Source organism: Streptomyces sp. NBC_00989, assembly GCF_045162655.1.
GTDB lineage: Bacteria > Actinomycetota > Actinomycetes > Streptomycetales > Streptomycetaceae > Streptomyces.
Map to the genome: position 1 here is coordinate 5,250,001 of NZ_CP108728.1, position 458,279 is coordinate 5,708,279.

Consider the following 458,279-nt stretch of genomic DNA (forward strand, 5'->3'; position numbering starts at 1 on the left):
GGTGCTCGCCGCTGTCGCGGAGCATGACGGCGGCGCCGATCGCGGACTGGACGATGAGGTCGTGGGCCTTGTCGCGCGGCAGGCCGAGCAGGATGCCCGCGTCCGTCATGGCTTCGACCAGGTAGAAGAAGTACGCCGGGCCGGAGCCGGAGAGGGCGGTGCAGGCGTCCTGCTGGGACTCGGGGACGCGGAGCGTCTTGCCCACGGCGCCGAAGATCTCGTCCGCGTGCGCGAGATGGGCCTCGGTGGCGTGGCTGCCGGCGGAGATGACGGACATGGCCTCGTCGACGAGGGCGGGGGTGTTCGTCATGACACGGACGACAGGGGTGCCTGCGGCCAGGCGCTCCTCAAAGAAGGAGGTGGGGATGCCCGCCGCGCCGCTGATGACCAGGCGGTCGGCGGGGACGTGCGGGGCGAGCTCGTCGAGGAGGGTGCCCATGTCCTGCGGCTTGACCGTGAGGATCAGGGTGTCGGCACTCTTCGCGGCCTCCGGGTTGGTGACCGGGGTGACTCCGTGGCGGGTGCGGAGTTCTTCGGCACGCTCGGGGCGGCGGGCGGTGACCAGCAGGTCGGCCGGGGCCCAGCCCGCTCGGATCATTCCGCTGAGCAGGGCTTCGCCGATCTTGCCGGTGCCGAGGACTGCGACTTTCTGGCTCATGGGGTCATCCTCGCACCGGCGGTGTGCCCTTGAGACGGCTGTCCGGCTGGCGGAACAACACCTCTGGGGATCGCCTCTGAGTGGACCGCCTCTGTGCCGTACGTCTCCTCAGTGCAGTACGTCTCCTCTATGCCGTACGCCTCCTCAGGGTCGCCGCGCCCAGGCACAGCACCAGCAGCGCGCAGCCGGCCACGATCAGGGCGTCGCGTACGAAGGTGGCGGTCATGTCGGTGTGCTTGAGGACCTCGTTCATGCCGTCGACGGCGTACGACATGGGCAGGACGTCGGAGATGGCCTCCAGGACGGGGTGCATGTCGGAGCGGGGAGTGAAGAGGCCGCAGAGGAGGAGCTGGGGAAAGATCACCGCCGGCATGAACTGGACGGCCTGGAACTCGGAGGCCGCGAAGGCCGAGACGAAGAGGCCGAGGGCGGTGCCGAGCAGGGCGTCGAGGAGGGCGACCAGGAGGAGGAGCCAGGGGCTGCCGGTCACGTCGAGGCCCAGGAACCAGACGGCGAGGCCCGTCGCCAGGGCGGACTGGATGATCGCGAGGATGCCGAAGGCGAGGGCGTAGCCGGCGATCAGGTCGCCCTTGCCCAGCGGCATGGCGAGGAGGCGTTCGAGGGTGCCGGAGGTGCGTTCGCGCAGGGTGGCGATGGAGGTCACCAGGAACATCGTGATGAGGGGGAAGATGCCGAGGAGTGAGGCACCGATGCTGTCGAAGGTGCGCGGGCTGCCGTCGAAGACATAGCGCAGCAGGACGAGCATCACGCACGGGATGAGGATCAGCAGCGCGATCGTGCGGGGGTCGTGGCGGAGCTGGCGCAGGACCCGGGCCGCGGTGGCTGTGGTGCGGGAGGTGCTGAGGCCGCTGGCCGGGGTGGGTGCGGTGGTCGTCGTAGCGGCCGGGGTCGTTGTCGTGCTCATCGGGTCGTCTCCTTCTGGCGGGCGGTGGCTACGGCCTCGTCGACCAGGTGCAGGAAGACCTCTTCCACCGTGTCGGAGCCGGTGTCGGCGCGGAGGGCGTCCGGGGTGTCGTCGGCGAGGATCTCGCCCTCGCGCATCAGGAGGAGGCGGTGGCAGCGCTCGGCCTCGTCCATGACGTGGGAGGAGATGAGGAGGGTGGCGCCGCGGGAGGCGGCGATGTCGTGGAAGAGGGCCCAGAGGTCGCGGCGGAGGACGGGGTCGAGGCCGACGGTGGGTTCGTCGAGGACGAGGAGTTCCGGGGTGCCGAGGAGCGCCACGGCCAGGGAGACGCGGCTGCGTTGGCCGCCGGAGAGGTTGCCGGCGAGGGTGCCGGCGTGGGTGGTGAGGTCGACGTCGGTGATGGCGCGGGTGACGTCGTCGTGGCGGCGGGTGGCGGCGGCTCGGCCGGGGTCGAGGATCGCGGCGAAGTAGTCCAGATTCTGACGGACCGTCAAGTCGTCATAGACGGAGGGGGCTTGGGTGACGTAGCCGATGCGGGTGCGGAGGGTGGGGTGGCCTGCGGGGCGGCCGAGGACGTTCAGGGTGCCGGTGACCTTGGCCTGGGTGCCGACGATCGAGCGCATGAGGGTCGACTTGCCGCAGCCGGAGGGGCCGAGCAGTCCGGTGATCTGGCCGCGCGGGACGGTGAAGTCGAGGCCGCGGAGGACGGTGTGGGGGCCGCGGGCGACGGTGAGGGCTTCGGCCTGGACGGCGGGTTCGTGGTCCGTGCCGGGTGGGGTGTCCGGTGATTCGGACGGGCCGGGGAGGTAATTCATCATGTGATGAATAATGCTCTCGCGAAACGGGACCCGTCAAGCGGGTTGGCGTCGTCCGGGTGGGTTGGTGTCGTCCGGCGGGTTGGTGTCGTCCGGGTGGGCTGCGCTGTCCGGATGGGCTGTGTTGTCCAGGCGGGTTGATGTCGCCCGGTGGGTGTGCGGGACGGCGCAGGCGCGTGGTGGCGTGATCGGAGTGGGGCGCTCCGGTTTGGATGCCTCCGCGTTCACCGGGTGGCAACACGAATCGAGTGCGGGGCCAACTCCCTTTCCCGACAATGGATTTCAGTTCGCCGTACCCTCCCCCGGTGCGGCGCCCACGCATCTCCCGTCCGGCTTTGTCCCGTCTTCGGAGGTGCCGTTGTCATGCGTGTCGTGCGCTGTGGTGTGAGCAAGGCCGATCTGTTCGCTTCTCTCGTCGTCTTTCTCGTCGCGCTCCCGTTGTGTGTGGGCGTGGCGATCGCCTCCGGGGTACCGGCCGAGTTGGGGCTGGTCACCGGGATCGTCGGCGGGCTGCTCGTCGGGGCGTTGCCCGGGAGCAGCCTGCAGGTGAGCGGTCCGGCCGCGGGGCTGACCGTGCTCGTGTACGAGGCCGTGCGGGCGTACGGCGTCGAGGCGCTCGGGGTGCTGGTGCTCGCGGCCGGGGTGGTGCAGTTGGCACTCGGCGTGCTGCGGCTCGGGCGGTGGTTCCGGGCGGTGTCCTCGGCCGTGGTGCAGGGGATGCTCGCCGGGATCGGGCTCGTGCTGGTCGCGGGGCAGGTGTACGCGCTCGGTGATGTCGCCGCGCCGGCGGGCGGGTTGGGGAAGCTCGCCGGGCTGGTGTCGTTGCCGGGGATGGTGGATCCGGTGGCGTTGTCAGTGGGGGGTGCCACCATTGCCGTATTGCTGCTGTGGCCTCGGTGGGGGCGGGGGGCTCGGCTGGTTCCCGCGCCGTTGGTGGCCGTGGGGTTGGCTGCGGCGGTGACCGGGGGGTTCGACCTGTCGGTGCGGCGGGTGGAGGTGCGGGGGCTGGTCGGTGCCGTGCGGGTGCCGGAGTGGGGGGACTTCGGGCGGCTTACGGAAGTGGGGGTGATCGGGACGGTCGTGGCGTTCGCGCTGATCGCGTCGGCGGAGTCGTTGTTCAGCGCGGCGGCGGTGGACCGGCTGCATCGGGGGCCGCGGACGGACTACGACCGGGAGTTGGTCGCGCAGGGCGCCGGGAACGTGGTGTGCGGGGTGCTCGGAGCATTGCCGATGACCGCGGTGATCGTGCGGAGTGCGGCTGGGGGTGCCCCCTCTGGGGGAGTGCAGGCGGGGGCGCGGACCAAGGCTTCGCGGGTGCTGCACGGTGGGTGGCTGTTGCTGTTCACGGTCCTGCTGCCGGGGGTGTTGGGGCTGGTTCCGGTGGCGGCGCTGGCGGGGTTGCTCGTGCATGCCGGGTGCAAGCTCGTGCCGGTGCGGCAGGTGCGGGGGCTGTGGCGCGGGCATCGGGGTGAGGTGGTCGTGCTCGGGGTGACCGCGGTGGCGATCGTGGTGGGGAATCTGTTCGAGGGCGTGCTGGTCGGGCTGGCGTTGGCCGTGGCGAAGACCGCGTGGGACATCAGTCATGTGCAGGTGGAGACGGAGGATCTCGGGGACGCGGGGATCGTCGTACGGGTGCTGGGGCATGCGACGTTCCTGCGGTTGCCGAAGCTGTTGGACGCGTTGGAGGCGTTGCCGGGTGATCGGGTGGTGCGGCTGGAGTTGGGCGGGTTGCGGCATGTGGATCATGCGTGTGCGGCGGCGCTGGAGGGGTGGGTCGTCGGGCGGGAGCGGGAGTGTGGGCAGGGGCGGGGTGAGGGGGTAACGGCTGTGACGGGGGCGTGAGTTGGTGGGTCGGCGACGGCCGGGGGGCCGGCGGGGCCCGGGGGTGAGATGTGGTGGCCGTCAGGGGGCTGCCCGGGCGTGACGTGGTGGGTCGGCGGCCGCTGGGGGCGGGACGTGGTGCCATCAGAGGGTTGCCCAGGCGTGACGTGGTGGGTCGGTGACTGACTGCTGGAGGCGGCGTGGGGTGAGGCGGGGTGGCCGTCAGGGGGTCATGGCGTGAGGGCTACGACGAGTTCCACGACGTAGGTCTCCTCGACGGTCTCGTCCGGGAACGCGGTTCGCAGGTGGTTCCGCTCCTCGGTGAGGAAGGCGTTCGTGCTCTCTTCGTCGTGGACCAGGAAGGCCGAGTGGCTGCCGATGTTGGCCAGGTGCGTGTCGATCGGGACGCGGCGGCTCCAGCGAACCCTCCGGTGGGCGAAGTCGAGTCGGCCGGTGGGGTCGGCGAGCGCGGTACGTACGCCGCTGCCGTTCTGTTCCACGACGGGGTCGATGCCGAAGTGGATCCGGATGCGTTCCGCCTGCTCGGCGATCCAGGGCACGTCGACGGCGCCGGTGTTCCACCACAACGCGAGGGCGCCGCCCGGGCGTAGTACGCGGAGCGCTTCCGGGACCGAGCGGGTGGTGTCGGTCCAGTGCCAGGCCTGGGCGTAGGTGAGGAAGTCGACGGAGTGGTCGGTGAGGGGGAGGGCGTTGCCGTTGCCTCGGACGATCGGGACGTCGGGGAGGGTCCGGCGGAACTGGGCCGCCATGCCGTCGCCGGGTTCGATCGCGATGACTTCGGCGCCGCGAGCGTGCAGGAGGGCGGTCGCGATGCCGGTGCCCGCGCCGACGTCTGCGACGCGGGCGCCGGTGAGGGGGTGAGCTGCGAGTTCCTCGATGGTGTCGAAGAGGGCGGGTGGGTAGGAGGGGCGGTTCTCGGCGTACTGGGCTGCGGCGGCGTTGAAGGAGTGGGCTCGGGTGACGGGCGAGGACGGCCTCGGGGAGGTGGTCATATGGCCATGGTTACTGGGGTGGGTGCGGGGTGCAGGTGGTTTTTGGTGAGAATTGGGGTTGGGGGTTGGGGGCTGCCCGGGCGTGACGTGGTGGGTCGGCGGCCGCTGGGGGCGGGACGTGGCGGCCGTCAGGGGGTTGCCGAGACGTGACGTGGTGGGTCGGTGACTGACCTGCTGAAGTCGGGGTGGGGTGGGGGTGGTTCGGCGGAGCCTCCGGTGCGGTGGAGCGGCTCGGTGCCGTGGAGCGGCTCGGTTCGGCGGTGCGGTGGAGCGGCTCGGTTCGGTTCGGTGGAGCAGCGTGGGTCGGGCGGGGTGGGGACGGGAGCGGGCCTTGGGTGGCTCGCGGGGTTCGGGGCGGTGGGGGCTGGTGGGGTGCGGTGCCTTGGGTGGAGGTGGGGGCCTTGGGGGTGTGAGGTGTCTCGGGAGTCGGGACTGCCCGGGTGCCGTGGGTGTGTGATTGCCGGGTTCCGGGGTTCTGGGGTCGTAGGTCCCCCCAGGGCGCCAAAGACCGTACGTGCCCGGCATGCCGCGAGCCGTGTGCGCCCAGGGGATCGCGCGGTCCGGGGAATCGCAGCTCCCCCCACAAGCGCGAGCTGCCGTACGACCGACGTTCACGTGACCGGGGAGTTGGCCATGCCCCGGGAATCACGGCTTCCCGCCCAACCCTCAGCCGCCGTACAACCGCCCCTCACACACCCGGGGAGTTGCCCGTGTCCGAGGAATCTCCGTTTCCCGCACAACCCCGAGCCGCCGTACTACCGCCCCTCACGCACCCGAAGGCTTGCCCGTGCCCAAGGATTCGACGCCTCCCGCACAGCCGCGAACCGCCGTACGCCCCACCCCCACCCACCCAAGAGTTCAGCTGCCCGACGGCTTACCCGTGCCCAGAGCCTCGCTTCGTGGCTGGCCCAGAACCCATGGCCCCGTATCAGGCGCCCCGCCGCTTCTTAGACGGATTGCGGGTGCGGCGGGATGTTCGCTTTTCGTGTTGGGTCAGGGCCGTCTCGTACTCCTGGCGGTGGAGGGTCTCGCCGGGGGCCTCTACCAGGGAGCGGGCGAAGTAGGCGAGGAGGGAGCCGACGAAGCCGATGGCCAGGAGGCCGCGGAGGGAGGCCTGGCGGGCGGGGTCGGGGCGTTTTTTGAAGGCTTCCCAGGTGTGGCCGAAGGCGAGGGCGCTGCAGATCGCGAACATCACGATGACGAGGAGGGTGACGAAGCTGCCCACGTTCGCGATCTGGATGCCCTGGTAGGCGAAGCGGAGGATCAGGCAGGCGGCGACTGCGGCGGCCAGCGAACCGGCTGCCGTGGCGATGCGGCGGGCGGCGTAGCCGTTGTAACCGCTGTCGTGGTTGACCCAGGTGGTGCCGAAGAAGCGGAGGGGTTCGGGGCGGGGGCCTGTGCCTGTGCCTTCGCCTGGGGAGCCCTCGGGGGTGTCCTGGGTGCCAGTGCCGGTGCCGGTCTCGTCGTTCACGGGACGATTATGGCTCCGAGAAGGGGGCGGGGGTCCCGTTGGGGCTGCTCAGGTGTCCTTGTCGGACCCCGACGCCGACTCCGACCCCAACGCTGTTGCTGTTGCTGTTGCTGTTGCTGTTGCTGTTCGCGTCGGCCTCGGCGTCGGTCTCGGCGGATCTACGGGACCGTGCCCGCCGGCCGTGACCGGTGAGCCCCGCTCCAAGAGAAGGAGAAGGGCTCCGGTCACGGTCGGCGGGCGGGACGGGCGCGCGTGCTGGGGGCGTTATGCGTGTCCCCCGCGCGGCTGTGCGATCAGGAGCAGTGCGGGCGGACGTAGCCGTCGCTGCCCGTGTTCACGTAGGCGTCGGAGATGTACTCGCCGTCGTCGATGTTGTCCCAGATGTTCGTCGTGCCGTAGTAGCCCGTCACCGTGGTGCCCGGCGTCTGGCAGTAGATCGGGACCTGGGAGCCCTCGGCCAGGACGCGGACGATGGTGTAGCCGGTGCCGGGGCCGCTGCGGACGTTGACGCGGGTGTTGGGCGCGATCGAGTAGTAGTGCAGTGCGGCCGCCGCGGTCGCCGTCGTGGTGACGGCCTCCGTCGTGCCGTCGCCCTCGACCTCTTCAATACGGTCAACAGACATGAAAAACCTCCCCCGTTGGACCCCATGACTGCCATGGGGTCCCGTTGATTCCCCTAAAACACGCCATGAAACATATGTGCCCACCTCGCGCCCGGAGGCGGGCAAGCCGCCTCTGTCCCGTACGGGTCATCGACTAGGCTCCGTGCGTCGCGCGCGCGGACGATCAGCACGGGGGTGGTTCCATGGCGCCACAGCGCAACACCGGAGCGGGCGCGGAAGCGGAACTTCCCGAGTACGCCGGTCACTACCGCCTGGAGTCCTGCCTGGGCTCCGGCGGCATGGGCGTGGTGCATCTGGCGCAGAGCACCTCCGGGATGAAGGTCGCCGTGAAGGTCGTCCACGCGGAGTTCGCCCAGGACCCCGAGTTCAGGGGGCGGTTCCGGCAGGAGGTGGCGGCCGCGCGGCGGGTGAGCGGGGCGTTCACCGCGCCGGTGGTGGATGCGGACCCGGAGGCCGAACGGCCGTGGATGGCAACGTCGTTCATCCCCGGGCCGACCCTGTCCGAGCACGTGAAGCGGAACGGGCCCATGGCACCCGGAGAATTGCGCCGGCTGATGGCCGGACTGGCCGAGGCGTTGCGCGACATCCATCGGGTGGGGGTCGTACACCGTGATCTGAAGCCCAGCAACGTCCTGCTCGCCGAGGACGGGCCGAAGGTCATCGACTTCGGCATCTCTCGGCCAAAGGACAGCGAACTGCGCACCGAGACGGGCAAGTTGATCGGGACGCCGCCCTTCATGGCACCCGAGCAGTTCCGTCGGCCGCGTGAGGTCGGGCCGGCCGCCGACATCTTCGCGCTCGGGTCCGTACTGGTGCACGCGGCGACGGGGCGCGGGCCGTTCGACTCCGACAGCCCGTACGTCGTCGCCTATCAAGTCGTCCATGACGAGCCGGACTTGGCCGGACTGCCGGAGAACATCGCGCCACTGGTGCTGCGTTGCCTCGCCAAGGAGCCGGAGGACCGGCCCACGCCCGACGAGTTGATGCGTGAACTGCGGTCCGTGTCGGCCTCGTACGATACGCAGGCGTACATACCGGCGCAGCGGGCCACTGTCGCGCCGCTGCCGGAGCACGGTACCGAAGAGCCCGCACAGTCCGAACGGCCGCGTGGGCGGCGGCTGTTGGGCAAGCGGTTCGCCCTCGGGGCGGGAGCGCTCGGCCTGGCCGCGATCGGCACGCTCACCGCGCTCCAGTTGTCCGACGACGGCGACGCGCCCGCGAAGACCAGCACCCCGCACACCACGCCCAGCACCGCGTTCGGCGAGTGGACGACGACACCGGTCTCCAAGAAGAGCACGCCCCAATGCTCGTACGGGGCGGGGAAGTTGCTCTGCGCGCAGCCCGGGGTGGTGTTCGCCCTGGACCCGTCCGACGGGCGGGTGCTGTGGCGGCACTCCGTCGCCACGACCCACAGAAGTGGGCCGCCGGTACTGTCGGGCGGCCTGGTGCAGCCCTCGTTGGACACCGGGCGGCATCTGGAGGCGCTCGATCCCGCCTCGGGCAAGGTCCGTTGGCGGAAGACCGTCCCCGTGTACACCGGGCTCGCGGACGCCGGCGGCATGCTCCTGCTCACCCACGCGGACGGGACGGTCACCGGTGTGGACGGCGCTTCGGGCGCCACGAAGTGGAGTAACCGGATTCCGGGTCAACAGGCGCCGTACTTCACCTCGTTCACCGGGGACTCGTCGGCCTACGTGACGAGCACGTCGGACGACGGAGCGCACACGCGGGTGACGGCGGTCGATCCGGACACGGGTGCGGTGCGCTGGGACGCGCGGCTGAAGGGGTCGTTGAAGCCCGTCGGCGCGGCGGGCGGGTCCGTGTATCTCCTCTCGGTCGACACCGTCTACGGGGCCACGGAGGCCGTGGTCCGCTACACCCCGGGCACCGGGGCCTCGCGGCGCGTGACGCTGCCCGTGAGAGTCGACCAGGCCCACGGGACCGTCCGCGGGAACGTCGTCTACCTCATGGGGGCCGGCGGATCGCTGCGGGCCGTGGACATGGCCGCGCGCAAGCAGCTGTGGAGTCTGGAGACGGCCGTACTGCGGAGTTCCGCACCGGTCGCGGACGGACGGCAGGTGTACGTCACGTCCGGGGACGGGCGGCTGCTCGCCGTGGACGCCCGTGCGGGACGGCTCGTCGGGCAGACACCCGCGCGCCTCGACTCCAACTCCGACCGGATCAGCGCGGCGCTGCCCGAACCCGTCGTAGCGAACGACCACGTCTACGCCGCCGCACCCGACGGCACGGTCTTCGCCGTCAACTCCCTTGCTCCCGGGGCCTGGTAGCCGTAGCGAGGCGAACTTCCGCACCCCTGGCGTCTGATAGCCGTAGCAGGGCGAACTCCCGTACGCCTGGAGCTTGGTAGCCGTAGCAAGGTGAACTCCCGTACACCCGGGGCCTGGTGGCGCGAGCACCCACAAGGGCCGCCCCCACGAGGAGGACGGCCCAAGGACGAACGAACCACAGGAGCACCGGAGTTGCGGCCCCTCGGGGCCTCTCAGGGGCCCTCAGCCGAGCTTGCTGACGTCCCGCACGGCGCCCCTGTCCGCGCTGGTCGCCATCGCCGCGTACGCACGCAGCGCGGCCGACACCTTCCGCTCACGCTGCTTCGGGGCGTACCGACCGTCCAGCGCGGCCTCGCGGCGCGCCAACTCGGCGTCGTCGACGAGGAGTTCGATGGTGCGGTTCGGGATGTCGATGCGGATGCGGTCGCCGTTCTCGACGAGGGCGATCGTGCCGCCGGACGCCGCCTCGGGGGACGCGTGGCCGATCGACAGGCCCGAAGTGCCGCCGGAGAAGCGGCCGTCGGTGATCAGGGCGCAGGTCTTGCCGAGGCCGCGGCCCTTGAGGAAGGACGTCGGGTAGAGCATCTCCTGCATGCCGGGGCCGCCCTTGGGGCCCTCGTAGCGGATGACGACGACATCGCCGTGCGTCACCTGTTTGTTGAGGATCTTCTCGACCGCTTCTTCCTGCGACTCGCAGACGACCGCCGGGCCCTCGAAGGTCCAGATCGACTCGTCGACGCCGGCCGTCTTCACGACGCAGCCGTCGACGGCGAGGTTGCCCTTGAGGACCGCGAGGCCGCCGTCCTTGGAGTAGGCGTGTTCGGCGGAGCGGATGCAGCCCTCGGCCGCGTCCTCGTCCAGCGCCTCCCAGCGCTCGGACTGGGAGAAGGCCTCGGAGGAGCGGACGCAGCCGGGCGCCGCGTGCCACAGTTCCACGGCCTCCGGAGAGGGCGAACCGCCGCGCACGTCCCACGTCTTGAGCCAGTCCGCGAGGGACGGGCTGTGGACGGAGTGGACGTCCTCGTTCAGCAGGCCCGCGCGGTGCAACTCGCCCAGCAGGGCCGGGATTCCGCCCGCGCGGTGCACGTCCTCCATGTAGTACGTGCGGTTCTTCGCGACGTTCGGGGCGACCTTCGCGAGGCACGGCACGCGGCGCGAGACGGCATTGATCTCTTCCAGGCCGAACTGGACGCCACCCTCCTGCGCCGCGGCGAGGAGGTGCAGGATCGTGTTGGTGGAGCCGCCCATCGCGATGTCGAGGGCCATGGCGTTCTCGAAGGCCGCGAAGGTGGCGACGTTGCGCGGCAGGACCGTCTCGTCGTCCTGCTCGTAGTAGCGGCGGGTGATGTCCATCACCGTGCGGGCCGCGTCCTGGTACAGGCCCTTGCGGGCCGTGTGCGTGGCGAGGACCGAGCCGTTGCCCGGCAGCGACAGGCCGATGGCCTCGGTCAGGCAGTTCATCGAGTTGGCGGTGAACATGCCGGAACAGGAGCCGCAGGTCGGACAGGCGTTCTCCTCGATGTTGAGGACGTCCGCGTCGGAGATGCTGTCGTTGGCCGCGTCGACCATCGCGTCGATCAGGTCCAGCGTGCGGACGGTGCCGTCCTGGAGGGTGGCGCGCCCGGCCTCCATGGGACCGCCGGAGACGAAGACCGTCGGGATGTTCAGACGGAGCGCCGCCATGAGCATGCCGGGGGTGATCTTGTCGCAGTTGGAGATGCAGATCAGGGCGTCGGCGCAGTGCGCCTCGACCATGTACTCGACCGAGTCGGCGATCAGGTCGCGGGAGGGCAGGCTGTAGAGCATGCCGCCGTGGCCCATCGCGATGCCGTCGTCCACCGCGATCGTGTTGAACTCGCGCGGGATGCCGCCGGCCGCGGTGATCGCCTCGCTGACGATCCGGCCGACGGGCTGGAGGTGGGTGTGGCCGGGCACGAACTCCGTGAAGCTGTTCGCCACCGCGATGATCGGCTTCCGGCCGATGTCCGCACCGGGTACACCGGAGGCGCGCATAAGGGCGCGTGCGCCCGCCATGTTGCGGCCGTGGGTGACTGTACGGGACCTCAGCTCGGGCATCGTCGATCGCTCCTTCAGACAGATAGGGCTGCTAACGAGCGTACGCCGGTCATCCAGGGGTCGGACACGGTGTCCGTATCGCGGGACGAAGGTCTCACCACGAAGACAAGACCGAAGACAGGACCGAAGACAGCCCTACGGCCCGGTCAGATGCCCCTGCACCACCGGCGCCACCCGCGCGATGAGCTGCTCCACGTCCGCCGAGGCCAGCGGTTCCACCTTGATCACGTAGCGCAGCATCGCCGTACCGACCAGCTGCGCCGCCGCCAGCTCGGCGCGCAGTTCCGCGTCCGGGAGGTCGAGCTGGGCGGCGACCCGGCCCAGCACCTGGGCGACCACGAGCCGCCGGAAGACGGCCGCGGCGGCTTCGTTGTTGACGGCGGAACGGACGACCGCCAGCAAGGGCTTGCGGGTGGCGGGGTTCTCCCAGACGCCGAAGATGAAGCGGGTCAGCCGCTCGCCGACACCGTCCAGCGGCCCGTCGGCCACCGCCGCCGGCGCGTTCGTCGCCGGGGCGAACGCGACCTCGATCGCCGCCTCGAAAACCTGCTCCTTGGTACCGAAGTAGTGGTGCACGAGCGCCGAGTCGACCCCGGCCGCCTTCGCGATACCGCGCACGGACGTCTTCTCGTACCCCCGCTCGGAGAACTCCTCCCGGGCCGCGGCCAGGATGCGGTCGCGGGTGTCGGCGGACTCCGTACGAGGGGGTCGGCCCCGGCGCTTGGCGGTGGCGTCGGTCACCGCCGGGGCACCTTCACGGCCGAGGCCAGATGCAGCCGCGTGAAGGCGAGCGCCTCCGCCAGGTCGGCCTCGCGTTCGGCGCTGGACATCGCGCGCCGGGTGTTGACCTCGATGACGACATGGCCGTCGAAACCGGTCGTCGCCAGCCGTTCCAGCAGCTCGGCGCAGGGCTGGGTGCCGCGGCCGGGGACGAGGTGCTCGTCCTTGTTGGAGCCGTTGCCGTCCGCGAGGTGGACATGGCCGAGACGGTCGCCCATGCGCTCGATCATCTCGGTCGCGTCGGTGCGGGCGGTCGCGGTGTGGCTGAGGTCGATCGTGAAGTGCCGGTAGTCCTCGCGCGTGACGTCCCAGTCGGGGGCGTAGGCGAGCATCTCGCGGTCGCGGTAGCGCCAGGGATACATGTTCTCTACGGCGAACCGCACATCCGTCTCGTTCGCCATCCGCCAGATCCCGCTGACGAAGTCCCGCGCGTACTGGCGCTGCCAGCGGAACGGCGGGTGCACCACGACCGTGCTCGCGCCGAGCTTCTCGGCGGCCGCCTGGGCGCGCTGGAGCTTGATCCACGGGTCGGTGGACCACACCCGCTGCGTGATGAGCAGGCAGGGCGCGTGGACGGCGAGGATCGGGACCTGGTGGTGGTCGCTGAGCCGGCGCAGCGCGTTGATGTCCTGGCTGACCGGGTCGGTCCACACCATGACCTCGACGCCGTCGTAGCCGAGGCGTGCGGCGATCTCGAAGGCCGTCGCCGTCGACTCCGGATACACGGACGCCGTGGACAGCGCGACCTTCGCATCCGGGATGCGCACGACTGGTTCTGCCACGGAGGACAGACTACGGGGCGGCGCTTTGCGTACGGGAGCCGGTTGCTGTGCCCGCCCTGTGCGAGGTGCGGCAACCGGCCATCTCCGGCGCGGGGCCGCGTTGTGGCGATACTTCATGCGGGTTCGATACGTCCCGTACCGGTCGGGCGTTCAGTACGGCCACGCGCGTGTGGACCATGAACGGCCACGCGTGCGTACATGACGCGGCCAGCCTCCCTGCGATCGCCCACACCCCCGACGACCGCCACGCGTGCGTGCCTGACGAACGGCCACGCGCGTGTACGGCACGAATGGCCACGCACGCGTGCCCCGCAGCCGAGCCCGCCCCCGCACCCCCGCCTACGTCGTCGGCATCTGGTCCAGTTGTCGCAGGATCACGCCCTCGCGCAGCGCCCAGGGGCAGACCTCCAGCGTCTCGACGCCGAAGAGGTCCATCGCGCCCTCGGCGACCATTGCGCCGGCCAGGAGCTGTTCGGCGCGGCCCTCGGAGACGCCGGGCAGGACGGCGCGCTGGGCGGTGGTCATGCCGGCCAGGCGCGGGACCCACGCCTCCAGGGACTCGCGCTTGAGCTCGCGCTGGACGTAGAGGCCGTCGGCGGAGCGGGCGGCGCCGGCCAGGCGGGCGAGCTGCTTGAAGGTCTTCGACGTGGCGACGACGTGGTCGGGGGCGCCGAAACGGCTGAACTCGCCCACCGTGCGGGCGATCTGGGCGCGCACATGGCGGCGCAGGGCCCTTATCGCGTCCGCTTCCGGCGGGTCCCCGGGGAGCCAGCCGGCGGTGAGGCGGCCCGCGCCGAGGGGCAGCGACACGGCCGCGTCGGGTTCCTCGTCGATGCCGTACGCGATCTCCAGGGAGCCGCCGCCGATGTCGAGGACGAGGAGCTTCCCCGCCGACCAGCCGAACCAGCGGCGGACGGCGAGGAAGGTGAGCCGGGCCTCCTCGGCGCCGGTGAGGACCTGGAGTTCGACGCCGGTCTCGGTCTGCACGCGCGCGAGGACGTCGTCGGCGTTGCTGGCCTCGCGGACGGCGGAGGTGGCGAACGGGAGGATCTCTTCGACGCCCTTGTCCTCGGCGGCCTGCAGTGCCTCATGGACGACGCCGACGAGTTTGTCGACACCTTCGGGGCCGATCGCCCCGTCATCGTCGAGGAGTTGGGCAAGGCGGAGTTCCACCTTGTGCGAGTGCGCGGGCAACGGGCGCGCGCCCGGGTGTGCGTCCACCACCAGCAGATGCACCGTGTTCGATCCCACGTCGAGGACACCGAGTCTCATATACGGAACGCTACTGCCACCTGCACCGATCTCCGTCCCCGGAGCGGTTTCTGGGGCCGCCTCGGGCGACTTACCCTGGACCCGTGCCAAAGACGAAAAAGGCGAAGAACGACAAGGCGGCCAAATCACCCGGCGATTCTTCGCCGGTGACGTCGGCCAAGCCCCCGAAGCCGTCGAAAAAGGCCCTGAAAGCGGACGAGAAGGGGCTCGACTTCGCGCGCGCGTGGGTGGAGTTCCCGGATCCTGCGGACGACGAGCAGCTCTTCCGCTGCGATCTGACATGGCTGACCTCTCGCTGGAACTGCATCTTCGGAAGCGGCTGCCAGGGCATCCAGGCGGGCCGCGCGGACGACGGCTGCTGCACCCTGGGCGCGCACTTCTCGGACAAGGACGACGAGAAACGGGTCGCCGGGCATGTGGCGAGGCTCACGCCCGACATCTGGCAGCACCATGACGAGGGCGTGGCGAACGGCTGGACCTCGGAGGACGAGGACGGCGACCGCCAGACCCGCCCCTACAAGGGCTCGTGCATCTTCCAGAACCGCCCCGGCTTCGCCGGCGGCGCGGGCTGCTCGCTGCACATCCTGGCCGTCAAGGAGGGCCGTGAGCCCCTGGAGACCAAGCCGGACGTCTGCTGGCAGCTCCCGGTGCGGCGGACGTACGAGTGGATCGACCGCCCGGACGACACCCGCGTGCTCCAGGTGTCGATCGGCGAGTACGACCGTCGCGGCTGGGGTTCCGGCGGCCACGAGCTGCACTGGTGGTGCACGTCGGCGACCTCGGCGCACGGCGCGGGCGACCCGGTCTACGTGTCCTACGGCCCGGAGCTGACCGAGCTGATGGGCAAGGCCGGCTACGACCGCCTGGTCGAGCTCTGCGAGCAGCGCCTGGCCTCGCAACTCCCGCTGCTGGCACCCCATCCGGCGGACCCGGTCGCCTGACGGGTCAGGACGAGCTCGGGTCGCCGCCGTCGTCGGACGGCGGCGTCGAGCCCCCCGGGTCTGCGGAGGACGAGTCCGTCGAGGTCGGTGTCGGGGTCGGGTCGGCGGACGAGGGCGGCGGGTCGCTCGGCGTGGGATCGGTGGGCGCCGTGCTGGTGGGCGTCGGGTCCGGGCCGGACGAGGGCGGGCCGCCGGGGCCGGGATCCGTGGGGTGCGAGGGGTTGCCCGGGTCGGTCGGGGCGGGCGCGGTGCCGTAGCCCTCGATCGAGACGACGGCTCCGGCCGGCGAGACGGCCACGCGCGCGGTCCAGTGGCCGGAGGGCTCGCGCAGATGGTCGACGTACACCTTGATCGTCAACGATTCGCCCGGGGCGAGGGTTCCCGAGGACTGGCTGAGGTAGAGCCAGGGCGCCGCCGTGGTCGCGGACCAGCGGACCGGGGCCGAGCCGGACGCGGTGAGGGTGATGAGCGTGGTGTCACTGCTGTTGGCGGCCGAGACGGCGAGGTGACCGGCACCCTTCTGGCCGGCGCCGGTGACGCTGATGACCTCTACGGAGACGTCGTTCTTGCCGTTCTTGCCGGGCCGCGGGCTCGTGCCGGCATTGCCGGTGTTCTCGTAACCGCCGCTCGCCACCTCGCCCTCCATGCTGCCCGGGCCGTGCTGCTCGCTCGCGGTGGCGGCCCGGCCGTCGACGCCCTCGCCGGTCGGGGTGCCGCGGTAGGCGGCCCACAGGGCGAGGACGGGGGCCGCGATGACGGTGGCGACGACGGTCGTCGTGACGGCACGCGCGCGTAGGCGGTCCCTTCGGGCGGCACGGTCCTTCGGGTCCATCGGGAAACCGCGCCGGTCGAAGCGCGGTGCGGCGGCTCCACGCGCGCGTGGGAGATGCGCCATGGCGACGTGCAGGGCCGCGCGGGGCGCCTCCAGGACGGGCAGTTCGGCGGGCGTGACACTCGCCCCGGGCCAACTGCCGGGCGCCGCGCGCTCGGCGGTACGGCGGCAGTGCGGGCAGTCGTCGACGTGCCGGACGAGTTCGCGGCGCAGGGCGCTGCTGAGCACCAGCTGATGGTCACCGGTGAGACGGGCGACGCTCGGGCAGCTCCCGGTCTCCACGACGGCGAGGGCGGCACGCGTGCGTTCCACCTCGCAGGCGGCGGACGCCAGCAACTCCCGGGCACGGGCGAGGTCCATGCCGAGGACGGCGGCGACCTCGTGGGCGGCGAGCCGGTGGCGCACGGCGAGTTCGAGCGCCTCACGCTGCTCCGGGGTGGTCCCGGCGGCCTCCGGCCAGGCGAGCAGGGCGAGTTCACGCCGCCGCTGCTCCCGCAACTCCTCGGGGACAGCCGGTTCCTCCGCCTCGGTACGCCCCACCGCGTGCGTGCCCTGACGTTTCTGCTTGGCCTCGGCCAGCTTCCGCAGACAGGCCCAGCGGGCCAGCGCGTACAGCCAGGCCCGGCGGTCACCGGCCGTCTCCGGCACGCGCGCGCCCCGGCGTTCGGCCAGCGCGAGCACGTCTCCCAGGGCGGCGGTCGCCGCGTCGTGGTCGCAGAGGACGGACAGGCAGTACGTGAACAGGCCGTCCAGATACGGCTCGTAGCGCGCGGGCGGGCGCTGCGCCAGCGTGTGCGCCGCAGCGCGGTCGCGCGCCTCCCGATGCGCCCGGTGTGCGCCGGTGGTGCGGGTCGAGGTCTCCGGACTGCTGCTCATCACCCGTGCGACCGTAGGCGGCGGGCGATGCCCCCTTCCGCCCCCTTGAGCACATTTAATCCGTACGGGTGAAACGATCCCTCAAAAGGGGACAGCCATCCATACCTCCGTGGCTCGTTCCCGACGGGCGGTGGCCGGATACCGAAGAGGCACGACCCGACCGCCGACCGCGTTGTCAGTGGCGGCGGTTACGGTTCACGCATGGCTGCCCGTACGAAGACCACCAAGGACCGTCCGTCCTACCGCTGCACCGAATGCGGCTGGCAGACGGCCAAGTGGCTCGGCCGCTGCTCCGAGTGCCAGGCCTGGGGGACGGTCGAGGAGTACGGCGCGCCCGCAGTCCGGACGACCTCCCCCGGTCGCGTCACCACCTCCGCGGTACCGATCGGCCAGGTCGACGCCCGTCAGGCCACCGCCCGCTCGACCGGCGTGCCCGAGCTGGACCGGGTGCTGGGCGGCGGTCTGGTCCCCGGAGCGGTCGTCCTCGTCGCGGGCGAGCCGGGCGTGGGAAAGTCGACCCTCCTCCTCGACGTGGCGGCCAAGGCCGCGAGCGAGGAGCACCGCACGCTCTATGTCACCGGCGAGGAGTCCGCGAGCCAGGTCCGGATGCGCGCCGACCGCATCAAGGCGATCGACGACCACCTGTATCTCGCCGCCGAGACCGATCTGGCCACGATCCTGGGCCACTTGGACGCGGTGAAGCCCTCCCTCCTCATCCTGGACTCCGTCCAGACGGTGGCCTCCCCGGAGATCGACGGAGCGCCCGGCGGCATGGCCCAGGTCCGCGAGGTGGCCGGCGCCCTGATCCGCGCCTCCAAGGAGCGCGGCATGTCCACCCTCCTCGTGGGCCACGTCACCAAGGACGGCGCGATCGCGGGCCCCCGCCTCCTGGAACACCTGGTGGACGTGGTCCTGTCCTTCGAGGGCGACCGCCACGCGCGCCTACGTCTCGTACGGGGCGTCAAGAACCGCTACGGCACAACCGACGAGGTCGGCTGCTTCGAACTCCACGACGAGGGCATCACGGGCCTGGCCGACCCGAGCGGCCTGTTCCTGACCCGCCGCGCGGAGCCGGTCCCGGGCACCTGTCTGACCGTCACCCTGGAGGGCCGCCGCCCCCTGGTCGCCGAGGTCCAGGCCCTCACGGTCGACTCCCAGATCCCCTCCCCCCGCCGCACCACCTCGGGCCTGGAGACGTCCCGGGTCTCGATGATGCTCGCGGTCCTGGAACAGCGCGGCAGGATCACCGCCCTGGGCAAACGGGACATCTACTCCGCGACGGTGGGCGGAGTGAAACTCTCCGAACCGGCGGCAGATCTGGCCATCGCCCTGGCCCTGGCCTCCGCGGCGAGCGACGTCCCCCTCCCCAAGAACCTGGTGGCGATCGGCGAAGTAGGCCTCGCGGGCGAGGTCAGAAGGGTTACGGGCGTCCAGCGCAGGCTCTCCGAAGCACACCGTCTGGGCTTCACCCACGCCCTCGTCCCGGGCGACCCGGGCAAGATCCCAGCAGGCATGAAGGTCATCGAAGTAGCCGACATGGGAGACGCTCTCCGGGTCCTTCCGCGCTCCCGTAAGCGAGAGGCCCCACGGGACGCCGAGGACCGCCGGTAGACTTTGCCCTGGTCTCGCCCGTCCGTACGAACCAGGTACGCGAAACGGGAGCACCAGAAAAACCTGCGACCGGAGGAGTGCAGTGGCAGCCAACGACCGGGCGTCAGCTCCCGGAAAGTCCGGCGGGAGCTCCGGTGCCGATGGCCTGATGCGCGCCTCACTGAGCGCCGTGGCACCCGGCACGGCCCTGCGCGACGGCCTGGAGCGAATTCTCCGCGGCAACACGGGCGGACTCATCGTGCTCGGCTCCGACAGGACCGTGGAAGCGATGTGCACAGGCGGTTTCATCCTGGACGTGGAGTTCACGGCCACCCGCCTGCGCGAACTCTGCAAGCTGGACGGCGGCATCGTCGTCTCGTCCGACCTCTCCAAAATCCTCCGGGCGGGCGTCCAGCTGGTCCCCGACCCGAACATCCCCACCGAAGAGACAGGCACCCGCCACCGCACGGCGGACCGCGTCAGCAAACAGGTCGCCTTCCCCGTGGTCTCCGTCTCTCAGTCCATGCGCCTGATCGCCCTCTACGTAGACGGCCAACGCCGCGTACTGGAGGACTCGGCGGCGATCCTGTCCCGCGCCAACCAGGCCCTGGCAACGCTGGAGCGCTACAAGCTCCGCCTGGACGAGGTGGCGGGCACGCTGTCGGCCCTGGAGATCGAGGACTTGGTGACGGTCCGAGATGTCTCGGCAGTGGTCCAACGCCTGGAAATGGTCCGCCTGATCGCCACCGAGATCGCCGAGTACGTACTGGAACTCGGCACGGACGGCCGCCTGCTCGCCCTCCAGCTGGAGGAGTTGATCGCGGGCGTGGAACCGGAACGCGAACTGGTAGTACGCGACTACGTCCCCGAGCCCACGGCCAAACGCTCCCGCACGGTCAACGAAGCCCTGGCCGAGCTCGACGCCCTCTCCCACGCGGAACTCCTCGAACTCCCCACCGTGGCCCGCGCGTTGGGCTACACCGGCTCCCCCGAGGCCCTCGACTCGGCGGTCTCCCCGCGAGGCTTCCGCCTCCTGGCCAAGGTCCCGCGCCTCCCCGGCGCGATCATCGACCGCCTGGTGGAGCACTTCGGAGGCCTCCAGAAACTCCTGGCGGCAAGCGTCGACGACCTACAGACGGTCGACGGCGTGGGCGAGGCAAGGGCGAGAAGCGTACGAGAAGGCCTCTCCCGCCTCGCGGAATCGTCAATCCTGGAACGCTACGTCTGACGAAACCGACGGCCCGTCAGTCACTCGCCAGAACGAACGAGGTCTGCGCCTTGGCGAACCCGGAGGCCTCCGCCTCCACCAGATAGGTCCCGGCCCCGGCCGAACCGGCAGCCGGAGTCGCGCACTCGGGCGCGCTCGGCTTGCGGTCCCACTTCAGGGTGTACGTGACGCTGCTCCCGGCGGACACCCGGTAGTAGACGCTCGCGGCATTCTTCGGGCAGTCGGCCGAGGACCAGAAGTCGGACGCGCCCCCCGCCTCCGTGATGGTCAACACGGCACTCTTGGGCCCGAGATCGACCTTGCAGTCACTGCCGGAGGAGTTCTTGGCGGTGAGCACAAAAGTAGGAGTCTGATCCGGCGAGTACGAGTTGTGAAGACTCCGCAGACTCAACTGCACAGCGCCGGCAGTGCAGTTGGGCAACGCCGAGTCGGCAGGAACCGTAGTCCCCGTACTACTGCCACCGTTGGACCCACCGGCGGACCCGGCCCCGGAGCCCCCACCACTCGCCCCACTAGCCCCAGTCGACCCACTCGCGCCGCCCGACCCGCCCGACCCACTCGCGCCGCTGGAAGAGCTGGCGCCCCCCGACTCATCGCGGCCGCCCGGGTGTTGACTGATGGCGGGACCCGTCCCCGACGGCCCGGCAGTGATCGTAGGAGCAGGCGTCTTACCGTTCTTCGCCCCACCCGCACCGTTCTTGCCGCCCCCGCCACCGGAGTTGACGATCCAGGTGATCAGCAGCGCCAGCAAGGCGACCACGGACACCATGAGGACCCTCCGTCGCCAATAGATGGAGGAGGGAAGCGGCCCGACCGGATTGCGCAGTGATCCCACGGCGCAAACTGTACGAGAGATCGGCGAGTTACCTCGCCCCACCCGCCGCCCCAGCCCCAACTTTTCCGGATCATCATTCCGGCAACCCACCCTGGAATCGGCCGGGATGGCCCACGCACCCGCAGCCGCCGACGAAACGGGAGCGGGTCGTGGCGGTACGGCGCAGCCCGCCGCGCACCCGGCACCAACCCGTCCAACCGTGACAACACCAGAGGGGCCCGACCAGCGGCGGGCTCGCCGTACCGCCACGACCTCGACCCACCCACACACCTGCGCGCGAACGCACCCGCACACCGCGGGCGACCCACGCACCAACCGCAGGCACCCCACCCACCGACCATGGCAGGATCGGACCCGCCATGACTGCGCCCACGAATCCCCCACACACCCTGTCCGCGACCGCCCCGGACGGAGCCCGCCTCCACACCCCGGTCATCGACTGGTTCGAGGACAACGCCCGCGACCTCCCCTGGCGCCACCCCGACGCCGACCCCTGGGGCGTGATGGTCAGCGAGTTCATGCTCCAGCAGACCCCGGTCAGCCGCGTCCTCCCGGTCTACGAACAGTGGCTCGCCCGCTGGCCCCGCCCCGCCGACCTCGCCCAGGACGCCCCCGGCGAAGCCGTCCGCGCCTGGGGCCGCCTCGGCTACCCCCGCCGCGCCCTCCGCCTGCACGGCGCCGCCACCGCCATAACGGAACGCCACGGCGGCGACGTCCCCACGGACCACTCCCAACTCCTCGCGCTCCCCGGCATCGGCGAGTACACGGCAGCCGCGGTCGCGTCCTTCGCCTACGGCCAGCGCCACGCGGTCCTGGACACCAACGTCCGCCGGGTCTTCGCACGCGTGGTCACCGGCACCCAGTACCCCCCGAACGCCACCACCGCCGCCGAACGCAAACTGGCCCGCGCCCTGCTCCCCCAGGACGACGACACCGCGGCCCGCTGGGCCGCGGCCTCCATGGAACTGGGCGCACTCGTCTGCACCGCGAAGAACGAGACGTGCCACCGCTGCCCCATCTCCGCCCAGTGCGCGTGGAACCTCGCCGGCAAACCGGAACACGAGGGCCCGGCCCGCAAGGGCCAGACGTACGCGGGCACGGACCGCCAGGTCCGCGGCAAGCTCCTCGCCGTACTCCGCGAAGCGCACACCCCCGTCCCGCAGTCCGCACTCGACCGCGTCTGGCACGAGCCGGTACAGCGAGCCAGGGCGCTGGACGGCCTGGTGGCGGACGGCTTGGTGGAACCCCTCCCGGACGGCCTGTACCAGCTCCCCGCGACCCGAGCCTGAAACAACCGGACACGACCCGTCACGACCTGACGCACGGTCATTTCACAGACAGGGCCCTCACCCCAACCCGCCCCACAGCCCACACCAAGCTCCCGCAACACTCCTGCACGCCCACCGCGCCAGGCAAAACACCCCATATCAACCCCAACAACCCATCCCCCTTACCCCGGACCTACTTCCGTTACACAACCGACGGACAGCCGAGCGCTCTCCGCAGGCTGCTCCGCACAGTGCCGTGACAACCCCTCCGTAACTTCGTTCGTGTACCGCAGACCGGCGGGACGGCAGCAGAGGACAACCGGCAGCAGGCGGGTCGGAAACGGGGATGGAGGCGGTTGATCATGGCGCAGGGCGAGGTGCTCGAATTCGAGGAGTACGTCCGCACCCGACAGGACGCGCTGCTGCGCAGCGCCCGCCGGCTGGTGCCGGACCCGGTCGACGCCCAGGACCTGCTCCAGACGGCGCTGGTACGGACGTACGGCCGCTGGGAGACCATCGAGGACAAGCGCCTCGCGGACGCGTACCTGCGCCGCGTCATGATCAACACGCGGACCGAGTGGTGGCGGGCCCGCAAGCTCGAAGAGGTCCCCACCGAGCAGCTGCCGGACGCGAGCGTCGACGACGCGACCGAGCAGCACGCGGACCGGGCGCTTCTTATGGACATCATGAAAGTTCTCGCTCCGAAACAGCGCAGTGTTGTCGTCCTGCGACACTGGGAGCAGATGTCCACCGAAGAGACGGCCGCGGCCCTGGGCATGTCGGCCGGTACGGTCAAGAGCACGCTGCACCGGGCGCTCGCCCGGCTCCGGGAGGAGCTGGAGGCCCGCGACCTGGACGCACGCGCGCTGGAGCGTGAGGAGCGGGAGCGTTGCGCGGCCTGAGCGACGACACCTCTGGGCCCGGGTCGAGCAGCGTCCCCGGGCCCAGCAGGGTGCGCGGAAGCTTCGAGGCGGCGTTCGCGGCGATGGCCGTGCTCGCCGCCCTCGCCCTTTTGGTGTCCGGCTGCGCCACCGGCGGCACGGGCGCCCGTGACGAGGGCCCGGCGCACTCCGACTCGGTGGCGGGCGTCGCGGAGGCCAAGTCCCCCTCGCCCTCCGCGACCGCCGACGACCACGTGGACGCGGTCAAACTCGTCATGGACGACCCGAAGGTCTCGGCGGCGGTCAAGCACGAGCTGAAGCCGTGCGTCGCCGACGAGTACGCGGTCGACGTGTCGTACGGCGAGCTGACCGGAAGCACCGCGAACGACGTCGTCGTCAACGTGATGACCTGCGGCGATGCGGTGGGGATCGGCTCGTACGTGTATCGCGACACGGGCGGGACGTACGAGAATGTGTTCAAGGCCGAGGAACCCCCGGTCTACGCGGAGATAGACCGCGGCGATCTGGTCGTCACCAAGCAGGTGTACGAGAAGGGCGACCCGGTGTCGAGTCCCTCCGGGGAGAACGTGATCACGTACCGCTGGACCTCGGGCCGTTTCGTCCAGGAGTACAGCACCCACAACGAGTACAGCAACGCGGTCGGGGGCGACGCCTCGCCCGCCCCGAGCACGAACTGAACCGACCGGAGACGATCGGGACCGACCGGAACAGGCCCCACCGGAACCTCATCGGAACGGACATCGTCGAAACCGAACCGGTGGGAACTGAACCGATCGACACTGAACCGATCGGCCGCCCCGATCCGATGCTTCAGTGAACGCGGATGCCGCCCCAGGCGTCCCATGCATGAGAACGACCCACACGAGGACTGAGAGCACCGGGATGGCAGACCAGACCCACGTCCTGTTCGTCGAGGACGACGACGTCATCCGCGAGGCCACCCAACTCGCCCTGGAGCGGGACGGCTTCGTGGTCACCGCCATGCCCGACGGGCTGTCGGGCCTGGAGGCGTTCCGGGCGGACCGCCCCGACATCGCACTGCTGGACGTGATGGTCCCGGGCCTGGACGGGGTGAGCCTGTGCCGCCGTATCCGGGACGATTCGACGGTCCCGGTGATCATGCTGTCGGCACGCGCCGACTCGATCGACGTCGTACTCGGCCTGGAGGCGGGCGCGGACGACTACGTCACCAAACCCTTCGACGGCGCCGTCCTGGTGGCCCGCATCCGCGCGGTGCTGCGCCGCTTCGGACACGCGAGCGGCAGCGACCGTACGACGGACGCGGACGCGGCCCCGGTCGGCGGCGGGGTGCTCACCTTCGGCGATCTGGAGATCGACACCGAGGGCATGGAGGTACGCAAGGCCGGCCAGCCGGTGGCGCTGACGCCGACCGAGATGCGGCTACTGCTGGAGTTCTCCTCGGCGCCGGGCACGGTGCTGTCCCGCGACAAGCTTCTGGAGCGGGTGTGGGACTACGGCTGGGGCGGTGACACCCGGGTCGTGGACGTCCATGTGCAGCGGCTGCGGACGAAGATCGGCCAGGACCGGATCGAGACGGTCCGCGGCTTCGGCTACAAGTTGAAGGCCTGAGCAGGGGTATGCGGGGGAATTCACGGCGCAGGGTCCCGTCGTTCATGGACAGAGCGGGCATCCGTACCGGCCTGAGATGGAAGCTCAGCGCGGCCATCGCGCTGGTCGGCACGCTGGTCGCGATCGCGCTCAGCCTGGTCGTGCACAACGCGGCCCGGGTCTCGATGCTGGACAACGCACGCGACCTCGCGGACGAGCGCGTCCAGATCGCGCAGCGCAACTACGAGCTGTCCGGGCGGCCGAACTTCCCCAGCATCAAGATCGACGACCCGCGGCTGCCGCCGGCGCTGCGCGAGAAGGTCGAGGAGGGCCGCCGGGCGACCTACGTCACCGACCGGCCGCACGGAGTGCCGGACATCTGGGCGGCCGTACCGCTCAAGGACGGTCACGTCATGTCCCTGCACACCGGGTTCACCGACCGCAGCACGGACATCCTCAAGGACCTCGACCAGGCCCTGGTGATCGGCTCGATCGCGGCCGTGCTCGGCGGCAGCGCACTCGGTGTCCTGATCGGCGGCCAGCTCTCGCGCCGGCTGCGCAAGGCGGCCGCCGCGGCGAACCAGGTGGCCAAGGGCGAGACGGACGTACGGGTGCGGGACGCGATCGGCGGGGTCGTACGGGACGAGACCGACGACCTCGCGCGCGCGGTGGACGCGATGACGGACGCGCTGCAGCAGCGACTTGAGGCCGAACGCAGGGTTACGGCGGACATCGCGCACGAGCTGCGCACACCGGTGACGGGTCTGCTGACCGCGGCCGAACTGCTCCCCCCCGGCCGCCCGACCGAGCTGGTCCTGGACCGCGCGAAGGCGATGCGCACGCTGGTCGAGGACGTGCTGGAGGTCGCCCGGCTCGACGGGGCGTCCGAGCGGGCCGAGTTGCAGGACCTCATGCTGGGCGACTTCGTGAGCCGCCGGGTGATCGCGAAGGACCCGGACGCGGTGGTGCACGTCGTGCACGAGTCCGAGGTGACGACGGACCCGCGCCGCCTGGAGCGCGTGCTGTTCAACCTGCTCGCCAACGCGGCCCGGCACGGCAAGCCGCCGATCGAGGTCTCCGTCGAGGGCCGCGTCATCCGGGTCCGCGACCACGGCCCCGGCTTCCCCGAGGAACTCCTCGCGGAGGGCCCGAGCCGCTTCCGCACCGGCAGCAAGGACCGCGCGGGCCACGGCCACGGCCTGGGCCTGACCATCGCGGCCGGCCAGGCCCGCGTCCTCGGCGCCCGCCTGACCTTCCGCAACGTACGCCCGGCGGGAGCACCGGACCACATCCCGGCGGAGGGCGCGGTCGCGGTCCTGTGGCTGCCGGAACATGCGCCGACGAGTACGGGCAGCTATCCGATGTTGCCGTAGCTTTCGGCGGGGGTTCGAGGTGGCGGGCTTCGGCGGCTGGTGGGTTGGGTCTTGGGCTTCGGTGGCGAGCGGGGTGGGCCTTGGCTTATGGGGGCGAGCCGGGTGGGCCTTGGCTTTCGGCGGGGGCCGGCGCGGCCGGAACCTCCGGCGGCCGTCCGGTACGGCCGTGAGCCTCCGGCGTTTATCCGGTACCGCCGTGAATCTTCAGCGGCTGTCCAGTACGGCCGTAAGTTTTCGGCGGCTGTCCGATACGACCGTGAGTCTCCAGCAGCTGTCCGGCACGACCGTGAGGCCGCCAGGGCGGGAGCGGATCAGGGCAACTCACGCGCTCCGCCGGCGGCGGGACCCCGCACCTTCCCCCACTGGCGGGACTCTCACACCAGCCCGCGGCCAAGCGGCGCCCTCACACAATCCCCGACCGGCAAGCCCATCCCCCACTCCCCACCAGCAAACCCCTCACGTGTCTCACGTGTCTCACGTACTCCCCACCATCACCTCCTCCCCCCGAGACGGCGCAGCCCCCTCCACCCTGCCCCCGAAATACCGCTCCGCGAGCTCGGCGGCCGGAACATGTCGCACCTCCCGGAACCCGCACTCACGCCCCACCGCCAGCACCTGCTCCGGCGTGAAGAAGCTCAGGAACGGTGTGCCCGCGGCACGAGCCCCTCGCACCGCGACCTCCAACTGCGCGCGCTGCTCCGGCTCCACGTCGTCGACCGGCCGCAGGAACGTCGTCACCAGGGTGGAGCCCGGGGCAAGACCGGCGACCCGGCGGAACATGGTGGTGATCGCGTCCAGGGTGAGGTACATGGTCACGCCGGTCGCGGCCACCACGGCGGGGCGCCCGGTGTCGAGCCCGGCGGCGGCCAGCTGCCCCCACCAGTCGCCCTCGAAGTCGACCGGCACGAACCGCAGCCAGTCCGGGACGTCGTACCCGAGCTCCTTGAGCCGCCGCCGCTTCCAGGCCTGCGTGCCGGGCTGGTCGACCTCGAACACCCGGAGTTTCGCGCCCAGTTCGGGCCGCCGCTGGGCGAAGGTGTCGAGACCGGCGCCGAGGATGACGTACTGCTCCACACCCCGCCCGGCCTGCTCCTCCACCACGTCCTCGACGAAACGGGCCCGCGCCACGATCGACGCGCGGATACGGCGCGTGGCGTCGACGTCCATGTCGGGACGCTCCCGCCAGTCGTCCCCGGGGTCCGCGAGCCGCAGCCCGACCTCGTCCTCGATCACGTGCGGCGGCGGATCGGCCTGGACGTGCAGGGCCCGCCACAGGGCGACCCGCACGGCCGTGTGATCCGGCTCGACCTCCGCCACCGGCTGCTCCCGGGTCATCCGAAGTCCTTCGAGAAGTCCAGTTCCGCGCTGCGCTCGGTCAGCGAGTACCAGTTGCCGCTGTCGTCGCGGAAGATCGCCTCGATGCCGTACGGCCGCTCGGTCGGCTCCTGGAGGAACTCGACGCCGCGTGCCTTGAAGGTGGCGTGGTCACCACGGCAATCATCGGTAGTGAACGCCCCCGCACCCAACACCCCTTTGCTGACCAGCTTCTTCAGCGCCTCGGCGGACTCGGGGTCGAGGCCCGGCCCGTCCAGGCTCATCAGCGTGAGCGCGAGGCCGGGCTGGTTCTTGGCGCCCACGGTGACCCACTGCATGTCGCCCATCGAGATCTCGTCGCGGATCTCCAGGTCGAGCTTCTCGGTGAAGAAGGCCTTGGTGCGCTGCTGGTCGAAGGTCCATACGGTGGCGATACCCAAGCCTTGGATCATGACTCCGCACTCCTGTCGGACGAGGTTGATGCCGAGGTGGCTTCCCGCTCATCACCGTAGGCAGGGCGGGCAGCGCGACGCTTCTTCAAAGTTGCGGTGGGGAAACCGCCGGCCCAGAGCATCGCGTAGCACCCGGGAATCAGCGCGGCCCCACGCCCCACATGCTTGACCCGGTACTCGCTCGGCGTCAGCCCGGTCCGCGCCTTGAACCGCGCCGAGAACGTACCCAGGCTGCTGAAGCCGACCAGATGACAGATCTCCGTCACCGAGAGATCGGCGCTACGGAGCATCTCCTCGGCCCGCTCGATACGCCGGTGCGTCAGATACTGGCCGGGCGTCTCGCCGTACGCCTCCTTGAAGGCCCGCAGGAAGTGGTACCGCGAATATCCGGCATGCGCAGCCACCGCTCCCAGGTCGAGCTCCGGCTCGGCCCAGTCCCGATCCATGGCGTCCTTGGCAAGACGCAACTGCCGCATTTTGTCCATACGCCGATGGTGGCACGCCCCACTGACATCACCGCCGGCCCGATGAATCCGACGGCTCCGGGGCTTCCCAATACCGGGCAGCCAGTCCGACCAATCCGGCCGCTCCGCCGCTTCCCGACACAGGCCCCACAAATCCAGCCCGTCCCGCACTTCCCAACACAGGCCCACCCATTCAGCCCGTCCGGCGTTTGAGGACGAGGCCGTTCAGGCCGATCGGGGGTCCGGGGGCGGAGCCCCCGGCAACGGACCCGCAGCCGCAGCCGCAGCCGCAGCCGCCCACACAAAAGAAGGCCCCCCGGGGCGGACACCAACCGGGGGACCTTCAGCTCACTGTCGGCAGATCAGACGGCCTCGACGATCGACGCCGGCGCCACCGATCCCGCATCCTCGCCAGGCTTAGGCGCAGCCGGCCCCGCCCCCTTCAGCGGAACCTCCTTCACGAACACCGCGGCCACCAGCGCGACCACAGCCACCACCGCCCCCAGCAGGAACGCGGAGTGGACACCCGCAGACACCGCGTGCTGATACGCCTCCCGCGCCACCGCCGGCAGCTTCGCCAGACTCGCCGCGTTGAGCGTCGCGGACTGCTCGGTCACCTTGGACCCCAGCGCACCCGCCCGCTCGGTCATGACGTCCTGGACCCGGTTGTTGAACAGCGCCCCCATGATGGCGACACCGAACGACGACCCAAGCGTCCGGGACAGGGTGCTGGTAGAGGACGCGACACCCATGTCCTTCATCTGCACGCTGTTCTGCGCGACCAGCATGGTGATCTGCATCAGGCAGCCCATGCCGAGACCGACGACGGCCATGAACACACCGGACATGAAGCGAGTCGTATCGGTGTCCATGGTCGACAGCAGATACAGCCCGACCATCATCAGCGCACTGCCGACGACCGGGAACACCTTGTACTTACCGGTGTTGGTGGTCACCCGCCCCGCGACCATCGAGGTCACGAGCATCGCGCCGAGCATCGGCAGAAGCAGCAGCCCGGAGTTCGTAGCGGACGCGCCCTGCACGGACTGCTGGTACAGCGGCAGGAAGAGCGTCGCACCGAACATCACGAACCCGGTGATGAACCCGATGATCGCCATCAGCGTGAAGTTCCGGCTGCGGAAGATGTGCAGCGGTACGACCGGCTCGGCGGCCTTGGTCTGCCAGAACACGAACCCGACGAGCGCGGCCACACCGAGCCCGATCAGTTCCATGATCCGCGCGGACGTCCAGTCGTACTGCGAACCGCCCCACGTGGTGACGAGCACGATCGAGGTGATGCCGACGGTCAGCAGCCCGGCGCCCAGGTAGTCGATCCGCGCCTGCGACCGCTTCTTCGGCAGGTGCAGCACCGCGCTGATCGCGGCGAGCGCGACGACACCGAGCGGCAGGTTGATGTAGAAGGACCAGCGCCAGCCCCAGTTGTCGGTGATGGTGCCGCCGACCAGCGGTCCGCCGATCATCGCGAGCGCCATGACGCCGGCCATCATGCCCTGGTACTTGCCCCGCTCACGCGGCGGGATGAGGTCGCCGATGATCGCCATGACGCCGACCATCAGACCACCGGCACCGAGACCCTGGATGGCCCGGAAACCGATCAACTGCCCCATGTCCTGCGCCATTCCGCTCAGTGCGGAACCGGCCAGGAAGATCACGATCGAGGTCATGAAGGCGCCCTTGCGCCCGTACATGTCACCGAGCTTGCCCCACAGAGGCGTGGAGCTGGCCGTGGCGAGCGTGTACGCGGTCACGACCCACGACAGGTGCTCCAGCCCGCCCAGCTCACCGACGATCGTCGGCATCGCCGTACCCACGATCATGTTGTCGAGCATCGCGAGCATCATCGTGATCATCAGCGCGAGCAGGACGACCCGCACGCTCTTCGGCTGTTTGCCGTCCACCTCTGGCCCGGGCGCCTCTGGCCCGGCCTCGACCCTCTGTGTGTCCGCCATCTTTCCCACTCCCCTTGATACCGCTACCGTCCGGCCACTTACTTGCCGCCCGGCTAGTTGACTACACTCAGGGAAAGTAGACCCGTAACTAGCCGGGCGTCAAGTAAGTTTGCTGGAGCATGAGACGAATGGGCGGCACCATGGACGGCACCAAGCGGCAGCGTCGCGGAGACACCCGCCAGCGCATCCAGGACGTGGCCCTCGAGCTCTTCGCCGAGCAGGGCTACGAGAAGACCTCGCTGCGCGAGATCGCCGAGCACCTGGACGTCACGAAGGCGGCGCTCTACTACCACTTCAAGACCAAGGAAGAGATCCTCGTCAGCATCTTCGAAGACCTGACCCGGCCGATCGAAGACCTGATCGAGTGGGGCCGCGACCAGCCGCACACCCTGGAGACCAAGCAGGAGATCGTACGGCGCTACGCCGTCGCGCTCGACGGCGCGACCCCGCTGTTCCGCTTCATGCAGGAGAACCAGGCGACGGTACGGGACCTGCGCATCGGCGAACGCTTCAAGGAGCGCATGCGCGGTCTGCGGGAGATCATGATCGACCCCGGGGCGAGCCTGGTCGACCAGGTCCGTTCCCTGAGCGCGATCTTCACGCTGCACGCCGGCATGTTCGCCGTGCAGGACCTCGAAGGCGACCCCGAGGACAAGCGCAAGGCCGTCCTGGAGGTCGCCACCGACATGATCACGCAGGCCCACGCGGGCTCGAAGGAGCCGTAAGGGCCGGCCCGCAGAGGCCGCACGGGCCACAGGGGCCCAAGGTGTCCCTAGACAGACACACCCTTGCCGCGCAGGAACGCGACCGGGTCTATCGCCGAGCCGTAGTTGGCGGTCGTGCGGATCTCGAAGTGCAGGTGGGGACCGCTGGAGTTGCCGGTGCTGCCGGACAGCGCGATGTGCTGACCGGTGCTGACGACCTGGCCGACCTTCACGTCGATGCGCGAGAGGTGGGCGTACTGGGAGTACGTGCCGTTGCCGTGCTTGATGACGATGGCGTTGCCGTACGCGGCACCGTCGCCCGCGCCGTTGCCGCCGGCCTTGACGACGGTCCCGCCGTGCGCGGCGACGACGTTGGTACCGCTGGCCACGGCGAAGTCCTGCCCGCTGTGGGTGGACTGCCACATGCTGCCGGCCTGGGCGAAGCTCGCGGACAGCGTGTACTTCTTCACCGGGTCGACCCAGGAGGCGGCGGTCTTCGCACTGACCGTCTTCGGCGCGACGCTCGCGGTGGCGGCGCTCGCGACCCCGGTGCCCAGCACGGCGGCGGCCCCCAGTCCGACGGCCAGGACGGCCACACGGGTGCGGAGCGGAGACGTACGGGAAGAGCGGGACGTGGCGCGCTGGAACATCGAAACCTCACGGGGGACGGGGACAGAAAAGCCACCCGGCACGCATACGGCCGCCGGATGGCACGTTCATTGGTAACCCCGGACCCCGCGGACGCCCAAACCCCTCTTCTACGACGGAACCTAGTACTTCACCATAAAACTTCCACCTTCTTGACAGACCACCCAAGCATCCTGATTCCGTCCCCCGGACGGCGAAATCGGTCATTCGGTTCCACGAATCCCGAGAAGAAAGTCCCTTTTGCCCAGATCGGGGCGGACGACTACCTCCCCTAGTAGGGACCGAATCGCCTGTGCGGCTTGTCACCGGCCGGGGTGATCGCCGGGCACCGAAATGTGGCGCAGACCTCTATACACCTACCGTTCAGTAACCTTACGGTTCCCCTCACGCCACCCTCGCCCGCGACCATGCCTTCTGCACCGACCGGCAGCGCACAGACGTGAGAGGAACCCCCACCCCCATGACGAGACGACGCCCCTGGGCCCGCCGTACCGCCATAGTCGCCGTGACCGCGGCCGCACTCGCGACGCTGACCGTCCCCGCGGAGGCCGCGACGAGCACCACCGCCACGACCGTCGACTACACCACCTGGCAGACCGACTGCCAGACGGTCATGAACCAGGCCCTGCCCTACCTGAAGCAGCGCATCGCGGCCACCGAGCCCGGCGAGAAGCAGGCGATCGTCTTCGACATCGACAACACCACCCTGGAGACCGACTTCGGCTTCAGCTGGCCGCAGCCGGCCAACAAGCCGGTCCTCGCGGTCGCCAAGTACGCCCAGGAGCACGGCGTTTCACTGTTCTTCGTCACGGCCCGCCCCGGCATCATCTACCTGCCGACCGAGTACAACCTCGAACACGACGGCTACGACGTCGACGGCCTCTACGTACGCGGCCTCTTCGACCTCTTCAAGGACGTCGCCGACTACAAGACGGCCCAGCGCACCGCGATCGAGAACAAGGGCTACACGATCATCGCGAACATCGGCAACAGCGCCACCGACCTGTCGGGCGGCCACGCCGAGAAGACGTTCAAACTCCCGGACTACGACGGCCAGTTGTCGTAACCCGTTAGGCTCCGTCCGTTCGCGCGACGACGGGGGTGGAGCGGCGGATGGAGCCCGCGGTACTCGGTGGCAAATTGGCGTCAGGCCTGATCACACCGCTCCTGAAGAAGCTGTTCGTGCCCGAGGCCCCCGGCGCGGGCCTGGTCGACAGACCGATCCGCCTCTCCTCCCTCGTCTCCTTCAAGGGCGAGAAACGCACACTCACGGAACAGGACGTCCACAGGCTCGCCGACCACCTGGTCGCGCGGGCGGTGGACTCCCCCGGCGAGGCACCCTTCCCACCCGACGAACAGCCCTCCGTGGCCGACGCGTTGGCCCGCAGGTTGCTGGCCCTCGGCGACCTGGACATGGACGACGTCCAGGCCGTCCGGCTCGGACACCGGGAACTGGCACGGCAGTTGGAGTACGGCGCCCCGGCCCCCGCCGGACTCTCCACCGACGCCCGCTACTTCCTCGGCAACGCCACCGAGTGGGCCTGCCTCCAGATCCTGGAGTTCTTCACCCGCCGCTCCACGTTCGTAGCCCGCACCCTGGTGGAACAGACCCGCACGCAAGCCGAACTGATCGCCCGCGTCGACGAGTTGATCGCCCGCACCCCACGCCCCGGCACCCAGGACCGCACCTTCGAACGCCGCTACCTCCCGTACGTCGCCGAACGCCACAACCACATCACCATCTACGGCATCGACCTCCGCGACTCCCCGGACCGCTGGCCCCTCGAAGTGGCGTACCTGAGCCTGGAGGCGACGGCGACAGAGGAACGCCATCTCCCCGACGAACACCCCGGCGCCGCCTTCACCGTCCAACTCCCCGCCGAGGAAGCCCTGTCGACCCACGACCGCGTACTGCTGCGCGGCGACGCGGGTTCCGGCAAGACGACGCTGGTGCAGTGGCTGGCGGTGACGGCGGCAAGGGACGGCGACCGCATCCCGTACGTCCTCCCCCTCCGCACCCTGATCCGAGCCGGCGAACTCCCGTCCCCCGCAGCCTTCCTGTCCTCCACCGGCTGCCCCCACACCCCACCCGAGGGCTGGACGGAACGCGTCCTGACCGCCGGCCGCGCCCTGGTCCTGGTGGACGGCCTGGACGAGATCCCGTCGGCCGACCGCCACCGCACCCGGGACTGGCTCCTGTCCCTGATCCGAGCCTTCCCGGGCAACCGCTGGCTCCTGACCTCCCGCCCCACGGCGGTCCGCCCCGACTGGCTCGCCTCCGAAGGCTTCCGCGAACTGACCCTGGCCCCGATGCGCCGCCCCGAGGTGAGGACCTTCGTCGAGCGCTGGCACACGGCGGCCCAGGCCCCGGAGTACGAGGGCCCACTCCTGGACTCCCTCCGCACGAAACGTGACTTGGCACGGCTCGCCACGAACCCCCTGATGTGCGGCCTGATTTGTGCCCTGCACAGAGAGCGGAGGGGCTATCTCCCCACGGGCCGCAAGGAGTTGTACGACGCGGCTCTGACGATGCTGCTGGCACGGCGGGACCGGGAGCGGGGCATGCCCGCACTGGACGGCCCGGAACTGGGCGAGGAAGCCCAACTCGAACTCCTCCAACGCCTCGCCTACCCCCTGGTGTTGAGCGGCCGCACGGAGATGGACCTCGGCGCGGCGGAGGGCATCGTGGAACGGTTCCTGCCGACGCTGGCCTCGGCCACTGGGCAGGGCGATGCGGGGACCGTGCTACGAAGCCTGGTGCTGCGGAGCGGCCTGCTGCGCCAACCCGCCGAGGGCGCCCTGGACTTCGTACACCGGACTTTTCAGGACTACCTGGGGGCGCGGTACGCGGTGGCGGAGGGACATCTCGACGTTCTCGCCAGCCGTGCGGACGACACGCAGTGGGAGGACGTGATCCGGTTGGCCGTGGCGCATGCCCGGCCGCGGGAACGAGCCCGTCTGCTGAAGGAGTTGCTGTCCCGGAACATCCCCAGGCTGACCCTGTTGGCGCTCGCCTGCCTGGAACACACCACGGCCCTGGACCCGGGAACACGGGCGCAGGTCGAGTCACAGGCCGCCGCGTTGATCCCGCCCCGTACGGCGGAGGAGGCGAAGACCCTGGCGGAGGCGGGACCACTGGTACTGGAGCTGTTGCCCGGTCCGGAGGGACTCACGGACGAGGAGGCCAAGAACGTCGCGGTCACCGCCTCGCGCCTCGGCGGGGAGGAACCCGAGGGGGCACTCGCGGTGCTGCGGCGCTTCCGGGAACACCCGCAGATCGACGTACGACGTCAACTGGCAGGCACCTGGGACCGGTTCGACACCGCGGAGTACGCCACCGAGGTCCTGGACCACCTGGAGCGGGCAGGGCTGTTCCTCACCTGCAAGTCGGCCGAGCAGCGCTCGGCCGTCGCCCGGATGCGGCCTTGGCACTGTCTGTCCTTCCTCGGCCCGCACCCGGCCGAGGAAATCCTGGCCGTGGTACCGGCACCGGGGACCGTGACGAGGCTGGAGCTCCGGGACAACCCGCTCCTCACCGACGCGGGCGCCCTGCTGGGGTTCGAATCGCTCCGTGAGCTGTGGCTGTCGTACTGCCCGACCGAGGGGCTGGACCGGCTCTCGGCGCTGCCACTCACCGGCCTCAGCTTCAACCTCCTCGCCGACGTGACCGGGCTACGCGTCCTTCCGTCGATCCGCCGTCTCACGCTCAGCCAGGAGTTACCCGGCGCCGCACTCACCGACGTGCTGCCGGTCCTCTCACCGCTGGAAACCCTCTTCCTAGGCAAGCACAGCACCGACCACACAGGCCTGCGCGGGCTGCGCCACTGGGCCGGGCTGCGCTCGCTCAGCCTCGGTGCCCTGACCGCCGAGCTGACGGTCGCCGACTGGCAGGAGGTCGCCGCACTGCCGGAACTGGCCCACCTCCGCCTGAACGCGGCGCTCATCCGGGACTTCCCCCACTCCATCCACGCGATGCCGGAACTGCCCGGCATCGAAACGTTGCAGGTGACCTCGATGCGCACCGCCGAGGACCTTTCGGCTCTGGTGCCACGGCTGCCCGGGCTGCGTTCGCTGAACCTTGTGGACGACATCGGCGACGAGATTTCCGCCGCTCGTTATGCCGGCCTCTTCCCCGGCGTCGTGATCAACGTGAACCAGGTATGAGTCAGCCCGTAGTCGATCCTGAGCCTGCGCTGTGTCAATCCCGAGAACGGCAAAGGGGCCGGTGCCAAAAGCACCGGCCCCTTTCCCAGCCGTAAAACCCAAACCGCTGAGCCTTACGCCTCCTTGCTCAAATTCGGACCCGCGCCACCGGCAGCGGCATCCTCGATCGGCGGAACATCCGGAAGCGCCGACTTCTCCTCGCCCCGGAAGGTGAAGGTCTTCGCGTCGCCCTCGCCCTCCACGTCCACGACCACGATGTGACCGGGACGCAGCTCGCCGAAGAGGATCTTCTCCGAGAGCGTGTCCTCGATCTCGCGCTGGATCGTGCGCCGCAGCGGACGCGCGCCCAGCACCGGGTCGTAACCCTTCTTGGAGAGGAGCTCCTTCGCGGCCGAGGAGAGCTCGATGCCCATGTCCCGGTCCTTGAGGCGCTCGTCGACCTTGCCGACCATCAGGTCGACGATCTTGAGGATGTCCTCCTGCGTGAGCTGCGGGAAGACGACGACGTCGTCGACACGGTTGAGGAACTCGGGGCGGAAGTGCTGCTTGAGCTCGTCCGAGACCTTGTTCTTCATGCGCTCGTAGTTGGACTTCGTGTCACCCGTGGCCGCGAAGCCAAGGTTGAAGCCCTTGGAGATGTCCCGCGTGCCGAGGTTGGTCGTCATGATGATGACCGTGTTCTTGAAGTCCACGACCCGGCCCTGGGAGTCGGTCAGGCGACCGTCCTCCAGGATCTGGAGAAGGCTGTTGAAGATGTCCGGGTGCGCCTTCTCGACCTCGTCGAAGAGGACGACCGAGAACGGCTTGCGACGGACCTTCTCCGTGAGCTGGCCGCCCTCTTCGTAGCCCACGTATCCGGGGGGCGAACCGAAGAGCCGCGACACCGTGTGCTTCTCGCTGAACTCCGACATGTCGAGGGAGATCAGCGCGTCCTCGTCACCGAAGAGGAACTCGGCGAGGGCCTTGGACAGCTCGGTCTTACCGACACCGGACGGGCCGGCGAAGATGAACGAACCACCGGGACGCTTCGGGTCCTTGAGGCCCGCACGCGTACGACGGATCGCCTTCGAGAGCGCCTTGACGGCGTCCTTCTGGCCGATGACCCGCTTGTGGAGCTCGTCCTCCATGCGGAGGAGCCGGGAGGACTCCTCCTCGGTCAGCTTGAAGACCGGGATGCCGGTGGCGGTCGCGAGGACCTCGGCGATCAGCTCGCCGTCGACCTCGGCGACGACGTCCATGTCGCCGGCCTTCCACTCCTTCTCCCGCTTGGCCTTGGCGGCCAGGAGCTGCTTCTCCTTGTCGCGGAGGGAGGCGGCCTTCTCGAAGTCCTGCGAGTCGATCGCGGACTCCTTGTCGCGGCGGACGCCGGCGATCTTCTCGTCGAACTCGCGCAGGTCCGGCGGCGCGGTCATCCGGCGGATGCGCATCCTGGATCCGGCCTCGTCGATCAGGTCGATCGCCTTGTCCGGCAGGAAGCGGTCCGAGATGTACCGGTCGGCCAGCGTGGCGGCCTGCACGAGGGCCTCGTCCGTGATGGAGACACGGTGGTGCGCCTCGTAGCGGTCGCGCAGACCCTTGAGGATCTCGATGGTGTGCGGCAGGGACGGCTCCGCGACCTGGATGGGCTGGAAGCGGCGCTCGAGAGCGGCGTCCTTCTCCAGGTGCTTGCGGTACTCGTCCAGCGTCGTCGCACCGATGGTCTGCAGCTCACCGCGGGCCAGCATCGGCTTCAGGATCGAAGCGGCGTCGATGGCGCCCTCGGCGGCACCCGCACCGACCAGCGTGTGCAGCTCGTCGATGAACAGGATGATGTCGCCGCGGGTGCGGATCTCCTTGAGGACCTTCTTCAGGCGCTCCTCGAAGTCACCGCGGTAGCGGGAGCCGGCGACCAGCGCGCCGAGGTCCAGGGTGTAGAGGTGCTTGTCCTTGAGGGTCTCGGGCACCTCGCCCTTGACGATGGCCTGGGCGAGGCCCTCGACGACGGCGGTCTTGCCGACGCCGGGCTCACCGATCAGGACCGGGTTGTTCTTCGTACGGCGGGACAGCACCTGCATGACCCGCTCGATCTCCTTCTCGCGCCCGATGACCGGGTCGAGCTTGGACTCACGAGCGGCCTGGGTGAGGTTCCGGCCGAACTGGTCGAGGACCAGGGACGTCGAGGGGGTGCCCTCCGCAGGGCCGCCGGCGGTGGCGGTCTCCTTGCCCTGGTAACCGGAGAGCAGCTGGATCACCTGCTGCCGCACACGGTTGAGATCAGCGCCCAGCTTGACCAGGACCTGGGCGGCGACGCCCTCGCCCTCACGGATCAGGCCGAGCAGGATGTGCTCCGTGCCGATGTAGTTGTGGCCCAGCTGAAGGGCCTCGCGGAGCGAGAGCTCCAGGACCTTCTTGGCTCGGGGAGTGAAGGGGATGTGACCGGACGGCGCCTGCTGGCCCTGTCCGATGATCTCCTCCACCTGCTGGCGGACCGCCTCAAGCGAAATGCCGAGGCTCTCCAGGGCCTTTGCGGCGACACCCTCACCCTCGTGGATCAGGCCCAGGAGGATGTGCTCGGTGCCGATGTAGTTGTGGTTGAGCATCCGGGCTTCTTCCTGAGCCAGGACGACAACCCGCCGCGCGCGGTCGGTGAACCTCTCGAACATCGTTAATCGCTCCTCAGAGCGGTCAGGCAGTAAGGGGACGCTCCCCTCCCTGTCCTTCCGCAGCTTAGTCCCGCAAGCGGGGACCGCTCATTCCAACTGCCGACACCGGACCGAGAACCAACACTGCCTCCTGAACCGTAACGCCGACATCTGCTCCAACCTGATGGTGCGAGACGATGTTCCCGCAGGCCAGGCAGTTACCCTCACCATGAGTACGCCGATGGCGAACGTGAGACGCCCTTTTCTGCGTGTCGCCCCCTCCCACTAGGGATTGTCTTACCCGCACGGACTGACACTCCATGCCGTTCGCACCGGTTCCCTCCGCTACGGGCGAACAACCTTGCGCCGCTCCGCACCCCCGAACGCCCCCTTTTCCCGTACCCAGCGCATTCGTTGGACCACCCAGCGTAACTCTCGGCCCGCTTCGACGGTTGCTCTTGGCATGGTTGGCACAGTCCCCCCTCTCACCACGGTCCCGCTCCCCCGCCGCCCGCTCGATCCGGACGACCGGCAGCGGCACCGGTACGAGAACGAACTGGGGTGGCGCACGGTGCCCGGAGAGCCGCTACGGCTCGTCACGGGCCTGCGATTCGACGTCCTGGACGTGCCGGTCGAGGCCGGGATCGCGGCGCTGTGGCGGCTGGGCCCGGACTCTCCGGTGGCCGTACAGGGCGACCGGATGCGGCTCCTGGTGGCCGCGGGCAGCGCGGAGGAACTCCCGGGGCTGCTGGACTGGCTGGAGTGGGGCGCTCTGGCGCCGACGCTGGATCTGGTGGCGCTCGGCGCGGACGGGCACATGGAGGCACCGTCGTTCCCCGGGGCGAGGCCCGCGGAGGCGCCGCTGCCCGGCGCGGGGTCCACGAAGGGGCGGCCGCTTCCCGCGGGCCGCTCGGGTCCCTTGCAGGGGGCCGCCGTATGGCTGCGACCCCCCGAGCCGGGGTGCGAGGTCGAGGCCTCGCTGCCGACAATGCCGGCCGTGGGGGGCGTGGGGGACGCCCCTGATCTCGTACGACTTGTGGACACGGTGGCCACTCAGTGCCACCGGGTACGGCTGCGGCGCTCGTGCGCTCAGCCGTTGGCCTTCTCGTAGGCCTCGCGAATGGTCGCGGGAACACGGCCGCGGTCGTTGACCTCGTAGCCGTTCTCCTTGGCCCACGCGCGGATCTGCGCGGTGTCCTGGCTGCCACCACCGGTAGCGACGCGGGCCTTTCCGCGGCCGCCCGAAGCGCGGCCACCGGTACGGCGCCCACCCTTCACGTAAGCCTCGAGAAGTCCCCGGAGCTTGTCCGCATTCGCGGTGGTGAGATCGATCTCGTACGTCTTGCCGTCCAGCGCGAACGTCACCGTCTCGTCCGCCTCGCCGCCGTCGAGGTCATCGACAAGAAGGACCTGAACCTTCTGTGCCACCGGATTTCCTTTCATCGATTACTTGCGGGCCTGGGGTCTGCGGCGTCCGCCGTTTCGCCGTCCCCTGTTATATGCAGTACTGCAGTACGTCGGAAAGCAAACCGCTTTTGCTGGAAAAACACAAACCCCTGGGAGAGACGGAGTGAGCTCCCTCCTCCAGAAAGATGTGCGTTTCGGACATAGGGAACCTGGGCAGGGCGACCCGGCCGAATTGAGCGCCGCGATCACAGATGCAGAAGCATCCGGCTGTTGCCCAAGGTGTTCGGTTTCACTCGTTCGAGACCGAGGAACTCCGCCACGCCCTCGTCATAGGAACGCAACAGCTCCGCGTAGACATCGGTGTCGACGGGTGTCTCACCGATCTCCACGAAGCCGTGCTTCGAGAAGAAGTCCACTTCGAAGGTGAGACAGAAAACGCGACGAACGCCTAGCCAACGAGCCGTGTGCAGCAACTTCTCCAGCAACTGATGACCCACACCGGCGCCCTTCAAGCCGGGCTTCACCGCGAGAGTGCGGACTTCCGCGAGGTCTTCCCACATGACATGCAGTGCCCCGCAGCCGACGACCTCGGCGTTGTCGTCCCGTTCGGCGACCCAGAACTCCTGGATGTCCTCGTAAAGAGTCACCGTCGCTTTGTCGAGCAGGATGCGACCGCGGACGTAGGCGTCAAGGAGTCGGCGCACCGCCTCGACATCGCCGGTCCGGGCCCGCCGGACGGTGATGGCTTTCGCGGTGACTTCGGGGTGCTCTGCTGACATGAGCGGACGCTATCGCCCGCCGCCCGAGGGCGCGGAGCCGGGGTTCTGGACGCCATCCGCGGGTTCGGGTGTTTCCGGTCCCTGGACGATGCGTACGGCGCTGCGGAGGGCCTCACGCTGTTCGTCGCTCATCATCCCGAAGAAGGCGACGAGAGCGGCCGCGGGGTTGTCGCTCTGGGACCAGGCGTCGTTCATCAGGGCGGCGGAGTAGGCGGCCCGTGTGGAGACCGCCTCATATCGATAGGCCCGGCCTTCCGCCTCACGGCGCACCCAGCCCTTCTGATGGAGATTGTCCAAAACGGTCATCACCGTGGTGTACGCGATGGACCGTTCCTGCTGAAGGTCTTCCAGGACTTCTCGAACGGTCACCGGGCGGTTCCACTTCCACACCCGCGTCATGACCGAGTCTTCGAGTTCTCCCAATGGGCGAGGCACAGCTCAGAACCATAGTGGAAAAGGAACAAAAAGGGCGTACGACTCGGAAAGCACGCGTGCGCGTGCGGGAGTCGTACGCCCTTGAAGGCGCTGCCTGAAGACGCCGCAGAAAGGCGGAGGTTCAGACTTCGGTGGTCGATGAGGCCTGGCGGGCACTCTCCGCGCGCGCGATGGCGGCGTCGACGGCCGCGTCCTCTTTGGCCTTCATGGCCCCGCCCTGGGTCTTCACGATGACCCGGATCAGTCCGATGAAGAACACGGCCATGACGACCGGGGGCACGAGCGCGGAGACATAGTCCATGTCCTCCAGAGTAGCCACGGGCTCCACGGAGGACGGGGCGGGGTCGGTTCAGCCTGCGGCGAGTTGCTGCGACGGATTCGTGGGGGGCGGTGCCGGTTTGCGCCGGGGGAAGACCTCGCCCGGGGTGGGGACGGGCCGGGACGGCTTCGGGCCCGCGGGCGCCGGCGTCGGCGAGGGCCGCTCGCCGGGCCGCTCCAAGGGCTTGCGTACGGGCTCTTTGGCGTCCTCCCCGACCAATTCCCCGGCCGTCACGGAAAGGCCGCCGGAGAGGCCTCCAGGGAGCGCCAGGAGGCGGGTGCGTGAGGCGGGGACGGTCGGGGCGGGCCGGACGGTCGTACGGCGGGCGAGGCGCGCGCGTACGTCCTGTTCGGCGAGGGCGAGACAGCGGTCCAGAAGGGCGGCGGCGGAGGGGTTCCCGCGCAGCGCCCGCAGCGCGGAGAGGTCGTCGACGTCCGGGCGGTACCCGGCGCCGAGCGCCTCCTCCAGGAGGGTGAGGTAACCGGCGGTGGTGCCGGGCAGGGCGGCGCGGTACCGGGAGAGGTCGGCGACCAGGAAGGCGCGCAGCCGGACTCCCTCGTGTACCGCCTCGTCGAGGGATTCGGCGAGCCGGAGGCAGTCCTGGACGTCCTCGGCCGAGGCGGTTCGGGGCTGGAGGGCGAGGGCGAGAGCGCGACGGAGCACACGCAGCTCCTCCGCACCGAACGCCATGCCGCCGCGGGATCCGTATGGCGTGGGCATGCGGCGACGGTACGCGCTAATCAGACAAATTCGACATAGGGGGCGGGTGTGGCGCGTGGTTTTCGCCCAGGGACGGTCGTCGCCCGCTCCGCCGCGCGCGGAACCATCGTCGGGCGCGGCGGCACCCTGTGCGGGCGGGAGCGGCGGCGACACCGGCGGGCGGGCGCGAGCGAATGGCGCGGGTTGTTGTCGTGTTCGCCGTGCTGAGCGACACCGGCGTGAGCGAGGTCGGCGGAAGGGGTGTCGCCCGCCTGGGCCGCGAGTAGACCCGCACCTCGTAGGCGCGGGCCTGAACGACGCCGACAGAGCGCCACCCGCCAGTACTACTGCTCCGCCGCACTCGGCAGCCGTCGTCAGGCGCGACGGCACCCGGTGGGCCCGAGTGGCGTCGGCACCTCGTGGGGGCACCCGTGACCGACACCGGCGGGGCGCCGCCCGGCAGCAGGCGGCCTCGTCCCGCACCCCGGCGCCGGGTCACATCCGCGAGACGTTCCGCTCGTAGACCAGCCGCAGGCCGATCAGCGTCAGCCAGGGCTCGTGCTCGTCGATCACCGAGGCCTCGCCCAGGACCATCGGGGCCAGGCCGCCGGTCGCGATCACCGTCACGTCCTCCGGGTCGTCCGCCAGCTCCTTGGCCATCCGGGTGACGACCCCGTCGACCTGGCCGGCGAACCCGTAGACGATGCCCGACTGCATCGCCTCGACGGTGTTCTTGCCGATCACGCTCCGCGGCCGGGCCACCTCGATCTTGCGCAGCTGGGCGCCCTTCACACCGAGGGCCTCGACCGAGATCTCGATACCGGGGGCGATGACACCGCCGATGTACTCCCCGCGCGCGGAGACCGCGTCGAACGTGGTCGCCGTACCGAAGTCGACGACGATCGCCGGACCGCCGTAGAGCTCGACCGCGGCGACCGCGTTGATGATGCGGTCCGCGCCGACCTCCTTGGGGTTGTCGGTGAGGATCGGGACGCCCGTCTTGACGCCCGGTTCGACGAGGACGGCGGGCACGTCGCCGTAGTAGCGGCGGGTCACCTCGCGCAGTTCGTGCAGGACGGACGGGACGGTGGCGCAGATCGCGATGCCGTCGATGCCGTCGCCCAGCTCCTCTCCGAGGAGCGGGTGCATGCCCATCAGGCCCTGCAGGAGTACGGCGAGTTCGTCGGCGGTGCGGCGCGCGTCCGTGGAGATGCGCCAGTGCTCGATGATCTCCTCGCCGTCGAACAGGCCGAGGACGGTGTGCGTGTTGCCCACGTCGATCGTGAGGAGCATGACTACTGCGCCTCACGGAGGTCGAGGCCGATGTCCAGGATCGGCGCGGAGTGGGTCAGGGCTCCTACGGCGAGGTAGTCCACCCCGGTGTCGGCGTACGCCTTGGCGTTCTCCAGGGTGAGCCGGCCCGAGGCCTCCAGGGCGGCGCGGCCGTGGACGATGCCGACGGCCTCCGCGCACTCTCCGGGCGTGAAGTTGTCCAGCAGGATCAGGTCGGCGCCGGCGTCCAGGACGTCGCGGAGCTGGTGCAGGGTGTCGACCTCGACCTCGATCGCCACGTCCGGGAAGGCCTCCCGTACGGCCTTGAAGGCCTGCGCGACGCCGCCCGCGGCGACCACGTGGTTGTCCTTGACGAGGGCCGCGTCCGAGAGCGACATGCGGTGGTTGACCCCACCGCCGCAGCGGACCGCGTACTTCTCCAGGGAGCGCAGTCCGGGCGTCGTCTTGCGGGTGTCGCGGACCTTCGCCTTCGTGCCCTCCAGCGCGTCGGCCCACGCGCGCGTGGCGGTCGCGATGCCGGAGAGGCGGCACAGGATGTTGAGCGCGCTGCGCTCGGCGGTCAGCAGGTCACGCGTGCGCGTGGTGACCGACAGGAGCTTCTGTCCGGCCTCCACGCGGTCGCCGTCCTCCACGTGCCGCTCGACCTCGAACTCGTCGGTGCAGACCACGGAGACCACCGCTTCGGCGACCCTCAGGCCCGCCACGACACCGGCCTCGCGCGCGGTGAAGTCGGCGGTGGCGACGGCCTCTTCGGGGATGGTCGCGACGGTCGTCACGTCGACGCCGCCGGCCAGGTCCTCCTGGAGGGCGACGTTGGCGATGTCCTCGACCTCCAGGGGGTCGAGTCCGGCGTCGGCCAGGAGCTCGGCGAGCGCGGGGTCGAGGCCGCACTGCATGTACTCGGCGTCGGCGCCCTCGCCACAGGCACAGCCGTCACCGCAGCCACCGCTGTCGGCGAGGGGAAGGTCGTGGGTGCTCACTTCTGTCACTGCTCCTGGGGACGGTGCTGCCGGGTCGGGGGGAAGTCTGCGGTGTCCGTGGTGTGTACGGCCAGCGTGCGGTCCGGATTCAGCCGTACGACGATGTGGCGGCGCCAGGCGGTGTCGTCGCGGTCGGCGTGGTCCTCGCGCCAGTGGCAGCCCCGGGTCTCCTCGCGCTGCGCGGCGGCGGTGACCAGGACGCGGGCCACGCACAGGAGGTTGGTGGCCTCCCAGGTGTCGACGCCGGGCTCGGCCGTCTTGCCGTTCTCGTCGAGGGCGTCGCGGGCGTCGGTGTGCAGTTGCTGGAGCTGTCCTGCGGCCTTGGCGAGGGAGTCGGCGGAGCGCAGGACGCCCGCGCCCTCGGTCATGATCCGCTGGATCGCGAAGCGTGCTTCGGGGGCGAGCAGCGGGTGCGCGGGCTTCTGGGGGTGCGGGACCGGCTCGGGCACGCGCGCGTGGAGGGCGTTCTCCGCCTGGTTGCCGGTGATGTCGGCGACGATGCGCTCGGCGTAGACCAGGCCTTCGAGGAGGGAGTTGGAGGCGAGCCGGTTCGCGCCGTGCACGCCGGTGCAGGCGACCTCTCCGCACGCGTACAGGCCGGGGACGGTCGTACGGCCCCGGGAGTCGGTGCGCACGCCCCCGGAGGCGTAGTGGGCGGCCGGGGCGACCGGGACGGGCTCGGTGACCGGGTCGATGCCGTGGCTGCGGCAGGCGGCGAGGATCGTCGGGAAGCGGTGCTCCCACATGTCGGCGCCGAAGTGCCGGGCGTCCAGGAACATGTGCTCGGCGTCCTGCTCCAGCATGCGCCGCGTGATGCCCTTGGCGACGATGTCCCGGGGCGCGAGTTCGGCGAGTTCGTGCTGGCCCACCATGAAGCGCACGCCGTGGGCGTCGACCAGGTGGGCGCCCTCGCCGCGCACCGCCTCGGAGACGAGAGGCTGCTGGCCCTCCGCGTCGGCGCCGAGGAAGAGCACGGTGGGGTGGAACTGCACGAACTCCAGGTCGGAGACCTCGGCGCCCGCGCGGAGGGCGAGTGCGACCCCGTCGCCGGTCGACACGGACGGGTTGGTGGTGGCCGAGAAGACCTGCCCCATGCCGCCGGTCGCGAGGACCACGGCGGGCGCGTGCACGGCGCCCACACCGTCGTGCTGGCCCTCGCCCATGACGTGCAGGCTCACGCCCGCCGTACGGCCCTCGGCGTCCGTCAGGAGGTCCAGCACGAGCGCGTTCTCGATGGTGCGCAGGCCACGCGCGTGTACGGCCTCGACGAGCGCCCGGGAGACCTCGGCGCCGGTCGCGTCGCCGCCCGCGTGCGCGATGCGGCGCCGGTGGTGGCCGCCCTCGCGGGCCAGCTCCAGTCCTCCTTCGGAGGACTCGTCGAAGTGGGCGCCGGTCTCGATGAGCCGCCGTACGGCGTCGGGGCCCTCGGTGACGAGGATCCGTACGGCCTCCTCGTCGCACAGGCCCGCGCCGGCCACCAGGGTGTCGTCCAGGTGCTGTTCGGGGGTGTCGCCCTCCCCGAGGGCCGCGGCGATGCCGCCCTGGGCCCAGCGGGTGGAGCCGTCGTCGAGGCGGGCCTTGGTGACGACGACCGTCCGCAGCCCGGCCGCCTCGCAGCGCAGGGCCGCGGTCAGGCCGGCCACTCCGGAGCCGACGACCACCACGTCGGCGGCGATGGACCACCCGGGGGCGGGCGCGTGCAGACGTATGCCTGTGCTGGTCACGAGGCGGCTCCGAAGGTTCCGAAAGCGAGTGGGATGTTGTCGATCAGCCGGGTCGTCCCGACCCGGGCGGCGACGGCGAGGACGGCCTCCCCGGTGAAGTCCTCGTCGACGTCCGTGAAGTCGGACGGGTCGACCAGGGCGAGGTAGTCCAGGGCGAGCGGCGGGTCCAGGCGGGCGGCGTCGTCGAGGACCAGGCGGGCGGCCGCGCGGACGGACGCCGGGTTGCCGGGGCCGGGGGCGGCCTTGGCGACGGCGTGCGCGTCGGCCGCCGCGCGGGACTCCCCTATGGCGCTGAGTGCCTCGGCACGCGCGTGCGTGGCGGGGACTTCGCGGGCCCGCGCGCGCAGCGCCTCCTGGGCGGCGTGCCGGTCGCGGCCCGCGAACAGGGCCTGGGAGAGGGCGAGCGCGGTGCGCCGCTCCCGGGGGGACAGATAGCGGTTGCGGCTGGACAGGGCCAGGCCGTCGGCCTCGCGCACGGTGGGCACGCCGACGATCTCCATGCCGAAGTTCAGGTCGCGCACCATGCGGCGGATCAGGGCGAGCTGCTGGGCGTCCTTCTGGCCGAACAGGGCGACGTCGGGGCGCGTGAGGTGCAGCAGTTTGGCGACGACGGTGAGCATGCCGTCGAAGTGACCGGGGCGGACCGCGCCCTCCAGTCGTTCGCCCATGGGGCCCGCCGAGATGCGCACCTGGGGTTCGCCGCCCGGGTAGACCTCGTCCACGGAGGGCGCGAACACGACGTCCGCGCCCGCCTGTTCGGCGATCTTGAGGTCGGCGTCCAGGGTGCGCGGATAGCGGTCGAGGTCCTCGCCCTTGCCGAACTGCAGCGGGTTCACGAAGACGGTGACCACGACCTCGCCGTCCGGTCCGGCGACCTCGCGGGCCGTGCGGACCAGCGTGGCGTGGCCCTCGTGCAGGGCGCCCATCGTCATCACGACGGCGCGACGGCCCGCACGCGTGCGTGCGTGCAGTTCGTCGGCGGTGCGCAGCAGGATGGTGGTCATCCGGCATCTCCCTCGGTGCCGTTGGCGAGCACTCCGAGGAGGTCCTCGGCGAGTTCCGGCTTGAGCAGCCCGTGGGCCAGGGCCCGGTCGGCGGTCGCGCGGGCCATCGCCAGATAGCCGGCGACGGTCTGGGGGGCGTGCTTGCGCAACTCGGTGACGTGCGCGGCGACGGTGCCCGCGTCCCCGCGCGCGACGGGGCCGGTGAGCGCGGCGTCGCCGGAGCGCAGGGCGTTGTCCAGGGCGGCGCCCAGCAGCGGGCCGAGCATCCGGTCGGGGGCCTCGACGCCGGCCGTGCGCAGCAGCTCCATGGACTCGGCGACCAGGGTCACCAGGTGGTTGGCGCCCAGCGCGAGGGCCGCGTGGTAGAGCGGGCGGCTCTCCTCGGCGATCCACTCGGGCTCGCCGCCCATCTCGATCACCAGGGCCTCGGCGGCCAGCCGCAGCTCCTCGGGCGCGGTGACCCCGAAGGAGCATCCGGCGAGCCGCTGAACGTCCACCGGAGTGCCCGTGAACGTCATCGCGGGGTGCAGGGCCAGCGGCAGCGCGCCGACCCGCAGCGCGGGGTCCAGGACCTTCGCGCCGTACCGCCCGGAGGTGTGCACCAGGAGCTGCCCGGGGCGCACGGCCCCGGTGTCGGCGAGGCCCTCCACGAGCCCGGGCAGGGCGTCGTCCGGGACGGTCAGCAGCACCAGGTCGGAGCGCTCCAGGACCTGCGCGGGCGTGACGACCGGGACGTCGGGGAGCATCAGCGCGGCCCGTCGCCTGGACGCGTCGGACACTCCGGAGACGGCCACCGGGCGGTGCCCGGCCAGTTGGAGCGAGGCGGCCAGCGCGGGGCCCACCCGGCCGGCGCCGACGACACCGACGGCGAGCCGCGCGGGGCGGTCCTTGGGCTCTGGCTGTTGGAATGTACTCACGCGACGGCGGCCTTCCCGTTCCAGTCCGCTCCGGGTACCGGACGATTTCTCGTCATGTTAACGCGATCGGTTCGAGGGGCGTCCGGTTGCCCACAGGCTGTGGGTTGTCGCACAGCACCGGCGCACGGGAAAGCCCGGGGAAATCCGGGTGCTCGCGGGGGCCCGTGACAGGCATCATCCCGAGCATGAGCGATACGGCGGAACACGGCGAGGATCAAGCGGCGCAGGGCGAGCAGGGAGCGGAGCCGACAACCGACGAGGAACGGCTCCTGGAGCGCCGCAAGCGGCGTACCAGCGCGAACCGGAGCGCTGAGCGGGCCCTCGCGCGCCTCGGCTTCCTGGACCCGCTCCGCGAGCGGCTCGCGTTCCTCCAGGAGGCCGCCGAGCTGTACGACCTGGACGAGACGTCGGACATGTACGGCGGCGGCATAGTCGAGACCCTGGAGAGGCGGGTCGCCGAACTGCTCGGCAAGGAGGCCGCCGCCTTCTTCCCCACCGGCACGATGGCCCAGCAGGTGGCCCTGCGCTGCTGGGCCGGCCGTACCGGCAACCCGACCGTCGCCCTGCACCCGCTCGCCCACCCCGAAGTGCACGAGCGGGATGCGTTCAGCCAGGTCAGCGGCTTGCGCCCGGTCCATGTGACGAGCGAGCCCCGGATGCCGACCGCCGACGAGGTGCGCGACTTCCCGGAGCCCTTCGGCGCGCTGATGCTCGAACTGCCCCTCCGGGACGCCGGTCTCGTCCTGCCCTCCTGGGAGGAACTATCCGCCGTCGTCGAGGCCGCCCGCGAACGCGACGCGGTGGTCCACTTCGACGGCGCCCGCCTGTGGGAGTCCACCCCCCACTTCGGCCGCCCGCTCGACGAGATCGCCGACCTGGCCGACAGCGTCTACGTGTCGTTCTACAAGTCCCTCGAAGGTCTCGGCGGCGCCGCGCTCGCCGGCCCGAAGACCCTGATCGACGAGGCGAAGACCTGGCGGCACCGGTACGGCGGCGCGGTCTTCCAGCAGTTCCCCACCGCGCTGACGGCCCTCGCGGGCCTGGACCGGGAACTCCCCCGGCTGCCCTCGTACGTGGCCCACGCGCGCGTGGTCGCCGAGGCGCTGCGCGAGGGGTTCGCGGCGGCCGGGGTGCCCTGGATACGCGTCCACCCCGAGCAGCCGCACACGAACGACTTCCAGGTCTGGCTGCCGTACGACCTCGACGCCGTCACGGAGGCCTCGATCCGGCAGGCCGAGGAGACGAAGACCGCCCTCTTCGCCAACCCCTGGGACGCGAAGGGACCCGGCCTGGCGGTCACCGAGGTCTACGTGCGGGCCGCAGCCCTGGAGTGGACGGCCGACGACGTGAAGGCGGCGGTCGCGGACTTCGTGGTCCGGCTGAAGGAGGAGACGGCCCGCCAGGAAGAGGTGGGGTAGGCGGATCGGCGGAATGCGGGGCGGCCGCCGCCCGTGAAGGCGTGCACGGCAGTCGAGGGCTGTAAGCAAGCGGCCCGTGCATGCGCGCCGCCAACAGGGCGGAACGCCGGCCTCGGTGCCGGCAGGCGACAGACGCACAGGCCGTCAGCACCCAGAACGCCGACGCCGATGTCAGCCGGCCGGAACGCGAGCGCGGGTGCCGGCCCACCGCGCGCGGGTTGTCGCCCGACGGCACGCGCGCGTGCCGTCAGCAGGCTGAGCGGAGCGAAGATCCACCCCCAGGACCGTCGACACGCGCGTGCGTGCCGTCAGCAGTCGGACCGTCGAGGGCGATGTCGGTGGCCGGAACGCGCGCGGGCTCCCGGCAACGGCATCTGTGGGCCGTCAGCAAGCAGAACACGCCCGCGGGTGCAGCCACCGCCCCAGAACCCGCCGTAGCCGACCGTGAGCCGGGTGTTCCGCGACGACCGCGCGGAACTGCCGGTAGTCGCGCAGTTCGCTGGCGGTCTGCCAGTCGTGGGTGCCGGGCGGGGGTGGTGGGGCCTCGCCGAGCCACTGGGCGCGGTAGGTGTCGAGGAGGTACTGCTGGGTGCTGCTCATGTCTCCAGGCTGCGCCGCCGCCCGGTGGCTGTCGCGTCGATTGACGGGCGCCGTCAAACGACGGGGCGTTGTCAGTGGCTGGGTGCACGATTGACGACATGAGCGTGCACATCGACATCACCGGGCTGCGGCGGGAGCGGATCACCTTCGCGCCCTCACCCCTGGGCGAGCTGTGCATGGCGCTGCACGCGATGTCCGAGCCGGGGCACCACCCCGGCCTCCAAGGCTGGGTCACCGGCGTCACCGCCCGGCTCGACCCGCATCTGGCCGACCGGATGTGCGAGGCGGACTTCCTGTGGCGGTCGACGTTCTCCGACCTGTTCCTGCCGTACGCGGGCATCCCGGGCCGCGGCGCGCTCCCCGGGGCCACGCTCGCCGAGGAGCTGGACCTGCTGGACAAGCTGACGGACGAGCAGTTCGTGGACGCGGCCATGGAGTTCACCACCTGCGCGACCTCCTACAGCACGGGCGGACCCGGCCCGCTCACCGACGCCGGGATCCGGCGGCGCGCCCTGGAGCAGGCGGCCGCGCGCGGGCCGCATCAACTGGCTTTCACCGAGCGGCTGTTGGCCGACCCGCCGCGGACCAGGGCGTGGCTGCGGCAGTTCCTGGAGGACTGCGACGAGGCGTTCTTCGCGGAGACCTGGTCCCGGATGCACCACCAACTCGCCACCGACGCCCGCCACAAGACGGACCTCCTGCACCACAAGGGCCTGGCTGAGGCGCTGACGTCGATGTCCACCGCGGTGACCCTCGACGAGGACGCCACGCTGATCACGATCGACAAACTCGGCACCGGCCGTACGGCGACCCAGGACGGCGGCCTCCTCCTGGTGCCCACGGCCCTGGGCTGGCCGCACCTGACGGTCCTGTACCGGTACGGCTGGCAGCCCGTCGTGCACTACCCCGTGCACAACACCCCCAAGCTCGCCGCGCCGACCTCCCTGGAGCAGCTGACCCTGCGGATGACCGGCCTGTCCCACCCGGTCCGCATGCGCCTGTGCCGCAGCCTGGCCCGCAGCGCGTTCACCACGAGCGAGCTGACCCAGGTGCACGGCATGACAGCCCCCGAGATATCCCGCCACCTCGGCGTCCTGAAGAAGGCCGGCCTGATCACCACCCGCCGCCGCGGCCGCTACGCCCTGCACCAGCTGGACGTCACGATGGTGGCCCGCCTGGGCAGCGACTTCCTGGAGGGCATCCTCAGATAGGCGGCGCCGGGCGGACGGCAGCCCCCGTAGAGCCGTATCGCCGTAGCCCGCCGGCGGTCTCCTCAGCCGTGGCCGCCCGCCCGCACCAGTCCCGTCTCGTACGCCAGGACGACGACCTGCACCCGGTCCCGCAGGCCGAGCTTCGTCAGGATGCGGCCGACGTGGGTCTTCACGGTCGCCTCGGACAGCACCAGGCGGGCCGCGATCTCGCCGTTGGACAGGCCCTGGGCGACGAGGATCATGACCTCGCGCTCGCGCTCGGTGAGCCGCTCCAGCTCCTTGTGCCGGGGCTCCTTGCCGGTGGCGGGCAGCATCGGGGCGAAGCGGTCCAGGAGGCGCCGGGTCGTCGAGGGCGCCACCACGGCGTCCCCGCTGTGCACGGAGCGGATCGCGGTGAGGAGTTCGCCGGGCGGCACGTCCTTGAGCATGAAGCCGGAGGCGCCGGCCTTCAGCCCGGAGAAGGCGTACTCGTCGAGGTCGAAGGTGGTCAGGATCAGCACCTTCGGCGGGTTCTCGCCCTGGCAGATGCGGCGGGTGGTCTCCACCCCGTCCAGCTTGGGCATACGGACGTCCATCAGCACCACGTCGACCGCGGTCGCGGCCAGCACCTGAAGGGCCTCGACGCCGTCGCCCGCCTCGGCGACGACCTCCATGTCCGGCTGGGCGGCGAGCACCATCCGGAACCCGGTGCGCAGCAGCACCTGGTCGTCGACGAGCATCACGCGGATCGCCATCGGGTCCTCTTCCGTTCCATCAACAGGATCGTTCAACAATTGGCTCAACAAGTCGTTCGACGACCGGTCGTTCAACAATTCCTTACAGGTGTCACTACTCGGCGTACGAAAGATCAGTGCGCGGGTTTCAGCGGCAGCAGCGCGCTGATGCGGAAACCGCCGCCCGGCCGCGGGCCCGCGTCCAGGGTGCCCCCGACCATGCCCACCCGCTCACGCATACCGATCAGACCATGCCCCTGGCCGTCGGCGCCGCCCTCCTCGTACAGCTCGTGCGGGGCGCCCTTGCCGTCGTCCTCGACGAGCAGCCCGAGACCGTCGTCGAAGTAGACCAGCCGCACACTGGCGCCCGTGTTCGGACCACCGTGCTTGCGGGTGTTGGTGAGCGCCTCCTGCACGATCCGGTACGCCGTCAGCTCGACGCCGCTCGGCAGCGGGCGCGGGGTGCCCTCGACCTTGAAGTCGACGGGCAGTCCGGACGTACGGCACTGCTCGACCAGGTCGTCGATCTGCTCGACGTCCGGCTGCGGCACGTACTCGCCTGCCTCCTTGTGCTCGCCGGTGCGCAGCACGCCCAGCAGGCGGCGCATCTCGGCGAGGGCCTGGCGGCCGGTGGAGGAGATCGTCTCCAGGGCCTTCTTCGCCTGGTCCGGCGCCGAGTCGAGGACGTAGGCGGCGCCGTCGGCCTGGACCACCATCACCGACACGTTGTGCGCGACCACGTCGTGCAGTTCGCGTGCGATGCGGGCGCGCTCGGCGGCCACCGCGACCTTCGCCTGCGCCTCGCGTTCCTTCTCCAGCCGGGCGGCGCGCTCCTCCAGCTGCGCGAAGTACGCGCGCCGGGTGCGCATCGAGTCGCCGAGCACCCAGGCCAGCGCGAACGGCACCGTCTGGAAGATCGCCAGCGCGACCAGCCCGGCGGAGCTGGTGTGCTCCTGGGGCCAGCGGATCTGCGCCAGGGTCGCCGCGGACAGACCGGAGGCCAGGGCGAAGCGGGAGGCCCAGCGGGCGCCGATCGCGGCGACGGTGTAGACGATCACCAGCATGGCGAAGTCGGCCACCACGGGCTCGATGCCGAGGACCAGCTGCGCGAGGCCCGTCGCCCCGGCCAGGACGAGCATCTTCTCCGGCCAGCGGCGGCGCAGCGCGATCGCCACACACATCACGGCGGATGCCCCGATCGCCCCGGCCGCCGTCCCGTGACGGCCCGACGCGTAGCTGGTACTCGCGATGCTCACGCCGCTCAGCCCCAGCAGGAAGACAGCCCAGAAGGTGTCGACCCATGTCGGGTGTCTGCGGAGGAAGTCGTAGAGGCGCTGCACGTAACCCAGCGTAGGGATGCGTGCAGTGTGCCGGGGTCAACCGGAGGATCGATCCGTATACGTCTCGCGTACTCCCCAAGGTGGAGGCCCCGTTGTCCTGTGCACTTAGTCTGACGGCGTGACGGAAGACACCACGGGCCGGTGGCGCGGCTGGCGGAAGGCGGCTGAGGACGCCCTGTACGGGCCCGAGGGCTTCTACCGCAGCCCCGAGGGACCCGCCGGGCATTTCCGTACGTCGGTGCACGCGTCGGCGCTGTTCTCGGGCGCCGTGGCACGGCTGCTGTGCCGGGTGGACGAGGCGTTGGACCGGCCGGCCACGCTGGACTTCGTGGACCTGGCCGCGGGCCGCGGTGAGCTGGTGACCGGCGTCCTCGCCGCGCTGCCCGCCGAAGTGGCCGCACGCGTGCGTGCGTACGCCGTCGAGATCGCCGACCGTCCCGAAGGGCTCGACCCCCGCGTCGAGTGGCTGGCCGAGCCCCCGAAGGGCGTCACCGGGCTGCTGTTCGCCAACGAGTGGCTGGACAACGTGCCCGTGGAGGTGGCCGAGGTGGACGACGCCGACGTACCGCGGCTCGTGCTCGTACGGCAGGACGGGACCGAACGGCTCGGGGAGCCCCTCTCCTGTGCGGAGGCCGAGTGGCTCGCCCGGTGGTGGCCGCAGGCGCCCGAGGCGGGGCTGCGCGCCGAGATCGGCCTCCCCAGGGACACGGCCTGGGCGTCCGCCGTCGCCACCGTCGACCGCGGTCTCGCGATCGCCGTCGACTACGCGCACACCAGGGACACCCGCCCCCCGTTCGGCACGCTCACCGGCTTCCGCGAGGGCCGCGAGACGGCACCCGTACCGGACGGCTCGTGCGACATCACGGCGCATGTGGCGCTGGACGCCTGCGCGGAAGCGGGCGGGGTGGCGGCCACTACAGCACACGCACTCCCCGGCGCACGCCTGCTCACCCAACGCGCCGCCCTGCGCGCCCTCGGCATCACAGGCGCGCGCCCCCCGCTCACGCTGGCCTCCACCGACCCGACGGCGTACGTCCGCGCCCTCGCGAGCGCCGGAGAAGCCGCCGAACTCACCGCACCGGGCGGACTCGGCGACTTCGGCTGGCTCGTGCAGCCGGTCGGAATTCCGGACCCGCTCGACGAGCCCTGAACAACCGCTACTTGCCGATCACTTGTCGACGACTGCTTGGTCCCCGACTACTTGTCGATGTCCCCGACCACGAAGAACAACGACCCCAGGATCGCCACCATGTCCGCGACCAGCGTCCCCGGCAGCAGCACGGCGAGCGCCTGGATGTTGTTGTACGACGCCGAGCGCAGCTTCAGCCGGTACGGGGTCTTCTCGCCCTTGCTGACGAGGTAGTAGCCGTTGATGCCGAGCGGGTTCTCGGTCCACGCGTACGTGTGCCCCTCGGGCGCCTTCAGGACCTTCGGGAGCCGCTGGTTGATCGGACCGGGCTCCAGCTCGGCGAGCCGGTCGAGGCACGCGTCCGCGAGGTCGAGGGCGTTGTGGGTCTGCTCCAGGAGCACCTCGAAACGGGCGAGACAGTCGCCCTCCTGGCGCGTGACGACCTTCAGGGTGTCCTGGAGTTCGCCGTACGCGAGGTACGGCTCGTCGCGCCGCAGGTCGAAGTCGACGCCCGAGGCGCGCGCGATGGGCCCGCTCACGCCGTACGCGTGCACGGCCTCCGGCGACAGTTCGCCCACCCCGCGCGTGCGCCCCCGGAAGATCTCGTTGCCGAGCACCAGGTCGTCGAAGCGGTCCATCCGGGAGCGCACGGCGGTGACGGCTTCACGCGCGCGTGAGGCCCATCCGGCGGGGAGGTCCTCCTTGAGGCCGCCGACGCGGTTGAACATGTAGTGCATGCGCCCGCCGGAGACCTCCTCCATGACGTTCTGGAGCACCTCGCGCTCCCGGAACGCGTAGAACACCGGGGTGATCCCGCCGAGTTCGAGGGGGTACGACCCCAGGAACATCAGGTGGTTGAGCACCCGGTTCAGCTCGGCGAGCAGGGTGCGCGTCCACACCGCGCGCGGGGGGACCTCCATGCCGAGCATGCGCTCCACGGCGAGGACGACGCCCAGCTCGTTCGAGAAGGCCGACAGCCAGTCGTGGCGGTTGGCGAGCATGATGATCTGGCGGTAGTCGCGCGCCTCGAAGAGCTTCTCGGCGCCGCGGTGCATATAGCCGATCACCGGCTCCGCGTGCTGGATGCGCTCGCCGTCGAGGACGAGCCGCAGGCGCAGCACACCGTGTGTGGAGGGGTGCTGGGGTCCGATGTTGAGCACCATGTCGGTGCTCTCCGCGGCGCCGCCGATCCCGACCATGGTCTCCGTCGTGGGAGTCATGGACACAGTCTCTCGTACGTACGCTTGCGGCATGGATACGGGGACTGCCGCCCAGGACGGCGCGGCGCGCGAGCCGGTGTGGACCGGGCTGCCGCCGGGGCTGCTGAAGATGCGACGGCTGTTGCTGGTGGTGTGGCTGGGGCTGCTGGCGGTGGTCCTGGGCGTACTCCTGAACCTGTTCGCCGGGTCCGCCTGGGCGGCGTTCGCGCTGTTGCCGCTCGCCCTGATGGCGTGGGGCTGGGTGCTGCTGGGCCGCAACTGGCGCTCCTGGAGATATGCCGAGCGCGCCGACGACCTGCTGATCAGCAGGGGTGTGCTGTGGCACCACGAGACGATCGTGCCGTACGGGCGGATGCAGCTCGTGGAGGTGACCTCGGGGCCCGTGGAGCGGCATTTCGGGCTGGCCAGCGTGCAGTTGCACACGGCGGCCGCGGCGACCGACGCGACGATTCCGGGGCTCGTCCCGGCCGAGGCCGAACGGCTGCGCGACCGGCTCACCGAGCTGGGCGAGGCCCGATCGGCGGGGCTGTGACGACGCCGGGCGCCGACAAGGACGTATCCGAGGCGACCGAGGCCGTACGGGAGGAAGTGCCGCTCGTGGAGCGGCGGTTGCATCCGGTGACGCCGTTGCGCCGGGCGTGGGCGCCGGTCGCCGTCATCATCGGGTGGGCGGTGCACGACCCCAACCAGGCGCAGGAGCAGCTGACCCGGCTGACCACGGTCACGCTGCTCATCGGGCTCGCCGTGTTCGTCCCGGCGGCCGCCCTGTACGGCTTTCTGACCTGGTGGTTCACGCACTTCGCGGTGACGGACACCGAACTGCGCATCCGTACCGGCCTGTTGTTCCGGCGCACCGCGCACATCCGGCTGGAACGCATCCAGGCGATCGATGTGACGCAGCCCCTCCTCGCGCGCGTGGCGGGCGTCGCCAAGCTGAAGCTGGACGTCGTAGGGGCTGACAAGAAGGACGAGCTCGCCTTCCTCGGAGAGGGCGAGGCGCGGGCGCTGCGGGCCGAACTGCTCGCGCGGGCGGCCGGTTTCGCGCCCGAGACCGCGCACGAGGTCGGCGAGGCGCCCGCGCGGCAGCTGCTGCACGTGCCGGCCGGGGTCCTCGCGGTGTCCCTGGTGCTGACCGGCGCCACCTGGGGATCGCTGGCCGCCGCACTCGTCGTACCGCCGCTCCTGTGGTTCGCCACCCACAGCGTGTGGACGGTCCTCGCGACCGCGCTGCCGCTGCTGGGCGCGGCGGGCGCGAGCAGTGTGGGGCGGTTCGTCGGCGAGTACGACTGGACGGTGGGCGAGTCCCCGGACGGGCTGCGCATCGACCACGGACTGCTGGACCGCACGCACGAGACGGTGCCGCCGGGGCGGGTGCAGACCGTGCGGATCGTGGAGCCGCTGCTGTGGCGGCGGCGCGGATGGGTGCGGGTCGAGCTGGACGTGGCCGGTTCGTCCAACTCCGTGCTGGTGCCGGTCGCCCCGCGCGAGATCGCCGAGTCGGTCGTCGCGCGCGTGCTGCCCGGCGTGACGGTCCCGCCGCTCGCGGCGCTGTCCCGCCCGCCGCGACGGGCCGGCCGGTGCGTGCCGCTGTGGTGGCGCGGCTACGGCCTCGCGGTCACCGACACGGTGTTCGCGGCCCGGCACGGACTGCTGCGCCGCAGCCTGGCGCTGGTGCCGCACGCGAAGGTGCAGAGCGTACGGCTGAGCCAGGGGCCCTGGGAGCGTCTCTGGCGGCTTGCCGAGGTGCACGTGGACACCGGGGCCAACAAGACCGTCACAGCGCGTCTGCGGGACGCGGAGGAGGCCGCGGAGCTGCTCAGCGGGCAGGCCGAGCGGTCACGGACCGGCCGTAGGGACGCGCGGCCGGACCGCTGGATGGCCTGACGTCACGTCAGGACCCGTTCAGGAAGCCGCGCTGCGCAGCCCGTGGAGGTTGATCTGCTCGGTCTCGTCGTGTGCCGTGAGGTCGATGACCTGGCCGACGCCGACATCGCGCGACCGCTCGTCGGCCGGCTTGAACTGCGCCTCGGCCTCCGCCTTGTGCACGTCGAGGGCCTCCTGGCCCACCACGTCGGCGAGATCCTCGTTCTGCACGGCGTCCATCGCGGCGGACGTCGCCCCCTTCTGCATACCGAAGAAGTCGAACCCGCCCTCGATCATCGGCCGCCGTACGGGAGACGCCGGTACGACCGCCACCGCGGTCGGCACGGTGAAGTGGCCGGACGGCTGTGCGGGCGGGGCGAGTTGGGCGGGCTGTGCGGACTTCGCGGCCGGGGGAACGGCGGCCGCGTGCTCATGCCCGTCGACCGCCTCGGGCTTCCCCTCCGCCTCGTCCTCCTGCGCGGCCTCCGACTCGGTACCGCCGCTGTCGGCCCGCACCGGGGCGGGCTCGGCCCGCGCGGTGTCCTCGTCCTTGGGGGCGAGGTTCTTCGGCGCGGGTTCGTTCGGCGGGAGGTCCTTCGGGTCGGAGTTCTTCGGCCCGGAGTCCTTCGGCGCGCGCGCCGGGGTCTCGCTGTCGTCGTCGAGCTTGACCAGCGCCGCCTTGGCGCGCAGGAACAGCTTCGACCCCTCCGGGGAGAACACCATGGACTCCGCGGGCTTCTCCGCGACGGGCGCGGCGGCCGCGACGACCTCGGCCGCCTCCGACTCCTCGTCCTCGGTCCCGCCCTCGGCGTCGATCTCGCCCTCGGCGTCCGTCTCGTCCTCGGAGTCGACCGAAGCAGCCACAGCCTCGGTGTCGTCCGTCGCGAGATCGTCGTCCTGGAACTCCAGGTCCGTGTCCACGTCCGCCGCCGAGGCGTCCTCGTCGCCGTCCGCCGGAACCGGCGGCAACGCGCGCGCGGGTTCCGCGGCCTCTATCTCCAGCAGGCGGCGGCCCTCCAGGGCGCTCGCGCGCTCGGTCTCCGCCGTGGCGTACCGGCGCAGCAGCGCCGCGTGTTCGTTGCGCAGGCCCGCCAGTTCCGTGCGCTTGGCGCGCAGCTTGTGCTCCAGCTTGACGCGGAGTTCGCGCGACTCGTCGAGGTCGGACTCGAGTTCGGCGAGCCGCTCCTCGTAGCGCCACTCGTCGCTCGTACGCGCGCGTATCAGGTCGGCCACCTGCTTGCCCGCCTGTGTGTCCCAGCGGCGCATGAACGCCGCGCCGACGAGCGCGGTCGCGGCGGCGATCGCCGCGACTATGCGGAGCGCCGCCGGTTGCGAGAAGACCCAGGGCCCGAAGGCGCAGACGAGCGACACGCCTGCGATCGCCGAGGGGGGCAACAGCCGGTGCAACGGCGGGGAATGGCGGTGACGTCCACGTGGCATGGCCAGAAACTTACCGCGCGTAGGCGAATCGTGGTGCCCCGCCCGGTAAAAACACAGCCACCCCTATTCCCTCACACGGGTTCAGCGGTCACTTTCACCGGTCGGTGAGCCGCCCGCTGATCCACTGGAGGGTCGGCGGGATCTCCCGTCGCCAGGTGTTGAAGTTGTGCCCGCCGCTGTCCAGGATGATCGACGAGATACGGGTGGAGTTCTTGGCCTTCACCTGGTCGATGAATTTCAGGGTGTCTTTGTAGTTGTGTTCGCCGATCCTGCTGCTGGTGACGAGCAGTGAGGTGTCGGGCCCGGGCCGGTGCTTGAGGTACCACCACAGGTTCGACTCGTTGCGCAGCGTCCTGTTCCCCTGGAAGAGGTCGCCCGTGGTGGGGTCGCTCGGCGCCTTGTAGTACGGCGACAGGCCGGCGCCCGCGGCGTACACCTCGGGGTGGTGCATCGCGAGCTTCAGGGCGCAGTAACCGCCCGTGGAATCGCCGATGATGCCCCAGCTCCCGGGCTTTTTGCCCACCCTGTAGTGGGCCAGTACGGCGTCGGGGAGGTCCTTGGCGAAGAACGACTCGGTCTGCGGTCCGCCCGGGACATTCACGCATTCCGTGTCGCGCGGCGGCGCCACCGTGGGCCGCATCATCACCAGGATCATCGGCTGCATACGGCCGTTCTTGGCCAGCCCCAGGGCCGTGCGCGGGTAGTTCAGCTTGTCGACGAGCGCCTGGGCGGTGCCCGGGTACCCCGTGAGGACGACCGTCGCCGGGAACGTGCGCGTGCGGTACCGGGGCTGGAAGTACTCCGGCGGTAGGTACACGTACGCGGGGGTGGCGATGTGGGTCGTACGGCCCACTATGTCGACCCGCTGCACCTGGCCCACGCTCTGCGGCCGTGTGGCACCGCCCGGTGCGTCCACCTGCCGGGTCTCGACCACTTGGAGCGGTCCGCCCGCGCCCTGGAGCGAGGAGTGGTCGACGACGACGCCCTGGTCGGTCTCCTTGCCGAACAGGTCGGCCCAGCTGGCGTAGAACCCGAAGGCCTGGTTGGCGCCGAGGCCCACGGAGAGGAAGAGCACCAACTGGGTGGCCAGGAGCAGGCCGACCCGTCCGCTGACGGCCCGCCAGTTCCGTCTGGCCAGGCGGGGCCAGAGCCATACCGTGCCGATGAACAGCAGCACCGCGCACGCGAACGCCAGTACCAGCACCTTGTTGCTCGTGAGTCCCATGAGCTGTCCCCGCCTGCGCTTTCCGCCATGGCGCCACTCAACCTTCGCGAGTGTTTGCCCCTGGCTTTCCTCTGCCTTTGAACCGGCTTTCCGGTGAGGAAGGAACCTTCTTCCCCTAGACACCGTCCTAGAGGGCGCAATGTCGCCGGATGCCCGAATCGGGCCCGGATCCAAGGTCTCTCGCAGAACTACGGGATGCGATGTCTGTCAGGATAGATGGGGAATTGTCGGGTGGGGTTCCGAGCCGTTCAGGTCGGGTCCGGCGCATAGTCCGAGGTCCGCGCCCCGAGGTCGTTCCCACGCTCGTCGCCAGGGCCTGTGCCCTCGTCGGCCTGCTGGACATCGCCGCAGGGGTGTTCCCGCGCTTCCGGCACAGCCGTATGCACACCATGGCGGAGGTGCTGCCGGGTGCGCTCGGCCCCTTCGCGGCGGCGCTCTCGCTCAGCGCCGGCGTGCTGTTGCTGCTCCTCGCGCACGGGCTCAGGCGGCGCAAGCGCCGGGCCTGGCGCGCCGCCGTCGCGCTGCTGCCGGCGGGCGCGGTCGCGCAGTTCGCGTACCGGCACTCGCTCATAGGAGTCGTCATCTCGGCGGCGCTGCTCGCGCCGCTGCTGCTGCACCGGGACGAGTTCCGGGCACTGCCCGACCCGCGCAGCAGGTGGCGCGCGCTCGCCAACTTCGTGCTCATGGGCGCCGGTTCCCTCGTCCTCGGACTGGTCATCGTCAGCGTCCACTCCAAGCGCATGGTCGGCGACCCGAGCCTGGCCGATCGGATTACGCACGTCCTGTACGGCCTGTTCGGCTTCGAGGGCCCGGTCGACTACGAAGGCAGCACCTCCTGGACGGTCGCCTTCTCCCTCGGCGCCCTGGGGCTGCTCACCGCCGTGACGACGATCTACCTCGCGTTCCGGCCCGAGCACCCGGCCGCGCAGCTCACCCCGGAGGACGAGACGCATCTGCGCGCCCTCCTGGAGAAGCACGGCCGGCGCGACTCGCTCGGCCACTTCGCGCTGCGCCGCGACAAAGCCGTCGTCTTCTCGCCCAGCGGCAAGGCGGCGGTGACATACCGCGTGGTCTCCGGAGTGATGCTCGCCAGTGGTGACCCGATCGGCGACGTCGAGGCCTGGCCGGGCGCCATCGAGCGGTTCATGGACGAGGCGAAGGCCCACTCCTGGACGCCGGCCGTCATGGGCTGCTCGGAGACGGGCGGCGAGGTGTGGACCCGCGAGACCGGCCTCGACGCCCTAGAACTGGGCGACGAGGCGGTGGTCGACGTGGCGGATTTCTCGCTCGCCGGGCGCGCGATGCGCAACGTACGCCAAATGGTGAAGCGCATCGAGCGGGCCGGCTACGAAACCCGGGTACGGCGTGTACGTGACCTCGGCGAGGGCGAGTTGGAGCGGATCCGGCTCGCCGCGGAGGCCTGGCGGGGCACCGACACCGAGCGCGGTTTCTCCATGGCGCTCGGCCGCATCGGCGACCCGGAGGACGGTGACTGCTTCATCGCCACCGCCCACAAGACGGACGAACAGCCGGGCGAGTACGGCGACTTGAAGGCGATCCTGCACTTCGTGCCCTGGGGCACCGACGGCATGTCGCTGGACCTGATGCGCCGCGACCGCGCGGCGGACCCGGGGATGAACGAGCTGCTGATCGTGGCCTCCCTCCAGGCGGCACCGAAGCTCGGCATCACGCGCGTGTCGCTCAACTTCGCGATGTTCCGCGCGGCCCTCGCGCGGGGCGAGAAGATCGGCGCGGGCCCGGTGCTGCGCGCCTGGCGCGGACTGCTCGTCTTCCTGTCCCGCTGGTTCCAGATCGAGTCCCTGTACAAGTTCAACGCGAAGTTCCAGCCCCGCTGGGAACCCCGCTTCGTCGTCTACCGCGCCTCCGGCGACCTCCCCCGCATCGGCTTCGCCGCGATGCAGGCGGAAGGCTTCGTCAACCTGGCCCTCCCCCTCCCGCGCTTCCTCCGCCGCCGCACGGCCGCGGCCCCGGCGTGCACCCACGGGCTGGCGGAACGGGATGTACGGGCAGCCTGACCATCGGGCCCGGCCCGAGCGAGAACCCCAGCTCCGGCTGGGGGATCGCCCGGGCCGGGCCGAGGTTCCTTCCCTGCCCGGCCCGGAGGCTCTTCGCGCGGGGCCCTTCGGCGCCGGACGCGGTCCGATCCGCCGAGGACCGCGGGCGACCACGGCGAGAACCGACGCCCGCCGACAGACACCCCTCCCGCACCGGACCAGCGCGCTTCCACTCGGCCCGCAGGGCCGTACCCCCTCGCTCTGGGCCTAGGCTGAACGTATGAGCAAGCAGAGCGGACGCGGGCGCGTCACGGGCCTTCCGGAGTGGGACCGGTGCGCGGTCATGGGAGTCGTGAACGTCACCCCTGACTCCTTCTCCGACGGCGGCCGCTTCTTCGACACCACGGCGGCCGTCAAGCGCGGCCTCGACCTGGTCACCGAGGGCGCCGACCTGGTGGACGTCGGCGGTGAGTCCACCCGCCCCGGCGCCTCCCGTGTCGACGAGGCCGAGGAACTCAAGCGCGTCATCCCCGTCGTGCGCGGCCTCGCCTCCGAGGGCGTCACCGTCTCCGTCGACACCATGCGCGCCTCCGTCGCCGAGCAGACCCTCGCCGCCGGCGCCGCCCTCGTCAACGACGTCAGCGGCGGCCTCGCGGACCCCGCGATGATCCCGGTCGTCGCCGCCTCGGGCGCCCCCTTCGTCGTCATGCACTGGCGCGGCTTCCTGGAGGGCGGCAACGTCAGGGGCGTCTACGACGACGTCGTCCCCGAGGTCGTCGACGAACTGCACGCACGCGTGGAGGCCGTTCTGGCCGGCGGTGTCGCCCCCGACCGTGTCATCGTCGACCCGGGCCTGGGCTTCTCCAAGGACGCCGAGCACGACCTCGTGCTCCTCGCCCACCTCGACCGTCTGCTCGCCCTCGGCCACCCCGTCCTGGTCGCCGCCTCCCGCAAACGGTTCCTCGGCCGCGTCCTGGCAGGACCCGAGGGAGCGCCCCCGCCCGCGCGCGAGCGCGACGCCGCCACGGCCGCCGTCTCCGCGCTCGCGGCGCACGCCGGCGCCTGGGCGGTGCGCGTCCACGAGGTCCGCGCCACCGCCGACGCCGTACGCGTCGCACGCGCCGTCGAGGGGGCGCGCGCCCCGGGCGCCCGAGCGGCTTCGCACACCAGCTCCGAGGGAGCCCTGTGACCGCCCCGCACACCGACGTCGAGCAGGTGGAACTCGCCAACACCGCGTTCTACGAGACCTTGGAGCGCGGCGACTTCGACGAGCTGTCCGCGCTCTGGCTGACCCCGGCCGACCTCGGCGTCGACGAGGAATACCACGACCCGGCGGACAGCGGCGTGATCTCCTGCGTGCACCCGGGCTGGCCGGTGCTGACCGGCCGCGGCGAGGTCCTCCGGTCGTACGCGCTGATCATGGCGAACACCGAGTACATCCAGTTCTTCCTCACCGACGTGCACGTCTCGGTGACCGGCGACACCGCGCTGGTCACCTGTACGGAGAACATCCTCAGCGGCGGCCCCTCCCCCGACGACAGCGACGAACTGGGCCCCCTGGTGGGCCAGCTCGTGGTCGCCACGAACGTGTTCCGGCGCACCCCCGAGGGCTGGAAGCTCTGGTCGCACCACGCGTCCCCGGTTCTGGCCGAAAACGACGAGGACGACAGCGAGGACACCCCCACCTGAGTGGGTAGGCGCCCATCAGGACCAAGAAGTGGTTGGAATCACGAACCCCCGGGTAGGGGCGGCTACCGACCCATGAGCCACCGGGTTCCCCAGGGGAAACGCTCGATGAACCCTCTGGCCCCGGACAGTGCCCACGCCCTCGTGGCCCGGCATTGTCAGTGCCCGCAGGTAGATTCGTTCGAGGCCGGGGTACCGCCCGCACACGGTACGAACCGGCCACCACCGACGATTGCAGGAGTGATTCGCGTGGATCGTGTCGCGCTGAGCGGCCTGAAGGCCCGCGGGCACCACGGCGTGTTCCCCAAGGAGCGCGAGGAGGGCCAGACCTTCATCGTGGACCTCGTCCTGGGCCTGGACACCCGGCCGGCCGCCGCCGACGACGACCTGGCGAAGACCGTGCACTACGGCATCGTGGCCGAGGAGGTCGTGGCCGTCGTCCAGGGCGAGCCCGTCAACCTCATCGAGACCCTCGCCGAGCGCATCGCGCAGACCTGCCTGAAGCACGAAGGGGTCGAGGAGGTCGAGGTCCGCGTCCACAAGCCGGACGCCCCGATCACCGTCCCCTTCGACGACGTGACCGTCACCATCACCCGGAGCCGAGTATGACCTTCTCGTTCACCGAGGGTCACAGCGACCCGACCGTCCAGCCGGTGCCCGCCTCCGTGGTGCAGCAGGTGGACGCCGCCGACACCACGCTCAGCAACCCGAGGCGCGCCGTGATCTCCATCGGCGCGAACCTGGGCAACCGCCTGGAGACCCTCCAGGGCGCCATCGACGCCCTGGAGGACACCCCCGGCGTCCGCATCAAGGCCGTATCGCCTGTCTACGAGACGGAGCCGTGGGGCGTCGAGCCCGGCAGCCAGCCGTCGTACTTCAACGCGGTCGTCGTCCTCAAGACCACCCTGCCCCCGTCCTCCCTGCTGGAGCGGGCGCACGCGGTCGAGGAGGCCTTCCACCGGGTCCGCGAGGAGCGCTGGGGCGCGCGCACGATCGACGTCGACATCGTCGCGTACGCCGACGTCGTCTCGGACGACCCGGTCCTGACGCTCCCCCACCCGCGCGCCCACGAGCGGGCCTTCGTGCTCGCCCCGTGGCACGACGTGGAGCCCGAGGCGCAGTTGCCGGGCCGCGGCCCGGTGGCCGTTCTCCTCGACACCGTCACACGTGACGGTGTGGCGCCCCGCAAGGATCTGGAACTCCGGCTGCCCGAGTAGTCGTTAAGGTCGAGACGACCACTACGCCCGGACAGGGCACGGGGAGCTGAAGGGACACCGTGAGAGAGCTGCGGATCAGGGTGCTGGCCGGCGTGTTCGTGATCGCCGGAGTGCTGTCCTGGGCGGGGGCCCGGCTGTGGAGCGCGGTGGGGACCCTGCCGAGCGTCCCGCTGGCCGCGCCCATCGTCCTCGCTGTGATCGCCGTGGTCCTGCTGGCCACGGCGCTCTCTCTGCGCGCCCGCCTCAAGGCCCAGCGCGAGCGCCGCGCCGGCGCCAAGGGCGTCGACCCCCTGATGGCCGCCCGCGCGGTCGTCTTCGGCCAGGCCAGCGCCCTGGTGGCCGCCCTGGTCGCCGGCATGTACGGCGGCACGGGCGCCTACCTCCTGGAGTCCCTGGACATCCCCGCCCGCCGCGACCAGGCCATCTACGCCGGCTTCTCAGTCCTGGCAGGCATCGCGGTCATAGTCGCCGCGATCTTCCTGGAGCGAGTCTGCAAACTCCCGGAGGACGACGACAACAACGCGGCGGGGGCAAGCCCGGTCACCTGAGGCGCCCCAAAGGGGCGCGGGGCAGTGTCGATCTGCGGCTCCGCCGCGCGGGCGCGACCAGCCACCGTGCCGCGGCACCGCCGGTCACCTGAGTGCCCCAAAGGGGCGCGGGGAACTGCGCGCCCAGCCACAACGCACCCGCACCCGACCGACGCCCCACCCGCTCCATCCAGCGAAGCGAACCGTCAGCGAGCCATGATCAAACTCATCGCCTCGTTACGGGTAGCCGGATCCCGCAGCTGCCCCCGCACAGCCGACGTGATGGTCTTGGCGCCCGGCTTCCGCACCCCCCGCATCGACATGCACATGTGCTCGCACTCGACGACGACGATGACACCACGCGGGTCCAGGATCTCCATCAGCGAGTCGGCGATCTGCGTGGTCAGCCGTTCCTGCACCTGCGGCCGCCGCGCGTAGACGTCCACCAGCCGGGCCAGCTTCGACAGCCCGGTGATCTTCCCGTCGGAGGACGGGATGTACCCGACGTGGGCGACCCCGACGAACGGCACCAGATGGTGTTCACAGTTGCTGAGGACCTCGATGTCCTTCACCAGGACCATCTCGTCGTGCCCCAGGTCGAACGTCGTCGTCAGCACATCCTCGGGCTTCTGCCACAGCCCCGCGAATATCTCCTTGTACGCCCGCGCCACCCGCGCCGGCGTCTCCCTGAGCCCCTCCCGGTCCGGGTCCTCGCCGACCGCGATCAGCAGTTCGCGTACGGCGTTCTCGGCGCGCTTCTCGTCGAAGACGCCGATCGTTCCCTCGCCGTCCAGCGTCACGGGGTCGGTCATGTCGTGCCTCGTTCCTGTGCGGGTCGCGCGTGTGCGGACACACGCCTCAGTTGCGGGCATATGGAAAAGCCGCGCCCCCCAGGCTAAATCCAGGGGGGCGCGGCTTCCATTTCGGACCGTGTGAGACTCGCGTCAGTTGTCGGGGCGCTCCTCCGGGGCCTTCTCCAGCGTGGGAGAGGACTCGGCGGTCGCACCGGCGGTGATCGCGGGACCCACGCCGTTCGTCCCGTTCGTCAGTGACAGCTCCTTGGGGGAGAGCACCGGCGGGCGGGTGGACGGCGTACGGCGGGAGGAGCCGGTCCAGGAGGGACGGGCCGGACGCCGGATGATCGGAGTGAAGATCTCGGCGATCTGCTCCTTGTTCAGCGTCTCCTTCTCCAGCAGCTGGAGCACGAGCGCGTCGAGCACGTCACGGTTCTCGACCAGGATCTCCCAGGCCTCGTTGTGCGCGTTCTCGATGAGCTTCTTGACCTCTTCGTCGACGAGCGCGGCGACCTCTTCCGAGTAGTCGCGCGGGTGCGACATCTCCCGGCCCAGGAAGGGCTCGGTGTTGTCGCCGCCGAACTTGATCGCGCCGAGGCGCTCGGTCATGCCGTACTGCGTGACCATCGCGCGGGCCGTCGCGGTGGCCTTCTCGATGTCGTTCGCGGCGCCCGTGGTCGGGTCGTGGAAGACCAGTTCCTCGGCCGCGCGGCCGCCCAGCATGTAGGCCAGCTGGTCGAGCATCTCGTTGCGCGTGGTCGAGTACTTGTCCTCTTCCGGCAGGACCATCGTGTAGCCCAGAGCACGGCCTCGGGAGAGGATCGTGATCTTGTGCACCGGGTCGGAGTTCGGGGAAGCCGCCGCGACCAGGGCGTGTCCGCCCTCGTGGTACGCGGTGATCTTCTTCTCCTTCTCCGACATGATCCGGGTCCGCTTCTGCGGGCCCGCGACCACACGGTCGATCGCCTCGTCCAGCATGGAGTTGTCGATCAGCTTGCGGTTGCCTCGGGCGGTGAGCAGGGCGGCCTCGTTGAGGACGTTGCTCAGGTCCGCGCCGGTGAAGCCCGGCGTACGGCGTGCGACGGCCGACAGATCGACGTCCGGTGCGACCGGCTTGCCCTTCTGGTGGACCTTGAGGATCTCCAGACGGCCCTGCATGTCCGGGCGGTCGACCGCGATCTGGCGGTCGAAGCGGCCGGGGCGCAGGAGGGCCGGGTCGAGGATGTCGGGCCGGTTCGTCGCGGCGATGAGGATCACGCCGCCCTTGACGTCGAAGCCGTCCATCTCGACGAGCAGCTGGTTCAGCGTCTGCTCGCGCTCATCGTGACCACCGCCGAGGCCGGCGCCGCGATGGCGGCCGACCGCGTCGATCTCGTCGACGAAGACGATCGCCGGAGCGTTCGCCTTGGCCTGCTCGAACAGGTCACGGACTCGGGAGGCACCGACACCGACGAACATCTCGACGAAGTCGGAACCGGAGATCGAGTAGAAGGGCACCCCGGCCTCGCCCGCGACGGCGCGCGCCAGCAGGGTCTTGCCGGTGCCGGGAGGGCCGTACAGGAGTACGCCCTTGGGGATCTTGGCGCCGACGGCCTGGAACTTCGCCGGCTCCTGGAGGAACTCCTTGATCTCGTGCAGTTCCTCGACGGCCTCGTCGGAGCCCGCGACGTCCGCGAACGTCGTCTTCGGAGTGTCCTTGGTGATGAGCTTGGCCTTGGACTTCCCGAAGTTCATGACTCGGGAGCCGCCGCCCTGCATCTGGTTCATCAGGAACAGGAAGACGACCACGATGAGGACGAAGGGGAGCAGGGACAGCAGGATCCCGACGAAAGCGTTCTGCTTCGTCGGCGACACCGTGTAGCCGTCCGGAATCTGCTTGTCCTGGTACTTGGTCTGCAGCGTGGCCGCGAGGTCCACGCCCTGGTCGCCGATGTAGCTCGCTTGGATCTTGGAGCTGCCGTCGACCTTCGAACCGCTCTTGAGCGTGACCTTGATGGTCTGCTCGTCGCCGGTGGTGATCTTGGCCGACTCGACCTTGTTGTCATTGATCGCCTGGACGACCTGGCCTGTGTCCACCGTCTTGTAGCCGCCGGACGAGCCGACGACCTGCATCAACACGACCACGGCAAGGACGGCCAGCACGATCCACATGACCGGCCCACGGAAGTATCGCTTCACGTCCATCCATACGGAGCGAAGTCGCTCCGTCCCTCCTGCCATAGTGAGTTTGATAAAGACAGTTCTTCTGACCGTACCCCAGCATTGTGGGCCGAGGCCGCACAGGACTGCTGGGAGACGCGTCTGCATGCTCCAACGGCGCGAAACCCGCTGGGGTTCCCGATCGTCTTACAGGGCTTGGGCCGAGTGGCTCAGCCGCCGTAGACGTGCGGCGCGAGCGTACCGACGAACGGGAGGTTGCGGTACTTCTCCGCGTAGTCGAGGCCGTAGCCGACGACGAACTCGTTCGGGATGTCGAAGCCGACCCACTCCACGTCGATGGCGACCTTGGCCGCCTCCGGCTTGCGGAGCAGGGTGCAGATCTTCAACGAGTCGGGCTCGCGCGAGCCGAGGTTGGAGATCAGCCAGGACAGGGTCAGACCCGAGTCGATGATGTCCTCGACGATGAGGACGTGCTTGCCCTTGATGTCGGTGTCGAGGTCCTTGAGGATCCGCACGACACCGGAGGACTGGGTGCCCGCGCCGTACGACGACACGGCCATCCAGTCCATGGTGACGGGGGTGGACAGCGCCCGGGCGAGGTCCGCCATGACCATCACCGCGCCCTTGAGGACGCCGACGATCAAAAGGTCCTTGCCCGCGTACTCCGCGTCGATCTTCGCGGCGAGCTCCACGAGCTTCGCGTCGATCTCTTCCTTGGTGATGAGCACCGACTGGAGGTCGTCACCCATGTCTTTCGCGTCCACCCGCATCACTTTCGGTCGTCCAACCGGCTACTACCTGGCCCCGCCCCCGGAGGCCCGGAGGGGGTGTCGATTCAGCCTTGCCGAATCACCAGTCTGCCACCCTGGCGCCGGGCGACGACCTTGCCCGGGAGATTGATGGCTCCCTGGCCGCGCCAGCCGGTGATCAGGCGGTCGACTTCCTCGATGTGCCGGGCGAACAGCGAACCGGCCGGGGCGCCCGCCTGGATGGCCGCGCGGCGCAGGATGCGGCGGCGCACGGCGGGCGGCAGGGCGTAGAGCTTTGCGCATTCCAGGAGGCCGGTGGCGTCCCGTACGGAGGCCTCTGCCTGGCTGGCCCAGGTGTCGAGGGCGTCGGCGTCGTCCCGGGACAGCTGCGCCGTACGGGCGAGCGCTTCCACGACCCCTTTGCCGAGCGCCTTCTCCAGGGCCGGCAGGCCTTCGTGGCGCAGACGGGAACGCGTGTACGCGGGGTCGGCGTTGTGCGGGTCGTCCCAGACGGGCAGCGACTGGACCATGCAGGCCTTGCGGGCGGTCTGCCGGTCGAGTTGCAGGAAGGGGCGGCGGTAACGGCCGTCGGCCCCCGAGACCGCGGCCATTCCGGACAGGGAGCGGATACCGGAGCCGCGGGCGAGGCCCAGCAGGACGGTTTCGGCCTGGTCGTCGCGGGTGTGGCCGAGCAGGACGGCGGCGGCGCCGTGTCGTGCGGCGCAGTCGTCGAGGGCTGCGTAGCGGGCGTCCCGGGCGGCTGCCTCGGGGCCGCCCTCGCGGCCCACGGTCACGGAAGTGGCTTCCACGGGGTCCAGGCCCAGTTCGCGCAGACGCAGGACGACCTCGTCGGCGCGGAGGTCGGAGCCGGCCTGGAGGCCGTGGTCGACGGTGATGCCGCCGGCCCGGATGCCCAGCTTGGGGGCTTCGAAGGCGAGGGCGGAGGCGAGGGCCATGGAATCGGCGCCGCCGGAGCATGCGACGAGCACGAGCGGCGAGGGCGGGCGCTCGTGCGAGCTGTGCCGGGAGGCGCCGGCGGTCTGCAGGGCCTCGTGGTCGGTGAGGATGTCGTGGAGGACGCGGCGGACCGCCAGGCGTATCGCCGCGACCGCAGGATGGGGACCCATGTCCGGTTCCCTTCATGAAGTTTTCGGGGGGTTGGCCCGAGGTTCAGTCACTCAGAGTGTGTAGATGGTGACAGAACCGGGGCGTTCCCCGAGCATCGCACGCCTACCCATCGCTCACGGTCCCTCGGACGGGTGATTGCAGGGGCGTTCGCCTGCCGTCGGCCGGATTCGTTTCACCACGCCCGCGACCGGTTCACGACTCGGCCTTGCGATGCACCCGCGCGACCCAGTCCGCCGGTTTGGCGATCTCCGTCTTGGTCGGCAACGTGTTCGGGGAAGTCCACACGCGGTTGAAGCCGTCCATGCCCACCTGGTCGACGACCGCCCGCACGAACCGCTCGCCGTCCCGGTACTGCCTCAGCTTGGCGTCGAGGCCGAGCAGCTTGCGCAGCGCCGAGTCCAGCCGGGAGGCGCCCTTCGCACGACGCTGCTGGAACTTCTCGCGGATCTCGGCGACGCTCGGCACCACGTCAGGACCGACGCCGTCCATCACGAAGTCGGCGTGCCCCTCCAGGAGAGACATCACCGCGGTGAGCCGGCCGAGGATCTCCCGCTGGGCGGGCGTCTGCACGATCTCCACGAGGGACCGGCCCTCGTCGTCCTCCTCGCCCTCGGGCCGACCGCCCGCCAACGACTGGGCGGCCTCCCGGATGCGCTCCAGGACGGTCATGGGGTCGACTTCGGTCTCCCCCAAGAACGACTGGATCTCGCCCTCCAGGTGGTCGCGCAGCCAGGGCACGGCCGTGAACTGCGTGCGGTGCGTCTCCTCGTGCAGGCACACCCACAGGCGGAAGTCGTGGGGCTCTACGTCGAGTTCGCGCTCCACGTGCACGATGTTCGGCGCGACGAGCAGCAGCCGTCCGCCCTTCGCCCCCGCCGGCAGTTCGCGGGACGCCGGGGCGAACGTCTCGTACTGACCGAGCACGCGCGAGGACAGGAACGACAGCAGCATGCCCAGCTCCACGCCGGTGACTTTGCCGCCGACCGCGCCGAAGACCGCGCCCCCGGGGGTGTTGCCGCGCCGCTCCTGCATCTTGTCGAGCAGCGGCTTGAGGACCTCCCGGAACCCGGCGACGTTCGCCCGGACCCAGCCGGGGCGGTCGACGACCAGGATCGGGGTGTCGTGGATGTCGTCCGTACCCATCCGGGTGAAACCCCGGACGTGTTGCTCCGAGGCCTTCGCATGCCGGCGCAGCTCCGCGACGACGGCCCGGGCCTCGTCACGGCTCACCTCGGGGCCCGGCCGCACAAGTCGGGTCGCGGTCGCCACCGCGAGATTCCAGTCGACCATCTCGGCACCACCGATGCTCGTCATGCGTCAACCGTACGTGAGCGCTGCCGCTTGGGGCAGGCCGCGAGGTCGGTCAGGTGAGCGTCTGCCTGAACGGCACCCGGTTACGAGCTACAGCCGCAGGCCGCCAGCGCCGTTGCCGTGTGGTCCAGGGCCGACTGGGCCTCCAGGGCGTTCGTCGTGTTGGAGGTCAGGAAGGCGAAGGCGAGGAGTTGGCCGTCCTTGTCCACGACCGTGCCCGCGAGCGTGTTGACGCCCGTCAGGGTGCCCGTCTTGGCGCGGACGACGCCCGCCGCTCCCGTCGCGTCCGTGTAGCGGGTCGTCAGGGTGCCGGTGAAGCCGGCGATGGGAAGGCCGGTGAGCACCGGGCGGAGTTCGGGGTGGGTCGGGTCGCCGGCCTTGACCAGGAGGGCGGTCAGGAGGTCGGCGGTGAGGCGGTCGTCGCGGTCGAGACCGCTGCCGTCGTTGAACACGGCGCCCCTGACCGGGAGTTGAAGCTTCGTCAGCTGGGCGCGGATCGCGGCGGCGCCACCGCCGAAGTCGGCCCGCTTCCCCGTCGCGACGGCGGTCTGGCGGGCCAGCGCCTCCGCGATGTCGTTGTCGCTGTTGGTCAGCATCCGCTCGACGATGTCGGACAGCGGGGGCGAGGAGACCGTGGCGAGGGTGGCGGCGCGGCCGGTCGCCTTCGAAGGGCCCGGAGACGTCGTCTTGATGCCGTGGTCCTGGAGGAAGCCCGCGAACTTCTCGGCCGCGTCCGCCGCCGGGTCCGTCACACGCTTGACCTGGCCGCTGGACGAGTCGTCCGTACGACCCTCGTCGGCCATCAGGGCGCTGACCGGGGCGAGGTTGTCGTTGACCCCGATCGGGTGGAGTTCGGAACCGGCGTACAGGGTCGTGTCGTACGACAGCGTCACCGCGCGCGTGCCGTGCTTCTTCAGGGCGGCCGCCGTGCTGTCGGCAAGCGTGCGCAGGCTGGCCCAGCCGTCGGCGTCCTTGTGGGCCGTCAGGGTGGGGTCGCCGCCGCCGACCAGGACGAGTTCCCCGGTGTCGGGCTCCAGGGCGGCACGGGTGGTGAAGCGGTGGTCGGCGCCCATCGCGGAGAGGGCGGCCACGGCGGTGGCGATCTTCGTCGTGGAAGCCGGGGTCAACGCGTCGTCCGCGCCGACTCCGTAGAGGCGCTTTCCGGTCGAGACGTCCACCACGGCGGCCGTGTGGCGGGTGCCGAGCGCCGAGTTGTCCAGAAGGGGACTGAGGACGTCCGCGAGGGCCGTGCCGGTCGGGGCCGACTTCACGGTGCTGGCGGCGCCGCCGAGACCGACGAGGACGGATGCGGCGCTGGGGGCGGGTCGGGGTGCCTTGGCGGACGTATCGTAATTACGGCCGTGATCTACGCCACCTGACTGTTCCTGTGCGGCTGCGTAGTCCCGCTCGGCCGTACGCTGACCCGAGGAGTCCCAGGGACCGGCGACGGTCACCACACCGGCGGCCAGCGCCATTCCGGCGGTGGCGGCGACGGCGGTGAACTGCCAGGTCTTGTTCGGCCGCGGCAACTTCGCGACCTGAGGTGACACGGATCCGACGAGCCGGGCGACCTTCGGTGACACGGCTCGGGTGAGCCGCGTGGCCTGTGGTCCCACGGCTCGGGTGAGCCGCGCGACCTGGGGTGACACCGCTTGTGTGACCCGTGTGACCTGCGGTTTCACGGATTGCGCGGCCCGCTCGAGACGGGGCCGGACGGCTCGCGCGACCCGCTTCACTTGCGGTCTCGCGGCCCGCCAAGGCCTCAGCTCCGGCACGACCACCAGCCCCTTTCGCGATCACACACCTGCGTGAGGGACACTTAACCACCAGAACTATGTGCTGATCATGGAGGAGCCACCGGTGGAGTTCGACGTCACGATCGAGATCCCGAAGGGTTCGCGGAACAAGTACGAGGTGGACCACGAGACCGGTCGGATCCGCCTGGACCGTCGTCTCTTCACCTCGACCAGTTACCCGGCCGACTACGGCTTCGTCGAGAACACTCTCGGCGAGGACGGCGACCCGCTCGACGCGCTGGTCATCCTGGAGGAGCCGACTTTCCCCGGCTGCCTCATCAAGTGCCGCGCGATCGGCATGTTCCGGATGACCGACGAGGCCGGCGGCGACGACAAGCTGCTGTGCGTCCCGGCGTCCGACCCGCGTGTGGAGCACCTGCGTGACATCCACCACGTGTCGGAGTTCGACCGCCTGGAGATCCAGCACTTCTTCGAGGTCTACAAGGACCTGGAGCCCGGCAAGTCGGTCGAGGGCGCCAACTGGGTGGGCCGTACGGACGCCGAGGCGGAGATCGAGCGCTCGTACAAGCGACTCAAGGAGCAGGGCGGCCACTGAGCCCCCCGCGCACTGACGGGCCGCACGCACACGCGTGCGGCCCGCCCGCCCGTCGCCCGACCACCACCCCTCAACGAGGCGCTACGCGCCGCCCCTCCTGATCGTCTGTGCGCATACTGAGGATCACTGGAGGTGTCGTACAGGGAGTGCTACGGAGTGACGGAAGCGGAGGACCGCAAGCCGCAGTCGGACGAGGCCAGGAGTGCGTTCACGGCGCCCTCGGGTGTCGCGGCCGTTGACGGCGAGTCGTCCACGACATCGGAGTTCGCCGTTCCGCAGGGGCTCGGCGTAGCCGCGCCGGCCGTCGACGAGTCCGAGGGTTCGGCGTTCAGTCCGCCCAGCCTCTACAGCGCGCGCAAGGCGCCGCCCGCCTTCACGCCGCCGACCGGGATCCCCGTCGTCAGCCTCACCAAGGACGTGCCCTGGCAGGACCGCATGCGCACGATGCTGCGGATGCCGGTGACCGAGCGGCCCGCTCCGGAGCCGGTGCAGAAGCCGGACGACAGCGGTCCCGCCGTACCGCGCGTGCTCGATCTGACGCTCCGCATCGGCGAGTTGCTGCTCGCGGGCGGCGAGGGCGCCGAGGACGTCGAGGCGGCGATGTTCGCGGTCTGCCGCTCCTACGGCCTCGACCGCTGCGAGCCGACCGTCACCTTCACCCTGCTCTCGATCTCTTATCAGCCCTCCCTGGTGGACGATCCGGTCACCGCGTCACGGACCGTACGGCGCCGGGGCACCGACTACACGAGGCTCGCGGCCGTGTTCCGGCTGGTCCAGGACCTCAGCGACCCGGAGACCGCGCTCTCCTTGGAGGACGCCTACCGGCGGCTCGCGGAGATGCGGCGCAACCGGCACCCGTACCCCGGCTGGGTGCTGACCTCCGCCAGTGGACTGCTCGCCGGTGCCGCCTCCGTGCTCGTCGGCGGTGACATCATCGTGTTCTTCGCCGCCGCGCTCGGCGCGATGCTCGGCGACCGGCTGGCGTGGCTGTGCGCGGGGCGCGGGCTGCCGGAGTTCTACCAGTTCACCGTCGCCGCGATGCCGCCCGCCGCGATAGGGGTCGCGCTCACGGTCGCCAACGTCGACGTGAAGGCCTCCGCGGTCATCACCGGTGGGCTGTTCGCCCTGCTGCCCGGGCGGGCGCTCGTGGCGGGCGTACAGGACGGTCTGACCGGCTTCTACATCACCGCGGCGGCCCGGCTCCTGGAAGTCATGTACTTCTTCGTCGGCATCGTGGCCGGCGTCCTGATCGTCCTGTACTTCGGCGTGAAGCTCGGCGCCCAGCTCAACCCGGACGTGGCCCTCGGCAACTCCGACCGGCCGCTGTGGCAGATCGGCGCGTCCGTCCTGCTGTCGCTGACCTTCGCTGTACTGCTCCAGCAGGAACGATCCACCGTGCTGCTCGTGTCGCTCAACGGGGGTGTCGCCTGGTCGGTCTACGGGGCGATGTACTTCGTCGCGGGGATCTCGCCGGTCGCCTCTACGGCCGTCGCGGCGGGGCTGGTCGGGCTGTTCGGGCAGTTGCTGTCGCGATACCGGTTCGCGTCGGCGTTGCCCTACACGACCGCGGCGATCGGGCCCCTGTTGCCGGGTTCCGCCACCTACTTCGGGCTGTTGGCGATCGCCCAGAACGAGGTCGACAAGGGGCTGGTGTCGTTGGCCTCGGCGGCGTCTCTCGCCATGGCCATCGCCATCGGGGTCAATCTGGGGTCGGAGATCTCGCGGCTGTTCCTGCGGATTCCGGGGGCTTCGGCGGGGGCGCGGCGGGCTGCCAAGCGGACCAGGGGGTTCTGAGCGCCCAATACGCGGAGCCGCACATCGATACAGCCCCGCGCCCCTATGGGGCGCGCTGTCGCTAGGCCTGCGGATAGCCGCCGTTCTGTGAATACCCCTGCCCCTGACCCTGGCCCGGGTTGTCGTACGGGGGGTACTGCTGGTTGCCGTACGGCTGTTGCTGCGGCTGGTACGTCTGCTGGGGGTACGGCTGCTGCTGCGGCTGGGGCTGGGCGTAGTACTGGTCGTAGCCGTTGTTCTGGTCGTAGCCGTTGTTCTGGTCGTAGCCGCTGTTGCTCTGGGGCTCGTCGATGCGGCGGAGCTGGGTCGTCGAGTCGTCCATGATCACCGGGAAGGGCTGGGTCGCGGCCGGGTCGCCAGGCTGCTCTCCGGGGCCCTGGGGGTTCTTCTTCGCCTTGGAGCGGGCGCGGAGGAACTCGATGATGATCGGGACCACGGAGATCAGGACGATCAGGATCAGGATCGCTTCGATGTTCTTGTGGACGAAGTCGATGTTGCCGAGCCAGGAGCCGAGCAGGGTCACGCCCGCGCCCCACAGGACGCCGCCGATGATGTTGAACGTGATGAAGGAGCGGTACTTCATGCCGCTGACGCCGGCGATGATCGGCGTGAACGTGCGCACGATGGGCACGAAGCGGGCCAGGACCAGGGACTTGGGGCCGTACTTCTCGAAGAACTCGTGCGCCTTGACCACGTTCTCCTGCTTGAAGAGGCGTGAGTCCGGGCGGTTGAAGAGCGAGGGGCCGACCTTCTTGCCGAAGACGTAGCCCGCCTGGTCGCCGAGGATCGCGGCGACGCAGATCAGCGCGACGGCCGCCCACAGCGGGAAGTCGAGCGTGCCCGCGGTGATCAGCAGGCCGCAGGTGAACAGCAGCGAGTCACCCGGCAGGAAGAACCCGATGAGCAGGCCGGACTCCGCGAAGACCACGAGCAGGAGGCCCCAGATTCCGAACCGGTCGAGCATGGTGTTCGGATCGAGCCAGCTCGGGCCGAGGGCGAGCGTCATCACGGTTCCGGGCTCCTGAGGGGTGGAGGGAGGTGCCAGCGTCCAGGTACAGCCGCACAAAGCTATCAACGCGATGTGTCCGTCCCAGGTTCCACCGGTGACTCCAGGATGCACTGTGCGCCCCATAGGACAAAGCTGTGAGCCATGGGTATCGACGAATACGGCGGCGGCCAGGGGCCGCAGGCCGATGTGCTGGTCGTGACGACGAACGACATCCCCGGCTACCGGGTCGAGCAGGTGATCGGCGAGGTCTTCGGGCTGACCGTGCGCTCACGGCATCTCGGCAGCCAGATCGGCGCGGGTCTGAAGTCGATGGTCGGCGGTGAACTGAAGGGGCTCACCAAGACCCTCGTGCAGACCCGCAACCAGGCCATGGAGCGGCTCATCGAGCAGGCACGCGCGCGTGGGGCCAACGGCGTCCTGGCGTTCCGCTTCGACGTGACCGAGGCGGCGGACGTGGGCACCGAGGTGTGCGCCTACGGGACGGCGGTGATCCTGGCCCGGGAGTAGCGGTACCCCCGGGCCGGGCTCCTAGGAGGAGGTGTGCCGGGACGCGTTCGCCAGGATCGCGTCCCTCAGGTGTTCGGCCAGGCCCGAGGCCATCGCGTCGTAGAACGCCTTGAAGCGCTCGTCGGAGACGTACATCTCGGCGAGACAGACGTGCATCTCGTAGGAGCACGCGTAGAACCAGCGGTCGATGTGCAGGCGATGTTCCTCGGCGAGGTCCAGCGCCGCGTCGGCGGTGGGGAGTTGGCCGGTGGTCACCAGGGTGGCGTAACGCTCGCTCCAGGCGTCGACCTCGGCCTGGAGCCGCTTCCAGTCGGCCTTCGTGTAGCGGGCGGCCCTGCGCTGCGACTCGGCGTAGGACTCGGTGCCGCCCCAGCGCTGTTCGGCCTCTTCGGCGTACTGCTCGGGGTCCTTGTCGCCGAAGACCTCGAAGCGTTCCTCGGGGGTGAGGTTGATGCCCATCGTGCGTGCCTCCATGGCGTGCTCCACGGCCTCGGCCATCTTCCGCAGCTTCTCGATCCGGGCGGTCAGCAGCTCATGCCGGCGGCGCAGATGCGCGCGCGGGTCCGCCTCCGGGTCGTCGAGCAGGGCCGCGACCTCGTCGAGCGGGAAGCCGAGTTCCCGGTAGAACAGGATCTGTTGCAGCCGGTCGAGGTCGGCGTCGCCGTAGCGCCGATGACCCGCGTGGCTGCGCTCGCTGGGTACGAGCAGGCCGATGTCGTCGTAGTGGTGCAACGTGCGCACGGTGACCCCGGCGAATCCGGCGACCTGCCCCACGGAGTAGGAGTCGTCCCGTCCTACGGAGTAGCTCACTTCCGCTCCCTTCTTGTGTACGCGCTCCACGCTGAGGCCTCACGTCACGTGAGGTGCAAGCCCCCACGGCCAAGCCGCACAGCTCCGTAGGCCCTGCCTCCTCAAGATGTTCGGTCCGTTTTGCCCGCTTATGGTGAGCCCGTGGCCCAGGACAGCGCGCAACAGGCACCCGTTGCCCCTACGACCCCGGCGCGCGCCCTGCTGCCGTTGATCGTCCCCGCTCTGGTCGTGGGCGTGCTCGCGAGTCTGCTGTTCATCGGGGTCAGCGAGGCGGCCGAGCAGCTTCAACACGTGCTCTGGAAGAACCTGCCCGACGCCTTGGGTATCGGCCGGTACTCGGTGCTGTGGATGCTCGTCATGCTGACGGCCACCGGAGTCGTCGTCGGGCTGGTGGTGTGGAAGGTGCCCGGACACGCCGGTCCCGATCCGGCGACCACCGGCCTGGAGGCCGTACCGCTGCCGCCCGCGGTGCTGCCCGGTCTGGTGCTGGCGACCGCGCTGATGCTCGCCGGCGGGCCGAGTCTGGGGCCCGAGAACCCGATCATCGCCGTGAACGTGGGGCTCGCGCTGTGGGCGGGGCGCAGGCTGGCGCCGCGGGTGCCGGGCGGGGTGTGGGGGGCACTGGCCGAGTCGGCGACGATCGGGGCGCTGTTCGGGACGCCGGTCGCGGCGGCGCTGCTCATCTCGGAGGCGCTGGCCGCGCGGCAGACCAAGGGCGCGCTGTGGGACAACGTGTTCGCGCCGCTCGCCGCGGCCGGGGCGGGTGCCATGACGACCACCCTGGTGGCCCATCCGACCTTCGACCTGCATCTGCCCGCGTTCGGCAGGCCCGGCTGGGGCGATCTGCTGGCCGTGCTGGTGCTGGCTCCGCTGGCCGCGGCGCTCGGCATGGTGGCCGTCTACCTCTTCCCGTACGCCCATGGCGCCTTCTCCCGGCTCAAACACCCCATGCTGACGCTCCCGGCCGGTGGACTGGTCCTGGGCCTTCTGGCGGCCGTGGGCGGCCATCTGACGCTCTTCAAGGGGCTGGACGAGGTCGGGGAACTGGCGGCCGATCCCGAGGGCTGGTCGGCGGGCCAGTTCGCGACGATGACCGTCGTGAAACTGGCGGCACTGCTGGTCGCCGCGTCCTGCGGCTTCCGGGGCGGCCGAATCTTCCCTTCCGTCTTCATCGGCGTCGCGTTCGGCCTCTTCGCCCACGCGGTCGTGCCCGCCGTGGACCCGGCACTAGCGGTCGCCGCCGGCGTCCTGGGCATGCTCCTCGCGATCACCAGGCAAGGCTGGGTGAGCCTGTTCACGGCCGCGATCCTGGTGGCCTCCCCGGCGATCCTCGCCCTTCTCTGCATCGCCTCACTGCCGGCCTGGCTGCTGGTGACCGGGCGGCCGCAGATGCAGTTGCGCGCGGACGGAACTCCGGTTCGCTAGTACCCGTTGGTTCTTTTGATCCTTATCGGAGGCAAGCCCATGCCGTTGCACGAAGGTCCCGAGACGCCCGCCGAGCGCCCCATGTCCGTGAACCCCTTCTACGGAGAGGCCAATCCGGTCGGCGGCATGACCGAGGCCCCGCCCAAGCACCGGCTTCCGGACGCACCGTTGCCTCCGATGACGGCGGTCCAGCTCGTGCACGACGAGCTGATGCTGGACGGCAACTCCCGCCTGAACCTGGCGACTTTCGTGACCACCTGGATGGAGCCGGAAGCCGGCGTCCTGATGGCGGAGTGCCGCGACAAGAACATGATCGACAAGGACGAGTACCCACGCACGGCGGAGCTGGAGAAACGCTGCGTGGCAATGCTCGCGGACCTGTGGAACGCGCCGGACCCCTCATCCGCGGTGGGCTGCTCGACGACCGGCTCCAGCGAGGCCTGCATGCTCGCCGGGATGGCCCTCAAGCGCCGCTGGACACAGCGCAACAAGGACCGCTACCCGGCCGCCCGCCCGAACCTGGTGATGGGCGTCAACGTCCAGGTCTGCTGGGAGAAGTTCTGCAACTTCTGGGAGGTCGAAGCGCGCCAAGTCCCCATGGAGGGCGACCGCTTCCACCTCGACCCTCAGGCCGCCGCCGAGCTGTGCGACGAGAACACGATCGGCGTCGTCGGCATCCTCGGCTCCACCTTCGACGGTTCCTACGAGCCGATCGCCGACCTGTGCGCCGCCCTCGACGCCCTCCAGGAGCGCACCGGCCTCGACATCCCGGTCCACGTGGACGGCGCGTCCGGCGCCATGGTCGCGCCCTTCCTGGACCCGGACCTGATCTGGGACTTCCGCCTCCCGCGCGTGGCCTCGATCAACACCTCGGGGCACAAGTACGGCCTGGTCTACCCGGGCGTCGGCTGGGCCCTGTGGCGCGACAAGGAGGCCCTCCCGGAGGAACTCGTCTTCCGCGTCAACTACTTGGGCGGCGACATGCCCACCTTCGCCCTCAACTTCTCCCGCCCCGGCGCCCAAGTAGTCGCCCAGTACTACACGTTCCTACGCCTGGGCCGAGAGGGCTACCGCGCGGTGCAGCAGTCCACCCGGGACGTGGCCCGCGGCCTGGCCGACCGCGTCGAAGCCCTCGGCGACTTCAAACTCCTCACCCGGGGCGACGAGTTGCCGGTCTTCGCCTTCACCACCGCACCCCACGTCGAGACCTACGACGTGTTCGACGTCTCCCGCCGCCTACGCGAACACGGCTGGCTGGTCCCGGCGTACACCTTCCCAGCAAACAGACAGGACCTCTCGGTCCTCCGGATCGTATGCCGCAACGGCTTCTCGGCAGACCTGGCGGAACTCTTCCTGGACGACCTGACCCGCCTACTCCCCGAACTACGCCGCCAGCCCCACCCCTTCACCCCCGACAAGGGAGCGGCAACGGGCTTCCACCACTGAGCCACGAGGGCGGCAGGCCGCGTACGGCGAGAAGGTGACGTGTCGGGGGGTGTCCGCCCGCAGCGGTTGGCGCGTCAAGCACGCCCGAGCCGATGACCAACAGCCCCCGCGCCAATCCGAGGACGGAGACCCCCCGGCGCGGCGCCGCCCCCCAACAAACCGCAGGCGAACCACGACGCACCCGCACCCAGAACGAAGCCGCACCCCACACCACCCAGGGGCGCGGGGCTGTATCAATGTGCGGCTCCGCCGCGTGGGCGCGACCAGCCCCTACGCACCCGCACCCGAAGACTCAGCCCCCAAGCCCCCGAAACCGCCGCACCGCCAGCGGAAAGAACACAACCAGCAAGCCCAACGGCCAGACCACGGCGGCCCAGACGTGCCCCGGTTCACCCCCGGGCCCACCAAATAGCTCACGCACGGCAGTCGCGGTCTGAGACATCGGATTCCACTGAACGACCGAGCCCAACCACCCGGGCATGGCAGCAGGCGTAGCCAACGCATTGGACAGAAACCCGACCGGCCACACCAGAATCTGCACGGCCTGCACCATCTCAGGCCGCCCCGCCACCAACGCCAACTCGATCCCGACCCACAGCATGGCGAACCGAAAGAGCAGCAACAGCCCCACGGCGCCCAGGAATTGCCCCGGCCCGGCATGCGGACGCCAGCCGAGCCCCAGCCCGACCCCGATCAGCACGACCAGCCCGATCGCCGACTGAAGCATGTCGGCGGCCGAACGCCCCACCAGGACCGCCCCGTCGGCCATCGGCATCGACCGAAAACGGTCGATCACCCCCTTGTTGAGGTCCTGAGTGACGGCAAGCATCGTGCCCTCCAGGCCGAAGGCCATGGTCAGCGCGAGCATCCCGGGCACCAGGTAGTCGACGTAGTCACCCTCGACCGCCCGCCCACCACCGACCAGATAGCCGAACATCAACAACAGCATCACCGGAAAGACCAGACTCACCACGACCTGCACGGGCTGCCGCGCCCAGTGGGCGAGTTCACGCCGGGTCATGGTCCAGGAATCGGTCAGAGCGTAGGCACTCACACGGCCTCCTTCAGATTCGTACGACGGCCCACGCCCGCCCCATCCCCGTCCCCATCCCTATCCCCGTCCCCCGTGAGATGCAGGAACACCTCGTCCAGGGTCGGCCGCCGCAACGCCACATCCTCGGCATCGATCCCGCCCTCCTCCAGCGCCCGCACGACTCCGGAGAGCGCCGTCATCCGGTCGGAGACCGGCGCGCTGAGCAGCCGCTGATCCGCATCGACCCGGATGTCGCCAGCAGGCAGCGGCAACAGGGCGACAGCGGCCCCCAGTTGACCCGCGTCACGCAGAACGACGTCGATACGGTCGCCACCCATTCGGGACTTCAGCTCGTCGGGGCTGCCGTCGGCGATGACCCGCCCCCGATCAACCACCGAGACCCGATGGGCGAGTTGATCGGCCTCCTCCAGGTACTGCGTGGTGAGCAGAACCGTCGTACCACCCCCGACGAGGGAGCGGACCGCCGTCCACACCTCGGCCCGGCCGCGCGGGTCGAGGCCGGTGGTCGGCTCGTCCAGGAAGAGGATCTCGGGCGCGGTGACGAGCGAGGCGGCGAGATCCAGCCGACGCCGCATGCCTCCGCTGTAGGCGCGAACCGGCTTACGGCCGGTGTCGGCGAGGTCGAAGCGTTCCAGGAGTTCATCGGCACGCACACGCGCGTGGCGGGCGCCGAGGTGATGGAGCCGGCCGAACATCTCCAGGTTCTGCCGACCACCCAACTCCTCGTCCAAAGCCGCGTGTTGACCGAGCAGACCGATACGGAAGCGAACCGCGCGGGCCTCGCTCAGCACGTCGTACCCCGCGACCTCGACACGACCGGAGTCGGGCCGCAACAGGGTGGACAAAATGCGCACCAGGGTGGTCTTGCCCGCGCCATTGGGCCCGAGCACCCCGTGCACGGTGCCGCGCGCGACGCTCAGGTCGAGCCCGTCCAGCGCCTTCTTGACCCCCTTGGAGCCGTCACCCCCATCAGCCCCCTTGGCCTTCCGGCTCTTCCGGCTCTTCTTCTCGCCGTACGTCTTGTGCGCGTCCTCGACGATGATCGCCGCGTCGGCCACTGGACACCCCTTCGCTAGTCAAACTTGACTACACGCTCGAAAGTAACCCCGGAAGGCTCGTTAGTCAAACTTGATTAGCGGGCGTCCCCGGGATGCGGCTCCCCCGTCGCGTACGGGTTCTCATCGCCGTCCTTCAAGACACCGACGAACGGCTGGCCACCCTCCCCCACGAAGGTGTACGCCCCGCCCTCGATGCGCTCGATCAGCCCCCGGGTCCACGCGGCCTCGGCGTCGGCCGTGTGGACCCAGAGGTTCATGATCTCGCCGATGTGGCCCAGCTGTTCGGGGCCGCCCTCGGGGATGTAGTAGTCGGTGACCGAGGCCCGCCACTGGGCGATACCCCGGGTGCGCTTCTCAAGCAGCGCCACCACCTCGGCTCTGGGCAGGTCGACGATGCCCCCGATGGCGGCCGACTTCACGTCCATCTGCTGGTCGTACGACGACAGCGCCTCGCGCAGCAGCCGGAAGTACTCCTCGTTGCCCCCGTCGGTGATCTCGTACTCCGTGCGCGGCGGACCCCCGACGGTGGACGGCGCGATCTCGTGGGCGTGCAGGAAGCCCTGCTTGGCCAGTTGCTTGAGCGCGTGGTAGATCGAGCCGGGCTTGGCGTTGGACCACTCGTGCGCGCCCCAGTACTCCAGGTCGTTGCGCACCTGATAGCCGTGGGCCCGCCCGTGCTGGCGCACGGCGTTGAGCACGAGGAGACGGATCGCTGACATGGGGCCAGCGTATGACCCGGCAGGTCAGCCCCAGGTCGTGCCCCGCTCCTTGGCGACCAGCTCGAACGCGGTGGCGCCGTCGAGGGACTCGCGGATGATGTCGGCATGACCGGCGTGCCGGGCGGTCTCGCGGATCAGGTGCAGGCACACCCACCGCACGGAGACACTCCCCTCGGGGAACCAGGGCTGGTCCGGCAGCGGGAAGGTGTCGTCGAGGCTGGGCACCGAGCGGACGTACGCCTCGGTCTCGGCGGCGACCTTCTCCCAGTACGCGAGTTGCGACTCGACACTCTCGCCGTCGACCAGCTGGAACGTCTCGTGCCAGTTGGTCTGGTCGCGCTGGACGGCCGGCGGCTCCTGCTTCGCCCGCGCGATCCAGCTTTGCTCGACCTCGGCGCAGTGCTTGAGCAGCCCGGAGAGGGAGAGTTCGCTCGCGCTCGGCTTGCTCGCGGCCTGCTCTTCGGTCAGCCCGAGCAGCGCCCTGCGGATACCGCCCCGCTGCTCCTCGATGAACGAGAGCAGCGCCCCGCGCTCGTCGCCCTGTGCCTCTGCGGGTACGTGCGTGACCATGACGTTCGCCTTTCGCCGGTGCCGGCAGGGAGCCTGTCCCCTGCCTGACACCGACGAAGCTACGGGCCATTGAGGTCAGTTTCTGTCCTCAATGGCCCGGGCTACGGCGTCGTACTCAAAAACCAGCTACGCAAGGGATCAGACAAGGGATCAGAACGGGAACCCGCTCCGCCCGTGCTGCACCGAGATCCACTTCAGGCTGGTGAACGCGTCCAGCATCGACTCGCCGTTGAGGCGGCCCACGCCGGAGGCCTTCTCGCCGCCGAAGGGGACGATCGGCTCGTCGTGGACGGTGCCGTCGTTGACGTGGAACATGCCCGTGTCGATCTGCTTGGCGAAGTTCACGCCGCGCTCGATGTCGCCCGTGTGGACGGCGCCGCTGAGGCCGTACGGCGTGTCGTTGACGATGCTCACGGCCTCCTCCTCGCCGTCGAACGGGATGAGGAAGGCGACCGGGCCGAAGACCTCCTGGCGGAGCAGGTCCGAGCCGGCGGGGACGTCGGTGAGGACCGAGGGCGCGACCAGGTTGTCGGTGGTCGTGCCGTGGACCAGCGCCGTCGCGCCTTCCGCGATCGCCTGCTCGACGACACCCGAAAGGGCGTCCGCCTGCGAGGAGTTGATGACCGGGCCGATGACCGTCTGCGGGTCGCGCGGGTCGCCGACCTTGAGGGACTTGACCTTGGCGACGAACTTCTCGGTGAACTCGTCCCGGATCGACCGGTCGACCAGGACCCGGTTCGCGGCCATGCAGACCTGGCCCTGGTGGACGTAGCGGCTGAAGACCGCGGCGTCGACCGCGTAGTCGATGTCGGCGTCGTCGAGGACCACGATCGCGCTGTTGCCGCCGAGTTCGAGCACCGTGCGCTTGAACAGCCCGGCGCAGACGGTCGCGACGTGGCGGCCGACCTTGTCGGAGCCGGTGAAGGAGATGACCTTCGGGATCGGGTGCTCGATGAACGCGTCGCCGATCTCCGCGATGTCCGTGATGACGACGTTGAGGAGACCGCCCGGCAGGCCCGCGTCCTCGAAGATCTTCGCGACCAGGGAGCCGCCGACGATCGGGGTGTTCTGGTGCGGCTTGAGGACCACGCCGTTGCCCAACGCCAGTGCGGGGGCTACCGACTTGAGGGAGAGGAGGAAGGGGAAGTTGAAGGGGCTGATCACGCCTACGACGCCCACCGGGACGCTGTAGACGCGGTTCTCCTTGCCGTCGACCGGCGAGGGGATGATCCGGCCCTGGGGGCGCAGCGCGAGGTGGATCGCCTCGCGCAGGAACTCCTTGGCGAGGTGCAGTTCGAAGCCGGCCTTCAGGTGCGTGCCGCCGAGTTCGGCGATGATCACCTCGGCGATCTCCTGCTCGCGGTCCTCGATGAGCCGCAGGGCCTTCTCGAACACGGCACGGCGGGTGTAGGGGTTGGTCGCGGCCCATGCCTTCTGGGCGCGGGCGGCCGCCTGGTACGCCTCGTCGACCTCGTCGACCGTGGCTATCGTGATCGACGCGAGCTTCTCGCCGTCGTACGGGTTGAAGTCGATGATGTCCCAGGAGCCGGTGCCCGGGCGCCACTCACCGTCGATGTACTGCTGAGCCAGGTCGGTGAAGTAGGACGACATGTGTGATCCCTCAATCGCTAGCAGACACGATCAACAGCAGACCCGATCATCGATCATCACGGTCTGATCACACGTCATCGTACTTGTGTTTCAAGAGAGTTGGAGCAGTCCCCGAAGAAGATCCCGGCTCTCGTCCGGGCCCGGGCTGTCCTGCTGGAGCTCCTTCAGCGCCTTCTCGTACTGGGCGACGTCCTCGGCCTTGTCGAGGTACAGCGCGCTGGTGAGCTGCTCCAGATAGACGACGTCGGAGAGGTCGGACTCCGGGAAGGACAGGAGCGTGAAGGCGCCGGACTCGCCGGCGTGCCCGCCGAAGCCGAACGGCATGACCTGGAGGCGGACGTTGGGGTGCTCGGAGACCTCGATCAGATGCTGCAACTGACCGCGCATCACCTCGCGGTCGCCGTACGGGCGGCGCAGGGCGGCCTCGTCCAGGACGATGTGGAAGTCCGGCGCGTTCTCGTTCACCAGGTACTTCTGCCGCTCCAGGCGCAGCGCCACGCGCCGCTCCACGTCGGCCTCGCTCGCGCCCTTCATGCCGCGCCGGACGACCGCGCGGGCGTAGGCCTCGGTCTGGAGCAGTCCGTGCACGAACTGCACCTCGTAGACGCGGATGAGGGAGGCGGCGCCCTCCAGGCCCACATAGGTGGGGAACCAACTGGGCAGGACGTCCGAGTAACTGTGCCACCAGCCCGCTACGTTGGCTTCCTTCGCGAGGGAGAGGAGTGAGATGCGCTCCGCCTCGTCCGTGATGCCGTACAGCGTCAACAAGTCCTCGACGTCCCGGGTCTTGAAGCTCACTCGCCCCAGCTCCATGCGACTGATCTTGGATTCGGAAGCGCGGATCGAGTACCCCGCGGCCTCCCGGGTGATCCCGCGTGCTTCCCGCAGTCGCCTGAGTTGCGAGCCGAGCAGCATCCGCCGCACCACCGATCCGGGCTCTCCCGCGCTCACGTTCGCCAGCCTCCCCAACCGTCTTCAGGGGCCGCAGTCTGCCACTAAAACACTTCGAGCAGTACTCGTTCGATTACAGAAATGGAAAGAAGAGGCGCCTGTTCACAGGAAGTCGTCAGGAAGTCGTCAGGAAGATGCAAGGCCGGAGCGCGAGAACGGCGTGAAGTTGGCGGAAAAAATGGCCAACAAGCGGTACGGGAGGGTCCAATTCGGTCAGCTGCACGTGCATCTGCCCTTGCATCTGCTGTACGCATCCGAAACCATGGTCTCGCGCCACCGCTGCATCGCAACGACCGCGAATTCCCGGGAGTGCCTCGCATGGGGACGAATGGATCGACCATGCTCGAGCCGTTACGGCAGGGCCTTCCGCCACTGGACCCCTCGGCCGTGTCCAGCGCGGCTTCGTGCGCTCTGGCCGCCCGCTACGAAGCGGTGCGCGAGGCACGGCAGTTCACCCGCCGCACCCTCGACCAGTGGGACATAGGCGACCGCTTCGACGACGTCTGCCTGGTCGTCTCCGAACTGGTGACCAACGCGCTGCGGCACGCCCTGCCGGCCAACACCCCGCGCGTCCCGGAACAGAACCCGCCCGTGCGGCTGCACCTGATGCGCTGGACCGAGCGGCTCGTGTGCGCCGTGCGCGACCCCAGTCACGACAGTCCCATCGCCTGCGAGTCGGAGGACTTCTCGGCCGAGTCGGGGCGCGGCCTGTTCCTCGTCGACTCGTTCGCCGACGGCTGGGGCTGGCACCCGCTGGCGGGCACGCTCAGCGGCAAGGTGGTCTGGGCGCTGTTCCGGCTTCAGGGCGAACCGGCACAGAACAACGCGTGAGGAACCGCGGCTCTTTTTCGGGCCGCGGTTCTACGCGCGTTGTCGCCACGTGGGCACGCCGGTCCGCTAACCCGCTATCAGGTGGTCGAACTCGCCGTCCTTGATGCCCAGGAGCATCGCCTCGATCTCGGCGCGGGTGTAGACGAGCGCCGGACCGTCGGGGAAGCGCGAGTTGCGCACCGCGACGTCTCCGCCGGGCAGCCGCGCGAACTCCACGCAGGATCCTTGCGAGTTGCTGTGCCGGCTCTTCTGCCAGGCCACTCCGTCCAGCTGCGTGGCAGCCATGCCGTTGTACACGTCGAACCCCAAGTACACGCTGTCAACGCGGTGGTCCACAGGTCGCTCCCGGTTGTGCACTGGCTGGTGTGGCCATTGATGCAGTGGTCAACTGTTCCGGATCATAGCCCTGTTCATGTGCAGATGCATGGGCAGATGCACGTGCACGGGGGGTGGTCCTCCGGTTACAGCTTTGACGACCGCTTTACCGATGCCGTTCCAGCGTCTGCCCACGACCGGGCAGGACATGTACTGAGGAAGACGTGTACGGGGGCCCGCATGTTCCATCCGGGCGGCTATCGGGTCGAGTACGGCAACAATGCCATCTCCCGAGCGTTCTTGATCGCAGCCGCCAACTGCCGCTGCTGCTGGGCAGATACGCCGGTGACGCGGCGGCTGCGGATCTTGCCGCGGTCGGAGACGAACGCCCGCAGCAGGGCGGTGTCCTTGTAGTCGATGTACGTCACTCGGGCCGAATCCAGCGGATTACGACGGGACTTGGCAGGCCTGCGGTCAGGCTTGCCGTCGGGCTTGCGGGGCACGGTCAGATCTCCAGGAAGGCGTCGAAGGCGGACGGAAGGCGTTTCCAGGCGGTACGCCCGGCGGCGTACTCGGTGTCGGTCAACAGGCAGGACTCCAGGAGCAGTTCGAGCCCGTCCCGGTCGAGACCGGGGGAAGTGAAGACAAGGTGCTGGCAGCAGTCCCCGTGCTCCGGGTGCCAGTCGAGCGCGGCGGCGGCACGACGCACCGGCGGCACCAACTCCCAGGCGGCGTCCGGCAACGAGGCGAGCCACGGCCCCGCGCTCTCCACACACAGGGCACCGCCGGCCGCGTCCCAGTGGATGAGCGAGTCGGGCCTGTCGGCAAGCCAGAACCGCCCCCGGCTACGGGCCGCGGCGCAGGTCAGATCCTCCAACGCCGCGAACAGCCGCTCCGGATGGAAGGGCCGGCACCGATGCCAGACCAGCGTGGTCACACCGTGCGCGTCGGCATCGACGGGGAGGAGCGCGCAGGCGGGATGTTGGGCGGCGGCTGCGGCTTCTACGTCGAACCCGGCGAGGGCTGCGCGGGCGAGAACGCTGCGTGGGGGCGGGGCGGTGTTGGCCGGGGTGCGTTGGGGGGACCGAGGTGGGGGTGGGTGGTTTGGGTTGTGTGCGGGGTACGGGTCGGTGGGGGCTGGTCGCGCGGTTCCCCGCACCCCTGGGGGGTTGGGGGTGGGCGGGGTGGGAGCCTGCGCCGGGGCGTCGCGACCGCCCTGGGTGTTTCTGCTCCTCATCAAGTCGCCTCCCCCGACCGGCACTTGGCGGGCCGTCGGGTGCAACTGCCCCAGTAGCTCGCGGTCTTCGTCGTCGGCCTCCTCCGAGTCGAGGACGGCGAGGACCGGGGCGTACTCCAACTGCCGGGCGAAGGTGTCCGCGACGGTCCGCTGGTCCGTGGCCGCCGCCGCGAGGCCGGTCTCGGCGAGGTCGTCGCCGTTGCCGAGGTACGGCAGGAGCAGGGCCGGGTCCACGGCGGTGATGACGCCGGTGACCGTGAGGCCGCCGGCCGTGATCACCTCGGCCATCGCCTTGGGCTCGACGGAGTCCCACAACTCGACGACGGCGAGCCGGACTTGACCGGACGCGGCGAGCCGGCGCAGCTCCGGGACCAGGTCCTCGCGCAGTGCGCAGCACGCACAGTCGTTGACGAGGGGGGTCTCGCCGGCGGAGAGGATGCCGGTCGCGTCCCCGATCGTGCGGACGACCGTGCCGGCAGCCGCCGTAGCGAGGTCGTGGTGGAGTACGACGCTGCCGGGGACGTCGTGGAGGAGTTGGGCGACGGTCGCTCTGCGGGCGTCGGTGTGGAGGCCGGCGACGATCGCGACGGAGAGGTCGTGCACCGTCAGTCCCGCTTCCCGTACCGGCGCTCGAAGCGCTCCACGCGGCCGGCCGTGTCCAGGACGCGGGCCGTGCCGGTGTAGAAGGGGTGGCTGACGTCCGAGATCTCGACGTCCACGACCGGGTAGGTGTGGCCGTCCTCCCACTCGATCGTCTTCGCACTCGTCATCGTCGAGCGGGTGAGGAAGGCGTGGTTCGCGGCCCGGTCCCGGAAGACGACGGGGCCGTAGGGCGGGTGGGTGTTCGCGCGCATCTCGGTCAGCGCTCCTCTCGGAAGTCGACGTGGCGGCCGGCCGCCGGGTCGTACTTGCGCAGGGTCAGGCGGTCGGGGTCGTTGCGGCGGTTCTTGCGGGTCACGTAGGTGTAGCCGGTGCCGGCGGTGGACCGGAGTTTGATGACCGGGCGGAGTTCGTTGCGAGCCATGCCTGATACCTTACTGAAAATGAATTCCATTAGCACCACCGGCTACGGCCCCGATCGAGGAGAGGTACGTCACTCGTGTCCGCCCACTGCATGCTGACCGGCGCACAGCCCGGCTTCGGCAACCGCATCTCCCACTCCCACCGGCGCACGTCGCGCCGCTTCGACCCGAACATCCAGTCCAAGCGCTACTGGCTGCCCGGCGAGGGCCGGTACGTACGGCTGCGGCTGAGCACGAAGGGGATCAAGACCGTCGACGCGATCGGCGTCGAGGCGGCCGTGGCCAGGATCCGCGAGCGCGGGGTGAGGGTCTGATGGCGAAGAAGAGCAAGATCGCGGCGAACGAACGGCGGCGGGAGGTCGTCGCACGGTACGCGGCGCGGCGGGCCGAGCTGAAGGAGATCATCCGGCGGCCCGGTTCGACGGAGGCCGAACGGGCCGCCGCGCAGCGGGAGTTGCGGAGCCAGCCGCGTGACGCGAGTGCCACGCGCGTTCGCAACCGCGACCAGGTCGACGGGCGGCCCCGGGGCTACTTCCGTGCGTTCGGACTGTCCCGGGTGAACCTGCGCGGGCAGGCTCACAGCGGATACCTACCCGGCGTCCGCAAGTCCTCCTGGTAACCACTGGTAGCTTGCTGCGGTCGTTCCGGCCAAGGCCGAGGCCAACGCCGATCGGGCGGCCGTCCGCGTCCGGCTACTAGCTTGGGAGCTACCAGTGACTACGGCGAATTCGACGGTGTCGGCAGCGTCGAGAGTGTCTGCGGTACGGATCGTGGCCGTTGGCGCCGCTCTGGCGGGTGCGCTCGTATTGACCGCGTGCAGCGGCGGCGACTCCAAGGACGACTCCTCGTCCACACCGAGCGCGTCCGCCACCTCTACGGCGTCCGCGGACTCCGGAGGTTCCAGCAGCAGCCCGTCGGCCGCGTCCGACGGGCTGCAGGGCAGTTGGCTCGCCACGACGGACGGCAAGGCGGTGGCCCTGGTGGTCACCGGCAAGCAGGCCGCGATGTTCAGCACGAGCGGGAGCGTGTGCAGCGGGACCGCCGGTGAGGAGGCGGGCATGCAGATGATCCACCTCAAGTGCACGGACGGCAGCAAGACCCGGGCGACCGGGATGGTCGACTCCGTCAGCAAGTCGGGGCTCACCGTCACCTGGTCGGGAAGTCTCGGCAAGGAGACGTACACGCGCTCGGAGAGCGGGCAGTGGCCGACGGGGTTGCCCACGGCGAGCTTGGGGTCGTCGTAGGCGGGGGCTTGGGCTCGTAGCGGGGGACGTGGGCCTGGTGTGGCTCCTGAGGCGCAGGGCTGTCAGCGGAGTGGGGTTCGGTGCGGGATGATCGGCTCATGCGCACCATTCCCCTCGCCGCCGCCGTATTCGCGTCGGCTCTGCTTCTGACCGCCTGCGACAGTGGCGGCGGCGGTGGTTCCTCCGACAGCAAGAACGGGTCGGCCTGCTCGTTCGACGGGGTCGCCGTCCAGGTCGGGCCGGCCAGTACCGCTCCGGCCGCCGGTGACACCGGTGAAGTGCCCGTCTCGCTCACCAACCAGAGCAAGCCGTGTGACCTGAACGGTTTCCCGGGTGCCACGCTGGAGGGCGGCGGCACCAAGGTCGTCCTCTCCACGCAGAAGGGCGCCAAGGCGCAGAAGCTGAGGCTCGCCAAGGGCGACGCGGCGTCCTTCACCATCACCTACGTGCGCGGCAAGGCGGGCGACAAACTGAGCCTGGCCGCGACGAAGGTGGTCATCACCCTGCCCGGCAGCAGCGACACCGCGAGCTACAAGTGGTCGTACGGACCCGTCCAGGGCAAGACCTCGGTGAGCGACTCGGACGCCTCGGTCAGCGCGTTCACGCAGGCCGGCGACTGACGTCCGTCAGTCCAGTGGCGGTCGGGCCCTGACCTGGGCCCGGTCCGCCGCCTCGGCGCCCTGCGTCCAGCCCGCCTCGTCGGTGACCCCGCGCAGGCGGGTCGTGGTCGTCTCCGGGAACATCGCGTCGACGCGGTCGGTGACGGCGACCTCGCGGGTGGCGAGCACCGGGAGCAGGTCGTCGGTCACCTGTGTCTCGGCGGCCCGCGCCAGCCGGTCCCCGATGCGGTGGGCGTAGGCCGCGAGGAACGACTGCCGGAAGGTCTTGGTCCGCCGGCGGCCGCCCGCCCGCTGGGCCGCCTCCGCCCGTGTCATCGCGGTCGTGGCCTGCACGAGGAGCGAGGTGTAGAGGAGCTCGACCACCTCCAGGTCGCCCTCGAACCCGACGACGGTCGAGAAACCGAAGGCCTCGTTCCACACGGCCCGGCAGTGGTTCGCCCCGGCGACCGCGTCCAGCAGCACCGCCTTCGCCTGTTCGTACGGCGCCTCGACCCCGATCCGGCACGCGCCGGGCGCGTCCTTCGCCGGCGCCTGCGCGTCGAGCAGCGCCTCGTCGATACTGTGCCGCGCCATCAGCTCCTGCGCCTTGGCACTCAGCGCCTCCGCCTCCTCCGGGAACCCGGTCGCCTCCGCCTTCGCGAGCAGCGCGCGGATGCGGGTGAGCATGCGGGAGGCGGGGCGGCGGTTCTCGTGCCGTTTCGGTTCGTGCTCGTCGAGGGGTTCGAGGCTCGGCAGCCGCAGCAGCAGGCGGTACAGCTCCAGCACGGTGGTGGCGTGCGTGAAACGGTCCGTGCGGGGTGGCGGCGCGTCGGCGGTCAGTTCGTCGAGCTGGGCCTTCCAACGGGGGCCGCGCGCCCGGTCGTCCGGCGCCTGCTCGCGGATCAGCGCCGAGACGAGTCGTACGTGTACGTCCTCCAACTCCCGCCGCACCAGCCGTACGACATCTGCGGGCTGCCAGCCGCGTCGCCATGCCCCCGCCACGAACTCCCGGCCCCGGCGGGCGAGTTCGGGGTCCGCCGCGGGGTCGGCGGCGAGGATCGAGGCGCCCGCGTCGAGGGCGTCGTGGGTGTCGTTGTAGAGGGCGGCCTCGAAGGCGCGCTCGACGGTGGTGGTCTTGCTGCTCACGGCTTGATCGTGTCATGGGGTGGGAGGGGGTGAGGTTGGAGTGTGCCTGACGGGGCTGGAGGGTGTGTTGTGCCGATCTGCGGTACTGATCCCGTTTCGACCGGTGTCGAAGCGGCCCACTCGTCCACACCCTGTGGATAACCAACTCCCGTCAGAACTACGGGCGTTAGGAGGAGTGCGGAGTGCGGCGACTGGCAGGATCGCATCGTATGGAGACCTTGCCGTTCGACGCCGTGCTGTGCGACTTCGACGGGGTCGTGCACGTGTGGGATCCGGACGGGATGAGTGCGCTGGACCGGGCGTGGGGGCTGGCCGAGGGGACGTTGGCCGGGGCCGCGTTCGAGGGCGGGCTGCTACAGGCGGCCGTGACAGGGCAGTTGGGCGACGAGGAGTGGCGGTGCCGGATCGCCGACGGCCTGACGCCCGCCTGCGGATCGGCCGAGCGGGCCCGTGAACTGGTGGACGCGTGGAGCGCGCTCACCGGCCGGGTCGACCCCGACGTGATGGAACTGCTCGCCGAAGTGCGGCGCACGGTGCCCGTGGTCCTCGTCTCCAACGCGACCACCCGGCTGGAGACTTACCTCGCCTCGGTCGGGCTGTCCGACGCGTTCGACGCGGTGGTCAACACCTCCCGCGTCGGGGTGGCCAAGCCGGACCCGCGCGTCTTCGAGTTGGCCGCACGGCGCGTCGAAGTCGAGGCGCCGCGCTGCCTGTTCGTCGACGACACCCTCGGGCATGTGGTCGCGGCCAGGGAGGCCGGGCTGACGGGGCTGCACTACGAGCACGTCGGTCAACTCCGGGACGCGGTCGCGCCGTTGCTGCGCCGAGGATGACGCCGTACGGGATCGAGAGTGACACCGGACTTGATCGCGCCCCACCTTCGAGCCGACTGTCAACCAAGAGTTGACACCCACACCCTGTCAACCTAGGGTTGACACATGACGACCAACCCGAACGTCACCTCATCCGTACGTCTCGACGACCTCATCGACGCCATCAAGAAGGTCCACCCCGCACCGCTCGACCAGCTCCAGGACGCGGTCATCGCCGCCGATCACCTGGGCGACGTGGCCGACCATCTGATCGGGCACTTCGTCGACCAGGCCCGGCGCTCCGGGGCGTCCTGGACGGACATCGGCAAGAGCATGGGCGTCACCCGGCAGGCGGCGCAGAAGCGCTTCGTGGCCAAGGAGTCGGTCGACCTCGATCCCAGTCAGGGGTTCAGCCGGTACACCCCGCGCGCCCGCAACGTGGTCATGGCCTCGCACAACGAAGCCATCGCCGCCCGCAACCCCGAGGGCCGGCCCGAACACCTGGTCCTCGGTCTGCTCGCCGAACCGGACGCCCTGGCGGCCAAGGCGATCGTCGCGCAGGGGGTCGTCCTGGACTCCGTACGCCAGGCCGCCACCGCCGCGCTCCCGCCCGCCGCCGACGAGGTCCCGGACCTCGTCCCCTACGGCCCCGACGCCAAGAAGATCCTCGAACTCACCTTCCGCGAGGCCCTGCGCCTGGGCCACAACTACATCGGTACCGAACACATCCTGCTCGCCGTGCTGGAGCACGAGAACGGCGAGGGCGTGCTGAACGGCCTGGGCATCGACAAGCCCACGACCGAAGGGCACATCGCCGAGATGCTCAACCGGCTGCAGGGCTGAGCCGCAGGTCACGGGGATTGTCAGTGCCGCCTGCCACACTCGCGGACATGACCGATCGCTGGGCGCTCGCTCCGGCCGAGGGTGGTGGTGTGGAGGTCGCCGCCCTCGGTCCTGACGGGCTGCCCGCGGCTGCGGTGCGGCGGGAGGCGGATCTCGTCGAGGCCGTGCGCGGGCGTCCTGAAGTGGGCCGGTGGGTGTGGCGGTCCACGGCCGAGGTGTATCCGGTGCTGCTCGCCGCGGGGGTGCGGGTGGAGCGGTGCTACGACGTCGAGGACGCCGAGACGCTGCTGCTCGGGCACGAGGGGCGGCACGGTGAGCCGCGGTCGGCGGTGGCAGCGCTGGCCCGGTTGCGTGGTGGGGCCGTACCGCCGGATCCGCCGCAGCGGGCCGCCGAGCCTGGTGCGCAGCCCTCGCTCTTCGAGCCGCAGAGTGTCCATCTCCCCCTGACCGACCTGCTCGCCGTGTACGCCGAGCAGCAGCGGCGGCACGACGCCGCCACGCACCCCGACCGGATGCGGCTGCTCACCGCCTCCGAGTCGGCCGGGATGCTGGTCGCCGCCGAGATGAACCGGGCGGGGCTGCCGTGGAGCGCCGATGTGCACCGGGAGATGCTGCACGAGTTGCTGGGCGAGCGGTATGCGGGCGGCGGGGAGCCGCGGCGGCTCGCCGAGCTGGCGGACGAGGTGTCCGTCGCCTTCGGGAGACGGGTGCGGCCGGATCTGCCCGCCGATGTGGTCAAGGCCTTCGCCGAGGCCGGGATCAAGGTCAAGTCGACCCGGCGCTGGGAGATCCAGTCCCTAGACCATCCCGCCGTGAAGCCGCTGCTGGAGTACAAGAAGCTGTACCGGATCTGGGTGGCCCACGGCTGGTCCTGGTTGCAGGACTGGGTGCGGGACGGGCGGTTCCGGCCGGAGTTCATCGCGGGCGGGACCGTCACCGGGCGCTGGGTCACCAACGGCGGGGGCGGGCTCCAGATCCCCAAGGTCATCCGGCGTGCCGTGGTCGCCGACCCGGGCTGGCGGCTCGTCGTCGCCGACGCCGACCAGATGGAACCGCGCGTCCTCGCCGCGATCTCCCGCGACCCCGGGCTGATGGAGGTGGCCGGCCGGGCCACCGACCTCTACCAGTCCGTCTCCGACCGCGCCTTCTCCGGCGACCGCGACCAGGCCAAGATCGCCGTGCTCGGCGCGGTCTACGGCCAGACCTCCGGCGACGGCCTCAAGAACCTCGCCGCGCTCAGACGGAGGTTCCCCAAGGCGGTGGCGTACGTCGACGACGCCGCGAAGGCGGGCGAGGAGGGGCGGCTCGTACGGACCTGGCTGGGCCGGACCTGCCCGCCGGTGGCCGGGGGCGAGGACGCGGGAGAGGAGGCGGGCATCCCCCAGGACGATCCCGTCGCGGCCCCCACCGACCAGGGCTGGGTGCCCGGTTACGCGTCCACCAACTCCCGCGCCCGGGGCCGTTTCGCCCGCAACTTCGTCGTCCAGGGCAGCGCGGCGGACTGGGCCCTCCTCATGCTGGCCGCGCTTCGGCGCTCCTGTGCGGAACTGGCGGCCGAGCTGGTCTTCTTCCAGCACGACGAGGTGATCGTGCACTGCCCCGAGGCGGAGGCCGAGACCGTGGCCGCCGCGATACAGGCGGCGGCCGACCTCGCCGGACGGCTGACGTTCGGGGAGACACCGGTGCGGTTTCCCTTCACGGTGGCGGTGGTCGAGTGTTACGCCGATGCCAAGTAGGGCGGGGCAGGGATTCGGGTTGTCAACGCGCGTCACGCTGCGACAACAGCTCGCCGAGTTCCTGGACGACGGCCTTCTCGTCCGTCCCGTCGAGTGCGTCGAGGGCTGCCCGCCATTGGTCGTACGCCTCCTGCTCGCGGCCCTGTTCCCGTAGCAGCAGGCCAAGTTGGTGCCGGGCGAGGCCGCCCATGTAGCGGTCGGCGCGGGCGTCCGCGCGGCGGAGGAGTTCGGCGCACTCGGTGTGGGCGCGTTCGGTGTGGGCCTGGGCGGTGTGGGCCTGGGCGGTGTCGGTCTGTGCGGTGTCGGCGCGTTCGGTGCGGCCGAGGAGACGGAGGGCGCGGACCAGGCCGAGGCGGGTCTGCGACTCGCCGTGCCAGTCGCCGTGGCCGCCGAGGATGCGCAGGCTCTCCTCGAAGTGCGGTACGGCGGCGGCCGGTTCACCGAGGGTGAGGCGGGCGTAGCCGATGTTGCAGTGCGCGGAGTGCTGCACGATGACGGCGCCGATCTCGTCGCCGATGGCCAGGGAGCGGCGGTGCTGCTCGATGGCGGCGCGGGGGTCGGTGTGCTCGTACAGGTTGCCGAGGTGGCTGTGGGTCACTGCCTCGCCGTACGGGTCGTTCAACTGCCGTGAGTGGGCGAGGCTTTGGCGCAGGGCGACGCCCGACTCGGCGTAGCGGCCCAGGCCTTCGAGGAGCAGGCCGCGGTTGTTGAGGCAGCGGCGGATCCAGGAGACCTCGTCGAGCCGCCACCAGATCTCCAGGGCCTGGTCGTTGAGACCGAGGGCCTCGTTCTGCCGGCCGGTCAGGAAGTGCAGTCCGGCGAGATCCCCCAGCGCGTACGCCTCCGCCGCCGCGTCCCCGAGCCGCCGGGCCGCACCGAGAGCGGCCCGGCCGAGCACCTCCATCTCGGCGACACGGCCACTGCGCAGGACGTAGGGGAAGAGGAGCCGGACGAGGGTCGAGACGTGGGCGGTCCGGTGGAGACCGGGATCGGAGGTGTCGTGGTACCGGGTCACCAGCACCACCACGTTCTCCAGCTCCAAGTCCCCCCAGGCGAAGGCGTCTTCGGAACGGGGGAAGGGGGTGGTGGCCGCCACCTCCGTGGAGTGGTCGAGGGGCTGCGCGGCGGTCGGCCGACGGCGGTCGTCCTGGTCCAGGCCCGGTTCGACGATCGCGGTGAGGGCGCGTTCGGCGTGGGCGGCGTACCAGGCGAGGGCGGTTGATACGGGGTCGGGTTCGGCGGGGGTGGGTCCCGTGAACTCGGGTTCCGTCAGGGCGGGTTCGGCGAGGTCCGTTTCGATGAGGGCGCCGGGTGGTTCGGTGGCTGCGGTGGCGCTGGGTGGCTCGGTGTTCGTGACGGCGCTGCGGGGCTCACCCTGCGCCAGTTCGCGGGCGAAGTCGCGGATCAGGTCGTGGGGGGTGTAGCGGCCATAGGCCGTCTCCTCCAGGAGGGCTACGTCGACGAGGCGGTCGAGGGCGGCGGCGGCGCGGCGTTCGTTGGTGTCGGCGATGCGGGCAAGCAGGGAGGCGCCATACGACGGGAGGTCGAGGGCGCCGATGTGGCGCAGGGTGCGGGCCGCGTCGCGGTCGGTCTCGCGGTCGGAGGCGGCGAGGGCGTCGTGGGCCACGGCCAGGGAACGGCGAACGCTGAGGTCGTCGTACTCCAGGTGATGCAACCGGCCTTCCGTGGCTGCCAGTTGACCGGCCAGGACGTCCGGGGTGAGGGCCCGGCGCGCGGCCAGTCGGGCGGCGACGACGCGCAGGGCGAGCGGGAGGCGGCCAGTGAGTTCGACGAGCGGGTGGGTCGCGTCGAGGCCGTCGCGACCAGAGACCGCGCGGAGCAGTGCGGCGCTGTCCTCGCAGGGCAGGGGCGCCAGCGGAAAGCGGCGGGCACCGTCGAGCGCGGTCAGCGGCGAACGGCTGGTGACGATCACTGCGCAGCCGGGGCCGGCCGGCAGCAACGGCCGTACCTGAGCGGCGTTCTCGGCGTCGTCCAGCACCATCAGCGTGCGGGTCGGGGCGAGCAGGGAGCGGAGCAACGCCGTTGCCGCGTCCGGGTGTTCGGGGATGTGACGCGGTTCGGCACCGAGGTCGCGTAGCAGGGCGTGGAGTGCCTGGCCGACGGCCAAGGGGGTCATGCCGGGGGTGGCACCGTGCAGGTTCACGTACAACTGCCCGTCGGGGAAACGGTTCCGCAACGCGTGGGCCGCGTGCAGGGCGAGGGCGCTCTTGCCTACGCCGGCCATGCCGCTGATGACGACGAGGGGTTGGGTTCCGGGGGCGGCGGAGAGGGGGGCGAGGGTGGCGTGCAGGGCACGGAGGGTGTCGGTGCGGCCGGTGAAGTGGGCTGGTGGGGGTGGGAGTTGGGCGGGGCGGGGGGAGGGGGGTGAGGAGGGTGGGTGGAGCGAGGGGGGTGAGTGGGGGGTGGGCTGGTCTCGGGGGGTGGGAGTGGTGAGGGCGGGCGTGGTGAGGGTGGAGGGCGTGGAGGTGCTGGGCTTGGTGGGGTTGGAGGTGCTGGGCTTGGGGGCGATCGTCTCTGGGGTGATGGGCTCGGGGGCGCCAGACACAGGGGCAAGGGGCTCGCGGGTGTTGGGCTGGCGGGCGTCGGGCGCGGGGGCCTGGGCGTAGGGGGCGTTGGACGCGGAGGTCTGGGAGTCGCGGGCGTCGGGTGCAGGGGCCTCGGAGTCGAGGACGTGGGACGCAGGGGTCTCGGCGTCGTGGGCGCCGGACGCGGGGGCCTGGGCGTCGGGGACGTGGTGCGCAGGGGCCTCGGCGTCGTGGGTGCCGGACGCGAAGGCCTGAGAGTCGGGGACGTGGTGCGCGGAGGCCTGGTACTCGGACGCGGGCGCGCGAGGCGCAGACGCGTGAGGCGCGTTGACCGACTCGTCCACGCCGGTGACCTCGCCCACGCCGGTGGCGTCAGCGGTTCCGGTGGCCTCGGCGGCTCCGTCCTGCCCCGGAACCTCGACGATCCCCGGAGCCAAGGCGCGACCGACGCCCCCGGTCGGCCCGGTGCGATCCGTCTGCTCGGTGCGACCGGCGCGATCGGCGCCCCCGGTGCTCCTAACGTCGCCAGCGCGCCCAGTACCCCCGATGGGCCCAGTACCCCCGATGCGCCCGGCGCCCTCGACGCAATCGACGCCCGCCGCCCGTTCCGCACCCGCTGCCCACCCCGTTGCCGCCCCTCGCGGCAAGTCCCACGGCTCCCGCACCTCCCCGCCCTCATCTCCGTCCCGAACCCCCACCCCCCGCAACACCTCCGCATGCGCCCCCCGAACCCCCGCCCCCGGCTCGATGCCGAGCTCCTCGATCAGGCGGTTACGGAGGTCGCGGTGGACGGCGAGTGCCTCCGCCTGGCGGCCGGTGTGGTGGAGGGCGAGCATCAACTGGCGGTGGTACGACTCGCGGAGCGGATGGTCGGCGACCAGCGCGGCCAACTCGGGTACGAGAGCGCCGAGTCGTACGCCACCCAGGGCCAACTCCGCGTCGTAGCGCCATTCGAGGACGAGGAGGCGGGCCTCGGCCAGGCGCTGCGCGAAGGCGTAGCCGCCGAGTTCGGCGGGGAGGCCGCTGAGCGGGGTGCCGCGCCAGAGGGCGAGGGCCGCCGTGCAGGCGCGGACGGTGACCGGCCAGTCCTTCGCCGCGTGCGCGGTGCGGGCCGCGGCGACGTGGGACTCGAAGACGTGGACGTCCAACTCGCCCTCGTCGACGCGGAGCACATAGCCGGGCGGTACCGCGCGCAACCGTTCGGGGTCGTCGAGGAGGCGGCGCAGGCGGGTCACGTGGTTGTGCAGCGACGCGTGCGCCGACGCCGGCGGCGAGTCACCCCACAGGGCGTCCTTGAGTGCCTCGACGGAGACCACCCGGCCGGCCTCCAGGAGCAGCGCGGCGAGCAGGACCCGCACCTTGGGGCTGCCGATCGGGTGCACGGAATCGCCGTAGCCAATGGCACTGACGTTGGCGTCGGCGTCGGTTTCGACACCGGCGTCGGCGTTGAAGAGAACGGGCGTGCCCAGCAGTCCGAACCGGAGCTCGCACCACATCACACCGAACCCGTCACCCTTCCGCGCGGCCGCTCACGGCCGTGCTCCGCGGCGGAGGTTCCGCCGTCCTTGGCGGATATCCGCCCTGTTCACGACGGTTTCCCGCCACCTTGTCCCGGGCGCCGAACGCCGGAATCCGTTACCGTACCGGCCGTCTCCCGTCGCCGCCCGGCGACTTCAGGCCACGCGGCCCAGGAGCATCGTGCGCACCCTTGGCCACATGTTAGCGATCCGTTGGTGCGACCTGATGTGATCACATCATCGGATCTGGCCCGACGGTGCGCGCGTACGACGCGCAACTCGGGGGAGTGTCGCCGTCGCGGCCGGGTCCGGGGACGCGAGAGGGCCCCGGTCGGCGGAGGTGAACGACCGGGGCCCTCGTCCCTTACATCCGAGGTACTACGGGCACAGCTGAGGTACTACGGGGCACTACGGGTTGGTCAGATGACGGGCGGGCGTCCCAGCCGCGTCAGCCGCCACACCGTCCGCCAGCGCATCGGCCGCCGCTCCCCCGCCGATTCACGCACGCCCTCCACGAACCCGCCGAACCACGCCCGCAGCCCGGCGACCGACCGCGTCCGTACGAGGGTGAGCAGCGTCCAGACGCCCAGGTGCACCGGGATCAGCGCGAGCGGGAGCCGGCGGCGGACCAGCCAGACGCGGTTGCGGGCGGTGACCCGGTAGTAGATGGCGTGCCGGGCGGGCGAGGTCTTGGGGTGCTGGAGGAGCAGTTCGGGGGCGTACAGGATGCTCCAGCCGGCGTCGGCGGCCCGCCAGGCGAGGTCGGTCTCCTCGTGCGCGAAGAAGAACTCGGCCGGCCAGTCCCCCGTCTCGGCGAGCATCGCCATGCTCAGCGCGTGCCCGCCGCCGAGGAACCCGGTGACGTACCCGCCCTCCATCGGATCCCCCGCGCCGACCCGCGGCACATGGCGCCGCTGGGTCTCGCCGTGCTCGTCGGCGATCCGGAACCCGACGATGCCCAGGCGGGGTTCGGCCGCGTACAGATCGCGCACGCGGCGCAGCACGTCCGCGTCGACGAGCAGTCCGTCGTCGTCGAGTTCCACCACGACGTCCACGTCACCGAACGCGCGGAGCCGGGCCAGACCCACGTTGCGGCCGCCGGGGCAGCCGAGGTTCTCGTCGAGGTCGATGGTCGTGACCTCACCGGGCAGGGAGAGCCGGTCGGTGAACTCCGGGAGCCGGCAGCCGTTTCCGACGATCACGATGCGGGTGGGCGGCAGGTCCTGCTTGGCCACGGACTCGAGCAGCGCGTCGACCTCGGCGGGCCGGTTTCCCATGGTCACCACGGCGACGGCGATCCTCGGTCCGACCACGTCGCTCACTCCATCCGGCACGTCTCTCGCTCCATCCAGCGATCCGGCGATGCCCGCGCCCTGACCGCGCAGCACTCACCGTTCACCAAGATGTTGCCTCAGGTCGGCCGGTTGCTCCGACTCAAGTTCATTTTGCGGGACCTTTGTTGTGGCTTTGCCGGTTCTCCCTCCGCCGCACGAACTTCAGCCCCGACCAGTCGTCCCCCAGCGCGGCGACCTTCACGTCGACGACACCGAGCGGGAGGAAGACGTCGCGCAGGTCGTTCTCGCCGATGTCGCTGACATGCCCGGCGGCCTTGCGGGGCCAGGCGATCCAGAGCATGGCGGTGTCGGCGAGGCCGAGCACCAACTCCTGCGCCTCCGCGTCCAGTTGCTTCCGCTCTCGGTAGAAGGCGACCGTGACGTCCGCGCCGCGCGGCCCACCGGCGGCGACCTCGCAGTCGGCGGGGAGCCCGGGGACGGTCCAGGGGGCGGGGGCATGGTGCAGGTGGACCTGGTGGCCTGGCTTGACGCCGATCTTCTTGGCGAGCGGGGTGCCGGAGTAACCTCCGGCCGCAGCAGGGGAGTTGACCATGTTCTTCTACCGCCTTCCACGACAACGACCGGCGCCCCGTCTCGACCGAGACGGGGCACCGTATCCCAAATGACCGCGTACTGGTGAGCGCGTACCAGTGACCGCGTGCTGGTGTCGACGTGCCGGTATCAGCCGGCGACGTCAGCCCGCGACGTCGAAGGTCGCCGCCTTGGACACGAACGTCGTGTCGCCGTCCTTGGCGGTGGCGAGCGCCGAGACGTACCAGGTGCCCTTGGCCGCGTCGGCCGCCTCCTTCTTGGTGACCTTGAACGTGTAGGTGCAGCGGGAGGTGTCGTCCGAGGTGCTCTTGCACGTCGCGGACTCGACGGACCGCAGGTCGGCCTCGGTCGGGTCCAGCTTCGAACTCGCGGGCCACGCAACGACCTTGAGGCCGCGGATGCCCGAGTCGTCACTGACGTCCACGGTGTAGGTGAAGGAGCCGGCGCCACTCGCGGACGGGGCGGTGTAGTGGGCCGAGCCGTTCTCCAGGGCCGGCTTCTCGGGGGCTGCCGAGGCGGCGGACGCGGCGAGACCGCCGGCGACGACTCCGCCGACCGCGGCGACGCCGGCGAGGGAGAAGAGGAGAGCGCGCTTGGACATGGACATGAGAGGTCCCCCTGTGTGGTGTGGATGGTGTGGGAGGCGGTGGTCGACCGCTTCCCTCGATGTGATCGAGCCTAGGAGCGGGACGGGGCCCGGTCCTCGGGCCCAAGGACGGTTGCCGCGTTGAACCAGAGATAGAGAGGGCGGGACCGGAATCCCCCCTCAGCCTGAGCCGGGCCGTTCACCTGGGCCCATAGCCTTTGAGTGTCATGAAACGAACCGACGACCGGCTGCTCCCGGTCCTGCTGATCTGTGCCCAGGCCCTGGTGTGGCCGGTGGCTCCGCTGCTGCGCGGCACCGTGCCGACCGCGGCCGACCTGCTCGTGGCCGCCCTGGTCGCGGGACCCGTGACGGCCGCGCTCGCGCTGCGCCGGACCCGTCCGGTGATCACGCTCATCGTGGTCGCCGCCGCCTGCGCGGTGGGCGCCGGCCCGCTGCCCACCGGGGCGATGGCGGTCTTCGGCACCGCGGGCGTCGCGCTCGCCCTGTTCACGGTGGCGGCCGAGCGCGACACCTTCACCACGGTCCTGTGCGTGGTCACGCTCGCGCTCTGGCAGTTCCTGCAGGACATCACCCTGCACGGGCTCAGCGACAACAACGGTCTCGACCTGGTCCTGATCACCCTGCTCTACGCCACCGCGTGCGGCGCGGGCTTCTCCGTACGCCGCACCCGTCGCGCCCGACAAGCGGCCGAACTCCTCCTGAACCGCGCCGAGACCGAGCGCCACCGGCTCCCGGCGGCCGAACGGCGCCGTATGGAGCGGGAGTTGCACGACGTCAGCGCCCACCATCTGACCGCCGTGGTCGTCACCGCCGGCGCCGCGCTCGGCCTGCGCGAACGCCGTCCCGAACTCGCCGCCGAGGCACTGGAGTTCGCGACCGAGACGGGCCGCGAGGTCACCCGGGCACTGAGCGCGGTCCGCGCCCCGGCCCCGTCCCGCGAGGAACTCCCCTCCCCCGAGGAGCGGTTGCTCTCCCTGATCGCGGGCTTCCGCCGCCTCAACCAACCGGTCGACCACGAGATCGAGCCCCTCCCCGACGGCGCCGTCGCGGACGCGGCCTACGGCATCGTCCGCGAGGCCCTCACCAACGTGGCCCGCCACGCTCCCGGCGCCCACACCACGGTGACCGTCCGCTACGGCGACACCCGCACCGACATCGTGATCACCAGCGCGGCCCCGCCGTCCGGCACCCCGGCCCACGGCGCGGGCCTGGGCGGCGGCCGAGGCCAGGGCTTCCTCCGCTCCCGGGCCCGGGAGACAGGCGGCACCCTGACCACCGGCCCGACACCGGAGGGCGGTTGGGAGGTACGCGCGATCCTCCCCGGCCGTACGGCGGCCCCGGTGGAACACGTCGTCCCGCGCAGCTACCGCGCAGCCCAGGTCGTCGCCGCGTTCGGCCTGTGCTTCCAGCCCCTGCTACCGGTCCTGATCATCCGCGCGGACTCGACATCGACCAGCACGCATGTGTCGGCGGGAGTCCTGTTCACCTTGCTGGCAGCAGCCCAGGCGGTGGCACTGCTATGGCTGCGCAGAGCACCGAGGACTGTTCAACTGGCCTTGATCGGCTTGGCGTTGCTATGGCCCCTGGCGATGAGCACGGGCAACTACACAGGCCCGGTACTGCTCCCACCAACACTGAGCATGCTGGCAACATGCGCTGCCCTCACGGCCTTTAAGGGGCGCGGGGCTGTATCGATTTGCGGCTCCGCCGCGGGGCGCAACCAGCCCCCACGAGCGCGCACCTGCCGACTACCTCAGGCCCCTCTCTCTGTCTTCCTCATCGCAGCCACAGCCGCACACGCCACCGCCCTGACGATCGCCATCCTGCACCGAGGCACAACCACCCCCACCTGGGCGGTGGCCACGGCGGCAACTACCGCTACCGCACTGGCAATTGGCGCGGCCTACTACGCCGGATCCCTGATCGCCCAACGCAACAAGGCAACCCAGGGCGCCCAATCAGAACAACTGGCCACCTGGACCGAGGAAGCCGTAAGAGACGCCTGGGCCGAACGCCGCCGTATCGCAGCAGGGCTGGAAACCACCGTCCTGGCCCGCACCGCAGACATGATCACGGAAGCCGAGGCAGGCCACCTCGACGCGACAGCCGACCGCGCCCGAGAGGCCCTCGCAGCGATGCGCGCCCTCCTGGACGCGGTCCGGGACGCCGACGAGACGACAACCCCCGCCCTGCGCCCCCAACCCACCGTCCAGGCCCTCGACTTGCTGGCACACCAGTGCCGGGCCACCGGCCGAGACGTACAGATACGCGTGACCGACCGCGTACCGGAACGGCTCCCCACCGAAGTGGACCTCGCCGCCTACCACGTCGCCGAAACCCTCCTGGCGACCGGCGACAACGACCCCGCCGTACTCGAACTCGACGCGGACGACGCTACGTTGACGATCACGGCCACCGGCGTACCCCGCGCCGCCGGCACCGCCGTACGGGACCGCTTGGCGGCAAGGATCGCGCCGCTCGGCGGCACCCTGACGGCCGGCCGCCCACCGGGCACGGTCCATCTCCGGCTGCCGCTCGCGGCGCCGGACGGCGAGGAGAGACAACGATGAGCCTCAGGGTGCTGGTCGTCGACGACCAGGGCATCGTCCGGGCGGGCTTCGCCGCCGTGATCGACGCCGAGGACGACATGACGGTCGTGGGCGAGGCCGCCGACGGCGCCACCGCGGTGGTCCTGGCCGCCGAACTCGCCCCCGACGTCGTCGTGATGGACGTACGGATGCCCGAACTGGACGGTATCGCCGCGACCCGGATCATCACCGCCCGGGAGGACGCGCCGCGCGTCCTCGTGCTGACCACCTTCGACCTCGACGCCTACGTCTTCGACGCCCTGCGCGCGGGAGCCTCCGGCTTCCTCCTCAAGGACGTGCACGCCTCCGAACTCCTCGACGGCATCCGGGTGGTGGCGAGCGGCGAGAGCGTGCTCGCCCCGTCCGCGACCCGGCGGCTGATCGGCCACTACGCGTCAGGGGCGGGCACGGGATTCCGCTCCTCCGACCCCAACTCCGGCTCCGGGAACGGCCCGCGTGAACTGGAGAGCCTCACCGGCAGCCAGCGCAACGTCCTCGCCCTGCTCGCCTCCGGCCTCAACAACGCGGAGATCGCGGCGGAGTTGGACATCACCGTCGGCACGGTCAAGTCCCACGTCAACGCGCTGCTCCGCAAACTCGGCCTGCGCGACCGCGTCCAGGCCACGATCCTCGCCTACGACCTGGGCATCACCCGCCCGAACCCGCCAGGCGCGGACCACCTCTGACCGCCAACACCCCTTCAGCCACCGGCACTCAGGAGTACAGCCATGCCCCATACCGACGCCCACAGCGCCCGTTCCCCGCTGCACCGACTCGGCCAGAACCTCCGCGACCCCTTCGCCCTCGCCTACCTCGGCATCTGCGTGGCCATAGTCGTCTGGACGGTCGTCGTGACCGTCATGGACGACTCGGGCGAGTCCATGGCGGGCGTCATCCCCGTCCTCGCCACCGCCCCGGCCAGCCTCGTGCTCCTCGTACTGCCGGAAGGCAAGGCCATGTTCATCGTCGCCGTCGTCTTCGGCGCACTGGTGAACGCCTCGATCATCGGCTGGTGCGCCCGCGCCCTGCGCCGCGGCAACCAGCCGGACGCGACCCGCTGAGCCCCGGGCGGGGCTAGGCTGAGGCCGCGGTGTTCGCCCTGCTTCGCATCGGGCACAACCACCGCGTCGAAGGACTGCGGCATGAGGCACGCGCCCTGCACCACGCACCAACCGACCACAACCCACGAAGAACGGTCCCTACGCCCCCTGTTGACGGCCGTTCCCCCGCCCCCCGACCCGGCCCTGCTGACCGAACTGCTCCAACTACGCGTCCAGAACGCGCAGTTGACGGTGGCCCTGGAGACCCGGGCGGTGATCGACCAGGCACGCGGCATGGTGATGGCCCTCGCCCCGTGCTCCAGCGACAAGGCCTGGGACCTGCTGGTGGGCGTCTCCCAGCACTGCAACATCAAGCTCCGGGCCGTGGCGGCGGCACTGGTCGCCACGACGGAGGACCAGACGCTGCCGGCCCAGATCCAACGGGAGTTGCGCCGCGCACTGCGCCGCCTCCACGCGGCGGAACGGCCGTAGCAGATCAGGTGTGGATGGGGTCGGCACCGGGAGCTGTGGTTCCAACTCTCCGGTGCCTTCGTCCAGAACGGCCGACGGACGCCCCTGCTGGGTAGCCCGGCCCGCGGAACCTAAACAGCCCGCAATCTACGTGAACTGGCGGACCTACTCGGGACGTTGTGTCCGGTCGTTGTGCGCCAGCCCGTCCGGATGGTCCTCCGTACGCTCACCGAGCGGAAGTACCAGCACGCGTACGGGTGTTGAGTCGTCCTCGCGCTGGATCCGCCCGACCTCCCGCCACCCCCAGCCCTTCAGGGCGGCCAGGATCCACCGGGCGGGCTCGTCGACCAACGTGACGCCCAGCGAGGCCTGGTGGTCGGTGAGCAGCCGCTCCTGCATCAGACGGGCGAGCCCGCGCGCGTGCTGGTGCGGATGGACGAGGGTCTCCAGGATCGCGAACACATGCCCGGACGCGGTGAGTTGCTCCAGGTTCTGCGGCAGCGGCCCCTCGAACCCCTGCCACCACGACCCGTCGCGCGGCACGGAGAAACCGCAGACGCACCCGGCCAGGGCCGCCGCCTCGGCGACGAGCATGTCGAAGCCGGGCAGTTTCACGTCGTCGGCGAGCCGGAGCAGGAACTTCTGCCGGTCGTTGAACTCCTCGCCCGCCTCCGCGTCGGAGGACTCCACGTACAGATCCGCGAGATCCTCCCGCAGGCCCTCGGCCTGCCAGCGGTTCAGCCGGCGCAGCCGCACCGTGTCCATGGCGTCCGCCACGCCCATGACGGTCGGCTCCGGCTTCTGGCCTTCGGGTTCGTGCGCTTGCAGCGGGCTGCTCATGAGACGCCTCGGTTCAGAAGACTCGGTGGGGTGGTGCGGCGCCGGGGTCTGGGACGTCTGTACAGCAGCATAGCCACGGGTATCACGAAAACCCGTTCGAATGAGCCTGTTTGAAAGCCGTCCCCCCGGGCACTCCTCCGGTGTGCTTCGGACCGGAGGCACCCCCGTGGGAGCGGTGTTCGCTGCTCCCCAGTGTGCTGCGGTCTGCCGACCCCACGGTGAGTGACACCACCGATGAGGGAGCACGTCCCCATGCAGGCCGAACGCACCCGTAAGACCCGTACCACCAAGCGTTCCTACGACGACTCCCCCGACACCACCGAATCGTTCCGCCGTATCGCCGCCCTGTCGGACGGCCCGGAGCGGGCGGCGCTCTGCCAGGAAGTGGTGTGCGCGTGGATGCCGATGGCCGTACGGCTGGCCCGGCGCTTCCGGCATCGCGGCGAGTCCGCCGAGGATCTCACGCAGGTCGCCCAACTCGGCCTGGTCAAGGCGGTGTCACGCTTCGACCCGAGTCTCGGTACGGCCTTCCCCAGCTTCGCCATCCCGACGATCCTCGGCGAGGTGAAGCGGCACTTCCGTGACGAACTCTGGGTCGTCCACGTCCCGCGCCGGGTGCAGGAGTTGCGCGGTCAAGTCCGTTCCGCCGACCACGAGTTGAGCGCCACGCGGGGCGGGACGATCTCCGGCGTCCAGGAGATCGCCGCGCACACCGGACTGACGGAGGCCGAAGTACGGCTGGGCCAGGGGGCGTTGGAGGCCTACACCGCCTGGTCCCTGGACGCCGTACCCGGCCACCCCACGGACGGCCACCCGCTGACCGACACCCTCGGCGACATCGAGCCCGACTTCGACCTGATCGTCAACCGCGAGGCCCTGCGCCCCCTGTTGCGGGCGCTGCCCGAGCGTGAGCGCGAGATCCTCTACATGCGGTTCTACTGCGAGATGACCCAGGCCCGCATCGGTCTCCAGCTCGGCGTCTCCCAGATGCACGTCTCCCGCCTGATCACCCGCACCTGCGCCCGCCTGCACGACCAGGTGATGGCCGAACCGCGCGCGTTCAGGAGGGCGTCGTAACGGCACTCGGCGTGGTCATAGCGGGACTCGGCATGTTCGCCGCCTCCGCGACCAGCTCACTCCCGGTCGACGTACGCGACGGATCACTCGCGGCGGTCATCAGCCAGGCCGCCGTGGTGGGGTCCGTCTCAGGGGGTACGACGAGCAGGTCCCAGCGACTCGTCCGGTACGACAGGAGCAGCAGCTGGTGCGGGTCCTGCTCGGCCAGGAACCAGCCCACCTTCACGACATGCCCCTCGACCGGCACCTTGCGCGGGAAGGCGGCCGGCCAGTGCGTGGGATTCACCGTGACCCGCGTGATCCGCCCCCACAACGAGTCGAGCACGGCGACCAGCGGGGGAAGCTCCGCCGCCAGATCCCGGGACCGGGGCCACCAGGCGCCGTCCAGCAGAGCGGGCGCCGACCCGAGCGGAGCCAGCGACATACGAAGCGGAAGGTCGGGGGTAAGGGCGGAGGCGGGAGCGGCGGGGACAGTCATCCCGTCCTCGGGCGTCGGCGTGATGGAAACGGGCGCAGTCATGACGCGAACCCTGCTCTGGGCCGATCGCGACCGGCCCGGCGTATTCGATCGCCGAAAACGACACGGGCATGGAGGCCGGTGCGCGGAATACCCTCGGTGACTTCGAGCGTACTCCCCAGGTACCAACCGCCCGCTCTCCGTCCCCGGCGCTCCACCCGCTCAGGCACCACCCCACCCGGTCGAGTGATCGTCCGGGTCCTCGGTCTCGTACAGACTGGGCCCAAGACGCGCGGCCAGGACATCACCCGCGATGCGCGCCACGGCCACCGTCCCGTCGTCACCCGACGTCAGCTGGGCGTAGTACGCCGGAGCCGCCCAGTCCATCGGACGATGGAAGAAGAAATCGACCGTGTCGTCCGGATACTCCCCACGAAGCAGCGGAACAACGGTCCCCAGCTCACCCTCCACACCAAGCCCACTGACCACCACGACCACCCGCCCCAACTCCGCCCGCCAGACCCGCACATGCGCACGGCCGGACCACCCCGGCGTGGACTGCCACGGGTCCTCGTCACGGATCAGACGGGCCGGATTCACCGGATGAACACCCTCAACTGCCATACAGCGCCCCCGTTTTCGCCCAGGTCGTCATCATCGCGCACGACCACGACCACGGTACGGACGGCCCGGCGAGCGCAGCCGACCGCACACGACCACCTCGTTCCCGCCGACCAACTGTTCACCATGGCCATCACCAAGGGGTACCCGTTCCTACATCCAGGACATCCCCCTGCGTGTCCAGAGCGTCCGGCAGGTGAACCCGTCTGTGACAGGGATACGGCTCGGGCGCGGGCCGCGCCCAAGCCGGTGCTGCCTATTTCGTGCCGCGCAGGTTCCGTGCGGCGCCTCGGTCGAGTCGGGTCGTGGGCTGACGGGTTTGCGTCGTGAGCCGTTTGATGTCACGGCCGAGCTCTTGGTCACGGGTCCTGCTGTACTCGGCGTACTGCTGTCGCAGGTAGACGGGCAGGTCCGCCGGCGGCGGGGCCTGGCCGGAGCCGGCGATGGCCGCGATGACGCCGCCGATGCTCCGGGCCCGCTTGGCCTTGCTCCAGAGGCTCATGCGACCACCGCCAGGCCCGTGTCGTCGTCGCCGTATGTGGTGCCGGTGGTGCCGGGCTCAAGGCCGCCGTCGGACCACTGGGTTGCCTGGGCGAGTGCCAGGTCGAGACCGGCCAGGGCGAGCCGCGGTGCGGGAAGCGAGCCGCCGTAGCCACTGTGCTGGTGGATCGAGCGGGCGTAGCGGATGGCCTTGTCCTGGGTGCTCTCCACGACCTTGCGCGTTGCTTCGGTGCGTATGCGCGCGCTTTCTCGGGTCAGTTGGCCGACGAGCCGGGCGGCCTGGCGCACCACGATCTCGCGCCTGGCGCGCAGCGCGGTCTCGGTCGACCGGGTGCCGTGCAGTTGTGGGGCGAGCACGTCGAGCGCCTCGGTCACCGTCGAACCGTCCGCGAACTCCGACTGGTAGGACAGGTAGGCCACCCCGCTGATCACGAGGGTGAACAGCCCGGCCATGACGGCGGTCAGGAAGCGCTGGTCGGAGGGGCCGTCGAGAACGATCCGCCAGGCCATGGCCGCGCCGAGGAACACGGCGATGAGACAGCACAGGAGGAGTTCGGCCACGAGGGTCTTCGCCCCGCCCTTGGAGAAGTCCCACCCGCCGTGCGCGGCACGGTGCGCGCGATGACGTCTGCCGAACAGTTTCATGGCCAGCGCGACCCCGAGCGTGCCCAGCAGTCCGAACAGCAACGCGGTGACGGCTCGGAGGACGCCGTCGGAGGTCAGCCAGAACCGGCGCAGGTCCACGTTGATGAACTTGGCCATCAGGAAGGTCAGGATGACGACGTCCAGCCCGAGCAGCGCCAGCAGGACCTTCTTCACGCGGGCGGAGACCCGCCGGTGCGCCCGGGAACCGGCCTGTTCCTGCTCCTCGACGAGCGCCGACCACTCGGCGTGGCGTCCATGGGCCTCGTCCGAGGTGTAGGACTCGCCGTGCGGCCCCACGTAGCGGCGCTCGCCCAGGGAGGCGATCTGGTGGTCGATGAACTGGGCCTCGGCGTGCAGGCCCTTGATCGTCGCGACCGTCGGTTCGACGGTCCGGGCGGCCTCCGTCCTGGCCCAGGCATCGGCGCGGCGCTCAGCGGCCCTGCGCAGGCTGTCCTCGGAGTTGGTCCACTCTCCGGCCGGGCGATCGCGCCCGATCCGCCGCGCCTCGCCGACCAGTTCATGGCAGCGGACGATCTTCGTGAACGGCATGGGGCCCATCCCCACGGCGGAGGTGAGGGTCTGTGTGCCAGGGATACGGACGCGTCCGCGCGGGACGCGGTCCGCTCCTCGTACGGTCCTGTCGTGAGTCATTGCGGTGCTGTCGTGAGTCGTTGCGGTGCTGTCGTAGGTCATTGCGGTGCTGTCGTGGGTCATGACGGGTCGGGTCCTTCTTTCGTGGTGACGGTGATCTCGACCCGCCGGTTCTGGCGGGCCAACGGCTCGGCGAAGACGCCGCCGGGCATGTTGTCCACGACGGGCCGGGTGGAGCCGACCCCCTCGACGGGGCCGAGGAGGTCCGGGTCCACACCCAGGCGCACCAGCCGGTCGCGGACGGCACGCGCCCGCGCCGCGGACAGGGCGAAGCCGCTCGCCCCGCTGCCCACCTGGGCGGTGTGGCCGGTGATCCGTACGACGCGGTCGGCGGGGCAGCCCTTGAGGCTGTCCGCGACCGGCTTCAGGTAGCGGTCCGCGCCCTCGCGGAGGGTCGGGTCGTCCGCGCCGAAGGTGACCGAGGCCGGGACGACGAAGGTGCCCGTGCAGGAGGTGGGGGTCGCGGCCACCGGCACCACCGGGACGGGCCGGTCCGACGCCGACGGGAGCCGTGGGACGTCGTCGCCGCGCACCGTGCAGGACGCGGCCCCGGAGGCCGTGCACACCGCTCGCCACAGGTCGGTTATCCGCTTGGCCGCCGGCAGCGGCAGCCCCGGCTGCGTGCCGTACGCGATGCCCAGGCCGACGAACTCGACGTGCCGGCCGCTCCCGTCGGGAACGAGTCCACGCCGGTGCAGGTCGCGTGCCACGGCGGCGGCGTCGAAGTTCCAGCCGAGCGTGCGGACGTCCAGCGGATCGACGGTCTGGACGCCGGACGACACGAGGACGATCGTGCCTCCGGCCGGGGTCGACTGGAGGGCCCGGCGGTAGGTGCCGAGCAGGTCCAGTCCGTCCGCGTTCGGCGTGTTCACGGTCAGCGCCGAGCGCAGCCGCGCCGTCTTCTCCAGGACCTTCCGCCTCGCGGTGGCCGAGTCCTGTTCGACCTCCGACTCACCGCGCATGGGCGTCAGATCGACCTCGGTCACCTCCGGGTCGGTGGACACGACCACGGAGACCGTCCCGTCCCCGGGATCGGCAGCGCGCAGGGCGTGGCGCACCGCGAGGTCCTCCAGGACCGGGGCCCACGGCGCCGGTTCCGCCATGCTGCCGGTGACGGCGATGGTCAGCGGTTCCGGGGCCGGCACGGACCCGCACGCGGTGAGGGTGCCCACCGCCAGGCCGGCCAGGCCCAGGGTCAGTGACAGGGCACGCAGTGCGCGGGCCGCGTACGGCCTTGTAGGGGAGTCCGTCACGTGGCGGCTCGTCGACCGGAAGGCGGTCACGCGGCACCTCCTCGACGCGCGACGGAGGTCAGGTGCCAGCCGCCCCCGCAGTACCGACAGCGGTACGCCCGCACCACCGTCCACTCGGCGCGCACGCCGTCGCGCTCGGCTCGCGCCCTGGACTCCCGCGCCGCCACCAGGAGAAGCCTGGCGTCCTTGCGTTCGCCGAGCCGCCGCTTGCCGGTCTCGGCACAGACCGGCCAGTTCCGCCGGGGCCTGCGTCGTCCTCGTGTGATGGCCATGGATTCCTCCGTCGCCGCTCGGGACCTGGGACCGGCCGAAGACCGTGCCCCACCGTGGAGGAAAGGAATAGCGGGCGGCTTTCCGCCCGCCTCGTGGAAATCACGAGATGTCCAGTTCAGGGCCCGGTCGTGAGGCCTGGTCGTGCGGCCCGGTCGTAGGGCACGGTCTTCGGCCGTCCTGGGGCACGGTCATCGGCCGGTCCCGAGGCACGGTCATCGGCCGGTCCTGGGCCCCGTCGTCAGGGGGTCACGAAAACCACGACCCCCCGCGCGACCGCTGTTCCACACTGAGGGCGCCAAGGCCCGACAGACGTCACGGGGGTACATGAGATGTCGCTGTCCCAGCAGGAAGACCGGTTGTCGCTCGTCGACTTCCTGCCCGCGCCGAGCCGGCCCACGAATCCCTGGGCCCAGATCCTGCGGGATCTGCACGCTCCGGCCCCGATGAGCCACTGGTCGACCCGGGTGACAGCGGCACGCATCCACCGCCACGACCGTCTCCGGCCGTTCGCGACCCGGGGGTTCCTGCTGGTGGTGCTCGCCGTGCTGTTCGTCCTCGCCGACGGCGTCCGGCCGGCCGCGTGGGCCCTGTTGTCCGTGGGCGTGACGCAGACACTCCTGGAGATCCACCTCGACGGCCAGGCCCACGGCGGCAAGAGGGCGCGGTTCGCCCTCACGCGCCTGCTGCTCGCCTGGCAGGACAACTGGCAGTGGGAGCGCACGCTGCTCAACGCCACCGGGTTACTGGGCGGGATCGCCGTGCCGGCGAACGTCGTCGCCGTCCTGTTCTTCACCGGCCCGGGCCACCCCGGCTGGGTCAAGGTCGCCGCCCTGGGGGTGGCTCTCGCGTACGCCAACTCGGGGATCTACCAGGTGCTCACGGACGGCACCTACTACTCGGCCAACCAGAGCCTGCCCCGGATTCTGGTGACGCTGCGGGCGTACGGCTGGCTGCTGGTCACCGGAGTACTGGCCCTCGTCGTGGGCCTGTCCGTACACCTGGGACGGTGGCATCCGGAGATGGTTCCGCTGGCATGGGCGGTGTGCGCGCTGCCGTACGCGGTCGGCCTGAAGATGCGCGACTACGACCGCTGTCTGCGCGCCAGCGGCGAGGAGGCCGCCGTCGCGATGACCGAGGCCCGTAGTCGGCTGGCGCAGGACTTCCATGACACGCTCAACGCGGTCCGCTCGCTGAGCAGGGCGCTGGCCCGCGACGACTCGGTCAGCCCCGAGTACAAGATCGATGCCGCCGACCTCGCGCCGAAGCTCACCCTGGTCAAGGAGATGGTCGACGAGTACGCCTGGGAGGCCCAGGGCAGGGAGATCACCCTGGAAGGGGTAGTCGAACAACTCGGGCGCGACCACTCCCTGCGCGTCACCGCCGAGTTCGGCCTCGGCGAACTGCGCCCGGAGAACCGGGAACTCGTGCGCCAGCTGATCACCACGGTCGTCGCCAACGCCGCCCAGGCGATGGCGCGCCTGGAGATCCACGATCGGCCGGTCTCGGTGTCCGGACAGGTCTCGGACGGAATGATCCACCTGAGCATCCGGGACCCGCTCCCGCTGATTCCGGCGGCCGCGTGGTGTCCCGACGGCAGCACACTGGCGGTCATGCGGGGCCGGCTGCGCCGGCTCGGCGGTGACATGACGCAGACCGCGGTGGCCGGGGGCAAGGAAATCCGCGGCGTATGGAGTGTCCGTCCGCCCAGGCTCAAGAGGGGGTCCACACGATGACGCTGGAATATCTCCTGGTCGACGACCAGGGCAAGCGCAGCCGGGTGTTCAAAGAGCAGGTGTCCGTACCCGGCGAGCTGGAGTTCAATATGGTGGACGACCCGGAGCGGCTGCTGGGCCTGAGCCCGGACGACCTGGAGGAGTTCGACGGCGCGATCGTCGACTTCCATCTGAACACCTCGTCCAGCTCCGGCTACCGCCCGCTGACGATCACCGATCCCGCCCTGTACGACGAGCCGGTCGAGGTGCGCACCGGCATGGGCGTGATGCTGTACCTGAAGCAGCACGCGCCGCTGATGAACGTGTACGGCATGACCGAACTGCCGCACGGCCACGCGCAGTTGTTCCTGGCCGCGGCCTCCGTCTGGCTGGGCGCCGAGCCGCTGAACGTGGACGAGCCGCCGGAGATCCTGCGCCGGGTCCTGCTCGACCGCGACGGGGAACAGGCCCACCTCCAGGCGTCCCACCGGAAGATGCGCGACTCGGCCGAGCCCTTCCGCCGGCTGATGGACAGCTGTCTGAGCCGTCGACACCTGACCGAGGCGTACGACTGGCTGCGCTGCTACCGCGAGTGCAACGGCCCCCGGGCGCACACCCAGGTCGCGGGTGCCGTCCGCCGCCTGCTGGGCCTGCGGATCCGGGTCGACAACGAGAAGACGTTCTTCCCGATGATGACGCAGTGGCAGAACGACCTCGAAGCGTTCGTGCGGGCCTGGGGCAACGACACCTCGGACTGGCCGGACCTCTCGGCGGGCGTCTCCGCGAAGACCTGGGCGGAGCGCAACCCCGTGCTGGAGTACGTGAAACCGGGCGCGTACGACACCTTCTTCAACTCCAGAGATGTGCGGGCCGCGTTGACGTACTACCGCAACATCGCGCCGGAAGGCGAGCTTCCGTGAGGATCACCCCCATGACAGCGCCCGCATGGCGGCCCGCACGAGTGGACACCACCGGCCGGCCGGGCGGTGAGATCCTGCTCGGCGTCGTGGACGGCCGACACGACAGCGACGACCCCACGTTCGTGGTCGCGCAGGGTTTCCTGGCGTTCGTGGAACCGTTCGAGATGCAGCGATTCCAGGTGATCGCCGCGATGCTGCGCGCGCGGCTCGTGATCGTGGAGACGCCGGGCGCCGGATTCGCCTCCTCACGGCTGCTTCCCGAAGAGCGACGCGCGTTGTTGCGGGGCGACTTCAGGGCGCCCGCGCGGCGGATGCTGCGTGCGGCCACCGAGGTCATCGGCTCCGACGGGCCCGCGGGTACGACGGGCGTGCTGGGCTACTCCCTCGGGGCGTCCTTCGCCGCTGCCATGGCCGCCGTCTCCGGTACCTCCGGGACGGGGCCGCCGATGGAGACCGTCGTGCTGGTCGAACCGGTCGCCGTCCGGCGGTGGAGCGCGGCGGCCCTCGTGTCGGCCGTACGCCGTGAGAACCGTCTGGTCGGGACCTACCTGGCCGAGACGGCCACGGTGGCCGGCGCCGTCCCGCCCTTGGAGGCCCGCCCGGACGAGTCGCCGAGCACCCGCCGCCGCGCGGACCTGCTGCTCCTCGCGAACGCGCTGCGCGCCGGCCGCCTCTCCACCGACCTCGGGGCCGCCGCACGACGCCCGGTCCGAGGGACGCGCCGCCTGGTCGTGGTCCGCGGAGAGCAGAGCTCCCTGTCGCCTCGGCATGCGGTGCGCGACCTCGTGACGGCCGCCGAGGGGCAAGGCATCGGAGCCCGCCTCCTGAGCGTCCCCGGCCCGCACGCCTTCTGGCACTCGCTCCCGGCGGTCGGCTCCGCCGTGACGGACCTGGCACACGCGTTGGGGACGTTCCCCTCGTGAGCTCTTCACCGACCGGACCGGGCCGGACCGCCGCGCGGCTCAGAGGAATCGCCGCGGTGGCGCTCACGCTCGGCGTGGTCTGCCAGTTCGTACAGCGAACGGACCCGACCCCCTCGCTGCTGTACTTCACGGTCGACTCGGCGATCCTGGCCGCGACCGTCATGATCTGGCGCCTGGTGCGCGGTCCCGCCGGCACCGTCTGGGGCGACCGGGTCCGGGGCGCCGCCGTGGTCGGGGTGGTGTTCTCCTCGCTGGTCTACGTGACGGTGATCGCACCAAGCAGTCCGTCGGGCACCTGGTTCGGCGCCCACGACGACGCCTGGGCACGTACGGCGACGCTCTTCCTCCATGGGGCAGCACCGGTCCTGGTGATCGCGGAGTTCCTGCTCTCCCCCTACTCCCTCCCCGCCACCTGGCGCGAGGCCACCCTGCTCGCCTGGTGGCCCACCACCTACCTGGCCGTCGTAGGCACCCTCTCGTGGTCGGGCGCGGCAACGATGCCCTACCTCTTCCTACGTCCCTCCCGGTTCGGCGCTGTCGCCGTCGCGGCGGCCGTAGCCGTCCTCTACGCCATCGTCGTCGCACTCGGTGTGGCACTGGCAGCGACTCATCACGCGGTCCGACGGCACCACCACACCGTGGGGACCCGGTAAAACGCCCTCATCGTCGCTGCGCGTCAAGGCCGGGCAACACGGGTCTGCCGATGCTCCTCCGATTGATGGAGCGCAGCCAAGGAGTTAATGGAGTGCAGCCAAGCAGAACGACAAGCAGGCCGAAGCCGCTCCGCGCAGGCCGTGAACGCGCCGTCGCCTGGGGCGTGCACGCTGCCACCCGATCCTGCTGCTGCCTACCCGCACGCTCTGGCTCTCGATACCGGACCCAGCCGACCGTGATGGCCGACTCCGCAGGGCGCGCCCCCAGAGGCAACCTGGGAAGAGGACCGGGGGTCAGGGAGGCGGGCGGACGCGTCCGGCGCGGCTCGACCGGTCAGAACAGCCGGCCACAACCTTGCGCAGATCACATGCCCGATTGGCCCGAGTCTCGGGTCGAACAAAAGCAAAAGCCCCAGGTCACGGCGAGTGAGTCCTGAGGCTTCCACAGAGCCGCCTTCGGGATTCGAACCCGAGACCTACGCATTACGAGTGCGTTGCTCTGGCCATCTGAGCTAAGGCGGCGCGCTGTCCACACCATGGTGCGATCAGCAACGTCGGAAAGTCTACACAGTTTCCGGGGGTGCTCCGTACACCCCCCGGACGCACCCCCGGACGCAGCCGCGCCGAGGCTACGAGCAGCGCTTCCCCTCCCCAGGAGGGGTCCCCCGGAGCAGATACCTGTCGATCGCGGAGTCGATGCACGAACTGCCCCGCCCATACGCGGTGTGCCCGTCCCCCACGTACGTCAGCAGACGAGCCGACGAAAGCTGGCGGGCGAGGGACTGGGCCCAGCGGTACGGCGTAGCCGGGTCGCGGGTGGTGCCGACGACCACGATCGGGGCGGCGCCCTTCGCCTCGATGCGGTGGGGTTCGCCCGTCGCCCTGACCGGCCAGTACGCGCAGTTCAGGGAGGCCCAGGCGAGGCCGTCGCCGAAGACCGGGGACGCCTTCTCGAAGGCGGGGAGGGCCTGTTCGACCTGGTCGGGGGACGAGAACGCGGCCGGGAGGTCGAGGCAGTTCACGGCGGCGTTGGCGAACATCAGGTTCGAGTAGCGGCCGTCGGCGTCACGCTCGTAGTAACTGTCGGAGAGGACGAGCAGCCCCGCGCCGTCGTTCTCCTTCATCGCCGACGTGAGCGCCTCGCGCAACTGCGGCCAGGCCGCCTCGTCGTACATCGCCGCGATCACACCGGTGGTGGCGAGCGCCTCGCCGAGCTTGCGGCCGTCCGCGTCGCCGGTGGGGACGGGGTGCGCGTCGAGCTTCTTGAAGAAGGCCTTCAGGTTGTCGCCGACCTGGGCCGGCTTCGTGCCCTTGCCGCCGAGCGGGCAGTCCGTCTGCCGTACGCAGTCCTTCGCGAACGACTGGAACGCCGTTTCGAAGCCCGCCGTCTGGTCGAGGTTCATGCGGCGCGCGGGGAGCGACGGGTCCATCGCGCCGTCCAAGACCACCCGGCCGACCTTGTCCGGGAACAGCCCCGCGTACGTCGCGCCGAGAAACGTCCCGTACGACGCCCCGACGTACGTCAGTTTCCGGTCCCCCAGCACCGCCCGCAGGATGTCCATGTCCCGCGCCGCCTCGATCGTCGAGACATGGCGCAGGACGTCGGGCGAGTGCGCGCCACAGCCTTCCGCGAACTTCTTGTACTCGCCCACGAGTTGGGTGGTCTCGCGCTTGTCGTCGGGGGTGGTGTCGGTCTGCGTGAACGCGTCCATGGCCCGCCCGCCGAGGCACTCGACGGGCTCGCTGCGGGCGACGCCGCGGGGGTCCATCGCGACCATGTCGTAGCGGGCGCGGACCTCGGCCGGGTAGCCGATCCCGGCGTACTGCTGGAGATAGCCGACCGCCGAACCGCCCGGCCCGCCCGGGTTCACCATCAGCGAACCGAGCGGCTTGCCCTTGCCGGTGGCCTTCTTGCGGGCGACCGCGAGCCGGATGTCCCCCGCCGTGGGCTTGGCGTAGTCCAGCGGCGCCTTCATCGTGGCGCACTCGAAACCGGGCACACCGCAGGTGTGCCAACCGAGCTTCTGCCCGTAGTACGACGCCAGGGTGGACGGCGTCGACTTCGGCAGCGCGGCCAGCGCCACGTCCGCGGCCGCACTCGTCGCCGTCGTCGAACTCCCCGAGGAACACGCGGACACGAGCAGCGCGGCGACGGCGAGCAGAGTGCCACCGGTCCGACGGGTGCGATGGCTACGGCGGCTTCCGCGGCTTCCATCGCGTCCGTCGCGTCCGTCGCTTCGACGGTCCTGGCTGGGCTGACTCGGCTGGCTGCGCTCGCTGGGCCGGCGGAGGGGGCGCCTGATCTGCATCGACCGAGCGTAACCCTGCGCGATCACTTGAATGCCCTGCGTACGCGATCCACCCCGGAAGAGTTACGCCGTCAACCTCACGCCCGAAGATCCGCCCCTGCGCAACCCGCTGGTCAGCCCGCTCTGAGCGCCAACGTCATCGCCTCCACCGCGAGCAGCGGCGACACATTCCGGTCGAGCGCCACCCGGCACGCCCCGATCGCCTCGATACGGCGCAACGTGGACTCCGGGGAACCCGCGCGCGCGAGCCGCTCCAGCGCGTCCTCGGCATCCGCGTTGGCGATCGCCACCCGGGAACCGAACTGGAGGGCGAGCACATCCCGGTAGAACGCCGTGAGGTCGGTCAGCGCGAGGTCGAGACTGTCGCGCTGCGTACGCGTTCTCCGGCGCTTCTGCTTGTCCTCCAGGTCCTTCATGACCCCGGCGGTGCCCCGCGGCATCCGGCTGCCCTGGCCGCCGCCCATCGCGGCCTTCATCTCCTCGGTCTCCTTGTCGTCCACCTCCTCGGCCAACTGCTTCGCGTCCTCGGCCGCCGCATCCACCAGCTCCTGGGCGGCCTTGAGGCACCCGCCGACGTCCTCGACACGCAACGGCAGTTTCAGCACGGCAGCCCGGCGCGCGCGTGCCTCCGGGTCGGTGGCCAGACGGCGGGCCCGGTCGACATGGCCCTGCGTGGCACGCGCGGCGGCCGCCGCTACGCCGGGTTCGACGCCTTCACGCCGTACGAGCAGGTCGGCGATGGCGTCGACCGAGGGCGTGCTCAGGTTCAGGTGGCGGCAGCGGGAGCGGATCGTGGGGAGGACGTCCTCGATCGAGGGGGCGCAGAGGAGCCACACCGTGCGGGGGGCGGGCTCCTCTACGGCCTTGAGGACGGCGTTGGCCGACTTCTCGTTCAGCCGCTCGGCGTCCTCGACGAGGATGATCTGCCAGCGGCCGGTCGCCGGCGAGGTGAAGGACTTGCGGACCGTGTCCCGCATGTCGTCGGCGAGGATCTGCGTGCCCACCGCGGCGACGGTGGTGACGTCGGCGTGGGTGCCGATCAGCGCCGTATGACAGCCGTCGCAGAAGCCGCAGCCGGGGCTGCCGCCGAGTGCGCGGTCGGGGCTCACGCACTGAAGTGCGGCGGCGAAGGCCCGCGCCGCCTGATTGCGTCCCGCGCCGGGCGGCCCCGTGAACAGCCAGGCGTGCGTCATCTTCGACGCCTCCGGCGGGGCCGTGCCGGTGGTCGCCGCGGTGACGAAGGCGTCGGCGTCCCGAGCAGCGGCGTCGAGCTGCTCGCTCACCTTCTCCTGCCCCACCAGGTCATCCCACACGGTCATGGGGCACCGGCCCTTTCGTCACGTTTCGAGTTACGCGATCCATTGTGCGGGCCACCACTGACAACGAGGGTCGGGGAGCGGCTCGGGGGGGGGGGGCGAGACGCGAGTCGTCGCCCCCGCTGCTATCAGCCCCGGCGCCCCCGACCACGACCCCGCCCACGCCCGGTGCCGTCGTCGTCACGGCCGAAGTCGCCGTCCTCGCGCGGACCGAGCAGTTCGTCGGCCAGCGAGGGCAGGTCGTCCAGCGGAGTCTCCTCGGCCCAGTCGGGGCGCGGCCTGCGTCGGGGCGTGCCCTGCTCGTCGACCTGGGGAAGCTCCCGTGTGCGGTCCTCGCCATCGGCCCGGCCGGCCGGCCGCTCGTCCCGGAAGAAGCCCGCGGGCACCCGGTCCGACGGCCCCTGCCCACGCACCGGCGGCAGCACCGCGGTCTCGTCCGCGGCACCGACCGGCGGCAACACAGCCGTCTCCTCGGCAGCGGACACCGGCGGCAGTACGGCGGTCTCGTCCGCGGCCCCCGCAGGAGCGGGCGGTTGCGGCAGCTCGGCCGTCGTCTCGGAGTCATGTACGTCGGAGTCGCTCACCTCGGAATCGGGCGCCCCGGAGTTCCCGGACACCGACCGCAGCACAGCCGTCTCGTCCCCGGAACCGGAGCTCACCGGCCGCAGCACGGCCGTGTCCTCCGCCGACCGCCCACGCGCGCCCGTGCCGGTACCCGCACCCGACGGCTTCACCAACGGCGTCGGCACAGTCGACGCCTCAGGCCTGGCCTCCGGAGCAGCCGGAACCGGAGGAGTCACAGGAGCCGTCGGCTGGCGGGCGGCGAGTTCCGCCGCGGCCGCCGCCTCCGCCGCCAAGCGGCGGGCCTCCTCGGCCGCGAGCAGGGCCGCCTCGGCCTTGCGCTGCTTCTCCAGCCGCCGTGCCTCCGCCTCGGCGCGCAGCCGGGCCTCGTCCTCGGCCTGCTTGCGCAAGCGGTCGGCCTCGGCCCTGCGGCGGGTCTCCTCGGCGGCGCGGGCCTCTTCCTCGGCGAGGAGGCGGGCCTTCTCCTCCTCGGCACGCCTGCGTGCGTCCTCGGCGCGCTGCCGGGCCTCTTCGGCCTGGCGTTCCGCCTCGCGGCGCTGGGCCTCCTCCAGCTCGCGCCGCTTGCGCTCCTCCTCCTCGGCGCGCAGCTGGGCGAGCTGCTCCTGGCGCTCGCGCTCCAGGCGCTCCTCCTCGGCCTTGCGGGCGGCCTCTTCCTCGGCCTTGCGGCGGGCCTCCTCCTCGGCGGCCTTGCGCGCCTCCTCCTGGGCCTTGATCTCGGCCTCGGAGAGCGGCAGGACCGTGTCGAGCCGGTGCCGGATCACCGTGGTGACGGCCTCGGGCTCCTGGCCCGCGTCGACCACCAGGTAGCGGCTCGGGTCGGCGGCGGCCAGGGTCAGGAAACCGGACCGTACGCGCGCGTGGAACTCGGCGGGCTCCGACTCCAGTCGGTCCGGCGCCTCCGTGAACCGCTCGCGGGCGGTCTCCGGGTCCACGTCCAGCAGGACGGTCATGTGCGGGACGAGTCCGTCGGTCGCCCACCGGTTGATCCGGGCGATCTCGGTCGGGGACAGATCGCGGCCCGCGCCCTGGTAGGCCACGGACGAGTCGATGTAACGGTCGGAGACGACGACCGCGCCGCGCTCCAGAGCGGGTCGTACGACGGTGTCGACGTGCTCCGCGCGGTCGGCGGCGTACAGCAGCGCCTCCGCGCGGTGGGACAGTCCCGCCGACGACACGTCGAGCAGGATCGACCGCAGCCGCTTGCCGACCGGTGTCGCGCCGGGCTCGCGGGTCAGCACGACCTCGTGTCCCTTGCCCCTTATCCACTCGGCGAGGGCCTCGGCCTGGGTGGACTTCCCGGCGCCGTCGCCGCCCTCCAGGGCGATGAAGAAGCCGGTGCTCGCGGGCACGGTCTCGGGGTCGTCGCCGCCGAGCAGCGCGTCCCGCAGATCGTGCCGCAGCGGCACTCCCGCGCGGTCGTCGACCTTGGCCAGCACCAGCGCGGCGACCGGCAGCAGCAGGGCGCCGACCAGCATCAGCGTGAACGCGGCGCCGCCGTGCGCGAACACGAACTTGCCGTTCTCCAGGCGGTGCGGGCCGATCAGCGCGGCCACCAGGGGGGCGATCAGCGCGCCGAGCGCCACGGCGACCCGGACGACCGCGTGCAGGTGCTCGGTCGTGCGGGCCCGGCGGTAGTCCTCGGCCTCCTGGTCGAGCAGGGTGTGCCCGGTGTTGGCGGCCACGCCCGCGCCGATGCCGGCGAGCGCGACGATCAGCAGCACGGTGGTGACGTCCGGGACCAGGCCCGCGGCCAGCAGCGCGATGCCGGTGAAGGCGATCGCCAGCGTCAGCAGGCGGCGCCGCGACAGCGTCGGCAGCAGGGCGGGCGCCGTACGGATGCCGACCACGACCCCGCCGGTCAGTCCGAGGACCAGCAGTCCGAAGGTGACCGGGCCGCCGTGCAGGTCCTGGGCCTGGAGCACGGACACGGCGACGGCGGCGGAGACCGCCGCGGCGACGGCCGCGCAGGCGACCACGAGCAGCGCGATCGCGCCCGTACGGCCCTTGTCGACGCCCGTGCCGGTCCTGGGGCGGCGCAGCCCCTCAAGCGGCGACCGCGCGCGCGGGGTGCGGATTCCGGGCAGTTCCAGTGCGGTCAGCACGGAGAGGGACGCGGCGAACAGTCCGGCCGCGACGTATGAACCGAGCGCGGCCTGGTGCTGGTCGAACCAGGCGATGCCCGTGCCCAGCAGGTTGTTGAGCAGGGCCGCCACGACGAGGGCGGCGGCCGCGAGGGGGATCGCCACGAAGCTCGTGCGCAGCGAGAGCCGGCGCAGCGCGTCCATGTGGTCGGGCAGCGGCCGGACCGTGGCGCCCTCCAGCGGCGGGGCCGGCAGCAGGGCGGGCCCTGCGCTCTCGCGGCACACCGTCCAGAAGCGCTCGGCGACCCCGGTCACGAAGGCGGTCACCAGGAGCACGGCCAGTGCGTTGTCCGGAGTCCAGTCGATCCACAGCGGGGCGACGATCAGCAGCGCGGCCCGCAGACCGTCCGCGCCGACCATGGTCCAGCGCCGGTCGAGGGGCCCCTCCTGGGAGGTGAGCGAAGTGAGCGGGCCGAGCAGCACCGCCCCGAAGAGCAGCGTCGCCAGGATGCGCGCCCCGAAGACGGTCGCCACCGCGAACGCCACACCCCGATAACCACCACCGAACGAGCCCTGGGCAATGGCCGCCTGGAAGGCGAGCACGACCAGGACCAGCAGGGCGAGGGTGTCACCGACACCCGTCACGAGCTGTGCGCTCCACAGCCGCTTGAGCTGCGGTTGGCGCAGCAGGGCGCGGACGGCACGCTCGCGGGAGTCCGCGACAAGGGCGTCGTCGGGGGCCGGCTGGTGGGCCGTTGGCTGCTCGGCTGGCGTCATGCTTTCAGCCTATCGGCAGCCACCGACAACAAGCCGCGCCCGCCCGGACCTGCGCACGCCCCGACACCAAAGTGATGCCGGGGCGTTCGTTTCGCGAAGCCGATGTGGCCGATGTGGAGGACCCGAAACCGAAGCGGACGGTCCGAAGCGGACGGTTCGAAGCCGAGACCAACGACCGGCGCTCGGCTCAGCCCTCTCAGTCCTCGGACGTCACCTTGGAGGTGGCCGTCTTCTTGGCCGTCGCGGTCTTGGCGGCGGTGGTCGTCTTCTTGGCGGCCGTCGTCGTCTTCGCCACGGCCTTCTTGGCCGTCGTCGTCTTCTTGGCGGGCGCCTTCTTGGCCGCCGTCTTCTTCGCCGGGGCCTTCTTCGCCGTCTTCTTGGCGGGCGACTTGGCCCGCTTCTCGGCGAGCAGCTCGTAGCCGCGCTCCGGGGTGATCTCCTCGACGCTGTCGCCGGAGCGCAGGGTCGCGTTGGTCTCGCCGTCGGTGACGTACGGCCCGAAGCGGCCGTCCTTGACGACGACGGGCTTCTCGCTGACCGGGTCGGTGCCCAGTTCCTTCAGCGGCGGCTTGCCGGCGGCCCGGCCGCGCTGCTTGGGCTGGGAGTAGATCTCCAGCGCCTCTTCGAGGGTGATCGTGAAGAGCTGGTCCTCGGCCGTCAGCGAACGGGAGTCCGTGCCCTTCTTCAGGTACGGCCCGTAGCGCCCGTTCTGCGCGGTGATCTCCACGCCCTCGGCGTCCTTGCCGACGACGCGCGGCAGCGACATCAGCTTGAGGGCGTCGGCGAGCGACACCGTGTCGAGGGTCATCGACTTGAACAGCGAGGCCGTACGCGGCTTGACGGCGTTCTTGCCGGTCTTCGGGGTGCCCTCGGGGAGCACCTCGGTGACGTACGGGCCGTAGCGGCCGTCGCGGGCGATGATCTGGTTGCCCGACTCCGGGTCGGCACCGAGCTCGAAGTCACCGCTCGGCTTGGCGAGCAGCTCCTCCGCGAGGTCGACCGTCAGCTCGTCGGGGGCCAGGTCCTCCTGCACGTCGGCGCGCTGGTGGTTCTCGGAGTCCTTCTCGCCGCGCTCCACGTAGGGGCCGTAGCGGCCCACCCGCAGCATGATGTCGTTGCCGACCGGGAAGGACGACACCTCGCGGGCGTCGATCGCGCCCAGGTCGGTGACGAGTTCCTTGAGGCCGCCCAGGTGGTCGCCGTCGCCGTTGCCGGCCTCGGCGGCGCCCGTCGCCTCGCCCTCGCCGAAGTAGAAGCGCCGCAGCCACGGCACGGCCTGCGCCTCGCCGCTGGCGATGCGGTCGAGGTCGTCCTCCATCTTGGCGGTGAAGCTGTAGTCGACGAGCCGGCCGAAGTGCTTCTCCAGGAGGTTGACCACGGCGAAGGACAAGAAGGACGGCACCAGGGCCGTGCCCTTCTTGAAGACGTAGCCGCGGTCGAGGATCGTGCCGATGATCGACGCGTACGTCGACGGGCGGCCGATCTCGCGCTCTTCGAGCTCCTTGACGAGGCTGGCCTCGGTGTAGCGGGCCGGGGGCTTGGTGGCGTGCCCGTCGACCGTGATCTCCTCGGCGCTGAGCGCGTCGCCCTCGGTGACCTGCGGCAGCCTGCGCTCGCGGTCGTCCAGCTCGGCGTTCGGGTCGTCGGCGCCCTCTACGTAGGCCTTCAAGAAGCCGTGGAAGGTGATCGTCTTGCCGGAGGCGCTGAACTCGACGTCCCGGCCGTCGGACGAGGTGCCCGCGATCTTCACGGTGACGGAGTTGCCGACCGCGTCCTTCATCTGGGAGGCGACGGTCCGCTTCCAGATCAGCTCGTAGAGCTTGAACTGGTCGCCGGTCAGGCCGGTTTCGGCGGGCGTGCGGAAACGATCACCCGACGGGCGGATCGCCTCGTGCGCCTCCTGGGCGTTCTTGACCTTCCCGGCGTACACGCGCGGCTGGGCCGGCAGGTAGTCGGCGCCGTACAGCTGCGTCACCTGGGCGCGGGCGGCGGTGATCGCCGTCTCGCTCAGGGTCGTGGAGTCCGTACGCATGTAGGTGATGTAGCCGTTCTCGTACAGCTTCTGCGCGACCTGCATGGTGGCCTTGGCACCGAAGCCGAGCTTGCGGCTGGCCTCCTGCTGGAGCGTCGTCGTACGGAACGGGGCGTACGGCGAACGTCGGTACGGCTTCGACTCGACGGACCGGACGGCGAACCGCGTGTCCTCCAGGGCGGCGGCCAGCGCACGGGCGTTGGCCTCGTCGAGGTGGAGGGTGTTCGCGCCCTTGATCTGGCCCAGGGAGTCGAAGTCGCGGCCCTGGGCGACCCGCTTGCCGTCGACGGCCTGGAGGCGGGCGACAAGGGTGGACGGGTCGCTCGCGTCGCCGGCCCGGCCGGTCCCGAAGGTGCCGGTCAGGTCCCAGTACTCGGCGGAACGGAACGCGATGCGCTCGCGCTCCCGCTCGACGACGAGCCGGGTGGCGACGGACTGGACACGGCCGGCCGACAGGCGCGGCATGACCTTCTTCCAGAGGACCGGCGAGACCTCGTAGCCGTAGAGGCGGTCGAGGATACGGCGGGTCTCCTGGGCGTCGACCAGGGGCTGGTTGAGGTCGCGCGGGTTGGCGACGGCGGCGCGGATCGCGTCCTTGGTGATCTCGTGGAACACCATGCGCTTGACCGGGACCTTGGGCTTGAGAACCTCAAGCAGGTGCCACGCGATGGCCTCGCCCTCGCGGTCCTCATCGGTGGCCAGGAAGAGTTCGTCGGAGTCCTTGAGCAGGTCCTTGAGCTTCTTGACCTGGGCCCGCTTGTCGGCGTTGACCACATAGATCGGCGCGAAGTCGTGGTCGACGTCCACACCGAGGCGGCGGACCTCACCGGTGTACTTCTCGGGCACCTCGGCGGCGCCGTTGGGAAGGTCGCGGATGTGCCCGACGCTCGCCTCGACGACATATCCGGGGCCCAGGTAGCCCTTGATCGTCTTCGCCTTGGCAGGGGACTCGACGATGACGAGTCGGCGGCCGCCGTGTGCGGTCTCGCTGGTCGGGGACAACTTCGCTCTTCTCTCCGGTCGACGCTGGGGCCTCCCCCGGGGTCGCTTGCCCCGGGGTCGGGTCATGGTGACGCTGCGGAGTGTGACGGTACATCCCGCCCCCGTGTCAAACGGGAAAAGCCCGCAACGGCCACTCGAACGGTAACCCGACTACCGCCATTCCTGCCGCCCGGAGTCCCCACCGGCCTTTTCGGAGCCATCCGGAGGGTGATCTCCTGGTTGTCCGCCCATTGCCCGCGCCGCGGCTCCGGCGCGCTGCTCAGACGTGCAGGAAGCACCAGGTTCCGAGGAGCAGGGCGGCGATCGCGGCGAGGCCCGCGAGGGTCGCCGATGCGACCGGGTTCACACCCTGGGCGACGGGTTCGCGGTGCCGGACCCTGACCACGGTCCACAACAACAGCCCGCCTCCGAACAGGGCGAACACCAACCCCGCGAAGACCGCAGGCCCGCTCTCCATGTGTGTCCCCTCCCCGACCGGATACCCCGGTCCGGGAGGCTGGCACCCGTGGGCGACGGGCAGGCCAACCCCCGGTGAATTCGCGGCGGACGGCGCTCAGGCGGTCGTGCCGGAGGACGATATCGCCCCGGTCGTCCGGGAGCGGTCGGTCTCCCCCACGGTGCACACGACCGAGTCGAAACCGGCCTTCCAGTTGTTCTCGTCGGACAGATACCCGAAGACGGAACGGTCGGATCCGGGCGCCCAAGTCGACTCGAACTTGTTGCCGCACAGCTTGTTCCCCTGTTGCAGCGCCTCCTGGAACGCCATCGTCTTCGGGGCCGTCACGAAACCGATCACCTGGTCGGTGTGCTGATCGGCACAGTCGGTCAGGGTCGCGGTGAAGTAGGTCTCGTGGTCGACGTACAGCCAGCAGTCGCCGACGCTCATCTCGGTGGTCCACACGTTCGACCCGGTGCTGCGGAAGCGCCCTATCTCGCCGCCGATCGGCACATGACGGCCGAGGACGAGACACGCCGTACCGCCCCCGGCCGCCCCGAAGCCCGCCTCGGTCGGCGTGAGGGCGTAGACGTCCGCGTCGGGCAGCGAATCGGCCGCCGCCTTCGCCTTGCCCGCACACCGCTCGGCCCCGTGGTCCCGCGCGTCGGCGAAGTCGCTCGCCTCGTCGACCGCCATCACCTGCCCGTCCGGAACGTCGTGCGCACAGCTCACGACCCCCAGGTTGGGCCGCGACGCGAACGCCGTCCCGGTCCACACCGCGTGCACGCAATCCCCGGTCTGCAGCGCCTTCTTGAGCCCGACGTCCTCGCCGTACGGATACGCGGATCCGGTCGCCGACACCGACGCGGACGGGGACGCCTTCTTCGTCGCCGCCGTGTCCTTGCCGTCGTTCAGCGAGGTCACGGCCCACACCCCACCGGCGACGACCATCACGACGGCCACCACGAGGGCGACGACCGCCCCGACCGGCCTCCGCCGCCCGCCAGGCGGCCTGCCGCCGGCAGACCCCGGGCCGCCCGGATACGTCGGCCCCTGACCGCCCGCGTAGGGGGGCGTCGGCGCGCTGCTCTGGTAGGACATCGTGGGGCTGTTGGAATACGGATTCCACTGGCCGTACGACCCACCGCCGGGCGAACCGGCCTGTGCCTGCGGGGTGTACGGCGAGGCGGAGCCGGCCGGGGTGTCGGGGGTCGGCGGGGCACCAGGAACCTGCGGGGTGCCGGGGGTGTGCGGGGTCTCCGGAGTCCGCGGGGCTCCCGGGGCGGGCCGACCTTCCGGCGTGGAGCCCCCGAGGGCGGCCGCGGACCGGTCACCGTACGGCGCCGGGTCCTGGTGGGTGGCCCCGGGCCCTCCCGGGGTCTGCGGGGCGTAGGGGCCGCCTACGTAGGGACCGCCCACGGCGTATCCGGGCGGCCCGCCCGGGAGTTGACCCCATGGCTCGCCGGGGACCTGCCCCCGAGGCCCGCTCGCGACATGGCCGGGCTGGTCACTCCCGACGCAGCCGGGCGGACCGCTCGCGTCATCGCCGAACGGACCACTGTCCGCGTAGCCGGCCTGACCACTGCCACCCTGGCCGGCCGGACCACTCCCGACGTAACCCGGCGGCCAGCTCCCGGCCTGGCCGGGCGCACCATCGGCGACAGGCCCCGGCCCCGGCGGCTGATCAGCCGAGGACCGACCACCCTGTGCCGAGCCGAAACCGTCCGGCACCGAGCCGAAGCCATCCGGTGCTGGGCCGAAACCGCCCGGTGCCGATGCGGAGCCGCCCGGTGCCGGGCCCGGACCGCCCGGTGTCGGCGCGAAGCCCTGCGGCGGCGGACCGAACGCGTCCGGCACCCGACCGAAGCCATCAGGCCCCCGGCCGAATCCGCCCCCGTCCGCCCCTCCACCGAACCCGCCCCTGTCCATCCCTCGTCCGAACCCGTCCGGCGTCGACAGACCTCCCGGCGCCGCCCCCGCCGCCCCAACCGCCCGCCCCACCCGCTCCAACCCCCGCGCCGCGGTCTCCGGCGCCGACCTCAGCACCGGGTCCTTGACCAGCAACCCCTGGAGTACCGGCGCCAGTTCGCCCGCGCGGACGGCCGGTGTCGGTTCCTCGCCCAGCAGGGCCGTGAACGTCGCGAAGTCGCCGTGGCGGTCGAAGGGGCCGCGGCCTTCGACGGCGGCGTACAGCGTGGCGCCCAGGGAGAACAGGTCCGCGGCCGGGGTGGGCGGCTCGCCGCGGGCTCGCTCCGGGGCGAGGTAGCCGGGTGTGCCGAGGATGCCTGCGGTGGCGGTGAGACGCGGTTCGTGGGACTCGGGCTGGAGGGCGATGCCGTAGTCGGTGAGCAGCACGCGCGCGTACGGATCGCCCGAAGCGTTCGGCGCCAGAAGGATGTTGGCCGGTTTCACGTCCCGGTGCAGGATGCCGATGCGGTGTCCGGCGGTGAGCGCGTCGAGGACGGCGAGCCCGATGCGGGCCACCCGGGCGGGCGGCAGCGGGCCCGAACGCCGTAGGACCGCCTGGAGGTCGACGCCGTCCGGGACGTACTCCATGACGATCCAGGGCAGGCCCTCGTGGATCACCACGTCGTGCACGGTCGCCACATGCGGATGGCCGCGCAGCCGGGCAGCGTGCCGGGCCTCGCTACGGGCCCGCGCGATGCGCTGTGCGGGCTCGCCCACGCCCGTCGGGACGTCCGGCAGCGAGATCTCCTTGACGGCGACCTCGCAGGCCAACTCCTCGTCGTACGCGAGCCATACGCGCCCCATGCCGCCCGCGCCGAGCATGCGCAGCAGTCGGTAGCGCCCGTTGACGACCCTGCCCTCGCCCTGTTCCGGCGTATCCCCTGCCATCACGCCTCCCCCGAGACGGCGCGCCTCCCCCGAGGACGCGTGGAACCTGTCTCCGAAGGTAGCCTCGCAGCCGCCACTGACAAGAGGGCTTTTCCGCACCGATCCGAACAATCACGCCGGACATGGGCACATGCGGCTCAGTGGTACGGGCAGGCCTCAGGCGTGCCAGGGGCGGGGAGGGGCTGAGAGAACCCGGGGCGCCGTACGGCGGGGCGGGCGGCGGATACGGCGGTCGGCGCGCGGCGGACGGGCCGGCCGGCCGTAGGGACGGTCGACGACGCGAGAGACCGGCAGCTGGGCCATAGTCGGCCGCCGCGGGCAGCCGGTGGGCGGAAGCAGGCGCCGACCGCGGGCAACCGCCCGAACGGGACCAACGCCCGTCCGGGAACGGCCAGTCGGCCGAGGGCGCCGGGCCCCCTCCCGTCTCGGGGACGGTCAACGGACCCTCGCCCCGCGCCGATCAGCCGCCGGACACCGGTTACCCCACCGGCTCCAGGAACCCCTGTTCCACCAGCAGCCGGATCTGCGCCGGCGTCCGGTCGCGCAGCAGGACCGGGTCCTCGCCGACGAGTTGGGCGATGGCATCGAGGATGCGGCCCGCGCTCAGCGTGCCGTCGCAGACGCCGGCGAAGCCCGCGCCGACCGTGTCGACCTTGGTCGCCCTGCGCATGCCGCGGTGCTGGCGCAGCACGACGTGCTCGGGGTCCTCGGCGCCGGGCAGCCCGACCTGTTCCTGGATGATCTCGGGGGCGAGCCTGAAGTGGGCGGCGAGCAGGGCCGCGTCGTCGTGGGCACGCAGATAGTCGACGCGGTCGAAGTGCTCCCGCACGGTGTCGCCGAGCGGCTGCTCGACCGGGTGCGGCCACTCCTCGACGGTGATCGAGGGCGTGTCGGATCCCGTCCTGCGCAGGGTGATCCAGCCGAAGCCCACGGCCTTGACCTTGCGCGCCTCGAACTCGTCGAGCCACGCGTCGTAGAGCGCCTCGTACGCGGTCGTGTCGCCCTGGTGGTCGCCCGCGTCCCGGAGCCACAACTCGGCGTACTGCGTGACGTCCTGGACCTCGCGCTGCACGATCCAGGCGTCGCACCCGCGCGGCACCCACGAGCGCAGCCTGTCCTGCCAGTCCTCCCCCTCCACGTGCTGCCAGTTGGCGAGGAACTGCGCGAATCCGCCCTCACGCAGCCGCTCCCCCGCCTGCTGAACGAGCGACCGGCACAGATCGTCCCCGCCCATCCCGCCGTCGCGGTAGGTCAGCCGGGCACCGGGCGAGATCACGAACGGCGGGTTCGACACGATGAGTTCGTACGTCTCGTCGTCCCGGACCGGCTCGAAGAGCGAGCCCTCGCGGAGGTCCGCGGCCTGCGCTCCGGACAGCGCGAGGGTGAGCGCGGTGATGTGCAGGGCACGGGGGTTGAGGTCGGTGGCCGTCACGCGCGTGGCGTGCCGGGCCGCGTGCAGCGCCTGGATGCCGGACCCGGTGCCGAGGTCGAGCGCCGCGGAGACCGGCGTCCGTACGGTGATGCCCGCGAGCGTGGTGGACGCGCCGCCCACCCCGAGGACGACGCCTTCCTCCCGGCTGCCGATCCCGCCGGCCCCGCCGACCGCGCAGCCCAGGTCGGACACGATGAACCAGTCCTCGCCGTCGGGCCCGCCGTAGGGCCGTACGTCGACGGTCGCGGCGACCTCGTCGGCGCCGACGGACGCCAGCCACCCGCTCTCCACGCACTCGGCGACGGGCAGCACGTCCGTCACGCGTGCGTGCGGCACGGGCTGTTGGAGCAGGAACAGCCGGACCAGCGTCTCCAGCGGGGTGTCGCCTCTGGTCGCCCGGAGGGCCGGCACGGTCTCGCTGCGGGCCAGCGCCGCGTACGCGGGGGCACCGAGCAGTTCGAGCAGTCCGTCGGCGGTGAAGGCGGCGCCGAGCAGGGCGTCCCGGAGCCGGGCGGCGACCTCCGGGCGGTCGGATGCGGGCAGGGTGGGCAGGCTGGAGTTACTCACACCCCCATTGTGGCCGCTCGCACCGACAACCCGCGTGACACCGGCCGACAAGCCCCCGCGCATGCGAAGGCCCCGGCACGCACGCGTACCGGGGCATCTTTCAGCAACTGAAAGATCGCTGCCTACAGGAGAGGCCGATTCCAGGAGGGGTCAGGCCGACGACGACGAGGCCGCCGGGGTCGCCGTCTTGCAGGCCTCCTGCTTGGTCATCGCCTTGCCGACATCGCCCTCTTCGAGGGTCTTCAGGGCGTCGTTCCCGCTCGTGCTGAGCTTGTCCAGCGAGGTCGCGATGCCCTTGAGGCCGTCCGCGAACTTCGCCTGGTCCTTGGTGTTCAGCACGTCCACCTGCTTCTTCAGGGTGGCGTACGACGTGGAGATGTCGTTGAGCTCCTTGACCGCGTCCTGCTGCTTCTTCGCGCCGTTGTCGACGTCCGGTGCCCCGGCGGTGTTCACGGCGGCGCCGATCGCCTTGTAGGCGTCGGACATGTCCTGGAAGGCCTGCGAGTCGGTCTTCTGGACCTCTTCCGGGGTGCTGTTGTCCGAGGTCTCCTTCTGGATCGCCGTGTTGGCGGCCTCGATCTTCTTCGCCTGCGGCTGCACGGCGACGCAGACCTGCTTGGCCCAGGCGTCCAGCTTGGCGTCGCTGTCGTCGCCGCTGCCGCCGCATCCCGACAGCCCCAGTACCAGTACCGCACCGCCGGACAGTGCGGCCGCGAGCTTCTTGTTCACCGGATTGGTCCCTTCCATGGCTCTCGGCCCCGGAACATACACGGCGGACGGACCACACCCCCGGGCCTAAGGTCCGATAGGAGACTTTTTGAAGCCATTTGCACCAAGCGAGAGAAGGCTCACGGCGAGGCTCTGAACACCGACAGAACGGGCGGGCGGCGCCCACAACTCGCGCCACCCGCCCGCCCGTTGAACCGAGCCTCGTAGGACCGCCTACGAAACGACCGCCCGATCCGCCGACTTGGCCGACTGCTCGGCGTCGTCCGCGTCCCCCACAGCGATCCCGCGCCGCTTGGAGATGTACACGGAGACGGCGATCACGAGGAACGCGAGCACCGAGATCGTGATCCGCGCCCCGATGTTCTTGTCGTCGCCGTAGCTGAACTTGATGACCGCGGGCGCGATGAGCAGCGCGACGAGGTTCATCACCTTCAGCAGCGGGTTGATGGCCGGACCGGCGGTGTCCTTGAAGGGGTCGCCGACCGTGTCGCCGATGACCGTGGCGGCATGGGCCTCGCTGCCCTTGCCGCCGTGGTTGCCGTCCTCGACGAGTTTCTTCGCGTTGTCCCAGGCGCCGCCCGAGTTCGCTAGGAAGACCGCCATCAGCGTGCCGGTGCCGATGGCGCCCGCGAGGAACGAGCCGAGCGCGCCGACGCCGAGCGTGAACCCGACCGCGATCGGGGTGAGCACGGCGAGCAGACCGGGCGTGGCCAGCTCGCGCAGCGCGTCCTTGGTGCAGATGTCGACGACGCGGCCGTACTCCGGTGTCTCGGAGTAGTCCATGATCCCGGGGTGCTCGCGGAACTGCCGCCGCACCTCGTAGACCACGGCCCCGGCGGACCGGGAGACCGCGTTGATCGCCAGCCCGGAGAAGAGGAAGACGACCGCGGCGCCGACGATGAGCCCCACCAGGTTGTTGGGCTGGGAGATGTCCATCATCAGGTTCAACGGCGCGCCCGGCCCGGACAGTTTCTCGCCGACGTCCTGCGCGCCGGTCGTGATCGCGTCCCGGTACGACCCGAAGAGCGCCGCCGCCGCCAGGACGGCGGTGGCGATGGCGATGCCCTTCGTGATGGCCTTGGTGGTGTTGCCCACCGCGTCCAGGTTGGTGAGCACCTGCGCGCCCGCGCCCTCGACGTCGCCGGACATCTCGGCGATGCCCTGCGCGTTGTCGGAGACCGGCCCGAAGGTGTCCATGGCGACGATCACACCGACCGTGGTGAGCAGACCGGTACCGGCCAGCGCCACCGCGAAGAGCGCCAGCATGATCGACGCGCCGCCGAGCAGGAACGCCCCGTAGACCGCGAGACCGATCAACAGGGCGGTGTAGACGGCCGATTCGAGGCCGAGGGAGATGCCCGCGAGGATGACGGTGGCCGGGCCGGTGAGCGAGGTCTTGCCGATGTCCATCACGGGACGGCGGTTCGTCTCCGTGAAGTAGCCGGTCAGCTGCTGGATCAGCGCGGCGAGCACGATGCCGATGGCCACGGCGACGAGCGCGAGGATCCGCGGATCGCCGTCCTTGACCTTGATCGCCGCGTCGGTGACGCCGTCGAGGTCGGCGTACGACGACGGCAGATAGACGAAGACCGCGACCGCCACCAGCACGAGCGAGATCACCGCGGAGATGAAGAACCCCCGGTTGATCGCGGACATGCCGCTGCGGTCGGTCCGGCGCGGCGCCACCGCGAAGATCCCGATCATGGCGGTGATCACACCGATCGCCGGCACGAGCAGCGGGAAGGCGAGCCCGGAGTCGCCGAACGCCGCCTTGCCGAGGATCAGTGCGGCGACCAGCGTCACGGCGTACGACTCGAAGAGGTCGGCCGCCATGCCCGCGCAGTCGCCGACGTTGTCGCCCACGTTGTCGGCGATGGTCGCGGCATTGCGCGGATCGTCCTCCGGAATGCCCTGCTCGACCTTGCCGACCAGGTCGGCGCCGACGTCGGCGGCCTTGGTGAAGATGCCGCCGCCGACCCTCATGAACATGGCGATGAGGGCGGCGCCGAGGCCGAATCCCTCCAGCACCTTCGGCGCGTCGGCCGCGTACACCAGCACCACGCACGAGGCGCCCAGCAGACCGAGCCCCACCGTGAACATGCCGACGACGCCGCCCGTGCGGAAAGCGATCTTCATTGCTTTGTGCGAGACGGCGGTGAGATCCTTTTCGGGCTCACCCTCCGCCGGGGTCGCTTCCCGGGCCGCCGCGGCGACACGGACATTACTGCGTACGGCGAGCCACATGCCGATATAGCCGGTGGTCGCCGAGAACACCGCACCGATCAGGAAGAAGATCGATCGTCCGGCGCGCTGATTCCAGTCGTCCGCGGGCAGCAGCAGAAGCAGGAAGAAAACGATCACGGCGAATACGCCGACCGTGCGCAACTGCCGTCCCAGATAGGCGTTGGCGCCCTCCTGGATCGCCGTCGCGATCTTCTTCATGCTGTCGGTGCCCTCGCCGGCCGCGAGTACCTCGCGGACCAGGATGCCCGCGACCACGAGCGCTGCCAGCGCCACGAGGCCGATCACCATCACGAGGATGCGGTTGTCGTCGGTCAGTACTGCGGCTGCGAAGGTTGTGGGGTGGTCAAACTGCTGAGGGGTAGAAAGCCCCGCCATTCGTCCTCCTTGACGCCTGTGCTGAGCTCAAGATGTGGACGGATTGTAGGTACCGGAACCTGATCAAAACAGTGCGCGGCAAACGGAATTGGCTTTCGCATAGTAATGCCTTAAAAGCATTGATGCTTGATCAAATTATCGGGGCGCCGATCGCGGCAATGATCGGGACGTCGATCCGCATTGATCGTGAATTGATTCACGAATTCTTTCGCACCGCCGGCACGAACCGGTACGCGGCCTGGAAACTCTTCCGGAAATGCCGAAGGGCCCTGCTCAGCAGGGCCCTTCGGCTGTGGTGTGCGACGGTTCTCAGGAAAGCGTCGCGGCCGGTGGGGTGGTCGGCCAGGTCATACGGATCGTTCCGCCGTGCTCCCCAGCGGTGACCTCGACGTCGTCGACGAGCCCGCTGATGACAGCGAGGCCCATCTCGTCCTCCTCGGTCTCCGCGTCCGGATCGTCGCCCAGGGACCCGGGCGCCTTGTCGCCGGGAGCCGAACGTGGTGCCTCGTCGCCGACCTCGATGGAGAACTGCTTCTCCTCCTCGATCAGCAGCACCTTCACCGGGGCGGTGATCCCACTGCTCTGATGCAGCCCGACGGCACGGGTGCAGGCCTCGCCGACGGCGAGTCTGACCTCGTCGAGTACGGCCTCGTCCACTCCGGCCCTGCGCGCCACCGCTGCCGCCACCAGTCGGGCGGTCCTGACGTGCTCGGGCAGCGCGCTGAAGCGGAGTTCAACGGTGGCCATGCATCCCCCTCGGGACTACGGGCGTGCTGTCGGAGGGCCGGGCTGCCGAAAGCCCGGACCACCGGTCGTCTATACGGCCGATCGGGGAGCGGTCACACGCCGCTCCCGAAGCGGTCGGTCAGTCGGTGGCCGCCACCGCTTCCTCGACCGAGGTGTGAATCGGGAACACCTTGGTGAGGCCGGTGATACGGAAGATCTTCAGAATGCGCTCCTGGTTGCAGACCAGGCGCAGCGAGCCCTCGTGGGCACGCACCCGCTTCAGTCCGCCGACCAGCACGCCGAGCCCGGTGGAGTCGAGGAAGTCGACTCCCTCCATGTCCACGACGAGGTGGAAACTCCCGTCGTTCACCAGCTCGACCAGCTGTTCGCGCAACTTGGGCGCGGTATATACGTCGATTTCGCCACCGACCTCGACGACCGTACGATCGCCGACGGTACGGGTCGACAGGGACAGGTCCACGGATCCTCCAGCACCTTGCTATCGAGCGGTCATCCCATGGGACACCTCGGCAGAGCCCCCAGGACGGTTCGCCAGCCGCGATGGCATTCAATCACTTACCGCAGGGCGTGCACGACGCCTTGGCTCCATTGTCCGTCACGCCAGTGACACACTCGGTGCCGATGGCCAAGAATCAGCGAACCGATCGACCCTCGGCGGACCCCGTGTCCGGCCTCTCGCCGAGCACGGTTCTGGACCGGCTGGCGTCGGGACCGAGCCGGGCTTCGCGCATCACTCATACGGAGCACTTGCCCCCGCGCGAGGGCCGCCATGCCGTCTGGCCTGACCGGATTCGTGCGGAGGTGATCGCCACCGTCCAGGAAGCCGGTATCGAACACCCCTGGGCCCACCAGGCACAGGCCGCCGAGCACGCCCTCGACGGAGAGTCGGTGATCGTTGCCACAGGCACCGCCTCGGGCAAGTCGCTGGCTTATCTGGTACCGGTGCTCTCGGCGCTCCTGGACGGCTCCGAGGCGCCGAACGGCCGCGGCACCACCGCGCTGTACCTGGCCCCCACAAAAGCCCTGGCAGCGGACCAGCTCCGCTCCGTGAAGGAACTTTCACAACCGCTGGGCAATGCCGTTCGCCCGGCCGTGTACGACGGCGACACTCCGTTCGAAGAGCGCGAGTGGGTCCGCCAGTACGCCAACTACGTCCTGACCAACCCCGACATGCTCCACCGCGGCATATTGCCCTCGCACCCGCGCTGGTCCTCCTTCCTGAAGTCCCTGAAGTACGTCGTCATCGACGAGTGCCACACCTACCGGGGCGTCTTCGGCTCCCACGTCGCCCAGGTGCTGCGCCGCCTGCGCCGCCTCTGCGCCCGCTACGGCTCGTCCCCCGTCTTCCTCCTCGCCTCCGCGACCGCCGCCGAACCCTCGGTCGCCGCCCGCCGCCTCACCGGCCTCCCGGTGGTCGAGGTCGCCGACGACGCATCGCCCCGCGGTGAACTGGTCTTCGCCCTCTGGGAGCCCCCGCTCACCGAACTCCACGGCGAGAAGGGCGCCCCGGTCCGCCGTACGGCCACCGCCGAGACCGCCGACCTGCTGACCGACCTCGCCGTCCAGGGCGTGCGCTCGGTGGCCTTCGTACGGTCCCGGCGCGGCGCCGAGCTGATCGCGCTGATCGCCCAGGAACGCCTCGCCGAGGTCGACCGCTCGCTGGCCCGCCGGGTCGCCGCCTACCGTGGCGGCTACCTCCCCGAGGAACGCCGCGCCCTCGAACGCGCCCTCCACTCCGGCGAGTTGCTCGGCCTCGCCGCCACCACCGCCCTCGAACTCGGCATCGACGTCTCGGGGTTGGACGCCGTACTGATCGCCGGCTACCCCGGCACACGCGCCTCCCTCTGGCAGCAGGCGGGCCGCGCCGGACGCTCCGGACAGGGGGCGTTGGCCGTCCTGGTGGCCCGCGACGACCCGCTGGACACCTTCCTCGTCCACCACCCGGAGGCCCTCTTCGACCAGCCCGTGGAGTCCACGGTCCTGGACCCCGACAACCCGTACGTCCTGGCCCCGCACCTGTGCGCGGCGGCAGCCGAACTCCCGCTCACCGAAGAGGACTTGGACCTCTTCGGCCCGGCGACGGCGGACCTGCTGCCGCAACTGGAGGCCGCGAAGCTGCTCCGCCGCCGGGCGAAGGCCTGGCACTGGACGCGCCGGGAACGGGCCGCCGACCTCGCCGACATCCGCGGCGGGGGCGGAAAGCCGGTCCAGATCGTCGAGAACGGCACGGGCCGCCTGCTGGGCACGGTCGACGAGGCCGCCTCCCACGCGACCGTCCACGAGGGCGCGGTCCACCTCCACCAGGGCCGCACATACCTGGTGCGTTCCCTGGACCTGGAGGACTCGGTGGCCCTGGTCGAGGAGGCCAACCCGCCCTACTCGACGGTCGCCCGCGACACCACGGCGATCTCCGTCCTGGAGACGGACGTCGAAATCCCTTGGGGCCAGGGCCGGTTGTGCTACGGCTCCGTCGAAGTCACCAACCAGGTCGTCTCCTTCCTCCGCAGACGTGTCATCACCGGCGAAGTCCTCGGCGAATCAAAACTCGACCTCCCCCCTCGCACCCTCCGCACCCGCGCCGTCTGGTGGACGGTCACGGAAGACCAACTGGACGCCGCCCGCATCAACCCCGAGATCCTCGGCGGCGCCCTGCACGCCGCCGAACACGCCTCGATCGGCATGCTCCCCCTCTTCGCCACCTGCGACCGCTGGGACATCGGCGGAGTCTCGGTCCCGCTCCACCCGGACACGCTGCTCCCCACGGTCTTCGTCTACGACGGCCACCCGGGCGGCGCGGGCTTCGCCGAGCGCGCCTTCCACACCGCCCGCGCCTGGCTCACCGCCACCCTCCAGGCCATCGCCTCCTGCGAATGCGACGCCGGCTGCCCGTCCTGCATCCAGTCCCCCAAGTGCGGCAACGGCAACGAGCCGTTGCACAAGCGGGGGGCCGTGCGGTTGCTCACGGAGCTTTTGCGGGAGGCACCGGAGGCGCGGGAAGTGGCGGAGACACCAGAGGCGCGGGGACCGGCAAAGACGCCAGCGGTGCGGGGATCAGCGGAGACGCAGGTGGAGGTACCGGTCCCGCAGGCCCCGCCCGTGCCCTGACCTCCGCCGCGAACGGTCCCCCGCCCGCCGACGCCGTCACGTCCGATGTCTCGCCCACGACCGCGCACCGCACAAGCCGCGTCCCCTGCGCCCGCGCCACCCGCTCCGCCCGGGCACAGGCCCCCGTACCGCCCTCCGCCCAGTGGTCGGCCGCCGCGAGCGCCGCGAGATCCGCCCCGCCGGCCGCCCGGTGCCGGGCCACGACGGCCTGCCCCAGCGCCAGCACGACCCCGAACACGACACACATCACGGCCATCGCCCCGAGGCTCCACACGGTGGCGGACCCACGGTCCGAGTGACGGGACCTCAGATGCCGCCCCAGGGCGGGAATCACGCGCCCCAGGCCCGGAATCACGTCCCCTAGGGCGCCGATACGACACCTCACGGCCCCGCCCTCCCCTCGCCCACCGTCTCCTCCGCCAACGCCACGGCCTCCTCCCGCACTTCGAAGGGCAGCCCGCTCAGCACCGGCGGTTTCGCGACGACGACCACATGGACCTGATCGCCCTCCCGCGCGACCGTGACCTTGGCGCCGCGCGGTGCCGTGTCCCGGACCACCTGGACGACCGCGTCGGCCGGGTCCTGCCGAGCCGCGGCCCGGGCGCCCGAACGGGCCGCGTCCACGCACTGGATCTGCGCGGCCACCACCAGCAGCCCCCACACCAGCGCCATCGCGAACATCACCAGCACGGGCAGCACCACGGCCGCCTCCGCCGTCACGAACCCCTCGTCCCCGCCCCGGCGTTCACACCTTCGCATCGAGGGCCCGCTTCACGATGCTCTGCAGCTCCGCGCTGACCGCCCCGCTGGTCACCACCTTGTAGAGCACCACCGCGAACGCCACCGCCGCGATCAGCCCCATCGCGTACTCGGCGGTGGCCATTCCCGCGTCCCCGCGCGCCCCGCCGCCCAGTCGTACCCGTACCGCTCGCACCGCCCGTACCGCTACCGCCTGCATCGCCTGCACTGCCTTGTACATCTCAACCCCCGTGAGGTTCGGTCCTGTTGGTTCGGTCCTGTTGGTTCAGATCAGCCGTTGTTCGTCATACGTCCGTCACCGCTCGCTCCTCCCGTCAGCCGCCGCCCCCTCCCGTCGCCCCGCCCGCGAGCCCGATCACCACGGGCAGCACGCCGACCGCGATGAACGCGGGCAGGAAGCACAGCCCCACCGGTGCGGTGATCAGGACGGCCGCCCGCCGGGCCCGTGCCGTCGTGGTGCGGGTCCAGTCGGCGCGGGCCTCCGCCGCGAGCCGTGCGACCGGTCCGGCGGCGGGGAGCCCCGACTCGTCGGCCCGTTCGAGCAGCCGGGCCAGCGGGCCGGCGCCCGGAAGCGCGGCCAACCTCTGCCAGGCGTCGGCCGGTTCGCCACCGAGCCGCACCTCCGCCGCCGCACGCGCCAGCCGCTCCCCCACGGGCCCCGTGAGGGCCTCTCCTACGGCCTGGGAGGCGATCACCGGCGAGGCCCCGGCGGCGATGCAGGCGGCCAGCAGATCGGCGGCGAGCGGGAGTTGGCGGGCGGCGGTCGCGGCATCGCGCTCGGCGACGGTGTCGGCGGCCACCTGCCGACGCCGCCACTGCCACAGCCCGACGGCGACGACCACGCCCACCACGACCCCGGCGGCCCCACCGACCACCACCCACCCGGCACCCATCACGCCCACCACGGGCAACCACCGCCGCGCAACGTCCCGAGCCTCGAACCGCCGCCCGGCGAACGCCACTTCCCGAGCCTTCCCAGCCCCTCGAACTTCCCGGACTTCCCGGACTTCCCGAAGCAACAGCCCTGCCAGTCGCCGCCGCGCCCTCCGCTCACACCGCACCCCGTCCAGCCACCGCACCAACCACCCCACGACCAACACCGCCCCCAAGACGACCCCCAGCCTGTGGACAACTTCCGCACTCACGCCGTCTCCTCTCGCCGACCCCGGCCAACTTCCGCCTCCACACCCACACCGCTCCGGGCTCTCGCCCAGCGCCGGATCCCCTCCAGCCCCGCGACGACCAAGCGATCCCCGGCACCCCGCGAGCCCTGATGCCCTTGGGGCGCGGGGCTGTATCGATATGCGGCTCCGCCGCGCGGGCGCGACCAGCCCCACACACCCGCACCCCGCCCTCCGCCCACCCCAGCCCCCTTAGGGGCGCGGGGCTGTATCGATATGCGGCTCGGCCGCGCGGTCACGCCCAGCCCTCACCCACCCGCACCCCGCACACAACCGAAACCCCCCACCCCCAACCCGACGACCACCGCTCCCGCGCTCACCCCACCCCCGCTCACGCCGCCTCCACCCCCCGCACGATCCGCAGCGCCCACCACAACCCCAAGCCCTCCAGCAACCCCCCGACCACCAGGCACCCGAACCCCGCCCCGCTGTGCAGCAGCACCCGCAGCGGATCGGCGCCCATCGCCGCGCCCAGCAGCAACCCGAGGACCGGCAACCCGGCGAGCATCACCGCGGTGGCCCGCGCCCCCGCCAACTGGGCACGGAGGTCGGCCCGTTGGTCCCGGTCGGCACGCAACGCCCCTTCGAGCCGGTCGAGTCCCGCCGCAAGCCCGGCGCCCTGATCCACGGCGACCCGCCAGCACGCGGCCAGCCCCAACAGCCCCTCCGCACCCGGTTGCCGTGCCGCCGAGGTGAGCGCACCCGGCACATCCCCGCCGAACCGCGCCGCCGCCAACACCCCGGCCTGCGCCTCACCGAGCCCGCCGGAGTCACCCGCCGCCCGCAACAACGCCTCCCCCGGCTGCCGCCCGGCGCGCACCTCGCCGGCGAGCGCCGAGCACAGCGCGATCACCGCGTCGCCGCGCACCTCCCGCGCCCGTCGCGCCTCCCCGGCCAGCCGCACCCGCCGTAGCAACGGCACCCCGACCGCCCCCGCGACGACCGGAACCACCGAGGCCCCCAGCACCGCCAGCACCAGCCCGGCGCCCAGCGACCACCATTCGGCCCGCAACCGCCCTCGGAGCAGCCGCAGTTCACCGACGGCTCGCTCCCATGAGGGCGGCCCGGCGCCCACCGTCCCCCCGCCCGCGAACAACAACTCCGCCCGCCGAGACCCGGATTGCCACCCGCCCGTCAGCCAGACCAGGCCCCCGACACACACCGCGGCCACCCCGACCGACATCTCATCCATCCCCACAGCCCTCTCCGCTCCCGTTCGCTGTCACTGCCACCCGTCCCGCACACCGGAGTTCGTCACCCACGCTCCTGACCCCCGTCACCCCCGCCCCGAATCAGCTCCCGCAACCGCTCCCACCCCCGCTCGTACGCGAACGCCTCCACCCCCCACCGCAGCGCCGGCACCGTCCGGACCAGCCCCGACGGGTCCCGCTCCAGGACATGGACCTCGGCGATCCGTCGCCGCCCGGCGCGGTCCCGTACGAGATGCAGGACCACCGACAGGGCTGCCGCCAACTGGCTGTGCAGCGCGGCCCGGTCGAGGCCGGCGGCCGTACCCAGGGCCTCCAGGCGGGCCGGTACATCGCCCGCGGCGTTCGCGTGGACTGCCTGTTGACTGAACTAAGTACGTAGTTTTCGCAGGTCAGATGCTGTTCTGCTAGCTTCCCGGCATGCTTGATCGAACCGGTCCCAAGAGGGACTTGGTGAACCTCGTTGTGCCACAGATAGGCAGGCTTGAGGAGACGGGGAGGGCGGAGGAGCCGTACAGGCTGCTCGATCCTTCGGACGTCCTCGTTGAGCCGGTGGCGGAGTGGTTCGCCGAATTACAGGCGGCCTCGAAGCCGCCGACCACGATCCGGTCGTACGGCATGGACCTGCTGCGTTGGTACAGGTTCCTGTGGACGCTGGAGATCTCGTGGGACAAGGCGGCCCGAGTCGATGCACGGGACTTCACCCGATGGCTCCAACTCGCCGACAAACCAGTGCGGTTGCACTGGCGCTACCAGAAGTACGGGATACCTCCGGAAGGGATCCCACGGCAGAGCCGGCCGGACCGCGGGACCTCGAACGCGCTCACGGGCAAGTCCGGTCCGGGCACCAAGTACGCGCCGACGACCAGGGCCCACAGCGAGACGGTGATCCGGAACTTCTACGACTTCCACTGCGATGAGGGCGGCGCCGGACCGCTGCTCAACCCTTTCCCCCTGGACCGGTCCCGTCGCTCCCGCAAGGTCCAGGCGGCGGCTCGGCCGAACGCTCATCGCAGCCCGATGGAGGTGTTCCAGGAGGAACGCAAGGGCCGCTACCGTCCGACCGTTCCCAAGCGGATCCCGAAGCGGATTCCCGACGAGCTGTTCAACGCCCTGTTCGCCGCGCTGAACCACAACCGGGATCGGGCCCTGCTGGCCTTCTGGGTCTCCACCGGGGTCCGGGCCGAGGAACTCCTCACCAGCAAGTCAAAGGACGCTCACCCGGGCCAGCAGCTGATCGGTGTGATCAGGAAGGGCACCCGCGAGTACCAGGAAGTCCCCGCCTCCACGGACGCGTTCGTCTGGCTTCGCCTGGCCCAGGAGGAGGCCTGGCGTCAGGGGGTGCCCCGGGGCCGCAACCACACCTTGTGGTGGACATTGAGGAAACCCTGGCGCCCGCTGAATTACCACGCTGCCAGGGCGATGTTCACCCGGGCCAATGAACTCCTCGGATCGAACTGGACCCTTCACGACCTGCGGCACACCGCCGCCTACCGCATGGCCCGCGATCCCGAGTTGTCGCTGGCCGACGTCCAGTGGGTCCTCAATCATGCGCATCTGTCCACGACGGAGATTTACCTGGCGGCCAGCCAGGACGAGATCATCGAGCAGCTGCTCGCCCATCACGCCCGCCGGGCTGCCGGGAAGCTCCCTGCACCGCGGCCGCCGGCACCCGGCTACAACGCGGCGAGCCTTGACGTCCTGTTCGGACGGTCATGACGAGTACGCGAGTTCTGGTGGAAGTGCCAGCTCAAGCACCCGTTCTGGCCTTTCACGGATCGCTCCACCGGGCCCTGCAGAAGACCTACCCTCCACGGTCCGTCCCGGTGACCTGGGCCAAGACCGCGGTCAGCTCCTACCTGGCCCTCGACGGGCTGAACGAACTGTTCAAGGACATCCCGAAGCAGACGCGCTACATGCGATGGCACGGAGCTCGCAACGTCCTGCGATGGCTTGAGCAGTTCGAGGGCGAGACCTGGCAGGAACGCTGGCTCAACTGTCCTTTGGACAAGAACTTCACTGTCGGCCTGCCCGAGCTTGAAGCCTGGGTCCGGCAGCACGTGGGCCCAGTTGCCGATGGTGTTCTTCGATCCGGAATCCTCGGGCTGGCCTGCGCCGATGTGATCCGCCCCGCTCCTGCCTGGCTGCTGACCCGTCGTTCGCGCCACATGCGCCAGATCGTGGCCCAGCACCGTGATCCGGACGGTTTCGCCGCTCTGGAGGCTGGGGCCGCTCCCGGCGTCTGGGACGCCAAGCTCGGGCTCCAGGCCCGAAATCAGATCGCCACGATCGTCCTGGCCAAGGGCGGCAAGGTCCGCGACATCACCGTCGGAGACTGCCTGGAACTCCGGGAGATCGAGATCGAGGTCCTGACGCACAACAGCGGCCGGACGCTGTTCTACCTCTGGCTCAAGGATCTGGAAGTTCTTCCGCCGGACTCGCCGGCCACCCTCCGCTCCTTCCGCCAGCGGTCCGGACAGGTCAGCGTCGAAGAGTTGGTGGACCGCTACCAGTTGCAGTGCCGTCCGGTCCGCGACCTGATCGTGGACTACATCACCGAGCGCCAACCCGCCCTGGACTACACGTCGTTGGAAGGGCTGTCGCGCAACCTCGCCCAGCTGTTTTGGGCAGACCTTGAGCGCCACCACCCCGGGATCGACTCCCTTCGCCTCCCGAAGAGTGTCGCGACCGCCTGGAAGGACCGCATCCGCACCAAGAAACGCCGCAAGCGGCAGCCGGACGGCAGCTACATCGAGATCACCGCTGAACGGCAGAGCGCGATCTCGGTTCTGAACATTGTCCGGGCCTTCTACCTCGACATAGCCCAGTGGGCAGCCGAGGAGCCGGGTCGCTGGGGTCCCTGGGTGACCCCCAGTCCCATCAAGGACTCCGAGCTTTCCCACAAGAAGCACGCCAAGCGGCAGAAGGCGAAGGCCGACCAGCGCACCCGGGAGCGGCTTCCTGTCCTGCCCGCCCTCGTCGAAGCCGCCGACCGGCAGCTCAAGGAGGCGCGGATGCGACACGAGGCGGCTCTTGAGGCGGCTCCCGGGGCGGAGTTCACCGTTCTCGGGGAGACCTACACCCGCGTCCTGCATCCTCGTTGGGCCGACGGCGTCCCCGCCACCAGCGCCTACGACGTGGAGGGCCGACGATGCACGCTCGGTTATTCCGAGAACCGGGCCTTCTGGGCCTGGGCGACCGTGGAGTTCCTCCGTCACACCGGCGTTCGTATCGAAGAGATGCTCGAGGTCAGCCACCACAGCATCACTCAGTACACACTGCCCGACACCGGTGAGGTCGTCCCGCTCCTGCAGATCGCCCCGTCCAAGACCGATCAGGAACGACTTCTGCTGGTCAGCCCCGAACTCGCCGATGTCCTCAGTGCCATTGTCTGCCGCGTCCGCAACGCCTCCGGGACGGTCCCGCTGGTCCGCACCTACGACCGCGGCGAGAGGATCTGGAGTCCGCCCATACCCCTGCTGTTCCAGTGGCGCACAGGGGGCCAGGACCGGCCGATCTCCGAGAGCCTGATCCGCCGGGCCCTCGACGAGACGCTTGAGTTCGCCGGCTTGACCGACAACACCGGCCAGCCGCTCGGCTACCAGCCCCACGACTTCCGAAGGATCTTCATCACCGACGCCATCATGAACGGCCTGCCGCCGCACATCGCGCAGATCATCGCCGGCCACGACGATATTTCAACCACCATGCGTTACAAGGCGATCTACCCGACGGAGGCCATCGAGGCCCACCGCGCGTTCATTGCCCGGCGCCGGGCAACCCGTCCGAGCGAGGAGTACCGCACCCCGACCGACGAGGAATGGAACGAGTTCCTGGGCCACTTCGAGCTCCGGAAGCTCTCCCTCGGCACCTGCGGAAGGGCCTTCGGGACCGCATGCATCCACGAACACGCATGCATCCGCTGCCCCATGCTCCGTGTCGACCCGGCGCAGAAACCTCGACTGATCGAGATCAGGAACAACCTCCGTGATCGGATCGCAGAAGCCGAACACGAGGGCTGGCTCGGCGAGATCGAGGGGCTCAAGGTCAGTCTCGCCAAGGCCGACGACAAACTCGTCCAGCTCGACGTCGAGAGGGCCCGTCGGTCGACCGTCGTCGAACTCGGGATGCCGACTTTCAGTCAGATAGCAGCCCGAACAGTCCAGGGAGTTTCCCGGAGTTGACGCCCAAGACTCTCGGAAAACCCCACCTCACAGGCGGTTTGGGCATCCGTGCTAGCGGAACGGGATCTTGTCTGGTATCTTACGGGGTTAGGCAGCAAGCGCCTGCCTCTCGCTTGATCGGACTCCCCCACGCGGGGTCCGTGATGACGGCCAAGGGTCCAAGACTCGCGCAAGGTCTTCTCGTCGTTCAACGCGCGCATGTGCGTTCTCCGGGCGGGGAGCGTGGGTCCACGCCGAGGGAAGAGTTGAACATGACGGAAAATAAGGCCCTCAAGAAGGCCATCCGCGAGCGCATGTCGGAAACCGGCGAGTCCTACACCGAGGCCCGCCGGGCCGTGCTCGCCGAGCACCGGGCCGCCCCCACCACCGAGGTCGGCGCCGATCGTATTCAGCGTGATGACCTTTCTGCGCAGAACGATGCGCAGGCGGTCTCACCGCAGTCGACCCCTGATCAGGTGGTCCGGTTCCAGCCGCTGGCCGATTCAATCAACACGCAGATGCGTTCGGCGCAACCCCTCGCAGAGGCATACGCGAGGCTGGCCGCCTCCATCACCGAGCCGATCCGTCGCGCGGTGATGCAGAACGCGAGGGTCCCGGTCGTGCCGGCGTTCCAGTTCCCGGACCTCGCCGCCTCGGTCTCCGAGCCGATCCGTCGCGCGATGGCGGAGAACGTGAGGGTCTCGGTCCTGCCGGCGCTTCAACTCCAGGAACTGGCCGCCTCGGTCACCGAGCCGATTCGTCGCGCGATGGAGAACACGAGGGTCGCGACCGAGTCGGCGCGCCAGCTGCAGGAACTGGTGAACCGCTCCTACCTCGGCACCATTGCCGGGCGCAGCAACTAAGTCACGACCCGCATAACGGCTCCGGCGATCACGCCGGAGCCGTTTCTCTATGAGGTGCTGGCAGAGCGTCTGCCAGCACCTCTTCTTAGTTCAGAGAAGGTCCCGCACCCGCCTTCATGGCCCGTGTTGAGGGCGGCGAGGAGGTGGACACACTCCGGGCCCCGCACCTCGCCGACGACCAGCCGGTCCGGCCGCATCCGGAGTGCCTGGCGGACCAGGTCCTGGAGTGTGACGAGCCCGGCGCCCTCCTGGTTGGCGGGTCTGCTCTCCAGCCGTACGACGTGCGGATGGTCCGGCTTCAACTCCGCCGAGTCCTCTGCCAGCACGATCCGCTCACCCGGTCCGACAAGCCCGAGCAGCGCGCTCAGCAGCGTCGTCTTGCCGCTGCCGGTACCGCCGCTGATCAGGAACGAGAGCCGTGCCTCGATCAGCGCCCGCAGGATGCGGTCCCCGCCCGGCGGCACCGTGCCCGCCTTGACCAACTCGTCCAGCGTGAACGCGCGCGGTCGTACGACACGCAGCGACAGGCAGGTGCAGCCGACGGCGACCGGGGGCAGCACGGCGTGCAGGCGGGTGCCGTCGGGCAGCCGGGCGTCGGCCCAGGGGCGGGCGTCGTCCAGTCGGCGTCCGGCCACCGCGGCCAGGCGCTGCGCGAGGCGTCGTACGGCTGCCGCGTCCGGGAAGGAGACGGTGGTCAGCTCAAGGCCGCCGCCCCGGTCGACCCAGACCCGGTCCGGGGCCGACACGAGAACGTCGGTCACCGAGGGGTCGGCGAGCAGCGACTCCAGCGGGCCGCTGCCCACCAGTTCGGACCGCAACTGCTCCGCCGCGCCCAAGACTTCGGCATCCCCCAGCACCCGCCCCTGCTCCCGCAACGCCTGCGCCACGCGCGCGGGCGTCGGCTCACCCCCGCTCTCGGCCAGCCACCGCCGCACCCCGTCGAGCAACCCCGGCTCGCCGCTCACCCCGGCCCCACCCGAGGCCCATCGGTCCGAAGCGCCCGCCCTCTTCACCGGGGCACCTGCCGAACCGGCGTCCCCGAAGGAAGCCGCCCTCGGCGCACCCGCCGAACCGCCCGTCCCGGCAAGCCCAGGCACCCCGCTCCCCACACTCCCGGTACGCCCCGCCAACCCCCTCATACGCCACCCACCTCGACCAACGCCCGCTCCAGGAACTCCCGGCAGAACCGCGCCAACGGCCCCCTCCCCGCCGTCCCTGGCGGCGACTTGCCCTCGTGCGGCCGCAACAGCCCCGATTCGACCGGCACTTCACCGGCCAGCGGCAGTCCGAGGAGGCGGGACACCTCCCGGTCGTCAAGGCCGGGGGCGTACGGCCCGCGTACGGCCACGCGCAGGTCGCGCAGGACCATGCCGACGGCGGACGCCACCCGTCCGGCCGCCGCCACGGCGCGGAGTTCGGCGGGGACCACCAGGAGGCCCACGTCGAGCTGGGCGAGGGCCTCGGCGACCCCGTCGTCGAGGCGGCGGGGCAGGTCGACCACGACCGTGCCGCCGCGCCTCCTGGCCGCGGCGAGCACCGCCCGTACCGCCTGGGGCGGGATGGCGACGCAGTCGCCGCGGTCCCAGCTGAGCACCCGGAGCGAGTGGAGCTCAGGGAGGGACTCCTCCAGGGCGCCGCCGCCGACCCGGCCACGCGAGGCGGCGAACGCGGGCCAGCGCAGGCCCTCCGCCGTCTCGCCGCCGAGGAGTACATCGAGTCCGCCGCCCAGCGGATCCGCGTCCACCAGGAGCGTGCGCAGCCCCTCACGCGCGGAGGTGACGGCGAGGGCGCACGCGAGCGTGGACGCTCCGGCCCCGCCGCGGCCGCCGATCACGCCCACGGTGAGCGCGGGGCGGCCGACGCCCTCCGCCACGTCGGCGATGCGGTCGACCAGCCACTGCTCGCCGTCGGGCAGCATCAGGACGTGGTCGGCGCCGATCTCGACGGCCCGCCGCCAGACCCCCGAGTCGTCCTGGTCCCGGCCGACGAGCACCACCCCGCGTCGGCGGGCGGCCCCGCGCACCCGCCGGGCCGCGTCATCGCCGACCAGGACGAGCGGCGCCGTCTCCCAGCCGCCCCGGCGCTCCGGCACCCCGTGGTGGACCTCAGGCGTCGCGCCGGCCGCCGCGCACAGGCGCAGTAGGTCGTCGAGGAGCTCGGCGTCCTCAGTGACGATCAGCGGTCCGCCCTGTCGCCCTCCGGCGGCGTGCGGCGGATCGTGTGTGACGGTTCCGGCCATGTTTTCCATCCCCCATCGCTGTGTCTCTCGCGTCACGTCTGCGGCTCCGCGATTTCCAAAGGTGTGGAGAACCGGCACCCGGCCCTCCATATGCACGGCCGACAGAAACCGGCCAAACGCGTCCGACAAACGGAACGGGCCTTGAACTCGCCGCGAGCGAGGACGCGTTGGAATCACGGTGCGGGCATCGCGGAAATCGTGTGGATCTTGGTCCAAAACTGTGGACAACTCAGGGCCTGTGAATATCGCCTTCACCCATACCGGTGACCCCTGTACTGGCCTCTGTACGAGTTCCCCAGCGCAGCACGCCGACTACACACGGTGACGAGCCCTGGGCATGAAAAAGAGGCGGCATCAGCCGCCTCGGGTTGGCCTCACGACCACGTACAGGGAGGGAAAACGCGTCCGGACATGCGACGACCCCCACCGGGGGGGAGAGTGGGGGTCGCCTTCACGGCCGACTCGGGGGGGGGAGGAGCCGGACCGCGTTAGCACGGTCGCGAACGATCCGTGACTTCCATGGTGTACCCGAGAGGCCTCTCAGGCAAACCCACGCGCCTCACCTTACGCCGAATGGGCTGCGCCTATGCTCTGGGTTGTGGAAAACCACTCCTTGCCCCGCACAGCAGCCTTCTTTGACCTGGACAAGACGGTCATTGCGAAGTCGAGCACGCTCACCTTCGGCAAGTCCTTCTACCAAGGCGGACTGATCAACCGCAGGGCCGCCCTGCGGACCGCCTATGCGCAGTTCGTCTTCCTCACCGGTGGCGCCGACCACGACCAGATGGAGCGGATGCGCAAGTACCTGTCCGCACTCTGCCGCGGCTGGAACGTCCAGCAGGTCAAGGAGATCGTCGCCGAGACGCTGCACGACCTGATCGACCCGATCATCTACGACGAGGCGGCCTCCCTCATCGAGGAGCACCACACCGCCGGCCGCGACGTCGTGATCGTCTCCACGTCGGGCGCCGAGGTGGTCGAGCCGATCGGTGAACTCCTGGGCGCGGACCGGGTGGTGGCGACCCGCATGGTCGTGGGCGACGACGGCTGCTTCACCGGCGAGGTGGAGTACTACGCATACGGCCCGACCAAGGCCGAGGCGATCAAGGAGCTGGCGCAGTCCGAGGGGTACGACCTCGAGCGCTGCTACGCCTACAGCGACTCGGCGACCGATGTTCCGATGCTCGAGTCCGTGGGCCACCCCTATGCCGTGAACCCGGACCGCACGCTGCGCCGCGAGGCACTCGCGCGCGGGTGGCCGATTCTGGACTTCAACCGCCCGGTCCGGCTCAAGCAGCGGCTGCCCGCACTCTCCGTACCGCCCCGCCCGGCGCTGGTCGTGGCCGCGGCCGTGGGTGCGGCGGCGGCCACGGCGGGGCTCGTCTGGTACGCGAGCCGACGCAGGGCGGCGACCGTTTACGCCGGTTAGTGAGCCTTTGAACGTAAAAGTAAAGAAGCGCGGCCAGGGGTTCCGCTTCCCCCAGGGCTGGAGTACAAAGGATTCAACGGCCCGCGAGACCAAGGACATCCGAAAGGATCACCTTAATAACGCATTTGGCCCACGGACCGCGCATGAACACCGAGCACCCACGCGACGTCGACCCGTCGATTACGGGCCAGCCGCACCAGGTGACGGGCACTGTTCCCGACCTGATGGGCAATATTTCGAGGACGCTTGGTAACCCGGTGGACCATGCCAGCGGCGGTACGAATCCTCGTACCGCCGCAACCCTTTGTCAGGCCCTCCGTAGAGGGCCATTTTCATGTCAGGCGACCCCGCGCTGAAGCGCCTCGCACACCGCCGTCGACTCGCGCGCCCCCAACTCGACCGCCCTGCCGCAGTGCGAGATCCAGGCGGCCATGCCCTCCGGGGTGCCGGACACGTAACCGTCCAGCGCCGCCAGGTAGGCCGCGCGCCCCAGTTCGGCGTGGCCGACCTCCGCCGGGCACACGGACTTCGGGTCGAGGCCGCTGCCGATGAGGACGATCCGCTCGGCGGTGCGCGCGACCAGGCCGTTGTGGGAGGTGAAGGGGCGCAGCGCGAGCAGCTCGCCGTGCACGACGGCGGCGGTCACCAGCGCCGGTGCCGAGCCGCCCGCGATGATCAGGTCCGCGAGTCCGTCCAGGCGCCCGGACACCTCGGCCGCGCCCGGCAGGGGCAGTTCGACGAGCGGCTCCTCGACCAACTCCCCCTGTTGTCGCGGCCGGCCGATCGTGTCGTCGTTGCTCGCGGCCGCCACCAGGTGCAGCCTGGCGAGGACCCGGAGGGGCGACTGCCGCCAGATGGACAGCAGTTGGCCCGCCTCGGCGGACAGCCGGAGGGCCGCGCCCATGGTGCGCGCCTCCGCGTCGCCGCTGAAGTCGGTGCGCCGACGCACCTCTTCGAGTGCCCAGTCGGCCCCGGACAGCGCGGCCGAGCCCCGCGCGCCGCGCAGTGCGGCCTCGGCGGTGAGCTCGTTGCTGCGGCGCCGCATGACGCGGTGCCCGTAGACCCGGTCCACGGCCTTGCGCATGGACTCGACGGACTCGGCCACTCCGGGCAGTGTGCCCAGGGCCGCGAGCGGATCGGCGGTCGCACCTGTCGTACTCATGAGTACGACAGTAGCCATCCCAGGGGCGCGCCCCACGATTGAGTGGTCTTCTTCACGCACACCTGCCACGTACAGCTATGACGCGACTACGCTTCGTGAACATGAAAATTGCTTTCGTCGGGAAGGGCGGCAGCGGGAAGACCACCCTGTCCTCCCTGTTCGTCCGCCACCTCGCGGCCACCGCCCAACCGGTCGTCGCCGTCGACGCGGACATCAACCAGCACCTGGGCCCCGCACTCGGCCTGGACGAGTCCGAGGCCGCCGCACTGCCCGCACTCGGCGAGCACCTCCCCCTGATCAAGGACTACCTGCGCGGCACCAACCCGCGCATCACCTCCGCCGACACGATGATCAAGACCACCCCGCCCGGCGAGGGCTCCCGGCTGCTGCGGGTGCGCGAGAACAATCCGGTCTACGACGCCTGCGCGCGACCGGTGGAACTCGACGGCGGCGCCGTCCGTTTGATGGTCACGGGCCCCTTCACGGACGCCGACCTGGGGGTCTCCTGCTACCACTCCAAGACGGGAGCGGTGGAGCTGTGCCTGAACCACCTGGTGGACGGGCGCGACGAGTTCGTCGTGGTGGACATGACGGCGGGCTCGGACTCCTTCGCCTCCGGCATGTTCACCCGCTTCGACATCACGTTCCTGGTGGCCGAGCCGACCCGGAAGGGGGTCTCCGTCTATCGCCAGTACAAGGAGTACGCCCGCGACTACGGGGTCGTCCTGAAGGTCGTCGGCAACAAGGTGCGGGACCAGGGCGACCACGACTTCCTCCGCGCCGAAGTCGGGGACGACCTGCTCGTGACGGTGGGGCACTCGGACTGGGTGCGCGCCATGGAGAAGGGCCGGCCGCCCCGGTTCGAGCTCCTGGAGGACGCCAACCGCCGCGCCCTGCGCCTGCTGGAGATCGCCGCCGACGCCACGTACGAACTGCGTGACTGGGAGCGCTACACGCGTCAGACGGTGCACTTCCACCTGAAGAACGCGCAGAGTTGGGGCAACGAGCGCACGGGGGCCGACCTGGCCGCGCAGGTCGACCCCGGGTTCGTGCTCGACGAGAGCGTCACCGCCACGGTGTGAGGCGCGCCCCTTGTCGATCGTCTACTGCTTGACCGCCGGCGCCCCGGGGACGCCCTTCGGGGCCGGGGCGGGGTGGCCGGTCAGGAAGGACGTCCAGCCCGGCTTCGGCGCCTCGCCGACATTCAGGGTGCGCAGCTTGGCCAGGGTCTGCGGGTCCTGGGCGTCCAGCCAGTCGGACAGCTGACGGAACGACACGCAGCGCACCTCGGACTTGTTGCAGACCTTCTCGATGACCTCGTCGAGGGCACGCATGTACGTGCCGCCGTTCCAGGACTCGAAGTGGTTGCCGATGACCAGGGGCGCACGGTTGCCGTCGTAGGCGCGGTCGAAGCCCTTGAGCAGGCCGTCACGCATCTCGTCGCCCCACTGGTCGAACTTGTCGGGGTCGCCCTGGGTCTGCGTGCCGGACTGGTTGACCATGAAGTTGTAGTCCATGGTCAGCTGCTCGTAGGTGTGGCCGGGGAAGGGGACGAGCTGCATGGACAGGTCCCACAGCCCCTCCTTCTTCTTGGGCCAGATCTGGTCGTTGACCCCGCTGGTGTCGTAGCGGAAGCCCAACTGGCTCGCCGCCTTCATGAAGTTGGCCTGGCCCTCCAGGCAGGGCGTGCGGGCGCCGACGAGTTCCTTGTCGTAGTCGAAGGGCAGTGAAGACGCCTTCTTCATCCCGGAGTTGGTCTTCCAGGTCTTCACGAACTGCTTCGCCTGGGCGATCTCGCTCTTCCACTCGGCGACCGACCACTCGCCGACCCCGCCGTTCTTGCCGCAGAAGTGACCGTTGAAGTGGGTGCCGATCTCGTTGCCCTCCAGCCACGCCAGGCGCAGCTGCTTCACGGTGTCGGCGATGCCCTGCTCGTCGTTGAAGCCGATGTCCGAGCTGCCGGGCGAGTGCTCCGGGGGCTTGTAGAGGTCGCGCTTGTCCTCCGGCAGCATGTACACGCCGCTGAGGAAGTACGTCATGTTCGCGTGGTTGGCCTTGGAGACCTTGCGGAAGTGGGAGAACAGCTTCTGGCTGTCCTCGCCGGCGCCGTCGAAGGAGAAGACCACGAACTGCGGGGGCTTCTGGCCGGGCTTGAGCCGCTCGGGTCTGGGCAGGTGCGGCTGGGCCCCGGTGTACGACGTGGAGCCGTCCCCGATCAGGCGGACTCCGCTCTTGGGTGCCGGGGCGGGCGCCGCCTTGCGCGGACCGTGCGCTCCCTGCGGGGAACCGTTGTCACCGATCGCGCAACCGGCGAGCGACGCGGCACAGGCCGCGGCGATCACGGCGCCCGCGGTGATCCTCTGGGTGGCGGCCATGTCCGCCCACCTTCTTCCTTCGTTCGGACCGACGCCGATCAGGGCGTTTTCTGGTGATGCGCCGGGAATCCCGGCAGCGCCGCCAAGGTCGCATGGGGCCGAAGGTGGGATTAGTACGACAAGCCGATGAAATTTCCAGTTCACTCTCCGAGGTGACTTATTCGCCCATTTGCCCGCAAAGTCTATGCTTGACCTTTACTCTGCATTACGATCCATTTACCGAGCGTTGAGATATCCCGCCGCTGCACGCCGTGACCCACGGCCGCGACCGACCCCCGCCATCGACGGGGACCACCAGTTACGCGACCGCGCTGCCCCGGAGGAGACGGGAAGACATGTCAGCCTGCGTACCCACCCGCGCCACCGACTCGACTGCCAACGCGCATCGGACGAAGCGCGTCCACCCACCCCACAGCCCGCCGCCACCCCCGCGCCACCGCTTCCGTATCGCGGGCGCCGATGTGTCGGCCTCCATCGCGGTCTTCCTGATCGCCCTCCCCCTGTCCCTCGGCATCGCCCTCGCCACCGGCGCGCCCCTCCAGGCCGGCCTGGTCGCCGCCGCCGCGGGCGGACTGGTCGCCGGCCTGCTCGGCGGCTGCCCTCTCCAGGTCAGCGGCCCGGCCGCCGGACTCACCGTGGTCACCGCCGACCTGATCCACCGCTACGGATGGCGTACGACCTGCGCGGTCACCGTCCTCGCCGGACTCGCCCAACTCGCCCTGGGCTGCGTGCGCGTGGCCCGCACCGCGCTCGCCGTCAGCCCCGCGATCGTGCACGGCATGCTCGCCGGCATCGGTGTCACCATCGCCGTCGCCCAGCTGCACATCGTGCTGGGCGGCACCCCACAGAGCTCGGTCCTCGCCAACCTCCGCGCGCTGCCCGCCCAGTTGGCCGACCTGCACCCCGCCGACGTGGCGATGAGCGTGCTGACGCTGGCCCTTCTCCTGCTGTGGCCGCGCGTCCCCGGCCGGCTCGGGCATCTGATGCGCAAGATCCCGGCCGCGCTCGTCGCCGTCGCCGGAGCCACCCTCACCGCCTCCCTCGCCGGGCTGAGCCTGGCCAAGGTCGACCTTCCGTCCTGGAGCAGCCACGCGCTGGCCGGACTCCCCGAGGGCCCGGTGCTCGGCATCGCCGCCGCCGTCCTCACCACCACCCTGGTGTGCAGCGTGCAGTCACTGCTCGGCGCGGTCGCCGTGGACAAGCTGGTCGCCGGGCAGCCCGGGCTCTCCGCCCACGTCAGCCGCTCCGACCTGAACCGCGAACTGCTGGGCCAGGGCGCCGCCAACATCGTCTCCGGCGCACTCGGCGGACTGCCGGTCGCGGGCGTGGCCGTACGGAGTTCGGCGAATGTGCAAGCCGGTGCCGTGAGCCGGAACTCCACGATGCTGCACGGCGTTCTCGTAGTGATCGCCGCGCTGCTGATGGTCCCGGTGCTGGAGCTGATTCCCCTCGCTTCGCTCGCCGCACTCGTGATGGCCGTCGGCATCCAGATGGTGTCCCTGCACCACATCCGCACGGTGACCCGCCACCGCGAAGTGCTGGTCTACGCCGTCACCACCCTCGGCGTGGTCTTCCTCGGTGTCCTGGAGGGCGTGCTCCTCGGGGTCACCGTGGCCGTCGCCGTCGCCCTCAACCGCCTGGCCCACACCCGCATCACGCACGACGAGAAGGAAGGAGTCCATCACGTACACGTCCGGGGGCAGTTGACGTTCCTCGCGGTGCCGCGGCTCAGCCGCACCCTGCATCTCGTACCTCAAGGCACCCACGTCGTCGTGGAGTTGGACGGTTCGTTCATGGACCACGCGGCGTACGAGTCACTGCAGGACTGGCAGAACGCGCACACCGCGCGCGGAGGCTCCGCCGAACTGACCGGGCGGCGTACGGGAGTTCGTGACGCCGAGCCGGGCCGCACCGGGAGTGGCGCGACACCGGCCGACACCGCGACCGGCGCGACGAGCGGCACGACGACCGAGGCTTCGGCCCGCACCACGGCCAAGGCTCCGGCCGGCGAGCCGACGACGTCGACCGCCTGCCGCTGCCACCCCTGGACGCCCTGGCGCAACCACCAGTGCGACCACCCGCAGTCCGCCCCGCCGAGCGGGCACCCGGGCGAGCCCACGGACCGTCCCGCACCCGACACCGCCGCCACACCGGACGGCACCGGCAAGGACACCGGGGCCGGCACCGGCACCAACCCCGGCCCCGGCGGTCACCAACTGGCCCGTGGCATCAGCGCGTTCCAGCGCAACACCGCGCCGCTCGTGCGGGGTGAACTGGCGCGGCTGGCCAAGGAAGGGCAGCGGCCTTCACAGCTCTTCCTGACCTGTGCCGACTCGCGGCTCGTGACCTCGATGATCACCTCCAGTGGTCCAGGCGACCTGTTCGTCGTGCGGAACGTGGGCAACCTCGTGCCGCCGCCCGGCGAGGAGAGCGGGGACGACTCGGTGGCCGCAGCGATCGAGTACGCGGTGGACGTGCTGCGCGTTAGATCGATCACGGTGTGCGGGCACTCGGGGTGCGGGGCCATGCAGGCGCTGCTCAACTCCGAGCCGGGGGGCGCCCAGACGCCGCTCAAGCGGTGGCTGCGGCACGGGCTGCCGAGCCTGGAGCGGATGGCCGACGACAGCCGGCCCTGGGCGCGGCTCACCGGAAGGGCGCCCGCCGACGCCGTAGAGCAGCTGTGTCTGACCAATGTGGTGCAGCAGTTGGAGCATCTGCGGGGGCATGAGTCGGTGGCTCGGGCCTTGCGGGAGGGGGCGTTGGAACTGCACGGGATGTACTTCCATGTCGGTGAGGCGCAGGCGTACTTGCTGACCGAGGAGGAGGGGGACCAGTTCTTCGACGGAGTGGGGGTGGCGGATCTGTCGGCCTGAACCTTGTTCACCCGGCGTCCGTGGGTACGAACGACCCCCGTCACGCGCATCGCCCAGCGGGTCCGATGACAGGTCTAAACCAATATTTCGGCGACCCTTGTCATCGGACCCCCGGGTCTGATGAGCTGGCCCGGGACACAACGGACACCCTGGGAAAGGCAGATGCCGTGAGCAACGAAAGCCTGGCCAACCTGTTGCGCGAGGAGCGCAGGTTCGCACCCCCCGCCGAGCTGGCGGCGAACGCCAATGTCACGGCGGAGGCGTATGAGCAGGCCAAGGCTGACCGGCTCGGCTTCTGGGCCGCGCAGGCCCGCCGCCTGAGCTGGGCGAAGGAGCCGAGCGAGACGCTGGACTGGTCGAACCCGCCGTTCGCCAAGTGGTTCAAGGACGGCTCGCTCAACGTGGCGTACAACTGCGTGGACCGGCATGTCGAGGCGGGCAACGGCGATCGCGTCGCCATCCACTTCGAGGGCGAGCCCGGCGACAGCCGCGCGATCACCTACGCCGAGCTGAAGGACGAGGTCTCCAAGGCCGCGAACGCCCTGCTGGAGCTGGGAGTTCGGAAGGGCGACCGGGTCGCCGTCTACATGCCGATGATCCCGGAGACCGCGGTCGCGATGCTGGCCTGCGCGCGCATCGGCGCCGCGCACTCGGTCGTGTTCGGCGGTTTCTCGGCGGACGCGCTCGCGACCCGCATCCAGGACGCGGACGCCAAGGTCGTCATCACCACGGACGGCGGCTGGCGGCGCGGCAAGCCGTCCGCGCTCAAGCCGGCCGTGGACGACGCGGTCGACCGCGCGGACAGCGGCGTCGAGCACGTGCTCGTGGTCCGCCGTACGGGCCAGGACGTCGCGTGGAACGACGGGCGGGACGTGTGGTGGCACGAGATCGTCGACCGGCAGTCGGCGGAGCACATGCCCGAGGCGTTCGAGGCGGAGCAGCCGCTGTTCATCCTCTACACCTCGGGTACTACGGGTAAGCCCAAGGGCATCCTGCACACCTCCGGCGGCTACCTCACCCAGGCCGCGTACACCCACCACGCGGTCTTCGACCTCAAGCCGGAGACCGACGTCTACTGGTGCACGGCCGACGTCGGCTGGGTCACCGGTCACTCGTACATCGTCTACGGCCCGCTCGCGAACGGCGCGACGCAGGTCATGTACGAGGGCACCCCCGACACCCCGCACCAGGGCCGCTTCTGGGAGATCGTCCAGAAGTACGGGGTGACGATCCTGTACACGGCGCCGACCGCGATCCGTACGTTCATGAAGTGGGGCGACGACATCCCCGCGAAGTTCGACCTCAGCAGCCTGCGCATCCTGGGGTCCGTCGGTGAGCCGATCAACCCCGAGGCGTGGATCTGGTACCGCAAGCACATCGGCGCCGACCGGACCCCGATCGTGGACACCTGGTGGCAGACCGAGACCGGCGCGATGATGATCTCGCCGCTGCCGGGCGTGACGCAGACCAAGCCCGGTTCCGCGCAGACCCCGCTGCCCGGCATCTCCGCGACGGTCGTCGATGACGAGGCCAACGAGGTCCCGAACGGCGGCGGCGGTTACCTGGTCCTGACCGAGCCGTGGCCGTCGATGCTCCGCACGATCTGGGGCGACGACCAGCGGTTCCTCGACACGTACTGGTCGCGGTTCCCGGGCAAGTACTTCGCCGGTGACGGCGCGAAGAAGGACGACGACGGCGACATCTGGCTGCTCGGCCGCGTGGACGACGTGATGCTCGTGTCCGGGCACAACATCTCCACCACCGAGGTCGAGTCGGCGCTCGTCTCCCACCCCGCCGTCGCCGAGGCCGCCGTGGTCGGCGCGGCCGACGAGACGACCGGTCAGGCGATCGTCGCCTTCGTCATCCTGCGCGGCACGGCGAACGCCGAGGACGAGAACCTCGTCGCCGACCTGCGCAACCACGTCGGCACCGTCCTCGGCCCGATCGCCAAGCCCAAGCGGATCCTCCCGGTGGCCGAGCTGCCGAAGACCCGCTCCGGCAAGATCATGCGCCGCCTGCTGCGGGACGTGGCGGAGAACAGGCAGCTCGGGGACGTCACGACCCTGACCGACTCGACCGTCATGACCCTCATCCAGGACAAGCTCCCGGCCGCGCCCAGCGAGGACTGACCAGGACAGCGGACTGACCTGCGCATACGACGACGAAGGGCGCCCGGCGGCGAACATGCCGGGCGCCCTTTTTGCGCCTAACGTGAAACGCGTCGGACGCATCCCGCCGCACCCTGGGTAAGGTATGCAGAGCGTCAAGAACGCGCCAAGATCGTCTAGGTGTGCCGGGAAGTCTGGTCGGCAAGTGCTCCGCGCTGCCCACCGACCGGAGGTCTCCCCGTGACCGCGCCCCGCCCCACCGCCACCCGCAAAGTGCTCGGACGGCTGTCCCTGCCCGAGCGGAACTTCGTCGCGGACGCGCTGCGCACCGAGACCGTCGGCGGTGTCCTTCTCCTGATCGCCGCCGTCACCGCGCTGATCTGGGCCAACGTCCCCGCCCTGCACGACAGCTACGAGAGCGTCAGCCACTACCACCTCGGCCCCGGCGCCCTCGGCCTGCACCTCTCGGTCGCCCACTGGGCCGCCGACGGCCTCCTCGCCGTCTTCTTCTTCGTCGCCGGCATCGAGCTCAAGCGCGAACTCGTCGCCGGTGACCTGCGCGACCCCAAGGCCGCCGCCCTGCCCGTCGTGGCGGCCCTGTGCGGGATGGCCGTACCGGCACTCGTCTACACGCTGACGAACCTCACCGGCGGCGGCTCCCTCCAGGGCTGGGCGGTGCCGACCGCCACCGACATCGCCTTCGCGCTCGCCGTCCTCGCGGTCATCGGCACCTCCCTGCCGAGCGCGCTGCGCGCCTTCCTGCTCACCCTCGCCGTCGTCGACGACCTCTTCGCGATCCTGATCATCGCGGTCTTCTTCACCGCCGGCATCGACTTCGTGGCGCTCGCCGGGGCGGCCGTGGGCCTGGCCGTCTTCTGGCTGCTGCTGCGCAAGGGCGTGCGCGGCTGGTACGTCTACGTCCCGCTCGCGCTCGTGATCTGGGCGCTGATGTACAACAGCGGCGTCCACGCCACCATCGCCGGTGTCGCGATGGGCCTGATGCTGCGCTGCACCACCCGCGAGGACGAAAAGCACTCCCCCGGCGAGCACGTCGAACATCTCGTACGGCCCCTGTCGGCGGGCCTCGCGGTGCCGCTGTTCGCGCTGTTCAGCGCGGGGGTCGCCATCTCCGGCGGCGCGCTGGGCGACGTGTTCACGAAGCCCGAGACCCTCGGCGTGGTCCTCGGACTCGTCGTCGGCAAGGCGGTCGGCATCTTCGGCGGGACCTGGCTGACGGCCCGTTTCACCCGGGCCTCGCTCAGCGACGACCTCGCCTGGCCGGACGTGTTCGCGGTCGCCTCGCTGGCCGGCATCGGCTTCACCGTGTCACTGCTCATCGGGGAACTCGCGTTCGACGGCGACCAGTTGCTCACCGACGAGGTCAAGGCGGCCGTCCTCGTCGGCTCCGTCATAGCGGCCCTCGGCGCGACCGTGTTGCTCAAGCTGCGCAACGCCAGGTACCGCAGGATGTACGAGGACGAGGAGCGCGACGAAGATCTCGACGGCATCCCCGACGTCTACGAGCAGGACGACCCGGCGTACCACCTGCGCATGGCCGAACTCCACGACCGCAAGGCCGCCGAGCACCGCAGGCTCGCCGAGGTGAAGGCCGCCGAGCGACGCGGGCTTGCCGAAGTGGCGGGCGGGGCAGGCGAGGACAACGACGGTCCGGCATGATCTGACCAGACGGTACAAACACATGCAGATGAGGGAGTACGCGATGAGCGCACCCGACGGCAGCCCGGTCGGCGCCGAACGCAGCATCGGCCAGCTGTTCGCCTCGGCGACGACCGAGATGTCCGCGCTGGTGCACGACGAGATCGCGCTGGCGAAGGCGCAGCTCAAGCAGGACGTCAAGCGCGGTGTCGCGGGCGGCGGCGCGTTCACGGTCGCGGCAGTGGTTCTGCTGTTCTCCCTGCCGATGCTCAACTTCGCGCTGGCGTACGGCATTCGGACGTGGAGCGGCTGGAACATGGCGCTCTGCTTCCTGCTCTCCTTCGCCGCGAACGTGCTCGTCGCGGTCGTCCTCGCGCTGGTGGGCGTGCTCTTCTTTAAGAAGGCCGCGAAGAGCAAGGGCCCGCAGAAGGTGGCCGCTTCGGTCAAGGAGACCGCGGGCGTCCTGGGCAACGCCAAGCCGCATCCCCGCGCGGCGATCGAGGACCGTGTCCCCGAAGCCATCGAGGCTGTGGCACGCTCGTCCTCATGACGGACCCCGCCAATCCTTGGGCGCAACCTGCTTCGGTCGTACGGCTCGACATTCCCGGCGGGCGCGAGGTGACCCACCGGGATGTCGCGGCCAACGGCGCCCGCTTCCACATCGCGGAGGTGGGCGACGGGCCGCTGGTGCTGCTGCTGCACGGCTTCCCCCAGTTCTGGTGGACCTGGCGGCACCAGCTCGGCGCGCTGGCCGACGCCGGGTTCCGGGCCGTCGCCATGGACCTGCGGGGCGTCGGCGGCAGCGACCGCACCCCGCGCGGCTACGACCCGGCCAACCTCGCCCTCGACATCACCGGCGTGATCCGCTCCCTCGGCGAGCCGGACGCCGCGCTCGTCGGGCACGACCTCGGCGGCTATCTCGCGTGGACGGCCGCCGCGATGCGCCCCAAGCTGGTGCGCCGGCTCGCCGTCTCCTCGATGCCGCACCCCCGGCGCTGGCGCTCGGCGATGCTCTCCGACGTCAGGCAGTCGACCGCGAGTTCCTACATCTGGGGGTTCCAGCGGCCCTGGATCCCCGAGCGGCAACTCCTCGCCGAGGACGCCGAGTTGGTGGGCAAGCTGATCCGGGACTGGTCCGGCGCGAGCCTGCCCGACGACGAGGCGGTCGAGGCGTACCGGCGGGCGATGCTGATCCCGTCGACCGCGCACTGCTCGATCGAGCCGTACCGCTGGATGGTGCGGTCGATGGCACGCCCGGACGGCATCCAGTTCAACCGGCGCATGAAGCGCCCGGTGCGGGTTCCGACGCTGCATCTGCACGGCTCGCTCGACCCGGTGCTGCGCACCCGCAGCGCGGCCGGTTCCGGGGAGTACGTCGAAGCGCCGTACCGCTGGCGGCTGTTCGACGGTCTCGGGCACTTCCCGCACGAGGAGGACCCGGTGGCCTTCTCGACCGAACTGGTCAACTGGCTCAAGGACCCCGAACCCGATCGTTGACCGACGGGTGACCCATGCATGACCGATGCGTGACCGGTCCGCTGCGCCCGGTATCCGGATATGAACACCTGTCCTACGAACGGCTACTTGCCTCGCGCATAGGCCAATTGGGGCCCCAAGGGGTGGTTATCGACCTTGGGGCAGGGGCAGACGGAGGGGTATGGGCTGGACGCACGACTACAGTGACGCAGCACGCAACCGCCGCTCGGACCACGGTCTGAGCTCCCACCAACGAGGCGCCCCGCAACTCCAGGGCACAGACCTCAGGGTGGGGATCCCGCGCATTCTGCGCCGCCGGGCCCGCTGGGTCTCGGTACGGCTGCGTCATCCTCGAGGCTGACGCAGCCCCCCCCTTTTAAGAAGCCGGGCTCACAGCGCGCAACTGTCGCTGTCCACCTGCTCGTTGGCACTGCGCCCCTTGACGATGTCCGCCTGGATCTCGTCCGCGGTGAGCGCGTACCCGGTGTCGGGGTCGTCGAGGGACTTCGCGAAGACCACGCCGTACACCTTGCCCTCGGGCGTGAGCAGCGGGCCGCCGGAGTTGCCCTGGCGGACGGTCGCGTAGAGGGAATACACATCGCGGCGGACCGTGCCGCGGTGGTAGATGTCCGGGCCGTTGGCCGTGATGCGGCCACGCACGCGTGCGGCACGGACGTCGTACGACCCGTTCTCCGGGAAGCCGGCGACGATCGCGCTGTTGCCGCTCACCGCGTCCTTGGTCGCGAACTGCAGGGAGCGCGCCTTCAGGTCGGGTACGTCGAGTACGGCGATGTCGCGGTGCCAGTCGTAGAGGACGACCTTGGCGTCGTACTTCCGGCCCTGGCCGCCTATCTGGACGGTGGGTTCGTCCACGCCGCCGACGACGTGCGCGTTGGTCATGACGCGGCGGTCGCCGAAGACGAAGCCGCTGCCCTCCAGGACCTTGCCGCAACTCTGGGCCGTGCCCATGACCTTGACGATGGACTGCTGGGCGCGGGTGGCGACCGCGCTGGAGGCGAGGGCCGGGTCGGGTGGCTGGACGTCGTTGATCGGCTCGTTCGCGAACGGGCTGAAGACCTGCGGGAAGCCGTTCTGCGCGAGGACCGAGGAGAAGTCCGCGAACCAGGTGTCGGCCTGCGCGGGCAGCGCCCGGGAGACCCCGAGCAGCACCTTGGAGCTGCGGACCTCCTTGCCGAGCGTCGGCAGGGTGGTGCCGGCCAGCGCGGAGCCGATCAGCCAGGCGACCAGGAGCATCGCGAGGACGTTGACGAGGGCGCCGCCGGTCGCGTCCAGGGCGCGGGCCGGGGACCAGGTGATGTACCGGCGCAGCTTGTTGCCCAGGTGGGTGGTCAGGGCCTGGCCGACGGAGGCGCAGACAATGACGATGATGACCGCGACGACGGCCGCGGTGGTGCTGACCTCCGACTTCTCGGTCAGCGCGTCCCAGATCACGGGCAGCGTGTAGACGGCGACGAGACCGCCGCCCAGGAACCCGATCACCGACAGGATGCCGACGACGAACCCCTGGCGATAGCCCACGATCGCGAACCACACGGCGGCGACCAGCAACAGGATGTCCAGCACATTCACGACGGACACCTTGTCATGACCGCCAGTCGAGAGGGACCTGCTTCTCGCGGTCCCAGGGGCGCTCCCAACCGGAGTAGTGCAGCAGGCGGTCGATGACTCCGGCCGTGAAGCCCCAGACGAGGGTCGATTCGACCAGAAATGCCGGACCCAGGAAGCCGCTGGGGTGCGTGACGGTGACCCTGTTGGCCGGATCCGTGAGATCCGCCACGGGGACCGTGAACACGCGTGCCGTCTCGTTCGGATCGACCACCCCGACCGGTGTCGGCTCGCGCCACCAGCCCAGCACCGGTGTCACCACGAAGCCGCTCACCGGGATGTACAGCTTGGGCAGCACCCCGAAGAGCTGCACTCCGGCCGGGTCGAGCCCGGTCTCCTCCTCGGCCTCGCGGAGAGCGGCCCGCAAGGGCCCGTCGCCCGTCGGATCACCGTCCTCGGGGTCGAGGGCACCACCGGGGAAGGACGGCTGACCGGCATGCGACCGGAGCGAACTCGACCGCTCCATGAGCAGCAACTCGGGCCCCTGATCGCCCTCCCCGAAGAGGATCAGCACCGCCGACTGCCGCCCCGCCCCGTCCTCCGGCGGCAGGAACCGGCTCAACTGGAGCGGCTCGACCGTCTCCACGGCGTGCACCACCGGATCGAGCCAGCCGGGCAGCCCCTCCTTGCTGAGCACCACACCCTGGGTATTGCTCGCGTGTGTCATCCCCCACCCCCGTTCCCACTGATCAACGCCCGATACCTCCGAGATCGTTCCGTCATCCGGCCCTCGATGTCCTGCCGGTTCCCGTCACGCCGATCCCAGCGGCGGCGCCGGTTTGCCGCCCGCGTCCAGATAGGCCTGCGGCGGGTTCAGACGCTGGCCCGGATAGCCGCCCTTCTCGTACTTGAGCAGCTTCTTCGCCTTCTCCGGGTCGGTCTCGCCCTCGCCGTACGCCGGGCAGAGCGGGGCGATGGGGCAGGCGCCGCAGGCGGGCTTGCGGGCATGGCAGATCCGGCGGCCGTGGAAGATCACGTGGTGGGACAGCATCGTCCAGTCGCTCTTCGGGAAGAGCGCTCCCACGGCGGCCTCGATCTTGTCGGGCTCGGTCGCCTCGGTCCACTTCCAGCGCCGTACGAGCCGCTGGAAGTGCGTGTCCACGGTGATGCCGGGCCGCCCGAAGGCGTTGCCGAGCACCACGAAGGCGGTCTTGCGGCCCACACCGGGCAGCTTGACGAGATCTTCGAGCCGGCCGGGAACCTCGCCGCCGAAGTCGGCCACCAGGGCCTTGGAGAGCCCTATCACCGACTTGGTCTTGGCCCGGAAGAACCCGGTCGGGCGGAGGATCTCCTCGACCGCCTCCGGGTCGGCGACGGCCAGGTCCTCGGGGGTCGGGTACTTGGCGAACAGGGCCGGCGTCGTCTGATTGACCCTCAGGTCGGTCGTCTGGGCGGACAGGACCGTGGCGACGACGAGCTGGAAGGGGTTCTCGAAGTCGAGTTCCGGGTGGGCGTACGGATAGATCTCGGCCAGTTCGCGATTGATGCGGCGGGCACGGCGGACGAGGGCGGTGTGCGATTCGCTCTTCACGCCGGCCACCACTTTTGCCCCCTTTGTCGCTTTCCTGCCGCCACCCTTGCCGCCGTCAGGGCCCTGTTCGCCCACAGCGGAATCACGAGGTACAACCATCCGCCCAGCCCCCTTGGCCTGTGCTCTCACCGGCGATTTGGACACCCGGCCAGCCTAGAGCCCGCCACTGACATCCGCCCCGGACCCCGAAGATCAGCCCCCAATTGGACCCCTGCCGCTTACCTCGGGACACCAGTGCGGCATCCTTGTGACAGATCACACTGTTTGGACGGTCCAGCAAAATGGGGAGCACGGTCCCCTGGTACCAAGGGGGAGCACCATCCCCTGAGCAGGTCGACAAGGAGAGAACTCGTGGACGACGTTCTGCGGCGCGCCCCGCTCTTCGCGGCGCTCGATGACGATCAGGCCGCGGAGCTGCGCGCCTCCATGAGTGAGGTGACCCTCGCGCGCGGGGACTCGCTCTTTCACGAGGGTGACCCGGGCGACCGGCTCTACGTGGTCACCGAGGGCAAGGTGAAGCTCCACCGCACCTCCCCGGACGGCCGCGAGAACATGCTGGCCGTCCTCGGCCCCGGCGAGCTGATCGGCGAGCTGTCGCTGTTCGACCCGGGCCCGCGTACGGCGACCGCCAGCGCGCTGACCGAGGTCAAGCTGCTCGGCCTCGGCCACGGCGACCTCCAGCCCTGGCTGAGCGCCCGCCCCGAGGTGGCCTCCGCGCTGCTGCGCGCGGTCGCCCGCCGGCTGCGCAAGACCAACGACGCGATGTCCGACCTGGTCTTCTCGGACGTCCCCGGCCGCGTGGCCCGCGCCCTGCTGGACCTCTCCCGCCGCTTCGGCGTGCAGTCCGAGGAGGGCATCCACGTGGTGCACGACCTCACCCAGGAGGAGCTGGCCCAGCTGGTCGGCGCGTCCCGCGAGACGGTCAACAAGGCGCTCGCGGACTTCGCGGGCCGCGGCTGGCTGCGCCTGGAGGCCCGCGCGGTGATCCTGCTGGACGTGGAGCGGCTGGCGAAGCGCTCGCGCTAGCCACAGCATTTCGTACGACTTCGAAGGGCCCTGCTCGTACGGCGGGGCCCTTCGCGTATCGCCAGGGGTGGGGATGTACGAGGACAAGGCGTCGGATCCGGGCTGGAAACACTCCTGGTGGCGAAGATCGGCGCGCCGGCTGTGGAGAACGCCCGACGAGAAGGGCGACCTCGGCGGAAAACCGCTGGGCCTGTGGCTGACGGACGACACCGTCGTCATCGCCCGCGCCGACGGGGTGCGGGCCTTCCGGGCCACCACGGGCGAACCGCGGTGGACCTGGCGGCCGCCGGGCGAGCAGGTCGTCGGCATGGTGTCCGCCGACGCCGAGAGCGGCGTGGGGGTGGTGATGCACTACGACGACGACCGGCGCCGGGACATGAGACGGGTCGGCCTCACCTCGCTGGCGGTGGCCACGGGCGAGGTCGTACGGCGCCGCAAGCAGGACACGGCCCCGCTGGGTCACATACCGTCCAAGGTCGCCCTCGGCGGCGGTCTCCTCGCGACGGCCGGCGAGTCCTGGAAGGACGGGGAGGCGCGGCCGGTGATGCGCGCCCTCGACGTGGACACGGGCGAGGTCCGTTGGAAACACGAACTCACCGACCCGCGCGTGGAGAGCGCGTCCGTGATCAGCGCCCGTCCCTTCGTGGCCGCCCTGAGGACGCGCGGCGTGCGCGGCCGGCACAGTCTCCTGGTCCTGGGCGACGGCGGGACGGGGGCCGTGACGCTTGCCCTCCCGGAGGGGTACGAGCGGTTCGGCGAGCAGGTCGCCGTGGCCGGTGACGTCCTGGTGGTGGGCCTGGTCCCCAAGGACAGGGCCGAGCTGGACCGAGGCAACCGGCTCGGGGCGTACTCCGTCTCCTCCGGGGAGCTCCTGTGGGAGTGGCACGGCAAGGAGACGTACCAGGACGGCGTCCTCGCCCACCGGGGCCGGCTGCTGGTCGTGCACGAGTACGGCGGCCGCCTCAGCGTGCTCGACCCCGCCGACGGCAGCGTGGTGGCCCGGCGCAGGCTGCCCGGCACCGCGTTCGACTCGCTCGTCGCCGCGTCCGGCGACCTGGTGGCGGTGGGCTGCGAGGCCGGCGACTACAGCCACGGGTTACGGGTGTTCCGCTGGAGGTGACCCCCGTCCGCCGCCCGTAAATGCACTCTCCGGGGACCCGTCTCCCGGCACAGTGCTCCCATGGCCGGAACCGTTCACCGCAGAGGGCTCGACGCCCAGGGACACATCGAGCGCGAGGGCTCCCTGGGCCGTATCCCGCGCGCCTTTCGGCCGGTCGTCGCCACCGCGCGGGACCGGCTGATCGACGTCTACGGGGGACGCCTCAACAGCGCGTACCTCTACGGGTCGATCCCGCGCGGCACCGCGCGCGTGGGGCGCAGCGATCTGGACCTGCTCGTGGTGACGCGCCGGGAGCCGACCGAGGAGGACCGGGACGCGGCCCGGAGCCTCGGCGAGGCGCTCGACAAGGAGTTCCCGGAGATCGACGGGGTCGGCACGCTCCTGTACGGCCGGGCACGGCTGCTGAGCGAGCCGGAGACGTACGACCTGGGATGGTTCGTGGCGTGCCTGTGCACACCGCTGCTCGGGGAGGACCTCGCCGAGGACCTGCCCCGCTACCGTCCCGACGCGCTCCTCGCCCGGGAGACGAACGGCGACCTGGCCCGGCTGCTCCCCCGCTGGCGCGAACGCGTCGCCGCCGCCGGGGACACGGACGAGGCCCGTAGACCCCTGGTCCGCTTCATGTCCCGGCATCTCGTCCGCACCGGCTTCACGCTCGTGATGCCCCGCTGGAACGGCTGGACCAGCGACCTGCGGGAGATGGCCGAGGCGTTCGCGGAGTACTACCCGGAGCGTTCGCAGGACCTGCGCAAGGCGGCGGAGTTGGGCTACGAGCCGACGGGCGACGCGGGCGTCCTGCGGTCGTACCTCGACGATCTGGGCCCGTGGCTGGCCGCCGAGTACGCGCGCGTGCACGGCATCAAGGCGCCCCGCCCGGACATCGCCTAGATCAGGCCGTGTTCCTTGAGGTAGTCCAACTGGGCCCGTACGGACAGCTCCGCCGCCGGCCACAGGGAGCGGTCGACGTCCGCGTACACGTGGGCGACGACCTCGGCCGGGCTCCGGAGACCGTTCTCGACGGCCGTCTCGATCTGGGCGAGCCGGTGGGCGCGGTGGGCGAGATAGAACTCGACGGCACCCTGGGCGTCCTCCAGGACGGGCCCGTGGCCCGGCAGGACGGTGTGGACGCCGTCGTCGACCGTGAGGGACCGCAGCCGCCGCAGCGAGTCCAGGTAGTCCCCCAGGCGGCCGTCAGGATGGGCCACGACGGTCGTACCGCGCCCCAGGACGGTGTCCCCGGTCAGGACGGCCTGATCGGCCGGGAGATGGAAGCACAGGGAGTCCCCGGTGTGCCCGGGCGTCGACACGACGACCAGCTCCAGCCCGCCGACCCGGATCACGTTCCCGGCGGCGAGCCCCTCGTCCCCGAGCCGCAGCGCCGGATCCAGCGCGCGCACCTTCGTGTCCGTCAACTCGGCGAACCGAACGGCACCTTCGGCGTGGTCGGGGTGCCCGTGCGTCAACAGGGTCAGCGCGACGCGTTTCCCCGCCTTCTCGGCGGTGTCGACGACATTCCGAAGATGTCCCTCGTCCAACGGCCCCGGATCGATCACCACCGCCAACTCGGAGTCCGGCTCCGCGACGATCCACGTGTTCGTCCCGTCCAGCGTCATCGCGGACGCGTTGGGCGCGAGCACGTTGACGGCACGGGCGGTGGCGGGGCCGGTGAGAACTCCGCCGCGTGGCTGGCCGGGGAGGGCGGCTGCGTCGGTCATGCGGGGGCGCCTTCCTTGGGGGTGGCGGAGGTGCCGCTCGGTGGGGTGGTCATGCGGGCGCCCCACCCGTGGGGATGCGCTTCGTGAACTCCTCGTGGCCCGGCCAGGACAGGACGACCTCGTCGGCCTCCAGGCGGGCCCGGGCGAGGACGGGCGTCAGATCGCGCTCCGGGGCCGCCGCCAGCGCCTCGGCCGCACTGCCGTACGGGATCAGTCCGCGCAGGGTCGCGATGGTGGGCGGCATCATCGTCAGATCGCCCTTGTCGTACGACGACGCCGCCTCGCCCGGGGCGATCCACACCGTGCGGTCGGCCTCCGTGGAGGCGTTGCGGGTGCGCTGGCCCTCCGGGAGGACGGCGACGAAGAACCAGGTGTCGTAGCGGCGGGTCTCGAACTCCGGGGTGATCCAGCGGGCCCACGCGCCCAGCAGGTCGGAGCGCAGGACCAGGCCGCGGCGGTCGAGGAACTCCGCGAAGGACAGGTCACGGGCGACCAGGGCGGCGCGGTCGGTCTCCCAGCCGGCGCCCGTGGTGTCGCCGACCACGGAGTCGGGGGTCGGTCCGGCGAGCAGGACGCCCGCCTCCTCGTACGTCTCCCGTACGGCCGCGCACACGATCGCTTGGGCCGCCGTCTCGTCGACGCCCAGCCGGTTCGCCCACCACGCGCGCGTGGGGCCCGCCCAGCGGACGTGGTGGTCGTCGTCGCGCGGATCGACACCGCCGCCCGGGTACGCGTACGCGCCCCCGGCGAAGGCCATGGAGGCGCGTCTGCGCAGCATGTGGACGGCGGGTCCGGTGTCGGGTCCGGTGTCCCTGAGGAGCATCACCGTGGCCGCCCTCCGGGGCACCACCGGCGTGAGCCGGCCCTCCGCGAGCGCCCGGATGCGCTCGGGCCACTCCGCCGGGTACCACTGACCGTTCGCCATGGGCGGAGGCTATCCCGTAGTGCGCGGATGTTCGAGAGGCAACCACACGTGCCCCTGGACAGCGATTACGCCCGATCGCGCACTCCGGGACAGCGACTACGCCTGCGTCAGCTCCACCTGGATCTCGACCTCGACCGGCGAGTCCAGCGGCAGTACGGCCACGCCGACCGCGCTCCGCGCGTGCACGCCCTTGTCCCCGAGGACCTCGGCGAGCAGCTCGCTGGCGCCGTTGATCACGCCGGGCTGGCCGGTGAAGTCGGAGGCCGAGGCGACGAAGCCGACGACCTTCACCACGCGCGCGACGCGGTCCAGGTCGCCGGTCACGGACTTGACGGCGGCGAGGGCGTTCAGCGCGCAGGTTCGGGCCAGTTCCTTGGCCTCCTCGGCGGTGACCTCAGCGCCCACCTTGCCGGTGACGGGGAGCTTGCCGTCCACCATGGGCAGTTGGCCCGAGGTGTAGACGTAGACACCGCTCTGCACGGCGGGCTGGTACGCGGCGAGCGGCGGGACGACCGCCGGCAGGGTCAGACCGAGCTCGGCCAGCCGGGCGTCGACGGCGCTCATGCCTTCTCCCGCTTGAGGTAGGCCACCAGTTGCTCGGGGTTGTTCGGCCCGGGCACGACCTGGACGAGCTCCCAGCCGTCCTCGCCCCAGGTGTCCAGAATCTGCTTCGTGGCGTGGACGAGCAGCGGCACAGTCGAGTATTCCCACTTGGTCATGCGGCCGACTTTAGCCGCTGCGAACCGGCCGTCAGTGGTCGCGTTATCCACAGCCTCCCGCTTGGTTCGGGCGCGGACTGGTTAGGCTCGAAGGCGTGAGCAGGCTCCAGGTCGTCAGTGGCAAGGGCGGTACCGGCAAGACCACGGTGGCCGCAGCCCTCGCGCTGGCCCTGGCCACCGAGGGGAAGCGGACGCTTCTCGTCGAGGTCGAGGGTCGCCAGGGCATCGCGCAGCTCTTCGAGACGGAGACGCTGCCCTATGAGGAGCGGAAAATCGCCGTCGCTCCCGGGGGCGGGGAGGTGTACGCCCTGGCCATCGACCCCGAACTGGCCCTTCTGGACTACCTCCAGATGTTCTACAAACTCGGCGGCGCGGGCCGCGCCCTGAAGAAACTCGGCGCGATCGACTTCGCCACCACGGTCGCACCCGGCCTCCGGGACGTCCTCCTGACCGGCAAGGCCTGCGAGGCCGTACGCCGCAAGGAGAAGAGCGGACGGTTCGCCTACGACTACGTCGTCATGGACGCGCCGCCGACGGGCCGCATCACCCGCTTCCTCAACGTCAACGACGAGGTCGCCGGGCTCGCGAAGATCGGCCCGATACACAATCAGGCGCAGGCGGTGATGCGGGTGCTGAAGTCCCCGGAGACGGCCGTGCACCTGGTGACGCTCCTTGAGGAGATGCCCGTCCAGGAGACCGCGGACGGCATCGCCGAACTGCGGGCGGCGCGGCTGCCGGTGGGCCGGATCATCGTGAACATGGTGCGCCCCGAGGTGCTGGACGCGACCGACCTCGATCTCGTACGGGCCGTGCCGCGCACCGCGGTGGCCCAGGCGCTGTCCGCCGCGGGCCTCGGCGGGGCCCGGCGCGGCGGCAACGCCGAGAAGCTGGTGGACCCGCTGCTCGCGCAGGCCGAGGAGTACGCCGAGCGGTACGCGCTGGAACACGACCAGCGGGCCGTACTCGGCGAGCAGGGCCTGCCGTTGCACGAACTGCCGTTGCTCGCCGAGGGCATGGACCTCGCGGGCCTGTACGAACTCGCCACCGAGCTGCGGAAGCAGGGGATGTCATGAGTCCGGACCCGGCCCGCGCACAGGACACCGCCGACGGCTCCCGCTCCCATCACATCTCCCACGCGCGCGTGCTCGACGTCGATCCACTGATCGACGACCCGGAGACCCGGATCGTGGTGTGCTGCGGCTCGGGCGGGGTCGGCAAGACGACCACCGCGGCGGCGCTCGGGCTGCGGGCCGCGGAGCGGGGGCGCCGGGTCGTCGTCCTCACCATCGACCCGGCCCGGCGGCTCGCCCAGTCCATGGGCATCGACTCGCTGGACAACACCCCGAGGCGCGTGAAGGGCGTCGACGGGAACGGCGAACTGCACGCCATGATGCTCGACATGAAGCGCACCTTCGACGAGATCGTCGAGGCGCACGCGGACCGTGAGCGGGCGGCCGCGATTCTCAACAACCCGTTCTACCAGTCGCTTTCGGCGGGCTTCGCGGGCACGCAGGAGTACATGGCGATGGAGAAGCTGGGCCAGTTGCGCGCCCAGCACGACTGGGACCTGATCGTGGTGGACACCCCGCCGTCCCGCTCGGCGCTCGACTTCCTGGACGCGCCGAAACGTCTCGGCTCGTTCCTGGACGGCAAGCTGATCCGGCTGCTGACCGCGCCGGCGAAGCTCGGCGGCCGGGCCGGGATGAAGTTCCTCAACGTCGGCATGTCGCTGATGACCGGCACGCTCGGCAAGCTGCTCGGCGGTCAACTGCTCAAGGACATCCAGACGTTCATCGCCGCGATGGACACCACCTTCGGCGGGTTCCGCACGCGCGCGGACGCGACGTACAAGCTGCTCCAGGCGCCCGGCACCGCGTTCCTGGTGGTCGCGGCCCCAGAGCGGGACGCGTTGCGCGAGGCCGCGTACTTCGTGGAGCGGCTGGCGGCCGAGGAGATGCCGCTGGCCGGTCTGGTCCTCAACCGGGTCCACGGCAGCGGAGCCGCCCGGCTGTCGGCCGAGCGGGCACTCGCCGCCGCGGAAAATCTTGAGGAGCCCCGCATTGTCGATCAGATGGGCGGGAAAGCTGGACTTCGTAACTCTCCCGACACGTACGGCAGTTCAGAATCTCCCGCTTCCGAGACAGCGGCTCGTGCCGCAGCTCCTGACGAAGGCTCCCCCGCCGACACGGACCAGGAGCGGTCCGCCGCCACGGACGATCAGCCGACCGACGACGAGCGATCCGTGGACCAACTCACCGCAGGCCTGCTCAAGTTGCATGCCGATCGGATGCGGCTGCTCTCACGTGAGCAGCGCACACGTGACCGCTTCACCGCACGCCACCCCGAGGTGGCCGTGGCCGAAGTGGCCGCGCTGCCCGGCGATGTACACGACCTCGCGGGGCTGCGGGACATCGGGAACCGGCTCGCGGCCGGTCGGCCGGAGCTGCCCGAGACGAAGGTCTGACGCGCGCCCCGGGGATCGCCCGGGGTCGATCGGCCCCTACGGGACCGGCGTCAGCCCACCGCCGCGTAGTTCTCGTAGATCTCGTCGTCGTCGAGGGGGATGATGCCGACCCCTCGTTCGTACTCGATACGCGCGGTCTCCAGTAGCCGGCGCCATGAAGTGACAGTGGGCCGCCTGCGCAGCAGTGCGCGGCGCTCCCGCTCCGTCATTCCTCCCCACACGCCGAATTCGACGCGGTTGTCGAGCGCATCGGCGAGGCACTCCGTGCGTACCGGACATCCGGTGCACACTGCCTTCGCCCTGTTCTGCGCTGCTCCTTGAACGAACAGTTCATCCGGATCGGTAGTGCGGCAGGCCGCCTGCGCACTCCAGTCGGTAACCCAGCCCATACCGGCGCCGTCCTCTCCCGAATCGAGGCTCCCCCACGGCGGCAGCGGCATATTCACCGCCGCCAGTTGAGGACGTTACGGAAGGCGGGCACAGCGCAACACCCCCTTCGGGCCCAATCTTGAATGGCCCGAACGGACTATGGGTAAGCGGCAGATCACCCGGGGGAGTGAGCTGGCGACATGCGTGACTTTCCCGGCAAAGCGGGACGGTTGACATGCGCCACAAGGGGCACCAGGTGACACAGGAGGCGGATTCGGACACGCCCCCGACAAAAACTGGGGAACGACCGGAACGATTCGGGGTCGCCGGACGTATTGATACGTGACCGCTCTGCTGTGACAGTTGAGTGCAGCTTAGGCCAAGGCCTATACACGTGTCCGGCGAATGAGAACGTAGGCTGCCCCCATGCCAAAAAAGCGCTCGGGTGGTGGTCTGTCCCCCATGCAGCAGGCCGCCAAGTTCCTCGGTGTCAGTGTGCTCGCCGGTGCCGTCATGGCCGGGATCGCGATGCCCGCCGCCGGCGCGCTGGGACTCGCCGCCAAGGGGTCGGTCCAGGGATTCGACGACATCCCGGACAGTCTGAAGAGCCCTCAGCTGAGCCAGCGCACCACGATCCTGGACAGCAAGGGCAACCAGTTGGCCTCGGTCTACTCCCGTGACCGCACGGTGGTGGAGCTCAAGGACATCGCGCCGTACATGCAGAAGGCGATCGTCGCGATCGAGGACTCGCGCTTCTACCAGCACGGCGCGATCGACCTCAAGGGCGTCCTGCGCGCCCTCAACAAGAACGCGCAGAGCGGCGGGGTGTCCGAGGGCGCCTCGACCCTCACGCAGCAGCTGGTGAAGAACTACTTCGTCGAGGAGGCCGGTGACGACCCGACGAAGGTCGCGCAGGCCACCCAGCAGACGCTCGGCCGCAAGGTCAAGGAACTGAAGTACGCGATCCAGATCGAAGAGAAGCTCGGCAAGAAGAAGATCCTTGAGAACTACCTCAACATCACCTTCTTCGGCGAGCAGGCCTACGGCGTCGAGGCCGCGTCCGAGCGCTACTTCTCCAAGCACGCCAAGGACCTGAACCTCCAGCAGTCGGCACTCCTCGCGGGCATCGTCCAGTCGCCCACGCGCTACGACCCGATCAACGACGAGGCCGAGGCCAAGAAGCGGCGCAACACCGTCCTGGCCCGCATGGCCGAGGTCGGCGACATCTCCAAGGCGGAGGCCCTGGCGGCCGAGAAGACCGACCTCGGCCTGAAGGTCAGCCAGCCGAAGAACGGCTGCATCACCGCGGTCAAGGGCGCCAGCTTCTTCTGCAAGTACGTCGAGAACGTCTTCCTGAGCGACCCGGTCTTCGGCAAGACCAAGGAGGCCCGGGCGAAGATCTGGAACCAGGGCGGCCTGACGATCCGTACGACGCTGGACCCGCAGGCGCAGGCCTCGGTGCAGGCCTCGCTCAAGGACCACATCTACAAGTCGGACTCGGTCGCCGCGGCGGCCACGCTCGTCCAGCCCGGCACCGGCAAGATCCTCGGCATGGGCCAGTCGAGGCCGTACGGCTACGGCAAGAACGAGACGGAGTACAACTACTCGGTCAACGCCGACATGGGCGGCTCGAACTTCGGCTTCCCGACCGGTTCGACGTTCAAGCCGTTCGTCGCCGCGGCCGCGCTGGAGCAGGGCCTGCCGGCCACCCAGCAGTACCCGGCGCCGTACTCGATGGACTACCCGAGCCCCGTCTCGACCTGTAGCGGCAAGAACTGGGTCAACACCGGCGGCGCGACGGTGGAGAACGAGAGCGAGTCGGAGAAGGGTCCGTACGCGCTGAAGGAGGCGATGGCCAAGTCGGTCAACACCTACTTCGTGCAGATGATCTCCGACATCGGTCTGTGCCCCGTGGTGAACATGACCAGCAAGCTCGGGGTCGTGCAGGGCAACGGCGACAAGATCCCCGAGGTCCCGGCCATCGCGCTCGGCTCCAAGGGCCTCTCGCCGCTGACGATGGCCTCCGCGTACGCGGCCTTCGCCAACGAGGGCACGTACTGCACCCCGATCGCCATCGAGTCCATCACCCAGAAGGTGGGCAACGAGCAGAAGTCGCTCGCCGTCCCCAAGTCCACCTGCTCGCGGGCGATGAGCAAGAAGACCGCCGACACGATCAACACCGTGCTGCGTGGCGTGGTCGACTCCGGCACCGGCCAGGAGGCCGGCCTCACCGACCGCGAGAGCGCCGGTAAGACGGGTACGACGGACGCGCGCAAGAACGCCTGGTTCGTCGGCTACACCCCGAACCTGGCCGGCGCGGTCTGGGTCGGCAGCCCCAAGCAGAACGTCGAGATGACCAACATCCGCATCGGCGGCGTCTGGCACACCGAGGTCTACGGCGCCGACACCCCCGGCCCGATCTGGAAGGACGCCATGTCCGGCGCCCTGGAGGGCAAGCAGGCCGAGAACTTCCAGCTCGTCAACATCCCCGACCCCGTCAAGAAGGACAAGGGCAACGACGGCGGCAAGAACAACGACAACGGGGGCAACGACAACGGCGGCCTGACCACCGACGGCGGCACCACCGGCACGACCGACGGCGGCACCACCCCGACCCCGACGTTCTCCCTCCCCGACGGCTTCATCCAGGGCAACGACAACGGCGGCAACAACGGCAACGGGAACGGCGGCAACAGGGGCTAGCACCCCGGCTGTCGGCAGTCCTTCCGCTTCTTCGTCTACGACGACGGGGGCGCCCCTTGTGGAAAGGGGCGCCCCCGTCGTCGTAGACGCACGTCTGCCGTTGTCGCGCGGCAGGCGGCAGGCGGCAGGCGGCTCAGCCGTCAGCCGGCGAGGAGCTTCTTCACCACGGCGGCGACGCGGCCGCCCTCGGCGAGGCCGGCGACCTTCGGGTTCACGATCTTCATGACGGCGCCCATGGCGCGCGGGCCCTCGGCACCGGCCGCCTTGGCCTCCTTGACGGCCTGGGAGACGATCGCGGTCAGCTCCTCGTCGCCGAGCTGCTTGGGCAGGTACTCGGCGAGGATCTCGCCCTCCGCCTTCTCCTGCGCGGCCGACTCGGGGCGACCGCCCTGCGCGAAGGCGTCCGCGGCCTCGCGGCGCTTCTTCGCCTCCTTGTTGATCACCTTGAGGACCTCGTCGTCGGAGAGTTCGCGCTTCTCCTTGCCGGCGACCTCCTCCTTGGTGATCGCGGCGAGCGTCAGCCGGAGCGTGGAGGAGCGCAGCTTGTCCTGCGCCTTGATCGCGGTGTTGAGGTCTTCCTGCAGCTTCGACTTGAGCGTGGTGGTCATGGGTTTGATTCTCGCAGGTGCGCAACCGGCTCCGCCCGCCGATTTACCGGGCACTGGCGGACGGGGTGTCAGTGGGGTCTGACACGATGGCGGTATGCGCGCGCGATATGGAGTACCCCTGGGAATTGCGGCGGCCGGCGCCGCCGGTGTCGTCTACGCGGCGGCCTTCGAGGTCCGCTCCTTCCGCCTGCGCCGGGTCACGGTCCCGGTGCTGCCGGCCGGCATGCGCCCGCTCAGAGTCCTCCAGGTCTCCGACATCCACATGGTCGGCAGCCAGCGCAAGAAGCAGCGCTGGCTGCGCTCGCTGGCGGGCCTGCGCCCCGACTTCGTGATCAACACCGGCGACAACCTCTCCGACCCGGAGGCCATCCCGGAGGTCCTGGACGCGCTCGGCCCGCTGATGGACTTCCCGGGCGCGTACGTCTTCGGCTCGAACGACTACTACGGCCCCCGACCCCGCAATCCCGCCCGGTACTTGTTCGAGAAGACCGCGGGCCGCCACGGGCTGAACGGCAACCCGCCCGTCGTAGGAGCCATCCACAACCCGTGGGAGGACCTGCGGGACGGTTTCGACGCGGCGGGCTGGCTGAACCTGACGAACACCCGGGGGACGCTGAAACTCGAAGGCGCGTCGGTGGAGTTGACCGGCGTGGACGACCCCCACATCAAGCGTGACCGCTACGCGCGCGTGGCCGGCGGCCCGTCCGACGACGCCGACTTCTCGATGGCCGTGGTGCACGCGCCGTACCTGCGGGTACTGGACGCGTTCGCGGCGGACGGCTATCCCCTGATCCTCGGCGGCCACACCCACGGCGGCCAGCTCTGCATCCCCTTCTACGGCGCGTTGGTCACCAACTGCGACCTGGACACGGACCGGGTGAAGGGGCTGTCCCGGCACTCGGCGGAGGGGCGGACGTCGTATCTGCATGTGTCGGCGGGGTGCGGGACGAATCGCTACACGCCGGTGCGGTTCGCCTGTCCGCCGGAGGCGACGTTGTTGACGTTGGTGGGGCGGGAGTAGGTAGCCGGTAGTAGGTGGGGGTGCCCTCGGGGGCCGTAGTTGGAGGTTTCCGGGGGCGGGGGACGGTAGTTGGAGGTTAAGGGGGGGGCGGGACCGGGGCAGGGTGGGGAATGCCCGGGGCGCGGGGGTAACGGCAGTGCTGGGGAGCGCGGCTGGGGAGTACCGGCGGAGGGTCGGTGCAGGGGGCGGCCTAAGGCGTGGGGGCGGTGCAGGGGGCTTGAGGCGTGGGGGGGGCCAAGGCGCAGGAGGCCGAGGCGTGGGGGACCCGAGGCGTGGGGGACCCGAGGCGTGGGGGTTAGTAAGGAGTTCCGGGGAACGGGTGCAGGGAAGTATCGGGGACTGGCGCGGGGTGCCTCGTGGGGTCGCGGTCAGTGAAGTTACCTCGTCCAGCCCACCCGTATCGCCCGATTCGTCCCCGCTGCCTAGCGTGAGGGCATGACCGCCCCGATACCCAGGGACATCCCGGACCTCCCCGCGGTACCCGGCATGCCCGCACTGTTCGCCTCACCCGTTCCCGCCACCGCGGTGGTGGCCCCCTACCGCCGTCCGCTGACGGCGGCGTACCGACTGCTGGTCGCGTTGGTGGCGGCAGCGGCGGTGACCGTCGACCTGTTCCTCGGCAGCCCGATCCGGGTGCTGACCTACTTCACGATCCAGAGCAACATCCTGCTGGCCCTGGTCATGATCGTCACGGCCCGCCGAGCCTGGACGGCCCGCCGCCCCCTCTCCCCCCTGGTCACCGGCGCGGCACTGCTCTACATCACGATCACCGGCCTGGTGTACCACCTGGTCCTGGCGCACGCGTCGAGCCCGTTCGCGATGACGGGCGGAACCCTCAGCGGCTGGCAGGCGGTGACGAACCAAGTCCTGCACACGGTGATTCCGATCGCGGCGGTGATCGACTGGCTGCTGCTGACCGCCCCCGGCCGGCTGCACCTGCGGATGGCGGCGACGTGGCTGCTCTACCCGATGACGTACCTCGCGGTGTCATTGGGCCGGGGCGAGCTGATCCTCCCCGGCACACCGGGCCGCTATCTCTACGCCTTCCTGGACGTCGAACGGCACGGTTACAAGAGCGTCCTGGGCAACGCCCTCCTCCTCGGCCTCGCCTTCTACGCCCTCTCCGTCCTCCTCGTGGCCCTCGACCACGCCCGCCCCAACCCGATCCGCCACCGCGCCAAAACCGGATTTCGTCTCCGGCCACCGGTGGGCTAAAGTAAACGACGTCGCCACGGTGAGCAGCAGCTCGGGCAAGACAAGTGGCGACATCGGGGTGTAGCGCAGCTTGGCAGCGCGCTTCGTTCGGGACGAAGAGGTCGTGGGTTCAAATCCCGCCACCCCGACAGACAGGTAGTAATCCAGAGGGCCGGTACTGATCCCAGTACCGGCCCTCTGGCGTTCTCGGCGTCCCCCCGTCCCCGGCGCTCAGTACGTCAGCGCGTCCTGCGCGTCCGACAGCCAGTAGGTCACCTTCAGCGAGTCGTCCACGTACACACCCTTCGCAGGGAGAGCCGGCGTCGCTGCCGGGCTGATGCTGTTGTTGTTGCGGTCGAAGAAGTAGACGGAGAGGGACTTGGCGGTGCGGCCGTTGGTGCCGGTGCCGTTGTCGCCGTTGGAGAGGGCTACGCCGGCGTAGCCCGACTGGCCCGGGGTCAGGGTGGTCACCGCCTGGGGCTGGGAGTCCTTCATCACCGGCGGTACGGACTGGGCGTCGTCGAAGTTGACGGCCGGGTAGTAGTAGAGGTCGCAGGTCTTGGAACCCGTGTTGGTGACGGTGAGCAGCATGTGGTTGATGGGGCGTGTGACCGTCTGGGCGGTCACCTTGGTGTTGGCGCCGTTGCACGGGACGCTGCTCGCGGAGGTGCCCGAGCCAGTACCAGAACCCGAACCCGAGCCAGTACCAGAACCCGAACCCGAACCCGCGGCGGAACCTGAGCCGGAGCTCGATCCCGAACCCGAACCCGATCCCCCGCTCGTCTTGTTGCCGCCCGTCGAAGAACCGCCCGACGTGGAACCCGTCGAACCCCCCGTCTTCGTCGCCGCCGGTGCCGGCGTAGCCACCGTGGAGGAAGTCGGCGTGGCCGCGCCCTCGTCCTGTATTCCCAACCTGTCGTTGCAGGCCGTGAGGGAGAGCGCGGCGAGTGCGACGGTGGCCGCGGCGAAGAGGCGGGTGCGGGGACGGGGACGGGCGGTGAACGCGGACATGGTGGTGGTCCCTTTCGGAAAGGCGGGAAGTGGCCCGACGCCCAACCGGTCGGCGGGCGGCGTGCTTTGATGACCGCAGCCTGTGCCGCCTTCCGTCCCACCCGCTACGACAGCCGGGATCTACGGGAACCTGGAACGTTCGCACCGGCTCTTACCTGGGGGAACAGTGACTCCCTGGAACGCTCGACTGGAATGGGGGCAGGGTGGCAGGGCCTGAGGAGACCGCCGATTTCGCGGCGCTGATACGGGAGTTCAAGGACCGGTCGGGGCTGAGCTACGGCGTTCTCGCCAAGCGGCTGCACATGAGTACGTCGACGTTGCACCGGTACTGCAACGGCGATGCCGTCCCCACGGAGTACGCCCCCGTGGAGCGGTTCGCCCGGCTCTGCAAGGCGACCCCGGACGAGCTCGTCGAGGCCCACCGCCGGTGGATCCTGGCCGACGGGGCACGCCAGCGCGAGCGGAAGGCTGCCGCCGGGACAGGTACAGGGGCAGGGGCCGGGGCCGGGACTGGCGCCGGGGTAGGCGCGGGGACAGGGACAGCGGCGGCTCCGGGGCCGAGCGCGAGCACCGGCGCCCCCGCTTCCACCGCCCCCTCCATTCCCACTCCCCCTAGTCCCACCACTCCCACCGGTACCGGTACCGAACCGATCACCACACCCACCCCCGCCTCCACTCCCACGCCCGAAGCAACCCACCCCGACATAACCCACCCCAAGACAGCCGAGCCCCCCAACCCCAACCCCGCCCCCCACAACACCAATCGCACCCCCCGCCGCACCACCCTCCTCGCAGCCGCCGCCGTAGCCGTAGTCCTCGCCGCCACCGCACTCGTCCCCCGTCTCGTATCCGGCGACGGCGACGGCAGCGGTGACCGGAAGCAGGAAGCCGGCTCCGTGACCTCCGCCGAACACGGCGCCCCCTCCGCCTCCTCGAAGTCGGGGGCGAAGGCGAAGTCGGCCTCCTCGCCCTCCTCCTCCGCCTCGCCCTCCACCAGCGCGAGCTCCTCCGAGGCCGCCACGGCGAAGGCCGGTGTGTCCGCCGCCCCGGGCGGCAAGGCCGATGTGGCCGCGGGCGTTCCGCTGACGGTGACCTCGCGGCCGTATGCCTGGGAGAGTCCGTGCAGTCAGACCTATCTGGTCGACGAGGACGCGGCGAAGGTGCCGCCGCCTCCCACCGAGCAGGACGCTCCCAGCTGGGTGAGTGCGCTGGGGGCGGTCTCCGCGGACAGTCAGTATCTGGAGCTCACTGTTCAGGGCACCGGGCAGGAGACCGTCGTACTCCAGTCCCTGAACGTGCGGGTGGTGCAGAGCGGAGCGCCGCTCGCCTGGAACGCGTACGCCATGGGGTATGTGGGGGTCGGTTGCGGTGGCGGGGTGCCCACGCACTCCTTCGACGTCGGGCTGGACGCGATCCGGCCGGTGGCCTCGCCGAAGGCCGGGCAGACGGGGCTGCCGTACAAGGTGAGCGAGAGTGATCCCGAGGTCCTGTACATCACGGCCGCCGCGGCGTCGCACGATGTGCGCTGGTATCTGGAGCTGGCGTGGACCAGCGGGACCCGCAAGGGCGTGCTGCGCATCGACGACCAGGGGAAGCCGTTCCACACCAGCGGGATGAGCGGGCGGCCGCGCTACGGCTATTCGCTGGACGACAGCGAGTGGATACCGCATCAGGGCGACTGAGGTGAGCACAAGGCCGAAACCGGTACCCATTAGCCGGAAACGGCTCCCGGCACATCCCTTCCCGGCAGTACGCTCGTCGTACGGCAGCCCAGGACCCCGGCCCTCTCCGTGCAGTCACGTTCCGCGCAACAGAGGCCCTGCGCAAGAAGGCGAAAGCCACTCTCTTACAGGGGAGATGGGGCACATGGGCCCGCATCCTGATCTGTTCGACGAACCAGGCGGACAACCGAACGGCCAACGGGATGGACAGCCAGACGGCCAACCGGACGGACTACGAGTGGTCCGGGCCTGCGATGAGCTCGATCTGACGACCGTGCCGGCCTTCGCACAGCAGCTCAAGGAGGCCCGGCACGGCACGGGACGGCTCTTCCTCGTCGTCGATCTGCTCGACGTGACCTTCATGGACGGCAGTGTTCTGGACCCGTTGTGCGCGGCCTGGGAGGAGTGTCGTGAGCGGCTCGGGTGGCTGCGCGTCGTGCACTCCCGGCCAGGGCCGTTACTCGTGTTCAGGGCCGCCGGTCTGGTGGAGCGGTTCCCGCGGTACGCGAGCGTTCAGGACGCCTGGAAGGGCGTGCTCGCCGACCGCGCTCTGGAGCGCCGGGCCACGTAGGGTACGGCAGACGTCGGCCGGTGCCTCATCTCGAAGCGCCCCGGCGGCCGCGGAACGGAGCTTGGTGATCAGCGACGGCATGGCCGAAGTCCTGCGGTCGCTACGCCTCGGTGAGGGCGGCGATCCCGCGCAGGCCTGCGCCCGGGCGCTGGGTGCCGAGGGCGTCGCCCTGTCGCTGCTGGTCGGCGCCGACCGCACGGCCGAGCCGCTGTGGTGCCACCCCGAACTGAGCGCCCGCTTCGAGGAGCTCCAGTTCACCCTGGGCGAGGGCCCAGGCCCGGAGGCCGTCCACACTGGCTCGCCCGTGCTGGAGCCGGACCTGGACCGGGTGCGCCCGGAGCGGTGGCCGGTGCTGCTGCCGGCCGCGCGTGACATGGGCGTCCAGGGCGTGTGCGGGTTCCCGCTGGGCATCGGCGCGATCCGGGTCGGTGTCCTGACCGTGCTGTGCGACGGGGACAGACGGATCGACGAGCAGCAGTACGCCGACGCCACCGCCCTGACGGCCGCCCTGACCGGCGCGTTCCTGAACGGAAACGGGCACGTAAACGGAACCGCGTCCGGGCAGGGCAGGATTCCGGCGTGGCCGACCGGGCTGAACCGCCCCGTGGTGCACCAGGCCACCGGCATGATCAGTGTCCAGCTGGGCGTGCCCATCCAGGAGGCCCTGCTGCGCCTGCGGGCCCACGCCTACGGCAGTGAACGCCCCCTGGGAGAGGTCGCCGCGGATGTGGTCGCCCGACGGCTGCGCTTCGGCGACGAATTGGACGACGATATGAGCGGGCCGTATTCGCCCGACAGTGGAAAGGGATGATCGCCATGGCCCGCGAACGACGTCTGGCCGAGATCTTCGTGGAGGTCGCGGACTCCCTGGTCGAGGACTTCGACGTCATCGACCTGCTGCACCGGCTGTCCGCGCGCTGCGTCGAGCTGCTCGACGTGTCGGCGGCCGGCATCCTGCTCGTCGACGCGCACGGCGAGCTGCAGATCATCGCCGCCTCGGACGAGCACACCCGGCTGCTGGAACTGCTCGCGCTCCAGCACGACCAGGGCCCGTGCGTCGAGTGCTACCGCACCGGCGCCGCCCGCACCAACATCGACCTGACCCGGGCGGAGGTGACCGCGGCCTGGCCGCGCTTCGCGGCGCAGGCCCGCGAGACGGGGTACGTGGCCACGCACGCCATTCCGCTCCGGCTGCGCAACCGGGTCGTCGGCGCGCTCAACCTGTTCCAGACCACCGCGCACCGCCTCGGCGACGACGACATCGCGCTCGCCCAGGCCCTCGCCGACGTGGCGACCATCGCGGTGCTCCAGCAGCGCACGCTGGAGCAGTCGCACGTCGAGAACAGCCAGTTGCAGACCGCGCTGACCAGCCGCATCCTCGTCGAGCAGGTCAAGGGTGTGCTGGCGGAGCGCTGGAACACGTCCGTCGACGACGCCTTCACGGCCTTCCGGTCCTACGCCCGTGCCCGCCATCTGCGCCTGTCGGATCTCGCGGTGCAGATCATCGCGGGCGACTTCGACACCCGGACCATCCCGGCACCGCAGCAGTCGTAACCGGTCGTAGCCGCTCGTGGCCGGGGTCAGGTGCGGCGGGCGGCGACCCGGTCCGGGGACGGCCAGCGGACGTCGTAGACCCAACCGGCGCGCTCCATCAGGCGGATGACGGCGGCCGACGGGTCGATCTGGCCGCGGTCGACGCCGTGCCGGGCGCTGGTGGGGTCGGCGTGGTGGAGGTTGTGCCAGCTCTCGCCGAAGGAGAGCAGGGCGAGCGGCCACAGGTTGGTGGCGCGGTCGTGGCGCCGGGTGCGGAAGGGGCGCTCACCGATCATGTGGCAGAGCGAGTTGACGCTCCAGGTGACGTGGTGGAGCAGTGCGATACGCACAAGTCCCGCCCACAGCAGGCCTGTTGCGCCGTACAGCCAGCTGCCGCCGATCGCCCAGCCGAGGCCGAACGGCAGCGCGAGGGTGAGCAGGCACAGCAGCGGGAAGGCGCGGGAGACGGCCCGGATGTCGGGGTCGGCGACGAGGTCGGGGGCGTAACGCTCGGGCGGTGTCTGCTCGTTGCGGAAGAGCCAGCCGACATGGGCGTCGAACAGTCCGTGCAACTGGCCGCGCAGATGGGTGCCGTAGCGGTATGGCGAGTGCGGGTCGCCGGGCCGGTCGGTGAAGGCGTGGTGGCGGCGGTGGGTGGCGACCCAGCCGATGACGTCGCCCTGGAAGCTCATCGACCCGGCCACCGCGAGCGCGACGCGCACGGGACGGACCGCGCGGTACGAGCCGTGGGTGAGCCCGCGGTGGAAGCCGACCGTGACGCCGAGGCCGGTGACCGTGTAGAGGACGGCCGCGAGCACGACGTCGACGGGGTGGATCAGCCGTCCCCACAGCAGCCAGCCGGCCAGGCCGAGCCCCACGAACGGCAGGACGACGATCGCCGCCGTGACCCCGACGTAGATCCGGTCCCCGCTGTCCCGGACGGGCGCCGGGCCCTCGTCCGGCGGGAAGGGGGAGGTGCCGTCGTAGGGCGGGGGCGGCGGGTCGGTGCCCGCCGGGATCCCCGTCGACGACGGGGTGGAGATGATGGACATGCCGGGACTCCTCGGCCTCGCTGCGGATGGCGCGGCCGGGGTCACGGGCTGCCCCTGTGAAGGGAAACACGAGGACACGGCGCCGGAGCGGGACATCGGCGCGCGAAGGCCTCGGTCCTTCCACGGTACTCCGGCACACGCCGGAACGGGTCGGCCGGGAGCGCGTGACCGCCGCGTTGACACGAACCGTCGCCGCACGTTGACTGGCAGCACGGCGCAGGGCAGTGGCCGGTGCACGGACGATCCCAATAACGCCTTCGGGCGGGACGGAAGCGACTCCCGATGATGTACGACCAGACACGCGCCCAACAACCCGCGGGCCAGAACCGCACCCCCTCCGAACGCCGCACCCCGGGCCCGGAGCCGCTGCTCCCGTCGAGCGAGCGGGACAAGGTCCTCCAGCGGCTGCGACACGCCCTCAACACCTTCGCCGACACCCCGCGCGACGCCCTGGCGGAGGCGGAGAGCGCCTACGACGAGGCCACCGCCAAGCTCGTCGCCGCCCTCGCGGCGCGCCGCGAACTCCTCCGCGCCGGCTGGGCGGACCAGGACCCCGAGTCCCCCTCCGAGTCCGAGTCCGAGGAGTTCCGCAACGCTCTGCGGCAGTACCGCGAACTCACCCAGCGGCTCCTTCAGTTGTAGCCGACGCCCGTGTGATCGCCGACTCCACCGCTCGGACCCGCTCGGCCAGCACCCCGAGAGCCGCCACCGCGTGGCTCAACGGGTCGCCCTCCTCGATGCCCCGCGACCGCACGTACGCCGCCTTCAACTCACCCCAGCGCAAAGCCTGTTCGGCGGTCAGGGTGCCGCGCAGCTCCCCCAGTCGCAGCAGGTTCGCCTCGGCTCCGGTCCCCAGGGTCTGCGCCTCGGCGGTGTAGTGGTCGTCCAACAGGGCGGACAGTTCGGGTGAGTTCATCACCGGCTCGACGCGCTGGGCGATGCGGTTCATGCTGCGATACGACCCCTGGAGCCGGAACGGCGGTTCCGTGCGGGCCGCGTCCGCCGTCGCCGCCGACGCCATGTACGCGGAGTTGACCGCGAGCACGGTGTCGCGGGCGGTGATGAGGTGCCTCAACACCCCAACGATCCGGGCCAGTTCGGCGGGGTCGCAGGCGTAGGACAGCCGGTCCGCGCGGGCGGTCGCGTCGCCCTCCGCGAGGCGGATCAGCAGGTCCAGGTCGGCCCGGTCGCGGCCGGCCAGCGGGGCGAGGACCGGGTTGGCGGTCAGCGCGTTCTCCAGGAAACTCAGCGCGAACACCGCCTCCTTGCCGGTCAGTACGTCGCCGAGGTTCCAGACGTCGGCGCGGTTCGCCAGCATGTCGGGCACCCGGAAACGCCCGCCCGACTCCGTGTAGGGGTTACCGGTCATGCAGACGGCGAACCGTTTCCCCCGTAGGTCGTATGTACGCGGTACGCCCTCCCACACGCCCTCCACCCGCCGCGTCGCATCGCACAACGGGATGAATTTCTGGAGGAGTTCGGGCGAGGTGTGCTGGATGTCGTCGAGGTGGAGCAGCACGTTGTTGCCGGCCGCGAGCGCGAAGTTGACCTTCTCCACCTCCTGCCGGGCGGTCGCGTTCGGTGCCTCGGCCGGGTCGAGGGAGGTGACCCCGTGCCCGAGGGCGGGCCCGCTGACCTTGACCAGCACCAGCCCGAGCCGGTCGGCGACGTACTCCATGAGGGTCGTCTTGCCGTACCCCGGCGGCGAGATGAGCAGCAGCAGGCCACTCGTGTCGGTCCGCCGTCCCTCCCCCGTCGTACCGATCTGCCGCGCCAGGCTGTCGCCGACCAGCGGGAGATACACCTCGTCGACCAGTCGGCCCCGCACGAAGGACGACAGCACGCGCGGCCGGTACTCGTCGAGGCGCAGCCTGTCGCGTTCCGCCGCCACGAGTGCCGTACGGCGCCGCTGGTAGGCGCGATGGCCGGGGACGTCCGACGCCCTGAACTCCCGTGTCCGGGCGAGGAGTTCATCGACCCGGAGCGACAACGACCCCGCCTCGATCCGCGGATGCGTGCCCAGCAGCCCCCCGACCGTCTCCGTCAGCCGCGCGTCCGACTCGTAGCGCCGTACGTCCGGGCAGAGTTCGGCGGCCACCGCCTCCGCGAGGTCCCCCGGGTCGGCCTCCGTGCCGGACGCCGTCGTGTACGCCGTCAGCCAGGCCTCCACCAACTGGCGACGGGCGGCCAGGTCGTCGACGGCGAGCACATCGTCGTCGTAGGCCGGACTCCCCACCGTGCGGCGGAACTTGTCGAGGAGGGTGCGGGCCGCCGCGCTGATCACGAAGCCCTCGGGGCCGGTGGTCAGTTCGTCGAAGAGATACGCGGCGGCGGGCTCGCCGGTCCGCCCGGCCAGTTCCGTCAGGAAGTCGGCGACGGCCGGGGTCGGCCCGAAGGTGTCGCGGGCCCGCGCGAGCGAGCACGCCCGGCGCGTCCAGCTCGCGCGCTCCTCCTCGCTCGTGCCGTGCGTCCAGAACAGCAACGCCCGTGCCCGGGCGCCCGGTTCGTGCCGCAGCAGACCCGCGCCCTCGTACCGGCGGAGCAGGGCGGCCAGGATCGCGGTCGCGTCGTGGTCGTGCACGCCGCGTTCGTAGCCTTCGTCGTACGACTCCTGCGCGGCCCGGCGGACCAGGGCGGCGAGGTCGGGTTCCTGGGCGAGGGCCTGGGCGCCGTGTTCGTCGAGGAGGCGGGCGACGAGGTGTTCGGCGCGGTAGACCCGCGGTGACTCGGAGGGCAGCGGGCGGTCCCAGAACCTGCGGGTGGCCGCGAACTCCGGGTCGGTGACCGGGTTTCGGTAGTCCGTGCCGGTGAGGGCGAAGGCGAGACCGTCACCGGCTGGGACCAGGGTGAGGTCGAGGGGCTCGGTGTTCACGGCGAAACGGTGGCGGCCCAGGCGGAGGGTCCGGCCGCCGTCCGTGTAGAGGTCGGTGCGGTCGCGCAGGGCGCGGGCCGCCTCCTCGCGGGCCGCCGCGAGCCGGCCGGTCAGCTCCTCCGCCCTCACCTGGTCACCCAGGTCCCGCAGTTGGGCTGCCGTACGGCGGATCTTCGTCACCATCGGGTCGGAGGCGAAGTACGTGCTGACCGCGTCGGCGTCGGCGAGCGTGGCCGCCCGGCGCCCCACCGTCTCCAGGACCCGGGTCGCCGAGGCCGCCAACTGCTCGGCCCTGCGGGCGCGTTCGTCGGCCAGGGTCTGTTTGCGGGCGGAGAAGGTCTCGTAGATCTCGGTGCGTCTGCCGGTCAGTTCGGCGAGGAAGTCGTCGAAGTCCGTGAAGCGGGCTTCCAGGTTCTCCAACTGCACCAGCAGCCGGGCGAGTTGGGTGTCGCAGGCCTCCGGTGTCGCCGCGTCCGCGAGCGCTCCCGTCACCGACTGGCCCAGCAGCGCGAACTCGGCCGCGAACTCCGCCCGGCCCTCCCGGTCCTGAAGCTCCCTGCGCCGGGCGTCCAGCGTGGCACGGGCCCGGTTGACCCCGCCCAGCACCTCGGCGATCCGCTCCAGGATCGACGTACGGACCGTGGCGTCACCGATGTCGAGCCCGGCGATCACCTCGGTCACCGTCCGCAGCCCGTCGGTGAGTTCGTCGAGCCGGGCGGCCACGGGCGCCGACTCGGCGACCTTGGCCAGCTCCCCCGCCTCCGTGATCAGCTCACCGATCAGCTGATGGTGCCCGGTGAACGCGTCCTCGCGCGCCAGGTACGCGACCGCCCGCTGCCCGAACGCCCCGAGCTCCGCCTCCACCCCGGCCGCCGACTCGTCGATCCGCGCGGTGTCCGCGTACCGCATCTCCTTCAACGTCAGCAAGTGCCCCTGCGCACGCCGGAGTTCGGACAGCCCGGCGACCCACCCCGCCGCGTCCCGGGGCGCCTCGCCCCGCAGCCGTCGTACGAGCCCGGTGAGCCGGTCCGTGGCCTCGGCAAGGGCGTCGGCCGCGCGGGCGGTGAGGGTCCGGACGGTCTCGAACTCGGCCAGGACCTGTTCCGCCGTGACCCGGACGTCCTCCAACGGGCCCAGCAGATCACCGAGTTCGGCGTCCCCGAGCCAGTGGTACGAGTCCGCCGCCCGGACACACGCGCCGACCAGCGCCTCGTACACCTCCGCCGTGGGTTCCATCCCGGCCACCGCACCCGCGAGGGACAGACAGTCGGAGATCCCGCGCACGAGATCGGCGTTCCCGATGCGGAACAGCGGCCCGGAACCGACGAGTTGATCGGCGGCATAAGTGTCGGAGACGAACGGGGTGCGCCAGGTCCGCACCGGATGAACGCGAGCCGCCTCCCCCTCACCGCCCCCGCGCAGCACCATCAGCACACCGTCGTCGAAGAGCGCCCACCCCTGACAGGACAGCGGGTTGGCGACCTCCTTGCGGATCATGTTGTACGGCAGCAGGAGGCTCCGCCCCGGCACCCGCGCCCGGTACGCGAACAGCACGTCCTCACCGTTGGGCGAGCGCACCACCCGCTCCAACTCCAGCCCGGCGGTGTCCACTTCGAAGGTCTTCCACACCCCCGTGGCCAGGCAGTACCCGCCCGGGAACACGATCCCCTGCTCCTCGGGAAGCCGCTGACACGACAGCCCGATCCCGTCGAGCCGTACGACTCCCTTGGTCAGTGTGTTGAAGACCAGATGGCGGTGGACGTCCTCCTTGTAAGGGCGGACGTCGATGAGCACCAGCGCACCCACCCGCGCATACGCGATCTCCGCGTCGGCCGCCGACTGCAGGGGCTCGTCCACCGGTTCGGAGTAAATCCCCTCCCCCGTCTCGGTGTTGTCCTCCACCTTGACGGTGAGAGTCCCGCCCACCGTGTCGACGTACAGCCCGTCCTGGATCCGGACGTGCGGATGCCGGCCGGGGACGAGGTCCTCGCGGGTCGTCGCCGTCCAGTCGACGTCGTACGGCGGCGGGAAGACGTGGTCGCGTTCGCCGTGCGCGTCCAGGAAGGTCGCCGACCGGCCGTCGTCCGCGAGTGCCCAGCGCAGCACCCGGATGTCGTCGGCCTTCTCACCGGTGCGGAAGACGGCCAGCAACTTGCCGTCCACACGCCGGAGTTGAAGCAGCCGGGCCTGACGGTAGTACCGGTGCAGGGCGCCGAACTCCCGCACGAAGTCCGGGTCGTCGAGGAGTCCGGGTACGGCGTCCTCGGGCAGCCGGCGCAGGTCGTGGCGGTCGTGCAGGGCGAGGACGTCGGCCACCGTCGTCTCCCGGGTGACACCGAGGGAGACCTGCCGGCCGAAGAGCAGCGTGTCTCCTACGGCGACGAGGTCGCGCGGCGCCGCTGGGTGGTCGGTGTCGAGGCGTTCGGTGCCGGTGAGTTCGAGGCGGGTGGAACCGAACTCCTCGGTGCGGCGGGCGTTGAGCGTCTCGGCGCGGCGGGCGAGTTCGGCTGCCTGTGCGGCGAGACGGTCGCGCAGGACCTCGTAGGTGCCGGTGTCCAGGCCGGTGGTCATGGGTCCCTCTCGGATTCTCAGGGGGTGAGTCCGGAACTGCCGTCCCCTGTGCGGCAGTTCCGGACCGTCTGTGGGGTCAGGCCTTCACCGGGTGGCCGTTGAGCGCGGCCAGCGGGGTGTCCGCCAGGCCCAACTCACCGGCCTTCTCCAGCAGTTGCCGTACCTGACCGGCGTTGGCCGTGTCCGAGGTCATCAGCTTCATCAGCAGCGCGGACACGGTGAGGTTCTGCACGTCGGCCGTGGAGACCGGGCCGAGGACGCGGGCGAGGTCGTCGGCGACGTTCGACGTGCCGTTCAGCCAGGGACCCGCCAGCGCCTGTGCCGTCTGGGAGTTCTGGACGAAGCCGTCGACGCTCTTGCCGAAGGAGATCGACGACATCAGCCGGTCGAGGAAGAGGGAGTCGCCGCCGACGATGTCGATGTCGGCGTGCTCCAGCCCCGTCGCGAGCACCGTGGCCTGCGCCTCCGCGACCTGTCGCTGCACATCGAGGCCGGCCAGCCGGATCTCCTTCTCGGCCTGCAACCGCAGCCGGTACTCTTCGTGGCCGCGCGAGGCGTCGTCGAGGGCGGCCATCGCGGCGGCCTTCTCGGTGAGGCCCTCCGCCTCGGCCTTGAGCTTCTCGCCGATGCCGGTGGCTTCCGCGAGCGCGTTCGCCCGTACGCCTTCGGCCTGCGCGAGCACCTTCGCCTGCGTGCCCTCGGCTTCGGCGAGCGCCTTGGCCCGGGTGCCCTCGGCCTCCGCACGCAGCCGGGCCTCGGTGCCTTCCGCCTCCGCGCGCAGCCGCGCCCCCGTGGCCTCGGCCTCCGCGCGGCCGGCCTTCACGGTGACCTCGGCCTCCTTGTCGCGGACCTGGACCTCGGCAAGTCCGGCCGCGGCGGCCTCCGCCTGGATGCCCTCGGCGAGCCGGAGCTTGGCGCGGGCGTCGAGGTCGGCGGACTTCAACCGGGCGTCGGCGAGGGTGAGTTGCTCACCGGCGCGGTGCTTGGCGGCGGCCTCCGCGGCCTCGGCCGCCTTGATGTCCTTGACCAGCTTCTCCTGCGCCTCCGCCTCGGCGGCGATGATCACGGCCTGGCGGGTGCGCTCGGCCTCCTCGACCACCCGCAGCTTCTTGATGGCCTCTTCCTGTTCGGCGACCGTGCGGTCCACGGCGATCCGCTCCCGGACCACGTCGGCGACCTCGCGGCGTTCGGCCTCGACCTCCTTGTCCTTGGCGATCCCGGACAGCGAGGTCTCCCGCTCCCTCGCGATGACTTCGAGGAGCCGGTCCTTCTCGATGCGCTCGTTCTCGACGGCGATGACCCGCTCGCGGTTCTTCTGCGCGACGGCGATCTCACGGGCCTGGTTCTCGCGCTGGACGCCGAGTTGCTCCTCGGTACGGAGGAACGCGGCCTGTGCGCCCAGCCGTTCCTCCTCCTGCACCTTCGCGGTGGCGGCCTCCTCGCGTGCCCGCAGGACCTCCACCTCACGGCGCTGCTTGATCTCCGCCTCGGCCTGCCTGCGCTCCAGCTCCAGGATGGTCTCCCGGGCGTCGACGTTCTGCCGGGTGATCTCCTTCTGCTCGGTGCGCTGGAACTCGTTGGTGCGGACGTGCTCGATCGTCGTCAGCTCGGTGATCTTGCGGATGCCCTGCGCGTCCAGGATGTTCTGGTTGTCGAGCTGGGTCATCGGCGTCTGCTCTAGGAAGTCGATGGCCGCGTCGTCGAGGTGGTAGCCGTTGAGGTCGGTGCCGATGACCTGGATGATGCGGTCCCGGAACTCCTCGCGCTTGGTGTAGAGATCGACGAAGTCCAGCTGCTTGCCCACGGTCTTCAGCGCCTCGGAGAACTTCGCGGCGAAGAAGTCCTGGATCGCCACCGGGTCGCTCGCCGTCTGGGTGCCGATGGCCTGCGCGACCTTGATGACGTCCTCGACGGTCTTGTTGACCCGCACGAAGAAGCTGATGTGGATGTCGGCGCGGATGTTGTCCTGGCAGATCAGGCCCTCGCGCCCGGTGCGGCGGATCTCGATGGTCTTCACCGAGATGTCCATGAACTCGGCCTTGTGCAGCACCGGCAGCACGACCGCCCCGGTGAAGGTGACGTCGACCTTCTTCGTCTTGGAGACGATCAGCGCCCGCCCCTGCTCCACCTTGCGGAACAGCCGGCCGACCACCAGGAGCAGGGTGAGCGCGATGAGCAGGACAACGGCGACGAACACACCGATGCCGACGGTGATGGCGTTCATGACATGGGTCCCCAAGGGATGAGAAGGCTGATGAAACGGGCGTGGGCCAACAGAGGTTGACCAACAGGGGTTGACCAACAGGCGTAGGCAACGGCCGTGGGCCAACAGGTGTTGGCGGTCTATCCCTTCGTGCCCGGGCCGGTCCTCGGGTCCAGCGCGCTGTCATAGGGCGCGACCCAGAAGAACTCTCCGGTCTCGTCGTAGGCATAGAGCAGCCCGGTGCTGCCACTGGCGAGGGCGCCCGCCGCCGAGTCGCCGTCCGGCTGCCGGACCTGGACCACCGCCGCCGAGCCGTCCGCCGCCCTGACCTCCGCCTGTCCGAACCCGGCGTCGACCCGTCCGGTGCGGATGGTGCAGGTCAGGCCGACGAAGTCGAGCCGCGAGGGCCCGCGTTCGTCGGGGAACAGGCGGTGCAGGGGTCGTACGAACAGCTTGGTCGTCTGCCAGGAGACGTACACCGTGCCGATCAGCACGGCCACCCCGACCAGGACGCCGACGGGGCCCGAAGGGACGAGCAGCACGCTCGCGCAGTAGCTGATCAGCCAGCCGACGGCGACGAACAGCGAGAAGGCGATGGTCACCGGGACCCCGCCGAGCCACCGGCCGTCGACGTGGGCCCGCGAGTGGACGTGGGCGTGCAGGTGGGCGTGTCCGTGCGCGTCGGCCGCGCCGAGCGCGACCAGCAGCCAGTAGAGGACGACCACGACGAGTGCCGCGCTGAAGATGATGGCGGGAAACCCGATCGCGGCAGCGAAGAACGCCCCCATGATCCCGGCCCCCCGTTCCCTCACTCGCCCCGACAGTCCACGGGGATCCGCGGATCGCGGAACCGGTGCGGGACACCTGCCGGTGTCCGGCACCGGAACCTTCCGCGGTGCTCCCCTGGCGCCATGGTGCACGCGGGGTGCACGCCCGCGCATTGCCGGAACCCGGCAGTGTTCATTAGGGTCTTGATGCCGGTGACGCGCTAAGAAAGCGTCACCAGGGCGTCAAGAAAACGGGGGGCGGAGTTGCCGGAGCGCGAGATACCTGAGCACTATCTGGCGGGGTACGCACGGCTCCTGGCGGACGTCGCCGGCACCGGACGCCGCCTGACCCGGGCCGAGTTGGAGGCCCGCCGCACCCTGGGCGAACAAGCCGCCGAGGCCGGTCACGGACTGCGCTCCCTGGTCGACGCCCATCTCGCCGCCACCCGCGCCGCCTGGCCGCAGACCCCCGGTTCCGCGGACTGCACACTTGCCGCGGTGCAGCAGGCGGTCGACGCCTTCGCCGAGGGCTACGAACGCGCGCAGCGTCTCGCCGTACGACAGGAGGAGGCCGCGCGGCGGGAGTTCATCGACGACCTGCTCTACGGCCGCAGCGATCTGGGCCGGCTCGCGGAACGCGCCGAGCGCTTCGGCCTGCGCCTCTCCCACTCGCACGCCGTCGCCGTGGTCGAGGGCCCGACGCCGTACGACGAGAGCGCGCCGGTGCCGCGTCAGGTGGAGCGCGCGATGATCAGCCGTTTCGGTGACCGCAACATCCTGCTCACCACGAAGGCCGGCCGGATGCTGTGCGTCGCGCCCGGCGACCAGGACGACATCCTCGCCCACTTCGCGAAGCAGTCGTACGCCGCCGCGGAGGGCGCCCGCGCGGCGATCGGCCGGCCGCAGCCGGGCGCGGGCGGGATCGTCCAGTCGTACGAAGAGGCCCTGAACACCCTCGAACTGGCCGAGCGGCTCAACCTGGAGGGTCCGCTCCTGCGCGCCGCCGATCTGCTGGTCTATCCGGTGCTCACGCGTGACCGGCAGGCGATGGCGGATCTGGTGCTCGACGCGCTGGGCCCGCTGACCAGGGCGCGCGGCGGTCCGCGCCCGTTGCTGGACACCCTGTCGACGTACTTCGACTGCGGCTGTGTGGCCGCGGAGACCGCCCGCCGGCTCTCACTGAGCGTGCGCGCGCTGACGTACCGCCTGGAACGCATCCATCAGCTGACCGGCGCGGATCCGGCGGACCCCGGCCAGCGGTACACGCTCCAGACGGCGGTCATCGGGGCGCGTCTGCTGGACTGGCCCGACAAGGAGTTGTGAGGAGCCGCGACGCAAAGAGCGACCTCGCGCCCGGATGGATCGGCGGCGTGGTCGCTCGGGGTGTGCGGGGACGTGCGGGCGGAGGCGTCAGCCCAGGGTGGTGCCGATGTACGAGGTCGAGTCGGGGCCGGAGTCCGCGGGGGTTTCCGCGGCGGGGGCCGGTTCGGGCGCGGGGGTGGCGGGCGCCGGCGGCTGCTCGTGGCAGGTGAAGCCGAGCCGGGTCAGGGCCCTGGTCACCTCGAAGGCGGTGAAGTCACGGCGATCCTGCTTGGTGATCACCTCGCCGACCTGCTTCACCGGGTACACCTTGCGACTGATGACGGCGCAGGGACCGGTGACGGGCTGCTCCGGGCGGATGCCCTTGAGCATCGCCTCCACCTCGCTCTTCGTCAGATCGAAGGGGTAACGGGCGATCACGCAGCGCATGGTGCCTCACCTAGGGGTGCGAGCGGGCGGAGAGGGGAGGATTTCTCCGCGGGGAAAGCGGAAGAACGGCCGTGGAACGGCGGGTGACCGAAGAACGGCAAGTAAATGAGCAGATACGAAAAGGGACCCGCACCCAAGGTGCGGGCCCCTGTTTCGCAGCTTCGCGTGCTTAGGCGGGAACGATGTTCTCCGCCTGCGGGCCCTTCTGGCCCTGCGTGATGTCGAAGGTCACCTTCTGACCCTCCTGCAGCTCGCGGAAGCCCTGGGTGGCGATGTTCGAGTAGTGGGCGAAGACGTCAGCGCCGCCGCCGTCCTGCTCGATGAAGCCGAAGCCCTTTTCCGCGTTGAACCACTTCACGGTACCGGTGGCCATGTCTTAACTCCTAGGCAGTGCACGAGATCCGCACTTTACGAATCTCCTCCATCGCCGTGATGATCACCTGCCCGGAGAACCGGTTCAAAATTGGCAACCACAACTGCAACTGAAGTCAGCCTAGCACGGAACCCATTTCCGGGGCGGCGGAATTGGGCGGGAAAAGCACCACCCGAAACGGTGAATTTCTGTTTCGAGGACATCAGATTTTCTCACCATGGGACGAGCCGCGCCGGCCCTCGTGGGAGCGCAGCTCCTCGTTGTCCCGCAGGGCCTCGTCCAGCCGGTCCTCCAGGCTGATGATGCGGCAGGCGGCCTCGATGGGCGTCCCCTGGTCGACCAGCTCGCGCGCCCGGGAGGCCGTACGGAGCTGACGGCGCGAGTAACGGCGGTGACCGCCGTCCGACCGCTTCGGGGTGATCAGCCCTGCCTCACCCAGTGACCGGAGGAAACCGGGGGTGGAGGCGATCAGCTCGGCGGCCCGGCCCATGGTGTAGGCGGGGTAGTCGTCGTCGTCGAGCCGGTCGGCCGCGGGCTGCTGGCTTTCTGCGGGCATGAACACCTTTCCTGCGGCCACCGGGAGGGGACGGCCTGCCGCCGGGGGAGCTGGTTCCCCCGTACGGGAACTCTAGTCGCACCCGGGGAAACTCTGTCGCGGCGAGCACAGATGTCCTGACGGCGGTTGACGCGCTCAGGGGCCCAGAACCAGCACCTGGCAGGCACCCGGAAGCCGTGGATCAAGGCTGTCGCGGCCCATGACGACGTCCTGCCAGCCCCAGGCCCGGTAGGCCGACAGGGTCTCGGTGTCGGTGCGGGGCACCAGGGTGACGCCGAGGGCCGGCGCGTGATCGGCGAGCAGCCGGCGTTGCAGGCGCCGGGCGAGGTTCCAGTCCCGGTCCTGGTAGTGGGTGCGCACGCGGGGCGGGACGACGATCCCGGAGACGGCGAAGAGTCCGCCGGTGACCGCGAGGCCGTGCAGCAGCCGGGGCAGCCGGGTGTCGTGGCCCTGCCACCAGGGATCGGCGGCACGCACGGGGAAGCCGTAGGCGCAGGCCGTCAGGGTCGTGTTCTCGGCGATCAGCAGGGTGAAACCGGGGCGCCGGACGTCACCGGCCAGCCGCCGCAGGAAGGCGGTGCGGGAACGGTTGCCTGTGCGGGTCCCGCCGCGGCTCTCCTCGTACAGCGTGCCCAGGTCCTGGAAACGGTCCTCGATCTGGCGGCGGCTGAGGGGACGGACGCGGTCCCCCTCCCACGGGGACGGGCCGCGCTCACGGTTGGACGGGCGGACGGACGTGCCGCGTTCCCCGCCGGACGTACCCCGCCCGTGGCCCGGCGTCCCGCGTTCATGGCCCGATGTGGACCACGTCCTCTGCCAGCCCGCCGTACCGGCACCGCCACGCCTGTCGAGGGCCACGGGCGCGTCCGCGGTCACCGGCCGACCGGGCACATTCACGGTCATGGGCTGAGCCCTGCCCCGGGCGCGGACACATCCGCCCCGGCGTCGTGGTTCGCCGAGAACGACACCGGTGCGATCCGGCGCACGAGAAATCCTCGGTCCTTTCACGGTACGCCCGCGGACCGCGGAGGGGGTCGGCGTGCCTTTGGCTCGGACCTGCCCGCGCGGGGCGGGAGTACGGTGAGCGGTACCGGGAGTTCTCCGTACCTCGGCTCTGGCGCCGGCGTCGTTCCCAGTGCACCACGGCACCGGACCGCCGCACGACGGACGGCCGGGGACAGGGACCGCGACATGAACGCGCCCACGGACACCCACAGTTCGCCCGCCTCGGACACCATCGCCTCCTCCCCCGACGTGGAGCAGAGCCCCCCGCCCCTCCTCCGGCTGCGCCTCGCCGCCCACACCGCGGTGCCGCGCCGCCTCGACGGAGCCTGGTGGCCGCACTCCTACGACGTGCTCACCGAGGTACCCCGACTACTCGCCGGGCTGCCCCGGACCTGGGGTCACATCGTCAGCGTGATGGTGAACGGGCGGGTCTGGTCGACCGCCCCGGGCCGGATGCTCGTGGCCAACCAGGTCGTACGGCTGCACCGGACCACCGCCGTGCACGCCCCGAACACCGTCGTCCTGCTCGCGCCGGGCCGCGGCCGCTGGGACCTGCTGGTCGTACCGCCGGAGCTGACCGAGGAGGCGGCCGAGCCGATCATGGCCGCCGCGGTCGCCAACCCCCTCTAAAACCAGGGGAGTTACTGGTTCCAGCTCTCGTCGTACGGGTCCTTCGGCGTCGGGATCGGCTTGGCCTGGGTGACCTGGAAGTAGGGGATCGGGCGGTTGTTGATGGGGTCCTTGGTCTGCTTGGGGGTGTAGGTGCCGGTGATCTCCAGCCAGGTGTCCGGCTGAAGTACCGGCGGGATCTTGCCAGTTAGCGCGATCTTCACCGGCTGGGCGTCCGCCGCACAGCAGTTGAGGGCCATGCGGACCAGGAACGGCGCACCGGACTTGTCCAGCGCGACGAAACCGGTGACCTTCAACTGCCGGGTGCCCAGGGACCGTCCGTGGTCGTACACCGCGCGGCTCGCGTAGTCGACCAGGCCGAGGGTGAGCGGGTTGCTGTCGGGGAGCTTGAGGAGACCGTACGGCTGCTGGAGTGCGGTGCCCGTGCGGACCGCGCTGTAGGAGCCGAGGGCCGGCGGGGCGACCAGGATCAGGGCGAAGAGGGGGAGGATCAGGAGCCAGGAGATACGGGGTTCGCGGTGGACGTGTCCCTCGTGGGCCTCGTGGGCGTCGCCCTCGGGGTGGGCCTCCGCGTGCGCTTCCGTATGGGCTTCCCCGTGGGCTTCCGCCTGGGCCTTCTCCATCCGCGTCCGGCGCCACTCGTACCAGGCCGTCGCCAGCGCGGTCACGATGAGGACCGCGCCGGAGAGCAGCAGGAGCGGTTGGAGGCCTGCCTTGACGTAGCGCAGGTAGAGGTTGGTGAAGCCCGCGTGCAGGAGGGCCGCGCCGACGAGGAACAGGACCGCCGCCTGTGCCTGGCGGTTCACAGGAGCACCGCCCCGGTGACGACCGCGCCCGCGATGGCGAGGACGAAGGTGGCGGGTGCGAAGCGCAGGGCGAAGCCCCGGCCGAAGGTGCCCGCCTGCATGGCGAACAGTTTCAGGTCGATCATCGGGCCCACCACCAGGAACGCGAGTTTGGCCGTGAGCGAGAACTGGGTGAGCGACGCGGCCACGAACGCGTCCGCCTCCGAGCAGATCGACAGCAGCACGGCGAGGATCGAGAGGGCGAGGATCGCGACCACCGGGTTGTCGGCGGCCGTGCGCAGCCAGCTCGCCGGCGCCACCGCCTTGAGCGTGGCCGCGGACATCGCGCCCAGCACCAGGAATCCGCCCGCCTGCATCACGTCGTGCCGGACCGAGCCCCAGAACGCGGCCCCCTTGGTCTCCCCCTCGTGCGGCTCGTGGGCGGGCAGGCGCAGCCAGTCGGTACGGCCGATCCGCGTCCACAGCCAGCCCATCACACAGGCCACGAGCAGACTGCCGGCGAACCGGGCGAGCACCATCTCGGGGTTGCGCGGGAACGCCACGGCCGTCGCCGTCAGCACGATCGGGTTGATCGCCGGGGCGGAGAGCAGGAACGCGATCGCCGCCGCCGGGGTGACACCCCGGCGCACCAGCGCCCCGGCCACCGGCACGGACGCGCACTCGCAGCCGGGCAGGATCGCGCCCGCCATCCCGGCGATCGGCACGGCCAGCACGGGGTTCTTCGGCAGCGCGCGGGTGAAGAACGTCGCCGGTACGAACACCGCGATCCCGGCCGACAGCAGCACGCCCAGCACCAGGAAGGGCAGGGCCTGCACGACCACGGCCACGAAGACCGTCATCCAGCTCTGCATCACGGGCGCGGACAGGGCCTGCCGGATCGGGCCCTGCGCCAGCACGACCACGAGCAGCACCATCGTCAGCACGAGCGGCGAGTTGAGCTGCCAGCCGTCCTTCGACTCTTTGGCGGGCGCGGCCGGTGACTTCTCGGCGGGCGCGGCCGGTGACTCTTTGGCCAGCGTGACCGGCGGCGCGGGCACGGGTGGCGGCTGAGGCGGGTCCGTGGTCGGCGCGGCTGGTTCGGTGGTGATGGCCACGGGTGTAGTACCTCCGGCAGGCGCGGGGTTTCGCGAGTTTTGCTCCCTGTCTCTGCATACGGCAGTCGGGGCACGGGTGTTCAGCGGAATACTGGAACCACCCGCCTCCTTGGTGCAGTCTTTCCCCTCGTGGCGAGCAGCGTTCCGAATCAGAGCCCCCCGGGCGGTGCCCGTGCGCACATGGTGGTGTGCGGCGACGACGCGCTCGCGCACCGACTCGCCGTCGAACTGCGCAGTGTCTACGGCGAGCACATCACCCTCGTCGTCCCGCTCTCCGAGGCCACCGCCCGACCACCCGTCGTCGGCCGCGCGCGTGCCGCGTCGGCGGCGCTGCTCGACCGGGTCAACGCGGCGGTGGGCCGGGCCAACGGCAACGGCGGCGGCACTGGCGGTGGTGGCGGCAACAGCAACGCCGGACCCGTCACCTCCGAACCCCCGCGCGGGGAACGGGTGTTGGAGGTCGCCGAGCTGACCGAGGCCGTGTTCGCCGAGGCGGGCGTGGAACGGGCGACCGCGCTGGCCCTCGTCTACGACGACGACGAGACGAACATCCGCGCCGCGCTCACCGCCCGCCGCCTCAACCCCCGTATCCGGCTGGTGCTGCGTCTCTACAACCGGCGGCTCGGCCAGCACATCGAGGAACTCCTCGACCAGGCCGCCGCGTTGGCGACCGGCGACGGCACGGGTACCGGGCCCGGTACCGGGTTCGACGCGTCCACGACCGTGCTCTCCGACGCCGACACGGCCGCACCCGCGCTGGCCGCGACCGCGCTCGCCGGTACCAGCAAGGTCGTCCAGACCGACGGGCTGCTGCTGCGCGCGGTGGAACGGCCGCCGCCGGGACCCGGGGAGGTGGCCGACCCGGGGCTTGCCACGCTCGCCCTGCTGTCGGCGACCAGCAGCGACCCGGCCGGCGCGGACGGCTCCGAGGGCATGGGCGAACAGGGCCCGCGCCTGCTGCCCGACGCGGCGGCCGTCGCCTCGGCCACCGGGCGCGGAACCGTCGTCCTGGAGCAGGTGTCGTACGCCGGGCCGCAGTTGCCGGGCGGGCGCGGGGGCGGTGTCGTGCCCGCGTTCTCCTCGCTCTTCTCGCGGCGGCTGCGGTGGTCGCTGGCGGGCATGCTGGCGTGTGTCATCGCGCTCGCCGTCTCGCTGTGGCTGGTGACCGGTATCCATCCCCTGCGGGCCTTCTATCTGACGTTGCTCGATCTCTTCGCGATCGACGACCCCGCGATCGGGGAACCCCTGGGCCGGCAGATCCTTCAACTCCTCTCCGGGCTCGTCGGGTTGCTGATGCTGCCGGTGCTGCTGGCCGCCGTGCTGGAAGCGCTCGGCACCTTCCGTACGGCGTCCGCGTTGCGCAAGCCGCCCCGCGGGCTCGGCGGGCATGTCGTGCTGCTCGGGCTCGGCAAGATCGGCACCCGGGTGCTGACCCGGCTGCGCGAACTCAACATCCCCGTGGTGTGCGTCGAGGCCGACCCCGAGGCGCGTGGGCTCGCGGTCGCGCGCCGGCTGCGGGTGCCGGTGATCCTGGGTGACGTCACCCAGGAGGGCGTCCTGGAATCCGCCAAGGTCCACCGCGCCCACGCCCTCCTCGCGGTCACCAGCTCCGACACGACCAACCTCGAAGCGGTGCTGTACGCCCGGTCCGTGCGGCCCGATCTACGGGTCGTGCTCCGGCTGTACGACGACGACTTCGCGACCGCCGTGTACCGCACCCTGCGGGCCGCGCACCCCGGTGCCCTGACCCGGAGCCGGAGCGTGTCCCATCTGGCCGCGCCCGCGTTCGCCGGGGCGATGATGGGGCGGCAGATCCTGGGCGCGATCCCTGTCGAGCGGCGGGTGCTGCTGTTCGCGGCGATGACCGTGGGCGGGCATCCCCAGCTGGACGGGAAGACCATCGCCGAGGCGTTCCGGGCCGGGTCCTGGCGGGTCCTGGCGCTGGATACGGCGACCCGGGACGCCTCCGAGGACGTACGGCGCTCGGGGTTGGTGTGGGACCTCCCCGACACGTATGTCCTGCGGAGCTCGGACCGGGTTGTGCTGGCCGCTACCCGTCGGGGGTTGGCGGAGTTGCTGGGGCGGCGGCCCCGGGACCGGGCGGGGACGTAGGGAGCGGGGAGTTCGGATCCCCGCTCCGCACGCGACTCGCGAGAGGACCAGCCCTTCGGGAAACCCTGCCTACTTCCCCAAGTGCCGCTCCGCGAAGTCCAGTTCGAGCTTCACCTGCTTGATCCGCTCGTCCACCACCAGCGACCCGTGCCCCGCGTCGTACCGGTACACCTCGTGCACCGCGCCCCGCGACTCAAGCCGCTTCACGTAGTTGTCGATCTGGCGGATCGGGCAGCGGGGGTCGTTGACGCCGGCCGAGATGTAGACCGGGGCCGTGACCTTGTCGACGTAGGTCAGCGGGGAGGACGCCTCGAAGCGGGCCGGGACCTCCTCGGGGGTGCCGCCCAGCAGGGTGCGGTCCATGGCCTTCAGGGCTTCCATCTCGTCGTGGTACGCCGTGACGTAGTCGGCGACCGGGACGGCCGCGATGCCCAGGGTCCACGCGTCGGGCTGGGTGCCGATGCCGAGGAGAGTGAGGTAGCCGCCCCAGGAGCCGCCGGTGAGGATCAGGCGGGCGGGGTCGGCGAGACCGGAGGTGATCGCCCACTCCCGCACCGCCGCGATGTCCTCCAGCTCGATGAGACCGACCCGGTGCTTGAGGGCGTCGGTCCACGCGCGGCCGTAGCCGGTGGAACCTCGGTAGTTGACCCGTACGACCGCGTACCCGTGGTCGACCCAGGCCGCCGGGCCCGCCGCGAAGGAGTCGCTGTCGTGCCAGGTCGGGCCGCCGTGGATGTCGAAGACCGTGGGGAGGGGGCCCGTGGCGCCCGCCGGCTTCTGGACCAGGGCGTGGATGCGGCCGCCGGGGCCCTCCACCCACACGTCCTCCACCGGGACCGAGCCGGGCGACTTCAGGCCGGGCGGGTCCAGGACGACCTCGCCCGTCGTGGAGCGCACGGCGGACGGCTCGGCGGACGACGACCAGAGGTACTCCACGCTGCCGTCGGGGCGGGCCGTCGCGCCCGAGACGGAACCGGGCGGGGTCGGCACCTTGTCCAGCTCGCCCGTCGCGAGGTCGTAGCGGAACACCTCGCTGCGGGCCTCGAAGCTGTGCGCGATGAGGAGGGCCGAGCCGTCCGGGTACCACTCGGCGCTCACGTCCCCGGGCAGGTCCAGGGACAGGTCGCTCTCGCCGCCCTTCACGACGTCCCACACCAGGGGCTCCCAACGGCCGCGCCGCTGATGGCCGATGAGGAGACGCGTGTCGCCCTCCACGGGTGCGAAGCCGAGCACTTCGAGGCCCAGCTCCTCGGTGCCGCCCTTGGTGTCGTCCAGGTCGGCGACCGCCGTGCCGTCCGGGCGCAGGACGCGCAGCGCCGAGTGCATCGCGTCGCCGTGCTCCGTGTGCTCGATGGCGATCAGCGAGCCGTCGTGCGAGAGGTCGCCGACGCCCGCCGACTCGCGGTGCCGGTAGATCAGCGTGGTCTCGTCACCGGTGCGGGCGAGGTGAATCGTCGTACCGTCCTCGTCCGTGGAGCGGCCGACCACGGCGGTCCTGCCGTCCCGGGCGAGGGCGAGCCCGGCCGGGTAGGACGGTTCCAGGCCGGGGACCGCCGGTTCGTCCGGCCCTCCCTTGAAGGGCTGGCGGCGCCAGACGCCGAACTCGTCGCCGTCCTTGTCGTCGAACCACCAGATCCACTCCCCGTCCGGGGAGAGCACACCGTCCGTCGTGCCGTTCGGCCGGTCCGTGACCTGGCGTTGCTCGCCCGTCGCCCGGTCCCAGGCGTACAGCTCATACGTCCCTGTCGCGTTCGACACGAACAGGGAACGGTCGGGTGCGTCCTCCGCCCAGTCGGGCAGGGACACGCGGGGCGCCCGGAAGCGCTTCTCCCAGTCCGGTGTGTACTCGGACCCGTTGCTCTCAGTCATGGCCCCATACTGCCCGCCCACACAGACATTGCACTGACCGGATCCTCAGCCTGTGGATAACTTCGACCAAGTCCCGGCCGGAGCATTGCCGACGCCGGGTGAACCTTCGGGCCGACCCCCGGGCCAAGCGCCCCACGGCAGCCCCGTACCGTGGAACGCGTGTACCGGTTTCTGCTGACATCGCGCTGGTGGGGCATCAACGTCTTCGTACTGCTCGCCATCCCCTTCTGCATCTTCATGGGGTCGTGGCAGCTGAGCCGGTTCCAGGCGCGCGTGGACAGCAGCCACCAGGCCACCAAGCAGGTCGAGACGGACCGCACGGAAGCCGCGAGCCCCCTCGCCTCACTGCTGCCCGTCGACCAGAGCACCTCGGGCCGGCAGACCACCGCGACCGGCCGCTACGGCAAGCAACTCCTCGTCCCCGACCGCCAGTTGGACGGGAAGAACGGTTTCTACGTCCTGACCCTGCTGCGCACCGACGACGGCAAGGCCCTCCCCGTCGTCCGCGGCTGGATCCCCGGTGAGCCCGACGCCGCGAAGGCACCGGCCGCGCCGACCGGCGAGGTCACCGTCACCGGCTCGCTCCAGGCGTCCGAGACCCCCGGTGACAACGGAGTGAGCGCCCAGGGCGGACTGCCGTCCGGTCAGACCGCCGCGATCAGCGCGGCCTCGCTGGTGAACCTGGTCCCGTACCCCGTGTACGACGCGTGGATCACGCTCGACGAGGGCGACTCGGGGATGAAGGCCGTACCGGCGACCGCGCCCGCGAACACCGGCCTTGACCTGAAGGCGTTCCAGAACCTCGGCTACACCGGCGAGTGGTTCGTCTTCGCGGGCTTCGTCGTCTTCATGTGGTTCCGGCTGCTGCGCCGCGAGGTGGAGTTCGCACGCGACGCGGAACTGGGCCTGGTACCCGAGGACGAGAACGAGGAAGCGGCCCACGCGACGGTCTGACGTGGCCCGGCACGGACACAGCCGGGTCCCCCGACCCGGCTGACCACCTGTAGACCCGCAGTCCGGTCTACGACCCCGCCAGCAGGCCCGTCCGGAAGACCGTGCCCGCGCACGCGTTGGACACCGTGGCCGTGACCGTCGGGGAGCCCGTCGGCGCCGTGTAGGAGACCTGGACGCTGCCGTCGAGCGTGCCGTCCTCCAGGAGTTGGGTGGACGAACCCGTGTCGCCGCTCGTGGACCCGGTGGTGGTGCTGGCGTCCTCGGTGGGCGACGGGGTGGCCGTCGGACCGCCGGTGCCGGTGCCGCCGGTGCTGCCGCTGGTGGGGCAGGTCTCGGAGGGCACCCAGCCGAACTTGACCAGGTAGGAGGAGCCCGGCAGCAGTACCAGCTGCGAGGCCTCCGTCGACGGGTCGGGCAGGCCGCTCGCCGCGTCCGCGGAGCTGTGCTGCGCCACGCCGATCTTGGTGGAGTCGGCGGCACCCACCGCGGCGGTGCCCATGGTGCCGGGGCCGCCGACGGTACAGCTCGTGGTGGACGTGTTGGTGACGGTGAACGTGCCGTAGACGACACCGGCCGAATCGGCGGCGTCCACCGTCGAGTTGGACGCGCCGAACTGGTCGGCCGTGCAGACGGGCGCGGCCGTGCCGGCGCTCGAGGTGGGGTTCGCGCTCACGGTGCCGGGGCCGGTGGTCTTGCCCGTGCCGTCGTTCTTGTGGCCGCCCGGGTTCTGCGAGGCGTGCCCCGAGGTGCCGCCCGAGGTGCTGGAGCCGCCGTCCGGGCCCTTGCCCTGGCTGGTACCGCCCTGTGCCTGTGAGCTGTTGCCCATGATGGACGGGTCGGCGTCCGAGCCGGTGGCGTTCGAGACGTGGACGAGGGCCGGGATGGCGGTGCCGAAGAAGAGCACGGTGGCGGCCATGCCGACGAGGGCCTGGCGCTTGCGGGCCCGGCGGGCCGGTACCGCCTTGCGCAGGTGGTCCAGCGTGCCGTCGCGCGGCTCGACCTCCTGGACCGCCTGGTGGAGCAGTCGGCGCAGGGCCAGCTCGTCGGGGTCGAACCCTTCGGCGGCGTGCACGTCGGGCCCGTGGTCGTCGGGGCCCTGTCCTCCGGGTCCTGGTCCTACGGGGCTTGGTCCTACGGGTCCTACGGGGTGCCGGCCCTCGATGTCCTCGGAGTCCCCGGAGGTCTCAGGGTTCTCGGGGTTCCCGTCGAGGCTCGGCCCGTTCGGGCTCTCTTCGTCGGGGAGGTGGTTCACAGTTCCGTTCCCAGCATGTGATTCGTTCGGCTGTTCCGTGCGCGCCCAGGTCGGGCCGCGCCGGACGTCCGGCTCGCGCCGTTCACGCGAGCCGCTTCCCTCGGCCGTGCCGTTTCCGTCGGCCTTGTCGCTCATGCCGTGGCCTCCATGGCGATCCGGAGGGCGGCGATCCCGCGCGAGCCGTACGCCTTCACCGAGCCCAGCGATATGCCGAGCGACTCGGCGACCTGCGCCTCGGTCATGTCCGCGAAGTAGCGCAGCACCAGGACCTCGCGCTGGCGGCGCTGGAGTCCCTTCATGGCCTTGATGAGGGAGTCGCGCTCCAGCAGGTCGTAGGCGCCCTCTTCCGCGCTGGCCATGTCCGGCATCGGCTTCGAGAGGAGCTTGAGGCCGAGGATGCGGCGGCGCAGGGCCGAGCGGGAGAGGTTGACGACGGTCTGGCGCAGATAGGCCAGGGTCTTCTCGGGGTCACGAACGCGTTTGCGCGCCGAGTGGACCCGGATGAACGCCTCCTGGACGACGTCCTCGCAGGAGGCGGTGTCGTCGAGGAGGAGCGCGGCCAGGCCGAGCAGCGAGCGGTAGTGCGCCCGATAGGTCTCGGTGAGATGGTCGACCGTCGTTCCGGCCGCGACGGCGTCGTCGACACCGTCGCGCTGGTTCGGGATGCGGGCGGGCCGCGCTGCGGGCATCGGCGCGATCACCGGCATGCCGCCGGGCGCACGGGATCCACGCGGAGGCCGTAGGGCCGTGCCGCGTGCCGCAGTGAAGTCGAGTACCTGAGCCACGCCAGTTGGACACGCTTCCCCCCTTGGGGGTTGTACGCGTCGGCCGTCACATTTACGTCAGACGAAACAGACAGTCCACGCACCTGTCTTGCGTCCTCACCCACCCGTCTGGTGTCAGGCAGCACAACCGGCAGTGCGTCGAACACCCTCATGCCTACCCGCTCTTCCCCTGTGTCACGAATGTGCAGGGCGTCCCCACGCCCTCACCGCATCCCCACGCCCACCTGAAGGGCGTTCGCAAAGACGCTCCCCGCTCACCGCGCGGTTGCGGAAAGCGGGGAGTGAAATCTTCGGATGCGGAGGTGGCTGGATTCAAGGGCTCCCAACCATTAATCCGGCCACATCGCGCACACTGATCCTACAAACCCGTGCGCCACTGGCCAGCGGATTTACGGCGGGGCAGGAGGGGTCGGGCCCGCACTCAGGCCAGTTCGCGCGCCACCAGCTCGGCGATCTGCGCGGTATTGAGGGCCGCTCCCTTGCGCAAATTGTCCCCGCAGACGAACAGTTCGAGCGCGGTCGGATCGTCCAGCGCCCGCCGCAGCCGCCCCACCCACGTCGGGTCGGTGCCCACCACGTCGGCGGGCGTCGGGAACTCACCGGCGGCCGGATTGTCGAAGAGGACGACCCCCGGGGCCGTAGCGAGGATCTCGCGGGCCCCGTCGACGGTGACCTCGCCCTGGAAGCGGGCGTGGACCGTGAGGGAGTGCGTGGTGACCACCGGGACGCGCACGCAGGTCACCGCGACCGGCAGCGCGGGCAGCCCGAGGATCTTGCGGGACTCGTCCCGCACCTTCATCTCCTCCGAGGACCAGCCGTCCTCGCGCAGGGACCCGGCCCACGGTACGACGTTCAGCGCGACCGGCTCCGGGAACGGCCCGGTGTTGTCCCCGACGGCCCGCCGTACGTCACCGGGCTTGGTGCCCAGGTCCGTACCGGCCACCAGGGACAGCTGCTGGCGCAGGGTCTCCACCCCGGCCCGGCCCGCCCCGCTCACGGCCTGGTACGACGACACCACCAGCTCGCGCAGCCCGAACTCGGCGTGCAGCGCGCCCACGGCGACGATCATCGACAGGGTCGTGCAGTTCGGGTTGGCGATGATCCCGCGCGGACGGTGCCGCACCTTGTGCGGGTTGACCTCGGGGACCACCAGGGGCACCTCCGGGTCCATCCGGAAGGCGCCCGAGTTGTCGACGACGACCACGCCCTTGGCAGCGGCGATCGGCGCCCACTGGGCGGAGACCTCGTCGGGGACGTCGAACATGGCGACGTCGACCCCGTCGAAGGCCTCCTCGGTCAGGGCCACCACCTCGACCTGCTCCCCGCGCACGGTCAGCTTGCGGCCGGCCGAGCGCGGAGAGGCGATCAGGCGGATCTCGCCCCAGATGTCCGCGTGCTGGGACAGGATCTGGAGCATGACCGTGCCGACGGCCCCGGTCGCGCCGACCACGGCGAGCGTCGGACGCACGGTCGCTCCGGTGGTGGCCATCAGCGGCCGGTGCCTCCGTAGACGACGGCTTCGTCGCTGTCGGAGTCGAGGCCGAACGCCGTGTGCACGGCGCGGACGGCCTCGTTGACGTCGTCGGCGCGGGTGACCACCGAGATACGGATCTCGGAGGTCGAGATCAGCTCGATGTTGACGCCCGCGTCGGACAGGGCGGTGAAGAAGTCGGCGGTGACGCCGGGGTTCGTCTTCATGCCCGCGCCGACCAGGGAGATCTTGCCGATCTGGTCGTCGTAGCGCAGCGACTCGAAGCCGATGCCGCCCTTGTTCTTCTCCAGGGCGTCGATGGCCTTGCGGCCCTCCGCCTTGGGGAGGGTGAAGGAGATGTCCGTGAGACCGGTCGAGGCGGCCGACACGTTCTGCACGATCATGTCGATGTTGACCTGGGCGTCGGAGATCGTCCGGAAGATCACCGCGGCCTCGCCCGGCTTGTCGGGCACGCCGACGACCGTGATCTTGGCCTCGGAGGTGTCGTGCGCGACACCGGAGATGATGGCCTGCTCCACCTGCTGGTCCCCAATCGGCTCACTGCTGACCCAGGTGCCCTGAAGTCCACTGAAGCTGGACCGCACATGGATCGGGATGTTGTATCGGCGGGCGTACTCCACACAGCGGTGGAGCAGCACCTTGGAGCCGGATGCGGCGAGCTCCAGCATGTCCTCGAAGACGATCCAGTCGATCTTCTTCGCCTTCGGCACCACGCGCGGGTCGGCGGTGAACACACCGTCGACGTCGGTGTAGATCTCGCACACCTCGGCGTCGAGCGCGGCGGCGAGGGCGACGGCGGTGGTGTCGCTGCCGCCCCGCCCCAGCGTGGTGATGTCCTTCTTGTCCTGGCTCACACCCTGGAACCCGGCGACGATGGCGATGTTGCCCTCGTCCAACGCCGTGCGGATCCGACCGGGCGTGACGTCGATGATCCGCGCTTTGTTGTGGACCGAGTCGGTGATGACGCCTGCCTGGCTGCCCGTGAACGACTGGGCCTCGTGGCCCAGGTTTTTGATCGCCATGGCCAGCAGCGCCATGGAGATCCGCTCTCCGGCGGTCAGCAGCATGTCGAACTCACGCCCGGCGGGCATCGGAGATACCTGCTCGGCGAGATCGATCAGCTCGTCCGTCGTGTCGCCCATCGCGGAAACGACGACGACCACTTGGTGGCCGTTCTTCTTCGCTTCGACGATTCGCTTGGCGACGCGCTTGATGCCCTCGGCATCGGCTACGGAGGAGCCTCCGTACTTCTGCACGACAAGGCCCACGTGCGCTCCTCGCTCAGTCCTGGTGTGTCGGCTCAGTTTAACGAGCACCCGAAATTCGCTTCCGTGGTATCGCATCGTGAGATTCGGAAGCTTCGGACGCCCAGGTCAGCGCATGCCCACTTAAGGGGTGCGGGAAAAGTGCCGAGCGTCACAGGTCACGCCTGTGAATTAAGTTTCAAGCATTAAGGTGCGCCGTGTGCGCGTACTTCTGGTGGAAGACGATGAGCCGGTCGCCGAGTCCCTGCGACGCGGACTGATCCGCTACGGCTTCGAGGTCGACTGGGTCACGACGGGCGGGGCGGCCCTGGCCCACTCCGCTCCCTACGACGTCGTCCTCCTCGACCTCGGCCTGCCCGACACCGACGGCCTCGACGTCTGCAGGGCGCTGCGCGCCCGCGGCGACGTGCCGATCATCGTGATCAGCGCGCGCAGCGACGAGACGGACCGGGTGGTCGGCCTGGAGCTGGGCGCCGACGACTACGTGTCGAAGCCGTTCGGGGTCCGCGAGGTCATCGCGCGCATAAGGGCGGTGATGCGCCGCGCCCAGCCCCGGGCCGCCGCCGAGGCCGCGGGCCCCGACGAGTACGGCACCCGCCTCACCATCGACCGCAAGGCCGCCCGGGTCCGCCTCGACGGCGAGGAGATCCCGCTGGCCCCCAAGGAGTACGACCTGCTGTCGTTCCTCACCGAGGAGCCCGGCGCGCTGATGTCGCGCGAACAGATCATGGAAGCGGTCTGGGACGCGAACTGGTTCGGCCCGACGAAGACGCTCGACGTCCATGTGGCGGCGCTGCGGCGGAAGCTGGCGGGCGCGATCACCATCGAGGCGGTACGGGGCGTCGGCTTCCGCCTGGAGATCACGCCCGGCACGGCCGAGGGAACGTCCCCCTCATGATCCGGCAGCTCATCGTCAGCTACGTCCTGCTCGTGGCCGTGGCGCTGACCGCGTTCACCGTGCCCGTCGCCTTCACGCTGACCGCCCAACTGCGCGGTGACACCGAGCAGTCGGTGGAGCGCGAGGCGAAGACCATGGCCCTCCTGCTGAGCGGCGACGCCGCCTCGCGCGCCGCCCTGGACCGCATGGTGGTGGCGTACGCGCAGGAGACCCCTGGCACGGCCGAGGTGCTGCCCGCCTCCCGGGCGAAGACCGCGACGCACTGGGGCGACGGGGAACTGGAGGTGACGGCACCGGCGAAGCGCGACGGCCGGACCGTCGGCGCCGTGCGCATCACGTACCCGACCTCCGACCTGACCCGGCGCCTGGTGCAGATCTGGGGGTTCCGGGCGATCCTCGCGCTGGCGGTGCTGGCGGTGGCGGCCGGTCTGGGCGCGATCGTGGCCCGCCGTCTCACTCGCCCCCTGCGCCAGCTCAACGACATGGCGAGCAAGTTCAGCGACGGCGACCTGACGGCCCGCTCCCCCGTGACGGGCCCGCACGAGACGCAGACACTGGCCAGGACGCTGAACCAGGGTGCCGAACGCCTCGACACCCTCATCGCCTCGCAGCGCATCTTCGTCGCCGACGCCTCCCACCAACTCCGCACCCCGCTCACGGCGTTGAGGCTGTCCTTGGACAACATCGCGGACGGCGTGGACGACGAGTTCGTACGGGAGGACGTGGAACAGGCGACGGCGGAGGTGGTCCGGATGAGCCGCCTGGTCAACGGCCTGCTGGTACTGGCGCGGGCGGAGGCGAAGGTGACGGCGGCGGAACCTCTACCGCTTCGGGAGATCGTGGCCGAACGACTCTCGGTGTGGAGACCGGCCGCCGACGAGCGCGGAGTACACATCGCGCTCAGGGGGAGTGTCGTCGACGGCCGGCCGCTCGTGCTGGCCAGTCCCGGTCATCTCGAACAGGTCCTGGACAACGTGCTGTCGAACGCCCTGGAGGTGTCACCGGACGGCGCCACGATCACCGTAGGCTCCGAACTCCGGGGCGAAGAGGTCGAGTTGACGGTGGCGGACGAGGGTCCCGGTATGTCCGACGCGGAGAAGTCCCGTGCCTTCGACCGCTTCTGGCGCGGTCAGGGCCTCACCGGGCGCTCCGGTTCGGGCCTGGGCCTCGCCGTCGTACGTCAGTTGGTGATGGACGACGGCGGGACGGTGACCCTGCGGGACGCTCCCGGGAACGGGCTGTCGGTGGTCATCACCCTTCGGGCATCACCGAGGAGTGGTGGTTGACGATCAGCCACTTGCCGCCGCGCTTCTCGTACTCGTAGGTGTAACGGGCCTCCACCACACGCTTCTTGCCGGTCTTCGGGTCGGTGAGCGTGATGTCGTAGGCGCCCGCGTCGATGGCCGAGTTGCTGTCGAGGACGTTGATGTACGTCTCGACCTTCTTCGCGACCGGCTTGTTCGGCAGGAAGTGGTCGAAGTAGTCGATGATCTCGGCGCGGTCGGTGCGGATCTCGTTGGAGACGGTGGGCAGGAGCACGGCGTCCGGCGCGTACCGGTTCGCGACCTTCTTCGGGTCACCGGTCTGCAGCGCGGCGTTCCAGCCGTCGAAGAGGGCGGCTATCTGCTTCTTGCTGGGCTTGGCGTCCTGCTGGGGACCGGCCGTCGCGACGACGGTTCCGGCGGTGCCGAGGGCCAGCACGGTGGTGACGGTGACGACGGCTGCACGCTTGCTGATGGATCTGCGGGTCATCTCAACTCCAGTTGTACTGGTGCCTCTTTGGGATGACTCCAGACTCTCTTTCCGCTGGTTAGGGCCCGTGCAACGGACGTACAGGGGTGAGGAAGGACTGGCCCAATTAACGTGCTGCGACCGCCTGACCACGGTCCCGGACGAGGCTGACACCGGCTCCCAGCGATACGACGCCCATCCCCACGGCGGTCATCACGCCCTGCGTTCCGTCGACCACGAAGGGTGCGACCGCGGCGACGGCCAGGTTGAACAGGAAGAGGAACCAGAGGACGGGCTTGGAGGAGAGGAGGTTCTTCATGACGGGCATCCTTGGGATCTCGGAGCCGGTGGCTCGTTCACCGGCTGACGAGTTCAACGATCCCGTTTCCGCAGGTCCGCGACGAGGGAGTGCGGTCCCGAACCGAGGGTGTAGCGGGCTACACCCCGGCCCCTGAATGATGTTGGTCCATGACCACCGACATACTCCTGGGCGGAATCGTCCTGCTCGGCGCTTCCGTCCAGTGGCTCACGGGCATGGGCTTCGCCCTGGTCGCCGTACCGGCCCTGGTCCTGCTGCTCGGCCCGTCCCAGGGGGTCGTCCTCGCCAACTGCGCCGCCGGCGCGATCAGCGTCGTAGGACTGGCGGGCGGCTGGCGGCAGGTGCGGGCGCGCGCGATGGTCCCGCTGTGCGCGGCGGCGGTCTGCACGGTACCGGCGGGCGCGTGGATGACCCGCCGACTCCCCCCGCCGGTCCTCCTGTTGGTCATGGGCGGCCTGGTGACGGTAGCCGTGCTCCTGGTGATGCGCGGCGCCCGGGTCCCGGCCCTGCGCGGCACGAAGGGCGCGGTCGCGGCGGGCGCGGTGGGCGGTTTCATGAACGCGGCGGCGGGCGTGGGCGGCCCGCCGATCTCCCTCTACGCGGTCAACGCGGGCTGGACGGTACGGGAGTTCGTCCCCAATGCCCAGTTCTACGGCGTCGTCGTCAACGCGTTCTCGGTCGCCGCGAACGGCCTGCCCAGCCTGCGCACACCGCAGTGGGTCGCGGTCGTCGCCGCGATGGTGATGGGCGGGGTGATCGGGCGGGGGCTGGCTGGGCGAATACCTGAACCCCGGGCGCGGCTACTGGTGTTGTCGCTGGCGCTCGCGGGCGGGCTCACGGCCGTGGGAAAGGGGGCGTGGGGGTTGTGACCCCCAACGCCCCCCTACCAAGGACTACTTGACCGGCCTGATCCCCAACGGCCCCGCGATCTCCTCCGCCATCACCGCGCCCGCCTCGAACTCCAGCGTCTCGTCGCCCATGCTCACGTCCGTGTCCAGGCCGTCCAGTTCCGGGAGGGGCTGGTTGAGGCGGACGTGGGCGACCAGGGACTGGAGGGCGCGCAGGGATGCCGAGGCGGTGGAGCCCCAGTTGGAGAAGTAGGAGAACTGCCACCACCACATGGCCTCCGTGGTGCGGCCGGCGCGGTAGTGGGCCATGCCGTGGCGGAGGTCGGTGATGACGTCCGCGAGGTCGTCGGAGATACGGGCCGGTACCGGGGCCTTGCGCGGCTCGTAGGGGTCGAAGACCTCCGAGTACACGTCGATCGGCTCCAGCATCACCGCGAGGCGCTCGCGGATCTCGTCCACGTCCGGCTCCGGGCCCAGGTCGGGCTCGTAGCGCTCGTCCGGGAGGATGTCCTCGTGCGCGCCCAGGCGGCCGCCCGCCAGGAGGAGTTGGGACACCTCCAGGAGGAGGAAGGGGACCGCCGAGTCGGGGTCCTCGCCCTTCGCTACCTCCGACACGGCCACCAGGAAGCTCTCGACCTGGTCCGCGATCTGGACCGCGAAGTCGTCCGGGTCCTGAGCGGTGGCATGCAGCGTGGCGTCAGACATCTAGGAGTCGTCTCCCCTCGAAGGCGCGGCCGAGGGTCACCTCGTCCGCGTATTCCAGGTCGCCGCCCACCGGGAGGCCGCTGGCCAGGCGGGTGACCTTGAGGCCCATGGGCTTGATCATGCGGGCGAGGTACGTGGCCGTGGCCTCGCCCTCCAGATTCGGATCCGTGGCAATGATCAGTTCCGTGACCGTACCGTCGGCCAACCGCGCGAGAAGTTCTCGTATACGCAGGTCGTCGGGTCCGACACCCTCGATCGGGCTGATCGCGCCGCCCAGGACGTGGTACTTGCCCCGGAACTCGCGGGTGCGTTCAACCGCCACGACGTCCTTCGGCTCCTCGACCACGCAGATCACCGTGAGGTCGCGGCGCGGGTCGCGGCAGATCCCGCACAGTTCCTCCTGTGCGACGTTGCCGCAGGTCGCGCAGAAGCGGACCTTCGCCTTGACCTCCATCAGGCACTGCGCGAGCCGGCGGACGTCCGTCGGCTCCGCCTGCAGGATGTGGAAGGCGATCCGCTGCGCGCTCTTGGGACCGACGCCGGGGAGTCGCCCCAGTTCGTCGATGAGGTCCTGGACCACGCCTTCGTACAACGGACTGCCTGCCCTTCCTGAAGTCGTGCGGTACGTGCCGTACGTACCGTAGTTGGCCGCGGCCCGTCTTAGAAAGGCAGACCGGGGATACCGCTGCCGCCGCCGAGGCCCTGCGCGAGCGGGCCGAGCTTCTGCTGCTGGAGAGTCTGCGCGTTCTCGTTGGCCGCCTGGACCGCCGCGACGATCAGATCCGCGAGGGTCTCGGTGTCGTCCGGGTCGACCGCCTTCGGGTCGATCTTCAGCGCGCGGAGCTCGCCGGAGCCGGTGACGGTGGCCTTCACCAGCCCGCCGCCCGCCTGTCCGTCGACCTCGGTCCGCGCCAGCTCCTCCTGCGCGTTCGCCAGGTCCTGCTGCATCTTCTGGGCCTGCTGGAGCAGCTGCTGCATATTGGGCTGGCCACCACCGGGAATCACGATCAGCTCCTGGTTTCGTACGGCTGTCGGTCGGTTGTCAGTCATGGATACGGCCGTGGAACGGCCATGGATACGGCTGTATGGGCGAGGTTTCCCCCGCTCGGCACGAGCCTACGTGGTCCGGGCAGTCATCGCTTCAGCACTCTTTCGAGTGAGTCTTCACCGTGTCCTATACCTGATCAAGACCCACTTCCGGGCGGAAAAGAGGTGAAACCAGATCCTTCGCCACCCATTGGGCGGTAGGAAGGGTCCGGCACATCAGCATCAGGTGTCACACGACGTAAGGGAGTGCCGGGTGGGTCAGCCGGAGATTCAGCCCGAAGGCGGCGATCTGGCCGGGCGGACGTTTCCGCTCGGGGACTGGGGCGAGCCGACGGCCCGGCTGGACGAGCTGTACCGGTGGGTCGAGCGCGGGGCGCTGGAGACGGCGACCCGCTACCTCACGGACCGGGTGTGGAAGCGGCGCGGGGCGCGGGTGCTGCGCGCGGGCGCCGCGCTGGGCGCGCTGACGGGCGCCGCGCTGCCCCTGCTGGACCTCACCGGGGTGGCGGGCGGGGTGGCCGCCTGGGGCTATCTGGCGCTGCTGCTGGGGGTCGCGTGCGTGGCCGGGGACCGGTTCTTCGGCATGACGTCCGGCTGGATGCGGGACGTCGCTACGGCACAGGCCGTGCAGCGCCGTCTCCAGGTGCTCCAGTTCGACTGGGCGTCGGAGGGTGTGCGGGAGTTCCTGGGGCCCGCGGAGGGCACGGCGAGCGAGGCCGCGGACCGGTGTCTTGGGGTGCTGCGGCGCTTCTCGGAGGACGTGACGGAACTGGTCCGGGTGGAGACGGCCGACTGGATGGTGGAGTTCCGGACCGGGTCGGGGCCGCTGGGCATCCAGTCGGCGGTGGTGCCCGCGAGCCGTCCGGAGGGGACCGTCGTCCAGGGCAGGTTCCCGATGCCGCCGGGACCGGGCGGCGGCACCCGCCCGAACATGCCGAGGCAGCGGCCGCCCGAGCCCCGGTGAGGTGGACGCCGGCCCGACGCCCAGCCTGACGTTCAGCCCGCCTTCGTGTACGTCAGCTTCTCCCCGTTGCTGGTGCTCACGCGCTCCAGCGTGGTGGCCGACAGCAGGGTGATCTCGGTGGCGGAGCCCGGGTTGCAGGACGACAGCGGCTTCCCTGAGGTGACGGTGGAGGCGCCGATCGCCAACGGGCTCTCGCCGCCCGGCTCTTGGGCGAGGTCGGCGGTGAACTCGCAGTGGTAGCCGGGTCCGTCCGCGACCAGGGTGAGGACCGGGGACCCCACCTTCCCCTGCCGGATGGTGAGTTGGCGGGTGTTGTGGCCCGTGGCGTTGTCGATGGCCGCGTTCCAGGTGCCGAGGTATCCGCTGGGTACGTCACCGTCGCCGGACGTTGTCGGTGAGGGCGATCGGCTCGGCGACGGCTCCCCGGTGCTCGGCCCCGGGGTCGTGGGCGCGGCGCTGGTGGCCTGGCCGCCCGAACCGGCCTTCGTACGACCGCCGTTGCCCCCGTCCTTCATCAGCGCGTACACCGAGCCACCGGCCCCCAGCGCGACGACCAGCGCGACCACGACGAGGAGCACGGTCGACCGCCCGTTCCTGCGCGGCGGCTGGGGCTCCCCGTACGGCGGGACCGCCCCGGCCGGCCCCGGGCCGTAGGGCGGAGTGGCACCGAGGCCGCCGTTGTGCGGGTAGGGGTTGTACGGCACCTGGCCGCCCCAGCCGAGGAGTTGGCGGGCCGGGGGCGGGGGGTAGCCGGCGGCCGGGGAGGGTTGGGGGGAGCCGTAGGCGGTGGGCTGGTCGGGCCGCTGCGGGTCGCCGTAGGCGGTGGAGGGCTGGGGGTGCTGTTGCGGGTAGCCGTAGGCCGGGTGCGGGGGCTGTGGGGGCGGCGGCGTCCGGGTGGCCCCGGCCGGGTCCGCGACCACCGTCGGGAGGTGCTCGTCGGGTGCCGGTGCCGGGGCGGAGTCGTCGGAGGCGGGAGCGTGCTCGGGCGAGGCTTCGGGAGCGTTGGCGGGTTTTTCAGGGAGGGGAACCGGCTTCGCCACGGCAATGGGGGCGGGGGCGGGAGCAGCAGCGGGGGCAGGGGCGGCCGCCGGAACGGGCGCGGTCCCCTGAACCGCCTCCGGGGCCCCTCTCTCCGGGGCCGGAGCCGGGCCCGGGTCCCCCGTCTCCGGCGCGGCCTTCTCCAGGTCCACGCGTTCCGCGTCCTCGCGGTCCACGTCCACCCGTTCGAGCTCCGTCGTCTCCGGGTCCTCCGCGTCCAGCAACTGCACGGCGTGGCGGCCGAGTTGGGCGACCAGCGCGCCCGGCAGCCACGGGTCGCGGGAGCGGCCGCCGGAGACCGTGTCCTCGGCGCCCGTGCGGTCGAGGATGCGGTTGAGGGTGGGGCGGGTGGCCGGGTCCTTGCGGAGGCAGTCGCGGACCAGGTCGGCGATGCCCTCGGGGACGCCCGACAGGTCGGGTTCCTCCTGGGCGATGCGGAACATCAGGGCGTGGACGCCGCTGTTGGCGGCGCCGAAGGGGAGCGTGCCGGTGGCCGCGTAGGCGAGGACGGAGCCGAGGCAGAAGACGTCGCACGCCGGGGTGATGCGGTCGCCCCGCACCTGTTCCGGCGCCATGAAACCGGGCGAGCCGACCAGCGAACCGGTGCGGGTGAGCCCGTCCCCGGCCTGGGTCTCCAGGGCGCGCGCTATGCCGAAGTCGATGACGCGGGGACCGTCGATGGTCACCAGCACGTTGGACGGCTTGAGGTCGCGGTGGACGATGCCGGCGGCGTGGATGTCCTTCAGCGCGTGCGCGAGACCGGCCGCGAGGATCCGTACCGACCGCTCGGGCAGCGCCCCGTGATCGCGCCCGACGACCTGTTGCAGGCTCGGCCCGGCGACATACCCGGTGGCCACCCACGGCACCTCGGCCTCGGTGTCCGCGTCCAGCACGGGCGCCGTCCAGTGGCCGCCGACCCGGCGCGCGGCCCGCACCTCCTGCCGGAACCGCGCCCGGAACTCCTCCTGCGCGGCGAGGTCCTCCCGCACCAGCTTCACGGCGACCGTGCGCCCCCGGTCCGACCGGGCCAGATACACATGGCCCATGCCACCGGCCCCCAGCCGGGCCAGCAGCCGATACGCCCCGATCCGCTGCGGATCGGCCGCCCCCAGTTTCTCCACGACCGCGCCGCCTCCCCTGAATTCCCCGGTCACGCCCCGGTCGCGCCCCTGTGCTCCGCGACAGACCGAGAATAGTGCGGGCAAACGACGGGACGGACGGAGCGGTGTCTACGGTTCCGTAACGGCGGGGCCGTGCCCGTGGGGCCGTCCAGCCCCGACAACCTGTCGCGGAAACCGCCCGACCACAGACAGGACGCCGATTCCTTTTCCGCATCGCGGACATTTACGCTCGCCCGCATGACCCCTCAGCCCAACCCCCAGGCCGGCGCCGCCGTGAAGGCCGCGGACCGCGCGCACGTGTTCCACTCCTGGTCCGCGCAGGAGCTCATCGACCCGCTCGCCGTGGCCGGCGCGGAGGGGTCGTACTTCTGGGACTACGACGGCAGGCGCTACCTGGACTTCACCAGCGGGCTCGTCTACACGAACATCGGCTACCAGCACCCGAAGGTCGTCGCCGCGATCCAGGAGCAGGCCGCGACGATGACCACCTTCGCGCCCGCCTTCGCGATCGAGGCCCGGTCCGAAGCAGCCAGGCTCATCGCCGAGCGGACCCCCGGCGACCTGGACAAGATCTTCTTCACCAACGGTGGCGCGGACGCGATCGAGCACGCGACGCGCATGGCCCGGCTGCACACCGGCCGCCCCAAGGTGCTCTCCGCCTACCGCTCGTACCACGGCGGTACGCAGCAGGCGATCAACCTCACCGGGGATCCCCGCCGTTGGGCCAGCGACAGCGCCGCGGCCGGGGTCGTGCACTTCTGGGCGCCCTTCCTGTACCGGTCCCGTTTCTACGCCGAGACCGAGGCGCAGGAGTGCGAGCGCGCGCTGGAGCACCTGGAGACGACGATCTCCTTCGAGGGGCCGGCGACCATCGCCGCGATCGTCCTGGAGACCGTTCCGGGGACCGCCGGGATCATGGTGCCGCCGCCCGGTTATCTCGCCGGGGTCCGGGAGATCTGCGACAAGTACGGGATCGTCTTCATTCTCGACGAGGTGATGGCCGGGTTCGGGCGGACCGGTGAGTGGTTCGCGGCCGATCTGTTCGACGTCGTACCGGACCTGATGACCTTCGCGAAGGGCGTGAACTCCGGCTATGTGCCGCTCGGCGGTGTCGCCATCTCCGGCGCGATCGCGGACACCTTCGGCAAGCGGCCCTACCCGGGCGGGCTGACGTACTCCGGGCACCCGCTGGCCTGTGCCGCGGCCGTCGCGACGATCAACGTGATGGCCGAGGAGGGAGTCGTGGAGAACGCGAGGACCCTCGGTACGACGGTCGTCGAGCCCGCGCTGCGGGCGCTGGCCGAGCGGCACCCGAGCGTGGGCGAGGTGCGGGGCGTCGGGATGTTCTGGGCGCTGGAGCTGGTGAAGGACCGGGAGACGCGTGAGCCGCTGGTGCCGTACAACGCGGCCGGTGAGGCGAACGCGGCGATGGCCGCCTTCGGGGCCGCCGCCAAGCAGCAGGGGCTGTGGCCGTTCGTCAACATGAACCGCACCCACGTCGTCCCGCCGCTCAACGTGAGCGAGGCCGAGCTGAAGGAGGGCCTCGCGGCTCTGGACGCGGCGCTCTCCGTCGCGGACGAATTCACCGCGTAAAACGGCGTGTAATTCGGCGCCGAATACACCTCTTAACACCCGGAATGGGCGGGTCCGTTCAACGGGTGCCCGCATCCGGGCAGGAGGGGAACCCGAACGCGTAAGGTGGCGTGCTCGTAGACATATACGAGTACGCCATCGAACGCGACGAGGGAGACGCCCCGACGATGCCCGGAGGAAGCAGCGGCAGCGGCGCCGTGACCCGCAGCACCCTGCGGCAGCAGATCGCCGACGCGCTGCGCGACGAGGTCCTCGCCGGCCGGCTCCAGCCCGGTCAGGAGTTCACGGTGAAGGAGATCGCCGAGCAGTACGGCGTCTCCGCGACTCCGGTCCGGGAAGCTCTCGTCGATCTCTCCGCGCAGGGACTCCTGGAAGCCGACCAGCACCGCGGCTTCCGCGTCCACGAGTACTCGGTGGCCGACCACCGCGGGATGATCGAGGCCCGCGCCCTGGTCACCGAGGGCATGTTCCTGGCCCTCATCAAGGGCCACCCCGTCTTCGACCGCACCGACGACCCCCGTACGGTCGCCGCGCTCGCCGGTGTCCGCCGCCGCGGCGAGGAGGCGCAGCGCGCCGCCGACGCCGGTGACCTGAGCGTCCTGATCGGCTACGACCTGCGCTACTGGCGCGAGTTGAGCGCCATGTTCGGCAACCCCTACCTCGGCGACTTCCTGCACCGGCTGCGCGTCCAGTCCTGGGTGTGCACGGTGCAGCATCTGCGCCGGCTGAGCGATCTGCGCGGCCGGCTGTGGTCCGAGCACACCGAGCTGGTCGACGCCCTGGCGCGCCGCGACACCCCGGCCGCACGCTCGATCGTCCTGGCGTACAACACGCACTCCCTCGACCTCATCGAGCGGCTGGCCGCCCGGTGACCGGACCGGAAAGGGCCACTCCGGCCGTGGACAGTGCCTCAGTGGACCCCGGTCTCGCCGTGGACCTCAGCGTCGTCGTGCCCGCCTACAACGAGGAACAGCGGCTCGGGCCGACGCTCGACGCGATCACCGCGTACCTGGGCGACAACGAGGGCCGTTTCGGCGACTGGGAGATCATCGTCGCCGACGACGGCTCCGACGACGGGACCCCGGACGTCGTCACCTCCCGCGCCGACCCGCGCGTGCAGTTGGTCACCAGCCCCCGCAACCGCGGCAAGGGCCACGCCCTGCGCCTCGGGGTCGCCGCCACGCGCGGGCACCGGGTGCTGGTCACCGACGCCGATCTGGCCGCGCCCATCGAGGAGTTGGAGAAACTCGACAAGGAGCTGAGCGAGGGCCGCGCGGCCGCGATCGGCTCCCGCGCCGCGCCGGGCGCGACGATCGAGAGCCACCAGCATCCGATACGCGAACTCCTGGGCCGCGCGGGCAACTTCCTGATACGCCAGGCCGCGGTGCCCGGCATACGCGACACCCAGTGCGGCTTCAAGCTCTTCGAGGGCGACCGCGCCCGCGAGGCCTTCGCCGCCTCCCGGATCAACGGCTGGGGCATCGACGTGGAGGTCCTCCAGCACTTCCGCCGCGCGGACTGGGAGGTCGCCGAGGTGCCGGTGCGCTGGGCCCACCAGTCCGGCTCGAAGGTACGGCCCCTCGACTACGCCAAGGTCCTCACCGAACTCGGCCGCCTCCGCGCCCGCTCCCTGCGCCCGGTCGACGTCCTGGTCACCGTCCTCTTCCTCCTCATGTCGGTCGGCCTCTACTCGGGCCGCCTCTTCGACCCGGACCACCGCTACCTGGTCGACTCGCTCCAGGACCAGAACCAGTGGGAGTGGTTCTTCGCGGTCACGGCCGACAACGTGGCCCACCTCCACAACCCGTTCTTCTCGAACCTCCAGGGCTTCCCCGACGGCGTGAACCTCATGGCCAACACGGTCATGCTGGGCCTGTCGGTCCCCTTCGCGCCCCTCACCCTGCTGGCCGGCCCCGCGGTCTCGCTCAGCGTCTGCATGGCGCTCGGCCTCGCGGCCACGGCCGCCGCCTGGTACTGGCTGATCGTGAAGCGCGTCGTACGGCAACGGGCGGCGGCCTTCGTCGGCGCCTCGCTGGCGGCCTTCGCCCCGCCGATGGTCAGCCACGCCAACGCGCACCCGAACTTCGTCATCCTCTTCATGATCCCGCTGATCATCGACCGCGCCCTGCGCCTGTGCACGGGCACGCGGGTCGTCCGCGACGGCGTCGTGCTCGGCCTGATGGCGGCCTACCAGATCTTCCTCGGCGAGGAGCCCCTGCTCCTGGCGTCGATCGGCATGGTCCTGTTCGCGGCGTCGTACGGCGTCATCCGCAGGGACGTGGTGAAGACGTCCTGGCGCCCCCTGCTGAAGGGCCTGGGCATCGCGGCCGGGATCTGCGCGCCGATCATCCTGATCCCGCTCTACTACCAGTTCATGGGCCCGCAGAGCTACAAGAGCGTCCTGCACGGCGACAACGCCGGCAACAGCCCCCTCGCCCTGCTCTCCTTCGCCGAACGCTCCCTGATCGCGGGCAACGAGGTCCGGGCCGACGCCCTCTCCCTCAACCCCACCGAGCAGAACGCCTTCTACGGCTGGCCGCTCGTCCTCCTCGCCCTCGCGATCGTCGTACGACTGTGGGAGCACGCGCTCGTCAAGGCGCTGGCGTTCACGGCGGTCGCGGCGGCGGTCCTCTCCATGGGCCCCAAGATCCGCATCCCGCTCACGGACACGGTCTACCCGGGCCCGTGGGCCCTGCTCGCCCACAAGCCGCTCTTCGAGTCGGTGATCGAGGGCCGGGTCGCGATGATCTGCGCACCGGCGCTGGGCATGCTGCTCGCGATAGCGGTGGACAAGCTGGCGGCGACACGGCAGATAGGCACGCAGTACATCGGTCTGCTCGCCGTGTGCATGGCCGTGATCCCGATCATCCCGGCACCGCTGAAGGCGGTCGACCGGGCCACGGTGCCGGCCTTCTTCACGGACGGCACCTACAAGTCGTACGTCCGCGCCGGCGAATCCATCGTCCCGGTCCCGCTCGCCGACCCGGGCTCGGCGGAACCCCTGCACTGGCAGACGGCGTCCGGCCTCGGCTTCAAGATGCCGGGCGGCTACTTCAACGGCCCCTACGGCGACGACCGCATCGGCATCTACGGCGCCTCGCCCCGCTACACCTCCAACATGCTGCGGGACGTGCGCTACACCGGCGTCATCCCGACGATCGGCAAGAACTGGCAGGCGCAGGCCAAGGTCGACTTCGCGTTCTGGCACGCGGGCGCGCTGGTGATCGCGCCGCAGCCCAACGACGACAAGCTCCGCACGGCGGTGGAGAAGCTGGTCGGCAAACCCGGTAAGTGGGTGGACGGCGTGTGGGTATGGGACCTGCACGAGGGGAGCTGACCCGGGCCGCACCGACTACTCTTCCCCCTACTCTTGCCTGACCACCATGCGAGATCCACGCTGCGCAGCGAGTAACCGAGGAGCCCCCTTTTGGCCTGTGACCTGTGGCTGGTCCCGCTCGTCGACGTGTTGTGCCACACCCCCGACAATCCGTTCGCCGAGGAACTCGCGCTCTACAACTCCCTGTTGGCCGAGGCCGGGCTCCCTCCGGTGCCGGTGTACCAGTACATGCCGGGGCTGTCCGGCGAGGTCGCCCCCGTGGCGGGCTTCGACTACGACGCGCTGCACTTCCTGCGCCGGGCCTACCTCCTCCAGGTGTGCGGTCTCCCGGTGACGCCGGTCGACGAACTGGGCGGCGACTACGAACAACTCCTGGAGATGTTCGAGACGACGGCACAGCAGTCCCACCTGGTCTGGCACTACGACCACGCGGGCGCGTACGTCCCCGTCGACTTCCCGCACCCGCTCGCGAACGACGAACTCCTCGCGGGCGGCGGGCCCTTGGGCTCCTCCCAAGCCCTGCTGCGCGAGCTGGAGTTCGTGGCCCCGACGATCGGCATCGACCCGGCGAACCCGCCGTCGCCCCCGGAACCCCCCTCCGCTCCCACGGAGTTGGAGGAACCGGCCGTAGCCGCACCGTATGATCCGAGCCCCTTCGCCCGGGAGCGTCACGTGTGGCTGGGCCTGCACGCGGCGGCGACGCGGAGTCTGGCGCAGGGCTCGATGATCGTGTTCAGCTAGCGGACCTTCAGCGGATCTTGGAGAGACCGCTCGAGACGTCCTCCGCGTTCATCACCGGGGTGTAGGTCAGCTCGGCACCCAGGTTGAGGAAGAGCGGCTCACTGATCGACGGGATGTCCGAGGGGTCCGCCAGGTCGAAGAACAGGAACGCGGTGCGCTTGCCGCCCTCGGCGGTGAAGTAGGCGGCCTCGGGCTTGATCTGCTCCAGGGTCTCCTCCATCAGCTTCCCGAGAGTCCCGTTGCGGATGGCCTCGTTCCCCTTCTCCGTGTCCATGGACGCTTTCAGCATCATGCGCATCGCAGTCACCTTCTTCTGGTCGGCGTGCGCGGGGTGGACACATTCAGGATATGCCCGGACAAAGGGGGCGTCGCGGGGGCGGGGTCGGCGTACAGGGCGTCGCGGTGGGCCCACAGCAGGGACGACGACCACATGACGGCCGCCGCGCTGAGCACGGACTCCAGGACCAGGGCGGTGCGGGCCTCACCCCGCCCAGGACTTCCATGGTCGTCCGTGCTCCTCGCGCTCGGCGCCGAAGGCAGGTCCGGGGTCTAGAAGACCGCCGTGCCGGCCTGCGTCAGCTTCCAGTTGACCGCCGCGAAGTCCGCCGGGTCCAGGGCGCCCTTCGCCGTGACGTAGGCGATCATCAGGTCGCGGACCTGGTCGGTGGCGCTGTAGACGGTCTCCGCGGCGGCGATGTGCGGGTAGCCGGAGCCACCGTTCGCGCGGTAGTTGTTCACCGCGACCACGAAGACCTGGTCGTCCGTGACCGAAGTGCCGTTGTACGTGAGGTTCTTGATGCGCGAACCCTCGGCCTGGGCGATGTCGATGTCGTAGGAGACGCCCGCGGCCACGTCGTACATGTAGTCCCAGAAGCTGTTGGCGTTGGTGAGGGTGGCCGTGTCCACCTTCGTGCCCGCCGGCACCTGGTAGTAGTACTTCGCCGCGTACTCCAGGTAGTCCTTGAGCTGGGCGCCCGTGAGCTTCTTGCCGTAGAGGGTGTTGTCGTAGATGTAGAGGCCGGCGATGTCCTTGATGGTGACGGAGCCCTTGGGGATGTCGGCCGTGCGGCTGAAGGGGGCCGCGACCGAGATCAGCGGGAGCGCCGCGTCGGCCGTCGAGAGGCCCGCCTTGACCGAGTCCATCTGCACCTGCTGGATGAAGTCCATGATCGGGACGTCCTTCCAGCAGGACTCCGCCGCCGAGAGGTCCTCGGTGCAGGTGCCGACGGACGTGTTGACGTACTTCACGACCAACTCGTGGTCGGCTTCCAGGAGTTTCCTGATCTCCGGGTCCTCGTCCACCGTGTTGGGGTTGAGGGTCTGCGCCGTCTTGCTGGTGATCTTCCACTGGCCGCGGACGAGTTCGAGCTCGAAGTCGAAGACGCTCAGGCGGTAGCCCCAGCAGTACGGCTCGGAGAGGAGGACGTCCTCGCCGGTCTCCTCGTTCTTCACCGTGTACGACGGGACCTCGACGTGGGTGTGGCCCACGAGGATCGCGTCGATGCCGGGCACCTGCTCGGCGACGAGGTTGGAGGCGTTCTCGACGTACGGGAGCTCGTCGCCGTAGGAAGAACTGCCGTCCAGGCCCGAGTGGTCGGTGAGGAAGACGACGTCGCAGCCCAGCGCGCGCAGCCGCGGGACGTACTTCTTGGCCTGTTCGACGAGGCCCGGGAAGACCATCTTGCCGCTGACGTTGTCCTTGTCCCACAGGGCGATGCCCGGGTTGGTGAGGCCGAGGATGCCGACCTTGATGTCGGGGGCGCCGGGGACGCGGATCTTCTTCACGGTGTACGGGGCGAACGCGGGGCGCAGGGTCTTCGCGTCCAGCGCGTTCGCGCCGAGCAGCGGGAAGTGACACTGCTGCTCGAACTTGCGCAGGGTGTCGATGCCGTAGTTGAACTCGTGGTTGCCGAGGGCGGCGGCGTCGTAGCGCATGTGGTTCATGGCGGTGGCCATCGGGTGCTTGGAGCCGCTGGTGATGGGGTCCACGCGCGCGAAGTAGTAGCCCAGCGAGGTGCCTTGGATGATGTCACCGGCGTCGACGAGGAGGACGTGCCCCTCGCCCTTCGCCTTGCGCTGCTGCTTGATGAGGGTGGCGACGCGGGCGACGCCGACGGAGTTGCCCTTGGAGTCGGAGTAGGCCTTGTCGAGGTAGTAGTCCCAGTCGAAGACGTGGCTGTGCAGGTCGGTCGTGCCCAGGATGGAGAACGACCAGGTCTTGTTCGGCTTCGGGTGGGGGTGCGGCTTGGGGTGGCGGTCGGCGGCCTCGGCCGGGGTCGCCGCTGCCGTGCCCGCGACGGCGACGGCAGCGCCGGTGACGGCTGACTTCTGCACGAACTCACGGCGGTTCATGGGATTGACGGGCATTCAGGACTCCTGGAAGGGCAAAGAGAGCGGGTGTGGCGTGCGGGGCGCGGCGGGGCTACCCGCGTAGATGCTGGCCTTCACCTGTTACCGGCGTAACCACGGACAGCCCAAGGGCCGGTCAAGGATTCCCAAGACCGGCCCAAGGGGACCACTCAGCCGCGGCTCCGACAGCCGCTCCAACCGTCGCCCTAGATGAACGAGTTGATCTCGATCGTCTCCGTGCGGCCGGGGCCGACACCGATCGCGGAGATCGGTGCGCCCGACATCTCCTCCAGCGCCTTCACGTACGCCTGCGCGTTCTTCGGGAGGTCCGCGAAGGTCTTGGCCTTCGTGATGTCCTCGCTCCAGCCGGGCAGGGTCTCGTAGATCGGCTTCGCGTGGTGGAAGTCGCTCTGCGAGTACGGGAGTTCCTCGACGCGCTTGCCGTCGATCTCGTACGCCACGCAGACCGGGATCTCCTCCCAGCCGGTGAGGACGTCGAGCTTGGTGAGGAAGAAGTCGGTCAGGCCGTTCACGCGGGTCGCGTAGCGGGCGATGACCGCGTCGAACCAGCCGCAGCGCCGGTCACGGCCGGTGGTGACGCCCCGCTCGCCGCCGATACGGCGCAGCGCGTCGCCGTCCGCGTCGAAGAGCTCCGTGGGGAACGGGCCCGAGCCGACACGGGTCGTGTACGCCTTCAGGATGCCGATGACCCGGCTGATCTTCGTCGGGCCCACGCCCGCGCCGGTGCAGGCGCCGCCCGCGGTCGGGTTCGACGACGTCACGAAGGGATACGTGCCGTGGTCGATGTCCAGGAGGGTGCCCTGGCCGCCCTCGAAGAGGACCACCTTGTCGTCGTCCAGCGCCTTGTTGAGGATCAGGACGGTGTCGGCGACGTACGGCTTGAGGCGGTCCGCGTAGGACAGCAGCTCCTCGACGACCTGCTCGATGGCGATCGCGCGGCGGTTGTAGAGCTTGGTGAGCATCTGGTTCTTGTTGTCGAGGGACGCCTCGACCTTCTGGGTCAGGATCGACTCGTCGTAGAGGTCCTGGACCCGGATGCCGACGCGGTTGATCTTGTCCGCGTAGGTCGGGCCGATGCCTCGGCCGGTGGTGCCGATCTTCCGCTTCCCGAGGAAGCGCTCGGTCACCTTGTCCACCGTCACGTTGTAGGGCGTGATGATGTGAGCATTACCGCTGATCAGGAGCTTGGACGTGTCGACGCCGCGCTCGTTCAGTCCGTTCAGCTCGGAGAACAGGACCGACGGGTCGACGACGACACCGTTTCCGATGACCGGAGTGCACTCCGGTGTGAGGATCCCGGAAGGGAGCAGGTGAAGGGCGTACTTCTGATCGCCCACGACTACCGTGTGGCCGGCGTTGTTGCCGCCCTGGTAGCGCACCACATAGTCGACGGACCCACCTAGCAGGTCCGTCGCCTTTCCCTTGCCTTCGTCACCCCACTGAGCACCGAGCAGCACAAGTGCGGGCACGCGCGTACACCCCTTCCGGGCGGGGCATGTCCAAGGTCAGGGGCGTACGCGGCACGTGTGTGCCCCGCACGCCGGCGACCCTCGTCGGTCGCGACCCGTCGGACCGGATGCCCCGGAATAGACGAAGCCCCTGGCGCAATAGCGCAAGGGGCTCTTGCACAAAGATGCTACCCGAGGAAGCGAGGCATGGCCGAGGTGGCGACTTTCGCGACTTCCGATCAGCTGCTGATCGTCATCGATCCGGTCGCCCGGCGCACCGACGCGGAGTCCGTCCGTATCGCGAAAGACGTGCTCAGCGCGGGTGCGGCGACGAAGGTGTGCCTGCCGGAGGGGCCCGAGGAATTCGCCCGGGTCCTGGCGCGGCGGGGTTCGCGCCGGCCGGTGGTGGTCGGCGACGACCGGGCGCTGATGCGTGCGGTGTCCCTCTTGCACCGGCAGCGGGAGCTGGCCGGATGTGCGCTGTCGATGGTGCCGGTGGGGGGTGGGCTGTCCCTGGCGGGGGCGCTGGGCATCCCCACGGGGGCGGTCGCCGCGGCGCGCGCCGTGCTCGACGGGGTCGTACGGCGGATGGATCTTCTGGTGGACGACAGTGACGGGGTGGTGCTGGGGGCGCTGCGGATTCCTTCGCTTCCTCCCATGCGGGAGGCTCCGCCGGCGGATCAGGAGGAGACGCTGACGGCGTCGTCCTCGTCCGGCTCCGGTTCCGGCTCCGCGCACGCGTCGTGGTTGCGGACGTGTCAGTCGCTGGTACGGACGCTGGTGCCGGTGCGGCCGTCTCGGGAGCCGCTCGCGGGTGTGACCCGGCTCGGGCCGCCGGCCCGGCTGCGGGTCGAGGTCGACGGGGTGACTCTGGTGGACCTGGACCAGCCGGTGGAGGGGCTGTCCGTGACGCCGGGGGCGTCGGGGTTCGCCGAGGTGGTGGTACGGCCGGTCTCGGTGGGGGCGGAGGCTTCGCCGTTGTACGCGCGGGGGCGGTCGGTCACCGTGTCCGGGGCGGATTTCCGGTACCGGGCGGATGCGGTGGTGGCGGGGCCGGTGCGGACGCGGACGTGGGTTGCGCGGGAGGGGGCTTGGGGGCTCACGCTGCCGGTGGTGGGGTGAGGGTTTCTTTCGCCCCCGCCGCCCCTACCCATCCCATCCTCCAGGGGCTCTGCCCCTTCGACCCCGACTCGGGGGCCGGCCCCCGGACCCCCGCTCCTCAAACGCCGGAGGGGCTGGGTTTTCCGGGCCCTGCTGATCAAGGAACGGAGAGGCTGAGTTAACACCGGGCCGGGTGGATTTGGGCTAGTTGTTCAGCATCGGTGCGTCCGAGTCGTCCTTCAGCGCCACCCCCGTCGCCCCCAACTCCCTCGCCCTCCCCATCAACCCCGCCAGCTTCCCCGCCGCCGTCTCGTACGTCAGGCCCAGCGGCGGGCGGATGTTGCTGAGGCAGTTGCGGTCGGCGTCCGTCGTGACGCCTGGCTTCGGGCGGTACGTCAGGTACGCGCCCAGGGAATCCGCCGCCGACATACCGGGGCGTTCGCCGACGAAGACCACGACCATCGTCGCGCCCATCGCCGAGGCGACGTCGTCGCCGAGGGCCACGCGGGCCTGTTCCGCCAGCACCACCGGGGCGACCTGCCAGGTGGTCGGGAGCAGTGCCGTCGTCGCTCGGACCATCGCCGCGCCGTGTTCGTGGACCGCACGGCTGGAGAGGCCGTCGGCGACCACGAACACCACGTCCCACTCCCCCACCGGGAGGTGTGCGCGGTCGGCGGGGTCCAACCGGCGGCCCAGGTCCGGGCGTTGGAGGTAGGTGAGGCGGTCGGGGGCCGCGCTGCGGACCCGTACGGTCGGTTCGCCCCTCAGGGCCGCCGCCACCACGTCCGGTTCGAACGGGGAGTGGACCGCGTCCCTCGCTGCCGCGTGCGCCGCCTGCAACTCCAGGCGGTGGTGGGTGGGGAGGCCCGTGCCCGCCCTGCCCAGGCCGATCCTCGCCTGGGTGTGACGGCGCAACGACGGCCACAACTCCAGTTCCACAGGAGTCACTTGACTGAGTGTCATGCCACCAGTTCCCTTCCGATCGCCGTCAACGGGTGGGTCGTACCGGACACGTCCCTGATCTCGCCGCCCTCGCCCAGCAGGCCGATCGAGGCGAGCCAGGACTCGAACTCCGGTGCCGGGCGCAGCCCGAGGACCTCGCGGAGGTACAACGCGTCGTGGTACGAGGCGGATTGGTAGTTGAGCATGATGTCGTCGCCGCCCGGAGTGCAGATCACGAAGGACGCGCCGGCCACGCCGAGCATGGTGAGCATCGTGGCGATGTCGTCGTCATCGGCGTCCGCGTGGTTCGTGTAGCAGATGTCCAGGCCCATCGGGAGGCCGAGGACTTTCCCGCAGAAGTGGTCCTCCAGGGCGGCGCGGAGGATCTGGCGGCCGTCGTACAGGTACTCCGGGCCTATGAAGCCCACCACCGTGTTCACGAGGAGCGGGTCGTAGCGGCGGGCGACCGCGTACGCCCTCGCCTCCACCGTCTGCTGGTCCACCCCGTGGTGCGCGTCCGCCGAAAGGGCGCTGCCCTGGCCCGTCTCGAAGTACATGACGTTGTCGCCGACCGTGCCCCGGCCGAGCGCCTTCGCCGCCTCGTACGCCTCGTCCAGCAAACCCAGCGTCACGCCGAAGGACGCGTTCGCCGCCTGGGTGCCCGCGATGGACTGGAAGACCAGGTCCACGGGGGCACCGGCCGCCATCAGGTCCATGCTCGTCGTGACGTGGGACAACACGCAGGACTGGGTGGGGATGGCGTAGCGCTGGATCACCCCGTCCAACAGCTCCAGCAGGTCCCGTACCGCCTTCGGGCTGTCCGTCGCCGGGTTGATGCCGATCACCGCGTCGCCGGAGCCGAGGAGCAGTCCGTCCAGGAGGGCCGCGGCGACACCCGCCGGATCGTCGGTGGGGTGGTTGGGCTGGAGGCGGGTGGCCAACCGCCCCGGCAGACCGATCGTGGAGCGGAAGGCGGTCACCACCCGCACCTTCCGCGCGACCGCGACGAGGTCCGCGTTGCCCATGAGCTTCGACACCGCCGCGACCATCTCCGGCGTCAACCCGGGTGACACGGCGGCCAGTTCACCGCCATCCGCCGCCAGCAGCCACTCCCGGAACCCGCCCACCGTCATACCGGCCACCGCCGCGAACGCCCCCGCGTCGTGCGTGTCGAGGATCAGCCGGGTCACGTCATCCGTCTCGTACGGGATCACCGGCTCGGCGAGGAACGCGGTCAGCGGTACGTCCGCCAGCGCCCAGCGCGCCGCGACCCGCTCCTGGGCGGACGCGGCGGCCAGCCCCGCCAGCCGGTCACCGGAACGCTCCGGGTTCGCGGCGGCGAGCAGGCGCGCGAGGGAGCCGAAGCGGTAGCTGTGGCCGCCCAGCGTGGAGGTGTACGTACTCATGCCGGTGACCGTACGAGGCGCGTGTTGCCCCCAGATTTCCTCAGATTTCTAAAGGTCTGGTTGACAAACATTTAACGTCCCGCAACCCTTTCTCGACTCATTGGACATACAGAGTTCCGGTCCAGTGCACCACCCGAGCAGCACGAGAGGAACCATCCCGATGGCAGTGGACGAGTCAGTCGCCCCGGCGGCGAAAGCAAGCGAGGACGGCGCCGTTCACCGGCTCAAGCCCAACGCCATCGGCCTGCTGGGCGTGGTCTTCATGGCCGTCGCGACCGCCGCCCCGATCACCGCGATGACCGGCAACGTGCCCTTCATGGTCTCGTCCGGCAACGGCATAGGCGCCCCGGCGAGCTACCTCGTCGCAATGGTCGTCCTGGCAATCTTTTCCGTCGGCTTCACCTCGATGGCGAAGCACATCACCTCGACGGGCGCCTTCTACGGCTTCATCTCCTACGGCCTCGGCCGCACCGTCGGACTCGCGTCCGGGATGCTCGCCACGTTCGCGTACATGGTGTTCGAGCCGGCCCTCATCGGCATCTTCTCGACCTTCGCCACCGGAACCTTCAAGGACCAGACGGGACTTGACGTTCCGTGGTGGGTCTTCGCGATCGTCATGCTCGCGGTCAACGCGACGGGCACGTGGTTCGGCGTCTCGGTCGCCGAGAAGCTGCTCGTCGTACTCCTCGGAACCGAGGTGACCGTCCTCGCCGCGATGGCGATCTCGGTGGCCCTGCACGGCGGCGGCCCGCACGGCTTCACCTTCGGCCCGGTCAACCCGGTCAACGCGTTCAAGGGGACGTCCGCCGGTCTCGGTCTCTTCTTCGCCTTCTGGTCGTGGGTCGGCTTCGAGTCGACCGCGATGTACGGCGAGGAGTCCCGCGACCCGAAGAGGATCATCCCCAAGGCGACGATGATCTCGGTCCTGGGCGTCGGCGTCTTCTACGTCTTCGTCTCCTGGATGGCCATCATCGGCAACGGCGAGAGCGAGGCCGTCAAGGTCGCCTCGTCGGCGAACCCGCTCGCCCTCTTCTTCAACCCCACCGAGCACTACGTCGGCCACTGGGCGGTCGACCTCATGCAGTGGCTGATGATCACCGGCTCGCTCGCCTGCGGCATGGCCTTCCACAACTGCGCCAGCCGCTACATGTACGCCCTGGGCCGCGAAGGCGTCCTCCCCTCCCTCAAGAACACCGTCGGCCGCACCCACGCCAAGCACGGCTCCCCGCACATCGCGGGCTTCGTACAGACCGTGGTGAGCGCCCTCCTGATCCTCGCGTTCTGGGCCACGAGCAAGGACCCCGCCAACGCGCTCTACGTCCTGCTCGCCATCCTCGGCACGATGGCGATCCTCGTGGTGCAGGCGGTCTGCTCCTTCGCGGTACTGGCATACTTCCGCAGCCACCACCCCGAGAGCCGGCACTGGTTCAAGACGTTCACCGCGCCCCTCGTCGGCGGCATCGCGATGCTGGCGGTCGTTGTACTTCTGGTCTCCAACATGAGCGTGGCAGCGGGCTCGGAGTCCAACTCCCTGGTCCTGAAGGCAACCCCGTGGCTGGTACTGCTGGTCGCGGCGACAGGCATCGGCTACGCCCAGTACCTGAAGCGCCGGGCCCCTGAGCGCTATGCCTTGATCGGCCGAACGGTCCTCGAAGAAACCAAGGAGCGCTGAGGTTCCCTGCCTTTAGGGGCGCGGGGAACTGCGCGACCAGCCCGCCACGGCCCTCAGACGAGTGCGAATCTGCGGGAGCGTCGTGGCTGGTCGCGCCCACGCGGCGGAGCCGCAGATCGATACAGCCCCGCGCCCCTTCAGGGCGACCCCCGAACCGGCGTTCTTCACTGCCCGAAGTTCTCCGCGCGGTACACCCGCCAACGCTCCATCATCGCCGCGATCTCCCCGTCGACGAACTCGAAAAAGGCCAGGGTCTCGGCCATGCGGCGCCCCGCCGGGGTCTCCGCGCCGAGGCTGGCGACCCCCTCGCTCAGCGCCGCCTCCCACCGCTTGAGAACGGCCTCGCGGTTGGTGAGCGCCTCGTACCACTGGTTGCCCTGAACCCGATACCGCTCGCGCCGCGAACCGGGCTCGCGCTCACGCGACACCATGTGCTGCTGCGCCAGATACCGCACCCCGCCGGAGACGGCCGCCGCGCTGATCCGCAGCTGCTCGCCCAGTTCGACGGAGGTCATCGCCCCCTCGTCCGAGGACAGCAGCGCGGCGAAGATCCGCGCGGGCATCCGCTGCATCCCCGCCTCGACGAGCTGCGCCGCGAAGGACTCGACGAACTTCGACACGGACTCCGCGTCCCGCCCACCAGACGTATCCGTCGCACCAGATGTATCCGTCATGGACCCACCCTACCCGGGCTTCACACGTTTCCTTAACTTCACAAATTTCTGAAAGAAGCGTACGTTCGGCTCCATGACGAAGGCAATCACCGTCTCCGGACTGCACAAGTCGTTCGGCAGGACACAAGCCCTCGCAGGCCTCGACCTGGGCGTCGAGACCGGCGAGGTGCACGGCTTCCTCGGCCCCAACGGCTCCGGCAAGTCCACGACCATCCGCGTCCTGCTCGGCCTCCTCCACGCCGACTCGGGCGCGGCCCAGCTCCTGGGCCGCGACCCGTGGACCGACGCCGTCGAACTGCACCGCCGGGTCGCCTACGTCCCCGGCGACGTGACGCTGTGGCGCAACCTCTCCGGGGGTGAAGTCATCGATCTCTACGGCAAGTTGCGCGGCGGTCTCGACAAGTCCCGCCGCGCCGACCTGATCGACCGCTTCGAACTCGACCCCACCAAGAAGGGCCGCACGTACTCCAAGGGCAACCGCCAGAAGGTCGCCCTGGTCGCCGCGTTCGCCTCCGACGTCGACCTGCTGATCCTCGACGAACCGACCTCCGGCCTCGACCCCCTGATGGAGGAGGTCTTCCAGCGCTGCGTGGAGGAGGAACGCGACCGGGGCCGTACGATCCTGCTCTCCTCCCACATCCTCAGCGAGGTGGAGGAGTTGTGCGACCGGGTGAGCATCATCCGCAAGGGCCGCACGGTGGAGAGCGGTTCGCTGTCCGACCTGCGGCACCTCACCCGGACCAGCGTGACGGCCGAACTCACCGGCGCCCCCAACGGGTTGGCGTCCATCCCCGGCGTGCACGACCTCGCCATCCAGCAAATTCAGAACAGTCAGGGCCACCGCGTCCGCCTCCAGGTCGAGGCCGGCCAACTGAACGCCGTACTGCGGTCGTTGAGCGAGTCCGGCGTGCGCTCGCTGACCTCGAATCCGCCGACGCTGGAGGAGCTGTTCCTCCGTCACTACCAGGAGACGGAATGACGGCCGCCGCGTTCCCCGCACGCACCGGCACCCGCACCGGCACCGGCGCCTCGCGTCAACTCGCGGGCACCGGCGCCCTGTTGCGCTTCAACCTGCGCCGCGACCGCGTGGTGATCCCGGCCTGGGTCGCGGTGACGGGCCTGATGGTCCTCTCCCTCCCCGGCTCACTGCGAAGCGTCTACTCCACCCCCGCCGAACGCGCGGACATCGCCCGCCAGATGCTCACCAACAGTTCGCTGCGCGCCACGTACGGCCCGGTGTTCAGCGATTCGCTCGGCGGTCTCACCGCCTGGCGCATCGGCGGCTACGCCGCGATCCTCGCCGGGGTCATGAGCCTGATCGTCGTCGTACGGCACACCCGTGACGAGGAGGAGAGCGGCCGTCAGGAACTCGTCTCCTCGGCGATGGTGGGCCGGCGGGCACCGCTGACGGCGGCCCTGTTGGCGGCGCTGGTCGCCAACTCCGCGCTGGCGCTGCTGATCACGGGAGGTATGGCCGGTCAGGGGGCGGCGGGAGCCCTCGCGCTCGGGCTCGGGATCGGCGGAGTGGGCATGGTGTTCGCGACGCTCGCGGCGATCGTCGCGCAGTTCACGGACAGCGGCCGGTTGGCGAAGGGCCTGACCGGCGGGCTGGTGGGCGCGGCGTTCGTGCTCCGCGCGGTAGGGGACTCGACCACCGACGACGGCTCCTCCCCCGCGACGTGGGTCTCCCCGATCGGCTGGCTGGAGAACCTGCGCCCGTTCGCGTCCGAACGGTGGTGGGTGCTGGCCCTGTTCGCCGCCGCGACCCTCGTACAGGGCTCGCTGGCCTACGAGTTGGCCGGTCGCCGGGATGTGGGCATGAGCTTCCTGCCCGCCCGGCCGGGTCCGGCCCACGGCCGTCTCGGTACGGCGGGCGCGCTGGCCTGGCGTCTCCAGCGGGGCGGCATCCTGGGCTGGAGCCTCGGGTTCTTCGCGGCCGGGGTCGCCTTCGGCGGCATCACGAAGGGCGCGGCGGACCTGGTCGGGGACAACGCCAAGACCCGCGAGATCATCGAGCGGATGGGCGGCCAGTCCGGCATCGAGAACGCGTTCCTGGCCACGATGGTCGGCATGTTCGGCATGCTGGCCGCGCTGTACGCGGTCTCGTCGGTCCTACGGCTGCACGGCGAGGAGACCGGCCAGCGCGCCGAACCGATCCTCGCGAACGCGGTCGGCCGTCTGCGCTGGGCCGCCGGCCACCTGGTCATCGCCTTCGGCGGCGCGGTCCTGATCATGCTCCTGAGCGGCCTCGGCCTGACCCTCGGCTATGGCGCCGACCCGGGCCCCATCCTCGCGGCCAGCCTGGTCCAACTCCCGGCGATCTGGACCCTGGGCGCGCTCGCGGTCCTGCTCCACGGACTCTCGCCGCGCCTGTCCCCGGCGTCCTGGGCGGCGGCCGGACTCGCCCTCCTGCTCGGCTGGATCGGCCCCGCGCTGAACCTGCCCCGGGCGGTCCTGGACATCTCCCCCTTCGGCCACCTGCCGAAGCTCCCGGGCGGAGACATGGCGTGGGGCCCGGTGATCGTCCTCACCGCGATCGCCGCCGCCCTGGTCGCCGTAGGACTGACGGCTCTACGGCGCCGCGACCTCACGACCTGACCGGGACCGCGACCCGGAACACGGCCGGGAACCTCCGGCGGCCCGCACGCGTCCGTCCCGGGCATGGGACAACGCGCGCAGGCCGCCGGAGGATGTCTGACCGCCTTGCTCGGCGCGGGAGTCGGGCTGGCGGTGTGGTCGTACGACGTCCGGGACCGCTTCCGGCGCTTCGAGGCGAGCCCCGACTGGAGTGTCCTGTACGCCGAGTTGCCGCTGGCGGTGTTGGGTGGGGTCCTGGTGTCGCTCGGCGTCTGGGCCCTGGTGCAGCGGGGCAGGTAGCACTCTCGGGCAGCACTCGACCGGGCTGAGGGGAAACGGCGTTGAGCACGAGCACGGAGGACCCCGTCGACCTCACGATGACCGCCGAGGTCCACGGGGTGCTGCGCGAGCACGCCTGGATCGGGCAGGTCAGCGCCGACCACGACCTGGACGAGGACCTGTTCGCGCTGGCGGTCAAACGGGCCGCCGCCTACGGCTGGAGTTCCACCCGTCTCGGCGCCGGCGCCGAACTCGGCGGGCAGCGCTGGGGCCACGCGGACGCCGGCGGGGACTGGTCGCGGGACGGCCGGGTGCGGCAACTCGCCTGGCTGACCGTGTATCCCGCGACCGGACTGCGCCAACAGCACCTGCCCGTCCTGCCGTTGACCCGGGTCATGGTCGACTCCCTGGGCCGGGTGGGCGAGTTGGACTTCAGGGGGCTGACGGTGCGGGTGCCGGTACAGCTCGCGCCGGACACCCGGTTCGATCTGGTGGGGGACGCGGCCTGGTTCGCCCTGGCCGCACCGGACGCACGGACGGAGGCGTTCGTCTCCGTCCTCGGCGCGGGGGACACCGAGGCGGAGCGGGTGCGCGAACTGGTCGTACAGCGCGGCCACGGACAGCTCGGCGCCGAACACCGAGCCGGAGCGCGTGACCGTACGGCCTTCGTGTGCGCGCTGCCCGAGTGGACCCCGGACGCCGCGGCCTGGCTCGCGGAGGTCTTCATCGACGCGCTGCGCGAGGTCGGCGTCCGCGACACGACGGAGATCGCGATCACCCGAACTCCCCCTCACACAACGGGAGTCACCACCCCATGAGAGTCGGGGTCACGGGACACCGCGGCCTGTCCGGCGAGGTGGAGCGGAAGGTGCGCGCGCTCATCGAGGAGACGGTCGCGTCGTACAGAACCAGTACCGGACCCGGCAACGCGGGCCTGGTGGGCGTCAGTTGTCTCGCCGACGGCCCGGACACCTGGTTCGCCCGGGCGGTCCTCGACCAGGGCGGGCAACTCGAAGCCGTCCTGCCGGCCGCCCGGTACCGCGCCGACCTGCCCGACTGGCACCACCCCGCCTACGACGACCTCCTCCACCGGGCCACGGAGGTCCACCGCACAGGGCTCGACGCCTCAGGCCCCGACGCCTACATGGCGGGCAGCGAGCTTCTCGTGGACCAGATCGATGTGCTCCTCGCCGTCTGGGACGGCCGGCCCGCGCGCGGCTACGGCGGCACAGCCGACGTCGTCACCTACGCGCGGGAGCACGACGTACCCGTGCGGGTCCTCTGGCCCGAGGGCGCCACCCGCGACTGACTTGCAGGGCAGCTGGTCAGGCGTCGGCGAGAGCCGCGGTGATCTTCTGGATCATGGCCGCTTCGGCGGGCCCGGCGGCGCCCTTGTGGGCGCGGGACGCGGCCTCCGTGATCGTGGCGACGGTGGCGCGGAAGTTCTCGACCTCGCCGGGCGCCTTGGCCTTGAGGAGGGTCACCGAGTCGGCCAGCGCGGTGAAGGTGCGGTCGGCCAGGCCGGCGGTGGAACCTCCCTCCAGATCAAGGCCCTTGGGCTTCTCGGCGAGGACGTGACCGACCAGGCCGGTCGCGGCGGAGAGCGCCTTGCCGCCGGCCATGCCGGAGCGGGTGGAGGAGATCAGGCCGGGGTCGGCGGCCGCCATCAGGGAGACGACACCGTGGGCGGCGGTCTGGAGGGTGAGCTTCTCGGCGGGGGTCAGGATCTCGGTGGGGGTGGTCTTCTCGGACATGGGGGTCTCTTTCGCCGGTGCGGGGTGGGGCGCAACTGCCGTAGGGCAGCGCGCTGTTGGAGTGGAGGGTCAGGCGGTGGCTTCGGCCTGGTTGCCGACCGCCTTGCGGGGCAGGGCGAGACACAGGGCCGCGCACAGGACGTAGGCGGCGATCGCCCAGGGGCCCGCGTGGGTGAGGGCGTCGGTGAGGCCCTTGTCGGCGTGGGAGAAGAAGGCGTTGCCGATGACGGCGACGCCGAGCGCTCCGCCGAACTGCTGGGCGGTGGAGAGGATTCCGGAGGCGCCGCCGGCGAGCCGGCCGGGGACCGTGCTCAGGATGGTGTTGACCAGCGGGATGATCAGGAAGATCAGGCCGACACCGGCCAGGAACAGGCCGGGCACCAACGGCCAGGCGCCGGTGTGCAGTTGGGCCGAGCCCTGCGCCGCGTGCCGGACCCAGAACAGGCCGCCCGCCATCACCAGGGCGCCGAGGATCAGCACGCCGCGGCCGAACGTGGCGACGAGCGGGTCGACGGCGGGGGCGGCGAGGATCGAGCCCGCGCTGAAGGCGACCATCAGCAGACCGGCCTGGGTGGGGGTGTAGCCCTGGCCGGACTGGAGCCAGATGGTGAAGACCAGGAAGAAGCCGGACATGCCGCCGTAGAAGAGGAGTTGGACGAGCAGACCGGCGGTGAAGGCGGGCTTCCTGAACAAGTCGGTGGGGAGGAGGGGGTGTTCGAGGCCTCGCCGCTTCTCCGAGACCGTCAGCACGGCGATCGCGGCCACGCCCGCGGCCAGGCAGAGCCAGCCCCACAACGGCCAGCCGTTGGAACGGCCCTGGACCAGCGGCAGCACGATCGCGACCAGGCCAGCGGCGAGTACGAGGTTGCCGAGCAGGTCGATGCGGCCGCTGAAGGCATGGTCCTTGGAGGCCGGGATCCACTTGGCGCCGAGGACGAGGACGAGGGCGGCCAGCGGGAGGTTGATGACGAAGATGGTGCGCCAGCCCCAGCCGAACAGGTCCCAGTCGGTCAGCACGCCGCCGAGCAGCACGCCCACGGCGGTGGAGATCCCGGCGATCGCGCCGTACAGGGCGAAGGCCTTGCCGCGTTCCTCGCCGTCGAACATCGTGCGGAACGAGGCGAGGATCTGCGGCATGATCACGGCCGCGGCCACGCCCTGGAGGCCACGCGCGGTGACGAGCACCCCGGCCGAGGTCGCCAGCGCGCTGGCCAGACTCGTCAGCGCGAACGCGGTGACACCGAGCAGGAACAGCTGCTTACGGCCGTACCGGTCGCCCAGGTGCCCGGCGATGATCAGCGTGGCGGCGAAGCCGAGCATGTACGCGGACACGGTCCACTGGAGGTCGGCCGGGGTGGCCTTGAGGCCCTTGCCGATGGAGGGCAGCGCGGTGTTCACGATCGACCCGTCGATCATGTCCAGCAGCGCCGCGAGGATCATCACGAACGCCGCCGCCCAGCGCTTGGGATAGGGCACCGCCCCGCTGCCGCCGCCAGCGGCTACGTTCATGGTGTTGGTCGTGCTGGACGACATGGCGTCGGCTCCTCAGCTCATCGAGTTCAGCTTGACTTTCATATATCTTGGCTTTCAAGTTAATAGCCGACAGTTACGATGCAGGGAGATATCTCGAATGTCAAGCGGAACGGAGTCGGGCGCGGGCTCGGGGACGGCCTCGGGGTCAGGCCCGGGGTCGGTAGAAGCGCGGCTGGGCGCGGCCGTGCAGGCCTACCAGAGCGCCGTCGACGACTTCGACCGCGAGCTGGCCCGGCTCATGGGGGTCAACGAGACCGACCTGCGGTGCCTGGAGATCCTTTTCGCGGTCGAGGAGATCACCCCTCGTGAACTGAGCCGGCAGCTGGGCCTGACCACCGGGAGCGTCACCACGATGCTCGACCGGCTGGAGAAACTCGCCTACCTCACCCGCACGCCGCACCCCGACGACCGGCGCAAGACCCTGATCCGGGTCACTCCGGAGGCGGCCCAGCGCGCCTTCGGCCTGATCGGGCCGTTCCTCGACGACGCCGGCCGGAAGGTGTTCGGCCGCTACACCCCCGAGCAGCTGGAACTGGTCATCGACTACCTGACCTTCTCCCGCGACGTCCAGCAGCAGCACGTCGAGCGGTTGCGGAAGACGCCCGCCGCCGGCCCCGCCCGGACGGGCGGCCGGCAGGTCCGGGGACCCCGGGGCGGGGCGGCGACGTAGGCCCAACTCGAGTCCTATGACGGGCCGTTACCCCACCTCGACGCTCAGCCCCTCCAGTCCCCGGATCACGAAGTTCGGCTTGCGTTCCGGCTCCGCCGCGAGCCGCAGCGTCGGGGCCTTCGCCAGCAACGCCCCCATGGAAGCCGCCAGTTCGATACGGGCCAGGGGGGCGCCGATGCAGTAGTGGATCCCCGCACTGAAGCTGATGTGCGGGTTGTCGGCGCGGGTGAGGTCCAGCCGCTCGGGGTCGGTGAAGACCGCCGGGTCGTGGTTGGCCGCGCCGAACAGCATCGCGATCTCCGCGCCGCGCGGGATCGTCGTACCGTCGATCTCGATCTCGTCCAGCACCCACCGCTCGAAGAGCTGGAGCGGGGTGTCGTAGCGCATCAGCTCCTCAACGGCGGAGGGGATGAGGGAGTGGTCCGCGCGCAGGGCCGCCAGCTGATCCGGGTTGCGGAACAGGGCCCACCAGCCGTTCACCGTGGAGTTCACCGTCGCCTCGTGGCCCGCGTTCAGCAGGAGGACAGCGGTGGAGATCAGCTCCTGTTCGGTGAGGCGGTCGTCGTCCTCGTCGTGGGCCGCGATCATGCCGGAGATGAGGTCGTCACCCGGGTTCTTGCGGCGGACCGCGATCAACTCGCGTAGATACGAGGAGAATTCGTTCGACGCGCGGACCGCCTTCGCCGCCGTGTCCTCGGACGGGCTGAGTTCGTACATGCCGCAGATGTCCGCCGACCAGGGGCGCAGCGGGGCGCGGTCCGACTCCGGGATGCCGAGCATCTCGGCGATCACCGCGACGGGGAGGGGCTCGGCCACGTCGGTGAGCAGGTCGCCGCCGCCCTTGGCCACCAGGGCGTCCACCAGTTCACCCGCCAACTGGCTCACGTACGGCTTGAGTTGCTCGACCGTGCGCGGGGTGAACGCCTTCGAGACCAGGCGCCGGATGCGGGTGTGGTCCGGGGGCTCCAGGTCGAGCATGCCGTGGTCGTTGAGGGTGTGGAAGGGCTCGTGCTCGGGCGGGGGTGCCGTACGGCCGAAGTCCTCGTGGGTGAAGCGGTGTTGGTAGGTGCGGCCGAGGCGGCGGTCGCGGAGGAGTGCCGAGACGTCCGCGTGCCGGGGGACGAGCCACTGGTCGGTGGGCTCGTAGTAGGTGACCCGGCCCCGGTCGCGCAGTTCGGCGTAGGCGGGGTACGGGTCGGACACGAACGCCGGGTCCCAGGGGTCGAAGGCGAGGTCGTCAGCAGCTGCCATGGACGGACGCTAACCGTTGGGCGGGCTTCTGACCAGGGGTGTCTTGAGTGTTGTCCACAGCCTTGTGGACCGTCGTACCGCGTGACGGCCCGGCGCGCGCACTACTCGGCGGCCACCCTCGCACAGGCGGCCGGCGGTGAACGGCTGCCCTCGCTCGCCGCGGACGGCTGCGCGGTGCTGCGCGTGCTCACCCCGGCGGCCACGCCCGTCGCGACCCACGGGCATCTGCTGGTGCCGGGGGACGGGGAGCCGGACAGCTGGGTGATGGTCGACCAGTTCGAGGAGATCGTCCGGCCCGGCGCGCTGGCGGTGCCGGATCACCCCGGTCTCACCAGCCTCGCCTCGTACGCGAACACCGCCGCCTGCGTACGGTCCCGCAGCCCCAGCTTCACCAGGACGCGGCTGACATGGGTCTTGATCGTCGACTCGGCGACCACCAGCCGCTCGGCGATCTCCCCGTTCGACAGGCCCTGCGCGATGAGGACCAGCACCTCCGTCTCCCGCTCGGTCAGATCCCCGTACGTCCCCTGCTGCGCGCTGGGCATCAGGCGGGGCGTCTCGGACAGCTTCGAGAACTCCGTGATCAGCCGCTTGGTGACGGAGGGCGCGAGCAGCGCCTCTCCTGCCGCCACCACCCTTACCCCGTCGGCGAGTTGACGTGCCGAGGCGTCCTTGAGGAGAAAGCCGGAGGCTCCCGCGCGCAGCGCCTGGTACACGTACTCGTCGAGGTCGAACGTGGTGAGCACCAGCACCTTCGCCGCGCCGTCCGCCGCGACGATCTCCCGGGTCGCCTCGATGCCGTTCATCTCCGGCATGCGGATGTCCATCAGGACGACGTCCGGGGCCAGTTCACGCACCCGCTCGACCGCGTCGCGCCCGTTCACCGCCTCGCCGACGACCTCGATGTCCGGCATCGCGCCCAGCAGGACCGAGAAGCCCTCGCGCACCATCATCTGGTCGTCCGCGATCAGTACGCGGATCGTCATACGTCACCTCCGCTCGCACTCGGCACCGGTTCCACCGCACTCGGGACCGGCAGGAACACCGTCACCTCATAGCCGCCGTCGTCCGCCGGGGCCGACGTCATCTCGCCGTTCAGCATGGAGACCCGCTCCCGCATCCCGGTGATGCCGTGCCCCGCGCCCGGCGAGGGCTTCACCAGGCTCGGCTCGGGCATCGGGCCGTTGACTATCCGCAGGCCCAGCCCGCCCAGCACGTAACCGATCTCCACGCGGGCACTCGCGCCGGGCGCGTGCCGCAGGGTGTTGCTCAACGCCTCCTGCACGATCCGGTACGCCGACAGCTCGACGCCCTGCGGGAGTTCACGCACCGCCCCCGTCACCGCCTTGTCGACGCTCAGGCCGGCGTCGCGCACATTGGCGAGCAGCGCGTCCATGTCGGCGAGGGTGGGCTGCGGGGCGTCGGGCGCCTCGTAGTCCTCCGCGCGGACCACGCCCAGGACCCGGCGCAGCTCGGTCAGGGCCGCCACCGCGTTCTCCCTGATCGTGACGAACGCGCGCTCCAGCTCCGGCGGCGGGTTCTCCACGCGGTAGGGCGCGGCCTCCGCCTGGATGGCGACCACCGACATGTGGTGGGCGACCACGTCGTGCAGCTCACGGGCGATCGTCGTGCGCTCCTCCAGGAGGGTGCGCCGGGAGCGCTCGTGGGCCGTCACCGTCAGTTGGGCGGTGACCTCCTGCCGGGCCTCGCGGCGTATCTGCCAGACCGCGACGCCGAGCAGGACCAGCGCGGAGCTGAACAGCACCTCCGCCGTGTCGGAGCGGAAGGAGCGGCCGCCGGCGACGCTGCCGGCGATGAAGCCGTAGACCGCCGTCAGCGCCCACATCCAGGCGGCGGTGCGCGGCCGGGTGCGGATGGCCACAATCGTCAGCACGAACAGATGGCAGGCGAAGCTGCCGGCCAGCCACGGCCACGAGTCGTCCCACTCGTTCGCCAGCATCGTGCCGACCGGGGTGGCGACCATGGACACCCAGAACGCGCCGACCGGCCGCACCAGGGTCAGCAGCACCGGCAGCAGGGCGAGCAGACCGAGGATCGTGTTGGTGCCCGCGCCGCGGATCGCGTTGTCCGAGGCGATGAACATCGCGAGCAGGCCGGCCGCGACGATCAGGGCGTGCGGGGTCCAGGCCGCGTACTCCCGCGCCCGCCCCTTCAGGCGCCGGGTCAGCGGGCCTTGGGCGGTGGATCGGGGCAACGGGCGGTAGGCGAAGGCGTCGTGGAGGAACAGTTCCTGCCGCAGCCCGCGCAGGGCGTCCACGGCCAGCCTGTACTCCGGGCTGCGCGGCTTGGTGGCGGCGCCTGGCGGCATCTGCTGGGTCGTATCGGTCACGTTCAAAACGGTAGGCGGCGGGGCGGGTAGCCGTCGTCACCTGTGAGAAGGGTCCTGGTCCGTCCGTCTCAAGTACTACGGGTATGCCTGACGGCCTGGTTTCACGGGCACGGGTGGCTGCCGTGGCTGCCGTGGTCACCGCCGCGGACACCGTGGCTTCAGCGGCCGCCGCCCGGCCTGACCAGCCCCGACTCGTACGCGAACACCGCCGCCTGCGTACGGTCCCGCAGGCCCAATTTCACCAGGATGCGGCCCACATGGGTCTTCACGGTCTGTTCGGCGACCAGCAGGTGCTCGGCGATCTCCGCGTTCGACAGGCCCTGCGCGATCAGCGCGAGGACCTCCGTCTCGCGCTCGGTGAGGTCGCCGACGCGTGACTTCAGCGGGGTGCGCGGTGTCCCGTTCAGCCGGGAGAACTCGGCGATCAGGCGACGCGTGACACCGGGCGCGAGCAGCGCGTCGCCGGCCGCCACCACCCGTACCGCCTCGGCCAGTTGGTCGGCGGACGCGTCCTTCAGGAGGAAGCCGGAGGCGCCGGCGCGCAACGCCTCGTACACGTACTCGTCGAGGTCGAAGGTGGTGAGCACCAGCACCTTGATCTGCGGGGTCGCGACGGTGATGCGGCGGGTCGCCTCGATGCCGCCGAGTTCGGGCATGCGGATGTCCATGAGGACGACGTCCGGGGCGAGTTCGGCGACCTTGGCCACCGCGTCCAGGCCGTCGACCGCCTGGCCGACCACCTCCATGCCGGGCTGGGCGTTGAGCAGCACGGTGAAGCCCTGCCGGACCATCTGCTGGTCGTCGGCGATGAGTACACGGATGCTGCCGTTGGTACCACTGGTGCCGCTCGTCATGGGTTCTCGTCTCCTTTCGGGAAGATGATCTCGGGGAAGGGAGGCCCGCCGGGGATGACGGGTTCGTCGGGGAGGGCGACGCCGTCCCGGGGCAGGAACGCGACGATCGCGAAGCCGCCCTGGAATGTTCTCGTCGCGGTCAGGTGTCCGCCGAGCATCGACGCGCGCTCCCGCATCCCGAGCAGGCCGTGACCGGCACCCGGGGAGGGCGGGGCGGCTTGCTGCGGCCGGGAGTTGGTGACCGTCAGCTGGAGCCCCTCGGCGAGATGGGTGACCTCGACGGCGACCGTGGAACCGGGCGCGTGCCGCAGCGCGTTGCTGAGCGCCTCCTGGATGATCCGGTACGCCGACAGCTCCACGCCGGGTGCCAGCGGGCGCGCCTCGCCCCTGACGTCGCTGCGCACGTCGAGACCGGCGGTCCTGGTGTTCTCGATCAGGGCGTCCAGCCGGTCCAGCGTGGGCTGCGGGGCGTCGGGGGCGGCACCGGTGCCGGGGGCGGCCAGGGTGTACGGGTCGTCCGGGGACTCCGGGTCCTCCGAACGGAGCACGCCGAGGACCCGACGCAGTTCGATGAGGGCTTCGAGGGCGTTCTGTCTGATGCCCTCCAGGTTCTCCCTGAGTTCCGCCGACGGGTTCTCGACCAGGTGGGGCGCCACCTGTGCCTGGATGGAGATCACCGACATGTGGTGGGCGACCACGTCGTGCAGCTCGCGGGCGATACGGCTGCGCTCCTCCAGGAGGGTGCGGTGGTGCCGCTCCTCCGCCGTGATCGTCACCTGTTCGACGAGCTGGGTACGGGCCTCGCTGCGACCGCGCAGGGCGGTGCCGACGAGGACGGCCACCGCGCAGACGGCGACCGCGACCGTGCCCGTCGAGGAGTAGCGCTGGGCGCCGATCAGTCCCTGGACGACGTAGGTCACCAGACCGGTCACGGCCAGCGCCGCGAGGGCTCTGCGGGTGGGTTCCCGCAGCGCCAGGAACAGGAGGACGACGGCCTGGACGAGGACTTCGGTGGTGCTCCAGGGCCAGTTGGGGCCGGGGAGCGGCGGACTGTGTGACAGCGCGGGGCGGCCCGCCAGCGCGGTGACGGCCGTGGCACCGAGGGACAGGGCCCAGGCGGGGACGGGGCGCCGCAGGGCGAGGACCAGGGCGGCAGCTTGCGCGAGGCCGGCCAACAGGCCCTGGAGTTCGCCCAGTTCGTAGTCGCGCATCAGCTCGTCCGTGCCGGACAGGAAGACGCCGAGGGCGGCGAGGACGATGAGGACGTACGTCAGGCGACGGAGCCAGCGGCGTTCGGAGATCTGTGGCGCGGAGGCCGGTGCGGATGGTCCGGGTGCGGGCTCGGCACCGTCGGCGGCTGGGTTCACCTGGTCAACCCTAGGCACGGTGAAGGCTCTTCGCTCGGGTGCGGGTGCGGGTGTGGATGAGGGCGCGGATCGGGCGGGGGCGCGGGTCCTGCTCGTACGTCCGGAACGCCGTCCAGCAGATCGTCAGGGCCAGCGCGAACACCGGGAGCCAGGCCACCCGAGCCGCGACCCACGTCAGCCCGTCGGGGTGGGTGTGCAGTCCGGGCAGATGGCCGGCGGGGAGAGTCGTGGCCGTGGTCGCCATCAGGGCCGTCTGGTGCCAGAGGAAGATCGTCATCGCGGAGAGGTTGACCAGGGCCACCGCCGACCAGGCGAGCGGACGGCGCATCGTCCGGCGCAGCCGGTCGCGGAGGAGTAGGGCGAGGCCGCACTGGGCCAGGCCGAAGGTGACGGCGGCCAGGGTCGGCGGGTCGAGGTTGGAGATCGTGGCGCCGGGGACGCCGACCATCGACGCCGGATAGCCGGCCCACAGGACGAGTACCGCCGTCGCCGCCGTACCGCCCGCCAGCAGGACCCAGCCCGCCCGGGCGCGGTCCAACTCGCCCCGGGTCCAGGCCGCGCCGAGGGTGTACGGCACGAGCCAGCCCGCCGCCACGTTCACCCAGCCGAGCCAGGATGGGCCGCCGAGTCCGAAACGGATCAGGTCCACGTGCAGTACGACGGCCAGCGGCCACAGCGGGTTCAGCCGGGCCACGAGGGGCGTGGCCGCCGTCAGGCCCGCGAACACGACCAGGAACCACAGCGGTGACAGCGCCAACTTGACCAGCGTGCGCACCGTTTCGAAGTCCGCGCCGGACAGGAGCAGCGCGATCGCCGTCACCGTCCACAGGGTGAGGACCGCGGCCGCCGGCCGGAACAGCCGGGTCAGCCGGCCGGTCAGCCATTGGCCGTACGTCGTGCCCCGGGCCCGCGCGGAGGCGTAACCGCGGGTCGCCACATGGCCGCCCACCAGGAAGAACACCGCCAGTGTCTGGAAGGCCCAGGAGATGGGCGCCAGCCACGGCATGTGCTGCAACGGGCTCGCCGTGTGCAGCGCGCCGCCGTCCGCGACCAGGGCCGTCACCAGCCAGTGGCCCAGGACGACACCGAGGATCGCGAGGGCGCGCAGGGCGTCCACGGCGCGGTCCCGGTCGGGCGGGGTCGTGGCGTCGAGGCGGGCGGCACCGCGCCGTATGCCGTGCGTGCCGCGCCGTATGCCGCGCAGGCCGCCGTGCGGTATCCCGATGCCGTCCGTCGTGCCGCTCAGGGTCCGGTCACGCATGGGTCACCTCCGAGGTCTCGCCCAGGACGATCCGGGCGAGGTTGGCCAGGGAGGCCGTGCCCGGGGTGAAGTAGTCGCTGTGGCCGACGTCGCCGGCCGCGAAGACGTGGGCGCCGAACGCCGGGGACACCGGATCGGTACCGAAGCCGACGGTCGTGCCGAACAGGTCCGCGCTGACGTGCGGGACGCCGCCGACCCAGTCGTCGGCGCCGCGTGCCGCCCAGACGCGGGCCGGGGTGCGCAGACCGGCGGCGGAGTCGACCCCCGTCCCGGGGCTGCCGATCAGGGCGATGTCGGACACGGCCAGACCGGCGGCGGCCCGGCCGCAGACGACCGTGCCGTACGAGTGGCACACCAGCGTGACGTGCGCCCCGCGGCCGGTGACGGCGTGCAGCCGGCGTATGAACTCCCGCAGGTGCGGGGCCGCTTGGTCCGCCCTGTCGGCCGTCAGCACCGTGGTGCTCACCGTGCGCGGGGTTTGGTAGCCGAGCCAGGACACCACCGCCGTACGGGAGTTGGGGGCGTCCCGGGTCAGCCGGCGGTGCAGGTTGAGCGCGGTCGCGCGGAAGCGGTCGTAGGTGTCGAGCGTGGTGTCCGAGCCGGGGACCAGGACGGCCACGCGGTCGGCGTGCGCCAAGTCGCCGAAGACTTCCGTCGCTTGGCCCTCTCCCCGGCCGTCGAAGGCGAGGAGGTTCCGGTCCGGGTCGGCCATCGCGCGGTCCGCCGCGGCGCGACCGTCGTCCCCGTCGGCGGCGGCCATACGGGACGCCTCGGCGGCGTTGGCCCGGTTCGCCGCGTACGCCTCGTCCAGCGTGGCCGGTGTGAGCGGGGCGAGGGTGGCGGGCACCGGCGCGGGGATCTCCGGCCGCGCGGCGGCCGAGAGGGGGATCACCACGGCGCCGGTGACGAGCGCGGCGAGCAGTGCGCGGCGCCATCTGCCGGTACGGGCGCGGGTGCCCGCCCGCGGCACGGACCCCACGGAGACTTCCGCGCCCAGCCCGCCGGTCGCTGCCTCGGCCACGCCCACGTCGAGCCGCGCCCCTGTCCCCGCCCCTGTCCCCGCCCCGATCCCCATTCCCGTATCCCTCCCAGTCCGCCCGCCGGTCGGCCGCCGGGCTCATCTGGAAGGAAAATTACGGATCCGTGCTCGTCGTCCGCGTCACACCAGGGAGCTCATCTGCGCCGTAGCTCTCAGGTATTACGGGTATGACCGGGGCGGGCAGGCACCCACGCGGCGGCTGCTCACCAAGCCAGCTGTGCGATCTCCTCCGCCACCACCGCGCACGCGTCCGCCGCCGGGTCGATCAGCGGGAAGTGGCCGACGTCCTCCAGCAGGGTGAGGCCGACGACCTCACCCGACTTCGCCGCCGCGTCCGCGTAGGACTCGGCGACCGCCTGAGGGACGACGTCGTCGGCGCGGCCCTGGACCAGGGTGGTCGCGATGCCGGTGGGGAGCAGGAGCGACGGGTCCGCGTACGGCAGGCGCTCGGCGAACCTGGCCTGCCCGCCCAGGAGTTGACCGGCCGCTCCGTCGCACACGGCGAGCTTCTCGGCGACCGTGAAGTCGGCGATCGGGGCGAGGGCGACCACACCGCGCAGCGCGGCGGGGGCGCCGGTGCGCCAGGGGGCGTCCTTCGGGAGGACGTGCCGGGCCGCCGCCCACAGGGCGAGATGGCCGCCCGCCGAGTGCCCGGTGATCACCGTGCGGCGCGGATCGGCCTGCGGCAGCGCCTCCCGTACGAGCGCGGGGAGCGCGTCCAGCGCGGCGGCGACATCGTCGAAGGTGTCCGGCCAGCGCCCCGCGACCGGGCCTCCGGCGGCGCCGATCGCACTGCCCTGCGCCGGAATCGAGGCACCCTCAGCAGAACTCGCGGGCCCCCGCCGGTACTCGACGTTGGCCACCGCGAACCCCCGTCGCGCCAGGAAGTCCGCGAACGGGGTGATGTGCCGGCGGTCGTACGGGGCGCGCCACGCGCCCCCGTGGAGTACTACGACCAGGGGTGCGGCCTCGCCCGGCACGCGCTCGCCGCGCGGGGCGTAGAAGTCGATCACCTGGTCGGGGTGGTCGCCGTACACGGCGGTGCTGTCGGGGTCGACGGCGGGGTGCGAGAAGGCCGACTCCTCTTCTGCTGCGGCACGTGCGGCTGCGTCGTCCGGCATGCTCCAACCTCTCAGCGAAGAAACGGATTTGGACGGTTCGGATGTGGCGGACCTGGAGAAGATTGCGGCCGTTGGCGGGACGCTACCAGGCCGGTGACGTGCGCGGACACGCGGATGTCACGCTGGGTGAGGGTTAAACGGTTCTGCTGTTTCGTTACGCTGACGCCGTGCCCGTCACGGCACCTCATCAGCACTCCAAGGAGTCCGCAATGTCCGCCGAGGACGAGCACGAGCACAGACGCCGGCCCGACCCTGACCCCGACCCCGAACCCGGCACCCTGCGCCCCGGTGGCCGCACGGCACGCGTGCGTACGGCGGTGCTGCGGGCCGCGGGTGACGTGCTGGCCGAGCAGGGCGTCGACCGGCTCGACCTCTCGGACGTCGCCCGGCGCGCGGAGGTCGGCAAGACCACGGTGTACCGGCGCTGGGGTTCGGTGACCGCACTGGTCGCGGACCTCCTCGTCGACATGGCCGAACAGTCGCTGCCGCGCGAGGAGACGGGCTCGCTGCTCGGCGACCTGCGCGCCAACGCCCTGCTCGTGCAGCGCACGCTCGCCGATCCCCGGCAGGGCGCCCTGTTCCGCGCCGTCATCGCCGCCGCGACCTGCGACGCCCGTACGGCCGACGCGCTGCGCCACTTCTACGAGGTGCGGGTCGCCGAGTGGGTGCCCTGTGTCGAACAGGCCGTAGCGCGTGGGGAGTTGCCCGCCGGCACCGACGCCTCCCAGGTCGTACGGGCCGTGTCGGCGCCCCTCTACTACGAGTTGCTGACCACCGGGACCGCCCCGGACACCCCCGCCGCGGAGCGCGCCGCGCAGGCCGCGCGGGCCGCCGCCGTGGCAGGGGTGTACGTCACCGGCCTCTCCGGCAACCTAACCGCCCATATCTCCTACGACAGTTAGATCGAGGTACAGCTTCTAGCGGATCACGTCTCCGAGAACCCGGGCCGCCCGCTCCACGTCCCCGAACCCGACGTACAACGGCGTGAATCCGAACCGCAGCACGTCCGGATGCCGGAAGTCGCCGACCACACCCCGCTCGATCAGCCGCTTCATCACGTCCCCGGCGTCCGCGCACCGCAGCGCGACCTGGCTGCCGCGCTCCGCGTGGGCCACCGGAGTCACCGACTCCACCTGCCCGGCGGGGACGTACGACGCCACGCACTCCAGGAAGAAGTCCGTCAGGGCGAGGGACTTGGCGCGCACCGCCCCGATCGAGACGCCGTCGCCGTCCCACACGTCGAGGGCGGCTTCGAGGGCGAGCATGGACAGGATGTCCGGCGTGCCCACGCGGCCGCGCAGCGCGCCCGCCGCCGGTTCGTAGGCGGGCCGCATGCCGAAGGGTTCGGCGTGCGAGTTCCAGCCGGGGAGCGGCGAGTCGAAGCGGTCCTGCAACTCCCGCCGCACATAGATGTACGCGGGTGAACCAGGGCCGCCGTTCAAGTACTTGTAGGTGCAGCCGACCGCGAGGTCCACTCCGTGCTCGTCGAGTCCGACCGGCAGGGCGCCCGCGCTGTGGCACAGGTCCCAGACGACCACGGCGCCCGCCGCGTGCACGGCGGCCGTGAGCGCGGGCAGGTCGTGCAGCCGGCCGGTGCGGTAGTCGACGTGGTTGAGGAGCACCGCCGCCGTACGGTCGTCCAGCGCGTCCGGCACCTGGGCCGGGAGCACCGGCCGCAGCGTGCACCCGGTCATCCGGGCCGCCGACTCGGCGATGTACCCGTCCGTGGGGAAGGTCGTCGCGTCGACGACGATCTCGTCCCGGCCCGAGCCGGCCGTCATCCGCACCGCCGCCACAAGTGCCTTGAAGACATTGACACTTGTGGAGTCGCCGACGACGATCTGCCCGGCCGCCGCCCCGACCAGCGGAGCGATCCGGTCGCCGATCCGCTCGGGCGCGGTCCACCAGCCGCTCTCGTCCCAGGAGCGGATACGCAGCTCGCCCCACTGACGCCGGACGACGTCCTCGACCCGCCCGGGGACACCGGCCGGCAGCGCGCCGAGAGAGTTCCCGTCCAGATAGACACCCGCGGCATCAGCCGCATGATCGGACACCGTGTCGAGGACGAACTGCGCACGCACACCGGCCAGTTCGTCACCGGCGTCCAACTTCTCTGCTTCCGCGGCAAGTTCAGACATGGGAGCGCGCCGTCCACAGCTCGGGGAACACGTTCTTCTGGGCGCGCTTCTCCAGCCAGGCCACGCCCGCGGAGCCGCCGGTCCCGGTCTTCGCGCCCATCGCGCGCCGGGTGGCGACGAGATGGTCGTTGCGCCATCGCCACACCAGTTCGGCGACGTCGGTCAACGCCTCGCCCAGCCGGGCGAGTTCGTCGTCCGCGGCACCGGAGTAGAGGGCGGTCCACACCTCCTCCACCGCGTCCGACGGCTCGTACCGCAGCGTCACGTCACGCGTCAGTACGGCCTCGGGGACCGCGTGCCCGCGCCGGTCGAGGAGCCTCAACACCTCGTCGTAGAGGCTCGGTTCGTGCAGGGCCTTCTCCAGCTCGGCGTGCACGCGCGGCGCTCCGCGGTGCGGGACGAGCATGGACGCGGACTTCTCGCCGAGGAGGAACTCCATGCGGCGGTACATCGCGGACTGGAAGCCGGAGCCCTCGCCGAGGGCGGCACGGTAGGAGTTGAACTGGGCCGGCGTGAGCTGGCCGAGGGGCCGCCAGGAGGCGTTGAGCGCGTCGAGTTCCCGTACGGAACGCTTCAGCGCGTCGATCGCGACCGGCACCCGGTCCTCGCGCAGGGCCCGCGCGGCGGTCTCCCACTCGTGGACGATGACGGTGAACCACAGCTCCATGACCTGGGTGGTGACCAGGAAGACCATCTCGCCGGGGTCGTCGGAGCGGGTGTGCTGGAGGTGGGTGAGGACGTCGGCCTGGACGTAGTCCTCGTAGGGGGTCGTCCCCTGGAAGTCGAGATGCGGGGCCTCGGGCTCCTGAGGTTCCTGAGCCGGTTGGGACATCGCTGTCTCCTGATGCGTACTCCGGGTAGCGGTCCGCCCCTGCCGTTTTCGACACGGTGGCCCCGGTCCCCACCGGGCATCCTCCCCAATCGTCCCCCGGAACCGCAAGGTCCGCCTGGTCACACCAGGCGGACCTGCATCAACGTCCCCGGACTAGCCGAGCGTCTGGGCCGCCGTGGGCGAGGAGTCCTTCAGGAACTGGCTGCACCGCGTGTACTCCTCCTGCTCGCCGATCGCCTGCGCGGCGCGGGCGAGGGCGTGCAGGGCGCGCAGGAAGCCGCGGTTCGGCTCGTGCTCCCAGGGGACGGGGCCGTGGCCCTTCCAGCCGCTGCGGCGCAGCGAGTCCAGGCCGCGGTGGTAGCCCGTACGGGCATAGGCGTACGACTCCACGACGCTGCCGCGCTCGAACGCGTCGTCGGCCAACAGCGCCCAGGCCAGCGAGGAGGTCGGGTACTTGGCGGCGACGTCGGCGGGCGTCGCACCGCTCGCGAGGAGGTCGCGCGGCCCGGGGTCTTCGGGGAGGTGGGTCGGGGGCGGTCCCCCGAGGAGGTTCTCGTGAATCGTCATGGGTTCCAGTCTCCCCCAGGGGCGGCCAATGCCCGGCATCCCGGTACCGCACGGCATCGAACCGCCACACGAATCGCCACACGAGCCGCCACACAAGCCGCCACACGAGCCGCTACTCGAGACGTCCCTTCCCCACCCGCGGCTCCAGCGGCGGAGCCGTCACCCACCCGTGAGTGAGGCACTCCGGGCGGCGGCAGTCCGGTGCCGGGCGCCGTACGGTCGCGCAGGCCAGGGCGGAACCCGCCACCAGGACGCCCGCGCACCACAGCATCGCCCGGTCGAAGGCGTGGTCGAAGGCGGGCGCCGAGCGGTACGCCTCCGGGCCCATGCCCGCCAGCAGCGGCAGCGCGGCGACCGCGATGAGGCCGGCCGCGCGGGCCGCCGCGTTGTTGACGCCGCTGGCCAGGCCCGCCCGCGCGGTGTCCACGGAGGCGAGGACGGTGGCCGTGAGCGGGGCGACCAGGGCGACCATGCCGGTGCCCATCACGAGGAGGGCGGGCACGACGTCGGTGAGGTAGGAGGAGTCCGGGCCGACCCGCAGCATCAGCAGCATCGCCGCCGCGCACAGGAGGGGGCCGACGGTGAGGGGGATGCGGGGGCCGATGCGCTGGGCCAGTTCGCCGGAGCGGGCCGAGAAGAGCAGCATCAGGGCGGTCGTCGGGAGCAGGGCCGTGCCGGCCTGGAGCGCCGAGTAGCCCGCCACGACCTGGAGTTGGAGCGCGGTGAGGAAGAAGAAGCCGCCGAAGGCCGCGTACACGCAGAGGGTGACGAGGTTGACCGCAGTGAACTGACGCGACGCGAAGATGTCCGGCGGCATCATCGGATCGGCGCTGCGCTTCTCGACGTGGACGAAGGCGACGCCCGCGGCCACGCCCGCGACGGCGGTCAGCACGACCACCAGCGAGCCGTTACGCGCCTCGATCAGCGCGTACGTCACGAGCGCGAGCGACACAGCGCCCAGCGCCGCGCCGAGGATGTCGAAGCGGCCGTGCTTGCGGCCGTCCGCGGACTCGGGGACGTGGCGTACGGCGATGGGGGCGCAGATCAGCGCCATGGGGACGTTGATCAGGAACACCCAGCGCCAGCCGGGGCCGTCCACCAGCCAGCCGCCCAGGAACGGGCCGATCGCCGCGCCGATACCGCCGAAGCCGGACCACAGGCCGACCGCCCTGGCCCGGTCGTCGGGGTGGAAGGAGGCCTGGATCAGGGCGAGGGAGCCGGGCGTGAGGAGCGCGCCGCCGATGCCCTGCAACGCACGCGCGGCGACCAGGACACCCACGTTGGGCGCGAGTCCGCACAGCAGGGAGGCCCCCGCGAACCACACCACACCGAGGACGAAGATCTTGCGGCGGCCGTAGCGGTCGCCGAGCGAACCGCCCAGCAGGATCAGTCCGGCCAGCGTGAGCATGTACGCGTTGACCGTCCACTGGAGGGCGGCCAGGTCGGCGTCGAGATCGCGGCCGATGCGGGGCAGCGCGACGTTGACGACGGTGGAGTCCACCATGGCCATGCTGGAACCGAGGACCGTGGTCAGCAGGATCCACTTGCCCTGGGGCGAGGCGAGCCGGACATCGGACATGACCCAGGTATACAACGAGCCCGGTGCCGTAGCACCGGGCTCGCGAAAGAGGCGTCCCGACGGGCGCCCCGGAAGACCCTTACTTGATCTTCGTGCCCGTGGAGCGCAGGTTCGAGCAGGCCTCGGTGACGCGCGCGGCCATCGACGCCTCGGCGAGCTTGCCCCAGGTGCGCGGGTCGTAGGTCTTCTTGGAGCCGACCTCGCCGTCGACCTTCAGGACACCGTCGTAGTTGCGGAACATGTGGTCCGCGATCGGGCGCGTGAACGCGTACTGGGTGTCGGTGTCGAGGTTCATCTTCACCACGCCGTTCTCCAGCGCGGTGGCGATCTCCTCCGGCGTGGAGCCGGAGCCGCCGTGGAAGACGAAGTTGAACGGCTTGCTGCCGGCCGGCTGACCGTACTTCGCGGCCACGCCCTCGTTCAGCTCCTTGAGCAGCTCGGGGCGGAGCACGACGTTGCCCGGCTTGTACACGCCGTGCACGTTGCCGAACGACGCGGCCAGCAGGTAGCGGCCCTTCTCGCCCAGGCCGAGCGCCTCGACGGTGCGGATCGCGTCCTCGACCGTGGTGTAGAGGGAGTCGTTGATCTCGTGCGAGACACCGTCCTCCTCGCCACCGGTCGGGGTGATCTCCACCTCAAGGATGATCTTCGCGGCGGCCGCGCGGGCCAGCAGCTCCTGCGCGATGGCCAGGTTGTCGGCGAGGGTCTCCGCCGAGCCGTCCCACATGTGCGACTGGAACAGCGGGTTGCCGCCGGCCTTCACGCGCTCCTCGGAGACGGCGATCAGCGGACGGACGTAGCCGTCGAGCTTGTCCTTGGGGCAGTGGTCGGTGTGCAGCGCGACCGTGACCGGGTACTTCTCGGCGACGATGTGCGCGAACTCGGCCAGGGCCACGGAGCCCGTGACCATCTCCTTGGCGTACTGGCCGCCCAGGAACTCGGCGCCACCCGTGGAGATCTGGACGATGCCGTCGCTCTCGGCCTCCGCGAAGCCGCGCAGCGCAGCGTGCAGGGTCTGGGTCGAGGTCACATTGATGGCCGGGTAGGCGAACTTGCCTGCCTTCGCCCGGTCGAGCATCTCGTTGTAGACCTCGGGGGTTGCGATGGGCATCTGTCCGCTCCTTGGTATGTGCGGGTTGGCGATCTTCGCGATCTGCGTGCTACGGCCCTGACCTAGACCTTGGGTGCGACGTCATCGTCGGCCCCATCTTTCCAGACGTGACCGGATGGTCGCCCCTGTCCGTCTCGACCTGTGGATAAGTGAATAACTCGGGCGGAGGCGGTCAGTCCAGGCCCAGCTCGTCCTTGGAGTAGGCGAAGAGATACGGCACTCCCGCGCCCGCCTCGATCTTCTCGGCGGCACCGGTCGCCCGATCCACGATGGTCGCGACGCCGACGACCTCGGCACCGGCCGCGCGCACGGCCTCGACGGCGGTGAGCGGGGAGTCGCCGGTGGTGGAGGTGTCCTCGACGACCAGCACCCGGCGGCCCGCGATCTCCGGACCCTCCACCTGACGCTGCATGCCGTGCGCCTTCGCGGCCTTGCGCACGACGAAGGCGTCCAGCTTCCGGCCGCGCGCGGCGGCGGCGTGCAGCATCGACGTGGCGACCGGGTCGGCGCCCATGGTCAGCCCGCCGACCGCGTCGAAGTCGAGGCCGGCGGTCAGGTCCAGCAGCACCTGCCCGACGAGCGGAGCGGCCTCCCCGTCGAGGGTGACGCGGCGGAGGTCGATGTAGTAGTCGGCCTCCAGCCCCGACGACAGGGTCACCTTGCCGTGCACCACGGCCTTGTCCTTGATCTGCTGCAGCACCACGCCGCGTACGTCCGTCATGCCGCCCAGCTTAGAGGCGGGTCCACGCCCAGGTCATCGTGGCTTCGAGCGGCTCGATCGGCGTGACCAGGCGGGGCAGGGTGTTCAGGCCGTTGGGCGGGCCGGTCTGCGGTTCCACGCACACGGCGGCCTCCTGCTCGTCGTAGACGACGACCCACTCCTCCGGGCTCGTCACCTTCAGCTCCAGCTGCCCCGGCCAGGTCAGCGTCACATCCACACCACCGGGCATACCGAAGCAGTCGTCCCAGGGACCCGGCTTACGGTCGACGCGGTTGCCGGTGGGGAGATGGTCGTCGCCGCGCTCCTCCTGCCAGGCGGGGCTGAAGTCGACGGTCACGTCCTCACCGCCGAGGTTCCGGTGGAACCACGGGTGCCAGCCGATCTGCGCCGGGAACGAGTCGTCGTACGCCTCCACCGCCATGGTGAGCGTCAGGGCGTCCCCGGTCAGCGCGACGACCTGGGTGACGCGGCCCGGGTGGGGCCACGGCTCGACCAGGTCGTACGTGATGACCGCCTCGTCGGCCGACCTGCGGGCGGTGCGCCAGGCGCCGTCGCGGACGGTGCCGTGGATGGCGTGCGGCGGGGAGTTGAGGGGCATCTGGCGGACGGTCCCGCCGTCCAGGAAGCGGCCGTCGCGGGTCCGGCCGCACCAGGGGACCATCGGGAAGCACCCGAACCGCTCGCCCTGGCGCAGGAGTTCGGTGCCGCCGACGCGGAGCCCTCCGATACGGCCGCCGTTGCCCGGCTGCACCGTCACTTCCGCGTCGCCCGCGGTCAGCGTGATCTCTTCGTTACTCACGGCACGACCCTACTGGGCTGATCGGAAAGGCGGACGGCGACCCGTCAACGGCGTTTGCGCAGCACCCTGTTGACCACGATCGCCGACGCCACGACCAGCGCCGCGGCCGGGGCCGCCCAACGGAGCGTGGCGTTCGCCGAGACGGTCTGCGGGGCGGGAACGGGAGCGTAACGCCCGCGCGGCGGCGCGTGATCGACCTCCTCCGCACTGCGCCCGATCATCGTCCGCCGGGCGTGGGCGGCCTCGGCGGGAGGTTCGGGGGTGTCGGCAAAGGTCTCGGAGACATGGGGTCCGGGTTCGTCCAGCCCCCCGATGCCGGCCACGGTGGCACCGATTTCACCGACGTCGCCGACTTCGTCGATGTCATCGGGCTCATCGATGTCGTCGGGCTCGTCCGTCCCGTCGGCTTCCGCCGGCTCGAACACGGAGGTGGGGTCCGCGGGTTGGGACTTCTCCGGTTCGTCCACGCCCAATTCGTCTACGCCCGTTTCATCCATGTCCGCGCCCAGGTTCTCCGCGAACCGGTCCAGCAGCCTGCTCGCCGCCGACCGCACCGCGTCCGGCGCCAGTTCGGTGATCCGGCCGTCCGCGGTCGCCGTACCGTCGAAGACGAGGGTGCAGCCGCCGTCGGATTCACGGACGCGCAGCGTGAGCGCGAGCTTGACGGAGCCGCTGCCGCGAGCCTCCGTGGCGTCGCCCTCCACGGCGTACGTACCGTCGTCCTGCGCGGAGACGCGCACCGCTCCCCGGTAGGTGATGGAGTGACTGCCGACACGGACCTTCAGGCGTCCGGCGACGGGTTCGCTGCCGGCGTCCTGCTGGAAGCCGGGGACGGCGCGGGCGACCCGGGCGGGGTCCGCGAGCGCGGCCCGCAGTCGCTCGGCGGGAACCGGAACGTACACCTCATGCTCCATGCTTGCCGAGCCTACCTAGGTTGCCCGGGGGTACACCTGCCGTTGCCCAGAAGTGCGGCCGTGTTGGTGTGAGCGGCTCAGTGCGGGCATCCCCTGGGGCAGCACCCCTCCCGGCACCATGAGCCCGCAGCCGCCCCGACCCCGACCCATCCACCATCAGTACCGCGGATGCACCAACGTAGAGGCCGCCACTCCCCCGACCCACGTCCGCTCCGCCGCCCTCACATCCCCCTCCAACCCCGCCTCCGTCAGCGTCCCCAACCGCGGCCCCCGAGGATCCAGCCCCAGCGCCGGCCGCCCCACCCCCCGCGCCGCCAGCACGAACCCCCAGTCCCGCGGAGCCCGGGACGTCCCGGTCGTCCGATCGGGCCCCGCCGCGAACCCCGAGGCACGACCCCCCACCCGGTACGGGACCGTGTGGAGCCCGGCCGCGCGGACCGTGGCGACCACCGTCCAGAAGACATGGCGCCGCGAGGAGACCGGCCCGGCGTGCACGACCAGCCGCCCCCGCTCCGTGAGCGCGCGGCGGGCGAGGCCGTAGAACTCCTGGGAGTACAGCTTCGTGCTGGCGGTGATACCGGGGTCGGGAAGATCCGCGATGACGACGTCGTACGACCCCGGGCGCACCCCGCGCAGCAGGTCGAAGGCGTCGCCCGTGGTCACGTGGACGCGCGGGTCGTCGTAGACATGGCCATTCAGACCGGACAGAGCGGGATCGTGGCGGGCCAACCGGACGACGCCCGCGTCGAGTTCGACGATGTCGACGCGGCGCACGCCCCGGTGGCGCAGCACCTCGCGGGCCGCGAGGCCGTCGCCGCCGCCGAGGACGAGCACGCGCGCGTGGGGGCCGTTCATCGCGGGGGCGACGAGCGCCTCGTGGTAGCGGTTCTCGTCGCGTCCGCTGACCCTCAGGCGGCCGTCGAGGAAGAGGTCCAGGGGGCGCCCGTGGGTGCCGCCGGTGAGGACGATCTCCTGGACGTCGGTCTGGAGCGCGACGCGGACGTCCTTGCCGTAGACCGCGTGCCGTGCGGCCCGTTCGAAGTCGTCGACCAGTACGGCGGCGGAGGCGAGCAGGCCGAGGACGGTGAGGTTGGCGATGATCAGGAGCCAGCGGCCCCGGCGGGTCAGGTCGCGGCGGAACAGGCCCAGGACCAGCGAGCCGCCGGCGACCACGTTGACCGTGCCCGTGAGCAGGGTGCCGGTCAACTGGCCCAGGAACGGCAGCAGCAGGAAGGGGAACGCCAGCCCGCCGACGAGCGCACCGACGTAGTCCGCCGCGAACAGATCGGCGACCGCGCCCCCCGCGTCCTGACGGCGGATCCGCTGGATCAGCTCCATCAGCAACGGAACCTCCGCACCGATCAGCAGACCGATGGCCAGGGAGAACGCGACCAGGAGACAGCGCGGGCCCTGCGCCCACAGCCCGCCCCAGTTCCCGGTCCAGGCGAAGACCGCGTACAACGCCATCGCGCTGCAGCCGCCGATCAGCGCGAGGGCCGCCTCGACCGCGCCGAACCCGGCCGCCGCGTGCCAGCGCAGCCGTTTCGCGGCGAGCGAGCCGATGCCCATCGCGAAGACCATGACGGACAGGACGACGGACGCCTGGGTGACCGAGTCGCCGATCAAGTACGAGGCGAGGGCGACGAGTTCGAGTTCGTACACGAGTCCGCAGGCCGCGCAGACGAAGACACCCGCGAGCACCAGGAACCGGCCCGTGCCCGGCCGTACGGGCAGCCGCGCGGGGCCGGCCCACGGTGGCTGGGTACCCGGCCGGGCCGGCGCGTGCGGTTCGATCACGCTGCGACGTTACGTCACATGATGGGCACGCTTCGTCACCCACACGTGTGGAATGTGTTTACGGCGACCGGGGTCGGTGTCGGCCGCACAGCTCGGGCATGTGGCCCCTACGGGTCATACGGGCGACGGCAGGGCGTGCCCCACCGGCACCCGCACCCCCACCCGCGTCCGCGTCGCCACCAGCTGCCCGTCCTGCGGATACGCGTGCCAGGTGCGCCAGTGCACCTGGCCCTCGTGCCGCTGGGCGAGCATCGCGGTGAAGGCGTGCGGGCTGCCGGGGAAGACCCCGGCCAGGCCGTTGGGATGGTCGGCAACGAGGGCGAGCAGTTCCTGGGCGCGGCCCGCGAACTGCCCCGGGGACAGCACCTCGACCCGGGCCGCGAACTCGTACTCCCAGTCGCCGACCCGCTTGGCCACCCCGAGCGGCAACGGCGTGCTGGAACCCGGGATGCACGCGACCGTCTCCGAACAGCAGCCCCGCTCCTCGTCCAGGAGTACCTGGTGGGACGCGCCGAGCAGTCTCAACTGGAGCTTCGCACCGGCCAGTTCGAGATCGAGCGTGGCCAGGGCGGGAAGCGGCTCGCGCCCCAGGGTCCAGGCGAGGTCGGCCGCGCGCGTATCGGTGTAGGAGGTCTTCAGGGTCGTGAGCATGGATCGGCTCCGCTAGCACGCAAAGAAAGGGGAGGTAAGGGGAGGTGTGGGGGTCCGGCACACCCCGGCCGACACCGGGACATCGGCCCGGTCAGCCCAGTGAGGAGAAGGTGTCTGCAGGCGCCCGAGGGGTTGCGTTGGGGCTGCGTTGGTGATTTAGAGGGAATCATGAGCGGTGGCGCCACCACAGCGTTTTTACCCAACTTCGTGGGGTTTCCATCCCTCAGGGGGCTGCACAGCTCAACTGTTCAACCAAGGCGTACGCCCAGGCGTGTCAGGCGCGCGCCGGAGCGCCCGCCGGGAGCGGGCTCCCGACGGGCGCCACGACCCCCCGTCCGATACTTTTCGATGCCTTTCGATCCCGTTCGCAGCGCCCGTTCGATTCCTTCGCGGCGCTCAGCTGCCCCGTGTCAGCTGTCCCCGCATCCGGCCCGTCCGGTCACCGCGTCCGGCTCAGCTGCCCCCGCCGCAGCCGCCCCCACCCCCGCAGGACGACCCCCCGCCGCACGACGAGCCGCCCCCGCAGGACGAGTGCCCGCCGCCTCCGCAGGAGTGGTGACCCCCGTGGTGTCCCCCGGAGTGCCCGCCGCCCGAGGACGACGAACCCCCGTCCCCGGCCCACCAGCTGCTGCTCGTACCGGCGGCGCTCCCGCCGTAGAACCCGGTCCGACGGCCCGAGCCCTTGCTGATCCTGCTCTTGCGCCCCGCGCGGACGATCGCCGCGATGAAAGCGACTGCGACGACCGCCAGGATGACGAAGAAGAACATGACGTCACCCTCCTTCCAGTTCCCCCGAAGCGGCCCCCCGTGGGCGCCCCGGTTGGTGCGTGAAGCAGGGATGCCCGGCCGTCTCACCTGCCAAAGCAGAGTTGAGGAACTCCAGAGCTTGAGCGCAGGATGGCGGGCATGACCTCCACCGCACGCCCCCTCCTCAACCGCCGGCTCGCCGAGTTCGGAACGACGATCTTCGCCGAGATGTCCGCCCTGGCCCTGAAGACCGGGTCGATCAACCTCGGCCAGGGTTTCCCCGACACGGACGGCCCCGAGGAGATCCGCGAGGCGGCGGTCCGCGCACTGCGCGACGGACGCGGCAACCAGTACCCGCCGGGCCCCGGCGTCCCCGAACTCCGCACCGCGATCGCCGCCCACCAGCAGCGCCGCTACGGCCTCTCCTACGACCCCGACGCCGAGGTCCTGGTCACGGCGGGCGCCACGGAGGCCATCGCCGCCGCACTCCTCGCCCTGGTCGAACCCGGCGACGAGGTCATCGCCCTGGAGCCGTACTACGACTCCTACGCCGCCTGCATCGCGATGGCGGGCGGCACCCGCGTACCGGTCACGCTCCGCCCCGCCGACGGCAGCTTCCGCCTGGACCTGGACGAGCTGCGCGCCGCCGTCACCGACCGCACCCGCCTCCTCCTCGTCAACACCCCGCACAACCCGACCGGCACCGTCCTCACCCGCGAGGAACTCGCCGCCATCGCCGAACTCGCCGTGGAACGCGATCTGTTGGTGATCACGGACGAGGTGTACGAGCACCTGGTGTTCGACGAGGCCGAGCACATCCCGCTCGCCACCTTCCCGGGGATGCGGGAGCGGACGGTGTCGATCGGTTCGGCGGGCAAGACGTTCTCGTTCACGGGGTGGAAGGTCGGCTGGGTGACGGGCACCCCCGCCCTCGTCACGGCCGTGCGGTCGGCGAAGCAGTTCCTGACGTATGTGGCGTCGGGCCCGTTCCAGTACGCGGTGGCGGAGGCGCTGGCCCTCCCCGACTCCTACTTCGACGCCTTCCGCGCGGACATGCTGGCCAAGCGGGACTTCCTGGCGACGGGCCTGGCGGAGGCGGGCTTCGAGGTCTTCCGCCCGGCCGGCACCTACTTCGTCACCACCGACATCCGCCCCCTCGGCGCGGCCCTGTCCCAGAACGGCGACGGCTTCGCCTTCTGCCGCGCCCTGCCCGAACTCGCCGGGGTCGTCGCCATCCCGAACGCGGTCTTCTACGACCACCGGGACGCGGGCGCGCCCTTCGTGCGGTTCGCGTTCTGCAAGAAGGTGGGTGTGCTGGAGGAAGCGGTGGGGCGGCTGAAGAAGCTGGCCGGCTGAGCGGACATGACGACGGCGCCCGTCCACAGGCTGTGGACGGGCGCCGTCGGTACGTTCGCGCAGGTCGTGCGGGACCGAGGAGGACTACTCCTCGTCGTCCTCAGGCTTCTCGACGGCCTCGTCGACTTCCTCCGTGAGGCCGAGCTGCTCGACCAGCCAGCGGTCGAACTCGATGGCGGCGCGCACCCAGCTGACCGTCGAGGAGACGAAGTGGTTCAGGTCGACGCCGGTGCCGACCAGCATCTGCGCCTCACCGATGAGACGGACGGTGCCGTCGTCGTGGGTGTGGCTGTAGACCTTGGGCCACAGGGTGCGCCGGTTCCAGTCGTCGATGGACTCCAGCAGCTGCGGCTTGGAGTCGATCTCGTGGGGACGGTCGTAGAACGTCCGTACCGAGAAGACGAGCTGGTCGTCCTCACCACGGAACATGAAGTACGTACGGAACTGCTCCCACGGCGCCGCGAGGTCACCCTCGTCGTCGACGACATACTTCAGCTCCATCTGTTCGAGGAGCTGCTTCACGAGGTCCTGATCCGGGACGACGGGGCCCGCCGGTCCTTGGGGGTTCGGCTCGGGCTGGCCCCCGAAGTTCGGAATCGAGGACGGGTCGATGCTCACCGTGTATTTCCCTTCGTACGGATTCCGCCATCCTCCCCCATCCGGGGAGGGGGGTGGCAACCCCTGAAGGGGCTGTCCGCCACGGGCTGACCGGATACGGTCATGCACATGCGGAGGGGGATGCGGTGGCTGCCGTGGGGGTTGTGGTGGATGTGCCTGGTCTTCGTGGTGTGGGCGGGCTGGTCGTTCGTACAGGGGATGCTCCGCGCCTCCTCCGGTGACGACCCTCCCGACACCGTCGCCAGGGTCGGCTGCGCCGAGGCCATGGACTTCTCCGGCGCCGCGCTGCCCGAGGACACCCGGGACGCGCACTGCACCTCGTACACCTGGGGAGGCCAGGCGTACGACGGCAGTTTCCGCATGCCGCGCGCGACGCTACGGGGATGGCTGACCGAGTCGTTCCCGGACGGTGTGGGCATCTCCTGCGAGGACGACGGCGAGCTGTGCGTCCGCACCGTCCACGACCCGCACACGACCGGCGCCTACGACGTGACGGTGAGCGTGCGCTACGAGGGCGGGTCCGCAGGGGACACCGCCCTCGTCACCTTCGACGCGAGTTCCTACTGAGCGCCTGACGTCATGACCTGAATGCCGGGCGTCACAACGTCTTGCCCGTCGCCGGCCCCACGATCAGCCCCTCCCCGAACGCGTCCACCCGTACCGTGTCCCCGTCCTTGACCTCGCCCGCCAGGATCTCCTTGGCGAGCCGGTCGCCGATCGCCGTCTGGACGAGCCGCCGCAGCGGTCGCGCGCCGTACGCCGGATCGTTGCCGTTGTCCGCGAGCCAGGTCAGGGCCTCGTCGCTGATCTCCAGGGTGAGGCGGCGCTCCGCGAGGCGCTTGGCCAGGCGGCCGATCTGGAGGGCGGCGATACGGCCCAGCTCCTCCCTGTCCAGGGCGGAGAAGACGACCAGGTCGTCCAGCCGGTTCAGGAACTCCGGCTTGAAGGACGCCCGGACCACCTGGAGGACCTGCGCCTTCTTCTCCTCCTCGCCGGTGAGCGGGTCGATCAGGAAGTTGCTGCCCAGGTTCGAGGTGAGAATCAGGATGGTGTTGCGGAAGTCGACCGTCCGGCCCTGACCGTCCGTCAACCGCCCGTCGTCCAGCACCTGGAGCAGTACGTCGAAGACCTCCGGGTGCGCCTTCTCGACCTCGTCGAGCAGGATCACCGAGTACGGCCGCCTGCGCACCGCCTCCGTGAGCTGACCGCCCTCTTCGTAGCCGACGTATCCGGGCGGGGCGCCCACGAGTCGGGCCACGCTGTGCTTCTCGCCGTACTCCGACATGTCGATGCGGACCATCGCCCGCTCGTCGTCGAAGAGGAAGTCGGCCAGGGCTTTGGCCAGTTCGGTCTTTCCCACGCCCGTCGGGCCGAGGAAGAGGAAGGAACCGGTGGGGCGGTCGGGGTCGGCGATGCCGGCGCGGGTGCGCCGTACGGCGTCCGAGACCGCTCCTACGGCTTCCCGCTGGCCGATGAGCCTGCGGCCCAACTCCTCCTCCATGCGCAGGAGTTTCTGCGTCTCGCCCTCCAGGAGGCGGCCCGCGGGAATGCCCGTCCAGGAGCCGACGACGTCCGCGATGTCGTCGGGGCCGACCTCCTCCTTCACCATCGTGTCCTTGGAGGCTTCTTCCTCAGCCTGGGAGGCCTCCTCCAAGTCCCGCTCCAGGGAAGGGATCTCGCCGTAGAGCAGCTTGGACGCGGTGTCGAAGTCGCCGTCGCGCTGGGCGCGTTCGGCCTGGCCGCGCAGTTCGTCGAGCTTCTCCTTCAGCTCGCCGACCCGGTTGAGGGACTGCTTCTCCTTCTCCCAGCGGGCGTTGAGGCCGCGCAGCTCCTCCTCGCGGTCGGCGAGGTCGCGGCGCAGCTTCTCCAGCCGCTCGATGGAGGCGGCGTCCGTCTCCTTGTCGAGGGCCAGCTCCTCCATCTTCAACCGGTCGACGGAGCGCTGGAGTTCGTCGATCTCGACCGGGGAGGAGTCGATCTCCATGCGCAGGCGGGAGGCCGCCTCGTCGACGAGGTCGATCGCCTTGTCGGGGAGGAAACGGGAGGTGATGTAGCGGTCGGAGAGGGTTGCGGCGGCGACCAGCGCGCTGTCCGCGATGACGACCTTGTGGTGTGCCTCGTAGCGGCCCTTCAGGCCACGCAGGATCGCGATCGTGTCCTCGACGCTCGGCTCGGCGACCAGCACCTGCTGGAAGCGGCGCTCCAACGCCGGGTCCTTCTCGATGCGTTCGCGGTATTCGTCGAGGGTCGTCGCGCCGACCATGCGCAGTTCGCCGCGGGCGAGCATCGGCTTCAGCATGTTGCCGGCGTCCATCGCGGAGTCGCCTCCGGCACCGGCGCCCACGACGGTGTGCAGCTCGTCGATGAACGTGATGATCTGGCCGTCGGAGTCCTTGATCTCGGCGAGGACGGTCTTGAGCCGCTCCTCGAACTCGCCGCGGTACTTCGCGCCCGCGACCATCGCGCCGAGGTCCAGCGCGACCAGCCGCTTGTTCTTGAGGGACTCCGGCACGTCCCCCTTGATGATCCGCTGCGCCAGCCCCTCGACGACGGCGGTCTTGCCGACGCCGGGCTCGCCGATCAGCACGGGGTTGTTCTTCGTGCGGCGGGAGAGCACCTGGACGACCCGCCGGATCTCCTGGTCCCGCCCGATGACCGGGTCGAGCTTGCCCTCGCGCGCGGCGGCCGTGAAGTCCGTACCGAACTTCTCCAGCGCCTTGTACTGCCCCTCGGGGTCGGGTGTGGTCACCCGGCGCCCTCCCCTGCTCTTCTGGAACGCGTCCAGCAGCTTCTTCGCGCCGGCCCCCTGCCGGGAGAGTACGTCCCCGGCCGCGCCGCCCTTCGCGGCGATACCGATCAGCAGGTGCTCGGTCGAGAGGTAGTCGTCGCCGAGCTCCTTGGCCCGCTGGCCGGCGTCCGCGATCACGGCCAGCAGCTCGCGGTTGGGCTGCGGCGGCGCGACGGTCGACCCGGTCACGCTCGGCAGCGAAGCGAGCACCCGCTCGGCCCCGGACCGTACGGCGGCCTGATCCGCGTCGACGGCGGCCAGCAGGTCGGTGATGTTCTCGTTGTCCTGCCCCTCGAGCAGGGAGAGCAGCAGATGCGCCGGGGTCAGGTCGGCATGCCCCCCGGTCACGGCACGGTTGCTGGCCGCGTTGATCGCGTCCCGGCTCCTGTTGGTCAGCTCGGCGTCCACGTTCCGGTACTCCTCCTCCTACGACCTTCGTGCACGGAATGACACGGTCAACGTGCACAAAGTTGAGTCTATTCCACTCAAGGCAGTGGCGGGGAGGATCGAGGGACTAAGTTCCGGGACCATGGCCGCATATCCGCTGGACCCGGGCGATCCCGACCCGTCGTACCTCACCTTCTGGCAGGAACGGCACCTGTGCACCCTCACCACCCTCCGTCCCGACGGCACCCCGCACGTCGTTCCTGTCGGAGTGACATACGACCCGGAGGCGCGCCTCGCTCGGGTCATCGCGAACAAGTCGAGCACGAAGGTGACGAACATCCTGGCCGCCGGACCCGAGGGGGCACGGGTCGCCGTGTGCCAGGTGGACGGGCGGCGCTGGGCGACGCTGGAGGGCCGGGCCTTCGTACGCCTCGAACGCGACCGGGTCGCGGAGGCGGAGCGCCGATACGCGGAGCGTTACGGGCGGACGCCGTCGCCGAACCCGTCCCGGGCGGTGATCGAGATCGAGCTCACGCGGGCGATGGGGAAGGCGATCAGGAAGGGCTGAAGCGATCAGTTCCAGCCACTGACGTGGGGCCCATACCCAGACATTTCGCACAAACTGCAGCGGCGTCACCGTGTTCAGGTCACGGTGACGCCGCTGCGGGGGGAAGCACCTGAGCGATCTTTTTACGACGGGGGAATCGCGTCAGGCACTGCGGGGGGTGGCTGAGATGGTCTGGACGTCGGGGGCATCCGTTTCCACCAGCCGGTGGTCTCGCTGGTCAAGATTCACAAAGATCATTCCGTACCGAATGGCACATCGCACTGGCTGCGGCGCCCCCCGAGGCCGCCGCAGACACCGGTACGCCCGTACGTCCTCGTCCTCGTCCCGCGTCACGACGACCGGCTCACCGAACACGGTCACCATGAGCGAGTCACCGCTGTGGGGGATGGCGGTGGCCAGGTCGATGAAGTGCCAGCCGGAGCGGTAGGCCGTGGCCATTTCTCGGCGGAAGCTGCGGTCGTCGGGAGGCGTCGTCATGTCAAGACCATTGGGTGTCGCCCGGCGTGGCCACGACGTCGTCGAGAGCCGCGTCGGCTTGCACCGATGACCACTGGGTGTCCCCCGCCCGTATGTCGCTCTTCGCACCAGAAAGGCCACTCAGCGTTCCGAAGGCCACAACGGCGGAGAAGGCGGCGACAAGCACCGAGCGAAGCATTCTCTTACGCATAGTCGGCTTCGTCCTCACTTGAAGGTCCCCTCTTCCCCCGTCTGATAAGACGATGGCTCATTCAGGCACGTCATGACCACACAATGAGTGCATCATGTTCCTGCATGTTCAGGACCCTGGGGGGTGGAGATTTGACGACAAATCCGACAGAAGCGACACATCCCCACACGATCGCTGAACTGTGTGAGGAAGGAAGGCGCGTATACGCCAACGCACTACGCACGGGGCGCGTAGCCCGCGTGGACGTGGAGGACGCTCCCTGCCTCATGGAGTTCGCCCTCCTGCACGCCGATCCGGACGACGAGAACTGGCTCCGGCCGGTGCCTCCCTCGGTGGCGCTGTCCCTGCGGCTGAACCCGCTCGAACGCGAGATCTCCGAGCGCAGACGCACGTCCATGGAGCTGGCCGAGGTCTTCGAGCCCTTCATGACGCTCACCGCCCAGGGCTCGGCCCCGGAGCACTCGATCACCGTGCTGGAGGGCCTCGACCGCATCAACGGCGCCCTCGACCTGGCCACGGACCAGTGCCGCAACGAGGTACTGACGGTCCAGCCCAGTGTCCGCCATCCCGAACGCCGGATCATGGAGGGCCTGGAGCGCGACAAGACCCTGACCGACCGCGGCGTGCGGATCCGGACGCTCTACCAGCACACCGCCCGGTTCATCCCGGAGCGGCTGGCCTACGTGGACCAGTTCGCCAACGGCAAGGTGGAGTACCGCACCATCGACGAGCTGGTCGAGCGCCTCGTCATCTGTGACGAGACCGTCGCCTTCATCCCCATCCGGGACGACCGGCAGGTCGCGCTGGAGCTGCGCCACCCGGGGCTCGTGAGCTACCTGATCAAGGTCTTCGAGTTCATGTGGAGCCGCGCGGTCCCGCTGAGCGCCGGCAGCCCCTACGAGACCGCCCCCGACGGCATCACGGACATCCAGCACTCCATCGCCAAGCTCCTCGTCGAGGGCCACGTCGACGAGGCGATCGCCCGCCGGCTGGGCATGAACGTACGGACCTGCCGGGCCCACATCGCCAAGCTCGCCACGGCCCTGGGCAGCGGCAGCCGCGCCCAGCTCGGCTTCCTCATAGCCCAGTCGGGCATCCTGCAGCAGGACCAGCCGACGCAGGAGGGAGACAGCGGGCCGTGACCGGGGCGCACACACACGGGGTGGCGGAGCTGTGTGCGGAGGGGCAGGGCCTGTACGTCCACGCGCTGCGCGAGGGGCACGTCCCGGCCGGGGACTCGGAGGGCACACGCTGCCTGGTCGGTCTCGGGCTGCTCCACCCCGACGTGGAGGATCCCCGCTGGCTGCGCCCGGTCGCACCCGGTTCGGTGCTCCACCGGCTGCTGCGGAAGTCGGCGGAGCGCATCGCGGACGAGCGGCGGCTCGAAGACCGTCTGGAGGCCGTCTTCGAACCGCTGATGCGCATCGCCGGCCACGGCCCGGGAACGGAACGCGTCCCGACGGTCGAGGTCCTCAGCGGGCTCGACCGCATCGGCTCCGCCATCACCCAGGCCATGGCCGCCTCCTCGGGCGAGGTCCTCACCATCCAGCCGCACATCACGCACACCTCTTATACGGCCCCCGAGTTCCACGCCGAGGCGCTGGCCCGCGACCAGGCCCTGCTGGACCGGGGCGGCCGGCTGCGCACGCTCTACCAGCACACCCTGCGCCACGCGCCGTCCGTCCTCGCGCGCCACGAGCGGCTCCGCGGCGATGTCGCGGCGCGCACCCTGGACGAGATCCCGGACCGCCTCATCGTCGTCGACCGCACGGTCGCCTTCCTGCCCGCCAACGAGGACCGCACCCTCGCGCTGGAGGTCCGCCACCCCTCCCTGGTCGCCTTCTGCGCCACGGTCTTCGACCGGCTCTGGCACCTCGCCACCCCGATGTTCCCCGACACGGTCGAACGCCCCTCGCTGAACGGGGTCAGTCCACGCCAGCGCGCCATCGCGAGCCTGCTCGTCGAGGGCCACACCGACGCGGTGATCGCCGACCGCCTGGGCTTGAACATCCGTACCGCCCGCGTCCACATAGCCAAGCTCGCCGCCACCCTCGGCAGCGAGAGCAGGGCCCAACTCGGCTACCTCATCGGGCAGTCGGCGATTCTCGATCCGCCGGGGTGAGCTGCACGGGGACGTCCGGCAGCCGCGCCGAGGCGCCGTCCAGACCCACTTGCGCTATGCGGACGCCCAGTTGGGTACGGCTGGCCGCGCCCAGCGTCTCCGACAGCCGGGCGATGTGGGCGCGGCACGTCCGCACGCTTATGCCGAGCCGTTCCGCGATCACCGCGTCCTGGTGGCCGTCCGCGAGGAGGGCGGCGATGGACTGTTCGCGGTGGGAGATGCCCTCGATGCCGGTGTCCGGCAAGGGGGCGCCGACGGGGATCGCCAGGCGCCACAGGCGGTCGAAGACCGTGACGAAGTACTCGATCAGCGCGGGGTGGCGCAGCTCCAGGGCCATCGTGTGGTCGGCGTTGGCGGGGATGAAGGCGACCGTGCGGTCGAAGAGGATCAGGCGGTCGACGACCTCGTCGAGCGTCCTCGCCTCCACCGCCTCGCCCATCAACTCCAGGTAGGTCAGCAGGCCTTGGCCGTGCCGGGCCACGTGGGTGTACAGATCGCGCATCCGTACCCCGCGCGAGCGCAGCGCCAGCGCCCGGTGCAGGCCCTCCGTGAGTTCCGGCTCGCGGCGGATGCCGCCGGGCTGGATGGTGAGGACCTCGCCGGTGCAGGCCTCGGTCGCGTCGTCCATCGCCGCCTGGATGCGGGAGAGGCCGTCGAGGACGCGGATCGCGGCGCCGCCCTCCAGCGACGCCGAGGCCGACGCCATCGCGGACGCCTGGATACGGCGGCCGAGACCGGCGTACCACTCGAAGGCGGCCACCGCCGAACCCACCCGCCGGTGGCTCTCGCTGACCTCGTCGTAGACCCCGCGCAGCAGCCGGGTCATGACCTCCTGCGGGGCGGTCGGCACCAGCCAGGCCATGTCGTCGGGGTCGGGGTGGAGGAGGGCCAGCTCCAGCAGGCACGGCACCGGTTCGGCGTCCGTGCGCGGTACGCGGCCCCGCCGTACGGCCCGGGAGTACACGCGGTCCCCGGCGTCGCAGAGTCGGTCAGCACCGTGTGGATGCTCGTCCGTCCCGTGCCCGGCCATCGCCCATCCCACCCCCGGTTCCCGGCTCTTTGCAGCGCAACTATGCGCGGACCGGTCCTGCTCCGCAACACGGCTGCCCCTCGAACGGGCCCCGAAAACCGCCGATATCACCCACTATCTCCCGGCCTCCGCGCCTCACCTTGCAACAAGCTGGGGGGTGTCCGGCCAGTAGCACCGAGTCCCTCGTCGTATCACTTTCCGCGTGAGCTGCCGGAAATCACTCAGAGATCGTCGTGTTACGTATCGCACTTAACGTCCCCTCATGGCGGACATATTTGACGCATACGCATTGGCCGATGCGTGGGACGAGATGTTTGTGCGGCCGGGTGAGGTCAGAACCGCCTACGAGCCGGTACTGGCGGCACTCCAGCCCATCGAGCCGAGTGAACTGCGCTTCCGCGCGGACCAGATGGCCCGCGCGTTCACCGACCGCGGCGTGACCTACGCCTTCGCGGGCGAGGAACGGCCCTGGCCACTGGACCTGGTGCCCCGGATCATCGACGCGCTGGAGTGGGATCTCATCCAGCGCGGGGTGGCGCAGCGGGTGCGGGCCCTGGAGGCCTATCTCTCCGACGCCTACGCGCACTGCCGCGCCTTCGAGGACGGTGTCGTGCCCTGGCGGCTGCTCCTCAACTCGGCTCATTTCCATCGGGCCGCACAAGGGGTCGAGCCACCGGGCGGGGTGCGCATCCATGTCGCCGGCATCGACCTCGTGCGCGACGAGGCCGGCGACTTCCGGGTGCTGGAGGACAACGTGCGGGTCCCCAGCGGGGTTTCGTACGTCATCGAGAACCGCAGAGCCATGACGCGGATCTTCCCCTCGCTCTTCGCCGAGCAGCACGTGGTCCCCGTCGACGGGTACGCGCAGAAGCTGCTCGCCGCGCTGCGGGCCGCCGCGCCCGCGGGCACCCAGGACCCCCGGGTCGTGGTCCTCACTCCGGGGCCGGGGAACGCCGCCTACTTCGAACACGCCCTGCTCGCGCGGCTGATGGGCGTGCAGTTGGTGGTGGGGCACGACCTCACGTGCCGCAACAACCGGGTGTGGATGCGGACCACACGCGGCGAGGTGCCCGTCCATGTCGTATACCGGCGGCTCGACGACGACTTCCTCGACCCGCTGCACTTCCGCCCCGACTCGGTGATCGGCTGCCCGGGCATCATGAACGCCGCCCAGGCCGGGAACGTCACACTCGCGAACGCGGTCGGCAACGGGATCGCAGACGACAAGCTCCTCTACACCTACGTCCCCGACCTCATCCGCTACTACCTCTCCGAGGAACCGATTCTCCCCAACGTGGAGTCCTACCGGCCCGACGAGCCTGGCCAGTTGGAGGCGGTCCTCGACCAGATCGACCAACTGGTCGTGAAGCCCGTCGACGGCGCCGGGGGCATAGGCATCGTCATCGGGCCCAAGGCCGACGCGAAGACCCTCGAACGCACTCGCAAAGCCGTCGCCGCCGACCCGCGCGGCTGGATCGCCCAGCGCCCCGTCGCCCTGTCCACCTCCCCCACCCTCGCGGGTGAACGCATGGCACCGCGCCACATCGACCTGCGCCCGTTCGCCGTGAACGACGGCACCGACGTCTGGGTGCTGCCCGGCGGCCTCACCCGCGTCGCCCTCCAGGAGGGCAACCTGATCGTCAACTCCAGCCAGGGCGGCGGCTCCAAGGACACCTGGGTGCTCGCGGAGGGCCCCGCCGAACAGCCCGGGCCGATCACCCCGGACGGCGGACTGCCCGAGGTGGCACCCCGTCAACTCGGCCCCGACGGCAACCCCATGGTCGTACAGGAAGGGGCGCAGCAGTGAACGACGTGATCCTCTCCCGGATAGCCGAGGCCCTGACGTGGACGGGCCGTTACGTCGAGCGCGCCGACAACACCGGACGCATCCTCGACGCCTACCTCCACCGCATGCTGGAGGATCCCTGGCGCGACGAGGACGTGGCCTGCCGGTCGCTGTACGCGATCCTCGGGGTCGACGCGGGCGGTCAACGCGTCGACATGCAGCAGGTGTTGGACCAGCTCGCCTTCGACGCGCGCTCGACGTGCTCCATCGAGGGCGCGCTCGGCGCCGCCCGGCTGAACGCCCGCAGCGCCCGGGAAGCCGTCTCCTCGGAGATGTGGGAGTGCCTCAACTCCACCTGGCACGCCCTCGCCGACCAACGCCTCGCGGCCCGCCGTACGGGCCCCTACGCCTATCTCGAACTAGTGCGCAGACGCGCCGCGTTGTTCTTCGGCCTCGCGGACTCCACGATGAGCCGCGACGACAGCTGGCGTTTCGTCGTCCTCGGCAGGAGCCTTGAGCGGGTGGACATGACCGTACGGCTGCTGTCGGTACGCGTGTTGGACGCGGCGCACGCGCCCGACTGGCCGACGCTGCTCAGCGCGAGCGGCGCCGACGAGGCGTACGCGCGCGTGTACGGCGGTTTCGGCGACACCCCGCGCGTGGCCGAATTCCTGCTGCTGGACCGGGACTTCCCGCGTTCGGCGCTGCACGCGCTGACGACGGCCGAGGAGTGCCTGACCGCGCTCGGCCGGCAGCGCCAGGACCCGGCCCGGCGTCCCATCGGCCGGCTGCGCACCCGTCTCGAATACCTGGACTCGCACGCCTTGGAAGAGCAACTGCCCGCCCTCCTCAAGGACTTGCAGCACGCCTGCATGGACTCGGCGGAGGCGGTAGCGGAGTTGTTCTTCCCGTACCAGGGGCCCGTCGAGTGGGCCCAGGAAGGAGCCTGAGATGACCCGTAGGCTTCGCATCCGCCACACCACCCGCGTGTCGTACGCCCAGGCGGCCGTGTCCTCCCACAACGAGGTCCGGATGACACCACTGACACTCCCCGGCCAGACCACGCTGGACGCGCGCGTGACCGTCAACCCGACGACGCCGACCTGGTCGTACTGGGACTACTGGGGCACCCAGGTCACCGGCTTCGACCTGATGGACCCGCACGCGGACCTCACGATCACGGCGTCGAGCCTGGTCGAGACGTCCCCGCCGGAGCTGCTCGGCCCCTCCCCCGGCTGGCAGGAGGTGACCGAACGGACCACGAACTCACGCCTGTTGGAGTTCATCGGCCCGACGGTCCGTACGACGGTCCCGCCGAAGCTGCTGAAGAAGGCGCGCAAGGCGGCCGCAGGACTCGATCCGCACGGGACGGCGGTGGCGGTCTCGGCGCTGGTCGCCGACCGGGTGGCGTACCTCCCCGGCGTCACCGGTGTGAACACCTCCGCCGCCGAGGCCTGGGAACAGGGCGCCGGCGTCTGCCAGGACATCGCCCACGTGACCATCGCCCTGCTGCGCGGCCTGGGCCTGCCCACGCGCTACGTCTCCGGCTACCTGCACCCCGAGCGCGAGGCGGAGCTGCACCGCCCGGTGGCCGGCCAGAGCCATGCCTGGGTCGAGTACTGGGCGGGCGACTGGTGCGGCTACGACCCCACCAACCGGACCCGGCCCGACGAGTCCCATGTGGTGGTGGGACGGGGGCGCGACTACGACGACGTGACCCCGCACAAGGGGATCTACCGGGGAGTGGCGGGCGGACCGCCCGAGGTGACGGTGGAGTTCACACGCGTGGCGTGAACTCCCGTACGGGGCGGGCGGGTTACTTCAGGCCGATGACCGAGCACGCGGACTTGTAGTCGGACGTGCAGATGTCGGAGACCTTGTAGATGCCGTCCGCCACCACCGTCGACTTGATGTTGTCCTTCGTCAGCGCGACCACGGACACCAGCTGCGAGGGGATCTTCTTGTTCGTGGGGCTGTCGACCGTGTCACGGGTGAGGGCGTCGAACTCGATGTCCCTGCCCTGGACCTTGGCGACCGCGATCTTCGCGGCGGCCTCGGCGAGGTCGGGGTACGGCTTGTAGACACTCATGTACTGCTCGCCGGTGACGATCCGCTGCACGGCGGTGAGTTCGGCGTCCTGGCCGGTGACGGGCGGGATCTTCGTCAGGCCCGACGCCTTCAGGGCCTTGATGATGCCGCCGGCCATCGCGTCGTTGGCGGAGTACACCGCGGCGATGTTGTTCTTGCCGAGCTTGCCGATCGCCTCGGTCATCTCCTGCTGGGCGACGACCGGGTCCCAGGCCTTGGTGTTGTAGCTCTCGGCGATCGTCACCTTGCCCTGCAACTCGGACAGCGCCCCGCCCTTGAACACCGCGGCGTTCGGGTCGGTCGGCGAGCCGTTGATCATGACGATCTTGTCGGAGGTGTCCACGTTGCTGCCCAGCGCCTCGACCAGGGAGCGGCCCTGCACCTCGCCGACCAGCTCGCCGTCGAAGGAGACGTACGCGTCGATCGGGCCCTCGGCCAGCCGGTCGTAGGCGATGACCGGGATGCCGGCGGTCTTGGCCTTCTTCACCATGGTCCGGATGGCGTGCGAGTCGACGGCGTCGAGCACGATGATGTCGACCTTCTCGTCGATCATCTTCTGCATCTGCTTGTCCTGCGTGGCCGCGACGCCGCCGGCGTTCTCGTAGTCGGCCTTGCCCTTGTTCGAGGTGAGTTCCTGGATCTTCGCCTTCATGATCGGGAAGTCGAACTCCGCGTACCGCGTGTTCGTCTTCTCGGGCATGAGGACGCCCACCGTGATGTCGTTGCCCTTCGCCGGAGTCGCGTCCGTGCTGCTCCCCGACGAGTTGAGCACGCCACAGGCGGCCAGGGGGAGGGCCAGCGAGGACGCGGCCACGGATATGGCGATACGACGCATTGGGAGCTCACTTCTGGTGCCGTGCGGACGTGGGTGCAGCATTGCAACCCAGGTGACTGAAAAGCCAACGCGGCCGCGACCACCGGCGTCAAGCGGAACTACTTAACGAGATGGCAACGCCACGTTCCGTTTGGTATGTGGAGACGTTGCGGAACCCCATCCAAACGCTCTTTACGGACCCTCCACTCAAGGGGAGTTCATCAACGGGCAAAGATAAGCACAACCAACTCCCTTCTTCACAAGTCGTGATCATCAGCGGCCGTGTGCCGACGCGATCGATCCGACAGGGGTACGCATGAACCCAGCCAGACACACGACGGCCGTCGCCGTCGTGCTCTCCGTCGCGGGAAGCCTGCTCGCCGGCGCGACGAGTTCCGCGTCCGCCGCTGTCAGTTGCGCCTCGCCGGTCCACAAACGGCAGTTCTTCGCGAACACCACCTTCACGGGCACCCCGAAGAAGACGGACTGCGACAACGCGATCGACCAGAGCTGGACCGGCGCCCCCGCCTCGGGCCTCCCGAAGGACAACTTCGGCGTCCGCTGGAGCGTGACCCGGGACTTCGGCTCCGGCGGCCCCTTCGCCCTGGCCGCCTCCGGGCTCGACGGCATCCGCGTCTACCTCGACGGCGCCCGCAAGATCGACCTGTGGAAGAACACCTCCAGGACCGTGGCCAAGACGGCCAACGTGACGATCCCCAAGGGCAAACACACCCTGCGGATCGACTACGTCAACTGGACGGGCGCCGCCAAGGTCAAGTTCACGTACACGCCCCGGACCTCGGCGACCGTCGACAAGGTCCGGCCGCTCACCCCGACGGGCACCGCCGTCTCCTACTCCTCCGCGACCGGCAAGGCCAAGCTCACCTGGTCGAAGAACAAGGAGATGGACCTCACCGGGTACCGGGTCTACCGGCGCCTGAAGGGCACCTCGTTCGGCACCGAGCCGCTCGCGACGACCACCTCCACCACCTACACGGACACCCCGCCCGCGACCGGCGACACCTACTACTACGAGGTCCGCGCCCACGACAAGGCGGGCAACGAGTCCACGGGCACCGCGGACAAGCCCGTCACGACGGTCGACGCGGCCCCCGCCCGGGTGACCGGTGTCGTGGGCGGACACTCCGGGTTCACCGGGGTCACCACCCTCACCTGGCACCCGAGCCCCGAGACCGACGTCAAGGGCTACCAGGTGTATCGCGACGTCGACGGCACCTGGACCCTGGTGAGCGGCGCCGCACCGCTCACCACCGCCTCGTACACCTCGGCGTACCTGGCGGCCGGTGACACCAGGGACTACTACGTCGTCGCCGTCGACAGGGCGGGACACACCTCCGCCCGGTCGGCCACCGTCGCCCCCCTCCCCGTGCCGGCACCGATCGGCCTCACCGGCAGCGGCAGTTACAGCGGAGTGGCGCTGTCCTGGGCCTCGACCGGGGTCTCGGGGACGACCTACAACGTGTACCGGGTGTCCATCGAGTACTTCGGATCGGTGTCCTGGCCCTGGGAGAAGATCGGCAGCACCACCGAGACCTCGTTCGCCGACCTCACCGGTATCGCCGGCCTCACCTACATCTACGCCGTGACCGCCTCCGACGCCCACGGCAACGAGTCCGAGAACGACGGCCACACCTTCGCCACCAGGACGAGACCCACGCCGCCTGTAGAGGGGTGACGGTGGAGTAGCGGAGCAGGTCTCCGACCTCGACCGCACATCCCGTACAACCAAGCCCGTCCTTCGCGGGTCCTGATCGTCAACAGCGTCCTTTACCTTCCATTGACGCTTGGACGATCAGGACTCGAAGGACCGAATGAACCCAGCGAGACGCACGACCGCCGCCGCAGCCGGCGCCGTCGTGCTCACCACCGCGGGCGGGCTCCTCGCCGCCACCGCGGCCCCGGCCTCCGCCGCCACGACCTGCGCCTCCCCGGTCTTCAAGCGGCAGTTCTTCGCGAACACCGCCTTCTCCGGTACGGCGAAGAAGACCGACTGCGACAACGCGATCGACCAGACCTGGAGCGGCGCCCCCGCCTCCGGCCTCCCCAAGGACAACTTCGGCGTCCGCTGGAGCGTGACCCGGGACTTCGGCTCCGGCGGCCCCTTCGCCCTCACTGGCTCCGCGCAGGACGGCATCCGCGTCTACCTCGACGGCGTCCGCAAGATCAGCCTCTGGAAGAACGTCTCCTCGACGGTCAGGCAAACCGTCAACGTCACCATCCCCAAGGGCAAGCACACCCTCCGCGTCGACTACGCCAACTGGACCGGCAAGGCGACCGTCAAGTTCGCCTACACACCCCGCACCTCGGCCACCGTCGACAAGGTGAAACCGCTGGCCCCGACGGGGGCTTCGGTGGCGTACGACTCGGCCGCCGGCAAGGCCAAGCTGACCTGGTCCAAGAACAAGGAGATGGACCTCGCCGGGTATCGCGTCTACCGGCGGGCGAAGGGATACACCGACTGGCATCGGGTCAGCGGCACCAGCCTGCTGACGGGTACGTCGTTCGCGGAGTCCCTCGTGGCCTCCGGTCACGCGCACTACTACGAGGTGCGGGCCGTGGACAAGGCCGGCCTGGAGTCCGCGGGCAGTGCCGACCAACTCGTCACCACAGCGGACCGGCTGGCGCCGACCGTCACGGATCTGACCGTCTACGGCGACAGCGCCCTGGACGGGGTGGGCCTCTCGTGGATGTCCGGTGAGGGGTCGCTGACGTACCAGTTGCTGAGATCCGACGCACCCGGCGGGCCGTTCACGGTGGCCGCGCGCAATCTGAGCAACTCGGCGACCGATGCCACCGCCCCGTACGGGGAGACCTCCTACTACAAGGTCGCGGCGACCGACCCGGCGGGAAACACCGGGTACTCGGCGGTGGTCTCCCACGCCCGGCCACTCGCCGTGCCCTACTTCTGGAAGACGGAGAACCGGCCGGAGGACGGCGGCGGCATCGATCTGGCCTGGGACGTGTCGCCGTACGCGCCGGCCGAGTTCCGGGTCCACCGCGACGAGCACCGCTTCGACAACGCGACCGGCACGTTCGACGTCGTCGACTCCCAGGTGGTGCCCTGCGCCCCGACGCTCACCGACACCGCCTACGGCACCCGCCACACCTACAGCTGCACCGACACCACGGTCGTCCCGAGCCCGAGCGACGGGTTCTACGTGTACTGGGTGACGACCGTCGACGCGCTCGGGCGGGAGTCGGCCCCCTCGCAGACCGTCTCCCACGGCTACGGCGACGCCACCGCGCCGCCGCTCGTCACCGGGTTCACGGCCACCGCCACCGAGTACGGCACGGTCCTGGACTGGGACGACAGCCCGGCCGCCGACCTCGCCGAGTACAACGTGTTCCGGCTCAGCACGGTGGACGACGGCACCCAGTACACGCACGTGGGCACGGTCAAAGCGGGAACCAGCCGGATCGTCGACTCGGCGAATCTCCAGGACGGCGAGAGCCACACGTACTTCGTGGACGCCGTGGACACCTCTGGCAACTCCAACTACACGTCGGCCGACACCATGGTGTCCACCACCGTCACCGAGTACGACCTGCGGCCCACCGTGGAGACCCCCTCGGACTGGCTGGTCAGCGTCGACGCCCGGGCCGCCGACGGCTCGACGGCAGTCGATCTCACCTGGGACCTGTCCAGCTCGTACTACGGGGACGACATCACCGGGTACCGGGTGTACCGCTGGAACCCGGCCACCGCCGCGTACGAACCCCTGACCGCCGACCCGGTCACCGGCACGTCGTACACCGACACCACGGCCGCCGCCGGCACCACCCACTTCTACTGGGTGACCGCCCTCCACACCGACGGCACCGAATCCGCCCCCGGCGACGCCTGGGTGGCCCTGGCGCCCTGAACATCCCCAGCACACGGAAGGGGCCCGGAGGTTGAACCTCCGGGCCCCTTCCGCGAGTGAGTGGACGTCAGTCCGAGGACTGCTGCCGCTTCGGCCGCCACACCACCAGCGCGCTGGTCTGCTGGACCTCCTGGTACGGCACCAGGTCGCGCCGGTACGACGCGTGCACCGCGGCCTCGCGCTGCTGCATCGTCGCCGCCGCGCCCTCGACCGCCGACTGGAGTTCCGCGACGCGCTGCTGGAGCGCGACCACCTGGTTCTCCAGCTCGATGATGCGCTTGATGCCGGCCAGGTTGATGCCCTCGGTCTGCGACAACTGCTGGACGGTGCGCAGCAGTTCGATGTCGCGGGCCGAGTAGCGCCGGCCGCGCCCGGCCGTGCGGTCCGGGGAGACCAGGCCGAGACGGTCGTACTGGCGCAGCGTCTGCGGGTGCAGGCCGGAGAGCTGGGCCGCCACCGAGATCACGTAGACCGGGGTCTCCTCGGTCAGTTCATACGGATTGCGTCGACGGCCGTCCATCACTCTCATGCTCCCTTCGCGGCCTGGAACAGCTCCGCCCGCGGGTCCTCGCCCGCGGTCGCCTCTCGATACGCCTCCAGTGCGTCACGAGCATTCCCCGTGACGTCCTTCGGGACACTCACCTCGACGGTCACGAGGAGATCACCCCGGGTGCCGTCCTTGCGGAAGGCGCCCTTGCCGCGGGCCCGCATCGTCCGCCCGTTGGGCGTGCCCGGGGGCAGCTTCAGCGTCACCGGCGGCCCGCCCAGGGTGGGCACCCTGACCTCGCCGCCCAGTGCCGCCTCGGTGAAGGTCACCGGGACCGTCACCGTGAGGTTGTCCTCCTTGCGGCCGAACACGGGGTGCGCGTCGACGTGCACCATGACGTACAAGTCCCCTGCGGGACCGCCCCGTTCACCCGGTGCGCCCTTGCCGCGCAGCCGGATGCGCTGGCCGTCCGTGACCCCCGCGGGGATCCGGACCTGCATGGTCCGCGAGGACTTGGCGCGCCCGCTGCCCTTGCACTCGATGCACGGGTGCTCGGCGATCAGGCCCCGGCCCTTGCAGTCCGGGCACGGGTCCGTGAGCGAGAAACCGCCGCCGGAGCCGCGCGCCACCTGGCCGGTGCCGACGCAGGTCGGGCACACGCGCGGTGTGCCGTTCTTGTCGCCGGTGCCCGAACAGGCCTTGCAGGGCTGCTGCGAGGACATCCGCAGCGGCACCGTGGCCCCTTCGATGGCCTCCGTGAAGCTGAGCGTGACCTCGGACTCGATGTCCTGGCCGCGCCTGGGCTGCGTACGGGTCGTGCCCGTGCCGCCACGGTTGAACAGGCCGCCGAAGACGTCACCGATCCCGCCGCCGAAACCGCCGGCACCCCCGGCTCCACCGCCCTGCGCGCCGCCTCCGAAGAGGTCGCCCAGGTCGAAGTTGAAGTTGCCGCCGCCCGCGCCGCCCGGCCCCGGGCGGTAGCCGCCGTTGCCGAAGAGGGAGCGGGCCTCGTCGTACTCCTTGCGCTTCTTGGGGTCACCGAGGATGTCGTTGGCCTCGGAGATCTCCTTGAAGCGCTCCTCGGCCTTGGCGTTGCCCTTGTTGGCGTCCGGGTGGAACTCGCGGGCGAGCTTCCGGTACGCCTTCTTGATCTCGGCCTCGGTGGCGTCCTTGGGGACGCCGAGGACCTTGTAGTAGTCCTTCTCGATGAAGTCCTTGGTGCTCATCCTCGACGTCCCTCCTTCTGTCCGCTCGATACGTCGGCTACGTCAGCTACGTCAGCCCTCTTCAGGGCCGTTGTCCTTCTCGTCGCCGGCCTCGGACTCGTCCTCCGCCTTGCCGGTCCCCGTAGCCCCGGGCTGCGGCTCGGCCACGGCCACCCGCGCGGGGCGGATGGTGCGCTCGCCGATGCGATACCCGGGTTGCAGGATCGCCACGCAGGTCGTCTCGGTGACGTCCGGCGCGTACGAGTGCATGAGGGCCTCGTGGATCGTCGGGTCGAAGGGCTCGCCCTCCTTGCCGAACTGCTGCAGTCCCATCTTCGCCGCGGCGGTCTCCAGTGATTCCGCCACCGACTTGAAACCGCCGACGAGTTCACCGTGTTCCCGCGCGCGGCCGATGTCGTCGAGCGTGGGCATCAGCTCGGTCAGGAGGTTCGCCACGGCGATCTCCTTGACCGCGATCCGGTCGCGCTCGACCCGGCGGCGGTAGTTCTGGAACTCGGCCTGGAGCCGCTGGAGGTCCGCGGTGCGCTCTTCGAGCGCCTTGCGCACCTGGTCCAGCTGGGCCGTCAGACCGGCGATCTGTGCACTTGCGTCCCCTGCCGGGGCCGCCCCCTCCCCACTGCTGGAGGGGGAGGCGGCCTGCGGCTCGGCGTCGTCGGGGGTGGCGCCGGAGGGGACGTCGGGCTTCTCGTCGAAGCCCGGAGTCTCCTCCGTCACGCGGCACCGTCCTTGCGCTCGTCGTCCACGATCTCGGCGTCCACCACGTCGTCGTCCGCCTTGGGCGCCTCGGCACCCGGGGCGTCGCCGGCCGCGGCCTGCCCGGCCTGGGCGTCGGCGTACATGGCCTGGCCGACCTTCTGGGAGACGGCGGAGACCTTCTCCGTGGCGGTGCGGATCTCGGCGGTGTCCTCGCCCTTGAGTGCGGCCTTCAGCTCCTCGACGGCGGCCTCGACCTCGGTCTTGACCTCGCCGGGGACCTTGTCCTCGTTGTCCTTGAGGAACTTCTCCGTCTGGTAGACGAGCTGCTCGCCCTGGTTGCGGGACTCGGCGGCCTCGCGGCGACGGTGGTCCTCGTCCGCGTACTGCTCGGCCTCCTGGCGCATGCGGTCGACCTCGTCCTTCGGCAGCGAGGAGCCGCCGGTGACGGTCATCTTCTGCTCCTTGCCGGTGCCGAGGTCCTTGGCCGTGACATGCATGATGCCGTTGGCGTCGATGTCGAAGGAGACCTCGATCTGCGGGACACCACGCGGGGCCGGCGGCAGACCGGTCAGCTCGAACATCCCGAGCTTCTTGTTGTACGCCGCGATCTCGCGCTCGCCCTGGTAGACCTGGATCTGCACGGAGGGCTGGTTGTCCTCGGCGGTGGTGAAGATCTCGGACCGCTTGGTCGGGATCGTCGTGTTCCGCTCGATCAGCTTGGTCATGATGCCGCCCTTGGTCTCGATACCGAGGGACAGCGGGGTCACGTCGAGGAGCAGGACGTCCTTGACCTCACCCTTGAGGACACCGGCCTGGAGGGACGCGCCGATGGCGACGACCTCGTCTGGGTTGACGCCCTTGTTGGCGTCCTGGCCGGCCGTCAGCTCCTTGACGATCTCGGCGACGGCGGGCATCCGGGTGGAGCCACCGACGAGGACGACGTGGTCGATCTCGTTGATGGAGATGCCGGCGTCCTTGATGACGTTGTGGAACGGCGTCTTGCAGCGCTCCAGCAGGTCGGCCGTCAGCTGCTGGAACTGAGCGCGGGTGAGCTTCTCGTCCAGGTGCAGCGGGCCCTCGGCGGACGCCGTGATGTAGGGCAGGTTGATCGAGGTCTCGGTGGAGCTGGACAGCTCGATCTTGGCCTTCTCGGCAGCCTCGCGCAGACGCTGCAGGGCCATCTTGTCCTTGCCGAGGTCCACGCCGTGACCGCTGGCGAACTGCTTCACCAGGTAGTCGACGACGCGCTGGTCCCAGTCGTCACCACCGAGGTGGTTGTCGCCGTTCGTGGCCTTCACCTCGACGACGCCGTCGCCGATCTCCAGGAGGGACACGTCGAAGGTGCCGCCACCGAGGTCGAAGACGAGGATCGTCTGGTCGTCCTTGTCGAGGCCGTACGCCAGCGCCGCCGCGGTGGGCTCGTTGACGATGCGCAGGACGTTGAGACCGGCGATCTCGCCGGCTTCCTTCGTCGCCTGGCGCTCGGAGTCGTTGAAGTAGGCCGGGACGGTGATGACCGCGTCCGTGACCTTCTCGCCCAGGTAGGCCTCGGCGTCGCGCTTCAGCTTCTGCAGGATGAAGGCGCTCATCTGCTGCGGGTTGAAGTTCTTCCCGTCGAGCTCGATCTTCCAGTCCGTGCCCATGTGGCGCTTCACGGAACGGATGGTCCGGTCAACGTTCGTGACCGCCTGACGCTTGGCCACCTCTCCGACGAGCACCTCGCCGTTCTTGGCGAAGGCGACGACGGACGGCGTGGTCCTGGCGCCCTCTGCGTTGGTGATGACGGTGGGCTCGCCGCCTTCAAGAACGCTGACGACGGAGTTAGTCGTGCCCAGGTCGATGCCGACCGCACGTGCCATGGTTGATTCCTCCAGCAATGACTTGAGTGGAACGGACTCAAGTGTGCACGACACTCACCGCTGGGTCAACAGAGCTGAGTCGACCAGGCTCAACTCTTATCCGTTCCTTACACGCAACTGAGCCCTGACCTGCGTGGACGCGGCACGACGTGCCCCGTAGACAGCGACTTTAAGCAGTCCGAACACGACCACCAGGGCCCCGCCCGCCACCCACGCGACGGCGGATTCGCCCACCCACCCGTTGTGCACGAGCACCCCGACAAGCACTCCGGAGAACCCCCCGATCGCGAGCAGCACCACCGCCCCCTGCGGAGTGAGCCCCAACCGCCGCAGCCGGTGGGCGAGATGGTCCGGCCCGCCCCGCAGCAGAGCCCGCCCCGCCAGCCGCCGCGACAGCAGCACCAGTACGGCATCCGCACTCGCGACGGCGGTGAGCGCGAACAACACCCCCGCACTGGACGCGAACCCACGCCCGGCCTGCGTGACCACGGCGGCCGAGGCGAGCACGAACCCCGTGAACAGCGACCCGCACGCACCGAGCGCGATTCGCGCGGGATGCCAGTTGTGCATCAGGAACCCGGTGAGCGCGGCGGCCAGCACACTCAGCAACACCGCGAGCCCGTCCATCACTTCCATCGCGGCGCAGGCCCCCACCCCGAAGGCGGTGATCACCCCCACGGTCCCCGCGAGCCCGTCGGCGTGGTCGAGCCCCTTGAAGGCACCGGCGACGAACACGATCCAGACCGCGGCCAGCAGCCCGCCGGGCACCCCCAGTTCGCCGTACGGCACGACACAGGCGGCCGCCACCGCCGTACCGAGGACCAGGAACCGGGTCTTCAGCCGCCAGACGTCGGCGACGAGCCCGAGCGCGGCCACCGCGGACCCGGCGGCGAGCAGCCCGCCGACGCCGTCACCGAGGGGCGCGGCACCGGTCCAGTCACCGGCGCCGGTGACCAGTGCGGCGGCGACGACCACGGCGAGTCCCCCGAGCAGCGGTACCGGTCGCGTCCGGCGCCGCCGGTCGACGAGACCGGCCTTCAGGGCGGGCACCCGGAGCAGTGCGGCCAGGAGGGCGGAGAGGAGGAGGGCGGTCGTGGCGGCGAGAATCCCGTAGAGCACGGATCTAAATTAGACGCAAATGTACCAATTCAGTACGAATAACACGATCGGACCGTAACAAGCTTGGGAACAAGCCCGGAGCAGGCCTTTTTAGGCAACCCTCAGCGACACAGATCACCGCACGGCTGGCTACAGTGCGACGCAAGATAGGGGTAGTCTCGGTCGAACCGATTAAGTTACCGCTTAGTAATGTGCTGAGTGGTAATGCCATGACCCCTCGCAGGCCCGAGGAGCCCTGAAATGCAACTCGCCGCGATCATCGTGTCGCTGGTACTGATCGTGGTCGGTGTGGCGCTGTTCGCCCGCGCCGTCCTACAGATCTACACCTTCATGCGACTCGGCCAGAACGTGCCAGCGGGCACCCGCACCGACGAGCCCGTCCAGCGCACCGTCACCGTGGCCAAGGAGTTCCTCGGCCACACCCGGATGAACCGCTGGGGTGTCGTCGGAGTCGCGCACTGGTTCGTGGCGGTGGGCTTCTTCTCGCTGCTGCTGACGATCGTCAACGCCACCGGCCAGCTCTTCAAGGCCGACTGGCTGCTGCCGATCATCGGCGAATGGGCGCCGTACAACGTCTTCGTCGAGTTCATCGGCACGATGACGGTCCTCGGCATTCTCGCCCTGATCGTGATCCGCCAGCTGAGCAAGCCGAACCGGCCGGGCCGCAAGTCCCGCTTCGCCGGCTCCAACTTCGGCCAGGCGTACTTCGTCGAGGCCGTCATCCTCATCGTCGGCGTCTGCATCTTCATGCTGCACGCGCTCGAGGGAGCCCAGCACCACGTCGACGCCTACGAGGCGTCCTTCTTCATCTCCTACCCCGTGGTGTCGGCGCTGGAGCACCTGGACGTCTCCACGCTCCAGAACCTCACGTACCTCTTCGCGGGCGTGAAGATCGCGACCTCCTTCATCTGGATGATCACGGTCGCCCTGAAGACGGACATGGGCGTGGCCTGGCACCGTTTCCTGGCGTTCCCCAACATCTGGTTCAAGCGCAACGCGACCGGTGAGACGTCGCTGGGTGCCCTGCTGCCGATGACGTCGGGCGGGAAGCCGATCGACTTCACCGACCCGGGTGACGACGACGTGTTCGGTGTCTCCCAGGTCGAGCAGTTCTCGTGGAAGGGTCTGCTGGACTTCTCCACGTGTACGGAGTGCGGGCGCTGCCAGTCGCAGTGCCCGGCGTGGAACACGGGCAAGCCGCTGTCCCCGAAGCTGCTGATCATGTCGCTGCGGGACCACGCCCATGCCAAGGCCCCCTACCTGCTCGCGGGTGGCGGCAAGTCCATGGAGGGCGAGGAGAAGGCCACCGAGGAGCAGCTCGCCGGCGTTCCCGCGGCCGCGCTCGCGGAGGCCGAGCGCCCGCTGATCGGGACGGCGGAGGAGAACGGGGTCATCGACCCGGACGTCCTGTGGTCCTGCACCACCTGCGGCGCCTGCGTCGAGCAGTGCCCGGTGGACATCGAGCACGTCGACCACATCGTCGACATGCGGCGTTACCAGGTGATGATCGAGTCGGCGTTCCCGTCGGAGGCCGGGACGATGCTGAAGAACCTGGAGAAGAAGGGCAATCCCTGGGGGCTGGCGAAGAAGCAGCGCCTGGAGTGGCTCAAGGAGGTCGACTTCGAGATCCCGGTCGTCGGCCAGGACATCGAGGACCTCACCGAGGTCGAGTACCTGTACTGGGTCGGCTGCGCCGGCGCGCTGGAGGACCGGGCGAAGAAGACGACGAAGGCCTTCGCCGAACTGCTGCACATCGCGGGCGTGAAGTTCGCGATCATGGGCGGCGACGAGAAGTGCACCGGCGACTCCGCCCGCCGCCTGGGCAACGAGCCGCTGTTCCAGGAACTCGGCATGGAGAACGTCATGGCGCTGAACACGGCGTTCGGCGAGGAACTCGACGACGACGGCAAGGTCGTGGCCGGGTCCGCGAAGCCGAAGTCGGCGAAGAAGATCGTCGCGACCTGCCCGCACTGCTTGAACACCATCGGCAACGAGTACCCGCAGCTCGGCGGCGACTACGAGGTCATCCACCACACCCAGCTGCTCCAACACCTCGTCGACGACGGCAAGCTGGTCCCGGTGACGCCGGTCGAGGGCATCATCACCTACCACGACCCCTGCTACCTGGGCCGCCACAACAAGATCTACACACCCCCGCGCGAGATCATCGCCAGCGTCCCCGGCCTGCGCAACGAGGAGATGCACCGCCACAAGGAACGCGGCTTCTGCTGCGGCGCCGGCGGCGCGCGGATGTGGATGGAAGAGCGCATCGGCAAGCGCATCAACAACGAACGCGTCGACGAAGCCCTGTCGTTGAACCCCGACATCGTCTCCACGGCCTGCCCCTTCTGCCTCGTCATGCTCACCGACTCCGTCAACGGCAAGAAGAACGACGGCAAGGCCAAGGAATCCATCCAGGTCGTCGACGTCGCCCAACTCCTCCTCGACTCGGTCAGGAAGCCCGCCGATGACGAGCCCCCGGCGGGCACCGCGGAACCGGAGAACGCCCCGGAGCCCCAGCCGGTGAAGTAACAACCAGCCCGTCCGCTACGACGACGCCCCGCACCCTCATCGGAGGGCGCGGGGCGTCGTCGTAGCGTCCGCCGTCCGTCCCCGTGGTGTAGCGCGCTACACCACGGATCCGGGAGGGCGGTCCCTCGTGACGGCGGGCGCGCGACGGAATCGTAGAGGGCAGAGATCACGTCCCCTACTTCCCCTAGGAATTCCCGTGAAGTCGCTGCTCGCCACCGTGAAGTCGTTCGTCGCCAACCTGCTGCTGTGGTCGTTCTTCGTCGGCGGCCTCACCGCGAGCACGGCCTCCGGGGCGGTGCTGGACGGTACGGCGAAGACCGTCGCCACCTACGCCGGAATCGCCGTCTCCCTGCTGACCGGTTCACGCATCGCGAAGAAGCCGAAGATCAAGGCGTTCCTGTCGAAGTCGTCGACGCTGTGGTTCCTGTTCCTCTTCAACGGCGGTGTGGCGGCGTTCTGTTACCTCTCCATGGACGGCGTCAAGGGCATCGCGACCGCCGCGGGCATGGGCCTGGTCTCCCTGGGCGCGGCGGGCGGCCTGATAGCGAACCGCCGCGAGCCGGCCACCAAGGCGCGGGTGGATGAGCCCTGGGCCTGACCCCGACCCGATGCCCCCGCAGTCCCCCAGGCAGAAATCACCCCCGAAGGACTTCCATGACCACGAACCGCCGCCGCATCCGCCGTACGGCCACCCTCGCCACCACAGCCGCAGCCATAGCCCTCGCTGCCGGACTACTGACGGCCTGCGACCCAACCAACCCCTCTGACACCTCCGATGCCTCCAGCTCCCTGAGCTGTCTGAAGAGCTGGAACACGATCTCCGACAGCCTCAGGGCGATCCACGACAACGAATCCATCGCCAAGATCGACGCCGACTCGGACAACACCAAGGTCGACAAGGCGGTCGACAACCTCAACAAGGCGATCTCCGACTACAACAAGGCCATCCTGAACGGCGACACGAACCCCGACTCCAGCAAAATCGACGCGGCGACGACCCAGCTCAAGAACGTCTGCACGTCGTAAGCCACGACGTAGGGAAGGCGGACGCGGCACCCGGCGTGCAGGCGAGACGCGACCGCGCCCCCTCACCCCGGCCCAGAAGCGGGCGGCCCGACAGTCACTTCGCGACGTGCGCAAGTGGCAGCCCAGGGAGGCAAGTTGAGCCCTGGCAGTCGTCATCGCCGCACCCGGCCCGACAGCCCCACCCACCTCTGAAGTCACGTACAACCTTTACGCACCACCGCAGGTCTCCTGATCGCCAACCACCCGTGAAGCCACGGACAACTCCTGGCAAACACGGACGGTCCGCACCCCATCGACGCGGATGCCCGCCACGCATCCCCCGCATGCCGCAGGAGAACCCCGCATGCACCAGAAGCATCACCCGCACCTGCGCCTCGCCCTCGCGACGGCCGTCGCGGCCGCGCTCACGGGCGGTCTGCTCACGCTCTCGGCGACGACGGCCACCGCCGCGGACTCGTTCAAGGTCGCGAAGGCCGACTTCAACGGCGACGGCTTCGGCGACGTCGTGGCCTCGGCCCCCGGCGCCTCCGTCAGCGGCCACGCCAACGCCGGCCAGATAGTCGCGCTGTACGGCAGCGCCTCCGGCGTGACCTCGGCCAAGCGCTCGGTCATCAGCCAGAACTCCGGCACCGTGCCCGGCACCGCCGAGGCCGGCGACTGGTTCGGCGGCGCGACGGCGTACGCCGACTTCAACGGCGACGGGTACGACGACCTCGCCGTGGCCTCGCCGAGCGAGAAGGTCGGCACCGACACCGACGGCGGCGCCCTCGCGATCCTGTGGGGCTCGGCGAGCGGCCTCACCGGCAAGAGCAGCGACGTACCCGACCCGGCCGTCTCCTCGCACGACTACTGGGGCCTGTCCCTCGCGGCGGGCGACTTCGACGGCGACGGCAAGGCGGACCTGGCGGTGGGCAGTTCGGCCGCCACCCTCTATGTCTACAAGGGCGGCTTCAGCAGCTCCACCGGCCAGCCCGGCGGCCGTTACACCGTCAAGCCCCCGATCCAGCCCGGCAGTTCGGGCTTCCCGTACGGCCCGGAGCAGCTCACCGCCGGTGACGTGAACGGCGACGGCCGTACCGACCTGGTGGTCGACGGCTACGAGACGCAGACCGACAACGGCTGGAACACCAACTACTACCTGCCCGGCACCGCGACCGGCCTGAGCGTCGCGGGCGTCAAGACCCTCAAGCCCGGCATCGTCACCGGCATCGGCGACATCAACGGCGACGGCTACGGCGACATCGTCACCGGCGCCGACTGGGACGCGACCACCAGCGCCGGCCAGACCATCCCCGACGCCGCGAACGGCGGCAAGGCCAGCATCACCTACGGTTCCGCGTCCGGCCCGGCCTCGACCACCGGCATCACCCAGAACACCGGGAACGTACCCGGCAGTTCGGAGAAGGGCGACGGCTTCGGCTGGGACCTGGACCTGGGTGACGTCAACGGCGACGGCTACCAGGACCTCGTGGTCTCCACCCCGGCGGAGGACCTCGGCAGCGTCTCCAACGCCGGCATGGTCACCGTCATGTACGGCTCCGCGAGCGGCATCAACACCTCCACCGGCCTCCAGTCCTTCGCGCAGAGCACCGCGGGTGTCCCCGGCACCGACGAGAAGAACGACCTGTTCGGCGAGGACGTCAAGCTCGACGACGTCAACGGCGACGGCAAGGCGGACCTGATCATCGGCCAGGCCGAGGACGGCGGCGACGGAGCGGTGACCTACCTGCCCTCCACCGGCACGAAGATCGGTACGACCGGCTCCCGCGCCCTCTCCGTGACCTCGGTGGGCGTCTCCACCTCGGGCACGGCCCAGTTCGGCTCCCTCTTCGCCGACTAGGACCCGCCCCGGCCTGCACTTCTTCTCCGCCGGGCCCGTGTCGACCGAGCACCACGGCCGACACGGGCCCGGCCCCTGTCACCCCCTCAGGGCTCCCACCGGATTCCCCTTAGGGGATGTCACAGGTCGGCAGCAAAGCCCCGCCCGAAACCCCCGCCCCGGCACGTGTCCGCGCGGAACCAGGTACGTTCGATGACGTGGCTGGATTCAGGATCGGACGCGGCGGCCGGGACGGCAGGGCCCCGCAAGCGCGCCCTCAACAACCTCCGTACGGGCAGCAGGCACCCCCGGTGCCGCAGGGACAGCCGTACGGCTACCCCGCGGCCCCGCAGCCGTACCCGCAGCAGCAACCGCAGTACGGAAGCCCTGCGGGCGGCGGCCGGCAGTGGTCCCAGGGGAACGGCGGCAACGGCGCCTACGGCGACGAGCCGGAGTATTTCGGCGACGGCGGTGGGTACGGCCAGGGTGGTCACCCGGGCACCCCGGACCCGTACGCGGCGAACAACCCGGGCAGCACCCAGGCCTTCGCCGTAGGTGAGGACCCGTACACCCAGGGCGGTACGTACCGCGCGGGTTCGGCCCAGGCGCCCACGGGCCCGGTCGGCCCCCGCCTGCACTGGAAGGACCTGCTGAGAGGCATCGTCCTCGCCCCCCAGCAGACCTTCCTCCAGATGCGGGACTACACGATGTGGGGCCCCGCCCTGATCGTGACGTTCCTCTACGGCCTGCTCGCGGTCTTCGGCTTCGACGGCGCCCGCGCGGACGCGATAAGCGCCACCCTGGCGAACGCGGTCCCGATCGTCCTGATCACGGCCGTGGCGATGGTGCTGTCGTCCTTCGTCCTGGGCGTGGTCACCCACACCCTGGCCCGCCAGCTGGGCGGCGACGGAGCCTGGCAGCCCACGGTCGGCCTCTCCATGCTGATCATGTCCCTCACGGACGCCCCCCGCCTGGTCTTCGCCATGTTCTTCGGCGGTGACGCGACCTTCGTCCAGGCCCTCGGCTGGGCCACCTGGGTAGCGGCCGGCGCCCTCCTCACGATGATGGTCACCCGCTCCCACGACCTCCCCTGGCCAAAGGCCCTGGGCGCATCGGCGATCCAACTCATCGCCCTGCTGTCGATCGTGAAACTGGGCACCTTCTAGAGGCTCCTCGGCTACGACAGCTTTTCCGCTACGACGACGAAGGGCTCCCGGTTCACGCCGGGAGCCCTTCGTCGTCGTACGAGATGCTGTCGCCACTGCTCAGGCGTCGAGGACCTGACCGGTTCGGCGTACGACCGGCGGTTCGACGGACCACCAGTTCCCTCTACCCGTCTAGACGATCGCGCTCGGACTTGTGACGCTCGCGGTCGTCTTCGATGCCTCGATCGTCCCTAGCATTGCCTTACCGATCAGCACGGGAGTCTCGGTGCTAGGAGCAGCCTCGCTTTTGGTACGGAGCACACAGCAGAGGAGGAGTCAGGTCGCGGAAGCACGAGTCGACGAGTAGGCCACCGGACTCCGACCCCTCTCAGAACAGCGACGAACGGGTCTGGAGCGGCTGGCCCGCCGCCACTTCGGTCACCATCCGGCCAACTACCCCTGAGCAGGAGGACCAACCGTCATTGCGCTGCATCTACCCTCCGTACATGGTCGACATTGAGCTTCCACCGGCGTTGATCGCTCTCCAACTCAACGTGTACTCAGCTCGGTTGAGGGTTGTCGAGCATGTTCGTGCGCATGGGCCGATAGGTGGCTGGAGCCCTGACGTCGATGCTGAGGGAGCCAGACTGCAACAAGCTATTGAAGCGGGTGAGGCTGCACTTCGGAGGGCGATCGAGGAGAGCGGCCTGGAACGAGAGCATGGCCAGCGCGCGGTTCGCCGGGCGCTCATGGCGGCAGCCGCACCTCAGATGTCAGATCGGCCCGGAATCACGACTACGCCAGATTCCACATGAGTGTCTAACTGCGTGACAACGCCGACGAACACCGGCGGACGCCCACGCACACCCACGGAACATCCCAGCAGCTCAGAGCCACACCGCCCCAAGGCAGAGCCCCCACCCCAGTTGCTTCGGGACGAAGAAGTCCTTGCCCAATGCTTCGTCATCACGATTCCGCCGTCGCCGCATGCTCTGACGGACGTCACCAGGCAGCGTGGCTGAGGCCGGTGGGGGTACAGCGAGGCACGCGCGCGCCTGATCCATTGACGCACCCGCCATCGTGGCTGACTGTCGTCGGCTGAGGTACGAGCACCAACAATGCCCCGCATCCGGTCAGTTCGAAGGCGTGAAGCCGGCGGACTGATCGAGGTGAAACGCGGAGCCAGGAGCCGTCGGAGTCCAACCCTCACGCAGGGCAAGCCGAACAGCCGCGGCAACACCGGACGGCAGCACAGGCTCAGCCTCACGACCGAACCAGTTGCTCGAATGCGGCTGGTCGGTGGTGACCACGAGCGTCACGCCCGGGATGTCCGCATGCTCGACCACGAACGTGCACGGCGACCAAGCCAGCCCCTGGAAGTACGTCGGCCTCCCTCGCAGCCGCCAGCGGTAGACCGTGCCGTCGACAACGATCCGTCGTGAACCCTTGCGGACCAGCGCCATGACTCCCCCTTCAACAGCGTCGATGCTAGCGAGTCCGGCCCTGCTCTCCGTCTCAGTTTCCGTCCCATTCAGCACCGTTCACGACCGTTCAGACGGGACCGGGGGACGTAACGGACCAGCCGATCGGCCGCCCATGAACGCAGGTGAACAGCCCCGGGACGCACCACCAGAGTTGGAAAGCGTGTTGAAAGCAACTCGTCATGGGCGGATCGGAGGCAGCTTCCGGCGCTTCCGCCCGCCGCGACCGTTAGGGACCGTATCCCGGCCACGCGCCACCAGGATGCAGCCGACCACGCTGACCACTGCAAAGCAGGTGGCAAGGATGACGCCAAGCGGCTGGCGGTCTCCGGTCAAAGATCCCGCGGCGCGTATCAACTGCCCTGCTCCGAGGGTCAGTGCGCCCCAGCCCACGAGGGTGCTGGCGTGCCTGCGGCGTTGCCGCCAGACGAACCACATGCCAAGAGCCAGGCAGATGGCACCACTGGCCCCGAAAGCCACTGCATTGAACATTCCCGCCTCCGGACGGAAGCGTACCGATCCAGGAGGTGTGAGGAGCTGGTGAGTTGACGGCAACGACGGCACACAAGCTGAAGCTCCGAGCGTCAGCGATCAGCTCACAGGCTGCCGGAGCCAGTGCCCAACGGTTGCCCAAACCCATGGCCAGACACTCAGACTGCGGTACGAAGTCCTCGCACCACAACCGCACCAGATCCAGCGGGGAACAGCGGGGAACAGCGGGGAACCACGGTGAAAGCAACCGAGCCCTGCGAGACCCCTGTTCGACCTTTCGCCCAGGTCACCGCGCGTACCGCCCCCAATCCCGCAGCTTCCCAAGCTGAGAGCTTCGCCCGCGCCCCTCGTCTGATGGCTGGGTAGGGTTTGCAGGGTGCGCTACCTGACAGAAGCCTTCATCATCGGGGCCCTGAAGCGAGGTCGGCCGGTGGAGCAGTTCCTCGGTCCGGTCAGTGCTCCGAGGCCACTTGGCGTCAGCTACGTCGAGGTCCGCCCAGTGAATGCGTCATACGAGGTCTACATCCATGCCGTTGAGGATGTCGGGTGTGAGGCGTTCCTCGACCTGGGCGAGTTTCCACCGCTCGACGCCGACGCTGGCGAAGAAGAGTTCGGCCGGCTCGTTGCCGTGGCCGAGGACCCGTCGAACGCGGTGGCCGCTGCCGAGGAGGCCACGGGCGCAGTGCGGGAACGGTGGGTCAACGAGAACATCGTCCAGGACGAATACGGCGACTTCGTCCGAGCGGGCCGGCCCTCGGACCAGTCCCCCGACGGACACCCCTGGCCAACTCGTGGAGCACGCAGCTAGTGCTGTGACCGCCTAGGTTCACCGGGTTGGAGCGGTGCTTCCCTTGCGCGGAGCGGGCGCTCAGACGCTCAGGAACGCTGGTGCGAGGAACCGTCGCGGGAACGTGCGGGAGTCACGGGTGGTCGGAGGAGCTTTGTCGTCGAGAGAGAACCAGCCTGCGTCGCTCCCGGTCGATTTCAGTGACGACGACCGTGACCTCCTCGCCGGCCTGGACGACATCTGACGGACTTTCCACGGGCGTCGATGCGAGCTCTCGCAGGTGGACCAGCCCCTCGATCCCGTCGGCGACCTGGACGAAGACGCCGAACGGGACCAATTTGGTGACCCGTCCGTGCAGTTTCTGCCCCACCGCGGTGCGGTCGGCGAATATCTGGAAGGGGTCCGGCTGTGTCGCCCGCAAGGACAGCCTGGCCTCCAGGTTCCATGTGTCGAACTGGAGGAACTCGGCCGAGACGCGCTGTCCGACCTGTACAACGTCGAAGGCGGTTTCGATGCGCCGCCAGGACAGTTCGGGGATCGTGATGAACCCGACGCCGGGGAAGACCGGGTGGTCGGGGCCGTCGTCCAGTGCCGCGAACACGCCGAACCGTTCGATCGCTGTGACGGTGCCGGAAAGGATGTCGCCGTAGTGCAGTGATTCCAGGAACGCCCAGAGTTCTGGGTTCTCGGACCGTCCGCCCATCATGCTCCCAGCCTTTCACAAGGAGCTGCGCACTCGGCGGGAAGGGGCGATCACGCTGCAGTTTTGAGGGGGCGTCCGCCCCAGCGGATGCCCTTCTCGCTGCGGATGCGGGCGCGCTCCTTGCGTTCGGCGGCCAGGACATCGCGGTGGCGTGCATTGGCGTTGCGCCAGCGCAGATAGGCGTGCAGGGCCCGGGTCTGCACGGTGTGGTTGGGGTAGTTGGAGTTGGCGATGGTGAACTGCCGCAGCGGTCCGAAGTCGGCCTCGATGGGGTTCGCCCACGAGGCGTAGGTCGGGGTGAAGCACAGCTCGACCTTGTGTTTCTTCGCCCAACGACGGATGTCCGTGCCCTTGTGGGCGGACAGGTTGTCCATGATCACGTAGATCGGTGCACCGTCGGGCCGGGCGGCGCGGATCGACTTCAGCGCAGTAAGCGTGTTCGCGGCACCTTTCCTGCGGCAGTTGACGCCCCACAGACGGTCGTCGCCGACGGAGTAGCAGCCGTGGAAGTAGCGCACCCCGTGCGTGCGGTGGTAGGTGGCCGGCACCCGGTCGGGATGTTTCCGTTTCGCCCAGCCCGAGCCCGCGGTGGGCCGGATGCCGAGCGGTCCGAACTCGTCGAAGGCGAACACCCGGTCGGGGAAGCGGTCAAGGACCTCCTCGATCCGTTCCAGCTTCGCCTCCCGTTCGGGGTCGGGTGATTCCTTCCAGGTCTTGGTGCGCTGGAAGGTGACGCCGCGGCGGGTGAGCGTAGACCGTAACGCCTCACGGCCGATACGGATCACCCGGCCGTGCACTTTGCGCAGGTAGGCGACGAGTTTGCGCAGTGACCAGCGGGTGAACGGCTGGCCGAGCTTGGCCGGTCGGGTGGTAGCCGTCGCCACGACGAAGTCCTCGTCGTCAGGCTTGAGCAGGCGGGGACGGCCTCCCGCCCACCGAGAGTCCAGGCAGGCCAGGCCGATCTCGTTGAACCGGTGGATCACATCCCGCACCGTGTCCTCGTCGGCCTGCACCAACTGGGCGATCACCGGCACCCGGTTCCCGCCGGCCGAGGCCAGCAGCATCATCGCCCGCCGGTAACGCACCGAACTCGTGCTGCCACGGCGCACGATCTGCTGCAGCTTCTGCCCCTCCTGGTCGGTCAGTCTGCGCACACGGACAGGCTCGGCCACCGCGCCTCCAGTAGTCGGATCGGACGTCACCCCACATCCAACCGCCACGACCACCAACCCGGCGAACCAACGCGGTCAGAGCACTAGAGCCCCGGTCACCGAATCACGGGCATCGGAACGCGAGCCTCAGGCAGGGCCGCTATGAGTGTCTAACTGCGTGACAACGCCGACGCACACCGGCAGACAAGCGCGGACGCCTACGGACCATCAGCACAGGTGAGTGGCGCGCGAGCCCAAGGCAGCACCCCCACCCAAGTTGCTTCGGGACGAAGAGGTCGTGGGCTAAAAGCCGTCGCGCTCGATGAGCGAACCATCCGGTCCCGGCGAGAAGAAGCGAGGCGGGCCCATGGCCTCCATCGCCCTCCGCAGCTGCGCCTCCTGTTCTGCGGTATCGGGCGCGTGCGGGTCCCTCACATGGAATCCGTGCAGGGCGATGCTGCCCGCATCGGTGTCCTCGGGCTCGGGGCGGCCCTCCAGGACGAACCCGTAGAGCGCGCGCAGCGCGTCCTCGCCGAGCTCCAGAGGATGGAAGGGCAACGCGTACGGTTCTTCGTCCTCGTCAGGCCATGGGATGACGTCGGCGGGACGGGCCCCGGCCCAGTAAGGCAGCTCAAAGGGGAGCGGCTCGCCGATGTTCTCGATGATCCCGCTGTCCGGAGACAGACTCAGTGAGCGCAGCAGTCGGCCGTCCTCCCAGAGGGCGACGCGAGCCAGTCGACGACGCTGTGCATGGCGTGCAGGACGAGCCGTCGGCCGGCGCTCGCTGCGACCAGGTGCTCCGGGAGCTGGGATGGGAAGTCGATCATTACTCTCCGGTCGCCCACGACATCCACGCCCGGCCAACTGGCTGCGTAAGCCGTGCCTTTCGGCGGGTAGACGCCGTCCCAGAGCTCAGTACCCGCGTGCGGTTCGATGTCGCAGGCCGGGTAGAGGCGCTGCATCATGGCCGACGTCCGCGCCAGGTCCGCCGTCCCTGCCTGTCGCAGGAGGTCCGGCACCTCGCCGTCGGCGTATACGAGCAGGCCCGTCTTGGCTCCCATGGTCCCTCCCCATAGCCTCACCCTCGCTGGCGGCACCATAGCCGTCCGCACTGACAGTGGAGCGAGCCGAGATCACACCCCACGAGTGGGGCCGCCTCCGGGCCAAGCGAGGGCGCCCGAGGTCACTCGACGACGCCCGACAGCGACAGCCGAGCCATTGCAACCAACAGTGAAGCCCCTGGTCAGAGGCGCTCGGTCATACGGGTTTCCCCCAGGGGCAGCAGTCGGGCAAAATGCGATGTCTCTTGCCGTCGAGGGTGAAAACGCCCCTTCTTAGATCTTGACCGGATCGTACGTGCCGTCATGGAACTTGAAGGTCTTCACCTCGATGTCGTACTCGTCGCGTATGTAGCCGCCGTAACCCCGGCGCGCGACGTAAGGAGCGATCAGCTCTAGCAGTGTGTCGAGGTAGAGCGTGAGGTCATCGACCCAGTAGATGCGCACGAACAGCTCCCACTCGTACAGCTTCCCCGATGACGTGGACTCCTGCACCGTGCGGTCCAGGAACACGATGTCGCCACCGGGAAGCCGGCTCCGGCCCGGGAGGAGCAACGGGTACGGGTGATCGTCTGGATCCAGGTCGTCCGGACCTTCGTCGTCAATGCCCATATGCCAGCGCAGGGCCGCCAGAACCGGGGCCGGCGTGTCGTCGCGCAGGAAGGAGGAGAAGACAACTTCGTAGTGGTCGCTCATGGCGCGCATTGTGTCCGACAGCACCGACATCACCATGTGATCGGTGACAGGCCACGTGCCAGACGTGTGCCAGATCGTGCGGGGAGTCAGGGGGAACACTGGGGAACCAACCGACCGGCCACCGAGCCCCGATGCTGCTTCACCGCAGGTCAGCCTCAGAACGGGCCGCAGATAACCTCAGCTTCCCAAGCTCAGGGCCAATCGATGCCACTAGCCTGAGCCCGTGTCGATGGATCAAGGGTCAGCCGGTGCCCTTCAGTTGAAGTGGGAACTCTCAGGGCATGGTTGGGCAAGGTGCCACCTGTCCGATGACTCCCAGACGGCATCGGTGACCGCCAGCTACTGCACTGACGCGTTGGCGGACCTTGTAGCGGGAGCAGGCGAGTTGTACGGGCAGCAGCGCTCAGCCCGGTTCTTCTTCGACGCCGAGCCGCAGGAGTTTCGCTGGGTGCTCCGCACAACGGATGACGCGGTCAACGTGACGATCTGCAAGTTTCCCGACGTCGCCGTCAGCCCCGACCTTCCGGACTTCCATGGCACGGTGATGTGGCAGGCGACCTATCCGCGTTCGGCATTCGCTCACGCTGTTTTGGAAGCGGCCCACACTGTGCTCACGGAGCATGGCGAGGCCGGCTATCTCGCCGAGTGGGCAATGCATCCCTACCCCGTCGCACTCGTCCAGGACCTCCGCAGGCTGCACATGCGCGACGACGTCTGCGACCTGCCCCACGGCCTGCCGTGCCCGTAGGGGCACGGCAGGCCGTCCCAGATTCCGTCTCGTTCAACCCCGTTCACCGCCCCACCACCACAGCTGCAAAGCGTGCACCCTCGATGCCTGGCGGTCCCTGAGTACGCGATGCTTGGGCATGACCCGTGAACCCAGCGCTGCTCCGTCGATGACCACTCGCATAGATACGGTGACCGACGGAGTCACCAGAGTCTTCACGTGGGAGGAAGGCGCGCGCGTCGAAGTCCGCAACTTGGGCGGAGAGGTCGTCATCGAGGCTAACGCTGCCGGGTTGAGGACGCTGGCAGGCCACCTCCTCACCCTCGCCCAGGACGCCACACCAGATGGCACTCACCTTCACCTGGACGAGAACAACGGACTCAAAGAGAGGTCCATAGGCCTCGTACTGGAGAGGTGTGACGACGAATGACTCTTGCTCCAGGCCACTCCGTAGGCCTCACGTCAGAGTGCGTGGCCTCAGCGGACTGGAGGTCCTCATGACCAACGATCGGCACATCGACGACCACGCAGCCATATCCATGCTGACCTACTCCGCCGTGATCGACATTCGTGCCATGGCCCGGCAGCACAAGGCACTGGCCAGTTGGCCCGATGATGACTACGTCGCATGCATCGCCTGGCTTGCCGACCTTGTTCACAACGTTGCCATGGGTGCGAGACGAGAACCCCTGTGGAAGTTCTGGCGTAAGCAGAACCGCCCCATGGCCTATACCTGGAGTGTGGCAGGCCCGGCCGGCCAAGCATGGATCCTGGCGACTCTCTCCAAGAATGGACTGGAGTGGACCCCACCGCCGCCCATGTCCGTCCTGGTCAGTGACATCCACGGCTGAGATGTGCGTAACTCCCCACGGAGCCAGCCGGGTTCCGTTGCCCCTGAGCAGCGGCCGTTCAGGTCAGCGGCCCGCTTCGGCTGGGTCGGCTGGATCAGGAGTAGAAGCCTCGGCCGTATTCGTTCCGGCTCACATCGAAGTCGTCCGGACGATCGCGGCGAAGTTCCTCGTACCGCTGCGCGAAGACATCGAGCGCCTGGTGGAGAGTGCACCCCAGCGTTTCGCGGATCGTCCTGAGAGCCGCGATGATCCGCTGCTCCAGGATGTCGCGGTCCACACTCTCGGGCATCTGTTCCATGGCGCCGTGAGCCTACCCGGCGCGGATTACGGACCTTCAGCCGAACAGAACCCGCCGCCTGAGAACTCTGCGAACCCGAACCCACCTGGACAAGAGGCCCCCGGTTATCAACCGGGGGCCTCTTCGCTCACCAGGACCGCAACCCCAACGACATCCGCAGGTCAGACAGCTTCCCTGTTCGGCTTCGCCGCTTCTCCCGACCTACGTACCGGAGGCAACACACTCCACGGGAAGTTGATCCACTCGTCGGTTCGCTTCCACACGTACTCGCACTTCACCAGCGACTGCGACTTCTCGTAGACGACCGCGCTGCGGACCTCGGCGACGGTGTCGAGGCAGAAGTCGCGGACCAGTTTGAGGGTCTTGCCGGTGTCGGCGACGTCGTCGGTGATCAGGACCTTCTTGGAGGAGAAGTCGATCGCGTTGGGGATGGGGGCGAGCATCACCGGCATGTCGAGGGTGGTGCCTACGCCCGTGTAGAACTCGACGTTCACGAGGCTGATGTTCTTGCAGTCGAGGGCGTAGGCGAGGCCGCCTGCGACGAAGACTCCGCCGCGGGCGATGCTGAGGATGACGTCGGGCTCGTAGCCGTCGTCGGCGATGGTCTGGGCGAGTTCGCGCACGGCGACGCCGAACGCCTCGTAGGTCAGGTTCTCCCGTACGCCCTTGTCCGTGTCGCCCATGCTCACACCTGCGTCCGGTGGAAGTTGAGGAAGGAACGGGAGGCGGTCGGACCGCGCTGGCCCTGGTAGCGGGAGCCGTAGCGCTCGCTGCCGTAGGGGAACTCGGCCGCCGAGCTGAGCTGGAACATGCACAGCTGGCCGATCTTCATGCCCGGCCAGAGCTTGATCGGGAGGGTCGCGAGATTGGAGAGCTCCAGCGTCACGTGCCCGGAGAAACCGGGGTCGATGAACCCGGCGGTGGAGTGCGTGACGAGCCCGAGCCGGCCGAGGGAGGACTTCCCTTCGAGGCGCGAGGCGAGATCGTCGGGGAGCGTGACGACCTCGTAGGTCGAGGCGAGCACGAACTCACCGGGGTGGAGGATGAACGGCTCGTCGCCCTCCGGTTCCACCAGCCTTGTCAGATCCGCCTGTTCGACGGACGGGTCGATGTGGGGGTAGCGGTGGTTCTCGAACACCCGGAAGTAGCGGTCGAGGCGCACGTCGACACTCGACGGCTGCACCATGGATTCGTCGTAGGGATCGATCCGGACCCGCCCGGCGTCGATCTCGGCCCGGATGTCCTTGTCTGAGAGAAGCACGCCCCGAGGATACGCAAGACGCGCGGACCGACCACAATCGGACGGACCCGCGCGCCAGCGACTACGGCGATACCGCTGCTTCTACGAGGGCGATACCGCTACTTCTAGTGCTATCTCTAGTGCTACTTCTACTGCTACTGCTACTGCTACTGCTTCTACTGCTTCTCCAAGGTCACCAGCACCACACTGCGGAGCCGGGCACACCGTGGACACCGCACGAGCCGGCCAGGGCCGAGCCGCTCCGCCTGCTGCATCGGGAACGAAGCGGTACTGAACACGTGCCCATCGGCACATCGGACGACGGTGCGCTCCATCAAGTCCATGAGTCCCTTCCCCAAGAGCCGCGCCCGGCTGCTGCTCGCCGGACGCCAAATGCCACATTACGGGATGAAAGGCACGACTCTCCAGGCGGCACTCCGGTCCCACCCAGACCCTCTTCCACGCCTCCACCGTACGCCCCAACTCCAGCCCGCCGCAGCCTCGTCACCCGTCCCGTAACGCACTCGAGCCCCACGGCTTCAGCGCCCGGGGCTCGACATGCGGTAGAGTGACGGAGCGTTCCGACACCGGTTCAACCGGCGTTTTTCGCGGGTGTAGTTTAGTGGTAGAACATCAGCTTCCCAAGCTGAGAGTGCGAGTTCGATTCTCGTCACCCGCTCCATGACAAAGGCCCAGGTCATTGACCCGGGCCTTTTTGCTGTCCTCGGCGATCAGTTGCCGCGTGCCAGATTCGCGCCAGAACGTTGATCGTCGGGGTCGGCGGTCTCCGGTTCTGGCACGGCAGCAGCTTCCTGGCGTGCCTTGCGTACGGTCGCGTCGAGACCGGCTGCAACTTCCTGCTGTCGGTCCTCGTCGGAGTGCTGGTAGATCAGCGCGGCTTTCTCGGAGGACTGGCCGGCGCGGACGATCGTGTCCTTGAGGGTGGCGCCGGAGCGGGTCGCGAGCGTGTGTCCGGTATGGCGGAGGTCGTAGAAACGGAAGCCGTCCGGGAGGCCGACGGCGGTGCGGGCCCGACGCCGCTTTCGGCCGAAGGAAGTGCGGTGGAAGGGGCTCCTTTCTCACCGACGAAGAGCAACCCGTCCGGCATCTCCTCCGCGGACCACGCGAGGTGTTGCTTCACGTGCAGTTGATGCTCGGACCTACGCACTCTGTCCAAGTTGGTCAGGGTGACTCACACTGTGCCTCATGGACGATGGCGCTCTGTGGGTGGCGTTGTTGACTGCGGCCACAGCAGTGGTGGCCAGTTGGGTGACCAGCAAAGGTAACGCCCAAGCCGCTCGCGTACAGGCGCGGGCGGCTGCTGAAGCCGCTGAAGTTGCCCGGAAGCGCGAGGCACGCAGAGCCACACATCTGGGTTTCATCCAGCAAGCCAACGACATGGGGATCTTGTACCGCAGAATCCCCAGGTATTTGAAGGTGGAAGACCAAGCGGCACGCCGGGCATCCCTCGCAGAGCTCCGGGATCAACTGCGTGACGCCTACGGACCGTTCATGCGTTCACTGGCTGTCGTCTCCCTGGAATGCCGCCCCGGGCCGACAGCCGCGGCGAACGCGGTCCATACAGCGTCTGGCGAGGCGTACGTCCGCCTCATAGCCGTCGAGGAGGAGATCCAGGAGGCCGACGGTTTCCGCCAGGCCGTTGACGTCTATCTGGCCTCGGTCGATTCGTTCATCGAAGCCGCACGGCAAGCCGAGCATCACGTGTAGAGATCTACTCTTGCCAACCGGCCGGGACGATCAAACCAAAACCGGCTGCGAGCCGATTCACCACTACTCACGGGATTCGACCACTATTTCGACACTATTCAGAACCCCCTCCCGTGTTAGGTTGACTAACCTTCTCGGCCATGTTGGAGACAGCCCTGATGCCGAAGTAGGCTGTTGTGATCGCCACTATTGAGGTAAAGGCGCTGGTGAGTATCGCGACAGCCCACTGAGCGTCACCACTAGCTTTGTGCACGCCCCAGATCGCTGCTCCTGCGATCGCGGCATCACCGGCAATCACGATTAGCGCACCTGTTACCGTACGGATTTGCGCAGTGAGGGGTCTACGGCTGCCCGAGGTGCCGGCGTCCGTCTGCGGCTCGCTCGGCCAACGTAGAGCGACGATGGATAGGATTAGCGCGGCAACGAATACGGCCACGCCGAGTATTACGTAGAAACCCATGGTTCCTCGCCTCCCGCGTCACGGGAATGAATGACTCGGCATTGTGTGGAAATTCCGTACTTACAATTATCTCGCTCGATGCCCCTGAGTGCACGCCGAGAATGGGTAGTCGCGGCGTGCGTGATGTCAGCGACCTCCGCCCCAACATCTACGACGTGCACGCAACAGCCGGATAGCGGGCCCGAACAGGCCGTCGTATTCCCGCTACAGGGTCAACTTGCAACCATCACGCACCAGATGACGTTCTCTCAATTCTGACGTCCCCGGGGCGCATACGCATCCGAAACACCGCCATGGTCAAGCGGTGATCGCTCTCGTGTTGGTGCGCATGAGACACCGGACCACGGAGGTAAGCCCCGGCTCCGACAACCAGCCGCCCATGAACCCAGGTGAGCGACCCCGCACCCAACCCACCTCCCCAACACCACAGTTGGAAAGCGAAGCGTGCTGGGGATCATGCCTGTCATCGGCTAAAGCGCGCGCCGTCGATCCATCACCTGCACCTCGGTTGCGTTACAGCTGCCGGGGATCCTGTCCAAGGATGACCGGATCTTCGGCGCGCAACCGGAACGATGCCTGCACACCCAGGCTTTCTCGCGCAGCGATGTAGTACGCGTCGCGCTTCTCCTGGAACTGCCTGAACGCTCGCGTCCAGTCCTCCGCCGTACCCGAGCGCATATCGCGAACGAACTGCTCCAGCACCCACGCGTGGCGTTGCAGTGTCCGCGCCGCCGAGATGGTCTCGGCGTCTCCCATGAGAAGAACGGCCTCGAACGCGTACCCACGCTCCAACTCGGCGTCGGCCAGACGCTCCAGACCGACGTCTCCTGTCAAGGGTTGGGGGAGGTCAAAGAGCCCTTTGCCCGCTGCCAGGCGGCCGGCCACCGACGTGAATCTCTTGATGGAGTCGGCATATCGAAGGTAGGCCTCCAAACGACGCTCGTCCCAGCGCGTCGAGAGCTGGCGCCGCCATCGTGCTCTCTCTGTCAACGCCCCGCCCACGTACGACGCGGCCGCGCCCACGAGCACACCCGCCAAGGCGAACAGCTCTCCCGACATGTCCCCCCGATCAGATAGACACAGCGTGGACACTACTTGCGGAGCCTCACAGCCGAAAGGGCGATCTTCACACCGACCGTTCGCCGGGCGATGGCAGCACGAGGCCCGGCATCACAGTGAAAGCAACCGTCCCCGACGATGCCCTACCTCAACCGTTCGCCCAGGTCAGTGCCCGCCCCGCCCCCATGCCCGCCATCCCCACCAGGTACGACCGTTCGCGAAGACGCCGAACGCCGTCGCGTTACGGGCCGTCCCGAGGAAGGGGACGGCGTGCGAACTCCCCCAAGAGATCGGCCGCGCCCGCCGGCACCACCCTGCCCTGCGAATACAGCTCTACGGCGATGACGTCGACGCCGACATCGACGTCGACCTGCCGCAAAATCAAGGGAGTTGGCAGGGCTGGCCTGGGCGACCGGCCCCCGCTCATCACCCGGCGCGGCCGCCGTCCCGGACCGGGACCCCGTCGAAGCCGACCTGACGACGATGACGCTCCGGTCACTGCTGCCGCTGCCCCTGCCCCCGGCCCGGCCCGCCCCGCCCCCGGAAGCTACGCAATGTGCCGCGCAGGCCAAGTGGCCGCATACAGCAGATACTCCAGTGGCCCGCGCCTGAAGCGACGGGCCCACACCGTGGACACCAGCACGGCGGCGGTGATGAACGCGAGCAGTGCCGGCAGGCCGGCCATCGTCTCGTCCTCGACCGCGGCCACAGGCCAGACGTCGGTCAGGAGCCAGAGGGCGACGATGTGCAGGACGTAGGCGGTCAGCGCCATCGCGCCGACCGTGGCGACGGGCCTCGTCAGCCGGGTCAGGCGTGGCATCCGGTCGGCGACCGTCAGGCATCCGGCGATCACCACGAACGCGACGCCCGTGTTGCCGAGGACGGAGAGGGTCGTCTGGCTGTGCGGTGCGGCGACCAGGAGCCAGGCGAGCGGTGTGCCGTTCTCGGGTTCGCCGACCGTGTCGGACCACCAGGCCGATGACGCCGAACCGCCGCCCGTGGCCGACGCGATGGTGGTGAGCGCGTGCGGGACGAGGTGCAGGGCCAGCCAGGAGCCGCCGTAGCCGATGACCGCGAGCGCACCGCCGGTCAGGGTGAGCCGGGAGCGGGTCCCGGGTCGGGTGAGGTCGAGGCGGGCCAGTGCCATGCCGGCGATCAGGAACGGTGCCCAGGTCAGGGCCGGGTACGAGCCGGTGAACAGCAGCTCTACGACGCCGTCCGTGCCGCTGATCCGGGCCAGCGGGTCCGCCTGGACGACGGTGTCCGACCACCCGCTCTCCTCTATGGACTTCCTTACCGCGTAGAGGACTTGGGGCAGGATCAGTGCGCCGGCGGCGGCGATCTGCGCGAGGGTCGCGGCGCGTAGCCGGTGCAGGGGGAGGACGGTGAGGAAGAGCAGGCCGTAGCAGCTGAGGATCACCTCGACCTCGGTGTCCAGGGCGGTCAGGGCGTAGCCGAGTGCCAGCAGGGCTACGGCGCGGATCGCGACCCTCGTCAGCGCCTGGCGTCCGGCGCGGCCGGGCCGGGGGTGGGGGCGGCCGGTGATGATGATCAGCGAGAAACCGGCGAGTACCGCGAACAGGGCGGAGGAGCGGCCTCGTGCGGTCTCCAGCAGGAAGCCGACGGGGCCGCCGACCGTGACGTCGGGGCCGACGTGGGCGGAGTACATGCCGAGGACGGCGAGCCCGCGCGCCAGGTCGACACTGATCAGCCGTCCGGTCGTTGGAGCGTCGGAGGGGACCGGGCGCCGCTCGGGTAACGCGGCCGGCGGCGCGGTGGGCGGTGCGTCGTGTGTCATGCCTTCAGGGTTCGCGGGCGGCGGGGGACAGCACACCCGGCGACCGTCCGGTTCCGGCCCGCCGACCGGCCGGAACCGCACCGGCCGACCGGATGGTCCCTGCCGACGAGAGGCCGGAGCCGATCCGGTTCCCGCGGACGGGCACCGTCGGCCGTGCTATCCCTCGAACGGCAGGCAGTTGAGGAGCGGAGCGCGCATGATCCGGGTACTTGTGGTCGACGACGAGGCTCTCGTCCGCACCGGCTTCACCCATATCCTCAACGCCGCGGACGGCATCGGAGCCGTGGCGGCGGTTCCCGGTGGTCAAGCTGTCCTGGCCGTACGGGAGTTGGGGCCCGATGTCGTCCTGCTCGACATCCGGATGCCCGACGTGGACGGGCTGACCGTCCTGGCCGAGCTGCGCCGGCTGCCGGACCCTCCCGTGGTGGCGATGCTGACGACGTTCGACACCGACGAATACGTCGAGGCGGCGCTGCGCTCCGGCGCCGCCGGTTTCCTCCTCAAGGACACCGACCCCGAGCAACTGCCCGGTCTGATACGCGCATTGGCCGAGGGGAGGACCGTGCTGTCGTCGCAGGTCGTACGCACGGTGGTGGACGGCTTTCTCGACCAGGGCGGGCGTGAGCCGTACGCCGTTCAGCTCGTCGACCGGCTGAGCGGTCGCGAGCGTGCCGTGCTCGCGCTGATGGCCGAGGGCCTGTCCAACACCGACATCGGCGACCGGCTGCACCTGAGCACCGGCACCGTCAAAGGCCATGTCAGCGCCGTGTTCGAGAAGTTGCGGGTCGACAACCGGGTGCAGGCCGCGCTGGTCGCCGAGCGGGCGGGTCTGCTCAGGCCGCCCGGGGACGGAGCCGCCCGGTGAACCCGCGGCCGAATCCCCGGCTGACAGACCCGCATCCCCGGCTGACACATCCGAGTCCCCGGCCGAACTCCCGTCGCCCGCCTGCCCTGTTGCTGGACGCGCTGCTGGTCTGCGTCGCGCTGCTGGACCTGTGGGTGAACTTCGACGGCGAGAACCACCCGGCCACCGCCTACGGCCTGCTCGCCGCCCTGGCTCTCACCCTGCGCCGCCACCGGCCGCTGCTCGCCTTCGCCCTCACGCTGCCCTCCGCCCTGATCGGCGACGCGGCGTTCGCCACGATGGCCGCGCTGTACACCCTCTCCTCGCTCTGCCGCCATCGCGCGCTGCTCATCGGCTGTGCTCTGGCCTTCGCCACCGTCGACTTCATGCCCTGGCCGTGGACGTCCCTCGATGTCGACGAACTCGACGAGACGTACAGCCTGGTCCACCTCACCTACACGCTCGCCACGGCCGCCGCCCCGGTCTTCCTCGGTCAACTCGTGCAGGCCCGAAGGGAGTTGACGCTCCGCCTCGCGGAGATCTCGGCGGCCCGTGAGCAGGAGCAACTGCTCAGCGCCCAGGCCGTGTTGGCGAAGGAACGCGCGCAACTCGCCCGTGAGATGCACGATGTGGTGTCCCATCAGGTCAGCCTCATCGCCGTGACCGCCGGCGCGCTCCAGGTCGGCAGTCCGGACGCCGAGGCGAGAGCGGCCGGGGCCACGATCCGCCGGCTCAGCGTGCAGACCCTGGAGGAGCTGCGCCACATGGTCGGCGTCCTGCGCGCCTCCGGCATCCGCCCCACCGAGCTCACGCCCCAGCCCTCCCTCGCGGACCTGCACCAGCTGATCGGCACCAGCGGCATCGAGACCGAACTGGACACGGACCTGCCCGACGGACTCCCGCCCACCCTCCAGCGCGCCGTCTACCGCACGGTCCAGGAGGCACTCACCAACGTCCGTAAACACGCCCCCGGCGCCACCGCGACGGTCCGTATCCACCACCGCGACGGCGCCCTCCGAACCACCGTCACCAACACCACCGCCACCCGCCCCGCGCTCCCCCTGCCCGGCGCCCACCACGGCCTCGTCGGCCTGCGCCAGCGTGCCGAACTCCTCGGCGGCACCATCACCTCCGGCCCGACGACCGACGGCGGCTACGAACTCCGCCTGGAACTGCCGTCCGACGACCCGCCGTGACCTCCGTCCGCTCAGGACACCGGCCACAATCTCCCTCCGCACCTCTTGACGGAGCCCGCGCCAGGTTGTGCAATCGATTCCGTCATCGATTGCTCAAGGAGTGTGGCTGATGAATCCCATGGACCTGCGCGGCCTCGTCCCGGCCCCCGTCACCGCGTTCACCTCCGACGGCGAGGTCGACCACGCGGCCAACGCCGACCTGGCGCGCTGGCTGGTCTCCGTCGACGGGGTGAAGGGACTGGTGTGTCTCGGGCACGCCGGTGAGGGCACGTACCTGACGGCCGAGGAGCAGGTCGCGCTCATCCGTACGCTGGTGGAGGCCGTGGGCGACCGGGTGCCGGTCATCGCGGGCATCACCGGCGAGGGCACGATGACGGCGGCGCTGGAGGCACGGCGCGCGGCGGACGCCGGTGCGACCGGTGCCCTGGTCTACCCCTCGCACGGCTGGCTGCGCTTCGGCTTCCAGGCCGGTGCCCCGCAGGAGCGCTACCGGGCCGTCCACGAGGAGTCCGGCCTCCAGTGCGTCCTCTTCCAGTACCCGGACGTCACCAAGGCCACCTACGACCTCGCCACCCAGCTGGACATCGCCGCCCAGCCCGGTGTCGTAGCCACCAAGAACGGCGTGCGCAACATGCGCCGTTGGGACACCGAGATCCCCGTCCTGCGGGAGAACTTCCCCGACCTGCAGATCCTCACCTGCCACGACGAGTACCTGCTGCACACGATGTTCGACGTCGACGGCGCCCTGGTCGGCTACGGCGGCCTGGCCCCCGAGCCGCTGGTCGAGCTGATCGAGGCCGGCAGGGCGCGGGACTACGCCAGGGCCCGGGAGATCCACGACCGGCTGCTGCCGGTGACCAAGGCGGTCTACCACCGCGGTTCCCACATGGAGGGCACCGTCGCGCTCAAGATCGGCCTGCGGGCCCGCGGGGTCCTCAAGGACGCCACCGTCCGTCAGCCGCTCCAGCCGCTGGGCGAGGCCGCGGTCGCCGAGATCGAGACCGCCCTCCAGCAGGCCAAGCTCATCTGACGGGCCCCACCGCCTCCTGTCTCCCATCGGTCCCGCGGGCATTCCCCCACCCCGCCGGGCCATGACAGCATCGGCGGCCCCTGCCGCTGATCCCGTCCCCGTCCCCGTCCCCACCCGCCGGCGTGCCCCGTTCAGCAGCGCGCCGGCCCACCACCTCAACGGCGAGGAACACCATGACGACCCACGTCGCCGACGAAGGAGCAGCGAGGACCGCCAACGCAGAACTGGTCGCCCGCCTCGAACGCCTCCCCGTCACACGCCGCCTCACCCTGATCCGCGTCATCGTCGGCAGTGCCACCTTCTTCGACGCCTACACCGTCCTGGCCATCGCGTTCGCCATGCCGGAGCTGGTGGACGCCTGGAACCTCAGCGACTCCCAGGTCGGCCTGATCCTGTCGGCCGGCTATCTGGGTCAGCTGGTCGGCGCGCTCTTCTTCGGCTGGCTCGCGGAGCGGATCGGCCGGCTGCACACGCTGTTCATCACCATCGTGCTGTTCGTGGCGATGGACATCGCCTGCCTGTTCGCCTTCAGCGGCACGTCCATGATGCTCTTCCGGTTCGTCCAGGGCATCGGCACCGGCGGCGAGGTACCGGTCGCCAGCGCCTACGTCAACGAGTTCATCGGCGCCCGCAAGCGCGGTCGCTTCTTCCTCCTGTACGAGGTCATCTTCCCGGCCGGACTGATGGTCGCCGGTATCGCGGGCTACTTCCTGGTGCCGGTGTTCGGCTGGCAGGCCCTCTTCGTCGTCGGCCTCGTCCCCGCGGTGCTGGCCATCCCACTGCGCATGCTCATGCCGGAGTCGCCGCGCTGGCTCTCCGCCCAGGGCCGCCACGAGGAGGCCGACGCCGTCGTACGGAAACTGGAGGACGACGCGGTCCGGCAGGGCCTGCCGCTGCCCGAGCCGACGCCCCGCCCGGTGGACCCCAGGGCCACGGCCCGCTCCGACTGGCGCGAGCTGTTCCAGGGGATCTACCGGAAGCGCACGCTGATGATCTGGGCCCTGTGGGTGTGCGTCTACATGGTCAACAACGGCCTGGTGACCTGGCTGCCCACCCTCTACAAGAAGGTCTTCCACCTCTCCCTGGAGACCAGCCTCGCCTACGGCTGGATCACCTCGGGCGTCGGCGTCGTCGCCTCGCTCGCCTGCGCGCTGCTGATCGACCGGGTCGGCCGCAGACGCTGGTACGCCGTCGCGTTCCTGGCCGCCACCGTGCCACTGCTCCTGCTGACAGCACTGGGAGCCACCTCGGCCACCCAGGTCGTCATCCTCGCGCCCGTCGCCTACGCGATCCTCCAGACCATCTCGTTCTCGCTCTACCTGTACTCCGCCGAGCTGTACCCCACCCGGCTGCGGGCGATCGGCACCGGCTTCGGCAGCGCCTGGCTGCGGGCGGGCTCGTCGATCGGCCCGCTGCTGGTGGGGTGGATCGTCGCCGACCTGGGCATCCGCTACGTCTTCGCCGCCTTCGCCGCCGTAGCACTCCTCGGCGGACTGGTCACCCTCGGCTTCGCCATCGAGACCAAGGGGCGGGTCCTGGAGGAACTCTCCCCCTGAGCCCGGGCCGGAGCCCGCGCCCCGTCCGAGCGGCATACGGCCCGGACGGGGCTCAGGCACGTTGCTCACCCGGTGTGCAATCGATTTCACCACGGCTTGCGGGACGAGTACGCTGAGCGTCCCAGAGGGCGCGAGCGAGAGGGACTACGACGATGAGCGGGCCGGGTACCGGGAGCAAGCCACCGACCATCGCGGACGTGGCCCGGGCCGCCGAGGTCAGCCCCTCCACCGTCTCGCGCGCCCTCAACCGCGAGCACCGCTTCTACCGCAGTCCGACCGCGGCCCGGATCCGCGAGATGGCCGCGGCCATCGGCTACGCACCCAACCCCGTGGCGTCCAACCTGCGCCGCCAGCAGACCAACACCTTCGGCGTCCTGGTGCCCCGCCTCACCGACACCGTGATGGCCATGCTGTACGAGGAGATCGCCGCGGCCAGCCTGCGGCGCGGCTACCACACCCTGGTCGCCACCACCCACGACGACCCCGGCCGCGAGCGCGACAGCGGCGAGGTCCTGCTCCAGCGGCGCGTCGACGGTCTGATCCTGACCACCGCCCGCACCGACGGCGGCTTCAGCGAGGAACTCGCCCGCAGGAATTTCCCGCACGTCCTCGCCCTGCGCACCTACGGCGACAGCGCCGCGTCCGTCGGCGACGACCACCTCGGCGGATACCTCGCCGCCCGGCACCTCATCGACCTCGGCCACGAGCGCATCGCCCTGGTCGCCGGGCCCGACTACGCCAGCAGCGCGCTGGGCCGTCGCGCCGGGTACGAGGACGCGCTGCGCGAGGCGGGCCTGCCGGTCGACGAACGGCTCGTGCTGCCCTCGACGTTCAGCATGGAGAGCGGCGAGGAGGCCGGCCGGCTGCTGCTGTCCCTGGACCCCCGCCCGACCGCCGTGTGCACGGTCAACGACCACACCGCGATCGGCCTGCTCGCCACCGTGCAGCGCGCGGGGCTGCGCATCCCCGAGCACCTCTCCGTCGTCGGGTACAACGACGTGCCGCTGGCCGCCCGTCTCCCCGTGCCGTTGACCAGCGTGCGCGTCCCGTTCACGTCCATCGCCACGGCCGCCGTCGACCAGCTCATCGACCTGCTGGCAGGCGCCCCCGCCGAGACCCGGACCTTCGCCCCGACCCTCATCCCCCGCCGCAGCACGGCACGGCCCGCCTGAGTCTCAGACCGGCAGACGCGCACCCAGGAGCCGGCGGACGTTGCCCGCGAAGACGCCGGCCCGCTGCTCGTCGGTCAGGTCGAGTGCACGCACGTCGGCGATGGCGGACCGGATGTAACCGGGCCCCTTCTCGGGGTCGTACGGCGAATCGCTGCCGAACAGGACCCGGTCCGGGCCGAAGAACTCGACGGCGCAGCGCAGGGCATGGGTGGCACCGAAGAGCGCGGTGTCGGCGTAGAACATCCTGAAGTAGTCCACCGGGCGCTTGGTGAGCGGGTAGCCGGTGACGTCCTCCCGCTGGTGGGGCGGGGTGCGGGAGCCGAGCTGGTCCCAGCCAGGGCCGACCCGGCCGGAGAAGTGCGGGATCATGCTGCCGCCGTGGTGGATCAGGAACTTCAGGTTCGGGTAGCGCTCCAGGACGCCGGAGAAGACGATGCGGGCCATGAAGGCGGACAGGTCGTACTCCCAGCCGAACGTCCACCAGATCTCGTACTTGGAGCGCTCCTCGGTGGGGTAGTCCGCCCAGCCGGAGTTGCGGCAGGGGTGGACCTGCACGAGGAGATCGAGTTCGGCGCAGCGCTGCCAGAACGGCTCGAAGCGGTCCTCGTCCAGCGGGTGTCCCTGCACATGGGTGTAGATCTGCACCCCGACCGCGCCCAACTGGTGGACGGCCCGGTCGAGTTCGGCGATCGCCGTGTCGACGTCGGTGAGGGACACGGCGGCGCAGAAGCCGGCGAAGCGGTCGGGGTGCTTGGCCACGAGTGCGGCCAGTCCGTCGTTGCCCCGTCGCGCGAAGTCGGCGGAGACCTTCGGGCCCCGAAGTCCTCAACGGGCGGGGCGGCGAGGTTGATGACCTGCCGGTAGCCCGGAAACTCGTCCAACTGCCGGAAACGGACGTCCAGATCGACCAGCGCGGGGATGTTCATGATGCGCTGGCGCAGGTTCGCCACCGCCGCGACGCCGTCCAGCGCGAAGAGGCGCTCGGCGTAGTCGCGCGGAAGCACGTGACAGAACGCGTCGAGCTTCTCGAACTCCGGCGCTCCGGCAGCGGCCTCGTCCACGGTCCTCGGTTCCGTCATCTCGCCCATCGTCCTTCCGTCCGTCGCCCGAACCATCTGTGCATTCGATTGCGCAATCGAATGCACAATAGGTCATGCGTCGGCGGCAGGGGAACCCGTGGGACCGCGTCGTCGCATGCCACGGGGTAGCGGCGGCCACTGGCAGAGACCAAGCCCAGCCCCTTCGAGAACCCCACCGGGCTCCGGCTCGGAATCTCCTCCTAAGCCGGGTCGAGGTTCACGGCCGGGACGGTGACCGCCGTCGCCGACTGCTGATTGCTGAGCTGGAGGCGGTCGCCGAACCCCTCCGTGCCGAGGATGGCCGAGCGCTCCGGGAGCACGCCCCAGACGAAGAGATCGAGGTCGGGGAGGTCCTGTAGGTCCGTCAGATCGAGCACCTCGGGACCATCACCGTCCAGCCCCAGTTCCAGGGTCGTGAGGTGGGGAAAGGCCCTGCGCAACTCTCCGATGCGGGCGTGGTCCCGCAGGCCGCCGATCTTCAGGCTCCGAACACGAGGGTTCGGGGCGAGGGAGGTCAAGTCGTCGAGGGAGCCGATTCTCAGCTCGATCCGGGTGAGCCGGGGCGCGTGGAGCGCGGCCCGGAGGATGTCCGGCACGCTCCGGTTGCCCCAGAGGACCAGTTGTTCCATGTACGTCCAGGACTTCAGGTCGACGAACGCCCTGCCGTATTCCGCCCCGAGCACCAGTTCACGAACGCCCGGATGCGGCGGGAGGACCGCCGAGCCCGAACTGAGCCTGAGATAAGACAGGTTGAGGTCACACAACGCGGAGAGGTCCGTGAGTGACCGGCAGTCCCACACCTCAAGCCGTGTCAGGCCCAAGCGGCCTCGGAGGAAGTCGAGGTTCCTGATCACCGGGTTTCCGCGCAGCGCGAGCGACACCAGGTCCACCGGCAGACAGGCGTCCAGTTCGGCCTCCGGATACGAACCGCTCACCGAGATTTCGGCGATGGACCCGAAAACACTCAGCAGCTTGAGCTTCTCCTGCTGGTCGACGGCCAGAAAGGGCACGTGCGTCCCTGCCAGCACCTCGTCGGCGTACGCCTTCAGGGGATGGGCGTCCCACACCCTGGCGAGTTCGCTGCGGACCTGCGGATCCGGATGCGTAGCGTATTTCCGAAGTTTCTGTCGTGCCTTGTCACTGCGCACGAGTGCGAGCAGCCGCACGGTGGACCGGGTCACCGAACTGTCGGGACCGTCCGAGTCCGGCTGCACTTCCACGGCCCAGTCGCCCAGCGCCGCCATGTCCTCGACCTCCGTGTCCAGCGGCGGCATCAGCGCGCCCACACGGCTCTTCAGCGACCACATCAGTCCGGAGCTCAGCTGCCGCAGGCTGACCGCACAGCGGGCCGCCAGGACGTACAGGAAGCACCGCTGCTCCCGGCTCATCGCCTCGTCCCCGAAAGCGATGAGGTGCTCGATGAACCTTTCGGCGTCCCAGCGTGACGCGTGGCCGACGCCCAGCACGATCACGTCCTGCCAGGCTTCGTTGCCGGCGTGGTTCAGGAGTTCGGGGAGGTATCCGCTCTCGTGGAACTCCTTGGCCGCCAGGAAGTCCTGGAACGTGCGGTGGATGAACTGGATCGCGTTGTCCGCACGTTCCTGGAGCAGTCCGCTGCGGTCGAGCAGGAAGCGGAGGATGCGGTCGGGGGTGCCCTGTTCCTGGACCTGCGGCATGTCCCGTACCGGCACTGTGAGTTGGTGGACGGCCTCGTCATGGGTCATCTGCTGCTGTCCGGTCCGCACCAGCCAGATGGCGAGCCGCTGGAGCAGCGCGTGCTGGTCGTCGGGTTCCAGCGTGATGTGGTCGACGTGCCGGACGCCCCGCCCCACGTCGCGCCCGCCGAGGAGCATCGCGAGGGCGGCCCGGTACAGCGACCAGCGTGTGGTGGGCAGCAGTCCCCGGCGGCGGCGGTGCAGCGCGCAGATCACGGCACACAGCAAGGGGGTGCGGGCGAGGTCGCCGAGCGCGGGGTTCTTCTCCAACTGGTGCAGGAGGTCCTCTTCGAGGAAGGTGAGGAGTTCCTGTTCCTCGCCGCCGCGCCCGGTGTCGTAGAAGTGATCGCATTCGAGGCGGGCCGCGTTGTGCCAGGCCTGGACGAAGGCACGGATGTCGTCGTCGCTCATGGGCAGCAGCGTGAGCTCGGCGAAGCGGTCCTGTTCGAGCCACTGTTCCTCGACCGCGTTGGGGCGGACGGTCGCCACGCACCGGGTAAGGGGGTAACGGTCGAGGAGGTCCGAGAGCCAGCGCCGGGCTTCCTCCCGCTGCGGCGCGGACACCTCGTCCAGGCCGTCCACCAGGAGCAGTGCCCGGCCCGCCGTGAGTACCCGCGCGGCCCAGCCGTCGGGCGGCCCGCCCGAGATGGTCTTGCTCGCGGAGAGGAGTTCCGCCACCGAGGGGAAACCACCGCGTGCGTGCACTTCGCGCAGGGGGATCACGAACGGCACGAGCCCGTTCAGTTCGGTGAGCTGCTCGCCGAGGGTGCCGCCGGCGGCATGGGCCGCGAGCCACCACACGAGCGTCGTCTTCCCGGCCCCCGCCTCGCCCCGGAGCAGCACGCGGGGCCGTCTGGCCAGCAGGTCCTCGATGCGCCGCGTGATACCCCAGTCCGGTTCGGACCACGACCTCTCCGCGTGCGCGCTGGATTCGGCCCGCAGACTCAGGTAAGCGGTGTCGAGGTCCCAGCGGGCCTCGCTCCGGCCGAGTTCCTCGATGCCGAAGATCTCCGTCCTGCGGTACTGGGAGCTGAGATCCTTCGCGTACTGCGCCTCGAAGTCCTCGTCCTTGGGGTGTACCTGGGTGATCTTCTCCGGCCGCGAATTGGGCGGGAACGGCCCGTCGCTCACATCGGCGGACCTGATCAGCGCCCCTTCGATCCGGAGGTGGTCACGGCCTCGCGGCACCTGGGTCACCACGCCGAGCAGCACAGGACCCGCGAAGACCGGAGCGCCCGACAGCCCGGCGAGAGGCGTGGTTCCGTCCCCTGGCTCCTCGGCCGCCGACCGCTCCAGTTCGCAGACGAGGCCACCCCTCATCCGTCCGGCCATCGGCAGCACGGTCGCGCGGTACTGGTCGTACTCCAGATCCTCACACTGATCCCCATAGCGCTGGACCGCGGGGAAGCCGACGATCTGGCAGTGCGACAGAGGAGAGTCGGTGGCGACCTCGCCGTACCTCAAGCGGCCCAGGGGCGCGGCGCGTTCGGCACTGATGACGTCTCTCTCGGCGAGCATCACCGCCACGTCGTTCTCCTTGTCCGCCCAGCCGAGCTTGCACATCACCGGTTCGCCCGACAGGGGATGAAACACCTCGACGCGCCGGCTGTCGGCCACCACGTGCCACGCGGTGAGCACCTGCCGCCGGTCGAGCAGCACCCCGCTGCCCTGCCCCTCGCCCCACACCACGACGACGCGGTCCAGGGCGCTTCCCCCGTTCACCGCCCGCCCTCGCCCCCGCCGAACTTCCGTACGCTCCCCAGGTTCTCGTTCCGCACCTTCCACGGGCGCCCGGTCCGCGAGTCCAGCGCCTTGAGTGTGACCGCGACCCGATGGGTACGCGTACGGCTGCCGCCCGCGTCCGCCCCCGCCTCGACGACCCACGCCTTCACCTTGACGCCGCCCTGTATCTGTTTCTGGAGCTCGACGTTGAACTCCAGCTCGATGTCGCCCACTTCGAAGACCACGTCCTGCCCGGACGCCCGGGACGCCGCGAGCATCAGTTGATCTCGTACGACTTGCACGGCGTCGGCCAACTCGATGCGGCTGTCGGCGTGTTCATCCGGCATGCGTCCCCCTTGACGGCCGTTCGGCGATGCCACGCTAGTGTTTCTCCCGACGATTCGTCAGGACTTCACCCGGAACGGCCCGCCGCAGACGGCGCATGAACTACGAGCGGAGACCACCGAGTTGCGGGCTCGGGTCGCGGCTGTTCGTCGTGCAGTCCCATGTGGGGAGGCACTGCGGGACGCGTTCAGGAGTCCGGGAGCTCAGGACATCGTGCCGACGACCGAGAAGACGTCGCCGATCCTCGCGTCCTCGTAGAACCACTTGGCGTCGGCCGAGTCCAGGCCGATCCAGCTACCCCCGGTGTCGTGCGTGCCGGTGCTCTTCTCTTTGTAGGAGAAGGCGATGCCGACGTAGACCGGCTCGTCGCGGGCGTCGCGCAGTTCGACCGCGAGGGAGACCTCCGTGGTGTAGGCGGTTGCGCCGGTCAGTTCGGTGACGGTCACCACCTTGGTCTCGTGCTTCCTGTAGACCGTCAACGGCCCCACGATCTTTGGGCTGTCGGGAAGGCCGTAGGTCAGCGGCATGACCCGGTCCCCGACGACCAGCGCGCGCTTGCCGAGGCCGACCGTGCCGGCGACGGGCGCGCGCAGTACGGGAGTTGGCGCCTCGCCGGAGGTGACGCGGGGTGAGGGGACAGGGTCGGCGTGGGTGGCGGCCGGAAGCTGACGCTCGTTCCCGTCCCTCGCGGAGTCCGGGAGACCCACGGTCAGCGCGTACGCCACCACCGCGACGGCGACCGCACCCGCGCCCAGTGTCCCCGCCATGCGACGGCGCGACCGGCGCCCGGCACGGCCGCGGATCTCGGCGCCGGTGAGAACCGGACGGCTTTCCTGTCGCGCGGCCAACTCGCGCAGTTCTGCGGAGAGTTCAGTCGAGTGTTCGGTGGAGAGTTCATCCGACACGGCCGCTCTCCTTCCGGTTCCGGACCGGGCCGTCCGCCGTCTCGTCCGGAGTCAGCTGCTTCGCCAGTGCCGCTCTTCCCCGGTACAGCCTTGCCTTGACGGTCCCCACGGGCGCACCCGTGTCGGAGGCTATCTGCTCGACACTCACGTCACACAGATGGTGCAGGACGATCACCATCCGCTGGGCCTTGGGCAGTTGGCGCAACGCGGCGACAAGTGCCGTGTGATCAGGGCCGGGTCCGGGGGTGGAATCGGGCGGTGGAGTACGGCGGACCAACTCCAGCCAGCGCCTGGCCCGGCGCCAGCGGCTGACCGCCAGCCGCATGGCGACCGTACGGATCCACGCCTCGGGTGCCTCGTCCGCGAGGAAGTCCGCGCGCCGGTCCCAGGCTCGTACGAACGCCTCCTGGACCACGTCCTGCGCCTCTTCCCTGTCTCCGGTGAACGCCGAGAGCTGGCCGGTCAGACGGGGAAACGTGGCTGCGTAGAAAGCGTCGAACTCGTCCTCGGTCATGACCTCACCGGAGTCTTGGAATTCCCGTGCAACCTGACCGCCCTCGCCGTGCGTACAGGTCCCGATGGCCGCGTCCGTCACAACACGCCCCACAGGAAAGACGACAGACACGCGTCCCTGGATCCACTTCCCCCACAGCCGTACCGGAGGACCCCCGAAGTGCCGCACTCCCACGACGACTTCGCCGCCTACGCCCACGCGCGCCTGCCCGGGCTGGTCACCACCGCCCACCTGCTCTCCGGCGACCCGGGCGACTCGATCAACCCGCGCAACCCGAACGACCCTCGCGAGGCGACCGAGTTGGCCCGGAGAACCCTGGTGCGGGTGTGCGCGCGGTGGCGCCGGATACCTCGGGACGACGTGGACTTCTATGTACGACGGTTCCTGGTCAAGGAGTGTCTGCGCGGAGCTCGGGGGCGGGGGCGGACGCGGGGACAGCGACGGGAGCGCCGCCAAAAGGCCCTTCCGCAGGGCGTGTTGGCACACCTGACCACGCGCCAACGGGTCGTCCTCGTGCTGCTGCACTGGGAGGGTCTGCGCGAGGCGGAGATCGCCCAGTTGCTCGGCTGGTCGGCCGGTGCGGTCAGGAGCCGGGCCCGGCGTGGGTTGACGGCGTGCGGAGGTGACGCGGAACGGCTGCGCGCGGCCCTCGCGGAGGCCGCCGCCGGGGTCGTCCCGTCCGACGTCCCGTCCGACATTCCGCTCGGCGTTCCGTCCGGCGTTTCGCTCGATGCCGTAGAGCAACGAGGCCGGGCGCTACGACGGCGCCGTAGCGGCGTGATCGCGGCCTCCTGTGGGCTGTTGCTCGTGCCGGGGGTCGTGTTCGGCGCGGGCCGGTTCGTGGGTGGCGGCTCCGCGGGCGGGGCGGGCGGCGGGGCTGCCGACGTGGCGCAGGGCCCGATCCGGATCGTCGCACCCGGCGAACGGGTGGACGCCGTACCGGGGGTGCAGGTCTGGCTGACCACGGACGGCAAGCACTGGTCGACTCCGGAGCGGCCCAACCAGTTCCGGGGCCTGACCGGCGGCAGGTACAGCAAGGAGGGCACTCCGGGTGTCTCGGCTCAGCCCGAGCCCGTGAACAGCGGGTATTTCGTGTCGGGCCTGTACCGCGGCCTGTCCGCGGACCCGGCTCGGGTCGAGGTCACCGTCGACGACCGAAGGATCACCGGTACGGTCCTCACGCTGGCGGGCAGCCCGGGCTGGGGTGTCTGGTACGCACGCGCACCGCTGACGCCGGAGGAGATCAAGTCCAGCTCCGTCGACGGTGGCCCGACCGTCACGGTGTACGACGCGGCCGGCAAGGTCGTCGTACGGGGCGGGGCCGACGAGTGAAGCGCCCCACGATGCCCTGGAACCGGCCCGACACGAGCCGGTCTCCGCGTGCGAAACGCCCCGCCGGCTCACACCGCGTCCGTGCCCGTGCCCGCGCCCACCTGCGGCGCATCCCGCTCCGCCTGCGCCTCCGCCGCACCCGGGGCCGCCTGCTGCGCCGGCTGATCACGGCCCTTGTCGTACTGATCGCGACGCTCTGCACAGCCGCGGTCGTCGCGTACCGCCTGACGGACATCCCCGAGCCGCACCCGGAGACCGTCACGCAAAGCACGGTGTTCGTCGACGACAAGGGCTCCTACCTGGGCCGGCGCGGCCCGGTCGACCGCCAGGAGGTACCGCTGTCGCAGGTACCGCGTTACGTCCAGGACGCGGTGATCGCGGCCGAGAACCGCTCCTTCCGCACGGACGACGGCGTCTCGCCGCGAGCCATCGCCCGCGCGGTGCTCGCCTCGCTGACCGGCGGCGAACGGCAGGGCGGTTCCACCATCACCCAGCAGTACGTGAAGAACGCACTCCTGAGCCCGGAACAGTCCCTGTCCCGCAAGGCCCGCGAGGCCCTGATCGCGATCAAGCTCGACCGCACCCGGTCCAAGGACGACATCCTGGCGGGCTATCTCAACACGGTCTACTTCGGCCGGGGTTCGGCCGGCATCCAGGCGGCCGCGCGCAACTACTTCGGCGTCGACACCCGGAACCTGACCGTCTCCCAGGGCGCCGCACTGGCATCGATCGTCAACATCCCGTCGTACTACGAGAAGGCGGGCTCCGACCCGAAGGTGACCGCGACGCTCAAGGCCCGCTGGGCATGGGTCCTCGACGCGATGGCGACAAGCGGCGCCATCACGCCGAGACAACGCGCCGATGCCGCCTTCCCCGCCTTCCGTTTCTATCCGCCGGGGACGACCGAGGGGCAGCGGCAGTACATGATCGACGTGGCGGCGCAGGAGGCCGCGGACCGACTCGGCATCACCGAGGACCAGTTGGCCCGCGGCGGCTACACAGTGCACACCACGTTCGACCTGGCCCTCCAGGACGCGACCACGGAGGCGGTGAAGAACCGCAATGACCTCAAAGACAACAAAGGCAACAAGGACGGCAAGGACATCACGCTGCACACGGCCGTCGTGGCGATCAAGCCCGGCGACGGGGCGGTCCGGCTGCTGTACGGAGGGTCGGACTACGCGCGGCAACCGTTCAACGACGCGGTGGGCGGCGCGGTGGAGGCGGGAACGGCACTGGACCCCTTCGGCAAGGTCCTCCTCGGCGCCCCGCTGACCGACCTGCGGAAGTCCCCGGCCCCCACCCCCCTGAAGCTGGCCTCGGCCTACGCGACCGTGGCGGCGAACGGGCTGTACGCGACCCCGTACACGGTCACGAAGATCACCCGGGACGGCCGGCAGGTGTACACCGCGCACCCTGCCACGCGGCGCGCGCTGGACGAGAAGGAAGCGTTCATGGTGAACGCGCAGATGTCCAAGACATCGGATGCATCCGCTAAGTCCGCTACGTCCGCGGAGGCGATCCCTTCGGTCCCCAGCGCCCTGAAGACTCCTCAGATCTCCTTCACCGCCGGAGCGGGCGGCGGCATCACCCGCCGGACCCTCTGGTCCACCACCCTGGACCCCCAACTCACCCTGACAGTCGCCCTCTTCGCCGACCGCCCCGGCGAGAAGAAGAACACGACCGTCCCCGCCCAACTCCCGAACGATCCGCCGCCGGTCGAGTCCGCGGAGGAGACGGCGGCGCAGATCTGGCGGCTCGCGACCAGGGGGACGGAATAGGCGCCGGTCAGTCCGCGGGCCCCCCGCCGCCACCCGGCCGTATCAACCCGCTCTCGTACGCCAAGATCGTCGCCTGTACCCGATCCCGTAGCCCCAGCTTGGTCAGCAGGGCGTTGACGTGGGTTTTCACGGTGCCTGTGGTCACGCCGAGGGCTGTTGCGATCTCCGCGTTGGCGAGGCCCGAGGCGATGTGGAGGAGGACTTGTCGTTCGCGTGGGGTGAGTGCCGCGAGGGCGCCGGTGACCGCGGGTGGTGGGGGTGCGCCCTGGGCGAAGGTGTCGATCAGGCGGCGGGTGACGGCCGGGGCGAGGATGCCCTCGCCGGAGGCTACGACGCGGAGGGCGTTCAGGAGTTCCTCGGGCTGGGCGTCCTTGAGGAGGAAGCCCGAGGCGCCCGCCCGCAGGGCCTCGTAGACGTAGGCGTCCAGGTCGAAGGTCGTCAGGACCAGGACACGCGGGGCCGTCTCCAGCGCGGTGATGAAACGGGTCGCCGTCAGACCGTCCATGCCGGGCATCCGGATGTCCATCAGGACCAGGTCGGGCGCCTCTCGGGTGGCCAGTTCGACGGCAGTCGCGCCGTCCCCCGCCTCACCGACCACGGTCAGGTCGGGTTCCGCGTCGACGATGGCGGCGAACCCCGCGCGGACCACCGCCTGGTCGTCCACGACCATCACACGTGTGGCGACGGGGACACCTCCTCGGCGGGGACCGGCAGCAACACCCTTACCGTACCGGGCTGTTCGAAGGCGATGCGGGCTTCGGCGGCGGTGGCCTGTGCGCGTAGGCGGTCGGTGACCGGGCCGTTCACGGCCAGGCGTACGCCGGTGATCGTCAGGTGCAGCACGCCTCGGCGCCGACGTCGGCGCAGTCGTATCCGGACCGGCCCTCGGTCTCCCGCGCCGAGTGCCGTTTCCAGCAGCCGGTACGCCGTCAGGATCACCGGTTCCGGCAGACCTGCGGGCGACTTGGGGACACCGCGCACGGTCACCTTTCGCCCGGCAAGGCCCGCTGTCCGGCACAGGTCGGCGAGGTCGGCGGCGGTGGGTTGTGTCAGGCGTGAGTGTTCGTTGCCCTGTGCGTCTGCGGACGCCTCCGCGTCTACGTCCGCGTCGCTCATCTCGTGCAACAGTTCCCGCATCGCGGCGAGCGTCGCGCGGGCCTCCGCGGCCACCTCCTCCAGCCGTACCGTGTGGCTCTCCAGCCGTCCCTGGTGGGCGAGTTGGACGAGCGTCGACGTGCGGTGGAGTACCGCTTCCCGCAGCCGTGCCGCCAGTCGGTGGCGTTCCGCGCCCGCTGCCGTTCGCGCCTCCCACAGGGAGTTGCCGAGGGCGAGGTCGTCGCGGGCCACGGCACGCAGTCGTCGGGCGCGGACGACCAGACCCGCACCCCAGGCCAGGGCGAACAACAGACACAGCAGCATTCCCAGGGGTACGGCGATCAGCGCCCCGGTGAGCGCGGACGCGGGCTCACCGGCCAACTCGCCGTCGGCGGCGGCCGTCACGGTCAGCGCGCCGGCACTCGCGCCCGCGGTCACGAGCGGGGCGGGCCAGGTGCGGGTGGCGCCGCGGCCGTAGGCGCCGAGGGTGTAGACGGCCAGCGTCTCGGCCGGCAGCCCGCCCGCCAGGAACGGCGACACCTGACCCGACAGCGGGACGAATGCGCAGGCCGGCGGCCACAGCCATGACGTGACCAGTACTGCGGTCAGAACCAGCCAAGGCGCGCGTCGGCGCCACAGCAGCGGCAGCGCGTGCAGGGCGAGCAGCACGGACACCAGAGCGATGGCCCCGGCCCCGGTCGAGCCCTCGGCCCAGTCCTCCGCCGCCGTCAGCAGGACGACCAGCGGAAGTACGGTCGCCGTGAACATCAGCGCGCCGTCCGCCAGGCGCTGCTCTCGCGGGTGATCACGGCGACGAGCGGGACGCACGGCGGACCGCAACGGGCCTGTGGGGTCGGGAAGTTGAGCACGGACACGCCAGCCTCCCTCGGGGCCGGGGCCGGGGCCGGGGCCGGGGCCGGAACGCGAACCTAAGCCCGAACCCGCCCCCGCCCCCGCCCCGAATCCAGGACCAGGCCCCGCCGTCAGCACCCCGCCCACCGCCGCCGCGCGCTCCCGCATTCCCGTGACTCCCCGGCCCGACCCCATGCCCGTGTAATCGGCGGAGCCCCGCGCGGCGGTGTTGTCCACGGTCAACTCCAGTGCTCCGCCCACGCGTTGGACGTCGACCCGTACGGCCGCCCCGGGTGCGTGGCGCAGGGCGTTGGTGAGGGCCTCGCGGATGATGCCGTGGGCCGCCTCGGCGGCGGGGCCGGCGAGGTCGTCGGGGAGTTCGGTGGCGATCGGGCGGCCCAACCGGCTGAATCCGGCGATGAGTTCATGGATACGGTCGGTCATCGGGCGGGCTTCGGTGTGGCGCGGGTCCCGCATCACCGCGACCAGACGGTGGATCGCCGTCAGCGTCTCGCGGCCGGTGCGTTCGGCGAACTCCAGTGCCTCGGCGACGAGTTCCGGCCTGCGGTCGCCAAGTCTGCGGGCCACATCGACGGTTACCACGACCGAGGTCAGATGGTGTGCGCCGACGTCGTGCAACTCGCGGGCGAGCCGGGCGCGTTCGGCCTCGCCGGCCCGCTGTCGCCGCTCCTCCGCGCCGGCCAGCAGACGGGCCGCCGCCAGCCTCCTCGCCGACCACTGCCGGCGCGCCAGCCCGAGGCCCGCGCAGACGACGTACGTGCCCGCCACGATGGCCAGTTGGGTGGCGAGCGCCGGGTGGGACCCGAACCGTACGGCCGCCGGCAACCAGGACACGCCTACGGTCGCGGCGAGGGCCCGCGAGGTCACCGCGGCCGGGCAGCGGACCGCGACGGAGTACAGGGCGACCGGCAGACCCAGGTCCGCGTAGGCGTCGTAGGCCGTCGTCTGGCCGAGTGCCGATGCGCCCAGGGTCCACAACAGGGCCCGCACGGGCGTGCGTTGGCGTCGGCTGAGGGCGACGGTCTCCACCGTGACGGCGACGAGCAGGCCTGCGACGCCCACCGGGCCCGGTGTCCGGACGTCCAGGAAGGCGGCCGCGGGGCCGAGCTCCGCCAACTGCACGGCGACGAGCAGCAGCGGCAGCGCCCAGTGTCGTGTCGTCGTCTCCATGTGGGGACGAGCGTAGAACTCGCCGCACGGAACGGGGACTTCACCGCGGGGGCTTCTCTATCTCTGGGTAGAGGCCTCGTTCCTCCGTTGCGTCGACGACTCGGTGTCCGGGCGACGGAATGCTTACGGCCATGGACATCACTTCGCTCACCGTCGTACTCAGTGTGATCGTGGTCGTCGCGGCCACGGTCCTCATCGCCTCCAACGAACCCCCGCTGTGGGTCTACCTGTTGAGCTGCGCGGGCTCGCTCCCGCTGAGCAGCGCGCTGCTCCACGGGCCCGACTTCACCTCCGCCATCGAGGACGGTTCCGCCGCCGCGTGGGCGCTGCGGCTCGCCGTCACCTCCACCGTCACCGTCGTACTGAGCTTCTTCTTCGGCAAGGACAGCCGCGCGGGCGCCGAGGACGACCCCGAGCACGAGCACACCACCGACGCGGCCCCGGCCCCTGCCCCTCGCCCTACGGCCTGAGCAGAACCTGGGCCATCTCCAACTCGACTCCCCCGCAGCCGAGTTGGACATGGTTCTTACGAACCCGGGACATCGACCCAAAATGCGCCTTATGTTCATTCCATCCCCCTGATCTCGGTCTAGCGTTGCGAATCGTCCGGCGCCGAGCGTGAGCGCCCCGCCGGCCCCCCATTCCCCTTTTCGCAAGAGGAGTACGCACGCATGACCCTCGCCAAGGCCCGCGCCTCCCGCACCTCCCGGATCACCCGCACCGTCGCCACAGGCGCCGCCATCGCCGCCGCGGCCCTCTTCGCCGCGCCCGCCGCCGTCGCCGCCGACGCCCACCACACCCCCGGCTCCCGTGCCCAACAGGGCGGCGGCTCAACGGTGTTCGTCCAGAGCGACGACACGGCCGCGAACACCGTCGTCGCCTACGCCCGCGCCGCCGACGGCACCCTCGCCCGCAAGGGCGTCTACGCCACCGGCGGCAAGGGCGGCATACTGCCGGGCACCGTCGCCGACCACCTCGCCTCGCAGGGTTCGCTCGCCTACGACCGCCACAACCACCTCCTCTACGCCGTGAACGCGGGCAGCGACACCGTGACCGTCTTCGCCGTGCACGGCACGCACCTCCAGCGGGTCCAGGAGATCTCCAGCGGCGGGAGTTTCCCGGTCAGCGTCACCTTCCACGGCAACCGGGTCTACGTCGCCAACACGCTCGGCGGCGGTTCGGTCCAGGGCTTCGTGCGGACCGGCGAACGGCTGGTGAAGGTCCCCTCCTGGAACCGCGACCTCGGGCTGGACAAGGCGACTTCGGCCGTCGGGCAGATCTCCTTCACCCCGGACGGCTCGAAGCTCGTCGTCACCACGAAGGCCTCGGGGCAGAGCATCGACGTCTTCCCGGTCGGCGCGCACGGCGGTCCGTCCGCGCGTCCCGTGGTGACCTCGACGCCGGGCGCCGTCCCGTTCGGTTTCGCCTTCGACTCCGCCGGGCGGCTCCGCGTGACGGAGGCCGGGACCAACTCGGTGGGCACCTTCACGGTCGGCCGCGACGGCAGGCTGACGGCCAAGGCGACCGTCCCGACGGGCCAGACCGCCACCTGCTGGGCGGTGACCGCCGGCAACCACCTCTACGTCTCCAACGCCGCCAGCGGCACCCTGTCCGGCTACCGGGTCGGCGCCCGGGGCGAGTTGACCGCACTGGGCAACACGGCCACCGACGCCGGCACGGTCGACGCGGCCGCCTCGTCGGACGGGCGGTACCTGTACGTCCAGACCGGCGTCAAGGGCGTGGTGGACGAGTTCCGGGTCGGCGCGAACGGTTCACTCACCGCGATCGGCTCGGTCGTCGTACCGGGTGCGGTCGGCGGCGAGGGCATCGTCGCGGGCTGACCGACACCGGCAGCGACACCGGCAGCGGCACCTTCACCGACCACGGCAGGACAGGCACCGGGGCCTCCGCACAGCGGCGGGCCCCGGACCCGTACCCCCCTCCCCGCGTTTTCGTTGGCACCGCATCCAATCCAAGGTCCCGGCGGGAACGGATTACGTCCGGACATGTCCCGACCGCGGAGGCCCTCGGTGAAAGAAGCAGTGCATATCGGCAGGAACCCGGCCCCAGGGCCCGACCTGGAGGAGCTGGTCGGCCGGGTGGCGCTCGGGGACGAGGACGCCTTCGCCGGTGTCTACGACGCCGTGGCGGCCCCGGTGCTGGGGGTCGTGCGGGCCGTGCTGCGCGACCAGGCGCAGTCGGAGGAGGTGACACAGGAGGTGCTGGTGGAGGTGTGGCGGACCGCTCCCCGCTACCGGCGCGACCGCGGTACCGCAGTCAACTGGATCCTCACCCTGGCGCACCGCCGGGCGGTGGACCGGGTGCGCTCGGTGGACGCCGCCGCCGCCCGCGACCACAAGGCCGCGCTGCTGGACCGGCTCCCCGAGTACGACGAGGTGGCCGAGCGCGTCGAGGCCCGGCTGGAGCGCGAACAGGTGCGGCGCTGTCTGCGCACCCTGACCGAACTCCAGCGCCAGTCCGTCACGTTGGCGTACTACCGGGGCCTGACCTATCGCGAGGTGGCGGAGGCGCTGGCGCTACCGCTGGGAACCGTCAAGACCCGCCTGCGCGACGGCCTGATCCGCCTGCGCGACTGCCTGGGGGTGACCGCGTGACGACCACCGCCCCCCACCAGCAGACCAGCCCATACACCGCACACACGCTGCCCGACCGCCTGGGGGTGACCGCGTGACGACCGTCGATCTGCACCGGCTGACCGGTGCCTACGCCCTGCACGCGCTGCCCGAGGAGGAGAGCACCGCCTTCGAGCGGCACCTGGTGGGCTGCGAACCCTGCGCGCAGGAGACCGCCGAGCTGAGCGCGACCGCCACCCGCCTGGGACTCGCCGTCGCCTCGACGCCCCCGACCGCACTGCGCGAGCAGGTGCTGCGCCGGATCACCGCCGTCCGCCAGGAGACCCCCGGCAGACAGGTCCAGAGCCGCACCGCACGACTCGGCTCGCGCACCCGCGCGCTGTCCCGCTGGGCGCTCGCCGCCTGTCTCGCGGCGGCCACCGCCCTCGGTGGTACGGCGATCTGGCAGCACCAGCGGGCCGAGGACGCCCGCGACCAGGCACAGCGCGCCACGCGGGCGGCGGACGAGATCGCCGCCGTACTGGCCGCGCCGGACGCCAGGACGCGCGCCGCCGGGCTGGCCGGGGGTGCCACGGGGACCGTCGTCGTCTCGCGCGACCGGGACCGGGCCGTGTTCGTCGTCTCCGGGATGGCCCGTCCGCCGGGCGGGAAGGTCTACCAGCTGTGGTTCGACGACGCCGGGACCATGCGGCCGGCCGGCCTGATGAACCCCGACCGCGCCGACCAGGCCGTCCTGCTGCGAGGCGACGTCGACAGCGCGTCGGGCATGGGCATCACCGTCGAACCGGACGGCGGCTCGAAACACCCCACCTCCGCCCCGGTCGCCCTGATGACCTTCCCGAGCTGAGGCGGGTCGGTCGGACGAGGCCCGAGACCGTCACGGTGACCCGGGGCGCGGACCGCGCCGGTGTCGGGGCGTCCAGACGCCGCTCGCCCCGATGCCCCTCCCCAGCCAAGCCAGGCCCACCTCACAGCACCAGCGCGACCCGTCAGACCAGCCCGGTGACCGTCACCGTGACCCTCGGCGCGGGCCGCGCCGGGGCCACGGCGTCCAGGCGGCGCTCGACCGTGTCCCGGACGCCGCGCGCCACGTCGACGGTCCTGGCTCGCCGTAGCGCGACGACGTGGATCTCTACCCGCCAGGGACCGTCACCGTCGGGCGGAGTCATCCGCACCCCGGCGGGCGCCGCCCCGGGCCGCGACACCATCGACCGCAGCCGGTCGGTCAGCCCCGGCCGGAGGAAGGCGACGCCCGAGACGCCCTCGACGGCCGTGGCGACCTCCGCGGCGAGCGTCGCGTGCGTGGGGTTCCCGTACGGCGCGGAATCCTCGGAGTGCTGCGCGGTCATGCCGTACCGCCTTCCTGATCGTCATCGTCATCGTCGGACATCGGGGTGGACACGAGGTCCGTCACGCGGATGTCGACTGCCGTGACCCCCATGCCCAGTTCACGGTCCGCCGCCTCCCACACGCGTTCGCGCACCTGGGCGGCGAGCTCGGGCAGGGGCGCGTCGGCCGGGGCGTGGATGTCGAGGCGGACCTCGACCGTGCCGGCGTCACCGCCGTCGGCACCACCGTCACGGAGGCGGCAGGAACCGGCCCGGACACCCGGGACCGTCTCCGCCGCGGCGCGCAGCGCGCGGGCCGCGACCGCCTCCATGATCCACAGGTCCTCGGCGGGTTCACCGAGGGGCAGGGGACGGCCCGGACGCAGTTCGAGGCGTACGACGTCCATGATCCGCCGGGTCAGCGGCTCGGTGTCGTAGGCGGCGGCGGAGGTGTCCGTCTCCGCCTGAAGGCCGCGCACCACGGACTCCAGGTCGTCGAGTCCGTGGACGGCCTGTCGGCAGTGCGGGCAGGACCGGAGGTGGGGATCTTCGGTCTGCCGCTCCCAGTCGTCCCAGGTCCGTGACAACAGCCTTCCGCACGGCAGGAGTTCGTCGTCGGCCTGGGCGGACGCGTTGTTCGGCGGGTCGGTGCGGTCGGTCATCGCCAGGCCCCCAGTGCTTGGGTCAGAGATCGGCGGGCGCGGAAGACACGGGCGCGGACGGCCTCCTGGCTGATGCCGACCGCGTCCGCGATGAACTCGTAGGAACGGCCGTCCAATTCGCGCAGCACCCAGCAGGCGCGCTGTTCGGCCGACAGCAGGTCGAGGGCCTCCCGCAGCTCGCGGACCGCGTCGCGGCCCTCGGCGATCCGGGCCGGGGAGGTGGTGTGTTCGGCCGCCGGGACGTCGTCCGCCGCCTCCAGCGAGGCGACGGGTCTGCGCGAACGCAGCACGTTCAGGCAGCGGTTGGTGACGATCCGGTACATCCAGGTGCCGAAGGCGGAGCGGCCCTGGAACTCCGGGAGCCTGCGCCAGGCGCTGAGGAAGGCGTCCTGTACGGCGTCCTCCGCCTCCGCCGCGGTGCCGAGCAGGCTCGTGGCGAGCCGGAGCAGCGCCGGTGCGTGCCGTTGCACGAGCACGGCGAAGGCGTCCTCGTCCCCCTCCGCGGCCCGGACCGCGAACAGGGCGTCGTCCGTATCCGCCACCACTGGGCGACTCCTCTCGTCCGGTCTGTCCGAGGGTTGGACACAGCCGCTCGGTGGCTGTGACGCGGGTGCGCCCTCTTGTTTTTCTTCCGGAGCCGAAGCGTGCGCGGATTGGCCGGAAAGGGAAATTCATCCGATCGTGGGGCCGACCAATCCGCGCGGCTTTCGGGGCCGGATTCCCCCCGTGACCGAGAACGAGAAGAAACCCACCAAAGCACTGCTGCCGCTCGCCGCGCTCAGCGGCGCGCTGGCGGGTTTCGCCGCGCTCGCGGTCGCCGAGGCCGTGGCGGGCGGGACGCGTCCGCAGGCCGGGCCGGTCGTCGCGGTCGGGGGCGCGGCGATCGACCGTACGCCCGCCGCCGTGAAGGACTGGGCGATCCGCCATTTCGGTACCGACGACAAACTCTTTCTCCAGCTGGGAATTCTCGCGGTACTGGCGCTTTTCGCACTGGCTCTGGGAATTGTCGCGCTGCGATTCCGGCGTACGGGGGCGGCCGGTGTGCTGCTGTTCGGAGTCGTCGGCGCCCTCGCGGCGACCGGCCGCCCGGACTCCACCGGGATCACCGACGCGCTGCCCTCCGTGGCCGGCGCCGTCGTCGGAGCGGTGGTGCTGTACGTCCTGGTCGGCCGGCTCCGGCCCCGGGGATCGGCCGCGGAGGCCGTAGCGCCACCCGGTGCGGGATGGGACCGGCGCGGTTTCGTGATCGCGGCGGGTGCCGCGGCCGTCGGCTCCGCCGGTGCCGGGCTGCTCGGGCGTTCGCTGAGCGGTGCCGGTGGCCGGGACGCGGTCGCCTCCCGCCGGAACCTGGTGCTGCCGGTACCGGGTTCCCGGGCCGGGGCCGTACCGAAGGGCGCCCAGCTGCGCGTCCCCGGCGTCAGCCCCTTCGTCACCGCCAACGCCGACTTCTACCGCGTCGACACCGCCCTGGTGGTGCCCAAGGTGGACGCGACGACCTGGCGGCTGCGCATCCACGGCCAGGGCGTACGGCACCCGCTCACCCTCACCTTCGACGACCTGCTCCGGCGCGAACTGGTCGAGCGCGACATCACGCTCACCTGTGTGTCGAACGAGGTCGGCGGCCCGTACGTCGGCAACGCGCGCTGGATCGGCGTACGACTGGCCGATCTGCTCGCCGAGTCGGGCGTGAAGCCGCCCTCCGAGGGAGGCCCCGCCGACCAGTTGGTGGCGCGTTCCGTGGACGGCATGACGATCGGCAGCCCGGTCGAGGACGTGATGGACGGCCGCGACGCCCTCCTCGCGCTGGGCATGAACGGCGAACCGCTGCCCTTCGCGCACGGCTTCCCCGTCCGCATGGTCGTGCCCGGCCTGTACGGCTTCGTCTCGGCCTGCAAATGGATCAAGGACATCGAGCTGACGACGTTCGACGCCTACGACCCCTACTGGGTCAAGCGCGGCTGGGCGCGGAAGGCGCCGATCAAGACCGAGTCGCGGATCGACACCCCGAAGCCGTTCGCCCGGCCCAAGTCCGGGACGGTGATGGTCGCCGGGGTCGCCTGGGCCCAGCACCGCGGCATCGACAGGGTCGAGGTCCGCGTCGACGACGGCCCCTGGCAGGAGGCCCGGCTGGCCGCCGAGGACACCCGCGACACCTGGCGCCAGTGGTCCTTCCCCTGGCAGGCGACCAGGGGCGGCCACACCCTCACCGTCCGCGCCACCGACCGCACCGGCGCGGTGCAGACCGACAAGCGGACCAAGACCATCCCCGACGGCGTGAGCGGCCGGCACTCGGTGGTCGTGACCGTCGACTGACCCCACAGACCCTCTGCCCCCTTCTCCACCGCCCCCTCCCCCACCGACCTTCTTTCCCCGACCCCGCGTACCGGCGCCCGTCGCCGTACCGATCACAAGGAGAACCCGCATGAACACCCGTATCCGCCGTACCGCCGTCGTCCTCGCCGCCGCGGCCGTGCTGCCGGTGGCCCTGAGCGCCTGCTCCGACAGCGGCAGCGACTCCACGAAGGCCGACTCCTCCACCAAGGCGTCCGCCACCGCCACCGACAACAGCATGAGCGGCTCCGACGCCGGCACGGCCGACCAGCCCTTCGGCACCGGCTGCGCTGCCGTCCCGAAGAGCGGCTCCGGTTCCTTCGACGGCATGGCCCAGGACCCGGTGGCCACCGCCGCGTCCAACAACCCGGCGCTGTCCACGCTCGTGGCGGCGGTGAAGAAGGCGGGCCTCGTCGACACCCTCAACAACGCCCAGAACATCACCGTGTTCGCGCCGACCAACGACGCCTTCGCGAAGATCCCGAAGGCCACCCTGGACAAGGTCCTGAACGACAAGGCCCAGCTGACCAAGATCCTCACCTACCACGTCGTAGGCCAGAAGCTGACGCCCGCGAACCTGGAGAACGGCTCCTTCGACACCCTGGAGAAGTCGAAGCTCACCACCGCCGGCTCCGGTGAGTCGTACACCGTCAACGACTCCGCGAAGGTGGTCTGCGGCAACGTCAAGACGGCCAACGCCAACGTCTACATCATCGACACCGTGCTGATGCCCGCCAGCTGACGTCGGCTTGATGCCGGTCGGCTGACGCTCCGAAGGATTTCCCGTGCCCGCCGCGTCACAGACGCGGCGGGCACGGGTCTGAAGAAGTGAGAGCACATCGGCCACGAGACAGAGACACGAGACAGAAAGAGGTATGCCATGACCACGCAGACCGCACCGGTCGCCACCCAGGTCCGGCCCACCAAGGACCCGGCCACCACCGACGTCTCCGGCGGAGCCACCGGCGCCGGTCAGCCCGCCGCCGACCGCGGTCGTACGTCGATCGCCGATGTCGTCGTCGTGAAGGTGGCCGGTATCGCCGCCCGGGAGATCCCCGGCGTGCACGACATGGGCGGCGGCCTCTCGCGCAGCATCGGCGCCGTGCGCGACCGCGTGCCCGGTGGCCGGCCCAACGTGGGGCGCGGGGTGAAGGTCGAGGTGGGCGAGCGGCAGACGGCGATCGATCTGGACCTGGTCGTCGAGTACGGGGTGTCCGTGATGGACGTCGCCCAGGACGTCCGGGAGAACGTCATCGCCGCCGTGGAGCGCATCACCGGCCTTGAGGTCGTCGAGGTGAACGTCACCGTCAACGACGTCCACCTGCCCGACGACGACGAGCCCGCGCACACCGGCGAGGCCCGCGTGGAGTAGAGCGGCCGGTCGAGGGCACGGGCAGGAGGGGTGGATCCGGTGGAGAGGTGGAGGTGGACGGGCATGAGCACACCGTTCGTCGGGATGATCGCGGGCATGGCCCTGGCGTTCGCCGGCTGGTTCGGCGGCTTCGGCGCCTTCCTTCTGGTGGCGGCGCTCGGCGGCCTGGGCTGGGCGGTGGGCCGGTGGTTCGACCGCGGCGGCACCGTCCAGGACGTACGGGACGCGTTCGAACGGAGCCGTCGATGACCACCGCAGCACCCACACCCACACCTGTACCCACACCTGTACCCGCGGCCGCCGCACAGCGGGGCACCACCACCGTCTCGGAGCGCGCGGTCCGCAGGATCGCCGAACGCGCGACGACCGAGGCGCTGCCCGGGCGCGCGGCGCAGGCGACGGCGACCGTACGGGGCCGCAAGGCGGAGGTGTCCCTGGGCGTGACGCTCCCCTATCCGTCCTCGCTGGCCGAGGGCGTACGGGACGTCCAGCGCCATGTGGTGGACCGCACCCGGGAGTTGACGGGTCTGGACGTACCGACCGCGCGCGTCAACGTCACCTCGCTCGCGCCCCCGAGGTACTCCCGCGCTCCGGTGTCCCCGGCCGAGGAGACCAACTCGCCCAGGACACCCCGGCGTTGGTGGTCCGGGCGCCGGACCCCGGTCGCCCTGCTGACCACCTCGGCGGCAGTGGTCTGCGGTGCGCTCGCCCTCGACCTGATCCAGGTGCACACCGCCCACCACGCGGCGGCGGCCTGGCGCGTCTCGGCGGTGCACTGGCTGTCCGGGAACGGGCCCGGAGACCCGGCCGTCGTGATCGCGGGCGGCCTGACGGCCCTGCTCGGCGTCTGGATGATCGTGCTCGCGGTCACTCCGGGGCTACGTCACCGTTCCACCGTCCGTACGGCGGCCGGACGTGTCGACGCCGCCGTGGACCGCTCGGCGGTGCGGTCCCTGGTCCGCGACGCGGTGGGCGACGTGCCCGGCATCGGAGCGGTACGGGTGCGGGTACGCCGCCGGCGGATCACCGTGCGGGCGCGACTCGCCTTCGGCGACCGGGTCGAGGCGTCCGCCGCGGTGACGGCGGCCGCCGATGCCGCCGTATCCTCCTGTCGGCTGCGCCACGAGCCGCGCGTACGGGTCACCGTCACCCCGGAGCCGGTGTGGCAACCGCCGACGGCACCCGATGTGCCTTCCGTACCCTCCGCGCCCTCCGTACCCACAACCCCCCTTGTCGCCAAGGAAGTTGACCAGTGATCCGCACCGCCCACACAGCCGTCAACCGAACCGCCCTCGGCGCCACCGGACTTGCCCTCCTCCTCACCGGTTCCTGGCTCGCCGGCACGGACCGGACCGTCGCGCGCCAGTTGCCGGCCTGGTGGCCCAACACCGGTAAGAATGCCGTGCTGTTGGAGCCGGGCCGGCTGGCGCAGTTGCGGAGCGAGGGCTGGTGGACGCCCACGGTCACGGCCACGGCGATCGGGCTGGCCGTGCTGTTCGCGTGCTGGGCTCTCGGGCAGGTGCGTCCGAGGTCGGGGCGGCGGATGGCGCTGCCCTCCCCCGGCTGCACGGTGCGACCGCGGGCGCTGGCCGAGGCGTTGACGGCGCGGGCGGACGCCGTCCCCGGTGTGGCCCGCACGCGTGCCCGGGTACTGCCCCGACGCGGGCGCCGCCTGGAGATGGAGCTGCGGGTGTGGCTGGACCCGGACACGTCCCCGGACGCCGTACTGCCCGCCCTGCGCGCGGTGACGGCGGAGGCGGAGGGCGCGGCTGCCCCGTACACGACCCACACCCGGCTCCGGCTGAGCGCCGCCTCGCACCGGGCGCCCCATGTCCGCTGAGTCGTACGTCGGCCGGGTCCGCCGGATCGCCGGGTTCCGGCCGCCGGCGGCCTGGTGGCCGGCGCTGCGGCGGACGCCCGTGTCGCTGTGGAACGACGACATCTCGGACTACGCGGCGGCGCTGACGTACTACGCGATCCTCGCGGTGCTTCCCGCCATGCTGGCGACGGTCATCGCGTTCGGCATGATCAGCCCGGAGACGGCCGAGGAGTTCGTCACCCATGTCACGGCGTACGCCCCCGCCGACTCCGGTACGGAACTGCACGCGGCCCTGACCCACGTCCTGCGCACGGACCGCACGGCATGGCCCCTGCTGGTGGCGGGCAGCGTCAGTGCGCTGTGGTCGTCCACGAGCTATCTCGCGGTGTTCCGCCGCGCCCTGCACCGCATGCACGGCACCCAGGACCGGCGTTCACCCTGGCGCAAGGCCCCGCGCATCGTGCTGACCGCGCTGGCGCTGCTCGGCCTGCTCCTCGTCGGTTCGCTCACGCTGCTGCTGACCGGCCCGCTCGCGGAGGCCGTCGGCCGGATGGCGGGCGTGGACGAGACCGCCGCCTGGGCATGGGACCTGCTGCGCTGGCCGGTCCTGCTGTGCCTGGTCGCGCTCCTGGTCGTGGTCGTCTTCCACACCGGGCCGGCGGGCGCCCGCCGCCGCGGCCACAGCCTGCCCGGCGGCGTACTGGCCGCCGCGTTGTGGCTGACCGTCTCGGCCGGCTTCTCGACGTACGCCACGACGCTGGGCGCCTACAGCAGGCTCTACGGCTCGCTCTCGGGCAGCGTCGTCTTCCTGATCTGGCTGTGGCTGTCCAACCTCGCGCTGCTGAGCGGGGCGCAGTTCGCGGCGGAGCTGGCGAAGACCCGCGAAGCGGTGTGACTCGGACGGTGTCGAACGTGCCCGCCTTGACGCTCCCGACCAGGACGCGGGCGAGGACCGGCTCCGTACTTCGCACGTCACCGATCGGGTGGCTCGGCTAGCCCCAGGTGCGGGAGCACAGGACGAGGCGGTAGCCGTCCGGGTCGGCGATCGTCACTCCGTGCTCGTCCCAGTACGGGTTGTGCGCGGGGACCCGGGTGCCGCCGGTGGCCACCAGACGCTCGACCAGGGCCTCTTCCACGGGCGTGCCGAGGTAGACCACGAAAAGATCGTCCTCGGTCGGGGCCGGTTCCAGCGGGCGCTCGGGGTCGTGGGTCAGCTCGAAGTGCCAGGACGCGCCGGGTGGGCCGACCATCAGGAGATCGTGCTCACCCTGGACGTGCTCGGTGGTCCGCCACAGTACGTCGAGCCCGAGCCCGTCCACGTAGAAGCGTTCGGCCGCGGCGAGGTCGCGCGAGGGGCGGGCGACACGGATGTGTGTCGTGGAGTCGATCACGCCGGGCCCGCTTGAGCGGCACGCCATACCGGGCTGTCGACGTAGTGGTTGTCGAAGCGCTCGGCGGACTCGGCGATCTCCTTCGGGTCGGCCTCACCGCGCATCACCCGGCCGAGCAGCCGCAGGTAGTCGAAGCGGCCCATGCCCGGGGTGAACACGAACAGGACGTCGGCCTCGGCGCCGGGCGCCGCGCCGAAGGCGTGCGGGGTGTGCGGAGGCACCGCCAGGAAGTCGCCCTCGTTCAGGGTGGTGACGTCCTCGCCCACGAGCACCCGCAGGGATCCGCTGATCACGAAGAACAGCTCCGTCGCCTTGGTGTGGAAGTGGGCCGGTGCCCCCACCGCACCCTTGGCGAAGGTGGACCGGTAGCTCGTGAAGCCGCCACCGGCACCGTCCGAGTCGGCCAGCAGCGTCATCACACTGCTCGGGTCGCTACAGGTCTCGGCTTCCGCATGGCGGGTCAGCACTGCCTGGAGGGACGTCGTGGGCGTGGAACCGGGGAGCGTTGCCTCAGTCATGGACATGATCCTATGGTCCGGTTTGCCGCGTGGCGAAGGGAATTCCGGTCCGCGCCCGGTGCGACGGCTCATCGGGAACACCGCTCACAGCACCGGAACCTCCCCCACGCCATAACCCCCCGCGGGCAAGGGTTCCGGCACCTCCCCCGGGTCGAGCACATGGGCGACCAGCGCGGCCGTCGTGTGATGCCAGAGGCCGTGGCGGCGCAGCATCCCGTGGTCGCCGCCGGCGATGACCGCCATCCCGGCCCGCGTCGCCCCCGCCTCCCGAGCCCGGCGTACGCAGGCCGCCGTCTCCGTGGGTGAGGTGACGTGGTCGCGTTCGCCGTGCAGGGCGACGATGTGGCGGCCCGCCGTCTGCTCGACGGGTTCGCCCGAGGGCCACCACGGGGCGAGGGCGACCACGCCCGTCACCAGGGGGTGTCCGGCGGCGCGGAGGGCGGCCCGGCCTCCCATGGAGTGGCCGAGCAGCACGGTCGGTACGGGGCCGGTGAGTTCGGCGAGCGCGTCCAGCGCGCGCAGCGTGTCGTGGGCCGCGTCCGCGCGGTCGCCGTTCCAGCCGCGGAGGCGGTAACGGACCTGGGCGACGAGGACGTCCCGGTGCGGGAGCGCGACGGTCACCGCGCGAACGACCGGGCCCATGCGCAGCGCGGCCAACTGCCAAGGCCTGGCGGGGCGTTCGCTCGTCTCCTGGCCGCCGTGGAGTACGAGGACGGCGGCTCGGGGGTGCGGCGGACGTCGACGCACTCTCAACGAGGGCCGCGCGTCCGTGTGTTCGGTGCTGTCGTGCTGTGGCTCGATGAGGTGCTCCTAGCTCACTCACGCCTCGGCGGGCGCGGGAGGAAACCGCTGGTGCGGGCACGGTACTCGGCGTATCCGGGACGGTCGGCCATGTGCCGTTCCAGCAGCCGTTTTCCGCTGCCCCGGGTCAGCAACAGGCTCATCACCAGGGGCGATACGACGGACACGGCGGCCGCCGCCCAGGAGTCGCAGGTGAGCAGGAACAGGCCCCACCACACGCAGAAGTCGCCGAAGTAGTTCGGGTGCCGGGTCCAGGACCACAGGCCGCGGTCCATGATCTTGCCCCGGTTCGCCGAATCCGCGCGGAACCGGGCCAGTTGGGCATCCCCGACCGCCTCGAAGCCGATGCCGACCGCCCACACCGCCGTACCGGCCACACAGGTGAGGACCGAGACCCGGCCGGGCACGTACTGCGCGGCCTGCACGGGCAGGGACACCAGCCAGACCAGGGCGCCCTGGAGGAGGTAGACCATGCGCAGGGCGTACGCGTTCCGGTTGCCGGGCGCCTTGGCCAACAGCGCCTCGTAGCGCGGGTCTTCGCCGTGGCCCCGGCCCCGGCGGGCGATGTGCACCGCCAGCCGCAGCCCCCAGACCGCCGTCAGCACTGTCACCAGCAGGCGTCGTACGGGATCGCCCTCACCGGCGGAGACCGCGAAGGTCACGACGGCCACCGCCGTGAAGCCGAGGCCCCAGGCGACGTCGACGATCCGGTGCACGCCCGCGCGCACCGCGACGGCGAAGGTGGCGAGCATGACCGCGAGGGCCGCGGCGGCGGACCAGGCGAGGTTGAGCGCGAACGCGCTCCAAGGGAAGCCGTTCACGGCCGGGTCACACCCTCGGCGGAGTTCGGCTTGGTGAACAGGTACTGCTGGACGTCGAGGTAGCCGGAGCGGAAACCCGCCTCGGAGTAGGCGAGATAGAACGTCCACAGGCGGTGGAAAACCGTGTCGAAGCCGAGCGCCGCCGCCTCCCCGGCCCGCTCGGTGAACCGTTCGCGCCACAGGCGCAGCGTCTCGGCGTAGTGGGCGCCGAAGGCGTCGCGGCGGGCGAGGCGCAGGCCGGTGCGGTCGCGGGCGGTCTCCTCGATCGCCTCGGTGGACGGGATGAGGCCGCCGGGGAAGACGTACTTGTGGATCCAGGTGAAGGTGTCCCGGGAGGCGAGCATCCGCTCGTGCGGCATGGTGATCGCCTGGAGCGCCAACCGGCCGCCCGGCGCGAGCCGTTGGTCCAGGGCGCGGAAGTACACCGGCCAGAACTCGGCGCCGACCGCCTCGATCATCTCCACGCTGACGACGGCGTCGTACGTCCCGGCCGCCTCGCGGTAGTCGCACAGTTCGATGGAGACACGGTCGTCGAGACCGGCCGCGCGCACCCGCTCCACGGCCAGGTCCCGTTGTTCGCGGGAGAGGGTGAGCGAGGTGACGCGGGCGCCTCGGGCCGCGGCCCGCAGGGCGAGTTCGCCCCAGCCGGTGCCGATCTCCAGGAGCCGGGTGCCCTCGCCCACGTCGGCGAGGTCCAACAGCCGGTCGATCTTGCGGTGTTGGGCCGCGGCGAGGAGGTCCAGGCTCGCGGGGAAGCCGCGGAAGACGGCCGAGGAGTAGGTGAGGGTGTCGTCGAGGAAGAGGGCGAAGAGCTCGTTGGACAGGTCGTAGTGGCGGCTGATGTTGGCGCGGGAGCCGTCGGGTGTGTTGCGCTCGGCGTGCGGGTGACGCGGTGCCCACAGGGCGCGCAGCCGTTGCAACGGGGCCGGGATCAACTCGGCCGCGTGCCCGGCCAGTACGGTCAGGGCGGCCACCAGGTCGGGGGCGTCCCATTCACCTGCCATGTACGACTCGCCGAACCCGACCAGGCCGTGGGCGCCGATGCGGGCGTGGAAGGCGGCCGGGGCGTGCACGTCGATCAGCGGGCCGCCCTTGCCGACGTCCGGGGCACCCGCGAACCGGGCCCGCAGCGGGAGTTGGGCGAGGGCTCGTCGGACGAGGGCCGCGGTGAGGGCCGTACGGACGCGGGAGGCGGCCGGTACGCGGGAGACGTCGGGCCAGCGGGAGGGATCGACGCGGGTCGGATCCACGGGCCCGGTACACCGGTTGACGCTGCTCTCGGCGCCGGCTTCGGCATCGGGCGCGCCGGTGGTGGTGATCCGGCGTTCTGCTGTCGTCATGTCGCTTTCTCCGGAGTGCGGTGTTCGGGACGGCGGGGCTGCACCGGCAGACCCCGCAGGTAGAGCCGTATGCCGTGGAAGCGGATCGCGGCCGACACGGCGAGGGTGGACCAGGGGTGGCGCAGCGCCAGCCGCAGCAGGTTCGCGGTGCTCACCTCGCGCCGGGTGCCGCGTACGGTCGCGGTGAAGGCACGGGCGCCCTCGCGGTCCAGCCGTACCGTCAGGGCGAGTTGGGGCCCGGGGCGCGGTACCCGCATGCGGTAGTCGCCGTCGACCGGGAAGAACGGCGAGACGTAGAGCTTCTTCTCGGCGCGGGCGGTGCCGGAGGCGTCCGGGTGCAGCAGATAGCAGTGCCGTCCGCCGTAGGTGTTGTGCACCTCGGCGACGACACAGCGCGGCTGCCCGTCGGGGCCGTAACACCAGTACAGGGTCAGAGGGTTGAAGACGTAGCCGAACACCCGGGCGTGGGTGAGCATCAGCACCCGGCCGCCGTCCAGGTCCACGCCGTGCCCGGCGAGGAAGGCGTCCAGGCCGGCCCGGATGGAGGGCCGGTCGCCGCCGGTGAAGTGGTCCCGGGGGTCGAAGCGGGCCAAGGGGCGGAGCGGGCGCGGGAGTCGGGGCGGGTGGTCGGGGTCCATGAGCCACATGTAGGTGCGGTGCCGCAGCGTGTAACGCCGGGGTGTGGTCCGCACGTGCGCGATCGTGCAGGAGTACAGCGCCGGTACGGCGAGATCCGGGGCGGCGGTGGGTGTGGTCGCGGGCACGGCGTTCACCAGCGCACCCCCAGCGCCGCCGCGGCCTCGACACCCGACCGGCAGCCGTCCTCGTGGAAACCCCAGCCGTGGTAAGCGCCCGCGAACACGCAGACATCACCGGCGAGTTCGGGCAGCCGCTGCTGCGCGGCCACCGACTCGGGGGTGTAGACGGGGTGTTCGTAGACCATGCGGGCCAGCACCCGGCCGGGGTCGACGCGGTCCTCGGCGCCGAGGGTGACCACGAACGTCTCGGCGGCGTCGAGGTGTTGGAGCCGGTTCATGTCGTAACTGACCTGCACCTGGCCGGAGTCGGCCGTGCACGACGGCATCAGGTGGTTCCAGGAGGCGCGGGCGCCCGGGGCGCGGGGCAGCAGCCGGGTGTCGGTGTGCAGGAGGGTGGTGTTGCGGGAGTACGGGAACGCGCCCAGCAACTCCCGCTCCAGTTCGGTCGGTTCGGCGAGCAGCCGGAGCGCCTGGTCCGGGTGGACGGCGATCACGACGGCGTCGTAGGACTCGGTGCTGCCGTCCTCGGCGGTGACGTCCGCGCGGTCGGCGTGGCGTCGTACGGACCGCACGGGGGTGTTGGTCCGGATCTCGCCGATGTGCTTGGCGATCCGGTCGACGTACGTTCCCGAACCACCGCTGACCGTGCGCCATACGGGCGATCCGCCCACCGACAGCATTCCGTGGTGCTCCAGGAAGCGGAACAGGTAGGCGGCCGGGTAACGCTGAGCCGTGAGCGCATCACAGGACCACACCGCCGACACCATCGGCGTGACGAAGTGGGCGCGGAAATAGGCGGAGTAGCCCTCCCGGTCGAGGAACTCCCCCAGGGTGAGGGCCTCTTCACCACCCCGGGCCAGCAACCGGCGGGCCGCGCGGTGGAAGAGGGGCACCTCGGCGAGCAGCCGCAGATAGCGGGGGCGCAGGAGGTTGCGGGGCTGGGCGAACAGTCCGGTCGGGCCGCGCGCACCGGCGTACTCCAGCCCGCAGCCCTCGCACCGCACGGACATGCTCATCTCCGACTCCTGCGTGGGGACGCCGAGTTCGTCGAAGAGCCGCAACAGTCGTGGATAGGTACGCCGGTTGTGCACGATGAACCCCGAGTCGACGCGGTGCACCCGCCCGTCGTGCGCCGACGTCAGCTCATGGGTGTGCGCGTGCCCGCCGAGCCGGTCGTCGGCCTCGTACAGGGTGACGTGACCGGCCCGGCCCAGGATGTACGCGGCGGTCAGCCCCGCCACCCCCGCACCGATCACCGCGGTCCGGCGCCCGTACCGCGCTGTCCGCTCCATCGCCATCTCCGTCACGTCTCCTCCTGCCGATCAGGGGTTCACGCGTAATCCGGATCAGGTCGGGGGCCGGATTGGCCGAATGGCGAAACAGGTGGCGGGGCCACCCGGCCCGACACGAAACCCCCAGGTCAAGGACCCGGGGGTGTGGTGTCGAACGGACGGGACGTCTCTAGCGCGTGGGGGCCGAGCCGTCGTAGACGTGACCGGGTGTGGCGATCTGCGTGATCGCGCGGGCGAGCAGGGTGGACGGCTCCTGGCCCCCGGTGGTGATGTCGGTGTTGATCAGCACGACCAGGGTCGCCTTGAGGGCGGGGAGGTAGACGGTCACGGACTCGTAGCCCGGGATGGAGCCGTTGTGCCCGATCCAGCCGCCGGTCTCGAAGATGCCGAGGCCGTAGGTGAGGCCGGGGAATCCGGTCGGCAGCGTCTTCAGGCGCTGCTTCTGCGTCTCCGGGCTGAGCAGCTCCCCGGTGGCGACGGTCTTCGCCCAGCCGCGCAGATCGTGCATGGTCGAGATCATCGCGCCGGCCGACCAGCCCCAGCTCGGGTTCCAGTCGGTGGAGTCGGCGACCGCGCCGGTCAGCGTCTGGTTGGTGTAGCCGTGCGCGTGCGGCTCGGGGAACTCACGGACGTTCGGGCCGTCGGGGAACAACGTCTGGTCCAGGTGGGCCGGGCGCAGCACCCGCCGGTTGATGACGTCGGCGACGTGGTGACCGGTGACCTTCTCGATCACCAGGCCGAGGAGGACCAGGTTGCTGTTGTTGTAGACGAACACCTTGCCCGGCGCGGCGGTGTTGCGGTGCTTGTAGCCGTACGCGAGCAGCTCCTGCGGGGTGAACGAGCGGGTCGGGTCGCTCAGCAGGTCGTGCGCGAAGTCGGCGTCCGCGCTGTACGGGAACAGCCCGCTGCGCATCTCGGCCAGGTGGCGCAGGGTGATGTGACGGCCGTTCGGCACGCCGTGGACGTAGCGCGAGATCGGGTCGTCGAGCCCGATCCGCCGCTCGTCGACGAGCTGGAGCAGCGCGGTGACCGTGAACGTCTTGGTCTCGCTGCCGATCCGCGAGTAGAAGTCGGTACTCATCGGCTGCCGCGTGACCTTGTCGGCGACACCGGTCGCCCGGACGTAGCAACCCTTGCCCGGCATCCACAGGCCGACGGCGACACCAGGGATGGCGGCCGCCTTACGGACGTCAGCGACGGCCTTGTCCAGGCGAGCGGTCACTCCACGGCCTAGGCCGCCGGACGAGCAGTGGTCCTGGTCGTGCGGGTCGGGGTGGACCACCGCGGTTGCATGGGCGGAGGTCGCCATCACCGGGGCGGCCAGTACGGACGCCGCCAGCAGCGCGGCTGCCAGGAGGCGTCGGGTGGGGGTACGTCGCATGGAGGGCGCTTCTTCCGGATCGGGGCTGGGGTGCCACGGCACCATCCGGAGTCGGGCGGGGGGTCCACCTGCGGTGCGCGCCCCTGCGAGTCCACTCGATCGGACCGATGTTCGCACCGTCACTCGCAGGGGCGTCGGCTGTCTGCCCCGGGTGAGCCGGCCCGCCGTCAGCGGCCGGACTGCCACCCGGGGTCGAGGCGGGTCAGTCCCGTGTCGTGGTCGGCGGTCAGCCAGTTCCGCACATGCGGGAGCCGCGCGGTGTCCAGGGCCCAGGCGACGACCGTGCTCCGGCGGGGATGGCTCCCCGTGCGCCCGTCCCCCAGCCACTCGAGGCAGGAGCTCACCAGGCACCGGTAGTCGGTGCGGCTCGCGTTGTCCGACTCCAGGTCCCTGCCGTACCCCGGGCCCTGTTCGTGCGCCAGCGCCACCCAGGGTTCGAGCACCCGCAGCGCGATGTCCGGGCCGCCGCTGCGCAGGGCCCCGAGGACCAGGCCGAACCGGTGGGAGCCCTCGGTGAAGTACGGGTTCTCGCGCATCGCCACGCGCAGCCTGGCGTCGGTGTCCTCCAGGGTGACGAGGGCGTCGCGCCGGTGGCCCTTCATCAAGTGGTCCTCGAACGTCCACTCCAGCAGGTGAAAGCGGACGAGCAGGGCGAGATACACGTCGTTCTCCCGCTCCGCCCCGGACAGCAGGGCATCGAGTTCCGCCCCTCGCTCACCATGCCACCACGGCCAGGCGTGCACGGGATACGTGCCGCTCCCGCACTCCCCGCAGCGGCGCGGGATGCCGGGCCGGGGATCGGGGAAGTACCCGCTCCCCCCGCAGTCCGGGTCGTCGCACCGCCAGCCGGCGGCCAGGGCGCCCGGTGGCGCCTGGTAGCCGTCCCTGGTGGGTGGCAGCTGCCTGGGTCCCAGGAGTCTGTGCAGGATCTCCATCGGCTCCCCCTCCTTCCGTTCGCGCCCCGGCCGCGGCCGGGATCGCGTCTCAGCCGACCTTGGCGTGGTGCTCGTTCGTGGAGTTCGGGCAGACGTAGCCGGAGTTGCCGCACCGCCCGCACGTCGTCCAGGAACCGACCTTTCCCTGGCACTTGGGGCAGCGGACCGCCCGCACCTTCTTGCGGCAGCCGCGGTCGGCGCAGTAGGTGTCCTTGTCGCCGGTGTAGCGCACGCCGGCCTCCGTTCCCGTAGTGGATGGATGTCCTGTCGCAGTGGCCGCCCGTTTTCCGGCCGCCGCCTCACGCCCCGGGGACCCGGCTGCGCTCGGCGGCCCGCATCTCCCGGTCGCGGGCGGCGCGTTCGGCGACGGTGAGCCGGCTGATCCGGCCCGAGCGGCTGCCGGGCCGTACGCCCCACGGCGAGGAGGGCTGCCCTCTCAGCAGCCACACGGCGAGCGTGATCTCCCAGCCGATCGCCTTGACCATGCTGGTCAGGAACCACTCCGGACTGATGAGCATCAGCCCCGGCGGCATACCGCGCCAGAACGAGCCCCCCGCCCGCCCGTTGAAGGTCCACAGCGCGAACGCCACCCCGAGCACATGCCCGAGCGCCAGAGCCGTCTCCATCGTTCTCCCCCTGCTGCTTGCCCAAGTGCCCGTCCACGCGGGCCGGTTCACCGTTGGTACCGCGCGGGGGACACCGCGCCCCGGTGCGTTGCACACCTCGTCGAGCGGTGCAAGAGGGGCCCCAGGGCTGCGGGAATTGGGGTATGGCGGTGACATTTGTCGTCCTTGCCCCGGTGCCGTGCGGGTCCTGCCAGACTGGCCGCATGGACGCACACGCGGCGGCCGACGCGGGTGCCGCACTGGGACGACGGGCCCGCGTCGCCTGGCTGTTACGGGTCAACCGCCTGCTGGCGGAGGAGAAACCGCTGAGATCACTGCCGGCCTTCTCGGCGGCCTTCCACGGCGGGATGTACGACCGCGAGGTGAGCACCAGTACCGTCTCGCGCTGGGAGACGGGGCGAACTACCGTTCCCTGGAGGGCCGTTCGCCGCTACGAGGAATTACTCGCGCTCCCCCGCAACACGCTCACCGCCACCGCGCGCACGGTGTGGCGGTACTGGGCACCGGGTCCCGTCCTGGACGTCGACCCGGCGGGCCCCGCCGCGAGGCTGCTGGAGGACCTGCTGGAGCAGGCGGTGTCCGGCGACGTGATGACCGGTGACGACTGGGACCAGTTGACGGACGGCCTGTGTGCGCGTCCCGACGCGGTGCTGATGCCGTCGGGCACCTGGTCCGCGCTCGCCGAGCGGCTCGTCGAGGAGATGGTGATCGCCGACGACCTGCCGTGGATGCTCCGCTTCGAGTCGCTCAACCGGCTGTTGAACCACCGGCGGGGCGGCCGTACGGTCATCGCCGTGTGCGGCGGGATGGCCGCCGGGCGGGCCCGGCTGACGGCCACGGAGATCGTCTGCGCCCTGGACAACTGCGGTCACCCCGACGCGGCCGACCTGGTGCTGAGTGAACTCGCCCGGCCCAGCGGGCCGTTGGCGCATCGCGGCGCGGTCATGGCGTGTTTCCGCAAGGTGCGGTACCGGCACTTCGACGAGGACCAGCTGCGGACGCTCGTCCGGGCGGTGCGGGACTCCACCGGTACCGGCCCGTTCGGCGATCAGATCGAGCCGCTGCGCGGGCATCTGTCCGCGGCGCACCCCGAGTACGCCCGCGCGGTGCTGGGCCGCCGCGGCTCGACCCGGCGACCCGGGGACGGGGCCGCCGGGGCCGGGGCCGATCCGGATGCCCGTGCTCTCGTGGCGGCGGCCGTCCGCAGGGTGACCGCGCGGCTGGGCACGGTCGATCCCGACCGGACGTGCGACCCCGCGGTACCGGCCGTGCTGATCGCCGAGGCCCTGGCCAGTCCGCTCTTCGACATCCGGCTCTACGCCGCCTTCCTGCTCGCGGCCACCCCGTACCGCCCGGTGCTGGCGGACGCGCTCGCGGCGGAGCTGGTCCGCCCCATGGCCGTCCGCCACGAGGAGCTCGCGGTGGTGCTGCTGGAAGGGCTGCGCGTCCTCGGCGACCACCGTCACCGCGGGCTGCTCCAGCGGCTGGCGGTTCTGCCGAGCGTGCCGCGGCCCACCTCGTACGCCGCGGTGCGGGGCCTCGGCCATGTGGCCGCCGACCGCTCCGCGGGCGACTTCCTGCGGGGTGCCGTCGCCCACCACCACGCCGCGTGGCTGAGCGACCGGGACCCGGTGACCGCGGCCACGCTGGAGAGCCTGGTCTACGCGCTCGGCATGGCCTCACGCGACGACCTGCTCACCGCCATCCTGACGGGGGCGGACTTCCTTCCGGTGGCACGTACAGCCGCGGCCTGGTGGCTGGACATCCCGGGGCATCGGCGGGCCAGCGCCCTGCTGTAGCCCCAACTCCCCTTCACTGCCCCCGGATCGCATCCGCCGGCGCCGTCCGCAACGCCTGCCGCGTAGGCAGTTCGATGGTGAGGAAGGCGATGCCCGTGACCATCACCGCAAGCGCGGGCAGCAGCCAGACCGGCCCCGCCGGCCAGGGGCGGCCGAGGAATCCCTGGCCCAGGAGGGCAAGAGGGATCGCGGAGAGCAGCAGTGCCGCCGTGAGCGCGGTGGCCGCGGTCATCGCGGCCTCGCGGCGCATCATCGCGCGGATCTGGCGCGGGGTCGTGCCGTTGAGGCGGAGGGCGCCCAGTTCCACCCTGCGCTGAGCCGTGGCCGCGACGAGCTTGTTGGCGATGCTGAGCAGCAGGTAGACGAGCAGGACCACGATCGTCGCGAGGTTGATCCACACCTCGGGCGGCGCGTCCTTGAGGCCGCCGGTGGAAGGGGAGTTGGCGGGTCCGAGGGTGAGGCCGGGGCGGGCTGCGGCGAGGGCCGCGAGGTTCTGCCTGGCCTTCGCCGTGCCGTCCGTGCGGATCAGGAGGGACTGGTCGAGGGCCGTCGTGGTGTGCCCGGCGGCCAGGTCGTGGGAGAGCACCACCGCGCCGAAGCCGAGCCCCCGCCCGTACACGGCAACAACCCTGGCGGCGACGCGAGTTCCGTCCCCGAGGACCAGGTTCACCGTGCGCCCCACCCCCGCGGAACGCGTACGCGCCACATCACTGCTGACGGCGACCGTCGCCCCGGTGAGCCGGCTCAGGCTGCCGTCCCGTACGTCGAGGTCGAGGACGCCCGCCGCGTCCGGGGTGAGGATCGTCGCCGAACCCGAGTCGACCGCCGGGTCACCGAACTCCTTGTACTCCCACACCACGGTCGTCGTCCCGACGGGAGCGGCGGCCCGTACGCCCGGCGTCTTCCGTACGGCGGCGGGCGTGCCGTCGGGCAGACCGCCCAACCCCGGTGCGCTCAAACGGAGTTGGGCAATGGTCCCGGTACTGGTGTCCTGCGCGGTGGCGGCCAGCACCGTGGTCTGGGTGAGGGTGTACGTCAGCACGAACACGACCGCCATGGCCAGCGTGGAGACGATGCCCGCGTTGCGCAGGGCGTAGGCGCGCAGGTTGGCCATCGCCAGCCAGGTCGGCGCGGAGGTCCCGGACCTCGTCATCCGCACCGCCGCACCACCGATGCCCCGCACCAGCGCCGGGCCCGCCAGGGCCAGCCCGATCGCCCCGATGATGCCGGCGAGGGAGGTGGCCGTGGCGCCGATGACCGTGCGGGAGAACAGCGGCAGCGCCGACATGGCGGTCGCCACGACGATGACGGCCACGCCGATCCGGGTCCGGACCCGCGACGGCTCGCGCGGCTCGCTCCGCGACTCGGCGACCGCCTCGGTGGCCGGCATCCGCGAGGTGCGCCAGGCCGAGCAACGGGCCGACACCTGGACGGCGAGCATCATGAGCACGATCGCCGCGAGCGCGGGCAACGGGCTGAAGGTCAACGGCAGTTCGGCCGGGATGACCCCCCGGTCCGCGAGCAGCCCGCGGAACTGTCCGGCCAGCAGATAGCCGAGTCCCACGCCCGGTGCCACAGCCACCGCCGCGACGACGGTGGACTGCGCGGCGGCCAGCCGACGGATCTGCTTCGGGGTCGCGCCCACGGCCCGCATCAACGCCAGGTCCCGCCGCTGCCCGCCGATCGCCACGGCCAGCGCGCTCGCCATCACGAACCCGGTGATCAGCAGCACGATCCCGGACAGCGAACCGGCGAGCAGCACCAGCAGCGACCGCGAGGCTCCGGCCCCGGGCGCGGCGGTGTCCCCCCGCTCGTCCCCGGTGACGACCAGCAGTCCGGCGCCCTGCACCTTCGCCCGGACCTCGGCGGCGACCCGCCCCTCGGCACCGGACGCGGTACGCAGGCCCACGAGATCGACACGATCCGCGCGACCGGCCACACCCGCCATTTCTACGGCCGTCGCGTCGACGAAGTAGACGCCCGCGCCCGGTGCGTCGACCACCGCCGATACGCGATAGCCGCTCGCGGGGCGGGAGTTGACGACGATCTGGACACGGTCACCCGGCTTGACACCGGCCGCGGCGGCGGTGGCGCTGTCCACGGCGACCTCGCCGGCACCGGTCGGCGCGCTGCCCTCGACGCGCGCACCCGCCAGCAGCTTCGTCGAGGACCAACCGTGCCCCGCCACCTGAGGATCCTCGGACGACGACGGTACGACCCGACCGTGCGCGTCGACGAGAGCGGCCGGGAAACCGATGTCGCCGACCGACGCGGTCACGCCCGGCAACTCACCCAGCTCTCGGACCAGTTGGGCCGGGATCCTACGGCGTTCCGGCAGCGCGAGCGGAAGGTCGCCGACCGGGTGGAACTCCTGGTCGGCCGCGACCACGATCGACGCTCCGGCGAGGCGGCCGGCGGGCAGGTGGGAGCGGAGGCCGGACTCGGCCAGGACGCCGGTGGCGGTGATCAGCGCCGCGCCGCCGAGGACCGCGCAGGCCACGGCGATCAGCGCGGTGACGCGGTGCCCGACCATCTGTATCGCGAGACGGAACATGGCTCAGACCCTCCCCAACTCGACGAGACGGCTTGCCAGTTCGTCGGCGGTCGGTGCCTTGAGGGCGTCGACCACCCGGCCGTCGGCCATCACCAGCACGTGGTGTGCGCGGGCGGCGGCGGCCGGGTCGTGGGTGACCATCACGACCGTCTGGCGCAGGTCGTTCACGAGGTCGCGGAGGAGGTCGAGGACCTCGTGGGCGCTGCGCAGGTCGAGCGCGCCGGTCGGTTCGTCGGCGAACACGACCGCCGGGCGGGCCACCAACGCCCGTACGACGGCGGCCCGTTGCTGCTGCCCGCCGGAGAGCTCGGCCGGGCGGTGGCTCAGCCGGTCCGCGAGCCCGACCCGGTCCACCAGTGTGCGCAGCCAGTCGCGGTCCGCGGTGCGGCCCGCCAGCCGGAGCGGCAGCGTGATGTTGTCCTCGATGGAGAGGGAGGGGATCAGGTTGTACGCCTGGAACACGAACCCCACGCGCTCACGCCGCAGTTGGGTGCGCTTGGTCTCGTTCAGCCCGGCGATCTCGTGACCGTCGATGCGGACACTGCCCGACGTCGGGGAGTCGAGCCCGGCGGCACAGTGCATCAGCGTGCTCTTGCCGGAGCCGGAGGGGCCCATCACGGCGAGGAAGGTGCCGCGTTCCACGGTCAACGACACGTCGTCCAGGGCGCGTACGCCTCCGGGGTAGGCCTTGCTGACGCCCTCCAGGGCGATGGCGGCGGTGGCCGTGACGGTGGCCGCGGTGTTCATCGCCGGCCCCGCACGTTGCGTACGACGAGGGTGCCCGCGCACAGGACGGTGACCGCGCCGCACACCAGGTGCACCCAGGTGTTGGCGCCGCCGAAGGACGCCGCCATGTTGGCGAGCGCGCTGGCCACCACGACGATCCAGAGGAGGGTGCGGGCGATGGCCCCGGGGGTGAGCCGGTCGGGTTCGGTGGTCGTCGCGTTCGTCATGAGGGCTTCTCCCGTGGTGCTGGGCGGTGTCGTCCGAAGGGGTCCGGCTGTCGTCACCGACGCTATGGATCAGCACCCCTCGCGGCCGATCCCGCAGCCCGCCCGGTTCGGGGTACAGCAGGCTGTACTCCCCTCCTCCTGCGCCCACGAAGAACTCGCGTACGGCATAGGGTCGTTCGCATGACAGCGAGCACGAGCGAGGCGGGCGGCGGTGGAGCGGCCGTCCAGCGCGAGAGCTTCAAGGACATCGCGCTACGGACCCTGGGCGCCGCCGGCCGAGCCATCGCCCAGCTCGCCTCCGGGCTCAACACGGCTGTGCTCGCCCTGCTGTTGCTGCTGTTGCTGACCCTCACCGCCGTGACGAGCGTGGTCGGGGTGGGACTGCTGATCGCACCCGTGCCGCTGCGCGCCCTGCACGCCCTGGCCGGCCGGGAGCGCGCCCGGCTCGCCCGCCGGGGACCCGAGGTCGTCGCCCCGCAGCCCCCGCCCACCCGGCTGCGACTCGCCCTCGCCGACCCCACCACCCACCGCGAACTGCGGTGGCTGGTACGGCACTCCACCCTGGGGCTGCTGCTCGGGCTGCTCGGCGTCGTGCTGCCGATCACGGCCGTGCGGGACAGCGCGTTCCCGCTGTACTGGACGTTCATGCCGGAGAACACGACGGCCACGTCGCTCGGTATCGGCAACGCGCACACCTGGCCGGACGCGCTCGCCGTGGCGTTGCTGGGCGTGGGCTGGATCACCATCATCCTGGGGCTGGCGCCCGGCATGGCCCGGCTCCAGTCGGGCCCCGGACGGCACCTCCTCGCGGCCGGTCCCGACGTCGACCTCTCCCTGCGCGTAGCGGAGTTGACCGCGACCCGCGCCGCCGCGCTCGACGCCCACGCCACCGAACTGCGCCGTATCGAGCGCTCGTTGCACGACGGCGCGCAGAACAGGCTCGTCTCCGTCGCCGTGTTGCTCGGGGCGGCCCGCCGCATGGTGGCCCGTGACCCGGCGGGCGCCGACGAGCTCCTCGAACGCGCCCAGTCCGCCGCGGAGATGGCGTTGGCCGAGCTGCGGACGGTGGCGCGCGGCATCCTGCCGCCGGTGCTGGCCGACCGGGGGCTCGCGGGCGCGCTCTCCGGTCTCGCGGCGGACTGCGCGGTGCCGTGCCGGATCGACGTGGACGTACCCGAACGCTGCGCGGCCTCCGTGGAGGCGACCGCCTACTTCGTCGTCGCCGAGGCGCTGACCAACATCGCCAAGCACAGCGGGGCCGCGCACGCCACGATCACGGCACGCGGCAGCGGCGGCCGGCTCCGGCTGCGCGTCGAGGACGACGGCCGGGGCGGCGCCGACACCGAGGGCGGCTCGGGGCTCACCGGCATCCGCCGCCGTATCGCCGCGCACGACGGCGACCTCACCCTGACCAGCCCACCGGGCGGTCCGACCGTCCTGGCCGTGGATCTCCCCTGTGGCCGGTGAGTTGGGGACCGTGACGAGCGAAGAGAGTCCGCGATGCGGGACTTGAGCTGCGGAACTTGAGCTGTGGAACATTAACTGTGCGGCGTGAACTGTGCGGCGTGAACTGTGGAGCGTGGGACGTGAGTCGACATGAGGCCTGACATGCGGATCGTGATCGCCGAGGACGACGCGTTGCTGCGCGAGGGACTCGCCCTGCTGCTGCGGGCGGAGGGGCTCGACGTGGTGGCCACGGCCGGCAACCCCGACGAGGCGCTGGACGCCATCGACGTGCACAAGCCGGACGTCGCCATCCTCGACGTACGGATGCCCCCGACCCACACCGACGAGGGGATCGTCGCCGCGGTCGAGGCCCGGCGCCGGCGGCCCGACCTGGCGGTGCTCGTGCTGTCCGCGTACGTCGAGCAGAGCTTCGCCACGGAGCTGCTCGGCGGCGGGGTGAGCGGGTTGGGCTACCTCCTCAAGGAACGGGTGGGCCGGGTCGAGGAATTCCTCGACGCGCTGCACCGCGTGGCGGCCGGCGGCACCGCGATCGACCCGGAGGTCGTCGCCCAGCTCTTCACCCGCTCCCGCCAGGACACCCGCCTCGACCGGCTCAGCCCGCGCGAACGGGACGTACTCGCCCTGATGGCGGAGGGGTTGGGCAACTCCGCCATCGCCGAGAAGCTCGTCGTCACCGACGGCGCCGTCCACAAACACATCCGCAGCATCTTCGCCAAGCTCGACCTGTCCCCCACGGACCAGGTGGACCGCCGGGTGGCGGCCGTCCTGCGCTACCTGGAGGATCTGCGGCGGCTGACCTGAGGCTATCCACAGGTCCTTGGTACAGCTGGCTGTACGGCGGACCGGCCCGCGGGCTGGATCGATCACCGCGTGCCGTCTCCCTAGGTTGGTGAACACACCGCAAGCCGGTGCGAGCGACCACCAACTCCACGGGAGACAGCCCATGATGACGTTCCGTCAACTCACCGCCGCAGCCGCACTGGCCGCCGTGGGACTCGGCCTCGCGACACCCATGGCGAGCGCCACGGAGTCCCGAAAGCGCACCACGACGCTCCAGCAGAGCGTGGACGCGATCCAGCGGACGGGAACCGTCGCCGTCGTAGCCCAGTCGACGGGTCCGGACGGGCGGCGGTATGCCACCACCGGGGTGTCGGACACCGCCACGGGCCGGGCGGCCCGCGTGACCGACAAGTTCAGGATCGCGAGCAGCACCAAGGCCTTCGTGTCGACGGTGATGCTCCAACTGGTCGGTGAGGGACGGGTGTCGCTGGACGACAGCGTCGAACACTGGCTGCCCGGCGTGGTGGACGGCAACGGCAACGACGGAAGCGCCATCACCGTAAGGCAGTTGCTGAACCACACCAGCGGACTGTTCAACTACACCGCCGACTTCCCCGCGATCGACTCGGTGGCGGGCTTCGAAGCCGACCGGTACACCACCTGGACCCCACGACAGCTGGTGGGCATCGCGATGCGGCACGCCCCGGACTTCGCGCCCGGCACCGACTGGGAGTACTCCAACACCAACTACATCCTCGCCGGAATGATCATCCAGAAGGCCACCGGCCACACCTGGCAGCAGGAGGTGACCCGGCGCGTCATCCGTCCGCTGGGCCTGCGCGACACCTCGGCACCCGACACCTCGTCCCGCATCCCGGGCCAACACCTGCACGGTTACTCGGACTTCGGCGGGTCCGGCCCGACCATCGACGTCACCGACCTCAACCCGACGATCGCCGGTTCGGCCGGCGCGATGATCAGCACGACCAACGACCTGAGCCGCTTCTTCTCCGCGCTCCTGGGCGGCAGGCTTCTGCACCCCGCCCAGCTCGCCGCGATGAAGACGACCGTACGAGCCACCTCTCTCGACCCTGTCTGGCCCGGCGCCCGCTACGGCCTGGGCCTGATGGAGATCCCCCTGACCTGCGGCGGCGTCTACTACAGCCACGCCGGCGACCTGATGGGCTACACCACCCGCGACGGGGTCAGCGCGGACGGCCGCCGGACCGTGGTCCTGGAGGCGACGGGCGACGGCGCGTCCGATCTGTCGACGGAGACGGCGCAGAACGCGTTGATCGATACCGAACTCTGCGCCGGCGGTGGGAAGTAGCGGCAGCCGCGGACGGGTTCGGCGGCGGCTTCCACCAACTCGGGGCGCCGCATGCCGCTGGTCTTCGTCCACAACTCGCCCCGGACGCCCCGTCCCCGTTCAACTGCCGTGCGCCTCCGCCTCCATGACGTCCTTGCGGGTCACCGCCAGGTGGACGACCAGGCCGAGGACGACTGCCAGGAACAGCACGCTGGTGACGACGGTGCCGAGGCCCAGGCCGCCGTCGCCGGCCGGCTGGGAGAGGTAGTCGCCGATCGAGGCGCCGAGCGGGCGGGTCAGGACGTAGGCGATCCAGAAGCTCCACACCGCGTCCAGGCCCAGCGCGAGGTGCGCGACCGCGACCGCGCCGATGGCCAGCGCGAACAGGGTCGCGGCGAGCCAGTAGCCGAGGTTCATGCGTTCGGAGACCAGGTCCCCGGCCGCGGTGCCGAGGGCGAAGGTGAACAGCACGGCCAGCCAGTAGTACGCCTCACGGCTGGTGGTGTCGATGCCGTGGATCGACAGGGTGTGCTCGCGCCGGTACCAGACGACGAAGACGACCGCGAGGGCGATCGCGAACACCGTGGTGGTGGTCTCCAGCGGGACTCCCATGTTGTCGGTGAGGTTGTCGCTGATCAGGGTGCCGACCACGCTGATCAGGGCGACGGCGAGCCAGTACACACCCGCGCGGTAGCCGGTCGTACGGAACTGGACGACCAGGACGACCGCGAGGAGGGCGCTCATCAGCAGTGACACCCCGGTCAGGCCCAGGCCCGCCTTCTCGTTGAGCAGGTCGGCCGCGGTCTCGCCGACCGTCGTGCACAGCACCTTGATGATCCAGAAGTACGCGGTGACTTCGGGGACCTTGTTCCGGCGCGGACGGGGTGAGGGCGGGGCAACGGCGTCACCGCTGCGGGAGATCTCGTAGGTCATGGGGCCCGACGGTGCCAGCGGACACCTGAACGGATCCTGACCGCGTGCCGACCGCCCTGTCGTCTACAGTTCGGTAGACCGTCTACATGACTGTAGTCGACGTGCCCGTGGTCGACATGGTCGTAGTCAGCACAGGGAGGACCATGCGCCCGACCATCCTGGTCGTCGAGGACGATCACACCCTGCGTGACGTGCTGATGCGCGGGCTGCGCGACGAGGACTTCGACACCGTGCCCGCGCCGGACGGGGCCACCGCCCTGCGGCTGGCCGGCGCCGACATCGCCGCCGCCGTGCTCGACATCGGACTGCCCGACGCCGACGGACGGGACGTGTGCCAGGCGATGCGGGCGAACGGCTTCCGCTCTCCCGTCGTCTTCCTGACCGCCCAACACCGGCTGCACGACCGGCTGTCCGGGTTCTCGGCCGGCGGTGACGACTATCTGACCAAGCCGTTCCATCTGGTCGAACTCGCGGCCCGGCTGCGGGCGGCGCTGCAGCGGACCGCTCCACCGCCCGTCGCCCCGGAGGGAGACCTGGTCCTGGACGCCGTCCGGCACGCGGTCGGCGTCCGGGGCACCCTGGTCGCTCTGACCCCGACCGAGTTCCGGCTGCTGGCCGCGCTCATGGCGGCCTCCGGCGGGATCGTGGGCCGCCGCGAGCTGGTCCGGGCGGGCTGGCCCGAGGGCGCCCGGGTCCACGACAACACCCTCGACCAGTATCTGACCCGGCTGCGCCGCAAACTCCGCGAGGCGGGCAGCGACCGGACCATCGGCACGGCCCGCGGCATCGGCCACCACCTGTCATGAGCGGCGCCCGTCACGGACCGCGGAGCACCGTGAACGCCCTCTCCCGTCGGCCGGCACCCCGCCTCCTCCCGCATCGGCCGATACCCCGCCTCCGCCCCCGCCGCCTCGCGCCCCGCACCCTCCGCGGCCGTCTCTCGCTCGTCGCGCTCACCACCGCCACGCTGCTGATGCTCGTCCTCACCGTCGCCTTCAACGCCGTGGCCGGCCACCGCCTCCAGCACCAGGCGGACGACGAGCTGCGCGCCCGTGCCGCCGCCGTCGCCACGACCGTCGACACCAGCGGCACGGCCGTCCGCGTCCTGGAGACCTCCCACGACGACCTCCTCGACGCCAACGTGTGGATCTACGCCGGCCGGCGTCTGCTGGAGGGCCCACCGGGCGACGGTCACCTGAACCGGGTCGCCGGGGAACTCGCCGCCCGGGGCGGACGGCAGTGCGTCACCGCCGACCTCCACGGCCCCCTCCAGCTGTGTTCCCAGCCGGTGCCCGGAGGGCGGAGCAAGGCCACGGTGGTCACCGCGCTGGACCTGTCCCCCTACCGGAGTTCGGCCCACACCCTGCTCGTGGGGTCACTCGCCCTGGACGCGGTCATGCTCGTCTGCACCTACGCCCTGACCCGGCTGGCGGTCGGCCGCGCGCTGCGCCCCGTCCGGACGATGACCGACCAGGCCGCCCAGTGGAGCGCCGTAGCCTCCGAGGAACGGTTCGGCAGCATGCGGCACCCGGCCGAACTCGCCCGTCTCGGGGCGTCGTTGGACTCCATCCTGGACCGCATCCACTCCCTCCTGCGCCACGAGCAGCAGCTCACCGGGGAGCTCTCGCACGAGCTGCGCACCCCGCTGAGCCGGATCATCGCCGAACTCGACTGGTGGCAGGCCCGGCCTCGCACGGCCGCCCAGACCCGCGCCACCCACCAGGTCGTCGGGGACGCCGCCGAGTCCATGCGCACCATCTGCGACACCCTCCTGGACGACGCCCGCGAGGGAACACCGACCGCTCCGGGCACCGCCGACGTCCTGCCCACGCTGCGTCGTCTCGTCGAAGTCCTGGACGTACCGGACCACTTGACGGTCACGGTCGACGGCCCGCATCTGCTGGTCGGGGTCCCGCCCGCCCACCTCGAACGCATCGTCAGCCCGCTGCTCACCAACGCCTGCCGCTACGCCCGCTCCACCGTCGCCGTCCGCGCGCACCGCGCACCCGACGGCGTACGCCTCGATGTCGTCGACGACGGACCCGGCGTACCGCCCGAGTTCACCGGCCGGCTCTTCGAGCCCGGCCGCCGCGCGGATCCCGGCGACGGACACGGCGGCGCGGGCCTGGGGCTGGCGCTGGCCCGCCGACTGGCCCGATCCGCGGGCGGCGAGGTGACGTACGACGCCGGGCGCGCACCCGGAGCCCGGTTCGTGGTCGCGCTGCCCACGGGGTGACGGCGGCATCGAGGAGCCGTCACGCCACCGCGTCCGGCCGGATGTCCTTGCGCGAGGCGGCCAGGTAGCCGACGAAGCAGAGGATGGCCACCGTCCAGGACGCGGTGACCGGCCCCAGCCCCAGGGCCAGCCCGCCCCGGGCATGGCCGACGGCCATCCAGTCGGCCACGGAGGCACCGAGCGGCCGGGTGATGACGTACGCGGACCAGAAGGCGAGGACCGCGTTCGTCCGGCCCGCTCGGTGGGCGAGGGCGGGTACGGCGATCGCGGCGGCGTACAGCACGGCGGAGCCGAGGTAGCCGAGACCGATCGTGGCGGTGAGGTCGCCGGCTGCGGTGCCCAGGGCGAACGTGGCCAGGACGGCGGCCCAGTAGAAGATCTCGCGCCGGCGGGTGGTGATGCTGTGGATCGACAGGGTGCGCTCGCTCGCGTACCAGAGCGCGAAGACGGCGGCCAGCGCGATCATGAAGAACGGAGTGGAGAGGGCGTACGGCACCCCGAGCCCGACGTGCAGCACGTCGGCGGCCATCGTGCCGAAGACGCTGACCATGACGATCGCCGTCCAGTAGATCCAGGCGACGTACCGGCGGGCGGCGAACTGGACCGCCAAAGCCGCCACGAGGGCCAGGCCGCCGAGGCCGACCGCGGGAATCGGGCCGAACACATGGGCCAGGAAGTCGGAGGCCGTCTCGCCCATGCCGGTGGTCAGCACCTTGATGATCCAGAAGTAGACGGTCACCTCCGGCACCTTGCTCGCCGCGTGCCGGATGCGGCGCGGGGGCCGGTTGTGGGTGAGGTGATCTGTCGTCATGGCGGCACCCTGGCACGATGTCCGACGGTCGTCCCAGCCCTCTTTGCCAGAGCTTTTGCGCTTGCGGTGCATGAGTTGCCCGAGGCCCGCGCGGACCTGAACACAACCTGAACGGGACCACCGATGCGCTGGTCAGCGGCGTGCGCGGGGTGCTATCGGCACTCCGCGTCCACCCTTGCCATTCAAGTTAGGTAAACCTTACTATTGCTCTTCGCACCACTCAGGGCCCGACCGTCCCCCGGTCCGCCCGCGGCAAGCGCTCCGCCGACGCAGCCTGGCCGTCCTCCGCCGGAACCGCTCACAGGACGGGCCCGTGAATCACTCCACCTTCGGTCTCTACGACCCTGCCCGCGACCACAGCGACTGCGGCGTCGGCTTCCTCACCCGCCTCGACGGGATGCCGAGCCACGACGTCGTCGTCAAGGGCGACGAGGCGCTCCGTGCCATCCCGCACCGGGGCGGGAAATCGGCCGAGGGCGTCGGTGACGGCGCGGGTGTGAGCGTCGACCTGTCGGTGGAGTTCTTCGGCGCGATCACCGGGGAGCCGCTGCGCGCGGGGCACTTCGGCGTCGCCAACTGCTTTGTCCCGACCGGCACTTCCGACCGCCGCGCAGCCGCCCTGGACCTCGTCGGCCGCAGCATCGCCGACCAGGGCTTCGACCTGCTGCTCGTCCGTGACGTCCCCGTCGATCACAGCGTCGCCCGCCCCGCCGCCGAGCCGCATCAACTGCCCATCGTGCAGTGGGTGTTCCGCGCCCCGGCGGACTGGGCCCGTGCCGACGTCGACGCCGCCGCGCACCGCGCCCTGCTCGCGATCGAGGCCGTCGCCTACGCCGACGACACCTACGCCGGCTTGTACCCGCTGTCGCTCAGCGCCCGCACGCAGGTGCTCAAGGGACGCCTCAACTCCGGTGAGATCGTCGGGTACTTCCGCGATCTCCTCGACCCGCGGCACTCCGTCCGCTCGCTGTACTTCCACACCCGGTTCTCCACCAACACCGAACCGCACCCGACCATGGCGCAGCCCTTCCGCCTCATGGCGCACAACGGCGAGCTGAACACCGACCGCAAGAACCGCCTCAGCGACGAGGCACTCGCCCGCGCCAGGACCCGGAGCATCGTGCGGCCGCCCGGGCAGTCCGACTCCAGCCGGCTCGACCAGACCCTGCAGAGCCGGGTGTTCGACGACGGCCTGGACCTCGTCGAGGCCGTCGTGTCCCTCATGCCGCCCGCCTGGGAGAACGACCGCACCCTGCCGGACGCCGTACGGGACATGCTCGAGTACTTCTCCCTCTACGAGGAGAAGAACGACGGTCCGGCCGCCGTCATCTTCAGCGACGGCGACGTCATCGGCGCCCGCCTCGACCGGCTCGGGCTACGGCCGTTGCGTACGGTCGAGACCGCCGAGTACCTGATGGTGGCGTCGGAGGCCGGTCAGGTCGCCTTCCCCGACAGTGAAGTCGTGCATCGCGGGCGTATCGAGGCCGGCGGCATGCTCGTCGTCGACCACCGCACCGGACGCCGGATGCGGACGCGCGAGGTCCTCGACGCCCTCGCCTCCCGCCGCCCGTACTCCCAACTCCTCGACACGGCCCGGGTGAACCTCGACGACCTGCCCGCGCCCGACTACTACCGCGGCACGACCACCCTCGGCTACGACGGCGATCTCGCCCTCGCCGGACGGTACGTGGCGTACTCGCTGAACCAGGAGAGCTTCCGGTTCATGCTCGACCCGATGCTCGCCAACGGCTCGGAACGCATCTCCGCGATGGGCTACGGCAACGCCATCAACGCGCTCAGTGACACCGAGGGCGGCATGGCGAAGTACTTCTCGCAGCGCTTCGCCCAGGTCACCAACCCACCGCTCGACAGCATCCGCGAGGCCGACGGCATGAGCATGCGCGTCGCCCTCGGCCCCAAGCCGGACGGCACGGGCAGCGTCGGGAGCGCCGCGGGCCGCCAACTCGTCGTCTCCTCGCCCGTGTTGGGCCACCTCGACATGGTGCGGCTACGGGACCAGCGCATCGTTCCGCTGGAACGGTTCGACATGCTCTACGACCCGGTGGTCGGGGACGAGTCCGCCAACGCCGACTCGTTGCGGGCCGCGCTCACCCGACTCTGCGACGACGTCGAGCTGTTCGCGACCCGGCAGGGCGGCATCGCCGTCCTCACCGACCGGGCGATCTCGTCGACGCGCGCTCCGCTGCCCGTCGTCCTCGCCGTCGCCGCCGTGAACCAGCGGCTCATCGAGACCGGGCTGCGGCTGCGGGTCTCGATCGTGGCGGAGAGCGGGCAGTTGCCGTCCTCGCACCATGTCGCCACCGCGCTGGGCTTCGGCGCCTCCGCCGTCTACAGCCTCAGCGCCCGGCTGCGCGCCGAGGAGAAGCACCCGAGCGCACCGGCGCCCGCCGGTGAAGTCACCGGGACCGACCGGGCGTTGGCCCGGTTCCGCAAGGCCGCCGAGAAGGCCCTTGCGAAGACCATGGGGCGGGTCGGACTGTGCACGGCCGAGAGCTACATCGGCGGCGCGTTCTTCGAGCCGAACTATCTCGACACCCGCGACGACGTCTTCGCGCGGGCCTTCCCGCACATGGAGGCGCCGGTCGGCGGGGTCGGGTTCGCAAGGATCGCGCAGGCCGCGACCGAGTGGCACGAGCGGGCCCGCGCCGTCGAGACCGAGCAACAGGTCCCGCTGCTGGGCCTGTTCAAGGAACGCTCGGACGGAGCCGGGCACTCCTTCGGTGTCTCGGCCGTGCGCGGCTTCGGTGACATGGCCGAGGAGCGGCCGGAGTTCGGGCGCGAGAGCGACCCGGAGGGCCTCCGTCTCCTCACCCTCGGCCAGCTCGACGACGCCTTCGGCATCACCGACGCCGCCTACCGCGACACCGGCTACGACGCGCTCAGCGACGCCGAGATCGACGCGTTCCGGATCACGCCCGGGTACCGCGCCTTCCTGCGGTCCACCCACGAGGAACGCTCGCGCCGCCCGTCCGCGCTGCGGGACGTGCTCGCCCTGCCGGCCGACGTCACCGGGCTGCGTACGGCGGAGGACTTCGCCCGTGAGCTGGGCCGGTTCTCGACGGACGGCAACGCGAGCGTCACGGTCAGGGGCGTCGTCGCGACCGTCACCGAGCGGACGCCGGACACGGAAACGAACACGCACACGGACACGGACACGGACACGGTGACCGTCCGCCTCCAACTCGCCTCCCCCGGAACCGAGTTGCACACCGCCCTCGCCGAAGGCCTCGCCCTCGCGCACCCCGGCGAGGTCGAGACGGCTCTCCCCGCGGACGCCGACGGAGTCACGGTCACCGCCACCGGCACCGCCGCCCGCCTCCTCACCCTCCTGCGCAACGCCCCCGACAGCCTCCAACTCCCCGACGTACAACCGGCGCACGAGATCACCCGCGCCCTCGCCTCCGGCGCGATGAGCCACGGCGCGCTCGTCGCCACCGCGCACGAGGCCGTCGCACACGGCACCAACATGGTCGGCGCGATGTCCAACAGCGGTGAGGGCGGCGAACACCGCTCCCGCTACGGCACGATCCGGGGCTCCCGGATCAAGCAGTTCGCGTCGGGACGCTTCGGCATCTGGGCGGGCTATCTCGCCGACCCGATGCTCCAGGAGCTGGAGATCAAGATCGGGCAGGGCGCGAAGCCGGGCGAGGGCGGCCAGTTGCCCGCGCCGAAGGTCACCGTCGACATCGCGGCGGCCCGCGGCGGCACCCCCGGCATCGAACTCATCTCGCCTCCCCCGCACCACGACACGTACTCCATCGAGGACTTGGCCCAGCTCATCCACGACTGCAAGGCCGCGCGGGTCCGGGTCATCGTGAAGCTCGTGTCCTCGGAGGGCATCGGCACGATCGCGGTCGGCGTCGCGAAGGCGGGCGCGGACGTCATCAACGTCGCCGGAAACACCGGCGGTACGGGTGCCGCGGCCGTCACCAGCCTGAAGTACGCGGGCCGTTCGGCCGAGATCGGCGTCGCCGAGGTCCACCAGGCCCTGGTGGCGAACGGGTTGCGGCAGAAGGTGGTCCTGCGCTGCTCCGGCGCACACCAGACCGGCGGCGACGTGGTGACCTCGGCGCTGCTCGGCGGCGACAGCTTCGAGTTCGGCACGACGGCACTGATGATGCTCGGCTGCGTGATGGCGAAGAACTGCAACGTGAAGTGCCCGGCCGGACTCACCACCAACTCCGAGGCGTTCGAGGGCGATCCGCGCGCCCTGGCCCAGTACCTCCTCAACATCGCGCACGACGTCCGCCAGATCCTCGCCCGCCTCGGCCTGCGCTCCCTGCGCGAGGCCCGGGGCCGCACGGACCTGCTCCAGCTCCTCGACCACCCGGCGAGCGTGGGCCGCCTGGACGTACGGCGCCTGCTGGCCCGCGTGCCGGAGAAGGTCGTAGCCGAACCGGAGTACCTGGAAAAGGACTTCACCACCGACGACGCCCTCATCGAGCGCGTCCGCGCCGCACTCGTCGACCGGCGCGAACCGGCCCTCCTCGTCGAGGACATCCACCTCCGCAACAGCGACAAGTCGGTGGGCGGCCAGCTCTCCATCGACGTCGAACGGCTCCTCAACCACGAACTCGACTACCAACCAGGGATGGACATCCCGGCCGTCACGACCGACGACCGGGGCCGTCGACGCCTCGTCGACGACGCGGTCCGCATCCGCACCACCGGGTCCGCCGGACAGTCGTACGGCGTCTTCTGCAACGACGGCATCACCCTGGAACACACCGGCACCGCGAACGACGGCGTCGGCAAGAGCCAGAGCGGCGGCCGGATCGTGGTCCGCGCCCCCGGCGGCGGCAGCACCGAGCGCGGCGGGAACGTCCTCGTCGGGAACTTCGCGCTGTTCGGCGCGACGGGCGGGCGGACGTTCGTACAGGGAGAGGCCGGTGACCGGTTCGCCGTGCGCAACTCCGGTGCCACAGCGGTCGTCGAGGGCCTCGGCGACTTCGGCTGCGAGTACATGACCGGCGGTACGGTCCTCAACCTCGGCGGCTTCGGCAAGGGCCTGGGCAACGGGATGAGCGGCGGTTTCCTCTACCAGTACGACCCCTCGGGCGAGTTGAGCGGCCAGGTGAGCGCCGACTCCCTCCTCGTCTTCTCCATCACCGACACCGCGCACGGCGCCTTCCACGAGGAGGCCGTACGCCTGCTGCTGTCCTGGCATGTGGAGGCCACCGACTCCCCGCTCGCCGCACGGCTGTTGGAGGACTGGGAGGCCCAACGGCAGTACGTGTACTGCGGGATGCCCCGGTCGCTGCTCCTGTACCAGGACGCGGGCGAGATCCTCGCCGCCGCGACCCGCAACGAGCTGCTGGACGAGCTGGCGACGTCGATCGCGACGGACAAGTTGCGTGCGTTCAAGGTCGATTACCGCGATCACCGCACCGTGCTCGGCGGGCGTGCTCCGGCGTTCGGCGACCAGGGCAGCGACGACATGTTCTCCCTCCTGTCGTCGTACACGGTGCTCGGCGTCGCCCAGGACCTGGCACTGCAACGGGTGCCGGGCGCGAGCGGCCCGGACGATCCGCGGGTCACCGAGGCCGTCCGCAACCTCGTCCTCACCGAGGACTTCTTCGTCAAGCAACGGGTGGTGAAGTACCTGCGCGGGACCCTGGAGCGGTTCGACGACGGCGAGTTGGCGACCCTCATCGCGAGCAAGCGCCTCGACGACTACAAGCGCGCGCTCCGCCGGCGCAACAACCTGAGCGTGGACGCCCCCGGCACCTACGGCTGGATCGTCCACCAGACCACGAAGAACGCCGACCGGGTCCGCGCCGCCCGCTTCGACGAGCTGCTCGCGACGGCCGCGCTCGACGACATCGCCGCCCGCCACACCCACATCCCGCAGGCCCCGACCGAGACGGTGACCGCGTGACCCTCATGCCCCCGACCGGTGCCCTCATCCCGGCCGACGCACCGTTCTCCGCCCAACAGGAGTCCTGGCTGGCCGGGTTCATCGCCGGCATCGCCGCCGCCGGACGCCGGGAGAGCGCGACGGGCTCCGCGCCCACGGCCACGGTCAACGTGCTGTTCGGCACCCAGACCGGCAACGCGGAGTTCCTCGCCGACGAGTTGGTCGCCGGAGCGCGGGCACGGGGCCTCGCGGGCACCGCGACCGCGCTCGACGCCGTGACCCCCGACCAACTGGCCACGATGTCCCACGTGTTGGTGGTCACCTCGACCTACGGCGAGGGCGAACTCCCCGACAACGCGGGCCTGTTCTGGGAGGCCCTCCAGTCCGACACGGCACCGCGCCTGGAGAGCGTGCGCTACGCCGTCCTCGGCCTCGGCGACCGCGGCTACGACGACTTCTGCCAGGCGGCGAAGCTCATCGACATCCGGCTGGAGCAACTCGGGGCGGCCCGCCTCCACGAACGCGTCGACTGCGACGTCGACTTCGAGGACCCGGCGGCGGAGTGGACGACGACGGTCCTGGACCGGCTGGCGGCCGAGACAGGCGCGACCGGCGACGCGAGTGCGGCGGCCCCGGGCCCGGCACCCCGCTCCCCCTGGAACAAGCGCACCCCCTACCCTTCCCGCCTCGCGGTGAACAGGCTGCTGTCCGCCCCGCACAGCGCGAAGGAGATCCGCCACTACGAGTTCGACCTCGGCGACAGCGGCATCACGTACGAGGCGGGCGACGCGCTGGCCGTCGTACCGCTGAACGACGAACGGCTGGTCGGCGCCCTGCTGGAGCACTTCGGCGCGAGCGCCGACGAGGAGGCCGCTCGACTGCTCCGCAGGGACCGCGAAATCCGCACCCCGTCGAAGGAGTTGATCGCCGACCTCGTCGAACGCGCACCGTCCGGCGAACTGGCGGCGGTCGTCGCGCAAGGCAGCCGCTCCGACCTCGACTCCTGGCTCTGGGGCCGGGACGTACTGGACCTGCTACGCGACGCAGGCCCCGCCGCCACCCCGGACCTGACCGAACTCCTCCACCTCCTGCGTCCGTTGCAGGCCCGCCAGTACTCGATCTCGTCGAGCCCGCTGGCCCACCCGGACCGCGTCCACCTCACGGTCGCGTCGGTGCGGTACGGCAGCGGGGACCGCCGCTACGAGGGCGTCGCGTCGACGTACCTCGCGGACCGAACGGGCGGCGAGGGCACGGCGGTTGGCGTATACGTACAGCCCAACGCCTCCTTCGGCGTCCCGGCGGACGACGACGCCCCGATGGTCATGATCGGCCCCGGCACGGGCATCGCCCCGTTCCGCGGCTTCCTCCACGAGCGCGCCGCGCGGGGCGCCTCCGGCCGCAACTGGCTCTTCTTCGGCGACCGTCACCGCGAGACGGACTTCGTGTACGAGGACGAGCTGACCGAACTCCGGACGCGCGGCGTGCTCACCGAACTGGACCTCGCGTTCTCCCGCGACCAGGCCGAGAAGGTGTACGTACAGACCCGAATGCGTGAACGCTCAAGGGAGTTGTACGGCTGGCTGGAGGACGGCGCGCACGTCTACGTCTGCGGTGACGCCTCGCGGATGGCGAAGGACGTGGAGGCGGCGCTGCTGGGTGTCGTGGCCGAGCAGCGCGGGCGCGGGGACGACGACGCGGCGGAGTACCTCGCGGACCTGCGGCGGGCCAAGCGCTATGTACGGGACGTGTATTGAGCATGGCGGACCACAACAACCCGTCCGGGCACTGCGCGTTCAAGGGATGCTGCGGCGGGCAGCCGGGCGGCAGCGTGCGGTTGATCGACGCGCGGATGCCGGAGCTGGCGCGGTGCCTGACGCTCTTCCAGTACGTCCAGGCGGTGACCGGAGGACCGGTCGCCCGGATCGACCAGGCGGGCAGCTACGCCCAACCCAGCTTGCGCGGCGAGGCGTTCGCCGTACAGGCGGGTTCGATCGCGCTGCGGCTCGACGCCGACGGGATCGACACGGCGGTGCTCGCGCGGGACGGCGGTACGGACTCCGTCACGCTGCGCCTGCTCGACGCGGAGGGGCGGACCGTGCACCAGGGACGGTTGCTGTCCGACGGTGACCGGCTGCTGGCCGGCCTGGCGCCGACGATCCAGGCCGGTGCGCGAGCAGCCGTAACGTCCACGCCTCCCGAGGTCCCGGCATGGGAGGACGGGGACCAACTGGCCCAGCTGGACGCGGTGTTGACGGAGGGCGGCCTCGCCCGGCGCGCGGCCTTCGACCGCTACGAAGGCGGCGAACACCGGCCGATCGAGGTGGACGTGGTGGCGTCGGTCCTCGACCACGTCTGCTCCGTCGGACTGCCCATCGGCGTCGCGGTGTTCGCCCCGGCCGCCATGCAGGCGTGCGCCGGCCGCGTCCACGTCACCGATCGGACCGTGGGCGGGCGGGTGTTCGCGGCGCTCGCGGAGAGCTCGGTGGAGATCGACCTGGCCGCCGTCCGGGCGTGCCGTCTCGTCCGCTCGGCGGCGGCGTACGGTCCGACCTCGGCACTCGAACTCGACGACGAGGACGGGCGATGCGTCGCGGTGATCACGCAGTTCGGGATGGTCGGGGCGGATGTGCACGAGGCGTGGGAGGATCTGGCGGCTTCGCTGCCTGACGCCTGAACGCGCGGTGCCTGATGCCCAGTTGTAAGGACGGGTGAGGGGGAGGCCCCCCTCACCCTCCCATGTCAGCCGATCTTGTCGGTGAAGCCCGCCGACAGGACCGTGTAGCGGGTGACCTTGCCCTTGCTGGAACCCGCGGTCCACGTGAAGGTGTACTCCAGGATCGCGCTGGTCTTCGGGTCGACGATCACCCGGCCGACGCTCTTGGCCTCCGCGAACTCAACTGCCGTACCACCACGGCCAGTACTGTCCTTGACCTGGCCGACCAGCTTGACGCCCTTCAGCCCGGCCATCGCCTTGAAGAGTCCGGCCCGCAGTTTCGGGCCCGCCGGGGACTCGGTGAGCAGGCTGCCCGCCTGGTCGAAGGGCGAGATGCTCTTGGGCCGCGGCGGAGTCTGCAGCAGCGCGAGCAACTTCGCCGGGTCGGTGGTGAGTTGGTTCAACCCGTTCCAGTCGAGGTCCTTCGGCCCGAGCTGCCAGTCGGGGTGCCGCCCCTTCTTGGCGGTCTTGCCGCCGTTGACGACGTACTGGTCCATGGACTGCGAGATGTACGTGGTCCCGACCGTCGTCCGCGTCTTCCAGTACTTCCCCGAGGAAGCCGACTGGCTGGCGGCCACCGTGGAGATGTCGTCCAGGAAGACGGACGCGCTGTTCGCGCGCGCCTCGCTGTGCGTGCCGGTGCTCGACGAGGGCGTGCCGTTGTTCGCGTAGGTCACCACGCCGGTGGCCACCGCGGCTGTGGTCAGCAGCCCGATCAGGGCCCGGCGGCGACCGGTCAGCCGCCGGATCGGCGTCACGGTGGCAACGCCGGCCGTCGTCCCCTCCGTGGCCACCGCCGCCTCGACCTCGGCCAGCACCCTGGCCAACGCCCGCTCCGACAGCGGCTCGACGTGACCCGCCGTCGCCAGTTCATCGGCACCGGGGAAGTCCAGCAGTGCGCCTCGCTCGTTCATACCGTTCGCCTTCGTGTCGTCATACGTGGTCATGCGAGGTCTCCCATCGCGGTCAGGTTCCGTCCCGCCGGGCGGGGCATCGTGAGGCGGTCGCGCAGTCGGCCGCGGGCCCGGTGCAGCCGCGAACGGGCGGTGCCCGCCGGGATGCCCACCACGGCGGCGGCCTCGGACGGGGTGAGCTGCTCCCAGCTGATCAGGAGCAGCAACTCCCGCTCCTCAGGCGGCAGTTCGGCCAGCGCCCGTCGTAGCGCGGGGGCCATCGCGGCGGCGTCGAGCCGCTGGTCCACCACCTGCCAGGGGTCGGTGACATCCGGTCCCGGCGCGGGCTCTTGCCGTCCCGCCCGCCGCAGGTACTGGGCGAGCACGTTGTGGGCCACCCCGAACAGCCAGCCCCGGGCCGAACCGCGCGCCGGGTCGAACGTGCGCCGTGCGGCGAACGCCTGCAACCAGGTCTCGGCGAGCAGATCCTCCGACGCGGCGGGCATACGCCGGGCGAAGTAGCCGTGCAGGGCGGAGGAATGGTCCTTCACGAGGTGGGTGAAGGCCGCCGAGTCACCGTGCGCCGACCGCGTCAACTGGGCGTCGCTGTCGCCGTGTTGGACAGCGTGGCCGTGTTCGGTGCCATGACCATGTTCGGTGCTGTGGCCGTGTTCGGCGGTGGTGCCGCGCTGGTCGCTGTCACGGCGGCGGTGACGGCGGAGTCCGCCACGTCGCCGGTCACCCGGTTCATCTGGTGCATCCGGTTTCACCGAGTCTCCGTTTCCGACCGCCGGACGACGGTCTCACCCAGTACTTGTCATCGAACCTCAAGAGCGTTCGCGCACCCCCTCCCATCACTACGCGAGCCCCTTAATGAGAGTTGACTTGCATAAAGAGAGTCGACCCCCTACATTCATGAGAGTCAGCTCTCAGCAAGCGAGAACAAGCGACAAGGACCCCTCACCATGACCACCCCTGCCTCCACCCCCACCCGCACCGTCACCCTCCCCGGCGAACTCTCCGTCACCATCCAGGAGTTCGGCGAGAACACCGAGGGCACCGGCGTGCTGATACTCCACGGCGGCGCCGGCCCGCGAACGGTCGCCGGCATCTCCTCCGCCCTGTCCGAGCACGTGTACGTCGTGACACCGACCCACCCCGGTTTCGACGGCACACCCCGCCCGGAGCACTTCGACACCGTCGCCGACCTGGCCATCGCCTACCTGGACCTGCTCGACACCCTGGGCCTCAAGGACGTCATGGTGATCGGCAACTCGGTCGGCGGCTGGATCGCGGCAGAGATGGCCCTACGCGACAACCAGGGCCGCATCGGCGCGCTCACCCTGCTGAACGCGGTCGGCATCCACGCCCACATGGTCGAGAACCGCGTCGTAGACCCGCGCACCATGGCACCGTCCGACATCAGCCAACTCTCCTTCGCCAAGCCCGAGTTCCGCCCCGACTTCACGACGTTCACCGACGAACAGCGCGCCGCGACCGCCGCCAACCAGAAGACCCTCGCGATCTACGGCGGCGCCCACTTCACCTACGACCCGAAACTCCGCGGCCGCCTCCACCGCGTGACCGTCCCCGTCCTGGTCGTCTGGGGCGAGGAGGACGGCATAGCCCCCTTGAAGTACGGCCGCGGCTACGCCGACTCCTTCCCCGACGGCCACTTCGCCCCGATCGCGGACGCGGCCCACTTCCCGCAGATCGAGGCGCTGGGGGCGACGTTGGGGGCGATCGGCGACTTCGTGAGCACGGTGGTGAAGCCGGGAGCGACGGACTGAGGAGCAGCCCGCGCCCGTGCGCATCGTCGGTGTCGGGGCACCGCAGCAGCACACCCGCCGGGAACCCCGGGTTGTGCGCATCGCCCCGGAGCGAAGTCCCCGCACGGAACCATAGGGGCGAGTGGCGGTTTGGGGCAGTAGTGGCGCCTGTGCGTTGATCGGGCCACTGAAGTGCGACTTTGGCTAATAAGGCCGAAAGGCGCCCTGTTTGAATGGTGTACCGGGCACTCACACTCGGAAAATGGCGGTTCTCCACGGTGTCAGCCAGCCTGAGTGCCTGTTGTGCTTGTCGAATGGGCCCGATGTTCGTGAGCGCGGACGGATCATTCCCCTGTCGGCCGAGCTCTGCGACGGGTGCTGGAACAAGGTCGCCAACGAGCTTGCCGTGTGTGAGGGCGCTACGGCGGCACCGGACCCCGAGTTCGACCCGGACGACGTGGATTGGGTCGAGCCACGCACCTGCCGGCAGTGCCATGCGCCGGTGCGCTGCTACCCCACCAACTATGACCGTTGGGTCGAGCTGGCCACGTTCGAGTTGCCGGCGAAGAAGGTCCCTCCCGCGCACCGTTGGCGTTTGATGCACCCGAAGGCAGCGAACACCCCGATCACCGTGGCGACAGTGGCCATCAGGGTCGGCGCCATCGATCCCACCCCCGGAGAGCCCGTCATTCCCGCTCATGAGTTCGTGTGCCTGAACCGTGAAGCGTGACCGAGCCCCTCGCGTGCCAGAACCGTCAGAGACTCGCAAGGCGGCCTGCGCTATAGGCTGCGCGCGCGAGGGGGGTGTCATGACGGGGCAACGCGGCCTGCGCAAGCGGCAATGGTTCCAAGTAGCACTGTTGATCTTCCTGATGGCCATGATGGTGCGTGCCGTGATCACCGCAGACGACAAGATCGCACTGGTCGCGCTCGTCGTTTCGCTGATGTTCTGCGCCTACGTCCTCGGGTACGTGATCGGCTTCCGCTCAGCCAAGCGACCACAGTCACAACCCGACGGTGAATCACCTAACCGCCCGCCAGGAGAACTCGGTTGGCTGGAGCAGTGGTACCAAGCCCAGTGTGACGGCGACTGGGAGCACGAATGGGGCGTTCGCATCGCGACGCTCGACAACCCAGGCTGGACGGTGCACATCGACCTTGAGGAGACGGCACTGTCCGGCCGGCCCTATGTGAGGACGGACATCCGACGCAGCCACTCCGACTGGGTGATGGCGAAGGTGTCGGACGGCGTCTTTCACGCGTCCTGTGGCCCCCTCAACCTCAGCGAAGCACTCCGCCTGTTCCGCGAATGGGCCACGTCAGTCAGCCAGGAGTCCTAGCCGCCGGACCCGTGCAGACAGAGACGGCCCGTCTCAATTTCTTTCTCATTCAGCCCCGTTCACCACTGTTCGGGCGCGACCCGCAGCCCTCCCGGCTCCGACAACCAGCCGCCCATGAACCCAGAGAGCGGTCTGAGCCGTGCCGGCCTCGCGGCTTCAGATATAGGTCCAGCGCCAGGCGTTCGAGCTGTACGCGCACTTGATCTTCGTGCCGCTCGCGGTGGTGGTGATGGCGCCATGATCGCTGTTTCGGCAGAACTGCCCCGCCGAGTAGCAGTTCCCCGCGTTGGAGACGATCGTGCACGTGCCGGCGCTGTCCTGGCTGCCACTGCCACTGCCACTGCCACTGCCAGTGTTGGCGGCCTTGGCGGTGGCGGTCTTGGTGACGGTGACGGTGACTGTGGGGCCGGGGCTGGCCTTGGCTTTCACGGTCTTCGTGACGGTCGGGCCGGGTTCGGGCGCGGCTGTGACCGTCGCGGTGATGGTCGTCGCGGGCTTGACCTTGGTCTCGACCGGCTGTTGCCCGTCGTCCCCGGCGGAGCCGATAAGCGCACCCGTGACGAACAGAGCCGAGCCTCCGACCCATACGAGTACGCGCCTGTAGAGCGGGCGGGTGTCGGGCGGGCGCGGTGTCGGCGGTATAGGAGTGGTGTACGGGTTGGTCATCTCGTCCCCCACGGTGTTTCAGGTGGAGTGACCGTAGTGCTCAGGCGAGCGGCATGTGGAGGGTGTGTGAGCGGGGGTCACCATTCTGTGACCAATGCCCCTTCAGCGGTCCCGCTCAGGACGGCGATGCCGGCGCCACGGACCTCGGCGTCGGGTGGGAACACGGCCCTCGGAAAGAGATGCCCGATCCAGCCCCAAATGCTCACCGCTTCCCAAGCTGAGAGCCTCAGCAGGATGTCTGGCGGTCCTTCGCCTCTCCGCCGTTCAGTGCGTTGCTGATCTCTCGAAGGCGGCCCTCGGGCAGAGCGAAGGCGTTGCCGGGGTTCCGGTACGAGTGCCCACCGTCATTGATCCAGACGCTGTTTGTCAGCCTCCAGTGAGCCGGAGCCCATTGGCCCTGGTTCTCAAGGAGCATCTTCGCGACGTCGGCGGGTTCCTCGATCCAGGTGAGTGCGCTGAGCGCGGTGGTGAGGGCAACGGCCGCGTCGTCGGGTAGTTGGGCGTCGCCGAGCGTGGGGAAGAGCAGCAAGAGACGGGCGTCGGGGTCGCCGACGCCCTTTGTCGACGGCTGGCGAGCAGCGGACAGCAACTCCGGCCAGGACAGGCCAGGGCCCATGAAATGACCGTCGTCCACAGCGAGGGTCTCCGCTCTCGGCCAGGTCGGGTCATGGATCAGGTAGTCCACGCCCCGGTCTCCGTCGAAGTTGCGGTAGACGACGTGGATGGTGTGGCCGGAATGGAGAGCCACGATGAACGTCGGCCACTCCCGCTCGGCGGAGAGCACGTCGGAGAGCTGCGTCGCCGCGTCCCAGTCAGCTCCGAAGGCGGCTCGTTGCACGTCCTCGCCACGCAGACAACTGCCAAGGTGCACAGGCCAGAACAACGGATTGTCCAGGTAGGCGCCGCCCTCGACCAGAGGGCCGCCTTCATATCCGGGGATCTTCAACACGCCAGGATGGTGACACGAAGGACTGACATCACCCAGGTGGGCAGCACGGTGATGCCCAAGGCCGACAGCAGGGACGAGTTCGACGCTCTCAGGGTGCGAACCCGCGATGGAGTCAGCCGACTTGTCAGTCGGGGCAAGCAACACCTGTGAGAAAACTGCCCCTTGCGGGGTAGGTCGTGCGCGGCCGGCGCTGACAGGTCACCTCTTGGTCATCAGCTGAGCCCGGCCGTCGGTTGGGTCCCGGACATGTTCTCCGGGCCGCCCCCGGACAGGTCGGGGATGCAACCATTCCCTACGGAGCTGGAACCCCCGGAAGCCGGCCGCGCGCTTGCGACCATAGTCGTAGGCACTGACAACGGCCCCGCCCCTCAACGCGCGACGCCACAACGCACAACCCCCGGGTCGCAAGACCCCGAGGCTGTGCGTTGGTCAGCAGCGCTACGGCAGCTTCACCAGCGTGAAGTCGTCGCAATACCCCGCCGCCGAACCGGAGTTCTTGTAGCAGTACACCGACGCCGAGGTGTTGGAGACACCCGTCGTGAAGAAGATCGGCTGCTGGGTGTACGTCGTTGTCGAGCCTCGCAGGTACGTCTCCGTGCCGCCGAAGCTCTTCACGCCGACCGCGACCTCCTCACCCGCAGTGGCCACCTTCGCCCAAGCCGCCACCAGGTAACTGCCGCCGGACGTAAGGCCGGTCACCGTCTGGATGGCTCCGCTCGCGCTGCCCCCGTCTGCAACGAGTACGTAACCATGCGGGAGTTGGAGGCAGCCACGCTCGACGCCGTGCCCGTGCCCTGGGTCCACGGGGTCAGCGCGCCCGTCTCGAAGCCCGGGTTCGTGACGGTGTTGGTGGAGGTCGACAGGGGTTCTACCGCCAGGTCGTCGCAGTAACCCGCTCGACCGTGTCGGCCACCTCGCCTACCTGCACGCGGCCACCCCGGCGAACGGCCAGTCCCTCGCCGGACTCGCACCGGAGTTGATGGCCGCGTCGCGGGCCATGGGGCGAGTCGTCGACGGGGTGGAGCTGGTGAAATTCCCCGGCGAAGGGCCCATGCCCTCCTACGGGTTGACCGATCCGGACGACATCGCCTGGCTGGCGTCGAAGATCACGCCGCATCCGTGGAAGTGCTTCGAGCAGCCGCTGCGGCTCCACGACGAGGCGGGGGTGCGGGCGCTTCCGCAGTCCCAGATCGTATGCACCTCGACGCTGCCGTACCGCGATCCCGCCGACCTGGAGGCGGCCCGCGCGGCCGGGCGGCTGTGGGACATCGACACCGGTCACGACCTGATGGTGAACGAGCCGCAGGCCGTCGCCGGGTTCCTGGAGCTGGTGGCGGGGGCAGCGGCTGCGGGCTGACGACCGGCCACCGGCGAATGACAGCTGACGGCTCACGGCCGCCCGACAACCGACTCACAGAATCGGCTGACCGTCAGTCACATTACCGAAACGTAACCTACCGACGGGTATCACGAGTAACTTACCCGCAGGTAAGTTCCAGGCGAACCATTCTCCGGACGGCCGCTCCACAGGAGGTTCGCCATGCCCGCACGCCAACGGCGCCTGCTCGCCGCCGCGATCACCGCCACCGCCTGCCTCACCGCCCAGGCCCTCGCCCTCACGACCGCCACCGCGGCGACCGACTCCAGCACCTCGGACGAGGTCGTCTCCCGAGGCGTCACCATCCCCGAGTTCTACAACCCGCCCAGCACCCTCCCCACCGCCGACGGCACCCTCGTCCGCAGTGAACCCCTCCCCCTCGCCCTGAGCCTGCCCGGCCTCGACGGCCCGCTCCCCGGTACCGCGACCCGGCTGATGTACAAGTCCACCGACTCGAACGGGCAGCCCGTCGCCGTCACCGGTGCCTACATCGAACCGTCCGCCGACTGGACCGGCGACGGCCCGCGCCCCCTCGTCGCGGTCGCCCCCGGCACCCTGGGACAGGGCGACCAGTGCTCCGCGTCCATGGGTCTTGAGCATCCCCTGTCCCTCAACAGCCAGACGGTTTCCGTGGGTTACGAGGATCTGGCGATCTACCGGCTGCTCGCCAAGGGCGTCGCCGTCGTCGTCACCGACTACGTCGGACTCGGCGCCACCGACCGGCTGCACACCTACGTCAACCGGATCGACGAGGCGCACGCGGTGCTGGACGCCGTGCGCGCCGCACGTTCGGTCGCCGGAGCATCGGTCACCACCCGGTCACCGGTCGGGCTCTACGGCTACAGCCAGGGCGGCGGAGCGACCGCGGCCGCCGCCGAACTCCAGTCCTCCTACGCCCCGGACGTCACCCTCGCCGGAACGTACGCCGGTGCCCCGCCCGCCGATCTGACCTCCGTCACCAAGGCCATCGACGGCAGCGAACTCGCGGGCGCGCTCGGCTGGTCGCTCAACGGGTTCCTTCAGTCCGACCCTGCTCTGAAGCCGCTCGCGGAGGCGCATCTCAACGCCGCCGGAAAGGCCGCCCTGACCGACCTGTCGACCATGTGCGTCGGGGACGCGCTGTTCGGCTACGGCTATACGCGGAGCGGCAGTTGGACCACCGACGGGGAGTCCATCAGCGACATCATCGCCTCGACTCCCGCGCTCCAGGCGTTCCTTGACGAGCAGCGCATCGGCACGCTGAAACCGTCCGGGCCCGTCCGTCTCGCCACCGGCGTCAGCGACAACCTCGTCCCGCACGCCCAGGCGCGCCAACTGGCCCGCGACTGGTGCGCGTTGGGCGGCGACGTCACGTACAAGGCCGTCGTCCTGCCCAGTGTCGGCAGCGCGCTCCTCAACCACTTCGCGCCCCTGCTGACCGACCAGGGCGACGCGATCTCGTGGCTCACCGACCGCCTCGCGGGCAGGCCGGCCCCCTCCAACTGCTGGACCATGCCCGTCCAGCCCTGACCCTCCACCCCTCCTTCCCTCCATCCGTGGCTCCGGGGAGGTCATGTCACCGCTCCGCCAGTTCCTTCGCGATGTTCTTCACCACGACGGCCGCGAACTCGGCCGCGCTGTCGCACAGTTGCCCGGTCGGCTCCGGAGCGTAGACGGTCAACTGGAGGATCTCGGTGGTGCGTTCGCCGACGGAGTCCGTGTAGGTCTGGTGCGGGGTCCGTACGGTGCAGCTGTCGTCCTCGACGTCGTTCGCGGTGTAGTAGCTCTTCGTGCCGGCGACGTTCACGAGCGTTCCGTCGTCGCCGTCGAGCGAGTTGTCCCGGCTGAACTGGATCTGCACCTCGCGCTCACCGTCGCCGTCGCTGGACCAGTCGCATGCCCAGGAGCCGTAACCGCGGTCCTGGTTGGCGAACTCGACGCCGGGCAGTCGCCTGAGTTCGGCGGCGTCGAGCAGCGTGCAGGCGTCGAGGCCGGCCAGGGACTTCGCGGCGGGTGCCGCCGTACGGCGGGGTACCGGGCCGTGGGCCAGCACGCCGACCACGTGATCGGTGGCCGTGTCGGCCAGTTGGCAGGGGTCGGGCGCCGACTTGTCCAACTGGTGCCCGGTGACCCGGACTTGCTTGCCGTCCGGGGTCAGGACGGCCCGTTCGCAGAACTCCTTGTCCCGCTTGAGGGTCACGACCGTGAGCTGGGTGCCGGGCACCAGTCGGGTCTTCTGCACGGTGTCGAAGGTGTCCCGGTCGGAGTCGAGGTCGACCCACACGTCCGCGTTGTCGTCACCGCTGTTGTTGAGCACCACGACGTCGCACCGGTCGATCTCGCCGTAGTCCGGGTCCAGCACGGTGTCGCCGAAGCGGCTCAGCGAGGCGGCGTCGATCAGCCCGCAGGGGTCGGCCGTACGCTCGTCGCCGATGGTTCCGGCCCGCGCCGCGGCCGTGGCGGACGGCTTCGCGTCGGTCCGGGCGGTGTCCTTGCCGTCCTTGCCGTCCGTGCCCCCGGAGTTCCAGGGGCCGAAGAGGACGAGGCCGGCGGTGAGCGCGCCGGTCGTGACCACCGCCACGGCCGTGATCGCCAGCGCGCGCCGGCGTCGCATCGGAAGCGTGACGGCGTCCCGGGCGTGACGCAGGGCCGCTCCCAACCGGATGGTCGGGTGCGTGAGATCGACGGTGACACGGTCGATCCGGTCCTGGACCTCCGCGGGCGGCGGGGTGGCATGCCGCAGCAGCTTGAGCGCGCGGGCGGCGTCGGGCCTGTTCCGGGGTTCCACCTCCAGCAACTCGGCGAGCGGTCCGGTGAGTTGACCGGCCCGTAGGGCGGGCTCGATGTGCCCCTCGCCGGCCCGGGCCAGATACGTCATCAGGTGCTCGGCCTCGCCGTACGGCGACTGCCCCTCGACCGCCGCGAACAGCGAGGCGCCCAGGGAGAACACGTCCGCCTTCTGGCCGGCCGGTTGCCCCTTGGCCACCTCGGGGGCCAGATACCGGGGTTTGCCGCGCACGCTGCCCGTCGCGCTCTGCGTGACGTCGTTCCACAGGGCCCGGGAGATCCCGAAGTCGGTGAGCCGGGCGACGCCTTCGTCGGTGACGAGGATGTTCTCCGGTGTCACATCGCCGTGCACCACACCCGCGCCGTGCGACTTCACCAGCGCGTCCGCGATCTGGCAGCCGATCGACCCGGCCTCCTCGGGCGCCAACGGGCCGCGCTCCGCCATGAGTTGGGCGAGGCTGCGGGAGGGGACGTACTCCATGACGATCCAGCAGGTGGTGCCCTCGTCGACGTAGTCGAAGACGCCGACGATGTTCGGGTGGTGCAGCCGCCCCGCGTTGCGCGCCTCGCCCATGAGCCGGCGCGTGGCCCGATCGTCGTCCAGGCGTGCGCACTTGACCGCGACCCAGCGTTGCAGCCGCTCGTCCCAGGCCCGCCAGACGACGCCCATGCCGCCGGTGCCGATGGGCTCGTGCAGGAGATACCGGCCGTCGATCCTGTCCCCGGCCGCAGGCGCCACCGACACCGTCCCACCTCTCACCCTCACACACAGCTCTGACGGGTAACGGAGTGTACAGATCGGGCACTTGGGGGTGATCGGATTCACGGGACGTGAAAGGGACCCACCCCGAACCACCACACGACTCAGGGACAGCGGAGCGATATCACGACTCTCCCAAACGAGAATTATATTTCCGTTTATTGACAGTAACATGTCCAAACGCGCTACGCTCCCGGCGACTCGCACTCCCCCTACGGTTGCCGGCCCGGAGTCCCCCATGCCCGAGAACACCTCCCCCCACCCCGCCCTCAGCCGCCGCGGACTGCTCGGCGCGACCGCCCTCGGCGCGGTCGCCCTGGCCGCCGCCGGTCGGACCCGGGCAGCCGCATCAACTCGGGCCGCCGTCACGGAACTTCGTGAACGGGCGGTCGTCGTCGGCACCGGATTCGGCGGCGGCGTCACCGCGTTACGCCTGGCCCAAGCCGGCGTCTCCACCCTGGTGCTGGAGCGCGGACTGCGCTGGCCGACCGGCCCGGACGCGACGATGTTCTGCCGCTTCGCGAACATGGGTCTTCTGAACGACACGGATGACGGCACACGGCGCGGATGACGGTACGACGACGGTCGTCACCGGCGCGCATCGGTTGCCCCGGCTGATCGTTAGGGAGGCGTTCGCCTCGTCACCGGGGCGGCGCTCACCGATGCCCAGCCGGAGTGCCCATGCCCGCCGACGCAGTCGCCCGTCCGCCCGCCGAACTCCTCGCGGCGCGGGCGAGCGATCCGTACCCGTACTTCGCCTGGCTGCGCCGGAACGCGCCCGCGCACGTGGAGCGCCGGCCCGGCCGGCCCGCGGTGTGGCAGATCTCCCGCCACGCCGATGTGCGGGCCCTGCTGACCGACGACCGGCTGAGCAAGGAACCCGGCCGGGTGCCCGGTTATGTGCCGGGACCGGCCGGGCTCAACCGGCATCTGGTGCACGCCGATCCGCCGGACCACACCAGGCTGCGGACCCTGGTGAACACGGCGTTCGTACCCCGCCGCATCGCGAGCCTGGAACCCGTCGTCGCCGAGGTCGCGAACCGGCTGCTGGACCGGGTCGAGCGGAACCCGCACGTGGATGTGATCGCGGACTTCGCGGCGCCGCTGACGTTCCGCATGATCTGCGCGATCCTCGGCGTCCCGGCGGAACTCGACACCGCGGCGACCCGCGACACCCTCATGGCCACCATCGCCCCCGGCACCGGCACCGGCCAGGACCGCGCCGAGAGCGACCTGCACGTCCTGCTGGACACACTGATCGCCGGAAAGCGGGCGGGTGGTGAGCAGAGCGGGGTGGATCTGCTGGGCGCGCTCGTGCGGGCCGGTGACGAGACCGGTGCGATGAGCGAGGAGGAACTGCGCTCCACCGCCTACCTGTTGCTCCTGGTCGGACACGACACCACCATGAACCTCATCGGCAACGGCATGCTCGCCCTGCTGTGCGACCCCGGCCAGGCCGCACGGTTCACCGGCCCCGGCGCCGGACCGGAGTTCGTCGCCACCGCCGTCGAGGAGTTGCTGCGCTACGACTCTCCGGTGCGGGACGCCACGTTCCGGTGTGCCGCCGAACCGGTGGAGCTGCATGGGCGGTTGATTGCTCCGGGGGACATCGTGAGTCTCCTGATCGGTTCCGCCAACCGGGACGGGGCCTGCTTCCCGGACGCGGACCGGCTGGACCTGGGCCGGAGCCCCAACAACCATCTCGCGTTCGGTCACGGCCCCCACTTCTGCATCGGGGCGGCCCTGGCCCGCCTCGAAGGCGCCGTCGCCTTCCCGCTGTTGCTGGAACGTCTCGGCCCGGTCCAACTGGCCAAGCCCGCCGACGAGTTGTCCTGGCGGCCGACCCGCGTGATGCGCGGACTCGCCGCACTGCCCGTCGTCCGCCGCTGACGGACCCGGGAAGCGGCACACGAGAACAAGGACTTCAGAAGCAGCACCTGAGAAAGGGCAACCGCACCATGGACCCCGCACCCGCTCCCGGCCCCGTGGTGGTGACCGCGCGGCAGGACGGCACCCTGATCATCACGCTCAACCGGCCGCACGTCCGCAATGCCATCGACCGGCAACTGGCCGCCGCCGTCGACGCGGCCCTGACCGAGCTGGAGACGGACCCCGAACTCACCGTCGGCGTCCTCACCGGCAGCGGCGGGCACTTCTGTTCCGGCATGGACCTCAAGGCGTTCCCCACCGAGGGCGTTCCGGTCGTCGCCGACCGGGGGCTCGCGGGGCTGACCCGGGCCCGGATCCGCAAGCCTCTGATCGCCGCCGTCGAGGGCGCGGCCGTCGCCGGAGGCTTCGAACTCGCCCTCGCCTGCGACCTGGTGACCGCCGCCGACACCGCCTTCTTCGCGCTGCCCGAGGTGGCCCGCGGTCTGATCGCCGCCGAGGGCGGGGCCGTACGGCTGCCCGGCCGGCTGCCCCGTCACCTGGCCATGGAACTCCTGTTGACGGCCGCCCCGCTGCCGGCCGCGGCCGCGGCACAATACGGGCTGGTCAACCAACTGACCTCCGAGGGCAAGGCACTCGACGCCGCGCTCGCGCTCGCGGCCCGTGTCCAGGCGCACTCGCCGCAGGCCGTGCGCATCACCAAGCAGATCGTCCAGGACACCCACGGCCTGGCCGACCGCGCCGCGTTCGCCGTGCAGGACCCGCTCAGCGCGCCCGTGTTCGGCACGGCGTCGGCCGTCGAGGGCAGCCGCGCGTTCACCGAGAAACGCCCGCCCCGCTGGAGTGCCTGACCTACGGCGCCCAGGTCACCGGAAGTTCCCGCAGCCCGTACACGATGTTGTCCTGGTTGTAGGTGAGTCGGTCCGCCGGGACGGCGAGGCGCAGGGCGGGCAGGCGGCGGAGCAGCGTGGTGAGGACGGTCTGGAGTTCCACGCGGGCCAGGGTCTGGCCCAGGCACTGGTGGATGCCGTAGCCGAAGGCGACATGGCGGCGGGCGTCGCGGGTGAGGTCGAAGTTGCTTGCAGTGCCGAAGAGTTGCTCGTCGCGGTTGGCGGTGGACAGCATGCAGATCACGCCCTCGCCGGCCGGGATCGTCACCTCGCCCACCCGCACGGTCTCGGTCGCCGCTCGGCCGAGGCCCAGGTGGATGATCGTGAGGTGGCGCAGGAGTTCCTCCACGGCGCCGCGCACCAAGTCCGGGTTCTCGCGCAGGAGTTGTGCCTGGTCGGGGCGGCGCAGCAGGGCGAGCACGCTGACGGCCGTCATGTTGGCGGTGGACTCGTGCCCGGTGACCAGGAGCAGGAAGCCGAGCGACGCCGTCTCCTGGTCGGTCAGGTCCTCGCGGGCGGCGAGCCGGCTGAGGATGTCGTCACCGGGCTCGCGACGCTTGCGCTCCGCCAACTCCGCCAGGTAGCCCATGAGTTCGGTGTGCGCCCGCTCCGCCTCCGAGCGGGTGGTCCGGTTGTCGAGGAGGGTGCGGCTGAGCGACTGGAACAGGTCGTGGTCCTCGTACGGCACCCCGAGCATCAGACAGATGACCAGCGACGGGACCGGCAGCGCGAAGTCCGCCACCAGGTCGGCCGAGACGCGGCCCTCGGTCATGCGGTCCACGGCCCGGTCGACGATGTCCTGGATGCCGGGGCGCAGTTCCTCGATGCGCTTGACCAGGAAGTCCTTGGTGACCATACGGCGCAGCCGGGCGTGTTCGGGGTCGTCCATGCGGATGAAGCTCGGCTTGGCGGTGGCCAGTTCACGCTGCCCGGCGGAGAGGAACGGGAACCCGGGTGTGCGCGCGTCCGCGCTGAAGCGGGCGTCGGCCAGCACGGCCCGTACCTCGTCGTAGCCGGTGACCAGCCAGCACGCGGTGCCGTCCGGCAGCACGGCACGGGAGACGGCGGCCTCGCGGGCGGCGGCGGTGTAGGCGGGCGGGGGAGAGAAAGGGCAACTGCCGTAGGGGGCCGGGAGGTTGAGGGGCGGGGCGGTGAGGGTCGGGGCGGTCATGGGTGGGCTGTCTCCTCGTGGTCGACGAGCGTGATGGCTCCGCTGGGGCACAGGTCGGCGGCGAAGCGCACCTCGTCGGCGTACCGCGCGTCCGGCTCCGCGACGAGCAGGGCGACCCGGCCGTCCGACTCGTCCTGCTCGAACACCTCGGGCGCCGCGCCCACGCACTGGCCCGCGCTGCAACAGAGTTCGCGGTCCAGGAGCACGGTGAGCGAGGGCTGCCGGTCGGAGGGGGTGCGGAGGGTGTTGAGCGTGGTGCACATGGTGGCGGTCTGGCCGGCCAGGACCAGAAGTTCGACGAGTTGCTCGGGAGTGAGGGCGCGGGCCAGACGGTCCCAAAGGCCCTCCGGGATCGAGGCGTTGACGGCCAGCAGGTCCGCCGCCTCCAGGAGGGCGCGGTCCTCCGGCTGCCAGGGGTGGGTGGCCAGGCCGGCCGCCGTCGCGTCGATCTCCTCGTCCGTCAGCCCGGCGTCCGTGGCCCGGGTGCGGTGCCGCCCGTGGACGTAGGGGGCGTCGAGCCGGTGGGCGACTCGCAGGACGACCAACTCCCGTCCGCGGTGGCCGAGGGTGCCCTCATGGGTGAGGACACGGGCGAGGGAGAGCCAGGCGTGGGCCAGCACGGGGTGGTGGGCGAGGGTGCCGAACAGGTTCTCCCGGCCGGGCCCGTCCTGCCGGGAGTCGGCGAGCAACGACCGGAGGACCGGGGGCCATTCGGCAGGAGGGAGGGGCGGAATGCGCGGGGTGTGCGGGGTGCGGGTCGTGGTCATGGTGCCTTGTGCCTTCACGTTCGTACGGTGTCGGGGCCGGGGAGGTGTCGTGCTGGGCCGGCGGCGTTCACCAACGGCACACGACCACCCCCGCACTCGCCCCGCTAGCGAAGCCGAACATGCCGACCAGGTCCCCGCGTTGGAGGCGTCCGCTGTCGAGGGCGGCGGCGAGTTGGAGCGGGATGGTGTTGGTCGCCACGTTGCCGTGGGTGGGGAAGGTGGCCAGGATGCGGCCCGGGTCCACGCCCACCCAGTCGCAGACGACCTTGGTGAACGGCACCGACGGCTGGTGCACACAGACGAGGTCGAGGTCGTCGCCCTCGACACCCAACTCCCGCATCGCACCCCGCACTTTGCCGGGCAGCCCCTCGAACGACCCCACCAACTGGGCGGAGTCGATGCGGAGATGCCCGAGCCGGCGGTGCTGCGCGTACGGGTTGGGCAGGGTCGCCGCCCGCCAGCCCCAGGAGTTGGCGAAGAACCGCGAACCGAGGATGCCGGGCCGCTCCCCCGCCTCCACCAGCAGGGCCGAACCCATGTCGCCGGTGCTGAGGCTGGGCAGCGCGGTCAACAGGTCGGCGGGATCGTCCAGTTGCCAGCGACTCTCCCGGGTGCTGACCTCGGCGGTGGTCACCAGCACCCGCCGGTACTGCCCGCCGCGGATGAACGCGTCGGCGACCTCCAGCGCGTTGAGGACTCCGTTGCAGGCGTTCTTCAGGTCGAACACCGGGCAGCCCAGGCCGAGTTTGTCGGCGACGACATGGGCGGTGGCCGGCTCCTCCATGTCGGCGAGGATGCCGGCGTAGAGGAGCAGGTCCACGCCGCCCGGATCGGTCCCGGTGTCCTCGAACAGGCGCCGGGCCGCGTGCGCGGCCAGGTCGGAGGGCTGCTCCAGATCGTCGGCCACGGTGCGCTCGGCCAGCCCGTACATCCGCTGGAGCACCCCGCGCGACAGCGGCACGGCGGGGCTGCCCGCCCGGAATCGGTCCTCCACGGCGGCCACGCTCTGGCGTCCCTCGGGGATGTGGACGGTGGCGTGGACGATGGTGCTGTGAACGGTCATTGAGCCCTCTTCACTTCAATCCGGTTCAGCCCTCGGTCGGTTGTCGTCAGTCCCCGGCGGTGAGGAGGAGCACCACGTTGTGCCCGCCGAACCCGAAGGAGTGGCTGACGGCGGCCCGGACACGCTGTTCGCGGGGTGCGCCCGTGACGCAGTCCAGGTCGAAGGGGAGGTTGTCCGGGGCGAGGTTGGCGATCGGCGGGACGGTGGAGCGGTGGATGGTCAGGGCGGTGAGCGCCGCCTCGATCGCACCGGCCGCGCCGAGACCGTGCCCGAGAACTCCCTTGGCGGCGGTGACACTCGGCCGGTGCGGCAGCACCCGCGCGATCAACTCCGCCTCCGTCAGGTCGTTGAGCGGCGTCGAGGTCCCGTGCGCGTTGACGTGATCGACGTCCGCCGGGCGCAGCCCCGCCTCCGCGAGCGCCGACCGCAGCGCCGCCTCGGCGTGAACTCCCCCCGGGGCGGGGGCGGTCGGGTGATACGCGTCGGACGTCTGACCGGCCCCGGCGAGCCGGGCGTACCGCCGCCGGCCACGCGCCCGCGCGTCCGCCTCCCGTTCCAGGACGAGGATCGCGGCGCCCTCGGAGATCACGAACCCGTCCCGGTCCGCGGCGAACGGCCGTGAGGCGGCGGCGGGTTCGTCGACCCGGGACGACAGCGCGCCCATCCGCTGGAAGCCGGACGTGATCACCGGGGTGACGGCCGCCTCCGCGCCGCCCGCCACCGCGATGTCGCACAGCCCCGCGAGCAGCAGCCCCCGCGCGACGGCCAGGGCACTGGCCCCGGAGGCGCACGCGGTCTCGGTCGCCAGGGACGGACCATGGGCGCGGAGGTCCAACGACACTTCCCCGGCGGCCATGTTGGAGATCAGCATGGGCACCAGCGCGGGCGACACCAGCTCGGGGCCGCCCTGGTGGTGGCGGATCGTCTGGTCCTCCAGATGCGCGGCACCGGCCAGCCCCGAACCGATCACCACGGCGACCCGCGCCCCGTCCCACCCGGCCGGGTCGAGCCCGGCGTCGGCGACGGCCTCGCGCGCCGCGAGCACGGCGAGCTGACTGAACCGGCCCATCCGCCAGGCCTTCCCGCCGCCGATCCGGGCCTGCTCCGGGGTCATGAGCGGGATACGGCAGGACAAGTCCACGGCGCAGCCCTTGAGTTCGGGGTCCGTGGCACCGGCGGAACGCCCGCTCAGGACCCCCTTCCAGGTCTCCTCCCGGCCGACCCCGGCCGGGGTGATGAGCCCCAGGCCGGTGACGGACACGGGCACGGACGCCGCCTTCATCGCTCCCGCTTGGCGTTCAGCGCGGCGACGAGCTCACCCACGGTGCTGTTCTTGGCGGCCTCTTCCTCCGCAACCGGAACCCCGAGCTGCTCCTGGAGCGCCAGTGCGAGTTCGGCCAGCGCGAGCGAGTCGAGATCGAGGCTCTCCAGGGTGGCCTCCGGACGGATGCTCTCGGCGCTGACCTCGAACTTCTCGGTGAGTACGGCGGTCACGGCGGTCTGGGCGGGGGACATGGGGTTCCTTTCGACGGGGCGAGCGGGGCGAGTGGGGTGAGCGGGGTTCCGGAACCGAGTCGTCCGACCTGTTTTTTACAGAGCGGACGCCGGTGGACGGGGGCGACAGGCACGCCCGGGGACGGGCGGGTTGGTCTCAGCGAGGGCGGGTTTCAAGCGGGGTGGGTATCAGACGAGGCTGGTCTCGGGCAAAGTCGGTCTCAGGCGATCTCGGTCCGTGGGGCCAGGTCGGCGGCGGGTACGGCCGGGTCGACAGCGGGTACGGCCGCGGCATCTGTGACGCTCGCGTCGCCCTTGACGCTCATGTCACTCATGTCACTCGTGTCGCCCGTGTCGCCCGTGTCGACGTGTGGCACTGGCGGTAGCTCCGGCCACACCAGGGCCGCCGAGCCCCAGGTGAGTCCGGCGCCGAAGGCGGTCAGCAACAGCCGCTCCCCCGGCCGGAGTTCACCCCGCGCGGCGGCGTCGGCCAGGGCCAGCGGGATGGACGCGGCGCCGGTGTTGCCGACGCGCGCGATGTTGGTGACGTGCCGTTCGCCGGGTACCGGGATGCGGTCGCCGACGGCGGACAGGATGCGGGCGTTCGCCTGATGGGCGCAGAACCGGTCCACATCCCCGACCGCCCAGTCCGCGCGCTTGAGCACGGTGTGGGCGGACTGGGTCATACGGGTCACCGCATGCTGGAACACCTCGCGCCCCCGCATACGGAAGTAACGGTCGTCCGGGCCGAATTCACCGGGTCGGGAGCGTTCCCGCGCACCACCGCCGGGCACCTGGATCAGCTCCTCGCCCGAGCCGTCGCTGCCGAGGTCCAGCGCCAGTACGGCACCCGGCTCGTCGCGCTCACCACGCCGTAGGACCACCGCGGCCGCGCCGTCGCCGAACAGGATTCCGGCGGAACGATCCTGCGGGTCGAGCAGGGTCGAGTACACCTCGGCCGCGACCAGCAGGACACGGTCGGCACACCCCGAGGTCAGGGTGCCGACGGCGGCGGCGAGGCCGTAGACGAAACCGCTGCACGCGGCGGAGACGTCCCAGGCGGCGATCTCGCCGAGGCCGAGGCGGGTGGTCAGTCGGGGGGCCATGGCGGGCATCGGCCGGTCGGGGGTGGAGGTGGCGACGATCACGGCGTCGACCAGGGGTCCGCCGGCCATCGCGAGTGCGCGGCCGGCCGCCTCCAGTGCGAGGTCGCCGGTGGTCACACCCGGTGCCGCGCGGCGGCGTTCGCCGATGCCGGTGCGTCTGCGGACCCAGGCGTCGTCGACGTCCCACGCCGCGGGCAGGGCGTGGTTCGGCACCGCGTCCGGGGGGACGAAACCGGCGATGCCCTCGAGGACGGCCGTCTGCGGCGTTCTCAAGAGCGGGGCTGCGCTGGGCAGTCGGAAGGTCACACACGCCTCGATGGGGAAGTGATCTTGGACGAGCGTGCACGACTGTAGAACGGAAGAAGATCGCGGCGAGGGCGTGACGCGATGCGAACACGTGACCACTTTCGGCGCTTTTTTCGCAAACGTGCAGCTCAGAGAGCGAAGTGAGGAAACGTTACGTCTGTTATGTCCCCCGTAGATCACCCGAAAGAGGGCGGTTGGAGGCGGCCGTTCGACGCACAACCGCCCCCGGGGTCATGTCAGTTCGGGGAGGAGGCGCGAACCCGGCGCGCTGTGGAGTGAGTTCAGGGCGTGAGCTGCTGATGCCCTATGACGGAGAGGAGTTCGAGCTTGCCCTGGCTCTCCGTACCGGGGCGGGCGGTCATGACCACGAGGGTCTGGGCACGGTTCTCGGTGAACAGGACCTGCGCGTCCACGTCGATACGGCCGAGGGAGGGATGGAGGATCGTCTTGCTCTCGCCGTAGCGCTGGGCGACCTCCTGGAGTTCCCACACGCGGACGAACTCCGGGCTGCGTTCCCGGAGTTCGGCCACGATCCGGGCCGCCCGGGGGTCGCTGCCGCCGCCCGTGAGCGCGGCGCGCAGACGGGCCGCCTGGGTGCGGCTGTGCCGGGGGTGGTCCTCCTCCGGGTACACCAGCCGGTCGGCGGGGTCGGTGAACCAGCGGTAGTAGGCGCTGCGGGCCAGGCCCGTGTGGCGCGTCTGGTCGCCGAGGAGCGCGGTGGCGATCGGGTTCATGGCGAGGGTGTCGGCCATGTCGGTGAGCACGATCGCCGGGGTGTCGTCGTTCAGGCGCTCAAGGACCCGCAGCAGCGCCGGGCTGACGTGCTCGGAGCGCTGGAAGCGGACCGGGGCGTTGTGGCCGATGAGCGTGAAGAGGTGATCGCGCTCGTCCGGGGTGAGCCGTAGGGCCCGCGCGAGGGCGGTGGTGATCTGCACGGACGGCTGCGGGGCGCGCTGCTGCTCCAGGCGGGCGTAGTAGTCGGTGGACATGCCGGCGAGCTGGGCGACCTCCTCGCGGCGCAGCCCCCGCGTGCGCCGGCGCGGCCCCTCGACCAGCCCCACGTCACGGGGTCGCAGCTCCTCGCGCCGCCGTCGCAGGAACTCCGCCAGCTCTTTCCGCTCCATGCCCGCCCGCGCCCTTCCTCGTCGGAGACCTCCACCGTCGATCTCCAGCGTCGACCTCGACCGTCGGCCTCCGCCGTCGATCTCGACCTCGGCCTCGGCCTCCATCGTCGCCGCTTTCCGTCACCCCAGCCAGGGATCCCCGATCCATGGACAAGCCTTCCTCTCCCGCCCCCGCGCCCGCCTTCCTACGGTCGAGGCAGCGACGACCTGTGACCTGCAAGGAGAGACCCCCATGAAACTGACCGGCAACACCGTCCTGATCACCGGCGGCACCTCGGGCATCGGCCTCGGTCTGGCCCTGCGCCTGCACGAGGCCGGCAACAAGGTGATCGTCGCCGGCCGCCGCAGGGAACTGCTCGACGAGATCACGGCCGAGCACCCGGGCATCGAGGCGCTTGTCCTCGACGTCACGGACCCCGACTCGATCGCCCAGGCCCGTAAGACCGTGGCCGCGAGCCACCCCGCGCTGAACGTCCTGGTCAACAACGCCGGCATCATGCTCCGCGAGAACCTCCTCGACCCGGCGTCCCTCCCGGTCGCCGAGGACCACGTCACGGTCAACCTGCTCGGCACGATCCGGATGACGTACGCCTTCCTGCCGTTGCTGACCGGCAAGGACGACGCGGCCGTCCTGAACGTCACCTCCGCGCTGGCGTTCGTCCCGCTGCCGATCACCCCGACCTACAACGCGCCGAAGGCCGCGCTGCACTCCTTCTCCGAGAGCCTGCGCGTGCAGCTCGCCCAGGCCGACGCCGGCGTCCAGGTGATCGAGGTGGCTCCGCCGGGCGTGCGCACGACCATGCTGGACCAGGAGGACAACGAGAACTCGATGCCCCTGGGCGACTTCCTCACCGAGACCCTCGACCTGCTGCGGGCCGACCCCGACGCCAAGGAACTCGTCGTGGAACGCGCCCGGTTCGTGCGCGACGCGGAGTCGAACGGTTCGTACGACAACGTCCTCGCGATGCTCAGCGGCGTCTGACGGAAATCGAACGACAAGGACTGGCAAGGATCGGCAAGGACTGACGCGATGAAGCTCACGAACGAGGACACCGTCGCCATCACGAGGGTCCTGGCGCTGTGGGGCCACCTCATGGACGACCACCGGCTGGACCGCCTCGGTGAGGTGCTCGCCGAGGACGCGGTCCGGGACGGCAGCGCCTTCGGCTTCGAACCGGCCGTAGGACTGGAGGCGATCACCACCGTCCTGGGCGCGGCCGGGCACGCGCGGGCCCATCACACGACGAACGTGGTCGTGTCGGAAGAGGCGGGAGGGACGGGCGGGTCGAGTGACGAGGTGCGGGTCCGCTCCAAGGGCCTGGGCGTCGTCGACGGCGGCACCGTGATCAGTGTGGTCTACGACGACGAGGTGCGCCGTACGCCCGAAGGCTGGCGCATCTCCCGGCGCTCCATCCGCCTCACATGACCGGGACCGTCTTCAGGGATCACACCGTGGAGCTCTCGCGGGCGGGGGCGTTCCACTACCGCGAGGCGGGTGATCCGGACGCGCCGCCCGTCGTTCTCCTGCACGGGCTGATGTACGACGCGCGGGACTGGGACGAGGTCGCCCGTTTCCTCGCCGGGCACTTCCACGTGCTCGCGCTCACCCAGCGCGGCCACGGGGCGAGCGTCTGGCCGGGCACCTACTCCTTCGAGCTGGGCGGCGCCGATCTCGAAGCGTTCGCGGACGCGCTCGGCCTGGACCGTTTCACGCTGATCGGTCACTCCATGGGCGCGCGGGTCGGGTGCGTGTCCGCGGAGGGGCGGCCCGAGCGGGTCGAACGGATGGTGTGGGAGGACACCGCGCCCATCGACGTGGACTTCCCGGAGAGTTCCGGAGAGGTCCCGGGGGCATCGTCCTTCGACCTCGCCGCGGCCACCGCGCTCGTCCACCAGATCCACCATCCCGATCCGGCCTGGTGGAACGACCTCCCGAAGATCACGGCTCCGACCCTCATCATCGGTGGCGGGGCGAGCAGTTACACCCCGCAGGAGGGTCTGGCCGAGGCCGCCCGGCGCCTTCCCGCAGGTCGGCTGGTGACGATCGAGGGGGCCGGGCATCTGATCCATCGGAGCCGGCCGCGGGAGTACGAGGAGGCGCTACGGCGTTTTCTTCTGCCGGATTCTTCTGACGGGTTCTTCTGACGGACGGTGAGTGGAGAGGAGGCGGAGATGGACCCGGCCGAAGAGCACGCCGAACGGTCCGACGCCACCCGCAACAGGGTCCGGCTGCTGGAGGCCGCCGCCCGGCTGGTGGACGAACGGGGCGCGGAGCACGTGACGATGCACGAGGTGGCGGAGGCGGCCGGGGTCGGAAAGGGCACGCTGTTCCGGCGGTTCGGCGACCGGGACGGGCTGCTGCTCGCGTTGCTCGGTGAGGCCGAGGCCGATTTCCACGAGGCGTACACCTCGGGTCCGCCGCCGCTGGGACCGGGGGCGCCCGCGAGGGACCGGCTGACCGCGTTCGGCAGTGCCCTGATCGAACGGGTCACCGCCGACGCCGACTTGGGCGCCGAGCTGGGCCGGCAGGTCCTCCACGAACGCCGGCACGCCTCCGAGACCGGCCGCGCCTTCCACCTCCACGTCTCAACTCTCCTCCGGGAGACGGGAGTCGACGCGGACCCCGACATGCTCGCGCACGCGCTGCTCGCCTTCGCGAACTTCGAGACGGGGGACTATCTGCACGTCGGCTGCGGCATCCCGGTCGCCCGCCTCCAGGCCACCTGGGTGGACCTGGTGCGACGGGTGACCCACGACGGAACCGGGCCGACGGCGACTGTGAGAATGGGCCCATGAGCATCGTCAAGATCAACGTACTCACCGTCCCCGAGGAGCAGCGCGAGACGCTGGAGAAGCGCTTCGCGAACCGGGCCGGCACGGTGGACGGCTCGGACGGCTTCGAGTGGTTCGAACTCCTCCGCCCCGTCGAGGGCACCGACACCTACCTCGTCTACACGCGCTGGCGCGGCGAGGAGGACTTCCAGAACTGGATGTCGGGGATGGGGCAGGCGGCGCACCGGGGCGGGCCCGGGGGCGGGTCCGGGGAGGGATCCGCGCAGGGTGAGCGGCCCAAGCCCGCGGCGACGGACGCGACGCTGTGGACGTTCGAGGTGGTCCAGCAGGCGGGGCCCAAGGAGGGCTAGGGGTTCCGACCGGGAACGATCACCGGGGCGGGCGGTCGTCCGTGACCTGGATGGTGTCCTGGGATCAGGAAGGGCGGTCGGGCCGCCGCGGCGATGGGGCGACCGCCGAACCGGATGCCTTTCTCGCTGCGGAACCGGGCGCGCTCCCGTCGTTGGACGGCCAGGACGTCGGGGTGCCGGGCGTTCTGGTCGCGCCGGCGCGGACATCGGTGCGACTCGCGTGTCCGGACGGGGTGGTCGGGGTGGTGGGAGTTGGCGAGGGTGAACTGCCGCAGCGGCCCGACGTGCGCCTCGATCGGGTCCGCCCACGACGCCCCGGGAACAGCCCTCCACGACACCCTGACAGCAGCCTCCCTACGACGGCTCGCGCACAGCCGTACTCAGCTCGCGCAGCACCAGCGCCAGGTCGTCCGGCGCCGCCGCGAGCCTCACCGGCCGCCCCCCGTCGTCGAGTTCGGCGATGTGCCAGCCGCTGGGCACGGTGTCGCCGTCGCCGCCGCGCGCCCGTCGTACCGTCCGGACGGTGAGCCGTTCCACCGGGATCCGGCGGGCCGCGAACCGGCCCGGGCCCGGGGTCACCGCGGGCGGGCCGTCGCCGAGGGCGATGTGGGTGCCGAAGCCGTGCGGGTTGTAGTCGGTGTGCTCCAGGAACCGGGCGGACAGGAACACCTCCCCGTCCAACTCCGGTAGTGCGGCGGGCACTTCGGCCGGTCGGGGTGGGCGGACGCGGGTGGCCCGCCAGGCCCGGACGAAGAGCGCTGCCGTGCCGAGCGTGCCCGCCGCCGCCCACGTGATCGTCGCGGTCGAGGCGAACAGGGTCGTGGGATGGAGGTAGCAGAGGGGCACCAGCCACAGGGCCGTACCGGCGAGGACGAGCGTGAACGGCAGGGCGGAGGGCAGGACTTCGTCGCCGGGGAGGCGGCGGCCGCGCAGGCTCAGCAGCACCCGGGCGCCGGGGTAGCCCGCGGCGAGGGCGGCGAGCGCCGTGATGACGGCCAGTGCTCCGGCGGACTGGACGTGCCGGTGCCAGACGTAGCGCGAGCCGCTGACGGTCCTCACCTCGTCGCGCCAGAAGGTGAGTTGGACCTTGTCACCGGCGTGGAACCCCTCGGCGGCCTCGATCGGAACCGCCAGGCGCTCGAACGGCCGGTTGTCGGTGAAGTACACCCAGCTGGTCTTCTTGGGCCCGTTGGGGTCGGTCCGGGCGATCACGGCCGAGGTGTGGGTCAGGCACTCACCGCGCTGCGCGACCGGTGTCGCGGCGGTGCACGGGGTCGCCGCGTCCCAGGCCCGCTGATCGGCCGCGACGTCCGGCACGAACGCCGCGGCCACGCCCGCGCACACCAGCAGCGCCGCGCACCAGGCGGCCGCCACGACCGGCACGCTCCCGGCGGTACGGTCCGAGACCACGCGGAAGCGGGCCGACTCCGGGACGTCGGTTCCGTAGCGGCGGTGCAGTGCCCGCAGAGCTGTCAACTGCGCTTGGAAATGCGCGAGTTCGATGGGCCGGCCGACCGGCAGGGGCAGCGTCCGTCGGCGGCCGTCCCGCAGCAGCACGCTGACGCGACGGGTCTGTCCGCCCCGCGAGTTGCCGGTGTGCCGCAGCCGTATCTGGAGGTCCGCGACGTCGTACCAGGGCACGCTCCACCGCCGCAGCAACGTCCGCGACCGCAGACCGTGCGCGTCGGCGTCCACCCGGGCGGTGACCAGGTGGACCGCCACGAGTCCGACGAACGCGAGCGACGCGCCGACGGTCAGCCACAGCGCGTCCGGCCCGCGGTACACCGTCCACACCCCCGCGGCGCCCGCCCCCGCCGCGCCGGACGCGACGCAGAACCACAGGGCGCGGCGCGAGCGGGGACGGTAGATCACCTCACGGACTTCGGTCATGGCGACGACTGTTCCAGCCCCCGTACGGCAAGCGCTTGTGCGATCTCCGGCAGTGTTCCGGCAGGCCAGGTTGCTCACAGGAGGCAAGGAGAGGGCGAGAAGAAGGTGAGAAAAAAAGAGGCGCGGGAGATGTTTGATCCGCCGCGAAGCGGTGAGGCGAGCCGAATGCGTGCTTCTCCCACCGCCTCCGCCGAGACCTCCGGCTCCACCCAGGCCCACGGCTCCAGCCTGCCGTCCGCCACCCCCGCCACCGTCCCCGCGGCGGAGCGCGGACCCGGAAAGCAACGCGACCCCTTCTTCGACAACGCCAAATACCTGGCGATCGTGCTGGTGGCGATCGGTCACTCCTGGGAGCCGCTGCGCTCCGGCAGCCGTAGCGTCACCGCGTTGTACACGCTCGTCTACGCCGTGCACATGCCGGCGTTCATCGTGATCTCCGGGTACTTCTCGCGCAGCTTCCGGGCGACCCCGTCGCAGATCAGGCGGCTGCTGGGGGGAGTTGTCGTGCCGTACGTCGTGTTCGAGACGGCGTACACGCTCTACACGCGCTGGACCGACCACCAACCCGACCGCGCCATCAGCCTGTTGGACCCGCTGTATCTGACGTGGTTCCTGGCGGCGCTGTTCGTCTGGCGGCTGACCACGCCGATCTGGCGGCACGTGCGGCACCCGCTGGCGGTGGCACTGGTCATCGCGATGCTGGCGACGCTGTCCCCCTCCATCGGCAACGACCTCGATCTGCAACGGGTGTTGCAGTTCCTGCCGTACTTCGTGCTCGGTCTGTGCCTGAAGCCGGAGCACTTCCAGCTCGTACGGCGGCCGGAGGTACGGCAGTTGGCGGCAGTGGTGTTCGTGGTCGCGCTCGCGGTGGCGTACTGGGCGGTCCCGCGCTTCGACTACGCCTGGCTGTTCCACAACGCGAGCGCGGAGCAACTCGGCGCGCCCGCCTGGGAAGGGCCCCTGATGACGCCGGCCGTCTTCGTCTGCTCGACGCTCCTGGTCGCCTGCTTCCTCGCCTGGGTGCCGCGCCGCCGCACCTGGTTCACCGCACTGGGCGCGGGCACGCTCTACGGCTATCTCCTGCACGGTTTCGTCGCGCAGGGCGCCAAGTCCTGGGGCTGGTACGACCCTTCGTGGATGCGAGGCCCCCTCGGCGAGGTCACGGTGACCGTGGTCGCCGCGGTCGTCGTGACCGCGCTGTGCACCCCGCCGGTGCGGCGGCTCTTCCGCTTCGCCATGGAACCGGAGCTGCGGTGGGCCTTCCGCCGTGACGCGGCCGAACTGGCCCGCCCGTAGGGATGGTTGGGGTGGATCGGCGGGCCGGTCTCAGGACGTGAAGGTGACCACGGCCCGGGCCGGCGAGCGGAGCGCGTCCTGGAACAGGGTGGACCGCTCGACGGTGACGTCGACGGAGGTGCCGTTGGCGGCCGTCGAGTGGTACTGCCAGACGGGGACCCGCAGGGAGGTGCCGCACAGGCCGTCCGGCAGCGCGATCTTCTCGTCCGCGTTCCCCGCCTCGCCCTTGGTCCCGTACTTCTGGTCGAACAGGGCCTTCCCCTCCGGGAGGATGCCCGCGCGGTGCAGATAGTCCGGTGTCCTGCGGCTCAGGAACGTGACCTCGACGCTGCCGTTCCGGGTGAGGTAGTGGATGTCGGAGGCGTCGGCCGGAAGGGTCGCGCCTCCTGCGGTGATCACGCCCGGCAGCCGCAGGTCGCTCCCGTCGCACGCCCGGGCGTCCCCGAGCGGATGGAACAACTCGTCCCGCAGCAGCCAGGTACCCCCGCCGCCCACCGCCGCGAGCACGACCACACCGACCCCCAGCCACACCGGCACCCGCCGCCGCCCGGTCACAGCACTCATCAACGTCCCCTCGTTGAACGCCCCCTCGTCATGGCGAGCGCGAGCCTCCCAAACAGCGCGCGTGCGCGACAACCCCATAACTCCTTTCCCAGCTGTCACAGCCATGTCATACGCTGCTCCCAGCAGCCGCGCCCCGCGCGTCACCGCGTCTCTCATCCGCGGTCACGTCCGGGTGTTGCGCGGCGCTCTCAACTCCCGGTCCCCGGACCGGTTTTCCTTGTGGGGGGAACAGACAGGTGCGGATGCGCAGCATCTCGACCGCGACAGCGCTCGCGGTCCTTTTCGGTTCGGCGGCGCTCAGCGTCGTAGCGACAGGTACGGCCTCGGCGGCCACCGCCAACGTGGCCGCGCCCGGCGGTCTCGTCGCGGACGGCGCCCTCAAGCGGGTGTTCGTCGGCGACAGCTCGGCCGGGACGGTCGCGGCCACGGACTACTCGGGCAACGTCCTCGCCTCGGCGGGCGGCATCAGCGGGGTCAGCGCGCTGACCGTGTCCGACGACGGGGCGACCGTGTACGCGGCGGCCCAGGGCACGCACGAGATCGTGGCGCTCGACGCGGCCACCCTCGACGTCAAGGCCCGCTACCCGGTCACCACCGGCGAGGGCCCGCGTCACCTCGCCTTCTCCGCCGGCAAGGTGTGGTTCACCTACGGCGACCAGTGGGACGGCAACCTCGGTTCGGTCGACCCGGCGACGGACCCGGCGAGCGGCACCGACCCGGTCACGCTCGGACAGATGCCCGCGGGCGTCTCGATCTGGGACCCGGGCTTCCTCGACACCGCCGCGTCCCGGCCGGGCACGCTGGCCGTCGGCGAGACGGGCATCTCCACGGACTCGATGGCCGTCCTGGACGTCTCCGGCGCCACCCCGCAGACGGTCGCCTACTACAACCGCGACTACACGCTCAACAGCGGTATCTACGACATCGACCTGGTGCCCGGCGCCGACGAGGTGCTGGTCAACGGCTCGGTGCGGGACGCCTACGCGGACGGAAAGTTCACGCAGGCCGGCACCTACCCGAGCGGCCAGAACGCCGACATCGCCCCGGACGGGACGGTCGCGTCGGTCAGCGGCAACTCGATCATGACGTACAAGCCGAACGCCACGAAGGCCATCCGCACGTACGGCATCGGCTCCTACGGCACGGCCGACCTGACCTGGGCCCCGGACAACTCCCGGATCTTCGCGCTCGTCGGGAAGTCCGGCGGCGGCTACACGCTCAAGGCGCTGACCGACCCGGAGAAGAACGTCCCGACCCTCACGGTCAACGCCCCCTCCTCCGCGCCGCGCGCCAAGAAGCTCACCGTCACCGGCAAGCTCTCGGCGACGGTCGCGCTGCCCGCCGGCGCGAAGCTCCAGGTCACGCGCACCGACCTGGAGTCCACGAAGGGCAAGGCGCTGCCCACCGTCACGGTGAAGGCGAACGGCACCTACTCCTTCACCGACACCCCGCCGGCCGGCGGCACCGTCACGTACAAGGTGAGCTACGCGGGCGACGCCGGGCACGCGGCGGTCAGCGCCTCCGACAAGGTCGCCGTCTCCCGCTCGGCGACGACCTTGAGCCTGAACAACAACGGCAAGCTGTACTCGTACGGCGCCGACGTGAAGTTCACCGCGCACCTCGGCAAGACGTACAAGAACCGCACGGTCGCGATCTACTCGGACCCCTTCGGCGGCGACAAGCCGAAGAAGCTGGTCAAGACCGGCAAGGTCAACTCCAGCGGCAACATCACGGTGACCGTGGACATGACCCGCGACACCGCCGTCTCCGCGGTCTTCGCCGGTGACGCCCGGTACGCGTCCAAGACGGTGAAGGCCACGGCGTACGCCAAGGTCAAGGTCTCCACCGCGATCACCAAGCACTACAAGAAGGCGAAGATCGGCTCGACGTCGTACTACTGGTTCCACAAGAACTCGGCGCCGGTCGTCACCACGACGATGACCTACTACCAGAACCGCCAGGAGCGGCTCGACCTGCAGGTCTACTACAACGGCCGGTGGTACGACTCCGACTCCGAGTACTTCGGCCTGGGCACGAACGGCAAGGTCGCCGTGAACCTCGGCGCCCCCGGCGAGTCCGGCATCAAGGCCCGCATCCGGGCCGCGTACATCAACGGTTCGTCCGGCGACAACGTCAACTCGACGACGTACACCGGCTGGAAGTACCTGTACTTCTCCAACTAGCCCCCGGTTCACAGAAGTTCATAGAAGTTCACCGAGCTTCATCGGTGCACGGCAGCTCCGTCTCGACGACCAGAGGTCCTCGGGCGGAGCTGCCCGCATGTTCGGCGGCTACACCGCGTCCAGGCCCGTCATGAGCTGTCCGTACGCCCCCTCCGCGGCGCTGACCGCGTCGTCGTACGCGTCGGCGGCGGTGCGGCCGGAGGCCATCGTCCGCCAGTTCTCCAGGGCCAGTTCCTGCTGTGCGGCGATCAGGTGGGTCGCGGCCAGGCGGCGGATGAACGGGGTGGAGCCGCCGGAGCCGGGGAGGGCGTCGGCGAGCGCGTCGATCTCCTGGCTCCGGAAGCGCTGCACCAGACCGGTCTGGAGGCTCGGCGTGCCGTACAGCAGGTCCATGAAGCCGAGCACGTCCGGGTGGTCGTTCAGGCCGGTGATCGGGTCGCGTGCGGCGAGGCGGGCAAGGAAGTGGGCGCGCAGGGCGGCCGTGGGGGTCTGGCCGGGCGGGCGCTCGCCCACGACGCGCGCCGCTTCGCCCAGGTGGTCGGCGAAGCGGTGCAGGACCAGGTCCTCCTTGGTCGGGAAGTACCGGAACAGCGTGGCCTTGGAGATCTCGGCCGCCGCCGCGACCTCGACGACGGACACCTCGTCGAAGCCCTTCTCGCGGAAGAGGCGCAGGGCTTCCTGCGCGATGAGGTTCCGCGTGCGTTCCTTCTTGCGCTCGCGCAGACCGGCGGGTTCGTCCATGCCGATCACTTTACCAGGCGAGTGAGACTCGGGTTCGGATGAGACCGAGAATCTTCTGAGACCTGGTTGCATTTTCTTCTCGTCCGGTGTTCCCTGGAAGCAGTTCGATGCGACTGGACGCAACGACGACGAGAGGACCGCCATGAGCGACGACGACGTCCTGATCGTGGGCGCCGGACCCACCGGCCTCACCCTTGCCATCGAGCTGGCCCGGCGCGGCGCGGGGGTGCGGATCGTGGACGCGGCCCCGGTCCCGCACCGGGAGTCCCGGGGCAAGGGGCTGCAACCACGCACCCTGGAGGTCCTGGAGGACGTCGGTGTCACCGGGCGCGCCCTCGCCACCGGGACGACACGGCTGCCGTTCCGCAAGTACTTCGACGGCGCGCACGTGAACGACACCGACCCCTTCGCGGACGCCCGCCCCACACCCGACGCGCCGTACGAGCGAGGGGTCCTCATAGGGCAGTGGCAGGTGGAGGAACTCCTGCGCGAACGGCTCGCCGAGTTCGGGGTCACCGTCGAACCCGGCACGGAGGTCACCGGGTTCGAGCAGGACGCGGACGGTGTCACGGCCGTCCTCGCCGACGGGGAGCGCATCAGGGCCGGCCATCTGGTCGGCTGCGACGGCGGGCGCAGCCGGGTGCGCAAGGCGATGGGGGCGCGCTTCGACGGTACGACGGAGGAGACCCAGTCGATGGTCGTCGGGGACGTCGAGGCCGAGGGAATCGGCCGGGACGTCTGGCACCAGTGGTTCACGTCGGACGGGGGCGGGGTGGCGCTGTGCCCCATGCCCGGCACGAACTCCTTCCAGTTCCAGGCGAGTCCCGAACTCGACGCGAGCGGTGAGGTGTTGCCGCCCACGCTGGAGAGCTTCCAGCGGATCTTCGACCGGTACGCGCGCGTGCCCGGCATCACGCTGACCGACCCGACCTGGCTCTCCGTCTGGCGGGTCAACGTCCGCATGACCGACCGGATGCGCGCCGGCCGGGTCTTCCTGGCCGGGGACGCCGCCCACGTCCACCCGATCGCGGGCGGACTCGGCATGAACACGGGTATCCAGGACGCCTACAACCTGGGCTGGAAGCTCGCCCTCGCGACCGCCGGGCGGGCCGGACCCGGACTCCTGGACACCTACGAGGAGGAGCGCCTCCCGGTGGCCGCCTGGACCCTGGGCGTCAGCACCGAGCTGTACGCCCGCGTGCTCGAAGCGGTCAAGGAACCCGGCGTCGGTGTGGAGGCCGCCGCCCCGCCCCCGATGGGCACCGGCTACCGCTGGAGCTCCCTCGCCGCCGCGACCACCCCCGCCACCACCGGCGACCCCGCCGTCCTGCGCCCCGGCGACCGCGCCCCCGACGCCCCCTGCCTGGACGCCTCGGGCAACCCGGTCCGGCTCTTCCAGCTGTACGCGGACCCCCGCTTCACCCTGCTCGGCTTCGGCACCGAAGTCGCCGACGCGGTGGGCAAGTTGGCGGCCGAGCACGACGACCTGCTCCAGGCGTGCACCGTGGACGGCGGTGACCTGCGGGACCACGAGGGGCACGCGCGGCGGGCGTACGGCGTCACCGGCCCGGCACTCGTCCTGATCCGCCCCGACAACCACGTGGCACTGCTGACCCGGGACCCGGCCGAGGTGACGAGCTACCTGTCACAGATCACCACATTCCCCCCAAAAGAGTGATACTCGGAGTATGAGCATGGCAACGTATGAACTGCTGGCCGCGTCGCACAACACCCTCGACGTGGGCGCCGCCTTCCTCGGTGGCCTGGTGATCGCGGGCGCACTGGTCTGGGCCATACATTTCGGCATGAAGATCCGGGACCAGGAACTTCCCCGGCCGCTCCCCGAGGAGCAGCCCCACCTCCCCGTCGGCGGCGCCGTCCACGAGATGCGCGAGATGCGGGAACCCGACGAGATGCCCGTCGCCTCACAGGAGAAGGAGCGGCTGATGCCGTACCAGCTCCATCACTCCGGAACCAGAACGGGCAAGGACCAGAGCCGGCTGCGCTGGCTGCCCGGGAGGAGCGGTTCCTTCGGCGGGGGCGGCATAGGCCACGTGTGACCGTGACCGGCGGGTGACTGTGTGACCGCGTGACGGTGTGACCGAGTGACGGTGTGGCCGTGTGGCCGTGTGGCCGTGTGGCCGTGTGGCCTCACGCCTCCGCCGCAGGCAACGTCACCTCGAACCGGCAGCCGCCCGACACGTTCCGTACGGCGGCCCGTCCCTGATGCGCCTCGACGATCCCGCGCACGATGGCGAGTCCGAGCCCGGCCCCGGCGGGCGGGGTCCGGGCATGCGTGCCGCGCCATCCGGTGTCGAAGACCCGCGGCAGATCGTCCTCGGGAATCCCACCGCACCCGTCGGTCACGGACAGGACGACCCCGTCGGCGGACCGCTCGGCGGCGATGGCCACCGTGCCGTCGGCGGGCGTCCGCCGGATCGCGTTGACCAGCAGATTCCCCAGCACCCGGCTCATCTCCTTGCCGTCGACCTCGACGGGCACCGGTTCGATCCGGTCGCCGACCAGCCGTACGCCGTGCTCGCGTGCGAGCGGGTCCGCGCCGGCGAGGGCGTCGCCGATCAGGTCGTACAGGGACATCCGGGAGCGGGTGAGAGCGAGGGAGCCGGCGTGGATGCGGGAGAGTTCGAAGAGGTCGCCGACCATGTCGTTGAGGCGTTCCACCTCGGTGCGGATCTGGCGGAGGTAGCGGCCGGAGTCGGCGGCGACCCCGTCCTCCAGGGCCTCGGACATCGCGCGGAGACCGGCCAGCGGGGTGCGCAGGTCGTGCGAGATCCAGGCGACGAGTTCACGCCGTGACGACTCCAACGCCCGCTCGCGGTCGCGGGATTCGGCGAGCTTGGCACTGGTGGCGGCCAACTCGCGGCTGACGTCGGCGAGTTCGGCGGTGGCGGGCCGCACGGGGGCGAAGTAGTCGCCGCCGTCACCGAAGTCACGGGCGGCGAGGGCGAGTTCACGGCTGCGGGCGACGACCCAGCGGCCGAGCAGCAGGGCGGTGAGCAGGGAGACGACGGCGGCCATCGCGACCACGGTCGTCACCACGGACAGATCGTGCCGGGACAGGAACATCGCCTGCGCGACGGCCAGCGTCCCGGCGAGCATCGCGGTCACGGCGACCGCGGCGACGACGGACACGGACGCGGTGAGCGACCGTCGGCGCAGCAACCACAGGGCGCCGGCACCGAGCACACCGGCGGCAGCGGCCCCGAGAAAGGCGAACAGGGCGATGAGCAGGGCGTCACGCATGATCATCCCCCCTCGGTGCCGGTGGGATCGAAGCGGTACCCGATCCCCCACACCGTCTGGATGAACTGCGGCCGCCCCGGATCGTCCTCGACCTTCCCGCGCAACCGCCGCACATGCACGGTCACGGTCGACAGGTCACCGAAGTCCCACCCCCACACCTCGCGCATCAGGTCCTCCCGCCCGTACACCCGCCCCGGGTGCTTCAGGAAGAAGGCGAGGAGATCGAACTCCCGGTGGGTGAGGGTGAGTTCGGCCCCGTCCTTGGTGGCGCGGCGGGAGGCCCGGTCGAGGGTCAGCCCCCCGGCGCTGAGCGGGGTCGCGGGCCCGACGGGCGACCGGGACCGCCGCAGCACCGACTCCACCCGCAGCACCAGCTCCCGCGGGCTGAACGGCTTGGTGACGTAGTCGTCGGCGCCGACCTCCAGCCCCAGGATCCGGTCGTCCTCGTCCCCCCGGGCGGTCAGCATGATCACCGGCACGGGCCCACGCCCCCGCATCCGCCGGCAGACCTCCAGCCCGTCCATCCCCGGCAGCATCAGATCGAGCACGACCAGATCGGGCCAGTGCGCGTCGGCCCGGGCCAGCGCCTCCGGCCCGTCCGCGGCCCGCTCCACGACATACCCGGCGCGATCCAGATACCCGGAGACGACTTCGGCGACGGTCGGATCGTCGTCGACCACCAGGACACGGGCGCCGACCGCCCCCTCGGCCTTCCCGACCTTCTCGTACGGCTGCTGCATACCGCCAGCCTCGCACCACATCCCCCGCCGATGCCGCCCGCACCGGCTCAGGACGCCGGACGTCCCTGTTTCGTAAGAACCTCCGGCGCCCCGGACCGACCTACGGCTGCGCGCGCCGACCTGCTGTTGCGCGGTCGCCCTACTGCTGCGCCCCGGCCCGCGCCGGGCTGTAGACCGCCAGTGCCCAGATCACGAACACGTCGACCGCGATCATGATCACCGACCAGACGGGGGCGTACGGGAGGAACATGAACTGGAGGATGGCGCTGAGGCTGGCGAGGACGATGCCGCAGACGCGGGCCCAGCTCATGCCTCGGAGGATGCCCCAGCCGGTGATCGCGCCCACGGCGCCGAGGCAGAGCAGGATGACGCCCCAGCCGGTGAGGTTGATGCTGTAGACGTAGTCGCCGACGCGGGTGTAGACGTCGTCCTTGGCCAGTGCGGAGATGCCCTGGAGGATGGCGATGACGCCGTTCATCAGCATCAGGACACCGGCGAAGACCGCGCCGCCCATCGCGAGGCCGCTGCCGCCCGGGGGCGGTCCGTAGCCTCGGGTGCCGGGGGCCTGGCCGGAGTCGTTCCAGACCGGGGGCTTCTCCTCGCCGCCGGCGGACGGCGAGTGCGGCTGCTGCGTCGAGTGCGGCTGCTGGGTCATGGCCGTACCCCACCTCTCTGTGGTGTGTGGTGCTTCGACCATCCGGCCGGGGCAGCCCCTCCACCAGGGGAGTTACGCCGAACGGGTGACACCCGACACGGCCCCCGGTTCCGGCCCCGGCCCCGGTTCCGCCGCCAGGAACTCCACCACCGCCAGCCCGAACAGCACCGCCAGCCCCAGCCCGACCACCACCCACCCCGTCGGATACGACCACAGCAGATACGCCAGCAGCGCCGCGCCCACCAGCACCCAGCTGATCCACACCCGGTACCGGCGCACGAACGGCCCCACCGGCCCCGTACGCAGCCCCGCCCCGTCGGCCACCGCCCGCACCGCCCCGATCCCGGACGTCCACAGCCGTCGTACGAGACCCGCCCGGCGGCCAGGACCCGTCAGCCAGGCGCCCAGTGCGACGACCACGCCCAGCGCCACGACCATCCGTACGCTCGTGTGCAGGAACCGGGTCAGCGCGTCGTACACCGCGGCCGCGGCCGCCGGTGACACGCCCGCCGGGAGCGCGTCCAGGTAGACGGCGCGGAAGATCCGTAGCGCGATGCCCAGCACAGCCGTCGCGGCGGCGACGCCCAGCGCGCCGGTGACCAGCGCGCGCCGCCTCCGCCGCGCCAGCAGGACGCCCGCCGCGACCAGCAGTACGGCCACCAACGGCAGCCAGGTACCGGCGAGTTGGAGGAGGCGGAAGTACGTCTTGTACTTGCCCAGGTCGTCGCTCTTGAGCAGCGTGATCGACGTGTGGATCTCGGGGATCTTCCCGGCGACCGTCATCCCCTCGTCGACCAGCCGCTGTTTCACCTGGTCCACCACCGGGCCCACGTCCAGCGTCACCGCGCCGTCGTCGAGCCGTACCGCACCGCCCCCGCTGCCGGTCAGGGCTTTGTCCACAGTGCTGTGGACACGGCGGTTCGCGTCCTTCCAGATCGTGGCGAAGGCGTCCGAGGCGGCGACCGCCTGCGCCTTGTCGTGGACGAACGCCCGGACCGAGTCCTCCAGCGAACCGCCCAGCGCCCCCAACGCCTTTTCCAGCAGCGGGCGTTGGTCGGGCGCCGCGCCGGAGAGGAGCGCGGTGAGGTCGAGGTGGTCCATCACCGCCGACGTCACCCGGTTCGCCACGGCGTTCTGGATGTCCGGGTCGGAGGCGAGCGGTGCGACCGTCTTCACATAGCGGTCCGTGTCCCCCACCGTGTCCGCCGTCCAGGCGGCCACGACGCCGAGTGGCGCGAGGACGCACCCCAGGACCACCAGCACCACGGCGACCAGCGAACGCACCCGGTGCCGCGGCCTCCGCTCCGCCTCCAGTTCGGCCACCCGCGCCCGCAGCCGGTCGAGTTCCGTCACCCCTGCCTCCTCCGCGCGTGTGACTGCCAGCGCACCCCCGATGGCCCGGGGCCGCGAGCAGTGCGGTGCCGTTCGGGTGACGCCGGCATGCGGCCGCAGGGCATCGGACCTTCACTGGAGGGACGACCTGCGGGACGACCCGACTCATGGAGGCGACATGGCCTGGAACAGGCGCGGTGCGGTACGGGCGGCGGCGGCTGTCACCCTCGGCCTGACCGGTCTGGCCGGGTTGACCGGTTGTTCCGACGACAGCGGTCCCTCCTCCGTCGCCAGCAAGGCCGCGTCCGCCGTCGCGTCCATCGGCGCGCAGGCCACCGGCGCGATCGCCTCGGCGACCGCCGAGGCCGGCCGCAGGCTCGACGACGTGAAGAACGGCGTCGACGCGAAGGACGCCGTCCAACTCGGCGCCCCCGCAACGGACTCGGCCGGCCGCAGCACCGTAGAGGTCACCGCCGACAACACCGACGGCTCGGCCAAGTCCTTCGCCGTACAGGTCGAGTTCAAGGACGAGGGCGGCAATCTCCTCGACACCGTCGTCGTCACCGTCTCCGACGTCCCGTCCCACAAGTCCGCCACGGCGACCGCCCGCAGCAACCGCAGGCTGTCGGGCGGTGTGAAGGCGACCGTCGGCACGGCGCTGCGCTACTGAGTCCTTCTAGTGCCGCTGCGCCTTCGCGAACTCCCGTAGAAACAGCGCCTCCACGTGCGCCATGTGCTCGATCTCGGAGGGGTCGACGCTCTCGTTCGGGGCGTGGATGAGGCAGCGGGGTTCCTCGACGCCCATGAGGATGATCTCGGCGCGGGGGTAGGTCTCGGCGAGGACGTTGCAGAGCGGGATGGAGCCGCCCTGGCCGAGGAAGGCGAGGGGTTTGCCGTAGACCTGCTCCATCGCGGTGCCGAGTGCGGTGTACGCCGGGCCGTCCGTGGCCGCGCGGAACGGGGAGCCCGTGCCCTCCGTCTCGACGGTCACCTTCGCACCCCAAGGGGCCGCGTCCGTAAGGTGTTTGCTGAGTGCCTCGCGGGCGGCGCCAGGGTCCGTGCCGGGCGGGACGCGCAGGCTGACACGGGCGCGGGCGGTCGCCGGTACGGCCGCGGCCGAGCCGACGACCGGCGGGCAGTCGATGCCGAGGACGGTGACGGCGGGGCGCGACCAGAGGCGGTCGGCGACGGTTCCGGTGCCGGTCAGCCGTACGCCGTCCAGGACGCCCGCGTCCGTACGGAACTGTCGCTCGTCGTAGCCGACGCCCTCCCAAGTCCCCTCGCAGTCCAGGCCGTTGACGACCGTGGCGCCCGTCTCCGGGTCGCGGAGCGAGGCGAGGAGCTGGATGAGGGCGGCGAGGGCGTCGGGGGCCGGGCCGCCGAACATGCCCGAATGGACCTCGCCCGCAAGGGTGTTGACGGTGACGACGACGTTCGCGAGCCCGCGCAGGGTGGTGGTCGCCGTGCCGACGCCGACCGCCGCGTTGCCCGTGTCGCAGATCAGCAGCGCGTCCGCGAGGAACTTCTCGGGGTGCTGGGCGACGTACTGCTCCAGGCCGCCCGTGCCCTGCTCCTCCGAGCCCTCCGCGACGAACTTCAGCCCGACCGGGAGGTCTTCGCCCAGCGCGCGCAGGGCGGTGAGGTGCATGACGATGTTGCCCTTGCAGTCGGCGGTGCCGCGTCCGTACCAGCGGCCGTCGCGCTCGGTGAGCGTGAAGGGCGGGGTGGTCCACGCCTTGTCGTCGAGCGGGGGCTGGACGTCGTAGTGGCAGTAGAGGAGGACGGTGGGGGCGCCGGGCGGAGGCGGGCGGTGGCCGATCACGGCGTGGCTGCCGTCCGGGGTCTCCGCGAGGTGCACGTCCCGCAGGCCCGCCTCGGTGAAGGCGTCGGCGACCCACTGGGCGGCCTTGTGGCACTCCTCGGGCGGGTACTGGCGGGGGTCGGCGACGGACGGGATCGCGACGAGTTCGGTGAGGTCGGCCTGCGCGCGGGGCATCAACCCGGCTATGCGGGAAGCCAGTTCGGCCATCGTGATCAGTCCCTCACCGTGTCGTCGGTCTTCAGGTCGTCGATCTTGTCCTGGATCTTGTGCAGCTTGTCCGGGCAGTAGATCTCCAGGATCTTGGCCTCGGCCCGCAGCGCCTGCGAGTCACCGATGACCGGCCGCTGGCCGACGAACGCGGCCCCGTTGGACACGTTGATCTTCCACAGGGCCGACTTCAGGGCGCTGCCGGGGTCCTTGCAGACGATCCCGCCGTCGGTGCCCAGCGCCCGCGCGACCGTCTTGGTGTCGGGGCGCGAATAGCCGGCGGCCACCGCGGCGTCGGCGAGCTGATTCGCCTTGTCCGTCGCCTTGTTGGAGGTCTTCACGCTGTCGTACTGGATGACACCGACGACGGCGAGTGCGACGAGCAGGACGATCGCACCGACGTAGATCCACCGGTGCTCGGAGGCGAACTTGGTGGGGCTCATGCGACATCACCAGCCGTCGTCCCGTCCTCCGCGGGCGCGGTCGTACGCCAGCCGGGTTTGCGGAACTTGAGGAACGCCCACGGGATCAGCAGGCCGAGGATCACCAGACCGCCACCGATGATCCCGACGTACGACCAGACGCTGCCGCCGCCGAACTGCGAGGGCGGGACGAAGCCGATCGCGAGCGCGGCGATCGAGGCCAACAGGCCGACGGTGCACAGGAGATGGAGGGCGGGGACGCGGTAGCCGCGCGGATGGTCGGGCTGTGTCTTCCGGAGCCTCATCGCGGCGACGAACATCAGCAGGTAGACGATCAGGTACACCTGCGTGGTGATGGTCGAGAAGATCCAGTACACGTTGGAGACGTTGGGGAGCAACGCGTACCCGAGGGCGATGACCGTCGTGACGACGCCCTGGGTGACGAGGATGTTCTGCTGCACCCCGAACCGGTTCAACTTCTGGAGGAACGGCGGGAGATAGCCCTCGCTGCGGGAGATCTCCAGCAGGCCCTTGGACGGTCCGGCCAGCCAGGTGAGCATGCCGCCGAGCGACGCGGAGACCAGCATCACGGCGGCGATCGGGGTCATCCAGCCGATGTGGAAGTACGAGAAGAACGCGTTGAACGCCTGCATCACACCGGCGGTGAGGCTCGTCTGGTCCGACGGCACCACCCAACTGATCGCCAGCGCGGGCAGGATGAAGATCAGCAGCACCAACCCCATCGCCAGGAACATCGACTTGGGGTACTCCTTCGCCGGGTCCTTCAGCGACGACACGTGGACGGCGTTCATCTCCATGCCGGAGTAGGAGAGGAAGTTGTTGACGATGAGGACGAGGCTGGCGAGGCCCGTCCACTCGGGCAGCAGATGGCTCGACGTCATCGGGGCGGCCGACGGGTTCCCCTGGGCGAGGAAGACCATGCCGAGCACCACAAGGATGGTGCCCGGTACGAGAGTTCCGATGATCAGCCCCCAACTGGACAGTCCGGCAAGGGCCTTGGTCCCACGGGACGACACCCACACCCCCGTCCAGTACAGGACCATGATGACGATCGCGGTGTAGAGGCCGTTGGAGGCGAGGGCCGGGTCGATGACGTACGAGATGGTGCTCGCGACGAAGGCGAGCAGGCTCGGGTAGTAGAAGATCGTCATCGCGAACTGGCACCACACGGCGAGGAATCCGAGCGGTTTCGTCAGCCCCTCGCTGACCCAGCGGTAGACACCGCCGCTCCAGCCGGAGGCGAGTTCCGCCGAGACCAGCGCGGTCGGCAGCAGGAACACGACCGCCGGGACGAGGTAGAGGAACACGCAGGCCAGCCCGTACACGGCCATCGTCGGCGCGGCCCGCAGACTGGCCACCGACGAGGTCGTCATCAGCGCGAGGGTGACCCAGGTCAGGGTGGGCGCGGGCCGGGCTCTCGCCGCCGTACGAGCCGCCGGCACCGGCTTCGGCAGGTCGGCGGGGACGTCCATCGAGGCCACGGGCCCTCCCAAGGGGTTGCGGGGATGGTGCCAGGCTCGGCGCGGGGGCGGGCGGGCGCAGGTCGGGGTGGGCCGTTCGGGTGAGGGGCGGGGGCCCGGGGTGCCGGTGGGGTGGGGAGCGTTCAGGCTGGTCATGCCCGTGGTCTGCGTACCTGTGGTCTGCGTATCCGTGGTCTGCGTATCCGTGGTCTACGTGAGGGAGGTGGTCGTGGAGCGACAGCGCACAGCCCCCGCGCTCGACGAACTGGACGAACTCACCGCGTTCCTGGCCAGGTTGACCGGCCTGCTGCTGCGGTCCAGCGGTGAGGGCGCCGAGTTGATCGAGGACTCCGTACGGTCGGCGGCACGCGCCCTGGGCGGCGAGGCCTCGCTCCTGCTGGTGCCGGACGCGGCGGCGCTCACGGTCACCGCCGGGGGCGGGACGCGGACCGTGACGGTGCGCGGCTTCCCCGAGGTGTTCCGCCTGGACCAGGTGACCGCGCTGAAACCGCTGCTCACGGATGTCGTGGCGGGTCGCCTCGCCGTCACGGAGGCGACCCGACGGCTGACCAGGATCGAATCGGCCCCCGCCCCCTACTCCTGGCCGCTCAAGTTCCTCGGCATCGTGCTGTTCTCACTGGGTTTCGCCCCGCTCATGCAGCCCACCTGGTACGAGGTCGGGTCGACGGCGGTACTGGCCGCGATCGCGGCGGCGTTGGCGATCGCGGCGGACCGACTCCCGCATCTGGCCAAGGTGTTGCCGCTGTTCGTCTCAACGACCGTTTCGGTGGTGGCCCTTGAGGTGTTCGCCCGCGAACCGTCCCACGGCGGCCCGGTGTTGCTGATGCTGCCCGCCCTCTTCTACTTCGTCCCCGGCGACTATCTGAGCGCGGCCACCGCCGAGTTGGCCGCCGGCCTCATCACCACCGGCGCGATCCGCCTCGTCTACGCCGTGTTCCTGCTGGTGCAGCTGTATCTGGGCGTGATGCTGGGCGTGGTCGCCACGGGCACCTCCACGCATTCCCTCTGGGACATCGCGGCGGACTCCGACATGGCGCGCTGGGCACTGTTCCTGGGCTGGATCGTGTTCACCGCGGGCACGGTCCTCGCCTTCGCCGTCCCGCGCCGCCTGTACTGGCCCCTGCTCGTCCTCGTCTACGTCACGGTGGGCGTGCAGTCGCTGTTCACGAAGCTGGTGGGGGAGGTCGGCGGAACGTTCGTGGCGGCGGCGGTGCTGTCGGCGGCGGCGACACTCCTGGCCCGTTCCGAGCACCGCCCGCCCCGCCTGGTCCTGCTCCTCCCCGCCTTCTTCACCCTCACCGTCGGCTCCCTCGGCATGCGCGGCCTGACGACACTGGCGGGCGGGCACGTCATCGAGGGCTTCCGCGACCTGCTGAAACTGGTCACGATCGTCACGGCGATCGCGGTGGGGATGGTGTTCGGGGCGGCACTGACGGAGGGACGGGGGCGGAAGTCGCCGTAGGGACAGGGGTGTTGGGGTCAAGCCATCAAGTACTCAGGCTCTCCAGTACTCAGGCCATCCAGAAGAAGACTGCGGTCATCCGCTTCTCCTCCAGCGTGCTGCCGTGGTAACCGGTCGCGCTGTGCACGAGGTTGGCGTGGTAGAGCAGCAGGCTGTTGTACCGGTGCGGCACGCGCACGTCCTCTTCGAAGGCGTCCGGCGCCACGAACCGCGTACCCAACGCCTCGACGAGGTTGTTGTGCGGGGCTTGGACGACGTTGCCACCGAGCCGTCCACCGGGCATCTGCTGCCGGTAGAAACTGGTCCCGCAATCCTTCGGCACGGAGGGGTTGAGGTACAGCACGGCGGCGTACCGGCACAGGGCGCGGGAGTCGGTGTGCGGCCGGGGCTCGCTCTCGCCCTTCCCCACGACCTGGATGCAGTTGTGGTTGAGCGTCCCACCTCCGGGCGCCTTCTCCACCCACAGTTCCTTGACCCCGATCGTCTGCTTCACCAGCCGCTCGATACGCCCCAGTTCGGCCGGTTCGAGCCCCGGCATGGTGCGCAGCCCCGGCCAGGTCTCCGACGTGTACGGATACCCCTTGACCCAGTCGTCCTTCGCGAGACACCGCTCCCGTACGGCATCCACGTCCGGAAGCACGTCGTTCAGCACCCAGTAGTCACGGCCCTTGGTGGGCTTGCGGTACGGGAGGACGGGGAGGGGGGCCTGCTGCCGGGCCCGCTGGGGGTGTGGGGGGAGTGGTGGCATGGGGCCGAACGTATAGCGGGGGTTCACCAATGCTGTGCCATACACCGGTCAACATTCCGTCAATGAAGGGGTGGTGGGGGGCGGGGGGTTGAGCGGTGGGATCGGGGGGCGAGGGCAGGCTCAGGGGGTGGAGGCCTGCGATCCCGGCGCTGAAGCATCCGCGCCGTCCACACCGTCCGCCGCCCCTACGGCGAACAGATCCTCGGCGACTGTGACCGTCAGGGCCCGGTCGAACCAGAGGGTGAGGGTGTCGAGGTCGGTGCAGGACGTGACGCGCTCCTGCGTGTCTTCGGAGACAAGGATTCCGCGCTTCTCCAGCAGGCGCAGGATCAGAGCGGCCTCGCCCTCGGCTTTGCCCTCGGCCTGACCTTCGAGATAGGCCCTCTCCATGAGGTGGCCCCGGCCGGGGAAGTAGTTGACGAAACCCATGACGCTCCTCCAATTGTCTTCAGCAGCGGGACGTTCAGACCGAGCGGCCCAGTTCGCACCAGACGTACTTGTCGCGGTGGCCGTTCCTGGACAGGGGTTGCCAGCCCCAGAGGTCGGCGCAGGCCTTGACCAGGGCGAGGCCGCGGCCCTCCTCCAGATCGGTGATCGCGGTCAACTCGCGTGGGGTATCCGGGGGTTCGGGGTTCGCGTCCCACGCGCCGATGCGGAGGACGCTGGGCGCCCAGGAGACGCGTAGCGCGGCGGGTCCCTCCGTGTGGCGAACGGCGTTGCCCACCAGCTCCGTTGCGAGGAGTTCGGCGGTGTCGACCAGGCCGATCAGTCCGTGCATCGTGAGGATCAGGCGGAGGGTACGGCGGCAGACGGTGACTGAGCGGGGGTCGTTGGGGATGTTGAGGGAGTACTCCCAGGGGGCGGGGGGTTCGCTTTCGGGCATGCGTGACTCCTGGTCAGGGAGGGGGAGTTGGCGTGTGGTGCGGGTCGGCGGGCGGTGGCTTGTCGCAGCCGTCATGGCAGGGCGGGGCGGTGCGCTTCCGGGGTCCCGGTGTTCCGCAGGGTGTGCGTCGCGTCACTGACGGTAGAGGAGAGTTTTCTCCTCGTGCAAGCTGTTCGCGTAACCTGGCACCCGAACGAGGGCACCAACAGGGCCTGTGAGCAGTGCGGTTGAGGGGATGAGCAGGATGGCGCCGAGAAGTCAGCCCACCGCTCGACAGGTGCGACTGGGGACCGAGCTGCGCAAGTTGCGGGTCTCCGCAGGGATGTCGGCCCGCGAGGTGGTAGGGATCCTGTCGTCGACCTCGGCGCAGATGAGTCAGGTCGAGTCCGGCCTGTCGGGGGTCAGCGAAGAGCGCCTACGCAAGCTCGCGGCGCTCTACGGCTGCGGAGACGAGGCGTTGATCGAGGCGCTGGTGGAGATGGCGACGGAACGTACGCGTGGCTGGTGGGAGGAGTACCGGGATGCCCTCCCACCCGAATTCCTCGATCTGGCGGAGCTGGAGAACCACGCGCGTTTCATTCAGGTGATCGCGACCGCCCATGTGCCAGGACTGCTCCAGACCGAAGAGTACGCACGAGCGGTGTTCGGGTACTGGGTTCCGCCGCTCCCGGACAGCGAGCTGGAGCTTTGGGTCGCGTATCGCATGCGTCGCCAACGGATCCTCTCGCGAGACGGCGGGGTTCCGTACGAGGCGGTGCTGCACGAGTCCGTGCTGCGTACCCGTGTCGCGGACCGGCGAGTGGCCCGTGCCCAACTCGACGAGCTGGTACGTCAGTCGGAGCATCCCGGTGTCTCGGTGCGAGTGATCCCCTTCGACGTCGACGGATTCGCCGGGGCGAGTTCGTCGTTGATGTACGCGGGTGGCCGGGTGCCGACGCTGGACACCGTGCAGCGGGACACTCCGTACGGCTCCGCCTTCCTGGATGCCGCTGCCCAACTCCACGACATGCGAACGCTCTTCCGTAAGGTTGAACAAGCGTCTCTTGACCCCATCCGGTCACGAGACTTCATCCACCGCCTGTCGAAGGAGCTGTAGACGTGATCCAGTGGCAGAAGTCCACGTACTCCGGTGGCGCAGCGGGCAACGAATGTGTGGAAATCGCTTATAGCGAAGGCAAGTTGCTTCTCCGGGAGAGCGACGACCCCACTCGGCCCCTCTCCACCACTCTGGAGGGACTCCACTCGTTGCTGGGTCACATACGTGCCACCCACGCCTGAACAGCCAAGCCAAGCCGGAAGCTGTCTCGGCGAGCGAACCGTGGAGGAGAACCCCATGCCCACCTCACGACCACCCCCTCCTCCAAGCGATACAAACCGGCACCCTCCACCCCCTCCACCCCCGTCACTGAGCGTGAGAGCCACGTCACATTCGGCGCTGTCACATTCGTAGGGGCCCATTCCGTCAGAGCTGTGGAACCACCAGCCACGACAGAACAGAGGAGCCCACCATGGGTGCCCGTTTGAACGCCTTCGCCAGTCCCCTCGCCGGCAAGGCCCTGAAGCACTTCATCGCCGCGGGCAAGGTCATCGAGGAGTCGACGCTGCCCGCCGCCACGCAGGAACTCGTGAAGATCCGGGCTAGCCAGATCAACGGGTGCGGGTTCTGCACCGACATGCACACCAAGGACGCGGCCGCCGCGGGCGAGACCTCGCTGCGGATCAACCTCGTCGCCGCGTGGCGCGAGGCCACCGTGTTCACCGACGCCGAGCGCGCCGCGCTGGAGCTGGCCGAGGAAGGCACCCGTATCGCGGACGCGGCCGGTGGCGTCCCGGACGAGGCGTGGGCGAACGCCGCCAAGCACTACGACGACGAGCAGCTCATGGCGCTCGTCTCGCTGATCGCCCTCATCAACAGCTTCAACCGCATGAACGTCATGCTCACGATGCCCGCCGGCGACTACCAGCCCGGCCAGTTCAAGTAACCCGGGGTCGAGGGGGCGCGGGGTCGAGGTTCGATTCCGCTGCTGCCCAGTGTCGAACATCGGGCAGCAGCGCCGTCGGCGCCGCGTCCGGGCCCTGGTCCACCCGCCCGCCGGCCAACAGCATGCGGCACTCGAACCGCGGACACACGACCAGCGCCGGTCCCGCCGGGGCGCCGACCCCGGCCCTCAGCCCCAGCCCTCAGCCCCAATCCTCACCCCCCGAACCCCGTCGGCAACCGGAGTTGCTGTCCGTCACTTGTGACGCGCCCCACTCGGGCTTTACCAAAACCAAAGACTTCGAGCGCTTCCCCGATCCGTACTTCTGACTGTCCGTACCGCCGACGGGCGGTCCACGACACAGGAGGTACGGTGCGCTTTTCGCGGAACGCGACGGGAACGATGGTTGTGGGCGGTGCCCTCAGCCTGACCCTCGTCGCACTGGCCTATCCGGCAATGCTGGGCGTGACCACGGTCTCCAGCGCGCCCGCACGCGTGATCGCCAACACGCAGTGGGGGCCGCTGACCGAGGCGGACCGCGACTTCGTGGTCAAGGTGCGCGCGGCAGGGCTGTGGGAGTACCCCGTCGGCCAGATAGGACTGAAGAAGGGTGCGAGCCCGGCGGTCATCACCGCGAGCAAGCACCTCATCGACGGGCACGCGGCGCTGGACTCCACGGTCCGCAAGATCGCGCCCATGCTCAACATCACGATCCCGAACCAGCCCAGCCCGCAGCAGCAGGGGTTCATCAACACGCTGACCGCGGACAGCGGCAAGCAGTTCGACACGGACTTCGCCAACATCCTGCGGGTCACGCACGGTTCGATCTTCGCCACCATCGCGAAGATCCGCGGGACCACCGAGAACACCCTGGTGCGGATCCTGGCCAACCAGGCCAACGCGACGGTCCTGGACCACATCACGGTGATGGAGGACACCGGCCTGGTCAACTTCAGCCAGGTCCTCTTCCAGGAGACGACCCCGCCGAAGCTGCCTGCCGTGGACCTGACCCCGCCGCCCCCGGCCGCCGGCCAGCCGGAGGTGGTGCTCACCCCGCCGGTGAACAGCACCACCCAGCCGCCGGTCCTGCCGGGCGAGGCGTCACCCAGCTCCACCCAGACCCCGACCGTGGGGTGAGTGCGCCACCGAGCGCGCTACGCCCCCAGCCACACGGTCGTGTCGGGCCCCAACTCACCGCCCCCTGCCGCCGGTTCGCTGCTCAGCAGCACCTCTCCCGGCGGCAGGGCGACCGGCACGGCCGACAGGTTGGTGACACACCGCCAGCCCGAGGAGCGCGTGAAGTGCAGCACTCCGGGTCGGCTGTCCGGAGCCCAGGTCAGCGCCTCGCCTTCGAGCAGCTTGCGGCGCAGCCGCAGTGCCGTGCGGTAGAGCTCCAGGGTCGAGCCCTCGGTCCCGTCCTGTGTCTCGACGGCGTACGACGCGAAGCTCGCCGGCTGCGGCAGCCACGCGGGCCCCGGCCCGAAGCCGTACGACGGACCGGTCGAAGTCCACGGCAGCGGTACCCGGCAGCCGTCGCGGCCCTTGTGGGTGTGGCCCTGTTGTTCCCAGACGGGGTCCTGGAGGACCTCGACGGGCAGGTCGGCGACCTCGGGCAGTCCGAGTTCCTCACCCTGGTAGACGTACGACGAACCGGGCAGCGCCAGCATCAGCAACGTCGCGGCGCGGGCCCTGCGCAGGCCTGCCGCCGTGTCGACCGGTGGCGTGTGGCCGTCGGACAGGAGCCAGGTGTTCGGGTCCGTGCCCGGGGGCAGCATCAGGCGCGAGGCGTGTCGTACGACGTCGTGGTTGGACAGCACCCAGGTGGCCGAGGCCCCTGCCGCGCGGGCCGTGGCGAGCGAGCCGGTGATCACCTCGCGGAGTTCGTCCGCGTCCCAACCCGCCTCCAGGTACTCGAAGTTGAAGGCCTGGCCGAGTTCGTCCGGGCGGGCGTACAGGGCGCGGCGGGCGGCCGGTACCCAGGCCTCGGCGACCGCCATGCGGGGCGGGGTGTAGGTGTCGAGGACCGTACGCCGCCAGTCCCGGTAGATCTCGTGGACCGCGTCGCGGTCGTAGTAGGGGTGGGTGCCGGGCGGGAGGTCGTCGAGGACGGCCTCGGAGTTCGCCGCGAGCGGGCCGATGTCGCGGAGCGGCTCGGCGAGGTCCTTGACCAGGGCGTGGGCGACGTCGACACGGAAGCCGTCGACTCCTCGGTCGGACCAGAAGCGCAGCGTGGTGCGGAAGTCGGCCCGGACCTCCTCGTTGTCCCAGTTCAGGTCGGGCTGTTCGGGTGTGAAGAGGTGCAAGTACCACTGTCCGTCGGGGAGTTGACGCCACGCGCTGCCGCCGAAGACCGACGGCCAGTCGGTGGGCGGGAGTTGGCCGTCCGCGCCGCGGCCCTCGCGGAAGACGTACCGGTCGCGGGCGGCGGAACCGGGCGGGGCGGCGAGCGCCTCCTGGAACCAACCGTGCAGCCGCGAGGTGTGGTTGGGCACGATGTCGACCATGACCTTCAGGCCCAGCCGGTGGGCCTCGGCGACCATCGCGTCGAAGTCGTCGAGCGTGCCCAGGCGCGGGTCCACGTCGCGGTAGTCGGCGACGTCGTAGCCGCCGTCGGCGAGTTCGGAAGGGTAGAAGGGGCTGAGCCAGAGGGCGTCGACGCCGAGGGCGGCGAGGTGACCGAGGCGCTGGGTGACGCCCTTGAGGTCGCCGAGCCCGTCACCGTCCGCGTCGGCGAAACTGCGCGGATAGACCTGGTAGACGACGGCTTGCCGCCACCAGTTCGGGTCACGGGAGGACAGGTCGGACACGTGGTCTCCTTATGAATTCCCGCTGCCCCGAGACGAACTCCCTCTGTCCCGAGGCAAGTTGACAGTCATCTTCCGGTGGACCCACGATGTGCACACGCTGTGGCGCATGTGACCAATGGGCCCGGTGTTTCCTTCGCTGCTCAGCTCCTCCACTCCTTTTGCCAGGCCAAGATGGGATAAGTATGTCCATAGCGAGTCGTGTCACTGTGCGTCGCCTGCTGGGGACGGGCGCCGCCTCCCTCGCCCTCGCCGCAGCATCCGTCGGCGCCGCCTCCGGCGCCTGGGCCCACGGTGGCGGCGGTGACGGCTGGGAGTCCGGGGGCCACTACAAGCCCGGATCCGGCGCCGGCACGGTCACCGAGACCGAGGGCTGCCAGTTCTCGCTGAACGGGACCGACTTCTTCCCCTCGGTCAAGGTCGACGACCAGAACCTGAAGCCCACCGACGACGGCAAGATCCACATCAAGGTCCGCACCGCCGGTGACGCCTCCACCTGCACCGCCTCGCTCGCCTCGTACATCGCCCACGGCCCGACGTTCGCCACCTCCGGGCAGCAGGTCTTCGTCGACTTCGACACGGTCACCGTGAAGAAGGGCCAGACCGACTCGCTCGACATCGCGGTGCCGGACGAGGGCTGCTTCGCGCAGATCGACCTCTACCGCGGCGCGGTCAAGTTCGACGGCAACCCCGCCGCCGGCGACGGCCTCGTCCACGGCGACCTGCCCAAGGGCCCCGACCACACGGTCATCAAGGACAAGCTGATCGCGGCCTGGAACGGCGGCACGAAGGACTGCACGACCACCGAGGCCCAGCCCCCGACCCCGTCGGCCCCCGCGTCGGTCCCGCCATCGGTCCCGGAGTCCACCCCGCCGGCCTCGGAGTCCTCGACCCCGACCCCGACCCCGAGCGCGTCCGAGTCGACCCCGGAGTCCGCCACCCCGACCCCGTCCGACTCCGAGTCGAGCACTCCCCCGGCCGACGCGCCCTCGCCCAACGGCGGCGGCGGTGACCTGGCCGAGACCGGCGGCGGCAGCAACACCGGCGTGCTGGTCGGCGGAGCGGCGGTGCTGCTGGCGGGCGGCGCGGCGATCGTGGTCGCGACGCGTCGCCGCCGGGCTTCGCACTCGTAACCCCTGGTAGAGCGAGTGGCGAGCAGCAAGCACCAAGTAGCAGCTAGCAAGTAGCAAGCCGAGTAGCAGGTAGCAAGTAAGACGCCGGGCCGGGACGAGATCCCGGCCCGGCGCCTGCATTGCCCCCTACCGCCTACCGCCTCCTGCCTACCGCCTCTACCCCTCGACCGTCTCCAGCCACAGCTTCACGTACCGCTCCACATCCACGTCCAACCCCACGTCCACCAGGGCCTGTTCGCGGGCGCCGTCGTGGATCTCGGACTCGCCGTGGCGCGGGCGCCGGTCGACGATCGTCTGCCCTCGGCTCGGACCCGGGGCGAGGGAGACCTCGACGGGGAGGAGGCGGGTGGTGAGGCCGCCCGGGTCGGCGACCGCGCAGACCGCGCCCGCGTCGCCGAGGCCGCCGGTGGGCGTGGGATCGCCGGAGGCGGCCGGGTCGCGGTGGGCGAGGAGGTCGCCGGCCAGCTTCAGCCGGGGCTCCGAACTCTCCCGCAGCCGCTGCACGTCGGCGGCCGGTACCTGGACCCGCTCGAAGACGTCCAGCCCGTACATCGTGATCGGCACCCCGGCGGTGAGCAGGATCGCGGCCGCCTCCGGGTCGTGCCACACGTTGAACTCCGCGACCGGCGTGGCGTTGCCGACCGCCACCGCGCCGCCCATGAACACGATCCGCTCGATGTTGCGGGTGACCTCCGGGAACGTCCGCAGCAGCAGCGCGATGTTCGTCAGCGGCGCGGTCGGGATGAGGGTGACCGGGCTCGGCGAGGCGAGGATCTCGCGGCGCAGCAGCGTCACCGCGTCCACGTCGACGGGCGTACGGGTGGAGTCGGGCAGCCCCATGTCGCCCATGCCGTCCTGCCCGTGGACGTGCGCCGCCGAACGCGCCGGCTCGATCAGCGGCCGGGCCGCACCGCGCGCGACCGGGATGTCACCGGCACCGGCGTGGTCCAGGACGATCAGCGTGTTCCGTACGACCTGGTCGACGTCCGTGTTCCCGGCGACACAGGTGACCGCGCGCAGGTCAAGGCCCGGGTGGCGGACGGCGAACAGCAGCGCCAGGGCGTCGTCGACCCCCGTGTCGCAGTCGATGATCACGGGGATGGGCTGACCGGTCACGGCAGGCTCCTCTCAGAGACGGTTCGGCGGATCAAGGCAGTTCAAGGGTGACCTTACGCATCCGCCCACAGCGCGGTGCCGCGCGCCTCGACCCGCGCCGCGACGCGGTCCAGCAGTTCGGCGGGCGCCAGCGGCTCGATCCGCCGACCGTCCCGCAGTCGTACGGCGACCAGGTCGCCGGCGGCCTCCCGTTCGCCGATCACCGCCTGGTACGGGACGAGTCGTGCCGCTCGGATGCGGGCACCGAGGCTGCCCTCGGCGGAGACCTCGGCACGGAGTCCTCGCGCCACTGCCCGCGCCACGAGGTCGTACGCCTGCCCGGCCTGCGCCTCCGACACCGGCAGGACGACCATCTGCACGGGCGCCAGCCCCGCCGGGAACGCCCCGCCGTGCTCCTCCACCAGGTGCGCCACCGCCCGTTCCACACTCCCGACGACGCTGCGGTGCACCATCACCGGCCGGTGTTTCGCGCCGTCGGCGCCGATGTAGTGCAGGTCGAAGCGTTCGGGCTGGTGGAAGTCGATCTGGACGGTGGAGAGGGTGGCCTCGCGCCCGGCCGCGTCGGCGATCTGGACGTCGATCTTCGGGCCGTAGAAAGCGGCCTCGCCCTCGGCGGACTCGTACGCGATGCCGGAACCGTCGAGGACCTCGCGCAGCATCGCGGTGGCCCGCCGCCAGAGGGCGGGATCCGCGACGTACTTGCCGCCGTCCCCCGGCAGCGACAGGCGGTGGCGGGAGGCGCGGATGCCGAGGTCGGCGTAGGCGCGGGTGATGAGGTTCAGGGCGGTGCGGGCCTCCTCGACGGCCTGGTCCAGGGTGCAGAAGATATGGGCGTCGTTGAGCTGGATGGCGCGGACGCGGGTCAGTCCGCCGAGGACGCCGGAGAGTTCGGAACGGTACATGCCGCCCAACTCGGCGATACGGAGGGGCAGTTCGCGGTAACTGTGAGAGCGGGATCGGTAGATCAGGGCGTGGTGGGGACAGAGACTCGGCCGCAGCACGACCTCCTCGCCGCCCAGCTTCATCGGCGGGAACATGTCCTCGCTGTAGTGGGACCAGTGCCCGGAGATCTCGTACAGCTCGCGTTTGCCGAGAACGGGCGAGTACACGTGCCGGTAGCCTTCGGCGCGCTCCAACTCCCTTACGTACTCCTCCAGTTCGTGCCGCACGATCGCACCGTCGGGCAGCCAGTACGGCAGGCCCGCGCCCATCAGGGGATCGGTGTCGAAGAGGTCGAGCTCGCGGCCGAGGCGACGGTGGTCGTACATGACGGGGCTCCTCGCGGTATGGGGGGCGGGGCGAGGAATCCGGCGACGACAAAGCCCCGGGGCACTCGCCCCGGGGCTTCGACTCGGTTCAGCAGTCAGCGCGCCGGGACAGGGTCCGGCGTCGTCGTCCAGGAGGACGGGAACGGCTTGGCGCGCTTCATGCGGCGGACGCTAGCAGTCGTATGAAGACTCCGGCCATGGATTTTCGGGTGCGGCGCCGTGGGGGTCAGCGCTGAGGCCAACCCGAGCGCCAACCCCCTAGGGGCGCGGGGCTGTATCGATTTGCGGCTCCACCGCGCGGGCGCGACAAGCCCCCACTGGGCCCGCACCCGAAGTACTGGCACTCACCCGGACGGCCCGGCGCACTGGTGAGCAGGCCCGGGCAATGGTGCCGTTGGGAGGACGCACCCCACCCAGGAGGGACCCTCGATGACCCGTACCCCGGCCCGTGTCCTCCTCGCCGCGACACTCGCCGCGGGCACACCGCTGACCGCAGCCGGCTGCGCCAACGAGGCCATCCTGCACAAGGTGACGACCGCCCCCTCCCCCTCAGCCGTGCGGACACCCCCCGCCGCCCACGCGTCCCCGGCCGCCGCCCCCGTCCTCACCCCGGCCCAGGCACAGGCCGCACTGCTCACGGACGCGGACCTCGGCGCCCCCTGGACCCCGACCCAGGGCACGGCGACCTGGCGGGACACCCTGCTCAAGGCGAAGACGACGACGCCGGACTGCCAACGCCTCCTGGACGCCCTCTACGCCGACGAACTCCTCGGCACCCCCGCCACCACCCAGGCGGTGACCACCCTGGACGACACCGACGACGAGGCCCAACTCCGTTACCAGGTGGCCGCGTTCAAACCGGCGGACGTCGACCGCACGCTGACCTGGCTCACGTCCCTCCCGCAGAAATGCGCGAACTTCACGGCGACGACAACACGGTCCGGCACGCAGACCGTCCAGGTCACGGCGGCGACCCTCCCGACCGTCGGCGACGCCCGCGAGGGCCTCCACCTCACCCTCACCGGCACCACCCCCGAGGGCGACCAGTCCACCCTCACCCTCGACACCGCCGCCGTCCGCGTCGGCGACGACACCATCACCGTCACGAACGGCGGCCTGGGGAACGTACCCGTGGACGCGATGGGCCAGGCGTTGGAGATCGGCGCGCAGCGACTGACGGACGTACAGAAGCAGGGCCGCGTACAGATCTAGCGGCCGAGCCGGACAGAGGCTCAGGCGTCGACGGGTCGACGGGCCCGCGCCGACCGCCCGTCCAGGTGCACCACCACACTCGCGTGGAAACGGTCCACGGACTCGTCGACGCTGCGGATGAAGCCCGATTCGGCGGTCCCCCGGGTGTTGCCCATGCCCCTGAACAGGGACAACCGGAAACCGGTGATCTGCGCCCCGTTCTTGGGGAGGATGTCGGCCGGTTCGGGCCGCAGGCGCTCCAGCGTCCCGCGCGGCCCGCCCGGCTGCCCCTCCAGCAGGGTCTCGACATGCAGATCGGCCGGTGCCTCGGCGAGCCGGCGGACCAGCCGCTTGGCCCAGGTGAGGGGGTAGCCCTGGTCGGGCGCGGCGATCTCGATGGACGTGCGCAGCTTGCCGGTGCGCAGGTCCGCGCAGAGGGCGAGGACCCCGGGCGTGCCCTCGATACGGAGTTCGGCGTCGAGCCGGCCGTCGACACAGAGCCGGTCGGCGAGGGCCGCGCGCCGCGACGCCGGATCGGTGCCGCGCTTGGCCCGCTGCACGGGCAGCACCTTCTCGCCGAGTTCACCGCCGAGCCGTAGACACACCTGCCGGACGAGCCGTTCCCAGCTCTCTACGACTTCCACGGCGCGCGAGTCGCCCTGGCACAGGGTCTCGGCGTCGATCGCGTTGCGCACCGGGACCCAGGAGCGGCCCATGTTCTGGAAGCCGTGGCAGCCGGAGTTCTCGTGTTGGAGGTAGTGGAGCAGCTCCTGGAGCAGCCAGGCGTGCGCCGCGTTGCCGACACCTTCGTGCCGGATCAACAGCTGTGCCTGGTGGGTGACTTCGGCCCAGGACAGATGCCAGAGCGCCACCTTGTGCTTGCGCCGCCCGTCGAGCTTGACCTCGACGAGCGGACTGCCCTCCAGCTCGACGTCGTTGGAGAGCGTGATCACGGCCTCGTATCCGCGCCGGGCCGCTATGTCGGCGTAGGCCTGCACCTGGTCCGGCTTGAGCGGGTTGCCGTTGGTCTTCGTCTCGACGAGCGCGGTCCACAGCTTGCCCGCGCGCTCGACCCGGATCACCCCGTCGGGCCGCCGAGGGGACTCGCCGTTGGGCAGCGTGACCTCGGTGAACGTCTCCATCCGCCCGACCGGAGCACCGAACGCGGCCGTCAACCGGCGCCCGAACTCCGGCACTTGGGCCATCACCGACAGCAGCACGGAGGTCGCCCGGGTCTCCCGCTCGTGGTCGCTCTTGAGCGCGGACGCCGGGAAGAGCCGGGCGCCGCGCCAGGAGTCGTTCTCGGCGAGGGACTTCTTGGCCACCTTCGGCAGGGTGACCTTCTTCTTGGCCGTACGAGGACGGGCCGGGCTCGGAGCCGTCTCGGCCCCGCCTCCCGCCTCGGGCACCGACTCGACCGCGGGGCTCGACGGCTGCGCGGGAATCACGGAGCCGGCTTCGGACCTACGGACCGGGGATTCCGACTCCGACTCCGGCTCGGCGTCGGCATCAGAAGTGCCCTCCGCGTCTACGTCCGTACCCGCGTCGTCGTCGATGTCGACGCCGAAGTCCGTTGCCACGCCCGCCAGTCCGGACTCGTAGCCCTGTCCGATCGCCCGGAACTTCCAGTCCCCGCCCCGCCGGTAGAACTCGCCGAAGAGCAGCGCGCTGACCTCGCCGGGATCGTCGATCGCGAAGCGCAGCAGGCTCTCGCCGGAGCCGTCGGCCAACGTCAGCCGCAGGTCCTGGAGTTCGGAGAACCGCGCGCTCTCATAGCGGCTCGCCGCCACCACGATCTGATCGACTCCGGCCGGAATGGCGGTCAGGTCGAAGGTGATCCGGTCCTCGCTGCCGTCCGCCGTCGGCGCCTTGCCGAGGAGTTGGACGCTTCCGTCGGCGGCGACGGGGTTGTTGTAGAAGTAGAAGTCCCCGTCGCTGCGCACTTTTCCGTCCGCGGTGAGCAGCAGCACGGAGACGTCCGCGTCGCCCTCTCCCGTCGGACTGCCCCAGCTCAGGCTCATCATCACCGAGCCGACGTCCTCGCTCAGCGACGCCAGACCGACGTTCCCACCCTTGACCATCTCGTGCATGAGGCCCCCCAGATGCACGGCCGCACAGCAGTCCCGGCGGCCCCTGTTTCGTAGCGATGTGTGACGCGCTCCACACCCAGCGCATCAGAGGCACCATAACGCCCTTACTGCGCGGGAATCACCGGAAGCATCAGAACAAGTCACCGCTTGTCGTACGGGTCCGCCGGCTCCTTCACCTGCTTGACCTGAGCCGCGTCGAGCACCGGTGGCCACGCCCCGTCCGTCCCGAGTTTACCCTTGGGGATCCATGTGCCGGTGACCGTGACCCAGCTGTCGGTCTGGGGGGCGCCGTCCGCCTCGTCGCCCCGGATCTCGACCTTGCTGATCGTCGCGTCGGCCGCGCAGCAGGTGACGAGGAGACGGGTGACGTACCAGGTGCCGTTGGAGCCGTGGGTCACGAAGCCGGTCATGCGGAGGGTGCGGCCCTTGAGGGAGTGGCCGGTGTCGTAGATCGCGCGGGAGCTGTACTGGGCGACCGAGATGTCCAGCGGGTTCCCGGCGGGCAGCGCCGAGAAGGTGCCTGTGCCCTGCGCCGCCCGTTGCGCCTCCTCCCTCGACGCGCTGTACGAACCCAGTGCCGGGGGCGGGAAGAGGAGCAGGGCCAGTGCGGGGAGCGTCAGCAGCCAGGCGATACGGGGGCCGCCGTGCGCGTGGGAGTGGGAGTGGGAGTGGCCATGCTCGTCTCCCTCTTCCTCCTCGTCTGCCTCGTCTACCTCTTCCTCCTCGTGGGACCCGTGCCGCATTCCCCGCACCGCCGCCGCCAGGCCCAGCAGGATCAGCAGCGTCCCCGACACGATCAGGTACGGCCGCAACGCCGCCTGCACGTACCGCAGATACAGCTCGCTGAAGAGGGAGATCCGTAGGACCGCCCCGCCCATCAGCAGGAGGAGGACCGCCGAGCCGTAGCGCCTCACAGCAGCCACCACCCCACCAGCGTGCTGCTGACCACCGCCACCAGCCATGTCGTCGAAGAGAAGCGGAACGCGAAGGCGCGGCCGAACGTGCCCGCCTGGAGGGCGATCAGTTTCAGGTCGACCATCGGGCCCACGACCATGAACGCCAGTTTCGCCGCCGGGGAGAAGCCGCTCAGGGAGGCCGCGACGAAGGCGTCCGCCTCGCTGCACACGCACAGGACCACCGCGAGGAAGGCCAGCAGCAGGAGGGACAGCCAGGACGAACCCGTGAAGATGTCCAGGATCGAGCGCGGTACGGCGATGTTGAAGGTCGCCGCCGCTGCCGCGCCCAGCACCAGGAAGCCGCCCGCGTGCAGGAAGTCGTGCTGCAACCCGGCGACGAAGGCCTTCACACCCGTGGGCGACGAAGTGGCCGCCTGCGTGCGCTTCGGGAGGCGTAGCCACTCCTCGCGGCCGAATCTCGCCCAGAGCCAGCCCATCACCACCGCCGTCGCGAGGGAGGCGATCAGGCGGCCCAGCACCATCTTCGGCTGCCCCGGGAAGGCGATCGACGTGGCCACCAGGACGACCGGGTTGATCGCGGGGGCCGAGAGGAGGAAGGCGAGGGCCGCCGCCGGAGCGACCCCCCGCCGCATCAGGCTGCTCGCCACCGGTACCGACGCGCATTCGCAGCCGGGGAGGACCACGCCCGCAGCGCCCGCGATGGGGACGGCGAGGGCCTGGTTGCGGGGGAGGAGTTTCGTGAACACCCGCTCGGGGACGAACGCTCCGATCGCCGCCGAGACCACCGTGCCCAGCAGCAGGAACGGCACCCCCTGCACCGCCACCGCCGTGAACACCGTCCACCAGGCGGCCACGGCCGGGGTGTAGAGGTCGATCGCGACCATCGGGCCGAGGACGGAGACCACGGTGGCGATGGCTATGAGCGCCGCGCCGCCCAGGACCGCGTAGACCATCGCGCGTACGGCCAGGCGCAGGCCGTCGACCACCGTCCGTTCGTTCTGCACACGCCTGACTCATCCCGTTTCGCACGACTACGACTACGACTCGTCCGTCGCACGGTAACCGTCGGCGCTGTGCGGTATCCCCGATTTGTCAAAGAGGTGGCTGTGCGGGGGCCGGGCCGAGGGTCGTCGTGCCGGGGGCGGTGCGGTGGCCGAGGCCGGTGCGGTAGGCGTCGAGGGCCGCCTCCACCCGGCCGGTACGGCGCAGCAGGTCGCCGAGCATGCGGCACAGGTCGGCCAGGTCGCCGGCCGCGCCCGCGCGCTCCAGCAGGCTGAGGGCGCGGACGTAGTGCTCCTCGGCCGCGTCCGTGTCGCGGGCGTCCTCGGCGATGATGCCGAGGAGGCGGTGCGCGGCGGCGGAGTGCAGGGCGCCGCGTTCGGAGCTGAGGTCGCTGAGGACGTCGTGGAGGAGGGCGGCGGCCTCGTCGGACTTGCCGCGTTTGTGGAGTACGTCGGCCAGCTCGACGGCCACCTGGCTGCTGTAGAGGGCCGCGCGCTTCGCCGTCAGCATGGCCAGCGCCTGCCTCAACTCGACCTCGGCGCGCTCCAGTTCGCCGTCCTGGGCGTAGACGTAGCCGCGCATCCAGTGGCAGTTGGCGAGTTCGGTACGGAACTGGAGCTGCCGGTACAGGTCGGCGGCCTTCGCGAGCGAGGCGTCCGCCTCCGCGACCTTGCCCTCCGCTATCAGCGTCCGCGCCACCGACCGGTGCATGCGCGCGAGCAGCGCCGGGTCCGCGACCTGCGGCGCGAGCGCGAGCGCCAGCTCGGCCGCCTGGGCCGCCCGCGCGTGCGCGCCCATGTCCATGTACGGCCCTATCGCGCTCGCGTAGAGCAGCAGCAGCGCGTCGGGGTCGTGCAGGCCGCCGCGGTTCAGCTCGTCGAGGGTGGACTCCAACAGGTAGACGGCGTAACGGAGTTCACCGGTGAGATAGTGCGCCACGGCACGGCCGCGGATGGCGGGGACGCGGGCGGGGAGCGGTTCGTCGGCCAGGCGTTGCTCGGCGCGCTCGAAGTGCAGGCGGGCGGCGGTGAGGTCACCGGTGTCGAGGCCGCACTCGCCGAGGCCCAGCAGCGCCACGGCCTCCTCGTCGGCCAGCCCGAGCGACTCCGCCTCCGCCAGGAGATCGGCGTACTGCTCGGTGGCCTCCTCGGACTCCCCTGTGGCCAGGGTGCGTTGGGCCTCGGTCAGGCGCAGGCGCAGTTCGGTGGCGAGGTGGGCGGGGCGGCCGGTCGCCAACTCGTCGTAGGCGACGCCGAGTCGGTCGGCGAGGTGGCGCAGCGCGTCGTCGGAGGGGCGCACCCGGCCGGCCTCCAGGGTGGAGATGTACGCGGGCGTGTAGGCGGGCTCGGCCAACTGCCGCTGGGTGAGCCCACGTTCGTGCCGCAACTGCTGGACCCTGCGCCCGATGACTTCCGGGTCGTCCCGTCTCACCATGCGATTAATCATGCCAGTAAGCCGAGTTACAGACTGGCGAGTAACTCGGTTACACGAGGAGTGAGTCGACGAAGTCCGCCGATTCCTCCACCGGGAGGGCGTCGGCCCGGAGGCGGGCGTAGTCGACGGAACGCTCAGGGGTTGTCCCGGTAGCTCAGCAGCCGGGCGAGCTGTCGGCGCATGGCCTCGGGGCCGCCGGTCTCGCGGAGCAGCACGGCCTCGTCGAGGACGGCCCACACCGCGGGCGGCCGCTTCCGCTCCAGGACGCGCTGCCGCTCCATCCGCGCCGCGACCAACTCCGCGACCCGGTCCGGGTGTTCGACGGCCATCAGCGCCGACACGTACTCATGAACGCCGCGTCGATGGCCTCGGCGAAGACCCGGCCGGGGACCTTCGCCGCCGTCTCCACCTGTCCGACCAGGGAGCCCGTGCGATAGATCACCTTGCCGAGCTGCTCCAGCGTCATGCCCGCCGCCTCCCGCCGCCTCCCGCCGCCGGCGCGCCTCGAAGCCGAAGTGCTCCAACGGGGACGCGCTCGGGTCGAGTTGGCGAACGTGGGCCATGGGACAGCCACCTCCGAGCAGTTACGGCCTGTCGCCGAGCGTAATCATTCCGTGGCATCCCGGTGACGGGAATCACGCAACCCACCCGCCCCCGCCTGCCGTACGGTGGAGAAATGTCCCCTTTGGCCAAGATCAGCAGCGCGTACGGGCCCCGCTTCGCGGAGTTCGCCTTCGAGCCTGCCTTCACGGCCGCGGTGGACCAGCACGTGGCTGAACTGCGGGAACGCCTCGCGGCCGGCGGCCCGGACCTGACGCCCCCGCCCCCGGACCACACCGACCTCACGGACTACGCGCTCGGCTTCCTGGACGCCCTCGCGGAGCTGGACTGGCGGGAGCCGGTCGGCCACGACTACGCGGTGTGCAGGCTGACGGCCATCAGCTGGCTGATCCACCGCCACGGTCTGCTCCCCGAGCAGCGCCACGGTGACTGAAAACGGGTTTCCGATGGCTCAACTCGCCCTGAAGCCCTTCCCGTTGCGCACCCCGACCCCCTAAGTTAGGCACGCATTAAGCGTGTTTAATTCGTCGCTGTCACTGTCGTTGCGAGGTTGGTATGTCCGCGCGTTACGTCAGAGGATTCTGCGCCGCCGTCATCGCTGTCGCCGCCCTGATCGGCGCGGCGGCCGCGAACCCGGCCAAAGCGGCCGAGCCCCGTCCGGCCCACGAGGCCACGCGGGTTCCGCATCTCCACGTGGCCCGGTAGGGCTGTCCACACAGGTCACATGCCTGACGACCCCGGCATGCCCGACGACCCGGGCATGTCCCGTCGTCCGTCCGTCCCCATGTCCGTCCCCATGTCGGTGCGCTCACGCACCGGCTGGTTGGTCATCGCGTCCTCGCGGCCCGACTGGTAGGCCGTGAGGCTGCCCCTCGCGTTGGTGGTCTCGCGCTCGGCGGCCATCAGCATGCGTTCCATGCGCTGGCGCATCGGGGTGATCATGCCGCCGCCGACACCGACGATCAGGATGCCGGCCGCGGTCGCGAGGGCCGCGTAGAGCACCGGCTGGGTGACCGAGGTGGCGATGCCCGCCTGGCCGAGGGCCGCGATCACGCCGAGCGCCATGATGCAGGCCCAGACGATGGTCGCGAGCATCTTGCCGTACGACATGGACGAGAGAGCGCTGCCCACGATGCCGCGGACCGCGTTGGCGATGGCCATCGCGACGACGACCAGGACGACCGCGACGATGCCGCGCGGGAGCCAGGCGACGATGCCGTTGATCATCGTGCTGACCGGGTTGGCGCCGAAGACGCCGAGCGCCAGCTGGAGGGTGATCAGCATCAGCGCGTAGTACACGATCTTGCAGACGATGCCGGTCATGTCGTACTTGGAGTCCCGCAAGTACCGTTCCGTACCGGCCCGTTCGGAGAGTTTCTCCGAGCCGACCTTGCGCAGCACCCGGTCCAGGACGCGGGCGATCATCTTCGAGACGAACCAGCCGATGGCCAGGATGATCAGGAAACCGACGAGCTTCGGCACGAACTGCGCGACCTTCGACCAGGCGTCGTTCAGCCCCTGGGTGAAGTTGATGGCGAGGTTGGCTTCGGGAACAGCCATGGGCGGCACTTCCTTCGGTGGGTCCTAGTGGGTACTACCGGCCCCCTTGTTGTTATTCATCAGTGGAGCAGCGCCGCACGGGCGTGGCCGCGTGAGCTGGGCCGTACGGGTGAGGAGCGGCCGGATCAGCAGATGCGGCGGTACGGCGCGTCCGGCACGTACGTCCGCCACTGCGCCCGCGTCGGCTCCGCGTTCCCCGTCCTCGCGCAGACCCGTGCCAGGGCCCGGCTGTCAGCACGGCTATGGCGAGGACGACGGAGAGGGAGACGGTGAGGAAGGCGCGTTCGGGGGTGGTCAGGGGGCAGTAGGGGGGGTTGGGTGCCGGGTGCGGGTCCGTGGGGGCTGGTCGCGCCCGCGTGGCGGTAGCCGCACATCAAATACAGCCTCGCGCCCCTGAGGGTGTCGGTCGCGAGGGTGGCCGCCTGGCCGGCGGACGTTCGTCGGCGTCGTCCCCCGGTGCAGCGCCCCCCGGATCCCGGTCGTGCTCCAGCCATGTGCGTGCCGCGTCCGTCAGCATCCGGTGATGCCGCAGCCGCTCCCGTTCCCGTTCGATCCAGTCGTGGAGTCGGGGACAGCTGGTGATCAGGGCCTCGTGGGCGAGCTGGACGCCGTCCTCGTCGGCGGTCAGGAGCCGGGCCCGGGTCAGGCGTTCCCGCTTCTCCTACACGTGGACGGCCTACAACCAGGGCATCCTGGCCGCCGCCAACTCCACGGGCGCGCAGCGTGTCGGTGCCATGCTGTTCTACGTCGAGGCCATCGCCGAGGGCGCCCGCTTCAACGCGATCTCCGACCGCATCGAGGCAGCCATCACGGAGAACAACGGCTACCAGTTCGACCACGACGACGAGGGCCTGATCCACAACTGGCAGACCCTCGGCAACAACCTCCAGAACCGGCTGAACAACCCGCGCACCCAGCCGACCCCGAACATCGGCCGCTACCACTTCGACACCCTCCAGGCGATCGCGAACATCCTGCGCCTCGCGCCGAGGGCGGGCAGCAGGTAGCCGCTCTCCCCTGAACAGCCGCTGCCCCGGCGGGACATCCCCCCTGTCCCGCCGGGGCTCCCGCACGCGCATCCGGCCCGCATACGCTGCCCCCGTGACCTCATCACCCGCCGCGCGCACCGCACTTGACCTCACCGCCGACCTCCCGGTCCCCGACCTGGAGGACTTCTACCGGGACCTGCACCGACACCCCGAGCTGTCCGGCGGCGAACACCGCACGGCCACCAAGCTCGCCGAACGCCTCACCAAGGCGGGCTACGACACCGTCGAGGGCATCGGCGGCACCGGCGTCGCCGCGGTGCTCCGCAACGGCGAGGGCCCGACCGTGCTGCTGCGCGCCGACATGGACGCGCTGCCGGTGCAGGAGGAGACGGGACTGCCGTACGCCTCCTCGGTCCCCGGTGTGATGCACGCCTGCGGGCACGACCTGCACGTGACCTGGCTGGCCGGTGCCGCGCAGGCGCTGGCCGCCGGGCGGGACACCTGGTCGGGGACGCTGGTGCTGGTGGGCCAGCCCGCGGAGGAGACGGGCGAGGGCGCGGCGGCGATGGTCGCCGACGGTCTGTACGAGCGCGTCCCGCGGCCGGACGTCCTGCTCGCCCAGCACGCGGCACCGGGTCCCGCCGGGTTCTACCCGCACGTGCCCGGCCTGATCATGTCGGCCTCGACGGACCTCGACATCGTCGTCCACGGACTCGGCGGCCACGGCTCCCGCCCGGAGGCGACGGTCGACCCGGTCGTCACCGCCGCGTACCTGGTCACCCGCCTTCAGACGGTCGTGTCCCGGGAGATCGCGGCCCGCGATTCGGCCGTCCTGACCGTGGGCCGCATCGAGGCGGGCACCCGGCACAACATCATCCCGGCCACCGCCCGGATCTCCCTCAACCTGCGCACCCAGTCCGACGACGTACGGGACCGGATGATCGCCGCGATCCGCCGTATCGCGGCCGGCGAGGCCCTCGCCGCGGGCTGCCCGCGCGAGCCCGAGATGACCGTGGGCACCAGCCTCCCCACGATGGTCAACGACGCGGACACCGACCGCCGGATCGGCGCCGTGCACACCGAGGTCCTCGGCGCGGGCACGGTCTTCGACCCCGGCCCGGCGACGGGCAGCGAGGACTTCCCCCGCCTCGTCCCGGACGGGGTGCCGTACTCCTACTGGTTCGTGACGAGCACCCCGGCCGCCACCTGGGACGTGGCTCCCGGCACGGACCTGATGGAGAAGTTCCACGCCGTCCCCAGCAACCACAGCCCGAACTTCGCACCCGACCTGGTGACGGTCGTACCGGGTGTACGGACCCTGGTGTCGGGCGCGTTGGAGATCCTCACGGTGAAGTAGACACGGTCCCCGGCCACCTCGGCGCGGCCCGTGCCGGGGTGGCGCCGCGTCAGGCGATGACCGCGTAGCCGTCGACCTCTATGAGCCATTCCGGCAGGCCGAGCGCCTCGACGCCGAGGTACGTGCTGGCCGGCAGCGGCCACTCGCCGTCGAAGGCCTTGCTGCCGGCCGTGAAGACCGTGTCGATCATCTCGGGGCGGTGGCCCACGACGTGGATCGTCATCTTGATCAGGTCCGCCGGGGTGGCGCCGGCCGCTTCGAGCGCGGCCCGGAGGTTGCGGAAGACCTGTTCGGCCTGGGCAGCGAAGTCGCCGGGGCCGACGAGCTGCCCTTCGGTGTCGATGGCGACCTGACCGGCGATGGCCACGAACCGGGTGCCGGTCGCGGCGACGACCTGCGTGTAGAGGTTCATGACGGGCGGGGCGAGCGTCGGGGGGTTGATCATTTCCGCGGACATGTGTACTCCCAAGGGTGTTGTGGAGAGGGTGAGTTGGGTCGAGTCGGGCCGGGTCCGGTCGGGCCGTCGTCGGCCCGGGTCAGGTCGGGCCGTGGTCGGCCCGGACAGCCCGGCCTGTGGCGGGGGCCTATCCGGCGGATCAGGCCGCAGGAAAGCGGCGGCGCCTGATCAGCGCCGGTTGGCGTGCCGGATCCCGCGTCCGCGACAGGATCCGCCGGACGAGCCCCGAGGGGCTGCGGCAGACCGGTCGTCGCGGACGGGACCGCTAGTGGTCGGGACCGTCAGCGGACGGGACCGTCAGCAGTTGGGACCGTCAGCGGACGGGGCTGTTAGCGGTCGGGACCGTCAGCAGTTGGTCCCGGTGAGGCCGGCCCGGTCGAGGGCCTCGCGGGTGACGGCCACGCGCTTCTCGGAGTCGTGCTCCTCGGTCGCCCAGGCGACATGGCCGTCTGGGCGGATCAGCGCGGCGGTGATCTCCGCCCAGGGCGCGTGTTCCCCGGTGAGCGTGCCGGTGCGGGTGACCAAGGGGCCGTCCTCGGCGGTGGCCAGGGGCGTTCCCCGGTCGTCGCGGGAGCCGAGCAGGTCGAGCAGGACGTGGCGGCCGGTCCGCAGCAGGGCGAACACGGTGTCGCCGCCGTCGGTGAAGGCGAGGTCGGGCGCTCGCCGGCCGACCAGGGGGTGCGCGTCGGCGGTGGGGGCGTCGTAGGCGACGTGCAGCCCGGAGAGGCGCTCACCCAGGGTCCGGCTCAGCGCCGGCTGCTCGGCGACGAGTTTGCTGAGCAGCGAACGCAGTCGCTGGCCGTCGGGGTGAACGCGGAGAGCAGGGCCGTCTGGGCGCGGGTGTGCTCCAGCAGGTCGGCGCCGACCGGGTGGCGCTCGTCGTGGTACGTGTCGAGCAGGCCGGCCGGCGCCCGGCCCTGGATGGTGGCCGCGAGTTTCCAGCCGAGGTTGGTGGCGTCCTGGACGCCGACGTTGAGCCCCACCCCGCCCGCGGGCATGTGCTGGTGGGCGGCGTCGCCGGCGAGGACCACCCGGCCCTTGACGTAACGCTCCGCCTGGCGGCTGGTGTTGCTGTAGCGGGACAGCCAGACCGGCGAGTGCAGACCGAAGTCGGTACCCGTGACCTGCCGGACGTTCGCCCGCAGTTCCTCCAGGGTGAGGTCGCCGGGCCAGTCGGTGCGGACGTCGGAGGGCACGGTGCCCACGACGCGGTGCAGGCCGCCCGGCAGCGCGACGATCATCAGGAGGCCGTCGATGCCGGTCCTGCTGAACGCCACCCCCGGCGGTGGATCGTCCAGGACGACGTCGCCGAGGAAGCCCAGCACGGTGAAGTCGTCGCCCGGGTACGGGATTTGGGCGCTCGTACGGACCGTGCTGCGCGTGCCGTCGCAGCCGGCGACGTAGAGCGCTTCCTCGTCGTACGGGCCGTCGGGGCCCTCGATGTGCACGGTGACCGAGTCGGGGGTCTCGGTCAGACCGGTGACGCGGTGGCCGCGGCGGATGTCCGCGCCGGCCGCCCGGGCCTGGATCTCGAACAGTTCCTCGGTACGGCTCTGGAGCAGCGCCAGGGTGAAGGGGAAGCCGGTCTCCAGCAGGCCGAAGTCGAGCCGGCTGTCGAGGACCGCGAAGTGCCCGCTGGGGATCTGCACGCCCTCTTCGAGGAAGGGCTTCTCCAGGCCCCGGGAGGCCAGCAGCTCGATGGTGCGGGGGTGGACGGTGAGCGCCTTGGAGTTCGGATCTCGCTCCAGGCGCGGCTCCAGGACGGTGACCGTGATGCCGGCGAGCCGCAGCTCCGCGGCCAGCCAGAGCCCGACGGGCCCCGCTCCCGCGATGACGACCTGCTGATTCATGGCGACCTGCTGATTCATGGCGACCTGCTGGTTCATGACGACCTGTTGGTTCATGACGCTCCGATCCCGTGGGCGAACGCGGAGGTCCAGGCCGCTACGGCCCGGCGGCTCGCCCGGATACCAGGGGCGAGGACGTCGAACATGTGCGGTACGCCGGGCACAAGGTGGAGTTCGACGGAGTTGCCGGCCGCGCTCAGCCGGGCGGCGAACTCCAGCGCCTCGTCCCGTGCCGGATCGACCCCGTCGACCAGGATGTAGCTGGCCGGCAGGTCCCTCAGGTCCTTCGCCCGGCCCGGCACGGCGTAGCCCGCCCCCGGATCGCTCCCCTGGAGATAGAGCTCCCAACCGGCCGCCGCCCCTTGCCGGTTGAAGAGCTTCGGATCGGTGACGGCCCGCGCCGAATCGGTCTCCAGGCGGTCGTCGAGGACCGGGTATCCGAGGTGGAGGTACCTGATGTGCGGCCCTTGCCGGTCGCGGGCGGCGAGCGCGACAGCCGCCACCAGGGCGGCACCGGCGGAGTGCCCGCCCAGTGCCACCCTCGCTACGTCGACTCCCAAGGCGTCCGCTTCGTCGACCACCCAGCGCAGCGCGGCGTAGCAGTCGTCGAACGCGGCGGGATAGGGATGCTCCGGGGCGAGCCGGTAGTCCGGGGCGACGATGGCGATACCCAGCTCGGCGGTCAGCCGCCGGCAGGTGGCGTCCTCCGCGTTGGGCCCGCCGAGGACGAACCCGCCCCCGTGGATCCAGACCGCCACCGGCAGCGGAGCGGCGCTCCTGGGGACGGGGGTGTAGACCCGCAGGCCCAGTGCGTGCCCATCCGTGACGATCTCACGGTCCTCGACGTTCACCTCGCCGTCCGACTTGCCGTCGCCGCTGGCCACGCTGAGGGCCACACGGGCCCCCTGCACATCGGCGAACACGTCCATCTCCGGCAGCGACTCATAAACCGGAAGAAACTCAGGATCCAGGAACACAGCGCACTCCTCGCCTCTCGGGCACCGAACGGTAACGCCACCCTTGTCCAGTGGACAAGGATGTTCGCCTATATTGTTGGCCACTGGACAAGAGGAGTCACGGAGGAAGACACGATGGGCATCAGCCGTACGGCGGTCGTCGACGCGGCACTCGACGTGCTCGACGAGCAGGGCCTGGACAAGGTGACCATGCGCGCCGTCGCGGACAGGCTGGGCGTGCAGCACAACACCGTCCGATGGCACGCGGAGAACAAGCAGCGACTGCTCGTCCTCATGTCGGACGCCATCTTCACGGGACTGGACGTCACCACCCTCCCCTCGCAGTGGGAGGACCGCTTCCGCGCCCTCGCCCACTGGAGCCGGAGGGCCCTCCTGGCCCATCGCGACGGAGCACGCCTGGTCTCGGGAATCGCGACCACGGAGATCAACACGTACCGCTTGGGCGACACGATGATCCAAACCCTTCTGGACGCGGGTTTCCCGCCCCGGACAGCGGCCTGGGCGAACTGGACCGTGTTCTATCTGATCCTCGGCATCACCCAGGAGCAGCAGGCCCAGTCCGCCGACGCACCCGACCCCGTGCTGGCCTTCGACGACGACACGTTCCCGGCCCTGCGCAAAGCCTCCGCCTACGTCATCGCCGGCACCTTCGACGAACGCTTCGAGTTCGCGCTGGACATGCAAATGACAGCACTGCGGGTGGAGTTGGCCCGAACGGGCGCCCAGTGAGCGCTGGCCAGCGCGGTATCTAGGCCTAGCCCTGCGGCTGGAGTTGAATCAGCTGCTTCCGTACGCGATCCATGGCGGAAGTTGGCCCGCATGAGCTAACAGTGAGCGTTCGGCCGGCCCACCTACCGCCCAACGCCTACCCCTGCGGCTGGAGTTGGAGCAGCTGCTTGCGTACGTGGTCCAGGGCACCCGCGCGGCGCCCCGGCACCCGACTCCTCAACTCGGCGAGCGTGAGGCCGAGTTCACGGGCGGTCGCGGGGTCGTGGATCTGCCCCCACTGATGATGAGCCCGGTCCACGGCCGCCTCGACCGCCGCCGTACCGGGCGCCTGCCCCACCGCCAGCCGCGCGGCCGCCACCGCGAGCCACGCCCGGCAACTGCGCACCGGGTCCCCCGCCAACATCGCGAGATCGGCCCGTACCTCGGTCCAGTGCAGAGCTTCTTCAGAACCCCGCCCATGCGCCCGCACGGCAGCCTGCTCGTGCTCGACGGCGAGGGCATCGGCGTCGAGATGACGCCCGTCCTGCGCGGCGGAGGCGACGGCGATGTGCGGGTCGTTGTCGTGGCTTGGCGGGTCGTTGTCGTGGCTCAGCTGGGCGCTGTCGTAGCTCGGTAGGTCGTTGTCGTGGCTCGGCGGGGCGCTGTCGTGGCTCGACGGCGCCCCGTATTGGCTTCGCCGCGCACCTTCCTGGCTCGGTGGCGCACTGTCCTGGCTTCGCCATGCACCTTCCTGGCCTGGCGGCACACTGTTCCGGCCCTGCGGCGCACCTTCCTGGCTGGGCCGCGCAACCTCCCGGCTTGGTAGCGCACCGTCCTGGCTCCGCCCCGCACCCTCCGGGCCACGCCGTCCGGTTTCGTGACTTGGCGGCACACTGTTCCGGCCTTGCGGCGCACCTTCCTCGCTGGGCCGCGCAACCTCCCGGCTTGGTAGCGCACCGTCCTGGCTCCGCCCCGCACCCTCCGGGCCACGCCGTCCGGTTTCGTGACTTGGCGGCACACTGTTCCGGCCCTGCGGCGCACCTTCCTCGCTGGGCCGCGCAACCTCCGGGCTCCGCGACGCACCGTCCTGGCTCCGCAGTTCACTGCCCCGGCCCTGAGCCGCACTCTTTCGACCGAGGCCGGCATCCTCCTGGCCTTGCGGCACGCTCTTTCCACTCAGGAAGGCATCCTCCTGCCTCTGAGCCGCACCCTCTCGACTCAGGCCGGCAAAATCCAGCCCGTCCGGCGTTTGAGGACGAGGCCCCTTCAGGGCCGATGGGGGTCTGGGGGCGGAGCCCCCAGGGACGCCCGCACCAGCGCTCTCCGGCGCACCCACATTCCCCCGCGCACCGACACCCCCCGGCACACCGACACCTCCCAGCGCACCGACACCCCCCGTCGCACCCACATTCCGCGGCGCACCGACACCCCCCAGCACACCAACACTCCCCGGCCCACCAACACCCCCCGGCGCCGCAAGCACCACATCCGCATACCCCTCCGCCCCCAGCCGCCCCAACGCCTGCTGATGCAACTGCTCCACCGGCGGACGCCACCCGCTGCGCAGAATCGTCGCGACCGCCTTCATGTACGCCGGGACGGCCACGCTGCGCCGAGCGGGAGGCGGGGCGATGCGACCGTAAACGGCGTTCGTGCGGCCCGAGTCGAGCGGATGCGTGTGCAGCCACTGCCAGGTCTCCGCGTCGGTGTGGAGGTCGAGCAGCAACGTCGTCGTCCCCGGTGCGCGCAAGCGCAACTCCTCCCGGACCCAGGCCCAGGGGAACCCGGTGTAACGGACGGTCGCCGGAGTCGTACGAGCAAGAGCCAGGTGCGGAAGGTGCTGTTTCCGGTCGAGTTGGAGCTGGCCGGTGACGAACACGGTCAACGGCCCCGGTGCCGTGGCGGCGGCACGCAACCGGGTCAGTACAGCCTGCGGCTCCAACGGGTCGGCGAGTTCGACAACGTTGGCGGTGTCCGTGCCGGACAGCACGGCGGGGTCGACGGCCGCGAGCACGGGGAGTACCGAGGCCGCGTCCACCAGCCGGCCCTTGCCGACCGGCGAGGCCGCGAGCAGCAACACCGTTCCAGGCATGGCGCCCTCCCCCGAACCGTCGAACACGGCGATCACATCGTTCACTTCGTACCCAAGCACCGTAACCTCTGCCCAACCTCTGCTGCTGCAAAGGGTGATGTCAGGACCGCCGTACCGCGAAGATCGTGGTGTCGTCGGCGAGATGTCCGCCACTGTGGCGCAGGGTGCTGTCGCGGACGAAGGCGACGAGGCGGTCCGGGTCGGCGAGCCGCGGATCGACGGAAACGGCCTCCGCGACAAGGGACTTGAGCGGATAGAAGACCCCTGCCCCGTCCCGCGCCTCCGTCACCCCGTCCGTGACGACGAGGAGGGTCTCACCGGGCGCGAGGCTGATCCGGAGCGTCGGCGGCGGCCCGTCCATGTGGGCCAACTCGCCCAGCCCGAGCGGGAGTCCGTGCCCGGGCGGCAGGGACCGTACCCCGTGCGGGCCGACCACGAGCGGGGGTTCGTGACCGAAGTTGACGACCTCGACGGTGTCCGGTTCGGCGACGGGGAAGCTCAGCAGGACCGCTGTCGCGAACCGGTCGATGCGGTCGTCGTCCTCGGGGTCGAGGGCGGCGAGATGCAGCCCGTGCCGGTGGATCCGGGTCTCCAGCCGCGCGGCGACGGTAGCGAGTTCCGGCTCGTGGTACCCCGCCTCACGGAACGTGCCGAGCAGCGCGGCCGCCGCCTCCACCGCGCCGAGCCCCTTGCCCTGGACGTCGCCGACGAGGGCGCGGGTGCCGTGCAGGCCGGGCTGGATGTCGTAGAAGTCGCCGCCGACGCGGGCGAAGGCGTCCGCGGCGAGGTAGACGGCCGCGTGGTCGAGGCCGCCCCAGCCGGGCGGCAGCGGGCGCAGCAGGGTGCGGCGGGTGGTCTCGGCGACGTCCCGCATGTGCAGCATGCGGCGTTCGCCGCGGACCCGGACCGCGCAGGCCAGCACGGCGAAGGCGCCGCCGACGCCGACGAGGATGAAGTCGGGCAGGCCGGTCTGGTACTGGCGCGGCCAGGCGTGGTCGGCGAGGACGTAGGTGGCGAGGCCGAGCACCGCGAACACGGCCGTGCCGCGCACCCCGCAGATCGCCGCGGCGATCCCGGGCACGAGCACGATCCACGAGACGGTCCGGAACTCGCCGCCGGTCCACCAGTCGATCACCAGGATGCTGATGAGCACCAGCAGCGGCGGTATCCAGGCGACGCTCCGCCCGCGCACCCGCAGCAGATGCTGACGCCGGATCGCGTCGGGGTCGCCGGCGCGGGGCAGCCGGTCGAGCGAGGAGCGCCCGGAGTCGCCGTAACGCACCCGTCCGAGCCCCGGTCCACGTCGGCGCACGACCGTTAGTACGCGACCGACATCCGGCCGCGCGGGTGGGTGTGCCGCTCCAGTTCGTCGACGAAGGCGACCGCGTAGTCCTCGGCGCTGATGAAGCTGCGCCCCTGGTCGTCGGTCATGAACCGGTCCCCGCCGACGCGGAAGCGGCCGGTGCGGGTGCCCGGGGCGATCTCGGCGGCGGGGGAGACGTAGGTCCAGTCGAGGCTGTCGTCCAGGCCTCGGTAGTAGGCGAGGACGTCGCGGTGGGCGTGGGCCTCCGGGAGGTAGGCCTCGGGGAAGCCGGGCTGGTCGCTGAGGGCCTGCCCGGGGGCGACCTCCAGGCCGCCGGCGCCGCCGACCACCAGGAGCCGCCCGGCACCGGCCGCGCGGACGCCCGCCACGAGCGCCTCGTTCAGGGCGAGGAAGGGGCCGCGCGGGTCGCTGCCGTCGCGGGGCGGTACGCACGCGGAGGCGACCGCGTCGGCGCCGCGCGCGACCTCGGCGACGTTCTCCGGGTCCGAGGCGTCGGCCGCCGTGGCGGTGACCCCGGGGACGGGCGACTGGCCGGAGCGGCTGACCGCGAGGACCTGGTGGCCGCGGGCCGACGCCTCCGTCGCGATCCGGCTGCCGACCATGCCGGTGGCGCCGAAGAGTACGAGCTTCATGCGCCCCAGCGAAGCACGGGGCAACCAAGGCCGCACTCCGACTTGCCACCGCCTCCGCCGGGGTGTGCATTGGTAGTACGGGGAGAGAGAGGAGTGCTCTCATGGCTCATGCGGCACCCACGCCCGGCGGAATGACCGGCCCGGGCAACACCACCGGCCGGAGCGGATTCACCAGCGGTCTGCCCGACATCTTCGACGCCCGCGTCCACCGCGTGGCGAAGGTCGCGATCCCGGTCGTCCTGGGACTCGTCTACGGCTACTGGGCGGCGGCCAACCGTCGCGGCGGCGGCCCCATCACGGGCTGGAACATCCTGTTCGGCTTCGTGACGGCGCTCGCGTTCATCGTGCTGTGCCTGGCGGTGGCACGGTTCGCGCCGCTGCTGAAGCGCGAACTGCACTCGCTGGTCAAGTCCGGCTTCGCGGGCGCGGCGCTCGGCTTCCTCTACAGCCAGACCGGCGAGAGCGTGCTGCGCTCCGCGGCCATCGGTCTCGCGACCACGGCGGCCGTCTTCCTGGTCTTCTTCTACCGCTACTACACACGCGAGGACGGAGAGGGCAACCGCATCCGCTGACCCGGCACGGCAACACGTGGGCCCCGGCACCGAGTTGGTGCCGGGGCCCACGCCGTTCCCCACGATCCCTTCCCTGCGATCCCTTCGCTACGACCGCTCTACGGCGCCCAGTTCCAGATGCCGCCGCCGCTCGACGAACCGGAGGAACTCCAGCTCCACGAGCCCGAGGCGCTCCACGACCCGGAGGCCGAGGTGCTCCACGAGGACGAGTCGTTGCCGTTCCAGCCGGAGTTGTCGCCGCCCCAGTTGGAGCTGTCTCCGCCGTCCTTCCAGCCCGGACACGGGTCCGAGCAGGACGGCACGCGCTGGCCGCCGGTGTCGACGAACGCGGCGCTGGCCCAGGCCTGCGCGCCGACGAGCCAGTACCAGTCGGGATTTCCGTTGACGCTCTGTCCCCTGACCACGCATTGGACGCGGTCCTGACTGCCCGGTGAGAGCGAGTCGACGACGGGGGACCGGGTGGTGGGCGACTCCCGCACGTTCAGATCTGTGCGGGAGACGATCGTGCCCCAGATCGGACTGCCGCCACCGCCGCCACCGCCATGTCCTTCGGCGTACGTGGACGGTGCTGACGGTGCTGCCGCCGCCGTGGTGCCCGCCGCCGCGACGGCGAGGGTGCCACCGGTGAGCAGGGCCGCGGCCAGAGTCCGCAGGGCCGGAGTGGTGCGCATGATCGGCCTCCTTCTCCCCAGCTCCAGGAAACACCCGTTCGGGTGAAGCCTCCACCGGAGAGCGGACTCCCCAGTTCCGCCAAGGGTTCCGGGACCACCCCCACCCATCCGGTTTGACATTTAACCCATATGCAGTCAAAAAACCCCAACCCGCTCGCGTACGACGCCCCCCGGCCGTGTCCTGGGGAGGTGCCCCCACGTCTCCGGAGCGCCCTGTCGGCCGTACTCGTCGCCCTCTCCTGCTTCCTCACGCCCTTCGGCGCGCTGGCGGCCTGGGCGGCGTACGGGCTGACCGACTCCGGCCGCTACGTCACGACGATGGCCCCCCTCGCCGCGGACCCGGCCGTACGGGACGCGATCGCGGACACGGTCGGCGCGGGCATCCTGCGCGAGGTCCAGGTCGGCGGGGTCCGGGTCGGCGGAGTCCGGATGAGCGGGGTCCAGATCAGCGCGACACGGGGCGTGATGGCGCCGTTCGTGCACGACGCGATGCGCTCGTTCACGAAGACCGAGGCCTTCCGCGTGGCCTGGGACGAGGGCAACCGGGTCACGCACGACGCCGTACTGCACGCCCTCCAGGACGAGGGACGGACCGGCACGGTCACCGTCGACCTCGCCCCGGTCACCGCCAGCGTGAAACACCAACTCGCCCGCGAGAACCCGCCGTTGGCGAACAGCATCCCCGTCCGGCACACCGAGGTCGCGGTTCTCCCGGCCGGTGAACTGGGCCCTCTCCGGAAGGAGTTCCACGTGCTCGAGGTAGCCGGCTTCTGGCTCCCCGTGGCCGCCGCGGTCTTCGCCGTCACCGGCATCGCCGTCGCCGTGCGCCGCCGGCGCGCGATCACCGCGACCGCGCTCGGCACGGCCCTGGGCGGTGCGCTGCTCGGCCTCGCGCTCGCGATCGGCCGCCACTTCACCGTCGCCGACCTGCCGGCGGAGATCTCCGGGGCGGCGGGCGGCGCGATCTACGACGCCCTGACCTCGACCCTGCGCACGGTCGCCTGGCTGCTGCTGGGCGTGGGCCTGACGGTGGCCGCGCTGGCCTGGCTCACCCGATACGCCCGCCCGGTACGGGAGTTCCTGCTCCTGCGCCTCCTGCGAGACCGGCGAGCGTCCGCAACGCCCGTCGCAGATCGGGCACAGCAGCCGTCGCGAGCCCAAGTCTGACCGCGTCCGGGGTCACCTTCGGATCGACACTGAAGGCGGTCCCGGGCGTGACCGCGATCCCGTGCGCCGCCGCGGCCCCCGTGAAGGTGTCGGCCCGCCACGGCGCGGGCAACTCCCACCAGGCGTAATAGGTGAGCGGATCGGCCCGTACGGCGAACTCGCCCAACTCCTCGACGACGAGCCGGTGTCGGGCCGCCGCGCCCGCCCGCTTGGCCGCGACCAGCCGCCCCACGGTCCCGTCCCCCATCCACCGCACCCCCGCCTCCAACGCGAACCGCCCCGCACTCCACCCACCCGACCGGATCGCCACGGCCACCTCGTCGACCCGCCCCTCCGGCACGACGAGGAACCCGACGGTGAGCCCCGGCGCGACCCGCTTCGACAGCCCGTCCACGACGTGCACGAGACCGGGGGCGTAGGCGGCGAGCGGCGCGGGGGAGTCCGGATGGAGGAAGGACCAGATGCGGTCCTCGACGACGGGCAGCCCCAACTCCCGCACGACATGGGCGATGTCGATCCTCCGCTCCTCACTCGTCGTCACGGAGGTCGGGTTGTGGAGCGTCGGCTGGAAGTAGAGCGCGGAGAGGGGCGCGGTGCGATGCGCGGCACGGACCGACTCCGGGCGCAGTCCGTCCCCGTCCGTCTCCAACGCGACCAGCGTGACCCCGAGTCGCCCCGCGATCTCCCTGACCAGCGGATACGTCAACGGCTCGACCCCGACCCGGCCGCCCGGCCGGACGAGGGAGGCGAGGGTGGCGGCGATGGCCTGACGCGCGTTGCCGCTGAAGAGGACGCGGTCGGGGGCGGGACGCCAGGTGGGCGTGGCCAGCAGCTCCGCCACCGCCTCGCGAGCCGCCGCCGTGCCGGTGGCCGGGGCCGGGCGCAGGGCCTCGGTCAGTACGTCGGGGCGGAGCAGCGGCGCGAGAGCGGGCGCCAGCAGCTCCGACTGGCCTGGCGCGGAAGGGTAGTTGAGCTCCAGGTTCACCGGCGCCGAGGTCGCCGCCTCGACGATCGCCTGCCCGTACGGCCCCGCCGCCGCGGCCCGCACGAAGGTGCCGCGGCCGACCTCCCCCACCACCAGCCCCCGGCGCACGAGTTCGGCGTAGACGCGCCCGGCCGTAGACCCGGCGATCCCGCGCTGCCGGGCGAACACCCGCTGCGGGGGCAGTTGTTGACCCGGCCGGAGCCGTCCCGAGGCGATGTCGCCCGCGACACGGTCGGCGATGCGCCGGTAGTCGCCCATTCACCCTCCCTTCCTCATATCGCACCGAGGGCAAAGATCTTATTGCACCGAGAAGAGGACGGGACCTAGGGTCGAGGACATGCCACCCCATACGCCCTCCCATGTCCCTCTTGTCCTCATCCACGGCCACCCCTTCGACCACACGATGTGGACCCCGCAGATCGAGACGTTCTCCCCCGGCCGCAGGGTCGTCGCCCCCGACCTGCGCGGCTACGGCCGCTCCCCTTCGCCCTCCACCGTCACCCGTTTCTCGGACTTCACCACCGACATCGAGGCCCTGCTGGACGAGTTGAGGATCGAGACATTCGTGCTGGCCGGGCTGTCGATGGGCGGCCAGATCGCGATGGACTGCTACGGCCGGTTCGGCGAGCGCGTCCGGGGCCTGGTCCTGGCCGACACCTTCCCGTCGGCGGACACCCCGGAGGCCGCCCGCACCCGCAACGCGACAGCCGACCGGCTCCTACGGGAGGGCATGCGCGGTTACGCCGACGAGGTGCTGGAGCGGATGGTGGCGCCGTACGCGGACCCCCAGGTCAAAGCCCACGTCCACCGCATGATGACGGACACGCACCCCGAGGGCGCGGCGGCCGCCCTGCGCGCCCGTGCCCAACGCCCCGACTACCGCGACCTGTTGACCCGGGTCCCGGTCCCGGCCCTGGTGGTCGTGGGCGCCGACGACACCTACACCCCCGTCTCCGACGCGGAGGCGACGCACGCGGCGCTCCCCGACTCCACGCTCCGGGTGATCGAGGGCGCGGCCCATCTGCCGAATCTCGAACGCCCGAAGGAGTTCAACGAGATGCTGGGGGAGTTCCTGACACACGTGGGATAACCCTGGAACACGGGGATGATCTCGGAACGCGTGGGATGATTCGGACACCTGCCCCCAAGACGGGAAGGTCATCACTTGGGCACCGCGACCACCGAGTGGACCGCCGCCGACTTCGTACCCGAGCGTCACCGCGCCCGCCGCTTCTGGCGATGGTGCGCCGGGCTGCTGTTCACGGGCGTGAGCGTGGTCGTCGGCTGCCGTACGGCGGACACGGACGGCATCACCCCGGTCCCCCAACTCCTCGCGTTCCTGCCCTGGTTGCTCGTCCCGACCGGCGTCGGCCTGTTCCTCTCCCTCGTCACCCGCTGGCGGCTGGGCCTGGTGTGGGGCGTCACGGTGCTGGGCCTGCTGGCCTGGTTCATCGAGCCGTACGGGAAGAGCGGGGACCCGAGCGGTCCCGCGATCGCCCAGTTCCGGGTGCTGACGTCGAACGTCGAGTTCGGGCGGGGGACCGGTTCGCTGGTGCCGGTGATCCGGCGGGAGCGGCCGGACGTGGTGTTCGTGGAGGAGTGCGAGTACACCTGCCAGGCCACGCTGGGAAGGGGCTTCGGCACCGAGTTCCCCTACCGGCGGGCGGTGGCGGCGGCCGGTTCGCACGGTTCGGTCATCCTGAGCCGCTTCCCGCTCAAGGGCACGCAGGGCGTCACCGGCACGATGGGCATGCCGGGCGCGGTGGCCGACGTGAACGGGCATTCCGTACGGCTCCAACTCGCGCACCCCATGCCCCCGTTGCCGAACCAGGTCGCCCTGTGGCGCCGGGAACTGGGCCGGCTCCGAGCCTTCGCCGCCACCGACCGCACCACCCCCACGATCCTCGCCGGCGACTTCAACTCCTCCCAGGACCATGCCGCGTTCCGCCGCATCCTGGACACGGGCCTGCGCGACGGCGCCCGCATGGCCGGCCACGACCGCACCCCCAGCTGGCCGGAGCGTTTCGCGCCCACCTTCGGCACCCAGATCGACCACGTCCTGCTGTCCCCGGACTTCTCCGCGAACAGCGCCCGCTTCCTCGACCTGGCCGACACCGACCACCGCGCCCTGCTGGTCGACATCACGCTCCACCAGCACGAATAAGCGAGGGCGCTGCTCATAATGGGCGCATGTCCCGCGAGTTCCCCATCGGCCTCACACCCCCCGACTGGCTGGTGAGGAACCTCCAACCCCAGCAGGCCCCCCTCAACTGGCCGGCCATCGCCCGCGCCGCCGTCGCGATGTCCCTCCCCTTCACCATCGGCCTGGCCGTCGGACAACCGGCCTACGGCGCCCTCGCCTCCATGGGCGCCCTCTCCGGCGTCATCGGCGACACCGCCGACGCGTACCGCATGCGCATCCTCAACATCGCGATCCCCCAGCTCTTCGGCGCGATCGGCGTCACGCTCGGCTCCGCGGTGTACGGCCACGGTTGGTACGCCGTCGCCGCGCTCACCGGCATCGCGCTCGTCTCCGGGATGATCTCGACGATCGGCGCGGTGGCCTCCGTATCGGGCCTGCTCCTGCTCCTCAACTCGGTGATCGGCGCGGGACTTCCGCTCCCCGGCGCGTGGTGGCTGGCCCCCGCCCTGATGTCCGGCGGCGGCCTCTTGGTCCTCCTCCTGGCCCTGCTGGCCTGGCCGTTGCGCTCCGGGGTCCCGGAGCGCTCGGCGGTCGCGAACACCTACCGGACCGTCGCCGACCTCCTCTCCACCTGCGGCGACGACCCTACGGCGGCCTACGACGCGGCCCGCCGGGCAGTCACGCAATCCCTGAACCAGTCGTACGACCTGGTCCTGGCCCGCCGAGCCCGCCACCACGGCCGCAGCCCCGAACTCACCCGTCTCCTCGCCCAGTTGAACGCCATCACGCCGGTGGTCGAGGCGGCCCCCGCCGTCCACCAGTCCGGCCGGCCGCTCCCACCCCAGATCCGCGAGACGGTCCGCCACCTCGCCCACGCCGTGGAGACGGGCTACACCGGCCCGATAGGCCTCGACCTCCCCACTCCGACCGGCGAAACAACCCGCGCGGTCGACCACGCCCTGCGCCACGCGGCGGAGGTGGTCACAGCCCCGGACGTGGACCCACGCGGCATCGACGACCGCCTGGGCCGCCCGGCCGCCCTCCGCATCCGCACCGCGAGGGCAGCGCGCAACGTGCTGCTGTCTTCCGGCTCCTGGCGCTACGGCCTGCGCCTGGCGCTCTGCATCGGCCTGGCGCAGATCCTGGTCTCGACGGTCCCCGTACCGCGCTCGTACTGGGTGGCCCTGACCATCACCTTCGTCCTGAAGCCCGACTTCGGCTCGGTCTTCTCCCGGGCGCTGCTGCGCGCGCTCGGCACGGTGGCGGGACTGGTGATCGCGGCGGCGGTGCTGTCGGCGGTACCACGGGGTTGGTGGGAGGTCCTGGTCCTGCTCCTCCTGGCTCCCTTGATCCCGGCCCTCACCCCCCGCGGCTACGGCTACCAGACGATGGCCATCACGCCGGTGATCCTGCTCCTCTCCGACGTCCTGAACCACCAGGGCACGGCGCTGCTGCTCCCCCGCCTGGTGGACTCGCTGATCGGCTGCGGGATCGCGCTGGTGGCCGGATATCTCCTCTGGCCGGAGAGCTGGCACACACGGGTGGGGGACCGCCTGGCGGAGGCGGTGACGGACACGGCGAGGTATGTGGAGTCGGCGTTCGGCACGTCGGACGCTGGCGCTGGCGGTGCTGGTCCTGGCGCCGGTCCTGGTCCTGGATCTGGTGCGGAGGTGGACCCGGCGGCCCGTGCCCGGATGCGCCGCCGCCTCTACCGCGATCTGTCCGTCATCCGTACGGAGTTCCAGCGCGCCCTCACCGAACCCCCGCCCACCGGCCGCCTGGCCGCCGGCTGGCTCCCGCTCGTCGTGGCCGTGGAACGGATCGTCGACGCGACGACGGCGGCGAGGGTACGGGTGAAGCACGGAGCACCACCGCCGTCACCGGCCGAGGTGACCCAAGTGGCCCGCCAGCTGCGGGAATTGTCGGAGGGCGTACGCGAGTCGGAGGTGCTGGTGGAGGTCCGTACGGATCTGACGGGCCCGGCGGACAGCGTGCTGGAGCCGCTGCGGCAGGAGGTGGCGGCGGCACGGGCGATCGCGTCACCACACTGAGATCACTTCGTGGCGTCCGACACGAACGGGCAGGTGAACGGGTGAGCGAAGTGGTGGCTGAAACAGGGGGTGTTGACGAGACGCGTCTCATGCGCCTTGCCCATGCCTAAGATCGCCATCCGAGGCCGCTAACCTTACGTGTCCGTCCTGGCCAGGGATTGACGGCTTCAACTCACGCGAAGGGTTGCGCACATGGGCATTCTCACTCTCCTGCGGAATGCGTTCGGCAGGTCACGCAAGGAGCGTGCCGCCGAGACAGAGAGTGCGGAACGCACTCCTTCGCAAGAGCAGCCGACCACGGTGACGGGAGCGGGAGAACCGGACGCGAAGGTCCCGTCCCCCTCCACAGAACCCGACCTCACCTCGACGCCGACCCCGTCCCCTGCGGCAACACCCCAGGTCCCGGAGCCGCGCCCGTCCTCCACGCTGGAGGACGACGACGAGCACGACCTCGTTGCGCTGGCTTTCGACAACGTGACGGTCCCGAAGCCGGCGACTTCGTCGGAAGGGGCGGAGGGTAGCGGGGGTTCGGGTGCGAGCGAGCCGGAGGCTGTGACCGAGCCGGTCGCCGAGCCGGTGACCGAAGTAGTCACCGAGCCGACTGCTGAAGCGGTCGCGGAGCCGGTGATCGAGGTGACTGCTGAGCCGGTGAACGAGGCGGTCGTTGAGCCGACGACGGCTGAGGCTGTTGCCGAGCCGGTGGCTGAGGCTGAGGCTGTTGTTGAGCCTCCTGTGACCGAGGTTGTTGTTGAGCCGGTCGCGGAGGTGGAGCCGGTTGTTGAGGCGACGGCGGAGACGGCCGTTGAGGCGGCAGCGGAGGCTGAGCCTGCGGCTGAGGTGACTCCGGAGCCGGAGCCCGAGCCCGAGGTGGAGCCGGTCGCGGAAGCCGAGCCGGTTGTTGAGGCTGAGGCTGAGGTGACTCCGGAGGCTGAGGCTGAGCCGGTCGCGGACGTCACGCCGAAACCGGAAGCCGAGCCCGAGACCGAGCCGGAGGCAGTCGCGGTCGCCGAGCCGGTCGCGGCCGAGGCCACCACCACCGAACCGGCAGCAGTGGCAGAACCCGTCGCGGAACCGGTCGCCGAACCCGCAGCGGAACCAGTCGCCGCAGAGGCAGACGCAGACACCGACGCAGCCGTGCCCGCCCCCCTGGCCGCGGCCGCCGACGGCGAGGACGCCCCACAGGGGCCACCCGCACCCGACGACGAGAGCATCACGGGCGGTGCGGGTGGGGAGAGCATCGAGGCCGATGGCGCAGCCGAGGCCGTAGGGACCGGTTCCGCCGCGCTCGCTCTCGCCAAGGCCAACCTCACCGGTACCCGAGCGAAGCTCTACCTCGTCCTCGACCGCTCCGCGAGCATGCGCCCGTACTACAAGGACGGTTCCGCACAAGCCCTCGCCGACCAGACCGTGGCCCTCTCGGCCAACCTGGACCCCGAGGCCACCGTCCACGTCGTCTTCTTCTCCACCGAGGTCGACGGCACCACAGACCTCACCCCCACCTCCCCCGAGAACGCGGTCGACGAGGCCCACGCCGGCCTCGGCCGCATGGGCCGCACCAGTTACCACGCCGCCGTAGAAGCCGTACTCGCGCACTACGACAAGAACGCCACCCCCGGCACCCCCGCCCTCGTCGTCTTCCAGACGGACGGCGCCCCGGACGCGAAGACCCCGGCCACCCAGTCCCTCACGGACGCGGCCAAGTCCCACGCCTCGGTGTTCTTCTCGTTCGTCGCGTTCGGCGACCACGAGAACAAGGCGTTCGACTACCTCCGCAAGCTGAAGACCGACAACACGGCCTTCTTCCACGCGGGCCCGACCCCCCTGGAGCTCACGGACGCGGAGCTCTACGACGGCGTCCTGATCGACTGGCGCCCGTAACCGCCGTAACCGCTTCTCCCCGTGCCGCCCGCTTCCCACCCCGTAAAACGGGAGGCGGGCGGCACACCCATGTCGGCTACGATTTCAAGGTTCGCGGCAACAGCAACACACCGACCTGGGAGCAGCCCCCCGATGGCTCGACACCTCATCACCAGCGCCCTTCCGTACATCAACGGGATCAAGCACCTGGGCAACATGGTGGGGTCCATGCTCCCGGCGGACGTGTACTCCCGCTATCTCCGCCAGCGCGGCCACGACGTCCTCTACATCTGCGCGACGGACGAACACGGCACCCCGGCCGAGCTGGCCGCGAAGGAGCAGGGTCTCCCCGTAGCGGAGTTCTGCGCGCAGGCGCACGACGCGCAGAAGGCGGTCTACGACGGCTTCGCGCTGGCCTTCGACTACTTCGGCCGCAGCTCCTCCCCGCAGAACAGGGAGATCACGCAGCACTTCGCCCGCCGCCTGAACGAGAACGGCTTCATCGAAGAGCGCGCGATCCGCCAGGTGTACTCGCCCACCGACGGCCGCTTCCTCCCGGACCGCTACGTGGAGGGCACGTGCCCCCACTGCGGCTACGACAAGGCCCGCGGAGACCAGTGCGAGAACTGCACCCGCGTCCTTGACCCCACGGACCTCATCAACCCGCGCTCGGCGATCTCCGGCTCGACGGACCTGGAGGTGAGGGAGACCAAGCACCTCTTCCTCCTCCAGTCGAAGCTCCAGCACGAGGTCGAGGAGTGGGTGGCCGCCCACGAGGAGGAGTGGCCGCAGCTCGCGTCCTCCATCGCCCGCAAGTGGCTCACCGAGGGCCTGCACGACCGCGCGATCACCCGCGACCTGGACTGGGGCATCCCGGTCCCCGCCGACACCTGGCCGGAGCTGGCCGCGGAGGGCAAGGTCTTCTACGTCTGGTTCGACGCCCCGATCGAGTACATCGGCGCGACGAAGGAGTGGTCGGACGAGGACCCGGAGAACAGGGACTGGAAGTCCTGGTGGTACGAGTCCGACCAGGGCGAGAACCCGGTCCGCTACACGGAGTTCATGGCGAAGGACAACGTCCCGTTCCACACGGTGATGTTCCCGGCCACGCAGCTCGGCGTACGCGAGCCGTGGAAGAAGGTCGACTACGTCAAGGCCTTCAACTGGCTGACGTACTACGGCGGTAAGTTCTCCACGTCTCAGAAGCGCGGCGTCTTCACCGACCAGGCCCTGGACATCCTCCCGGCGGACTACTGGCGCTACTTCCTGATCGCCAACGCCCCCGAGTCGGACGACTCGTCGTTCACCTGGGAGCACTTCACCGCCACGGTGAACAAGGACCTGGCCGACACCCTCGGCAACTTCGTCAACCGCGTCCTGTCCTTCTCGAAGAAGCGCTTCGGCGAGGAGGTCCCGGCGGGCAAGGCGGCGGGCGAGCCGGAGACGAAGCTGGGCGAGGAGATCGCGGGACTCCTGGCCGAGTACGAGTCCCAGATGGAGTCCCTCCAGTTCCGCAAGGCCGCGGCGGCGCTGCGCGCCCTGTGGTCGGCCGGCAACTCCTACCTGGAGGAGAAGGCCCCCTGGCTGGAGATCAAGACCGACCCGGAGGCCGCGGCCCTCACCCTGCGCACCGCGATGAACCTGATCCACCTCTACGCGGTGGTCTCGGAACCCTTCATCCCGTCCTCGTCGGCGGCGATGCGCGCGGCGTTCGCCCTGCCCGCGGACACGGCCACGTGGGTCTCGCCCGAAGAGGCGAGGTCCCTCACCACCGTCCCCGCGGGCACCCCCTTCACCGTCCCCCCGGTCCTCTTCGCGAAGCTCACGGACGAGGACCTGGAGACGTACAAGGAGCGCTTCGGCGGAGACAGGGCCTGACCCGGCGTAGCCCGGCACGGCCCGGCGTGATCCGGCCGGAACTCCTCGGCCGGGCACGCTGAACGTCTCCTCCGACCGACCCCGTCGTAGACGTGTTCGCGCCAACCCGTAAGGTTCCGCCATGGCAGTCCCCGAGGTCATTCCGATCGCCTACGAGCCGAATCAACGCAGCGGTGCCGTCGGCCGCTACGCGGACGGCCAGTTCCTGGCGTCGGTCACCTACGCGTTCCCCCAAGGCTTCCGTCCCGACGACGGCTGGGAAGAGCAGAAACGTCTCTACACGGTGCTCCACACCTTCGATCCCGCGGGCCGCTACCGCGACTCGGAGATCTGGTGCGCCGGCACCTGGGCCGAGCAGCAACGCGCCCCGCACGGCGACGACTCGGTCCTCTCGCAGGCCCGCATCCACCTGGCGAAACTGCTCCGCGCCCTCCCCCGCCGCAGCTACACCGACATCGCGATCCGTCCCTTCCAACGCACCGTGGACGGCGTCCTGTTCGGCCTGCTGGTGGAGGAGGACGAGGACGGCAGCTGGGCGGAGCTGTACCCGGACCGGCACGCCTTCGGGCCGCCGTGGGACGGCACGTACGACGGCTGAGCCCCGACCCCGAAAAGTCCAACTCCCGCACAGCCAGGGCCTTTACACTGCGCGTCAGTTGTCGGCGCACAGGGGATGCGCCCGGGGTGGGAGGGGACTCGCATGGTCAAGTCACGGACGTCCAGGGGCAGATGGAGAGCCGTCGCGACGGTGGCCGCGGTGCTGGCCGGCGGCTCGCTGCTGCCCGCCGCGCCCGCGTTCGCGGTGCACGGAGCGGTGCCAGGCGACTTCAACGGCGACGGGTACCGCGACGCCGTACTGCCCGCGCCCGGCGCGAACGTGGCAGGCAAGGAAGGGGCGGGCGCGGTCGTCATCCTGTACGGGGCCTCGTCGGGCCTGTCGGCATCCCACCGTAAGACGATCACCCAGAACACCGCCGGGGTACCGGGCACGGCGGAGGCGGGCGACGGGTTCGGCTCCGCCACCGCGACGGCCGACCTCAACCGGGACGGCTACGCGGACCTCGTGGTCTCCGCGCCGTACGAGGACACGGCCCGCGGCAAGGACGCGGGCCTGGTCACCGTGTTGTGGGGCGGCAAGAGCGGGCTGACGACGGGCACCGACCTGCCGGCGCCGTCGGACTACCTGGAGCGGTACGGCACCGACCTGGCCGCTCTGAGCATCGGCGCGGGCAGCAGGACGCAGGTCGCGGTCGCCGGATCGGACTCCCTGGTCTTCAAGGGACCGTTCAGCCGCACCGGCACCTACGGTTCGGCCGTACCCGACCAGAACACCGCCTCTCCGGCGAGCGTCGCGCTCGGCGACTTCGACGGCGACACCGTGCTCGACCTGGCCGTCACCACCCAGGGCCTCAGCGACCTGAGCGGTGGCGAGGTCTACGTCGACCCGGCCACCACCGTCATGCAGCCGAAGCGGGGCAACGGTCTCATCGCCGCCTCAGGCGACGTCAACGGCGACGGGTACGCCGACCTCGTCGTCGGCGACCCCTGGGAGCCCGATGTCGCAGGTGTGGACGGCGCGTTGGGCGGACGCGTCCTGGTCTACTACGGCACGGCGAAGGGCATCGCGGCGACCACCGAGCCCGTGCAGCTCACCCAGGACACCGCCGGGGTGCCCGGCGCGAGCGAGAAGGACGACGAGTTCGGCGGCGCCCTGGCCGTGGCCGACCTCAACCGGGACGGACTCGCCGACATCGTCGTCGGCGCCCCGACCGAAGGCGTCGCCGGCAAGAGCCGGGCCGGTTCGGTGACCGTGATCCCGGGCCGACGTACGGGCGCGCTCGGCACCGGCTCCTATTCCTTCACCCAGGACACCACAGGCGTCCCCGGCGCCTCCGAGACCGACGACTTCTTCGGTACGACGGTCTCGGTCGGGGACGTCAACAAGGACGGAAAGCCCGAGCTGTTCGTGAGCGCGGCCTACGAGAACAACGCCACCGGCGCCGTCTGGGTCTTCCCCGGCGGCACCTCCCGCCCGACGGCCACGGGCACCAAGCTGTTCACCGGACCTGCGGTCGGCCTCACCCAGAAGAGCGACACGGCCCTGGGTGGGTACGGGCTCCTCTGGCTCATCTGAGGCAACGGCCTTTCTCCATCGGCTACTTGAGGACGCCGGCCCCGGTCGTGGTCGCGAGCTCCGTCGGCAGATTCTTCGCCGACGTCTCCAGACCGGCCGTGAGGGTCGGCGTCCAGTTCACGGTGGTCTTCAGCTTCTTGGAGTTGGCGGCGTTGTAGGCGGCGACGAGGTCGGTGGCCGCGCCGTTGACGAGGTTGCCGCCGCCCGCGATGGACCCGGTCCCGTCACCGCTGAACAGCTTGCCGACCTTCTGACTGGCCGAAATCTTCCAGTAGTTGTTCTGGACGACGACCTGCGCCTTGGCCCGCGAGTTGACGCTGTACTGGAGCACGTACCCGTTGAGGGTCGTGGTGTCGAAGTAGTTGTTGTAGATGTGGATCTGGCCGATCCGGGCCAGCGGCGCCCGCTGCACGATGCCCTTCCACACGTTGTGGTGGATGGAGACACGCAGCTTGCCGACGCTGTCGGTGTCACTGCTGCCGATGAGCATGGTCTTGTCGTGGTTGGTGAACTGGTTGCGCTCGACGGTCACCAGGTCCGAGCCCTTGGTGATGTCGAGGTCGCCGTCATGGATCTGGTACTGGCGCCCGTAGTACGTCGGGTCGGAGGTGTCGAGCCCCGGCGCGTCGGTGAACGTGTTGTGGTCCGCCCAGACGTGCGTGGCACCGCGCAGCGTCACGGCGTCGTACTGCGAGTTCCAGTTCCCGCTGTCCCCGTCGGTCGGGTCCCACTGCGGGAAGCAGTCCTGGGTGGCGGCGAAGGTCAGGTTCCGCACGATGACGTTGTCCACGCCCTGTACTTGCAGCATGCCGCCGGTGATCCCGGCCTTGGTGCCGGGCACGCCCACGACGGTGGTGTTGGCCGGCACGCGGAAGATGATGTTCTTCCCCTGCTTGGTCTGCGCCGACGCTCGCGCCTTCTCCTGCGTACCGGAGGGCAGCTTGGAGGTCCCGTAGGTGGCGGGATCGAAGGCCTTCAGATACGCGGACAACGAATACCCGGTCCCCGCCGAGTAGTTGGCGCAGGTCAGCTTCTTGCCGGAGCCGTCGGTGTTGGCGTCGATCGTGCCCTTGATCTTCACGATCCGGGGTGTGGTGTCACTGGTGGACCCCAGCGCCTTCACGAGCTGGGCGCGGGTGCTCACGGTGAAGGTGTGCGCGGCGTCGGCCTTCGCGCCGCCGGTGGTACCGGTACCGGAGGAAGCCCAGCCGTCCTTGGCGGCGAGCGTCTGGTGGTACAGGTCGACGGTCGCGGTGGTACTGGCGGCGTTCGCGTTGAGCACGAGGATGCCGGCGCCGATGCCCGCGGCGGCGGCGGCCGCGGTGACGACGATGGTGCGGCGCTTGCGGAGGGAGCGGCGGTGGGAGGGAGCGGGTGAAGCGGTGGCGGCCACGGGGGAGTCCTTCGGTGCGGTGAGGGGGTTACGACTCCTCAGTGGCCGTCAGGATCAAGAAGGTTGCCGCGGCTCGCCAACATTCTTGATCCTGAGCACAGTTGACGAGTTATGAGGACGCGGATGCCGACGCCGACGCGCTCGGCTGGGTGTCCGTGCTGTCGTGGGTCTCGTCCGGGGCGACACCCATCGTCAGGTGGGCGCGAACCCCCTTGGCGATGCGCTTCTTGTCGTACTCGATGAAGAGCAGGCCGCCTTCGTGGCCGTTCTGCGGGTAGATCGTGTCCTCGGTGAGGGTCGTGCGGGTGGTGGTGTTGGTGGAGTACGGCTCGACCGTCGCCGACGCGAGCACGGACTTCTCGTCGAAGAAGAGCTGGCCGGTGTGGCAGGTGTGTCCGCCCTCGTACCCGGCGTCCGTCCACTCGCCGTCGACGTGCACCTTGACGTGGATGTGCACGCAACGGCCCTGGTACCAGCCCGGGAACACCGTCTTGAAGGTGACGTAGCCGCGCTTGTCGGTCTTCCAGGTGCCGCGCAAGTACCGCTCGTCGTCGGTCGGTTCGGAGTGACCGCCACCGGTTCCGCCGGAGGGGGCGCCGGACGGGGGCTCGCCGGTGGGAGTACCGGTCGGCGTACCGGAGGGCGCGTCGGTGGGAGCGCCGCCTCCACCGCCTCCGCTGCTCATCGCCTCGTAGCCGGAGTAGATGCCGAGCGCGCTGCAGTGCCAGATGTCGACGGCGGCGTTCCGGAGCGGCTTGCAGGTCTCCGCGTCGATCACCTTGAGGGTGAGGGCCAGGGGAATGCCCACCTCGTCCTCGGTGATGTCCTGCCGGATCTTGTCGGCGTCGATGTAGTACGGCCCCTCGGTGGTCTCCGAGGTGAGCGTGTAACACGTCTCGCCGGCGCTGGGCGTGCCCTTCGCGGCCCCGGGGGAGGCGGCCCCGTCCGCGAACGCACTCGCGGCGAGCCCTCCCCCCACACCCACGGCGGCGACGGCGGCCCCGCCCACGACGACGACCTTGCGCCGGGTCAAGTCCCGTTTGTGCGCGGGGGATTGGCTACGCGGTTGTTCCGGCGACTCGTTGGTTGTTCCGTTTCCCGTCATGCCCGGACGGTAGGTAAGAGGTCTGTAAGAAGCATGGGTGTGGGCTGTGGGTTCCCATGAATTCTGAAGTGGCCGTCTGTCTGGGCGGTCGCCGGTCAGAGAGTGCGCTGCTCGCGTATGCGGTGGAGGAGGGCGGCGAGGGTGGTGGGGGCGAGGGGAGTGTTCGGGTGGGGTCGTCGCTTTCGCGGAGGAGCAACTCGCCTTCTGAGGATGCCACTTCCACGCAGTTGGCCCCGTCGCTTCCGCTGGAGAAGGTCGACTCTGCCACTGGATCACGTCTACAGCTCCTTCGCCAGACGTTGGAGCTGGTGGGCAACGCCGTACGCCACACGAAGGGCCCGGTAATCCTGCGGGTCTCCTGGAAACCCGGCACCCTCCGCATCGGCGCCTGCGGCGCGAACCCCGAACCCCCGGAGCCTCCACGGGAGTTGGCCAAGCTCCTGGACGGGGAGGAGGGCCGGGGTCTGGGCCTGGTCAGGGCCTGCGCCGACCTCTGGGGCCGGCAGCCGCTGTCCAGGAACGGCAGCCGGGGCAAGTACGTCTGGTGCGAACTGACCACAGCCGCCTGACGTCTCCGCCCTTGATCCACCTCAGACCCAGGACAGCACCGACCAGGTCCGACAACTCATCACGCCCCGCGCGGACTTGAAGACCCTCACCTTGGCGGGACACACCCTCCGTGGACAGACCCCCGCTCCTACGCCGCCGCCGAGTCCGCCAACACCGGCACGCTGCCCAGCGCCGCCCGCGCCGTAGCGACATACGCGAGCCCCTCCTGCGCCGTACGGGCCGCCTGGGTGTACTCCGTCACCGTGCGTGCCGTGGTCAGCTGCGCCGCGGCGGTCCGGTGGCACTCGACGGCGTTCGTCAGCGCCCGCGTCACCGCCTCGTCGGCGCCCGCCCAGACCCTCGCCTCGGGGACGGTCAGGCTCGCGCCGAGCCGCAGCACCGAACCGCTCGCCTCGACCTCGGCGTCGAGATCGGACAGGTCGGACCCGTCCCGGCCACCCTGCGAGCGCCTCAGCACGACGACCGCGAACACCGCCCCCGCGATCAACAGCAATGCCAGCACAACGAATCCCATCGTTTCCTCCAGACCTCACGTGGTTCACGGGACGAGCCGATCCGACCCCTATGCCCCATGACACTCCCTGCCACTGTGGGAGACCGTCGATCCGTCTGTGTGCTCGCCATGAGCCCTCCATGAACCACCGCAATCCAGCCGGATCCACTCCGCAATCCATCCGGAATCGCCACGGGACCATGCGGAATCGCTCCGGGATCCGTCCGGGAATCTATGTAGACTCAATCTACGTAGAATCTGACTACATACGCTTGCTCACATCCTCGGCCACATCCTCGCGGAGCCCCCGGAGCCCCCATGCCCACCCCTTTCGTCGGCCGTCACACCGAGCTGGCCCTCCTCCGCAAGCGCCTCGCCCGCGTCTCCGCGGACGCCACCGGCGTCGCCGTGGCCATACGGGGGCGACGGCAGGTGGGCAAGTCGCGGCTCGTGCAGGAGTTCTGCGACGGCGCGGCGGTGCCGTACGTCTTCTTCACCGCCACCAAGGGCGCCTCCCCCGTCGAGGGGATCGCCGACTTCACCGCGGAGCTGAGGGAGTCCTCCCTGCCCGCCGCCCGCGAACTCGTGCCGGCCACCGCCCCCACGAACTGGCCGGACGCCTTCCGGACGCTCGCGGCCGTCCTGCCCGCCTCACCCAGCATCGTGGTCCTCGACGAACTGCCCTGGCTCGCCGAGCAGGACCCCGTGTTCGACGGAGCGCTACAGACCGCGTGGGACCGGCTGCTGGCCGGACGCCCGGTGCTTCTGCTGCTGCTCGGCAGCGATCTGCACATGATGGAGCGGTTCACGGCGTACGACCGCCCGTTCTACGGACGCGCCGACAGCCTCGTCCTCGGACCGCTCGATCCCGCCGAGACCGGAGACGTGCTGGGGCTGGACGCCGCCGACGCCATCGACGCCCATCTCGTGTCCGGCGGCCTGCCGGGCATCCTTCGTGCCTGGCCGCACGCGACACCGGCGCTCGACTTCGTCAAGGACGAGTGCGCGGACCCCGCCTCGCCGCTCTTCGGGGTGCCGGAGGCGGCGCTCCTGGCCGAGTTCCCGGCACCCGACCAGACCCGCCGGGTCCTGGAGGCCGTGGGGAGCGGGGACCGTACGCACGCGAACATCGCCGCGACCGCGGGAAGCCAGAGCGGGGCGCTGCCCTCCGGAGTGCTGTCCCCGCTGCTCAGACGCCTCACCGTCGAGAAGCGCGTGCTGGCCGTGGACCCGCCGCTGTCCACCAGCCCCGGCAAGCCCGCCCTCTATCGCGTGGCCGACAGCAACCTGCGGCTCTACCTGGCCGCGACCCGGTCCGCGCAGGAACTCTCCAGACGCGGACGCCCCGAAGCCGCGTACCGGATCGTGGAGCGGCGGTGGACGGCCTGGCGGGGACGGGCCGTCGAGCCCCTGATCCGTGAGGCGCTGGAACTGGCCGCGGCCGCCTCCGATGGCTTCCCCTGGCCCGGCACGGAGGTCGTCGGCGGCTGGTGGAACCGGCGGTTCGCGCCGGAGATCGACCTGATCGGCGCGGACCGCGCCCCCGTGGCCGGGTCCGTGTACTTCGCCGGCTCGGTGAAGTGGCTCGCCTCGCCCTTCGACCAGCAGGACCTGAACGCCCTGCGGACCGGCGCCGCCGAGGTTCCCGGATTCGATCCCGGCGGCACCGGCCTCGCGGTCGTGTCCCTCTCCGGCGTCACCCGCGCGGTGTCGGACGACGCCGTCGACCTGGTGTGGGGGGCGAAGGACGTGGTCGCGGCCTGGCGGCCGTAGCGACGACGTCTTCTACAGCGGGAGCGACGGCGGGGCTACGACTCCGTGGCGACGGCAGGGGCTACGACTCCTTGGAGACGGCAAGGGCTACGGCTCCCCTGCGACGGCGGGAGCTACGACGCCGAAGCCGACGGCGAAGCGGAAGCCGACGGGCCCGGGCCGCCCGGACCGCCCCCGCCCTCCCCGTCGTTCGTCTCGTCCGGCGCCACCCCCAGCGTCAGATGCCCGTGCACGCCCCGCCCGATGTGCCGCCTGTCGTACTTGAGGTAGAGCAGGCCGCCCTCGTGGCCGTTCTGGGGATAGATGCCGTCCTCGGTGAGCGTCGTGCGGGTCGCCGTGTTCGAGACGTACGGCTCCAGGACCGACGTCGCGATGACCGACTTCTCGTCGAAGAAGAGCTGGCCCGTGTGGCAGGTGTGGCCGCCCTCGTAGCCCGCGTCGGTCCACTCGCCGTCGACGTGGACCTTGATGTGGATGTGGACGCAACGGCCCTGGTACCAGCCGGGGAAGACCGTCTTGAAGGTGACGTGGCCGCGGCGGTCGGTGTGCCAGGTGCCGCGCAGGAAGCGGTCGTCGTCGGTCGGTTCCTGGTGGCCGCCGCCGCCACCGGGCGGGCCGCCCGTCGGGGTGCCGGTCGGGGTGCCGGAGGGCGGCGGGCCCGTGGGGGCCGGGCCGCCACCGCCTCCGCCGGTCGACTCGTAGCCCGAGTAGACGCCCGTCGCGTTGCAGTGCCAGATGTCCACGGCCGCGTTGCGCAGCGGTCTGCACGTGTCGGCGTCGATCACCTTGAGGTCCAGGGTGAGCGGGATGCCCTCCTGGTCCTCCGTCACATCGCGGCGGATCTTGTCGGCGTCGATGTAGTACGGGCCCTCGGTCAGCTCCGAGGTCAGCGTGTAGCACGCCTCCCCCGACACGGTCGGTTTCGGCGGATGCGGGTGCGGGGCGTTCTCCTGCGCCGAGGCGTTCACCGACAGCGCTCCGGCGACGCCCACCGCCGTCACCGCCACACCACCGGCCACCAGGACCGTACGGCGCGCCAACTGGCCTTTTTCCTCGGGGACTTCGGAGTCCGTGGGGGGTTGAGAATCCATGGGGGGTACTCGGGAATCCGTCATGCCCGGGACGCTAGGGGCGCCCAACATGGCATGAACATGAGAATGCGCTGTGAATCCTGTGGGCAAGCGAAAGGGCTCGAAACCGATGCCGGTTTCGAGCCCCGGAGCCTCAGCTCCCGCCAGTCGCCTACTACTTCGGCTGCGGCTTCCGCACCGACAGGTGCAGCTCGCGCAGCCGCGTCTCGTCCAGCTCCGTCGGCGCGCCCATCATCAGGTCCTGGGCGTTGCCGTTGAGCGGGAAGGAGATCGTCTCGCGGATGTTCGGCTCGTCCGCGAGCAGCATGACGATGCGGTCGACGCCGGGGGCGATCCCCCCGTGCGGCGGGGCGCCGAAGCGGAACGCGCGCAGCATGCCCGCGAACTGCTCCTCGACGGTGTCACGGTCGTAGCCCGCGATCTCGAAGGCCTTGA

General features: G+C 70.6%; 415 protein-coding genes, 3 tRNA genes and 10 pseudogenes (2 of these 428 only partly in view). 183 read left to right on the forward strand and 245 right to left on the reverse strand.

Annotation, left to right across the window (positions count from 1 at the left end; all coding sequences use genetic code 11):
- From proC to OG714_RS22930, 3 genes are all read right to left on the reverse strand, one after another.
- Positions 1-658 carry the 5' portion of a pyrroline-5-carboxylate reductase gene (proC, locus tag OG714_RS22920; protein ID WP_406123619.1) on the reverse strand. The gene continues 152 nt to the left of window position 1, outside the view, so 658 of the gene's 810 nt are visible here — the first part of the coding sequence; it begins with the start codon at positions 656-658; its stop codon lies off the left edge, out of view.
- Between the two features lie 127 nt (positions 659-785).
- The gene (locus OG714_RS22925; protein WP_406123620.1) at positions 786-1,583 is read right to left on the reverse strand and encodes an ABC transporter permease; all 798 of its coding nucleotides are present in this window, start codon (positions 1,581-1,583) and stop codon (positions 786-788) included.
- Positions 1,580-2,401 carry an ABC transporter ATP-binding protein gene (locus tag OG714_RS22930; protein WP_406123622.1) on the reverse strand — a complete coding sequence of 274 codons (822 nt, stop codon included), beginning with the start codon at positions 2,399-2,401 and terminating at the stop codon, positions 1,580-1,582. The genes OG714_RS22925 and OG714_RS22930 overlap by 4 nt, the downstream gene beginning before the upstream one ends.
- A 360-nt stretch (positions 2,402-2,761) precedes the next feature.
- Between OG714_RS22930 and OG714_RS22935 the strand changes: the two genes are divergently transcribed.
- Positions 2,762-4,240, forward strand: coding sequence for a SulP family inorganic anion transporter (locus tag OG714_RS22935; RefSeq protein ID WP_406123624.1), 1,479 nt, complete (start codon positions 2,762-2,764; stop codon positions 4,238-4,240).
- Positions 4,241-4,449: 209 nt separating this feature from the next.
- Here the strand turns inward: OG714_RS22935 and OG714_RS22940 are convergent, their stop codons facing one another.
- The 3 genes from OG714_RS22940 to OG714_RS22950 form a co-directional block, all read right to left on the reverse strand.
- Positions 4,450-5,232 carry a class I SAM-dependent methyltransferase gene (locus tag OG714_RS22940; RefSeq protein WP_406123625.1) on the reverse strand — a complete coding sequence of 261 codons (783 nt, stop codon included), beginning with the start codon at positions 5,230-5,232 and terminating at the stop codon, positions 4,450-4,452.
- A 928-nt stretch (positions 5,233-6,160) separates the two neighbouring features.
- A complete protein-coding gene (locus OG714_RS22945) occupies positions 6,161-6,703 on the reverse strand; it encodes an EamA/RhaT family transporter (RefSeq protein ID WP_406123627.1) in 543 nt (180 codons plus the stop codon).
- 293 nt (positions 6,704-6,996) lie between these two features.
- Positions 6,997-7,326: an SH3 domain-containing protein gene (locus OG714_RS22950; RefSeq protein ID WP_406123629.1), complete on the reverse strand. Its 330-nt coding sequence runs from the start codon at positions 7,324-7,326 to the stop codon at positions 6,997-6,999.
- A 182-nt stretch (positions 7,327-7,508) separates the two neighbouring features.
- On the opposite strand from OG714_RS22950, the gene OG714_RS22955 reads away from it, so the two are divergent.
- Entirely contained in the window at positions 7,509-9,614 is a 2,106-nt protein-coding gene (locus tag OG714_RS22955) for a protein kinase domain-containing protein (RefSeq protein WP_406123631.1), read from the forward strand.
- Positions 9,615-9,836: 222 nt separating this feature from the next.
- On the opposite strand, the gene ilvD is transcribed toward OG714_RS22955, so the two are convergent.
- The 4 genes from ilvD to OG714_RS22975 form a co-directional block, all read right to left on the reverse strand.
- Positions 9,837-11,690 (reverse strand): dihydroxy-acid dehydratase, encoded by a 1,854-nt coding sequence (gene ilvD, locus OG714_RS22960; RefSeq protein WP_406123633.1) that lies wholly within the window; start codon positions 11,688-11,690, stop codon positions 9,837-9,839.
- Between the two features lie 135 nt (positions 11,691-11,825).
- Positions 11,826-12,431 (reverse strand): TetR family transcriptional regulator, encoded by a 606-nt coding sequence (locus OG714_RS22965; RefSeq protein WP_406123635.1) that lies wholly within the window; start codon positions 12,429-12,431, stop codon positions 11,826-11,828.
- Positions 12,428-13,252: a sugar phosphate isomerase/epimerase family protein gene (locus tag OG714_RS22970; RefSeq protein ID WP_406123636.1), complete on the reverse strand. Its 825-nt coding sequence runs from the start codon at positions 13,250-13,252 to the stop codon at positions 12,428-12,430. The genes OG714_RS22965 and OG714_RS22970 overlap by 4 nt, the downstream gene beginning before the upstream one ends.
- 339 nt (positions 13,253-13,591) lie before the next feature.
- Positions 13,592-14,524, reverse strand: a complete 933-nt coding sequence (locus OG714_RS22975) for a Ppx/GppA family phosphatase (protein ID WP_406123637.1) — start codon at positions 14,522-14,524, stop codon at positions 13,592-13,594.
- Positions 14,525-14,607: 83 nt separating this feature from the next.
- Between OG714_RS22975 and OG714_RS22980 the strand changes: the two genes are divergently transcribed.
- Positions 14,608-15,465, forward strand: a complete 858-nt coding sequence (locus OG714_RS22980) for a hypothetical protein (protein ID WP_406123639.1) — start codon at positions 14,608-14,610, stop codon at positions 15,463-15,465.
- A gap of 4 nt (positions 15,466-15,469) precedes the next feature.
- On the opposite strand, the gene OG714_RS22985 is transcribed toward OG714_RS22980, so the two are convergent.
- A complete protein-coding gene (locus OG714_RS22985) occupies positions 15,470-17,176 on the reverse strand; it encodes a BACON domain-containing protein (RefSeq protein WP_406123640.1) in 1,707 nt (568 codons plus the stop codon).
- Positions 17,177-17,374: 198 nt separating this feature from the next.
- Here OG714_RS22985 and radA point away from each other — a divergent pair, with 198 nt between their 5' ends.
- Positions 17,375-18,784, forward strand: a complete 1,410-nt coding sequence (radA, locus tag OG714_RS22990; RefSeq protein ID WP_406123642.1) for a DNA repair protein RadA — start codon at positions 17,375-17,377, stop codon at positions 18,782-18,784.
- Between the two features lie 82 nt (positions 18,785-18,866).
- Positions 18,867-19,991: a DNA integrity scanning diadenylate cyclase DisA gene (gene disA / locus OG714_RS22995; protein WP_406123643.1), complete on the forward strand. Its 1,125-nt coding sequence runs from the start codon at positions 18,867-18,869 to the stop codon at positions 19,989-19,991.
- Between the two features lie 16 nt (positions 19,992-20,007).
- Here the strand turns inward: disA and OG714_RS23000 are convergent, their stop codons facing one another.
- Positions 20,008-20,826, reverse strand: coding sequence for a hypothetical protein (locus OG714_RS23000; RefSeq protein WP_406123645.1), 819 nt, complete (start codon positions 20,824-20,826; stop codon positions 20,008-20,010).
- 359 nt (positions 20,827-21,185) lie between these two features.
- On the opposite strand from OG714_RS23000, the gene OG714_RS23005 reads away from it, so the two are divergent.
- From OG714_RS23005 to cseC, 5 genes are all read left to right on the forward strand, one after another.
- Entirely contained in the window at positions 21,186-22,115 is a 930-nt protein-coding gene (locus OG714_RS23005) for an A/G-specific adenine glycosylase (RefSeq protein WP_406123647.1), read from the forward strand.
- A gap of 341 nt (positions 22,116-22,456) precedes the next feature.
- Complete coding sequence (locus OG714_RS23010; RefSeq protein ID WP_019064956.1) at positions 22,457-22,996, forward strand: SigE family RNA polymerase sigma factor; 540 nt, start codon at positions 22,457-22,459, stop codon at positions 22,994-22,996.
- The gene (locus OG714_RS23015) at positions 22,984-23,673 is read left to right on the forward strand and encodes a hypothetical protein (RefSeq protein WP_406123649.1); all 690 of its coding nucleotides are present in this window, start codon (positions 22,984-22,986) and stop codon (positions 23,671-23,673) included. Before OG714_RS23010 ends, OG714_RS23015 begins: the two co-directional genes overlap by 13 nt.
- Before the next feature lie 205 nt (positions 23,674-23,878).
- Positions 23,879-24,586, forward strand: a complete 708-nt coding sequence (gene cseB, locus OG714_RS23020) for a two-component system response regulator CseB (protein WP_406123651.1) — start codon at positions 23,879-23,881, stop codon at positions 24,584-24,586.
- Positions 24,587-24,594: 8 nt separating this feature from the next.
- The gene (cseC, locus tag OG714_RS23025) at positions 24,595-25,938 is read left to right on the forward strand and encodes a two-component system sensor histidine kinase CseC (RefSeq protein WP_406123653.1); all 1,344 of its coding nucleotides are present in this window, start codon (positions 24,595-24,597) and stop codon (positions 25,936-25,938) included.
- Positions 25,939-26,412: 474 nt separating this feature from the next.
- Here the strand turns inward: cseC and OG714_RS23030 are convergent, their stop codons facing one another.
- The 4 genes from OG714_RS23030 to OG714_RS23045 form a co-directional block, all read right to left on the reverse strand.
- Positions 26,413-27,273: a class I SAM-dependent methyltransferase gene (locus tag OG714_RS23030; protein WP_406123655.1), complete on the reverse strand. Its 861-nt coding sequence runs from the start codon at positions 27,271-27,273 to the stop codon at positions 26,413-26,415.
- Entirely contained in the window at positions 27,270-27,704 is a 435-nt protein-coding gene (locus tag OG714_RS23035; protein ID WP_406123657.1) for a VOC family protein, read from the reverse strand. The genes OG714_RS23030 and OG714_RS23035 overlap by 4 nt, the downstream gene beginning before the upstream one ends.
- Positions 27,701-28,180 carry a helix-turn-helix transcriptional regulator gene (locus OG714_RS23040; RefSeq protein ID WP_406131912.1) on the reverse strand — a complete coding sequence of 160 codons (480 nt, stop codon included), beginning with the start codon at positions 28,178-28,180 and terminating at the stop codon, positions 27,701-27,703. The genes OG714_RS23035 and OG714_RS23040 overlap by 4 nt, the downstream gene beginning before the upstream one ends.
- A 350-nt stretch (positions 28,181-28,530) precedes the next feature.
- Positions 28,531-30,138 (reverse strand): MDR family MFS transporter, encoded by a 1,608-nt coding sequence (locus tag OG714_RS23045; protein WP_406123659.1) that lies wholly within the window; start codon positions 30,136-30,138, stop codon positions 28,531-28,533.
- Between the two features lie 128 nt (positions 30,139-30,266).
- On the opposite strand from OG714_RS23045, the gene OG714_RS23050 reads away from it, so the two are divergent.
- A complete protein-coding gene (locus OG714_RS23050; protein WP_406123661.1) occupies positions 30,267-30,863 on the forward strand; it encodes a TetR/AcrR family transcriptional regulator in 597 nt (198 codons plus the stop codon).
- 47 nt (positions 30,864-30,910) lie between these two features.
- On the opposite strand, the gene OG714_RS23055 is transcribed toward OG714_RS23050, so the two are convergent.
- A complete protein-coding gene (locus OG714_RS23055; protein WP_406123663.1) occupies positions 30,911-31,492 on the reverse strand; it encodes a M23 family metallopeptidase in 582 nt (193 codons plus the stop codon).
- 458 nt (positions 31,493-31,950) lie between these two features.
- Between OG714_RS23055 and OG714_RS23060 the strand changes: the two genes are divergently transcribed.
- Together OG714_RS23060 and OG714_RS23065 are read left to right on the forward strand one after the other, a co-directional pair.
- The gene (locus tag OG714_RS23060; protein WP_406123665.1) at positions 31,951-32,556 is read left to right on the forward strand and encodes an HAD family acid phosphatase; all 606 of its coding nucleotides are present in this window, start codon (positions 31,951-31,953) and stop codon (positions 32,554-32,556) included.
- Positions 32,557-32,603: 47 nt separating this feature from the next.
- Positions 32,604-35,654: an NACHT domain-containing protein gene (locus tag OG714_RS23065; protein WP_406123667.1), complete on the forward strand. Its 3,051-nt coding sequence runs from the start codon at positions 32,604-32,606 to the stop codon at positions 35,652-35,654.
- Positions 35,655-35,767: 113 nt separating this feature from the next.
- On the opposite strand, the gene OG714_RS23070 is transcribed toward OG714_RS23065, so the two are convergent.
- Positions 35,768-38,296 carry an ATP-dependent Clp protease ATP-binding subunit gene (locus tag OG714_RS23070; protein ID WP_019064247.1) on the reverse strand — a complete coding sequence of 843 codons (2,529 nt, stop codon included), beginning with the start codon at positions 38,294-38,296 and terminating at the stop codon, positions 35,768-35,770.
- Positions 38,297-38,738: 442 nt separating this feature from the next.
- Between OG714_RS23070 and OG714_RS23075 the strand changes: the two genes are divergently transcribed.
- On the forward strand, positions 38,739-39,386 hold the full coding sequence (locus OG714_RS23075) for an SCO3374 family protein (RefSeq protein WP_406123670.1): 648 nt from the start codon (positions 38,739-38,741) through the stop codon (positions 39,384-39,386).
- Here OG714_RS23075 and OG714_RS23080 read toward each other — a convergent pair.
- The 10 genes from OG714_RS23080 to OG714_RS23125 all read right to left on the reverse strand — a co-directional run bounded on the left by OG714_RS23080 (position 39,365) and on the right by OG714_RS23125 (position 47,832).
- Positions 39,365-39,703 (reverse strand): Lsr2 family protein, encoded by a 339-nt coding sequence (locus tag OG714_RS23080; RefSeq protein ID WP_406123672.1) that lies wholly within the window; start codon positions 39,701-39,703, stop codon positions 39,365-39,367. The two genes, OG714_RS23075 and OG714_RS23080, sit on opposite strands and share 22 nt — an antisense overlap.
- Before the next feature lie 224 nt (positions 39,704-39,927).
- Positions 39,928-40,461, reverse strand: coding sequence for an amino-acid N-acetyltransferase (locus tag OG714_RS23085; protein WP_019064250.1), 534 nt, complete (start codon positions 40,459-40,461; stop codon positions 39,928-39,930).
- Between the two features lie 9 nt (positions 40,462-40,470).
- Positions 40,471-40,884 (reverse strand): BlaI/MecI/CopY family transcriptional regulator, encoded by a 414-nt coding sequence (locus OG714_RS23090; protein WP_078623229.1) that lies wholly within the window; start codon positions 40,882-40,884, stop codon positions 40,471-40,473.
- 133 nt (positions 40,885-41,017) lie between these two features.
- Positions 41,018-41,197 carry a hypothetical protein gene (locus OG714_RS23095; RefSeq protein ID WP_406131913.1) on the reverse strand — a complete coding sequence of 60 codons (180 nt, stop codon included), beginning with the start codon at positions 41,195-41,197 and terminating at the stop codon, positions 41,018-41,020.
- Positions 41,198-41,245: 48 nt separating this feature from the next.
- Complete coding sequence (locus OG714_RS23100; protein ID WP_406131914.1) at positions 41,246-41,905, reverse strand: hypothetical protein; 660 nt, start codon at positions 41,903-41,905, stop codon at positions 41,246-41,248.
- A 504-nt stretch (positions 41,906-42,409) separates the two neighbouring features.
- The gene (locus OG714_RS23105; RefSeq protein ID WP_200680630.1) at positions 42,410-43,207 is read right to left on the reverse strand and encodes a type III pantothenate kinase; all 798 of its coding nucleotides are present in this window, start codon (positions 43,205-43,207) and stop codon (positions 42,410-42,412) included.
- Between the two features lie 2 nt (positions 43,208-43,209).
- Complete coding sequence (gene nadC / locus OG714_RS23110; RefSeq protein ID WP_406123674.1) at positions 43,210-44,187, reverse strand: carboxylating nicotinate-nucleotide diphosphorylase; 978 nt, start codon at positions 44,185-44,187, stop codon at positions 43,210-43,212.
- Positions 44,188-44,192: 5 nt separating this feature from the next.
- Complete coding sequence (locus OG714_RS23115; protein WP_406123677.1) at positions 44,193-45,911, reverse strand: L-aspartate oxidase; 1,719 nt, start codon at positions 45,909-45,911, stop codon at positions 44,193-44,195.
- On the reverse strand, positions 45,908-46,915 hold the full coding sequence (gene panC / locus OG714_RS23120; protein WP_406123679.1) for a pantoate--beta-alanine ligase: 1,008 nt from the start codon (positions 46,913-46,915) through the stop codon (positions 45,908-45,910). Before panC ends, OG714_RS23115 begins: the two co-directional genes overlap by 4 nt.
- Complete coding sequence (locus OG714_RS23125; protein ID WP_328680489.1) at positions 46,912-47,832, reverse strand: DUF2520 domain-containing protein; 921 nt, start codon at positions 47,830-47,832, stop codon at positions 46,912-46,914. The genes panC and OG714_RS23125 overlap by 4 nt, the downstream gene beginning before the upstream one ends.
- 185 nt (positions 47,833-48,017) lie before the next feature.
- On the opposite strand from OG714_RS23125, the gene OG714_RS23130 reads away from it, so the two are divergent.
- The gene (locus OG714_RS23130) at positions 48,018-49,250 is read left to right on the forward strand and encodes a threonine aldolase family protein (protein ID WP_406123681.1); all 1,233 of its coding nucleotides are present in this window, start codon (positions 48,018-48,020) and stop codon (positions 49,248-49,250) included.
- Positions 49,251-49,634: 384 nt separating this feature from the next.
- On the opposite strand, the gene OG714_RS23135 is transcribed toward OG714_RS23130, so the two are convergent.
- A complete protein-coding gene (locus OG714_RS23135) occupies positions 49,635-49,850 on the reverse strand; it encodes a hypothetical protein (RefSeq protein WP_406123683.1) in 216 nt (71 codons plus the stop codon).
- 98 nt (positions 49,851-49,948) lie between these two features.
- Between OG714_RS23135 and OG714_RS23140 the strand changes: the two genes are divergently transcribed.
- On the forward strand, positions 49,949-51,061 hold the full coding sequence (locus OG714_RS23140) for a DUF5937 family protein (protein WP_406123685.1): 1,113 nt from the start codon (positions 49,949-49,951) through the stop codon (positions 51,059-51,061).
- Positions 51,062-51,123: 62 nt separating this feature from the next.
- On the opposite strand, the gene OG714_RS23145 is transcribed toward OG714_RS23140, so the two are convergent.
- Together OG714_RS23145 and OG714_RS23150 are read right to left on the reverse strand one after the other, a co-directional pair.
- Positions 51,124-51,795, reverse strand: coding sequence for a response regulator transcription factor (locus OG714_RS23145; protein WP_327402229.1), 672 nt, complete (start codon positions 51,793-51,795; stop codon positions 51,124-51,126).
- 113 nt (positions 51,796-51,908) lie between these two features.
- The gene (locus OG714_RS23150) at positions 51,909-53,114 is read right to left on the reverse strand and encodes a sensor histidine kinase (protein WP_406123688.1); all 1,206 of its coding nucleotides are present in this window, start codon (positions 53,112-53,114) and stop codon (positions 51,909-51,911) included.
- 118 nt (positions 53,115-53,232) lie between these two features.
- On the opposite strand from OG714_RS23150, the gene OG714_RS23155 reads away from it, so the two are divergent.
- Entirely contained in the window at positions 53,233-54,264 is a 1,032-nt protein-coding gene (locus OG714_RS23155) for an SAM-dependent methyltransferase (protein WP_406123690.1), read from the forward strand.
- A 47-nt stretch (positions 54,265-54,311) separates the two neighbouring features.
- Here OG714_RS23155 and OG714_RS23160 read toward each other — a convergent pair whose 3' ends face one another.
- Entirely contained in the window at positions 54,312-55,463 is a 1,152-nt protein-coding gene (locus OG714_RS23160; protein ID WP_406123692.1) for an NADH-quinone oxidoreductase subunit D, read from the reverse strand.
- Between the two features lie 31 nt (positions 55,464-55,494).
- Here OG714_RS23160 and OG714_RS23165 point away from each other — a divergent pair, with 31 nt between their 5' ends.
- Together OG714_RS23165 and OG714_RS23170 are read left to right on the forward strand one after the other, a co-directional pair.
- Positions 55,495-55,995: a PH domain-containing protein gene (locus OG714_RS23165; protein WP_406123694.1), complete on the forward strand. Its 501-nt coding sequence runs from the start codon at positions 55,495-55,497 to the stop codon at positions 55,993-55,995.
- Positions 55,992-57,347, forward strand: coding sequence for a PH domain-containing protein (locus OG714_RS23170; RefSeq protein ID WP_406123696.1), 1,356 nt, complete (start codon positions 55,992-55,994; stop codon positions 57,345-57,347). Before OG714_RS23165 ends, OG714_RS23170 begins: the two co-directional genes overlap by 4 nt.
- A gap of 18 nt (positions 57,348-57,365) precedes the next feature.
- On the opposite strand, the gene OG714_RS23175 is transcribed toward OG714_RS23170, so the two are convergent.
- Positions 57,366-58,766: a hypothetical protein gene (locus OG714_RS23175; RefSeq protein WP_406123698.1), complete on the reverse strand. Its 1,401-nt coding sequence runs from the start codon at positions 58,764-58,766 to the stop codon at positions 57,366-57,368.
- A gap of 94 nt (positions 58,767-58,860) precedes the next feature.
- Positions 58,861-59,991 carry an alpha/beta hydrolase gene (locus tag OG714_RS23180; RefSeq protein WP_406123700.1) on the reverse strand — a complete coding sequence of 377 codons (1,131 nt, stop codon included), beginning with the start codon at positions 59,989-59,991 and terminating at the stop codon, positions 58,861-58,863.
- A 200-nt stretch (positions 59,992-60,191) separates the two neighbouring features.
- On the opposite strand from OG714_RS23180, the gene OG714_RS23185 reads away from it, so the two are divergent.
- From OG714_RS23185 to OG714_RS23210, 6 genes are all read left to right on the forward strand, one after another.
- The gene (locus OG714_RS23185) at positions 60,192-62,027 is read left to right on the forward strand and encodes a phosphatidylglycerol lysyltransferase domain-containing protein (protein ID WP_406123702.1); all 1,836 of its coding nucleotides are present in this window, start codon (positions 60,192-60,194) and stop codon (positions 62,025-62,027) included.
- 259 nt (positions 62,028-62,286) lie between these two features.
- Complete coding sequence (gene folP, locus OG714_RS23190; RefSeq protein ID WP_406123704.1) at positions 62,287-63,195, forward strand: dihydropteroate synthase; 909 nt, start codon at positions 62,287-62,289, stop codon at positions 63,193-63,195.
- On the forward strand, positions 63,192-63,695 hold the full coding sequence (locus OG714_RS23195) for a nuclear transport factor 2 family protein (protein ID WP_266860398.1): 504 nt from the start codon (positions 63,192-63,194) through the stop codon (positions 63,693-63,695). The genes folP and OG714_RS23195 overlap by 4 nt, the downstream gene beginning before the upstream one ends.
- Positions 63,696-63,941: 246 nt before the next feature.
- Positions 63,942-64,301: a dihydroneopterin aldolase gene (folB, locus tag OG714_RS23200; protein ID WP_033286136.1), complete on the forward strand. Its 360-nt coding sequence runs from the start codon at positions 63,942-63,944 to the stop codon at positions 64,299-64,301.
- On the forward strand, positions 64,298-64,909 hold the full coding sequence (folK, locus tag OG714_RS23205) for a 2-amino-4-hydroxy-6-hydroxymethyldihydropteridine diphosphokinase (RefSeq protein WP_405949745.1): 612 nt from the start codon (positions 64,298-64,300) through the stop codon (positions 64,907-64,909). Before folB ends, folK begins: the two co-directional genes overlap by 4 nt.
- Positions 64,910-64,968: 59 nt before the next feature.
- Entirely contained in the window at positions 64,969-65,457 is a 489-nt protein-coding gene (locus tag OG714_RS23210) for a DUF3180 domain-containing protein (RefSeq protein ID WP_406123707.1), read from the forward strand.
- A 185-nt stretch (positions 65,458-65,642) separates the two neighbouring features.
- Here the strand turns inward: OG714_RS23210 and folE are convergent, their stop codons facing one another.
- The 6 genes from folE to dacB all read right to left on the reverse strand — a co-directional run bounded on the left by folE (position 65,643) and on the right by dacB (position 73,359).
- On the reverse strand, positions 65,643-66,248 hold the full coding sequence (gene folE, locus OG714_RS23215; protein ID WP_406123709.1) for a GTP cyclohydrolase I FolE: 606 nt from the start codon (positions 66,246-66,248) through the stop codon (positions 65,643-65,645).
- A 132-nt stretch (positions 66,249-66,380) separates the two neighbouring features.
- Positions 66,381-68,414: an ATP-dependent zinc metalloprotease FtsH gene (gene ftsH, locus OG714_RS23220; protein WP_406123711.1), complete on the reverse strand. Its 2,034-nt coding sequence runs from the start codon at positions 68,412-68,414 to the stop codon at positions 66,381-66,383.
- Positions 68,415-68,599: 185 nt separating this feature from the next.
- A complete protein-coding gene (gene hpt / locus OG714_RS23225) occupies positions 68,600-69,160 on the reverse strand; it encodes a hypoxanthine phosphoribosyltransferase (protein WP_019064278.1) in 561 nt (186 codons plus the stop codon).
- A 65-nt stretch (positions 69,161-69,225) separates the two neighbouring features.
- Entirely contained in the window at positions 69,226-70,266 is a 1,041-nt protein-coding gene (gene tilS / locus OG714_RS23230) for a tRNA lysidine(34) synthetase TilS (RefSeq protein ID WP_406123713.1), read from the reverse strand.
- 193 nt (positions 70,267-70,459) lie between these two features.
- Positions 70,460-71,581 carry a zinc-dependent metalloprotease gene (locus tag OG714_RS23235; protein WP_318017967.1) on the reverse strand — a complete coding sequence of 374 codons (1,122 nt, stop codon included), beginning with the start codon at positions 71,579-71,581 and terminating at the stop codon, positions 70,460-70,462.
- An 80-nt stretch (positions 71,582-71,661) separates the two neighbouring features.
- Positions 71,662-73,359 (reverse strand): D-alanyl-D-alanine carboxypeptidase/D-alanyl-D-alanine-endopeptidase, encoded by a 1,698-nt coding sequence (gene dacB / locus OG714_RS23240; protein WP_406123716.1) that lies wholly within the window; start codon positions 73,357-73,359, stop codon positions 71,662-71,664.
- Positions 73,360-73,438: 79 nt separating this feature from the next.
- On the opposite strand from dacB, the gene OG714_RS23245 reads away from it, so the two are divergent.
- Positions 73,439-73,930 carry an inorganic diphosphatase gene (locus OG714_RS23245; protein WP_019070224.1) on the forward strand — a complete coding sequence of 164 codons (492 nt, stop codon included), beginning with the start codon at positions 73,439-73,441 and terminating at the stop codon, positions 73,928-73,930.
- A 156-nt stretch (positions 73,931-74,086) separates the two neighbouring features.
- Entirely contained in the window at positions 74,087-75,724 is a 1,638-nt protein-coding gene (locus OG714_RS23250) for a threonine/serine exporter ThrE family protein (RefSeq protein ID WP_406123718.1), read from the forward strand.
- A gap of 61 nt (positions 75,725-75,785) precedes the next feature.
- Here OG714_RS23250 and OG714_RS23255 read toward each other — a convergent pair whose 3' ends face one another.
- The gene (locus tag OG714_RS23255; RefSeq protein ID WP_406131916.1) at positions 75,786-76,730 is read right to left on the reverse strand and encodes a DedA family protein; all 945 of its coding nucleotides are present in this window, start codon (positions 76,728-76,730) and stop codon (positions 75,786-75,788) included.
- Positions 76,731-76,874: 144 nt separating this feature from the next.
- Between OG714_RS23255 and OG714_RS23260 the strand changes: the two genes are divergently transcribed.
- Positions 76,875-77,240, forward strand: coding sequence for a YbjQ family protein (locus OG714_RS23260; protein WP_406123720.1), 366 nt, complete (start codon positions 76,875-76,877; stop codon positions 77,238-77,240).
- 21 nt (positions 77,241-77,261) lie between these two features.
- Here OG714_RS23260 and OG714_RS23265 read toward each other — a convergent pair whose 3' ends face one another.
- The gene (locus OG714_RS23265; RefSeq protein ID WP_406123722.1) at positions 77,262-78,050 is read right to left on the reverse strand and encodes a MerR family transcriptional regulator; all 789 of its coding nucleotides are present in this window, start codon (positions 78,048-78,050) and stop codon (positions 77,262-77,264) included.
- 141 nt (positions 78,051-78,191) lie between these two features.
- Between OG714_RS23265 and OG714_RS23270 the strand changes: the two genes are divergently transcribed.
- Complete coding sequence (locus OG714_RS23270; RefSeq protein ID WP_406123724.1) at positions 78,192-79,475, forward strand: ion channel protein; 1,284 nt, start codon at positions 78,192-78,194, stop codon at positions 79,473-79,475.
- 39 nt (positions 79,476-79,514) lie between these two features.
- A complete protein-coding gene (locus OG714_RS23275) occupies positions 79,515-80,921 on the forward strand; it encodes a glutamate decarboxylase (RefSeq protein ID WP_406123726.1) in 1,407 nt (468 codons plus the stop codon).
- Between the two features lie 292 nt (positions 80,922-81,213).
- On the opposite strand, the gene OG714_RS23280 is transcribed toward OG714_RS23275, so the two are convergent.
- The 6 genes from OG714_RS23280 to OG714_RS23305 form a co-directional block, all read right to left on the reverse strand.
- Positions 81,214-81,975: an ABC transporter permease gene (locus tag OG714_RS23280; protein WP_406123728.1), complete on the reverse strand. Its 762-nt coding sequence runs from the start codon at positions 81,973-81,975 to the stop codon at positions 81,214-81,216.
- The gene (locus OG714_RS23285; protein ID WP_406123730.1) at positions 81,972-83,033 is read right to left on the reverse strand and encodes an ATP-binding cassette domain-containing protein; all 1,062 of its coding nucleotides are present in this window, start codon (positions 83,031-83,033) and stop codon (positions 81,972-81,974) included. The genes OG714_RS23280 and OG714_RS23285 overlap by 4 nt, the downstream gene beginning before the upstream one ends.
- A gap of 74 nt (positions 83,034-83,107) precedes the next feature.
- Complete coding sequence (locus tag OG714_RS23290; protein WP_406123732.1) at positions 83,108-83,752, reverse strand: PadR family transcriptional regulator; 645 nt, start codon at positions 83,750-83,752, stop codon at positions 83,108-83,110.
- Positions 83,753-83,776: 24 nt separating this feature from the next.
- Positions 83,777-84,322: a DinB family protein gene (locus OG714_RS23295; RefSeq protein WP_406123734.1), complete on the reverse strand. Its 546-nt coding sequence runs from the start codon at positions 84,320-84,322 to the stop codon at positions 83,777-83,779.
- A 150-nt stretch (positions 84,323-84,472) separates the two neighbouring features.
- Positions 84,473-85,933: an aldehyde dehydrogenase family protein gene (locus OG714_RS23300; RefSeq protein WP_406123736.1), complete on the reverse strand. Its 1,461-nt coding sequence runs from the start codon at positions 85,931-85,933 to the stop codon at positions 84,473-84,475.
- A 90-nt stretch (positions 85,934-86,023) separates the two neighbouring features.
- Positions 86,024-86,848 carry a helix-turn-helix transcriptional regulator gene (locus OG714_RS23305; protein ID WP_200688286.1) on the reverse strand — a complete coding sequence of 275 codons (825 nt, stop codon included), beginning with the start codon at positions 86,846-86,848 and terminating at the stop codon, positions 86,024-86,026.
- Positions 86,849-87,223: 375 nt separating this feature from the next.
- Here OG714_RS23305 and OG714_RS23310 point away from each other — a divergent pair, with 375 nt between their 5' ends.
- Entirely contained in the window at positions 87,224-87,715 is a 492-nt protein-coding gene (locus OG714_RS23310) for an ATP-binding protein (RefSeq protein WP_406123738.1), read from the forward strand.
- A 66-nt stretch (positions 87,716-87,781) separates the two neighbouring features.
- Here OG714_RS23310 and OG714_RS23315 read toward each other — a convergent pair whose 3' ends face one another.
- The 5 genes from OG714_RS23315 to rpmG form a co-directional block, all read right to left on the reverse strand.
- Positions 87,782-88,000, reverse strand: coding sequence for a DUF397 domain-containing protein (locus tag OG714_RS23315; RefSeq protein ID WP_051105974.1), 219 nt, complete (start codon positions 87,998-88,000; stop codon positions 87,782-87,784).
- Between the two features lie 287 nt (positions 88,001-88,287).
- Positions 88,288-88,533 (reverse strand): 30S ribosomal protein S18, encoded by a 246-nt coding sequence (rpsR, locus tag OG714_RS23320; RefSeq protein ID WP_406123740.1) that lies wholly within the window; start codon positions 88,531-88,533, stop codon positions 88,288-88,290.
- Positions 88,534-88,535: 2 nt separating this feature from the next.
- Complete coding sequence (locus OG714_RS23325; protein ID WP_406123742.1) at positions 88,536-89,870, reverse strand: GTP-binding protein; 1,335 nt, start codon at positions 89,868-89,870, stop codon at positions 88,536-88,538.
- A 2-nt stretch (positions 89,871-89,872) separates the two neighbouring features.
- Positions 89,873-90,121: a type B 50S ribosomal protein L31 gene (locus OG714_RS23330; RefSeq protein ID WP_406123744.1), complete on the reverse strand. Its 249-nt coding sequence runs from the start codon at positions 90,119-90,121 to the stop codon at positions 89,873-89,875.
- A gap of 5 nt (positions 90,122-90,126) precedes the next feature.
- Complete coding sequence (gene rpmG / locus OG714_RS23335) at positions 90,127-90,291, reverse strand: 50S ribosomal protein L33 (protein ID WP_200691314.1); 165 nt, start codon at positions 90,289-90,291, stop codon at positions 90,127-90,129.
- Positions 90,292-90,366: 75 nt separating this feature from the next.
- Between rpmG and rpmB the strand changes: the two genes are divergently transcribed.
- The 4 genes from rpmB (at position 90,367) to OG714_RS23355 (ending at position 92,153) form a co-directional block, all read left to right on the forward strand.
- Positions 90,367-90,603 carry a 50S ribosomal protein L28 gene (gene rpmB, locus OG714_RS23340; protein WP_403600661.1) on the forward strand — a complete coding sequence of 79 codons (237 nt, stop codon included), beginning with the start codon at positions 90,367-90,369 and terminating at the stop codon, positions 90,601-90,603.
- A complete protein-coding gene (gene rpsN, locus OG714_RS23345; protein WP_406123747.1) occupies positions 90,603-90,908 on the forward strand; it encodes a 30S ribosomal protein S14 in 306 nt (101 codons plus the stop codon). The genes rpmB and rpsN overlap by 1 nt, the downstream gene beginning before the upstream one ends.
- Positions 90,909-91,059: 151 nt before the next feature.
- Positions 91,060-91,533 (forward strand): hypothetical protein, encoded by a 474-nt coding sequence (locus OG714_RS23350; RefSeq protein ID WP_406123749.1) that lies wholly within the window; start codon positions 91,060-91,062, stop codon positions 91,531-91,533.
- 98 nt (positions 91,534-91,631) lie between these two features.
- Complete coding sequence (locus tag OG714_RS23355) at positions 91,632-92,153, forward strand: DUF4232 domain-containing protein (protein WP_406123751.1); 522 nt, start codon at positions 91,632-91,634, stop codon at positions 92,151-92,153.
- A gap of 6 nt (positions 92,154-92,159) precedes the next feature.
- On the opposite strand, the gene OG714_RS23360 is transcribed toward OG714_RS23355, so the two are convergent.
- Positions 92,160-93,278: a DUF2786 domain-containing protein gene (locus OG714_RS23360; RefSeq protein WP_406123752.1), complete on the reverse strand. Its 1,119-nt coding sequence runs from the start codon at positions 93,276-93,278 to the stop codon at positions 92,160-92,162.
- A gap of 209 nt (positions 93,279-93,487) precedes the next feature.
- Here OG714_RS23360 and OG714_RS23365 point away from each other — a divergent pair, with 209 nt between their 5' ends.
- The 3 genes from OG714_RS23365 (at position 93,488) to OG714_RS23375 (ending at position 96,669) form a co-directional block, all read left to right on the forward strand.
- Positions 93,488-94,111, forward strand: a complete 624-nt coding sequence (locus tag OG714_RS23365) for an HAD family hydrolase (RefSeq protein WP_406123753.1) — start codon at positions 93,488-93,490, stop codon at positions 94,109-94,111.
- 105 nt (positions 94,112-94,216) lie between these two features.
- The gene (locus OG714_RS23370; RefSeq protein ID WP_406123754.1) at positions 94,217-94,933 is read left to right on the forward strand and encodes a Clp protease N-terminal domain-containing protein; all 717 of its coding nucleotides are present in this window, start codon (positions 94,217-94,219) and stop codon (positions 94,931-94,933) included.
- A 47-nt stretch (positions 94,934-94,980) separates the two neighbouring features.
- Positions 94,981-96,669 carry a bifunctional 3'-5' exonuclease/DNA polymerase gene (locus OG714_RS23375; RefSeq protein WP_406123756.1) on the forward strand — a complete coding sequence of 563 codons (1,689 nt, stop codon included), beginning with the start codon at positions 94,981-94,983 and terminating at the stop codon, positions 96,667-96,669.
- 22 nt (positions 96,670-96,691) lie between these two features.
- On the opposite strand, the gene OG714_RS23380 is transcribed toward OG714_RS23375, so the two are convergent.
- From OG714_RS23380 to OG714_RS23395, 4 genes are all read right to left on the reverse strand, one after another.
- Positions 96,692-100,711 carry a BTAD domain-containing putative transcriptional regulator gene (locus OG714_RS23380; RefSeq protein WP_406123758.1) on the reverse strand — a complete coding sequence of 1,340 codons (4,020 nt, stop codon included), beginning with the start codon at positions 100,709-100,711 and terminating at the stop codon, positions 96,692-96,694.
- A 440-nt stretch (positions 100,712-101,151) separates the two neighbouring features.
- Positions 101,152-102,045 carry a glycosyltransferase family 2 protein gene (locus OG714_RS23385; protein ID WP_406131917.1) on the reverse strand — a complete coding sequence of 298 codons (894 nt, stop codon included), beginning with the start codon at positions 102,043-102,045 and terminating at the stop codon, positions 101,152-101,154.
- A gap of 127 nt (positions 102,046-102,172) precedes the next feature.
- Entirely contained in the window at positions 102,173-102,619 is a 447-nt protein-coding gene (locus OG714_RS23390; RefSeq protein ID WP_406123760.1) for a DUF3052 domain-containing protein, read from the reverse strand.
- Between the two features lie 141 nt (positions 102,620-102,760).
- Positions 102,761-103,219, reverse strand: a complete 459-nt coding sequence (locus OG714_RS23395; RefSeq protein ID WP_406131918.1) for a DUF5707 domain-containing protein — start codon at positions 103,217-103,219, stop codon at positions 102,761-102,763.
- Positions 103,220-103,431: 212 nt separating this feature from the next.
- On the opposite strand from OG714_RS23395, the gene OG714_RS23400 reads away from it, so the two are divergent.
- From OG714_RS23400 to OG714_RS23415, 4 genes are all read left to right on the forward strand, one after another.
- Positions 103,432-105,795: a histidine kinase gene (locus tag OG714_RS23400; protein ID WP_406123761.1), complete on the forward strand. Its 2,364-nt coding sequence runs from the start codon at positions 103,432-103,434 to the stop codon at positions 105,793-105,795.
- A complete protein-coding gene (locus OG714_RS23405) occupies positions 105,792-106,499 on the forward strand; it encodes a response regulator (protein WP_406123763.1) in 708 nt (235 codons plus the stop codon). The genes OG714_RS23400 and OG714_RS23405 overlap by 4 nt, the downstream gene beginning before the upstream one ends.
- A 42-nt stretch (positions 106,500-106,541) precedes the next feature.
- Positions 106,542-106,874, forward strand: a complete 333-nt coding sequence (locus OG714_RS23410) for an SCO4225 family membrane protein (RefSeq protein WP_406123764.1) — start codon at positions 106,542-106,544, stop codon at positions 106,872-106,874.
- An 81-nt stretch (positions 106,875-106,955) separates the two neighbouring features.
- Complete coding sequence (locus OG714_RS23415; RefSeq protein WP_406123766.1) at positions 106,956-107,345, forward strand: ANTAR domain-containing protein; 390 nt, start codon at positions 106,956-106,958, stop codon at positions 107,343-107,345.
- A gap of 144 nt (positions 107,346-107,489) precedes the next feature.
- Here OG714_RS23415 and OG714_RS23420 read toward each other — a convergent pair whose 3' ends face one another.
- On the reverse strand, positions 107,490-108,164 hold the full coding sequence (locus OG714_RS23420; RefSeq protein ID WP_406123768.1) for a hypothetical protein: 675 nt from the start codon (positions 108,162-108,164) through the stop codon (positions 107,490-107,492).
- A 252-nt stretch (positions 108,165-108,416) separates the two neighbouring features.
- Between OG714_RS23420 and OG714_RS23425 the strand changes: the two genes are divergently transcribed.
- Positions 108,417-109,241: a SigB/SigF/SigG family RNA polymerase sigma factor gene (locus OG714_RS23425; RefSeq protein ID WP_406123769.1), complete on the forward strand. Its 825-nt coding sequence runs from the start codon at positions 108,417-108,419 to the stop codon at positions 109,239-109,241.
- Here the strand turns inward: OG714_RS23425 and OG714_RS23430 are convergent.
- The 6 genes from OG714_RS23430 to OG714_RS23455 form a co-directional block, all read right to left on the reverse strand.
- Positions 109,225-109,761, reverse strand: coding sequence for a DUF5994 family protein (locus tag OG714_RS23430; protein WP_406123771.1), 537 nt, complete (start codon positions 109,759-109,761; stop codon positions 109,225-109,227). The genes OG714_RS23425 and OG714_RS23430 overlap by 17 nt on opposite strands.
- A 159-nt stretch (positions 109,762-109,920) precedes the next feature.
- The gene (locus OG714_RS23435) at positions 109,921-110,298 is read right to left on the reverse strand and encodes a hypothetical protein (protein WP_406123773.1); all 378 of its coding nucleotides are present in this window, start codon (positions 110,296-110,298) and stop codon (positions 109,921-109,923) included.
- A gap of 277 nt (positions 110,299-110,575) precedes the next feature.
- Positions 110,576-110,821, reverse strand: a complete 246-nt coding sequence (locus OG714_RS23440) for a hypothetical protein (protein ID WP_406123775.1) — start codon at positions 110,819-110,821, stop codon at positions 110,576-110,578.
- Positions 110,818-112,116 carry a hypothetical protein gene (locus OG714_RS23445; RefSeq protein ID WP_406123777.1) on the reverse strand — a complete coding sequence of 433 codons (1,299 nt, stop codon included), beginning with the start codon at positions 112,114-112,116 and terminating at the stop codon, positions 110,818-110,820. The genes OG714_RS23440 and OG714_RS23445 overlap by 4 nt, the downstream gene beginning before the upstream one ends.
- Before the next feature lie 59 nt (positions 112,117-112,175).
- Positions 112,176-113,399, reverse strand: a complete 1,224-nt coding sequence (locus tag OG714_RS23450) for an OmpA family protein (RefSeq protein ID WP_406123778.1) — start codon at positions 113,397-113,399, stop codon at positions 112,176-112,178.
- Positions 113,396-113,641 (reverse strand): hypothetical protein, encoded by a 246-nt coding sequence (locus OG714_RS23455; RefSeq protein WP_366320672.1) that lies wholly within the window; start codon positions 113,639-113,641, stop codon positions 113,396-113,398. The genes OG714_RS23450 and OG714_RS23455 overlap by 4 nt, the downstream gene beginning before the upstream one ends.
- Before the next feature lie 330 nt (positions 113,642-113,971).
- Between OG714_RS23455 and OG714_RS23460 the strand changes: the two genes are divergently transcribed.
- The 4 genes from OG714_RS23460 to OG714_RS23475 are packed head-to-tail and all read left to right on the forward strand — an operon-like array spanning position 113,972 to position 117,850.
- Entirely contained in the window at positions 113,972-115,375 is a 1,404-nt protein-coding gene (locus tag OG714_RS23460) for a sensor histidine kinase (protein ID WP_406123779.1), read from the forward strand.
- On the forward strand, positions 115,372-116,274 hold the full coding sequence (locus tag OG714_RS23465; RefSeq protein ID WP_406123781.1) for a hypothetical protein: 903 nt from the start codon (positions 115,372-115,374) through the stop codon (positions 116,272-116,274). The genes OG714_RS23460 and OG714_RS23465 overlap by 4 nt, the downstream gene beginning before the upstream one ends.
- 11 nt (positions 116,275-116,285) lie before the next feature.
- Complete coding sequence (locus OG714_RS23470) at positions 116,286-117,197, forward strand: hypothetical protein (protein WP_406123783.1); 912 nt, start codon at positions 116,286-116,288, stop codon at positions 117,195-117,197.
- Positions 117,194-117,850 carry a Pr6Pr family membrane protein gene (locus OG714_RS23475; RefSeq protein WP_406123784.1) on the forward strand — a complete coding sequence of 219 codons (657 nt, stop codon included), beginning with the start codon at positions 117,194-117,196 and terminating at the stop codon, positions 117,848-117,850. The genes OG714_RS23470 and OG714_RS23475 overlap by 4 nt, the downstream gene beginning before the upstream one ends.
- A 448-nt stretch (positions 117,851-118,298) precedes the next feature.
- On the opposite strand, the gene OG714_RS23480 is transcribed toward OG714_RS23475, so the two are convergent.
- The 12 genes from OG714_RS23480 to bldG form a co-directional block, all read right to left on the reverse strand.
- Positions 118,299-118,372 (reverse strand) — tRNA-Thr (locus OG714_RS23480).
- A 107-nt stretch (positions 118,373-118,479) separates the two neighbouring features.
- Positions 118,480-120,159, reverse strand: a complete 1,680-nt coding sequence (locus tag OG714_RS23485) for an alpha/beta hydrolase (protein WP_406123786.1) — start codon at positions 120,157-120,159, stop codon at positions 118,480-118,482.
- A 113-nt stretch (positions 120,160-120,272) separates the two neighbouring features.
- Positions 120,273-121,478 (reverse strand): DNA polymerase III subunit delta', encoded by a 1,206-nt coding sequence (locus OG714_RS23490; protein WP_406123788.1) that lies wholly within the window; start codon positions 121,476-121,478, stop codon positions 120,273-120,275.
- 125 nt (positions 121,479-121,603) lie between these two features.
- A complete protein-coding gene (tmk, locus tag OG714_RS23495) occupies positions 121,604-124,915 on the reverse strand; it encodes a dTMP kinase (RefSeq protein ID WP_406123790.1) in 3,312 nt (1,103 codons plus the stop codon).
- A 196-nt stretch (positions 124,916-125,111) separates the two neighbouring features.
- Positions 125,112-127,949: a type I DNA topoisomerase gene (gene topA / locus OG714_RS23500; protein ID WP_406123791.1), complete on the reverse strand. Its 2,838-nt coding sequence runs from the start codon at positions 127,947-127,949 to the stop codon at positions 125,112-125,114.
- 259 nt (positions 127,950-128,208) lie between these two features.
- Positions 128,209-128,406: a hypothetical protein gene (locus OG714_RS23505; protein ID WP_406123793.1), complete on the reverse strand. Its 198-nt coding sequence runs from the start codon at positions 128,404-128,406 to the stop codon at positions 128,209-128,211.
- A 96-nt stretch (positions 128,407-128,502) separates the two neighbouring features.
- On the reverse strand, positions 128,503-131,241 hold the full coding sequence (locus OG714_RS23510; RefSeq protein ID WP_406123794.1) for a protein kinase domain-containing protein: 2,739 nt from the start codon (positions 131,239-131,241) through the stop codon (positions 128,503-128,505).
- Between the two features lie 478 nt (positions 131,242-131,719).
- Positions 131,720-133,240, reverse strand: coding sequence for a methyltransferase (locus OG714_RS23515; RefSeq protein WP_406123796.1), 1,521 nt, complete (start codon positions 133,238-133,240; stop codon positions 131,720-131,722).
- A 150-nt stretch (positions 133,241-133,390) separates the two neighbouring features.
- The gene (locus OG714_RS23520) at positions 133,391-133,987 is read right to left on the reverse strand and encodes a small secreted protein (RefSeq protein ID WP_406123797.1); all 597 of its coding nucleotides are present in this window, start codon (positions 133,985-133,987) and stop codon (positions 133,391-133,393) included.
- 195 nt (positions 133,988-134,182) lie between these two features.
- The gene (locus OG714_RS23525; protein WP_406123799.1) at positions 134,183-136,588 is read right to left on the reverse strand and encodes a sodium-translocating pyrophosphatase; all 2,406 of its coding nucleotides are present in this window, start codon (positions 136,586-136,588) and stop codon (positions 134,183-134,185) included.
- A 309-nt stretch (positions 136,589-136,897) separates the two neighbouring features.
- The gene (locus OG714_RS23530; protein ID WP_406123801.1) at positions 136,898-137,335 is read right to left on the reverse strand and encodes an ATP-binding protein; all 438 of its coding nucleotides are present in this window, start codon (positions 137,333-137,335) and stop codon (positions 136,898-136,900) included.
- 118 nt (positions 137,336-137,453) lie between these two features.
- Positions 137,454-137,795, reverse strand: a complete 342-nt coding sequence (gene bldG / locus OG714_RS23535; RefSeq protein ID WP_003975386.1) for an anti-sigma factor antagonist BldG — start codon at positions 137,793-137,795, stop codon at positions 137,454-137,456.
- 80 nt (positions 137,796-137,875) lie between these two features.
- Between bldG and OG714_RS23540 the strand changes: the two genes are divergently transcribed.
- Positions 137,876-140,440, forward strand: coding sequence for a DEAD/DEAH box helicase (locus tag OG714_RS23540; RefSeq protein WP_406123803.1), 2,565 nt, complete (start codon positions 137,876-137,878; stop codon positions 140,438-140,440).
- Between the two features lie 40 nt (positions 140,441-140,480).
- Here OG714_RS23540 and OG714_RS23545 read toward each other — a convergent pair.
- The 6 genes and pseudogenes from OG714_RS23545 to OG714_RS23570 all read right to left on the reverse strand — a co-directional run.
- Positions 140,481-140,696 (reverse strand): annotated as a pseudogene (locus OG714_RS23545) (Rv3654c family TadE-like protein); the annotation flags it as partial.
- A 125-nt stretch (positions 140,697-140,821) separates the two neighbouring features.
- Positions 140,822-141,199, reverse strand: coding sequence for a TadE family type IV pilus minor pilin (locus OG714_RS23550; RefSeq protein ID WP_366499354.1), 378 nt, complete (start codon positions 141,197-141,199; stop codon positions 140,822-140,824).
- On the reverse strand, positions 141,186-141,419 hold the full coding sequence (locus tag OG714_RS23555; protein ID WP_406123805.1) for a DUF4244 domain-containing protein: 234 nt from the start codon (positions 141,417-141,419) through the stop codon (positions 141,186-141,188). The genes OG714_RS23550 and OG714_RS23555 overlap by 14 nt, the downstream gene beginning before the upstream one ends.
- A 94-nt stretch (positions 141,420-141,513) precedes the next feature.
- On the reverse strand, positions 141,514-142,344 hold the full coding sequence (locus OG714_RS23560; protein WP_406123807.1) for a type II secretion system F family protein: 831 nt from the start codon (positions 142,342-142,344) through the stop codon (positions 141,514-141,516).
- 367 nt (positions 142,345-142,711) lie between these two features.
- On the reverse strand, positions 142,712-143,572 hold the full coding sequence (locus OG714_RS23565) for a type II secretion system F family protein (protein WP_406123809.1): 861 nt from the start codon (positions 143,570-143,572) through the stop codon (positions 142,712-142,714).
- Positions 143,573-143,634: 62 nt separating this feature from the next.
- Positions 143,635-143,943 (reverse strand): annotated as a pseudogene (locus OG714_RS23570) (secretion protein); the annotation flags it as partial.
- Between the two features lie 65 nt (positions 143,944-144,008).
- On the opposite strand from OG714_RS23570, the gene OG714_RS23575 reads away from it, so the two are divergent.
- The 3 genes from OG714_RS23575 to OG714_RS23585 all read left to right on the forward strand — a co-directional run bounded on the left by OG714_RS23575 (position 144,009) and on the right by OG714_RS23585 (position 148,614).
- Complete coding sequence (locus tag OG714_RS23575) at positions 144,009-145,307, forward strand: tyrosine-type recombinase/integrase (RefSeq protein WP_406123811.1); 1,299 nt, start codon at positions 144,009-144,011, stop codon at positions 145,305-145,307.
- Positions 145,308-145,414: 107 nt separating this feature from the next.
- Entirely contained in the window at positions 145,415-147,772 is a 2,358-nt protein-coding gene (locus OG714_RS23580; protein WP_331732332.1) for a site-specific integrase, read from the forward strand.
- A 251-nt stretch (positions 147,773-148,023) separates the two neighbouring features.
- On the forward strand, positions 148,024-148,614 hold the full coding sequence (locus OG714_RS23585) for a hypothetical protein (protein WP_331732329.1): 591 nt from the start codon (positions 148,024-148,026) through the stop codon (positions 148,612-148,614).
- A 98-nt stretch (positions 148,615-148,712) separates the two neighbouring features.
- On the opposite strand, the pseudogene OG714_RS23590 reads toward OG714_RS23585, so the two are convergent.
- Together OG714_RS23590 and ssd are read right to left on the reverse strand one after the other, a co-directional pair.
- Positions 148,713-149,753 (reverse strand): annotated as a pseudogene (locus OG714_RS23590) (TadA family conjugal transfer-associated ATPase); the annotation flags it as partial.
- Positions 149,750-150,853: a septum site-determining protein Ssd gene (ssd, locus tag OG714_RS23595; protein WP_406123813.1), complete on the reverse strand. Its 1,104-nt coding sequence runs from the start codon at positions 150,851-150,853 to the stop codon at positions 149,750-149,752. The gene ssd and the pseudogene OG714_RS23590, both read right to left, overlap by 4 nt.
- A gap of 586 nt (positions 150,854-151,439) precedes the next feature.
- Here ssd and OG714_RS23600 point away from each other — a divergent pair.
- Positions 151,440-152,282, forward strand: a complete 843-nt coding sequence (locus OG714_RS23600) for an HAD family hydrolase (protein ID WP_406123814.1) — start codon at positions 151,440-151,442, stop codon at positions 152,280-152,282.
- A 337-nt stretch (positions 152,283-152,619) separates the two neighbouring features.
- On the opposite strand, the gene OG714_RS23605 is transcribed toward OG714_RS23600, so the two are convergent.
- Complete coding sequence (locus OG714_RS23605) at positions 152,620-153,444, reverse strand: oxidoreductase (RefSeq protein ID WP_406123816.1); 825 nt, start codon at positions 153,442-153,444, stop codon at positions 152,620-152,622.
- Positions 153,445-153,545: 101 nt separating this feature from the next.
- Here OG714_RS23605 and OG714_RS23610 point away from each other — a divergent pair, with 101 nt between their 5' ends.
- Positions 153,546-154,526, forward strand: a complete 981-nt coding sequence (locus tag OG714_RS23610) for an ATP-binding protein (RefSeq protein ID WP_406123818.1) — start codon at positions 153,546-153,548, stop codon at positions 154,524-154,526.
- A gap of 21 nt (positions 154,527-154,547) precedes the next feature.
- Here OG714_RS23610 and OG714_RS23615 read toward each other — a convergent pair whose 3' ends face one another.
- On the reverse strand, positions 154,548-155,819 hold the full coding sequence (locus OG714_RS23615; protein ID WP_406123820.1) for a hypothetical protein: 1,272 nt from the start codon (positions 155,817-155,819) through the stop codon (positions 154,548-154,550).
- A 335-nt stretch (positions 155,820-156,154) separates the two neighbouring features.
- On the opposite strand from OG714_RS23615, the gene OG714_RS23620 reads away from it, so the two are divergent.
- From OG714_RS23620 to OG714_RS23645, 6 genes are all read left to right on the forward strand, one after another.
- Complete coding sequence (locus OG714_RS23620) at positions 156,155-158,692, forward strand: bifunctional SulP family inorganic anion transporter/carbonic anhydrase (RefSeq protein WP_406123821.1); 2,538 nt, start codon at positions 156,155-156,157, stop codon at positions 158,690-158,692.
- A gap of 125 nt (positions 158,693-158,817) precedes the next feature.
- On the forward strand, positions 158,818-160,821 hold the full coding sequence (gene acs / locus OG714_RS23625; RefSeq protein ID WP_406131919.1) for an acetate--CoA ligase: 2,004 nt from the start codon (positions 158,818-158,820) through the stop codon (positions 160,819-160,821).
- Positions 160,822-161,040: 219 nt separating this feature from the next.
- Positions 161,041-162,477 (forward strand): Na+/H+ antiporter NhaA, encoded by a 1,437-nt coding sequence (gene nhaA, locus OG714_RS23630; RefSeq protein WP_406123823.1) that lies wholly within the window; start codon positions 161,041-161,043, stop codon positions 162,475-162,477.
- 43 nt (positions 162,478-162,520) lie between these two features.
- A complete protein-coding gene (locus OG714_RS23635) occupies positions 162,521-163,006 on the forward strand; it encodes a phage holin family protein (protein WP_033286992.1) in 486 nt (161 codons plus the stop codon).
- Positions 163,003-163,953 (forward strand): alpha/beta fold hydrolase, encoded by a 951-nt coding sequence (locus tag OG714_RS23640; protein WP_406123824.1) that lies wholly within the window; start codon positions 163,003-163,005, stop codon positions 163,951-163,953. Before OG714_RS23635 ends, OG714_RS23640 begins: the two co-directional genes overlap by 4 nt.
- Before the next feature lie 160 nt (positions 163,954-164,113).
- Positions 164,114-164,293, forward strand: coding sequence for a hypothetical protein (locus OG714_RS23645; RefSeq protein ID WP_078623198.1), 180 nt, complete (start codon positions 164,114-164,116; stop codon positions 164,291-164,293).
- A 29-nt stretch (positions 164,294-164,322) separates the two neighbouring features.
- Here the strand turns inward: OG714_RS23645 and OG714_RS23650 are convergent, their stop codons facing one another.
- From OG714_RS23650 to nth, 3 genes are all read right to left on the reverse strand, one after another.
- Positions 164,323-165,522: a MarP family serine protease gene (locus OG714_RS23650; protein WP_406123826.1), complete on the reverse strand. Its 1,200-nt coding sequence runs from the start codon at positions 165,520-165,522 to the stop codon at positions 164,323-164,325.
- Positions 165,523-165,535: 13 nt separating this feature from the next.
- Entirely contained in the window at positions 165,536-166,225 is a 690-nt protein-coding gene (locus OG714_RS23655) for an NUDIX hydrolase (RefSeq protein WP_406123827.1), read from the reverse strand.
- Between the two features lie 84 nt (positions 166,226-166,309).
- The gene (gene nth / locus OG714_RS23660) at positions 166,310-167,233 is read right to left on the reverse strand and encodes an endonuclease III (RefSeq protein WP_406123829.1); all 924 of its coding nucleotides are present in this window, start codon (positions 167,231-167,233) and stop codon (positions 166,310-166,312) included.
- Positions 167,234-167,440: 207 nt separating this feature from the next.
- Here nth and OG714_RS23665 point away from each other — a divergent pair, with 207 nt between their 5' ends.
- The 3 genes from OG714_RS23665 to OG714_RS23675 all read left to right on the forward strand — a co-directional run bounded on the left by OG714_RS23665 (position 167,441) and on the right by OG714_RS23675 (position 170,123).
- Positions 167,441-168,115, forward strand: a complete 675-nt coding sequence (locus OG714_RS23665; protein WP_019063754.1) for a Crp/Fnr family transcriptional regulator — start codon at positions 167,441-167,443, stop codon at positions 168,113-168,115.
- A 73-nt stretch (positions 168,116-168,188) separates the two neighbouring features.
- Positions 168,189-169,235 (forward strand): PQQ-binding-like beta-propeller repeat protein, encoded by a 1,047-nt coding sequence (locus tag OG714_RS23670; RefSeq protein ID WP_406123831.1) that lies wholly within the window; start codon positions 168,189-168,191, stop codon positions 169,233-169,235.
- Positions 169,236-169,295: 60 nt separating this feature from the next.
- Positions 169,296-170,123, forward strand: coding sequence for a nucleotidyltransferase domain-containing protein (locus tag OG714_RS23675; protein ID WP_406123833.1), 828 nt, complete (start codon positions 169,296-169,298; stop codon positions 170,121-170,123).
- Here OG714_RS23675 and OG714_RS23680 read toward each other — a convergent pair.
- The 4 genes from OG714_RS23680 to OG714_RS23695 all read right to left on the reverse strand — a co-directional run bounded on the left by OG714_RS23680 (position 170,120) and on the right by OG714_RS23695 (position 172,594).
- Positions 170,120-170,950 carry an MBL fold metallo-hydrolase gene (locus tag OG714_RS23680; RefSeq protein WP_406123834.1) on the reverse strand — a complete coding sequence of 277 codons (831 nt, stop codon included), beginning with the start codon at positions 170,948-170,950 and terminating at the stop codon, positions 170,120-170,122. The two genes, OG714_RS23675 and OG714_RS23680, sit on opposite strands and share 4 nt — an antisense overlap.
- Positions 170,951-170,999: 49 nt before the next feature.
- Complete coding sequence (locus OG714_RS23685; protein WP_406123836.1) at positions 171,000-171,875, reverse strand: NUDIX hydrolase; 876 nt, start codon at positions 171,873-171,875, stop codon at positions 171,000-171,002.
- A gap of 96 nt (positions 171,876-171,971) precedes the next feature.
- Complete coding sequence (locus OG714_RS23690; RefSeq protein ID WP_406123838.1) at positions 171,972-172,439, reverse strand: RidA family protein; 468 nt, start codon at positions 172,437-172,439, stop codon at positions 171,972-171,974.
- Positions 172,436-172,594 (reverse strand): DUF4177 domain-containing protein, encoded by a 159-nt coding sequence (locus OG714_RS23695; protein ID WP_019063748.1) that lies wholly within the window; start codon positions 172,592-172,594, stop codon positions 172,436-172,438. The genes OG714_RS23690 and OG714_RS23695 overlap by 4 nt, the downstream gene beginning before the upstream one ends.
- 95 nt (positions 172,595-172,689) lie before the next feature.
- On the opposite strand from OG714_RS23695, the gene OG714_RS23700 reads away from it, so the two are divergent.
- Complete coding sequence (locus OG714_RS23700; RefSeq protein WP_406123840.1) at positions 172,690-173,667, forward strand: ArsA family ATPase; 978 nt, start codon at positions 172,690-172,692, stop codon at positions 173,665-173,667.
- Positions 173,664-175,058: an ArsA family ATPase gene (locus tag OG714_RS23705; RefSeq protein WP_406123841.1), complete on the forward strand. Its 1,395-nt coding sequence runs from the start codon at positions 173,664-173,666 to the stop codon at positions 175,056-175,058. Before OG714_RS23700 ends, OG714_RS23705 begins: the two co-directional genes overlap by 4 nt.
- A gap of 50 nt (positions 175,059-175,108) precedes the next feature.
- Here OG714_RS23705 and wblA read toward each other — a convergent pair whose 3' ends face one another.
- Positions 175,109-175,447, reverse strand: a complete 339-nt coding sequence (wblA, locus tag OG714_RS23710) for a transcriptional regulator WblA (RefSeq protein ID WP_019063745.1) — start codon at positions 175,445-175,447, stop codon at positions 175,109-175,111.
- 406 nt (positions 175,448-175,853) lie between these two features.
- Here wblA and OG714_RS23715 point away from each other — a divergent pair, with 406 nt between their 5' ends.
- Entirely contained in the window at positions 175,854-178,130 is a 2,277-nt protein-coding gene (locus tag OG714_RS23715; RefSeq protein ID WP_406123842.1) for a transglycosylase domain-containing protein, read from the forward strand.
- Between the two features lie 140 nt (positions 178,131-178,270).
- Here the strand turns inward: OG714_RS23715 and OG714_RS23720 are convergent, their stop codons facing one another.
- Positions 178,271-178,738 carry a GatB/YqeY domain-containing protein gene (locus OG714_RS23720; RefSeq protein ID WP_406123844.1) on the reverse strand — a complete coding sequence of 156 codons (468 nt, stop codon included), beginning with the start codon at positions 178,736-178,738 and terminating at the stop codon, positions 178,271-178,273.
- Positions 178,739-178,832: 94 nt separating this feature from the next.
- On the opposite strand from OG714_RS23720, the gene OG714_RS23725 reads away from it, so the two are divergent.
- From OG714_RS23725 to OG714_RS23735, 3 genes are all read left to right on the forward strand, one after another.
- Positions 178,833-179,759: a metallophosphoesterase gene (locus OG714_RS23725; RefSeq protein ID WP_406123846.1), complete on the forward strand. Its 927-nt coding sequence runs from the start codon at positions 178,833-178,835 to the stop codon at positions 179,757-179,759.
- A 435-nt stretch (positions 179,760-180,194) separates the two neighbouring features.
- Positions 180,195-180,974 carry a Pr6Pr family membrane protein gene (locus OG714_RS23730; protein WP_406123848.1) on the forward strand — a complete coding sequence of 260 codons (780 nt, stop codon included), beginning with the start codon at positions 180,195-180,197 and terminating at the stop codon, positions 180,972-180,974.
- A 54-nt stretch (positions 180,975-181,028) separates the two neighbouring features.
- Positions 181,029-181,102: transfer RNA gene (locus OG714_RS23735), tRNA-Pro, on the forward strand.
- An 82-nt stretch (positions 181,103-181,184) separates the two neighbouring features.
- Here the strand turns inward: OG714_RS23735 and OG714_RS23740 are convergent.
- Entirely contained in the window at positions 181,185-181,964 is a 780-nt protein-coding gene (locus OG714_RS23740; protein WP_406123850.1) for a DUF4232 domain-containing protein, read from the reverse strand.
- Between the two features lie 203 nt (positions 181,965-182,167).
- Between OG714_RS23740 and OG714_RS23745 the strand changes: the two genes are divergently transcribed.
- The 4 genes from OG714_RS23745 (at position 182,168) to OG714_RS23760 (ending at position 185,810) form a co-directional block, all read left to right on the forward strand.
- Positions 182,168-183,646, forward strand: a complete 1,479-nt coding sequence (locus OG714_RS23745; RefSeq protein ID WP_406123852.1) for a helix-turn-helix domain-containing protein — start codon at positions 182,168-182,170, stop codon at positions 183,644-183,646.
- A gap of 184 nt (positions 183,647-183,830) precedes the next feature.
- Entirely contained in the window at positions 183,831-184,256 is a 426-nt protein-coding gene (locus tag OG714_RS23750) for an STAS domain-containing protein (protein WP_406123853.1), read from the forward strand.
- A gap of 64 nt (positions 184,257-184,320) precedes the next feature.
- Positions 184,321-185,067, forward strand: coding sequence for an ANTAR domain-containing protein (locus OG714_RS23755; protein WP_406131920.1), 747 nt, complete (start codon positions 184,321-184,323; stop codon positions 185,065-185,067).
- Positions 185,064-185,810: a GAF domain-containing protein gene (locus OG714_RS23760; RefSeq protein WP_406123855.1), complete on the forward strand. Its 747-nt coding sequence runs from the start codon at positions 185,064-185,066 to the stop codon at positions 185,808-185,810. The genes OG714_RS23755 and OG714_RS23760 overlap by 4 nt, the downstream gene beginning before the upstream one ends.
- A gap of 26 nt (positions 185,811-185,836) precedes the next feature.
- On the opposite strand, the gene OG714_RS23765 is transcribed toward OG714_RS23760, so the two are convergent.
- Entirely contained in the window at positions 185,837-186,841 is a 1,005-nt protein-coding gene (locus OG714_RS23765; RefSeq protein WP_406123857.1) for an acyl-CoA desaturase, read from the reverse strand.
- 282 nt (positions 186,842-187,123) lie between these two features.
- On the opposite strand from OG714_RS23765, the gene OG714_RS23770 reads away from it, so the two are divergent.
- Positions 187,124-187,483, forward strand: a complete 360-nt coding sequence (locus tag OG714_RS23770; protein ID WP_406123859.1) for a hypothetical protein — start codon at positions 187,124-187,126, stop codon at positions 187,481-187,483.
- On the opposite strand, the gene OG714_RS23775 is transcribed toward OG714_RS23770, so the two are convergent.
- From OG714_RS23775 to OG714_RS23785, 3 genes are all read right to left on the reverse strand, one after another.
- Entirely contained in the window at positions 187,458-192,284 is a 4,827-nt protein-coding gene (locus OG714_RS23775) for a DNA repair ATPase (protein WP_406123861.1), read from the reverse strand. The two genes, OG714_RS23770 and OG714_RS23775, sit on opposite strands and share 26 nt — an antisense overlap.
- A gap of 76 nt (positions 192,285-192,360) precedes the next feature.
- Positions 192,361-194,508 (reverse strand): flotillin family protein, encoded by a 2,148-nt coding sequence (locus OG714_RS23780; RefSeq protein WP_406123863.1) that lies wholly within the window; start codon positions 194,506-194,508, stop codon positions 192,361-192,363.
- A 119-nt stretch (positions 194,509-194,627) separates the two neighbouring features.
- Positions 194,628-195,275 carry a hypothetical protein gene (locus OG714_RS23785; protein WP_406123865.1) on the reverse strand — a complete coding sequence of 216 codons (648 nt, stop codon included), beginning with the start codon at positions 195,273-195,275 and terminating at the stop codon, positions 194,628-194,630.
- A gap of 243 nt (positions 195,276-195,518) precedes the next feature.
- Here OG714_RS23785 and OG714_RS23790 point away from each other — a divergent pair, with 243 nt between their 5' ends.
- Entirely contained in the window at positions 195,519-196,577 is a 1,059-nt protein-coding gene (locus OG714_RS23790) for a PucR family transcriptional regulator (RefSeq protein ID WP_406123867.1), read from the forward strand.
- Between the two features lie 87 nt (positions 196,578-196,664).
- Here OG714_RS23790 and OG714_RS23795 read toward each other — a convergent pair whose 3' ends face one another.
- The 4 genes from OG714_RS23795 to OG714_RS23810 all read right to left on the reverse strand — a co-directional run bounded on the left by OG714_RS23795 (position 196,665) and on the right by OG714_RS23810 (position 198,835).
- Positions 196,665-197,003: an SCO5918 family protein gene (locus tag OG714_RS23795; protein WP_406123869.1), complete on the reverse strand. Its 339-nt coding sequence runs from the start codon at positions 197,001-197,003 to the stop codon at positions 196,665-196,667.
- Positions 197,004-197,172: 169 nt separating this feature from the next.
- On the reverse strand, positions 197,173-197,376 hold the full coding sequence (locus OG714_RS23800; protein ID WP_019063123.1) for a cold-shock protein: 204 nt from the start codon (positions 197,374-197,376) through the stop codon (positions 197,173-197,175).
- A 202-nt stretch (positions 197,377-197,578) separates the two neighbouring features.
- A complete protein-coding gene (locus OG714_RS23805) occupies positions 197,579-197,932 on the reverse strand; it encodes a MerR family transcriptional regulator (RefSeq protein WP_406123871.1) in 354 nt (117 codons plus the stop codon).
- A 135-nt stretch (positions 197,933-198,067) separates the two neighbouring features.
- Entirely contained in the window at positions 198,068-198,835 is a 768-nt protein-coding gene (locus tag OG714_RS23810) for a hypothetical protein (RefSeq protein WP_406123873.1), read from the reverse strand.
- A gap of 288 nt (positions 198,836-199,123) precedes the next feature.
- Here OG714_RS23810 and OG714_RS23815 point away from each other — a divergent pair, with 288 nt between their 5' ends.
- Entirely contained in the window at positions 199,124-199,567 is a 444-nt protein-coding gene (locus tag OG714_RS23815) for a DUF5994 family protein (RefSeq protein ID WP_406123875.1), read from the forward strand.
- Between the two features lie 11 nt (positions 199,568-199,578).
- On the opposite strand, the gene OG714_RS23820 is transcribed toward OG714_RS23815, so the two are convergent.
- Both OG714_RS23820 and OG714_RS23825 read right to left on the reverse strand, forming a co-directional pair.
- Positions 199,579-200,373, reverse strand: coding sequence for a TIGR03943 family putative permease subunit (locus OG714_RS23820; protein ID WP_406123877.1), 795 nt, complete (start codon positions 200,371-200,373; stop codon positions 199,579-199,581).
- On the reverse strand, positions 200,370-201,467 hold the full coding sequence (locus OG714_RS23825) for a permease (RefSeq protein ID WP_406123879.1): 1,098 nt from the start codon (positions 201,465-201,467) through the stop codon (positions 200,370-200,372). The genes OG714_RS23820 and OG714_RS23825 overlap by 4 nt, the downstream gene beginning before the upstream one ends.
- 180 nt (positions 201,468-201,647) lie before the next feature.
- On the opposite strand from OG714_RS23825, the gene OG714_RS23830 reads away from it, so the two are divergent.
- Complete coding sequence (locus tag OG714_RS23830; protein WP_406123881.1) at positions 201,648-203,579, forward strand: NAD-binding protein; 1,932 nt, start codon at positions 201,648-201,650, stop codon at positions 203,577-203,579.
- Between the two features lie 69 nt (positions 203,580-203,648).
- Here OG714_RS23830 and OG714_RS23835 read toward each other — a convergent pair whose 3' ends face one another.
- Positions 203,649-205,448, reverse strand: coding sequence for a prolyl oligopeptidase family serine peptidase (locus tag OG714_RS23835; protein WP_406123883.1), 1,800 nt, complete (start codon positions 205,446-205,448; stop codon positions 203,649-203,651).
- Positions 205,449-205,607: 159 nt separating this feature from the next.
- On the opposite strand from OG714_RS23835, the gene OG714_RS23840 reads away from it, so the two are divergent.
- Positions 205,608-206,402, forward strand: coding sequence for an SURF1 family protein (locus OG714_RS23840; RefSeq protein ID WP_406123885.1), 795 nt, complete (start codon positions 205,608-205,610; stop codon positions 206,400-206,402).
- Positions 206,403-206,469: 67 nt separating this feature from the next.
- On the opposite strand, the gene OG714_RS23845 is transcribed toward OG714_RS23840, so the two are convergent.
- The 4 genes from OG714_RS23845 to OG714_RS23860 all read right to left on the reverse strand — a co-directional run bounded on the left by OG714_RS23845 (position 206,470) and on the right by OG714_RS23860 (position 211,199).
- Positions 206,470-207,789 (reverse strand): hypothetical protein, encoded by a 1,320-nt coding sequence (locus OG714_RS23845; RefSeq protein WP_406123887.1) that lies wholly within the window; start codon positions 207,787-207,789, stop codon positions 206,470-206,472.
- A complete protein-coding gene (locus OG714_RS23850) occupies positions 207,786-208,361 on the reverse strand; it encodes a SigE family RNA polymerase sigma factor (RefSeq protein ID WP_019063113.1) in 576 nt (191 codons plus the stop codon). Before OG714_RS23850 ends, OG714_RS23845 begins: the two co-directional genes overlap by 4 nt.
- A gap of 499 nt (positions 208,362-208,860) precedes the next feature.
- Positions 208,861-209,928 carry an aspartate-semialdehyde dehydrogenase gene (locus OG714_RS23855; RefSeq protein WP_406123889.1) on the reverse strand — a complete coding sequence of 356 codons (1,068 nt, stop codon included), beginning with the start codon at positions 209,926-209,928 and terminating at the stop codon, positions 208,861-208,863.
- On the reverse strand, positions 209,928-211,199 hold the full coding sequence (locus tag OG714_RS23860) for an aspartate kinase (RefSeq protein WP_328680818.1): 1,272 nt from the start codon (positions 211,197-211,199) through the stop codon (positions 209,928-209,930). The genes OG714_RS23855 and OG714_RS23860 overlap by 1 nt, the downstream gene beginning before the upstream one ends.
- Before the next feature lie 196 nt (positions 211,200-211,395).
- Between OG714_RS23860 and OG714_RS23865 the strand changes: the two genes are divergently transcribed.
- Both OG714_RS23865 and OG714_RS23870 read left to right on the forward strand, forming a co-directional pair.
- Positions 211,396-212,094, forward strand: a complete 699-nt coding sequence (locus tag OG714_RS23865; protein ID WP_406123891.1) for a response regulator transcription factor — start codon at positions 211,396-211,398, stop codon at positions 212,092-212,094.
- The gene (locus OG714_RS23870; protein ID WP_406123893.1) at positions 212,091-213,380 is read left to right on the forward strand and encodes an ATP-binding protein; all 1,290 of its coding nucleotides are present in this window, start codon (positions 212,091-212,093) and stop codon (positions 213,378-213,380) included. The genes OG714_RS23865 and OG714_RS23870 overlap by 4 nt, the downstream gene beginning before the upstream one ends.
- On the opposite strand, the gene OG714_RS23875 is transcribed toward OG714_RS23870, so the two are convergent.
- A complete protein-coding gene (locus OG714_RS23875; protein WP_406123895.1) occupies positions 213,346-213,846 on the reverse strand; it encodes an SgcJ/EcaC family oxidoreductase in 501 nt (166 codons plus the stop codon). The two genes, OG714_RS23870 and OG714_RS23875, sit on opposite strands and share 35 nt — an antisense overlap.
- Before the next feature lie 106 nt (positions 213,847-213,952).
- On the reverse strand, positions 213,953-214,144 hold the full coding sequence (locus OG714_RS23880; RefSeq protein ID WP_406123896.1) for a hypothetical protein: 192 nt from the start codon (positions 214,142-214,144) through the stop codon (positions 213,953-213,955).
- 149 nt (positions 214,145-214,293) lie between these two features.
- Between OG714_RS23880 and OG714_RS23885 the strand changes: the two genes are divergently transcribed.
- A complete protein-coding gene (locus tag OG714_RS23885) occupies positions 214,294-215,013 on the forward strand; it encodes a TSUP family transporter (protein ID WP_406123898.1) in 720 nt (239 codons plus the stop codon).
- 24 nt (positions 215,014-215,037) lie between these two features.
- Here the strand turns inward: OG714_RS23885 and OG714_RS23890 are convergent, their stop codons facing one another.
- The 3 genes from OG714_RS23890 to OG714_RS23900 all read right to left on the reverse strand — a co-directional run bounded on the left by OG714_RS23890 (position 215,038) and on the right by OG714_RS23900 (position 216,702).
- Positions 215,038-215,697 carry a DUF5063 domain-containing protein gene (locus tag OG714_RS23890; RefSeq protein WP_406123900.1) on the reverse strand — a complete coding sequence of 220 codons (660 nt, stop codon included), beginning with the start codon at positions 215,695-215,697 and terminating at the stop codon, positions 215,038-215,040.
- The gene (recR, locus tag OG714_RS23895) at positions 215,690-216,289 is read right to left on the reverse strand and encodes a recombination mediator RecR (RefSeq protein WP_327402451.1); all 600 of its coding nucleotides are present in this window, start codon (positions 216,287-216,289) and stop codon (positions 215,690-215,692) included. Before recR ends, OG714_RS23890 begins: the two co-directional genes overlap by 8 nt.
- Before the next feature lie 68 nt (positions 216,290-216,357).
- A complete protein-coding gene (locus OG714_RS23900) occupies positions 216,358-216,702 on the reverse strand; it encodes a YbaB/EbfC family nucleoid-associated protein (RefSeq protein ID WP_355917924.1) in 345 nt (114 codons plus the stop codon).
- A 295-nt stretch (positions 216,703-216,997) separates the two neighbouring features.
- Between OG714_RS23900 and OG714_RS23905 the strand changes: the two genes are divergently transcribed.
- Positions 216,998-217,708, forward strand: coding sequence for an SLATT domain-containing protein (locus OG714_RS23905; RefSeq protein WP_406123902.1), 711 nt, complete (start codon positions 216,998-217,000; stop codon positions 217,706-217,708).
- A gap of 32 nt (positions 217,709-217,740) precedes the next feature.
- On the opposite strand, the gene OG714_RS23910 is transcribed toward OG714_RS23905, so the two are convergent.
- Positions 217,741-219,867, reverse strand: a complete 2,127-nt coding sequence (locus OG714_RS23910; protein WP_406131921.1) for a protein kinase domain-containing protein — start codon at positions 219,865-219,867, stop codon at positions 217,741-217,743.
- 237 nt (positions 219,868-220,104) lie between these two features.
- Here OG714_RS23910 and OG714_RS23915 point away from each other — a divergent pair, with 237 nt between their 5' ends.
- The 4 genes from OG714_RS23915 to OG714_RS23930 all read left to right on the forward strand — a co-directional run bounded on the left by OG714_RS23915 (position 220,105) and on the right by OG714_RS23930 (position 225,538).
- Complete coding sequence (locus tag OG714_RS23915; RefSeq protein ID WP_406123904.1) at positions 220,105-221,460, forward strand: aspartate aminotransferase family protein; 1,356 nt, start codon at positions 220,105-220,107, stop codon at positions 221,458-221,460.
- 167 nt (positions 221,461-221,627) lie between these two features.
- Positions 221,628-222,332 (forward strand): GntR family transcriptional regulator, encoded by a 705-nt coding sequence (locus tag OG714_RS23920; protein ID WP_406131922.1) that lies wholly within the window; start codon positions 221,628-221,630, stop codon positions 222,330-222,332.
- 26 nt (positions 222,333-222,358) lie between these two features.
- Positions 222,359-224,797, forward strand: coding sequence for a dolichyl-phosphate beta-glucosyltransferase (locus OG714_RS23925; RefSeq protein ID WP_406123905.1), 2,439 nt, complete (start codon positions 222,359-222,361; stop codon positions 224,795-224,797).
- A gap of 90 nt (positions 224,798-224,887) precedes the next feature.
- On the forward strand, positions 224,888-225,538 hold the full coding sequence (locus OG714_RS23930) for a hypothetical protein (RefSeq protein WP_406123907.1): 651 nt from the start codon (positions 224,888-224,890) through the stop codon (positions 225,536-225,538).
- 7 nt (positions 225,539-225,545) lie between these two features.
- Here OG714_RS23930 and OG714_RS23935 read toward each other — a convergent pair whose 3' ends face one another.
- From OG714_RS23935 to OG714_RS23945, 3 genes are all read right to left on the reverse strand, one after another.
- Positions 225,546-225,836, reverse strand: coding sequence for a hypothetical protein (locus OG714_RS23935; protein WP_406123908.1), 291 nt, complete (start codon positions 225,834-225,836; stop codon positions 225,546-225,548).
- Between the two features lie 251 nt (positions 225,837-226,087).
- A complete protein-coding gene (locus OG714_RS23940) occupies positions 226,088-227,905 on the reverse strand; it encodes a bifunctional metallophosphatase/5'-nucleotidase (protein ID WP_406123910.1) in 1,818 nt (605 codons plus the stop codon).
- Positions 227,906-228,093: 188 nt separating this feature from the next.
- Positions 228,094-229,377 carry an adenylosuccinate synthase gene (locus OG714_RS23945; protein WP_406123912.1) on the reverse strand — a complete coding sequence of 428 codons (1,284 nt, stop codon included), beginning with the start codon at positions 229,375-229,377 and terminating at the stop codon, positions 228,094-228,096.
- Between the two features lie 186 nt (positions 229,378-229,563).
- On the opposite strand from OG714_RS23945, the gene OG714_RS23950 reads away from it, so the two are divergent.
- Positions 229,564-230,478 carry a diacylglycerol kinase family protein gene (locus OG714_RS23950; protein WP_406123913.1) on the forward strand — a complete coding sequence of 305 codons (915 nt, stop codon included), beginning with the start codon at positions 229,564-229,566 and terminating at the stop codon, positions 230,476-230,478.
- Positions 230,479-230,661: 183 nt separating this feature from the next.
- On the opposite strand, the gene eutC is transcribed toward OG714_RS23950, so the two are convergent.
- Positions 230,662-231,420, reverse strand: coding sequence for an ethanolamine ammonia-lyase subunit EutC (eutC, locus tag OG714_RS23955; RefSeq protein WP_406123915.1), 759 nt, complete (start codon positions 231,418-231,420; stop codon positions 230,662-230,664).
- Positions 231,417-232,805, reverse strand: a complete 1,389-nt coding sequence (locus OG714_RS23960; RefSeq protein WP_406123917.1) for an ethanolamine ammonia-lyase subunit EutB — start codon at positions 232,803-232,805, stop codon at positions 231,417-231,419. The genes eutC and OG714_RS23960 overlap by 4 nt, the downstream gene beginning before the upstream one ends.
- A gap of 160 nt (positions 232,806-232,965) precedes the next feature.
- Here OG714_RS23960 and OG714_RS23965 point away from each other — a divergent pair, with 160 nt between their 5' ends.
- A complete protein-coding gene (locus tag OG714_RS23965) occupies positions 232,966-234,477 on the forward strand; it encodes an APC family permease (protein WP_406123918.1) in 1,512 nt (503 codons plus the stop codon).
- A gap of 164 nt (positions 234,478-234,641) precedes the next feature.
- Here the strand turns inward: OG714_RS23965 and OG714_RS23970 are convergent, their stop codons facing one another.
- Complete coding sequence (locus OG714_RS23970) at positions 234,642-235,151, reverse strand: GbsR/MarR family transcriptional regulator (RefSeq protein WP_406123920.1); 510 nt, start codon at positions 235,149-235,151, stop codon at positions 234,642-234,644.
- Between the two features lie 73 nt (positions 235,152-235,224).
- On the opposite strand from OG714_RS23970, the gene OG714_RS23975 reads away from it, so the two are divergent.
- The 5 genes from OG714_RS23975 to OG714_RS23995 all read left to right on the forward strand — a co-directional run bounded on the left by OG714_RS23975 (position 235,225) and on the right by OG714_RS23995 (position 239,316).
- A complete protein-coding gene (locus tag OG714_RS23975) occupies positions 235,225-236,130 on the forward strand; it encodes an ATP-binding cassette domain-containing protein (RefSeq protein ID WP_406123922.1) in 906 nt (301 codons plus the stop codon).
- Positions 236,127-237,749 carry an ABC transporter permease gene (locus tag OG714_RS23980; protein ID WP_406123924.1) on the forward strand — a complete coding sequence of 541 codons (1,623 nt, stop codon included), beginning with the start codon at positions 236,127-236,129 and terminating at the stop codon, positions 237,747-237,749. The genes OG714_RS23975 and OG714_RS23980 overlap by 4 nt, the downstream gene beginning before the upstream one ends.
- Before the next feature lie 63 nt (positions 237,750-237,812).
- The gene (locus OG714_RS23985) at positions 237,813-238,028 is read left to right on the forward strand and encodes a hypothetical protein (RefSeq protein ID WP_406123925.1); all 216 of its coding nucleotides are present in this window, start codon (positions 237,813-237,815) and stop codon (positions 238,026-238,028) included.
- A gap of 41 nt (positions 238,029-238,069) precedes the next feature.
- Entirely contained in the window at positions 238,070-238,825 is a 756-nt protein-coding gene (locus OG714_RS23990) for a hypothetical protein (RefSeq protein WP_406123927.1), read from the forward strand.
- Positions 238,822-239,316, forward strand: a complete 495-nt coding sequence (locus OG714_RS23995) for a hypothetical protein (RefSeq protein ID WP_406123928.1) — start codon at positions 238,822-238,824, stop codon at positions 239,314-239,316. Before OG714_RS23990 ends, OG714_RS23995 begins: the two co-directional genes overlap by 4 nt.
- 16 nt (positions 239,317-239,332) lie before the next feature.
- Here the strand turns inward: OG714_RS23995 and OG714_RS24000 are convergent, their stop codons facing one another.
- Positions 239,333-239,761, reverse strand: a complete 429-nt coding sequence (locus tag OG714_RS24000; protein WP_406123929.1) for a hypothetical protein — start codon at positions 239,759-239,761, stop codon at positions 239,333-239,335.
- Positions 239,762-239,830: 69 nt separating this feature from the next.
- The gene (locus OG714_RS24005; protein WP_406123931.1) at positions 239,831-241,294 is read right to left on the reverse strand and encodes an MFS transporter; all 1,464 of its coding nucleotides are present in this window, start codon (positions 241,292-241,294) and stop codon (positions 239,831-239,833) included.
- A gap of 97 nt (positions 241,295-241,391) precedes the next feature.
- Between OG714_RS24005 and OG714_RS24010 the strand changes: the two genes are divergently transcribed.
- Positions 241,392-241,964 (forward strand): MarR family winged helix-turn-helix transcriptional regulator, encoded by a 573-nt coding sequence (locus OG714_RS24010; protein WP_406123933.1) that lies wholly within the window; start codon positions 241,392-241,394, stop codon positions 241,962-241,964.
- 27 nt (positions 241,965-241,991) lie between these two features.
- Here the strand turns inward: OG714_RS24010 and OG714_RS24015 are convergent, their stop codons facing one another.
- From OG714_RS24015 to OG714_RS24050, 8 genes are all read right to left on the reverse strand, one after another.
- A complete protein-coding gene (locus tag OG714_RS24015; RefSeq protein ID WP_406123935.1) occupies positions 241,992-243,215 on the reverse strand; it encodes a cytochrome P450 in 1,224 nt (407 codons plus the stop codon).
- A 317-nt stretch (positions 243,216-243,532) separates the two neighbouring features.
- Complete coding sequence (locus tag OG714_RS24020) at positions 243,533-244,201, reverse strand: response regulator (RefSeq protein ID WP_406123937.1); 669 nt, start codon at positions 244,199-244,201, stop codon at positions 243,533-243,535.
- A complete protein-coding gene (locus OG714_RS24025) occupies positions 244,198-245,544 on the reverse strand; it encodes a sensor histidine kinase (RefSeq protein WP_406131924.1) in 1,347 nt (448 codons plus the stop codon). Before OG714_RS24025 ends, OG714_RS24020 begins: the two co-directional genes overlap by 4 nt.
- 179 nt (positions 245,545-245,723) lie before the next feature.
- The gene (locus OG714_RS24030; RefSeq protein WP_406123939.1) at positions 245,724-246,419 is read right to left on the reverse strand and encodes a response regulator; all 696 of its coding nucleotides are present in this window, start codon (positions 246,417-246,419) and stop codon (positions 245,724-245,726) included.
- Complete coding sequence (locus tag OG714_RS24035; protein WP_406123941.1) at positions 246,416-247,786, reverse strand: sensor histidine kinase; 1,371 nt, start codon at positions 247,784-247,786, stop codon at positions 246,416-246,418. Before OG714_RS24035 ends, OG714_RS24030 begins: the two co-directional genes overlap by 4 nt.
- A 10-nt stretch (positions 247,787-247,796) precedes the next feature.
- Positions 247,797-248,960, reverse strand: a complete 1,164-nt coding sequence (locus OG714_RS24040; RefSeq protein ID WP_406131926.1) for an acyltransferase — start codon at positions 248,958-248,960, stop codon at positions 247,797-247,799.
- Between the two features lie 79 nt (positions 248,961-249,039).
- Positions 249,040-250,017 carry an alpha/beta hydrolase gene (locus tag OG714_RS24045; protein WP_406131927.1) on the reverse strand — a complete coding sequence of 326 codons (978 nt, stop codon included), beginning with the start codon at positions 250,015-250,017 and terminating at the stop codon, positions 249,040-249,042.
- Positions 250,018-250,289: 272 nt separating this feature from the next.
- Complete coding sequence (locus OG714_RS24050; RefSeq protein ID WP_406123943.1) at positions 250,290-251,207, reverse strand: alpha/beta hydrolase family protein; 918 nt, start codon at positions 251,205-251,207, stop codon at positions 250,290-250,292.
- 209 nt (positions 251,208-251,416) lie between these two features.
- Between OG714_RS24050 and OG714_RS24055 the strand changes: the two genes are divergently transcribed.
- Entirely contained in the window at positions 251,417-252,109 is a 693-nt protein-coding gene (locus OG714_RS24055) for a TetR/AcrR family transcriptional regulator (RefSeq protein ID WP_406123945.1), read from the forward strand.
- A 15-nt stretch (positions 252,110-252,124) separates the two neighbouring features.
- Here the strand turns inward: OG714_RS24055 and kynU are convergent, their stop codons facing one another.
- From kynU to OG714_RS24110, 11 genes are all read right to left on the reverse strand, one after another.
- Positions 252,125-253,345: a kynureninase gene (gene kynU, locus OG714_RS24060; RefSeq protein WP_406123947.1), complete on the reverse strand. Its 1,221-nt coding sequence runs from the start codon at positions 253,343-253,345 to the stop codon at positions 252,125-252,127.
- Positions 253,338-254,177 carry a tryptophan 2,3-dioxygenase family protein gene (locus tag OG714_RS24065; RefSeq protein ID WP_406123949.1) on the reverse strand — a complete coding sequence of 280 codons (840 nt, stop codon included), beginning with the start codon at positions 254,175-254,177 and terminating at the stop codon, positions 253,338-253,340. Before OG714_RS24065 ends, kynU begins: the two co-directional genes overlap by 8 nt.
- A 153-nt stretch (positions 254,178-254,330) precedes the next feature.
- The gene (locus tag OG714_RS24070) at positions 254,331-254,744 is read right to left on the reverse strand and encodes a DUF3151 domain-containing protein (RefSeq protein ID WP_403595886.1); all 414 of its coding nucleotides are present in this window, start codon (positions 254,742-254,744) and stop codon (positions 254,331-254,333) included.
- A gap of 112 nt (positions 254,745-254,856) precedes the next feature.
- Positions 254,857-256,323, reverse strand: a complete 1,467-nt coding sequence (locus OG714_RS24075) for an MFS transporter (RefSeq protein ID WP_406123951.1) — start codon at positions 256,321-256,323, stop codon at positions 254,857-254,859.
- 79 nt (positions 256,324-256,402) lie between these two features.
- On the reverse strand, positions 256,403-257,434 hold the full coding sequence (fbaA, locus tag OG714_RS24080; protein ID WP_366494516.1) for a class II fructose-bisphosphate aldolase: 1,032 nt from the start codon (positions 257,432-257,434) through the stop codon (positions 256,403-256,405).
- 172 nt (positions 257,435-257,606) lie between these two features.
- Complete coding sequence (gene pyrE / locus OG714_RS24085; RefSeq protein WP_406123953.1) at positions 257,607-258,155, reverse strand: orotate phosphoribosyltransferase; 549 nt, start codon at positions 258,153-258,155, stop codon at positions 257,607-257,609.
- A gap of 10 nt (positions 258,156-258,165) precedes the next feature.
- Positions 258,166-258,954, reverse strand: coding sequence for an aldose 1-epimerase (locus OG714_RS24090; RefSeq protein WP_406123955.1), 789 nt, complete (start codon positions 258,952-258,954; stop codon positions 258,166-258,168).
- Between the two features lie 44 nt (positions 258,955-258,998).
- Positions 258,999-259,868: an SRPBCC domain-containing protein gene (locus OG714_RS24095; RefSeq protein WP_406123957.1), complete on the reverse strand. Its 870-nt coding sequence runs from the start codon at positions 259,866-259,868 to the stop codon at positions 258,999-259,001.
- 156 nt (positions 259,869-260,024) lie between these two features.
- Positions 260,025-261,665 carry a polyamine aminopropyltransferase gene (locus tag OG714_RS24100; protein WP_406123958.1) on the reverse strand — a complete coding sequence of 547 codons (1,641 nt, stop codon included), beginning with the start codon at positions 261,663-261,665 and terminating at the stop codon, positions 260,025-260,027.
- A 114-nt stretch (positions 261,666-261,779) separates the two neighbouring features.
- The gene (locus OG714_RS24105; protein ID WP_406123960.1) at positions 261,780-262,316 is read right to left on the reverse strand and encodes a DUF2617 family protein; all 537 of its coding nucleotides are present in this window, start codon (positions 262,314-262,316) and stop codon (positions 261,780-261,782) included.
- Positions 262,317-262,769: 453 nt separating this feature from the next.
- Positions 262,770-263,084, reverse strand: coding sequence for a hypothetical protein (locus tag OG714_RS24110; RefSeq protein ID WP_406123962.1), 315 nt, complete (start codon positions 263,082-263,084; stop codon positions 262,770-262,772).
- Positions 263,085-263,213: 129 nt separating this feature from the next.
- Here OG714_RS24110 and OG714_RS24115 point away from each other — a divergent pair, with 129 nt between their 5' ends.
- Positions 263,214-264,419 carry a pyridoxal phosphate-dependent aminotransferase gene (locus OG714_RS24115; RefSeq protein ID WP_406123964.1) on the forward strand — a complete coding sequence of 402 codons (1,206 nt, stop codon included), beginning with the start codon at positions 263,214-263,216 and terminating at the stop codon, positions 264,417-264,419.
- An 84-nt stretch (positions 264,420-264,503) separates the two neighbouring features.
- Here the strand turns inward: OG714_RS24115 and OG714_RS24120 are convergent, their stop codons facing one another.
- Positions 264,504-265,037: a YbjN domain-containing protein gene (locus tag OG714_RS24120; protein WP_406123966.1), complete on the reverse strand. Its 534-nt coding sequence runs from the start codon at positions 265,035-265,037 to the stop codon at positions 264,504-264,506.
- Between the two features lie 108 nt (positions 265,038-265,145).
- Here OG714_RS24120 and OG714_RS24125 point away from each other — a divergent pair, with 108 nt between their 5' ends.
- Positions 265,146-265,604: a hypothetical protein gene (locus OG714_RS24125; RefSeq protein WP_406123967.1), complete on the forward strand. Its 459-nt coding sequence runs from the start codon at positions 265,146-265,148 to the stop codon at positions 265,602-265,604.
- Positions 265,605-265,635: 31 nt separating this feature from the next.
- Here OG714_RS24125 and clpB read toward each other — a convergent pair whose 3' ends face one another.
- Positions 265,636-268,233: an ATP-dependent chaperone ClpB gene (clpB, locus tag OG714_RS24130; RefSeq protein WP_406123969.1), complete on the reverse strand. Its 2,598-nt coding sequence runs from the start codon at positions 268,231-268,233 to the stop codon at positions 265,636-265,638.
- Positions 268,234-268,354: 121 nt separating this feature from the next.
- Between clpB and OG714_RS24135 the strand changes: the two genes are divergently transcribed.
- The gene (locus OG714_RS24135; RefSeq protein WP_406123971.1) at positions 268,355-268,780 is read left to right on the forward strand and encodes a pyridoxamine 5'-phosphate oxidase family protein; all 426 of its coding nucleotides are present in this window, start codon (positions 268,355-268,357) and stop codon (positions 268,778-268,780) included.
- 141 nt (positions 268,781-268,921) lie between these two features.
- Here the strand turns inward: OG714_RS24135 and OG714_RS24140 are convergent, their stop codons facing one another.
- Positions 268,922-269,257: a hypothetical protein gene (locus OG714_RS24140; protein WP_026178811.1), complete on the reverse strand. Its 336-nt coding sequence runs from the start codon at positions 269,255-269,257 to the stop codon at positions 268,922-268,924.
- A gap of 294 nt (positions 269,258-269,551) precedes the next feature.
- On the opposite strand from OG714_RS24140, the gene OG714_RS24145 reads away from it, so the two are divergent.
- Together OG714_RS24145 and OG714_RS24150 are read left to right on the forward strand one after the other, a co-directional pair.
- Entirely contained in the window at positions 269,552-270,589 is a 1,038-nt protein-coding gene (locus OG714_RS24145) for a helix-turn-helix transcriptional regulator (RefSeq protein WP_406123973.1), read from the forward strand.
- Complete coding sequence (locus OG714_RS24150) at positions 270,586-271,569, forward strand: LuxR C-terminal-related transcriptional regulator (RefSeq protein ID WP_406123974.1); 984 nt, start codon at positions 270,586-270,588, stop codon at positions 271,567-271,569. Before OG714_RS24145 ends, OG714_RS24150 begins: the two co-directional genes overlap by 4 nt.
- On the opposite strand, the gene OG714_RS24155 is transcribed toward OG714_RS24150, so the two are convergent.
- Positions 271,532-272,599 carry a LuxR C-terminal-related transcriptional regulator gene (locus tag OG714_RS24155; RefSeq protein ID WP_406123976.1) on the reverse strand — a complete coding sequence of 356 codons (1,068 nt, stop codon included), beginning with the start codon at positions 272,597-272,599 and terminating at the stop codon, positions 271,532-271,534. The two genes, OG714_RS24150 and OG714_RS24155, sit on opposite strands and share 38 nt — an antisense overlap.
- Before the next feature lie 262 nt (positions 272,600-272,861).
- Here OG714_RS24155 and OG714_RS24160 point away from each other — a divergent pair, with 262 nt between their 5' ends.
- From OG714_RS24160 to OG714_RS24170, 3 genes are read left to right on the forward strand one after another with little or no spacing between them, the layout of a single operon-like run.
- Positions 272,862-274,406, forward strand: coding sequence for a circularly permuted type 2 ATP-grasp protein (locus tag OG714_RS24160; RefSeq protein WP_406123978.1), 1,545 nt, complete (start codon positions 272,862-272,864; stop codon positions 274,404-274,406).
- Entirely contained in the window at positions 274,403-275,335 is a 933-nt protein-coding gene (locus OG714_RS24165) for an alpha-E domain-containing protein (protein ID WP_318017702.1), read from the forward strand. The genes OG714_RS24160 and OG714_RS24165 overlap by 4 nt, the downstream gene beginning before the upstream one ends.
- Before the next feature lies 1 nt (position 275,336).
- Complete coding sequence (locus OG714_RS24170) at positions 275,337-276,179, forward strand: transglutaminase domain-containing protein (RefSeq protein ID WP_406123980.1); 843 nt, start codon at positions 275,337-275,339, stop codon at positions 276,177-276,179.
- 22 nt (positions 276,180-276,201) lie between these two features.
- On the opposite strand, the gene OG714_RS24175 is transcribed toward OG714_RS24170, so the two are convergent.
- Positions 276,202-277,308 (reverse strand): sugar ABC transporter substrate-binding protein, encoded by a 1,107-nt coding sequence (locus OG714_RS24175; protein ID WP_406123982.1) that lies wholly within the window; start codon positions 277,306-277,308, stop codon positions 276,202-276,204.
- A gap of 295 nt (positions 277,309-277,603) precedes the next feature.
- Between OG714_RS24175 and OG714_RS24180 the strand changes: the two genes are divergently transcribed.
- Together OG714_RS24180 and OG714_RS24185 are read left to right on the forward strand one after the other, a co-directional pair.
- The gene (locus OG714_RS24180) at positions 277,604-278,983 is read left to right on the forward strand and encodes a fibronectin type III domain-containing protein (RefSeq protein ID WP_406123983.1); all 1,380 of its coding nucleotides are present in this window, start codon (positions 277,604-277,606) and stop codon (positions 278,981-278,983) included.
- 136 nt (positions 278,984-279,119) lie between these two features.
- Positions 279,120-281,171: a PA14 domain-containing protein gene (locus tag OG714_RS24185; protein ID WP_406123985.1), complete on the forward strand. Its 2,052-nt coding sequence runs from the start codon at positions 279,120-279,122 to the stop codon at positions 281,169-281,171.
- 67 nt (positions 281,172-281,238) lie between these two features.
- On the opposite strand, the gene OG714_RS24190 is transcribed toward OG714_RS24185, so the two are convergent.
- The 5 genes from OG714_RS24190 to OG714_RS24210 all read right to left on the reverse strand — a co-directional run bounded on the left by OG714_RS24190 (position 281,239) and on the right by OG714_RS24210 (position 286,558).
- On the reverse strand, positions 281,239-281,691 hold the full coding sequence (locus OG714_RS24190) for a heat shock protein transcriptional repressor HspR (RefSeq protein ID WP_033284884.1): 453 nt from the start codon (positions 281,689-281,691) through the stop codon (positions 281,239-281,241).
- A 5-nt stretch (positions 281,692-281,696) separates the two neighbouring features.
- Positions 281,697-282,884: a molecular chaperone DnaJ gene (gene dnaJ, locus OG714_RS24195; RefSeq protein WP_406123986.1), complete on the reverse strand. Its 1,188-nt coding sequence runs from the start codon at positions 282,882-282,884 to the stop codon at positions 281,697-281,699.
- A gap of 51 nt (positions 282,885-282,935) precedes the next feature.
- Positions 282,936-283,598: a nucleotide exchange factor GrpE gene (gene grpE / locus OG714_RS24200; protein ID WP_366098568.1), complete on the reverse strand. Its 663-nt coding sequence runs from the start codon at positions 283,596-283,598 to the stop codon at positions 282,936-282,938.
- A complete protein-coding gene (gene dnaK, locus OG714_RS24205; protein WP_406123988.1) occupies positions 283,595-285,439 on the reverse strand; it encodes a molecular chaperone DnaK in 1,845 nt (614 codons plus the stop codon). Before dnaK ends, grpE begins: the two co-directional genes overlap by 4 nt.
- 96 nt (positions 285,440-285,535) lie before the next feature.
- Positions 285,536-286,558 (reverse strand): MraY family glycosyltransferase, encoded by a 1,023-nt coding sequence (locus OG714_RS24210; protein ID WP_406123989.1) that lies wholly within the window; start codon positions 286,556-286,558, stop codon positions 285,536-285,538.
- A gap of 240 nt (positions 286,559-286,798) precedes the next feature.
- On the opposite strand from OG714_RS24210, the gene OG714_RS24215 reads away from it, so the two are divergent.
- The 5 genes from OG714_RS24215 to OG714_RS24235 all read left to right on the forward strand — a co-directional run bounded on the left by OG714_RS24215 (position 286,799) and on the right by OG714_RS24235 (position 293,101).
- The gene (locus tag OG714_RS24215; protein ID WP_406123991.1) at positions 286,799-289,090 is read left to right on the forward strand and encodes a (Fe-S)-binding protein; all 2,292 of its coding nucleotides are present in this window, start codon (positions 286,799-286,801) and stop codon (positions 289,088-289,090) included.
- Positions 289,091-289,286: 196 nt separating this feature from the next.
- Entirely contained in the window at positions 289,287-289,688 is a 402-nt protein-coding gene (locus OG714_RS24220; RefSeq protein ID WP_406123993.1) for a hypothetical protein, read from the forward strand.
- Between the two features lie 56 nt (positions 289,689-289,744).
- Complete coding sequence (locus tag OG714_RS24225) at positions 289,745-290,116, forward strand: hypothetical protein (RefSeq protein WP_406123995.1); 372 nt, start codon at positions 289,745-289,747, stop codon at positions 290,114-290,116.
- A 343-nt stretch (positions 290,117-290,459) separates the two neighbouring features.
- Entirely contained in the window at positions 290,460-291,956 is a 1,497-nt protein-coding gene (locus OG714_RS24230; protein WP_406123997.1) for an FG-GAP and VCBS repeat-containing protein, read from the forward strand.
- Positions 291,957-292,072: 116 nt separating this feature from the next.
- Positions 292,073-293,101, forward strand: coding sequence for a YIP1 family protein (locus OG714_RS24235; RefSeq protein ID WP_406123998.1), 1,029 nt, complete (start codon positions 292,073-292,075; stop codon positions 293,099-293,101).
- A gap of 1,112 nt (positions 293,102-294,213) precedes the next feature.
- Here the strand turns inward: OG714_RS24235 and OG714_RS24240 are convergent.
- Entirely contained in the window at positions 294,214-294,543 is a 330-nt protein-coding gene (locus OG714_RS24240) for a hypothetical protein (protein WP_406124000.1), read from the reverse strand.
- Positions 294,544-295,429: 886 nt separating this feature from the next.
- Here OG714_RS24240 and OG714_RS24245 point away from each other — a divergent pair.
- Positions 295,430-295,861 carry a hypothetical protein gene (locus OG714_RS24245; protein WP_406124001.1) on the forward strand — a complete coding sequence of 144 codons (432 nt, stop codon included), beginning with the start codon at positions 295,430-295,432 and terminating at the stop codon, positions 295,859-295,861.
- A gap of 112 nt (positions 295,862-295,973) precedes the next feature.
- On the opposite strand, the gene OG714_RS24250 is transcribed toward OG714_RS24245, so the two are convergent.
- The 4 genes and pseudogenes from OG714_RS24250 to OG714_RS24265 all read right to left on the reverse strand — a co-directional run bounded on the left by OG714_RS24250 (position 295,974) and on the right by OG714_RS24265 (position 299,448).
- Entirely contained in the window at positions 295,974-296,546 is a 573-nt protein-coding gene (locus tag OG714_RS24250; protein ID WP_406124003.1) for a S1 RNA-binding domain-containing protein, read from the reverse strand.
- Positions 296,547-296,593: 47 nt separating this feature from the next.
- Entirely contained in the window at positions 296,594-297,715 is a 1,122-nt protein-coding gene (locus tag OG714_RS24255) for an IS630 family transposase (RefSeq protein ID WP_406121327.1), read from the reverse strand.
- A 282-nt stretch (positions 297,716-297,997) separates the two neighbouring features.
- Positions 297,998-298,794: pseudogene (locus OG714_RS24260) on the reverse strand (DUF6928 family protein).
- A 234-nt stretch (positions 298,795-299,028) separates the two neighbouring features.
- Entirely contained in the window at positions 299,029-299,448 is a 420-nt protein-coding gene (locus OG714_RS24265) for a hypothetical protein (protein WP_405973161.1), read from the reverse strand.
- 328 nt (positions 299,449-299,776) lie between these two features.
- On the opposite strand from OG714_RS24265, the gene OG714_RS24270 reads away from it, so the two are divergent.
- The 3 genes from OG714_RS24270 (at position 299,777) to OG714_RS24280 (ending at position 301,026) form a co-directional block, all read left to right on the forward strand.
- The gene (locus tag OG714_RS24270; RefSeq protein WP_406124004.1) at positions 299,777-300,196 is read left to right on the forward strand and encodes a hypothetical protein; all 420 of its coding nucleotides are present in this window, start codon (positions 299,777-299,779) and stop codon (positions 300,194-300,196) included.
- Between the two features lie 169 nt (positions 300,197-300,365).
- Positions 300,366-300,605 carry a hypothetical protein gene (locus OG714_RS24275; protein ID WP_405973159.1) on the forward strand — a complete coding sequence of 80 codons (240 nt, stop codon included), beginning with the start codon at positions 300,366-300,368 and terminating at the stop codon, positions 300,603-300,605.
- A gap of 67 nt (positions 300,606-300,672) precedes the next feature.
- Positions 300,673-301,026 (forward strand): hypothetical protein, encoded by a 354-nt coding sequence (locus tag OG714_RS24280; RefSeq protein WP_406124005.1) that lies wholly within the window; start codon positions 300,673-300,675, stop codon positions 301,024-301,026.
- A gap of 94 nt (positions 301,027-301,120) precedes the next feature.
- Here the strand turns inward: OG714_RS24280 and OG714_RS24285 are convergent, their stop codons facing one another.
- The 3 genes from OG714_RS24285 to dcd form a co-directional block, all read right to left on the reverse strand.
- Entirely contained in the window at positions 301,121-301,324 is a 204-nt protein-coding gene (locus OG714_RS24285; protein ID WP_406124006.1) for a hypothetical protein, read from the reverse strand.
- A gap of 161 nt (positions 301,325-301,485) precedes the next feature.
- A complete protein-coding gene (locus OG714_RS24290) occupies positions 301,486-302,007 on the reverse strand; it encodes a phosphoribosyltransferase (protein ID WP_406124008.1) in 522 nt (173 codons plus the stop codon).
- 2 nt (positions 302,008-302,009) lie between these two features.
- Positions 302,010-302,585 carry a dCTP deaminase gene (gene dcd, locus OG714_RS24295; RefSeq protein WP_033284765.1) on the reverse strand — a complete coding sequence of 192 codons (576 nt, stop codon included), beginning with the start codon at positions 302,583-302,585 and terminating at the stop codon, positions 302,010-302,012.
- Positions 302,586-303,172: 587 nt separating this feature from the next.
- Here dcd and OG714_RS24300 point away from each other — a divergent pair.
- Positions 303,173-303,246, forward strand: a tRNA-Gly gene (locus OG714_RS24300).
- Positions 303,247-303,295: 49 nt separating this feature from the next.
- On the opposite strand, the pseudogene OG714_RS24305 reads toward OG714_RS24300, so the two are convergent.
- A pseudogene (locus tag OG714_RS24305) lies at positions 303,296-303,705 on the reverse strand (site-specific integrase); the annotation flags it as partial.
- Positions 303,706-303,770: 65 nt separating this feature from the next.
- On the opposite strand from OG714_RS24305, the gene OG714_RS24310 reads away from it, so the two are divergent.
- The gene (locus OG714_RS24310; RefSeq protein WP_406124010.1) at positions 303,771-304,292 is read left to right on the forward strand and encodes a hypothetical protein; all 522 of its coding nucleotides are present in this window, start codon (positions 303,771-303,773) and stop codon (positions 304,290-304,292) included.
- A gap of 973 nt (positions 304,293-305,265) precedes the next feature.
- On the opposite strand, the gene OG714_RS24315 is transcribed toward OG714_RS24310, so the two are convergent.
- Both OG714_RS24315 and OG714_RS24320 read right to left on the reverse strand, forming a co-directional pair.
- A complete protein-coding gene (locus OG714_RS24315; RefSeq protein WP_406124012.1) occupies positions 305,266-305,811 on the reverse strand; it encodes a hypothetical protein in 546 nt (181 codons plus the stop codon).
- Between the two features lie 547 nt (positions 305,812-306,358).
- Positions 306,359-307,609, reverse strand: a complete 1,251-nt coding sequence (locus tag OG714_RS24320) for a DUF418 domain-containing protein (protein ID WP_406124014.1) — start codon at positions 307,607-307,609, stop codon at positions 306,359-306,361.
- Between the two features lie 196 nt (positions 307,610-307,805).
- Between OG714_RS24320 and OG714_RS24325 the strand changes: the two genes are divergently transcribed.
- The 5 genes from OG714_RS24325 (at position 307,806) to OG714_RS24345 (ending at position 313,407) form a co-directional block, all read left to right on the forward strand.
- Positions 307,806-308,474: a response regulator gene (locus OG714_RS24325; RefSeq protein WP_406124016.1), complete on the forward strand. Its 669-nt coding sequence runs from the start codon at positions 307,806-307,808 to the stop codon at positions 308,472-308,474.
- A gap of 89 nt (positions 308,475-308,563) precedes the next feature.
- The gene (locus OG714_RS24330; RefSeq protein WP_406124018.1) at positions 308,564-309,649 is read left to right on the forward strand and encodes a sensor histidine kinase; all 1,086 of its coding nucleotides are present in this window, start codon (positions 308,564-308,566) and stop codon (positions 309,647-309,649) included.
- 109 nt (positions 309,650-309,758) lie between these two features.
- The gene (locus OG714_RS24335; protein WP_406124019.1) at positions 309,759-310,679 is read left to right on the forward strand and encodes a dihydrodipicolinate synthase family protein; all 921 of its coding nucleotides are present in this window, start codon (positions 309,759-309,761) and stop codon (positions 310,677-310,679) included.
- Between the two features lie 173 nt (positions 310,680-310,852).
- The gene (locus OG714_RS24340; RefSeq protein WP_406124020.1) at positions 310,853-312,235 is read left to right on the forward strand and encodes an MFS transporter; all 1,383 of its coding nucleotides are present in this window, start codon (positions 310,853-310,855) and stop codon (positions 312,233-312,235) included.
- A gap of 152 nt (positions 312,236-312,387) precedes the next feature.
- Positions 312,388-313,407 carry a LacI family DNA-binding transcriptional regulator gene (locus tag OG714_RS24345; protein WP_406124022.1) on the forward strand — a complete coding sequence of 340 codons (1,020 nt, stop codon included), beginning with the start codon at positions 312,388-312,390 and terminating at the stop codon, positions 313,405-313,407.
- 3 nt (positions 313,408-313,410) lie between these two features.
- Here the strand turns inward: OG714_RS24345 and OG714_RS24350 are convergent, their stop codons facing one another.
- From OG714_RS24350 to OG714_RS24370, 5 genes are all read right to left on the reverse strand, one after another.
- Complete coding sequence (locus tag OG714_RS24350; RefSeq protein ID WP_406124024.1) at positions 313,411-314,166, reverse strand: amidohydrolase family protein; 756 nt, start codon at positions 314,164-314,166, stop codon at positions 313,411-313,413.
- A gap of 520 nt (positions 314,167-314,686) precedes the next feature.
- On the reverse strand, positions 314,687-317,923 hold the full coding sequence (locus OG714_RS24355; RefSeq protein WP_406124025.1) for an NACHT domain-containing protein: 3,237 nt from the start codon (positions 317,921-317,923) through the stop codon (positions 314,687-314,689).
- Complete coding sequence (locus tag OG714_RS24360) at positions 317,920-318,270, reverse strand: trypco2 family protein (RefSeq protein WP_406124026.1); 351 nt, start codon at positions 318,268-318,270, stop codon at positions 317,920-317,922. Before OG714_RS24360 ends, OG714_RS24355 begins: the two co-directional genes overlap by 4 nt.
- 201 nt (positions 318,271-318,471) lie before the next feature.
- On the reverse strand, positions 318,472-319,173 hold the full coding sequence (locus tag OG714_RS24365) for a hypothetical protein (protein WP_406124028.1): 702 nt from the start codon (positions 319,171-319,173) through the stop codon (positions 318,472-318,474).
- Positions 319,163-319,687 (reverse strand): SigE family RNA polymerase sigma factor, encoded by a 525-nt coding sequence (locus tag OG714_RS24370; RefSeq protein WP_406124030.1) that lies wholly within the window; start codon positions 319,685-319,687, stop codon positions 319,163-319,165. Before OG714_RS24370 ends, OG714_RS24365 begins: the two co-directional genes overlap by 11 nt.
- Before the next feature lie 159 nt (positions 319,688-319,846).
- On the opposite strand from OG714_RS24370, the gene OG714_RS24375 reads away from it, so the two are divergent.
- Positions 319,847-321,019, forward strand: coding sequence for a sigma factor-like helix-turn-helix DNA-binding protein (locus OG714_RS24375; protein ID WP_406124032.1), 1,173 nt, complete (start codon positions 319,847-319,849; stop codon positions 321,017-321,019).
- An 11-nt stretch (positions 321,020-321,030) separates the two neighbouring features.
- Positions 321,031-322,800, forward strand: a complete 1,770-nt coding sequence (locus OG714_RS24380) for a transglycosylase domain-containing protein (RefSeq protein ID WP_406124034.1) — start codon at positions 321,031-321,033, stop codon at positions 322,798-322,800.
- A 7-nt stretch (positions 322,801-322,807) separates the two neighbouring features.
- Here the strand turns inward: OG714_RS24380 and OG714_RS24385 are convergent, their stop codons facing one another.
- Positions 322,808-323,470, reverse strand: coding sequence for a response regulator (locus OG714_RS24385; protein ID WP_406124035.1), 663 nt, complete (start codon positions 323,468-323,470; stop codon positions 322,808-322,810).
- Entirely contained in the window at positions 323,470-325,938 is a 2,469-nt protein-coding gene (locus OG714_RS24390; RefSeq protein WP_406124036.1) for a sensor histidine kinase, read from the reverse strand. Before OG714_RS24390 ends, OG714_RS24385 begins: the two co-directional genes overlap by 1 nt.
- A gap of 131 nt (positions 325,939-326,069) precedes the next feature.
- Here OG714_RS24390 and OG714_RS24395 point away from each other — a divergent pair, with 131 nt between their 5' ends.
- The 4 genes from OG714_RS24395 to OG714_RS24410 all read left to right on the forward strand — a co-directional run bounded on the left by OG714_RS24395 (position 326,070) and on the right by OG714_RS24410 (position 329,379).
- Positions 326,070-326,408 carry a hypothetical protein gene (locus OG714_RS24395; protein ID WP_406124038.1) on the forward strand — a complete coding sequence of 113 codons (339 nt, stop codon included), beginning with the start codon at positions 326,070-326,072 and terminating at the stop codon, positions 326,406-326,408.
- Between the two features lie 201 nt (positions 326,409-326,609).
- On the forward strand, positions 326,610-327,779 hold the full coding sequence (locus tag OG714_RS24400) for a lactonase family protein (RefSeq protein ID WP_406124039.1): 1,170 nt from the start codon (positions 326,610-326,612) through the stop codon (positions 327,777-327,779).
- Between the two features lie 189 nt (positions 327,780-327,968).
- Positions 327,969-328,553 (forward strand): sigma-70 family RNA polymerase sigma factor, encoded by a 585-nt coding sequence (locus OG714_RS24405; RefSeq protein WP_366096114.1) that lies wholly within the window; start codon positions 327,969-327,971, stop codon positions 328,551-328,553.
- A 73-nt stretch (positions 328,554-328,626) separates the two neighbouring features.
- Positions 328,627-329,379, forward strand: a complete 753-nt coding sequence (locus OG714_RS24410) for an anti-sigma factor domain-containing protein (protein ID WP_406124042.1) — start codon at positions 328,627-328,629, stop codon at positions 329,377-329,379.
- Positions 329,380-329,521: 142 nt separating this feature from the next.
- On the opposite strand, the gene OG714_RS24415 is transcribed toward OG714_RS24410, so the two are convergent.
- From OG714_RS24415 to OG714_RS24425, 3 genes are read right to left on the reverse strand one after another with little or no spacing between them, the layout of a single operon-like run.
- Complete coding sequence (locus OG714_RS24415; protein ID WP_406124044.1) at positions 329,522-329,881, reverse strand: hypothetical protein; 360 nt, start codon at positions 329,879-329,881, stop codon at positions 329,522-329,524.
- Complete coding sequence (locus tag OG714_RS24420) at positions 329,878-330,522, reverse strand: Asp23/Gls24 family envelope stress response protein (RefSeq protein WP_406124046.1); 645 nt, start codon at positions 330,520-330,522, stop codon at positions 329,878-329,880. Before OG714_RS24420 ends, OG714_RS24415 begins: the two co-directional genes overlap by 4 nt.
- Positions 330,519-331,064: an RNA polymerase sigma factor gene (locus OG714_RS24425; protein WP_406124047.1), complete on the reverse strand. Its 546-nt coding sequence runs from the start codon at positions 331,062-331,064 to the stop codon at positions 330,519-330,521. The genes OG714_RS24420 and OG714_RS24425 overlap by 4 nt, the downstream gene beginning before the upstream one ends.
- Before the next feature lie 184 nt (positions 331,065-331,248).
- Between OG714_RS24425 and OG714_RS24430 the strand changes: the two genes are divergently transcribed.
- The 7 genes from OG714_RS24430 (at position 331,249) to OG714_RS24460 (ending at position 336,939) form a co-directional block, all read left to right on the forward strand.
- Positions 331,249-332,835 carry a sulfite oxidase gene (locus OG714_RS24430; RefSeq protein ID WP_406124048.1) on the forward strand — a complete coding sequence of 529 codons (1,587 nt, stop codon included), beginning with the start codon at positions 331,249-331,251 and terminating at the stop codon, positions 332,833-332,835.
- Positions 332,836-332,944: 109 nt separating this feature from the next.
- Complete coding sequence (locus OG714_RS24435) at positions 332,945-333,595, forward strand: fasciclin domain-containing protein (protein WP_406124049.1); 651 nt, start codon at positions 332,945-332,947, stop codon at positions 333,593-333,595.
- A gap of 138 nt (positions 333,596-333,733) precedes the next feature.
- Positions 333,734-334,225: an Asp23/Gls24 family envelope stress response protein gene (locus OG714_RS24440; RefSeq protein WP_406124051.1), complete on the forward strand. Its 492-nt coding sequence runs from the start codon at positions 333,734-333,736 to the stop codon at positions 334,223-334,225.
- A gap of 63 nt (positions 334,226-334,288) precedes the next feature.
- Complete coding sequence (locus OG714_RS24445) at positions 334,289-334,474, forward strand: hypothetical protein (RefSeq protein WP_406124052.1); 186 nt, start codon at positions 334,289-334,291, stop codon at positions 334,472-334,474.
- Complete coding sequence (locus OG714_RS24450; protein WP_406124054.1) at positions 334,471-335,481, forward strand: DUF6286 domain-containing Asp23/Gls24 family envelope stress response protein; 1,011 nt, start codon at positions 334,471-334,473, stop codon at positions 335,479-335,481. Before OG714_RS24445 ends, OG714_RS24450 begins: the two co-directional genes overlap by 4 nt.
- Entirely contained in the window at positions 335,478-336,065 is a 588-nt protein-coding gene (locus tag OG714_RS24455) for a hypothetical protein (protein ID WP_406124055.1), read from the forward strand. Before OG714_RS24450 ends, OG714_RS24455 begins: the two co-directional genes overlap by 4 nt.
- Positions 336,055-336,939 (forward strand): YihY/virulence factor BrkB family protein, encoded by an 885-nt coding sequence (locus OG714_RS24460; RefSeq protein WP_406124056.1) that lies wholly within the window; start codon positions 336,055-336,057, stop codon positions 336,937-336,939. The genes OG714_RS24455 and OG714_RS24460 overlap by 11 nt, the downstream gene beginning before the upstream one ends.
- 97 nt (positions 336,940-337,036) lie before the next feature.
- Here the strand turns inward: OG714_RS24460 and OG714_RS24465 are convergent, their stop codons facing one another.
- The 11 genes from OG714_RS24465 to OG714_RS24515 all read right to left on the reverse strand — a co-directional run bounded on the left by OG714_RS24465 (position 337,037) and on the right by OG714_RS24515 (position 345,907).
- Positions 337,037-337,462 (reverse strand): VOC family protein, encoded by a 426-nt coding sequence (locus tag OG714_RS24465; RefSeq protein WP_406124057.1) that lies wholly within the window; start codon positions 337,460-337,462, stop codon positions 337,037-337,039.
- A complete protein-coding gene (locus OG714_RS24470) occupies positions 337,432-337,953 on the reverse strand; it encodes a cupin domain-containing protein (protein ID WP_406124058.1) in 522 nt (173 codons plus the stop codon). Before OG714_RS24470 ends, OG714_RS24465 begins: the two co-directional genes overlap by 31 nt.
- Positions 337,954-338,037: 84 nt before the next feature.
- Positions 338,038-338,706, reverse strand: coding sequence for an alpha/beta fold hydrolase (locus OG714_RS24475; protein ID WP_406124060.1), 669 nt, complete (start codon positions 338,704-338,706; stop codon positions 338,038-338,040).
- Positions 338,707-338,768: 62 nt separating this feature from the next.
- Positions 338,769-339,575 (reverse strand): DUF1295 domain-containing protein, encoded by an 807-nt coding sequence (locus tag OG714_RS24480; RefSeq protein ID WP_406124061.1) that lies wholly within the window; start codon positions 339,573-339,575, stop codon positions 338,769-338,771.
- Positions 339,572-340,915 (reverse strand): class I SAM-dependent methyltransferase, encoded by a 1,344-nt coding sequence (locus tag OG714_RS24485; protein ID WP_406124062.1) that lies wholly within the window; start codon positions 340,913-340,915, stop codon positions 339,572-339,574. Before OG714_RS24485 ends, OG714_RS24480 begins: the two co-directional genes overlap by 4 nt.
- A complete protein-coding gene (locus OG714_RS24490) occupies positions 340,912-341,688 on the reverse strand; it encodes a DUF1365 domain-containing protein (RefSeq protein ID WP_406124064.1) in 777 nt (258 codons plus the stop codon). Before OG714_RS24490 ends, OG714_RS24485 begins: the two co-directional genes overlap by 4 nt.
- A complete protein-coding gene (locus tag OG714_RS24495; RefSeq protein ID WP_406131929.1) occupies positions 341,685-342,971 on the reverse strand; it encodes an NAD(P)/FAD-dependent oxidoreductase in 1,287 nt (428 codons plus the stop codon). Before OG714_RS24495 ends, OG714_RS24490 begins: the two co-directional genes overlap by 4 nt.
- Positions 342,972-343,134: 163 nt before the next feature.
- On the reverse strand, positions 343,135-344,346 hold the full coding sequence (locus tag OG714_RS24500; RefSeq protein WP_406124065.1) for a serine hydrolase domain-containing protein: 1,212 nt from the start codon (positions 344,344-344,346) through the stop codon (positions 343,135-343,137).
- A gap of 167 nt (positions 344,347-344,513) precedes the next feature.
- On the reverse strand, positions 344,514-345,281 hold the full coding sequence (locus OG714_RS24505; RefSeq protein ID WP_406124066.1) for a hypothetical protein: 768 nt from the start codon (positions 345,279-345,281) through the stop codon (positions 344,514-344,516).
- Between the two features lie 49 nt (positions 345,282-345,330).
- Positions 345,331-345,513 carry a hypothetical protein gene (locus tag OG714_RS24510; protein ID WP_406124067.1) on the reverse strand — a complete coding sequence of 61 codons (183 nt, stop codon included), beginning with the start codon at positions 345,511-345,513 and terminating at the stop codon, positions 345,331-345,333.
- A gap of 67 nt (positions 345,514-345,580) precedes the next feature.
- A complete protein-coding gene (locus tag OG714_RS24515; RefSeq protein WP_406124069.1) occupies positions 345,581-345,907 on the reverse strand; it encodes a hypothetical protein in 327 nt (108 codons plus the stop codon).
- Positions 345,908-346,110: 203 nt separating this feature from the next.
- Here OG714_RS24515 and OG714_RS24520 point away from each other — a divergent pair, with 203 nt between their 5' ends.
- Positions 346,111-347,706 carry an XRE family transcriptional regulator gene (locus tag OG714_RS24520; protein ID WP_406124070.1) on the forward strand — a complete coding sequence of 532 codons (1,596 nt, stop codon included), beginning with the start codon at positions 346,111-346,113 and terminating at the stop codon, positions 347,704-347,706.
- A gap of 13 nt (positions 347,707-347,719) precedes the next feature.
- Here OG714_RS24520 and OG714_RS24525 read toward each other — a convergent pair whose 3' ends face one another.
- From OG714_RS24525 to OG714_RS24535, 3 genes are read right to left on the reverse strand one after another with little or no spacing between them, the layout of a single operon-like run.
- Entirely contained in the window at positions 347,720-350,260 is a 2,541-nt protein-coding gene (locus tag OG714_RS24525; protein WP_406124071.1) for an FtsX-like permease family protein, read from the reverse strand.
- Between the two features lie 3 nt (positions 350,261-350,263).
- Complete coding sequence (locus OG714_RS24530) at positions 350,264-351,007, reverse strand: ABC transporter ATP-binding protein (RefSeq protein ID WP_406124073.1); 744 nt, start codon at positions 351,005-351,007, stop codon at positions 350,264-350,266.
- Positions 351,004-351,213 carry a hypothetical protein gene (locus OG714_RS24535; RefSeq protein ID WP_406124075.1) on the reverse strand — a complete coding sequence of 70 codons (210 nt, stop codon included), beginning with the start codon at positions 351,211-351,213 and terminating at the stop codon, positions 351,004-351,006. Before OG714_RS24535 ends, OG714_RS24530 begins: the two co-directional genes overlap by 4 nt.
- A 180-nt stretch (positions 351,214-351,393) precedes the next feature.
- On the opposite strand from OG714_RS24535, the gene OG714_RS24540 reads away from it, so the two are divergent.
- The 3 genes from OG714_RS24540 (at position 351,394) to OG714_RS24550 (ending at position 354,790) form a co-directional block, all read left to right on the forward strand.
- On the forward strand, positions 351,394-352,680 hold the full coding sequence (locus OG714_RS24540) for a sensor histidine kinase (protein ID WP_406124076.1): 1,287 nt from the start codon (positions 351,394-351,396) through the stop codon (positions 352,678-352,680).
- Positions 352,681-352,821: 141 nt separating this feature from the next.
- Positions 352,822-353,481 carry a response regulator transcription factor gene (locus OG714_RS24545; protein WP_406124078.1) on the forward strand — a complete coding sequence of 220 codons (660 nt, stop codon included), beginning with the start codon at positions 352,822-352,824 and terminating at the stop codon, positions 353,479-353,481.
- Positions 353,482-353,623: 142 nt separating this feature from the next.
- Positions 353,624-354,790, forward strand: coding sequence for a serine hydrolase domain-containing protein (locus OG714_RS24550; RefSeq protein WP_406124079.1), 1,167 nt, complete (start codon positions 353,624-353,626; stop codon positions 354,788-354,790).
- A gap of 99 nt (positions 354,791-354,889) precedes the next feature.
- On the opposite strand, the gene OG714_RS24555 is transcribed toward OG714_RS24550, so the two are convergent.
- Positions 354,890-355,702 (reverse strand): hypothetical protein, encoded by an 813-nt coding sequence (locus OG714_RS24555; RefSeq protein WP_406124080.1) that lies wholly within the window; start codon positions 355,700-355,702, stop codon positions 354,890-354,892.
- A 143-nt stretch (positions 355,703-355,845) separates the two neighbouring features.
- Here OG714_RS24555 and OG714_RS24560 point away from each other — a divergent pair, with 143 nt between their 5' ends.
- Together OG714_RS24560 and OG714_RS24565 are read left to right on the forward strand one after the other, a co-directional pair.
- A complete protein-coding gene (locus tag OG714_RS24560) occupies positions 355,846-356,508 on the forward strand; it encodes a response regulator transcription factor (RefSeq protein ID WP_406131930.1) in 663 nt (220 codons plus the stop codon).
- Positions 356,505-357,938 (forward strand): ATP-binding protein, encoded by a 1,434-nt coding sequence (locus OG714_RS24565; protein WP_406124081.1) that lies wholly within the window; start codon positions 356,505-356,507, stop codon positions 357,936-357,938. Before OG714_RS24560 ends, OG714_RS24565 begins: the two co-directional genes overlap by 4 nt.
- 19 nt (positions 357,939-357,957) lie before the next feature.
- Here the strand turns inward: OG714_RS24565 and OG714_RS24570 are convergent, their stop codons facing one another.
- Complete coding sequence (locus tag OG714_RS24570) at positions 357,958-358,749, reverse strand: hypothetical protein (RefSeq protein ID WP_406124082.1); 792 nt, start codon at positions 358,747-358,749, stop codon at positions 357,958-357,960.
- A gap of 313 nt (positions 358,750-359,062) precedes the next feature.
- On the opposite strand from OG714_RS24570, the gene OG714_RS24575 reads away from it, so the two are divergent.
- The 3 genes from OG714_RS24575 to OG714_RS24585 are packed head-to-tail and all read left to right on the forward strand — an operon-like array spanning position 359,063 to position 367,301.
- On the forward strand, positions 359,063-364,648 hold the full coding sequence (locus OG714_RS24575) for a glutamate synthase-related protein (RefSeq protein ID WP_406124084.1): 5,586 nt from the start codon (positions 359,063-359,065) through the stop codon (positions 364,646-364,648).
- A gap of 5 nt (positions 364,649-364,653) precedes the next feature.
- The gene (locus OG714_RS24580; RefSeq protein WP_406131931.1) at positions 364,654-366,381 is read left to right on the forward strand and encodes a sulfite reductase flavoprotein subunit alpha; all 1,728 of its coding nucleotides are present in this window, start codon (positions 364,654-364,656) and stop codon (positions 366,379-366,381) included.
- A gap of 2 nt (positions 366,382-366,383) precedes the next feature.
- On the forward strand, positions 366,384-367,301 hold the full coding sequence (locus OG714_RS24585) for a hypothetical protein (protein WP_406124086.1): 918 nt from the start codon (positions 366,384-366,386) through the stop codon (positions 367,299-367,301).
- 65 nt (positions 367,302-367,366) lie between these two features.
- Here OG714_RS24585 and OG714_RS24590 read toward each other — a convergent pair whose 3' ends face one another.
- From OG714_RS24590 to OG714_RS24600, 3 genes are read right to left on the reverse strand one after another with little or no spacing between them, the layout of a single operon-like run.
- Complete coding sequence (locus OG714_RS24590) at positions 367,367-368,287, reverse strand: hypothetical protein (protein ID WP_406124088.1); 921 nt, start codon at positions 368,285-368,287, stop codon at positions 367,367-367,369.
- Positions 368,284-368,829: an RNA polymerase sigma factor gene (locus OG714_RS24595; RefSeq protein WP_406131933.1), complete on the reverse strand. Its 546-nt coding sequence runs from the start codon at positions 368,827-368,829 to the stop codon at positions 368,284-368,286. The genes OG714_RS24590 and OG714_RS24595 overlap by 4 nt, the downstream gene beginning before the upstream one ends.
- Positions 368,826-368,993, reverse strand: a complete 168-nt coding sequence (locus OG714_RS24600) for a hypothetical protein (protein ID WP_406132249.1) — start codon at positions 368,991-368,993, stop codon at positions 368,826-368,828. The genes OG714_RS24595 and OG714_RS24600 overlap by 4 nt, the downstream gene beginning before the upstream one ends.
- Positions 368,994-369,198: 205 nt before the next feature.
- Between OG714_RS24600 and OG714_RS24605 the strand changes: the two genes are divergently transcribed.
- The 3 genes from OG714_RS24605 to OG714_RS24615 all read left to right on the forward strand — a co-directional run bounded on the left by OG714_RS24605 (position 369,199) and on the right by OG714_RS24615 (position 371,342).
- On the forward strand, positions 369,199-370,023 hold the full coding sequence (locus OG714_RS24605) for an alpha/beta fold hydrolase (RefSeq protein ID WP_406124089.1): 825 nt from the start codon (positions 369,199-369,201) through the stop codon (positions 370,021-370,023).
- 241 nt (positions 370,024-370,264) lie between these two features.
- A complete protein-coding gene (locus OG714_RS24610) occupies positions 370,265-370,732 on the forward strand; it encodes a DUF6083 domain-containing protein (RefSeq protein ID WP_406124090.1) in 468 nt (155 codons plus the stop codon).
- 79 nt (positions 370,733-370,811) lie between these two features.
- Complete coding sequence (locus OG714_RS24615) at positions 370,812-371,342, forward strand: immunity 53 family protein (protein ID WP_406124092.1); 531 nt, start codon at positions 370,812-370,814, stop codon at positions 371,340-371,342.
- Positions 371,343-371,498: 156 nt separating this feature from the next.
- Here the strand turns inward: OG714_RS24615 and OG714_RS24620 are convergent, their stop codons facing one another.
- The 3 genes from OG714_RS24620 to OG714_RS24630 form a co-directional block, all read right to left on the reverse strand.
- Positions 371,499-372,008 carry a hypothetical protein gene (locus OG714_RS24620; RefSeq protein ID WP_406124093.1) on the reverse strand — a complete coding sequence of 170 codons (510 nt, stop codon included), beginning with the start codon at positions 372,006-372,008 and terminating at the stop codon, positions 371,499-371,501.
- Between the two features lie 226 nt (positions 372,009-372,234).
- On the reverse strand, positions 372,235-372,957 hold the full coding sequence (locus tag OG714_RS24625) for a hypothetical protein (RefSeq protein ID WP_406124095.1): 723 nt from the start codon (positions 372,955-372,957) through the stop codon (positions 372,235-372,237).
- A gap of 438 nt (positions 372,958-373,395) precedes the next feature.
- On the reverse strand, positions 373,396-373,761 hold the full coding sequence (locus tag OG714_RS24630) for a hypothetical protein (protein WP_406124097.1): 366 nt from the start codon (positions 373,759-373,761) through the stop codon (positions 373,396-373,398).
- Positions 373,762-373,936: 175 nt separating this feature from the next.
- On the opposite strand from OG714_RS24630, the gene OG714_RS24635 reads away from it, so the two are divergent.
- Together OG714_RS24635 and OG714_RS24640 are read left to right on the forward strand one after the other, a co-directional pair.
- The gene (locus OG714_RS24635; protein ID WP_406124099.1) at positions 373,937-374,314 is read left to right on the forward strand and encodes a hypothetical protein; all 378 of its coding nucleotides are present in this window, start codon (positions 373,937-373,939) and stop codon (positions 374,312-374,314) included.
- Between the two features lie 183 nt (positions 374,315-374,497).
- Positions 374,498-375,844, forward strand: a complete 1,347-nt coding sequence (locus OG714_RS24640) for a lipase family protein (protein WP_406124100.1) — start codon at positions 374,498-374,500, stop codon at positions 375,842-375,844.
- Between the two features lie 46 nt (positions 375,845-375,890).
- Here the strand turns inward: OG714_RS24640 and OG714_RS24645 are convergent, their stop codons facing one another.
- Positions 375,891-377,846: a protein kinase domain-containing protein gene (locus tag OG714_RS24645; protein WP_406124102.1), complete on the reverse strand. Its 1,956-nt coding sequence runs from the start codon at positions 377,844-377,846 to the stop codon at positions 375,891-375,893.
- Positions 377,847-378,099: 253 nt separating this feature from the next.
- Here OG714_RS24645 and OG714_RS24650 point away from each other — a divergent pair, with 253 nt between their 5' ends.
- From OG714_RS24650 to OG714_RS24660, 3 genes are all read left to right on the forward strand, one after another.
- Positions 378,100-378,432, forward strand: a complete 333-nt coding sequence (locus OG714_RS24650) for a hypothetical protein (RefSeq protein WP_406124104.1) — start codon at positions 378,100-378,102, stop codon at positions 378,430-378,432.
- Between the two features lie 110 nt (positions 378,433-378,542).
- Complete coding sequence (locus OG714_RS24655) at positions 378,543-379,751, forward strand: cytochrome P450 (protein ID WP_406124106.1); 1,209 nt, start codon at positions 378,543-378,545, stop codon at positions 379,749-379,751.
- 68 nt (positions 379,752-379,819) lie between these two features.
- On the forward strand, positions 379,820-380,599 hold the full coding sequence (locus tag OG714_RS24660; RefSeq protein ID WP_406124107.1) for a crotonase/enoyl-CoA hydratase family protein: 780 nt from the start codon (positions 379,820-379,822) through the stop codon (positions 380,597-380,599).
- A 1-nt stretch (position 380,600) separates the two neighbouring features.
- On the opposite strand, the gene OG714_RS24665 is transcribed toward OG714_RS24660, so the two are convergent.
- The 7 genes from OG714_RS24665 to OG714_RS24695 all read right to left on the reverse strand — a co-directional run bounded on the left by OG714_RS24665 (position 380,601) and on the right by OG714_RS24695 (position 387,669).
- Positions 380,601-381,809, reverse strand: coding sequence for a cytochrome P450 (locus OG714_RS24665; protein WP_406124109.1), 1,209 nt, complete (start codon positions 381,807-381,809; stop codon positions 380,601-380,603).
- Entirely contained in the window at positions 381,806-382,576 is a 771-nt protein-coding gene (locus tag OG714_RS24670) for a (4Fe-4S)-binding protein (RefSeq protein WP_406124110.1), read from the reverse strand. The genes OG714_RS24665 and OG714_RS24670 overlap by 4 nt, the downstream gene beginning before the upstream one ends.
- A 67-nt stretch (positions 382,577-382,643) precedes the next feature.
- Complete coding sequence (locus OG714_RS24675; protein ID WP_406124112.1) at positions 382,644-383,639, reverse strand: 3-oxoacyl-ACP synthase III family protein; 996 nt, start codon at positions 383,637-383,639, stop codon at positions 382,644-382,646.
- 46 nt (positions 383,640-383,685) lie between these two features.
- Entirely contained in the window at positions 383,686-384,921 is a 1,236-nt protein-coding gene (locus OG714_RS24680) for a beta-ketoacyl-[acyl-carrier-protein] synthase family protein (RefSeq protein ID WP_406124114.1), read from the reverse strand.
- Positions 384,918-385,154: a phosphopantetheine-binding protein gene (locus tag OG714_RS24685; protein WP_393750860.1), complete on the reverse strand. Its 237-nt coding sequence runs from the start codon at positions 385,152-385,154 to the stop codon at positions 384,918-384,920. The genes OG714_RS24680 and OG714_RS24685 overlap by 4 nt, the downstream gene beginning before the upstream one ends.
- 200 nt (positions 385,155-385,354) lie before the next feature.
- A complete protein-coding gene (locus OG714_RS24690) occupies positions 385,355-386,545 on the reverse strand; it encodes a beta-ketoacyl-ACP synthase III (RefSeq protein ID WP_406124115.1) in 1,191 nt (396 codons plus the stop codon).
- A gap of 281 nt (positions 386,546-386,826) precedes the next feature.
- Complete coding sequence (locus OG714_RS24695) at positions 386,827-387,669, reverse strand: helix-turn-helix transcriptional regulator (RefSeq protein ID WP_406131934.1); 843 nt, start codon at positions 387,667-387,669, stop codon at positions 386,827-386,829.
- A gap of 232 nt (positions 387,670-387,901) precedes the next feature.
- On the opposite strand from OG714_RS24695, the gene OG714_RS24700 reads away from it, so the two are divergent.
- From OG714_RS24700 to OG714_RS24720, 5 genes are read left to right on the forward strand one after another with little or no spacing between them, the layout of a single operon-like run.
- Positions 387,902-388,651 (forward strand): SDR family oxidoreductase, encoded by a 750-nt coding sequence (locus OG714_RS24700; RefSeq protein WP_406124117.1) that lies wholly within the window; start codon positions 387,902-387,904, stop codon positions 388,649-388,651.
- A 48-nt stretch (positions 388,652-388,699) separates the two neighbouring features.
- Positions 388,700-389,095 carry a nuclear transport factor 2 family protein gene (locus OG714_RS24705; protein ID WP_406124119.1) on the forward strand — a complete coding sequence of 132 codons (396 nt, stop codon included), beginning with the start codon at positions 388,700-388,702 and terminating at the stop codon, positions 389,093-389,095.
- The gene (locus tag OG714_RS24710; protein WP_406124120.1) at positions 389,092-389,814 is read left to right on the forward strand and encodes an alpha/beta fold hydrolase; all 723 of its coding nucleotides are present in this window, start codon (positions 389,092-389,094) and stop codon (positions 389,812-389,814) included. Before OG714_RS24705 ends, OG714_RS24710 begins: the two co-directional genes overlap by 4 nt.
- A 27-nt stretch (positions 389,815-389,841) precedes the next feature.
- Positions 389,842-390,465 carry a TetR/AcrR family transcriptional regulator gene (locus tag OG714_RS24715; RefSeq protein ID WP_406124122.1) on the forward strand — a complete coding sequence of 208 codons (624 nt, stop codon included), beginning with the start codon at positions 389,842-389,844 and terminating at the stop codon, positions 390,463-390,465.
- Positions 390,462-390,812: an antibiotic biosynthesis monooxygenase family protein gene (locus OG714_RS24720; protein ID WP_406124124.1), complete on the forward strand. Its 351-nt coding sequence runs from the start codon at positions 390,462-390,464 to the stop codon at positions 390,810-390,812. The genes OG714_RS24715 and OG714_RS24720 overlap by 4 nt, the downstream gene beginning before the upstream one ends.
- 98 nt (positions 390,813-390,910) lie before the next feature.
- Here the strand turns inward: OG714_RS24720 and OG714_RS24725 are convergent.
- Both OG714_RS24725 and OG714_RS24730 read right to left on the reverse strand, forming a co-directional pair.
- Positions 390,911-391,126: pseudogene (locus OG714_RS24725) on the reverse strand (IS630 family transposase); the annotation flags it as partial.
- 40 nt (positions 391,127-391,166) lie between these two features.
- Positions 391,167-392,702: a PH domain-containing protein gene (locus tag OG714_RS24730; RefSeq protein ID WP_406124125.1), complete on the reverse strand. Its 1,536-nt coding sequence runs from the start codon at positions 392,700-392,702 to the stop codon at positions 391,167-391,169.
- A gap of 165 nt (positions 392,703-392,867) precedes the next feature.
- Here OG714_RS24730 and OG714_RS24735 point away from each other — a divergent pair, with 165 nt between their 5' ends.
- The gene (locus OG714_RS24735) at positions 392,868-393,998 is read left to right on the forward strand and encodes an acyltransferase family protein (RefSeq protein WP_406124127.1); all 1,131 of its coding nucleotides are present in this window, start codon (positions 392,868-392,870) and stop codon (positions 393,996-393,998) included.
- A gap of 30 nt (positions 393,999-394,028) precedes the next feature.
- Here OG714_RS24735 and OG714_RS24740 read toward each other — a convergent pair whose 3' ends face one another.
- Positions 394,029-394,562, reverse strand: coding sequence for a hypothetical protein (locus OG714_RS24740; RefSeq protein WP_406124129.1), 534 nt, complete (start codon positions 394,560-394,562; stop codon positions 394,029-394,031).
- Between the two features lie 242 nt (positions 394,563-394,804).
- Between OG714_RS24740 and OG714_RS24745 the strand changes: the two genes are divergently transcribed.
- Positions 394,805-396,745, forward strand: a complete 1,941-nt coding sequence (locus OG714_RS24745) for a YncE family protein (RefSeq protein ID WP_406124131.1) — start codon at positions 394,805-394,807, stop codon at positions 396,743-396,745.
- A gap of 108 nt (positions 396,746-396,853) precedes the next feature.
- Here the strand turns inward: OG714_RS24745 and OG714_RS24750 are convergent, their stop codons facing one another.
- Positions 396,854-397,486, reverse strand: coding sequence for a TetR/AcrR family transcriptional regulator (locus OG714_RS24750; protein WP_406124133.1), 633 nt, complete (start codon positions 397,484-397,486; stop codon positions 396,854-396,856).
- A 142-nt stretch (positions 397,487-397,628) separates the two neighbouring features.
- Between OG714_RS24750 and OG714_RS24755 the strand changes: the two genes are divergently transcribed.
- Together OG714_RS24755 and OG714_RS24760 are read left to right on the forward strand one after the other, a co-directional pair.
- The gene (locus OG714_RS24755; RefSeq protein ID WP_406124134.1) at positions 397,629-399,164 is read left to right on the forward strand and encodes an FAD-dependent monooxygenase; all 1,536 of its coding nucleotides are present in this window, start codon (positions 397,629-397,631) and stop codon (positions 399,162-399,164) included.
- Between the two features lie 10 nt (positions 399,165-399,174).
- The gene (locus OG714_RS24760; RefSeq protein ID WP_406124135.1) at positions 399,175-399,546 is read left to right on the forward strand and encodes a DUF6479 family protein; all 372 of its coding nucleotides are present in this window, start codon (positions 399,175-399,177) and stop codon (positions 399,544-399,546) included.
- A gap of 91 nt (positions 399,547-399,637) precedes the next feature.
- Here OG714_RS24760 and OG714_RS24765 read toward each other — a convergent pair whose 3' ends face one another.
- The 4 genes from OG714_RS24765 to OG714_RS24780 form a co-directional block, all read right to left on the reverse strand.
- A complete protein-coding gene (locus tag OG714_RS24765; protein WP_406124136.1) occupies positions 399,638-400,750 on the reverse strand; it encodes a sensor histidine kinase in 1,113 nt (370 codons plus the stop codon).
- 2 nt (positions 400,751-400,752) lie between these two features.
- The gene (locus tag OG714_RS24770; RefSeq protein ID WP_406124138.1) at positions 400,753-401,490 is read right to left on the reverse strand and encodes a response regulator transcription factor; all 738 of its coding nucleotides are present in this window, start codon (positions 401,488-401,490) and stop codon (positions 400,753-400,755) included.
- A 139-nt stretch (positions 401,491-401,629) separates the two neighbouring features.
- Positions 401,630-402,145: a hypothetical protein gene (locus OG714_RS24775; RefSeq protein WP_406124140.1), complete on the reverse strand. Its 516-nt coding sequence runs from the start codon at positions 402,143-402,145 to the stop codon at positions 401,630-401,632.
- A 72-nt stretch (positions 402,146-402,217) separates the two neighbouring features.
- Entirely contained in the window at positions 402,218-403,498 is a 1,281-nt protein-coding gene (locus tag OG714_RS24780) for a hypothetical protein (RefSeq protein ID WP_406124141.1), read from the reverse strand.
- 157 nt (positions 403,499-403,655) lie between these two features.
- Here OG714_RS24780 and OG714_RS24785 point away from each other — a divergent pair, with 157 nt between their 5' ends.
- The gene (locus OG714_RS24785) at positions 403,656-404,147 is read left to right on the forward strand and encodes a hypothetical protein (protein WP_406124143.1); all 492 of its coding nucleotides are present in this window, start codon (positions 403,656-403,658) and stop codon (positions 404,145-404,147) included.
- A 6-nt stretch (positions 404,148-404,153) separates the two neighbouring features.
- Here the strand turns inward: OG714_RS24785 and OG714_RS24790 are convergent, their stop codons facing one another.
- Genes OG714_RS24790 through OG714_RS24800 form a run of 3 tightly spaced genes read right to left on the reverse strand, consistent with a single transcriptional unit; the run spans position 404,154 to position 407,430 of the window.
- Positions 404,154-405,506 carry a dipeptidase gene (locus OG714_RS24790; protein WP_406124145.1) on the reverse strand — a complete coding sequence of 451 codons (1,353 nt, stop codon included), beginning with the start codon at positions 405,504-405,506 and terminating at the stop codon, positions 404,154-404,156.
- A 5-nt stretch (positions 405,507-405,511) separates the two neighbouring features.
- Positions 405,512-405,949 carry a hypothetical protein gene (locus OG714_RS24795; RefSeq protein ID WP_406124146.1) on the reverse strand — a complete coding sequence of 146 codons (438 nt, stop codon included), beginning with the start codon at positions 405,947-405,949 and terminating at the stop codon, positions 405,512-405,514.
- A complete protein-coding gene (locus OG714_RS24800; protein WP_406131935.1) occupies positions 405,946-407,430 on the reverse strand; it encodes an APC family permease in 1,485 nt (494 codons plus the stop codon). The genes OG714_RS24795 and OG714_RS24800 overlap by 4 nt, the downstream gene beginning before the upstream one ends.
- Positions 407,431-407,638: 208 nt before the next feature.
- On the opposite strand from OG714_RS24800, the gene OG714_RS24805 reads away from it, so the two are divergent.
- Positions 407,639-408,892, forward strand: a complete 1,254-nt coding sequence (locus OG714_RS24805; RefSeq protein WP_406124148.1) for a threonine/serine exporter ThrE family protein — start codon at positions 407,639-407,641, stop codon at positions 408,890-408,892.
- 49 nt (positions 408,893-408,941) lie between these two features.
- Here the strand turns inward: OG714_RS24805 and OG714_RS24810 are convergent, their stop codons facing one another.
- The 3 genes from OG714_RS24810 to OG714_RS24820 all read right to left on the reverse strand — a co-directional run bounded on the left by OG714_RS24810 (position 408,942) and on the right by OG714_RS24820 (position 410,523).
- Positions 408,942-409,640, reverse strand: coding sequence for a DUF6445 family protein (locus tag OG714_RS24810; protein ID WP_406124149.1), 699 nt, complete (start codon positions 409,638-409,640; stop codon positions 408,942-408,944).
- A gap of 120 nt (positions 409,641-409,760) precedes the next feature.
- Positions 409,761-410,069 (reverse strand): hypothetical protein, encoded by a 309-nt coding sequence (locus tag OG714_RS24815; RefSeq protein ID WP_406124151.1) that lies wholly within the window; start codon positions 410,067-410,069, stop codon positions 409,761-409,763.
- Positions 410,070-410,103: 34 nt separating this feature from the next.
- Complete coding sequence (locus OG714_RS24820) at positions 410,104-410,523, reverse strand: ATP-binding protein (RefSeq protein WP_406124153.1); 420 nt, start codon at positions 410,521-410,523, stop codon at positions 410,104-410,106.
- Between the two features lie 244 nt (positions 410,524-410,767).
- On the opposite strand from OG714_RS24820, the gene OG714_RS24825 reads away from it, so the two are divergent.
- From OG714_RS24825 to OG714_RS24840, 4 genes are all read left to right on the forward strand, one after another.
- Positions 410,768-411,619, forward strand: coding sequence for a helix-turn-helix domain-containing protein (locus OG714_RS24825; RefSeq protein WP_406124154.1), 852 nt, complete (start codon positions 410,768-410,770; stop codon positions 411,617-411,619).
- A 2-nt stretch (positions 411,620-411,621) separates the two neighbouring features.
- On the forward strand, positions 411,622-411,801 hold the full coding sequence (locus OG714_RS24830; protein WP_406124156.1) for a DUF397 domain-containing protein: 180 nt from the start codon (positions 411,622-411,624) through the stop codon (positions 411,799-411,801).
- 230 nt (positions 411,802-412,031) lie between these two features.
- Positions 412,032-412,505: a carboxymuconolactone decarboxylase family protein gene (locus OG714_RS24835; RefSeq protein WP_406124158.1), complete on the forward strand. Its 474-nt coding sequence runs from the start codon at positions 412,032-412,034 to the stop codon at positions 412,503-412,505.
- A 405-nt stretch (positions 412,506-412,910) separates the two neighbouring features.
- Positions 412,911-413,639 carry a DUF4142 domain-containing protein gene (locus tag OG714_RS24840; protein ID WP_403973628.1) on the forward strand — a complete coding sequence of 243 codons (729 nt, stop codon included), beginning with the start codon at positions 412,911-412,913 and terminating at the stop codon, positions 413,637-413,639.
- A 17-nt stretch (positions 413,640-413,656) separates the two neighbouring features.
- On the opposite strand, the gene OG714_RS24845 is transcribed toward OG714_RS24840, so the two are convergent.
- Positions 413,657-415,309 carry a glycoside hydrolase family 13 protein gene (locus OG714_RS24845; protein WP_406124160.1) on the reverse strand — a complete coding sequence of 551 codons (1,653 nt, stop codon included), beginning with the start codon at positions 415,307-415,309 and terminating at the stop codon, positions 413,657-413,659.
- Between the two features lie 182 nt (positions 415,310-415,491).
- On the opposite strand from OG714_RS24845, the gene OG714_RS24850 reads away from it, so the two are divergent.
- Positions 415,492-416,439, forward strand: coding sequence for an LAETG motif-containing sortase-dependent surface protein (locus tag OG714_RS24850; RefSeq protein WP_406124162.1), 948 nt, complete (start codon positions 415,492-415,494; stop codon positions 416,437-416,439).
- 156 nt (positions 416,440-416,595) lie between these two features.
- Here OG714_RS24850 and OG714_RS24855 read toward each other — a convergent pair whose 3' ends face one another.
- Together OG714_RS24855 and thrS are read right to left on the reverse strand one after the other, a co-directional pair.
- On the reverse strand, positions 416,596-417,555 hold the full coding sequence (locus tag OG714_RS24855) for a nucleoside hydrolase (protein WP_406124164.1): 960 nt from the start codon (positions 417,553-417,555) through the stop codon (positions 416,596-416,598).
- A 53-nt stretch (positions 417,556-417,608) separates the two neighbouring features.
- A complete protein-coding gene (thrS, locus tag OG714_RS24860; protein ID WP_406124166.1) occupies positions 417,609-418,823 on the reverse strand; it encodes a threonine--tRNA ligase in 1,215 nt (404 codons plus the stop codon).
- Positions 418,824-419,252: 429 nt separating this feature from the next.
- On the opposite strand from thrS, the gene OG714_RS24865 reads away from it, so the two are divergent.
- Positions 419,253-420,035 carry a hypothetical protein gene (locus OG714_RS24865; protein ID WP_406124167.1) on the forward strand — a complete coding sequence of 261 codons (783 nt, stop codon included), beginning with the start codon at positions 419,253-419,255 and terminating at the stop codon, positions 420,033-420,035.
- Between the two features lie 20 nt (positions 420,036-420,055).
- Here the strand turns inward: OG714_RS24865 and OG714_RS24870 are convergent, their stop codons facing one another.
- The 6 genes from OG714_RS24870 to OG714_RS24895 all read right to left on the reverse strand — a co-directional run bounded on the left by OG714_RS24870 (position 420,056) and on the right by OG714_RS24895 (position 425,923).
- Positions 420,056-422,104 (reverse strand): TerD family protein, encoded by a 2,049-nt coding sequence (locus OG714_RS24870; RefSeq protein WP_406124170.1) that lies wholly within the window; start codon positions 422,102-422,104, stop codon positions 420,056-420,058.
- Positions 422,105-422,244: 140 nt separating this feature from the next.
- Positions 422,245-423,018: a TIGR03943 family putative permease subunit gene (locus OG714_RS24875; RefSeq protein ID WP_406131937.1), complete on the reverse strand. Its 774-nt coding sequence runs from the start codon at positions 423,016-423,018 to the stop codon at positions 422,245-422,247.
- Positions 423,015-423,974: a permease gene (locus tag OG714_RS24880; RefSeq protein ID WP_406131938.1), complete on the reverse strand. Its 960-nt coding sequence runs from the start codon at positions 423,972-423,974 to the stop codon at positions 423,015-423,017. Before OG714_RS24880 ends, OG714_RS24875 begins: the two co-directional genes overlap by 4 nt.
- 139 nt (positions 423,975-424,113) lie before the next feature.
- On the reverse strand, positions 424,114-425,457 hold the full coding sequence (locus OG714_RS24885; RefSeq protein WP_406124171.1) for a tetratricopeptide repeat protein: 1,344 nt from the start codon (positions 425,455-425,457) through the stop codon (positions 424,114-424,116).
- 134 nt (positions 425,458-425,591) lie between these two features.
- On the reverse strand, positions 425,592-425,798 hold the full coding sequence (locus OG714_RS24890) for a Scr1 family TA system antitoxin-like transcriptional regulator (protein WP_406124173.1): 207 nt from the start codon (positions 425,796-425,798) through the stop codon (positions 425,592-425,594).
- A complete protein-coding gene (locus tag OG714_RS24895; RefSeq protein ID WP_406124175.1) occupies positions 425,786-425,923 on the reverse strand; it encodes a hypothetical protein in 138 nt (45 codons plus the stop codon). Before OG714_RS24895 ends, OG714_RS24890 begins: the two co-directional genes overlap by 13 nt.
- A gap of 210 nt (positions 425,924-426,133) precedes the next feature.
- On the opposite strand from OG714_RS24895, the gene OG714_RS24900 reads away from it, so the two are divergent.
- Positions 426,134-426,451, forward strand: coding sequence for a DUF6401 family natural product biosynthesis protein (locus OG714_RS24900; protein WP_406124177.1), 318 nt, complete (start codon positions 426,134-426,136; stop codon positions 426,449-426,451).
- A gap of 122 nt (positions 426,452-426,573) precedes the next feature.
- Positions 426,574-426,723: a hypothetical protein gene (locus OG714_RS24905; RefSeq protein WP_406124179.1), complete on the forward strand. Its 150-nt coding sequence runs from the start codon at positions 426,574-426,576 to the stop codon at positions 426,721-426,723.
- 15 nt (positions 426,724-426,738) lie between these two features.
- On the opposite strand, the gene OG714_RS24910 is transcribed toward OG714_RS24905, so the two are convergent.
- Positions 426,739-427,578: a mechanosensitive ion channel family protein gene (locus tag OG714_RS24910; protein WP_406124181.1), complete on the reverse strand. Its 840-nt coding sequence runs from the start codon at positions 427,576-427,578 to the stop codon at positions 426,739-426,741.
- Positions 427,579-428,044: 466 nt separating this feature from the next.
- Positions 428,045-428,230, reverse strand: a pseudogene (locus OG714_RS24915) (hypothetical protein); the annotation flags it as partial.
- Between OG714_RS24915 and OG714_RS24920 the strand changes: the two are divergent.
- Together OG714_RS24920 and OG714_RS24925 are read left to right on the forward strand one after the other, a co-directional pair.
- Complete coding sequence (locus OG714_RS24920) at positions 428,157-428,585, forward strand: ribosome-inactivating family protein (protein ID WP_406124183.1); 429 nt, start codon at positions 428,157-428,159, stop codon at positions 428,583-428,585. The pseudogene OG714_RS24915 and the gene OG714_RS24920 sit on opposite strands and share 74 nt — an antisense overlap.
- 94 nt (positions 428,586-428,679) lie before the next feature.
- Positions 428,680-429,924 (forward strand): amidohydrolase, encoded by a 1,245-nt coding sequence (locus tag OG714_RS24925; RefSeq protein WP_406124184.1) that lies wholly within the window; start codon positions 428,680-428,682, stop codon positions 429,922-429,924.
- Positions 429,925-429,973: 49 nt separating this feature from the next.
- Here the strand turns inward: OG714_RS24925 and OG714_RS24930 are convergent, their stop codons facing one another.
- The 3 genes and pseudogenes from OG714_RS24930 to OG714_RS24940 form a co-directional block, all read right to left on the reverse strand.
- Positions 429,974-430,381: a RidA family protein gene (locus OG714_RS24930; protein ID WP_019055281.1), complete on the reverse strand. Its 408-nt coding sequence runs from the start codon at positions 430,379-430,381 to the stop codon at positions 429,974-429,976.
- Between the two features lie 345 nt (positions 430,382-430,726).
- Positions 430,727-432,231, reverse strand: a pseudogene (locus OG714_RS24935) (FAD-dependent monooxygenase).
- A 50-nt stretch (positions 432,232-432,281) separates the two neighbouring features.
- Positions 432,282-433,205: an alpha/beta hydrolase gene (locus OG714_RS24940; protein WP_406124186.1), complete on the reverse strand. Its 924-nt coding sequence runs from the start codon at positions 433,203-433,205 to the stop codon at positions 432,282-432,284.
- Between the two features lie 114 nt (positions 433,206-433,319).
- Between OG714_RS24940 and OG714_RS24945 the strand changes: the two genes are divergently transcribed.
- The gene (locus tag OG714_RS24945; protein WP_406124187.1) at positions 433,320-433,934 is read left to right on the forward strand and encodes a TetR/AcrR family transcriptional regulator C-terminal domain-containing protein; all 615 of its coding nucleotides are present in this window, start codon (positions 433,320-433,322) and stop codon (positions 433,932-433,934) included.
- A 136-nt stretch (positions 433,935-434,070) separates the two neighbouring features.
- Here the strand turns inward: OG714_RS24945 and OG714_RS24950 are convergent.
- The 4 genes and pseudogenes from OG714_RS24950 to OG714_RS24965 form a co-directional block, all read right to left on the reverse strand.
- A pseudogene (locus OG714_RS24950) lies at positions 434,071-434,490 on the reverse strand (hypothetical protein); the annotation flags it as partial.
- 876 nt (positions 434,491-435,366) lie between these two features.
- Positions 435,367-436,005, reverse strand: a pseudogene (locus OG714_RS24955) (hypothetical protein); the annotation flags it as partial.
- 100 nt (positions 436,006-436,105) lie between these two features.
- The gene (locus OG714_RS24960; protein WP_406124189.1) at positions 436,106-437,317 is read right to left on the reverse strand and encodes a PP2C family protein-serine/threonine phosphatase; all 1,212 of its coding nucleotides are present in this window, start codon (positions 437,315-437,317) and stop codon (positions 436,106-436,108) included.
- 5 nt (positions 437,318-437,322) lie between these two features.
- Entirely contained in the window at positions 437,323-437,961 is a 639-nt protein-coding gene (locus OG714_RS24965; RefSeq protein ID WP_406124191.1) for an NAD(P)-dependent oxidoreductase, read from the reverse strand.
- Between the two features lie 101 nt (positions 437,962-438,062).
- On the opposite strand from OG714_RS24965, the gene OG714_RS24970 reads away from it, so the two are divergent.
- Positions 438,063-438,533, forward strand: a complete 471-nt coding sequence (locus OG714_RS24970; protein WP_406124192.1) for a hypothetical protein — start codon at positions 438,063-438,065, stop codon at positions 438,531-438,533.
- 98 nt (positions 438,534-438,631) lie between these two features.
- Here the strand turns inward: OG714_RS24970 and OG714_RS24975 are convergent, their stop codons facing one another.
- Positions 438,632-439,204, reverse strand: coding sequence for an SH3 domain-containing protein (locus tag OG714_RS24975; protein WP_406124193.1), 573 nt, complete (start codon positions 439,202-439,204; stop codon positions 438,632-438,634).
- Between the two features lie 189 nt (positions 439,205-439,393).
- On the opposite strand from OG714_RS24975, the gene OG714_RS24980 reads away from it, so the two are divergent.
- Positions 439,394-440,371 (forward strand): hypothetical protein, encoded by a 978-nt coding sequence (locus OG714_RS24980; protein WP_406124195.1) that lies wholly within the window; start codon positions 439,394-439,396, stop codon positions 440,369-440,371.
- Here the strand turns inward: OG714_RS24980 and OG714_RS24985 are convergent.
- Complete coding sequence (locus OG714_RS24985; protein WP_406124197.1) at positions 440,253-441,614, reverse strand: PLP-dependent aminotransferase family protein; 1,362 nt, start codon at positions 441,612-441,614, stop codon at positions 440,253-440,255. The genes OG714_RS24980 and OG714_RS24985 overlap by 119 nt on opposite strands.
- A 79-nt stretch (positions 441,615-441,693) precedes the next feature.
- Here OG714_RS24985 and OG714_RS24990 point away from each other — a divergent pair, with 79 nt between their 5' ends.
- From OG714_RS24990 to OG714_RS25020, 7 genes are all read left to right on the forward strand, one after another.
- A complete protein-coding gene (locus tag OG714_RS24990) occupies positions 441,694-442,446 on the forward strand; it encodes an alpha/beta fold hydrolase (protein WP_406124198.1) in 753 nt (250 codons plus the stop codon).
- 75 nt (positions 442,447-442,521) lie between these two features.
- On the forward strand, positions 442,522-443,520 hold the full coding sequence (locus OG714_RS24995; RefSeq protein ID WP_406124200.1) for an endonuclease/exonuclease/phosphatase family protein: 999 nt from the start codon (positions 442,522-442,524) through the stop codon (positions 443,518-443,520).
- A gap of 26 nt (positions 443,521-443,546) precedes the next feature.
- Positions 443,547-445,550: an FUSC family protein gene (locus OG714_RS25000; RefSeq protein WP_406124202.1), complete on the forward strand. Its 2,004-nt coding sequence runs from the start codon at positions 443,547-443,549 to the stop codon at positions 445,548-445,550.
- Between the two features lie 192 nt (positions 445,551-445,742).
- Positions 445,743-447,428, forward strand: a complete 1,686-nt coding sequence (locus OG714_RS25005) for a VWA domain-containing protein (RefSeq protein WP_406124204.1) — start codon at positions 445,743-445,745, stop codon at positions 447,426-447,428.
- Between the two features lie 132 nt (positions 447,429-447,560).
- Positions 447,561-449,285: a methionine--tRNA ligase gene (gene metG, locus OG714_RS25010; protein WP_406124206.1), complete on the forward strand. Its 1,725-nt coding sequence runs from the start codon at positions 447,561-447,563 to the stop codon at positions 449,283-449,285.
- A gap of 121 nt (positions 449,286-449,406) precedes the next feature.
- A complete protein-coding gene (locus tag OG714_RS25015) occupies positions 449,407-449,883 on the forward strand; it encodes a hypothetical protein (RefSeq protein ID WP_406124208.1) in 477 nt (158 codons plus the stop codon).
- A gap of 102 nt (positions 449,884-449,985) precedes the next feature.
- Positions 449,986-451,419 carry a VCBS repeat-containing protein gene (locus OG714_RS25020; RefSeq protein ID WP_406124210.1) on the forward strand — a complete coding sequence of 478 codons (1,434 nt, stop codon included), beginning with the start codon at positions 449,986-449,988 and terminating at the stop codon, positions 451,417-451,419.
- Positions 451,420-451,441: 22 nt separating this feature from the next.
- Here the strand turns inward: OG714_RS25020 and OG714_RS25025 are convergent, their stop codons facing one another.
- Positions 451,442-452,812: a polysaccharide lyase family 1 protein gene (locus tag OG714_RS25025; protein ID WP_406124211.1), complete on the reverse strand. Its 1,371-nt coding sequence runs from the start codon at positions 452,810-452,812 to the stop codon at positions 451,442-451,444.
- Between the two features lie 109 nt (positions 452,813-452,921).
- Positions 452,922-453,917 carry an intradiol ring-cleavage dioxygenase gene (locus tag OG714_RS25030; protein ID WP_406124212.1) on the reverse strand — a complete coding sequence of 332 codons (996 nt, stop codon included), beginning with the start codon at positions 453,915-453,917 and terminating at the stop codon, positions 452,922-452,924.
- A 245-nt stretch (positions 453,918-454,162) separates the two neighbouring features.
- Here OG714_RS25030 and OG714_RS25035 point away from each other — a divergent pair, with 245 nt between their 5' ends.
- Positions 454,163-454,486, forward strand: coding sequence for an ATP-binding protein (locus OG714_RS25035; RefSeq protein ID WP_406131939.1), 324 nt, complete (start codon positions 454,163-454,165; stop codon positions 454,484-454,486).
- A gap of 128 nt (positions 454,487-454,614) precedes the next feature.
- Here the strand turns inward: OG714_RS25035 and OG714_RS25040 are convergent, their stop codons facing one another.
- Complete coding sequence (locus OG714_RS25040) at positions 454,615-455,001, reverse strand: hypothetical protein (protein ID WP_406124214.1); 387 nt, start codon at positions 454,999-455,001, stop codon at positions 454,615-454,617.
- 297 nt (positions 455,002-455,298) lie between these two features.
- Here OG714_RS25040 and OG714_RS25045 point away from each other — a divergent pair, with 297 nt between their 5' ends.
- Positions 455,299-456,753 (forward strand): ATP-binding protein, encoded by a 1,455-nt coding sequence (locus OG714_RS25045; RefSeq protein WP_406124216.1) that lies wholly within the window; start codon positions 455,299-455,301, stop codon positions 456,751-456,753.
- Positions 456,754-456,866: 113 nt separating this feature from the next.
- Here the strand turns inward: OG714_RS25045 and OG714_RS25050 are convergent, their stop codons facing one another.
- Positions 456,867-457,844 carry an intradiol ring-cleavage dioxygenase gene (locus OG714_RS25050; RefSeq protein ID WP_406124218.1) on the reverse strand — a complete coding sequence of 326 codons (978 nt, stop codon included), beginning with the start codon at positions 457,842-457,844 and terminating at the stop codon, positions 456,867-456,869.
- A gap of 154 nt (positions 457,845-457,998) precedes the next feature.
- Positions 457,999-458,279, reverse strand: partial view of an aspartate--tRNA ligase gene (aspS, locus tag OG714_RS25055; RefSeq protein ID WP_406124220.1) — the end only. The gene runs 1,483 nt beyond the window's last position; the window shows 281 of its 1,764 coding nt (coding positions 1,484-1,764); its start codon lies beyond the right edge, outside the window; the stop codon is at positions 457,999-458,001.

Coding starts and splice junctions, on each gene's coding strand:
- OG714_RS22925 (WP_406123620.1), bottom strand. CDS start 1,583: ATGAGCACGACAACGACCCCGGCCGCTACGACGACCACCGCACCCACC.
- OG714_RS22930 (WP_406123622.1), bottom strand. CDS start 2,401: ATGATGAATTACCTCCCCGGCCCGTCCGAATCACCGGACACCCCACCC.
- OG714_RS22935 (WP_406123624.1), top strand. CDS start 2,762: ATGCGTGTCGTGCGCTGTGGTGTGAGCAAGGCCGATCTGTTCGCTTCT.
- OG714_RS22940 (WP_406123625.1), bottom strand. CDS start 5,232: ATGACCACCTCCCCGAGGCCGTCCTCGCCCGTCACCCGAGCCCACTCC.
- OG714_RS22950 (WP_406123629.1), bottom strand. CDS start 7,326: ATGTCTGTTGACCGTATTGAAGAGGTCGAGGGCGACGGCACGACGGAG.
- OG714_RS22955 (WP_406123631.1), top strand. CDS start 7,509: ATGGCGCCACAGCGCAACACCGGAGCGGGCGCGGAAGCGGAACTTCCC.
- ilvD (WP_406123633.1), bottom strand. CDS start 11,690: ATGCCCGAGCTGAGGTCCCGTACAGTCACCCACGGCCGCAACATGGCG.
- OG714_RS22975 (WP_406123637.1), bottom strand. CDS start 14,524: ATGAGACTCGGTGTCCTCGACGTGGGATCGAACACGGTGCATCTGCTG.
- radA (WP_406123642.1), top strand. CDS start 17,375: ATGGCTGCCCGTACGAAGACCACCAAGGACCGTCCGTCCTACCGCTGC.
- OG714_RS23005 (WP_406123647.1), top strand. CDS start 21,186: ATGACTGCGCCCACGAATCCCCCACACACCCTGTCCGCGACCGCCCCG.
- OG714_RS23010 (WP_019064956.1), top strand. CDS start 22,457: ATGGCGCAGGGCGAGGTGCTCGAATTCGAGGAGTACGTCCGCACCCGA.
- cseB (WP_406123651.1), top strand. CDS start 23,879: ATGGCAGACCAGACCCACGTCCTGTTCGTCGAGGACGACGACGTCATC.
- cseC (WP_406123653.1), top strand. CDS start 24,595: ATGCGGGGGAATTCACGGCGCAGGGTCCCGTCGTTCATGGACAGAGCG.
- OG714_RS23030 (WP_406123655.1), bottom strand. CDS start 27,273: ATGACCCGGGAGCAGCCGGTGGCGGAGGTCGAGCCGGATCACACGGCC.
- OG714_RS23035 (WP_406123657.1), bottom strand. CDS start 27,704: ATGATCCAAGGCTTGGGTATCGCCACCGTATGGACCTTCGACCAGCAG.
- OG714_RS23040 (WP_406131912.1), bottom strand. CDS start 28,180: ATGCGGCAGTTGCGTCTTGCCAAGGACGCCATGGATCGGGACTGGGCC.
- OG714_RS23045 (WP_406123659.1), bottom strand. CDS start 30,138: ATGGCGGACACACAGAGGGTCGAGGCCGGGCCAGAGGCGCCCGGGCCA.
- OG714_RS23050 (WP_406123661.1), top strand. CDS start 30,267: ATGGGCGGCACCATGGACGGCACCAAGCGGCAGCGTCGCGGAGACACC.
- OG714_RS23055 (WP_406123663.1), bottom strand. CDS start 31,492: ATGTTCCAGCGCGCCACGTCCCGCTCTTCCCGTACGTCTCCGCTCCGC.
- OG714_RS23060 (WP_406123665.1), top strand. CDS start 31,951: ATGACGAGACGACGCCCCTGGGCCCGCCGTACCGCCATAGTCGCCGTG.
- OG714_RS23065 (WP_406123667.1), top strand. CDS start 32,604: ATGGAGCCCGCGGTACTCGGTGGCAAATTGGCGTCAGGCCTGATCACA.
- OG714_RS23070 (WP_019064247.1), bottom strand. CDS start 38,296: ATGTTCGAGAGGTTCACCGACCGCGCGCGGCGGGTTGTCGTCCTGGCT.
- OG714_RS23075 (WP_406123670.1), top strand. CDS start 38,739: ATGGTTGGCACAGTCCCCCCTCTCACCACGGTCCCGCTCCCCCGCCGC.
- OG714_RS23085 (WP_019064250.1), bottom strand. CDS start 40,461: ATGTCAGCAGAGCACCCCGAAGTCACCGCGAAAGCCATCACCGTCCGG.
- OG714_RS23095 (WP_406131913.1), bottom strand. CDS start 41,197: ATGGACTATGTCTCCGCGCTCGTGCCCCCGGTCGTCATGGCCGTGTTC.
- OG714_RS23100 (WP_406131914.1), bottom strand. CDS start 41,905: ATGGCGTTCGGTGCGGAGGAGCTGCGTGTGCTCCGTCGCGCTCTCGCC.
- OG714_RS23105 (WP_200680630.1), bottom strand. CDS start 43,207: ATGCTCCTCACGATCGACGTGGGCAACACGCACACCGTCCTCGGCCTG.
- panC (WP_406123679.1), bottom strand. CDS start 46,915: ATGACCACCATCCTGCTGCGCACCGCCGACGAACTGCACGCACGCACG.
- OG714_RS23130 (WP_406123681.1), top strand. CDS start 48,018: ATGAGCGATACGGCGGAACACGGCGAGGATCAAGCGGCGCAGGGCGAG.
- OG714_RS23135 (WP_406123683.1), bottom strand. CDS start 49,850: ATGAGCAGCACCCAGCAGTACCTCCTCGACACCTACCGCGCCCAGTGG.
- OG714_RS23140 (WP_406123685.1), top strand. CDS start 49,949: ATGAGCGTGCACATCGACATCACCGGGCTGCGGCGGGAGCGGATCACC.
- OG714_RS23145 (WP_327402229.1), bottom strand. CDS start 51,795: ATGGCGATCCGCGTGATGCTCGTCGACGACCAGGTGCTGCTGCGCACC.
- OG714_RS23160 (WP_406123692.1), bottom strand. CDS start 55,463: ATGACTCCCACGACGGAGACCATGGTCGGGATCGGCGGCGCCGCGGAG.
- OG714_RS23165 (WP_406123694.1), top strand. CDS start 55,495: ATGGATACGGGGACTGCCGCCCAGGACGGCGCGGCGCGCGAGCCGGTG.
- OG714_RS23175 (WP_406123698.1), bottom strand. CDS start 58,766: ATGCCACGTGGACGTCACCGCCATTCCCCGCCGTTGCACCGGCTGTTG.
- OG714_RS23180 (WP_406123700.1), bottom strand. CDS start 59,991: ATGGGACTCACGAGCAACAAGGTGCTGGTACTGGCGTTCGCGTGCGCG.
- OG714_RS23185 (WP_406123702.1), top strand. CDS start 60,192: ATGTCTGTCAGGATAGATGGGGAATTGTCGGGTGGGGTTCCGAGCCGT.
- folP (WP_406123704.1), top strand. CDS start 62,287: ATGAGCAAGCAGAGCGGACGCGGGCGCGTCACGGGCCTTCCGGAGTGG.
- folK (WP_405949745.1), top strand. CDS start 64,298: ATGACCTTCTCGTTCACCGAGGGTCACAGCGACCCGACCGTCCAGCCG.
- folE (WP_406123709.1), bottom strand. CDS start 66,248: ATGACCGACCCCGTGACGCTGGACGGCGAGGGAACGATCGGCGTCTTC.
- ftsH (WP_406123711.1), bottom strand. CDS start 68,414: ATGGACGTGAAGCGATACTTCCGTGGGCCGGTCATGTGGATCGTGCTG.
- hpt (WP_019064278.1), bottom strand. CDS start 69,160: ATGCGGGTGGACGCGAAAGACATGGGTGACGACCTCCAGTCGGTGCTC.
- tilS (WP_406123713.1), bottom strand. CDS start 70,266: ATGGGTCCCCATCCTGCGGTCGCGGCGATACGCCTGGCGGTCCGCCGC.
- OG714_RS23235 (WP_318017967.1), bottom strand. CDS start 71,581: ATGACGAGCATCGGTGGTGCCGAGATGGTCGACTGGAATCTCGCGGTG.
- OG714_RS23255 (WP_406131916.1), bottom strand. CDS start 76,730: ATGACGCTCGCCCTCGGCCCGAGCTGGCTCGATCCGAACACCATGCTC.
- OG714_RS23260 (WP_406123720.1), top strand. CDS start 76,875: ATGGGTATCGACGAATACGGCGGCGGCCAGGGGCCGCAGGCCGATGTG.
- OG714_RS23275 (WP_406123726.1), top strand. CDS start 79,515: ATGCCGTTGCACGAAGGTCCCGAGACGCCCGCCGAGCGCCCCATGTCC.
- OG714_RS23290 (WP_406123732.1), bottom strand. CDS start 83,752: ATGTCAGCGATCCGTCTCCTCGTGCTCAACGCCGTGCGCCAGCACGGG.
- OG714_RS23295 (WP_406123734.1), bottom strand. CDS start 84,322: ATGGTCACGCACGTACCCGCAGAGGCACAGGGCGACGAGCGCGGGGCG.
- OG714_RS23300 (WP_406123736.1), bottom strand. CDS start 85,933: ATGTCGTCCTACTTCACCGACCTGGCTCAGCAGTACATCGACGGTGAG.
- OG714_RS23305 (WP_200688286.1), bottom strand. CDS start 86,848: ATGCTGCTCGGCTCGCAACTCAGGCGACTGCGGGAAGCACGCGGGATC.
- OG714_RS23310 (WP_406123738.1), top strand. CDS start 87,224: ATGCTCGAGCCGTTACGGCAGGGCCTTCCGCCACTGGACCCCTCGGCC.
- OG714_RS23315 (WP_051105974.1), bottom strand. CDS start 88,000: ATGGCTGCCACGCAGCTGGACGGAGTGGCCTGGCAGAAGAGCCGGCAC.
- OG714_RS23330 (WP_406123744.1), bottom strand. CDS start 90,121: ATGCGCGCGAACACCCACCCGCCCTACGGCCCCGTCGTCTTCCGGGAC.
- rpmG (WP_200691314.1), bottom strand. CDS start 90,291: ATGGCTCGCAACGAACTCCGCCCGGTCATCAAACTCCGGTCCACCGCC.
- rpsN (WP_406123747.1), top strand. CDS start 90,603: ATGGCGAAGAAGAGCAAGATCGCGGCGAACGAACGGCGGCGGGAGGTC.
- OG714_RS23355 (WP_406123751.1), top strand. CDS start 91,632: ATGCGCACCATTCCCCTCGCCGCCGCCGTATTCGCGTCGGCTCTGCTT.
- OG714_RS23365 (WP_406123753.1), top strand. CDS start 93,488: ATGGAGACCTTGCCGTTCGACGCCGTGCTGTGCGACTTCGACGGGGTC.
- OG714_RS23370 (WP_406123754.1), top strand. CDS start 94,217: ATGACGACCAACCCGAACGTCACCTCATCCGTACGTCTCGACGACCTC.
- OG714_RS23375 (WP_406123756.1), top strand. CDS start 94,981: ATGACCGATCGCTGGGCGCTCGCTCCGGCCGAGGGTGGTGGTGTGGAG.
- OG714_RS23380 (WP_406123758.1), bottom strand. CDS start 100,711: ATGTGGTGCGAGCTCCGGTTCGGACTGCTGGGCACGCCCGTTCTCTTC.
- OG714_RS23390 (WP_406123760.1), bottom strand. CDS start 102,619: ATGGTCAACTCCCCTGCTGCGGCCGGAGGTTACTCCGGCACCCCGCTC.
- OG714_RS23395 (WP_406131918.1), bottom strand. CDS start 103,219: ATGTCCAAGCGCGCTCTCCTCTTCTCCCTCGCCGGCGTCGCCGCGGTC.
- OG714_RS23400 (WP_406123761.1), top strand. CDS start 103,432: ATGAAACGAACCGACGACCGGCTGCTCCCGGTCCTGCTGATCTGTGCC.
- OG714_RS23405 (WP_406123763.1), top strand. CDS start 105,792: ATGAGCCTCAGGGTGCTGGTCGTCGACGACCAGGGCATCGTCCGGGCG.
- OG714_RS23410 (WP_406123764.1), top strand. CDS start 106,542: ATGCCCCATACCGACGCCCACAGCGCCCGTTCCCCGCTGCACCGACTC.
- OG714_RS23415 (WP_406123766.1), top strand. CDS start 106,956: ATGAGGCACGCGCCCTGCACCACGCACCAACCGACCACAACCCACGAA.
- OG714_RS23420 (WP_406123768.1), bottom strand. CDS start 108,164: ATGAGCAGCCCGCTGCAAGCGCACGAACCCGAAGGCCAGAAGCCGGAG.
- OG714_RS23425 (WP_406123769.1), top strand. CDS start 108,417: ATGCAGGCCGAACGCACCCGTAAGACCCGTACCACCAAGCGTTCCTAC.
- OG714_RS23430 (WP_406123771.1), bottom strand. CDS start 109,761: ATGACTGCGCCCGTTTCCATCACGCCGACGCCCGAGGACGGGATGACT.
- OG714_RS23440 (WP_406123775.1), bottom strand. CDS start 110,821: ATGAGCCTCTGGAGCAAGGCCAAGCGGGCCCGGAGCATCGGCGGCGTC.
- OG714_RS23445 (WP_406123777.1), bottom strand. CDS start 112,116: ATGACTCACGACAGGACCGTACGAGGAGCGGACCGCGTCCCGCGCGGA.
- OG714_RS23455 (WP_366320672.1), bottom strand. CDS start 113,641: ATGGCCATCACACGAGGACGACGCAGGCCCCGGCGGAACTGGCCGGTC.
- OG714_RS23460 (WP_406123779.1), top strand. CDS start 113,972: ATGTCGCTGTCCCAGCAGGAAGACCGGTTGTCGCTCGTCGACTTCCTG.
- OG714_RS23465 (WP_406123781.1), top strand. CDS start 115,372: ATGACGCTGGAATATCTCCTGGTCGACGACCAGGGCAAGCGCAGCCGG.
- OG714_RS23470 (WP_406123783.1), top strand. CDS start 116,286: ATGACAGCGCCCGCATGGCGGCCCGCACGAGTGGACACCACCGGCCGG.
- OG714_RS23485 (WP_406123786.1), bottom strand. CDS start 120,159: ATGCAGATCAGGCGCCCCCTCCGCCGGCCCAGCGAGCGCAGCCAGCCG.
- OG714_RS23490 (WP_406123788.1), bottom strand. CDS start 121,478: ATGACCGTGTGGGATGACCTGGTGGGGCAGGAGAAGGTGAGCGAGCAG.
- tmk (WP_406123790.1), bottom strand. CDS start 124,915: ATGACGCCAGCCGAGCAGCCAACGGCCCACCAGCCGGCCCCCGACGAC.
- OG714_RS23505 (WP_406123793.1), bottom strand. CDS start 128,406: ATGGAGAGCGGGCCTGCGGTCTTCGCGGGGTTGGTGTTCGCCCTGTTC.
- OG714_RS23510 (WP_406123794.1), bottom strand. CDS start 131,241: ATGGCAGGGGATACGCCGGAACAGGGCGAGGGCAGGGTCGTCAACGGG.
- OG714_RS23520 (WP_406123797.1), bottom strand. CDS start 133,987: ATGGAAGGGACCAATCCGGTGAACAAGAAGCTCGCGGCCGCACTGTCC.
- OG714_RS23525 (WP_406123799.1), bottom strand. CDS start 136,588: ATGGCGGGGCTTTCTACCCCTCAGCAGTTTGACCACCCCACAACCTTC.
- OG714_RS23530 (WP_406123801.1), bottom strand. CDS start 137,335: ATGGCCACCGTTGAACTCCGCTTCAGCGCGCTGCCCGAGCACGTCAGG.
- OG714_RS23540 (WP_406123803.1), top strand. CDS start 137,876: ATGGCATTCAATCACTTACCGCAGGGCGTGCACGACGCCTTGGCTCCA.
- OG714_RS23550 (WP_366499354.1), bottom strand. CDS start 141,199: ATGCGAAGGTGTGAACGCCGGGGCGGGGACGAGGGGTTCGTGACGGCG.
- OG714_RS23555 (WP_406123805.1), bottom strand. CDS start 141,419: ATGTACAAGGCAGTGCAGGCGATGCAGGCGGTAGCGGTACGGGCGGTG.
- OG714_RS23565 (WP_406123809.1), bottom strand. CDS start 143,572: ATGGATGAGATGTCGGTCGGGGTGGCCGCGGTGTGTGTCGGGGGCCTG.
- OG714_RS23575 (WP_406123811.1), top strand. CDS start 144,009: ATGCTTGATCGAACCGGTCCCAAGAGGGACTTGGTGAACCTCGTTGTG.
- OG714_RS23585 (WP_331732329.1), top strand. CDS start 148,024: ATGACGGAAAATAAGGCCCTCAAGAAGGCCATCCGCGAGCGCATGTCG.
- ssd (WP_406123813.1), bottom strand. CDS start 150,853: ATGGCCGGAACCGTCACACACGATCCGCCGCACGCCGCCGGAGGGCGA.
- OG714_RS23600 (WP_406123814.1), top strand. CDS start 151,440: ATGCTCTGGGTTGTGGAAAACCACTCCTTGCCCCGCACAGCAGCCTTC.
- OG714_RS23605 (WP_406123816.1), bottom strand. CDS start 153,444: ATGAGTACGACAGGTGCGACCGCCGATCCGCTCGCGGCCCTGGGCACA.
- OG714_RS23610 (WP_406123818.1), top strand. CDS start 153,546: ATGAAAATTGCTTTCGTCGGGAAGGGCGGCAGCGGGAAGACCACCCTG.
- OG714_RS23615 (WP_406123820.1), bottom strand. CDS start 155,819: ATGGCCGCCACCCAGAGGATCACCGCGGGCGCCGTGATCGCCGCGGCC.
- OG714_RS23620 (WP_406123821.1), top strand. CDS start 156,155: ATGTCAGCCTGCGTACCCACCCGCGCCACCGACTCGACTGCCAACGCG.
- OG714_RS23635 (WP_033286992.1), top strand. CDS start 162,521: ATGAGCGCACCCGACGGCAGCCCGGTCGGCGCCGAACGCAGCATCGGC.
- OG714_RS23640 (WP_406123824.1), top strand. CDS start 163,003: ATGACGGACCCCGCCAATCCTTGGGCGCAACCTGCTTCGGTCGTACGG.
- OG714_RS23645 (WP_078623198.1), top strand. CDS start 164,114: ATGGGCTGGACGCACGACTACAGTGACGCAGCACGCAACCGCCGCTCG.
- OG714_RS23655 (WP_406123827.1), bottom strand. CDS start 166,225: ATGACACACGCGAGCAATACCCAGGGTGTGGTGCTCAGCAAGGAGGGG.
- OG714_RS23670 (WP_406123831.1), top strand. CDS start 168,189: ATGTACGAGGACAAGGCGTCGGATCCGGGCTGGAAACACTCCTGGTGG.
- OG714_RS23675 (WP_406123833.1), top strand. CDS start 169,296: ATGGCCGGAACCGTTCACCGCAGAGGGCTCGACGCCCAGGGACACATC.
- OG714_RS23680 (WP_406123834.1), bottom strand. CDS start 170,950: ATGACCGACGCAGCCGCCCTCCCCGGCCAGCCACGCGGCGGAGTTCTC.
- OG714_RS23685 (WP_406123836.1), bottom strand. CDS start 171,875: ATGGCGAACGGTCAGTGGTACCCGGCGGAGTGGCCCGAGCGCATCCGG.
- OG714_RS23690 (WP_406123838.1), bottom strand. CDS start 172,439: ATGAGCGCCGTCGACGCCCGGCTGGCCGAGCTCGGTCTGACCCTGCCG.
- OG714_RS23695 (WP_019063748.1), bottom strand. CDS start 172,594: ATGACCAAGTGGGAATACTCGACTGTGCCGCTGCTCGTCCACGCCACG.
- OG714_RS23705 (WP_406123841.1), top strand. CDS start 173,664: ATGAGTCCGGACCCGGCCCGCGCACAGGACACCGCCGACGGCTCCCGC.
- wblA (WP_019063745.1), bottom strand. CDS start 175,447: ATGGGCTGGGTTACCGACTGGAGTGCGCAGGCGGCCTGCCGCACTACC.
- OG714_RS23715 (WP_406123842.1), top strand. CDS start 175,854: ATGCCAAAAAAGCGCTCGGGTGGTGGTCTGTCCCCCATGCAGCAGGCC.
- OG714_RS23720 (WP_406123844.1), bottom strand. CDS start 178,738: ATGACCACCACGCTCAAGTCGAAGCTGCAGGAAGACCTCAACACCGCG.
- OG714_RS23725 (WP_406123846.1), top strand. CDS start 178,833: ATGCGCGCGCGATATGGAGTACCCCTGGGAATTGCGGCGGCCGGCGCC.
- OG714_RS23730 (WP_406123848.1), top strand. CDS start 180,195: ATGACCGCCCCGATACCCAGGGACATCCCGGACCTCCCCGCGGTACCC.
- OG714_RS23740 (WP_406123850.1), bottom strand. CDS start 181,964: ATGTCCGCGTTCACCGCCCGTCCCCGTCCCCGCACCCGCCTCTTCGCC.
- OG714_RS23750 (WP_406123853.1), top strand. CDS start 183,831: ATGGGCCCGCATCCTGATCTGTTCGACGAACCAGGCGGACAACCGAAC.
- OG714_RS23760 (WP_406123855.1), top strand. CDS start 185,064: ATGATCGCCATGGCCCGCGAACGACGTCTGGCCGAGATCTTCGTGGAG.
- OG714_RS23765 (WP_406123857.1), bottom strand. CDS start 186,841: ATGTCCATCATCTCCACCCCGTCGTCGACGGGGATCCCGGCGGGCACC.
- OG714_RS23770 (WP_406123859.1), top strand. CDS start 187,124: ATGATGTACGACCAGACACGCGCCCAACAACCCGCGGGCCAGAACCGC.
- OG714_RS23775 (WP_406123861.1), bottom strand. CDS start 192,284: ATGACCACCGGCCTGGACACCGGCACCTACGAGGTCCTGCGCGACCGT.
- OG714_RS23780 (WP_406123863.1), bottom strand. CDS start 194,508: ATGAACGCCATCACCGTCGGCATCGGTGTGTTCGTCGCCGTTGTCCTG.
- OG714_RS23785 (WP_406123865.1), bottom strand. CDS start 195,275: ATGGGGGCGTTCTTCGCTGCCGCGATCGGGTTTCCCGCCATCATCTTC.
- OG714_RS23795 (WP_406123869.1), bottom strand. CDS start 197,003: ATGCGCTGCGTGATCGCCCGTTACCCCTTCGATCTGACGAAGAGCGAG.
- OG714_RS23800 (WP_019063123.1), bottom strand. CDS start 197,376: ATGGCCACCGGTACCGTGAAGTGGTTCAACGCGGAAAAGGGCTTCGGC.
- OG714_RS23805 (WP_406123871.1), bottom strand. CDS start 197,932: ATGCCCGCAGAAAGCCAGCAGCCCGCGGCCGACCGGCTCGACGACGAC.
- OG714_RS23810 (WP_406123873.1), bottom strand. CDS start 198,835: ATGACCGTGAATGTGCCCGGTCGGCCGGTGACCGCGGACGCGCCCGTG.
- OG714_RS23815 (WP_406123875.1), top strand. CDS start 199,124: ATGAACGCGCCCACGGACACCCACAGTTCGCCCGCCTCGGACACCATC.
- OG714_RS23830 (WP_406123881.1), top strand. CDS start 201,648: ATGGTGGTGTGCGGCGACGACGCGCTCGCGCACCGACTCGCCGTCGAA.
- OG714_RS23835 (WP_406123883.1), bottom strand. CDS start 205,448: ATGACTGAGAGCAACGGGTCCGAGTACACACCGGACTGGGAGAAGCGC.
- OG714_RS23845 (WP_406123887.1), bottom strand. CDS start 207,789: ATGAGCGACAAGGCCGACGGAAACGGCACGGCCGAGGGAAGCGGCTCG.
- OG714_RS23850 (WP_019063113.1), bottom strand. CDS start 208,361: ATGCCGGTGATCGCGCCGATGCCCGCAGCGCGGCCCGCCCGCATCCCG.
- OG714_RS23855 (WP_406123889.1), bottom strand. CDS start 209,928: ATGGCCACCACCGGAGCGACCGTGCGTCCGACGCTCGCCGTGGTCGGC.
- OG714_RS23870 (WP_406123893.1), top strand. CDS start 212,091: ATGATCCGGCAGCTCATCGTCAGCTACGTCCTGCTCGTGGCCGTGGCG.
- OG714_RS23875 (WP_406123895.1), bottom strand. CDS start 213,846: ATGACCCGCAGATCCATCAGCAAGCGTGCAGCCGTCGTCACCGTCACC.
- OG714_RS23880 (WP_406123896.1), bottom strand. CDS start 214,144: ATGAAGAACCTCCTCTCCTCCAAGCCCGTCCTCTGGTTCCTCTTCCTG.
- OG714_RS23885 (WP_406123898.1), top strand. CDS start 214,294: ATGACCACCGACATACTCCTGGGCGGAATCGTCCTGCTCGGCGCTTCC.
- OG714_RS23890 (WP_406123900.1), bottom strand. CDS start 215,697: ATGTCTGACGCCACGCTGCATGCCACCGCTCAGGACCCGGACGACTTC.
- OG714_RS23915 (WP_406123904.1), top strand. CDS start 220,105: ATGACCCCTCAGCCCAACCCCCAGGCCGGCGCCGCCGTGAAGGCCGCG.
- OG714_RS23920 (WP_406131922.1), top strand. CDS start 221,628: ATGCCCGGAGGAAGCAGCGGCAGCGGCGCCGTGACCCGCAGCACCCTG.
- OG714_RS23935 (WP_406123908.1), bottom strand. CDS start 225,836: ATGCGCATGATGCTGAAAGCGTCCATGGACACGGAGAAGGGGAACGAG.
- OG714_RS23940 (WP_406123910.1), bottom strand. CDS start 227,905: ATGCCCGTCAATCCCATGAACCGCCGTGAGTTCGTGCAGAAGTCAGCC.
- OG714_RS23950 (WP_406123913.1), top strand. CDS start 229,564: ATGGCCGAGGTGGCGACTTTCGCGACTTCCGATCAGCTGCTGATCGTC.
- eutC (WP_406123915.1), bottom strand. CDS start 231,420: ATGACACTCAGTCAAGTGACTCCTGTGGAACTGGAGTTGTGGCCGTCG.
- OG714_RS23960 (WP_406123917.1), bottom strand. CDS start 232,805: ATGAGTACGTACACCTCCACGCTGGGCGGCCACAGCTACCGCTTCGGC.
- OG714_RS23965 (WP_406123918.1), top strand. CDS start 232,966: ATGGCAGTGGACGAGTCAGTCGCCCCGGCGGCGAAAGCAAGCGAGGAC.
- OG714_RS23970 (WP_406123920.1), bottom strand. CDS start 235,151: ATGACGGATACATCTGGTGCGACGGATACGTCTGGTGGGCGGGACGCG.
- OG714_RS23975 (WP_406123922.1), top strand. CDS start 235,225: ATGACGAAGGCAATCACCGTCTCCGGACTGCACAAGTCGTTCGGCAGG.
- OG714_RS23980 (WP_406123924.1), top strand. CDS start 236,127: ATGACGGCCGCCGCGTTCCCCGCACGCACCGGCACCCGCACCGGCACC.
- OG714_RS23985 (WP_406123925.1), top strand. CDS start 237,813: ATGGGACAACGCGCGCAGGCCGCCGGAGGATGTCTGACCGCCTTGCTC.
- OG714_RS23995 (WP_406123928.1), top strand. CDS start 238,822: ATGAGAGTCGGGGTCACGGGACACCGCGGCCTGTCCGGCGAGGTGGAG.
- OG714_RS24000 (WP_406123929.1), bottom strand. CDS start 239,761: ATGTCCGAGAAGACCACCCCCACCGAGATCCTGACCCCCGCCGAGAAG.
- OG714_RS24005 (WP_406123931.1), bottom strand. CDS start 241,294: ATGTCGTCCAGCACGACCAACACCATGAACGTAGCCGCTGGCGGCGGC.
- OG714_RS24010 (WP_406123933.1), top strand. CDS start 241,392: ATGTCAAGCGGAACGGAGTCGGGCGCGGGCTCGGGGACGGCCTCGGGG.
- OG714_RS24015 (WP_406123935.1), bottom strand. CDS start 243,215: ATGGCAGCTGCTGACGACCTCGCCTTCGACCCCTGGGACCCGGCGTTC.
- OG714_RS24020 (WP_406123937.1), bottom strand. CDS start 244,201: ATGACGATCCGCGTACTGATCGCGGACGACCAGATGATGGTGCGCGAG.
- OG714_RS24025 (WP_406131924.1), bottom strand. CDS start 245,544: ATGCCGCCAGGCGCCGCCACCAAGCCGCGCAGCCCGGAGTACAGGCTG.
- OG714_RS24030 (WP_406123939.1), bottom strand. CDS start 246,419: ATGACGAGCGGCACCAGTGGTACCAACGGCAGCATCCGTGTACTCATC.
- OG714_RS24050 (WP_406123943.1), bottom strand. CDS start 251,207: ATGCCGGACGACGCAGCCGCACGTGCCGCAGCAGAAGAGGAGTCGGCC.
- OG714_RS24055 (WP_406123945.1), top strand. CDS start 251,417: ATGTCCGCCGAGGACGAGCACGAGCACAGACGCCGGCCCGACCCTGAC.
- kynU (WP_406123947.1), bottom strand. CDS start 253,345: ATGTCTGAACTTGCCGCGGAAGCAGAGAAGTTGGACGCCGGTGACGAA.
- OG714_RS24065 (WP_406123949.1), bottom strand. CDS start 254,177: ATGTCCCAACCGGCTCAGGAACCTCAGGAGCCCGAGGCCCCGCATCTC.
- OG714_RS24070 (WP_403595886.1), bottom strand. CDS start 254,744: ATGACGATTCACGAGAACCTCCTCGGGGGACCGCCCCCGACCCACCTC.
- OG714_RS24075 (WP_406123951.1), bottom strand. CDS start 256,323: ATGTCCGATGTCCGGCTCGCCTCGCCCCAGGGCAAGTGGATCCTGCTG.
- fbaA (WP_366494516.1), bottom strand. CDS start 257,434: ATGCCCATCGCAACCCCCGAGGTCTACAACGAGATGCTCGACCGGGCG.
- pyrE (WP_406123953.1), bottom strand. CDS start 258,155: ATGACGGACGTACGCGGCGTGGTGCTGCAGCAGATCAAGGACAAGGCC.
- OG714_RS24095 (WP_406123957.1), bottom strand. CDS start 259,868: ATGGAGCATGAGGTGTACGTTCCGGTTCCCGCCGAGCGACTGCGGGCC.
- OG714_RS24105 (WP_406123960.1), bottom strand. CDS start 262,316: ATGCTCACGACCCTGAAGACCTCCTACACCGATACGCGCGCGGCCGAC.
- OG714_RS24110 (WP_406123962.1), bottom strand. CDS start 263,084: ATGTTCTTCTTCGTCATCCTGGCGGTCGTCGCAGTCGCTTTCATCGCG.
- OG714_RS24115 (WP_406123964.1), top strand. CDS start 263,214: ATGGCGGGCATGACCTCCACCGCACGCCCCCTCCTCAACCGCCGGCTC.
- OG714_RS24125 (WP_406123967.1), top strand. CDS start 265,146: ATGCGGAGGGGGATGCGGTGGCTGCCGTGGGGGTTGTGGTGGATGTGC.
- OG714_RS24135 (WP_406123971.1), top strand. CDS start 268,355: ATGGCCGCATATCCGCTGGACCCGGGCGATCCCGACCCGTCGTACCTC.
- OG714_RS24140 (WP_026178811.1), bottom strand. CDS start 269,257: ATGACGACGCCTCCCGACGACCGCAGCTTCCGCCGAGAAATGGCCACG.
- OG714_RS24145 (WP_406123973.1), top strand. CDS start 269,552: ATGTTCAGGACCCTGGGGGGTGGAGATTTGACGACAAATCCGACAGAA.
- OG714_RS24155 (WP_406123976.1), bottom strand. CDS start 272,599: ATGGCCGGGCACGGGACGGACGAGCATCCACACGGTGCTGACCGACTC.
- OG714_RS24160 (WP_406123978.1), top strand. CDS start 272,862: ATGGCGGACATATTTGACGCATACGCATTGGCCGATGCGTGGGACGAG.
- OG714_RS24170 (WP_406123980.1), top strand. CDS start 275,337: ATGACCCGTAGGCTTCGCATCCGCCACACCACCCGCGTGTCGTACGCC.
- OG714_RS24175 (WP_406123982.1), bottom strand. CDS start 277,308: ATGCGTCGTATCGCCATATCCGTGGCCGCGTCCTCGCTGGCCCTCCCC.
- OG714_RS24180 (WP_406123983.1), top strand. CDS start 277,604: ATGAACCCAGCCAGACACACGACGGCCGTCGCCGTCGTGCTCTCCGTC.
- OG714_RS24185 (WP_406123985.1), top strand. CDS start 279,120: ATGAACCCAGCGAGACGCACGACCGCCGCCGCAGCCGGCGCCGTCGTG.
- OG714_RS24190 (WP_033284884.1), bottom strand. CDS start 281,691: ATGGACGGCCGTCGACGCAATCCGTATGAACTGACCGAGGAGACCCCG.
- dnaJ (WP_406123986.1), bottom strand. CDS start 282,884: ATGAGCACCAAGGACTTCATCGAGAAGGACTACTACAAGGTCCTCGGC.
- dnaK (WP_406123988.1), bottom strand. CDS start 285,439: ATGGCACGTGCGGTCGGCATCGACCTGGGCACGACTAACTCCGTCGTC.
- OG714_RS24215 (WP_406123991.1), top strand. CDS start 286,799: ATGCAACTCGCCGCGATCATCGTGTCGCTGGTACTGATCGTGGTCGGT.
- OG714_RS24225 (WP_406123995.1), top strand. CDS start 289,745: ATGACCACGAACCGCCGCCGCATCCGCCGTACGGCCACCCTCGCCACC.
- OG714_RS24230 (WP_406123997.1), top strand. CDS start 290,460: ATGCACCAGAAGCATCACCCGCACCTGCGCCTCGCCCTCGCGACGGCC.
- OG714_RS24235 (WP_406123998.1), top strand. CDS start 292,073: ATGTCACAGGTCGGCAGCAAAGCCCCGCCCGAAACCCCCGCCCCGGCA.
- OG714_RS24240 (WP_406124000.1), bottom strand. CDS start 294,543: ATGGCGCTGGTCCGCAAGGGTTCACGACGGATCGTTGTCGACGGCACG.
- OG714_RS24250 (WP_406124003.1), bottom strand. CDS start 296,546: ATGATGGGCGGACGGTCCGAGAACCCAGAACTCTGGGCGTTCCTGGAA.
- OG714_RS24265 (WP_405973161.1), bottom strand. CDS start 299,448: ATGAGCGACCACTACGAAGTTGTCTTCTCCTCCTTCCTGCGCGACGAC.
- OG714_RS24280 (WP_406124005.1), top strand. CDS start 300,673: ATGACCAACGATCGGCACATCGACGACCACGCAGCCATATCCATGCTG.
- OG714_RS24285 (WP_406124006.1), bottom strand. CDS start 301,324: ATGGAACAGATGCCCGAGAGTGTGGACCGCGACATCCTGGAGCAGCGG.
- OG714_RS24290 (WP_406124008.1), bottom strand. CDS start 302,007: ATGGGCGACACGGACAAGGGCGTACGGGAGAACCTGACCTACGAGGCG.
- OG714_RS24310 (WP_406124010.1), top strand. CDS start 303,771: ATGGACGATGGCGCTCTGTGGGTGGCGTTGTTGACTGCGGCCACAGCA.
- OG714_RS24315 (WP_406124012.1), bottom strand. CDS start 305,811: ATGTCGGGAGAGCTGTTCGCCTTGGCGGGTGTGCTCGTGGGCGCGGCC.
- OG714_RS24320 (WP_406124014.1), bottom strand. CDS start 307,609: ATGACACACGACGCACCGCCCACCGCGCCGCCGGCCGCGTTACCCGAG.
- OG714_RS24325 (WP_406124016.1), top strand. CDS start 307,806: ATGATCCGGGTACTTGTGGTCGACGACGAGGCTCTCGTCCGCACCGGC.
- OG714_RS24335 (WP_406124019.1), top strand. CDS start 309,759: ATGAATCCCATGGACCTGCGCGGCCTCGTCCCGGCCCCCGTCACCGCG.
- OG714_RS24340 (WP_406124020.1), top strand. CDS start 310,853: ATGACGACCCACGTCGCCGACGAAGGAGCAGCGAGGACCGCCAACGCA.
- OG714_RS24345 (WP_406124022.1), top strand. CDS start 312,388: ATGAGCGGGCCGGGTACCGGGAGCAAGCCACCGACCATCGCGGACGTG.
- OG714_RS24360 (WP_406124026.1), bottom strand. CDS start 318,270: ATGCCGGATGAACACGCCGACAGCCGCATCGAGTTGGCCGACGCCGTG.
- OG714_RS24370 (WP_406124030.1), bottom strand. CDS start 319,687: ATGACCGAGGACGAGTTCGACGCTTTCTACGCAGCCACGTTTCCCCGT.
- OG714_RS24380 (WP_406124034.1), top strand. CDS start 321,031: ATGCCCTGGAACCGGCCCGACACGAGCCGGTCTCCGCGTGCGAAACGC.
- OG714_RS24385 (WP_406124035.1), bottom strand. CDS start 323,470: ATGGTCGTGGACGACCAGGCGGTGGTCCGCGCGGGGTTCGCCGCCATC.
- OG714_RS24390 (WP_406124036.1), bottom strand. CDS start 325,938: ATGGAGACGACGACACGACACTGGGCGCTGCCGCTGCTGCTCGTCGCC.
- OG714_RS24395 (WP_406124038.1), top strand. CDS start 326,070: ATGGACATCACTTCGCTCACCGTCGTACTCAGTGTGATCGTGGTCGTC.
- OG714_RS24400 (WP_406124039.1), top strand. CDS start 326,610: ATGACCCTCGCCAAGGCCCGCGCCTCCCGCACCTCCCGGATCACCCGC.
- OG714_RS24415 (WP_406124044.1), bottom strand. CDS start 329,881: ATGACCGCGCAGCACTCCGAGGATTCCGCGCCGTACGGGAACCCCACG.
- OG714_RS24420 (WP_406124046.1), bottom strand. CDS start 330,522: ATGACCGACCGCACCGACCCGCCGAACAACGCGTCCGCCCAGGCCGAC.
- OG714_RS24435 (WP_406124049.1), top strand. CDS start 332,945: ATGAACACCCGTATCCGCCGTACCGCCGTCGTCCTCGCCGCCGCGGCC.
- OG714_RS24440 (WP_406124051.1), top strand. CDS start 333,734: ATGACCACGCAGACCGCACCGGTCGCCACCCAGGTCCGGCCCACCAAG.
- OG714_RS24445 (WP_406124052.1), top strand. CDS start 334,289: ATGAGCACACCGTTCGTCGGGATGATCGCGGGCATGGCCCTGGCGTTC.
- OG714_RS24450 (WP_406124054.1), top strand. CDS start 334,471: ATGACCACCGCAGCACCCACACCCACACCTGTACCCACACCTGTACCC.
- OG714_RS24460 (WP_406124056.1), top strand. CDS start 336,055: ATGTCCGCTGAGTCGTACGTCGGCCGGGTCCGCCGGATCGCCGGGTTC.
- OG714_RS24465 (WP_406124057.1), bottom strand. CDS start 337,462: ATGGCGTGCCGCTCAAGCGGGCCCGGCGTGATCGACTCCACGACACAC.
- OG714_RS24470 (WP_406124058.1), bottom strand. CDS start 337,953: ATGACTGAGGCAACGCTCCCCGGTTCCACGCCCACGACGTCCCTCCAG.
- OG714_RS24485 (WP_406124062.1), bottom strand. CDS start 340,915: ATGACGACAGCAGAACGCCGGATCACCACCACCGGCGCGCCCGATGCC.
- OG714_RS24495 (WP_406131929.1), bottom strand. CDS start 342,971: ATGGCGATGGAGCGGACAGCGCGGTACGGGCGCCGGACCGCGGTGATC.
- OG714_RS24500 (WP_406124065.1), bottom strand. CDS start 344,346: ATGCGACGTACCCCCACCCGACGCCTCCTGGCAGCCGCGCTGCTGGCG.
- OG714_RS24505 (WP_406124066.1), bottom strand. CDS start 345,281: ATGGAGATCCTGCACAGACTCCTGGGACCCAGGCAGCTGCCACCCACC.
- OG714_RS24515 (WP_406124069.1), bottom strand. CDS start 345,907: ATGGAGACGGCTCTGGCGCTCGGGCATGTGCTCGGGGTGGCGTTCGCG.
- OG714_RS24520 (WP_406124070.1), top strand. CDS start 346,111: ATGGACGCACACGCGGCGGCCGACGCGGGTGCCGCACTGGGACGACGG.
- OG714_RS24525 (WP_406124071.1), bottom strand. CDS start 350,260: ATGTTCCGTCTCGCGATACAGATGGTCGGGCACCGCGTCACCGCGCTG.
- OG714_RS24530 (WP_406124073.1), bottom strand. CDS start 351,007: ATGAACACCGCGGCCACCGTCACGGCCACCGCCGCCATCGCCCTGGAG.
- OG714_RS24535 (WP_406124075.1), bottom strand. CDS start 351,213: ATGACGAACGCGACGACCACCGAACCCGACCGGCTCACCCCCGGGGCC.
- OG714_RS24540 (WP_406124076.1), top strand. CDS start 351,394: ATGACAGCGAGCACGAGCGAGGCGGGCGGCGGTGGAGCGGCCGTCCAG.
- OG714_RS24545 (WP_406124078.1), top strand. CDS start 352,822: ATGCGGATCGTGATCGCCGAGGACGACGCGTTGCTGCGCGAGGGACTC.
- OG714_RS24550 (WP_406124079.1), top strand. CDS start 353,624: ATGATGACGTTCCGTCAACTCACCGCCGCAGCCGCACTGGCCGCCGTG.
- OG714_RS24555 (WP_406124080.1), bottom strand. CDS start 355,702: ATGACCTACGAGATCTCCCGCAGCGGTGACGCCGTTGCCCCGCCCTCA.
- OG714_RS24560 (WP_406131930.1), top strand. CDS start 355,846: ATGCGCCCGACCATCCTGGTCGTCGAGGACGATCACACCCTGCGTGAC.
- OG714_RS24565 (WP_406124081.1), top strand. CDS start 356,505: ATGAGCGGCGCCCGTCACGGACCGCGGAGCACCGTGAACGCCCTCTCC.
- OG714_RS24570 (WP_406124082.1), bottom strand. CDS start 358,749: ATGACGACAGATCACCTCACCCACAACCGGCCCCCGCGCCGCATCCGG.
- OG714_RS24580 (WP_406131931.1), top strand. CDS start 364,654: ATGCCCCCGACCGGTGCCCTCATCCCGGCCGACGCACCGTTCTCCGCC.
- OG714_RS24585 (WP_406124086.1), top strand. CDS start 366,384: ATGGCGGACCACAACAACCCGTCCGGGCACTGCGCGTTCAAGGGATGC.
- OG714_RS24590 (WP_406124088.1), bottom strand. CDS start 368,287: ATGACCACGTATGACGACACGAAGGCGAACGGTATGAACGAGCGAGGC.
- OG714_RS24600 (WP_406132249.1), bottom strand. CDS start 368,993: ATGCACCAGATGAACCGGGTGACCGGCGACGTGGCGGACTCCGCCGTC.
- OG714_RS24605 (WP_406124089.1), top strand. CDS start 369,199: ATGACCACCCCTGCCTCCACCCCCACCCGCACCGTCACCCTCCCCGGC.
- OG714_RS24610 (WP_406124090.1), top strand. CDS start 370,265: ATGGCGGTTCTCCACGGTGTCAGCCAGCCTGAGTGCCTGTTGTGCTTG.
- OG714_RS24615 (WP_406124092.1), top strand. CDS start 370,812: ATGACGGGGCAACGCGGCCTGCGCAAGCGGCAATGGTTCCAAGTAGCA.
- OG714_RS24620 (WP_406124093.1), bottom strand. CDS start 372,008: ATGACCAACCCGTACACCACTCCTATACCGCCGACACCGCGCCCGCCC.
- OG714_RS24635 (WP_406124099.1), top strand. CDS start 373,937: ATGGCCGCGTCGCGGGCCATGGGGCGAGTCGTCGACGGGGTGGAGCTG.
- OG714_RS24640 (WP_406124100.1), top strand. CDS start 374,498: ATGCCCGCACGCCAACGGCGCCTGCTCGCCGCCGCGATCACCGCCACC.
- OG714_RS24650 (WP_406124104.1), top strand. CDS start 378,100: ATGCCCGAGAACACCTCCCCCCACCCCGCCCTCAGCCGCCGCGGACTG.
- OG714_RS24655 (WP_406124106.1), top strand. CDS start 378,543: ATGCCCGCCGACGCAGTCGCCCGTCCGCCCGCCGAACTCCTCGCGGCG.
- OG714_RS24660 (WP_406124107.1), top strand. CDS start 379,820: ATGGACCCCGCACCCGCTCCCGGCCCCGTGGTGGTGACCGCGCGGCAG.
- OG714_RS24665 (WP_406124109.1), bottom strand. CDS start 381,809: ATGACCGCCCCGACCCTCACCGCCCCGCCCCTCAACCTCCCGGCCCCC.
- OG714_RS24670 (WP_406124110.1), bottom strand. CDS start 382,576: ATGACCACGACCCGCACCCCGCACACCCCGCGCATTCCGCCCCTCCCT.
- OG714_RS24675 (WP_406124112.1), bottom strand. CDS start 383,639: ATGACCGTTCACAGCACCATCGTCCACGCCACCGTCCACATCCCCGAG.
- OG714_RS24680 (WP_406124114.1), bottom strand. CDS start 384,921: ATGAAGGCGGCGTCCGTGCCCGTGTCCGTCACCGGCCTGGGGCTCATC.
- OG714_RS24685 (WP_393750860.1), bottom strand. CDS start 385,154: ATGTCCCCCGCCCAGACCGCCGTGACCGCCGTACTCACCGAGAAGTTC.
- OG714_RS24695 (WP_406131934.1), bottom strand. CDS start 387,669: ATGGAGCGGAAAGAGCTGGCGGAGTTCCTGCGACGGCGGCGCGAGGAG.
- OG714_RS24700 (WP_406124117.1), top strand. CDS start 387,902: ATGAAACTGACCGGCAACACCGTCCTGATCACCGGCGGCACCTCGGGC.
- OG714_RS24705 (WP_406124119.1), top strand. CDS start 388,700: ATGAAGCTCACGAACGAGGACACCGTCGCCATCACGAGGGTCCTGGCG.
- OG714_RS24710 (WP_406124120.1), top strand. CDS start 389,092: ATGACCGGGACCGTCTTCAGGGATCACACCGTGGAGCTCTCGCGGGCG.
- OG714_RS24715 (WP_406124122.1), top strand. CDS start 389,842: ATGGACCCGGCCGAAGAGCACGCCGAACGGTCCGACGCCACCCGCAAC.
- OG714_RS24720 (WP_406124124.1), top strand. CDS start 390,462: ATGAGCATCGTCAAGATCAACGTACTCACCGTCCCCGAGGAGCAGCGC.
- OG714_RS24730 (WP_406124125.1), bottom strand. CDS start 392,702: ATGACCGAAGTCCGTGAGGTGATCTACCGTCCCCGCTCGCGCCGCGCC.
- OG714_RS24735 (WP_406124127.1), top strand. CDS start 392,868: ATGCGTGCTTCTCCCACCGCCTCCGCCGAGACCTCCGGCTCCACCCAG.
- OG714_RS24740 (WP_406124129.1), bottom strand. CDS start 394,562: ATGAGTGCTGTGACCGGGCGGCGGCGGGTGCCGGTGTGGCTGGGGGTC.
- OG714_RS24745 (WP_406124131.1), top strand. CDS start 394,805: ATGCGCAGCATCTCGACCGCGACAGCGCTCGCGGTCCTTTTCGGTTCG.
- OG714_RS24750 (WP_406124133.1), bottom strand. CDS start 397,486: ATGGACGAACCCGCCGGTCTGCGCGAGCGCAAGAAGGAACGCACGCGG.
- OG714_RS24755 (WP_406124134.1), top strand. CDS start 397,629: ATGAGCGACGACGACGTCCTGATCGTGGGCGCCGGACCCACCGGCCTC.
- OG714_RS24760 (WP_406124135.1), top strand. CDS start 399,175: ATGAGCATGGCAACGTATGAACTGCTGGCCGCGTCGCACAACACCCTC.
- OG714_RS24765 (WP_406124136.1), bottom strand. CDS start 400,750: ATGCGTGACGCCCTGCTCATCGCCCTGTTCGCCTTTCTCGGGGCCGCT.
- OG714_RS24770 (WP_406124138.1), bottom strand. CDS start 401,490: ATGCAGCAGCCGTACGAGAAGGTCGGGAAGGCCGAGGGGGCGGTCGGC.
- OG714_RS24775 (WP_406124140.1), bottom strand. CDS start 402,145: ATGACCCAGCAGCCGCACTCGACGCAGCAGCCGCACTCGCCGTCCGCC.
- OG714_RS24785 (WP_406124143.1), top strand. CDS start 403,656: ATGGCCTGGAACAGGCGCGGTGCGGTACGGGCGGCGGCGGCTGTCACC.
- OG714_RS24790 (WP_406124145.1), bottom strand. CDS start 405,506: ATGGCCGAACTGGCTTCCCGCATAGCCGGGTTGATGCCCCGCGCGCAG.
- OG714_RS24795 (WP_406124146.1), bottom strand. CDS start 405,949: ATGAGCCCCACCAAGTTCGCCTCCGAGCACCGGTGGATCTACGTCGGT.
- OG714_RS24810 (WP_406124149.1), bottom strand. CDS start 409,640: ATGCCACCACTCCCCCCACACCCCCAGCGGGCCCGGCAGCAGGCCCCC.
- OG714_RS24815 (WP_406124151.1), bottom strand. CDS start 410,069: ATGGGTTTCGTCAACTACTTCCCCGGCCGGGGCCACCTCATGGAGAGG.
- OG714_RS24820 (WP_406124153.1), bottom strand. CDS start 410,523: ATGCCCGAAAGCGAACCCCCCGCCCCCTGGGAGTACTCCCTCAACATC.
- OG714_RS24825 (WP_406124154.1), top strand. CDS start 410,768: ATGGCGCCGAGAAGTCAGCCCACCGCTCGACAGGTGCGACTGGGGACC.
- OG714_RS24835 (WP_406124158.1), top strand. CDS start 412,032: ATGGGTGCCCGTTTGAACGCCTTCGCCAGTCCCCTCGCCGGCAAGGCC.
- OG714_RS24850 (WP_406124162.1), top strand. CDS start 415,492: ATGTCCATAGCGAGTCGTGTCACTGTGCGTCGCCTGCTGGGGACGGGC.
- thrS (WP_406124166.1), bottom strand. CDS start 418,823: ATGTACGACCACCGTCGCCTCGGCCGCGAGCTCGACCTCTTCGACACC.
- OG714_RS24865 (WP_406124167.1), top strand. CDS start 419,253: ATGACCCGTACCCCGGCCCGTGTCCTCCTCGCCGCGACACTCGCCGCG.
- OG714_RS24870 (WP_406124170.1), bottom strand. CDS start 422,104: ATGCACGAGATGGTCAAGGGTGGGAACGTCGGTCTGGCGTCGCTGAGC.
- OG714_RS24880 (WP_406131938.1), bottom strand. CDS start 423,974: ATGGTCTACGCGGTCCTGGGCGGCGCGGCGCTCATAGCCATCGCCACC.
- OG714_RS24885 (WP_406124171.1), bottom strand. CDS start 425,457: ATGGTGAGACGGGACGACCCGGAAGTCATCGGGCGCAGGGTCCAGCAG.
- OG714_RS24895 (WP_406124175.1), bottom strand. CDS start 425,923: ATGACGCTGGAGCAGCTCGGCAAGGTGATCTATCGCACGGGCTCCCTG.
- OG714_RS24900 (WP_406124177.1), top strand. CDS start 426,134: ATGTCCCCTTTGGCCAAGATCAGCAGCGCGTACGGGCCCCGCTTCGCG.
- OG714_RS24905 (WP_406124179.1), top strand. CDS start 426,574: ATGTCCGCGCGTTACGTCAGAGGATTCTGCGCCGCCGTCATCGCTGTC.
- OG714_RS24910 (WP_406124181.1), bottom strand. CDS start 427,578: ATGGCTGTTCCCGAAGCCAACCTCGCCATCAACTTCACCCAGGGGCTG.
- OG714_RS24930 (WP_019055281.1), bottom strand. CDS start 430,381: ATGTCCGCGGAAATGATCAACCCCCCGACGCTCGCCCCGCCCGTCATG.
- OG714_RS24945 (WP_406124187.1), top strand. CDS start 433,320: ATGGGCATCAGCCGTACGGCGGTCGTCGACGCGGCACTCGACGTGCTC.
- OG714_RS24965 (WP_406124191.1), bottom strand. CDS start 437,961: ATGAAGCTCGTACTCTTCGGCGCCACCGGCATGGTCGGCAGCCGGATC.
- OG714_RS24970 (WP_406124192.1), top strand. CDS start 438,063: ATGGCTCATGCGGCACCCACGCCCGGCGGAATGACCGGCCCGGGCAAC.
- OG714_RS24975 (WP_406124193.1), bottom strand. CDS start 439,204: ATGCGCACCACTCCGGCCCTGCGGACTCTGGCCGCGGCCCTGCTCACC.
- OG714_RS24985 (WP_406124197.1), bottom strand. CDS start 441,614: ATGGGCGACTACCGGCGCATCGCCGACCGTGTCGCGGGCGACATCGCC.
- OG714_RS24990 (WP_406124198.1), top strand. CDS start 441,694: ATGCCACCCCATACGCCCTCCCATGTCCCTCTTGTCCTCATCCACGGC.
- OG714_RS25000 (WP_406124202.1), top strand. CDS start 443,547: ATGTCCCGCGAGTTCCCCATCGGCCTCACACCCCCCGACTGGCTGGTG.
- OG714_RS25005 (WP_406124204.1), top strand. CDS start 445,743: ATGGGCATTCTCACTCTCCTGCGGAATGCGTTCGGCAGGTCACGCAAG.
- metG (WP_406124206.1), top strand. CDS start 447,561: ATGGCTCGACACCTCATCACCAGCGCCCTTCCGTACATCAACGGGATC.
- OG714_RS25015 (WP_406124208.1), top strand. CDS start 449,407: ATGGCAGTCCCCGAGGTCATTCCGATCGCCTACGAGCCGAATCAACGC.
- OG714_RS25020 (WP_406124210.1), top strand. CDS start 449,986: ATGGTCAAGTCACGGACGTCCAGGGGCAGATGGAGAGCCGTCGCGACG.
- OG714_RS25030 (WP_406124212.1), bottom strand. CDS start 453,917: ATGACGGGAAACGGAACAACCAACGAGTCGCCGGAACAACCGCGTAGC.
- OG714_RS25040 (WP_406124214.1), bottom strand. CDS start 455,001: ATGGGATTCGTTGTGCTGGCATTGCTGTTGATCGCGGGGGCGGTGTTC.
- OG714_RS25045 (WP_406124216.1), top strand. CDS start 455,299: ATGCCCACCCCTTTCGTCGGCCGTCACACCGAGCTGGCCCTCCTCCGC.
- OG714_RS25050 (WP_406124218.1), bottom strand. CDS start 457,844: ATGGATTCTCAACCCCCCACGGACTCCGAAGTCCCCGAGGAAAAAGGC.